The organism is Pontibacter flavimaris (genome assembly GCF_001907195.1).
GTDB classification, from domain to species: Bacteria; Bacteroidota; Bacteroidia; order Cytophagales; family Hymenobacteraceae; genus Pontibacter; species Pontibacter flavimaris.
Map to the genome: position 1 here is coordinate 345,412 of NZ_LVWA01000005.1, position 461,373 is coordinate 806,784.

Consider the following 461,373-nt stretch of genomic DNA (forward strand, 5'->3'; position numbering starts at 1 on the left):
GGGTACAAGTAACTGCGTCTTGACAACGGCTAAACTTTTTAACTCCCAAGCGCTTTAAACCTAAACTCCTAAATTTTTTATACCTCATGTTTCGTTTTTTACTTACCATCACCCTTTTTTGCACCACGCTTCTCACGCAAGCCCAAACTACCGACGTTCCGGTATTCATCTCCGGCCAAGAAGGGCATAAATCCTACCGAATTCCGGCTATTATCGACCTGCCCAACGGCGACATACTGGCCTTTGCGGAGGGCAGGGTGCATGGCGCCGCCGATTTTGGCGATGTGAACATCGTGATGAAGCGCAGCCCGGACAAGGGCAAAACCTGGTCGGCGCTGCAGACCGTGGTGGATTATGACACGCTGCAGGCCGGTAACCTGGCCCCGGTGGTGGACCTGACAGACCCGGTCTATCCGAAAGGCAGAATCTTCCTGTTCTACAACACGGGCAACGCGCACGAGTATGACGTACGAAGCGCCAAAGGCTACCGCGAAGTATGGTACATCACCTCCACTGACAACGGGCAGACCTGGTCGGAGCCGGTAAACATCACCACGCAGGTGCACCGCCCCAACATGCCTTCTGCCAACGCAGCCTATACTTTCCGGGAGGACTGGCGGTCCTATGCCAACACGCCCGGCCATGCCATTCAGTTCGCCAACGGCAAGTATAAAGGCCGCCTCTATGTAGCCGCCAACCACTCCGAGGGCAATCCGAAAAACACGGCCGAGGATTACTTTGCCCATGGCTTTTACACCGACGACCACGGCAAGACATTTAAGATAAGCGAGACGGTGCCAGAGCCGGGCAGCAACGAGGCAATGGCCGTGGAGCTGACAAACGACAAGCTGATGATGAACATTCGCAACCAGCAGGGCGATGTGCGCGCCCGCATCATCAGCATCAGCAGCGACGGCGGCGCCACCTGGGATACCACCTACTTCGACCAGCAACTGCCGGACCCGGTAAACCAGGGAAGCATACTTCGGATCGGCAAAAAGAAAGGGAAAGCCATACTTGCCTTCTGCAATGCCGCCGACACGAAGCGTCGTGATAACCTGACCCTGCGCATCAGCTACGACGAGGGCAAGACCTGGCCTGAGCAGCATGTGATCGCCAAGAGCCCGGACAATGAAAAAGACCACGCGGCCTACTCTGACCTGGTGAATATCGGGAAGAAGGAGATCGGCGTGCTGTACGAGAAAAACGGCTACCAGCAGATCGTGTTCACGGTGGTGAAGTGGAAGAAGTAGCAGCAGCATACCCATAGATAAAAGTATAAAGCCACCACGCCTCCCGATAGTTTCAGCAAAGGGAGGCGAGGTGGCTTCTTTAGTGCCCGATTACATCTGCATGATTTGCGTTTACGAAAACATTGCGTAATTTTCTACTTCGTAAGCCAATGTGCTGCCGCCGGTCCACGTCCTCGTTAGGAAGACCAGCGGCACGATGCCGGGTTTCGCCGGCAAGGAAGAGGAAAGTATAAATTCCCTGTCCGCACCAAAACCCATACTTTCACGAAGTATGAGCAGGCCCTTTTAGGGGAGCCAGAATCAAAACGCAACACGATCCTATTTACTTATATCATGAATAAACTCTTACCGCTTATCTGCTTCCTGGCAGTAGGCTTTTTCCCGGCGCTTGCCCAGAAACCTTACCTCGACCCTGTATTTGAGAATCCTGCGATACAGGAAGAAAACCGCCTGCCGATGCGGGCCTCTTACTTTCCGTTTGAGGATGCAGCCAAAGCCGCTGCCGGCGACAAGGCCAAGTCCTCCCGCTTTATGTCCCTAAACGGCATGTGGAAATTCCACTGGGTGGAGAATTACAAGCAGCTGCCGCAGGATTTCTATGCCACCAACTTCAGTGATAAAAGCTGGAAAGAGTTTCCGGTGCCGGCCAACTGGGAGTTTAATGGCTATGGCGTGCCGATTTATGTGAACCCGTTCTACGAGTTCAATATGACCAACCCGCGGCCGCCGGACATTCCGGATAACATCGACCAGCCAGCCGGTGCTTACCGCCGGACGATCACCCTGCCTGCCAACTGGGAAGACCAGCGCGTGTTCATCCACCTGGGCGCTGTGAAATCAGCCTTCAAGCTTTATGTGAATGGCAAGTATGTGGGCCTGGGCAAGGATAGCAAGTTGGAGTCGGAGTTCGACATTACGCCGTACGTGCAGCCGGGCCAGAACCTGATTGCCCTGGAGGTGCGCCGCTGGAACGACGGCAGCTACCTGGAGGCGCAGGACATGTGGCGCGTGTCGGGCATCAGCAGAGACACTTACCTTTATGCCCGCCCGAAGGTGCATTTCTACGACTACGTAACCAATGTGTCTCTGGCCAACGGCTACCGCGACGGCGTGATGAACCTGCACGTAACGGCCTGGAACAACACCGACGAGAACCAGGAGAAGTATAAAGTGAACGCCGCCCTGTACGATGCCGACGGCAGAAAAGTATGGAGCGCCCAGCAAAACACCTGGGGCCTGAAAATGAAGCAGGGTAAAACCGAGCTTCGCTTTAACGCCAATGTTGCTAACGCCAAGGCCTGGAGCGCCGAAACGCCGAATCTTTATCGCCTGGAAATCGCCCTCTACGACGGTGACGGCAAGGTGCAGGAGGTGATCAGCCGCAAAATGGGCTTCCGAACGGTAGAGATCAAGAACACGCAGATACTGGTAAACGGCAAGCCGGTGATGTTTAAGGGTGTGAACCGCCACGAGACGCACCCGGAAACGGGGCAGGTAGTGAGCCGCGAGGCCATGCTGGAGGAAGTGAAGCTGATGAAGCAGCTGAACGTGAACGCCGTGCGCACCAGCCACTATCCGAACGACTCCTACTTCTATGAGCTTTGCGATATATACGGCCTCTATGTGATGGACGAGGCCAATGTGGAGTCGCATGGCATGCACTACGATCTGGGCCGCACACTGGCCAACGCGCCGGAGTGGGAGCTGGCGCACCTGACGCGCATCGGCCGCATGATCCGCCGCGACCGCAATCACCCGAGTATTTTCTCCTGGAGCCTGGGCAACGAAGCGGGCAATGGCTGGAACTTCTACCGTGGCTACGAACTGGCCAAGAGCCTGGACCCGTCGCTGCCGGTGCACTACGAGCTGGCCTCCGGCGACTGGAACACCGACATCTACTCTAAAATGTACCGCACGCCGGAGGAGGTAGTAGCGTACGCCCAAAGCAACCCGACCCAGCCATACTTGCTTTGCGAGTACGCGCACGCCATGGGCAATAGCATCGGCAACTTTAAGGAGTATTGGGATATTTTCGAAACGTACCCTGTGCTGCAGGGCGGCTTTATCTGGGACTGGGTAGACCAGGGCGTGTACCGCATGAAGGACGGCAAGAAGATCCTGGGCTACGGCGGCGACTGGGGCGATAAAGATACGCCAAGTGATAATAACTTCCTGATTAACGGCGTGATCGGCGCGGATCGTACCTTCCACCCGCACTCTTACGAGGTACGCAAAGTATACCAGGAGATCGCTTTCACGCTGAACAGAAACCAGCTGGGCGTGCGCAGCAAGTACTTCTTCCGCACCCTGGATAACTTTAAACTGAACTGGACGCTGCTGCGCGATGGCAAAGAAGTGAAATCCGGTACAATTGATGAGCTCACCGTGCAGCCGGGGCAATCCGTTAGACTTACCCTGCCGGACGAGGCCATCAAAGCCGATACGGCCAATGAATATTACCTACAGGTTAAGGCTGTGCTTAAAAACGATGAGGGCGTGCTGAAGGCAGGTACTGAGTTGGCCTTTGAGGAATTCGCCCTGAGCAAGCCTGTGTCGCCAGCCTATGCTGCGAGCAGCGACAAGATAAACGTAACAGACGGAGCCTCGGCCATTGAACTCGCGAACAAGCGCTTCAGCCTGACGGTGGATAAGAAAACCGGAAACATCACTTCCTACAAAGCCAATGGGAAGACGATTTTGGAGAGTGGCCCGCGCATCAACTTCTGGCGCCCCGGCACCGACAACGATTTCGGAGCCAACCTGCAGAAGCGCCTGCGCGCGCTGAAGGACGCCGACGACAAGGCCGTGGTGAAAAAGGTGAACGTAGAAACGCTGGCCGACGGGCAGGTACAGGTAAACATTGAGAAGGAACTGCTGGACGGCGGCTTGAAGTATGAGCAAACCATCATCGCCGACGGCAATGGTGTCCTGACGGTGAAAAACAACGTGCAGCCGCTGAAGGAGCTGAAGATGATGACCTTTAAAGTAGGCAACCACATGACGCTGCCGACTGACTTTAAAAACATAGAATGGTACGGCCGCGGTCCGTGGGAGAGCTACTGGGACAGAAAGACCGCTGCTTTAGTTGGTCAGTACAAAGGCAGTATTGCCGAGCAGTATCACCCGTACGTGCGTCCGCAGGAGAGCGGAAACAAGAGTGATGTGCGTTGGGCCAAGATCAGCCGTAAAGACGGCTCGGGCATCATCATCCAGCACATCGATACGCTGCTGAACGTAAGCGCCCTGCCCTACAGCCCGGACCAGCTGTTCCCTGGCTTCGACAAGCACCAGACGCACTCGGGTTCGCTGGAGCCGGATAAAAACATCCACCTGCACGTGGACCTGCAGCAGCTTGGCGTGGGAGGCAACAACAGCTGGGGCCTGCTTCCGCTGGACAAGTATAAACTGTTCCTCAACAGGCCATACTACTACGAATACCGCATCGTGCCGGTGAAAAAGTAGTTTTGATTGATTTTTAGCGAAGCGGCACATAGGGATACCTGTGGCCGCTTCGTTTGTGCTTAAGTACCTGGATCAAAGTATAAAAAGTATAAACCAGGGCGTTTCGGCAGTGGGAGAGGAGTATACTTTTAGGAAGACACACGCTATGTTCAAAAAACTCATCCCTTGCCTTTTGTTTCTTGCGCTGCTCTCCTGCCGAAGCCAGCCGAACAGCACTGTTACCAGCTCTGCACCAGCGGCTGGCAAAACTGATACGGTAGCAGAGCGCCCCAAAACGCCCATCATGGGTTGGTCGAGCTGGAATAACTTCCGGGCCAACATCAGCGAAGACATCATCAGGGCGCAGGCCGATTTCATGGTCTCGTCGGGGATGCAGGAGGCGGGTTATACTTACGTCAACATCGATGACGGCTTCTTTGGCGGACGCGACGAAACTGGAACGATCGTGGCCCATCCGGAACGGTTCCCAAGCGGCATGCGCGCCCTGAGCGACTACATCCACTCCAAAGGATTGAAAGCGGGAATCTACTCGGATGCCGGCATCAACACCTGCGCCTCCTACTGGGACAAAGACACGGTGGGCGTGGGCATGGGGCTGTACGGGCACGACGCGCAAGATTTACAGTTGATGCTGCAGGAGTGGAACTACGACTTTATTAAAGTGGACTGGTGCGGCGGCGATTGGCTGGGGCTGGACGAGCAGACCCGCTATACGCAGATCGGAAACCTAATCCGCCAGATTCGGCCGGATGTGGTGTATAATGTCTGCCGCTGGAAGTTTCCGGGCGAGTGGGTGGTGCCGCTGGCAGACTCCTGGCGTATTTCCGGAGACATTGACAATACATTTGCTTCGGTGATGCACATCGTGGACCTGAATGCGGAGTTATGGAGGCATGCCTCCCCCGGCCATGTAAACGACATGGACATGCTGCAGGTAGGGCGGGGCATGAGCTACGAAGAAGACAAAACGCACTTTTCGATGTGGTGCATGATGAGCTCCCCGCTGCTGGCCGGCAACGACCTGCGCCAGATGAGCCCGGAGACGATCAGCATCCTGACGAATAAAGAACTGATCGCCATCAACCAGGACAAGTTGGTGTACCAGGCCCGCCGGCTGGTGGACAAAGGCGACCTGGAAGTATGGGCCAAGCCCCTGCAGACCACCATGAGCGGGCAGGTAGCCGTGGCGCTGCTCAACCGATCGGATAAAACGGCATCTATTACCTTCCACCCGGATGCTGTGGGTCTGGACGCCGCCAAAGGCTATACGATGCGCGACCTGTGGGCGGAAAAAGATTTTGCAGTTTCTACAGCGAAAGAAGTTAATTTTAACGTTCCGGCGCACGGGGTGGTGGTGCTGAGGCTACAGGGCGTTTCCCGGCCTTACAATGTTTTTCAGTATAAGTAAAGCGTTACGAGCTGGCGTGCAGGGAAGAGGGGATTTTGAGACAAAGGACATAAGACCTCAGACAGAGGAGGCTTTGCAGTGCCGAATCTAACCATCCCTGGTCCCTCTGCTTCACCCCACCCCACCCCTCCCCTAAAAACAGGGGAGGGAGTTCGGTTTAAGTTGCATAGCAGTGGCTATCGAATTGATACCCAGCCTTTGGGTTGAGCGCCTTGTGAGATCCGGTGCCACGATAGTGGCAGCGCCCTGGCGCAGGAGGGAACACAGCGCGATGCCCGAAGGCGAGCCCTCTCGGGCTTGAGAGAGCCAAAGTCAGAAATGAAACGAGCAGGTTGTAAAACCGTGGATGAACGGGGGCTAGAAAGTATAGCTTGTGTCAAATTGCAGGAAGCGGCGGCTATGGGAAGTATAGCCAAAGTATAAAGTATGGCCTACGCGGATTAGGAAATCCGCAGCAGCTTTGGTTCCGGACAAGGATGTTTGGAACAGCAAGTATAAAAGGCACAAGCGGACGCCCCGAAATGCTCCGGGACTTTCAGCTTGCGCCAGCAGCAGCTATGAAAGTATGAACTGAAGTATAAAAAGCCACAAGCGGACGCCCCGAAATGCTCCGGGACTTTCAGCTTGCGCCAGCAGCAGCTATGGAAGTATAAAAAGTATAAACTGAAGTATAAAAGTATAGGCGAAGTATAAAGTATGACTTTTCAAGTCAGATAAGCACAGACTCTATATCATACTTAAAAGCAAGTATGCGCCAGTAAAATCAACTAACAACAAAAGCAAAATATAAACACCCTGAAAATGAAGTATAAACTTACCCGCAACGTATGGCGCTACACCCTGGCGGCCATCCTCTCCCTCGTCGCCTTACAAACCCACGCCTCCGATACCCTGAACGTGGTGACGCACAACCGCTTGACGGTAGTAACTGACCCTAGCCAGGGCAATAATTACTACAAGGCCTGGGGCGTGTTCCCATCCAAAGTCGAGGATATCCGAAGTATAAAGCTGAAGCTGCGCCTTGGCTGTCCTGATGGTATGCGCTGCGCAGATTGGGACTACAAAGACCACATCACCATCCGCCGCACAGGTGGCGTGAAAGGCGAGTCGCAGGACATCGAGATTGGCCGCATGCTGACGCCTTATGGCGGGGCTTTTGGCAAAGAATGGACTTTCGACTGGGAAGTGGACATTACCGACTTCAGCCTGCTGCTGCGCGATAGCGTGGAGATAGAGTATAACCACACCGGCTGGGAACCGAATGAGGACCGCGGCTGGACCGTGACAATGGACTTCGAGGTCGTGAAGGGCAAACCGGCCTGGGAGCCTATCTCGATACAGAAAATCTACGACGGCGCCTACCGCTACGGCGACCCGGCCAACCCGATCGAGAACGCACTGAAGCCGACCACGTTTACGGCGGATAAAAATGCCGCTTTCGCCCGCCTGCGCGTGGTGCAGACCGGTCACGGCATGGACAAGCCCGACAACTGCGCAGAGTTCTGCAGTAAGTTCCGGGAAGTATACTTCGACGAGAAACTCATCGACAGAAGAGACATCTGGAAAAAGTGCGGCGAGAATCCGCTTTACCCACAGGCCGGCACCTGGGTGTTCGACCGTGCTGACTGGTGCCCCGGCGATCTGATGCAACCCGACCTGTTCGACCTGCCCGTGAAGCCCGGAACGCAGCATGCCGTGGACATCAACATGGAGGCTTATACTTCCTCGGATCCGAGCGCTGACGAATACATCACGGCCTACCTCATCCAGTATAAAAAGCCTGCCGCCAAAAACGACGTGGCCATCACCGACATCATCCGCCCATCCCTGAAGGACGCGCACCGTCGCCAGAACCCGGCCAACGTGCAGCCGCAAATCGTGGTGCGTAACATGGGCGCAGCGCCGCTTACAAGTATGCAAATCAGTTACGGCACCAAGGGCTTCTCTAAAAAGAAGTATAACTGGACCGGCAACCTGCAGCCGTCAGGCTATACGATTATCGCCCTGCCCGGCGAGATCGAGAGCAACCCAGGGCAGAACACCTTTGAGGTGGAGCTGCAGCGGCCAAACGGTAAAAAGGACAAATATGCGGCCGACAATAAAATGAATAGCACTTTTGAGGCGGTGCCACGGCATGGGGGCACGGTGATCGTGTACCTGATGACGAACAACCAGCCGGAGCAGAACAGCTATGTGCTGCAGGACAGCAAAGGTAAAGTGCTGAGCGAACGAGCCGCCGGGTCCCTGAAGGCAAATACCCTGTACCGCGACACAGTGCAATTGACTATTGGCAAGTATGAGTTTATACTTCAGGATAGCGGCGGAAACGGGCTGGAGTTCTGGGCCAACCCGCGCGGCGGCAGGGGCAAGGTACGCCTGCTGAACCAGGATGGCGCCATGCTGCAGGATTTCGAGTCTGACTTCGGCTCTTCGGTGCGCTATGCCTTTGAGGTGGGCACGCCGGTGGCTCCTGTTACGGACCAAACCTCTTTCGGCCTCTACCCAACCCGCACAAACGACTCCACCACCTTCGATTATTACGCCAACCTGCCGCACGACGTGGTCGTGCAGATCGTGACGGACCCGGGCGACGAGGTAGTGCTAGAGAAAAAGTATGAGCAGCTAAAGGAGGGCGTGTTTTCCTACGACCTGAGCCAGCACCCGAAGGGCCGCTTTTACCTGAAAGTATATGTGGACGGGGAGGAGAAATTTAAAAAGCGCATCCGTCTCAAAGAGTAATTCCCGACAAACCACACATCAAACACCGCCGCCTGCAAGCACCCCGTCTTGCAGGCGGTTTTTTTTTTCAGGCCTTCCCACCACATCATGGCCACCTCCTTCCTCAAAATATTTTTTTTGCCTAATTGTCAGATTTCCTCTCTGTGTTTTCTCTTGTTTTAGCGGTTGCGTGTGCGTGTACACCAGACGTTAGGCTTATTTAAGTACAAATTTTCCTGATAAACTACAAGGGTGATTAATTACTCAAAGTAGGCAGTACTTCTTAAAATTTTCTCTAAAGTATTTTTATATTAAATAAAGTCAACCTACTTTGGTAACAATTTCGTAAAGAAGGTCCCAAATTCACCATATTCCATCTGATGTTTGGCAAACAGGTTGCTTATAAAAGGAACATCGCAAAGCATTTATACTTTGCCGGTGACCTGTCGTGTGCTGACCTCAGCACCCTCACAGGTAAGAGTGTCCCTCTTACTGCCCGCTTGCTGGGCGAGCTGGTTAACGAGGGAACGGTGGTCGAGACAGGCTATGCCCTCTCCACCGGTGGCAGGCGACCGCAGATGTACTCGCTGAGGCCGGATTTAATGTATGTGGTGTCTGTTGCGATGGATCAGCTCATTACCCGCATCGCCCTGCTGGACATGCACAATAACTACATTGGAGAGGTACATAAGGTGGAATTGCCATTGGCAGATAATCCCGATGCCCTGCAGCAACTGGCCCGTCATCTCACACAATTTATAGCGCAGACAGGCGTTCCTGCTGACAAGATTATTGGCGTTGGTATCGGTATGCCGGGATTTGTGGATGTTATAAAAGGAGTCAATCACTCATTTCTGAATAACGGGCAGTTCAGCCTGGTCACGTACCTGGAGTCTGAAATCAAGCTTCCGGTTGTGATTGACAACGACTCTAGTCTGGTGGCCCTGGCTGAGCATAAATTAGGCACTGCCAAAGACAGGCAGAACGTCATGGTGCTGAGCATCGGCTGGGGCATTGGACTGGGGATGGTGCTGAACGGGGCCCTGTTTAGGGGGCACAACGGGTTTGCAGGCGAGTTCAGCCATATCCCCATCTTTATGAACGACAAGATGTGCAGCTGCGGCAAGAGCGGCTGCCTCGAGACCGAGACCTCCCTGGTGGTGGTAGCGGAGCGGGCGGTTGAGGGGCTTAAGTCGGGCCGGGCCTCGATGCTGCAGGGGCTTACGCTGGTTGATATGGAAGCAACCTCTAACGCTATTATGGAGGCAGCGCTGAAAGGAGACCGCTTCGCCATCGAGCTATTCTCAGATACGGCTTATAACATAGGCAGGGGCGTGGCCACGCTGATACATCTCCTTAACCCGGAGCTGATCGTGCTCAGTGGCAGGGGATCTGTGGCCGGTAAGCTCTGGATGGCCCCACTCCAACAGGCGATCAACGAGCACTGTATTCCTAAAATCGCCGAAGACATGGAAATCAAAGTATCAACATTTGGGTACGAGGCAGAGATCATTGGCGCGGCGGCGCTGGTGATGGAACACTACGACACCTTAAGCCTGGGGAAAAGCAAAACGGTAGGCCAGCATCAGGGAGTTTAGCCCGGTACTGACCTTGAATTACATGCAATGGGTATAAAATTTTCACAATCAAAACTGTTTTCTATGAGGAATTTGATTACTAAGCAGTTCGTGCTTTGTTTGCTCCTGTGCTTGGTTACAGGATTGGCGTTTGCGCAGCAGAAACGAACCATCACTGGCACAGTGAAAGATGACAAGGGAACCCCCTTGCCTTACGCGTCGGTACAGGTAAAGGGAACTACGACCGGAACAACCACCGGTGACGACGGCACATTCAGCCTATCTGTGGATGAAGGGGCTGTTCTGGTGGTAAACTCGCTGGGTTTTGACTCCAAGGAAGTAAGTGTTGGTACCAGCAACACGATTGAAGTAACCTTGGGCAGCAGCAGCAGCCAGCTAAGCGAGGTAGTAGTAACAGCACTGGGCATCGAGCGGGAAAAGAAATCGTTGGGCTACGCCATGCAGGAAGTGGGAGGCGAAAGCCTGGTAGAGGCCCGCGAGGCCAACGTTACCAATGCGCTCTCCGGTAAGGTTGCCGGCCTGCAGATTACGCGCTCCAGCAACGGACCCGCAGGCTCTTCCAAGATCATACTTCGCGGAAACAACTCTCTGGTAGGCGATAACCAGCCGCTGATCGTGGTGGACGGAGTGCCCATCGACAACACTGCCGGAAGAACGAACAACGACTTCTGGAACCCGGGTCTGGATATGGGCAACGGCCTGTCTGATATCAACGCAGAGGATATTGCCAGTATCTCCGTACTGAAGGGCCCTGCTGCCGCAGCGCTGTATGGCTCAAGAGCAGGTAACGGCGTTATCCTGATCACGACCAAAACCGGCAAGGCACAGGAAGGGCTGGGCATCACTATTTCTTCCACTATCGGCTACGACGAGCCCTTTACCCATCCGGAGATACAGGACGCGTTTGGCCAAGGCACGGAAGGCAGCTACAGTGAGCAGTCAGGGCTTAGCTGGGGCCCTAGAGCCGAAGGACAGACAGTAGTGGACTGGAAAGGGGAGAGCGTGCCCCTGCGCACCTACGACAACATCGGAAACTTTGCTAGTAGGGGCTTGCACTCCAGCCAGAACGTATCGTTCCAGCAGCAGTTTAAATCTACCTCTGTCTATACTTCCTTCAATCGCTTCGACAACGAGGGCGTGGTGCCCGGGGTAAAACTGACCCGCAACAGTTTAACGGCGAGGGCTGTAAGTAATTTCGGAGAAGGTGAAAAGTGGACAACGGATACCAAGATTCAATATATCGAATCTAACGCAGAGAACAGGCCGGTTGGCGGCACCAATGCCAACAACTCCTTTGCTACCCTGTACATGCTGCCCCGCTCACTTGATATCCGCGAGTTTAACCCGTCGGTGAACGAACAGGGAAATATGATCTGGTACGGAGGAGGAAACCAGATGAACCCCTACTGGAACAGCAAGTATAACCTGAACCAGGATATACGCGACCGGTTCCTCATGAACGGCTCTGTGAAGTATGCCTTCACTGACTGGCTGAGTGCCGAGATCAGGGGTGGCGCTGATATGTACTTCACCAACACAGAGAGCAAGTTATACGGCGGCAGCCCCCAGGCAGCAGGCGGCAGATACAGCCTGGGCAAGCAGAACTTTACTGAAACTAACTACAGCACCCTGCTCACCGCCCAGAAAGACAACGTGATCGGCAAACTGGGAGGTGCCCTTACCCTGGGCGGTAACCTGATGTCGCAGAAGTTCAGCTCTATTAACAGCAGCTCCGGCGAGCTGGTAGTGCCTAACCTGTTCTCTCTGAACAACGGCGTATCCAACCCTAGCGTTGGGCAGTCCTTACGGGAGAAAAGGATCAATTCTGTGTACGGTTCGGTAGGGTTTAACTGGGATGGCTACCTGTTCCTCGACGCTACTTTCCGGAACGACTGGTCTTCTACTCTGAGCAAGGCCAATCGCTCCTACTTCTATCCTTCTGTGAGCGCATCCTATGTGTTCACAGATATGCTGGAAACTACTGGTGCCACGCTTCCGTCTTGGCTGAGCTACGGTAAATTGAGAGCTTCTTATGCGGAGGTAGGTAACAGCCTGGAGGCCTACGAGCTGTACAATACCTACTGGATCGGGAAAGATCCTAACGGAAATACTACTGCCGGCCGCAACCCCGTGCTCTATAACCCCGACCTGAAGAGTGAACTGGTGAAGGGGTATGAGGCTGGTCTGGAAATGCGCTTCTTCGATGGCCGTATCGGTTTCGACCTGGCCTGGTACAAGTCTAACGCTACCAACCAGCTGATTAACCTGCCAATGGACCCGCTGAGTGGGTATAACAGTAGAAAGATCAACGCAGGCGACATTCAAAACAAGGGCGTGGAGCTGATGGTGGATGCAGACGTGATCCGCAACCCGAACGGCTTTAACTGGAACATCTACGGCAACTTCTCCAGAAACCGAAACACCATTGAAGACCTGTACCAGGATATAGAACTATATCAGCTGGGTGGCTTCGACAATGTGCAGGTGTATGCAGAAGTGGGCGGCAACTACGGTGAAATCTATGGCAGCACCTTTAAGCGGGTAGAGGATTCTGAGAGCCCTTACAACGGACAGCTCTTACTCAACGAAGCGGGCCTGCCGCAGGTAGGCGAGCAAAGCGTGAAACTGGGCGATCAGCAGGCCGATGCGCTTCTGGGCATAGGCAACACGTTCAGCTACAAAGGCCTTTCGTTTTCCTTCCTGGTAGATGGCCGCTTTGGCGGTGAGATCTTCTCGGCTACCTTGGCGGCTATGCAGGAGACCGGCACAGCTGCCAACACGGTAAGAAACGGAGGCAGAGAGAGCTTTGTGGTGGAAGGCGTGGTGGAGGATCCCGCAACAGGGCAGTTTGCCGTGAACACGACAGAAGTTACGCCGCAACTCTACTGGAACGCTGTGGCAGGCGTGGGTAACCTCGGTATCACAGAGGCTAACCTGTACGATGCCACCAACGTTCGCCTGCGCAACGTGCAGCTGAGCTACGCGCTACCAGGCAGCCTACTGTCTAAAACGCCGCTGCAGAGAGCCAGAATCGGAGTAACGGCTACCAACGTGTGGCTGATCTCCAGCCACATGAAAGGCCTGGACCCTGAATCTGTTTTTGCGACAGGCTCTAACGCCACTGGATTTGAGAACGCCAGTATCCCTACTACGCGCTCTATCCTCTTTAACTTAACGCTGGGCTTCTAAATTTTAACTGCATTACTGAAATGAAGAATATACTGAAGAAATCATGTGTGCTGATGGCAACAGGCCTGTTGCTGACCTCATGTGAGAAGTTCGAAGAGATCAACGTGGACCCGGTGGCGGCAAACGAGGATCAGGTGCAGACAGAGTACTTTATCAACAACTCCATTGTCAGCGCCCAAATGAATCCGGACGTAGCCGAGCGCTCGTTTGTGCTATACTGGAAAACCGCGGCCCACTACCAGGAAGATGAAGGCTTCTCCGCAGGCTACCACGACGACGGCTGGACAACAGCCTACTACAACCAGGTGGCAAGCTGGCTGAACGCAGCCAACACGGCCATCGAGATAGCCAACCTACAATTGGAGAAAGGCACCGCAAAGGCTTATACAGGTAACCTGCTGCAGGTAGCTCGCATCTGGAGAGCTTACCTGATGAGCGAGATGTCTGACAACTTCGGCCCTATTCCTGTCAACGCGTTCCAGGGAGAAAACCCGGAGTTCTCGGATGTGAAAACGGTGTACTACTTTGCGCTGGATGAACTGAAGGACGCGCAGGCAAAACTGGACCTGACGGTGGAGAACCCCCAGAGCCTGGATAAGCAGGATCCGGCATACGGCTACGACTACCTGAAGTGGAAAAAGTATGCCAACTCCCTGCGCTTGCGCCTGGCCATGCGCCTGTCGGAGGTAGATCCCTCCAAGGCGCAGGCCGAGTTTGAGGATGCCGCCAAAGGTGAGCTGATCATGGCACTGGACGAGACCTTTAAGGTAAAGGAAAAACCGGGCTGGGACGCCCTGTCCGGCGTGATGAGCCGTGAGTGGAACCCGCAGTTTCTGTCGGAAACCCTGTTTAACACCTACTTTAACCTGGGCGGCATCGAAACGGAGAGCCAACTGCCGGCATCATACCATGAATTTGTGAAGCCCGCCAACTGGATGGGACAGAAGTTTGAGGACCACTTCGCTACTAAAACCAACAACCCTTCCGCAGGCTACTGGTTCAATGGATTGCCTAACGCCATAGACCCCCGTGCCTATGAGGCTTTTGCGCTTCCCGGCGATTTTTCTAACCCTGATTTCAGCTTTTACCCGTCCTGGACAACCAGCGCCAGAACTACTAAGCGTAACCTGGTTGATGCCGCTGGCAACGTTGTAAAAGAAATAGACGCAGCCTATACCTGGAACCCAGGCATTAACGGCGAGTGGGGAGCGAAAGGAGCTAAAAACAAGGTGTCCTACTACTTCTCCGGCACAGTGCCGCGCATGTCGCAGGAGTTTAGAGGCAGCCAGAGCGAGCGTGTATTCTTTGCCCCCTGGGAGACCTACTTCCTGTTGGCCGAAGGTGCACTGCGTGGCTGGAGCTCCCCAATGGGTGCCCAGGAAGCCTACGAAGCAGGCATCATCCGCAGTTTTGAGTACTGGAACGTACCTATGGAAGATTACCTGAGCTCGGAGGAGTATAACAGAAACGGTACTTCCGTAAGCTGGGGCCACACCGCAGAGCCGCCCGCCACTTACACGATGGAGTATGAGAACGGCTACACCGGCCAGAACGGCGCGGCTACCATAAAGTACCCTGATAACGGGTTGTACAAGGATGGGGCGGTGAAGAATGACCTCCTGACAAAGATCATCACGCAGAAGTATATCGCGCAGTTCCCGTGGTTGCCGCTGGAGGCCTGGAGCGACCACAGGAGGCTGGGCCTGCCGTTCTTTGAGAACCCCGCCGTGGAGAACCCGATTCCGGATCTGCCGGCGCTTACCTCTTCTAACTACATGGATAGCAGAGTGGAGTTCTTCCCGCAGCGACTCAAGTACCCGTCTAGTCTGCAGAATGCCAACCCAGCTGGCTATCAGCAGGCGGTTGGGTTCCTAGATGGGCCGGATGCGGTGTCAACGCCGCTGTGGTGGGCACAGAAACAATAGTAACCTGTTAGCTAGAATACCGTCTGGCGTAGGTGATACCAGTACTGTCTTGGACGGTCCCTGTTAGTAAAAAAGTTAATCTTCTTTATTGTAGTATTTTACAAGGGAAGATTAACTTTTTTTATTAGCTTTACTTTATGTAGGACAAGAAACAAAAATTGGTAATTTTATGGGCTACCCTAGTTGCCATATATCATACCTTTTAAAGAGTAGAGGAACTACAAGTTGTCATTTTCGGGGGCAAGCATAACAGGGGATATACCTTCTTATTTTTTTGCGTGAACGACCACATTTCGAGTCATTAAATATTGCTTGTGTTAAATAATTGTTATATGTTTAATAGCTTTTTAAGCCAAAGGAAAACAAAGAAATACATGTGTAAACGCGTGTACGAACTTGCTTTGATTTGCTTAAAACCTGATCAGCAGGAAAAATAACCTCTATAACATTAAGCTACTGCACGCTAGCCACATCGCCGACGCCACTATTCTATACTACACGACACAGTCAGAGAAACTATCAAACACAACAACCTAATAAATCCAACTAAAAATGATAGTGCGTATATGAAAAATTCTACTAAATTATCGGCTCTACTGCTGTTGGCTGCCTCTTTAGGCGGGCCGGTTGGCAGTCAGGCGCTGGCTAATTCCAGGATCAGTCCTGAGCAATTAGTCAGGCAAAACGAGGGGGTGGCCGCTAACGCTATCCGGCAGGCAAGTGCCGTGCAGGGCAAGGTAACTTCTGATAATGGAGAAGCCCTTCCTGGCGTAACGGTTGTATTAAAAGGAACTTCAACAGGTACTACAACAGGTGCCGATGGATCTTTCAGCCTGAATGTGCCGAATGGCACAGGCACGTTGGTGTTCTCCTACATCGGTTACCTGGCACAGGAAGTTGCCGTTGACGGAAAGTCTACCATCAGCGTCACGCTTCGCGAGGATGCAAAAGCACTCGATGAAATCGTGGTAGTGGGCTACGGTGAGCAGAAGAAAGCCAACCTGACCGGCTCAGTATCTACAGTAAGCTCCGAAGTGTTGGAGTCGCGCCCGGTGCAGAACGTCGGGCAGGCACTGCAGGGTATTATACCCGGCCTGAACCTGCAAACAACAGGGCTAGGCGGGGAACTGAATCAGTCGCTTAATTTCAATATCCGCGGTACAGGTACAATCGGTACTACCTCCTCAGCCCCACTGGTGCTCATCGATGGGATGGAAGGCGACCTGAACGCCATTAACCCGCAGGACATTGAGTCGGTAACGGTGCTGAAGGACGCTGCGGCCTCCTCTATCTATGGTTCCCGCGCTCCTTTCGGTGTAATCTTGGTAACTACCAAAGCAGGTAAGGCCGGTAAGACACGTGTGGGGTATAGCAATAACTTCCGTATCTCCGAGCCAATGGGTTTACCACAGATGATGGACTCCCATACGTTCGCCATGTACTTTAACGAGGCAGCGGCCAATGGCGGTGAAACTCCAATATTTTCACAGGATGTTCTGGATCGAATCCAGCAGTACCAGCGCGGGGAGATTAGCTATGGAGCCATACCTGATGCAAGTGGAAACAGGTACCAGTATTATACTGGGTCTCATGCCAATACAGACTGGTTCAAGGAGCATTATAAAAGCTCGTCATTTTCGCAGGAGCACAATGTTAATTTAAATGGCGGTACAGAAAACACCCAATTTTATGTGTCGGGTGGCTATCTGGACCAGGGTGGATTAACCCGCCATGCAGGGGATGCGTTTAAGCGTTATTCTTTCACCGGTAAGATCAATACTACGATCAGCCCATTGGCCAAGTTCAATTATACGGCCAGGTACATACGCGAAGATTTTACCAAAGCTACCCACCAATCAGACCTCTTCTATCATAACGTTGCCCGTCGCTGGCCTACCTTGCCTGTTACAGATCCGAACGGATATTGGTCTGAACAAGGTGAAATTGCGCAGCTAAGAGAAGGTGGACGTGTTATCAATCAGAAAGACTGGTTGTATCAGCAGGCGCAGGTTACGCTCACACCGGCCAAGGGTTGGAACATCATCGCCAACGGTAACTACCGTACCCAGCATCAAAGTAATCATACCGACGTGTTACCAGCCTATGCTTATGATGTAGCAGGCGAGGCATACACGGTGCCGGTAGGGTGGAATTCTGCAGGCTACAGCTCTGTTTACGAGTACGCACTGAAAGAGAACTACTTCAGTTCCAATATCTACTCTGATTATGAGTTCAGCCTCAATAACAGCCATAACTTCAAGGTAATGGCAGGCTTCAACTCGGAGTATACGAAGTACCGCAATGTGGGTGCCTCAGCAAGCGGCTTGATCAATCCCTCTATACCCACACTTACCACAGCCACGGACAATAGAAAGGCTGAAAACGGAATGTATGAAGACTGGACTACAGCAGGTTTCTTTGGGCGTCTGAACTACAACTTCAAGGAGCGTTACCTGTTGGAGTTTAATGGCCGCTACGATGGTAGCTCACGCTTTATCAGGGAGAAACGCTGGAATTTCTTCCCTTCAGTTTCGGCAGGTTGGAACGTGGCGCAGGAAGATTTCTGGGCCTTTGAAGATGTGATCCAATTATTCAAAGTCAGAGGCTCCTATGGAGAGCTTGGAAATCAACAAACCAATAACTGGTATCCATTTTTCCTGGACCAGCCACTTGGCTTTGGTAATAGCGGCTGGTTAATAAATGGCCAGAGACCAAACACAGCTAGTGCACCAGGCCTGGTGAGTACCTCCTTAACCTGGGAGAGGGTTTCCAGCTGGAACGCAGGTTTTGACCTGGCAATGTTAAACAACCGCCTGAGCCTGAACTTCGATTACTTCCAACGCAAAACCTTTGATATGGTCGGCCCGGCACCGCAACTCCCTGCTATACTTGGTACGGCTGTTCCACAAGTAAACAATACCGATATGGAGTCCAGAGGCTTTGAGATCGAGGCAAGCTGGCAGGATAATATCGGTGAGTTTAACTACGGCGTGCGTGCGGTGTTGGCAGACGACCAGCAGCGTATTACCAAGTACCCTAATATCACAGGAGATATTAATGATTGGTATGCTGGCGAAGAAATGGGAAATATCTGGGGATATACAACCGTAGGAATCGCCAAGACACAAGCAGAGATGGATGCCCACCTTGAGAAAGTGAACCAGAATACGATTGGCAGCAATTGGGGTGCAGGCGATATCATGTACGCTGATTTGAACGGGGATGGTGAAATCAACATGGGTGCCGAGCTTCTGGATGACAAAGGTGACTTGAGCATTATCGGCAACAGAACACCGCGTTTCCGGTACAGCCTGGATCTGACCGGCGACTGGAAGGGCTTCGATTTCAGGGTCTTTCTACAGGGAGTTGGCAAAAGAGACTATATGCCCAACGGCCCATACTTCTGGGGCGTGAATGGCGGCATGTGGCAGTCGGCTGGTTTTGTAGAGCATGTGGACTTCTTTCGTGATGAGACCTCGCCCATGGTACAGGCCGGTTTGGCCGGCGTGAACCTGGACTCTTACTTCCCGGCGCCAGACTTCAAAAATGGTTGGAAGAACCAGTATTCCCAGACGCGCTATCTGCAAAATGGTGCCTACATGCGTCTGAAGAACGTGCAGATCGGTTACTCGCTTCCTGCAGGTTTAACCTCTAAAGTGGGTGTGTCTCGTGCCAGAATCTATGTATCGGGCGAGAACCTACTTACTTTCTCTGATATGATTGACATCTTCGATCCAGAGTCTGTTGGCCTCAACGGGTGGAATGATGGTAAGACGTATCCGTTCGCCAGGGTGTTCTCTTTTGGCCTCAACCTTAACTTCTAATTACCCAACGCAATGAATAGATCGATTAGCAATAAATTATATGCAGTGCTGCTGTTTCTCGGCTTTGTTGGGATAACCGGCTGCAACGATTACCTGGACAGGGAGCCCCTGGCTAAGATAACCCCGGAAAAGTATCTATGGAGTGAGGCAGACCTTGCGACTTACACCATTGCCCGGTACAACTTCCCGACACATGGCGGCTGGGGGGCTGGTATATTTGGCAACGATACCCACACTGATAACCAGGCAAGTAGTAGCTCTGCTACCCGCTGGACACCTGGGGAGTGGCGCGTGCCGCAGGATGGAGGTAGCTGGAACTTCAGCAACATTCGACACTTAAACTACTACCTCCAGACAGTAGTTCCGCGCTGGAAAGCAGGTACACTAACGGGCAGCACAAATAATATTACACACTATGTGGGAGAAGGGTATTTTCTGCGTGCCTTCGAGTACTTTAATAAAGTACAGGCATTTGGAGACTTTCCTATCCTGAAGAATACGCTGCCGGATGAAATGGACCCACTGACATTGGCCTCCAAGCGCAGACCGCGTAACGAGGTGGCGCGCTTCATCATCGCTGATCTGGACTCAGCTATCCAACTGCTGAGCACATCGCCTCCGGGAGGTAAGAACCGGATCTCCCAGCACGCCGCGCAACTGTTTAAATCTCGCGTTGCTCTGCACGAGGCTACCTGGCTGATGTACCACCGTGGAACCGCCCAAGTACCGGGTGGTCCAGGCTGGCCAGGCCAGGGGAAGGTGGAGAACTTCAACATTAACATTGATGAGGAGATCGACTACTTCCTGACGGAGGCGATGGAGGCTGCGTCTGCGGTGGCAGATGTGGTGCCTTTGGTAGATAATACAAAAGACAATGGCTACGACTCTTCCACCAACCCATACTTCAGGATGTTTTCGGACTATGACCTGAGCAAGTACTCTGAAGTGTTGTTATGGCGCGAGTATGACTTTACATTAGGTATTAATCATAATGTAAACCACTACATAAACCGCAATGGTGCGAACACAGGTTTTACGAGAGGCTTTGTGGATAACTTCCTGATGAGCAACGGACTGCCTATTTATGCGCCAGGCTCCGGCTATCAGGGCGACGACTACATCTCGGATGTTAAAGAGGATCGCGACAACAGATTGCAGTTGTTTATGAAGGCACCAGGAGAACTGATGTATAAGGATGCTAAAAACGATGACGGTTCTCCTGTCCTGATTGGTAAGCCCGATATCATCGGGCCTGCCGAAACACGGGATGTAACTGGCTATTCTGTGAAGAAAGGCATGGCTTACAGCTTTGCTGAGTCGGAGGGCAGCCGCGGTTCTACCGGCAGCATCGTGTTCCGTGCTGTGGAGGCTTACCTGAACTACATCGAGGCTTCTTACCTGAAGGAGGGAAGCATCAACGGCAAGGCCGAGCAGTACTGGAGCGCCATACGTGAGAGAGCCGGCGTTAACCCGGACTTCAACGTGACAATCGCTGCCACAGACATGAACCAGGAAGCGAAAAATGACTTTGCGGCCTACTCTGCCGGCCAGCTTCTTTCGGATGCGACCTTGTACAACATCCGTCGTGAGCGCCGTACCGAGTTGATGGCCGAAGGCATGCGCTACACAGACCTGAAACGCTGGAGAGCCCTGGACCAACTGAAGCAAAACCCATACATTGTGGAAGGCTTCAAAGTATGGGGGCCTATGAAGGAGTGGTATGTGAAAGATGGCGAAAGCCTGCTGATCGAGGCAGAAACTCCTGGCAAAACAGCTAACGTTTCCAAGCGGTCAGAGAGCCCGTACCTGCGTCCGTACCGCGTAAACCTTTCCGGATCTAACCTGGTGAAAGACGGATACAGATGGGCCACAGCTCACTACCTGGAGCCGATAGCCATACAGCACTTCCTGATCACTTCGCAGGGTGGGGCAGACGGCTCTATAATTTACCAGAACCCGGGCTGGCCGCTGCAGGCAAACGCCGGCGCAACGGAATAGTAAGTATAACCGCCACAGTTCGTCCTTAAAGTATACCTTAAGCTCAGGCTGTGGCGGTAAAAAGTATAGGTTGATTGCAATTAGATTAGAGAGAGTAGTAGTTTTAGTTTAGTAAGGTGAAAAGGGACTGCCGAACCTCCGGGTTTGTGCAGCCCCTTTAGCCTTTTTATAATGTTCGGCAAAAATGATACAGAGGCTCTGGTTTTTACTGCTTATACTTTGCGCTGCCTGCACCTCCATGCCGCAGAAAGCAACCACTTCTGACTGGGTCCTGACCTGGGAGGATGATTTTACAACGGATGGCACCCCAGATCCCGCCAAATGGAGTTTCTCCGGCAGACGTTCCCCTGACTGGGCCTGCTACTGCGCCGACAATCCGGCCACCACTTTTGTAAAGGATGGCCAGTTATACTTGCGCGGCATCCGGAACGAAGACCCGGCGGACACGGCCAAGTACCAGACTGCCTGTATTCAAACCAAAGACAAGTTTGCCTTTAAGTATGGCAAGGTAGAAGTAAGAGCCAAGCTCTCGAAAGGAAAAGGCTCCTGGCCTGCCATCTGGCTGATGCCGCAGGAGGCAAAGTATGGCGGCTGGCCGAACAGTGGGGAGATCGACATCATGGAGCACCTCAACTACGACTCCATCGTGTACCAGACCCTGCACAGCCACTACATCGACAACCTACAACAGAAAGCAAACCCCGTAAACTTCGCCACAGCTCCTTTTAAGGAGGGCGAGTTCAACACCTATGTCCTGGAATGGTACCCCGACCGGCTCGACTTCTTCATCAACGGCCAGAAAACATTCTCATACCCTAAAATAGAAAACGCCGACTCCTCACAGTGGCCTTTCGACGAGGAGTTTTACATCATCCTGGACCAGGCGCTCGGCGGCAGCTGGGTAGGAAGTATAAAAGACGAAGACCTGCCCGTGCAGATGGTGGTGGATTGGGTGCGGGTCTACCAGACCAATGATCAAAAACAGGCTAAACTATAAAGTAGCATGCAAAGCAGACAAAGTATGAGCATACGATTCCTTCTGTTGCTGGCTATACTTAGCATGGCACCGTTTGCTCATGCCCAGCAGAAACCGAACGTGGTGCTGATCTATGTCGATGACCTGGGCTATGGCGATCTGGGCAGCTATGGTGCTACCAAAATCTCTACCCCAAACATAGATAAACTGGCCGAGCAAGGTATCCGCTTTACCCGTGGCTATGCTACCTCCGCCACCTGCACCCCCTCGCGCTATGCGCTAATGACAGGCGAGTATCCCTGGCGGAAACAAGGAACAGGCGTATTGCCCGGAGATGCCGCGTTGGTGGTTTCTACCGATAAACTAACCTTGCCAGGCGTGTTCAAAAAAGCTGGCTATGCAACCGGCATCGTAGGCAAATGGCACCTGGGTTTAGGGGAGGCAGTAGAGAAAAACTGGAACGAGGAGATCAAGCCCGGTCCCAATCAAGTAGGCTTCGATTACTCTTTCATCTTCCCGGCTACGGCCGATAGGGTACCGACTGTTTTTATGGAGAACGGTAGGGTAGTAGGGCTTGACCCGGCTGATCCAATACAGGTAAACTACCGCGAGAAAATAGGCCAGGAACCAACAGGCCGGGAAAATCCGGAGTTGCTCAAAATGAAGGCTTCGCCCAACCACGGGCACGACAATACCATCATCAACGGCATTGGCCGCATCGGCTACATGAGCGGCGGCACCAAAGCCCGCTGGACCGACGAAGAAGTGCCGCTTACCTTCCTGCAGAAAGCAAAAGACTTTATCGTGGAGCATAAGAAGCAGCCGTTCTTCCTTTTTTACTCCCTCACCGAGCCGCACGTGCCGCGTATGCCTTCCACTTATTTTAAGGGCAAGAGCGAGTTGGGCTACCGCGGGGACGCGATCTTACAAATGGATTGGGCCGTGGGCGAGATCCTAAAAGAACTGGAACTGCAAGGGCTGGCAAAAAACACGCTTATTATTTTTACCAGTGATAATGGCCCGGTGCTCGACGATGGCTACGAGGATGAGGCGGTAACGAAACGGAACGGGCACATGCCGGCAGGGCCCTTGCGCGGCGGCAAGTATAGCGCCTTTGAGGCCGGTACCCGCGTTCCCTGGATCGTGCGCTGGCCAGGAAAAATTAAACCAGCCGTATCGGAGGCTATGGTGTCCCAGGTGGATTTGCTCGCCTCTTTTGCCAGTCTGCTGCGTCAGCCCTTGGCCGTTGCCGATGCTCCCGACAGCCAGGATATGTTGAAAGCGCTGACCGGAAAGTCAAAACAGGGCCGGCACGCTTTGGTGCAGCATGCGGGCACGCTGGCCATTGTAAAAGACAACTGGAAGTATATCGAACCAAGCCAGGGGAGAGCTTATAGCCCGCTGACGGATATAGAATTGGGAAATGCGCCGGAGCCACAGCTCTACAACCTGAGCGAAGATATCGGGGAAAAACGCAACCTGGCAGCACAACACCCGGAGAAGGTGAAGGAACTAGCGCAGCTCTTGCAGGAAATCAAAGAAAAAGGAAATAGCAGGTAACAAAGTATAATTTTCGTTTATGTTGAAACACTTACTCTTACTCCTAGTGGTTTTTGTGGGAAGCTTTGCGGCTTTAGCACAGCAGCCAGGCAAACGGCCCAACATCGTCATCATCGTGTCCGATGACCACGCGTTTCAGGCCATCAGCGCCTACGGCGGTGACCTGATGCAGACGCCCAACATCGACCGCATTGCCAAAGAAGGCGCTACCTTCAACAAAGCCTATGTCACCAACTCGATCTGCGGGCCAAGCCGCGCCGTTATACTTACCGGCAAGTATAGCCACAAGAACGGCTTCAAGGACAATGAAAATTCAAGCTTCGACGGCAGCCAGAACACCTTCATAAAAGAACTGGGCAAAGGCGGCTACCAGACGGCCTGGGTAGGCAAGTGGCACCTGGAGACCGAGCCGCAGGGCTTTGATTACTATAAGATACTCCCGGGTCAGGGGCATTATTTTAATCCCGACTTCATCAACATGGATGGTAGCCGTGAGCGCATCGAAGGCTATGTGTCTTCTGTAACGGAGGACGTGGCCGAAGACTGGCTCGACGGCCGTGACAAGAGCAAGCCTTTTGCCCTCGTGATCGGCCACAAAAACACGCACCGTACCTGGATGCCTGACCTGGAGGATATGGGCATGTTCGACAGTAAAACCTTCCCGCTGCCAGCCAACTTCTACGACAACTACACCAACCGCGAGGCGGCTACCGTGCAGGACATGACCATCGACAAGACCATGATCATGGGCTACGACCTGAAGATGTTCCCCGACTACGACAACATCAAGGACGGCAACATCACCCGCATGAACGAGGAGCAAAAGGCTAAATTCAAGGCCTACTATAAGCCGATCTACGATGACCTGGTGGCCCGCAACCTGACCGGCAAGGAACTGGTGGAGTGGAAATACCAGCGCTACATGCGCGACTACCTGGCCACCGCTGCCTCCATGGACCGCAGCATTGGCCGCACGCTCGATTACCTCGATAAAAATGGCCTGACTGATAATACCATCGTGATCTACATGTCAGACCAGGGTTTTTACATGGGCGAGCATGGCTGGTTCGACAAGCGCTTTATGTATGAGGAATCCTTCCGCACACCGATGGTGATGCGTTACCCGGGCGTGGTAAAGCCGGGCACCCAGTCAGAGCACTTTGTGATGAACCTGGATATTGCGCCGACTATGCTGGATGCTGCCGGCGTGGCCATCCCGAAAGACATGCAGGGTGAGTCGTTCCTGCCGCTACTGACCAGTAAGAAAGCCAAAGGCCGCGACGCGATGTACTACCACTACTATGAAAACGGCGAGCACTCCGTTTCGCCGCACTTTGGCATCAAGACCGGTCGCTACAAACTCATCCGCTTCTACAAAAGAGTAGAGGGCTGGGAGCTGTACGACCTGCAGAAAGACCCGCAGGAGATGAACAATCTCTACGGCAAGAAAGGCTACGAAAAGATCACCGCCAAACTCAAAAAGCAGCTCAACGGCCTGCTCGACAAGTATGAGGACGACGGAGCCAAGGCCTTGCTGGCCAAAGAGGGCGGGAATCGTTAAGAGAAATCATCGTTAGGATTTTTCCTTACACACATCTATTGTTAGCTCTAACAGAAAACTGTCCCCTTGAGGGGACTACAGGGGTGTAAAGCCAATTGCGAAAGCTATCCGCAAAGGATTAACACCCCTCTAACTCCCCTCAAGGGGAGAATCCAAACTTCACTATTACCTGCTCAGAAGCGCCCGAATAGTGAGTAAATTTTAGAATCTAAATGACTCTCTTTTAATGAGACTTATAGAATAGCAGGCACAATCAAAAAATAAAGTATAATCTCTCCTGACTTAGAAGAGTCAGGAGAGACCAATAACAACAAAGTAAATACACTATAATGCTCACCCTTATTCAACGCAGCTTGGCTGCCATTCTACTTCTTATTTCCTTTGCCGCAACGGCGCAGCAAATTGTGCCGCAGCCGCAGCAGGCAACTATCAGCCAGCAGCGTTTCACACCGGCTCATTCCTATAAGATAAGCGGCCTTAAAAAGGACCCTACAACCTTAGAACTGCTTAGCACCATTGTGCCAGTTGCGGAAAAAGGGAAAAGCCTACCATTAAAAGTAAAGAAGCTCAAGAAAGGAGAGCCCCAACTACAGCGCTCTGGCGCCTATAAACTGGTTGTAACGCCAGAAGGTATCAGTATAGAAGCCAATGACGATCGCGCGGCTTTCTACGCCGTGCAGACGCTGTCGCAGTTGGTGCAAAAAGAGCCAAACGGAAGTATAACTTTGCCGGAGGCTTCGATTACTGACTATCCGGATGTGGCGCACCGCGGCACGGTGGAAGGCTTTTATGGCGAACCCTGGAGCCACCAGGACCGCCTGGAGCAACTACGTTTTTACGGTAAACTCAAACTAAACACCTACATCTACGGCCCGAAGGACGATCCCTACCATTCCTCTCCGAACTGGCGCAAGCCATACCCCGCGCAGGAAGAGCAGCAGCTAAAAGAGGTGGTGCAGGAAGCAAAACGCAACAAGGTGGACTTTGTGTGGGCCATCCACCCGGGCAAAGACATTCAGTGGAACCAGGCCGACAGCGCCGCCATCATCACGAAGTTTAACCAGATGTATGACCTGGGCGTGCGCGCATTTGCCGTTTTCTTCGATGATATCTCCGGCGCCGGAACCGATGCCAAGATGCAGGCGAACATGCTCAATTTCATCCAGCGCCAGTTCATCAACCAGAAAAAAGACGTGGCCCCGCTGATCATGTGCCCTACCGAGTACAATAAGGGCTGGGCGAATAAAGAGCCGGGCACCTACCTCGATATCCTGGGCGAGGAGCTCGACCCGGCCATCCACGTGATGTGGACGGGCAACACGGTGGTGCATGACATCACCAAAGAAGGGCTGGAGTGGGTGAACAAACGCATTCAGCGCCCGGCCTATGTGTGGTGGAATTTCCCGGTGAGCGACTACGTGCGCAACCACTTGTTGATGGGCCCTTCGTACGGCATCGACACCGAGGCGGTGCACGATATGTCGGGCTTCGTGTCGAACCCGATGGATAAGGCTGAGGCCTCGAAGGTGGCGATCTTTGGCGTGGCGTTGTATAGCTGGAACATGAAAACCTACGATCCGCAGCAGGCCTGGGAGGCAGCCAATAAGTACGTGATGCCCGAGGCACCGGAGGCCTTCCGCACCTTCAACGCCCACAACAGCGACCCCGGCCCCAACGGCCACCGCTACCGCCGCGACGAATCCGTGGAGATCAAACCTTATATCGAAACTTTCCTGGAAACCTATAAAAACGGGTTGCACCCATTTACGGCAGAAGTGAACAGGATCAAGCAGGAGTTTGCAAGTATAGCCAAGGCCCCTGCCGAGATCCGAAGCAAGAGCCAGAACAAACGCCTGGTGGAGCAGCTGGAGCCCTGGCTGCTACAGTTCGAACTGCTGGGCAAAGCGGGTACCCATACGGTTGAGATGGTAGACAACCGCATGAACCTGAATCCTGCCGCTGCCTGGGCAAACTACCTGCGTGTAGAGGCTGTGCTCGATAGTATGGCGACGGTGGATGCGACGCTGAACCAGAACCCCTACCAGCCGGGCGTGAAGACTGGCTCGCTCGTACTCATGCCTTTTGTAGAGGAGATTTTCAAAATAACCGGTAACCACTTTTTGGGCGGAGAGGAAAGTATAGCAAGCACAAACTCCGACGCTCCGGCAAGCTACAGCCAATCGCAAAGGCTGGCCAGCCAACCGCTGCTCTACAACAACAAGGGCATTGCCTACTCGCCCATGCTGGAGGTGGCCTACCTGGATGGCGGCGAGTACATCGGCTTTAAACCTTCGGACGCATTGCAGGCCAAAGCTTTATACTTTAACCTGAGCAACAACAACCTGCTGAACTGGGGTGTTTTCGAAACCTCCAAAGACGGCAAAGTATGGACGAAAGCAGAGGTCACCGCCGAAAGCGGCAAGGGAAGTATAAACCTGGCCGACCAAAGTATAAAGTATGTGCGCTTCCGCAACACCTCCGACAAACGCCAGAACTTTTACCTGAAGGAGTTCCGCCTGGAAGTGAAGCCGGCCGCCGGCGCAAACCAGGCTGTTTTTGCACACGACAAAAGTATAAACACCTACCAAACGCTCACCAGCCAGCAACCAGTGACGGTAACGCTGCCACAGGAACTGAAGGGTGCAGGCCTTGTCATACTTTTGAAAAACGACGGAGCCAAGTACACCATCACCGCACCCGGCAGAAACGGAAAGCAGCAAACGATCTATAGCGGCAACGCCAGCTACATCCGGCTGGATGGCAGCAAACTGAAAAACGTTTCGAAACTGACGTTCTCGACCAACGACGGACAGGAAGTGCGGATCTATGAACTGGTAAAAGAGCAGCCAGCCAGTTAAAGAACAGACTCATGCCGAAACCATACTTTGAAACTAAACCAATAGCACAGTAAGCAGTCCATACTTCTAGATAAACTCTCACTTATGAAGAAACTACTTTACCTTATCCTCCTGGTTTGCATCGCCGCCTTTGAAGCCGGCGCGCAGGAACTGAACATCATCCCGAGGCCAAACAAAATTGAGCTGGCAAAAGGGCAGTTTGCGCTTGGCGCTGCCAAAGGCATCCACTATACTTCCGGAGCGGAGAAAGAGGCCGCTAACCTGGAAAAGGCGCTGCAGGAGAAGTATAACCTGTCGCTTCAAACCAATGCCGGCAAGGGAAAGAAGAACACCATTAGCCTGGAACTGGATAAGAAGCTGTCCAAAGACCTGGGCAAGGAAGGGTATAGACTGACCGCAACGCCAACGCAGGTGACCATCAAGGCGGCCACGGAAGCGGGTATCCACTACGGAGTGCAGAGTTTGCTGCAGGCCATTTATACTTCTGAAGGCAAATTTATGCCGGCAGTTACTATAGAAGATAAGCCGCGTTTTGAGTGGCGTGCTTTTATGCTCGACGAGGCCCGTCACTTTAAAGGCAAGGAAGAGGTAAAGCTACTTTTGGACGAGATGGCCCGCCTGAAGATGAACACCTTCCACTGGCACTTGGTGGACGACCAGGGCTGGCGCATTGAGATCAAAAAGTATCCGAAACTGACGGAGGTTGGATCTAAAAGGAAGAGCACGGCCATAGGGGAGAAGAAGTGGAACAGCAACAAGCAATCCGGGGAGCCGCATAGCGGGTTTTATACCCAGGAAGAGATCAAAGAAATCGTAGCCTATGCCGCTGAGCGCCACATTAATGTAGTGCCGGAGATTGAAATGCCGGGCCACGCCAGCGCAGCCATTGCCGCTTACCCCTGGTTGGGCACAGACAACCAGAATATCGAGGTGCCGGTAAAGTTCGGCCGCTTCTACGACATCTACGACGTGACCAGCCCCCGCGTGCAGGAATTCCTACAAGACGTGCTGCAGGAGGTGTTTGCGCTGTTCCCATCCAAGGTAATCCATATAGGTGGGGATGAAGTAGGTTACGAGGCCTGGGAGAAATCAGAGAAGGTGAATGCCTATATGAAAGAGCATGGCATTAAGACTTATGCTGATTTGCAGGTGCATTTCACCAACAACATCTCGAAGTATATTGAGCAGAACGGCCGCCGCATGATGGGCTGGAACGAGATCATGGGCATCAACATCCACCACGACTTTGAGGAGAAAAAAGCAGACGCCAACGCCGAGACCGAGCTGGCCAAAAACGTGGTGGTGCATTTCTGGAAAGGCGATGTGGAGCTCATCACGCAGGCCGCTTCCAAGGGTTACCAGCTGGTGAACTCGCTCCATTCCATGACTTACCTGGACTATAACTACAGTTCTATCCCGCTGCAGAAAGCCTACAGCTTCGATCCGGTTCCGCAGGAGTTGGCCAAAGAATACCACCAGAACATCATCGGCACCGGTTCCCAGATGTGGAGCGAGTGGATCCCGACCCGTGGCGAAATGCACTACCAGGTGTTCCCGCGCCTGGCCGCCTATGCCGAGGTAGGCTGGACGCAGCCACAGAACAAAAACTACGAGCAGTTCCGTCAGGCCCTGTTGCCGCTCCTGAAAGTATGGGAAGCCCGGGGCATTCACTTCGCACCGCTTTCAGACGCGGAAGAACAGAAGAAGAACCAGTAATTTTTTGACAAAGGACAAAAGACAGCGGACTCCTGAAGTATGGCACTATACTTTGCAGCCATACTTCTAATGCAGATTTTTAGCTGACGGTGACTAAGTGTCCGGATAGAATCAACCAAACCTATTTTGTCATCCTGAAAGGATCCTGGTGACGAACTTTACAGCGGGATGAGAAGCGCTGCAGACGCTTGCTGCCAAGGCCTTTCAGGATGACAACATTTATACTTCAGCCTAAACTTGATTAGGTACTTACACGACATGAAAAACAGGCTAGCCCTACTGATTTTATACTTGCTCTTCGGGTTTATACTTCCGGTGCAGGCGCAGCAGCGGCCTAACATTGTGGTGTTTTTGGTCGATGACATGGGCTGGATGGACACCTCCGTGCCTTTTGCCGACAAAGTATACCCGCTGAATAAGCGCTATCATACGCCTAACATGGAACGCCTGGCTCGGGAAGGGATAAAGTTTACGGACGCCTACGCCACGCCGGTCTGCACCCCTTCGCGGGTAAGTATGATGACGGGGATGAACGCGGCCCACCACGGCGTGACCAACTGGACCATGCCCTTTAAAGATCGTAATTCCGATACACCGGATGAGCAGCTGGACGTTGCCCCCTGGAACAGGAACGGGTTGAGTCCGGTAGCGGGCGTACCACATACAGTACATGCCACGCCACTGCCGCAGCTGCTCAACGAGGCGGGTTACATGACCATCCATGTTGGAAAAGGACACTGGGCTACACCGGGCACGCCGGGCGCCAATCCCTACAACCTGGGCTTTGTGGTGAACGTGGCCGGGCATGTGGCGGGGCGGCCGCTCAGCTACATGGGCGAGCAGAACTATGGCAATATCCAGGGCAAACCCTACGACATCCACGCCGTGCCGGATATGGCCGAGTACTTCGGTTCGGATACGTACCTGACAGAGGCTATCACGCGGGAAGCCCTGAAGACCCTGGAGGCACCGATCCGCAACCAGCAGCCCTTCTTCCTGCACCTGGCGCACTTTGCCCTGCACGATCCTTACGACCCGGACAAGCGCTATTTGCAGAAATACCTAGATGCCGGCCTGAGCCAAACCGATGCCATCTATGCCAGTATGGTGGAGGGCATGGACAAAAGCCTGGGCGACATCATGGAATATCTGGAGAAAAAGGGCGTAGCCGATAATACCATACTTCTCTTTATGAGCGACAACGGCGGCCTGAGCCTGGCCTATGCCGGGCGGGGAGAAGCCCACACCCAGAACCTGCCGCTCAGAGCCGGCAAGGGATCCGTGTACGAAGGCGGCATCCGCGTGCCGATGCTGGTGAAATGGCCGGGTGTGGTGAAGCCTGCCTCGGTTAATCCTACGCCTGTCATCATCGAGGATTTCTTCCCGACCATCCTGGAAATGGCGCAGATTGGGAAGTATAACGTGGTGCAAAAAGTAGACGGTAGGAGTTTTATACCTTTACTGAAATCACCCCATAAAAAGCCAGCAGACCGCGCCTTGATCTGGCACACACCAAACAAATGGACGCAGGAGGACGGACCCGGCATTAACTACAAAAGCGCCATCCGCGAAGGCGACTGGAAGTTGATCTACCACCAGCGCGACGGCAAACTAGAGCTCTATAACCTGAAAACAGACTTAGGAGAGACAACCGATCTGGCCGCCAAACACCCCAAGCGCGTGAAGGCACTGGCTACCAAATTAGGCCAGCAACTGCGGGCGTGGGAGGCACCCATGCCCAGCTTCAAGAGCACAGGCAAACCGGTGCCGATGCCGGATGAAGTGCTGCCAAGTATAAAATGACCCAGCTAATACAAAAGAGGAATCCTGCTACACACAAAAGACAACGATCCCTTAAGACAGCCACCATTAAACAGCTATTTAGAATTAACATGAAGTACCTTTTTACCCTTTTATGCTGCGTAATGCTGAGCTTTACCGCTTTGGCGCAGCGTGACACCATTGCCGTGAACAAGGATTGGACCTTTGCGCCAGATAAGAAAGTGGAAGGCATGAGCGGCAAGTGGTTCGAGAAAGCGTTGCCCGGCGCCCGAACCGTGCAGATCCCCCATACCTGGAATGTGGAGAAAGAGAACGACCGCCACTACGGCTGGGGCTGGTATCAGAAAAAAGTAAACATCCCGGCTAACTGGAAAAACAAGAACGTGGTGCTGCAGTTTGGCGCCATCAACCATACTTCCTACATCTATGTAAACGGTCAGAAAGTGGCCGAGAACATTGGCGACGGCTTTAACAAGTTCTATGTAAACCTGAACGGCAAAGTGAACTATGGCCAGGAAAACACCATCACGGTGGCCGTGAACAACGCTTATAGCGGCAATAAGGTGCCTTTCGGAAGTTCCTTCGACTGGCCGAACGATGGCGGCATCATCCGTCCGGTAGCCCTGATTGTGTCGGGTAAGCCGGCTGCCAGCTACCTGCATGCCGAGCCGAAGCTGAATGTGGCCACGAATGCAGGCGACCTGAAAGTGAAAGTTGGTTTTGCCGAGACTCCTGCGCGTAACATCCGCCTGGCCGTCACCATTACCGAAGAAAACCAGCCTACCAAAAAAGTGGTGCTGAAGCAAACCGCCAAGCCTACCTTCCAGAACGGCGAAGCCATCCTGACCTACAGCCTGCCAAAGGTGAACCCATGGCATTTTGACTTCCCGAACCTGTACCGCATTGACGTAACCGTGCTCGATGGCCGGAAAGCTGTGGACAAGATCAGCGCCGACATCGGTTTCCGTGAAATAAAGTTTGAGAAAGGAAAAACCTACCTGAACGGCGAGCGTGTGAAACTGATGGGCGTGGAGTGGACGGCCGGCTCTCACCCGGACTATGGCCTGGCTGAGCCGGAGTCGGAGATCATCCGCCACGGCAAACTGATGAAGGACGTGAACGCTATCTTCAGCCGCCAGCACTTCCAGCAGAGCGATACCTTCTATGATTTCTGCAACCGCAACGGTATTATCCTGCAGGAGGAAGTGCCGCTTTGGGGACCGGAAACGCCCGCCAACGACACCATCCGTACCATCGCCCACGCGCAATTGGAGCGCATGATCCGCAATCACTACAACCATCCTTCCATTTTTGCCTGGGGTGTGGGCAACGAGCTCAACGGCCGTGAGGCGAACACCAAGAAGATGATCGAAGGCCTGATTGCCAAAGCCCGCGAACTGGACCCTTCCCGTATGGTGGCTTATGTGAGCAATACCATCAAAGACGGTTTCAGCAACGATCCGAAGTTTGTGCCGGACGCCGGCAGCCTGGGCGATTACATCATGATGAACGAGTATGGCGGCAGCTGGTGGCCGATTCCGGTAGGCACCATTCACCATTACCTGGACAGCGTGCACATGTCGTATCCCGACAAGCCGCTGTTCATCTCCGAATTCGGTTTGGTGGAGCCTAACTTCCGTGGAGGCGACCAGCGCCGCATCGAGGATCTGATTTACCACATGGCCGTGTACGAGAGCAAGCCTTACGTGGAAGGAGCCATTTACTTCGACCTGACCGATTACCGCACGCACTACCCGGGCACCTTCGAGAACAACAAATTCAGACGCCGGGTGCACGGCATCTACGACATGTATGGCAAGCCGAAGCCTTCTATGAAAGTGCTGCGCGAAATGTCTTCTCCGATAGAGGTGCAGCAGTTGCAAGGGAAGCCAAACGGAAAGGCAAGTGTGCTGATTTTCGGAAGTATCGGTCTGCCGCAACACACCGTGAAGGGCTACAAACTATACCTGTCCGACAAGCCTGAGAACTACGCTTCCGGCAAAGCTTACGAGCTGCCGGAAATCAAGCCTGGTCAGCAGATCAGCTTTGAGATTGACGACGAGTTCAAGGGCCAGGGCATCATTACCATCGTGCGCCCGACCGGCTATGTAGTGAGCCAGAAATCGTTTTATATGGATGGCGCTGAACTGCAGCCAAAAGATTACTAAGACTGGGAATTATACTTCCTGCTAAAAAGCATGCGGCAGGTGCGGGCTTAACCTATACTTGCTGCATGCCTTTTATACTTTTTTAAGCCTGTTAGGGCAGCCTATTAATTACCTCAGAAGCACAAGGAAACGACCTATACCATGAAGAATCTGACCAGAAGCATCCTCTTTTCGCTCCTAGCCTTACCGGTGGCAGGGATTGCCCAGGAGGCCAGCGAAAAAGCCAATTACTTTATCATCCAGCCCGGCGACACGGAGGCTGAGATTATCCGAAAAGCGGCCAATGTCGTGCCAACACCCCGCCAGTTGCGCTGGCAGCAACTGGAGCTGACCGCCTTCTTCCATGTGGGCGTCAATACGTTTACCAACCGCGAGTGGGGCACCGGCAAAGAGGATCCGAAGATCTTTGATCCTTCACAGTTAGACGCCCGCCAGTGGGTGCGTGTGGCCAAAGAGGCTGGCATCAAGCAGGTGATCCTGACGGCCAAGCACCACGATGGCTTCTGCCTCTGGCCAACGGCTACCACGGAGCACTCGGTCAAGAACAGCCCCTGGAAAAACGGACAAGGCGATCTGATGAAAGACGTGGCGGAGGCCTGTAAAGAGTATGGCATTGGCTTTGGCGTTTACCTTTCGCCCTGGGATATGAACTCGCCGGTATATGGTACCGACGCCTATAATGACCTGTTTGTGGAGCAACTGACGGAGCTTCTGACCAACTACGGACAGATAGACGAGGTATGGTTTGACGGGGCCAACGGCGAAGGACCGAACGGCAAGAAACAGGTATACGATTTTGATCGCTGGTACCAGCACATCCGCAAGCTGCAACCTACGGCTACCATTGCCATCATGGGGCCGGACGTGCGCTGGGTGGGTACGGAAACCGGTTACGGCCGCGTGACCGAGTGGAGTGTCGTGCCGGCCGATAACCTGGACCAGAACGCTACAGCAGCCAACTCGCAGCAGGCCGTTGCCTTTAAGCCGACCGGCGATATGCGCGGAGAGGTGCTGGGCGGACGCGAGCAAATCCGCAACGCCAAAGGACTGGTGTGGTATCCGGCCGAAACAGACGTATCTATCCGACCGGGCTGGTTCTACCACCCTGCCGAGGACGATAAGGTGAAATCACCGGAGAAGCTGCTGGATATTTACTACAGCTCCGTAGGCCGCAACGGCGTGCTGCTGCTTAACATTCCGCCTGATACGAGAGGACTTATACATGAGAGCGATGTGAAAGCGTTACAAGGATGGAAGAAGCTTGTTGACGACACCTTTACCCGGAACCTGGCCGATGGCGCCAAAGTGAAAGTATCGGGCAAGAACAAAAAAGCCATGCTCGATGGCAAGTATGAGACGCACTTCACCACCAAATCCGAAAAAGATACGACGGCCGTGGTGGAGCTGAAACTGAAAGGCGAGCAGACCTTTGACGTGCTGATGCTGCAGGAAAATATCAGTGTAGGGCAGCGCGTTGAGAAGTTTGTGTTTGAGTACTGGAAAGACGGCCAGTGGCAGAAAGCTACCGAAGGCACGACCATCGGCTACAAGCGCCTGCTGCGTTTTGAGCCGGTAACGGCCAGCAAGGTACGGCTGCGCATCGAGTCGTCGAGGCTGAACCCGACTATCTCGGAAATCGGGCTGTACAAGAATGCGCTGGAAGGCGCGGCCTTTTCATCAAATGAGCATTAGTAAAGTATAAAGTATAAAAGTATAGAAACTACTGGCGCAGGTCTTCGGACTTTAAAAAGTTCTCTGGCTTATAGCGTTAAGATCCATGCCGCAAGTTTAGCGACAGCGTAACTTGTGGTTGTACATGAGGCCAGTTTGTAACTGGCGCAAGTATAGCTTATTGTTCACGCCAGTTACAAACTGGCTGCCATGGCATACCACCAGTTACCGCTGCGCTCAAACTGGCGGTATGGGTGGAGTGAAATCTCCGACTTCACTGAGGCCAGCGGCATCAGGTAAATGGTACGGAAGGCAAAGGTATCTATCGGTTCTATACTTGTTTTTTTTATCTATCAATACACAAACCCAAAGCCCTCACAAGGCAAAAGACTACTATTATGACTAAGAAGATCACCCTTCTTTTAACCCTTTTCTTTCCTTTTCTGGTGCTGGCCCAGCAGCCGGTTAGCATTATTCCGCAGCCGGTAAGCTTGCAGCGCAACGAAGGCCACTTTGTCATCGACGGCCATACGTCCATCCACCTGGGAAACGGGAAAAAAGAGCTCAAGCCTGCCGCTGAGTTTCTGGCGGCGCGGATTAAGGAAATCTCCGGTTACGACCTGCCGGTCAAAAACCGGAAAGGCAAAGCCATCAAGCTCTCTCTGGAAAGTATAAACAGCCTTGGCGCGGAAGGATACCAGCTGCAGGTAACGCCTTCCGAGATAAGTATAAAAGCCAACTCCAAGGCCGGTATCGTGTACGGTATCCAGTCAGTGCTGCAAACACTGCCGGCCGTGCGCACCAACGCGGCGCTGCAGGTGCCGGCCATGACCATCACCGACTACCCGCGCTTTACCTGGCGCGGTATGCACCTGGATGTGAGCCGTCATTTCTTCTCGCCGGATGCCGTGAAGCAGTACATCGACCTGATGGCCACTTACAAGCTCAACAGGTTCCACTGGCATTTGATAGATGATCCGGGCTGGCGCATTGAGATTAAGAAGTATCCGAAGCTGACGGATGTGGCCGCCTGGCGCGTGGACCATACCGATAAGCCCTGGGATGCCAGGCCGCAGGCCAAACCGGGCGAGGAACCCACCTATGGCGGTTATTATACCCAGGAGCAGATCAAAGACATCGTAGCCTATGCTGCCCAGCGTAACGTGACGATCGTGCCGGAAATCGAAATGCCGGGGCATGTGGCTTCGGCCATCGCCGCTTACCCGCACCTGAGCTGCAGCGGTAAAGCCCAGTTGCCACTTACGGGTGGCGACTATACCAATATGTCATCCAACTACTGCCCTGGTAACGAGGAGGTATTCACCTTTCTGGAGGATGTGCTCGATGAGGTGGTGGCGCTGTTTCCAGGGCAGTACGTGCACATTGGCGGCGATGAAGTAGATAAATCAGGCTGGGAAAAGTGCCCCAAGTGCCAGAAACGCATGGCCGATGAAGGGCTGAAAAACGTGGAGGAACTGCAGAGCTATTTCATCAAGCGCATAGAGAATTACCTGCAAACCAAGAACCGCCGCATCATAGGCTGGGACGAGATCCTGGAAGGCGGACTGGCTCCACAGGCAACGGTAATGAGCTGGCGCGGCGAGAGTGGCGGCATCGAGGCAGCTAAAATGGGCCACGATGTGATCATGACGCCCGGCTCCCCGGTATACTTCGACCATTACCAGGCAGGTCCGGAAGGAGAGCCATTGGCCATTGGTGGCTTTAACACGCTCAAGAAAGTATACGACTACGAGCCCATCCCGAAAGAACTGACAGCCGAAGAAGCAAAGCACGTGCTGGGCGCCCAGGCCAACGTTTGGGCCGAGTATATCACCACTGCCTCGCAGGTGGAATACATGGTGCTGCCCCGCATGCTGGCGCTGGCCGAGGTGGTGTGGTCGCCGAAAGAAAGCCGCGACTGGGCAAGCTTTAACCAGCGCCTGCAGCCCCAGTTCAAGGCTTTCGATCAGAAAGCGTTGAACTACTCCAAAGGCAACTTTACTGTGGACATCAAACCCAGCTCAGAAGGAGGCAAGCTGCTGGTGACGCTCTTTACCGAGGCGATGAACGGGGAAGTATACTATACCCTGGATGGCTCGGAACCTACGGCGCAAAGTATAAAGTATGAGCAGCCCATCCGGATCGACTCCTCTGTGGTGCTGAAAGCGGTAACGGTGGTGAACGGCAAGGTGATGGGCCTGAAGCCGGCGGAGCAATCGTTTAGCATGCACCAGGCCGTGGGCCGTGAGGTGAAGTATGATAACCCGGTGAGCAAGCACTACATGGCCGACGGCCCCAACTCGCTGACCGACGGCGTGCGCGGACGGCACGCTGTGGGCAAATACTGGCACGGCTTCAGCGGCAGGGATATGATAGCCACCATTGATTTAGGCGAGGCGAAGTCGATCTCCAACATTACCCTGGGCTGCCTGCAGCACTACCGCGACTGGATCATGATGCCGACGGCTGTGAAGTTCGAGGTATCCACTGATGGCAAGAATTTTAAGGAGGTAAAAACGGTGAAGAACCCGATTTCACTCAACGCACAGGAGGCCACTATGCATGATTTCAAGGCTGCGTTTCCGGAGCAAAAGGCAAAGTACGTGCGCGTTACTGCCTACCATCTGACCTCGCTGCCGGAAGGCCACAACGGCGTCGGAAAACCCGCTTGGTTATTTGCAGATGAGATTGTGGTAAGGTAGTTAAGTAGCTGCCGCGAGCTTTCAGCTCGTGGCTTTGCATAAGGCCAGCTTTCAGCTGGCGTAAGTATAAGTATAAGTATAAGTATAAGTATGGCTCAGGCAGGCTGGAAACCTGCCTGAAAGGTAACGATTAGCTGAAAGCACATGGCAGAAACGAAGATCAAGATGGCTGGTGTTTCCCCGGATATGTCATACTTATCGTGACGCTGGGCTATACTTTTCGTCCTTATTGCCTATATTTAAGAGCAGAAAATTTACAGATCATACCCTGATCCAAAGAAGATACAAACACACATGCCTACAAGAAGAGATTTTGTTAAAACCGGTGCCCTCGCGACAGCCGGTATCGCCGCCACAGGCTTTTCGTTTATGTCGTTTGCACAGAAGGATAAATTTACGAGTCAGCGTCCTGAAGCGTCCAAACGCCACTTCACCAGCAAAGCGGTAGAAAAAACCATCAAGGATGTAAAAAAGAGCATTGCCGACAAAGAGTTGGCCTGGATGTTCGAAAACTGCCTCCCGAGCACCCTTGACACCACCGTGACCTACCAGGAGAAAAACGGCCGCCCGGATACCTACGTGATTACCGGCGATATTGACGCCATGTGGCTGCGCGACAGCTCGGCGCAAGTATGGCCCTACCTGGCCCTGATGGACAAGGACAAGCCGCTGCAAAAACTCATTGCCGGCGTGATTAACCGCCAGACCAGCTACATCATCACCGACCCCTACGCCAACGCCTTTTACGACGACCCGACCAAAGTAGGAGAGTGGGCCAAAGACCTGACCAAGATGCAGCCCGGCATCCACGAGCGCAAGTGGGAAATCGACTCGCTGTGCTACCCCATCCGCTTGGGTTACCACTACTGGAAAGCCTCCGGCGATACGAACCCGTTTGATGCGGAGTGGGAAAAGGCTATGCGCCTGGTGGTGAAAACCTTTAAAGAGCAGCAGCGCAAAGAGGACAAAGGTCCTTACAAATTCCAGCGCGTAACGGGTTGGCAAACCGACACGGTGGCAGGTTCCGGCTACGGTAACCCGATCAAACCGGTAGGGCTGATCTGCTCTACTTTCCGCCCATCCGACGACGCCACGATTTACCTGTTCCTGGTGCCGTCGAACTTCTTTGCCGTTACCTCGCTGCGCCAACTGGCCGAGATGAGCGAGAAGATCAAGAAAGACAAAACCTTTGCTGCCGAGTGCACCGCTCTGGCCGATGAGGTGGAGAAAGCGCTAAAGGAATACGCGGTGGCCGAGCACCTAAACTACGGCAAAGTGCACCCGTTTGAGGTAGACGGCTTCGGCAACAAACTGTTTATGGACGATGCCAACGTGCCAAGCCTGCTGGCCCTGCCCTACCTGGGCTGCTGCCCTGTGGATGACCCGATCTACCAGAACACCCGCAAGTTTATACTTGGTCAGGACAACCCCTGGTACTTCAAAGGCAAAGCCGGGCACGGCATCGGCGGGCCGCACACCGGAGTGGATATGATCTGGCCAATGAGCATCATCATGCGGGCCCTGACAAGTAAATCGGATGACGAGATAAAAGAATGCCTGCACCAGCTCAAGAACACACACGGCGGCACCGGCTTCATGCACGAGTCTTTCCACAAGGACGATCCGACGAACTTCACCAGAAAGTGGTTTGCCTGGGTAAACACGCTGTTCGGAGAACTAATCCTGAAAGTACACGCCGAGCGTCCGCACCTGTTAAAAGCGCAAGTATAAAGTATAAACTGTCGGCTCCGGAAGTATAATCCTATGAGGATGATGGGGAAATAAGTTGAACATCCATTGTCATTCTGGAAGAAACTTGGTGGAAGGGAGATTAGACCTTCGCTATCTGCCACCAAGTTTCTTCCAGAATGACAAAGAGGGTAAAACTCAACTTCTCTTAGAGGGATAGTTACAACTGGTATTGAACTGCAGCCTTAACCTACATCAACAACCTATAACATGAGCACCAGACGTAAATTCATAAAATTATCTGCCCTCGGCGCGACGATGTTGGGCGGCGGGTTTCAGTACGCCAGCGCCTTTGCCGGCTCGCTGGGAGCGGCAAAAAGGAACAGGCCTGTCGTGATTTCTACCTGGAACCACGGCATACCGGCCAACGCGGCGGCCTGGGAAATCCTGAATAAAAAAGGCACGGCGCTGGATGCTGTGGAGGCGGGCGTACGCGTACCCGAAGCCGATCCGGAAGTACGCACCGTAGGCTACGGCGGCTACCCCGACCGGGAGGGCCATGTTACCTTGGATGCCTGCATCATGGATAAAGACAGCAACTGCGGCGCAGTGGCGTTTCTGGAGCACATCAAGCACCCGATTTCGGTGGCCCGCAAGGTGATGGAAGACACGCCGCACGTAATGCTGGTAGGAGAGGGAGCCCTGCAGTTTGCCCTGGAGAAAGGCTTTAAGAAGGAAAATCTCCTGACGCCGCAATCTGAAAAAGACTGGAAGAACTGGCTGAAAGAATCCAAGTATAAGCCGGTGATCAACATCGAAAACCACGACACCATCGGCTTGCTGGCCCTGGACGCCAACGGTGACCTGGCCGGGGCCTGTACCACGAGCGGCGCTGCCTATAAAATGCACGGCCGCGTGGGCGACTCCCCCATCATCGGGGCTGGCTTATTTGTGGATAACGAAGTGGGAGCTGCTACGGCTACTGGCCTGGGCGAGGCTGTGATCCGCATGGTAGGCAGCCACCTGGTAGTGGAGCTCATGCGCCAGGGCAACTCGCCGGAGGAGGCCTGTCGCCTGGCTGTGGAGCGCATCATTGCCAAGCACAAAGACGTGAAAGACCTGCAGGTAGGCTTTATTGCGCTCAACAAGAACGGCGAGTATGGTGGGTACTGCATCCAAAAAGGCTTTAACTACGCCGTGCAGGATAAATCTGGAGTGAAGCTGATCGATGGAAAGAGCAAGTTCTAAACCGCTGCTGGAGATCTGCATCGAGTCGGTGGCTTCGGCCATCGCCGCTGAGCAGGGAGGGGCGCAGCGCGTGGAGCTGTGCGACTACCTGACCGGTGGCGGCACCACGCCCAGCGCGGGGATGATCGAGGTGGTGCGCCAAAGTATAAGCATCGGCCTGCACGTGCTCATCCGCCCGCGCCGTGGCGACTTTTTGTACTCCCCAGCCGAGTTTGAGGTGATGAAACGCGATATCCAGCTCTGCCGCCAGTTAGGGGTAGACGGCGTGGTGATTGGGGCTTTGACGAAAGACGGAAATATAGATGTGGCGGGCACGCAAGCTTTGATTGAAGCAGCGGGAAGTATGAGCATCACGTTCCACCGTGCCTTCGACCGGGCAGCCGATCCTTACAAGGCGCTGGATGATTTGCTGCAACTGAACGTACACCGCCTGCTTACTTCCGGCCAGCAGGAAACTGCGCTGCAAGGCGCCGACCTGATCCGGGAGCTGCGCAAGCGCTCTGAAGGCAAGCTCATCATCCTGCCGGGCGGCGGCGTAACACCAGCCAACGTGCAGGAACTGGTCTCCAAAACTGGTGTGCATGAAGTGCATGCCTCCGTGCGGAAATCAGTGGAAAGCGACATGGTATACCGCAAAGACCAACCAGCTATGTCCAGCAACCGGGTACTCTCTGAGTTTGAGCAACTGGTGGCCGATGTGGAGCAGGTGAGGGCATTAGGTGCTGGTTGGTAGTTAGTAGTTGTCCGGTGCGGCCGCTGTCAGAACTGTCATCACGGCAAGAGGAGAGGGAGCTTTGCAGTTCCGGGTCCAACCACCTCTGCCCCTCCTTAGCCAAGGAGGGGAGCCTGTGATTACTTAGGCTGAAGTATAAACTCCATAGCTGCTGTTCGCTCGTGGACAAGTATAAATCTGCTGACGATTACACCCCTGTGGTCCCCTCAAGGGGACAGTTTATACTTGTTGCATAGTAAGAGCAGCAGCTATTGAAATGATATCCAGTTTTTCTGGGAGGCGCCGGGGCTAGGGGCCCTCTTATGCGAGTTTTTCCGGTGCCCGGAGGGCATTGCGACGTCAGGAGCAAAGGAAAAGCTCCCAGCGACGAGCGGGAAAACGAGGCCTCCCGGCCTTGAGGGAGCCAAAGTTTACTATGGAACTTTAGGTATGTAAGTCTACAGGATCAGCAGCAGCTAGCAAGGATAGCTTGGTTCAAGTGGAAGGAAGCAGGGGCTAAAGTATAAAGGCACAAGCGGACGCGCCAGCAAATAAAGTATAGTCAAAGTATAAAGTATGGCTTTTGCGGACAAGGAAGTCCGCAGCAGCATTAGTTCCGGACAAGGATGTCCGGAACAGCGGAATAGTCGAAGAAAAAAGTATAGCCAAAGTATAAAGCATGGCTTTTCAAGCCAGTCGAGTTGCAAACTCGACGCCATAACAGGACACAAGTCTGAAGACTTGCGCCAGAATGGTGTCTTTAGCTCAAGTAAATACCAAAGTATAATGATAAACAAGTACAAACTCTTACTCCTCTGTTTCCTGCTCCTAAGCGGCAACTTAGCCTCGGCACAGGCCAGAAAAGCTGCCCCGCAGGACAACACTAAAATGCAGTGGTTCGGCGATGCCAAACTCGGTATCTTCATCCACTGGGGGATTTACGGCGTGAACGGCATCCCGGAATCGTGGTCTTTTTTTAACAACTACATCAGCCACGAAGACTATATGAAGCAGCTTGACGGCTTCACGGCAGACAAGTATAAACCGGAGGAATGGGCCAAACTTATTAAGGAGTCCGGGGCGCGCTATTCGGTTATTACCACCAAGCACCACGACGGCGTGGCGCTGTGGGACAGCAAAATGGGTGGCATCAACACCAAAAAGCATACGCCGGCCAAGCGAGATGTGCTCACGCCTTTTGTAGACGCGCTGCGCAAAGAAAACCTGAAGGTAGGTTTTTACTACTCGCTGCCTGACTGGAGCTATGCCGACTATGATGTGTTCACGCGTGCCAAAAAACGCTACTCGATAACCGAGGAGCCACGCCGCTGGAAGAAGTTTCTGGGCTTCTATCAGGGGCAACTTCGTGAGCTTTCCAAAAACTATAACCCTGACCTTTACTGGTTCGACGGTGACTGGGAACACAGCGCTGAGGAGTGGGAGTCGGAGAAAGTGCGCCAGATGCTGGTAGGCCACAATAAAAATGTGATTATCAACTCACGCCTGAACCATTACGGCGATTACGCCACACCGGAGCAAGGCGTGCCAGTGGTAAAGCCACAGGCCCCCTATTGGGAACTCTGCCTGACCATGAACGACTCCTGGGGCTACTCGCCGCACGACCATCATTACAAGAGCCCGAACCAGGTCATCCGTACCTTCGCCGACTGCATCAGCAACGGCGGCAACTTGCTGCTCGACATCGGACCAAAGCCGGACGGCACCATTCCTCAGGAGCAGGTGGCCATACTGAAAGAACTGGGCCGCTGGACGAACAAGCACGAGGAAGCCATCTTTGGAACAGTGGCCGGCATACCGCAGGCACACTTCCACGGGTACTCGACACTGGCCAAAGACGGCAAAACATTATACTTGTTTGTGGAGAACCAGGGAGCTGAGTCGGTGCGCGTGCAGGGGCTGGCTACGCCTGTTAAAAGTATAAAAGTGGTAGGTAGCAACACTGCAGCCAAGTATGAAAAGCAGGGGAACACCACCTTCATCAAGGTGCCTGCTAACGCCTACGATGAGCAACTGACCGTGCTGGCTTTGTCGTTTGACGAGCCGCTGAAACTGGCTTCTCCGGCACCAGCCAAAATAGAATTGGCACAGCTGCAGAAGACTGGCAAACTGGACGCGACGCAGCGCAACCGCACCATCCGCCAAATGGCTGATAACCTGCAGGCCGGAAACAACCCGTTCCAGAACACCGCCCTGCAGCCTGACGGCACAGATGTGAAGCAACTGAAGCTGGCTGACCCGGGCGTAGAGCGCTGGGTGAAAAAGCATGCCGAGACCATGTGTAAAGCCAATCCGGGTCTTCTGGAGGGGCATTACGAAGGAAACACGTCGCTTTCAGAAGACAAGCAAACGCTGTACTTGTTCGTAGAAGGCAAGCCTACCGGACCTATCGCCATCAAGGGGCTCAAGAACAAGCTGCACCGCATTCGTGTGGTCGGCAACGGCACTTTACTGGGACACGAGATATTCAACAAGCAGTACTGGAGCGAAATCCCCGGTATCGCCTATATCGACGTGCCTCACGACCTGCTGGACGAGGATCTGACCGTCATCGCTATTTTGCTCGATGGGCCGGTGTCGTTGTACCGTGAGGAAATCAAGCCGATCGAGAGTAATTAGCAACCCCTTTAGGTTACATGCTTCAAGTCTCTGACTTGGAGCTTTGTTTAGCGCCAGTTTGTAACTGGCACTAAACAAAAGATGCCAATCTGCCAGTTGCAAACTGGCCTCATTTGTACTCCAAGTTGAAAACTTGAAGTATGAGAGTTTGAGAAGTCGATTAGCTATTATGTTGGGATATGAACTATGCCGGCAGACTTTATTTTTTATACATACAAATTATGTTCAAACACTACCTTTACGCCCTACTTTCCACAGTTTTATTACTTGGGATACAGACGTTGTCGATGGGACAAACCCTCGACCCGAAGTACCCCCTGATTCCCTACCCGAGCTCGCTGACGCCGCAGGAGGGAAGCTTTACCATCACCTCCAAAACCAAGCTGGTGCTGCCCAAGGAAAGCATCTTTAAGAACGAAGCGGAGCAGCTGCAGTACCTGCTTTCCGGCAGCCTGGGCAAAGAGCTAAAAAAGAGGAAGAAAGCAGCCGATAATTCCATTGTTTTCCAATACGACCAAAGTATAAATGCCCCGGAAGGCTATCGCCTGAGCATCACGCCGAAGCAGGTGGTGCTTTCGGCAAAGGAGCCGGCCGGTATGTTCCGCGCGGTGCAGACACTGCGGCAGCTGCTGCCTGCAAGTATAGAGCAGCAGGCAACGCAGGCGCAGCTTATACTTCCGGCCCTGCAGATTCAGGATGAGCCGGCTTATGGCTGGCGCGGTATGCACCTGGACGTGAGCCGCCACTTCTTCACCACCGATTACCTCAGGAAGTTCATCGACCTGATGGCGCTCTACAAGTTCAACAAGCTGCACCTGCACCTGACCGACGACCAGGGCTGGCGCATCGAGATCAAAAAATACCCGAAACTGACCGAGGAAGGCGCCTGGCGTACCTTCAACAACCACGACCGCGATGTGATCGCCCGCTCTGAAGAGAACCCGGACTTCGCGCTGGACGAGCGCCACATCGTGCAGAAAAACGGCCAGACGATGTATGGCGGCTTCTATACGCAGGAGGAGATGAAGGACATCATCGCTTACGCTGCTGCCCGCCACATCGAGATCATCCCGGAAATCGACATGCCCGGCCACATGAAGGCCGCCATCGACGCTTACCCGTTCCTGACCTGCGGCGAAGCAGGCTGGGGCGAGACCTTCTCCGTGCCCATTTGCCCGTGCAAAGAAAGCACCTATGAGTTTGCCGAAAACGTGTTCAACGAGATCATCGAACTGTTCCCGAGCCAGTACATTCACCTGGGGGCCGACGAAGTGGAGAAAACCACCTGGGCTAACTCTGCCGGTTGCCAGGAACTGATGAAGCGCGAGGGCCTGAAAAATGTGGAGGAGTTGCAAAGCTACTTCATCCAACGCATGCAAAAGTACTTCCACTCCAAAGGCAAGACGTTGATTGGCTGGGATGAAATGCTGGAAGGTGGCATTAACTCAGACGCAGTGGTGATGTTCTGGCGCACCTGGGCCCCTGATGCCCCGCTGCACGCTGCCCGAAACGGCAACAAGGTGATCATGACGCCGAACAGCCCGCTATACTTTGACGCGCTGCCGGATAAGAAATCGGTCTACAACGTGTACCATTTCAACGTGGTGCCGAAGGGGCTGAACGCCGAAGAGGCCAAGGCTATACTTGGGGCGCAGGCCAACATCTGGACCGAGTATATTCCTTCCGAAAACCGGGCCGAATACATGTACATGCCGCGCATGACGGCGCTGGCCGAAGTGGTATGGTCTGACAAGCGCGATTACGACTCCTACCTGAAACGCCTGCAAGCGCACTACAAACGCCTCGACGCGCTGGACGTAAATTACCGCCTGCCCGACCTGGAAGGCTTTATGGACGTGAACGTGTTCACCGACAAGGCCACGCTGGACATTCCAAAACCACTCGACAACCTGATCATCCGCTACACCACCGACGGCAGCCAGCCCACTACCTCCTCCAAGGTATTGGACAAGCCGCTTACTATCACTGAAACCACCACCTTCAAGATAGCTGCCTTTACGCCAGAGGGCTTAAAAGGCGATACCTACACCACCACGTATGAGAAGCAGGCGCATGCCAAGGCAATAGCAGCTAAAAGTACAAAGCCAGGCCTTCAGGCGACCTACTACAAGGCGTCCTTCAAAAACACAGGGGGGATGGCCAAGGCCACGCCAACAGGTGTGGCAGAGGTAGCGCAGCTGCAGGTTCCACGTGAGGCACAGGCGCCAAGCTTTGGCGTGCAGTTCAGGAGCTACCTGGAGGTGCCGGAAACAGGTATCTATACTTTCTTCTTCACCTGCGACGACGGCGGCGTGCTGCGCATTGCCGACCGCCTGGTAGTAGACAACGACGGCCTGCACCCGCCGCAGGAGAAAATCGGTCAGGTAGCTTTGGAGAAAGGCCTGCAGCCATTTGCGCTGGACTTTATTGAAGGGGGCGGCGGCTATACGTTGAAGCTCCTCTACAGCAAAGACGGAGGAGAGCCGCAGCCAATTCCGGCCAGCTGGTTTAAGTATACGCCGGCTGTGCAGTAGTTTAAAAGCGCCTGCTATCGCCCTTCTGCTCTTTCGGATTTGCAATCCGAAAGTATAATAGCTGCGGATTTGTAATCCGCAAGAGCAAAGGCTATAGCTACTGGCTGGCAGGCGGATTGCAAATCCGCAGTTAGTAGGGTTCCGGATTACAAATCCGGAACAGCAAACTACAAAGTATAAATTCTGCTTTAGCGTCTCTCCTCGGCTTTTTATAGTCAGGGGAGACGCTTTTATACCTTACATATGATTAAGCATTACCTCACCCTGTGCCTGGTACTTTTTGCCCTACTGGCCGCACAGGCAGAAGATAACCCTACCACTAAAGCGAAGCGAAAGGCTAAAACGGCCTCTCCGTTTGCTGGGCTGGAGCACCTGTTCACAGAACCTAAGCATTACGTTACCCACTTCACACAGCAAGCCCCAAGTATAGATGGGCACCTCAATGACGAGGTATGGCAGCAGGCCACCTGGACGGACCTGTTCACCGATATTGAGGGCGACTTAAAGCCGGCGCCAACCTACCCGACGCGCGTGAAAATGGCTTGGGACAACGATCATCTATACATTGCCGCCGAGATGAAAGAGCCGCACGTGTGGGCCAACCTGACAAAGCACGACGAGGTGGTGTTTTATGACAATGACTTTGAAGTCTTTATCGACCCGGACAACGATACGCACCAGTATTTTGAGGTGGAGGTAAACGCGCTGAACACAATTTTCGACCTGTTCCTCTCCAAGCCTTACCGCAACAACAACGGCGCCCTTATCGGCTGGGATTTGCATGGGCTGAAGTCGGCGGTGCAGGTGCAGGGTACCCTCAATGACCCGACCGATACCGACGAGGGCTGGACGGTGGAAATGGCGATTCCTTTCCGTTCCGTAACGGTGGGGAATATTACCCGTGTTCCGACCGATGGCTCGCTGTGGCGCATCAACTTCTCTCGGGTACAGTGGGATGTGGACGTGGTAGACGGCCAATATGTAAAGCGCAAAGGCGACGATGGCAAGCCACTGCCGGAGTATAACTGGGTATGGTCGCCGCAAGGAGTGATTAACATGCACCTGCCGGAGCGGTGGGGCTATCTATACTTCAGCCAGCAGCCTGCGGGTGAGCAAAGTATAAATTTTGCCATGCCGTACGCCGAGATGCAAAAACAGTACCTGTGGCTGGTGTATTACCGCCAAAAGGAGTATTTTGGAAAGCACGGACGCTACAGTAAATCCTTAAAAGAGCTGGGCCTGAAAAACGGCAAGGTGGAAGTGGAGGGGAAAGCAAACCAGCTGAAACTGGAGGCGGGCACGCTGCAGTTCATGGCCGCCATACAGGGGCCTGATGGCAAGGTATGGAGCATCAACGAAAACGGATTGGTACACACGATAAAAGGCTTACAATGAAAACAAGAAGATCCTTCTTAAAAGCGGGGGCGCTGGCCGGTCTGGCGGCAAGTATACCCGCGCCCGCTCTTGCTGAACTTGCCGCAGCGCCAGCAGCTAAAAGCAAACAGCTCAGGCACTGGGTATGGGTGAGGCCCAACAAAGCCGATAAAGAGGCTGATTTGCAGCGCCAGTATAAGCGCTTCTACCAGGCGGGTATCCGGGGGATCTTCTTTGAGGCGGACAGCGAAAAGCATTTCCGCGCAGCCAAAGCCAACAAGTTGGAGGCCCACCGCTGGATGTGGACCATGAACCGGGGCGAGAAGGAGTTGCTGCAGAAGCACCCGGAGTGGTATGCCCAAAACCGCAAGGGCGAGTCGTGCGCCGACAAGCCGCCGTACGTGGGATACTACCGCTGGCTGTGCCCTTCGCGCGAGGAGGTGAAACAATACCTGGCCGAGGACGTGCGCAACATCCTCAGCAAAGACTACGTTGACGGCATCCACCTCGACTACGTGCGCTTCTGCGACGTGATCCTGCCGGTAAACCTGTGGGAGAACTACAACATAGAGCAGACCAAAGAGCTGCCGGAGTATGATTACTGCTACTGTGAGGTGTGCCGCAGCAAGTTCAAAGCCTGGCGCGGCAAGGCTATTGAGGAACTGGAGTACCCGGAAGCCAGCCTGTCGTGGCGCCTCTACCGTTACAACGCCGTCAATACCATCGTCAACCACCTGGCCGAAGTGGCTAAGGAGAAGAAGAAGCCTATCACGGCTGCCGTATTCCCGACCCCGGAAGTGGCACGCCGTATCGTGCGCCAGGACTGGACCAACTGGAACCTGAACGCGGTGTACCCGATGATCTATCACGGCTTTTATAAAGAGGATATTCGCTGGATCGGTGATGCTGTGACGGAAGGCGTGCACTTTTTGAACGGGAAATTCCCGCTCTACGCCGGCTTATACTTGCCGGACTTTAAAAGCAACGAAGAGCTGCAGCAAGGTATCGAAATTGCGCTGGCCAATGGCGCCAAAGGTGTTTCTATCTTCGGCGATGTAAACGAGCAGGTGTTGCAGGCACTCGAACGCGCTTCAGCTTCTGTGAAGTTATAGGAAAGTATAACAGCGAGCTGCAGTACCGGGTCCAACCACCCCTAGCCCCTCCTTGTCCAAGGAGGGGAACTTTGTTATTGCTCCTGCTAAAGTATAAGTTTCGTAGCAAAAGCTGTAGGCGATTACATCCCCAACCCCCTTCAAAGGGGGACTTGGTTCACGTGGCATAGCGGTGGCTATCGAACTTGTACCCAGTTTTTCTGGGAGGCGCCTATGCGAGTTTTTCTGGTGCCGAACGTGAGTGAGGCATTGCGACGTAGGAGCAAAGGAAAAGCTCCCAGCGCCGAGCAGAAAAACGAGCCCTCTCGGGCTTGAGAGCACCAAAGTATGATGTGAAACTATAGGTTTGTAAGTCTGGAGGATCAGCAGTAGCTAGCAAGTTTAGCTTAGATCAAGTTGCGGGAAGCAGCGGCTCCGGAAGTATAAGTCAGCAAGTATAAGTATGGCTTTCCAAGCCAGTCGGGTTACAAACCCAACACCATCGTAGGCACGAGTTGCAAACTCGCGCCAGCTGGAGGTAGCTAATTAAGGCACAAGCGGACGCTTGCGCCAGAAGAGCAACTACTAACCCAACCTAAACTTCCCCAACACCTGTACCTTCTCCGCCCGCTGGTACCAGTCATTATACACCAGCTCCAGCTCCTCCACCTCAAAAGTCCCGAAATCATACTTTCTATACTTATCCAGTAACCTTAAAAGCTTCTCCGGCTGCTGAACCGGTGCCCTGAAACGAAGTACTGTGGCGTGGGCGGTTTTCAACGTATAGCGCTTGTCCAAAGACTGAAGCAGCGAGGTGGCGCTAAAAGCCGATCGTATACTTTCCCGAAGCTTCTGCAGGCTGTTGTCCAGTGGAAAGCCCTGTACCATGACAGCTTCCGGAGAGGCGGTAATGGCGGTGAAATCAACTTTAAAGCGTTTGGCATGGCGGGTTATACTTTCCAGCAGCTGTACGTAATCCGCTGCATTTATCGAACTTAACGTAAAACCGGACGTGCAGGAAATAATGGACAGCACGGTGATGTGCAGGTCTGTGTCAGGATAGAAATACTGCTCCGGCGCCACCTGTTGCAGCTCGCCTAAAAAGGTACGTATACGTTCTCTCACCTCGCTAGAAGGACGTGTCAGCAGTGTTAAACCAAGTCTATCGTCAGTAGGGGCATCAATCCTGGGGTCAAGGTCAAAAATACCGGCCTCAAAGCCTGCCCGTGATTTCTCCCAAAGCTTGTTATAGTGCGTCTGCAGGTCCATTTTATACTTTAAAGGATGGCTATCGTCTTACCCAAAGTATAAAGCTAAAAAATAAAGCCCTCTGTAGCATCTACAGAGGGCTTTATACTTATTGGGTGGGTTTATACTTTACTCAGCAGGCACTGATCTTGGCCGGTCGGCTTTGGCTACGCCCCAGGTAGGGCTTGGCGTGCTGCCCATCTCAAACACCAGTTTACCGCCTTTCATCAGGTCCCTGTGCAGGATGTAGGACTTGGTGTAGGGTTTGCCGTCCAGCTTAACACTCTGGATGTACTTGTTCGCCTTGCTGTTGTTGTTGGCTACAACTTCCAACTTATTGCCGTTTGGCAGGGAAAGCATGGCCTGATGCACAGCCGGACTGCCGAACACATACGCGCCATTGGACGGGTTCTGCGGATAGAAGCCCAGGGTAGAGAAAATATACCAGGCCGACATCTGGCCCACGTCCTCGTTGCCGATCAACCCGTCCGGCTTGTCGGTGTACATGTTGTCTACAATGAAACGTACCTTTTCGGCCGTTTTCCAGGGCTGGCCCACGTAAGCGTACATGTAGGTAATGTGGTGGCTTGGCTCGTTGCCGTGCGCATACTGGCCGATCAGGCCGGTGATGTCGTTGGAGGCTTCTTCGCCCATGTGGCCTTCCACTACAAACAGCGAGTCCAGTTTCTGAGCAAAGGCTTCCTCGCCGCCCATCAGGCTGATCAAACCTTCCACGTCCTGCGGCACGAGCCAGGTATACTGCCAGGAGTTGCCCTCGGAGTAATCATCCTTGCGGTGTGCAGATTTAAACGGATCGAACGGCGTACGCCACTCATCCTGGGACACTCTGCCGCGCATGAAGCGGGTCTGCTTGTCGAAGTAGTTCTCGTAGTAGCGGCCGCGCTTGCTGAAGTACTCGTAATCAGCCTGCTTACCCAGCTTTTTGGCTACCTGGGCAATGCTCCAGTCAGCAATGGCGTATTCCAGGCCTTTGGCCACGCTTTCCACTTCCTCGTCGGCAGGTATAAAGCCCATCTCTTTTACATAGTTAACGCCAAACTCATTGCCCATGGCCGTGGCTTTCATGGCCTCAAAGGCTAGTTCATGGTCAAAGCCGTCAAAGCCTTTCAGGACCGCGTCGGCCACCACCGTTACGCCGCTGTAACCCGGCATGGTGTTCGTCTCGTTGCCCATCAGGTGCCACACCGGCAATTTGCCCTGCTGCTGGTAAATGGCCAGCATGGAGTTGACCATGTCGTTCACGCGGTCGGCCTGCATAATGGTGAAGAGGGGGTGCGCTGCGCGGTAAGTATCCCAAAGGGAGAAGGTGGTCAGGTTGGTGAAATTGGCCTTCTCGTATACTTTCTTGTCCGTGCCGCGGTAGTCGCCGTTGTGGTCGTTGAAGATGGAGGGGGCGATCAGCGTGTGGTAGAGGGCGGTATAGAAGGTGCGCATCTGCACTGAGTCCAGCGCCTCGATGCGTACTTTCTGCAGCTCGCGGTTCCAGGCAGCATCGGCGTCGGCCACCACTTTCTCAAAGTCCCAGTGCGGTACTTCGGCGTGAATGTTGGCAAACGCATTCTCCGCGCTCACCGGCGAGATACCCACTTTCAGCTTAATCTTTTCGCCTTCCTGCGTTTTGAAGTGCGCCACGCCTTTAATCATCCGTCCTTTGGAGGCGGGAACCGGCGAGGAGGCAGCTGTATCCACTACCTGGAAGCTCTCAAATTGCTCGATCGGCTTGGAGAACACGGCCGTAAAGTATACGCGCTGGTCGTTGGCCCAACCTTTGGAGAAGCGGTAGCCGGCCAGGGTGCTGTCGTTAAGCTGCTCGATAAAGGTCTCGGTAGGAGAGTCCCAGCCGATGCCTTCCTTCAGGTCGATGATAATGCTGGCCTCTTCCGACTTCGGGAAAGTATACTGGTGGAAGCCTACACGCTCGGTAGCGGTCAGCTCGGCGCCGATGTTGTAGCGCTTCAGTTTTACCGAATAGTAGCCCGGTTTTACCGTTTCGTCGTCGTGCGAGAAGAGGGAATAGTAGCCGCTGTTGGGGTCTTTTATACTTCCCTTCACCAGTTGCACCTTGCCCGTAACAGGCATCACCGAAATGTCGCCCAGGTCGCCGATGCCGGTGCCGCTCAGGTGCGTGTGGGCAAAGCCGACGATGGTGGAGTCAGAGTAGTGGTAGCCGGAGCACCAGTCCCACCCTTGGGTGATGTTGGTTGGCCCCAGTTGCACCGCCCCGAAGGGTACGTTAGCGCCCACAAATACGTGTCCGTGAAAGCTGGAACCGATGTACGGGTCTACATACTGGGTGAGGGAGGCGGAGGAGGCAGGCTTGTCATCCGGTTGGTTGGAGGTGGTGCAGGATGCAGCGATGCACGCCAGCGCCACAAGCGGAGCCTTGAACCTGCGTAAAGCGTTCAGGTACATTGTTTTAAGGTATAGTTTTGAAGAAGATTGCTGCGGCCGCAAAGTATACTTGCCAGACCGGCAGCCTAAAATAAGTATAAATCCGGAAGAGCGGAGCGTATAGAGCAAAAAAAGGCAGGCCTCACTATCATCAATGAGGCCTGCACTGGTCTTAACCTTAATTCTGTTTACTCTACTACAATCTCATCGGTGAAGATCCAGGCCTTTCCTCTGTCCTGCTCGGTGCCCGGACGCGGGTTTTTGGCCGTTACCTTGATGTAGCGCGCCTTGGTGCCCGGAAGCTCTGCCGTCAGCACTTCTTTGAACACGCCCGGTTTGTCGCTAAGCTCAGTGATCACCTTCACTGTTTTATACTTCTTACCATTCTTGGATACAGCGAACTCTACCTGGGCCGGCAGCTGAATGCCGTCGTTCTTGGTCTGCAGGTAAGAGCTAATGATGCGGTTCACCGGCTTTTTCTCTTTCAGGTCGATCACAGCCTCGAAATCGTCACCCAGGAAGCCCAGCCACTGGCCGTTGGTGAAGCTGTTCGTGGCCAGTTGTCCGTCTACCAGCGTCAGGCCGCCGGCGGCCGTATAGTTGCGGTGTGGCGCGTTCTTTAGCTCCACGGTGTGGGCAAAGGCCTGGTGCTGGTTCACATCGCGGCTGCTTACTTTGCCCAGTTGCTTGCCTTTCTCATCAAAAGAAGCCGCCTTGATGGTAGCGGTGTTGGTGAGCTGGAAAGGCGCAGTGTAGGCCTGCGAAGCAGTAGTCGGCTCAGAGCCATCTAGTGTATAATAGATCTGCGGGCCTTTGGCGTCGGTGGCCAGTGCAACGGTGGCTACGCTCTGTGTCGGGTCCACGGTGATGTTTTGCTTCACGTTGAAGGTGCTGCGCGCGTAGTTTACGCCCAGGTGGTCGAAGCGCTTGTACTGCTGCTGCATGCGTGTTTGGAAGTCGTTCCAGTCTTTCTTGGCAGCCGGTGTCCAAAGCACTTCCGAAAGGGCAGAGATGCGCGGAAACACCATGTACTCCACATGATCAGTACTTGGGATATACTCGGTCCAGACGTTGGCCTGCGCGCCCAGGATATACTTTTTCTCTTCTGCGGATAGTTCGGCTGGCGTAGGCTCAAAGGCGTATACTTTCTCCAGCGTTGTCAGGCCGCCAATGGCCGTTGGCTCCAGGCTAGGTTCGCCCTGGTAATGGTCGAAGTATACGTGCGAGCCCGGTGTCATCACCACGTAATGGTGCTGTTTGGCGGCGGCAATACCCCCCTCGGTACCTCTCCAACTCATCACATACGCATTAGGAGCCAGTCCGCCTTCCAGGATTTCATCCCAGCCAATAATGGTGCGGCCTTTGCTGTTCAGGAACTTCTCCATGCGCTGGATAAAGTAGCTCTGCAGTTCGTGCTCGTCTTTCAGGCCTTCGTCAGCGATACGCTTCTGGCACTTGGGGCACTCTTTCCAGCGGGTTTTCGGGGCCTCGTCGCCACCGATGTGCACGATCTTGCTTGGGAACAGGGCCAGCACCTCGGTCATCACGTCTTCCAGGAAAGTGAAGGTCTCTTCGTTGCCGGCGCAGAAGATATCATCGAACACACCCCATTTCTGCTCTACCTCAAACGGGCCGCCGGTACAGGAAAGGTGCGGATAAGTGGTAAGCGCGGCCAGGGCGTGGCCCGGCATCTCGATTTCCGGCACTACGGTGATGTAGCGCTCCTGCGCATACTTCACCACGTCCTTGATCTGCTCCTGGGTATAGAAACCTCCGTAGCGCTCATTAGTAAACTTGTGTGGCTGGTCGCTGTAATGCCCGATCAGGGTACCGTCGCGGAAGGCGCCTACTTTGGTCAGTTCCGGGTATTTTTTGATCTCGATGCGCCAGCCCTGGTCCTCGGTCAGGTGCCAGTGGAAGGTGTTCATCTTGTGCATGGCCAGGTAATCGATGTACTCCTTCACGAACTCCACCGGGAAGAAGTGACGGGCCACGTCCAGGTGCATGCCGCGCCACTGGTAACGCGGCTTGTCCACCACCTCCAGGGCCGGAATGCTAACCGGGGACTTGGTTGGCTGGGCCGGTAAAAGCTGGCGAACTGTCTGCGTGCCCAGGAAAATCCCGTGTGGTTCCTTGGCGGCAAGTATAATGTTGTCTGATGTAACATTTAAAGTATAGCCCTCGCTGCCCAACGTATCAACAGGAGTGCTGAGCGTGAGGTGCAGGTAGTTGCTGCTGTTTTTGGCAGGAGCTTTCTGCTCTACTTTGGGCTGCACGCCGGTCATCTCTTTGATGTTTTTGGCCAGGTACTCGCCTATCTTGCGAAGTTCCTCATTTTTCGGGTCCACAAAGATCCTGGTGTCCTTGTTAAGGGCGAAGCTGCCGCTCTGCTGGGTCAGCTTAACAGGCTGCGGAATAATGGAAACAGTTTGCTGTTGCGTGGTGGTGGCCTGAGCAAAGGCAGGCGCCGGGCTGAAAAGTAGCCCCGACAGCACGCAGGCAGACGTGGCAATGGCTGCAATCGTACGCTTAAAATGCATATGGTAAAGAGTTATCAGATGGATGTTTTCTTGTGGGATATTATATATTGTCTTCTGCTGTTATAAAAGTGTGTTATCGAACACAAATTATCTGGAGCAGCATAAATTTAGCATATTTTTTCAAAAATATTCCGTTTTTATTGGGTTGGCATTATGTAATACTTAAATTAAAGAATTAATCTTCTAAAATACTAAAGAAGATGTTAAAACAATGACCAGGTGAAGCGCAGCAGGACGAGGGAAGGGGAAGTATAGCGCACCACAGGCAGGAATTATGAAGACGGGTTTCGATTTCTACATATAAAACAGTTTATGCAAGCACCTAAAAAGAACAGGTATTACCTGCCTTTTATTCTTATTACATCGCTGTTCTTTCTGTGGGGCTTCGCCCACAACCTGAACCCGATTCTTATCCCGCACCTGAAAAAGGCCTGCCAGCTAAGTGATGTGCAGTCGGCTTTCATCGATTCGGCCTTTTTTATCGCTTATTTCGTGATGGCGCTACCTGCCGGATACTTTATGAAGCGCTTCGGGTATAAAAGCGGGATTATACTTGGGTTGGTGCTTTTCGCGATCGGGGCCTTCCTGTTTTACCCGGCTGCTGAACTCCGGATGTTCGGCTTCTTTTTAGGGGCGCTCTTTGTTATTGCCAGCGGGCTTACGTTTCTGGAAACGGCGGCCAACCCCTATGTAACCGTGCTTGGCGATCCGGACACTGCCACACAGCGCCTTAACTTCTCCCAATCGTTTAACGGGCTTGCGGCTACGATCGCTCCTTTGCTGGGCGGTATCTTTATACTTTCCGGCACCTCTTATACCGAAGCAGAACTGGCTGCCATGCCAGCCGCCGAAGCAACGGCTTACCTGGACATGGAGGCCTCCAGCGTGCAGGTGCCTTATCTTCTTATCGGACTGGTCGTGCTGGTGGTGGCGCTGCTGCTTTGGCGCGTGCCGCTTCCGGAAATTGCCGAGGAAGAAGGAGTGGCGGCAAGTGCGGATGATGGTGAAAGTATAATCAAGCGGCGCAACCTGATGCTGGGTGTGGTGGCGCAGTTCTTCTATGTGGGGGCGCAGGTGTGCATTGCCAGCTTCTTCATCCGCTTCTCGGGCAGTGCCGCCGGGGTAGATGAGAAGACCGCCGCTATGCTGCTGGCTGTGGCCCTGTTTGGCTTCATGATCGGCCGCTTCGTGGGTACTTTCCTGATGCGGTTTATCCCTCCGGCCAGGCTGTTGGCGATTTACGCTGTGTTGTGCTTCTTGCTCACCGTGGCAGCCGTGGCGGCCAGTGGTTACGTGTCGATCTATGCCCTGATTGGGGTAGAGTTCTTCATGTCGATCATGTTCCCGACTATTTTCTCGCTGAGCATACAGGGGCTGGGTGCCAAAACCAAGCAAGGTTCTTCTCTGCTGATCATGTCGATTGTGGGAGGCGCGGTTCTGCCGGTGGTGATGGGCGGCGTGTCGGATAGCTATAATATTCGGGTGGCCTATCTGGTGCCGGCGGCGTGTTTCCTGGTGGTTTTATACTTTGCCTACCGGAATATAACTGTAAAGCAGAGAGAAGTAGTTTTAGCGCATTAACATGAAAAGATACGGATTAACACTCGATTTAAAAGACGATCCAACGCTCATCGCTGAATATGAGGCGTATCATAGGCATGTATGGCCCGAGATACAGGCAAGTATAAAAGAATCCGGCATCCGCCATATGGAGATTTATAGATGGAGTAACCGCCTGTTCATGCTCATGGAGACGGAGGATGATTTCAGCTTCGAGAAGAAAGCCGCCCTGGACGCCGCCAACGCGAAGGTGCAGGAGTGGGAAGAGCTGATGTGGCAATACCAGCAGGCCCTGCCCGGCGTGGCAGCAGGAGAGAAGTGGCAGCTGATGGAGCGGATTTTTGCGTTGTAGAGTTACCCCTCCCCAACCCTCCCCTAAGAACAGGGGAGGGAGCTATACTTACTACTTTCCCTGTCATCTCGAGTGGAACAAGAGATCTATCTGGAATTCTATAGAGACTCTCCCAAAGGTCGAGGTGACAAATAGCAGCAGCTATCGAACATGTACCCAGTTTTTCTGTGAAGCGCCGGGGGTAGGGGCCCTCTTATGCGAGTTTTTCCGGTGACGAGCGACAGCGAGGCAGCCCGAGGTACGAGGGCAGGAAAAGCTCCCAGCGCCGAGCAGGAAAACGAGCCCTCTCGGGCTTGAGAGCACCAAAGTATGATGTGAAACAATAGGTTTGTAAAGCCAGAGGGAAGAACGGAAGCTAATAAGTATAACTTGTGTCAAGTAGAAGGAAGCGGTGGCTATGAAAGTATAGCTTGATTCCAGTTGTGGAAGGCTGTAGCTAATAGAGGCACAAGCGGACGCTTGCGTCAGATAAGTATAAACCGACAAGTATAAAGTATAGCTCATGTGTAGCGTATGGCTTTTCAAGCCAGTTGGGTTGCAAAACCAACATCATAGTTAGGCACGAGTTGCAAACTCGCGCCAGCGATTGGGGATGGAATAAAGTATAGCTCAAGTATAAAGTATAACAGAAGTATAAGCATGGCTTTTTAAGCCAGCCAAGTCACAGACCCGACATCATTATAGGACACAAGTCTGAAGACTTGCGCCATTAGAAAGTATAACCGAGTACCCCATGATAGCAGAAACCAAACAAACATACCTCCAGATCCACCCCAAAGACAACGTGCTGGTGGCCCTGCAGGACCAGAAAGCCGGCAGCCTGATCTACTTTAACGGGCAGGAATTTGCCCTGAAGGACGCGGTGGCGGCCAAGCATAAGTTCACCATCACAGACATGACCGCTGGTACCGAAGTATACATGTATGGTGTACTGGTGGGCAAAACCACACGCGATCTGCCTGCCGGAAGCCTGCTGACGACCGAAAACCTGAAGCACGCGGCCGAGAGCTTTTCAAAGAAAACAGAAGAGTACGTGTGGCAGGCACCGGACGTGAGCAAGTGGCAGAACCGCACCTTCCAGGGCTACCACCGCGCCGATGGACAGGTGGGCACGCGCAATTACTGGCTGGTGCTGCCGCTGGTGTTCTGCGAAAACCGCAACATCGAAACGCTTAAAAATGCCTTCCTCAAAGAGTTGGGCTATACTTCCACCGACAAGTATGAAGTGCAGGTGCGGGAGCTGGCAGAACTGTACAGGCAGGGCAAAGACCTGCGGGAGTATACCTTTGACGCAGCTCCGGTTTATACTTCCAAGCAGCGCCTCTTCCCGAACGTGGATGGCGTGAAGTTTATCGTGCACGATGGTGGCTGCGGCGGTACCCGCGAGGATTCAGATAACCTGTGCGCCATACTGGCGGGCTACTGTGTGAATCCCAACGTGGCCGGTATTACGGTGCTGAGCCTGGGTTGCCAGCATGCGCAGGTAAGCATATTGCAGGAAAAACTCAAAGAACGCGATCCAAGCTTCTCCAAACCGCTGCTGATTTTTGAACAGCAGAAAGCCGCTTCAGAATCAGCGATGCTTTCGGATGCAATTCTGCAGACGTTTAGAGGTATAGCGGAGGCCAATAAGTTAGAACGCCAGCCTGCTCCATTGGACAAATTGGTAGTGGGCGTGGAGTGCGGCGGTTCAGACGGTTTTTCAGGCATCTCAGCCAATCCGGCGGTGGGCTATGCGGCTGATTTAATTGCTGCTTTAGGTGGAAAAGTGGTGCTGAGCGAGTTTCCGGAGCTATGCGGGGTGGAGCAGGAATTGATCAATCGCTGCGTGGATGAGGAAACAGTCAATCGCTTCGTAACGCTTATGCGCGATTATGCTGCCCGTGCCGAGGCCGTGGGCTCAGGCTTTGACATGAACCCTTCGCCCGGTAACATCCGCGATGGCCTGATTACGGACGCCATCAAATCAGCGGGGGCAGCTAAAAAGGGCGGCACCTCGCCGGTAACCGATGTGCTGGGCTACGGACAGTACATCCGTCGCAGCGGCCTTACCTTGCTCTGCACCCCCGGTAACGATGTGGAGAGTACTACCGCTATGGCCGGTTCAGGCTGTACGATTCAGTTATTCACGACTGGCCTGGGCACCCCGACCGGCAATCCGATTTCTCCGGTCGTGAAGGTATCCAGCAACACCAGCCTCGCTACCCGCCTGCCCGACATCATCGACCTGGACGCAGGTCCGGTTATCAGTGGGGAGAAAACGATTGAGCAGCTGGGCGAGGAGATGCTGGAGTACATCATCGGCCTGGCCGGCGGCGAGTTCGACACTAAGGCCATGGAGCTGGGCCAGGACGACTTCATCTTCTGGAAGCGCGGCGTGTCGCTTTAATGGCGGATTGTTCTCTTTTCCTAAAGCAGGCAGGGGAGTATAGTTCTTTTAAATTATTCGTCATTCTGTAAAGAAACCTGGTAGAAGGGAGTTTAAGCTTATGCTACTTGCCACCAAGATCCTTTCAGGATGACAAAAAAATAGAACGAAACTGTTACCTACCCAAAGCAGGGGAAAGCGCGAGAAAAAGTATAAGACATCAACCCAATACCTAAGAACGAACAACTACTAACTAACAACAAATAACCATGTTTGAGTTAACCGGAAAGAAGGCCGTAGTGACGGGTGGCGGAAGCGGCATCGGCAAGGCTATTTCCATTGTTTTTGCCCGGCAGGGCGCCGAGGTGCATGTCATTGAGCTGAGCCACGAAGCGGCAGCACAGACACTCTCAGAGATAGAAGCTAACGGCGGCAAAGCCTACAGCCATACGTGCGATGTGAGCAAACAGAGCCAGGTACGGGAGGTTTTTAAAAGTATAGCCCAGGTGGATATCCTGGTGAACAACGCCGGCATCGCGCATGTGGGTAACCTGGAGAATACCTCGGAAGAAGACCTGGATCGTATTTACCAGGTGAACGTGAAGGGCGCTTACAACTGCCTGCAGGCAGCCGTGGCAAGTATGAAACAGCACAGTGGCGGGGCTATCCTCAACCTGGCGTCCATCGCCTCGCACGTGGGCATACCCGACCGCTTTGCCTACACCATGAGCAAGGGCGCCATCCACGCCATGACCATGTCGGTAGCCAAGGATTACCTGGGCGCTCACATCCGCTGCAACAGCATCTCGCCGGCACGCGTGCACACGCCTTTCGTGGATGGCTTTATCGCAAAGAACTACCCGGGCCAGGAAGAGGAGATGTTCGAAAAGCTCTCCAAAACGCAACCCATCGGGCGCATGGCCAAGCCGGAAGAAGTAGCCGCACTGGCCCTGTACCTGTGCTCAGACGAGGCCAGTTTCATCACCGGCTGTGACTATCCGATTGATGGTGGCTTTATCACACTGAATAATTAGTTCTTTCCATGCTTCAAGTCTGTGACTTGGAGTTAGCTTGGGGCCAGTTTTTAACTGGCTTGCAGCTAATTTGCTGGTGCGGGTTTGTAACCCGTGCCTTACTATAGTGTCGGATTTGTAATCCGACTGGGCCGGAGGCCCATGCTATAGCCGGTCACGAGCGTGGACGCTCGCGGCATAGCAACTGAAGCCTCTTAGGTAGGGGCAAGTTTACATTTTCACATTCTAAATCAAACCGCTCCAGCGCAAGCTGAGAGCCAAAGTATACTTACAAAAATTGCCATGAAATTAATCCGATTTGGTGAGCCGGGCCAGGAGAAAGCCGGCGTGATCCTGAACAATATAAAGTATGATGTGTCCGCCTTTGGCGAGGACTACAACGAGCAATTCTTCCAGCGCAACGGGCTGGAGCGCCTGAAAGCCTTTGTGCAGCAGCATGAAGGCAAGCTGCCGCAAGTAGCGGATGATGTTCGCTTGGGATCGCCGATTGCCCGTCCGTCCAAGATTGTTTGCATTGGCTTGAACTACGCCGACCATGCCAAAGAAACAGGTGCCGCCATTCCGCAGGAGCCCATTGTGTTCTTTAAAGCCACTTCCGCGCTTTGCGGTCCGAATGATGATGTGATCATCCCCAGAAATTCCGAGAAGCTGGACTGGGAAGTGGAGCTGGCCGTAGTGATTGGCAAGAAGGCGACCTATGTGTCGGAAGAGGAGGCGCTGGAGTATGTGGCCGGTTACGCCCTGCACAACGACTACAGCGAGCGCGCCTTCCAGTTGGAGCGCGGCGGGCAGTGGGTAAAAGGAAAAAGCAACGACACCTTCGCGCCGGTAGGTCCGTTCCTGGCCACGCCGGATGAGCTGAAGGATGTAGATAACCTGCGCCTGTGGCTGACCGTGAACGGCAAGACCATGCAGGACGGCACTACCGCTAACCTTATCTTCAAGATCCCTTTCCTGATTTCTTACCTGAGCCAGTTCATGACCCTGTTGCCAGGCGACATGATCACCACAGGTACGCCAGCCGGAGTAGGCCTGGGCATGCACCCGCAAGTATACCTGAAGGAGGGCGACGTGGTGGAACTGGGCATCGACGGGCTGGGCTCCTCGAAGCAAACCGTAAGCGCCTATGCTTAAAATAGACGCCCACCAGCATTTCTGGAAGTATAACCCCTGGCGCGAGAGCTGGATAACTGACGAGATGGCGGTGATTCAGCGCGATTTCCTGCCCGGGGACCTGCAGCCCCTGCTGCACCAGCACGGCTTCGATGGCTGTGTGCTGGTGCAGTCGGCGCAGCCGGAGGAGGAGAACGATTTTCTGCTGGAGCAGGCTGCCAAGTATGATTTTGTGAAAGGCGTAGTCGGTTGGGTAGATCTTCTAGCCGAAGACGTGGAGGAGAAGCTGGCCTATTACAAGCAGTTCGAGAAGCTAAAAGGGTTCCGCTACATTCTGCAGGGCAACCCGGACCCGGCCATCATGCTGCGGCCCGAGTTCAGGCGCGGGGTGGGCAAGTTGGGCAAGTATGGCTATACCTACGATGTGCTCATCTACCCCAACCAGCTCGATTTTTCCAGAGAGTTCGTGGCGGCTTTCCCCGATCAGCCTTTCGTGATTGACCACCTGGCCAAGCCTGACATCAAGAACCAAAGTATAGATGCGTGGCGGCAAAGTATAAAGGCTTTTGGCAAGTATGAAAACGTGTGCTGTAAAGTATCGGGCATGGTAACAGAGGCCGACTGGCAGCACTGGAAAAAAGAAGACTTCCGCCCCTACCTGGATAGCATTGTGGAAACCTTCGGCACGAGCCGCCTACTATTCGGCTCTGATTGGCCGGTGTGCCTGGTAGCGGCCAGTTATGGCGAGATGCTGGGCATTGTGGAGGAGTACTTTTCCGCTTTCTCTAAAGAAGAACAGGCGGCCGTTTTCGGTGGCAACGCCGCTACGTTTTATAACCTGACATAAGTATGGATTTAGAACTCAAAGATAAAGTCATCATCGTGACCGGCGGAGCCAAAGGCATCGGCGAAGGCATTGTGCAGGTGCTGGCCAGCGAAGGCGCTATACCTGTTATCATCGGCCGGAACAAGGATGACAACCAGAAAACGGTAGCTGAGGTAGAGGCTGCCGGCGGGCAGGCTTTTGAGGTGGTCGCTGAATTGACAGAACCCGCCGCCTGTGAGCAGGCCGTGCAGGCCGTGCTGCAAAAGTATGGCCGCATCGACGGACTGGTGAACAATGCTGGCGTGAACGATGGGGTAGGGCTGGAAAAAGGCAGCTACGACGCCTTTATGGCTTCGCTCCACAAGAACGTGGTGCATTATTACCTGATGGCGCACTATGCCTTGCCAGCGCTCAAAGAATCAAAAGGCGCGATTGTGAACATTGGCTCCAAAACGGCCGAGACAGGCCAGGGAGGCACTTCAGCTTATGCCGCTTCTAACGGCGCCCGCAACGCCCTCACCCGCGAGTGGGCCGTGGAACTGTTGCCCTATAGTATCAGAGTTAACGCCGTGATCGTGGCCGAAGCCTGGACGCCGCTCTACGAATCCTGGATCAGCACGTTCGATAATCCGGAGGAAAAAATGAAATCCATTACACAGAAAATTCCGCTGGAGCAGCGCATGACCACCACCACCGAGATTGCCAATACGGTCGCATTCCTGCTCTCGCCCAAATCCAGCCACACCACCGGCCAGCTCATTCATGTGGATGGCGGCTATGTGCACCTGGACCGGGCTTTGTAGCCGGAAAGTATAAATCGGCGCGGCACTTTATTCAGAATGTTGTATACTTGAAGGATAGATAAAAGCTTAACCTTTAAAAGTATAAACATACCCCGCTTACTTTACATGTCATGAAAAAATTGCTCCTGTTTCTTTTCACCCTTGCCACATTTACCGCTTCTGCCCAAACCGTTTTGGTTGATAAAGTAACCGATCCGGTGGAGTGGGTAAGTCCGCTAGTGGGAACCGACTCCAAGCACAGCCTCTCCAACGGCAACACCTATCCGGCCATTGCCCTGCCCTGGGGCATGAACTTCTGGATGCCGCAAACGGGCAAGATGGGCGACGGTTGGGGCTACATGTACAGCGCCGACAAGATTCGGGGATTTAAACAGACGCACCAGCCCTCGCCGTGGATGAACGACTACGGGCAATTTGCCATCATGCCGGTAACCGGCAAGCTGCGTTTCGACCAGGACAGCCGCGCCAGCTGGTTCTCGCATAAGGCCGAGGTGGCCAAGCCCTACTACTACAGCGTATACCTGGCCGACCACGACGTGACCACCGAGATCACGCCGACCGAGCGCGCCGCCAGCTTCCGCTTCACCTTCCCTCAAACCGACAGTGCCTTTGTGGTGGTGGATGCTTTTGACCAGGGCTCTTATGTGAAGGTGATTCCGGGCGAGAACAAGATCGTGGGCTACACGACTAAAAACAGCGGGGGCGTGCCGGAGAATTTCAAGAACTACTTTGTGATCGTGTTTGACAAGCCTTTTGCCTACACCCATACCTGGCAGGACAACGCGCTGAGCAACAACCTGGAGCTGCAGGCCAACCACGTCGGCGCCGTTATCGGCTTCAAGACGAAGAAAGGGGAGCAGGTAAATGCGCGCGTGGCCTCTTCGTTCATCAGCCCGGAGCAGGCTGAGCTTAACCTGAAGGAGATTGGCAACGACGACTTTGAAACGGTGAAGACAAAGGGCAAGAAGGCCTGGAACGAGCAGTTGAGCCGCGTAGCTGTGGAGGGCGGCACGCCCGAGCAGATCAGCACCTTCTACTCTAACCTGTACCGCACGCTGCTTTTCCCGCGCAAGTTCTACGAGATCGATGCCAATGGAAAAACAGTGCACTACAGCCCGTACAACGGCAAAGTGCTGCCTGGCTTCATGTATACTGATACCGGTTTCTGGGACACCTTCCGTGCGCTGTTCCCTTTCCTGAACCTGATGTACCCGTCGGTGAACGCGGAGATTCAGGAGGGCCTGGCCAATACTTACAAGGAAGGCGGCTGGCTGCCGGAGTGGGCGAGCCCGGGTTACCGCAACGTGATGGTGGGCAACAACTCTGCCTCGGTGGTGGCAGATGCTTACCTGAAAGGCATCCGCGGCCAAGATATCAAGGCGCTTTACGAAGGCATGCTGAAGGGAGCTAACAACGAGGGGCCGCTGACGGCGGTAGGTCGTGCCGGTGCCGCCTACTACAACAAACTGGGCTATGTGCCTTACGATGTGAAGATCAACGAGAACGCTGCCCGCACGCTGGAGTATGCCTACGATGACTTTGCCATTTACCAGCTGGCCAAAGCGCTCAAAAGGCCTAAAAAGGAAATCAAGCTCTACGCCAAGCGTGCCCAGAACTACCGCAACCTCTACGACCCGTCTACGGGCCTGATGCGCGGCAAGAACCAGGACGGCACGTTTCAGTCGCCGTTTAACCCCTTTAAGTGGGGCGATGCCTTTACGGAGGGCAACAGCTGGCACTACAGTTGGTCGGTGTTCCACGATGTGCAGGGCCTGATCGATTTAATGGGTGGCAAGGCTAACTTTACCGCCAAGCTCGACTCGGTATTCACGCTGCCGCCCGTGTACGACGAGAGTTATTACGGCCAGGTGATCCACGAGATCCGGGAAATGCAGATTGCCAACATGGGCCAGTATGCTCACGGCAACCAGCCCATCCAGCACATGATCTACCTCTACAACTATGCCGGCGAGCCCTGGAAGGCGCAGTACTGGGTGCGCGAAACAATGAACCGCATGTATACTTCGGCCCCGGACGGCTACTGCGGCGACGAAGACAATGGTCAGACCTCGGCCTGGTACGTGTTCTCGGCCCTGGGTTTCTACCCGGTAACGCCCGCCACCGACCAGTATGTGCTGGGTGCGCCGCTGTTTAAAAAGGCTACCCTAAAGCTGGAGAACGGAGAAGAGATCGTGATCAACGCACCACAGAACAGCAATGAGAACCGCTATATCCAAAGTATGCGCCTCAATGGCAAAGCCTACGACAAAAACTGGCTAAGCTATAAGGAGCTGATGAAAGGAGCAAGTATGGATTTCGAGATGACCGGTTCGCCTAACAAGCAGCGCGGCACGAAAGAAGATGCTTTTCCTTATTCTATGTCGCGGGAGAAATAGGATATAGAAAGAGAAGATAGTTTATACTTCCAACTGGGTACTGGCATCCCTCTCCTATACTTTTAGGAGAGGGATGTTTTTTTAGCGCAGGGCTCAATTTCACCCCACCCCTACCCCTCCTTGTCCAAGGAGGGGAGCTCTGTAAATGCTATAACCAAAGTATAAGTTTTATAGTTGCTGCCGGTATTGTTCGGACAGGTCGCGACCATGTACGAACAGGTGAAATCCTTTCTTTGTCATCTCGAGCAGCGCGAGAGATCTATCTGGAATTCTATAGGGATCTCTCCCTGAGGTCGAGATGACAGCAAGGCAGCGGCTATCGAATCTGATCCCAGCCTTTGGGTTGAGCGCCTATGCGAGTTTTTCCGGTGCCGAACGAGAGTGAGGCAGCCCGAGGCACGAGGGCAGGAAAAGCTCCCAGCGCGATGCCCTTATCGAGGGCCCCTACCCCCAAGGCGCGGCCTCCCGGCCTTGAGGGAGCCAAAGTATAAAATAAAAACAATAGGCAAGTAAGACTGAGGATCAGCGGCAGCTAGCAAGTATAGCCTGTGTCAAGTGGAAGGAAGCAGCGGCTAGGAAAGTATAAATCAAGTATGAGCAAGTATAGCCAAAGTATTAAGTATAATCCAAGTATAAAAAGGCACAAGCGGACGCTTGCGCCAGGGAAAGTATAAAGTATAGCAGCAAGTATAAACTGGAAAGTATAGCCTAAGTACAAGCGGCACGAGCTACAAGCGCCAGCAACGAGAGACAAGTATACAAGTATAGCCAAAGTATAAAATCCACGCAGCGGGCGATGCTACATTATCGAGTTCACTGGGCCGCCTCAATATAATAGTGCAGGTTCTCTTTTGTGATGATATCCAGTGGCAGGTACTTGATCGGGTTGTTCTTTTTCTTGAAGATCAGGTGGTCGGCCAGGCCCTGAATACCCCAATATCCCTGGCCCCTGGGGTTCTGGTTGATCAGGAAATTGATGTGGTTGGTGTTCAGGTGGGCCAGGTTCTCCTCGATCAGGTCGTAGCCTACCAGGTGCACGTGCTGCAGCTTCTTCTGCGCCAGGTAATCTGCCATAATGTGGGCCTTGGAGTTGGTCACAAACACGCCCCTGATGTCTGGTGTGTCTTTCAGAACCTTGTCGAGCTGCTGGATTATACTTTGCTTGCCACCGCCTTGCACGTCTACCTGCACTACATTATACTTGCCCTCCAGTTCCTGCGTCACGAAGTAATCCACGAAGCCCTGCTCCTTGCTGATCAGGTGGGAGGAGTTCGCGACATCCTCCTCAATATGCGCCACCAGAAAAGAGCCTTTCTCCTGGTTACCATAATGCAGTAACTTGGCAGCCAGAAAACCACTCTGGTAAGAGTCCTGGCCGATGTACATGAGCGGTTCGTAATTAGGGATCTGCGTATTGAAGAGCACAAAGGGGATTCCCTGGCGCCTCCATTTACTGAAGTATGCCAGCGACTGCCGGTAAAACACAGGAGCCACCAATATGCCATCAAATGACCGGGAGGCTACCTTATCGGCCTCCTTCACAAAAGACTCAGCGTTGAAAGGGTCGAAACAGAATTGTGTCACCCGCATGCCGTACTGCTGGAGTTCCTCCTCGGCCTTTTCAATGCCCTCCTGCGGGGCCTTCCAGTAGCGGTCGTAGGCAGGGTCGGGTATGAGGGCGGCTATCTGGTAGATTTTGTTGTTAACCAGGGCGCGGGCCAGGATGTTGGGCTTGTAGTTGAGCTCCTCGGCAATTTTAAGCACCCGCTGGCGCACGTCATCGGCCACCCTGCCGCGGTTATGAAGCACACGGTCCACGGTTCCTGTTGATACATTCGCCTTCTCAGCAATATCCTTTATCCTTACCACCTTGTTCAAGTTCTGCGTCTCTTTTGTGAGTTTATACTTTGCTCCGCCGCTCACGCGTGCAGAGGATTTATACTTTGCTTTGAGGTGTTCCCGCGAAAACGACCTGCTTTGGCAGCTTTTTCAACGCCGGTCTCAGGTGTTCCTGCCATTATCTCCCGACAATATATAAAATTAAAGGAATATTCTTCTTAAGCGAAACCCAAATCAGCAAAAGTATAGCCTTGCCTTGCCGGAAGCATAAAAAAAGCCCCGGCTTTAGTGGCCGGGGCTATGGCTAAAGTATAAAACGGCGTGCAGTCTGGCAGCGCGTTATACGTTGGTTAGCTTAGGATTTAACGATCACGTTAGTAGTGCCGCCGCCTGCCAGCGACAGGTTTACCGGCGCGTTCTTCTGCCAGGCACCACCCGTAAAGTCAGGCACGTCGATGGAGTTGGAGCGGTTGGCTACCGACCACTCGCTCAGCAGACCCACAGCCGTCCAGGAGGCGGCGTCGTATACATCCTGGTCCAGTGGCAGGCCGTTGCGCAGGCAGTCGATCAGGCGCCAGTCCATCATGAAGTCCATGCCGCCGTGGCCGCCGATCTTCTTGGCCATCTCGCCGATCTTTTTCACGATCTCCGGGGTGTACTGCTCTTCCAGGGCCTTCACCTCCTCTGGCTTGAGCCAGCCGTGGCCTTTGGAGATCTTTGCCTCCGGCCACTTACGCGCCATGCCCTTGGTGCCGCTCACCAGGTGGATGCGGGAGTAAGGGCGCGGCGTGGTTACGTCGTGCTGGATCATGATGGTGCGGCCTTTCTTGGTGCGGATGGTGGTGGTGTTCATGTTGCCACGATAGGTATCCTGCACGAATTCCTTGTAGAACGCATCGCCCTCGGCACGCTTCTGCGCCTCCTCATACATCTGGAAATCGTCCGTCGATACCGAAGTGAGGTAGTCCATTACGTCGCCGCGGTTCACGTTCATCACCTGGCAGATAGGGCCAAGGCCGTGGGTAGGGTAGAGGCTGCCGTTGCGGGTCATGTTCTCGCGCAGGCGCCACATGTTCTGGTAGCCGTCCTTGTCGAAGTTCAGGTCCAGTAGTTGGTGGATGTAGGCACCCTCGCCGTGCACGATCTCGCCAAAGTAGCCCTGGCGGGCCATGTTCAGCGTCAGGATCTCGAAGAAGTCGTAGCAGCAGTTCTCCAGCATCATGCAGTGCTTCTTGGTGCGCTCCGATGTCTCTACCAGTTGCCAGCACTCTTCTATACTTGTGGCGGCCGGCACCTCCACGGCAGCGTGCTTGCCGTGCTCCATGGCATAAATGGCCTGTGGGGCGTGCAGGTGCCAGGGCGTGGTGATATAGATCAGGTCCAGGTCGTCCCGGTTAAACATTTCCTTCCAGGATTCTTCCTTACCGGAGTAGAGGGTGGGGTTGTGGGCAGAGCCTGTTCTTTCCTGCAGCTCCTTTTTTACTTTCTCGGCCCGCTCCGGGAGCAGGTCGCAGAGCGCCTTTATCTCTACGCCTTCAATGTTGCTCATGCGGTACACGGCGCCGGGGCCGCGCATGCCCAGGCCCACAAATCCGATGCGCACCTTGTTTAGCTTGGGGGCACTGTAGCCACTCATGTTAAACTGCTGCGTGTGCTTGCGTTGGGCCTGTTGTGCTATCTGGGCCAGGTTGGACTTCGATTGCTCTTCTGCGGCGCCTGTGGCACAGCCTGCGAGCAAGCCTGTGCCGGCGATGCTTATCCCAGCCAGACCGGAAAGTTTCAAGAATTCTCTGCGGTTACTACTCATGGTTTTATAGGTTAGAAGTTAAGCTGATGTTTCGGTTATGTTATGTTGAAATGATCCGGTCAAGTATAAATCCTGCCTGATGCTCCTCCGTCTGAGGTCTCTGCTCGCGGGTATCATCCTTCACTGAAAGAGATGGCGCCAAAATCCTTGGGGCAGTGAAAATTTGGCACGGGAGCCGTTACCGGGTTCCAGACCAGGAAGTGGGGCTCCGGCAGATCATCCCCGCATTTATAAAAGTTGCCCCGGGCCTGCAGCCCGGCAAAGTGCTCCAGCCGGTGTTCGGTAAACACTGCGGCAGGTATCCGGAGGGTCAGCTCCCAGGCCCGCTCCTTTTGGCCGTGGTTGGCTACCTTAAGGTTGGCCAGGTGCTCTATTTGTGAGATAGCCTCTACAGCGAGTGGCTTTCTATCCTGCTTCCCCGGGCCATAGGCTACCAGGCAGGTACCCAGGCAGTTGGCCTCTATGTTATAGTAAGCGGGCTCCTCCCCAAAAGAGATAAAGAACTCCACGCAAGTGTCCTTGTAAACAGGATCGTTGATGTTTCTGTAACGCGCCAGCACCGCCTGCTCCCGTACTTTATACTTGAGCAGCAGGTGGCTGCCGCTGTGGGCAAGCGTGAAGCCCGCTTCTACCTTTGCCCCGCCAGAGGGCCAGGGCGCCACGTCGATGCGTTGCGCGGGGAGCAGGTCAAGCACCTCCGACACGTCGGAAAGCGGGCTAGTGGGCTGCAGGGCAGGTAGTGCAGGGACGAGCAGTTGTTTCATGTTCTTTACTTCTGTTGCTCGGCTTCGGTGGTTTTGCACAGGGTGGCGGTTTCCTGCACGGTGTTGCGCAGCAGGTCCATGTTCGCTTCCAGCACCTCCACCAGCCTGAACTGGGCACGTGCCCGCTGCAGGTTGTGCTCCGGAAAATGGATCTTGTAATAATGGTCGCCGTCGATATAATCGGTCAGGAAACGCAGGCCCATGATGTAGGGCAACAGCGTTGCGCCGAGCGGCAGCGAGACGATTTCTTCCTGGGTAAGAAAAGAGCAGGTCTCCTGCAGAAAGCCCTCGGTAAAAGCCTTGAACAGGTGGAAGTCAACGTTGATCTTGCTCAGGTCCTTTTCATCCTCTGCGGCCTTGTTCACGGTCGTGCGGATGGCGTCGCCAAAGTCGTAGGCCACGTAGCCCGGCATCACTGTGTCCAGGTCTATCACACAGAGTGCCTTGTCATACTTGTCGAGCAGTACATTGTTAAACTTGGTATCATTGTGTGTGGTGCGGAGGGGCAGTCTGCCCTCGCGTCCCAGCCTGCAGATCGTGCTCATCTGTTCGGCCCGCTGCTGCACAAAGGCAATCTCCTGAGGTACCTGTCGTGCCCTGTCTTTGGGGTTGCGTTGTAGCGCTGCCTCAAAAAGGCGGAGGCGGCTCTCTACGTTATGGAAATCCGGGATGGAGTCGTGCAGTTGGTTTGTGTCCAGGTCTGCCAGCAGGGCCAGGAACTTGCCGAAGGCTTTGCCACCTTCGTGGGCCTGCTGCGGGGTTTCCACAATGTCATAGCTGCGCGTGCCATCCAGCAGCAGGTACACCCTCCAGAAATTTCCTTCCGCGTCTTGGTAAAAGCTTTGCTGCGCATGTGTCGGCACCAGGGTAAGCACTTCCTCGTCGGGCCTCGCGCCGGGCAGATTCTCCAGTTTCTGGCGCAGGTGGCGCGTCACCAGTTCGATGTTCTCCATCAGCAGGGGCACATTCTTAAACACGTTGTGGTTAATGCGCTGCAACAGGTAATCAGGACTGTCGGGTGTGCCGTTGGTTACCGCGTAGGTGTCGTGGATGTGGCCCGAGCCGTAGAGGCGTACGCTGCTTATACTTCCTTCGATTATAAAGTGGGAGAGTACCTCCCGCAGGTTTGCCTCAGCGTTGGTGTTTTCATTCATGGTATGTCGGGTAGCAGTTTCCCATAGGTTTGCAGGGTAAATATTGGCGTCTATCAGGTCTTTTATTTGCCGGATGGTGCCCGCCTTGTCTTCGGGATAGGTCACGCCGAACCACTTCTCCGGCGTAGGAATCACCTTTACGCGGGCGGCTCCCGTTGCCAGCATGGCATTGACCACAGAGGGCAGGTAGAACTCTGTCTTCTGTTCGTGGCCCTTTTCCTGCAGAAATGCTTTCAGGTACTTGTTAAAGTATGGCAGCACCGAGGGTTTGAAAGCCATCAGGTTCATCGACACAATTTCCTCACCGGTGAGCTGCCACTGCTGCGCCCCCTCATCCTCTACCGCGATGGCACCGCTTGCCGTGCGCCCGATCTTGGTCAGTTCCGTGAGTGATGTCAGGGAGTGGTCGGGGCCAAAGGCGCAGATGCCGCGCGATACGTTGCCGTGCTCGGAGAGGGTGTTGGAGAGCCTGTAGCCAATCAGGCCATACTCGCGTTCGTCGGTGCTGCTTGTCAGGAAGTCAGCTGCCAGTTTGAAGGACTCATAGCCGTAAAAGTCGTCGGCATTGATCACCGCAAAGGGCTCCTGCAGCGCGGGGCTGGCTACCCATACGGCATGAGCCGTTCCCCAGGGCTTGGTGCGTCCCTCGGGCACGCTGAATCCGTCCGGCAACATGTCGAGCTCCTGCGTGACATACGTTACGGCAAGGTCCTTCGGCAGCCTTTCCTGCATGGCTGTTTTAAACGCTTCTTCAATAGATTTGCGGATCACGAACACCACCTTGCCGAACCCTGCTCTCACGGCATCGTGGATAGAGTACTCTATGATGGTTTCTCCGTTGGGGCCAAAAGCGTCTAACTGCTTCAGGCTGCCGTACCGTGTTGCCATACCTGCCGCCAGTATGAGTAAAGTAGGGCTTTTATGCATGTAATGAGGTTTTTTCTTCTAGGTTGATTAGGATATTCCCTGTCTGAACCACAAGTATAAAGCTACCCGAGGAGGGTACTTTTGCACTGGGTTTCAGCTGATTTCCTCTATAATTAGCGTATATAACCTCTCCAAACTCACTTCTAAGGATAAGAGGCAAGGGCCGTGGGCTTAGCGTGCGTGATGGAGGAAAGTTTTTAAAAGTAAACAGGTATTTTCTACGAAACAAGAAAAAAAGTACATAATGTTTACGAACACGCACCTACTGGGCCCAATAGACTCTTAAATTGGTAGCCGCACAGCGCATCGGGTATGGCATGTGCTGGGTCTGCGAGGTTTTTTAAGGGACAGCCAGGAAACTCAGGAGTTGGCAGCGGTTAAGAGAAAGAAAAGTGGGCAGCCGGAGCGGTACTACAGCTTCCGGCTGCTTTCCACGAGCTGCGACTCCACAATGACTTTATAGTACGCTTGCTGCCGCAGGTGCTGCTCCTCGCCGGAAGCGAGCAGGTCCAGCAGGATCTCGGTCGCTTTCTGCCCCTGCTGGTGCGGGAACTGCTCCACAGAGGCAAGCGGCGCATAGTCCATGTACTCCATCATAGGCAGGTTGGCGTAGCTTACAAACTCCAGGTCCTTGTTGATGCTTATTCCCAGCCTGCGGGCGTGTTTCTGGGCGTAGAGCCATACATAATCGTTGAAGGTAACGATTGCCGTGGCTTTGCGCTTATTTGCCAGCAGCTCCTCCAGGGCCTTGATAGTCCCTTCCTCCGTCAGGTCGCAGCCTACGACCAGCGAGGGGTCGAACTTGAGCCTGTTCTTCTGCATCGCCTTAATGTAGCCCTCCCGCCGCTCTGTGCTGGCGTAAAGCGTTTCCGGCCCGTTGATCATCCCGATTGCGCGGTGCCCTTTCTTCAGTAAATAAGTAACAGCCTCGATAGTGCCGGTAACCATGCTACAGGCCACAGAGTGTACACCGTTAATCGGCGGGATGCGGTCGAAGAACACGACGGGAATGTTGAACTTGCTCAGGCTGCTGAAATGCTCAAAGGTAGAGGTGGTTTTGGCTACGGACACCAGCAGGCCGTCCACCCGGTGGTTCTTCATCTTCTCCACCAGCTGCTTCTCGGTTTGGGCATCGTCATGCGATTGGGCCAGCAGCACTGTGTAGTTTCGCTTATAGGCGGTGTCTTCTATCGCGCTGATGGCCGAGGAAAAGAATGCCTCCGAGAGCTCTGGCAGGATAACGCCTATCGTGTAGGTTTTGCCCTGCTGGAAGTATACCGCCGTCTGGTTGCGCTCATAGTTCAGCTCCTTTGCCAGTTGCTTTACCCTGGCGCTGGTGGCTGTGCCAATACTGGGGTGGTCGTGCAGCGCCCTGGAAACGGTAGAAGTAGACACTTGGAGTATCTTAGCGATTTCTTTTATCGTGGTTGGTTTCCGTGGCATCTTATAAAGTATAGCGGTTGCCCAAGTTACGGTTTATGCGTTGCAAAGTAAAGTATGGCCAGGGGAGTAGGTGCTTTAGGGAGGTAATTTAAATTTTTAGAGTCAATAACTTGCGTGTTCGCGCACAAAATGTATGTTTGTTGTGTTCTGCGTTTTTATCAAGAGAATTACAGCATTATAAGTTAGTATAGGTGAATGATTGGGGGAGCCCCTGCGAAAGCGGGGGCTTTTTTGTTTGCTAATCCTTCACGCAGCGGAAGCCTACGTGCTCCAGGCTGCTGTCCTCGGTGCTCTTCATGCGGGCGGCTACCCTAAAGCCGGAGCAATAGCTGTCGTTGCAGAGAAAGGAGCCTCCCCTGATCACCCGCTTCTTAGCATGTGGCTCGTTTGGGTCGTGGCTTTCTGCCGGGCCGGCGGGGTTGCGCACCCCCGCAGAAGTATGAATCGTACGGTAGTAATCGCTGTGGTAGTAATCCGAGCACCACTCCCATACGTTGCCTGCCATGTCATACAGCCCATAGCCATTGGGGGCATACGACTTAACGGGGGCCGAATGGTAGTAGCCGTCCTGCTCCGTGTTTTTAGTCGGGAAAGTGCCGCTCCAGGTGTTGGCTTTTGGCTTGCCGGCGTTAATGCCCTCGTTTCCCCAGGGGTACATGGCGTCTTTCTTTCCACCGCGCGCGGCCCATTCCCACTCCGCCTCTGTCGGGAGCCTCTTGCCAGTCCATTTGGCATAGGCCTGCGCGTCGTACCAGGAAATGTGCACAACGGGGTGGTTCTCTTTGCCTTTGATGCTGCTGCCTGGCCCGTGCGGCTGTCGCCAGTTTGCCTCCTCTTGCCAGGTCCACCAACTGGCAAAGTCGTTCAGGTCTACCTGCCCCTTCGGAGATTGGAACACCAGCGATGCCGGTACCAGCAGGCTCTCGTCCGGCTTGGGCGTGCCCGGAGGGAGCTGTTTTTTCAGCTCTTCCCAGTCCGGCTTTTGCTCGGCCGTGGTCACGTAGCCGGTGGCTTCCACAAAGCGCGCAAACTCGGCGTTCGTTACCTCTGTGGCATCCATCCAGAAACCGTCCACGGCTACCTGGTGCCTGGGCTGTTCGTCCGGCCGCGCCTGCTTATCGTCCGCCCCCATCAAAAAGGTGTCGCCCGCTACCCACACCATACCTTCCTGCTGCTCTTTCTCCGACACCTGTTTCCATGCGCTTGTTTCCTGGGCTGATGCTGCTCCAAAGCGGGAGGGCACAGCGGCAATGCAGCAGGAGGAGAGGGAGTCATCCTGCGTGGCGGCGAGGGTTGCGGTGGCTGGCTGCTCTTTAGGCTGCTCGGTGCAGCCGGTAAGTATGGCTGCCACAACAGAGGCAGTTATGGAAAGAAGGTATTTCATGAAAGAAAGTTACGAAAGTGATTGGGGCAAAACAAACTATATGTAGACGTCCACGCAGGAATATATGCGCTCCATACTTTCCTGGCCAGCGGCTCCAAACTTCTCAGAGATAGTGTTGGCCTGTATGCTCTTCTGCATGTAAGTCCCCGCAAACGTTTGCCTATACTTAACAAACGTTTAACAAACCGGTAAGAATATAGTCATAAACCCCGCTTTTAGATATACGGGTTGTAAAGGTAGCATGTAGAAAATTGGGCAAACCTCCCTTTGGATTGACATCTTAGCTGTTCCTACGGCTTTCTACCCCGCCGCAAGCCATACTTTACCGCCTCTTATAGTTCAGAAGAAAGTCGCTGGGTATTAAAGCCCCTGGCAGGTGTTGGGAGGAGCCAGGGGTGGGGCGATGGTGTTGTGACATGTATTCTTTTCGGTTTCCGCCCAAGTATAAAACAAACGTTTGTGTGTTTTTAATGGCTTTGTTGGTTAGGTGGTTTCCGTGATCAATCCTACCTTAATGAATGCGTTCTCGAACACATATCCACATAAAGCTAAACCATAAGAAGTATGAATCAACATGACAGAGAAGGAGGAGTCGTTCTGGGCAGGAGACTTTGCTCGCTACAAAAAAGGTGTACCATGCCCATACCTGCGCTCTCTTTATTATTAAGCGCGCTGTTTTTCCTCCTCACCACCCATGCCGGCTACGGCCAGACGCAGCAGCGGGTAAGCGGTAAGGTAGTGGATGAGCAGAACCAGCCCCTTATCGGGCTTACCGTGGTGGTAAAGAACTCCACCACAGGCACCACCACCAACGTGGAGGGAGCCTTTACCATTGCCGCTGCGCCCACGGACGTACTGGTGTTCTCTTACATCGGCTACGAGACAAAGGAAGTGACTGTAGGCAACCAGGCTTCCATTAACGTGACCATGAAGCCTGATGCCAAGAGCCTGGAAGAGGTGGTGGTAGTGGGCTACGGTACCCAGAAGCGGGCAGACGTAACCGGCTCGGTGGCGACGGTAGATACCAAGCAGCTGACCGACCGGCCTGTTACCTCGGTACAGAATGCCCTGCAGGGTGTTTTGCCGGGCCTTACGGTAATCCAGCGCCCGGGCGATGTGGGCAGTGTCGGCACGATCACCGTGCGCGGACGCACCAACCTGAGCTCGCCCGGCCCGATGATCATCATTGATGGTATTCCAGCCTCAGACACAGAACTGGCGGCTCTGAACCCGAATGACATCGAGAACATGTCGGTGCTGAAAGATGCCTCTGCTGCGTCCATTTATGGCTCCAGGGCGGCGAACGGCGTGATCGTGGTAACGACCAAGACGGGAAAGAACACGGAGAAAACCACGATCGGCTTTAACGCCAGCCACGGCTGGCAGTCTGCTACGCGTTTGCCGGAGTACATGGATGCCGTGGGCTATGCCAGGTTCCACAACGAGGCGATGACAAACGCCGGCAAGGCCCCGACCTACACGGAGGAGCAGATTCAGAAGCTCGGTAATGGAAGTGACCCGGATATGTACCCGAACACAGACTGGTACGACCTGGTGCTGCGCGAGACAGCGCCGCAGAGCGACATCAACCTGAACGTGTCCTCCAGCGGCAAGAACACCAGCTATTACCTGGGCGCTTCTTATTTTAACCAGCAGTCGCTGCTACCGGGCAAAGACATGGACCGCTACAGTGTAAAGCTGAATACGGATACAGAAGTATTTGCGGACATCCTGAAAGTGGGAACCAACATCTCCTTCATCCGCCAGGACTACGACACGGAGGGAGCAGGCTTCAGCTGGACAGAACTTAACCGCTCGCTTCCGGTGACGGTGGCGCGCCACTCAGACGGAAGCTGGGGCTCGGTAAGCGGCGGATCAGCCAACGCCAACACAGCCGCCAGAAACCAGTTGCGCAAAATAGAGGAGGGCGGCAGTAGCTGGACCCGTAACAATTACCTGCAAACGGCGGCAAACGCCAGCCTGACCCCCTTGAAAGGCCTGACAGTGAACGGCCTCTTCTCTTTAAAGTACTCCAACCTGATGAACTGGTCCTTTAACAGCACAATGGACCCGATTGTGGACTTTCTGACGAAGCAGCCGATGAACGCCTCGGCGGTTACGGTTAACCAGATGCAGGAGAACTGGGGCCGCCGGCAGGAGATCCTGACGCAGGGAACAGCCAACTACGAGCGCACCTTTGGCGACCATACCGGTAAAATCATGGTGGGTGCCTCGCAGGAAAGCAACGTATACCGCACAGCGTTTATGGGCCGCAAGAACTTCCCTAACGATGAGATGTCAACGATTGGTACTGGTTCGGCAAGTCCGGAGAACATTGTGTCAGGCGCCAACAGCACCGCCGAAACGCAGTGGGCCATTCGCTCCTTCTTCGGTCGTGTAAACTATGATTTCCAGAACAAGTACCTGTTCGAAGGTACCCTGCGCACTGACTATTCCTCCCGTTTCCATCCGGACCAGCGCGAGGCGGTGTTCCCTTCCTTCTCAGCCGGCTGGAGGCTGTCGGAGGAGACATTTATTAAGAACATCAGCTGGATCGACAACCTGAAACTGCGCGGCTCCTGGGGTGCGCTGGGCAACCAGGACGTGGTACCGCCGGGCAACTACTACTCGCTGCTGAGCACAGGCTATGCCTACAACTTTGACGGAAACCCGGTGGACGGGGCCTGGCAAGGCACAGGTGCCAACACGCTGGCAACCTGGGAGAAAGTATACATGACTGACTTTGGTGTGGACTTCTCCATTTTCAGAGGCAAGCTGGATGTGGTGGCCGATTACTACATCAAAAACACGGAGGGTATCCTGATGCAGTTGCCGGTGCTTTCGACCTATGGTCTGGCAGCGCCTTTCCGGAACGCGGCCGAGACACGCAACAAGGGTATCGAGCTAAACCTGGTACACAACGGCGCCATTGGGTCTGACTTTACCTATACCATCGGTGCTAACTTCTCCAAGATCCAGAACGAGATCGTGAACCTGGGTGGCGTGGAAGAGCGCATCAGCGGCTACTGGATAGAGCGTGTGGGCGAGTCGGTAGGTGCCTTCTACGGCTACCGCGCCGAGGGACTTTTCGTGAACGAGGAGGACGTGCAGAGCCACGCCTTCCAGAGTGCAGCCACTGCGCCTGGCGACATCAAGTATGCCGACATTAACGGCGACAAGGTGATTGATGCGGCCGACCGCGTAATTCTGGGCAACGACGTGCCGTGGATGACCTATGGCCTTAACCTGGGGGCCGCCTACAAAGGCTTCGACCTGAACGTGATTACGTACGGTGTGGCCGATGTGGATACCTACCTGGAGTCTGAGGCCGCCTACCCGTTCTTCAACGGGGCCAACATCAAGCAGGCGTACGAGAACCGCTGGACAACGGAGAACCCGGATCCAAATGCACACTTCCCACGCACGCTCATCAGTGCCGATGCCTCGCATAACTACAATACTTCTTCTTTCTGGCTCTTCAGCGGCGCATACTTCCGCGTGAGGGCTATCACGCTGGGGTATAACATTCCGGAGACAGTGAGCAGCAAGCTGGGCATGCAGACACTACGCGTGTACGCTACCTCCAACAACCCATTCACCATCATGGGAGATGAGCGCCTGAACGACTACGATCCGGAGTTCGGTTCCGGCCGTGGGGGCTACCCGGGCCTGAAGACCTTCTCACTCGGTGTAAACGCCAAATTCTAACATTGATGGCTTCATCATTACCAACACAAGATATCATGAAAAGAAGTATAAAATATTTAACCTATACCGGAGCGCTTGCCGGGCTCCTGCTTACCACTGCCTGCAATGACGACTTTCTGGAGCGGCCGCCGCAGAACCAGATCTCTGATGCGACCTTCTGGAAATCCAAGGATGACCTGTCCAAGGCCTTGAATGCAGTGTACAGCCAGCTGACCAGAGAGGAAATTATTTACGACGACGGCAGCACGGACAATGCCTACGCGCAGTATCCTTGGGAAAGTGTGGCCACCGTGGTGTCGGCAGGCACGATTAATACCAACTCCAACGCGGGCTGGGGCTATACCGGCATCCGGCGCGCTAACCAGTTGCTGGAGAACGCCGATAACATTGAGATGGACGCGGAACTGCGGGAGCGCTTTAAAGCCGAGGCGAGATTCCTGCGCACCTGGTTCTACTGGGATATGGTGCTGCGGTTTGGTGATGTGCCGCTGGTTACGAGTACGCTGGGAGCCGGCGAGGAGGACGTGCCGCGCACGCCCCGCGCTGAGGTGGTGAACTTCCTGCTTACTGAACTGACCCAGATTGCCGAGACGCTGCCTGTTGCTTACGGGGGCGGGGACTCGAACGAGAGAGGCAGGGTAACCAAAGGGGCTGCCCTGGCCCTGAAGGCCCGCATCCTGCTGAACGAAGCCAGCCCTCGCTTTAACACCGGTGACGCCAACAAATGGAAAGCCGCCGCAGATGCCGCCCAGGAAGTGATGGGGCTGGGTTATACTTTGTTTAGGGTGAACGAGGAAACAGGCAAAGACCTGGAAGACGACTACGCGGCATGGGTTGATTTTGCGGATTCTGAGGATGAGAAAATCTTCCGCCTGGGCCTGCGCAGCTACGAAAAGCTTTTCCACCAGCAGTACGAGGGCAATAGTGAGGTGATCCTGGACCGCCAGTTTATCATGCAGGTGGATCCGCAGTGGAACAACACGTACCTGCCGCCAAGCATGCTGAACGGCTGGAGCTCCGTTACCCCGACCCAGAACCTGGTGAACGCTTATGGCAACTACAAAACCGGTGGTCCTGCCAACATACTTGACCCTCAGGTGCGGGCAGATCTATACTTGAGTGAGAACCCTGCCTTTGCCAATGAGTACAGAAACCGCGACCCGCGCTTCTATGCCTCCATCATGTTTAACGGCAACCCCTGGAACGCTTTGGAAGACGGCTTTAAGTTTACCTGGCAGATCGGGGGAAGCAACAACTCCCAGACAGGCTATAACTTCCGCAAGCTGGTAGATCCGCAGGCGCATCGGGAGAACATTGATAACCACGCCAACATCATTCTGCTGCGCTATGCGGAGGTGCTGTTAAGCTACGCCGAGGCCATGAACGAATACAGCGGCCCCGATGCCACCGTTTACGCCGCACTGAATGAGGTACGCGAAAGGGCTGGCATGCCTCCTGTGGATGAGGCCGTATACAACAGCAAAGAGAGCCTGCGGGAGCTGATTCGCAACGAGCGTCGCATCGAACTGGCCCTGGAGGGGCAGCGCTACATGGATATCCGTCGCTGGGAAATCGCGCCTGAGGTGATGGAGTCTATTCATGACATCCGCAACAAGCTGGTGCAGGCCAGGACCTGGTACGACAAGTTGTACCTGATGCCGGTGCCGCAGTCGCAGATCGACCTAAGTGACCAGGTACTGACACAGAATCCGGGTTACTAACGCTCCCTGAAGAGGGTTCTAGCTTATACTTGAAGCAGTGCAGCGGGTGGGTGCCGGAAACGGTACTCACCCGCTTTTTTTATATGGCTATACTTTAGTTGATCACTGGGGAGGCAGCATATCGTAGACCGTTGTTTAAACTTGTATTATTTAGAGGTGCCTTCAGCAGATGTATTTTTTCCGGGGAACTATCTGCATTATCAGAACCAGAAAATATTTAAGGCCTTACGAAAACGCCAAGTAAGGCCTTGACAAACGTTTGCACATATTATAATCTATAAAAGATTAGTGATTACCATGGTATTTTGATAAGTTAATCGATGTGTTTTCGTGCACATCTATTTCTTTCCTAAGTCAAATCCTAAATCACTAACCTTTATGAAAAGTATGAGCAAGATTTACCAAGGAGGTAGGGCGCTTCTTTTTCGGATACGCTGTCTGGAAAAGATAAACGGCCTAAAGACCATGCCAGTGCTGCCGGTGCTGCTATGTGTATTTTGTATTTTTGGCGTGTCTGCTGTTGTTAATGCCCAGGCGCAGCGGCAGGTGAGTGGAAAGGTAGTGGATGAGAAAAGCCAGCCCCTGGTTGGGGTGACGGTGGTGGTGAAGAACAGCCCCACGGGAACGGCTACGGGAGCAGATGGTGGTTTTAGCATCAGCGCTGCCCCCACAGATGTGCTCGTCTTGTCTTATATCGGCTATTTGACGCAGGAGGTACCTGTAGGCAACCAGGCTACCCTCAGCATTACCATGAAAACCGATACCAAAAACCTGGAGGAAGTAGTGGTAGTGGGCTATTCAAGCAAGTCCCAGTCGGAACTGGTAAGCTCGGTGTCGGTGGTGAGCGGACAGGAACTGCGCGACGTAACTACCAACAACACCGCCGCCATGCTGCAGGGCAAGGCCTCCGGTGTTACCGTGTCCAGTGCCAGCGGCCAGCCCGGCGAGGCGCCCAAAGTACGCATAAGGGGGACAGGCTCCATCTCGGCCAGCGCCGACCCGCTGTACGTGGTGGATGGGGTGATTGGCGGCACAGCCAACCCAACAGACATTGAAAGTATAACCGTGCTGAAGGACGCCGCCGCGACAGGCTTGTATGGCTCGAGAGCGGCCAACGGGGTGATAGTCATCACTACCAAGCGCGGCAGGGCTGGCAAAACGCGGGTATCTTACAACGGCACCACCGGTGTGAGCCAACGCACTACCGGCAACTTCGAGGTGATGGACGGCCAGCAGTTGTTTGACCATACCAGCCGCATGTACCAGAACGACTACACGGGCAAGCGCAACAACCACATCGCTACCTTAAGCAAAACAACGCCTAACCCGTCAGAGGCAGACATTAATGCCTATCTGACTTCCAAAAACTTCCCGCTTAGCTATGGAGATTTTGCCAGCGGTGTGCTGCCCACGCAGCCGGGCAATACCAACTGGCTGGACGAGGCTTTCCGCACCGGCATCACCAATAACCACCAGCTTTCGGTGTCCGGCGGATCGGAGAAAACCAGGTTCTACATCAGCGGAAACTACTTTCAGGAGGAGGGCACGGTGGTGAACACCAAGTATGAGCAGACCAACTTCCGGGCGAACATCGACCATGACATCAACGACCAGCTCACGCTCACAGCCCGGGTAAACACGCAGTTCTCCAACCGCAGTAACGACCCTTCGGGCGCCATTTACCAGTCCTTCATCAACATGCCCTGGGATAATCCTTACAACGAGGATGGCACCATCCGGTATGTGGACGCCAACACCGTAGGCTGGTATGGCCGCGATAAGAGCAATTTTCTGTACACCAGCCAGTATAACTACAACCGCAACAGGGGCCAGTCGCTGGACGGGGACCTGAAGCTGGAGTATAGAATCACGGATTGGCTCGCTTTCTCCACCACCAACCGCTACTCTGCGGACAACTCACGGGGCGAATCCAACAACGACTCGCGCACGCCTGGCGGTAAGGCAAACAATGGTTCTTTGAGCAACTCTTACGGTTATAGCAACAGCTTCCTGACCTCTAACCTCCTCACTACCAACCACCAGTTTGGGTCGCATAACCTTCGCGGCATTCTGGGTGCTGAGTACCAGAAGAACTACACCGACGGCATGAACGCGTCGGGGCAGGGGATTTTCCCGGGCCTGGAGGTGCTGGACGCCGTGGCGACGCCGGTGGACATTGGCGGGTATAAGACCGAGAGCAAGTTTATGTCCGGCTTCCTGAACGTGGACTACGACTTTGACAGCCGCTACTTTGCCACCGTTTCTTACCGGCGAGACGGTTCTTCCCGCTTTGGCCGCGACAAGCGCTTCGGTGACTTCTACTCCGTGGGCGCAGCCTGGGCCATCTCTAGTGAAGATTTCTTCCAGGGCTTGTCCTCTACGGTAAACCTGCTCAAGCTCAGAAGCAGCTACGGCACTACCGGCAACGCGAACATTGGTGATTTTGAGGCTGTGGACCTGTACCAGTTTAACGTGCAGTATGCCGACCTGCCGGGCGGCTTCCCGCGCCGCCTCGTGAACCCGGATCTGACCTGGGAGAAAGCCCATACCTTTGATGTGGGGTTGGAAATTGGCCTGTTCAATAGAATCGATCTGTCGCTGGATTTCTACAACAGAACCAACAAAGGCATTCTGCAGCAAGTGCCGCTTTCCTCGGCCACCGGTTTTTACTGGCAGACGCAGAACATCGGCTCGGTTAGAAACCGCGGTCTGGACATCGAGTTGAGCACGAAGAACTTGCAAGGTGGCCTGGCCTGGGAGACTGACTTTAATATCTCCTTTAACCGCAACGAGGTGCTGGAGCTCTACAACGGGCAACCGATTGACCAGGGCAGCCAGCGCATTGAGGAAGGCAGGCCGATTGGTTCCTGGTTTATGCAGGAGTGGAAAGGCGTGGACCCGGCTACCGGCGACCCGCTTTGGCTCCTGAAGAAGTATGATGCCGATGGCAATTTTGTGCAGGACACAGTGACCAACTCCTATAACAGTGCCACGAGGGTATACACCGGCACTACCACACCTAAGTTTGCAGGCGGTATGCGCAATACCTTTGCCTATAAGAACTTCACACTATCAGCCTTTTTGAATTTTGTGTACGGCAACAAGGTGTACAACTACAACCGCGAGCTTTTCGATGCCGACGGGGCTTATCCTACTTACAACAGCATGGTGCTGCAGGATGGCTGGAGCCGTTGGGAAAAGGAGGGCGACGTGGCCACGCATCCGAAGGCAGTGCTGAACGGCAACAGAGCTTCTAACAAAGTATCGTCCCGCTACCTGGAGGATGGCAGCTACCTGCGCCTGCGCAACGTGACGCTGTCCTACAACCTGCCGGAGGCTGTTTCCAACCGCATAAAAGCAGAGAACATCCGCCTGTTTGTAAGCGGCGACAACCTGTGGACCTGGACCGACTTCTCCGGCATGGACCCGGAAGTGGACCTGACCTCCGGCTACTCCACTACCCGCTACCCGGGCAGCAAGAAACTTATGTTCGGCGTTAACATCGACTTTTAATTCAAAATCCCTGAGCCATGAAATTTAAATTCAGAAACTATATATATCCTGCCATACTTTGTGCAGCAGTGCTGGCTGGTTGCTCCGATAACCTGGACGTACAGCCTTACGACGGCCTGACCATCGACCAGACCACGGGCACGCCCGAAGGCCTGAAGGCCGCCACCATCGGCAACTATAACTACATCAAAGACCCCTACTATACCCGTAACTTCCACATGCTGGTGGAGTACCCCAGCGACAATGTGGCGCTGAGCGGCACCACCACCGACCCGCTCTTCTACGCCTACAACTACCAGCACCTGACGGCCATGTCAATCACGGGTAACTTCTTTCGGAAGGCATACCAAGCCATCTATGGCACCAACGTGGTGATTGAGAAGCTACAGGAAGGGCAGTCGGCGGAGCTGGACCAGGTGCTGGGCGAGAACTACTTTCTGCGGGCCATGGTGCACTTTGACCTGGTAAATATCTTCGGCCGACCCTATGCGCAGGACGGAGGCGCCTCGCCGGGGGTGATGATCCGCAACAACACCGACATTAACGACCTGCCGCCGCGCAGCACCGTGAAGGAAGTATACGAGTTTGTCATCGGGGACCTGGAGAAGGCGGCCAGCCTGATGGGCAGCACGAAGAGCAGCAGCTTTGCCTCTAAAGAGGTAGCCCAGGCACTTTTGTCGAGGGTATACCTGTACATGGAGAACAACGAGAAGGCCATCGAGTATGCCGACCTGGTGATCAACTCCGGCCGCTATACCTTGCTGCCGACCGCTGATTTGCCCAACTACTTCACTTACGCCAACGAAACCAACCGCGAGACCATCTTCGCTATCAAGCACACGCTGCAGGACGACCGGACCTGGGGTTCGCTTGGGTCGTTGTACCTCAACGATGGCATGGGCTATGGCGAGATGTATGCTTCGGAGAGCTACCGCAACCTGATCGATAAGTTTGAGGAGGACAAGCGCCGTGCGTTTATCGTGCCGGTGTATGAGAAAAACGCGGATGGCTCTATTAAGAAGGGAGCAGACGGCAAGCCGGTGCTGGCAGCCCGAAACGGTTATCAGAAATACTACATCACCAAGTACTCTTACCAGGAGGGGGTAGTGACGCTGAGCTCGCCGGTGTACCTGCGCCTGGCCGAAATGTACCTGAACCGCGCCGAGGCCAACGCCAAGCTGGGTAACGACGAAGCGGCGCTGGAGGACGTGAACCTGATCCGCAGAAGGGCCGGCTTATCGGGCGAGGCGCTGTTTTCTGCCTCTAACATGATGGGTTATACTTCGGTGCTGGATGTGGTGCTGGATGAGCGCCGCCTGGAACTAGCCTGGGAGGCGCAGCGCAAGTATGATGTGTTCCGCAACAAGCGCACGATGGTGCGCAACTACCCGGGTACGCACCTGCCATCCGGATCGAACGTGCAGGAGATTCCTTACACCCACCCGCGTGTGGTATACTTCATTCCGGAGCAGGAAATCATCCTGAACCCGAAACTGGAGCAGAACCCATAGGTACCAAAGTATAAAATAAATGCTGCAGGTGGATAAGGTCTCCAAGTATAGGGGAGCTTGTCCACCTGTTTTATGTGATTCTATTTTAAACCAACAAATATAAATGTACCCTAAAACAAAGTATAAACTCGGTGTGGCGTGTATGGCCCTGTTTCTGATGGGCTGCAAGGCGAATGAAAACACCGTAGTTCATGGCCAGCAGGCAGCGGAAACAGTCGCTGCTTCTGAGCATACTGCCGTCGTGCCGCTGGCAGGAAATACCTGGAAATCGACGAAAGAAAAGGCAGGCGGAAGTATAGGCGAAGAGGGCATCACCAACTGGACTGATGAACAGGTATACTTTACCACTTACGCCCGGGTAGTAAAGCCTGGCACCATGAAAGTATGGCTGAACCTGCGGGTGTCCGAAGGAAAGACCAAACTCGAACTGGAGACGCTGGGGAAGAGCAAGACTATAACCGTACAAGGCAATACGCTGCAGGAACATTACGTAGGGGAGTGGCAGGTGGCTGATACGGGTTACGTGGCCTTCCATATTAAAGGGCTAGCTAAAAAAGGAAGCACCTTTGCAGACGTGGCAAGTATAAAACTGGCCGGGGAGGCGATTGATGCGGGCACAACCTATGTAAAGAACAACGAGGGCAACTTCTTTTACTGGGGCCGTCGCGGCCCGTCGGTGCACCTCAATTACCCGCTGCCGGAAAACACCGACGTGGAGTGGTTTTACAACGAGGTAACCGTGCCGGAGGGTAACGACGTGATCGGCTCTTACTTTATGGCAAACGGCTTTGCGGAAGGCTATTTCGGCATACAGGTGAACACTGAAACCGAGCGGCGCATTTTGTTCTCCGTCTGGAGTCCTTTTACTACGGATGATCCCAAGGAGATTCCGGATGATCAGAAGATACAGTTACTGAAGAAAGGTGACGGCGTATACACCGGCGAGTTTGGCAACGAAGGCTCGGGCGGACAGAGTTTCCTGAAGTATAACTGGAAAGCCGGCACTACCTACAAATTCCTCTTGCAGGGCAGGCCGAGTGGAAACGAACATACTACTTATACCGCCTATTTCTTTGCACCTGAGCAAAACAACTGGCAATTGATTGCCAGTTTCCGACGTCCCAAGACCAACACCTACCTCAAGCGCACGCACTCTTTCCTGGAAAATTTTATTCCGGAGTATGGCGATGTGGAGCGCAAGGTGCTCTTTTCCAACCAGTGGGCACGCGACGTAAACGGCAACTGGATTGAGCTCAGCAGAGCGCAGTTCACAGCCGATAACACCGCCCGTGTCGGCTACCGGATGGACTATGGCGGCGGGCAGTCGGGCAAGGACTTTTACCTGCGCAACTGTGGCTTCTTCAGCGACTACACGCCCATGCGCAGCTGGTACGAGCGGCCCACGACTGGCAAAGCACCGCAGATCAACCTGGAGAGTTTATAGACGGATAAGGGGAGTATAAGCTGGTGTAAAATAAACTGAAAACAGGTGCTCTTACGGAATTTATAGCGCAAGTGTCCTCGCTCGTGCTAAGTATAGCAGTGACCTCTGGCCGCTGTATGAATACCCTACAGCTGCCCATACTGCTGCTCCGGATTTGTAATCCGGAGCTTTTTAAAAGTGGATTTGTAATCCGCCTTTTTGCTGGTAGCTAAAGCCTATGCACTGCGGATTACAAATCCGCGGTTCCAATACTTTCGGATTGCAAATCCGAAAGAGCAGGTTCTGTTAAGAATCTTGGTTGAAGGGAGGTTAAGCTATTGCTACTGGCCACCAAGATCCTTTCAGGATGACAAAAACAGTATAACGACATAATCCTACTTCTGTAGCAGGGAAAGTTTAATGCTGTTGTAAAACACAAAGGCCGAAGTATAAACTATACTTCGGCCTTTGTTATACCTGCTTTCTGAGGTGTTATCTCAGCGGCTTGATCCAGTAGCTGTACTGGTGCTCCTGGTACGGGATGCGGTATTGCTCCAGAGGCTGGCTGCCCCAGCTGTCCATACCCTGCATACCGGTTTGCTGCAGGTCTACGCGCAGGTAAATGCGGTCGCGTTTCTCCAGTTCGCCGGAGTGGTACTGCTTCTTGTCCTGCTCCGGATCCAGGTCCTGCAGGGTGTAGGGCAGCGCGGCGAAGTTGAGCAGACTGTCGGCAAACTCGAAGCGCAGGCCTTTGCCTTTTTTGGTGGTCAGGTTCACCCAGCGCACATCACTCTTGTTGCCGCTTTCCTGCGGACGGGCGTACGGGAAGTACTGCTCATCCAGCTTCTGTTTGTAAAGGCCAACAAAAGAGGCGGTCTTACGATCCCAGTAGTTTTCCCACGGGCCACGGCCGTAGAACTCGATGTGCTCCAGTTGCTTGTTCAGCTGCAGATCGTTGCCCACACGCAGCAGCACTTTGTGGTCGCCTTTCAGCGGTTTAATGCTATTGTCCACTTTCACGGTACCATCGTTGTAGATAGTAAATACCTGTGAAGTAGCAGCGTCACCATTCACCAGCTCCTTCTCAAAGCTCACCTCGTAGCCATTGGCGGTCTGGTTATACTTGGCGTTGGTCAGCTTGCCGTTGTCGTAGGCCTCGCGCCACATGCGCTTGGATTTGTTGTAGCCCGCGCCGATGTCGTTGTCGGTAGGGGCGCGGTAGAAGCTTGGCTTAGGGCCTTGCTGCAGCAGCGTTTCGCCTTTCAAGGTATAGCCGCTTAGGATGCCGTTCTTCTTGTCGAAGCTCACGGTAAAGTCCTTGCCGGTCAACACTAGGTTATCACCGTTCTCGCTTGCTTTCAGCGTGCCTTTACCACCTCCGGCCACCGTGGCCGGCTGCAGGGCCGGGCTCAGGGCAAACTGCTCGTTGGCGATCTCATAGCCCTTCTCCAGGAACGGCTCGGCGTTTTTCAAAGTATAGCGCACGTTCAGGAAGTACTCTCTCCCTGCTTTCTGCTGCTTTTTAACCGGCAGACTCAAGGTTATACTTTGCTGCGGGGCTACGTTCAGGTCTTTTATACTTCCTTTCTCGATGATCTTGCCGTTTTCCAGCACTTCCCAGTTGAGTTGATAATTGGCCAGGTCGCGGAAGAAGTAGCCGTTCTTCACCTCAATATTGTTGTTGCCGTTATACTTTGTCTTGATGTGCTGGTATACTTTCTTCACCTCCACGGCCATTGGCGTCAGGCCACGGTAAGCGGTTACCACGCCTTTCACGATAAAGTTGTTGTCGCTCAGGTTCTCATCCACCGGGCCGCTGAGCGGGAAGTCGCCGCCGTAGGCCATGATGCGCTTGCCGTTCTTCACCGTGTCAATGGCCTGGTCGATCCACTCCCAGATAAAGCCGCCCTGCAGGTAGGGTTCTGTCTCGATCACATCCCAGTAGTCCTGGAAGTTGCCCAGGCTGTTGCCCATGATGTGGGCATACTCGCTCATGATCAGCGGACGGTCCGGGTTGCCCTGGGAATATTGTTTCAGCCATTTCGGGCTCGGGTACTGCGGCACGATGATGTCGGTGTTGTAATCCCAACCGGCACGCTCGTACTGCACCGGGCGGAAGTCCTGCGTTTTCATCCAGTCGTAGGCCTCGTAGAAGTTGGTGCCGTTACCGGCCTCGTTACCCAGCGACCAGGTTACCACCGAAGTATAATTCTTGCTGCGCTCGTACATGCGCGAGATGCGGTCGAAGTGCGGGTTGCGCCATACTTTGTCGTTGCCGAACGTATAAGCCAGGTCGTAGCCACGGCCATGCGATTCGATGTTGGCTTCCTCGATCACGTACAATCCATACGCATCGCAAAGCTCCAACCAGTACGGGTCGGGTGGGTAATGCGAGTGGCGCACGGCGTTTACGTTCAGCTTCTTCATCATCTCCATGTCTTTGCGCATGTCTTCCTTGCTCAAAGTATGGCCCTTGGTTGGGTTATGCTCGTGGCGGTTCACGCCTTTGAGGAACACGCGCTTGCCGTTCACCAAAAAGTTCTTGTCCTTGATCTCCACAGAGCGGAAACCCACGCGCTGCGGCACCACTTCCAGCACCTTGCCGTCTTTGTCTTTCAGGGTGATGTACAAAGTATAGAGGTAAGGTATTTCTGCAGACCAGGTTTTTACGTTCGGAACGGTCTTGTGGAATTTCACCTCCTTATTGTAGTTGCCCAGCACGCGCTGCACGTCCTGTGTCTTGTCAGTGAAAACAGTTTTGCCGGCGGCGTCTACCAGCTCGATTTCGATGGCAAACGTGTCGGGCTTGCTGTGCATGGTTTTCTGGTCCAGCTTGTAGCTGTTAATCTCAGCCGTCAGGTCAAGCACGCCGTTGGTATAGCTCTCGTCCAGTGTGGCCATCACCTTAAAGTCACGGATGTCAAGCTTCGGGGTAGAGTAAAGGTATACGTCGCGCTCAATGCCCGAAATACGCCACATATCCTGCGCCTCCAGGTAGCTGCCGGTGCTCCAGCGGTATACTTCCAGGGCCACCAGGTTTTCACCCTTTTTAACGTAAGGCGTGATGTCGAACTCGGCGGCCAGTTTGCTGTCCTCGCTGTAGCCTACTTTCTCGCCGTTCACCCAGATAAAGAACGCGGATTTAACAGCGCCTAAGTGGATGAATACCTGGCGGCCGTCCCAGCTTTCGGGCAGCGTGAATTTCTTGCGGTAGGAGCCCACCGGGTTGTTGTCCTCGGGGATGTCGTGGGGCGGGTTGAGCTTGGCGCCTTTCTTGGCGTGGCCCGCAAACTCGTACGGGTGGTTCACATAGATAGGTAGTCCGTAGCCGTTCACTTCCCAGTTGGCAGGTACCTTAAAGTTGTCCCACTGGGCATCGTTGAAGTCGGTTTTGTAGAAATCCAGGGGGCGCTGGCGCGGGTCCTGTACCCAGTTGAATTTCCAGGTGCCGTTGAGCGAGAGGAAGTACTGGGATTTTTCCTTCTGCCGTTGCTCGGCCAGTGACCGGTTTTCGAAGGCAAAAGAAGCGGCCCGCATCGGCATCCGGTTCACCTCCACGATCTGCGGCGTAAGCACCTCGGTAGGTACTTGCTGCGCCTGCAGCGGGATTACAGAGAGTAGTGCGAAAAGAATCGCATAAAGTTTACGCATGATGTAGTAGTATGAGAAAATTAAATTGGTTAAGGATGATTATACTTTGGTGACAGCCAGCTGTGGCCGTGTTGTTTTTATTGACTTTCTGAAAGTATAAAAAATAGCGCAGACAGGCGTTATCTAATGCTACGCAAGCGTTTGTGTGGTTCCGAATTTCAGTATCCATCTTTTAATAGCTATTTTCATCCCTCTTGTTGCGCTCCTGTGCCGCCTGAGATGTGATGTATCTTATACTTTTTCATACCTGATGAAAATATCCACGACCAACCTTTTTATACTGTTAGCCCTGATCGGATTCTCCTGCCGCTCTGCAGCGCCTGAAACAGAGGGCACAATAACTGCCGCCAAGCCGAACATCGTGTTTATATTGGCCGATGACCTGGGTTATGGCGATATCGGCCCCTACGGACAGACCAAAATCAAAACGCCCAACCTGGATAAAATGGCGGAGCAGGGAAGGCGGTATACCCAATTTTATGCTGGCTCCACCGTTTGCGCTCCCTCCCGTGCTGCGCTTATGACGGGGCAGCACACGGGGCACGGCTACATCCGGGGTAACGGCGAAGTGCCCATGCGCGCCACCGATATAGCGCTTCCGAAACTCCTGAAAGAGAGCGGCTACACGACCGGCATGGTGGGCAAATGGGGACTGGGGCTGGAGGGTACCACGGGCGTGCCGGAACAGCAGGGCTGGGATTTCTTCACCGGCCACCTGCACCACCTGGAGGGGCACAAGCAGCAGGCCGACTCGTTGTGGCGGCTGGCCGACGGCACAAGTACCAAGGTGCCCGTACCGCAAGGAAGTTTCGTGAACGATATTTTTACGGAGGATGCCCTGGCTTTTATCGAGGAGCAGAAGTCAAATCCCTTCTTTTTATATGTGTCTTATACTTTGCCACACGCCGAGCTGAAAGTGCAGGACAAGTATATGCAGCCCTACCTGACCGCTGACGGTGGCAGCATTTTTGCGCCGGAAGTAGCACAGAAGCCTGGCCAGTGGTATGGTCCGCAGCCCTACCCGAAGGCTGCTTACGCTGCCATGGTCACCGCAATGGATGATTATGTGGGTCAGATTATGCAAAAGCTCAAAGAGCAAGGGCTCGCGGAAAACACCCTGGTGATCTTTACCAGCGACAATGGTACCCATATTGAGGGCGGTCGAACGCTGGCAGACGCGATGGAGGCCCATAAGAGCAGCGGCCCATTGCGCGGCGTGAAGCGCGATCTTTACGAGGGCGGTATCCGGGTTCCTTTCATCGCCTACTGGGAGGGAAAAATAAAGCCTGGCACCAGCGATTACATCGGCGCTTTCTGGGATCTACTACCCACCTTTACCCAACTGGCTGGCAGCGCATCGCCTGAAAGTATAGACGGCATTTCCATCGTACCGGATTTATTAGGTAAAAAAGAGCAACCACAGCACCAGGCCTTGTACTGGGAGTTTGGCGAGGGTGGCTTCAAGCAGGCCGTGCGCCAGGGCGACTGGAAAGCCATTCGCTTTTACAAAAACGGGCAGCCCGAGCGCACCGAACTCTACAATCTGAGCACAGACATCGGAGAGCAAAATAACCTGGCCGCTGCTAACCCGGAGAAAGTGAAGGAACTGGAACAGCTGATGGAGCAAATGCGCACCCCGGCCGAAAACCCGCTTTTTCAGATTAAATAATTCTCCTGGAGGATAATATGGACAGGGCCAATAGGAAGTATAGCCAATAACTGTCATTCTGAAAGAAACTTGGTAGATATAAGAGGGCCCCTACCCCCGGAGGTTAAGCTGATGCGGCTTGCCCACAAGATCCTTTCAGGATGACAAAATAGGTTAGAGTAAATTAATCCAGGAACTACCTGTAAACGCAAATCTTAAAATCATGCCTCACCTGAAATCCTTGAAAAGAACATTTCTCCTGCTGTCATACTTTATCTTGCTGCTGCTGCCGGCCCTAGCGCAAGACAAAACACTGAAACTGTGGTACGACAAACCTGCCACCGACTGGATGCGGGAAGCCCTGCCGATTGGCAACGGCTACATGGGCGTGATGTTTTTCGGTGGCGTGGGAGAGGAGCAGCTGCAGTTTACCGAAGGCACGCTCTGGTCGGGCGGCCCACACTCGAGCCCTAAGTATAACTATGGCAACAAGCCGGAAGCCTGGAAGTACCTGCCCGAAATCAGGCAACTGATCAAGGAAGGCAAGCTCAAAGAGGCGAATCAATTGGTACAGCGGCACCTGACGGGCATAGCACCGGCCAAACTGGAGGGTAGCACTAGTTGGGGCGATTACGGGGCGCAGCAAACCATGGGCGAGCTGTACGTGAAGCCCGGTCATGGCGAGGCAGCCCCGCAAAACTACCGCCGCGAGCTGGACCTGAACACTGCCACCGGCAGCGTGAGCTACCAGATCGGCAAGACAAAGTATAAGCGCCTATACTTTGGCAACTACCCCAAGGGCGTAATGGTCTACCACTTCACCTCCAGCCGCCCCGAAAAGTATACCATCACCTACAAAACGCCGCACCCAAAGGATGAGGAGCGTTTCGAAAACGACATTTATACTTTCAGAGGGCATGTGAATGACAACAAGCAGGCGTTCGAAACAGCCTACCGTATCATCACCGACGGAAAAGTGACCTATGAAAACGGCTCCGTGCAGGTAAGCGGCGCCAAGTCGGTGCAGCTTATCCATACCGCTGCCACGGACTACAGCTGGGAGTATCCCACTTACAAAGGCACAGATTACAAAAGTATAGTGGCTAAGCGGTTAGAATCGGTGAAGAATCAACCTATAAATGCGCTGCTGAAAGAACACACCAGCGATTATACTTCCCTTTTTAACCGGGTAGCCCTCACGCTAGAAGGAAGCGAGAATATCGAGGTGCCAACCAACATCCGCCAGCAGCATTATTTTGAGGGAGCAGAGGACCGGGGAATGGAGGAGCTATACTTTCAGTACGGCCGCTACCTGATGATCTCGGCTTCGCGTCCCGGCACCATGCCGATGAACCTGCAGGGCAAGTGGAACAACAGCACCAGCCCGCCCTGGGCCGCCGATTACCATACCAATATCAACCTGCAGATGCTCTACTGGCCCGCCGAGGTAACCAACCTTGCTGAGTGCCATGTGCCCTTGCTGGATTATACCGCCGCGCTGGTGGCGCCCGGCAGGCAAAGCGCCAAAGACTTTTTCAATACGCGAGGTTGGATCGTGAATACCATGAACAACGCCTACGGCTATACCGCACCGGGCTGGGAAGTGCCTTGGGGCTTCTTTCCAGGCGGAGCAGGCTGGCTGGCGCAGCACCTGTGGGAGCACTATGAGTATACCCAGGATGCCGAATACCTGAAAAAGCAGGCTTACCCGGTGATGAAAGAAGCGGCCCTGTTCTGGATCGACTACCTTACCCCCGACAGCAGCGGCTATCTGGTTTCCTCTCCCTCTTATTCGCCGGAGCATGGCGGTATTTCGGGCGGCGCTTCCATGGACCACCAGATCGCCTGGGATGTGCTCAATAACTGTATTCAGGCAGCCAAAGTCTTAGGAACAGATGCGGAATTTGCCCAACAGGCACAGCAGGTACGGGACAAAATCCTGCCGCCGCAGATCGGAAGCTGGGGCCAGCTGCAGGAGTGGAAAGAAGACGTAGACGATCCGGAAAACAAGCACCGCCACGTATCCCACCTGTTCGCCTTGCACCCGGGCCGGCAGATCTCCCCGCTGGAAACCCCGGAGCTGGCTAAAGCCGCCCAGGTGAGCCTGGAGGCGCGTGGCGATGAGGGCACTGGTTGGTCGCTGGCCTGGAAGATAAATTTCTGGGCACGCCTGAAGGATGGCGACCGGGCGCACAAGCTTTACAAAATGGTGATTAAGCCGGCCGGAGGAAAATCAACCGGGGAGTCTTTTACCAGTGGTTCCGGTTCCTACTCCAATCTCCTGGACGCCCACCCGCCTTTCCAGTTGGACGGTAACATGGGGGCCACCGCCGGTGTGGCCGAAATGCTGCTGCAGTCGCAGGCGGGTTCCATAGAATTATTACCTGCTTTGCCCCAAGTATGGCAGGCCGGAGAGGTCAAAGGCTTGCGGGCCAGGGGCGGCTATACGTTGGATATCCAGTGGAAGGAAGGCAAGTTGCACCGGGCAAGTATAAAAGCGGATAAGGACGGCGCGTGCAGCCTGAGCTATCAGGGGAAACAGATAACCATTCCTATAGTAGCTGGAAAATCAGTGAAGATCAGTGGAAAAAATTTTCTATAGTTCGAAAGGGGAAATTCGGACAAGCTGCTGAAATGGTGTTTGTAACAGCCAGCAATCTCAGGGGAAAGTGTGGTACCCTGACAGGTGCTTTGCCCGGTATGCCCGGATCGGCTAAACTGTACGGGCTGGGCTACTTTCCGGGGACTGCCTCCAGCACCCTGGCTATACTTGTATAGCCCCGGTTCCGGGCATGCTGCAGGGCTGTCACGCCGTCTTTATCGGGTATGCTCACATCGCAGCCGGCATCCACCAGCGTCTGCACCACCTGCACGTAGGTCTTGCTGCCGTCGCCCAATACAACGGCTTCCATCAGGGCCGTCCAGCCCAGGCGGTTCACGTGGTCAACAGGGAAGCCTTTGGTGTTGGCCAGCAGCCGTACCACTTCCAGGTGTCCCCGCTCGCAGGCCGGAATCAGGGCACTGCCATTGTAGCGGTTGAACACATCAAAGCGGACGCCATTTTCCAGGAACAACTTGACCAGATCCGTATACCCTGCCGCTCCTGCGTACAGGAAGGGGCTGTCTTTCAGCATATCCTGCTGGTTTACGTCCGCCCCATGCGCTACCAGCAGCTGCGCCATTTTCAGGTCGTTGTTGTGCGTGGCTAAAAGCAGGAGGGACCTTTTCTGATGATCCGTGGCATTCACGTCGGCTCCCTCTTTCAGGGCTGCCGCCACTACATTGAGATTTCTTTTCACGACGGCATTTATAACTGCGTCCTGGGCTGCAGGCGTTTGCATGGGCGTGCCTGTGTGGCAGGAGGCAAAAAGCGTAAAAGAAAATAAAAACAGCAGGGTAAGCATATGAGAAGGGATTAATACACCATTTTTCCTTTGTGGAACAGCGATTTGACAGGTGAAATACGGGAAACGGCCTCTGCCGAGCAGCTGGCATCTACCAGCACCAGGTCGGCCGTGTCGCCAACCTGTGGCCACTGCCGGTTGCCTTGGTCGTCCAATGGCAGGATGTTGTGCGTGGCCAGTTTCAGGCAGCGGGAGAGTTCCAGTTCGGTGGAATAGCCATAAAGCTGCGCCATCAGGTTGGCTTTCTGCAAAACGCTGCCAGAACCAAACGTATTCCAGTGGTCCACGATCGAGTCGTTACCGGTACGTACGTCTACGCCATACTTGTAAAGCGTCGGGATGGGCATGATCATACTTCCGAGCGGAATGGTGGAGATGATACCGATCTGGGCATGCGCCAGCTTTTCGGCTACCTCTTCCAGCGTGGGTTTCTCAAGCTGGGCAAGTATAAAGGCATGGCTGATGAACGTTTTGCCTTTCAGAACAGGGTTTTCATTTACGCGGTCAATCAGGTAGCGAACCGTGGCCAGGCCGGGCTGACCCCCTTCATGCAGGTGTATGTCGATGCCCTTGTTAGAGTCCAGGGCCAGCTGCACCACAAAGTCCATACTTTTCTCCATGTCGCCATCGATGGCGCCGGGGTCCAGCCCGCCGATAAAGTCGATTCCCATGGTAGCCGCCTCCTGCATCAGCTGCTCCGATTTAGAGCGTAGGATGCCGTGCTGCGGAAAAGCGACCAGCTCTGCCGCAAAACTGTCTTTCTTATTCTCGAGCGCCCGCTGCAGGTTTTTCAGGGAGTCAAGTTTGGAAGTAGGCTCGATGTTGACATGGCTCCTGGCAAAGTTGCTGCCATGCGCCTGCAGAAGTTCAATGAGCTTCTCTGCCCGCTCGGTAGAGGTGTTGAGCATTTGCGGGAGCACCTGCTGCTCGTAGGCGATCATATCCTGTACCGTCCGATTCTTCTTCCGGCGCGCCTGCCAGGGGCCGCCGTAGAAAGTTTTGTCCAGGTGGATGTGCATGTCCTTAAAGGCAGGAAGCAGCAGCAAGCCTTTGGCGTCTATGGCGTTGGCCTTTGGATTGTTGGGCAGGATAGCTTTTATACTTCCTTCGCTGATCTCGAGGGTGAACAAGCCGGTTTGGGTAGCGACCACTTCTTCTTCCTCATACACAAAGCCTGTCTCCAGCCGCACGTTCTTTAACGTAAGGGAATTGCCGGATGCTGCGAACTTGCTTTTTTCGTCATGCTCCGATTGGCCGCCTGCCAGTATACTGCTACAGGACAGCATGCTGGTGCTGGCAAGCAGCAGGGAGGAGCTTTTGATAAAATCTTTGCGTGTAATGCGTTGTGATGCCATGTTCCTAAAGTTAATAGTCACAAAGTTACTCCCTTATATACTTCGGGTAGCTGCATGATTGCTGCCAAAACTTGTAAATTCTATAACAGGCCCCGGAAGGAGCGTGGAGAGGCGCCGGTCTGGCCCTTAAAGAAGTTGGAGAAATACGCCAGGTCGTTGAAGCCAAGTTCGAAGGCGATCTCTTTAACCGACATATCGGAGGCGCGCAAGAGGCGCTTGGCCTCCAGCGTAACGCGGTTGTGAATGAGGTACATGGCGGACACCTGCAAATGCTTTTTGCAAAGTATGTTCAGGTAGTTAGCCGAGATATGGAGCTTTTCAGCATAAAAAGCGACCGTTTTCTGTTCCTTAAAGTATAGATCCACCAGGCTGTGGTACTTCCATAACGCAGGCGCAGCCCGGTACACGGTCAGGATCTCATACTTGCTTTCTGCCTCGCGGCTTACCAATTGGGCGATCAGCCGGCTCCTTAAGTTGATGATGTTCCAGTCCAGGGGTTTTATACTTAGCTCGTCGCGTATGGCCCGGAATTCGTATTGCAGCTTCCGAAAGACGTCGGGGGAAAGGCTGATGACCGGGTGCTTTTGATAGAGGGCGAACGAAAGCTCCAGAGAGGAGGAGAAGGTCTCAAAAACAGGCCGGCTGATCATCAGTTGATAGGCCAGCGTGTTTTTCCCCAGGCTCCAGCGGTGTACCTGGCCTGGCAGCAAGAGGTGTAACTGGTGGCTTTTCACGGGATACTCCTCAAAGTCGATGGCGTGTGTGCCGCTTCCCTGCTCGAACAAAAGCAGCATAAAAAAATCATGCTTGTGGGGCTTCTCAATGATCCTTTCCCCCTGTATTTCCAGGTACTGCAGGCCGTAGTCCGGTTGCAGAACCGGCTGGAACTCCTCTAAGCCAAGTATAGGAAAGTGGTCTGTTGCGGGCACAATCGTAAGTTATAATAAGTATAGACTACGCTCTAAACGATACATCTAAAATTTATGCCCGAACCTACACATGGCCGCGTAAAGTAGCTGCGGTTGCCTGGCGGAGGCCGGTACGATCCCGAGGCTTCTCTTTGAGTTTATACTCTCTTTTGCAAGACTATAGCAGGGGGCGGCGCTTCTTTTTCCAGGTTCCACGCTAGCCTTATCCGCCCTGACCCGGAAGTGAAGTATAATTTGTGTACCTTGATTCAGACCAGTCATTATAGGGTCAATAGCTGTAAAATAAACTGTGGGTAGAAGTAAATTAATGCCCCTACTGGCAGCGCTGTGACTACTTCTGGTAAATGGGGCAGGGATTTTGCTGATCACGCGGCAGATGAATTCTTCCTGCAGATGTATCTAAGCTGTTGTATATATCGTTATAAAGCTATACTTTATACTTTGCTCTGGCCGCTACGTAGTGCCTTTGCCCTTGCACCGAATAACTTTATTTACGTTTTAATAGTATCGCTCAAAAGCTAAATGACCATTGCATGCTTCTAAAAAGGTTTAAGAGTAAATTCTGCCTACTGCTGCTGTGCAGCGCCCTTATGTTAAACGGTTGCTTTAAAAAGAAGACCGGTGACGAAGAAACAGAGCCAGCCGCCGCCACTACCCCGGCACCGGAAAAAAAAGCCGAAGCTCCGGCAACTACAACAGCAAGCCCCGCTGCACCCGCTAAAGTAGATGTGAACGTGTACCTGGAGATCTCCAACGGGATGAAAGGTTTTATGCCCACCGCCGCTGCCGGTAAAGAAGCCACCACGTTCCAGAATAACCTGCTAAAGCTGATTTCAGAGGTACAGGACGGGCGCTATGTGGCGGAAAAAGGCTTTTACCTGGCTAAAGAGGATGCCCGCAGCCATCCGGTGCTCGACAGCGTGTCCTACAATACGATGAAAAACTATATCGTTAGTGGTATAAAGGACGACGTGCGCGGAACGCCGCTTCCAGCCATGCTGCAGGCGATCGTGCAGAAATCCATAGATCAGGAGGCAGTCAGCATCATTATTTCCGATTTTATACATGGCCCCAGCGATCAGGGGCAGTTTATCTCGCTGGACGCCGACATCCGCAGCAGCCTGCGCGAAGCCGAGCACCAGGGGCTGGCCGTAGCTATACTTGGTAATACATCGCCTTTCTATGGCACTTATCACCCGGCTGTAAAGAAACCGGAAGTCAGAAGAACGCTGAACGGGGAAGAGATACCCTATTATATCTGGGTGATCGGGCCACAGGAGCAGGTACAGGTGGTCACCAATAAAGTGCTGCGCAACCTGCCAAAGCAACAGGCATACTTCGGCTTTGAGTATGAGGCTATACCGTATTCAGCCTTATTGAAAGAAAAGCAATTCAAACCTGAAGGCGTGGTATACTGCAGCAGCCGTAATGCCGATCCGTGCACGGGAATAAACCTGCAGCCGGAAAAGAACGAGCCGGTGGAGTTTACTATCGGACTGGACCTGAGCGGGCTGCCGCTGTCCATGCAAAGTATAGATTACCTGAAAAAGAACCTGAAAGTAAGCAGCACGGGCAGCCGGCCAAGTATCGTTTCGGTTACGGCCGCGGATGAAAGTATAAAAGCCACGCCGGGCCTGGCCAGGTATAGTCATTTTGTGCGCGTGCGCGTACCCGAGCTAACCGCGAATTCGGGTACCATATCCGTGCAGTTGCCGCAGGTAACGCCGACCTGGATCAATGCCTGGTCTACCGACAACGACAATAACCCGGCCGCGGCCCAGAAAAAGACTTACCAGTTAACCAAAATCATAGACGGCGTTCAGGCACTGTACCGCGACCAGAGCGATTTCGTATTCAAGGCAACCATACAATTTAACAAAGCAGACTAACACCCATGATACAAAGCTTTTTCTCCGGACTCTACGAAATGGTGCTGGGGCGCCCTATCCCTGCCAACTTCACCAACGACTACCGCGAAGTGGTGTTCCCCAACACCGGACTGATGCTGTTTATCATCACATTGGCCATGGTGATTGTATATTACTATGTGCTGAACCGCGTGATGAGCACCGGCCTGTATAAAACCCAGCACTGGGTGATGTTCCTGATCCTGAACGCCATCATCGCTTTCATTATCCCGATCACGCAGGTGACCGGCAACGACATCGAGACGCACTCTTATACTTATATGTTCGCTTTTGTGAACGTGGTATACAGTCTCATCCTTTTCTTCGTTTTCTCTATACTACTCAAGAGGGGCTCCGTGCAGGCATGGACAACCCCTATGAAATGGCCTAACAAAAAATAACTATGGCAAAGCTTTTTGTATTCGGAATTGGTGGCACCGGCTCCCGCGTGATCCGTTCGCTGGTCATGCTGATGGCGGCAGGTGTCAAAATTCAGAACTGTGATAAAATAGTACCGATCATCATCGATCCCGACACGCAGAACGGCGACATGAACCGTACCGTGGAATTGCTGAAAACCTACAAGCACATTCACGACGCCCTGGGCCGCCGCGACGAAGGATTCTTCCATACCGACATCAGCACCCTGTCAAGTATAGCCGGCGATGGCACTTCCAAGATCCGCGACAGTTTCGTGTATGACTTTGGGGGGATCAACAAGCCGTTCAAAGATCATGTGGGCTATAACCAGCTCGATGTGGAAAGCCAGGCGCTGATCGACCTGCTGTTTACGCCGGAGAACCTGAACAACAGCCTGGACGTGGGTTTCCGCGGCAGCCCGAACGTGGGCAGCGTGGTGCTCAACGAGATCATCGATTCGCCTGAAATGCGCTTTTTTGCTTCCAACTTCCAGGCAGGCGACCGGATCTTTTTTGTGAGCTCAATCTTTGGTGGAACAGGCGCGGCCGGCTTCCCGCTGCTGCTCAAGAATTTCAAGGATTCGCGTACCTCGCTTCCGAACGCAGCTAGTTTGAACGCTGCCCTGACTGGAGCCATGGTGGTATTGCCATACTTCTCCCTGGAGCAACCGGCCGCCGGGGTAGAAGCGGACTTCATTGACTCCAACACCTTCACCACGAAGGCAAAAGACGCGCTTTCCTACTACCAGAACCACCTGAATGGCGTGAATGCGGTCTACTACATGGGCGACACGCCGGACAAGCCGATGGAAAACAACCCGGGCCGCGCCAGCCAGAAAAACGACGCGCATTTGGTGGAGTTACTGAGTGCATTGGCGATTGTGGACTTCATGGATTATTCGGACGACGAACTTTCCGGGAATGAGACTTTCCACGAATATGGTCTGCGCGAAGACGTAAGCAATGTGCACTTCTCTCATCTGGATAGTGAAACCCGCGACCGCATTGCCAAGCAGCTGATCCGCTTCCATTACTTCGAGCGCTATTACTCTACGCACTTGCCAGGCGATTCGCAGGCGGCCTATGCCAAAGGCGTGGACCTAACGAGCGCGCTTCGCAACGAGCCGGTTTTCCGGGAACTGAACAAATTCCTGACGAACCCGGAGTTTGGGTACCAGGCCTGGCTGCGAGAGTTAAGCCGAAAAGAAAGAACGTTTGCTGCGCTGAATTTGAACGAAATGGACTTCAACCGCATGGTATCGGACAAGCAGATCGAAACAGGGTTCCTGAACAAAGGCATCCACCAGGGCTCCTTCGTAAAAGAGCTAAACCGTGCTTCCGAATCCATCTCCGACCGCGACGCTTTCAAGGCCACCATTAAGGCTTTTGAAACGGCTACAAATACGCTGGTGGAGGAGAAGCTGAAGTATAGTTAGGGACCTCTCCGGCCCTCTCCTAAAAAAGGAAGAGGAGCTTCTCTTCGCTCTTCTGGATTTGCAACCCGTGAGAGCAAAGAGAAGCTAAAGTATAACAAGTTTTTTTCTCTTTGTCATCCTGTAAGGATCTTGTGGGCAAGAAGCGAAAGCTGCAGCTATGAAAAGCCACAACTATTTCGTTTACATCATTACAAACCCAGGTAAAACAGTGCTCTATACTGGTGTAACGAACGATTTGCAGGCCAGAGTAGAACAGCACAAAGCAAACCGGGGAAAGCCGGAAACATTTGCCGGACGCTACTATTGCTTTAAGTTTCTATACTTTGAACGTTATACTTATGTACAACATGCTATAGAGCGTGAGAAAGAGATTAAGTTAATGGGTAGAGAAGATAAACTTCAACTGATAAAGAAAGAGAATCCTGCACTGATGTTTATGGATGTGTGGGAATAGTAAGGCTTACTGGTTCTTGCCCACAAGATCCTTTCAGGATGACATCAGAGTGGGCAGATTAATTTTAAAAGTGCGGCCAGAGTCCGCGAAATAGCTCACACTCGCGGGACGCGAACGAGGGTTTATAATCATACTTAAAGTAAAAGAAACAAACATGCCGAAAGTACTTCGTCTACATAAAACCGGATCTAACGTGGAAGGCTGGGCTAAAACCAGCCAGATCACGAGCACCGAGATAAAAGATATCACCGATGGCGCCGGTGGCAGAGCCCTGAAAATAAACGCTTCTATCCCGACGCCGTTTGCCCGCATGCACCTGTTCGAAACTGCTTTCGATTTTGTGAAGCGTGGCGTGGCAGGCTCCAACAACAACACCATTTATCACAGGTTCGTGACCCATTTCTGGGATCTGTGGGAGCTACTCTACAACCATCAGAGCTACGCGCAGGCTGGCAACAAGATCATCATCCGTCGCTGGAACAAGCACCAGCAGCTGGGGACCATGCAGGCGAACCCGAACACGAATCTGCTGGGCCGCACGCTGGAGTTGTTCATGAACGACAGCCGCTTCCAGGGGATCGAGGATATTTTCCTGATCTTCTTCGAGTCGACCAACAGCCGCGGCGACCGCCACATGCAGCTCATCGGCGGCACTTCACCGCTGACCTTCCTGTTTGTAGCGCCGAATGTGCAGCCGCTAAGTATAAACCGCGCGCAGAACATTGGCACCTACTTCGACCATAACTATGTGTCGCTGGAGGCCCGGGAGCCGGATTTCAGGGAGTATGTGCACAAGCTGTTTGTGTCGAACCCGGCGATGATCCAGGCTTTCCCGGCCGTATACAATGCCTTGGACGAGAACCTGCTGCGAAGTATAAACATGGCAGGTGCGGTTGGGCAGGGAGCGATTGCCTCGCAGTACCTGCAGCTGGTGGATTTCCAGCAGAACCCGGTACACGTGGGCCACATCAACTTCCTGGTGAAGAAAGACCAGACCGCCGTGACCAGCAGCGATCTGTTCATCCGCCCGACGCATACCGGCTTTGCTGGCGAAAGGCCCATTGTTTTAAAGCCTGAGCTGCGGCTGGCTCCGGATGTGAAGTATGTCAACAACCTGGCCTGGCCGGTGAATACCGTAGTGGGCTATGCGGATGAAAAGCCATTGGAGAACCGTTCGCTGCCGGGCGTGGGGTTCAACTATCCCTACTTAACGATCAACGACCTGTTGCAGGAAACGCTGGTGCAGGTACCGTACGAGGTAAACTCGGATCGTTTCTACAGCGGCACCGTGGTATACCAACCGGGCGTAACGGAGAAATCTTTTAACTACCTCTTGCCGATCACGCCTTTATACTTTGATTTCTTCTCGCCGGAGGATCTGGCCAATCACCTGACCTTCCACATCGACGTGAACCACGTGCGCGTAACCCTGCGCGTGCCAACCGAAAAAGGAAATGTGGTGTACGAGCGCAGCTATTACGACAATCCGCTCAACTCCAAAGACGCGCACGGCAACGTGATCCCCGAGAAAGGCCATATCCTCAAATCCAGGATTGGTTTGGGCGTGTTCCCGTTCTACAAGTTCACCGACGCGGTGCAGTACAACGACTTCTACAAAGTGATGCTGGTGGATGAGGACATCGATCCGCTGCTGGTGAACAAAAACCATTCGCTCAGTTTCTTTGCGGGTGGCAAGCCCCTAGAGGCAGGCGGCGGTATCATTTCTGCCACCGCGCACCGCAGAACTAAAAAGAGCAACAGCAGCGCGGGCAGCACCTATTACGAGATCCGCGGCACGCACTTCGATTTTGCGGAGTTCAGGCACGAGGGAGTGGATTTTACAGGCAAGGCGCTAATCGTACCGAAGTTCGAAGAAAAACAGCAGGGGATTCATAACTTCACTTTTGCCATCGACTTCGGTACCTCGAATACACACATTGCCTATACTTCGGGCACTAACCAGCCGCCGCGCGAGTTCTCCATCACGGCTAACGACCAGCAATTGGTGATGCTAAACAAGCCTTCGGAAGATCCCGCTTTAACGGATTACCAGCGCTTCCACAAGCGTGGTTTCGGCAGGTTGTTTGCCGTAGAGACCTTGCTCAAGCGCGAGTTTATACCTTTGATCATCGGCTCCGGAGGCTCACTGTATAACTTCCCAACCCGTACGGCAACTTGCGAGTCCATCGATTTTGAGAACCAGATCACCAACCTTTTTGGCAACATCAACATCGGTTTCTCCATCAACACGGAAGGCACGCACCAGGAACAGTACAAGCAGACCTACCACACCGACCTGAAGTGGAGCGAGACGCTGACCAATGCCGGCAAGCGCCGCATCGAAGCCTTCTTCACGGAGATCATGCTGCTGATCAAGAATAAAGTGGTGCTGAATAACGGCAACGTGGCCAGCACCAAGATCGTGTGGTTTGCGCCGCTGAGCTTTGATGAGTATTCGCGCAACATGTTCCAGAATGTGTGGGATACGGTATACAATAACGTGTTCAAGAACGGACGAAATACGGTCTGCATCACGGAGTCTGTAGCGCCATTCTACTTCCTGTCCCGAACCGGTGCCGTGGTGCCCAGCCAGGATGAGAACCTGATCAACGTGGACATTGGCGGCGGTACGACCGACGTGCTGTTGTTTACCAATCGCAAGCCTTCGCACAGCTCCTCGTTCCGCTTTGCCGGTAACGATTTGTGGGGCGATGGCTTTGCCACCGTGAAGACGAGCAAAGACAATGGCCTGTTGCAGTATGGCGTAGACCACGTGCTGCGCATTCCGCTAACGGAAGAAGGACGCGAATACCGCAAGTTCCTGGAAACGGCGCTGGATAACCCGGATTTTAATTCCGCCGACATCAGCTCGCTCTTGTTCAGCTACGACAAAGAACTGAACTACAGCTCACAGCTCCTGCAGGCGCGGCAGCTGCGGTTGATGTTTTACCTGCACTTTGGCGCGCTGATGTACCACCTGGCGCAGCTGGTGCAGCAACTGGACGTGAAAATGCCACGCTACATTTCGTTCAGCGGCCGGGGTAGTTTATACATCAAGCTGCTGAGCGCCGGCAACAACCTCTCGAATGTGGAGCGTTATGCCAAAGCGATCTTCCAGAAGGTAACAGGGCAGGAGCCGCCAGCAAACTTCAAGCTGGTGCTGGTCGATAATCCAAAGCAGGTAACGGCCAACGGCGGCGCGATGGCGCTGGAAGGAACCGACCTGAACGACCTGACCAACATCCCGATCATGAAGCCGACCGGTTCGGCCAACATCGAAGACGCTTTGACGCCGGTAACCAAAACGCAGATCACGGGCGAGTTGCGCCAGGAAGTGATGGATAACGTGATGAACTGCTTGCAACTGCTGCTGGACGATCCGGACGTGTCGCCGCTCATGCGCTCGATGGGCGTGGAGGTGGACCCGATGCGGGTACTGGAGTTTATGCGCGTGAACCTGCAGGACAGCTATACCATGATTCTGGAGGACACGGTGCGTGGCCTCACTGACCGCGAGCAGCTGCACGAGACCATGTTCTTCATGCCGCTGAAACAATCGCTATACTTGCTGTCGAAAGAACTGTATAGGCAGCAGGCGCAGGTAAGTGCTATTTCCTAAAGTATAATCCACTACCTTTAACAAGTTTTTGCATCCCGAGTGGTGGGAGAGATCTGAAGGATGGTTCAAATATAAATCCAATCAGGTTTCTCGCACATCTCGGGAGGCAGCAATAATCAACATTTATTCAAATTCAAAGTATAATTCTGGCTCATGAACACAATTGCCATCATCATAAGTATCATCGCGCTGGTAGGTGCCGGTTTTGCCTTTTTAAGGGCCGTTAGTGCCTACAACATGCTCACCAAGCGCATCAACAAGCTCAAAGACCAAAATGCTGACCTGGAGAGCCGCCTCAGAAGGCTGGAGGGAAATGCCAGCCGTGGCAACAGGCCGGCCAGCGAGCCGGGCGAAGGCGGCAGGCAGAAGAAGCAGCGACCGGAGCAACAGCGTCAGGAACAGCAGCCGGAGCAGCGCCAAAGACAAAGAGAGCGGCAGCAGCCTCAGCCCCAGCAGGAGGAGGAGGCAAACGCCAACGAACAGGCGCAACAGCCGAAGCAGAAACGCAGAAGGGATAAGCGCAGGAGAGACGAACCGACGGACAGAACCAGCGGTAGCGGCGAGGAGCTGGCAAAAGAGGAGCAAAGGCCTCGCACGAACGCTGTAAGGCTGGAGATTGCCGGCGGCGACCTTTTGGACGAACTAGAAATGGCAGCCTCTGCCACGCCGCCACCGGTTGAGCCGGAGGCCATGCCGGAGGTTGCGCCAGACACAGGCACCCGCTTTGCTATTATCCCGGAGGACGGTGTGATACGGCAGCACCAGTTGCAGCAGCACCCCGACTCCGACAGTTACATTGAAATGGACATCCCGGCCGACGGCAGCGGCACGACCCGCTACCGCTTTAACCTGTCGGGCAACCATGCCTTTGTTATTGCGCAGGGGATAGACCGGCTGGAAAACGCCTTTGACTTTGAGAAGCCGTCGAACCGCATGGTGAGCCGGGTGGTTCTGCAGGGCGACGGCATCCTTGTAAAAGTGAACAACGGCTGGAGAATCCAGGAAAAAGCACGCATCGATTTCAGATAACCCCTTAGATGGAAGGCATATTTATACTTGAGGCTGTACTTATACTCATCATACTTGGCTACCAGTTGTACGTGTACAAGGGGAACAAGCAGAAGATCAAAAGTATAGCCGGGCTCTATCCTTCCGAAGACCAGCTACACCTCAGGGAGCAGCTGCTGGAAGCTGAAAGTATAAAAAAGCCTGCCGAACCGAAAGCTGACGGGCAAGTATGGGAAGCCATACTTGCCGGCAGGCCTTTCCGGGAGTATACGCCCTCCAACCCGGTAATTAAAAAAGTGGTGTCTGCGGAAAACAGCTTGCTGCAGATAGAGGCCAAAGGAGGTCCCGTGCCCAGCTACACCATAGCCCGCGAGAAACTGGAGAAGCTATTTGCCGGCGGCAACATCCATATGGTGGAAGGCGACCCGGACGCGCTGATCACCACCGTCGCCTCGGGCGGAAGGGGAGCTGCCACCATCGACCTGATCGAGGTACAGCATCCTTCCGAAACGTTTGCGAGCATTATCAAGAGCACCAACCAGTACCTGAGGCGCAACAAAGGGGCCGCCGCGGATTTCGATATCCTGAAAGACGTGTCGGAGCGCTATGCGGAGGCCATGGACAACGAGGTGCAGTCTACCATCGCCACGCCGCTTTACATCGGCCTGCTGGGCACTTTTTCCGGGGTGATTATCGGCCTGTCGAGCCTCATTTGGTCTGGTTTGGGTGGAGAGGAGGCAGGTTCCTTCATCACGGACCAGAACATCCCCTCCTTCCTGTTTGGCGTGCTGATCGCCATGTCGGGCAGCTTTTTAGGGCTGCTGCTGACCTTGCTCGGGAACAACGCCCTGAAGAATGCGCGCAGCCTCCGTGACCGTCACAAGAACGGCTATTACACTTTCCTGCAAACCAACCTGCTGCCCAAGCTCAACTCGGATATGGCCGCCAGCCTGGGCAATCTCAAATCGGTGCTGGATTCGTTTAACAAGGATTTCCTGGACAAGGTGCTCGGCTTCCGGCCTATTGTGGACACCCTGACGGAGAACATCAGCACGCAGAAAGAATTTATTCAGAAGCTGGATGAGATCGGCTTCACGCAGATGGCCAACGCTAACCTGCAGGTGTTCGATAAGATGAAGGAGAGCGAGCAGCTGTTCAGGAACTTCATGCAGTACCAGATAGCTTTGAACGAGTCGGTGCAGAAGGGAGCGGAGCTGACGCATACCATCAGCGACGTGCTTGGCCGCCTGACCAGTCTGCAGGAGGGCTTTGACAAGGTGCCGGGGTACCTGCAGAAACACGACGAATCGATCCAGCGGCAGGTGAATTTCTTTGGGCAGCACGAGCGCGAGTTAAATGATATCGGATCGCGCATCGAACAGTATTTTGATAAGGCCGCCCTTCGGCTAACGGATCTGATGGAAGCCCGTTTGCAGCACCAGGAGCGGGACGCGCAGAACGCTTATGAAAAGTGGCAGGAGCATTTCAGAAGGCTCAACGAAGACAACGTGTACCAGCGCATTGTGGAGTACATGCGCCCTTTCGAGCGCCTGAGCCAGCAGCAGGGAAGTATGAGCAACGCGCATCAGCAACTGTCGGGGGAGATACGGCAGACGAACGAGCGCCTGCTGCAGAAGCTGGAAGCCGACACCGCCGTGCAGCAGCAACTGCTGCAGCAACTGCAAACGCTGAACATGCACATGGCCAAAAGTATGGAGCCCGGACCGCTGAAGTCTGTACTGGATAAGCTTTTCGGCGGCGGCCAGCACAGAAGGTAACCCACAAAGTATGAGCAAGGAGAACAGGGATTTTTTCTGGCCCAGCTACGTCGATTTGATGACGGTGCTCTTCCTGGTGATGCTGGTGCTCTTTGTGCTGAGCTTCAAACTGTTTCAGGACAAGGACCAGGAGAATCGGGAGAATATTGCCCGCCTGCAGGTAGAGGTGCAGGAAAAGCGCAAGCTCGATGAGATAAAAGCTGCCCTTGCCCGCCTGGATGACGACTACTTTCAGTACAACGAGAAGTATAAACGCCACGAACTGCTGGTGGATGTGCTTTTTGAGCAGAGTAGCGCCGTGATACCGCAGCGGTCAAGAGTTCCGCTCCGCAAGGCCGGCGAGAACTTGAGCCAGGTGATCAACTCCATCGAGGACAAGGATGTGAAATACCTGATCGTGATCGATGGCCGCGCCGCCAGTTTCCCCAAAGGTGACCCCCGCAATGTTTCGCAGCGGGAGTACGCCCTGCAGCTGAGCTATGAACGCGCCCTGGCCCTGCTCGATTTCTGGCAAAGCCAGGGCATCAAATTCCCCAAGGACAGGATAGAGCTGATCGCTGCCGGCAGCGGCTTCGAGGGCGCCGGCCGCAAGGGCGACATCCGCGACCGAAGGTTTGTGATCCAGATCCTCCCGAAAGTAGGGACGCTGGAAAAGGAGATGGAGTAGAATAAGGCACGGCTATACTTTCTGCCCTCACAAAGTATAATTCATACTTTGCAAGGCCTTCCTGAAGTATAAAAAAGTATAAAAAGACCAGGCCTTACGCAGGTACCTGGTCTTTTTGCTCTTCCTGGTCCTGAGTGATCTCCGGCATACTGGTTTCCACCAATCCAACCTCCGGCTGCGGGTCAAACTCGCCTTCCCAGCGGGCTACCACGGCGGTGGCCAGGCAGTTACCCGTCACGTTGATCGAGGTGCGCGCCATGTCCATCAGCTCATCAATGCCAAGTATGGCGAACACGGGCCACACCGGCAGGTTGAACGAGGCCACCGTGCCCAAAAGTATAACCAGCGAGGCACGCGGTACCCCGGCCACTCCCTTGCTTGTCAGCATCAGCGTGAATACCATCACCAGCTGCTGCTCCCAGGTCAGGTCAATACCCGCTGCCTGCGCCACAAACACCGAGGCCAGCGCCAGGTATAAGGTCGTGCCGTCCAGGTTAAAGCTGTAGCCGGTAGGCATCACAAAGGCTACGATGCGGCGCGGCACGCCCAGTTTCTCCATCTCCTCCATGGCGCGCGGCAGGGCCGCCTCCGAGCTGGTAGTGGCAAAGGCAATGGAAACCGGACCTGAGATGGCCTTCAGGAAGCGGCGGATCGGCACACGGGCGATCAGGGCCACCGGCAGCAGCACCAGCACCGCGAAGGCCAGCAGCGCCACGTACAATGTAGCCAGCAACTGGAAAAGGTTCAGCAGGATGCCAAAGCCCATGTGGCCCACCGTGTAGGCAATGGCCGCGCCCACGCCCACCGGCGCAAAGTACATGATGATGTTGGTGAACTTGAACATCGTCTCGGAGAGGCTCTCGCAGAAGTCCAGCATAGGGCGGCGCTTTTTCTCCGACACCATGGCCAGGGCAATGGCGAACAGCACACTGAACACCACGATCTGCAGCACCTGCCCCTCCGCAATGGATTTGGCGATGTTCTCCGGGAACACGTGCAGGATGATATCGGCAGTGGTTTGGGCAGGCACCGCCTGTATCTCCTCGTGGCTTTGCGCCAGCCCGGCATCAATGCCCACGCCGGCCTTGCTCAGGTTAATGGCCGCCAACCCGATGAACAGCGCCAGCGTCGTCACCACCTCAAAGTATACAATGGCTTTCCAGCCCATGCTGCCCACCTGCTTCAGGTTGGCGTGGCCGGCAATCCCCACCACCAGCGTGGCAAAGATCAGCGGGGCGATGATCGTCTTGATCAGCTTGAGGAACACCTTGCTGAGCACATTCAGGTTAACGGCGAAGGCCGGGAAGTCGTAACCAATCTCAGCGCCCACCACCATACTAATCAGGATCCAGGTGGTGAGGGAGCGTTTCTGCAGGCCGTAGCCCAGCAGCACGACGATACCGGCCCAGCGCACGGCCATCAGCGCCTCGGCGGGCAGGGAGATAAAACCATACTGCTGCAGCACGGTAAGTATAGCCGCCAGGGTAATGCAGATAAGTGTGGCCAGGGGTAAGTAGGGTATTCTCATAAGGTAGTTGGTGATGTTGCAGGAAACAGACCAAAGGGTGCCTTTTAAGGCCCGCAGGAGGAGCTCCAGCAGCTTCAGGCTAGTCTGGCAGCAGGTATCAAAATGGTGATTGAAAGAAGTATAAACAGATGCGCCCGTGCCCTGAGGCCCGGAAAGGCAAAGACACTAAGAGAGATCAGCGGGAATTGAATTAAGAACTAAGGGCCTTTGATGAGGATGGTGTGCAGGCCGCAGTCGCCTTTGGAGGCAGGGTAGGAGTGCGGCGCCTGCGTGGTGTCCCGGGTGTTTGGGTAAAAGCGCTGCAGGAAAAACTGGAGGTGCTGCGTCAGCAGCGACCTGTCGAGTTGCAGCATACCCTCGGCCTCGCCCGAGGTAATTTCACCGGCTACAAGTATAAAAGGCGCCTTGTCGGCAAAAGTTGTGCTTTCCTGTCGGGCCGCGGCGGGGCCAGCGGTGGCAGTGGCAGGCACGGCAAATGCAAGTATACCGCACAGCAGCACGGCCAGCAGCAAGGTTATACTTTTAAAGAGTGGTATGCCTACACTTTTCATCGTGGCAAATAAACGAGGCTGCGCGCACTAAAGCAATAGGGGAAGAGGCATAAATTTTAGCGGGAGGAAGCGCTTAGCGCAAAGTATAAAAGCCGCCAGGGGCCAAGCCTCCCCAACTGTCCTGAATATAGATTTTATAGTATGTATTATCTGGGAGCTGCTATCAGTTTTTGATGATGAATGGCGCTCCGGATGGTGCCTTTATCATCAGGAGGTGGTACATTTATAGATTCTGGGGCTGTAGGTGCGGGTAGCTGCTGATCAGGTGTTCCTGAGGCATAACTTTACGTTTGTTTTTCGGTTAGTTCGGGAAGCATGCGCCGTTCCGGCCCGCCTCGTTGTTTGGGACGTGGTTTTGCGCCTGCAGGATTTTTTAGGATGGCCTTGAGGGCCAGTGATTTAACCTTGAATAGATGGAGAAGCCTATAGCGCCTATCAACCTCAGCATCGATAAAAACTACGACTCTGAGTTTTGCGGAAGTATACCCTTGCACCTGATAAACCTGGTGCAGCCGCATGGTGTGCTGCTGGTGCTGGATAAGGAGGGGCTGCGCGTGCTGCAAACCAGCGCGAACACGGAGGACTTCCTTTCCGTTTCCCCGGAAGCCCTGCTGGGGCAGCCGCTGTCCGGTTTCCTGCAGCCGGGGCAGTACAGCGACGTCCTGGACAAGATCAACGCGCAGGACAGCCAGGACAAGATACCGTTTATGCTCAACTTCAGCGTGCAGGGAAAAGAGCTTGCCTTTTCTGCCCTGGTGCTGCCGCAGCAGGACTATGTGCTGATGGAGCTGGAGAAGAACGTGCCCGCCCCGGAGGAGGCCTTTGTGCGCCTCTACCAGCATATTAAGTACATCACCACGCTGATGAAGCAGGCCGGTACCTGCTCTGAAATTGCCCAGCGCGCCGCCGTAGAGCTGAAGAAGTTTTCCGGGTTCGACAAAGTGCTGGTGTACCAGTTCGACCCGCAGTGGAACGGCATCGTGATAGCGCAGGCGAAGGAAGAGGACATGGCCGATTACCTGGGGCTGCGCTTCCCGGCCTCGGATGTGCCCCGGCAGGCCCGCGAGTTATACTTTAAAACCCCCTACCGCCTCATCCCCACACGCGAATACACCCCGGTGCGGCTCACACCCATTATCAACCCGCTCACGCAGCGCTTCACCGACCTGTCGGAGAGCAACCTGCGCAGTGTGGCCAGGGTGCACCTGGAGTATATGGCTAACATGAACATCAGGGCCTCCATGTCGCTGCCCATCATCATCAATAACAAGCTTTGGGGCCTGATCTCGTGCCACCACAAAACGGACAAGCACCCGGGGTACGAGATGCGCTCTGCCATGGAGCTGCTCTCGGGTATACTTTCGGCCCAACTGGAGGCCAGGCAGCGGGAGGAGCACATGGCGCTGCGGGTGCACCTGCGCAGCATCCACGTGAAACTGGTGGAGCAGCTCTATACCACGGCGCACTTTGCGGAAGGCCTGCTGGATGGGATGTCGAGTATACAGGAGCTGCTGTCGCTTTCAGGGGCCGCGGTGGTGTACGAAGGCAACGTCTGGACGAGCGGCAGCACACCCGGCAGCCAGGAGGTGAAAGAACTGGCCTCATGGTTGCGCCGTAATAAGAGCGGCGGACTTTTCGCCACCGACAAGCTCGCGCAGGATTACCCGCACAGCAAGCCGTATGCTGAGGTGGCCAGTGGGCTTGTGTCGCTGCCGATCAACGCCGAACAGGGCGAGTTTATACTTGGTTTCAGGCCGGAGGTGATCCAAAGCGTGGCCTGGGGGGGCAACCCGGGAGATGCCATCCGGTTGGAGCCCGACGGGAAGACCTACCACCCGCGCAATTCCTTTGCCACTTACCAGGAAACAGTGAGACAAACGGCGCTCCCCTGGCAGTTGGAAGAGCTGGAAGCAGCCGAAACTCTGCGAAATGCCGTATTAGAGAAAATATTGAAGGAGCGGTACTAACTAATCCATCAAAAGTAAAGGATACAACAGCAGCTACTGCCAAGAAAGAGCGGCCCGGAACACGAATAGCATACATGACAGCACCCCTATCAGTACCCCATAAAAAAGAACGTAAAACCGCGGCCGTCGACCATTACCTGGTAGGCATCGGTGCATCTGCCGGTGGCCTGGAGGCTATCCATAAGTTGTTCGATCATTTCCCGAGCAACTCCACCTTTTCCTTTGTCATTATCCAGCACCTCTCGCCGGACCACAAAAGCCTGATGGCCGAGCTGCTGAGCAAGCACACGCAGATGCAGGTGCAGGAGGCGGAGGATAGCATGTTCACCAGGCCCAACTGCGTGTATGTACTGCCCAGCGGCAAGCAGCTTACCATAGAGCATGGCCGGCTGCGCCTCTCCGACAAGACCCGCAGCCGGGAGCCCAACTTTGCCATAGACCTTTTCTTCGAGTCGATGGCCAAGAACCGTGGCAAACACGCCATTGGCATCGTGCTTTCCGGCACCGGCACCGACGGCACCAAGGGCGCCCGCGCCATACGCAAGGCCGGGGGGATGGTGGTGGTGCAAAACCCCGAGAGCGCCAAGTTTGACGGCATGCCCCGCAGTGCGATAAATGCCGGTGCTGCCGATTATGTGCTGGACCCGGAGCACATGCCCGAGGAGATACTGGAGTATACCCGCAAGGTTCCGCTGGTGAAGGACCTGATAGAGCAGAACGAGGAAGGGCATGACGCGGAGGTGTTGCGGGAGATACTGGACCTGGTGTGTGCCCATACGCAGACCGACTTCTCCAACTATAAAGAGGCCACCCTGATGCGGCGCATCCAAAAGCGCATGGACTACCTGCGGCAGGAAAGTATGGCCTCCTACCTGACCTACCTCCACGAGAACCCAGGGGAGATCAAGAAGCTGTGCCAGGAGTTCTTCATCAACGTGACCAACTTCTTCCGCGACCCGGAGGCCTTTGAGTGCTTGGAGAAAGAGATCATCCCCAGCATTATAAAAGGAAAGACGGCAACAGAGGCCCTGAAAGTATGGGTGGCGGCCTGCAGCACCGGCGAGGAAGTATACTCACTGGCCATTCTTTTCAGGGAGGCCTTTGATAGGTTGGGCCGCGAGCCGCAGGTAAAGCTGTTCGCCACCGACATAGACCAGCAGGCCATCACGCAGGCCTCTAAAGGCAGTTACCCGCTCTCCATTACCAAGCACGTTTCGGCGGAGCGGCTGGAGCGCTTCTTCCACCTGAAAGGCAACCGCTACATTGTGCGGGAGGAGATCCGGAAACTGGTGGTCTTTGCCCAGCACGACCTCCAGAAGGACCCGCCCTATAGCCATATCGACCTGGCGACGTGCCGCAACATGCTCATCTACCTGAACCAGGACCAGCAGAACAGGGTGCTCTCGCTGTTTCCGTACGCCCTGAACCTGGGCGGCTACCTGTTCCTGGGTTCCAGTGAGCATATTGGCTCCATGAAATCCTTTTTCACGGAGGAGAACCGGAAATGGAAGATCTTCCGCAAGATAAAGGAGGGCTCAGGAACAAGGCAGAGCTACGGCCTCACCGATTACGCCAGCAACGGCAGTACCAACGGGCAGGCCGCCAAGTATAACCCTTCCTCGGAGTCGCGCTACAACGACTCGTTTATGGATGCCGTGTCGGAGGATTTTAAGGTGACGGCGCTTTACGTGGACGAGCATTACCAGCTACTGCATGGCATAGGCGACATTAACCGTTACCTGAAGTTCCCGGATAAGCGCCTGCACTTTAACCTGATCAAGATGGTGCCCGAGGAGCTGGCCATTACCCTGAGCGTGGGTATCCGGAAGGCCATGAAGCAGGACCGCAAGGTGGTGGCACGGCAGGTGTCCGTAAAACTGGGCAAAAAGGAGCAGCTGGTGCATGTGTCCATCCGCCCCATCACGCTGGATAAGGGGCAGCCCAAAGTTATACTTGTTCTGCTGCAGGAGATGGGCGAGGTAACGCCGCTGCCCAAAGTATCGGACCTGTCGTTCGTGTCGAACAATGATTATTACCAGCAGTTGACGGCTCTGGAGACGGAGCTGAAAGAGGCGCGCGAGGGCTTGCACCTGACCGTGCAGGACCTGAGCACGGCCAATGAGGAGCTGCAGAGCACCAACGAGGAGCTGATGTCGTCGAACGAGGAGCTGCAGAGCTCGAACGAGGAGATGCAGTCGCTGAACGAGGAGCTGCACACGGTAAACTCGGAGCACCAGCTAAAGATTAAGGAGCTGCAGGAGCTGAACGAGGACCTGGACAACTACATCCGGAGCTCCAACATCGGGCAGCTTTTCGTGGACCATCACCTGGTAATCCGCAAGTTCACGCCTTCCATAGAAGGGCTCATCAATATTATTGACACTGACCTGGGCCGGCCTATTCACCACCTGTCGCATAACCTGAAGTACTCCCGCCTGCTTGAGGACATCAAGGAGGTGAACAACACCTCGCTGGAGATAGAGCAGGAGGTGGAGACCGTGGATGGCAAGTACTACCTGATGCGCATTATCCCTTACCTGAAGCACGACGGCAACAAAGACGGCGTGGTGATCAGCTTTGTGGATGTGACCACCCTGAAAACCCTGAGCAACGTGGTGCAGGGCGTACTCAACAGCTCGTTTAACAGCATTATGGCCTTTAAGGCGGTGCGCGACGAGAACCAGCAGGTGACAGACTTTGCCTGGACGCTGCTGAACAGGAAAACGGAAAGTATGATCGGACACTCGCAGGCGGAGTTGCTGAACACCAGCGTGCTGTCGGTGATGCCTTTCCTGCGGAAGAGCGGCCTGTTCCGCAAGTTCGTGGAGGTGGTGGCGTCGGAGGAGGTGATGCACATAGAGCAGCAGCTGGAGCTGAACGGGAAGAAGACCTGGTTTGAGATAGCCGCCGTTAAAATGGGCGACGGCATAACCGTGACCATGGCCGACATCACCGAGAAGAAAAGCAGCGAGGACAAGGTGCTGATGGCCTACGAAGAGCTGAAGCTGGCGGAGGAGAACCTGATCAAGCTGAACAACGAGCTGGAGAAGCGGGTAGCCGAGCGCACGCAGGAGCTCTCGTCCAGCGAGGAGCGCTTCCGGATGGTATCGGTAGCGACCAACGACGTGATCTGGGACTGGGACGTGGTGAACAATGAGATCTGGTGGAGCGACAGCCAAAAGGCCATGCTAGGCTACGAGGCAAACGAGATGAGCACGGGCGTGGACAGTTGGTACCGGCTGGTGCACCCCAACGACCGGGAGGAGTTGGAGAAGGGGATCAGCAAAGCCCTTAACTCAGGCAAGGACCAGTGGTCCGGCGAGTACAGGATACGGAGAAAAGACGGCTCTTACGCCTACATTTCTAACCGCGCCCGCATCATGCACAACGAGTACCAGGTGCCGTACCGCGTGCTGGGCTCCTTCATCGACCTGTCGGACCTGAAGCGGACGCAGGAAGAGCTGCAGGCGACCAACGAGCACCTGCTGCGCGTGATCGAGGACCTGGACACGTTTGTGTACACCGCCTCCCACGACCTGAAGACGCCGATCAGCAACATAGAGGGGCTCATACTTCTGCTGGAGGATCAGGTGGCCGCCGCCGGACCTATCCCAGGAGAGCCCATACAGCCTGTTTTCAATATGATGAAGGGCGCGATCAGCCGCTTTAACAACGTGATAAAAGATTTGACCGACATTGTGAAGGTGCAGCGCGATGTGGACGGGGAGCCCGAGCAGGTGGCAGTGCAGGAGGTTTTTGAGGAGGTGCGGGCAAGCATGCTGGAGAGCATCGAGAGCGAGAACGCAGCGGTTTCCGTTGATTTTAGCGGAGCGCCGCACATCAGGTTCTCCAAGAAGAACCTGTATAGCGTGCTGCATAACCTGCTCAACAACGCCGTTAAGTATAAAGCGGAGGGCCGCAACCCGGAGGTGTCCCTTAAAACGGAGCATGTGGACGGGTACGTACTGCTAACCGTCTCGGACAACGGCCTGGGCATCAGCGAGGAGAACCTGGCGAAGCTCTTTACGCTGTTCAAGCGCTTCCATGCCCACGTGGACGGCACGGGCATGGGCCTATACATTGTAAAGCGGCTTGTAAACAATGCCAAGGGTTATATCAACGTGAGTAGCAAGGAGGGGGCAGGCACAACGTTCGAGCTATACTTCAGGGGGTAAAGCGGCCAGCCAAAGTATAAACCCAAGTATACATCCTGATGAAGTATAAAGTCACCGGAGTTTATACTTTGATTCGGGTTATACCCCCTGCCGGGAAGTATACTTTAAACCAAGTATAAACCTTGCCGAAGAAATAGACCTGAAGTATGAACAGACCGGTAAAACTGCGCAGTGTGCTGGCTGTAGCAGTAGTTATACTTGCTGTGGCAGCGCTCCATCACAATTTGGGGCTTTTTACAAGGTATAACTGTCTTACTGCCTACAGCGACAGCGCCCGCAAGCATTAACAGGTGGTGCTGCTGGGCGAGCCACTGCCGCAGGAAGCGGTACACCTGCACGTTGCAGCCAGGGCCTTTGGCTTCGACTACATCCTTTACGGGTGCGTTGTGTCCGGGCCTGCCCGGAATGGCATAAGCGGCTATAACAAGGTAATGGCCCGGGCGCTGGCAGGAATAAACGGCCCCGGCTGGGAACAGAAGCTGCTGGAGACAATCGAGCAACTGAATGAGGGAGGAGTAACCCCTGTTCTATCTACCGCACCCATACCTGCTGCAGCTCGCCTATGTTGGTAGTATAGCACGGCGATTTATACTCGCTTTTGAGCTTCCAGGAGTTGTCCGTGCCTTGTGTGGCTACCCGTACTTTGCTGCGCCCGAACCTGTCAGTAAGCCCATCTACCACCTCCATCAGCTTTGCGTGTTTCTGGCGGTCCACGGTGTCCAGCAGGGCGAGCTGCACCTGGTTCTCGGGGATGATGCCGGTGACAATAACCCCGCACTTCTTGTAGAAATAGCCGTCGCGGTAAATGGCTTTCAGGGCGATGCCGGCATAGTGGATCAACTCCATGTCGGAATTGGTGGCTACAGGCATGCACACTGTTTTGCTGTTGTAGTACTGCCGGTCGTGCTCGGAGAACGTGTTGGTGGTGACAAACACGGTAACCAACTGGGCACAACTCTTTTGCTGGCGCAGCTTGCGGGCGCAGCGGGCGGCATAGGTGGCGGTGGCCTCCTGCATCTCCCCAAGGCTGTTCACGCGTTTCCCGAAGCTCCTGGAAGTACAGATGCCTTTTTTTGGCGGCGCCACTTCCTCCAGCTCCAGGCACGGCTCCCCCCGCAGCTCCTTCAGCAGCCGTACGCCCACCACCGTCATGTGCTGCCTTACCCAACTCTCCGAGAGGTTCGTGAAATCGTGAGCCGTGAGGATGTTCCGCTTCCTGAGGAATTTGGCGTACCGCCCGCCGATGCCCCATACATCCTCTACCTTTGTAGCCTGCAGCGCTTTCAGGATATGGTGCGGGTCGGTGAGCACCAGCACGCCGTTGGCTTTCCCAGACTTCTTGGATAGCTTGTTGGCCACCTTGGCCAGCGCCTTGGTAGGTGCCACGCCTAAGCTTACGGGGATACCTGTCCAGCGCCACACGGTGCGTTTTATCTCCCTGGCGTAGGCCTGCAGGTCTATGCTGTAAAAATCGCCCAGGTCCAGGAAGCACTCATCAATAGAGTATACTTCCAGGTTGGGGGTAAACTGCGCCAGCGTCTGCATCACGCGCTCCGACATATCGCCGTAAAGGGCATAGTTGGAGGAGAAAGCATGCAACTGTCCGCTCTCCACCAGGTTCCGGATCTGGAAGAAGGGCTGGCCCATAGGTACACCCAGTTCCTTGGCCTCCGCGCTGCGTGCGATCACGCAGCCGTCGTTGTTTGAGAGCACCACCACGGGCCTGCCGTTCAGGGCGGGGTCGAATACCCGCTCGCAGCTGGCGTAGAAGTTGTTGCAGTCCACCAGGGCATAAAGGCTGGTCATAGTTTTTGGGGCTTATGCAGGACCCACACCACCACGCCCCACACGCGCATGTCCATGTCCTCGGTTACCTCTATCGGCCTGAAGTTTGGGTTGGCCGGCATCAGAAAAGCCTTCTTGTCTATCATCCGGAAGGTTTTTACGGTAAACTCACCGTCCAGGAAACACACCACCGGCAGCCCGTCGGCAGGCTGCAGCGATTTATCGATTACCAGGATGTCGCCCTCGTGTATGCTCGCGTCTACCATCGAGGAGCCCTTTACCCGCATCATATAAGTAGAGGTAGGGTTCTGCACCAGGTACCTGCCCAGGTCGATGCGGTCCTCCAGGTGGTCATCGGCGGGGGAGGGGAAGCCGGCTGCGATGTAGGTGGCGTAAAGCGGTAGTTCCAACCCATTTACAGCCTCCAGAGGAAGGGGTTCTAAAGTATAGGATCGTATCGGGATTACCTTTGCGCTGCACATATCAACCAAACATGAACTAGTAAATGCTAAATATGTTAGCAAATACGTAAACAAGAATAATAAAAGCTAAATATATTGGCTTTATTTGTTCACATCGGAGTTGGTACGGCTGCTGGTAAACGCACCTTCTGCCTCGGACCAAGGCTGGTACCAGGTTATTCTCTGTGGCCTTCGTTGGCTTACCCTTCAAAGTATGGGTACCTGGCGTAAGCATCCTTTTCCTGGCTGTCCTGTCGCGAAGGGCTTTCCTGCTCATCTCCCTATCTAGTGCTATAAGCCACAGCCATTCACAGATTAAATAGCCGGCCTTTATACTTATAAAAGCGAAACGAAAGGTGCAGGTGTGTAAAGGCACTCCCTGTTGTAGTCTCCCATACTTTTAATCTCTGCCTGATTTGCTTTATTTTAAAGTATTATGCATTGGTAATCAAGTGTCTCTATAAGAAATAAGCTAAAATATATAGAAAATTATGGGAGTTATGTTTGATTGTTATTATGTTTCGTTTATATTTATTTTCGAAAGTATAAATAACAAAGTATAATTACTTCTGAAGTGTCTGGAAACGAAAAGAAATATGAGGTGTCGCTCTTCGACCGTTCGGTGCAAAAGCATGCGCTGCAGCAGAAAGACTCGGTGTGGGATGTGATCGTGATCGGGGGTGGTGCTACAGGATTGGGAGTTGGTGTGGATGCAGCCTCCAGGGGCTATCGCACCCTGCTCCTGGAGCAGGCAGACTTTGCTAAAGGCACCTCTAGCAGGAGCACAAAATTGGTGCATGGCGGGGTGCGTTACCTGGGCCAGGGAGATATTCGGCTGGTTTATGAGGCCCTGCATGAAAGAGGTCTGTTGCTGCAAAATGCCCCCCATTTGGTGCACATGCAGCCTTTCGTGATCCCGAGTTATACCTGGTGGAGCAAGATGTTCTATGGCTTCGGCCTAAAAGTGTACGATTGGATGGCAGGCCGCTACAGGCTGCAGAAGACCACCTTGCTGGATAAGGAAACGGTAACACGCCTGCTGCCTAACGTTCGGAAAGAAGGCCTGAAGGGAGGGATAGCGTACTACGACGGACAGTTTGATGATGCAAGGCTGGCTGTGAACATGGCCCAGACGTGCATCGAGCAGGGAGGCGTGGCGCTGAACTATATGAAGGTGACAGCTCTGTTGAAGAACGGGGAAGGCAAAGTGTGCGGCGTGAAAGCCTGCGATACGGAGACAGGGCAGGAGTACGACCTGAAAGCGAGAGCGGTTATAAACGCCACGGGTGTTTTTGTGAATGATGTGTTGCAGATGGATGCCCCCGGCCAACAGCCCCTGGTGCGTCCAAGCCAGGGGGTGCACGTGGTCATCAACCGCTCGTTCCTGAGGGGGGATAACGCCTTGATGCTTCCCAAAACACCTGACGGACGCGTTTTATTTGCGGTGCCGTGGCATGGGCATGTGCTGTTGGGGACAACGGATACACCCCTGGATAATCCTAGCCTGGAGCCAACCGCCCTGGAAAGCGAAATCGACTTTATCCTGCAGACAGCCGGGCAATACCTGGAAGAAAAGCCGACAAGAAAAGACGTGCTAAGCGTCTTCGCCGGCCTCCGTCCGTTGGCCGCGCCAACCAATAAGACAGACAGCACGAAGGAAATCTCCCGGAGCCATAAACTCATCGTGGCACCATCCGGACTCATCACCATAACAGGCGGGAAATGGACCACCTACCGCAAGATGGCAGAAGACACGGTAGACAAGGCCGTGGCAGTGGCGGGCTTGCCCTTGCACCCCTGCAGCACGGCAAACCTGCCAATACATGGGGCATTAAATGAAAAAAATAATATATTAGGATCTCTTAGTATTTACGGAGCTGATGCGGAGGGGATTCGGGAGCTTGTGTCATTCAATTCTTCCTTAGGGGAGAAATTGCATCAGAACTTCCCGGATGTAAGGGCAGAGGTGGTTTGGGCGGTGCGTCATGAGATGGCCAGGACGGTGGAGGATGTGCTTGCCAGAAGGCTGCGGGTACTGTTCCTGGACGCGAAAGCGGCTATGGACATGGCCCCCCAGGTGGCTGCGCTGATGGCGGCAGAACTTGGCAGGGATGACGCGTGGCAACAGCAACAAGTTAAGGAGTTTACCGCCCTTGCCAATCATTACCTCCTGGAGCCTTACCGAGCCAAGGCTACTGCGGCAGTTAACCAGGTTTAACCATACATAGCACCTATGCAGAAATTTATACTTGCTTTTGATCAGGGTACCACCAGCTCGCGGGCTATCATCTTCAACCACAAAGGTGGGATTGTGTCGGTAGCCCAGAAGGAGTTCACACAACATTACCCCCAGCCCGGCTGGGTAGAGCACGATCCCAACGAGATCTGGTCTACGCAGGTAGGGGTAGCCGCAGAAGCCATTCTAAAGGCGGGGCTTCAGGCAAAGGACATCCAGGCCATCGGTATTACCAACCAACGCGAGACCACCGTGGTCTGGGATCGCCAAACCGGGCAGGTCGTGCATAACGCCATCGTCTGGCAGGACCGCCGCACCGCCGCCTACTGCGACGAGCTAAAAGAGCAGGGGCTGGAGCCGATGATCCGGGAAAAAACGGGGCTGGTGATAGATTCCTACTTCTCGGCGACCAAGATCAGGTGGATTCTGGACAACGTGCCCGGTGCCAGGGAGAAAGCCGAAGCCGGTAGGTTAATCTTTGGTACGATAGACACCTGGCTGATCTGGAAAATGACGGACGGCAAAGCGCATGTCACGGATGTTACCAACGCCTCCCGCTCCCTTCTTTACAACATCCATACCTTAGCCTGGGATGAGGAGCTGCTTCGCCTGTTTAATATCCCGTCCAGCATGCTTCCCGAGGTAAAAGCCTCCAGCGAAGTCATCGGACATACATCCACCACCCTTTTCGCCACGCCGATCCCCATCGCCGGCATTGCCGGAGACCAGCAGGCAGCCTTGTTCGGGCAAATGTGCACCAAGCCGGGCATGGTGAAGAATACCTATGGCACCGGGTGCTTCATGCTGATGAACATCGGAGACAAACCCATCATTTCAAAACACAGGCTCGTGACCACAGTTGCCTGGAAAATACAGGACCAGGTGCACTATGCCTTGGAAGGAAGCATTTTCGTGGCGGGGGCCGTGGTGCAGTGGCTGCGCGATGGCCTGGGGGTGATCTCATCCTCTTCGGAAGTGGAGCAGCTGGCCAAGAAAGTAGCCGGCAGTGACGGGGTATACCTCGTGCCCGCTTTCGTAGGTATGGGCGCACCGCACTGGGACCAGCACGCACGGGGCACCATGGTCGGTATGACCAGGGGAACCACTTCGGCGCATATTGCCAGGGCAGCGCTGGAGAGCATCGCCTACCAGACATACGAGGTGCTGAAAGCCATGGAGGCAGATGCCGGCATCACCATCAAAGAGCTGCGCGCCGATGGCGGCGCAACGGCAAATGACCTGCTCATGCAGTTTCAGGCAGATATTCTGGGCGCCAGGGTGGTGAAGCCGGAAGTAACAGAGGTGACTGCCATTGGGGCGGCTTACCTGGCAGGGCTTGCTACAGGCTTCTGGGGCAGCGTGGAGGAGATTCAGCAGCAGTGGAGCATTAGTAAAAGCTTTGCGCCTGATGCTAACCTGCCGGCGGAGCACCTTCTGAAAGGGTGGCACCAGGCCGTGAAGGCCGCCAAGGCGTGGGTGTAAATAAAGTATAGAACCGAAACTAGAATATAGCTTATATGTCAGCATTTACAGCCGAGTTTATCGGGACCATGCTTTTGATCTTGCTGGGCAACGGTGTCGTGGCAAATGTGGTTTTGCATGGTACCAAAGGGAGTAACGGTGGGTGGATCGTCATCACCACCGGTTGGGCGCTGTCCGTTTTTGCAGGGGTAGTTATAGCCGCGCCATACAGTGGCGCCCACCTTAACCCGGCAGTTACACTGGCCCTGGCCTTAATCGGCAAGTTCAGTTGGGGGCAGGTAGGTCCCTACATGGCGGCACAGTTGTTGGGCGCCATGATGGGGGCACTGCTGGTATGGCTGCTCTACAAGCCCCACTTCGATGCCACGGAGAACCCCGCCTCTCAGCGGGCTGTCTTCTGCACCGATCCGGCAATCCGGCATCGCTTCTCCAACACCTTTAGCGAGGCACTCGGCACTTTCGTGCTGATCTTCGTGATCTTTTACTTCACTAACCCGGAACTGGGTGAGCAGAAGACGCCTATCGGCATGGGGTCGCTGGGGGCAATTCCGGTGGCTTTCCTTGTTTGGGCGATAGGCCTGTCGCTGGGTGGTACCACAGGGTATGCGATAAACCCAGCCCGCGACCTTGGCCCCCGGATCATCCACGCGGTTATGCCCATGAAGAACAAGTGCCACAGCGACTGGAGCTATGCCTGGGTGCCGGTGGTCGGGCCTGTAGCAGGTGCGGCAGTGGCCTCGCTGCTGTACATGTTACTAAAAAGTTAAGCTTCGTCTGCTTATTAAATAGTTTCTATGCAGGTTTTTAGTTTTGTGCCTGAGATCAAATTATAAGCAGGTTTGAAACAAAGCACAACAAAGCGAAGCTGGGTTGGCGGGAATGTGTTGGAAACCCCGGCGATGGGCAAGATATAAATCAGGAAGGATTCTCTGACTTACAACTACAATACCTCTTTATGAAGCTAATTTCACCTGCCCGGCACGCTGACAGCCTACCGCTTGAGCGCATCGACCCTGAGTACAAGCGTCTGCGTTTTCAGGTTTTCTTAGGCATTTTTCTCGGCTACGCCGGTTATTATCTTGTTCGTAAGAACTTCTCGCTTGCCATGCCCGACCTGATAGCACAAGGCTACTCCAAGGCTGATTTAGGGATAGCGCTGTCAGGTGTATCCGTTGCCTATGGCCTGAGTAAGTTTCTGATGGGGAATGTCTCGGACAGAAGCAATGCCCGCGTGTTTTTGAGCGTGGGGCTCCTGCTTTCAGCGCTCACCATGTTTATGATGGGTACGGTGCCTCTTGCCACCAGTTCCATCACCATCATGTTTGTGCTCCTGTTCCTGAATGGCTGGTTCCAGGGCATGGGCTGGCCAGCTTGCGGGAGGGTAATGGTGCATTGGTTCTCCACCAAGGAGCGGGGCACGAAGATGTCGATCTGGAATATTGCGCACAATGTGGGTGGCGGGCTTGTTGGTCCGCTGGCAATTGCGGCAGTAGCAATATTCGGAACCTGGGAAAGCAAGTTATACTTCCCGGCCATCATCGCTTTACTTTCGGCCATGGTAGCTTATATGCTGGTACGCGATACGCCTCAGTCGTGCGGATTGCCCACCATAGAGGAGTATAAGAACGACTACCCCAGCAATTATACTTCCGATCACGAGAAAGAACTAACGGCCAGGGAGATCTTCTTTAAATATGTATTCACCAGCCGGGTGCTTTGGTACATCGCCTTTGCCAACGCTTTTGTATACCTGGTGCGTTACGGCATTCTGGACTGGGCCCCAACCTACCTAGAGGAAGCCAAAGGATTTTCGGTGAAGGAAACAGGCTGGGCTTACTTCGCCTACGAGTATGCCGGGATACCAGGCACCTTACTCTGTGGCTGGATCAGTGATAAGGTGTTTCGCGGCCGACGAGCCCCGGCTACCATCATTTACATGGTGCTGGTACTGGTTGCGGTGCTTGTCTACTGGAAAAACCCTGCAGGTAATATCTGGGTCGATAATGTTGCTTTGATAGCCATTGGATTCCTGATTTACGGTCCGGTGATGCTTATCGGGGTGCAAGCCCTGGACTTGGTGCCCAAAAAAGCTGCCGGAACCGCGGCCGGCCTTACGGGGCTGTTCGGGTACATGGGGGGAGCCCTGTTCGCCAACGTCGCCATGGGTTTTGTAGTGGACGGCCTTGGCTGGGATGGTGGTTTTATGGTGCTGGTAGCTGCATGCGTACTTTCTATTTTCTTCACTGCCCTTACCTGGAACAAGGAAACCAAACATTACAACCAAAATAAAGTCACCTAATAAAGCTCCTATAGAATGAGAAAACTTTTACCACTATCCCCCAGGCGCCGGCACCACATCGGCAGGGCAGCTATGCTCTCCCTGTGCCTCTGTCTGACAGGGCCCGCTCTTACAGCTGAGCTGGCCGCGGCTCCTCTGTCTGAAAAGTTAAAGCAGGATGAAAGAATCACCGTGAGCGGAACTGTTCTGGATGACACGGATGGTATTCCGCTGCCAGGCGTTTCCATAGCAGCCAACGGTACACCTGTTGGAGTAACCAACCAGGATGGTAAATTCCAGCTAAACGTAGAGAAAGGGGCTGTGCTGTCCTTCTCTTACATTGGCTACAAGGCAGGAAGTATAACAGCTAACCAGGCGGAGAGTAATCTTACTGTTAGACTGCAGACGGATAACCAACAGCTTTCTGAAGTGGTGGTAACAGCACTCGGTATTGAGCGTGAAAAGAAGGCGCTAGGTTACGCAGTGACGGAGGTAAGCGGAGAGGACATCAGTGCGGCCCGCTCGAATAACTTTGCAAGCGCCCTGTCCGGTAAGGTGGCAGGTCTTAGCCTTACGCCCACCGGCGGCGGGCCGCTGAACTCTTCCGTTATCAAGCTGCGCGGCGATAACTCATTGGACCCAACAAAAAACAAAGCGCTCATTATACTTGATGGTGTCCCGATGAACAGTGGCATGGAGAGCTCAGGCGTGGGCAATGCCTACCAAGCCGGTTCAGGTAGCGACGTGCCGATCGACTTTGGTAACGGCATTGCCGACATAAACCCGGATGACATTGAGTCGATCACGGTGCTGAAAGGTGCTGCCGCCGCCGCGCTTTATGGCTACCGTGCCGCCAATGGTGCTTTGATCATCACCACCAAATCAGGCCGCAAGCGCAAGGGGCTTGGTGTGACGGTTAACTCGAACGTCAGCTTTAATGATATCCTGAAGTGGCCGGACATGCAGTATGAGTATGGCCAGGGTAACGACGACAGGAACGCCAATGGAGAGCTGTATTACTCATACGGGGTATCCGAAGATGGTAAAAATACAGGTAGTACCAGTAGCGCCTTCGGCCCGAAGTTCGATGGGCAGTATTACTACCAGTATGACCCGACGCTGGAGGGGCAGTCAGCTGAGCGCCAGCTGTGGAGACCCTATAAAGACAACGTAAAAGGTTTCTTCCGTACCGGTCACACGGTGTCAAACAGTGTGGCTGTAGAGGGCGGCGGTGAAAATGGCTCGGCGCGTGCTTCCCTCACGCACACAAAGAACGAGTGGATCATGCCCAATACAGGGTTTGACCGCCTGAACGCCGCCCTGAGCGTCAACCAGAAGCTGACAGACAAGCTCAAGTTGAGTTCTAAGATCAACTTCTCGCACAAGCACAGTGATAACTTGCCGGCCACAGGCTATAACAACCAGTCCATTTCCTACTTTATGATCTTCCAGAACCCGAATGTGGACCTGGACTGGTATAAGCCTAGATGGGAGAAAGGTAAGGAGCAGATAGCGCAGATCCACCCGTTCAGCTCTTATATCGACAATCCTTACCTCATCGCCTATGAGATGCTCAATGGCGTGGATAGCTATAACACCACGGGTAACATCACCGCCTCTTATGAGTTATCCCCCAAGTTTGACCTGATGGTACGTGCAGCAATTGACATGACAAACGAGGAACGCACGACCCGCCGCCCCTGGGATACCAAGAACTTCAGCAAAGGGTACTACAAAGAGCAGAACATTTACGACAGAGAGACCAATACGGACTTCCTGTTGACTTACAAGGACAAGCTCTCGGGCAGCCTGGACTTCAGGGCCTCGGTAGGTGGTAATATCATGAAGAGCTATTTTAATAGAACCAATGCTTCTATAGAAGGCCTCAACGTCGCGGGAACCTACACGCTGTCGAATGGCATCAACCCGATCATGACAAGAAACTCCAGGTCCAGCAAAGAGGTTGAGAGTGTGTATGGCCTTGCTTCCTTCTCTTATCAGGATAAAGTCTTTGTGGACCTAACAGCGCGAAATGACTGGAGCTCTACCTTGCCGGTACAGAACAACTCGTTCTTTTACCCTTCCATCAGCACCAGCTTTATTTTGAGTGACATCTTTACGCTGCCTCGCCAGGTCTCTTATGCCAAGGTAAGACTCTCTGCCGCGGAGGTGGGAACGGACTCGAATCCTTACCTGACCCGTAAGTACTACTCCGCCAGCTTCTTCCCTGGCTCAGCCTCCATTCCTACTACCCGGTTTAATCCTGATTTTAAGCCCGAGCAGACGCGCAGCTACGAGGCTGGCCTGGAGTACCAGCTCTTTAATGGCCGCCTTGGTATGGACTTCGCCATCTATAAGAACATGACCGAGAACCAGATCCTGGCCATCCAACTGGACCCGACCACAGGCTACAATGACGCCATCATTAACGCAGGTAAGGTGCAGAACACAGGTCTGGAACTATCCCTGACTGGCCGCCCTATTGAAACCCAGAATTTTAAATGGAACACCACCATCACCTGGTCCAAGAACGACAACGAGATACTTGAGCTATCGGAGGGATTCCAGGAAGACGAAGAGTATATCCTGGCACAAGGTGGTAACGCCTATATCATTGCCAAAAAAGGCGGTTCTACGGGCGACATGTATGGCTATGGCTTTGTGCGCAATGAGGCCGGGGAGATCATTTACAAAAACGGCCTACCCATCCGACCAGAAGAAATCGCTTACCGCGGCAATGCCTATGCTGACTGGAGAGGCGGTTTTCTAAACGAGTTCACCTACAAAAATTTCCGCGCCAGCGTGCTGGTGGATGGTCAGTACGGTGGTATGGTATACTCCCAGTCACACCATAAAATGAGTGAACAGGGCAAGCTGGAGCACACGTTGCTCGGGCGGGAGGAAGGCTACATTATCGGTGACGGTGTGGTGGACAATGGAGACGGCACTTATTCACCCAACGCGGAAAAAGTGGACCTGCCTGCCTACTACAAAGAGTATTACCGCCGCGCCAACGTGGAGGCCAATGCATTCGATGCCTCTTACCTGAAGCTGCGCGAGGTGCGCCTGGAGTACAACCTGCCGAAGGCTATCCTGAACAGGGTGAACTTCCTGCAGGGCGCAAGTTTGGCGCTGTATGGCCGTGAACTGGCTATGATCACAAATTTCCCAATGTTCGACCCGGAGGCATCTGCCCTGAACGGAAACGTGCAGATGCCAGGCGTGGAGATGGGCCAGCTGCCAACCCCAAGAACATTTGGTGTGAATGTGAAGCTTCAGTTCTAAAATAGCGCAAACCGAAAAGTATAAAGTATAAACGCTGCCGGTAAGTACATACCTATACTTTCGGTGGCCTTTACTAAAAGAAGAACATGAGAAAATATAACCGAATACTGTTGTTGTTCCTGGGCTTGAGCTGTGCCGGTGTGGCCACCACTTCCTGCTCCGACCACCTGGAAGAGCTTAACATAGACCCAAACCGCGTTGACAAGATCAACCCTGGTACGCTGCTCAACCCCATTATCTACGAGATGAGCACCTTTGGCACCTCCCGTGCCAACGCCTATACTTTCGAGATCATGCAGGTGCGTGTGCCCTTCCCAAGTGCAGCCGGTGGCGAGCACCGCTACCTTATCACCCAGGGCGCCGGTAATTCCACGTGGAATACCTCCTACCGCTGGCTGCTCAATGTGAAGGAAATGGAGCAGGCTGCTGTGGAGGCCGAGGCACCAAATTATCAGGCGATCGCCCTGACGCTGAAAGCCTGGATCTACTCCAATCTGACGGACTCTTTCGGAGACATCCCAATGAAGGAAGCGGTAAGCTCTGAGGAAGGTATCCTGAAAGCGGCCTTTGACACGCAGGAAGAAGTATACAGAACCATTCTGGAAGACCTGGAGAAAGCCAACAGCCTGTATGACAAGACAAAGCCGATGGCCTATGGCATGGATATTCTGTATGGAAATAACATAGATAACTGGCAGCGTTTTACGAACTCGCTGCGCCTGCGCCTTTTGCTGCGCGTGTCTGAGCGCGAGGAGATGAACTCGTTTGATCGTATGGCTGCCATTCTCAATAACCCCGAGGAAAACTCGGTGTTTACCTCTAACAGTCAGTCAGCTATACTTCAGATTACAGGCGTGGATCCCAATATGTCTCCCTGGGGTCGCGCGAGCGACTTTACCCTCAACACTGTTGGCTCAGAATTCTTTATCGATAACCTGAATGCCATGGACGACCCGCGGGTGGAAAAATTTTACACACCTGCTAAGACCAGCGATGGGGCTGATATGGGGTACAAAGGAGTTCCGAGCGGCTATGACCCGGCACAGCAGTTCGATTATGTGCCTTCCGGCATGAATACAGAACTGGTAACGGCTCCGATGATTTCAGTGATCATGAGCTACGCAGAGGTGGAGTTCATTAAAGCGGAGCTAGCGCAGAAAGGCATTATCAGCGCAGATGCACAGGCACATTATGAGGCTGGTGTGAAAGCCGCCATTGAGCAGTGGGGCGCTGTAGTGCCAGCCGATTACTTTGAAAACCCTGCCGCTGCCTACGATGGCACGTTTGAGCGCATCATGCTGCAGAAGTATTTGGCCCTGGTTTTCAACGACTATCAGCAGTGGTTTGAGTACCGCCGCACCGGTTTGCCTGTGCTTCCCAAAACAGAGGCCATGGTAAACGACAAGCAGGTGCCCGTAAGATTTTTGTACCCGGAGGAGGTGAAAATCTATAACCGCGACAACTACAATGCAGCCGTCAGCCGCATGGGTGGCGACGACATTAATATTAAAGGCTGGTGGGAGCAAGAATAGTTTGAATAGTTTAAGGTGAATATTACAGGCAGCGTTGTGTTTGCTGTCCCATGTTTAAACCAGTAAGGCTGCCTTATTAGGCAGCCTTACACAACTCTTCCTATGCAGTACCTACGTTTACTCTCTTTTTATACTTTCTTATTTCTGATTTCTGCCTGCAGTAGCGCTAAAGACCACCCGGAGACCCCGCAGCCGGAGTTTCCTGCAGAAGCAAAGCCGATCACAGCTTCTTTCCCGGAGGTAATGTTCACAGACCCGGCTAAGTTATCAAGAGGCGCTTCCTCCACCGAGATCTTGGATAGGCTAATAGCACTCATCGATGCGGGTCAGAAAGGCTCCTCCATACATATTTCTATTTACCTGTTTGACTATGCCGAGCTTGTTGAGGCGCTTGACAGAGCAGACGCCCGCGGTGTAAAGCTGCACCTCATACTTGACCTGAGCAGGGAGGAGAGCCAGAAAAGCAATCCCTACACCATTAATCAACTGAAAACAAAACTTTCCGAAAACGCAGAACTTGTGATCGTGGAAAGTGATGCAGGAAGCATTGCCATCAACCACAACAAGTTTGCTCTTTTTTCTGAGGTAATAACCGAGGATGGTGAGATAGGCAACTTGGTAATGCAGACGTCCCATAACTTTATACTTTCCGGCACCCGAAAAGTGCAGGATGCCGTGTTCCTGCCCCAAAAAGGGCTGTACGAGGCTTACCTTGGCTATTGGCAGAACATGAAACAGCGGGCGCAGCGGGGGATGAAGGACTATAGCTATAGCGAGTACCACGATTCGGAGGACGGGGTTTCAGCTTACTTCCTACCCAAGCGGCGCGGTGGCACTGCCTACGGAGATGACACGATCATTGAATTTTTGGAGAAGATAACAGACCCATCCTCAGCCGTTATCCGCATCGGTATGTCTGACTGGACGAGCACCCGCATGAATATCGTGGAGAAGCTGGAGGAGCTGCTGGACCAGGAAGCCCGCATCGAGGTGATTGTGAAGAGCAGTATCAGTGAGGATATCCTGGCCGGGTTACGCGCGCTGGAAGAGAAAGGCGCTTACCTAAAAGTATATAACATGACGGAGTCCGGCCAACTGAAGGTGAACATCCACGCCAAGTTCTTGCTCATTGAAGGTGCCTGGGAGGGGGAGAGGTCTCAAATAGTGATTACGGGGTCCCATAACTTTACACAAAACGCACTTCGCAATAACAACGAAACCATTCTGCTGCTCAAGGATCACGAGCTCTATAGCACTTACACTGCATACTTCGAAAGGCTGAAACTGATCCCTGGTATCTAAATCCTTACATATTGTAATGAAAAGAAGAAAATTTCTCCATAGCGTTTTACTCCTGTCGGGAGGACTCATACTCAGTGCAGAGGCTGCTTTTGGACTCACCACGACAGTAAAAAATAAGGTAAAGGGCACTGTGAAGGCTCGTGGAAAAGGCCTTGCGAACGTTTCGGTTTCTGACGGGTATCAGGTGGTGCAAACCAATGCCAGGGGCAAGTATAAACTTCCCGTAAACAGCCAGGCAGAGTTTGTCTTTATAACCATTCCGGCAGGCTATGCTCTACCTAACGAGAACGGGATCGTGAAGCATTACCAGCGCATCTCAGAAAGCAATAACCGCTACGATTTTGAGCTGGAAGCCCTGCAGCAGGATGACACCAACCATAAGTTCATCGTATGGGCGGACCCTCAGGTAAAGAACCAGGAGGATGTTAGGCAGATGCTTACACAAGCTGTGCCCGATGTGCAGCAGCTGGTGCAGGCCTTCGGGGCGGGGGCGCTGGTGCACGGCATCACAGTAGGCGATATCGTGTGGGACGAGCATGCGCTTTTCCAAAACTATAACGAAGCAGTGGCCGGCACAAGCGTGCCGTTTTTCCAGGTGCTGGGCAACCACGACATGGACCTCAACCAGGGTGGGGACGAGGTTTCTGACAGAACCTTTAAAAAACTATATGGCCCTACCTACTATTCCTTTAACAGGGGCAAGGTGCATTATGTGGTATTAGACGATGTGCGCTACTCGGGTAAAGGCAAAACTTACGATGGCCATGTATCAAAGCAACAGCTGGACTGGCTGGAAAAAGATCTGGCGTTCGTGCCAAAGGACCATCTGGTGGTGCTCTCTGCGCATATACCGGTGCATCGCGGGGTGGAGAACAAGCAGGAGCTACTGGATGTGCTGAAAGGCTATCAGGTGCATATCATGACCGGCCACACGCACTATAACCAGAACATTGTAGCAGACGGTGTGTATGAGCACATCCATGGCACCCTCTGCGGTGCCTGGTGGACCGGGCCTGTGTGCAGCGACGGCGCACCAAGAGGCTATGGCGTGTATGAGGTGAACGGCACCGACCTTAGCTGGTATTATAAGTCTACAGGCTTGGAAAAAGAGCATCAGTTAAGCGTGCATGTAGAGGAGCAGCAAGGACAGAAAAGCATGCTTGCCAATGTCTGGAACTGGGACCCGGAGTGGAAAGTGGAGTGGTGGGCCGATGGCAGTTATATGGGGACGCTGGAAAACTCCGTCGGTTATGACCCGGTGGCCTATGCGTTATACTTTGGAAAAGGACTGCCGGATAAGCGCGGTTTTGCAGAGCCACGTGAAACAGAACACCTCTTTAAGGCTCCGCTCGTCCCAGGTATGAAAACGGTTAAAGTTGTAGCCATAGACCGTTTCGGGAACAAGTATGAGCAGTCCGCCGATGTTGAAATTTCATAAGCTTATTATTTTCCGCAAGTATACCTACATGAAAAAACTATTGAGTATTGCCTTTGCCAGCCTCGCCTTGTTGGCTAGTTGCAAGAACAGTGAGAGCCTGTCCCAGCAAAAAGCACCGTTGCCAGCCTTTGATGCAGAAGGGCACCGCGGGGCACGTGGCCTGATGCCCGAGAACAGCATCCCGGCCATGATCAAAGCCATTGACCTTGGCGTGACAACCATCGAGATGGACTGCCACATCACCCGAGACGGCAAGGTGATCGTAACGCACGACCCGCACATCAGTCATTTGTATGCACGCACGCCGGAGGGGAGCGACTTTACGAGAGAGGAAAGCCAGCAGTATAGGGTCTACCAGATGGACTATGAGCAAGTGCGCCGGTTCGACATAGGCTCCAAGCCTTTTGACCTGTTCCCAAGGCAGCAGAAAATGAAGGCGCATATCCCGCTTTTAACCGACCTTATAGACTCTGTGCAGACATACCTGAAGGCCAACAACCTGCCGCAGGTCTTCTACAACATCGAGGTAAAATCGAAAGAGGGGAAAGAGAATGAGTACCATCCCGAACCAGCCAGGTTTACGCAGTTGGTGGTAGAGGCAGTGGAGCAGAAAGGCATCACGCCCTACGTCATCATCCAGTCCTTCGATAAGCGTGCGCTGCAGGCCTTGCACCAGAATTACCCCCATATCAGAGCCTCCCTGCTGGTCAGCAACGAGGACTCGTTTGAGGAGAACATCAAGCAGCTGGGCTTTACGCCGGACATTTACAGCCCACACCAGAAACTGGTGACGGAGGAGCTGGTGAAGAAATGCCATGAGCAAAACATCAAAGTCGTGCCCTGGTCTGTGAATACTGCCGAGGGTATCGCACAACTCAAAGCCTTGGGCGTAGACGGCATTATCTCCGACTACCCGGACCTTTTTACAGAGCAGCAGCTATAGTTGCTTTTACCTCAAAAGTATAATGAGGTCTTCAGAATTAGTGAAATACAAAGTAGTTCAAGCATGAAAGCGATTACCGAAGTTATCTGGGGCGGTGTACTTGTGGTTTGCGCAGCGGTCATCCCCAAAATGGCTGTGGCCCAGGAAGTGGAAGCGGCTGCTTGGGACAGTACGTACCGCCCTGCTACCTACCAGGTGCAGGTAGAGCAGTTCCGCGCTTATCCTGACTCCCGCAAAGACATCGTTTTTTTAGGCAACAGCCTGACCGCACATCCAAACTGGAATGAACTCCTGGACCTGAAGCATGCCCGTAACAGGGGAATCTCAGGAGACATCACCTTTGGCGTGCTAGAGCGCCTGGATGAGGTAACGGGGGGGAAGCCCTCCAAGGTATTCCTGCTGATCGGCATCAATGACGTTTCCAGAAACATTCCGGACAGTGTGATTCTGGAGAACTACAAGAAGATCGTGCGCAGGATAAAATCGGAAACCCCTTCCACTAAGCTATACATCCAGACACTGCTGCCTACCAACAACAGCTTCACTAAGTTTAAGCGGCACTACAACCGCGAGGAAAACGTATCCTGGCTGAACAACGAACTCAAGAAACTGGCCGCTGAGGAAAAGATCACCCTGGTTGACCTGCACCCGGAGTTTGCCGATAGGGAGGGGCGCCTTATAGAAGCCTATACCCATGATGGGCTGCACCTGACGCATGAGGGGTATAGAAAGTGGGCTGAGGTACTAAAAGAGGGCAGGTATTTAAAATAAGAGTGCTTATACTTTGCCGCTGAGTGCATAACTGGATAAAGCGTGTTAAAAAAGGTATCGGTTTTTTCTATAACTTGGGGACTATGAGCAAAAGTTTACAACAGAAGAGTATCATTGTCCTATACCTGGCTTTGATTATACTTTCGGCCTGCGGAAACAGGGCTACGGTTAGTAAGAAGCAGGCAAAGCTTCCTGCGTTTATGAAAGTAGGACACCGTGGCGCCAGAGGGTTCATGCCAGAGAACACGATTCCCTCTATGAAGAAGGCGCTGGACATGGGAGCTAACGTTTTAGAGGTAGATGTTCAGGTCAGCAGCGATAAGCAGGTTGTCGTCGCGCACGATCTACATATCAATCAAAACTTCACCCTTTCGCCAGAGGGGGAGGAGATCTCCGAGGAGCAGGCGAAGCAGCACGTGCTTTACCAGATGCCCTATGCAGAAATCCGCAGGTTTGACGTAGGCTCCAAGTATCATACGGGGTTCCCCGAACAGAAAAAGCTACGGACCTACATGCCCCTGCTAAGCGAACTGATCGACTCAGTAGAGCAGTACACCGCAGCTAAAGGTTTGGCTCCCGTAATTTACAATATTGAGGTCAAGGCGGTCCCTGGCCAGGACGGGGTTTTCCAGCCGGAGCCAGCGGAGTATATAAAGCTTGTTCTGGATGTGGTGAAGCAAAGGGAGATAGAAGGCAGATTCTATATCCAGTCGTTTGATGTGAGGCAAATACAGCAGGTACGTCAGCAGAGCCCTGGCGTTGCCACCGCCCTGCTGACCGGCGATGGTAAGGTTTCCTTCAGTGAAAATATGGAGAAAGTAGGCTTTGCCCCTCAAATTTACAGCCCCCATTACAGCCTGGTGACGGAAGAACTGGTGAAAGCGTGCCATGCGCAAGGCATGAGACTGGTGCCCTGGACCGTAAACTCCCTGGAAGAGATGAAAAAGCTAAAAGCGATGGGGGTAGACGGAATCATCACAGATTACCCCAACCTCCTCAACCAACTGGAGCTAACCGGGCTATAATGGGGAGAAGGTAGTATAAACTCAAGTCGCGATTTAATAATGTGGTGGAGGTGTCAACCCACCCCTAACCCCTCCGAGGAGGGGAATCACCTACTCTTTTGCGAAACGCCCCTCCTCGGAGGGGCGGGGGTGGGTTAAGCGTAACTTAGGTTTTAAAGTATAAAAGATACTTTGGGGCTATCTTCAAGAATAAGGCAACTGCCAGGGTGTTAACCGCTAAACGATGGTCACTTTGGTGCCCATTGCCTCCAGGGCCTTCACTACATAATCAGGCACGCCCTTGTCCGTGATTATCTGATCGATATCCTCAAAACCGCAGATTCTGCCAAAGCCCCTTCTCCCGAACTTGGTGGAGTCGGCAAGGACGATTGTTTTCTGCGAAACCTTGATCATCTGGCGGTTTAGGTGCGCCTCCATGACATTGGTAGTCGTCAGCCCAAACTCCAGGTCAATGCCATCCACTCCTAAAAACAGCTTGCTGAAAGAGAAATCGGCTAAAATACTTTCTGCATAGGGTCCGGTTACCGACGAGGAGCTTTTCCGGAGCAAGCCACCAAGCTGGATCACTTCGATCTCAGGTCGTTGGATCAGCTCCTGGGAAACATTCAGGGCAGAGGTGATGACGGTGAGCGCCCCTTTGGGTTGTATGCTTTTGGCCAGTGCCAGTACTGTCGTGCCAGAGGCTATCAGGATGGAGTCGTTAGGCTGCAGCAGCTTGGCCGCCGCGGCGCCGATCAGCATCTTCTCCGTAGACTGAATCTTTTCCTTCTCGTTAACTGAGCGGTCAACGGTATAGGGGTTGTGCAGGGTGGCGCCGCCATGCGTCCGGAAGAGCAGCCCCTTGTCTTCCAGCAGTTTTAGGTCTTTGCGAATCGTCACGGAGGAAACATCCATATCCGCGCACAGGTCCGCCACATTTACTTTTCCCTCTTGCTGTAGCCTGTTAATAATCTGTTGATGCCTCTCCGCGATGGTGATCATAGGTTTTGCTGCAGTTAGTTAGCGTTGGTTCGCCCCATAAAACAGGAGGTAGAGGCGCTGCCAAAACAGCTACCCCTTATCTTTTCATGACGGAAAGCCACCAACGAAGATAGCAAAAACCGCGGATAATTCCAGAGCTGAAAGCCGGCGGAAAGTATAAAGCCTCAACATGACAGGGTGGTGACGCAAGGAGCCCCGGCTGTGAGATTGCAGGGGGATGCCAGCGGGGTAAATCGGAATAATGAGCGGGCTTATCTTGCTGTCCATACTTTGCGCGCAAGTATAAAGTATAGCGTTGCCAACGGGTAAAACCCTCAGCAGTAAAGTATAATGGCTTAGAGGCGTGAATCATAGTTCGCAGCTATACCTTGCCGCTCATCCTGAAAGGAACTTAAAGGCAGCAGTTGCTTGTATGGAGAAAGAACTATATTTGTACTTTTCAGATACTTTACAAAAAACAACTTCGATGATCCTGTTCGAGAACAGTATTGTAAAATTGGATTACAGCCCCGCTACTGACATCCTGGAAGTGGCATACCCTGATCTGCACGGTTACCTACTGCCCGAGATAAAGCATACCATCACCATCATGATGGATTATATAAAGAACTACGACGTGAAGAAGCTGCTGCTCGACTCCACCAGAACGCTGATTGCGGTAAGCGAGGAGGAGAGCCGCGAGGTGGCCATGACCCTGGCTGCCGGCATCATGACCACCCGCGTAGGGAAGGTGGCGCGGGTGCAGTCGCCGAGCAGCGAGGTGGAGCAGGCCGCGCAAGGCAACATCAGCCACCTGAAAGAAGCACAGCAGCTGCCCTTCGAGCTACGCAACTTTACAAGTAAGACAGAGGCCTTGGCCTGGCTGAAGGGCCGACAGGACTAGCCGTCGGCCCTTTCTTGCCAGGTCTATACTTGTGCCGTGCCTGCCCCCAAAATGCGCGGCACAGGCTCAGGTCGGTTTTATACTTTACGCGCAGTAGGATTATCTTCAGGAACAGGTTTATTGCACTTGATTACGATCCGGCCACGCACATACCTCCTGCGGCGCTGCTGCAGCAGAAGGGGGTAAGGCCGGCCAGTCCAATAGTTAATATAGGGCTGACTCTCCAAAGTATAAATTTATACTTTACCTGGTTGGCGGGCATGCCTCCAGCAGCTCTTCTACCTCCTGCATGGTGTAGCGCGGGTTGTCGTTGCCGAAGTTGGTCTGGATGTAGTTAAGCAGGTTGGTGATATGGTCAACACGCAGGTGTTCTACGCCCGGCATCTCCTTGTTGTACTCCACGCCGTTCACCACAATAGAGCCATCCATGCCGTGGCGGATGATGCAGGGGAGCTGGTCGCGTTGCGTCTGCAGGTAATCGGCCTGGGCCAGCGGCGGGATGAGGCTCTTCAGGCCGCTGCCGTCGTCCATGTGGCAGCTCTGGCAGTGGGTTTCGTAGAGGCGCTTGCCCTCGTCCTTTTTCTTGGTGAAGCACTGGGTAAGGGTGGTGAGGGCAAAAGCCCCCATAGCCACCATGACAAGTCTGTTACTTCTCATCCTTCTTCTCGTTCAGCAGCAGCGGAATGTCCCGTATCAGCCTGTCTACGTCTTCTTCCTCGGTGCCATTGTAGTGGCCACGGATGCGGCGCTGCTGGTCTATCAGGTAAAAGTCGCCCGAGTGCGAGAAGCCTCCCTCAGCGCCCTCGTCCTCCTGGGCTGCCGCCAGATACGCCTCGGCCATCGTATAGATGCTGTCCTTGTCGCCGGTGAGCAGGTGCCACTTCGCGGTTTCTACCCCCAACCTGTCGGCATAGTCTTTTAAAACAGCCACCGTGTCGTGGGCCGGGTCGATGGAGTGGGAGAGGAGCACCACGTTGGGGTTGTCCTTGTACGCCTCGTACACGCGCAGCATCTGGGTCTTCATTTTAGGGCAGATGGTGGGGCAACTGGTGAAGAAAAAATCCGTCACGTATACTTTGCCGGCTACCGTCTCCTGCGTTACGCGCTGGCTGTCCTGGTCCACAAACGCGAAGTCCGGGATCTGGTGGTAGATGGTGTCTATGACGGTCTTGCCGTCCACGGTGCGCTCCACGGGCTCGCGCTCGCCGTAAATGGGCAGGGAGTTTTGTGCCGTGCTGTTGTCGCAGCCATAAAAGGCGGTGGCGGCCAGCGCGAGGGCGGCGGCGGTTAAGCCGTTTTTCAGACTGATGCTATTTCTCTTGCTCATATGCTGTGGTGGTTTCCCGGGCAGCCGCTATGGTGCTGTCCAGAATGGTTTGTACGCGTTGTATTTTGGTCAACTCCTGCTGCAGGTATTGCATGGCCTGTTCGTGTTGCAGCGTATCAGGGGCTCTGTATTGGCGCATCCACTGCATCATGGTCTCGTCTGCCTGGTCCAGCCCGTTTATTTCTCGCTCCAGCGTAAGAATGGCGGTGCTGTCGGCTTGCCGGGCGGCCAGCGTGTCGCGGGTGCCGCGCAGGGTGCGGCGCAGCCTGATGATCTCATCCATCCGGGTCATGGCCTCGTCGTGTATGGCCAGCACCCTTGTCTCCAGCTCTTTTTTTTCCTCCTGGCCGGATGCACCGCCCTGGCAGGCTGCAAGCAAGGCGAATGGAAGCGCCAAAAGTATGATATGTTTCTTCATGATGATCTGGTAAAGTATGGAGCAGTACAACGTATACTTACAGTCTCTCCTCAGTTCTAAAATGATTTTACAGGCAAAAAGGTTTATACTTTGCCCCCGGCGCAAAAGCACCTCATCAGGCTTCGTAAAGTATAAAACAGGCTTCAGGCCTGCCGTGGCGGGTGGAAAGGGGCGGAGAGTATGGCCGTGCTGATATGGGGCGCTGGCATGGCCGGCGTCTCGGCAGCGGTGGCGGCAGGAGGGGCGGAGAGCAGCAGAAGCAGGCGGGGCACGTCCTCCACAGGCTGGTAAACGCTTGCCAGGCGCTGCAGCGCCTCTTTCTGCTGCTGGTGCCGGTTCAGCCGGGCCAGGTTCCTGCGGAGCTGGCACTTGCCCTGGCACTGCAGTTCGGGCTTGTCGCGGTTAAGGCAGCGCACCTCCGAAATATAAGTATAATCCAGCTGGTAATGCACCACCGGCGCCAGGAAGCGGAAGGTAGTCAGGAGGTAGACAACCAGAAAACCGGGGCCGATAACATAGCTGCGCCACATGGTGCAAAGGTATGGCTACCGGCCGGCAACTGCAAGTATAAAAGGAAAGGCCCGGCAGCTGCCGGGCCTGTATGGGGTGGTAAAAGTATAAAACGGCTACGCCGGCACCGTGATCTCGGAATGCAGCGCCTGGGCCACCTGGTTGTACTGGCCCTCCGAGATGTGGTCGCGCAGAAAAGCCATCACATCCTGGAAAGCGTAAAAGGCGTGGTCCAGCGTCGGGAAGTCAGCCTGGTCGGCGCCGGAGTCCTTGCTGCGGATAAACTCCAGCCACTCGTCCTCGTGGCGGATGCGCACCGGCTCACGCAGCGAGAAGCCGTCAAAGTAAATACCCTTCCAGATAATGGGCAGCTGCGCGCCCAGGTGGATGGCCTCGCCTGCCGGAATGCGGTCGCGTATGGCGTGCATCACCGCCCTGAAAATGCGCGAGGCCTTGTTCTCGTCATCAATGCCCAGGTACGTGCACAGCTTATGCAGCCAGGTTTTACCGTCCTTCAGGTAATTCTCAAAGTTCATTGCCATAGTTTGTCTTCTTTTTTAGATGGAACATACACTACTACACAACGAACGCACCGGGGCAGGGTTATCCTGCCGGGTTATAAAGTGCTAACCCTCACCACTTTTTGAAGACGAAGAAAACGGCGGCCAGAATCAGCACGAAGCCCACCAGGTAGTTCCACTTTACCTCCTCGCGCAGGTACAGCACCGAGAAGCCGATGAACACCACCAGCGTGATCACCTCCTGGATCGTCTTGAGCTGAAAGGCCGTGAACTGCCCGTACCCGATACGGTTGGCCGGCACCTGAAACAGGTACTCGAAGAACGCGATGCCCCAGCTGACCAGGATCACCTTCCAGAGGGCGGTGTCTTTAAAGCGCAGGTGCCCATACCAAGCAAAGGTCATGAAGATGTTGGAGATGAGGAGCAGCAGTACTGTTTTCATACGTATTTCTTTGCCGCAAATCTGTGGATTTTCAGGATGAGAAAGTATACCTGGGCGCAGGAAAATCTTCTGCGCGTTTTTATACTTCCACAGGCTGGATTTTGTGCGTTTCCCTGTACTGGTTTCTCCCTTTTCCCGGGCCATTTCATTGGCGCTGCACACCATCGGAGTTTTTGTGTTTTTTAGGGGGATAAACAGGCATTTGAGGCACTATTAGCACACGTAATTTGTTAAAATATAGCGACTTATACTTTGGTGACGTAGTCCCCAAGGCCGGCTGCTGCGGCAGGCCGGAAGCACTGCTCTCAAAAGTATAGTTTAAACGAAATAAAAGTGGTAATTTTACCTATTAATCTACCCTGATACACAAATGAGTGAAGTAGAAGAAAAATCATTAGCAAACGATTATTCAGCAAATAGCATTCAGGTACTGGAGGGGCTCGAAGCAGTTCGGAAGCGCCCTGCCATGTACATCGGCGACATTGGCATCAAGGGCCTGCACCACCTGGTGTGGGAGGTGGTGGATAACTCCATCGACGAAGCCCTGGCAGGCCACTGCGACGAGATCAACGTAACCATTAACCCGGATAACTCCGTCACGGTGTCGGATAACGGGCGCGGCATCCCAACCGATTTTCACCAGAAAGAAGGCCGTTCTGCCCTGGAGGTGGTCATGACGGTGCTGCACGCCGGTGGCAAGTTCGACAAGGATACCTATAAAGTATCGGGCGGTCTGCACGGCGTGGGCGTGTCCTGCGTGAACGCGCTTTCTTCCGACATGCACGTGACCGTGCACCGCAAAGGCAAGATCTCTGAGCAGCATTATAACATTGGCGTGCCGGCCTACCCGGTGCGTGAGATAGGTGATACTGATAAAACAGGTACCATCGTTACCTTCCACCCGGACGCCTCCATCTTTACCACCACCGAGTACAAGTACGATACCATTGCCAGCCGTCTGCGCGAACTTTCTTTCCTGAACAAAGGCATCCGCATTAACCTCAAGGACCTGCGCGAGGTGAACGAGCAGGGCGAGCCGCTGTCAGAGTCTTTCCTGTCGGAGGGAGGCCTGAAGGAGTTTGTGGCCTACCTGGACGAGACGCGCGAGAATTTGATTCCGGAGCCGATTCATGTGGAGAGCGAGAAAAATGGCGTGCCGGTGGAGATTGCCCTGCAGTATAACACCTCGTATACCGAGAACATCTACTCCTACGTCAACAACATCAACACCATCGAGGGTGGTACGCACGTAGCCGGTTTCCGCCGCGCCCTTACCCGTACCCTCAAGTCCTATGCTGAGAAATCCGGTATGCTGGACAAGGTGAAGATCGATATTGCCGGCGATGACTTTAGAGAAGGCCTCACAGCCGTTATCTCGGTAAAGGTGCAGGAGCCGCAGTTTGAGGGCCAGACCAAAACCAAACTGGGTAACTCAGAGGTTTCTGGCGCCGTGGACACGGCCGTTGGCGAAATGCTCACCCAGTACCTGGAGGAGAACCCTAGAGAGGCCCGCACGATAGTAAACAAGGTGATACTTGCCGCTCAGGCCCGTTTCGCTGCCCGCAAGGCCCGCGAGATGGTGCAGCGCAAGAGCGTGCTCTCCAGCACCAGCCTGCCGGGCAAACTGGCCGACTGCTCTGATAACGAGCCTGCGAACTGCGAGATCTACCTGGTGGAGGGTGACTCTGCGGGCGGGTCGGCCAAGCAGGGCCGCGACCGTAAGTTCCAGGCCATCCTGCCGCTGCGCGGTAAGATCCTGAACGTGGAGAAGGCGCAGGAGCACCGCATCTACGAGAACGAGGAGATCAAGAACATGATCACGGCGTTTGGCGTGAGCTTTGGCACACCGGAGGATGACAAGGCCCTGAACATGGAGAAGCTGCGTTACCACAAGATCATCATCATGACGGATGCCGACGTGGACGGGTCCCACATCCGCACGCTCATCCTGACCTTCTTCTTCCGTTACATGAAGGAGCTGATCGAGAAAGGGTATATCTACATTGCGCTTCCGCCGCTTTACCTGGTGAAGAAGGGTAAAGAGGAACGCTACTGCTGGAGCGAGCAGGACCGCCTGGAGGCCATTGCCGACCTGGGCAAAGGCAGGGAGGAGAGCGTGAACGTACAGCGTTACAAAGGTCTGGGCGAGATGAACCCGGAGCAGCTCTGGACCACGACCATGAACCCGGAGGTAAGAAGCCTGAAGCGAGTGACGATCGAGTCGGCTGCCGAGGCGGATCATCTGTTCTCGATGCTGATGGGCGACGAGGTAGGCCCGCGCCGCGACTTTATCGAGCGCAACTCCAAGTACGCCCGCGTAGACGTGTAAGGCTTCGGCTTTAGCGATAAAAAAGCGGCGGCTATACTTTTAAAGTATGGCCGCCGCTTTTTGTTTAGGGAAATGCTATATTGAGTAGCTGCTATGTGGGAGAATGAATCTCAGTTGCTTCGCACATAGTGCAGATAAGCGTAGGTTGTCGTTTAGACATTAGTTGGGCGCAATAGAAACAAACTTCATAGTAAAGCATGAAACAACTTATACTGCTTGCCTTTCTTCTAATCTCACACATCGCCTATTCACAAGGAGAAATTGAAAGCGTCATTGATGCTGAATATGAAGCTGGTCGTTTCAACGGTGCTCTTTTGGCAATAAAAGAAGGAAGGGTTGTTGCAAAGATAAACAGAGGAAGTGCAAATCTTCAATTTACTGTTCCCATTACAGATCAGACACGCATTCCCATTGCCTCGATGACTAAGACATTTACAGCCATACTTACGCTGCAAATGCATGAGAAGTCATTCCTTAAGCTCGAAGACAAAATCTCAAAGTATGTTTCTGACTTGCCTCCTGGTTGCCAGGATATAACAATACTTGCTTTACTCACCCACTCTTCAGGATTAAAAAATGAACCACTGCAGGCTTACACCACTCGGGCCTCTACAGAAGATTATCTGAAAAAGTATGTGACAAGGAAAGACACAGGCACAGTCTCCTCTTTCAATTACAACAATGTCGACTATATCGTTTTGTCACGTATCCTGGAGATCGTGTCTCAAAAGTCATATGCCGAACTCTTAAGGTCTAACATCCTGCAGCCATTAGGTATGGAAAATACGGGCGTAATCGTGGAATCAGAAGTTATTCCAAACCTGGCTTATGGTTACCATAACTACACGTTTGGCTCAGGCAGCAAGCAAGATACACTCTATAATGACCCGCTAGTATACCTGTCGAATTATGCTGGCGCTGGGGCCGTCTACTCCACAACCGTGGATTTGAATAAGCTCGTGCAGGCACTAAAAACCAACAAATTGCTTTCCGTTAAGTCCAAATCCTCTTTTCTGACTAAACCACAAAAAAGTAAGTTCATCGAGTATGCCAGAGGTTACCCGACTATAGGCTTCTATCTGAACGACAAAACATTTTCTAAGCCAGTTATGGAGCGTCGTGGCAGTATCAATGGATTCAACTCGCTTCTGCTAATGGACAAGGACTTCAAAAATGGAGTCATAATATTGACAAATACTGACACAGGAGATTTAGAGGAGATTGGTGACAAAGTTTATAAAGAATTAATACGCCCAACACAACCTATAGTGCATTGAAAACGCACTATAGCAAAACCGTTCTCCCCATGAAAACAGCAGTACAAATAGCCAGAGTCTTATTGGGCCTGATCTTCCTGGTGATTGGCCTGAACGGGTTTTATACTTTCATACCCGTGCCAGAGTACCACCCTTTTATGGAAATAATGGTTACGAGTGGCCTCATTCTCTTTGTAAAAGCCATTGAGGTTATGGCAGGGCTGTTGCTTTTGCTCAACAGGTTTGTGTTGGCCGCCCTGCTGCTCTTAGGGCCGGTGGTGGTGAATATCGCCCTGTTCCACCTGCTGATCGACCACCGGAACTGGCCCATTGCCATCGTTAACCTGCTGCTGTACGGCATTCTGGTCATTAACTACTGGCAGTACTTCAAAGTATTCCTCCAGCCCAAACTTAACTGATGGGTATTTTGCCATACCGGCAGCGGCATCTTGCTATTCATACTTGTCACTTCCCCGTCTCACTCAGGCGACATCAGAATTTATACTTCCGGATTAAACTTTATACTCTAAAATCAATCTAAGAGCACAGGCTGGTTTATACTTGCGGGAGGCTGGAAGAAGTATGGCTATACTTGTAAGTATGAATTTTATGGTAGCCGTTCTTGTTAAAGACGAATAAAAGCTGCTAAAAGGTCGTTTCACGCGTCTGTTTTATATTAAAATACTATTTTTGAGCCGGGGAGGATGGCTCGCTTAACGCCCCGGCATTCGTCTATACTTTACAACCTAAAACAACCTCGATTTAAACATGTCGAACTGGAAAAATCACCTGAGATTACTACTTTTCGGTGCTGCTGTGCTCTATGGCGCAGAAGCATCCGCGCAGCAGAATGCTGCCAGCAAAGCCCCCTTCATCGATAAGGCCAACATGGACCTGTCCGTAAAGCCTGGCGACGATTTTTATACTTATGCTGGCGGTGCCTGGGTAAAAAGCAACCCGGTGCCTGCCAAGGAAACCCGCTGGGGCAGCTTTAACCTGCTGCGCGAGTTCAACATCCAGGCTGTAAAAGACATTCTGGAGGAGGCAGCCGCCGACAAGAGTGCGGCAACCGGTTCTGTAAACAAGCGCGTGGGCGATTTTTACGCCTCTGCCATGGACAGCGCCGCTATCGATAAGCTGGGCTACAAGCCAATCAAGAAGGATCTGAAGAGAGCCGGCAAAGTGAAGAACGTGCAAGGCGTTTTGAATGAGGTGGCGTACCAGCGCACTTCGGGTGTGGGCTCCCCAATGTTCGGCTTCTACGTGGGCCAGGACCGCAAGGACCCGAACACCATGATCCCGCAGTTCAGCCAGGGCGGCACCACGCTGCCAGACCGCGATTACTACCTGAAGGATGACGCACGCACCCAGAAGATACAGGAGGCTTACAAAACCTACATCACCCAGCTGTTCACGCTGACCGGCACATCTGAAAAAGAAGCCAAGCAGCACGCCGAGACCATCTTTAACCTGGAGAAGAAGATGGCCGAGGCGCAGATGGCGCGCGTGGAGATGCGTGATCCCTACAAAACCTACAACAAGTTTGCCGTTGCCGACTTCAGCAAAACCACCTCTAACATAGACTGGCAGCCGCTGATGGCCAAGATGAAGGTTACCGGCGAGGACACTATCCTGGTGAACAACCCGAAATTCTTCACAGAGCTCAACGACCTGCTGGCAAGCACACCGATCAACGATTGGCAGACCTACCTGCAGTGGAACGTGCTGAAGCAGGCGGCGCCATACTTGAGCACTCCGTTTGCAGACGCTAACTTTGCGTACAACCAGGCCCTGAGCGGCCAGAAAGTACAGACGCCACGCTGGCAGCGCATGTCGCAGCTGACAGACCGCACCATCGGCGAGTTGCTGGGCCAGCTGTATGTGGAGAAGCATTTCAAGCCGGAGGCCAAAGCCAGAATGAACGAGATGATTGCCAACCTGATCAAGGCCTACGAGATCCGCATCAACAAATTGGACTGGATGAGCGCTGAGACGAAAGAGAAAGCGCTGGCCAAGCTCCACGCTTTCCGTCCGAAGGTAGGCTACCCGGATAAGTGGGAGACTTATGACGGCCTGGAGATCAAGCGTAATGCATTCTTTGCCAACGTGCGTAACTCCGGCGAGTGGGGCTACAACAAAATGGTGAGCCAGTTGGGCAAGCCGGTAGACCGCGAGCGCTGGGGCATGACGCCTCCGACCGTGAACGCCTACTACAGCCCGGTAATGAACGAGATCGTGTTCCCGGCTGGTATTCTGCAGTTCCCGTTCTTCGACCCAAGCGCGGATGACGCGGTGAATTATGGTGGTATCGGTGCCGTGATCGGCCACGAGATCTCCCACGGTTTCGACGACTCCGGCAGCCAGTACGACAAAGACGGTACGTTGCGCAACTGGTGGCAGGAAGAAGACCTGGCCAAGTTCAAAGCCAAAGCCAAATTGCTGAAAGAGCAGTATGACGGTTACACCGTGCTGGACTCCATCAACGTAAACGGCCAGCTGACGCTGGGCGAGAACATCGGTGACCTGGGTGGCCTGGCCGGCGCTTACGAGGCTTTCAAGATGACGAAACAAGGTCAGTCTGACGAGAAGATCGACGGCTTTACGCCGGATCAGCGTTTCTTCCTGTCGTGGGCACAAGTATGGAGGGGTAACATTCTGCCGGAGGCCGCTGCCCAGCAGATCGTAACCGACCCGCACTCGCCTGGGCAGTACAGAACAGTTGGCCCGCTGGTGAACATGGATGCCTGGTACGAGGCGTTCAACGTGCAGCCTGGCGACCAGCTGTACAAAGCACCGGAAGAAAGAATCAGAATCTGGTAATCCGGATCTGACGCAAGTATAACCTATGAGAAGCCGCTCCGGAAGTATAACCGGAGCGGCTTCTCTGTTTTTTGCTCTGCCGCAAGTTTAGCGAAGTGTAACTTGTGGCTTAGTATGGCAGCAGTTTTCAACTGCTTTGCTTTGAAAAAGCAAGGTTACAAAGGCTCCGGCTATACTTTATCCTCTGGCAATAGTCTGCAAAGTATAAATTTGTTAAAGTATACTTTTCTGCTGTGCAGAAAGCTGGTTGCAAATTGGCCTCATGTATAGCCACAGGTTAAGCTCCGCTAAACTTGCGGCATGAAGTGTCTCACCAAAGTATAAAGTACAGCCTCAGCCATGCCTTCTCCACCAAAACACTAGCCGCATTGGCGCTAAAGTTTTAAAAGCCGTATTTTTACAAAAAACGTAAAGATATGAGCAAGGCAAACTGGACAACAGTCAAAGAATACGAGGATATCACCTATAAGAAATCGGGAGGAGTGGCCCGTATCGCGTTTAACCGCCCGAACGTGCGCAATGCCTTCCGTCCGAAAACAGTAGGGGAGCTGTTCGAAGCTTTCCTGGATGCCCGTGAGGATACCTCTATCGGCGTAGTGCTGCTTTCTGCCGAGGGACCTTCTACCAAAGACGGGGTATACTCGTTCTGCAGCGGCGGCGACCAGAACGCGCGGGGCTTTCAGGGCTACGTGGATGAGGCTGGGATGCCGCGCCTGAACATCCTGGAAGTACAGCGCCTGATCCGCTTCATGCCGAAGGTAGTGATCGCCGTAGTGCCGGGCTGGGCTGTGGGTGGTGGCCACTCACTGCACGTTGTTTGCGACCTGACGCTGGCCAGCAAGGAGCACGCGATCTTTAAGCAAACCGATGCCGACGTAACCAGCTTCGACGGGGGTTATGGCTCAGCTTACCTGGCCAAAATGGTGGGGCAGAAGCGCGCCCGCGAAATCTTCTTCCTGGGCCGAAATTACTCCGCACAGGAGGCCTTCGATATGGGTATGGTAAACGCCGTGGTACCGCACGACGAACTGGAAGATACCGCTTACCAGTGGGCGCAGGAGATTCTTGCCAAATCGCCAACCTCTATCAAAATGCTCAAGTTTGCCTTTAACCTGACCGACGATGGTATGGTGGGACAGCAGGTGTTTGCCGGTGAGGCCACCCGTTTAGCTTACATGACGGAAGAGGCCAAAGAAGGCCGCAATGCGTTCCTGGAGAAGCGCAAGCCGGATTTCTCAGACATCAAGTGGATTCCGTAACAGGAAGTATAGAAAATATAAAACAAAGCAGGCGAGCCTTTTGGGTTCGCCTGTCTTAGTTTTCGGACATCTGTACAAGCTAAATAGTCCATTTTGTCATCCTGAAAAGATCTTTTGCCATTGTTGGTGTTTTCACCAACAATTTGTACTGCAGCAGGCTGTTTTCTTGCAGGTGATAACACCTGCAAGGGCTAGAAAAAACAGGTGAACCGAGAGGCTTGCCTGTTTTTGTTTTACGGATATCTTCACAAGTAAAGCAGTATATTTTGTCATCCTGAAAGGACCTTGTGGGCGAACTAAATATATGATGAGCATGCGCCACTACTGCTTGCTACCAAGATTCTTCCAGAATGACAAAGTAAAAAAGCGTTTCTTGGCTTTTATAGTTGGCTAAAACCCAGCCAGATCAATCTCATCTGTCGGAGTCATGGGTACGCGCTTGCCCATTTTCTTTTGGATTACCTTAAAATGATGCTCCTCGTCCGGTGCGATAAGGGAGATCGCTTCGCCGGAGGCTTCGGCACGCCCGGTGCGGCCAATGCGGTGCACGTAGTCTTTAGGCGAGCGGGGCAGCTCGTAATTGATCACGTGGGGCAAAAATTTGATGTCGATGCCGCGGGAAGCCAAGTCGGTGGCAACCAGCACACGCAGCTTACCGGCCTTGAACTGGCGCAGCGCCTCGGTTCTGGCTCCCTGGCTTTTGTCGCCGTGGAAAGCGGCGGCCTCGATGCCGTTCTTCACCAGCTTTGCCGCCACGTTGTCAGCCGTCCGGATGGAGGAGGCGAACACCAGCACCTGCTGCATATCGCCCTGCTTAATAAGGTAGCGCAGCAACGGCCCTTTGCGCTCTGCGGCCACCTGGTAAGCTACCTGCTTAATCAGCTCCGGCACCACCGCCTCTTCCTCAATTTTAATCTTGACCGGGTTGTGCAGCATATCGGCCACAATAAAGGCCACTTCCTCGTGCAGGGTGGCCGAGAACAGCGCGTTTTGGCGCCTGGACGGCAGCAGGGATAAGATCTTTTCCACCTCCTCCTTAAAGCCCAGGTTCAGCATCTTATCCGCCTCGTCCAGCACCAGCACCTCTACTTCGGATAGCTGTACCGCCTTGTGCTCTACCAGGTCCAGCAGCCGGCCGGGCGTGGCGATGAGCACATCGGTGCCATGCAGCTTCATCATCTGCGGGTTAATCGACACCCCCCCAAACACCGCCATGGACTTAACCTGACGTGGCAGCTCTTTGGCGAAGGCCCGAAGCACCTCGTTTACCTGTACCGCCAGCTCCCTTGTAGGCACCAGCACCAGCACGGGCACCGCCCTGTTCTGATTCGGCGATTTACGTTGCAGCATTTCCAGGATGGGCAGCACATAGCCGGCCGTTTTACCGGAGCCGGTCTGCGCCAGGCCAAGTATATCCTTCCCCTGCAGCATGGCAGGTATGGCTTCCTGCTGAATAGGGTATGGCTTGGTATACTGTTGCGCTTCTACAGCTTTAACCAGTGCGGCTGATAAACCGAGGGATGAAAAGGACATGCGTGTCAAGGGTTAAGGAATGATGCCTGTAAGGTGGCAAAGATACGGCTTATACCTTAGAACAACCGAAGCCTATACTTTTATACTTCGCTGATGCGAGATTTATACTTTATGACTTAGGTTGCGATATACATTGATGGGAAGATGGAAACCTATCCCTCCAGAGAGGGGAATTTCTGCAAGTGTAATATGATTCCCCTCCTGGGAGAGGTTTATCATGCCTCGGATTTTATACTTTGCTACCGTCAGCTTATACTTTAAATCTCCTTCAGCGGCTTTACGGTGAGTTCCTCCACGGGCCACTTTGCCAGCTTGGCACCCGCCTGGTAAGCGCTCTCCAGAAAGTCGAGCAGGGCCTGGCGTGGGTTGTCCAGTTGGCGCAGCTCCTCATAGTTCAGGATGGCCATGGGGCTGCCGTTGGCATCAACCCAGCTGGCCTGCCCGGGCTGTAGCGGTTCTTTGTCGAGACCTGCAGGAGAGGGGAAAGTATAGGAGTAGAAGGCAGGAAAGCGCACATCGTTATCGCCGGGCCAGAAGCCAAAGCTGATCACCTCATGCGAGTAGGCATCCTTCTCCACGATACTTGATTCCGGCTTAACGGGGATTCTCTTGCCCGAGAAGCGTGTCACGGTCAGGTCGAGGTGGTGCCAGTAGAGCTGCACCGGACAGGTTTTGCCGTAAAAACGGCCGCTAAACTCCTGCAGCACCTCGTCTATCGTAACCAGCACGCGCCAGTAACGGTGCACCTGCTCAGGGTTATAGGTGGCATGCTCATGGTCCTGGGCGAAGGGGATGGTGCTCTTGTTGTCATAGGGCTTGGCCAGAATATCCACCTGCACGCCCAGCACCTCCAGCGCCTTCATCACCTGGGCATAGAACTCGGCCACGCTCAGGCCGTCCTGCAGGGCTATACTTTCGGAGGCGCCGGTGCTTGTCAGGATAACCAGCTGATGATCAACAAAGTCAAACTCGCACTCCAGAGTATAAAATTTATAGGGCATAGGACCGGTAGCCAACCCGCGGCTGGTTACGTAAAGGGTTACGTTCCACCAGTGGTTGCGCCGGGGCATCAGCTTCAGCCTTATCTTGCCGATTACCTGCAGGTACAGGTGCAGCGTATCCTTGGTGCTTTCCCATTCTTCGAGCGGAAGAGGCGGAAACTCATCTAAAATTGGCAGGGTTGCGGTCTTATCGTTCATGGCAGGATACGTTGCTTTCCACTGTTGTACGCAGCTTTCTTACCAGCGATACAGCCGGAAACCCGGCCCCATACAATTTTTAGCCTGTATATGGAGGATAACCTATACTTTATCCTTATATTTTGGAGTTATGACTACCAGGGGCAACTGCCGCCGCAGCGCGCCCGAAAAAGAGAGAATTATGCTTATCAGTAAGGTTTCTGACCAGATAAAGAAAAGTAAATACATCAGCCGCGACCTGAGCTGGTTGCGGTTCAACTACCGGGTGCTGGACCAGGCCCGCGATGCCGGCAAGAGCGTTTTCGACAGGCTCAAGTTCATGGCCATTACCTCGTCTAACCTGGACGAGTTCTTCATGATCCGGGTGGGCAGCTTGTACAACTACCTCGACTACGGCAAGGAGCGCCTCGACTACTCCGGACTGCGCGAGCTGCCCTTCCGCAAGAAGCTGCTCGACTACGCCCACCGTTTCGTGAACGACCAGTACCTGACCTTCAATAACGAGCTCAGGCCGCTGTTCCATAAAAGCGGGTTCGACATCCTGAAGGTGAGCGAGCTGACGGAGATAGAGCAGAAAAAGGCCGACTCATACTTTAAGAACACGATCTACCCGCTGCTCACGCCCATGGTGTTCGACAACTACCATGGCTTCCCGCTGCTGATGAACCAGCTGCTGACCTTTGGCGTGGTAACCCGCACCACCGACGAGGGCAAGCCGCAGGACCGCGTCACGTTTGTGCAGATTCCGCAGAATCTGGCCCGTTTCTACGAGATCAACCGCAAGGACAGGATTGTGTTCGTGCCGATCGAGGAGATTGTGCGCTGGAAGATAAAGAAGCTGTTCCGCAACGTGGATATCGTCTCGGCCAACCTGTTCCGCATCACCCGCAATGGCGACTTTACGCTGGAGGAGTCGGATGACCTGGAGGCGGACTTCGTACAGGAGATCAAATCCAAGCTGAAGACCCGCAAGAAAGGGCGCGTGGTAAGGCTGGAGATCGAGCGCAACCCCTCGGCCTTCATGATGAAGATCCTGAAGGAGCGCTGGACGATAGACAATGCCAACGTGTTCACCATCAACAGCCTGATAGACCTGCGTGGCCTGTGGCAGATCATCAACCACCGCCAGTTCCGGGACAAGGGCTTTAAGCAGCCGGCCCCGGTAACGCCGCTGAGTCTGCCGGGCGAGGGGGTGAATATGTTTGAGTACCTGAAGGAGCACGATGTGCTGCTGCACCACCCCTATAACAGCATGGAGCCGGTGGTAAACCTGCTGGAGCGCGCCGCCGAGGACCCCTCGGTGCTGGGTATCAAGCAAACCATTTACCGCCTGGCCGACCAGAGCCGCATCACGGCGGCCCTGCTGAAGGCGGCCGAGAATGGCAAGCACGTGTCGGTGTTGTTCGAGGTGAAGGCCCGTTTTGATGAGGAGCGGAACCTGCGCGAGGGCGAGCGCCTGGAGAAAGCGGGCTGCTTTGTCATCTACGGCATCAGCAAGTATAAAACGCACACCAAAATGATGATGATCATCCGCAAGGAGGGGGAGAAGGTGACGCGCTACGTGCACATCGGCAGCGGCAACTACAACGAGCAGACGGCGCGCTTGTACTCCGACATCAGCCTGCTGACGACGAACGAGATCTACGCCCACGACGTGTCCGAGTTCTTTAACGTCATTACGGGCCACTCGCGGCCAAACGAGTACAAGTACCTGATGACCTCGCCGAAAGGGATGCGCGCGCAGCTGATGGAGCTGATCCGCCACGAGGCCCGCAACGCCAAAAGAGGGCTGAAGAGCGGTATCGTGGTGAAGATTAACTCTCTGGAAGACAAGGAGATCATAGACGAGCTGTACAAGGCCTCGAAGGCTGGGGTGCCGATCAAGCTGATCGTGCGGGGTATCTGCTGCCTGCGCCCGGGCCGCGAGGACCTGAGCGAGAACATCACCGTGAGAAGTATAGTGGGCGAGTACCTGGAGCATTCGCGTCTCTACTACTTCCACAACAACGGCGACTCGAAAGTATACAGCGGCAGCGCCGACATGATGGTGCGCAGTTTCGACCGCCGCATCGAGGCCCTCTTCCTCATCACCAACGCCGAGCTGAAGCGGGAGGCCATCAACATCCTGTACTACAACCTGCTGGACAACCAGAACTCCTACATCATGCGCGAGGACGGCACTTACGTGAAACGCCGCGCCGGCACCAACGAGGAGGTGGTAGACATCCACAAGCTCTTCTACAACAAAACCTACGCAATCGAAAACGTAGAACTGGTCTGATATATTTACCAGTGATCAGTTAACATTTATCAATTAGGCTTATCTATACTTGAACAGAAAAGTAAAACCGGCTGCAGTATACTTCATCAGAAGGGCTGCAGCCGGTTTTGCGTTACTGATAATTGTTGATTGATAACTGATAACTGACTTAGCTGATGCTGTTGATGATGAAGCGCTCCGGGTGGAAGCGCTCGTAGAGGGAATGCAGCATACCGTCTTTCAGGCCCACGGCCGGGACGATCATACTTTCCAGCTTGGCCCACTTCATGGCGGAGAGGTAAATTTCGGCGGCCGGCACAATCACATCGGCGCGGTCGGGGTTCAGGAGCAGGTCGGTTACGCGCTGCTCCATGCTCAGGCTGGCCACGTAGGCGGCAACCTCCTCTATCTGCTTCCGGAAGATGGGCTTGCCCGGCGTTTTACCGGCTATCTCGAATAACTTGTTGATGTTGCCCCCGGTGCCTATTGCCCGTGAGAGGTGATACTTCTTGGCGTTCAGCTCTGTCCACAGCCTCATGTTATTCCACAGTTCCTCGGAGTCGCGGCCCTGCATGTGCCGGATGGAGCCCTGCTCGAAAGATTGAGAGGCCACCTTTTCGCGGTTTACGTAGATGTTGAACTCCGTGCTGCCGCCGCCCACGTCGACGTGCAGGTAGTTGCGCTCATCCAGGAAGTTGTAGATGACTTTGTTGATGAGCTCGGCCTCTGTCTCGCCGTCTATCACCTGAATCTCCAGGCCCACTTCCTCGCGCACCCGCGCAATGATTTCCGGGGCGTTGTAGGCGTTGCGCATGGCGGAGGTGGCGCAGATCATGTGGTGGTTCACGTCGTGCACATCCAGCAGCAGTTCGAATGCCTTCAGCAGCTTCACAAACTTCTCGATCTTTGGGTCGCTGATGTAGCCGGAGCTGAACACGTCCTCTCCGAAGCGGATAGGGTAGCGCACATACTCCACTTTTTTAAAGAACACACTCCCATTCTGGTTCAGTACGCTGGAGATCTGGCATCTCGCCGCATTCGACCCGATATCTATGGCTGCTAACTTCAAAGGCAAAAGGTTTTGGTTCTGACTTGATGGTAAATATAAGAATTATCGGGCATTGTGAGGGCCTGGGAGGGGAGAAACAGCTTCTTAACCGCTGCTATACTTTATACTAGCTTTATACTTCCGCTGGCGCGGGCTTGCAGTCCGTGTCTTATTATTCGTTGGATTTGCAACCCGACTGGCTCGCAGAGCTATACTTTATACTTTGGCCATGCTTTATACTTCAGCTATACTTTAATTACACTTCTGCTCTTTCGGATTTGCACTCCGGAAGTATAATAGCCGCGGATTTGCAATCCGTGTGAGCCATACTCTATACTTCGTCTATACTTTCCTGGCCGCAGCTTCCCACTTTTTGACACAAGCTATACTTTGTAGCTGCCGCTGATCCTGTAGTTCCCACAAACCTACAGTTGCATTTCATACTTTGGCTCCCTCCAGCCCGGAAGGGCTCGTTTTCCCGCTCGGCGCTGGGAGCTTTTCCTGCCCTCGTGCCTCGGGCTGCCTCACTCCGTTCGGCACCGGAAAAACTCGCATAGGCGCCTCACAGAAAAACTGGGTATCATTTCAATAGCCGCTGTATTTGTCCTCTCGAACGAAGTGAGAGATCTCTTTAGAATTCCGGATAGATCTCTCATTTCATTCGAGATGACAGTAGAGTAATAGTAAGTATAATTCCCCTCCCTAGAGGGGCCAGGGGTGGGTTTATACTTTGTGCGGACAGGTCGCGACCTGTCCGCGCGAGCAGCAGCAATGCAACTTATACTTCAGCATCAGTAATCACAGGCTCCCCTCCTTGGCTAAGTCTCGGATACCGAACTTGTTTCGGGGGAGGGGTAGGGGTGGTTGGATCCGGTACTGCTGAGCTCCCTCCCCTGTTCTTAGGGGAGGGTTGGGGAGGGGTGAAATGCCCCTGACATCCTGAGCACCGCTGCCGCACACGCACCGTCAGCTGCGGGTTTATCCAGCTAATCTCCCCGGTCTCAGGCTGCAGCTAACCGTCAGCAGCAGAAGGAAAGTATAAAGAAACAGGCCGGCATACTTAGTTCGTGTTTGGGTCATAAGGGAAATGCTTCAGTGTAGGGCTAATAACCAAATAAGACAGAATTAGTGCTTTGACAGGCTTAATTTGCTGGCATTTAGGTTGTTGATGATGTGGTAGAAGCAGGAGGAAGAACACGGGAAACTAAACCGTGCGCGCCTCTTGCCGTAAAATCAAGAAGTATAAAATTATGGAGAGATGAGAAAGCCAAGATGGAGATACCTACGCCGTAAGCTGAGTCGCAGGCTGCTGCCGCTGTTTGCGCCGCTTGTACTTGCCCCCATGGCCACGCCCGCAAGCCCGGGTACCGCCATGCCAAACCCTGATGCCGCCACATTGAAACGCAAGGTGACAAATATCAAGCTGATGCGCTTTAACCAGGTGGCGTATAACCTCTACAGCAACATGGGGTTGCAGGAAACGGGACTCAGGTTCGAAGTGTTTAACAAAGCGCTTACCGGCTTCTACAACATGCGGCACAACAACGAGGTGTCGGGCAAGCCTTATATCACTATTGTGGACTTTACCAAGTCATCGAACGAGAAGCGCCTGTGGGTGGTGGATGTGGAGAAGAAGGAGCTGCTGTTTAACACTTATGTGTCGCATGGGCGTAACTCCGGCAATGAGTTCGCCACGGAGTTCTCTAACGAGAATAAGTCGTTTATGAGCAGCATCGGCTTTTACGTGACGGAGGGCACCTATACCGGCAAGCACGGCCTCTCGCTAAAGCTCAACGGGCTGGATGATGGCTTTAACACCAATGCCAAGGAGCGCTGCATCGTGATGCACGGTGCCGAGTACGCCACCGAAGCATTCATAGAGCAGGCGGGCCGCCTGGGCCGCAGCCTGGGGTGCCCGGCCATACCACTGGGAGAGCATGAGGAGATTATTGACACCGTGAAAGGCGGTACCGCCATGTACATCCACGCCGCCAACGACCAGTACACATCACATTACCTCGACCACGTAAAAGCCATGACCGAACTGGTAAGCGAGAACAAACCGGACGCGCCGGTGCCTATGCATGGCTAAGCGCGCGCCATTTTATACCGCAGCCAATGCCCGGCTGCTGCTCCCCGCGCACGGGTTGCCCTGCCAGCAACGCATCCAGCGCCTGGCTCAGGTCGTGGCCGGTAACAGGTGTATCGTTCTTTGGCCTTGAGCTATCGAACTGCCCGTGGTAAGCCAGGCGTAAGCTGCCGTTGTATACAAAGAACTCCGGCGTGCACTCGGCGTGGTAGGTGCGGGCCACCTGCTGGGTCTGGTCGTAGAGGTAGGGAAAAGGGAACCGCAGTTCCTTGGCCAAATCCTTCATTTGCTGCGGCCCGTCTTGCGGGTTACTGGCCACATCGTTGGCATTGATGGCGACAAAGCTTACGCCCATTCTTTTATACTTACCTGCTAACTGTACCAACTCTGGCAGGATGTGCTGCACATAAGGGCAATGGTTGCAGATAAACATGATGACCGTGGCTTTGGTGGAGGCCACATCCTGCAGCGTCACGATCTGATCTGAAACCGTATCAAGAAGGGCGAAGTTGTGGGCCCGGGTGCCGAGGGCCATCTGGTTGCTTTGCTGTGCCATAGTCTTTAATCGTTAGAGGATGAACCGTGGAGCCGTCTGCTACCGTGCTATGGTACTAATATAAGCCTTTGCCTGATGAATAACCAACTGTAGGTAAATAACTTATCCTGTGGGGAAGTATAACTGCGCTTGCAAAGTATAAGCTACATGCAAAAACCGTGACTGGTATTCCCACAAGGGAGCCAGCCACGGTTTTTGAGTAGGATAAAGTATAAAATCTGCTGCAGTGGCTGCTTACCGCAGCTTCTCCTTAAAGAAATCGATGGTGCGGCTCCAGGCCAGCGTTGCCGCCTCTTTGTCGTAGCGCGGGGTGGTGTCGTTGTGGAAGCCGTGATTGGTGTTAGGGTAGAGGTAAGCGGTATACTCCTTTTCATGCTCCTTCAGCGCTTTTTCATATTCCGGCCAGCCTGCGTTTACGCGCTCATCATGCTCGGCGTAGTGCAGCAGCAGCGGAGCCTGTATCTTCGGAACATCCTCGGTAGGGGCTTGTCCGCCGTAGAATGGAACCGAGGCCGCCAGGTCCGGAATGCGCACGGCCATCATGTTTGCTATCCACCCGCCGAAGCAGAAGCCTACCACGCCCACCTTGCCATTACAGCTTTTAGAGTCTTTCAGATAATCGTAGGCGGCTATAAAATCCTCCAGCATCTCGTTTCGGTCGCGCTTGCTTTGCAGTTCGCGGCCTTCATCGTCGGTGCCGGGGTAGCCGCCGAGGGGGGTAAGGGCATCCGGGGCGATAGAGACAAAGCCGGCCAGTGCGGCACGTCGGGCCACGTCCTCTATGTGCGGGTTAAGACCGCGGTTTTCGTGCACCACCACCACGCCGCCCAGCTTTTTCTTACCGCTGGCAGGCATCGAGAGCAGCGCCTTTATCTTGCCGCCACCTTTCGGCGACTGGTAATAAATGTACTCTGACTTTATGCGGGGATTACCAGCCTCAACCTGGATGGCTCCCTGGTAATCGGGCATCAGAAAGCTCATGAGCGAGGTAACCGTCAGGCCACCAACGGCATAAACGGAGAGCTTCTGCACAAAGTCGCGGCGGTTGATACGGCTGTGCGCGTAGTCGTCGTAAAGGTCAAACACTTCCTGTTTGATGTCTTCTTTTTTGATTTCGTCCATAGTGCTTGGATTAGGAGGCGTTGTTTATCTAATTTTATTTTTACGTTTCTGAAACCAAGGTCGTCCATTTTAAATTTTAACAGATAGCCTCTCCTTCGGGGATTCGCCGTTATACTTCGTTCTTCATCACACCAACCACAAAAGGATGCTGATTTACCCGTATTCAATTAGTGGAGAGTACGCGTACAGCTTCTGACTGAGAAGCAACAAAGTTGATTTGTTTGCCTTTGTTGCTTTCAAAGATGAAATCATGAACACTCTTGCTGGTATATGTAGAGAAGTCGCCCACGACGGCCAAACGAACCCGGTAATTGGAAAACTTCTGAAGTATTTCGCCTGCAATTCCGTTTTTCAGGTCAAAAAAATCAGGTGTGATGTTCTTCTCATGGATTATAATTCTGTCAAAGTCCTGATAGTAAATGTTTCCCAATAAGTCTAACCCGTCTTCAATGCCATTTATTATCGTATCTGCCGAAATCACTTCGGCAATTTTGGTGTCGGTGTCATTTATAGTATGGGTTTCTATCCTCATTTTGTCTGTTGGTTTGCAAGGGAGATTCCGTTACAATGTCCGCAAGAGTTGGGCTGAATAGCCTTTTATACTTTTTAGCGGTAGTTGGGTGCGATCTTACTCCGTCACTTTGCTCAAGCTATCTAGCTTTATATAATATTCATCCAGTAAATCATAAATGGCTTTCTGGTCTTTGCCCGATAAATTAGAATCCCAGTCTGTGTTAACTATAAAATACCTGCCCATCTTTTCGTCTTTGTGAAACCAGATCACAGAGAACATTCCCGGGTCGCCACCGGTATGCCCGAAATTCCCTGTAGAGCCAAACCCCATGGTGATTCCCATGTTATACTCGTCACTGTATTCACTGGCACTCCTGTTTATGAAGTTTTCTGCCGTAAGCTGAGGTGTAAAGTATTCTTTGTAACTCTGCTCGGAAAGCAGGGTGCCCTTTCCATAATACCCTTTCATGAGTTCCAGGATATACTTACCCATGTCCGAACTCGTGGTCAGCAGTCCTCCGTCCGGATACCCAATAAGTGAATAATAGGGATAGGGAGTTTGCTTGTCTTGATAAGTGGGGGAATAGTTTGAGAAGTCAATCGCCTCAAAACTCCAGCCCGACGAATTCATCTTCAGAGGGCTTAAAATATGCTGCGTCGTAAACGCGTCATACGTAGTGCCTACTGCTTTCTCTAAAACCAGTGCGGCAAGCGATGCCCCAACATTAGAGTACTCATAAATGCTACCTGGCTTCCTTTCCGAAAAAGCCTCCTTCGAATACCATTCTCCACCGGTACCAAGCAGGTTTTTTAAGAAACCTTCTAAAGAGGTTTTAGTTGATGGAGGATTAAACTTTGTGGGCGAAATGTCTATGCTCAGATTATGAACTAGGTTAATTGTGTCTCTCAGGACCACATTTCTGGTAAGATATGCTTCTGTGTCTACTATAGAAGACGTGTGCGTTACCAGGTGCCGGATAGTGATGGGAACCTCCGGGTACTCTGGATTGAACACGTTGAAGGGTAAATATTTATTGACTGGATCGTCTAAGTTAAGCTTGCCCAATTCCTGCGCTTTAAGCATGGCAAGACCAATGACAGTTTTAGAGACAGAGGCAATGTTCTGAACTGTGTTTTCCGTATACCTGGCGCTTGTTTTGATGTTCGAGACCCCAAATCCGTTTTGGTACAACACCTCATTGTCGTTCACTAAAGCCACCCCAAAGCCATTGAAACTTGCTGTTTTACTTATTTGGGCCAGTTTCTCTGTTAACTCTTGTTGCGTTTGCCCAAACTCCTCCGAATGCAGATTCTTCGTCGTGTTGCAGGAAATGACTGCAAAAGAGACAACTATAAGTATAAATAAATGCCTCATATTTCTAATCAATCCACATTCTCTTTTGAAGTTCCATGTTGAAGTATTGCAGCCCAACGGACTGGCTAAAGCACGCCTTGGTGTGGTTTAGGTCTTGTTGACGAAAGTAATTCTATTTCTTTTCCTAAATAAAACATACAACAAAGTAATGATTATGGATGAAGCTAGAAAGGCATAAACATGATTCATGTTGACACCTTCAACCTTCAATTCTCCTGTTTCCAAATCTACCAACCAAGTATTAGAATCCCTTGTGTTAATAATTAGCTGCTGCTTGGCTCCATTCGCGTAATGGTACCCTTTGTCTGCTAACCATAATTGGTGGGAAGAAGTCTGTTGAAGATATTGCGTGGGTATGTCAAACTTATCACCTGTTATTGCGATTGGCTTTTTTTCTCTTCTGAATACTTCCACTATGGGAGAATTAGAATAGTACCAGTAGTTAACATAGGAGAAGTACATACCATCATTCGACAGTTTTCCTTCTGGATACCCCATGGGTCTTATTAGCTGTTGCCAAAGCTCAGTACTATCTTTTTTGTAGACAATTAAAGCCCACTTCCGCTCCCAAGGTGATTTAGTGGTATCATTGTCGCCAAAACGCACCCAAGAGAAAAACTTCCCATTTTCAGATTCTACTTTAAATGGAGTCCAAGAGGGAGGAGAATCAGCATTTCCCTTAGCCACAAAGAGCAGAAGTATAAAAACAAAGGAGAATGCTTTTTTCATAAATTCTTATTACCGTCAACGGCTTGTATAAACACTGTACAAGGCCATCGGCCGTAGTATGCTGTTTATACCTTGTTAGCTGTGGTTTTTTCTTTATACTAATCCATACTTCTGGCCATATTCCTTCACGGTCTCTAAAAAATGAGGGTTCTTCTTTTCTTTCAGAATGGTTATGTATTCTGCCTTAGCTCTGTCGAATTGATTTGATTCTCCATAGACTATGAGTTTGGCCAAAGGAGCAACGATCAGTTTCTCAGATTCGAGAAAGTCCAGTAGAGCTTCTTTTGTGTTTAATTTCTTAAAGTACGGCAGGATATATTTTTCCAGATTTGTCCGCATTTCGGAAATCAGCCCACTCTCATCTGTACTAGCGTCAATGTCGTACCAAGTGTCAGTTTGGCCTCTAAGTCCTCCGATTCTTTTTCTCAGTAGGCACTCAGGTTCAGTCGGAAAAACAGGTACCTTTTTGTCTTGATTGTAGAACAATCCTTTCCAGTATTCCGGTAAAAATATCCCTGTGTTGATAGTAAAACTTATATGATCTTTAGAGTTGTAGGAGCTTTTTTGGATATTTATTATTTGTCCTAGGTTTTCCAGTTGCAAGTAGAAGTTGTTGCCTTTTTTCTTGAAACCAAGGGGTTTTAAGATTTCATGAAACCCTACCTTAACAATTTTATCAAATTTTATTTCTGTAGCTGTCTTCATTTTTCACTCGATGCTTTATTCTTAAAATCTCAGCTAACTAGCAGCTAAACGGAAGTCTATTCGGCTTATCTGCACTATGAGTGGAGTTGATCTACTGAAAACTTCTCTGTTAAATAAAGCCTCTAGAGCAAGATAGCATAATTCCAACAAACATAAAAAGTATAGCCGAAGCCTTAGCTATACTTCCTTGGTTTCCTCCTCCTCCGGTTCCTGCCAACGGCCATACCTTATGGCCATGTCTTTCAGTTCCTGTATGTGAGGTTGGGTGAACTGCTGGGGTTGCAGGCGCCACTCCCAGTTGCCGGAGCCGGTGGAGGGTTTGTTCATGATATGCTCGTAGCCCAGGCACAGCACGTCCTGCATGGGCAGCACGGCCAGTTGCGATACCGAACTATACGCCAGCCAGTTCAGGATGCTATGTACATTGCTTTGGTTCACGCGGTGAGTGCTGTAGGCGCGCAGGCGGCGTTTGTCATCCCTGGAGGCATCCTTATCGTACCAGCCGCGCACGGTGTTGTTGTCGTGGGTGCCGGTGTACACGATGCTGTTTATAGTATGGTTATGCGGGGCGTACAGGCTTTGCGGCAGGTCCTCGCCAAAGGCAAAAAGAAGCACGCGCATGCCCGGCAGCTTGAATTTCTCCATCAGGTCGCGCACCGGTTGATCAATTTCACCCAGGTCTTCGGCCACGATCGGCAGCTCCTTAAACTCCTGCTGCACTACTTTCAGAAAAGCGCCGCCGGGTGTTTTTACCCATTTCCCGTTGATGGCGGTTTCCTCGCCGGCGGGTACCTCCCAGTAGGCCGAGAAAGCCCGGAAATGGTCGAGGCGGAGCAGGCCGAAAAGCTGCAGGTTGTGCTCGATGCGGTGCAGCCACCAGTCAAAGTTCTGCTCCTTCAGTGCCTGCCAGTCGAACACTGGCGTACCCCAAAGCTGCCCGGTTTCGCTGAAATAATCCGGTGGCACGCCTGATACGGCAGTGGGATTGCCGTCGCGGTCCAGTTTAAAAATGTCGGGGTGGCTCCAGACGTCGGCGCTGTCGTGGCTCACGTAAAAAGGCATGTCGCCAAAGAAAAGTATAGCTTTGCCGAGGCAGTACTCCTTCAGCTTCTGCCACTGGCGGTAAAACAGGAACTGCAGAAACATCTCATACTCCACCTGCTCGCGCAGCTTTTCGGCCAGTTGCTCCACGGCCTGCTCGTCGCGCCACTTTATCTCCTCGGGCCACTCCGTCCAATTCTTGTTCTTGAAATGCTGCCGGAAGGACACAAAGTTTGCGTAATCCTGCAGCCACAGCTTCTGTTCTTTCTGAAAACCGGTGAAGTTTTTCCAGAGCACGTCCGGTAGTTCCTCGCTAAAGTATTGGTAAGCCTTGCGCAGCAGCTTGAGTTTATACTTTGTCACCTTCTCAAAATCCACGCGGGCATCGTCGAACTTCTCGTTGTGGTGCAGGTCTTTGGCGTGCAGCAGGCCATCGTGCACCAGTTCCTCGGGGCTGATGAGCAGCGGGTTGCCGGCAAAGGCCGAGTGGCTGCTGTAGGGCGAGTTGCCCGAGCTGATCTCGGTGGGGTTGAGCGGCAGAATCTGCCAGTACCGCTGCCCCGCCTGCTGTAGCTGGTCTGCAAACGTATAAGCCTCCGGCCCCAGGTCGCCGATGCCGAAGCGGGAGGGAAGGGAGGTGATGTGAAGCAGAATGCCTGCGCTGCGCTGAGGTACGATCATGGGAGAGTTTGGGAGTTTGGGAGTTAGAAAGTTAAAAAGTTAGAAGGTTAGAAGGTTTGGAAGTTAGAAAGTCAGGGAGCCGGTAATTAATAACCCGCCTCTAACAACTAATAACGATTAACGAACAACGAATAACTAAAAACCGGCGATTAAGAGTGCTACCGGAAATGTGTTGAGAACTTCTGCTACGGGAATAGCATTCGCTGCGTGAACGGTGCCGTTGCCCAGTGCCTGCTGCCATACTTTCGGGGCGTTGTCTGGCAAAAGTATACTTGTGTCCTGCCATACTTCCGGGCCCAGCGGCAAATCGTGGCTGTTTACTAAGCTTACCAACAGCAGCGGCACGACTACCAGCACCCACTGCCCCTGGTGGTGGCGGGCAAAAGCCAGCACATGCTCCTGCTTTGGCCCCTTCACCTGCAGCGGAATGTACGCTCCCTTTTCGAAAAGAACATGCAGCTCGCGGCGGGCGGTGAGGGCTTTGTGCAGCACGTATAACTTTACTTTGGCGTTTTCAGGATGAAGGAGCAGCTCTTCGTGCAGCTTATCTATACTTTGCTTTTCGGCCTGTTGCAGTTCCTGCAGGTAGCGGCGGCGCTGTCCGTAATCCACGGGGCGGCGGTTGTCGGGGTCTACCAGGCTCAGGTCCCATAATTCTGTGCCCTGGTACACATCCGGCACGCCGGGGCAGGTTATCTTGAGCAGCGTCTGGCCAAGCGAGTAGAGCCAGCCAAAGTGCGCCACTTTCAGGAAGAACGGCTGGAAGGAGTGCATAAAGTCCTCGTCCTGCACCAGCAGTTGCTGCACCAGGTCTTTCATGGCCTGCTCATACTGCTCGTTGGGCGCCGACCAGTCGGTTTTGTTCTTGGCCTCGCGCAGTGCTTTCTCCAGGTATTCCTGCACCCGCTCAACCAAGGTCTCATCTACCTCTCCGTTCAGCGGCATCACGCCCAGCAGCGTCTGCAGCAGAAAGTATAAATCATTCTCCACCGGCTCGGAAGTATACTTTCTGGTGATCTCCATCCACTCCTTTGCCTTCTGCTCCCATTCGTCAACCAGTTCCGTCAGCACGTTCAGGCGCAGGCGGCCGTCCTCGCCGCGCTTGGTATCGTGGGTGGCGGTGGCGTTGATGGAGTGCGGGTAGGTGCGCTGCCGGTACATCATGCGCTCATGGAAATCCTGCGGGCTCAGGTTAAAAATAGCAGGGCTATTGCCTACCTCGTTTAATGAGATCAGCCGGTTATAGTTGTAGAAAGTGGTATCCTCCACGCCCTTGGCCGCCAGCGGGCCTGTAAACTGCTGGCTGCGCATTGCAAAGTATAACTTATGGTGTTTCCGGCTTTCGGTATCCTCCGGCTCAAGTATAAATAGTGAGTGCAGGCGCTGCAGCTGTTCCTTTAGCGCAGGAGCTTGTTTGTGTGCTGCCTCAAACGCCTCTTCCACCACTTTCATCTCTTCTTTGGCGACAGGCAGATCATTGCTGTAAATGCGGTACACGGGCCAGGCGGCCAGTAGCGTTGCCAGGGCCTTTCGCCATTGCTCCTCCGGCTCCAGCGGTATCAGCTGGCGCTCCTGCAGCAGGCGCAGCAAATTCTCCAATTCCCCCTGCATGTAATTGGTCAGGATGAATAGTTTCTTGTCGAACACCAGCTGACTGTAATCGGTGGCGGCATCCGAAATGAGACGACTATAGGCCTGGGTGATCTGCTCGCGGGCGCTGGCGGAAGTATAAAGGTTGCTCACCCAGGCCAGGAAATCGTAGCCGCTGTTTCCTTGGATCGGCCAGTTCTCCGGCAGGTGCTCCTCGCCCTCCAGAATCTTCTCCACCACCACATATTGCTCCGGCCCGGCCAACTGGCGCAGGCGCTTCAGGTAAGTAGCGGGGTCGAAAAGGCCGTCGACGTGGTCCACGCGCAGGCCCTGCACCAGCTCCTGGTCGCACAACATTTTGATGAACTGGTGGTACTGCTCAAACACCTCGGGGTGCTCCATGCGCAGGCAGATCAGGTCGTTCACGGTAAAGAAGCGGCGGTAGTTGATCTGTTTCTCCGTTTCCTGCCAGTGGCAAAGTATAAAGTGCTGTTTCTGCAGCAGCTTCCGCAGTTTTTTGTCCTTGCCGTTTATACTTTGCAGCACCTGTTCCAGCGCCTGCCGCAGCGCCTCAGCCTTGTACTGCTTCCTCTTAAAGTTGCCCCAGGCGGCGGGGTTTATACTTTCCTCGGCCTCGTGCAGGGCCAGCTCCTTCAGGCTTCGCTCTGCTAGTGGCGTTACCTCCGGGTTGCCCGATACCTGCAGCGCCTCCTCTAGCAAGGGCCGATAGCTCGAAACACTGACCGGGTACACATTGTCGAAGTAATGCAGGCAGATGCCCTTCTCGCTCAGTTTCAGTTCCAGTTGGTTCTGCTCCAGCACCTTGTCCAGCGGCTCCCCCAGAAAAGGCACCATCACCTGCCCGTTAAAATCGGGGTGGTGGAAATCGATGTCGAAAAAGGTATAAAAATGCGACTGCGGCCCTTTCTCCAGCACGTCCATCAGCCACACGTTATCGGGGTGAAAGGCCATGTGGTTGGGCACGATGTCCTGCAGCCAGCCCATGTTGCGGCGCTTCAGCTCCAGGGCTCTCTCCTGCAGCTCCTTTTGCGTGCCTACTTCCGGGCTGATGTCATAGGGGGCGGTCACGTCGTAGCCGTGCTCGCTGCCGGGGCGGGCGCAGAAAAACGGGGCTGAGTAAATGGTGCTGACGCCCAGTTCGTGCAGGTAGGGGATAAGCTGCTTTATATCGCTGAGCCGGAACTTTGGCGACGTCTGGATGCGGTAAGTGGCCGAAGGGGTATAGGTCATGTTTATGCTTTCAGGTTGAGGTTTTGGTAAAGCTTCTCGAACTTCTGCGTCCAGGCGGCTGCTGCTTTGTCGCCCTGCTCGCCGCGCTGCTTCAGGTCCAGGTAGCCATCCTGCTGTATCCGGAAGGCAATGTTCTGGGCCTGCCAGTAATCGGTTTCCAGTTTGGAGCCTTTCACTTCCTTCAGCAGCTCTATCAGAAGGTCCATGGTGGCCAGCTCCTGGGGGTTGTCCTGCAGCTTTTTCATCAGCAGCTCTACGCGTTGCGCCAGGGCAAACTCCAGTTCCTCGTAGTTCAAGGTCACCTTCATGCGGTGCACCTCCTCCAGCAGGCGCTTCACCTCCTGCGGACTCGGCTCCTCCGACTCAAACTCGCGCAGCAGGTGGGTGTTTACAATGTAATCCACCGTGGTTTGCAGGGGGCGCGGCATCTGCATGCCAATGGTCTGTATGGCCGCGATGAGGGAGTAGTTATTGTCGTAGAGCTGCTGGAAGTCGTTTTCCATGTTCTCCATGGTCTGGGCCAGCACCTGGTCGAGTATCTTTTTCTGATCGTCCTTGAACAGGTGCCAGAACGAGTAGTTGTGCGACTCGAAGTGCTTGTCGAGCAGCATGATCACCTCGCTCACGTAGCCGCGGTCAAAGGCCGACCTCAGCTCCTGCAACAACCCCTCGTAGTCCTCCTTGGTCATAAACTCGCGCACCCCGCCAAACAGCTGGTGGTCGCCCAGGTGCAGCACGGCAAAGGTGACGGTGAGCTCCTCCCAGGTGATCTTGCTCTTGATGCGGGCCCGCCCAACCGCCAGCTTCTGACGCCCTGCCTGTATGTACTCGAAGGCCTCGGAGGTGGCGGAATAGCTGTAAAGCTCCATCACCTCGCCCTGCTCCCGGAACAGGGAGCCTACCGCGTAGTGGGCGCCGACGCGCAGCAGGTCTATCATGGTTGGCTTCACGGTGCGCGCGTAGGCAGCGGCTGCGTCGCCGCGCTCCTTGTAGTTGCTCTTGGCATGGCTCAGGCGCTCTGTAAACTCAGGCTCCAGGTCGCGGCTTCCCAGGTAGTGGGCCAGCTGGAGTACGCGTGCGGCGTAGAGGATGTCCTGCATGGTTTCGATGCCAGTTACCTCATCAAAGAACCAGCCGCAGCTGGTGTAGATCAACAGGGCGTGGTACTGCATCTCCATCAGCTTCAGGAAACGCACCTGCTCCTCCTGTGTCAGCTCCCGCGAAGTATGGGTGCGGATGAACTGGGCCACTTTCTCCTCTGACCGGTCCATGATCACCTCGATGTAGGCGTTGCGGGTGGCCCAGGGGTCGGCGCCCAGCTTGCTGAGCTCCTGCTCGTACAGCGGCGTAACCTCGTCGCGCAGCCAATCAAAGGCCTCGCGGATGGGCTTTCGCCACTCCTGGTTCCAGCTGGGGTGGGCGCCGGTGTTGCAGCCGCAGTTGCTTCGCCAGCGCTCCACGCCGTGGGCGCAGCTCCACGAGCTGGGCTCTATGATCTGGACCTCATACCTGGGCGGATACTTGGCCAGGAACTCGCCGTATACCGTTACCTGCGCCTGTTTTTCTTCCTGGATGTGGTGGAGGGCATAGGAAAGGGCCATCTCGCCGAAGCGGTGGTGGTGGCCGTAAGTCTCGCCGTCGGTGGCGATGTGCATGAGCTGCGGCTCCTTGCTGCCCTCCTCAAAGGTGCTGCTGAGTCGGGCGGCAAAGTCCTCGCCGCGTTCCAGCAACCCTTCAAAGGCAATGCCCTGCGACACCGGCCCATCATAGAAGAACAGCACGATCTCCTTGCCGGAGGGGAGTTTGCACAGGTAGGGCCGCCGGGGATTAATCTTGGCTCCCTCCGCGCTGGTCCATTCCTTGTCCCCCATTTTGCGGAAGGCCTTGGCCTGGTAGGGGGAGAGGATGGTGAAGCGGATGCCGTGCTCGGCCAGCACCTCCAGCGTGGGCACGTCGGCGGCAGTCTCGGCCAGCCACATGCCCTCAGGGGCGCGCCCGAAGCGTTCGGTGAAGTCGTAGATGCCCCAGATCACCTGCGTGTGCTTGTCGCGCTCGTTAGCCAGGGGCATGATGAGGTGGTTGTATACCTGCGCCAGCGCCGAACCGTGGCCGGAGAAGCGCTTCATACTTTTCTTATCGGCATCCAGTATGGCCTGGTAGGTTTCCGGGTCCTTTTTCTGCATCCACTCCAGCAGGGTAGGGCCAAAGTTAAAGCTGATGTAGCTGTAGTTGTTGATGATGTCGATGATCTTGCCCTCCCCGTTGAGGATGCGCGAGGCCGAGTTGCGGGCATAGCACTCGTCGGAGATGCGCTCGTTCCAATCGTGGTAAGGGGCCGCAGACTCCTGCAGCTCCACCTCGTTTAACCAGGGGTTCTCGCGCGGCGGCTGGTAAAAGTGGCCGTGGATGCAGATATATTTACTCATGCGCTAGTGTTGTTGCTGAAGTATGAGAAGGGATTTCGGGGACAGTCTAATCGCTGCTTTCTGTTCCAGGGGGTTTGGGAGTTCGGCGCCTGTGCCGCCCCATTCCGCTGCGGCGGAGTGAAGTATGGCTTTCCAGCTGCCGGAAATTTCCAGGGCGGGTGCCAGGTTTATACTTTGTTCCGTGTCGCTCAGGTTGAACAGGCAGTACAGGTTTGGCTCCGAAGTCTGGTGCACCAGGTGCAGCACCATGTCGTGCGCCTCCAGGCGGGCCGATACCTTGTCCTTCTCCGGTCGGGAGAGGGCGGCGGCGTTTTTGCGCAGCTGCAGGAGGCGCTTGTAGAACTCGCGCAGCTGGTTTTGCCGGGCATCGGACGTATAGCTGCGGCTGAGCTTGGAGCGGTTAAAGGTATCCTCGCTCTGCGGGTCTGGTGCCTCACCCTGCCAGGCAAAGGCCTTAAACTCCTCGCGGCGGCCTTTGCGCACGGCTTCTATCAAATCCTCATCGCCGTGGCTCACAAAGTATAAAAACGGGTTTTTCTCGCCATACTCCTCGCCCATGAACAGCATGGGCACGAAAGGCGAAAGTATGACCAGGCCGGCCACTACCTTCAGCGTTTCAAAATCCACCAGGTCGGAGAGGCGCTCGCCCAGCATGCGGTTGCCCACCTGGTCGTGGTTCTGGGAGCAGACCACGAACTGCTCGGCGCGGTTGTGCTCGGTGCTGCTGCCGAAGGTGCGGTGGCGGTGCTCGGAGTACAGTCCGTCGTAGACAAAGGCCCTTTCCATCACCTTGGCCAGCTGCTCGGGCTTGCCAAAGCCCACGTAGTAGCCTTCCTGCTCGCCGGTTACCATCGCGTGGATCACATGGTGGAAATCATCGCTCCACTGGGCATCCAAGCCGTAGCCGCCGCGCTCCACGGGGTTTATCAGGCGCACATCGTTCAGGTCGCTCTCAGCGATAAGTATAAAGTCGCGGCCCACTTGCTCTTCCAGTTCCTGCACATGTTCCTGCAACTCCTGCAGGAAATGCTTGGCGCCCATGTCGTAGATGGCATGCACGGCGTCCAGGCGCAGGGCGTCTATGTGGTAGTTGCGCAGCCACATCAGGGCGTTCTGCAAAAAGTAATTGCGCACCGCATCGGCGTGGTTGTCATCAAAGTTCAGGGCCGGGCCCCAGGGCGTTTTATACTTGCCGGTAAAGTAGGGTCCGAAGTCGTGGAGGTAGTTGCCCTCGGGCCCCAGGTGGTTGTAGACCACATCGAGCACCACGGCCAGCCCCTGTTCGTGGCAGGCATTCACGAGTTTCTTCAGCCCCTCCGGGCCTCCGTAGGATTGCTGCACGGCAAAGGGCAGCACCCCATCGTAACCCCAATTGCGGCTCCCCGGGAACTGTGCCACCGGCATCAGCTCAATAGCCGTGATGCCCAGCTCCTTCAGCTCTGGCAGGCGCTCAATGATGCTTTCAAAGGTGCCCTCAGGAGTGAAGGTACCCACGTGCAGCTCGTAGATAATGTACTGGTGCAGTGGCAGGTTCTTCCAGTTCCTGTCGGTCCAGGCGAAGGAAGTATGGTCCACCACGGCAGAGGGCCCGTGCACCCCATCGGGCTGAAAATGGGAGGCGGGGTCGGGCCGCTCGGTCTCTTCGTCAAGTATAAAAGTGTAGCGGGTGCCGGGGTTGGCAAACTCGCTCAGGGCGGTCCAGTAGCCCATGGCCTCCTGCTGCAGCGGCACCCGGATGGGCTCTGGCTTGTGCAGCAGCACATCCACCTGCCTTGCCTTGGGTGCCCATACGGTAAACACGGTTCCTTTCTTCTCAGGGGAATACTGCGCCCCTATCTCTCTAAGTATGGACATAAAAACGGGGTTTTACTCAGCCCGTATTAACTGACTTCGCAGGCTTTAGGTTGTGGGTTTTTGGGAGCGTTTTAGCACAGCCATGTTATTTTTTATTGTTTTGATTGCCTTGGCAGGACTGCAGGTGAGTTCTGCGGCGCCTTCTGTCCGGAAGAGCGAAACCTATTCACCTCAGATTAGTACGTACAACGGTTAAAGCAGAAGTATATCTTAATGGAACAGCTGGAAGGAACAAAACGGATTGTTATTGAGAATGTAAAGCCCCAGATAAACTGTGGCAGGTTTCCGGCAAAGCGTGTGGTAGGGGAGGAGATAGTGGTGACGGCCGATGTGTTTGCCGATGGCCACGACGAGGTGAAGGCAAGGGTGCTGTACCGCCACGCCCGCCGAAAGAAATGGGAAATGGTGCCGATGGAGTTTCTGGGCAACGACCGCTGGCAGGCCACGTTCACACCGGATGCCATGGGCCGCTACGAGTATACCATTGAGGGCTGGGTGGATCATTTTTATACCTGGCAGAAGGGGTTGAAGAAGAAGTTTGAGGCTAACCAGGATATTACCGTGGAGCTGCAGATCGGGGCGCAACTGATGGAGGCCGCCGCCGATAGGGCCAAGCCGGGCCAGCAGAAGCGCCTGCGCAAGTGGGCCGAGCAGCTGCGCACCAGCCACTCGCACGCCGAGGATGTGGCCTTTGCCACCGGTCCCGACGTGAGCGAACTGATGAACGCCTGCTGCGAGAAGGAGAACGTGAGCATCTACGATAGGATCCTGCAACTGGACGTGGAGCGGCAGAAAGCGCTGTTCAGTGCCTGGTATGAGTTTTTCCCGAGGTCATCGGCACAGGAAGCTGACCGCCACGGTACGTTTAAAGACTGCGCCCGCCTGCTGCCGCGCATTGCCGAGATGGGCTTCGACACCATTTACCTGCCGCCCATCCACCCCATCGGGCGCGCCTTCCGCAAGGGCAAGAACAACTCCGTCACTTCCGAGCCGGGCGAGCCAGGCTCCCCGTGGGCCATCGGTGCAGAAGAGGGCGGCCACGATGCGGTGCTGCCGGAACTGGGTACGCTCGATGACTTCCGGGAGTTTGTGCAGCAGGCGCGGGAGTACGGCCTGGAAATCGCTCTGGATTTTGCCATCCAGTGTTCCCCGGATCATCCCTACGTAAAAGAACACCCGCAATGGTTTAAGTGGCGGCCTGACGGCACCGTGCAGTACGCCGAGAATCCGCCTAAAAAATACCAGGACGTGCTGCCGGTGAACTTCGAGACGAAGGACTGGCCGAACCTGTGGCGCGAGCTGAAGCGCGTGCTGCTGCACTGGATAGAGCAGGGCGTGTTAATCTTCCGGGTAGACAATCCGCACACCAAGGCGTTCAGTTTCTGGGAGTGGGTGATTGCCGATATACACAAGCAGTACCCGCAGGTGATCTTCCTGAGCGAAGCCTTTACCCGCCCACGTGTGATGGAGCGCCTGGCCAAGATCGGTTTCACCCAGTCCTATACTTACTTTACCTGGCGCAACTCCGCTGAGGAAATACGCCAGTACATGACCGAGCTGACACAGAGTGAGTTGCGCGAGTACTTCCGCCCTAACTTCTGGCCCAACACCCCCGACATTCTGCCCCAGGCACTGCAGGAAGGCGGCGAGCCGGCCCACATTACCCGCGTGGTGATGGCCGCCACGCTATCCTCCAACTATGGCCTCTATGGGCCGGTGTATGAGTTCGGCATCAACCAGGCGGTGCCGGGCAAGGAGGAGTATTACGACTCGGAGAAGTATGAGGTGAAGCACTGGGACTGGGGCAAGCTGACCAAGATACGCGAGGTGATTACGCTCATCAACAAGATCCGCAAGGTGAACCCGGCCCTGCAGACGACCTGGAACATCCAGTTCGGCGACTGCGACAACCAGGCCATACTTGCCTACGCCAAATGGAGCAGCGACTATACGAACAAGATTCTGGTCGTGGTGAACCTGGACCCGCACCACACGCAAAGCGGCTGGGTGAAGGTGCCCCTCTGGAAGCTGAAAATGAAGGCGGACCAGCAGTACCTGGTGCACGACCTGCTTACCGAGCGCAAGTATACCTGGACGGGCGAGTATAACTTCGTGGAGCTGCGCCCGCATGAAATGCCGGTGCATGTTTTCCGTATTGAAGAAGCCAGCCCCGGCATGGGGCACGATAATTTAGACGATACCTGGCTGCCATCCGAGCACCACTCCAACGAATAAAAACCCTTGAACCACAACTATGGCTGACGAAAAATTCGAGCTTGACGACAACATCCATTGGTACAAAGACGCCATCATCTATGAGCTGCACATAAAGGCATTCAAGGACGGCAACGGCGACGGCATCGGCGATTTTAAAGGGCTGATGCAGAAGCTGGATTACCTCGAGGACTTAGGCGTAACGGCCATCTGGCTACTGCCCTTTTACCCATCGCCCCTCCGCGACGACGGCTACGACATCGCCGATTACCTGAGCATCAACCCGAGCTACGGCAACATGCAGGACTTTAAGCTGTTTGTGCGGGAGGCGCACAAGCGCGGGCTGAAAGTGATCACGGAGCTGGTTATCAACCATACTTCCGACCAGCACCCCTGGTTCCAGCGCGCGCGCCGTGCCAAGAAGGGCTCCAAGTACAGAGATTGGTATGTGTGGAGCGACGACCCGGACAAGTATAAGGATGTGCGCATCATCTTCACCGACTACGAGCCGAGCAACTGGAGCTGGGATCCCGTGGCCGGGCAGTACTACTGGCACCGCTTCTTCTCGCACCAGCCCGACCTCAACTACGACAACCCCGCCGTGCAGAAAGAGGTGTTCAAGGCGCTTGACTACTGGTTCGACCTCGGGGTGGACGGGTTCCGCCTGGATGCCGTGCCCTACCTGTTTGAGCGCGAGGGCACCAACGGCGAGAACCTGCCCGAGACGCACGACTTCCTCAAGAAGCTGCGCGCCCACGTAGACCATAAGTACACCGGCAAGCTGCTGCTAGCCGAGGCCAACATGTGGCCCGAGGACTCGGCGTCATACTTTGGCGACGGCGACGAGTGCCACATGAACTACCACTTCCCCATCATGCCGCGCCTGTTCATGTCGGTGAAGATGGAGGACCGCTACCCGATCATCGACATCTTTAACCAGACGCCGCCCATCCCGGAGAGCTGCCAGTGGGCCATGTTCCTCAGAAACCACGACGAGCTGACGCTGGAGATGGTGACCGACGAGGAGCGCGACTACATGTACAAAGTATACACCAAGGACCCGATGGCCCGCATCAACCTGGGGATACGCCACCGCCTGGCCCCGCTGCTGGGCAACGACCGCGCCAAGATTGAGCTGATGAACGTGCTGCTCTTCTCGATGCGCGGCACGCCGGTGGTATACTATGGCGACGAGATCGGCATGGGCGACAACTACTACCTGGGCGACCGCGACGGCGTGCGCACCCCCATGCAGTGGAACGATAACCGCAACGCCGGCTTCTCCGACGCCAACCCGCAGAAGTTATACCTGCCCGTCATCATCGACCCGGAGTACAAGTATGAATCGGTGAACGTGGAGACGCAAAACCACAACGCCAACTCGCTGCTCTGGTGGATGCGCCGCATCATCAACATGCGCAAGCGCTACAAGGCCTTTGGCCGCGGAAGTATAAAGTTCCTGAACCCAAGCAACTCCAAGGTGCTGGCCTTCGTGCGCGAGTACGAGGACGAAATCATACTTGTCATCGCCAACCTCTCGCGCTTCCCCGAGGCGGTGGAGCTGGATCTGCCCGAGTACAGGGGCCACGTGCCGATGGAGGTGTTCAGCAAGAACAAGTTTCCAAGTATAAAGGACGAGCCCTACCTGTTCACCATCGGTGGCCACGGCTATTACTGGATGGAGCTGCGGCCACAGGAGGTGGTGCCGGAGTCGGAGCGCGACCAGGCCAAGCCAGCCATGAAAATGGGCAGCCTCCGGCAAGGGTTAGATGCCCGCGTACTGCGCGAGCTGGAGAATCGTGTGCTGCCGAACTACATCTGGCAGCGCCGTTGGTTTGGGGGCAAGGCGCGCACCCTGCAGCGCATGCAGGTGGTGCAGAACATCCCGATGCCGATGAGCAAAGGGGGAGGGGCCTCGCTGCTATTTGTGGAGGTGAGCTACAACGAAGGGCTGCCGGAAGTATACCAACTGCCCGTAGCCTTTGCCACCGGCGAGCAGGAGCAGGAGCTGCGCGACCATAACCCGAACGCCGTCATCGCCCGGGTAAGTATAGACAGCAAGGAGGGTGTACTTTACGATGCCCTCTACAGCGACGATTTCCGGCAGATGCTGCTGCAACTGATGGTGCGGCGCAAGAAGCTTCGCCACGACGGGGCAGAGCTGGTTGGCTTCAGCCAGCGCGGGGTGGTCACGGAGCTTAAGAACATGGAGGGGCCGCTAACCTCCAAAATCCTTTCGGCGGAGCAAAGCAACACGTCCATCATTTACAACAATGCCTTTTTTATGAAGGTGTACCGCAAGCTGGACCGCACCCTGAACCCGGATGTGGAGGTGGTGCAGATGCTGACCGAGCAGGTGGGCTTCGAGCATGTGCCGCGCTTCCTGGGCTCGCTGGAGCAGCACGAGGGCAATAAGCCGCCCATGGTGCTGATGATGCTGCAGGAACTGGTGCCCAACCAGGGCGATGCCTGGAGCTACTTCGGCGACTCACTCAAACGGCTTTACGAGCGCCTGAAAACCCAGACCGAGCGTTTAAAGGTTGATGCCGTCTCCGGCTCTTTGTCGCGCCCGCTGGCCTTCTCCGAGATTCCGGAGGAGGTGCAGATGCAGATAGGCGGCGCCCACGTGGAACGCGTGGAGTTGCTGGGCCAGCGCACCGCGGAGATGCACCTGGCGCTTGGCTCCATCACCGACAGCAAGGACTTCACACCGGAGAACTTCTCGCTGCACTACCAGCGCTCGCTTTATTCCTCGCTCACCTCCCTGGTGCGCAGCAACTTCGATAGCCTGCAGAAGCACTTGCCGGGGCTGCCGGAAAACGTGCGCGGCGAGGCGGAGGAGGTGCTGCAGATGCGCGGCGAGATACTGGAGCGCCTCAAGATGATCTTCGCCCATAAGATCGACACCCAGAAGATCAGAACCCACGGCGACTACCACCTGGGGCAGGTGCTGTTCACGGGCAAGGATTTCTACATCATCGACTTTGAGGGCGAGCCGGCCCGCTCCTTCAGCGAGCGCCGCCTCAAGCGCTCCGCCCTGCGCGACGTGGCCGGCATGATCCGCTCGTTCCACTATGCCGCCTACAGCGCCCTGTTCCAGGAGGAGGGGCTGCGCCGGGAGGATGTGGATTACCTGGAGGCCTGGGCCGAGCAGTGGTACCACTACGCCAGCGGCTTCTACATGCACGCTTACCTGGAGAAAACCATGGGTACCGGTATTGTGCCCGCCAAGGAGGAGGACTTTGAGATACTCATCCGCACGTACCTGCTGGAGAAGGCCATCTATGAGCTGGGCTATGAATTGAATAACCGTCCGGATTGGGTGCTCATCCCGATCAGAGGCATCAAGTACATCATGAAAAAGTATACGAATGGCTAAGAGAAAAGAAAGCATAACCCCCGGTACCACCGATCAGAGCAAGGCGTCCGCAGCGAAGACAGGCGGACCAGGAAGAAAGAAGGAGAAGCCATTGGCGGCGGCGGAGGCAGAGGCAGCCGCCAAACCTGCCGCTAAGCGTGGCCGCAAAAAGGCAGAGGATACAGCTGCCGAAGCGGGGACCTCCACAACAGCTAAGGCCGCTACACCCGCCAAAAAGCGCGGAAGGCCTAAAAAGGGGGAGGAGGTGCCCGTCCAGGTGGCCTCTAAGGATGGTGTGCAGGAGGTGGTAAAGGCCAGGATCAACACCAGGACCAAAGCCACTGCCACCAAGGTGGTGGAGGCCGGTGATGTGATTACTCCGGCGGAGCAGCAGCCGGACCAGCCGGTGTGGTATGCCAGTCTTTTCACGGATTTCGACATCTACCTGTTTAAGGAAGGGAAGCACTTTAGCCTGTACCTGAAGCTGGGCTCGCACCCGATGGAACTGCACGGGCAGCAGGGCACCTACTTTGCCGTGTGGGCTCCGAACGCGGAGGAGGTGTCGGTGATGGGCGAGTTTAACGGCTGGAGCCGCGGAAGCCACCAGCTGCACATACGCCACGACAGATCGGGCATCTGGGAAGGGTTTATACCGGATGTGCGCACGGGCATGATGTACAAGTATCACATCAAATCCAAATATCACCTCTACCATGTGGAGAAGAGCGATCCTTTTGCCTTCTGCCGCGAGGAGCCACCGCAAACCGCCTCCATCGTGAGCGAGCTGAAGTATGCGTGGCAGGACCAGGCCTGGATCGACGAGCGCAAAAGCAAGGCAGGGCAGCCGCAGCCCTATAGTGTGTACGAACTGCACCTGGGCTCCTGGCGCCGCAAGCCCGAAGACAACAACCGCCCGCTTACTTACCGTGAACTGGCCGAGGAACTGCCTGCCTATGTGAAGGAAATGGGCTTCACGCACGTGGAGCTCATGCCCGTGATGCATCACCCGTTCAACGGGTCGTGGGGATACCAGATCACGGGATACTTCGCGGCGCACAGTTTGCTGGGCTCCCCAACCGATTTGATGCACCTGATCGATGCGCTGCACCAGCACGGCATCGGCGTGATCATGGATTGGGTGCCCTCGCACTTTCCTTCGGATGAGCACGGGCTCGCCTACTTTGATGGGACACACCTGTTCGAGCACGCCGACCCGCGCAAGGGCTTCCACCCGGACTGGAACAGCTACATCTTTAACTACGGCCGCAACGAGGTGCGCTCCTTCCTGATCAGCAACGCCCTTTTCTGGCTGGATAAGTACCATGTGGATGGCCTGCGGGTAGATGCCGTGGCTTCGATGCTATACTTGGACTACAGCCGAAAAGAGGGTGAGTGGATTCCGAACGAACACGGCGGGCGCGAAAACTTGGAGGCAATCTCCTTTCTGAAGGACTTTAACCATGCGGTGCACGACAACTTCCCGGAGGTGCTCACCATCGCCGAGGAATCGACGGCCTGGCCTGCGGTGACGGGCCCAATTGAGAATGGCGGGCTCGGCTTCAACATGAAATGGATGATGGGGTGGATGCACGACACGCTGCACTATTTCTCCACAGACCCGATCTACCGGCGCTACCACCAGGGCGAGATCACGTTCAGCATCATCTATGCCTTCTCCGAAAGGTTCATGCTGCCGCTCTCCCATGACGAGGTGGTGCACGGAAAAGGATCGTTGCTGGGCAAGATGCCCGGCGATGAGTGGCAGCGCTTTGCCAACCTGCGCGCCCTATATGCTTATATGTACGCGCACCCGGGCGGCAAGCTAATGTTTATGGGGGGCGAGATTGCCCAAGGCAGCGAGTGGAACCACGACAGCAGCCTGGACTGGCACCTGCTGCAGTATCCGCCGCACCAGGGCATACAACAGCTGCTACGCGAGCTCAATGCCATTTACAAGGCGGAGCCAGGCATGTACCGGCACAGCTTCAGCCCCGAGGGCTTCCAGTGGGTAGACCTCAACGACGCGCATAACTCGGTGATGAGCTTCCTGCGCAAGGCTGACCAACCGGAGGAGGAATTACTGGTGGTGTGCAACTTCACGCCGGCCCTGCACGAGTACTACCGCATCGGCGCACCGCACGCTGGCCAATGGGTGCAGGTCTTTAACTCCGATGACAGACGCTACGGCGGCAGTGATGTGCATAACCTGGAGCCGATACAGACTGAGCCGGAGCCATTCCACGGGCAGGCGCACTCCATGACCATCAAACTGCCGCCAATGGCCGTGGTATACTTTAAAATGGGCAACAGCGGGGAAGCAGTGTAACCGGGCGCTATTCCGCCCTGGGAAGATCCCCCGGGGTGAAGTATAAATGTAAAGCCGCCGCCAAAGTACAAACATACTTTGGCGGCGGCTTTACATTTCTTTATCGACGCGGTGAGACAGGGTTATACTTCCTGCCTCAGGATATGCTATACTTCCATTCCGCTTACTTTCCTTTATGCAGCGGGAATAGCCTGCGCAGGCTATTCTGGCGATGCTCTGTTTGGGGCACCTCCACATCGGCCACCGAGCGCACATCCTCCACCGAGTAAAAGGCCTGCGGGTTGAAGCTGCGGATAATGTCGAGTACGTGCTGCAGCTTCTTTCGCTTCACGATCATGAACAGCAGGTTCACCTTGCCCCGGGTGCCGCGCGCATCCACGCAGGTGAGGCGGTAGCCGTGCCCTGACAGGCGCTTGATGAGTTCCTCGGCAGGCTCCACGGTAATGACGCGCACTACCATCTGCCCCAGCGCCAGCTTCTGCTCCACCCGCAGCCCCAGAAAGTTGCCCATCGCAAAGCCGCCCGCCCAGGCCAGGTAAGAGGCCACGTTGTCCAGGTTCTCCATCACCTGCGTAATGGCCAGGAGCCAGATCAGCACCTCCAGGAAACCAAGTATGGGTGCCACGATTTTATCGCCCTTCGCCACAAACACGATGCGGAGGGTGCCAAGGGTAACGTCGCAGATGCGGGCGAAAAAGATAAGGGCAGGTATGATCACCCAGTCCACGATCACCGGGTCAATGCCTTCGAAGAAACTCATATGTTGTTAAACTTTTGTAATTGGTAGCTTCAAGTTACGAAGCTTCGCCAAAGGGGGCAACTTATCGGCCATATACTCACTGCGGGTCGCTGCGTGGGTCCTGCCCTTGCCAGGTTCAGGAACGGCATCTGCGTAAAATAGTTTAGCGGTTTTGCCCCTAGTGCCGGCAACGGGGTGAAGTATAAAAGGCGTACGGGCGGATATGGATCGGAAACAGCCTGATGGTCAGGTGGCTCCTGCCTGCAACCGATGCCGCTCCGACGGGCATTGTATCCTACAGCAGCCCTCCGCTCGGACATTCTGCCTTTCGCCAGGAGCAGGGGGAGGCCCTCCGCATGCCCAGGGAACTCCTGCAGCAAGTATGCCACTGGTCCGCGGTCGGTTTATTTGTTAATATATATTTACCTATATCTTAGAACGTGGCGCCCGGATTATACGTATGTGGGGTAGGCTGATATGTGTCAGCCGCTGGAGATAAACCAATACCCGGCTACAGCTGCGGCTTATTGCTGCGCCTGAACCACTTGCTGCGCTGTCTGCCGGGGAAAATACCACAGAGCATGGCAAAACTGATTATCGTTTCTAACAGGTTACCTGTAAAACTGGAAGAGAAGGACGGAGAATTTAACTATAAGACGAGCGAGGGGGGCTTGGCCACCGGCCTGGGCTCCATCTACAAGGAGGGCGACAACCTCTGGATCGGCTGGCCTGGCCAGGTGGTAACAGAAGAGGAGAAGCAGGAGAAGATTGCCGTGGACCTGAAAGGGGAGAACATGCAGCCCGTCTTCCTGACCGAATCCGAGATCAAGGAATTCTACGAAGGCTTCAGCAACGAAACGCTTTGGCCTACTTTTCACTACTTCAGCCAGTATGCCATCTACGATCAGCAACTCTGGGAGACCTATGTGGAAGTGAACCAGAAGTACTGTGAGGCGGTGGTGGCGCAGGCTGGCCCGGAGGATACCATTTGGGTGCACGATTACCAACTGCTGCTGCTGCCCAGCATGCTGCGTGAGAAACTGCCCGAGAGCACGATCGGCTTCTTCCAGCACATCCCTTTTCCGAGTTACGAGGTATTCCGGCTGCTGCCCTGGCGCAAAGAGCTGCTGGAGGGCATGCTGGGCTCCGACCTTATCGGCTTCCATACCTATGATGACATGCGCCACTTCCTGAGCTCGGTGAACCGCCTGGTGGGCTATGGCAGCATGCACGGCTGGATAAACACGCCAAACCGCTCGCTGCTCGTAGACTCCTTCCCGATGGGCATTGACTACGAGAAGTACGCCGGCACCGCTGCGCAGGAGGAGGTAAAGAAGCGGGAACGCATTTACCGGAGCAACCTCAACGCCGAGAAGATCATACTTTCCATCGACCGCCTCGACTACTCCAAGGGAATACCGCAGCGCCTGCGGGCCTTTGAGCTGTTCCTGGAGAAGTACCCTGAGTTCCATGACAGGGTAACGCTGCTGATGCTGGTGGTGCCAAGCCGGGATGCCGTGGAAAAGTATAAGGAGCTAAAAGAGGAGGTGGACGAGCTGGTGGGCCGCATCAACGGCAAGTATAGCCATATCAGCTGGAACCCGATCCAGTACTTCTACCGCTCGTACCCGCTGGAGACGCTCTCTGCCTTCTACCGCATGGCCGATGTGGCACTGGTAACCCCGATGCGCGACGGCATGAACCTGGTGTGCAAAGAGTACGTGGCCAGCAAGCTGGACGAGAAAGGCGTGCTCATACTTAGTGAGATGGCCGGGGCCTCCAAAGAGCTTTCGGATGCCCTGCTGATCAACCCGAACGACATCAACCAGATGGTGGACGCCATCTACCAGTCGCTGGTGATGCCGGAAGAGGAGCAGCAGCAGCACATGGCCAACATGCAGGAGTCGCTGAAGCGCTACAACATCCACCACTGGGTAAGCATGTTCATGGATCGCCTGTCCTATGTGAAGATCAAGCAGCTGTCGCTGGCTACCACCTACCTCGACGAGTCCACCTTCCTGGAGATGAGCAACGCCTACGAGTCATCGAGCTCGCGCCTGTTCTTCCTGGAATACGACGGCGCCCTGGTAGATTACCGCAACCGCCCGCTGATGGCCCGCCCCGACGACGACCTGATGGACCTGCTGGAGCGCCTGAGCAGCAACCCCAAGAACAGGGTCGTGGTGATGAGCAGCCGCGAGAAAGCCACCATGCAGGACTGGCTGGGCCACCTCAATATCGACATCATTGCCGAGCACGGCGTCTGGATAAAGCAGCGCGGCACCGGCTGGCAAACCATGCTCAGTTTGATGGACGACTGGAAAAAGGATATTCGCCTGATTCTGGACCTGTACGTGGACCGCACGCCGGGCTCGTTTATAGAAGAGAAGGAGTATTCGCTGGTATGGCATTACCGTCGCGTAGAAACCGGCTTGGGCGAGTTGCGTGCCCGTGAGCTGGTGAGCCATCTCAACTTTCTGGCCTCCAACAGCAACCTGCAGGTGCTCGACGGGCAGATGGCCGTGGAGGTGAAGGCGCAGGAGATCAACAAGGGCAAGGCCTCGAGCTACTGGCTCAGCAAGTTCCCGCATAAGTTCGTGATGGCCGTAGGCGATGACTGGGCAGATGAGGACATCTTTAAAGCCATGCCACGCAATGCCTATACCATTAAAGTGGGCAATGCCTCATCGGTAGCCAAGTACCACGTGGATACCTGCCAGGAAGCCCGCGAAATGCTGGACCGTCTGTTGCAGAGCAGCGCGGAGGAGCAGGCATCCGGCGCACTCATGACAGGTTGATAAAGTATAAAAGTATAAAAGCCCTACTTGCCTGACATGATGGCAAGTGGGGCTTTTGCCTTAATTGTACTTAGGCTGGTTGTGTACCTTCTGTCAGGAGGAGATTGGTTTGGACTTTATTTTGAATTAATCGAATTTTTTAGTTCGATCCTGGTATATAAGCAATGAGAGGCTAGAAATAAGCTTGGAATCCCTTTGTGAATTCACATGTACATAGTATTATGCCGATATAAACACACAAACAAAACCAACAACCTACGCTGAAATGAGAAAAATACTATGTCCTACGGACTTCTCCGGTACCTCGGATAAGGCCATGGAGTACGCAGTGCATACAGCGCAGCATGCCGGGGCACACCTGACGCTGCTGCATGTGGTGCATCTGCCAATCGTCGATACATCGGAAACAGCGCTGGTGGCAAGCGAACTGCTGGGGGAGCAGATGCGCTATGCCGCCGAGAAGCTGAAAGCGACCGTGCTGCGCCTGGAGGAAAGGTACGGGGCCAACCGTGATGGCGGCTTCACCTGCGACTACCTGCTGAAAGAGGCCCTGCTGACCGACGTGGCCGAACACCTGAGTAAGCAGGAAGGCTACAACCTGATTGTGATGGGGACCACCGGCTGCGACAGCACCATGGAAGAACTGCTGATAGGCAGCAACACCGAAGCTGTGATGGAGGAAGTGAAGTGTGCGGTGCTCTCAGTGCCGAAGCAAGCGCCAGCCCCTAAAATAGAGCATATTGTTTACGCATCAGATTACAGTAGAGAAGACATCGCCGCCATGCAGGAGGTGGTAGAAATGGGGAGCTTTTTCGGGGCTAAGATCGATGTGGTGCACATCGTGAAAGACCAGGGCAAACAGGATGCCGAGGAGGCAGCCGCCTTCCGGTTGGAGTTGCAGGCGCTTTTCCCGGACGTGCCACTTTCATTTCAGGAACTGACAAACAAGCACCGCGACGAAGGGCTCATGGAGTATTATAACCAGGTTGGGGGCGACGTGATGGCGATGGTAAGAAGAGAGAAAGGGTTTCTGAAGAGTCTGTTCACCCAAGGCCTGGCCGAGCGCATGACCTACCAGGCGAAGGTGCCGCTACTGGTGCTGCACGGCAAAAAAGAAGTATAAGCAGCGCGTATGAAGAACACGTTACACAAAAGGAGAAGTCCCCGCCACGGCAGGGACTTTTTTATTATCCTCCAATTTCTCTAACGGCATCCCTGTCAAAAATAATATCGAGCTCTTTGCTGCACTCCTGGCAGTTGTAGCGGCCATACTCCTCAATAGCGCGCGGCAGCACGAGGTTGCGGAACGAGCCTTTGCCCTTGCACTGCACCAGGATGGGGCAATCGTGCTTTACATGGAAAATGTCCGACACACCATCCTCGCAGATCCAGACGCGTTTCCGAGCCATATCCTCCGGTATCACAAAGAATTCCGGCGCCGCCCTTTTTACGGCGGTGTTGGGTGCTGCAGGCGCTGCTGTAGCCACCGCTTCTTCCTGCTTTCCGGTTTCGGTGGGTTGGCAGGCGGCAAGGGCACCTAGCGCAAGTATAAAAACGCTATAGGTAAAGGTTTTACGTAGGTTTGATTTCATCGGCTTGAGGCTTTGCAAAAACCAAAGGTATAAATTTTATGGCTAATGCCTTTGCTGAGAATCCGGAATCTAGCGCCTCATAAACCTGCTTACGTGCCGTCTTCCATTCTCATCCAGCAGCACCAGCACATAGGCTCCGCTTTGCAGGCGGCTCACATCCAACGTATGGATTGGCGTTGCCTGCTGTAGCTGCAGGTCCATCAGTCTTTGTCCCATGGCATCCACCACCAGCGCCTGCCGTAGCCGCACATCCGATTTTACCTGTAACTCTCCTGCTGTGATGGTGGGGTACACGTTAACGGCCAGCGATACTTTCCGGGTAACGGCAACTACTTTGGAGTAAGTATAACTCCCGTCCAAATCGACCTGCCTGAGCCTGTAATACGAAGCACCGGGAAGTGGTACCTGGTCCTGGAAAGTATAATTTGTGGTGAGTGCGGTGGTGCCATGGCCGGCTACCATGCCAATCCCTTCAAATGCTTTGCCATCGGCGCTGCGCTCTACCACAAAATGGCTGTTCTGGTCTTCGCTGGCGGTTTGCCACTGTAGCTCTACAATGGCACTTCGCAGACTGGCTTTAAAGTGTGCCAGCTCCACAGGCAGTGGCGCCGGCATCTCCACGGCCTGGGTATGCCAGGTTACTGTAACGTCATCTATAGCCAGGCCATGGTCAGCCTCGGTCTCATCAGCATCTTTCCAGCGCAGCATTAGGTAGTGACCGGCCGGTATCTCCAGTTGTATAATGTAGTGCAGCAAAGCCCGGTTCTCAGCAGCATTGCCGTTTATCGGTCCTCCCGATGAAAAGAACTTTGGGCCATAGAACTTGAGTTCCGGCACCTCCGTCCAGCCTTCGTTTTTACTGGGGGAGGTATTCACTGTAGCGGGGTTACTGCTGATGGCATACCAGAACGAAAGAACGTGCTGCGGAGCGGTGACGTTAGAGACACGCCATTGCTCTCCGGTATAGTTCACCTCCACCGATTTGATAGTATTGCCGGTATTGTTCTGCAGCAGCAAATTATAGGTAAACTGGCCAGCGTTTGTAGATGCAAGAGATCCCAAAGCCCTGTCTGTGGAACCATTTGGCCCATAACTGTAAAGCCCGCCAGTGTTGGCCTGGCCATTGTTTGCTGTAATAATAGTGTCGTTCTTAGAACGGTAAGCAGCCAAGCCTGGCATATACTCCTGGCCATTCTTCCATACGCCTGTGCCAGTGGCAGGCAGCTGATCGAAGTTCTGGGTATAACTATTCTGTTTCGGCCCCATCCCAATTTGGGCGTGTACAGTATCCGGAGAGGAAAAAATGGCGCAGCAAAGGGCAATTACACGCCAGGTCAGGGTAAAAGCTGTTTTCATTCGCTTGGAAAGGGTTAATGAGCTAACTGTCAGGTTATAGCATGTGCTAAATTAATATTGCCCAAACCTTGCCTGTCTTATTAAAGTTCAATGTGATTCCATATATTTTGCTGTTTGTTTTCTGTAGGATTATTCTAGGCGCCCTGTTGCCTGGGGAGGAGTAAGCAAAAGAAGGCTCCTGATACCGGAAGGAGGAACGCAGCGAGGAACTATAAGTAGGAGAAGGTTGTACTAAAATAACGTACATGAATATATGATCATGTATTTACACAGCCTAATATTACGAACATGAGTAGCTTAAAAGTTCGGGTGGACCAGAAGAAGCTGGAGCGGGCGGCCTATGTGCTGAAGTGCGTGGCGCATCCGGTACGCATCAGCATTATCGACCTATTGGAGCAGAAGGAGCGCCTGACGGTGAGCCAGCTGCAGGAAGTGCTGCAGGTGGAGCAGTCGCTGCTGTCGCACCATCTTACCAACATGCGCGACAAAGGCGTGGTGGAGACAAAACGCGAAGGCAAAAACGTATACTATTCCCTTTCCGACTCGGCCATCACCAACATCATCAGCTGCATACACGCCTGTAAAAACTTCTGAAGCAGGCTGCGGTTATACTTTCAGCATCCGGCAAAGCAAAACCAATGGACGATGCGTATATTTACTCAGTTTGTATAAAGTATAAAACCATGAGAATCCTAGCCATCAGCATACTTGCCACGCTTATGTTTGGCTGCGCCGGCATGCCCCAGCAGGGCCCTGCCCAGGTGCAGAAGTTAACGCCAACCGAGTTCAAGGAGCAGAACATGAACAGCAAAACCGTGCTGGTGGATGTGCGCACGCCGGAAGAGTATGAGAGCGGCCACCTGGATGGCGCCATGCTGTCCGATTTCAGGGGCGGGGTGTTTGCAGAGGACTTGAAGAACTGGGACAAAGACAAAGTGTACTACCTGTACTGCGCATCAGGCAACCGGAGCGGGCAGGCAGCCGAACTAATGAAACAGGCTGGCTTTCAGCACATCTACGATTTGGGCGGCTACCAGAGCCTGAAAGAAGCGGGCTTGCCAACCGAGACCGGCTTGGAAGAGCAGGAGTAAAAGTATAAAATGATACGCAAGAGGGGTAGAAATGGCTTTTGGCTGTTTCTGCCCTTTTTCTTTGCCGCCAGGTTTAAAGTGCTTCTATTGCTGCTTCTTCTCAGCTTTATACTTTCCTGAGATAATCAATAGAAATTCCTTGCTATATTCCTATATCCTGATGTAACTTGAAGCGGAATTGGAGAAGAAGAGCTATGCGCGTACTACACACCTCAGACTGGCACCTGGGCCAGCGCCTCGTTAACCTGGAGCGTACCGAAGAACACCAGCATTTTTTGGACTGGCTGCTGCATACCATTGCGCAGGAGCAGGTGGAGGTGTTGCTGATGTCCGGCGATGTGTTCGACAGCGGTGCCCCCTCCAACACAGCGCTCAAGCTATACTATACCTTCCTGACAAAAGTATGCGCTACCTGCTGCCGCTACATCATCATCACGGGCGGCAACCACGATTCTGTTTCTACCCTGAATGCACCGAAGGAACTGCTGGAATGCTTCAACATCCATGTAATTGGCGGCGCCTCGCCGGACCCGCTGGAGGAGCTGATCGAGCTGAAAAATGAGCAGGGCCAGGTGCAACTGGTGGTCTGCGCCGTGCCTTTCCTCCGCGACCGCGACGTGCGTTTGTCGGTGCCGGGCGAGCGATTCGAGGAGCGGGAGCAGCGCATCAAACAAGGCATCGCCGCGCACTACGAGGCTTTTGTGCCGCACATCCAGCAGTATAAACAGCAACGTATACCGGTGGTGGCCATGGGGCATTTGTTTGCCGCCGGCGGCTCGGCCTCCGAAAGCGAGAAGGAGATACATGTGGGCAACCTGGGCCAGATCGGGGCAGACCAGTTCCCGCTGGAGTTTGATTACGTGGCCCTGGGGCATCTGCACCGCCCGCAGCAGGTCAACAACCGCCACCACATCCGCTACTCCGGCTCGCCCATTCCGCTCAGCTTTAGCGAGGTAACCGATAAAAAGATAATTTTTATACTTGATTTTGAGGCAGGTAAGTTAGCTAATCTACGCGAAGTAGAAATACCTGTTTGCCGTAAACTGGTGCGTTTTAAAGGGCCGCTGGAGAAGGTAAAGCAACAAATAGCCGCTTTCGATAACAGCGCCTGTACGCTAACGGCCTGGGCCGAAATACAGGTAGAACTCGAGGCGCCAATCCCCGACCTGAACCAGCAACTGGAGGAAGTGCTGCACCTAAAAAAAGACGAATTGCAACTGCTCATCCACCGCCCGCCTGTTATCCAGAAAGCCGTTCAGACCCTGGAGCAACAGGTGCAGGAGGAGGCCGATCTGCATACCCTCCGCGAAAAAGACGTGTTCCTCAAGCGCTGCCAAAGTGCCTTTCCTGATTCAGACCATTCGGAGCTGGTAGCCACCTTTTCGGAGTTGCTGGAATTGATGGGGCAGGGGGAATTGGAAAGGAAAATATAAATCCACCGAGTCTTGCTGGCAATGAAGTATAGAGATCAGCATTCAGGGCTTGCAGAATTGAGAAAGAAAGTATGGGAGGCACTGTCTCTGATGAAACGAAGTATAAAGCGCCTGTTCATCCTCAAATCCTGTAAATCCTGATGCTGGCAAGTATAAAAACAGTCAATGCTGAGATAAATTAACACCCGCTTCCCATGAAAATCCTCTCCGTACGCTTCCAGAACCTGAACTCGCTGAAAGGTGAGCATGAGATCCGTTTCGACCAGAGTCCGCTGGCGGAGGCGGGGCTATTCGCTATAACAGGACCCACCGGCGCGGGCAAGACCACCATTCTGGATGCCATCACGGTTGGCTTGTACGGACTGGTGCACCGCCACAGCAACGACAAGCCCCTGGAGCTGATGACGCGCCACACGGCGGAGTGCTTTTCGGAGGTGGAGTTTGAGGCTAATGGCAAGCGCTACCGCTCCAAGTGGCACCTGCGCCGTAGCCGGGGCAAAGTGGAAGGCAACATCCAGCCGGTGCACATGGAGCTGTATGCTTTTGAGGAGGACGAACTGTTTGACCTGAAACCAAGCGAGGTGCCGGGCAAAGTAGCCGAGCTGTGCGGCCTCGACTACAGCCAGTTTCTGCGCTCAGTGATGCTCTCGCAAGGCGACTTTGCCCGCTTCTTGAAAGCCAGTCCCAATGAGCGCAGCAGCCTGCTGGAGAAGATCACCGATACCGGCATCTACTCTGAGATCTCCAAATCTGCCTATGAGAAGGCTAAGGAAGAAAAACAAAAGTATGATGGGTTAAAGCAACTGCTGAACAACACAACGCTACTGCCCGAGGAACAGCGCGAGGCCTACGCACAAAGTATAAAAGAGCTGGCCGCGGAGGAAGCCATACGTCAGGTAGAAAGTATAAAGCTACAGGAGAAAGTGCAGTGGTTGCAGCAGGTGGCGCAGCTACAAACGAAACAACAGCAACACCAGTCAGCACTGCAAGGGCAGGAGCAGAAACTGGCGCAACTGCAGCCGGATTTTGTAAAGCTGCATCAACATGAGCAGGCACACCAGTTTGTGGGTGAGTTGGCCGAAATCCGCAGTACCAACAGCAAAGTAGCCGAGGTGCAGGAGCAACTGCAGACCCTGCAAAAGCGCGTGCCGGTGCTGGAAACAGAGCTGGAAGCTGCCGGAAAAGTAGCCCAGGAAGCAACCAAAGCCCATCACCAACAGGAGGAGGAGGTGCAAAAGCTGGAGCCCCTGCTGGCACAGGTGACAAGGCTCGATCACCAGCTTCATACCATCCGCGACTCCTATAGCAAAAATAAAAACGCCTATGTCAGCTTTGAGCAGCAGTTGCAACAAGAGCAGACGCAGCTGCTGACCAAACAGCAGGAACTGGAGAAGCTGACGCAGGAAGCTGGCAGTATAAAGAATTGGCTGGAACAGAATGCCCGACTGCAGGACCTGAAAGAACACCTGCCCGAGTTCAAAGCCACCCTCCGCGACCTGCAGGAAGCAGCGCAGCGCATCAAACGGAACCAGCAGGAACAGGAGGAGCTGAGCCAGCAGCGTGAACAGGAGGCGAGGCAGCTGGCCGAACTACACGAGCGGCAGACACAGCAACAGGAGCAGCAGCAACAACTGCAGGAGCAGAAAGAGGAAAAACTATCCGCGCTGCAAGGTATACTGGCCGATAAAAGTATGGAGGAGGTGGAGCAGGCGGCGCAGTCGCAGCCGGCCCTGGTGGCCCGCTATGAGCGCCTGCAGGAACTGGCGCAGCAGCATGCGGGGCAGCAGCAGAAACTCCAACGCATTAGCGAGCAGCTCGGGCAACTGGGGCAGCAGCATAAAGAAGCAAGTATAAAACTGGAGGAGAGCCGGGCAAAGTATAAACAAGCCGTAGACCACCTGCAGGCGCTGCAAAAGGTGGTACAACTGCAGCAGCAGATACAGCAGTACGAGGAGGCGCGCCATACGCTCACGCAGGACGAACCCTGCCCCTTGTGCGGCTCCACCCAGCACCCTTTTACCGAAGGTACCTATAGGTTCGATCTGCCGGAAGAAGTGCAGAAACGCGACCAGCAGCAGGAGCTGGTAAAGGAGCTCGAGAAAAGTATAAACCAACTGCAACTGCAGTTAGGCTCGGTGGAGCAACAGCAGCAACTGGGGAGCACGGCCAGGTCAGAAGCCGAAAACGAGCTGCAACGGCTCAGCTATACTTTCGCGCAGCTGGCCGATGGTTTGCCGCAAAGTATACGCATAGCCGATCCGGAGCGGCTGGCCCACCTGCGGCAGGTGCAGCAGGAGTCGGCTACGGCGTGGCAGCAGCAACTAACTCAGGCGCGCGCCCTGAGCCGTGCGTTGGAAAGTATAAACCAGCAGCTGCAAAAACAGCGGGAAACCCAACTGCAGGCGCAGGCCATTTCTAACCAGCTGCAACAGTCTGATAAACACCTGCAGAACCAGTTGCAGAAACTGCAGGCTATACTTGCCGATGAGCAGGAGCAACTGCTGGTGCATACCCAAACCGCCGAATCCTTTGCCGCCACTTTCGGCCTCAAGTATAAATCCGACGAGCGCCATACCTTGTTGCAGACCTTGGAGCAGCAAGCGTCGGCCTATGCCCAACAGCAGCAGGCGCTGGAAAGTATGGATAAGCTTCAAACTTCTCTGTCAGAGCAGTTGAAACACCTGACGTTGAGGGTAAACGAAAAGAGCCAGGAACTGAAGGAACGCCAGGAGGCCCTAAAAGAGGAACACAACATACTGCATGAGCTTAAAACAGAGCGTCATACTTTGTTTGGCGATAAAAACACGGAACAGGAACGCACGTTAGCTAACCAAGAACTCAAAGCCCGCGCTACACAGGCCGAGGAAGCGCGCCGCCATCTTTCGCAGAAACAGCAGGAACTGCAGCAAGCCCGCGCACGACAGACGGAGTGTTTGCAACAGCAGCAGCAGAATCAATCAAAGCTAGAGCATTTACGCCAGGGGCTGCTGCATGTGCTACAGCAAAAAGGGATCGAAACCATTGAGGCCCTGAGCCAGATGCTGCTCCACCGCGACGAAGCCGACCGTTTAGCCAACCTCAAAGCCCAAACCGAAAAGCACCTGACCGAGCTGCGCAAAAGCCTGAGCGATGTGCAGCAGGAGTTAACACAGCTACAGGTAAACCAGCTAACCGACGAAAGTATAGAGAGCCTGCAGCAGCAACACCGGCAGAAGACCGGGCAGCAGCGGGAACTGATTTCGCAGCGGGCCCGCCATGAGCAGCTGCTGGAGCAGGATGCGCGGCAGCGGGAAAAGAACCAGCAGCTGGCCCAGGAACTGCAACTTCAGCAGCAGGTATACCACCGCTGGTCACAGCTGGCTGACCTGATCGGCTCGGCTGATGGCAACAAGTTCAGCCGCTTTGCTCAGGGGCTCACGCTGGCAAGGCTGGTGGAGCTGGCCAACCGCCACCTGCAAAGGCTCAACGACCGCTACCGCATCCTCAAGTCCTCCGACGAAGACCTCGAGCTGCTGATCGTGGACATGTACCAGGCAGAGGCCGTGCGCCCGATGAATACCTTGTCCGGCGGCGAGAGTTTCCTGGTAAGCCTGGCGCTGGCGCTGGGCCTCTCCGACCTGGCAGGCCGCCGCACGCAGATCAACTCCCTGTTTATTGATGAGGGCTTCGGAACACTGGATGCCGAGACGCTGGACGCTGCCATCTCCACGCTGGAGAACCTGCAGGCCAGTGGTAAGATGATCGGTATTATCTCGCACGTGGAGGCCCTGAAAGAACGTATCGGCACGCAGATTAAAGTACAGCGGCAGGCAGGAGGCGTAAGTAAGGTAGAGGTGATGGGTTTCTAAAGGAGAGGAAGGCTGTTTTTACCTCCTTAAAGACAGCAGCCAAAGCGCAACCATGGCTATACCAGCAGTTTCATATGATCTATAATAGTAATATCCTATATATTATTTATAAAAAATAGTATATTTGGAGAGGCTAATGCGCTCCCGATGAAACAAATCATACTATTAAGCCTATTGCTGGTCTTTTCCACGGTTCACGCCCACACCGACAAGATAGCTGAACTAAAGGCTAAACTGGAAGCCACCCAGGAGGAAGAAGAGCGTGTATATTTGTTGTGTGAGTTAAGTAAGCAGTACTGGAACTCTTCTTTCAGTACTGCCTTGAAGTATGGCAACAAAGCGATTGTGCTTGCCCGTGAGCTGAACAATCAGAAGGCCCTGGCCCTGGCCTATAACAACATCGGCGTGGCCTATGACATCTATGGCAACTATAGCGAGGCGAGCAGTTACTACTATAAGTCGCTGCGGATAAGGGAGTCGATCGGCGACTCTGCCGGCCTCAGCGCCAGCTACAATAACATCGCCACGGTGTTTGCCACACAAGGTAATTTTGAGAAATCCATCGAGCTTTACACCAGGTCGATGGAGATTTCCAAAGCTATCAATGATACCAAGGCGGTGGCGCTGGCGCTTAGTAACCTGGGCAGCATTTACCAGGAGAAAAAGGAATTCGATAAGGCACTTGACTACATCCTGCGCGGGCTGCAGCTCCTCAAACCTGACGATGCAGCCACGCTCGTCAGCCTGAACAACATCGGGTTTATTTATTCGAAGAAAGGAGAGTGGGGAAAAGCGCTCTCGTATCACCACAAGGCATTGAATTTCTCCCGCAGGGTTGGCAGCACCGTGGATGAGGCGTACTCGCTGAGCGGACTAGCGGAGGCCTACATGGCTGGCGATCAGCCGGAGATGGCGCTGCCATACGCCCTGCAAAACGTGGAGCTGCTGCAGAAACTCAACTCCAAGGACGAAGTGAAAAATGCCTCGGAGTTGCTGGACAAGCTTTATATTAAACTGGGAGATTACAAAAACGCCCACAAATACCTTTCCCTGCAGAACCAGTACGCGGACAGTGTGAAGGCGGCATCTGTGAAAACACAGCTGGCAGAGCTGGAGTTTAAGTATGAAAACGAGAAAGCGGCTCAGGAGAACCTGCTGCTGAAGGCACAGACCAACCTGCAGCAACAGATGATCGAGCGCCGGAACACGGCCCAGCTATTTACCGGCGCCCTGCTGCTGCTGGTAGGCGTGCTCGCGGTGGTTTTCTTTCTGGGGCGCCGCCGCATGCATCGCCTTAACGACCTGCTGATACAAAAGAACCGGGATGTGCTGGAACACAGTACCGCCCTTACCCTGCAGAAAGAGCAGCTGGCCGGCCAGGCTGCCCTGCTGCGGGAGCAGAAGGAGGAACTGGAGAAACTTAATTCAGTAAAGGACAAGCTTTTCTCCGTTATTGCCCACGACCTGAAAAGCCCGCTGACATCGCTGCAGGGGCTGCTGCAGCTGATTGCCAAAGGCGCTGTGCCACAGGACAAGCTGAAGCCGTTTATGGCCTCCCTGGAAGCCAGTCAGCAGAACTCCCTCTGGCTGCTCGATAACCTGCTGCTGTGGTCCAGGATACAGATGCGCGGCCTCACAATAAAACCTGAAGCAACCGACCTGAACGGTTTGGTGCAGCAAAACATACGATTGCTGGAGCCGCAGGCAGAGTTTAAGGAACTACAGTTCACCTGCGATATCGCCGCCTCCCACAGCCTCTTTGCCGACAGGGAGATGGTCAGTCTTATGCTACGTAATCTAATCGCCAATGCCATCAAGTTCAGCAAAAAGGGTGGTTATATCCGTGTTGCCTCCACGCTAAAAGGCAACTGCGTAACTATCGCTGTGCAGGATACCGGCATCGGAATGGCCCCTGAGAAGCTTGCCTCCTTGTTTAGCGGCAACAGTACCAGCAGCAGAGGCACCGCTGATGAGCGTGGAAGCGGGTTGGGCCTGCAGCTTTGCCAGTACTTTATTGAGCGCAATAGCGGCAGCATTTGGGCAGAGAGTGAGGTAGGCAAAGGCAGCACGTTCTACTTCAGGTTGCCGGCAGCCTCTGTTACCCAGCCAGAGGAGAATGCCCCCACGGTAGCAGCGGCTGTTGAGATGGCTTAAAAACCTCACGCTTTAAATTTGCTGCTGACTATCATCGTTATACTTTTGTACCGGCCAGTAAGATTTTGCCGTACCATAGTATAATCCCATACCACATCATGAAGAGATTCCTATACCTTTCCCTGGCGCTGCTTACCCTGTTCTCCTGCAAAAGCGACCGCAAAGACGCGCAGGAACAGTTCAGGGAGCGACAACAGGCTATTTTAGAGCGTAACGGACAGGAGGAGGAAAGCGGAATAACAGCAGCTGACACGGTTGCCGTTGTAGAGGAAACAGATAAGGAAAGATCTGAGGAAGCTCCACGCAAGCCAGCTACCACCGCCGGCGATAAAGTGGTCGGCGTAAAGGATGGCGATACCATCGTGCTGCTGCGCAACGGTGAGGAGGTGACCGTCCGTCTGTATGGCGTGGATACCCCGGAGAAGAACCAGGCCTACGGGCAGCGGGCTAAGCAGTATACTTCGGATCTGGTTTTTGGCAAAAACGTGCGCCTGCTCATCAACAACAAGGATCGCTATGGCCGCACCGTGGGCACCATTATACTTCCGGACGGCAGGAGCCTGAACGAGGAACTGATCCGAAATGGCTATGCCTGGCACTATAAAGCGTACTCTAAGGATCTGAACCTGGCGAACGCTGAAGTGGATGCGCGTCGCTTTAAGCGCGGCCTGTGGCAGGACCCGAACCCCATTGCTCCCTGGGATTTCCGGAAGAACCAGCGCACGGGCAACGCTTCCGCCAACACGGCCAATGCCCCCGTGCCTGCCGGCGCTACCAAGCGCACCGTCTACATCTGTAACAGCACCAGTTCCTCCGTGTATCATTACGATAGCACCTGCCATGTGCTAAAGCGCTGCAAAGACGAGGTGATTAAAACCACGGAGGCGGCGGCTATTCGGGAGCACGGGCGCCGCGCCGATAAAACCTGCACTCCTAAAGTATAACTCATACTTTGGGATAAGGCCAAAAGTATAAAAAAAGGCTCTGCCGCAGTGGTAGAGCCTTTTTTACAAGTATAAATTCTGTCGATGCCTACACAGAGAAGCTGTCGCCGCAGCCGCAGGTACGGGAGGCATTGGGGTTGTTGAAGTAAAAGCCTTTTCCGTTCAGGCCATCGGAGAAATCAAGCTCCGTGCCTGCCAGGTACAGAAAGCTCTTCATGTCTACCACCACCTTCACGCCTTTGTCTTCAAACTCCTGGTCCATCGGCTTCACCTCGTCGTCGAAGTCGAGGTTATAGGACAGGCCGGAGCAACCACCACCCGCAACAGAGGCACGCAAGCGGAACGAGTCGTTTAGCTGAGCATCCTGCTTCAGCTTTATAACTTTTTCTTTTGCTTTGTCTGAAACTGTGATCATAATCTTTAAATTTTAAGAGACCGGGTTCAGCACCACACTAAAAACGGTGATGGTGTTCATGTCCCGGCCAAAGTATAACTTATCCAGCGCCTCATACATGTTACGCGCCCGGAAGTAAGAAGTGTTGAGCTCCTTGTCGTCACGGGCCATCCACTGAATCGTGAACGAGCTCTCCCTGTCGCGGTAGCTCTGCACATAGGTCAACATCTTGCGCAGCGCATCCAACCGGTCGTAGCCCTCTTCGGAGTGAAAAAGAAACGACTGCTGGTGGCGCGGGTTCACCGTGACCAGGTCGAGGCGGATCTTGTTGTCGAGCTTCCGGAACTCAAAAAGCAGACTGCCCCCGCTCATACCTAAGTGGTGCTCAATCTGCTTCTGAATACGGGCACTCTCTACGTGCACATCCGTCGTTGACTCCATTGAGCCCAGGGTTTCTTAGTGGTGAGACTTAGGCATTTCCAGCTCCGGAAGGCCGTTCTTTACTCTGTAGTCGTTGATAGCCGTTTTAATGGCATCCTCGGCAAGCACAGAGCAGTGAATCTTCACCGGCGGCAGGGCCAGCTCTTCCACGATCGCCATGTTGTCGATGCTCAGGGCCTCGTCAACTGTTTTGCCTTTCAGCCACTCGGTAGCCAGGGAAGAGGAGGCAATGGCAGAACCGCAACCGAATGTCTTGAACCTGGCATCAGTGATGATTTGGTTCTCGTCCACCTCAATCTGCAGGCGCATCACGTCACCGCACTCCGGGGCACCCACAAGGCCGGTACCTACGTTCTTCTTTGCTTTATCTAGTGTACCAACGTTACGTGGGTTGGTATAATGGTCGATTACTTTATCTGAATAAGCCATAGCTTTATATAATTACTGATTGTTAATGATGAATGACTAATTATAAGGTTGAGCAATTATTCATTACTCATTATCCATTATGAATTAATTCTTAGTGTTCCGCCCACTCAATAGAGTTCAGGTCGATACCCTCCTTAAACATTTCCCACAGCGGAGAAAGTTCGCGCAGTTTGGCTACCGCCTCTTTCACGTGGCCGATGGCAAAGTCTATCTCCTCCTCTTTTGTGAAACGGCTCAGGCCGAAGCGCAGCGAAGAGTGCGCCAGGTCATCGCTCAGGCCCAGGGCCTTCAGTACGTACGATGGCTCCAGGGAAGCGGAGGTACAGGCAGATCCGGAGGAAACCGCCAGGTCTTTCACGCCCATCATCAGGCCTTCGCCCTCTACATACTTGAACGAGATGTTAGAAACGTGCGGCAGGCGGTGCTCCGTAGAACCGTTCACATAAGACTCCTCGATGGTAGTCAGTTCGCGCTCCAGCCTGTCGCGCATGGCAGCGATACGTTTGCTATCAGACTCCATGTCTTGTCTGGCAATTTCAGCAGCTTTGCCCAGGCCTACAATGCCGGGCACGTTCAGGGTACCGGAACGCATGCCGCGCTCGTGGCCGCCACCATCCATCTGGGCAGTAACCTTCACACGTGGGTTCTTACGACGCACGTACAGGGCACCTACACCCTTAGGGCCATACATTTTGTGGGCAGAGAAAGCCATCAAGTCGATGCCGTCGGCCTCTACGTCCACCGGAATTTTTCCAACTGCCTGCGTCGCGTCCGTAAAGAACAGGATGCCGCGCTTTTTGGCAATGGTAGAGATCTCGCGGATAGGCTGGATAACGCCGATCTCGTTGTTGGCATACATCACAGAGATCAGGATCGTCTTGTCGGTGATGGCTTCTTCCAGCTCCTGAAGGTTGATGAGGCCTTTCTCATCCACCTTCAGGTATGTAACCTTGCCGCCCATTTTCTCGATGTGCTTACAAGGGTCCAGCACCGCTTTGTGCTCGGTGGTAAGGGTAATGATGTGGTTGCCCTTAGAGGCGTACATTTCGAACACACCCTTCAAAGCAAGGTTGTCGGACTCTGTGGCGCCTGAGGTGAAGATGATTTCCTTAGGTGAACAGTTGATAAGCGCCGCGATCTGCTCACGGGCGTAATCAACGGCCTCTTCGGCCTGCCAGCCAAAAGCATGGTTGCGGGAAGCAGCGTTGCCGAACATATTGGTCATGTAAGGCATCATGGCCTCCAACACGCGTGGGTCTAGCGGCGTAGTGGCATTGTTATCTAAGTATATCGGAAGTGTTAGCATAGTAACGTCGGTTTCTTTGATGAATGGCTCTTTGTTATCAGGTAAACAGCCTGTTGGCTATTTTGGTTCTAATTGCTCAACAGCCGAAAGCTGAAAGAGTTTAAATGAAATATAGTAGTTTTGAATCCGCTACAAAAATAGTAAATATTCTCTACTTAGACTAATTACAAACTATAAATGAAAAACGTAGAACATATAGGGATCGCTGTCAGGAACTTCAGCGAGGCCAATGCGCTATACTTTAAACTGCTGGGCGTGGAGCCCTACAAGACAGAGTATGTGGCGTCGGAGGCGGTGAACACGTCCTTCTTCAGGGTGGGCGAGACTAAAATAGAGTTGCTGGAGGGTACTACTCCGGAAAGCGCGATCAGCAAGTTCGTGGAGAAGCGCGGCGAGGGCATCCACCACATCGCCTTTGAGGTGGAGGATATTTACAGGGAGATGGAGCGCCTCAGGCAGGAGGGCTTTATACTTCTGAGCGAACAGCCGAAGAAAGGCGCCGATAACAAGCTGGTGTGCTTCGTGCACCCGAAAAGCGCTACCGGCGTGCTGGTGGAGCTGACGCAGGAAATCAGGTAAGTCGTTATTTGTTGTTAGTTATTCGGTATTCGGACACGAATTGAATTACAGTATGTACTAACAACAAATAACCAACAACCAATAACTTAATAAAACTATGAGCCAGTTAGTGAAGGAAATACAGGCGGCAGAGGAGGAGGTGCTGCTGGGCAACATAATCCTGTACCCGACCGATACGGTGTGGGGAATTGGCTGCGATGCCGAGAATGCAGCGGCAGTCCGCAAGATATTTAAGATAAAGGAACGCGAGGAGTCGAAGGCGATGATCCTGCTGGTAGCCGACCAGGAGATGCTGCAGCGGTATGTGAAAAAACTGCCGGAGGGCTTTGAGGAACTGGTGAAGCGGCAGGAGCGGCCCACCACCTATGTGTTTTCGGAGCCGCAGAACCTGCCCACCGAAGTGCTGGCCGAGGACGGAACAGTGGCTATTCGTATGGTGCAGCAAGATGAGTTCTGCCATCGCCTCATCCGGCAGGTGGGGCGGCCTATCGTGTCTACCTCCGCCAACATCAGTGGCGAGTCCTCGCCCAAAACCTTCGCCGATGTGAGCGACGAGGTAAAGCAGCGGGTCGACTTCGTGGTCAACTGGCGGCGTGACGAGGATATGGCCTCCAGGCCGTCGCGCATTATGAAGATAGAAGCCGACGGGCGGCAGCAAATCCTCCGGGAATAGCAGGGCGGGCTATACTTTTCATACTTTATACTTGCAGGATAAAGTATGAAATACTTGCCGGAAAAGTATAAACATCTGAAAACCAAAGTATAAACTGCTTAACCTGCAGCCTTTTTCGGAAATGAGCCGGTTATGCGTATTTTTGTGCCTCAGGCTGCGCCTTTGTAGCCTGAGGTTTTTGATTTACAGACGATGGAGAAAGTACAGTTACCAGAGCACCCGATATTTAATGTAGTAGCAGAGGCCGCCGGAGAACTAAACGTAGATGCCTACGTGATCGGTGGTTTTGTGAGGGACCTGGTGCTGAAACGGACATCCAAGGACATAGACGTGGTATGCGTGGGCGACGGCATTGGGCTGGCAACGCAGGTGGCCCAGAAACTGCCGCACAGGCCCAAGGTTTCCATCTTCAAGAACTTTGGCACGGCCATGTTGCGCTCCGGGGAGTGGGAAGTGGAGTTTGTGGGCGCCCGCAAAGAGTCGTACCGCGAGCACTCGCGCAAGCCGGAGGTGGAGCAGGGAACGCTGGACGATGACCTCAAACGTCGCGACTTCACCATCAATGCCCTGGGCATCAGCCTGAACAAGACTAACTATGGCGAGCTGATCGATGCGTTTGACGGGTTGAAGGACATGCGCCGCAAGATCATCCGCACACCGCTGGAGCCGGGCATCACCTTCTCCGACGACCCGTTGCGCATGATGCGCGCTATCCGTTTTGCCTCTCAGCTAACCTTCGATATCGACCCGGATACTTTCGATGCGATTGTAGACAACAAGGAGCGCATCAAGATCGTGTCGCAGGAGCGGATTACGGACGAGCTGAACAAGATCATACTTTCGCCGGTGCCCAGCTACGGCTTTAAGCTGCTGTTTGCCTCCGGGCTGCTGCACCTCATCTTCCCGAAAATGGTGGAGCTGCAGGGCGTGGAGACCATCAACGGAAACTCCCACAAGGATAACTTTTACCATACCCTGCAGGTGCTCGATAACGTGGCGCAGGTGTCGGATGACCTGTGGCTGCGTTGGTCGGCCATCCTGCACGACATTGCCAAGCCAGACACGAAGCGCTACCACCCCAAGGCCGGCTGGACCTTCCACGGCCACGAAGACCGTGGCGCCCGTATGGTGTCCCGCCTGTTCCGCGACCTGAAACTGCCCCTGAACGAGCACATGAAATTTGTGGAGAAGCTTGTGCGCCTGCACCTTCGCCCCATCGCGTTGGTAAAGGAAACCGTCACTGACTCAGCCATCCGCAGGCTGTTGTTCGAGGCGGGGGATGATATAGACGCGCTGATGAAGCTCTGCCGCGCCGACATCACCTCAAAAAACGACACGAAGGTAAAGCGTTACCTGCAGAACTTCGACAAGGTGGAGCAGCGCCTGGTAGAAGTGGAGGAGAGCGACAAACTGCGCAACTTCCAGCCAGTGATCACCGGCGAAATCATCATGGAAACCTTCGGGCTGAAGCCGTCGAAAACGGTGGGTGAGCTAAAGGAGACCCTGACGGAGGCAATTCTGGAAGGAAAGGTAAAAAATGAATTTGACGAAGCCTATGCCTTCCTGCTGGAGAGAGGGAAGGAGCTGGGGCTTCGCCAAATACACTCATCAAACACAAACAACTAAACAAACACTTCTAATAAATAATAAAGTATAAACAGAACGGTTTTACAATTGTTTTAGTATATAGTTCAATTTTGTACTAGTGGCGGATTATTGTAGGCTGGCTGAGAAGTATAACTCAGCCAGCCTTTTATACTTTATGCCGAACCCATGCTAGCGGCGCTTCACGCTGCTGGGGCCGGAGCTGTCGATGATGGTGTCGGAGGGGTTGCCGCGGTAGACGATGTGGCTGGACCCGGAGGCGTCGGCGCGCAGGGTGTTAGTGGCGTAAACCTCGGCCACGCCGGCACCGGTCACGTCAGCGTCCACATAGCTGGCTTCCAGCCTGTCGGCATGCACGACGCAGGCACCGGTGGCGTCCAGCTCGAATCGCTCCGCCTTTCCTATGAACGTGCTGGCTGTGGCCCCGGAGGCATCCACCCGCAGGTTACGCACGTTCAGATTAGCCATCGTCTGAATGGCCCCGGTGAGGTTCATGCGCAGGCTCTCTGCCTTTATACTTCCGATATCGGCCTTTATGGCGCCGTTCAGCTCAATGGTGTTGATATCGGGCGCGGTGATCTGAACCAGCACCGGTTCGTGGTCTTTGAACATGCGGAAGAACTTCTCGTCCGTGCCAATCTCCAGCTCGTCCCCGCTCTGGTCCAGCTCGATATGCTTCAGCTCCGCTTCGCCGGCACGCACGCTCACGCTGTAGGTGTCGCCCTGGCGCAGCTGCACGTGGTATGGGCCGCTGATGGTGATGCGGTTGAAGTCGCGGAAGTTGTAGCTGCGGGAGTTGCTGCTGTACTCGCTCTCGTTCAGCAGTACGCTGCCGCTCATCCCGGCTGCGCTATTGTCGTCTAGGTTAAAGCCGTTGCCCGTGTCGCTATCCGTGCTCAGGGTATCCGTGGCGCAGGTAATGCAAGCCAACCGATCGCCGCTGACCTGCCAGGTGTTGCGGATCACTTTGTCCAGGTCGTAATTGCCCTCCAGGGCAGCGCTTGGCAGCAGGTAGTAGAAGCTACGCGTCAGGCGCAGAGGTTTGTCTTTCGGCAGTTTGAGCACCAGGCTCAGCTCCTGGTCGCGGAACACGGCGCCCGGCTTAAACTCGTAGCTGTCGTCCAAGCGCAGGGTGGAGTCGTTGAGCACGGCGCGGTAGGTAATCATGCGGGCGTTTTCCTTGGCCTCTTCCTCGGTTCTGCCCTTAGCCTCCACGCGCTGCACCAGCTCCACATCCGGGCCGTTTGCCTCCTGCACTTCCACATAAATGTTGTCGTAGTTCAGGCCGGTATCATAGGCGTCCAGCGTAAGCGTGTTGATGTTCTCTACAGGGATGGATGTGTTGGTGATCACCTCGCCGCTGCGGCGAAAGTTGCCACTGAACATGGCAATGGTGGCGATCATGGTGAACAGTGCCACCAGCCACACCCCAAACAGCGACCAGCCTACAATCGGCTTCATGAAGGTGCGCTTGATCAGCAGGCTCATGCCCAGCACCATCAGCATCAGGAGCGGAATCAACCCTACAAAGAAGCCTGCCACCAGGCCGAGCCTGGGAAAGCCCCCGAGAAACACGGAGGCCGGAAAATCACCAAGGGTTGCGAACTGCGTCTCATCAATCATACCCAGCGACACGAAAAGCGTGGAGAAGAGGGCGATGGTCAGGCCGATGGAGATGACCAGCAGCATGACACCGGCCGCCACCCGGATCAGCGTGATGAGGAAGGCAAGTATGGGGCCCAGCGCACGACCAATCCAGTTAAAGACCTGTGCCACCAGGCGGACAGGCAAAAGTATGATCTTGGCCAGCGCGCTCTCCTCGCCGTTGCTGTCGCGCATGTTCAGGTTGTCCTTCAGGGTGCGCTCAATGCCAGCCAGCGTCACGGGGTCGCCCTGCATCTGCATGCGCTCCGTAAGGGTCACGGCCTCGGGCATGGCGATCCAGAGCACGATGTAGGCAAACAAACCGAAACCGCCCAGGAAGATGGAGACCAGGAAGAGCAGCCGGATAACGGCCACATCCACCCCAAAGTACTTGGCAATGCCGCTCGACACGCCCGCCAGCTTCTTATCGTCCGGGTCGCGGAACAGCTTGCGCACCTTGGTTTCGGGCAGCAGGTTGCTCTCCGGCATGGCGATCCAAAGTATAACATAGATGATGATGCCTGTGGCAGCCGACACGCCCGCCGAAACGATGCCCAGCAGCACCAGCAGCACGAAGAACAGCCTGATCCAGAGCGGGTCTAACTTCAGGTAATTGGCAATGCCGCTGGACACACCGGCAATCACCTTGTTGTTCATGTCGCGGAACAGCTTCTTGGGGCCCGCCGCGGCGTATGCCTGAGGCTCGCCTGCATTGGTTTCCGCGCCCGCGCCAGCTGCGGCATGCCTGTAAGCTTCCTCCTCCACAGGTTCCTCCACCTCAAAGTCGGTCACGTTACCCATGCGCATGATCAGGTATTGCACATCCTCCTGGGTGATCACCTGCTTGGCTGGCGACACGCGGGCAGAGAAGATCTCGGCAACGCGGGCCTCAATGTCGGCTACAATCTCCTCGTGGCCCTCATAGTTAGAAAAGTATGTTCTGATGGAGGCAAGGTAGCGGCTAAGCTGCTCATACCCGTCTTCCTCGATCTGGAAGATGATGCCTTGCAAGTTTATACTTATATTCTTTTTCATGATTACTGGGCTTTCTTGTTTCGGATAATGAATTCTGTGGAGTCAACTAGTTCGGACCAGGTGTTCCGGAGCTGCTCCAGAAACGTTTTGCCGGTGTCGGTGAGGCGATAATACTTGCGTGGCGGGCCAGAGGTAGACTCGACCCAGTTGTATTCCAGAAGCTGCGCGTTCTTCAGGCGGGTGAGCAGGGGGTAGAGGGTGCCCTCCACAACGATCATCTTGGCCGCTGTGAGCTCTTCCAGCATATCGGACGCATAAACTTCACCACGAGAGATAATCTCCAGTATGCAGAATTCCAGAATTCCCTTCCGCATCTGCACTTGTGTGTTTTCTACTTTCATGATGATTCCGTTATAATGTTGAGGCAAAGATATGGTAAGGTACTATGTAAAGCAAGGTACTGTTTAAAATTCTTTACGCTCTTTTTTTATAATGGTTGTAAGGCTGGGGATTTGTTGTTATAAATGATTAATTTTGGATAAAATAAAACTACACCTGAGTCAACTAAAAAGGCCCGCAGGATGTTAAGGGGCACAAAAGAGGGGGAGGGAGCTGCAGGGCTGTACTTGGGTAAATACAATAAGACTTTTAGCGATTGAGATAACCTATACTATCAAGGATGAATAATTTTCTGCTTCGCTGCCTGTTTGCGGTGATGGTTTTGCTTGCCTGGTCGTCGGCTGAGGCGCAGGTAAACACACCAAAGTATAGCAACGAGTTCCTGAACCTGGGGGTGGGCGCCCGGGCGCTGGGCATGGGCAACGTGCAGTCGGCCCTGGCCACCGATGCCACCGCCGGCTACTGGAACCCCGCCGGGCTACTGCGCCTGCCGCACAAGTATAACGTGAGCCTGATGCACTCGGAGCTTTTTGCCGGCATTGCCAAGAACGACTACGCCAGCTTTGCCATGCCCCTGGACTCGAGCAGCGCCTTGGGCATCTCCCTGATCCGGGTAGGGGTGGACGACATCGCCGATACCCGCCGCCTCCAAAACGAGTATGGCTACATTCAATACGACAGCATCCGCTTCTTCTCCGTGGCCGATTACGCCATGCTGCTTTCCTATGCCCGCAAAAGCAACCTGATAGAGGGATTGCAACTAGGCGCCAGCGCCAAGATTATCTACCGCAACGTAGGCGATTTTGCCGATGCCTACGGTTTTGGCATTGATGCCGGCGCACAGCTGCAGCGTGGCACCTGGCAGTTCGGCGTCATGGCTAAGGACATCACCACCACCTTCACCGCCTGGACCCACAACGTGGAGGAGCTGGAGGAGGCCTACCTGCAAACCGGCAACGACCTGCCTGAAAACACCGCGGAGCTTACTCTGCCGCGGGTTATACTTGGCGTGGGCAAAACCTTCCGCTTTACCGATAATTTCACGGCCGCCCTGGCCACCGATATAGACTTCACCTTTGACGGCAAGCGCAACGTGCTCTTTAAATCAGATTTGATGTCGGTGGACCCGCATGTGGGGCTGGAGCTGGCTTACGCGAACTCCGTATTCGTGCGCGGCGGCCTCAACAACTACCAGGAAACGCAGAACTTTGACGGCGGCACCACCAAGCGCATTCAGCCAAACTTTGGAGTGGGCATCAAAACCGGCGGCCTCAACCTGGACCTGGCCCTTTCCCGCATCAACAACAGCGAGAGCAACGCGGTTGGCAGCCGCAACACCTCCTCGGTTATCGTTTCACTAGGATACGCATTCGACTAAAGTATAAGGTTTTAGCAAACAGCACATGTATAAGACTTTTAGCATAAAGGCATTTTTTTCGGCAGTTATACTTGCAGTGGCGGGCTTGGCGGCAGGCACAGCCCAGGCGCAGGAGGTATACGGCAATGAATGGATAGATTACTCCAAAACTTACCACAAGCTACAGGTGGTGGAGACTGGCCTGTATAAGCTGGATCACGCTTACCTGCGGCAGCTGGGCCTGGAGAACGTGAACCCGCAGCACCTGCAGCTCTTCCGTCGTGGCAAGGAGGTGGCGATTTATGTGGCCGGGGAGGCCGATGGCCGTCTAGACCCGCAGGATTACCTGGAGTTCTATGGCGAGCGCAACGACGGCGTGCTGGACCAGGAACTGTACAAGAACCCTGCCTACCAGGTGCACCAGCTCCACAGCATGTACACCGACTCCGCCGCCTATTTCCTCACCGTGAACCCGGCGGGGGGAAACAAGCGGATGCGCGAGGCGAACCCATCCCCAAACGGGCTGACGCCGGAGCCTTATCATTGGCAGAAGGCGATGTTGTTGAGTACTGGGACCTATAGTGAGGGGAGGAGTTATAAGGACAATAAGATGCCTTGGCTCGATGCGGGTGAGGGTTATTTTTCTGTACTAGATACTGCGCCAAAGAAGTTATCCTTTGAGATAACAGGAATAAGTAATGTAGAAACAACCGGCCCAGCACCTTCCCTTAATATAGCCACGTTAGGTCCGAACGAGGGCGTGCATAAATTTGATGTTAATATAATAGGGGGAAGGACGATTACATCTATTAGTTATAACTCTTATGACTTTTCAAGAACTAATCACCAAATAGATTTTACTGATATAAATTTACAGAATCAGAAGCTTTCCCTGCAATTATCTCCTATTTCCGGTAATTCAGGAAAAATTGGGTTAGCCTATGCTCAATTAACATATCCTCAGAAAAGCATTTTCATTGGAAATGCTATGTTTTTCTACACAGATTCTCTGCGTGTTTCACCACAATACTATGAATTTGCAGGAGCATCTTTAAATGTTGTAGCATATGATGTGACGGACGAGGGGGAGGTTGTTAGAATTGCAGGACACGCTAGTGGGGAGAAGCGAGGTTATGTAGTAGATCACACTGGTTCTACCAGAAAGGTTTTACTTGCTAGTTCAAGTGCCTCACTTACTCCTGTAGGTAGAACAAGAAATGTAAAATTCAGAAAAATTATACCTGCTGAACATAACTTCCTAATTGTTTCTAATAAAGCATTAATGAAGAAGGTGGGGGCCAGTAATTTACCTGCTCCATTAGAGTATGCAGCATATCGGAATTCAGCTGCAGGTGGAGGTTATGACACACTTCTCGTCTTTGTTGATGATTTAGTTAATCAATTTCATTATGGCGAATTTTCAGCAAACAGTATAAGAAGGTTCTGTTCTTATATGCTATCTACCCCAAGGGATAGGCATTTATTACTACTAGGCAAAGGAGTAGAGATTTACAGAAGCTCGGACTCTTGGTCATCAAACCTAGTTCCTACTGGCGGAGTTCCTGCTTCTGATGTATTATTCACTGCTGATTTTAGAAGGAATGAGTATGCTCCTAAAATTCCTACAGGCAGGGTATCTGCTAGGTCAGCCTTGGAGGTCATGAACTACCTAGATAAGGTTAAAACGCATGAAGCCGTGCCGGATGGCGTAGAATGGAGAAAAAATATCTTGCATTTAGGGGGAGGTAAAACGGTGAATGAAATTAACACCTTTACCTCATATATCAGGAATTATGAAGAGATCGCAGAGGGACCACTATTAGGGGCAAACGTCATAGAAAGAAGCAGAAAGAATTTAAGTGAAGTAACTGAAAGCTTGGATGTATCTAAAGAGATAAATGCAGGAGTGTCTTTGGTAACTTTCTTTGGTCACAGCTCTCCTGGTATCATTGACTTGGATATTGGTTCACCTTCAAGTGCTCTAAGCAGTTACAACAACGAAGGTAAATATCCTATTATGCTAATGAACGGGTGTAATCTAGGAAACGCTTATATTAAAAATAATGTGTCATTTGGCGAGGATTGGCTAAATACTCCTAAGAAGGGGGCCATTGCGCTTATTGCACATACTGGAACAGGGTATACCTCACAGCTTAATACCTATTCAAGAAACTTTTACTTAGTAGGTTTTAGTGAGGAGGAGTTTTATGGCAGAACGTTAGGGGAAGTGCAGAAGGAGGTTATCAGACGCGTTGTTCAAAACAGCTGGGATGATAACATGATTGCAATGGTTCTGGAATCTGCATTGCAGGGAGACCCTGCTGTAAAATTGTACAACCCAATCAAGCCGGATTATCTACTAGATGATAAAAGCTTCTCTTTAAATGGACTAGATGGAGGCATTGCAACAGCTGCAGCAGACTCAATAGTACTAAATTTTAAGGCTAAAAACCTAGGTAAAGCAATTACTGATTCAGTCTATCTCTCTATCAAACGTACTTTCCCTGATAATTCTCGCTTCCTTTATGATTCAATAAGAATTGCACCAGTTTTTCTAGAAAATCAAATAAAGGTAACCTTAGCTAATAAAGGCTTTGAAGCTCTCGGGATAAATAGTTTCGAGGTAAAAATAGATAGTCCAGAAAGTATAGATGAACTGAATGAAAAAAATAATATAGCTGTTTACCAACAGTATATTTCTGCCAGTGGTCTGTCCATTATACACCCTATTAAATACAGTATAGTTGGCGTAGGCAAAGTGTCACTTACTGTGCAGGGGCAATCAAAAAACTTGAATAAGGGTGTATACTTTGAGATTGATACAACCCATACATTCGATAGCCCCTGGACAAAAACACACTCGGTCCCAACTGCAGTGTTTGCATCATGGGACGTTGATTTGCTTAATGGCGGTTCAAATGATAGTACAGTATACTACTGGAGGGCGCGTTTTACAACCTATGAGCAAGGTGAAGACACAGTTTGGGCACAAAGCTCCTTTAGACATATACCTCAGATTCCCTCTGGTTGGTCACAAAGTCGGTATGGGCAATTTACTGAAAGCAGTTTATCAGGTATAGAAACCATAGATAAGTCTAACGGAAACTGGCGATTTAAAACTGTTCGTAAGTTTATCAATTTAAAAACTGTCGGGGGAGATATCAAATTTAGCTATCCACCTTATGGCTTTTATATTGATGGGGATCAGGTGTTAAATTGGCAGTGTGGACATCCTAATTATTATGATAGGGCACGGTTATACATGGTTGTTTTTGATAATGTTACCTTAGAGCCCCTCACAAATTTAGGCGGTACAGTTACTTGTCCTGCTTCCTCTTTTTTATTCGATACGAATGACTTAACAAAGGCAGCCAATGTGGCTAAAATCAAACGTTTCATTGATGCTGTTCCAGAAGGCTACTATGTAGCTGTGATGTCGGTTGATGAAGTTCCATTCGAGAAATTTCCTGATGAGACAAAGGCTGCTTTTAGAAGCATAGGCTCATTATTAATTGATGAGTTAAAGAACAAAGACCCATTTGTAATAGTTGGACAAAAAGGTGCAGCGCCAGGTACTGCACAGGAAAAAACTTTTTCTAAACCAGAGTCGGAGCGCGAAGAAGGTACACCAGCCTCTTCGCAAAGTATAGCTTTAAGTGTCACCCTCCAGTCCAAGCGCCAGGCGGGTACTATTACCTCTACTGCCATAGGGCCTGCCTTACGTTGGGGTTCATTGCACCACGATATTAAACCATATGCCGGCGGTGATGACAAGTATAAACTGAGCCTGATCGGTATTGATGCAGCGGGTGAGGAGACGGTGCTGGAGGAAAGTATAAGCTCCAGGGTTTTCGACATCTCACACATCGATGCGAATAAGTACCCGAGCCTGAAACTGGCTGCGTTCCTGTCGGATTCCACAGCGCGTACGGCGCCGCAGCTGAGGGAGTGGTTCGTGCTATATGACCCGGTGCCGGAAGGCGTGATCAGGCCTGACCTGGTGAAGGCGAGCAGTGAGGAACTGTCACGCCTGGCAGGGGGCGGAAGGCTAACCATACCGATGGCCTTCCAGAACGTGACTTCCACGGCATTTACAGACTCGTTGACAGTAGAGGTAGTCTTTACCGGAAGTGGTGTTTCCACTACCACCTCCACTTTTAAGATCAAGCCGGTGGGGCCAAACGAGACCGTATACTTTACCTATCCTGTTTCCACGGCTGAGCTGGATGGCGATTACAGGATAAGCATCTACGTGAACCCGCGTCTGCTGCCGGAGCAGGAGTATGCCAACAATATCTATGAAGTAGACTTCGGCGTGAAATCGAAACTTCACCCGATCATGGACGTGGCCTTTGACGGTATTTATATCCTGGACGGTGACATCGTTTCCCCGAGCCCGCTGATCAGCGTGACGGTGAAGGACGAGAACAGGCACGTGTTCCTGCAGGACCCCTCCAGGATGTCGGTGGTGCTGATTACGGATCAGAACCCAAACGGAGAGGAAATCGAGTTGCTGAATAACCCTGAGGTAACCTACACACCAGCCACCGAGGCCAACGACTTTAAGCTGGAGTATAGACCAGCTAAACTGGAGGACAATAAGTATACGCTGCAGGTTCGGGCAACAGATGCTGTGGGCAAGGAGTCCGGTGTGTCGCCTTACAGGATCGGCTTTGAGGTGGTGAGCGAGGCGAGCATCTCGAACTTCTACCCGTTCCCGAACCCGTTCTCCAGCAAGACCAATTTTATCTTCACCATTACGGGCAGCACCATTCCGGAGCACATCAAGATCCAGATCCTGACCATTACGGGCAAAGTGGTGAAGGAAATTATGAAGGAGGAACTGGGGCCGCTGCGCATCGGCAACAACAAGACGGACTATGCCTGGGACGGCACCGACATGTATGGCGACAGGCTGGCCAACGGGGTATACCTGTATCGCGTGGTGATGAGCAAGGGAGAGGAGGAGATGAAGCATCGCAACACCTTCGGAGACGGCGCTTTCAAGAACGGCTACGGCAAGCTTTACATCCTGCGCTAAACCACAACTGCAAGTATAAAAATGGAGGGGCCGCTGAATTCAGCGGCCCCTCCATTTTTATACTTTGTTACTTTCTTTCCAGCGTCAGGAAAGTATAACTATACTTGTTCTTCTCGTCCGGTTCATGAAATTGCTGCTCCACCACCTGCCATTCCTTTTGGGGCAGCTCCGGGAAGTAGGCATCGCCCTCAAACGTGTGGTGTACGCGTGTAAAGTATACTTTATCGGTTAGTGGCAGCGCCTGCTGGTATATGGTAGCCCCGCCAATAATGCTTACCTGCTCCGCATCCATTTCCCTGCCTTTGGTTAAGGCCTCTTCCAGCGAGTGGACCACGATACAACCTTCGGCCTTATAATCCTGTTGGGAGGTGATGACGATGGAGGTGCGGCCCGGCAGCGGCTTTCCGATGGCCTCGTAGGTCTTGCGGCCCATGACCATCGGGTGGCCCATGGTCAGGCGCTTAAAATGTTTCAGGTCAGCGGGCAGGTACCAGATCAGGTCGTTGTCTTTGCCGATCACGTTGTTCTCGGCGGCGGCTACTACGATGGCTATCATACTTTCTTATACGTCAAAAGTATACCCGCGCAGCAGGTCCTGCACCGGCATGCGTTTTTTCCCCTCCATCTGCAGGTCAAGTATAGACACGGCGCCGGCAGCTGTCTGAATGTGAAGGAAGGTCTTGTTGTCGGTGTGGAGCGTGCCAGGCTCCGAAGTATAACCGGCCTCCGGCAGCTCCTCCGTCTTATAGATCTTAAAGGTCTTGCCGTTAATTCTTGCCCAGGCGGCAGGGTAGGGGCTAAGGCCGCGGATGAAATTCCTGACCTGCTCTGCCGGCTGATCCCAGTTAATCTCGCAGGTGTCCTTGAAGATTTTCGGGGCATGTTTGGTTTCGGCGGAGGTTTCCTGCGGCTGCGGTACTACCTGGTCCTGCTCAATAGCCTGAACCGTACGCAGGGCCAGCTCGGCTCCCTTATACTTTAGCTTCTTATATAGCGACCCGAAGTCGTCTTCCTCCCGGATCGGCACGCGCTCCTGATAGATCAAATCACCGGTATCGATCTCGTGCTTGAGGAAAAAGGAAGTGACGCCGGTTTCCTTCTCGCCGTTGATGATGGCCCAGTTGATAGGCGCGGCCCCTCTATACTGCGGCAGCAGCGAGGCATGGATGTTGAAAGAACCCAGCTCCGGCATCGCCCACACCACCTCCGGCAGCATCCGGAAGGCCACGATGATCTGCAGGTTGGCCTGATAGCCACGCAGCTCCTCCAGGAACGCCTCTGCTTTCAGGTTAGTGGGCTGCAGCACCGGAATTCCCTGTGCCACGGCATACTCCTTCACCGGCGACTGGTTCAGCTTCTGCCCGCGCCCGGCTGGTTTGTCCGGGGCGGTGATCACGGCCACCACGTTATACTTGTGTTCCACGAGTGCCTGCAGGGTAGGCACGGCAAAATCCGGCGTTCCCATAAACACAATGCGTAAGTCTCTCATGCGCTAGTTAAAGTCTGGGTAAAGCAGGTACTGCTTGCGCTTGGTTTTATAGTTTGATAGCGCAGGCTCCCAACTGTTCCTGATCTCGGCCTCTGTCTTGCCGGCTATCACCTGCTCGCGAAGCTTTTTGGTGCCGGCCAGTTTCTCGAAGAAGTTGTTGAAGAACTTATCCTTGTTAGTGGAGTGCTGGTACATCTCCAGCAGGTAGGCCAGGTCCACTTTATCCGCCACCTTCACGTTAGTCAGGTCTTTGCCATAGCATACCACATCCTTGTGCGGCGGGTTGGTGGCACCCGGCGTGCTAACCGGCGTGAAGCTGAAATCCTTCTTCTGATAGTATGGGCTGCCGATCACCTGAAAAGGGGTAGGGGTGCCACGACCAACGCTTACGTCGGTTCCCTCAAAAAAGCAGATAGAAGGGTAGAGGGCAATGGCCTGGGCGTTTGGCAGGTTCGGCGAAGGACGCACCGGCAGCTCATAAGGCATGTTGTGGTCATAGGCTGCCATCGGGATGACGGTCAGCTTCGCTTGCACACCGCTTTTCAGCCATTTCTCCCCGTTGATCATGTTGGCCAACTCGCCCACGGTCAGGCCGTGCACAATCGGAATCGGGTGCATCCCCACAAAGGAAACCTGGTCAGGCTCCAGCACCGGGCCATCCACGAAATGCCCGTTCGGGTTTGGGCGGTCCAGGATCACTACTTCCTTTCCGTTCTCGGCGGCGGCCTCCATCACGTAGTGCATGGTGCTGATGTAAGTATAAAAACGCGTGCCCACATCCTGGATGTCGAACAGCAGCACATCCAGGTCTTTTACCTGATCCGGCAGCGGTTTCTTGTTATTCCCGTAGAGCGAGATGATCGGCAGGCCTGTCTTCGGGTCGTTGCCGTCTTTGATGTGCGCACCGGCATCGGCCTCGCCCCGGAACCCGTGCTCGGGCGCGAAGATCGTCTTGATCTGTACGCCACGGCTCAGGAGCGTGTCTACCAGGTGCGTTTGGCCAATGGTGGAGGTCTGGTTCACGATCATACCCACGCGCTTGCCCTCCAGCTGCGGCAAGTATAACTCCAGCTGCTCGGCGCCCATTTTCAGCGATTTTGCCGCTGGCAAGGCATCTGTAGTGGCGGGTTGCGCTTGCTCGGCTGCCGTGGCAGGCACCTGCTTGGCGTTGCAGCCGCCCAGTGAGAGCAGCAGCGAGGCGGATAGGTATAGGATAGGGTGTGTCATCGTTTTTGTAGGGTAGAAGTCAAAATTCATACCTATCTTTAAGGCCATTAATCTGATCTAAGGCGAGTGAATATCTCCAAGTACATATCCGATAAAATATCAGAAGTGCAGACCGGCTCTTTTACGCAGTCGGTTACAAAAATAGCAATTATTAGCATAGCTGCAGGCATTGCCATCATGATTGTGTCTTTTGCCATACTGGAGGGCTTCCGCAACGAGATTCGTGACAAGATTTTCAGCTTTGGCGCGCACCTGCAGATCAGCAAGTATGACACCAATAACTCCTACGAGGGGGCTCCCATCAGCTATAATATCGGCGTATCGGACACCATCCAGGGAATAAAAAGGATACAGGGGTTCGCCCGCAAAACGGCCATTATCAAGACAGAGGATGAGGTGCTGGGGGTGGTGGTGAAAGGCGTGGGAAAGGAGTATGATTTAAGCTCGATGCAGCATAACCTGGAAGGCGGGAAACTGATTGCCTTTAATGATACGGCCTCGTCGAAGGACGTGCTGCTGAGCCAGGCAATTGCCAGCAAGCTGCGGCTAAATGTAGGAGATGAGGCTATCTTCTACTTTATACAGAACCCGCCACGGGCCCGGAAACTGCGGGTGAGCGGCATTTACAACACGGGCCTGGAGGAATTTGACGAGGTGTTCGTGCTCGGCGACATCAAGCTGATCCGGGAGCTGAACAACTGGCCCGATACCCTGGTAGGGGGCGTGGAGGTGGTGCTGAACGACTTTGACCAGATAGACGAGGCGGCCGAGCGCGTGTTCGAAAGTATGAACTACGACCTGCAGTTGGAGAAGATAACTGACCGCCACGCCCAGCTGTTCGACTGGCTGAAGCTGCTGCAAAAGAACGTGGTGATTTTCCTGGTACTTATCATCTTCGTGGCTACGTTCAACATGGTCTCCACCGTGTTCATCATGATCATCGAGCGGATCAACATGATCGGGGTGCTGAAGGCCGTGGGCGCTACGGATGCGCAGATCAGGCAGGTGTTTTACTTCCGTGGCCTGAAACTGACGCTGAAGGGAATGCTGTGGGGTAACCTTGTCGGTATTGGATTTTGCGCCGCCCAATACTACTTCGAGCTCATCCCGCTGGACCCGGAGAACTACTACATGGACCGTGTGCCGATCAGCTGGAACTTTGGGGTAATTCTGATTCTGAACGCCCTGACGCTGGTGCTCACCATGCTGGCCATACTTATTCCTGCCGCCATGATTGCCCGCATCAAGCCAGTGAAGGCGATAAAGTTTGACTAAAGTATAAGGTCGGAATCAGGAAGTATAAATTCAGCTGCAAGGATAATCTGCATAAGTATAAAGTATAAAAAAGGGCGGGCTATACCTTGGTTGGTATAGCCCGCCCTTTTTGTAAGAAGTTTGAGCTCTATGCTCCCACAGCAGCCTGCTCTTTGCCGCTTTGCTGCGAGAGCACTTCGCGGCGGGGCACCGGCAGGGCAATATTGTTCTGCTCGAAGGCGGCCTTGGCGCGCTCGTTCATGTCCCAGAACAGGCCCCAGTAGTCTTCGCGCTTGCACCAGATGCGGGTACTGATGGTGATGGAATGCTCGGCAAAGTTTGTTACAACGATAGCGGGGGCGGGCTCCTTCATCACACGCTCATCCTGGCTAATCAGCTCCTGAATCAGTTGGCGCACCTTACCAATATCATTGTTTACCGACACGGTAAAGAGCAACTCCACCCGGCGCGTGGCTTCCACCGAGTAGTTCACCACCACGGCAGAGGCCAACGGCCCATTGGGGATGTAAATGGTTTTGTTGTCGGCGGTCTTCAGCACGGTGTTAAAGATGTTGATGATTTGCACGGTACCGCTTTGCCCCTGGGCCTCAATGAAGTCACCTACCCTAAAAGGCTTGATGGTAAGTATGAGCACCCCGCCGGCAAAGTTCGCCAGGCTGCCCTGGAGTGCCAGGCCAATGGCCAGGCCGGCAGAGCCCAGTACAGCGATAAAGGAGGTCATCTCCACGCCTATCTGCGCGATCACCAGCACGAGCAGCAGGACCCACAGCGCGATGCTGAAGATGCTTAGCAGGAAAGGCCGCAGCGACTCATCCACGCTTTTTCGGAGCATCAGGCCACTGATGAGCAGCTTCAGCCGTCTGATGATCCAGGCGCCTAGAACAAGTATAAAAATGGCTACCAACAGCTTCAGGCCATACAACACGGCGAAGTTTACAATCATTTCGCGGATCGAATCGAAATCCAACACCATTAGAAAATAAGGGTTAAGGGTTAAAAAGTAAAGAATTGATATACCGGAAGTGTCACAAAAAGCTCAGGAGATAGGCGGCAGGTGGCGGCACTGCAGGATCAGGTTAGGGTCGGGACACAGCTGCGCATACTTGGCGCGCTCGGCGGTGGTGGCCACTCCCGGAAAATCGCCATACTTATCGCCCATTTCGGCTATGATTTGGAAGTGCAGGTGCGGCGGCCAGTGGCCGTTCTCCGGGTAAGGTCCTATCTCGGCAATCTTCTCGCCTCTGGCAAAGTGCTGCCCCTGCTGCAGCCCCTGCAGGGAAGTGCGGTTCAGGTGGCCGTACAAAGTATAAAATGTCACCCCCTCCAGCTCGTGCTGCAGGATGATGGTGGGGCCGTAGTCGCCGAAGTTATCGTTATCCTGAAAGCTGTGCACGGTGGCATCCAGCGGCGTGAACACGGCTGTGCCCGCTGACAGCCACACATCCACGCCCAGGTGCAGGTTGCGGCTTTGGGCGGCCACATCAAAGTGGCGGCTGCGGCGGTAGATAAAGCGGTCCTCCAGATAGCCGCCCACGCCTGCGGTAGCCTTATGCTCCTGCAGCATCTGCTCCACAGCCTTATTGAACGAGTCGGTGTCCTGCAGGTCGGTGTTTTGCAGCAGCAGGTTCTTTTCGGAAAAATCCAGCGTGCACACGCCATCGGCGTTCAGGTCGGCGTCCAGAACAGGGGCAAAGGCATGGCGCTGCCTACGGAGCAGGGCGCTAAGGTTTTGGGTGTTGTTCATAAGCTTGCACCATGGGCGCAGTTACATTGTGCCCATGGTGCAAGTTAAGCAGAAATTAGTTTAGAGGCGCAGCTTCCTCCTCCTCCAGCACCTTGGCGAAGGTCTTCAGGCTCTTGGTCTTCCCGAAAAGCTCCTCGGATTTTTTGCTGTAGGCCAGGGCGGCCTCCTGCAGCGTCTCGAAAGTGCCCAGGTTAATGCGCTGCTTGTTATGGTGGATAATGGCGCGGTACTTTTGCGCTTCCTTGTGCACCCCGCGCACGCCCAGCTTGTTCTCGGTTTTAGTGGTGTTGCGCACAATTTTGCACAGCGGGGCCCACTCCAGGTTCTCGCGGCGGCAGTCCAGCTTGTTGCCGTTCTTAAAGTGCACGTACAGCTTCAGCTCGCTCTCAGGCTTCTCCAGCAGCTGTTCCCCAATCATCTTGTGCAGGTAAATGGTCTCGTTGCGGTACTTGCCGTTTTTAAGCGGCCAGTTTTTCTGGAAGAAGGCGTAGCCGTTGGAATGAATACGCAGGTGCTTCAGGAACTCGATCTGGTGCAGATAGGGGCTGTTCTGGATGTAATCATATGTAGTGTCGTCTATCACTACCGTTTTTTCACAGTTTTTAAGCGTTAGTTTGTACAGCATGTTGTTGTTTTCATGTTAATAAGCATAGCGTTCCATACAGAAGCAAGGGCACAGGTATAAGAACCCCTGCCGTTGCAGCGCTTTGTAAAGTTCAGCTTTTTTTTAATATATTTTACAACTAATATTCAAATTTTTTATTGTGCACCGGGGGCTGGTATCTTAAAATTTATACGTTACTTTCTCAGAACAGGAGGGATTATCGTAACTTTCGGGTTCGAATTAAGTTTTAGACCGAGACGAATCTGAGAAAAAGAATAAAACCATGAGTAGCCCTTACCTTACCCTGAAGGTCGTAGAAATTACCCGCGAAACGGCAGACGCTGCCACCATACATTTCGAGCACCCCGAAAAGCAGACGATAGACTATAAGCCCGGCCAGTTCCTCACCCTGATCCTGCCGGTTGAGGGCAAGGAGATCCGCCGCTCTTACTCCCTCAGCAGCACCCCGCACGAGGCGCCACGCCTTTCGGTAACAGTAAAGCGCGTGGAGGGCGGCCTGATGTCGAATTACCTGCTCGATCACCTGCAGGCAGGGCAGGAGGTGAAGGTGATGGCGCCGATCGGGAACTTCTGCCTCACCTGCGCTCCCACCAACCAGCGCCAGGTACTGCTGTTCGGCGCCGGCAGCGGCATCACGCCACTCATGGCCATCCTGAAGGCCGTGCTGCGCGAGGAGCCAAACAGCAAAGTAACACTGCTCTACGGCAACCGCGACGAGGAGTCGGTCATCTTCCGGGGGCAGCTGCAGCAACTGCAGGCGCAGCACCAGGGGCGCCTGCAGGTCGTGTACATTTACAGCCAGCCCCGCCAGGCCTGCGACCACCGTGGCCGCATGAACCAAAGTATGATTATTAAGATACTCGAGCGCCTGCAACTGGCCAAGGCACAGGAGGCGGTCTACTACATGTGCGGGCCGGAGGGCATGATGGAGGAGGTGCGCCATGCGCTCAGCGTGCTGCGCGTGCCGGCAGACCGCATGTTCAGGGAGAGCTTTGTGAGCAATAAACTGCTGGACAAGCAGGAGCAGGAGGCGCAGCACGGCGCGGTGATGTCCTCAGACGAGGATGGCGAGATCACCACCCAAACCGTGACCGTTATTTACGAGGGCTCAGAGTATAGCTTTGTGGTAGAGCCGGACCAGACCATACTGGAGGCGGCCCTGGAGCAGGACATCGATTTGCCCTACTCCTGCCAGGCCGGCCTGTGCACCGCCTGCCGGGGCAAGTGCCTGAGCGGCAAGGTGCACCTGGATGAGCGCGAGGGTCTTTCTGACGCAGAGATGGAGGAAGGCTACGTGCTCAACTGCGTAGGGCACCCACTCACCCCGAACGTGGTGATCGAGATCGGTTAGGCCGAAAAAACGTATAAAAGAACAGCGCCAGCGAAGTTTTCTTGCGGCGCTGTTCTTTTTTTTGTACTTTCATAAGAAACGCCTATATTGTACTTCTGAAATATACATTGCCACAATGACAATACAACAAACAACTAACTTAATAATACCGGAGCGTCTGCCCCGCACCTACCTCTCCGAGGAGTTCAGGGTAGAGCAGTGGGAAACCATCAGGCCCTATTTCGAGGAACTGAAGACCCGCCAGATCGAGAGTGTGGAGGAGTTGGAGAAGTGGATGCGGGACCGCAGCGAGCTTGAGAGCGTGCTTTCCGAGGACCTGGGCTGGCGCTACATCCGCATGACCTGCGACACCCAAAACGAGGAAACTACGAAGGCTTTCCAATACTTTATCTCTGAGATAGAACCCAACATAGCACCGCTGGACCATGAGCTGAACCTGAAGCTGATGCACTCGCCGTACGTGAACGGGCTGGATAAGGAAAAGTATAAGATCTACCTGCGCGGGGTGGAGCGCGCGTTGGAAATTTTCCGGGAAGTCAACATTCCGCTGCAAACGGAGATCAGCACCAAACAGCAGCAGTACGCCGCCATTACCGGCGCCATGACCGTGACCCTGGATGGTCAGGAAATGACCCTGCAACGCGCCGCAGACCGCCTGAAGCGGACTGACAGAGCCGTGCGCGAGGAAGCCTGGGTTGCTGTGCAGGAGCGTCGCTTTCAGGAACGCGAAAAACTGGACAGCCTGTTTGATGAGCTGCTGAAGCTGCGCCACCAGGTAGCCACTAACGCCGATTTCGAGAATTTCCGCGACTACATGTTTGCCGCCATGGGCCGCTTCGACTACACCCCGCAGGATTGCTTCGATTTCCATACTTCGATAGAGGAAACGATCGTGCCGCTGCTCACTAAGGTTGATGAGGAGCGCAAGCAATTGCTGGGGCTGGAGGAGCTGCGCCCCTGGGACCTTGATGTTGACCCATCCGGCAAAAAGCCGCTGGAGCCGTTTAAGTCCGGCGACGAGTTGCTGGAGAAGACGGTGCAGGTGTTCTATAAGCTGGATACCTACCTGGGCGATTGCCTGGCTACAATGCGGGAGATGGGCCACCTGGATCTGGAGTCGAGAAAAGGAAAGGCACCGGGAGGTTACAACTATCCTTTGGATGAGATTGGGGTACCGTTCATCTTCATGAATGCCACCTCCAGCCTGCGCGATGTCATCACGATGCTGCACGAGGGTGGCCACGCCGTGCATTCTTTCCTAACGCGCGACCTGTGGCTCAACTCCTTCAAGCATCCGCCGTCAGAGGTGGCCGAGCTGGCCTCCATGTCGATGGAACTGATCTCGATGGATTACTGGGATACCTTTTTTGAGGATGAGGACGAACTGCGCCGGGCCAAGAAAACGCACCTGGAGAGCGTGCTGGAGACCTTCCCGTGGGTAGCTACCGTGGATAAATTCCAGCACTGGGTTTACGAGCATCCGGAGCAGACGCAGGAGCAGCGCCACCAGGAGTGGCTGAGCATCTTCGGCACTTTCAATCACAAGTTAGTAAACTGGCAGGGGCTGGAGAAGTATAAACCTTACCTGTGGCAGAAGCAGCTGCACATCTACGAGGTGCCGTTCTATTATATCGAGTATGCTATGGCTCAGCTTGGGGCCATCGCCGTCTGGAAGAATTACAAGGAAAACCCTTCCGAAGGACTTGCCGCCTATAAGCGCGCCCTCAGCCTGGGCTATACCGTTTCCATTGGCGAAGTATACGAGGCGGCCGGCATCAAATTCGACTTCAGCACCGAATACATCAAGAGTCTGGTGGATTTCGTGCGCGGAGAGATGGCGCAACTGTAGTATAAAGTATGAATCCTAAAGTATAAATCTCCTGAGAGAGCCTTGCACCCAAGCAAGGCTCTTTTTGCTTCTGAACAACTGCCGGTGTTGCGGCGCGTAAATTTTGATATGAAAGGCAGGCCATCACTATTTTTAGGCATCTTACTCTTCCTGGCCGGGTGTACAACAGCCCCTGTTGCTGAAGTTGCTACCGAACCTGTGGGTGTAAGCGCAGGCAAAACCAAAGAACCAGCGTCCGTGGCAGGCACCTGGCGCGGGGTCATTCCCTGTGCCGATTGTCCGGGAATCAATTACACCCTGCGTCTGAACGAAGACAATACTTTTGAAGGAACATTGACCTATCAGGAGCGTGATGTGGAACCCTTTACCCGCACCGGCACCTGGCGTTTGCATGCGGGAAAAGTAGCATTGGAAGCCGCTGACAATGGCACTGTGCCCACTCTTTTTGAGCTAACCAAAACAGGCGAGCTGAACATGCTGGATCAAGAGGGCAAACCCATCACGACAGGCACTGCCCCGCTATATGTTCTGAGGAAGGACTCGGATTTTGCAGAGGATAATCCTATTCTTAGGGAGGAAAGGCGTGAGCGGGGGCTGGACTTTGTAGCCACCGGCAACGAACCTGGCTGGTTGCTGGAGATCGACCTGGAGAAAAGTATACGTTTCAAGACATTGCCTTCCGAAAGTATAAGTATGGAGACGCCTGTTCCGGCCGCGCTTAGGAGCGGAAACATAACCACCTATCTAGCCACCTCAGAAGCGGGAGAGCTGGAGGTCGAGATCATAGAGCAGCCGTGTGAGGATACGATGTCGGGCAAAGTGTCGCCGTATCTGGTGCGGGTAAAGGTAAACGGGATAAACTTCAGGGGCTGCGGGGAGTACCTTCAGGAGTAGCAGCTAGTTCAAAAGTATAAAACATTAGTGCTGGCTAAAGTATAGCCGCCGCTCCTGATTTATACTTTATACTTTGCTTACAGCGGCTTAAACTGCTCAAACATCTGCTTACAGTTATTGCAATAGTGCATAGAGCGGCATAATGTCGGACCGAAAGGCGTTCTCATATCGGTATTATCGCTATCGCAGTACGGGCACTTTACATGTTCCAGAATATCGAGATCAAGTATAAGATCATACTTTGGCGGTGGCGCCAGGCCAAATTCCTTCAAATGTTGACGACCTTTTTCGCTTAGTTTGTTACTGTCCCAGGGACTATCGAAGGTCATGCTAACCGTATAGTTGCTAATGCCGTGTTTCTCCAGCGTACGTTCCACATCTTTCTTCATGTAGTCCATGGCAGGGCAACCGGCAAAAGTTGGCGTCATGTTCACCGTTACGTGGTCATTATCTGAAACTTCCACACCCGTAATCACACCCAAATCCACCAGCGACAATACCGGTATTTCAGGGTCTTTTACTTCCTCCAGCAGGGCTAATATGTTTTCCTTGGTCAACATCGCTTTTCGTTATTCGTTGATCGTTGTTCGTTATTCGGGTTCACAAAAAGCGATCAACGGATAACGATTAACGAGCAACGAAACTTCTACCACTCAGCAGTTGGGTCTATCTTAAATACTTCGGCCATCTCGTCCAGTAAAGGCTGCAGGTGCTCTGTATGTTTGCCGTAGCGGCCGCCAAATTTAGGTTCTATAGTTGCCAGGTCAGGAAGTTTCAGGTCAGTTTTCTCTATCACTGTTTGAATACGCTTTAGCCACTCAGCTTTCACAGCATCTTCACCAGAATACACACCAGCATCGATCAATTCCTGCTCATACTTCGAGTTCTCAAACATCGCTAAGGCATAAGGCAATGCTTCATTCAAAGAGGACTGTAAACGAAGTATAGCTTCTTCAGTTGATGAGCCCAGGTTCTTGATCCAGGTATTGGCGTGCAGTACATGGTACTTCACTTCGCCTTTCAGTTTGGTAGCAACCTTTGCAATTGGCTCGTAGCTCGACTGTGAAAGCATCTCAAAACGAATGATCTCTGCGTTGTCGTACAAAAAGTGGCGGATCAAACTGAAGTCATATTCGCCGTTTGGCAATTCAACCAGTTGGTTGTTGTGAAACTGGTTAGCGTTACGGGTAAAAGCAACCGTATCCGGATCAGCTTCGCCAAGTTCCTGCAGCAAAGTATAAAACGCCAGACTATGGCCTATCTTATCCTGCGCCATCGACGAGAAAGCAATGTCCTCTTCCAGAATCGGGCCGAAGCCTGTCCACTCAGAGTTGCGGTGGCCAAGTATAAGCTGGTCGTCTGCCAGTTTGTATAACAGGTCTTTTATCGCTAGCTCGTTCATTATTGCGCAGTTGTAGGTTTGTTCTCTTCTTTATACTTGGTGATTTTGTCCATCACCTTATAAGCAATGGCTTCGCGGTATTTTTTCTCCGGAATAGTGGTCCACATGTCCTTATCTTCTTCCGCAGACTGCAGCACATCCTTCGATTTTACGACCCACACATTCACGATAGGACCTTTGTCACCGAAAGCTTTCTTCGCTTCAGCTAAAGCTTCCGGGTAAGATTTCGCCATCACACGACCAGCATATGTATGAGCTTTGCCACGTTTCTTTAAATGGAAAATCTCGTAAGCTTCCGGCTGTTCGCTGCGCTGGGTTGGCTCGTCAAATTGAATAGTGTCGTACACATTCTCACCATCGTTGCCATAAGGAGTCACCTGAATATTCTCGGTGCGCGCGATCCATAGGCCGGTGCAGGCGAACCGGCGGCTATACTGCTCTTTTGCAAACAGGAAAGCTACATCTTCGTTCGGTGCGTGAACCGGGCCAACATAAGTATATGCAGTACCTTCTTTCTTTTGATGGAAGGCTTCATATGTTTCAAACTGATCCAGTTCCGGTTTGGGCTCCATGGCTGGAACTTCACCTTCCGGCAAGTTCAATCTCATTACTCTCGGATCAAGGGACTTTAACATTAGTTATGAGTTAAGAGCTTCTACTAGTTAAGAGTTAAATGTTATGAGTAAGAGTTGTAGATGGGAAACCCACTTTTAACTCTTAACTCATAACTACCATTGGCTATGCCAATGGACGAACGTATTTTGCTTTCGGGTTAAGCAGGGCTCTGCGTACCCAGGCGCCGCGCTCTTCGGCAGTGCGGCGAACGGCAAGGCGCTCCGCGTTGCAAGGGCCATCACCGTTGATCACGCGCTTAAACTCATCCCAATCCGGCTCGGTGTAATCCCACTGGCCGGTTTCCATGTTCTTCTTCAGGTTCGGATCCGGAACAGTTAAGCCAAGTTCCCAGATCTTAGGCACATACATATCCAAGAACTGCTGACGGCACTCATCATTAGTTGCCATCTTCACTTTCCAGCGCATCAGTGTTTCGGTGTGTGTACTCATTTTGTCTGAAGGACCGAAGAAGGTCATGATCGGTGGCCACCAGCGGTTAAGCGCAGCCTGAATCATTTCGCGCTGCTTTGGTGAGCCTGTTGCCATATGTACTACAGCATCGTGCCCATACTTCAGGTGGAAAGCTTCTTCGGCACAGATACGCTCTAAGGCTCTTGAATATGGACCATAAGAACCTTTGGCATTTGCCAGTTGGTTCACGATAGCACCCGCATCAATCAGCCAGGAAATGATATTAGAATCAGCCCAGGTATAGGCTGGGTAGTTGAACACATTGGAGTACTTGCTCTTGCCGTTGATCAGGTCGGTCAGCATTTGCTCGCGCGACTTGCCCAGCGTTTCAGCAGCAGAGTAGAGCAGCTGTGCGTGGCCGACTTCGTCCTGCACTTTCGCCATCTGCGCCATCTTACGGCGGAAGCCTGGCGCACGTGTGATCCAGGTACCTTCCGGTAAGGCACCGATAATCTCAGAGTGCGCGTGCTGCTCGATCATACGGATCAGCTGCTTGCGGTAGAGTTCGGGCATCCAGTCCGTTGGCTCGATCTTTTCGCCGCGGGCGATGCGGGCCTCAAATTCTTCCAGTTTTGCAGGATCTTCCGTCTGCAGGTCATCGAATTTAGTAGCCTCAAAAACGTTTCCTCCTCCGTACATAGTATTTATAGTTTTAAGGTTCAGCAAAAAAGTGCCGGACTGGGTGAGCAGTCCGGCGGGTCAGCTAGTTTAGATTGTATTAAGGTGAGAGTAAGTATCTTCAAGGGCCTGTTTTTTGGTGCTCAGGCCGTTTAGTAGCATTTCCGAAAGATTCGAGGCAATCGCTGCCGGTGTCATCTTTCCCTCCGGTTTGTACCAGGTATGGATCCAGTTGAGGCCGGAAAGTATGGTCAGGACCGCAAATTTCTCGTCGGGCACCGTAAACTCACCGTTCCCGGTGCCGGTCCGGATGATGTCGCGGAAGAGGGCCTCATACTTGTCGCGCAACGAGAGGTAGGTGCCGTGCATGGGCTCGCTGAGGTGGCGCCACTCGTGCAGAAAAACCGCCGAAGCCTCTGTGTTCTTCGTCAGCACCTGCACGTGGGCGGAAATGGCGCGTCGCAGCCTGTCGGTGGCGGTGCCGCCGTCAGCCTCTGCCGCGTCTATGGCCTCAAAAAACTCGCTCGCCATCCGAAAACACACCCGCTGCAGGATCTCCTCCTTCGACTTGATGTGCGAGTAAATGCTGGCGGCCTCAATGCCTAGCGCATTGGCCAGATCGCGCATCGACGTGGCCGAATATCCCTTTGACTTAAACAGGACAGTGGCCGTACGCTCGATTTGCTCTTTTCTGCTCAATACTGCTTCCATAGTTACTCAACAAATATAGGCAACCTAACGTTCGTTAGCAAATTAATTTTATAAACGATTATACTTTTAGAAGGTTGGCAGGAGAGTTGCAGGAGCGGGAGTTGGGAGAAAGCGGGAATAATTTTATACTTGTGCCGGTCCTGGTGCGGATCGTGCCTGATTTAATGCAGCGTTGCTCCCGTACCTGCGTATATTCGAACACAAGGCTCTATTAACGGTTCCTTGTATATAAGACGACATATCATGACAGAGCTAACAAATACGGCCGAAAGGCTGACGATGGAATTTATCAACTACGAGGTGAAGGAGCGGGTGGGCTACATTACGCTGGCCCGGCCCGAGAAACGCAACGCCCTTAACTATGAGGTGGTGTCGGAACTGAAGCGCGCCTTCGCCATGGCCGAGGACGACGAGGCCTGCAAGGTGATCGTGTTGCGCGCCGAGGGCAAGGTGTTCTGCGCCGGCGCCGACCTGGAGTACATCCAGCGCCTGCAGGAGAACGACTACCACGAGAACCTGCTCGACTCCACGCACCTGATGGAGCTTTTCCGGTTGATTTATACTTTGAAGAAGGTGGTGATCGCCCAGATCCATGGCCATGCCATTGCGGGCGGCTGCGGCCTGGCTGCCATCTGCGACTTCGGTTTCACGGTGCCGGAGGCAAAGTTTGGCTACACCGAGGTGAAGATCGGCTTTATACCTGCTATTGTGAAGGTGTTCCTGCTGCGGAAGATCGGGGAGTCGAGGGCGAAGCAACTGCTGCTCACCGGCGACCTGATCGGAGCGGACGAGGCGGAGAAGTATGGCCTGGTAAACTACGTGGTGCCCGCCCAGGAGTTGGAGGAGCGCGTGTTCGCCTTTGCCCAGAAGCTCTGCGCCGAGAACTCGAAGCAAAGTATGGAGGTGACCAAGGAGATGATTGCGCGGGTGCAGGGCATGAGCCTGGAGGAGGGCCTGCAGTACGCCTCCGAAATGAACGCCGTGGCGCGCGGCAGCGAGGATTGCCAGCGCGGGATCGCCGCTTTTCTGAACAAAGAACAAATAAAGTGGTGAGCTTTTGTTTAATACTTTAAACTATTCCTTAAACTTGTTGTTCTGTGTATGCTAACAGGCTTCGGAATCATGCTTCTGACTTTTGTGGCGATGGAGGGCGTGGCGTGGCTCATGCACAAGTACGTGCTGCACGGGTTCCTTTGGGGCCTACACAGGTCGCACCACACGCACCACCAGCACGTCTTTGAGTGGAATGACCTGTTCTTTGCCTATTATGGCCTGCTGGCGATGCTGTTTTTCATCTTCGGCAGCGACCCGATAGACTACAGGTTCTGGATTGGCGCGGGCATCACCTTGTATGGGGTGGCCTACTTCCTTATCCATGATGTGTTCATCCATAGGCGGATCAAGGTGTTCGGGAAAACGTCTAGTGTTTACCTGAAGGCCTTGAACATGGCCCATAAGGTGCACCACAAAGCGCAGGGCAAGCATGGTTCGGAGTCGTTTGGGATGCTGTGGGTAGCGCCGCGGTATTTCAGGCAGGCGTATGACATTGTGAAGAAACAGGAACAGGAGAAACGTGGCTCAGTACACTATTAAAGAACTCGAACATCTTTCAGGCATCAAGGCGCACACCATTCGGATATGGGAGCAGCGCTACGGTATCCTGACCCCCAGGCGAACCGAAACAAACATCCGCTACTACGACGATGAGGACCTGAAGTCCCTGCTCAACATCTCGCTCCTCAACGAGCGCGGGTACAAGATCTCCAAGATCGCGCAGATGGAAAAGGGGGAGATACTGGAGACGGTGCGGCAGCTGTGCGACCAACCCTGCGAGTGCGCCCACCACGTCAGCGAACTGGTGACGGCCATGGTGGACATGAACGAGTATCATTTCGACCGCGTGCTTTCCAGGTCCGCCGTGCAGATGGGGTTCCAGGAAACGATGCAGGAGGTGGTGTACCCTTTCCTCAATAAGATCGGTATTCTGTGGCAGACCGGCAATATCACGCCGGCGCACGAGCATTTCGTCAGCAACCTGATCCGGCAGAAGCTGCTGGTGGCGATAGATGGCCAGACGGCGCGCTGGAAGGAGGACGACCCCGTGTACATTTTATACTTGCCGGAAGGTGAGCTGCACGAACTGGCGCTGCTGTACATGCACTACATCCTTCGGGCGCACCACCAGCGCGTGGTGTACATGGGTCAGCACCTGCCCTTTAAGGACCTGGAGCTTACCCATGAGCAGTTCAGTGCCGAGTATCTTTGCACCGTGCTCACCACCACCCCGGAGCGGGAGCAGGTGCAGGGCTACCTGGACAGGCTCTCAGCGCGGTTCCCGGACAGCACTATTTATGTGTATGGCTACCAGGTGCAGCACGATGCGCTGGCTTTCCCGGAGAATGTGCAGCGTTTAAGCTGTATGACGGAGTTAATTGCCAAGTTGAAATAAAAATTTGTACTGTTTTTTGTCCGGCTCGCCGCTTCTCCCGTTAATAAGGAGCGGCGGGCCGGATTTTTTGTGTCGTTTGCACCAGTAATGTGTACGTACACAGGTTTTTGAGGACCGTTTGTCGAAATTGTTTAAACAAACTCAAAAAAAACCTACACAAAGCTATTTTTATTAAACGGTCTGTCGTATATTTGTTTATGGTTGTACCATAAAACGTTAAACAAATGACAGCTCTGGAATTCAATACCCTCGTGCAGAATGTAGCACAGTCGCTACGGCCGGCGGCCATGAACCTAACCCGGGATTTGGACGATGCCAAAGACCTCGTGCAGGAGACCATGCTGAAGGCCCTTACAAACCGCGATAAGTTTAAGGCAGGCACTAATCTTAAGGCCTGGCTCTATACCATCATGCGCAATACCTTTATCAATAACTATAACAAGGTAACCAAGCGCAGCAGTAACATCGATAGTTCCGAATACCTGCAGTACCTCAATACCGACGAAAACTTCGTGACCCAGAACAAAGGCACGGCTACTTTCGTCATGAACGATATCAACAAGGCGATCGCTAACCTTAACGAGGAGCACCGCACCCCGTTCATGATGTACTATGTGGGCTACAAGTACCTCGAGATCGCGGAGAAACTGCAGATCCCGATTGGCACGGTGAAGAACCGCATCCACATCGCCCGAAAGGAGCTGAAGAGGGTGCTGAAAGTATATCGGCAGGAGGCATAATGAAGTAGAGGCCCTAAACTCCCTATATGGCTGTAACACGCGTGATCGTAATCGGCTCCGGCTTCTCGGGCCTCTCAGCAGCCACCAGCCTGGCCGGTAAAGGTTATGACGTGACGGTGCTGGAGAAGAACAGCACCCCCGGCGGCCGCGCCCGCAGCTTCTCAGCCAGCGGTTTCACCTTCGACATGGGGCCCAGCTGGTACTGGATGCCCGGCGTGTTCGAGGCCTACTTCAACAAATTCGGAAAGTCCACCTCCGACTACTACGACCTCCTTCGGCTAGACCCTTCCTATACGGTTGTGTTTGGGGAGAATGATTTTATGGATGTGCCGGCCCGGCTGCCGGAACTGCAGGCGCTCTTCGAAAGTATGGAGCCCGGCAGCGCCGCGCAGCTGGACTCGTTTCTGGAGCAGGCGGCCTACAAGTATGAGGTGGGTATCAACCAGCTCGTCTACAAGCCCGGCCGCTCCATGACCGAGTTCATGAGCCCGCGCCTGCTGCTCGATGTGCTGCGCATGGATGTGTTCCAGTCGTTTCACAAGCACATCCGCCGCTTCTTCCGGCACGAGAAGATCATCAAACTGATGGAGTTTCCCATCCTTTTCCTGGGCGCGCTGCCCCGCAACACCCCTGCTCTTTATAGTTTGATGAATTACGCCGACATCAGCCTGGGTACCTGGTACCCGATGGGTGGCATGTACAAGATTGTAGAGGGGATGGTGCAATTGGCGGAGGAGAAGGGCGTGCGCTTCCTGTATAACCAGAACGTGCAGCGGCTGGAGGTGCAGGATGGGACTGTAACGCATGTGCAAACGGAGACGGGCACCTTTGAGGCGGAGGTGGTGGTGGCCAGTGCCGATTACCACCACGTGGAGAAGGAGCTGCTGCCAAAGGCCAGCCAAAGCTACTCCGACAGCTACTGGGATACGCGCGTGATGGCGCCCTCCTCGCTGTTGTTTTACCTGGGCGTGAACAGGCGCCTGCAAAACCTGCGGCACCACAACCTATTCTTCGATGAGGATTTTGGGCCGCATGCACAGGAGATCTACACCCACCCGCAATGGCCTAAAAAACCGCTGTTCTACGTGTCGGCCCCGTCTGTTACAGACCCGGGCGTGGCGCCGGAGGGCTGCGAGAACCTGTTTATACTTATACCGGTGGCCCCCGGTCTGCAGGATACCGAGGAGCTGCGCGAGAAATACTTTAACCTGGTGATGGACCGCCTGGAGCGCCTGACGAAGCAGGACATCCGGAGCCATATCATCTACAAGCGCAGCTACGCGCACAAAGACTTTATACAGGACTATAATGCTTTTAAAGGCAATGCCTACGGCTTGGCCAACACGCTGCTGCAGACGGCCATTCTGAAGCCGAGCCTGAAGAGCAAGAAAGTCCGGAACCTATACTATACCGGGCAGCTTACCGTGCCCGGACCGGGCGTGCCGCCCTCACTTATATCGGGGCAGGTAGTGGCGAAGGAGATCGAGAAGGAGTTTGCACCGCCGGTGGGCGTAAACGTATAATTCATCAAAAGCAGATTGCGTATGGAGCAACTTTTTAACGAGACCTGCATGCAGTGCAGCAAAGTCATTACCCAGGCCTACAGCACCTCCTTTTCCCTGGGCATTAAGTCGCTGGACAAGAAACTGCACCTGCCCATCTACGCCATCTATGGCTTTGTGCGCTGCGCCGATGAGATTGTGGATACCTTCCACGAGCACGACAGGCGCAAGCTGCTCTCCGCCTTCAAGAAGCAGACCTACAAGGCCATCGACCAGCGGCTGAGCCTGAACCCGGTGCTGAATGCCTTCCAGTGCGTGGTGCACAAGTATGGGATCGACAAAGCGTACATAGAGGCCTTCCTGAAAAGTATGGAAATGGACCTGGACGACCAGGTGTACGACCGGGCGCTGTATCATGAGTACATCTATGGCTCGGCGGAGGTGGTGGGGCTGATGTGCCTGAAAGTGTTCTGCGAAGGAGATGAGGAGATGTTTGGGCGGCTGGAGAAGCCGGCAAGAAGCTTGGGCGCGGCCTTCCAGAAAGTGAACTTCCTGCGCGACATGAAGAGCGACTATAAAGAGCGGGGCAGGGTATACTTCCCGAAGGTGGACTACCTCAAGTTCAGCAACGCATGCAAAACCGAGATCGAGCAGGATATCCTCCAGGACTTTAACGACGCCTACGCCGGCATTATGGCCCTGCCGCGCTCGGCACGCATGGGCGTGTACCTGGCCTACGTGTACTACCGCAAGCTTTTCCGCAAGATACAGGCCCTGCCGGCCAAACACATCCTGAAGGAGCGCGTAAGAGTACCTGATAACACTAAGCTCGCTTTACTGCTTAGTTCCTACGTCAAGTACCGATTTAACGCGATTTAGATGCCTAAGATTTTACCCTTTATACTTTTACTTTTCATAGTGCAGGCAGCGCTGGCTGACAGCAGCTCGCGCTACGAAATTTCTGAGCTGAGAACCGAATACCTGGAGGCGAGCAAGGACAAGGCAGTGGCCGAGCGCTTCAACAGGAAGATGAGCAAGTATGCGGCGAAGGACCCGGTGGTGCTGGCCTACAAAGCGGCCTCGGAGGCGGTAATGGCCAAGTATGTCTGGAACCCCTACAGCAAGCTTAAGCAGATAAAAACCGCCGCCGCCATTTTTGAGGAAGCCGTGGCGCTGGACAAGGATCACCCTGAAATCCGCTTTCTCAGGTTTACCGTGGAGCATTACGTGCCCCGCTACCTCAACCTAAGTCCTAACCTGGAGAGCGACAAGCAAGTGATGATCAGCAGCCTGAAAGCCCATCCTGACTCCGGAATATCCGCAGACTTTGCCCGCACCATGCGCGATTTCCTGCTCACCAAGGACCATTGTACCGAGGCCGAGAAAAAGGAGCTGCGGCGCATCAGCATCTAACCCCCAAAGTATAAAGTATAAAGTGTGGGATGCTGCACGGTGCCTTTCCTTTAAATCAGCAGTCACATTTACCGTTGTTCCTTTATACGTTAACGCATGTACCTCTACCTGTACCTCAACATCTTCACCATCCTGTTTCCCCTTCTGCTGTCCTTCGACCGGAAGGTGGCCTTTTACAAGAACTGGGGCGCGCTATTCCCAGCCATACTGGTCAATGGGGTGCTGTTTGTCGTATGGGATGCCTTGTTTACCAGGGCCGGCGTCTGGGGGTTTAACGAGGAGTACCTGACGGGCATTTACCTGTTCGGCCTGCCGCTGGAGGAGGTGCTCTTCTTCCTGACGGTGCCTTACGCCTGCGTGTTTATTTACGACGTGCTCAACGCCTACATCACCAAGGATCTGCTGCAGCCCTACGTTAAAAGTATAGCCGTGGCCCTGATGGTGGTGCTGCCGCTGATCGCGGTCTTTAACATGGGCAAGGTTTATACTTCCATCACGTTTATGCTGCTCACGCTCCTGCACCTGGTGCATCTCAAGTACTTCGGCACGCGCTTCCTGGGCCGCTTTTACCTGGCCTACCTGGTGCACCTGGTGCCCTTCCTGCTCGTGAACGGCGTGCTCACCTACCTGCCCATCGTGTGGTACAACAACGACTATAACCTGGGGCTCCGGATCGTTTCCATCCCCGTAGAGGATACTTTGTATTCTATGTTGATGCTTTTGCTTACTATTTCTGTGTATGAGGGACTTAGGCAGCGGAAAAGCGTAAAACAATATGCCCCCGTAGCTGTATAGAACGTATGAGCACCCTGCACATAACCATCGACGATAACTCCGGCTTCTGCTTCGGAGTGGTGTATGCCATCCAGATGGCCGAGGACATTCTGGATGAGCAGGGCTATCTGTATTGTCTGGGCGATATCGTGCACAACGACGTGGAGGTAGAACGCTTGCAGCAGCGGGGCCTGCGCATCATCGACCACGAGCAGCTAGGGCAGCTGCAGCACGAGACGGTGCTTATTCGCGCCCACGGCGAGCCGCCGCAAACTTACCAGACTGCCCTGCAAAACAACCTGACCTTGATAGATGCCTCCTGCCCCGTGGTGCTGAAGTTGCAGAACCGCATCAAAACTTCCCACGACAAAAGCGATAAAATCTATATCTACGGCAAGCATGGCCACGCCGAGGTGATGGGCCTGCTGGGACAAACCGGTAACCAGGCGGTGGTGTTTGAAAGTATGGAGGAACTCCTGCAGCATGACCTTCCGACCAGAATTACCCTCTACAGCCAGACCACCAAGAGCACCGACAGCTTCTATAGTATAAAAAGCAAACTGGAAGGGCAGGGGTACGAGGTGAACGCCAACGACACGATTTGCCGTCAGGTATCCAACCGCGACAAGGAGCTGCGGAAGTTCGCCGCCAGGTATGACAAGGTGATCTTTGTATCCGGCACCAAATCGAGCAACGGCAAGGTGCTCTATCAGGTCTGCAAGGATACCAACCCGGCAACATACTTTGTCTCAAAGGTAGAGCAGCTGGAGCCAGGTTGGTTCAGCGCCGGCGAGTCGGTGGGGATCTGCGGGGCCACCTCCACGCCCATGTGGCTCATGGAGGAGGTGCGGGATGCGCTGCTGAAGTATGAACTGTAAGGGCGAATCGCGTATGCGTATCTAGTAGCACGTAGCACGACTATGAGAGTAAATTTAGGATTAGGTGCCTGAGAGGTAGCGGAAGTATAAAATCAACATATTCAAGTAAGTTTGTTGGTGAGGTCGCACGGCAAGTATAGCTTCACGAAACACGTGCCATAAAAAATCGTGCTACGTGATACGTGCTACCTGATACGTTTAATAGAATGGCGATAGCGAGAAAGAATGATTACCGGGGCGTGCTGATAGCGGCAGTTATACTTGCCAGCTGGATTGGCCTGCTGGTATACTTGCTCACGGCCTATACCGTAGACTTCGCCTCCCCGCTTACTTACCTGTTGGTCCTGCTGCAGACGCACCTCTACACTGGCTTGTTTATTACGGCCCACGATGCCATGCACGGCGTGGCGGCCCCGGGCAGGCCTAAGCTGAATAAAGCGATCGGCACGGTTACGGCTTTTATGTTTGCCTATAACTGGTACCCGCGCCTGCTGCCGCTCCACCACCAGCACCACCGCCACGTCGCCACCGAACACGACCCCGATTACCACCACGGTTCGTTCTGGCCCTGGTACCTTAGCTTTCTGAGGCAGTATATTACCTGGTGGCAGCTGCTGCTCATGGCCATCACGTTTAATGTGCTCAAGCTATACTTCCCAACGGAAAACGTGGTGCTGTTCTGGATGCTGCCGGCCATTCTGGCAACTTTTCAGCTTTTCTACTTCGGGACTTTCCAGCCGCACCGCGGAGAGCACCCGGCAGATAACCCGCACAAATCCGGCACGCAGGACAAAAACCATGTGTGGGCCTTTGCCAGTTGCTACTTCTTCGGCTACCACTACGAGCACCACGACAAGCCGTACCTGCCATGGTGGCAGCTGTATAAAACCAAAGTTAAAGTATGAAAAGTATAAACAAATAGATGCGAGATCTGCAACAGCGAGGCCGGGCCAGCCGTATGCGTAAAGGTTTGTAAACACTTATACCCTTTCGTTATACCCTTTGCCTCCCCAGCCCATGAAATTCAGCGTAGCTTCTGTAGCCCTGAGTGCCTTTGTAACCATGCTTTTGCTGAGCCAGCCGCATACAGCCTCAGCACAAACCTTTACGAACGGAGGAGCGGGGAAAGAGCGAACCAGCCTGAAAGCGGGTGTAAACTTCGTGTGGCTCTCCGAGAACGACAGCCAGGGCCTGATGTTCAGCAATAACCTCAGCCATTACCTGAGTGATCGTGTGTCACTTGGCCTCAACCTGGGCCTCCTGTCTGCCAAGCGCTACGACGACGCCAAGCAGATCTATACCATCCAGAACACGTTTTTCATGAGCTCTTTGGAGGCGGCTTTCGATGTGATGCAGGGGGAGATCGTAACGTTCCGCCTCGGGGCGGGGCCCAGCTTCCGTCATCGCGCCGAAATCAACTCCGACCCGGAGGGGCAGGGAACGGTGGACGGCTCCGTAACCCACATCAAAACCTCTGACATTGGCCTGCACGGCTTCCTGGAGAACGACTTCGGAATCCTGCGCAACGGCGTGGCCGGGGGCAGGATCTCTTATTTCCACTACAAAGAGGGCACCCCCATACTTTCGATAGGCCTGCACCTGGGCTTCAAGTTTTAGAACACCATCCAGGTACAAAGTATAAAGTATAAAGTATAAAGTATAAAGGAGCTGCAAACAACAGCTCCTTTTTTGATGAAAGTATAAGCTGCTGCAATGCCTGCCGAACCGGCGGCCCTGTTGCCTAAATCCCATGACCTCAGTGGGCTATGGAATGCTCTCTCCCGAATGGGTGAATCCGGGCCTTGAAGGAGGGGATTTGCCCCGCCACTTTGCCCCACCTTGATTAAATCCCTTCCACTTTCTCCCACTTTTGCCACTTCGCCCCACTTCAGCAGGGAATAAGTATCAAAAATTGCATATGTTTTATATCTGTGCTACAATAATCTGATAATCAGAACATTATGTTTTGTGTGTCTCGTATTTTAAACAATTTTCTGATTCGCTGCAAATTTAGTTATACCCAAAATGAGGGGCCGGTGGTGTGGATAATGTGGATAAGTGGTGTGGATTACCATAATTTATCCACAAAGTGGTAAAAAGTGGTAGATTGTGGTTGCTAAATTTTGCTGATTGGCTACATTTGTATAGTCCAAAGTCTATACGGACTAAACCACCATAAGCCTATGAACTTCCTTTCTGGCGAATATGAGTGCAAGATAGATCCGAAGGGAAGGTTGGTTTTACCTGCAAAGATAAAAGCCAACCTGCCGGAGGCGTCTGGCAATCATGTGGTGCTGATGAGGGGGTTTGAGCCTTGTCTGGTTTTGTATCCGAAGGCCGAATGGAAAGTGATCTACGACAAGGTGGCCGGCCTGAACGAGTTCAACGAGGAGTACCGCCACTTTCAGCGGAACTTCTTCCGGGGGAACACCGAGATAGAACTGGACGGCGCAGGCCGTTTTATCGTGCCCAAGACCATGTCGCGTTTTGCTGAGTTGGAGAAGGAGGCGATTGTGGTGGGGCTGGGTAACCGTGTGGAGATCTGGAATCCGGATAAGTATGAGGAGTTCCTGATTAAAGATCAGCAGAACTTCTCGCAGCTCGCCCAGAAGTTTTTGGGGGATAAACCGGCTGAAGAGCCACTTGTATAATGGAGTATCATCGCCCAGTATTACTGGAAGAGTCGGTAGCGGCGCTGGCCATCAAGCCGGACGGAATATATGTGGATGTGACGTTTGGTGGCGGAGGCCACTCAGCGCGTATTCTGAAGGAGCTTACAGCAGGCAAGCTCTATAGTTTTGACCAGGATGCCGACGCGCAGGAGCAGTCGAAGAAGCTGGAGGGGCCAAACTTTCAGTTTGTGCGCGCCAACTTCCGCGACCTGAAGAAGTACCTGCGCCTGTACGGTGTGAAGCAGGTGGACGGAATCCTGGCGGACCTGGGGGTTTCCTCGCACCAGTTTGATGTGCCGGAGCGCGGTTTCTCAACCCGCTTTGATGGCCCGCTGGACATGCGCATGGACCCGGATGCGGGCATCACGGCGCAGGAGGTGCTGGAGACTTACTCCGAGGAGCAGCTGCACCGCATGTTCGGGATATACGGAGAGGTAAAGAACGCCAAGACCCTGGCCCGCACGGTGGTGGAGAAGCGCAACCGCCAGCCCCTGGAAACGATCGCCCAGTTTAAGCAGGCCATCAGTTCCTGCACCCCGAAAGGGAAGGAGAACAAGTACCTGGCCCAGGTGTTCCAGGCGCTCCGCATCGAGGTGAACGACGAGATGAAGGCGCTGGAGGAGATGCTGGAGCAGGCAGCGGAGCTGCTCAGTCCCGGCGGAAGGCTCTCGGTGATCTCGTATCACTCGCTGGAAGACCGGATGGTGAAGAACTTTATTGCCAAAGGAAAATTCTTCGGGGAGGTGGAGAAAGACCTCTTCGGAAACGAGATAAAGCCGCTGGATGCTGTGCATCGCAAGCCGGTAACGCCGACAGAGGAGGAGTTGCTGCAGAACAGCCGATCCAGGAGTGCCAAGCTAAGGGTAGCCGAGAAGAGGGAGGAACGAGAAGGAAAGTAACACAAACTGCTAGCTAAAGAAAACAAGTATGGCTTCTAATGTACTCACAAAAAGAACAGCCGCGCCAAGGGTAAATACGGCGCGTGTGAAGCCAGAGGCAGTAGAGCCGATGAAGCCCAGGAAGAAGGGCTTCAGTCTGTTCGCGCTGCTCGATAAGTATGCCAATGTTGATGCCTTGTTTGAAGAGGGGGTGCCGCTGAAGTACATGCCGCGTATCCTGTTTCTGACGGGCATTACGCTTTTATACATCGGCAACACGCACTTCGCCGTGAAGACGATCCGGCAGATAGACAAGGTGAAGGTGGAGGTGGAGGACCTTCGCGCCGATTACTCCACCCTGAAGTCGGAGTACATGGAGGCGAGTAAGCAATCGGAGGTGGCCCGGAACGTGGCGCCACTCGGCCTGGAGGAAAGCTCCCGGCCGCCATACCAAGTTATAGTGCCTGCAGATGAGTATTAAGAAATCCATACTGATCCGGGTAAGGCTGGTATTCCTGTTGGTTTGCCTGTTTGCGTGCGCCATCGTGTACAAGGTGGTGCATATCCAGTTTCTGGACGGGGATAAGTGGAAGAGCATCTCCAAGGAGCGCCGCATCTTTTACAAGCCGGTGCACGCCACGCGGGGCAATATCCTGTCGGATAACGAGAGCATTTTGGCCACCTCGCTGCCGTTCTACCGCGTGGCCTTCGATCCGACAGTGGCGAAGCCGGAGGTGTTTAACAGTGGCATAGACTCACTGGCCATACTTTTGTCGCGCTTCTACGGCGATAAGTCCTCAGACTATTATCACCGCAAGATCAAAAACGCGCGCCACTCCGGCAGAAGGTATGTGCGCCTGAACAGCAGGCAGATCGATTACCAGGATAAGAAAGTGATGTCGCGCTGGCCGATCTTCCGGGAAGGCAAGAACAGGGGCGGGGTGCTCTTTGAGAAAGTGGAGAAACGCTTTAAGCCATTCGGTATACTAGCCGAGCGTACCATTGGCTTTATAAACGAGGATAAGAACGGGGCCGGCCTGGAGTACAGCTTCAATGCCAACCTCTCGGGTACCGACGGGGAAGCCCTTTTTGAGCGTATCGCCGGCGGCAGCAAGCCCATCCACGATGGCACAGAGGTAAACCCGCAGCACGGTTACGACATCAAGACCACGCTGGACATTAACCTGCAGGACGTGGCGGAGAGTGCGCTTTACAAGGCGCTGGAGAAAACAAACGCCGAGTATGGCACCGTGATCCTGATGGAGGTGAAGACCGGGGAGATCAAGGCCATGGCCAACCTCGGCAAGACCAAAGGCGGCTATATCGAGGATTATAACTACGCCGTGGGAAACCAGGGGCGCACCGAGCCAGGATCCACGTTTAAGCTGGCCTCCATGATGGCGCTCTTTGAGCATAACCAGGAGGTGAGCCTGACCGACACCATCGATACGGGGGACGGCCGCTACAAGATCAAGAACACGATCATGACCGATGCTAAGATCAACGGATACGGCAAGATAACGGTGCAGGAGGTGTTTGAGAAGTCATCTAACATCGGCGTGGCAAAGCTGATGGAGCAATACTTTGGCAGTGAGCAGCAGGCTTTTGTCGATTACCTGAACAAGTTCGGGCTGAACAGCACCCTGGGTTTCCAGATGGAGGGGGAGGCAAGGCCATATATGAAAGACCCGCAGGACAGGAACTGGTATGGCACCACGCTCACGTCCATGTCCATTGGCTACGAGATGAAGCTGTCGCCGCTTCAGACGCTGGCTTTTTACAATGCCGTGGCCAACAACGGGGTAAAGGTGCAACCGATCATCGTGAAGGAGATTCGCAAGGTGGATGAGGTGGTGCAGTCGTTTGAGACGCGCGTGCTCAACGAGAAGATATGCTCCGACGAGACGCTGAAGAAACTGAAGGCCATGCTGGAGGGGGTCGTGACTAACGGAACAGCCAAGAGCATCCATAGCGAGGACTATAAGATTGCGGGGAAGACGGGCACAGCGCGGAAGGTGAAGGACGGACGGTATGTGCGGGAGTACTCCACCTCCTTTGCCGGCTACTTCCCGGCCGATGACCCGAAGTATAGCTGCATCGTGATCATCGACAGTCCCAAAGGCGTGAACGTGTACGGCAGCGATGTGGCGGCGCCCGTGTTCAAAGAGCTCGCCGACAAAGCCTACGCCCTTGACCTGGCCATGCACAAACCGATGCACGCGCGCGTGGTACCGGATAAGGAGAGCCTCCCGGTGGTACAGGCAGGCAGTTTTGATGACCTGAAGCTAATCTACAACAAGCTTGGCATCAGCACACGCACCGAAACTGCGGATGAAGACTGGGTGAAGGTGGAGGCAAAACGCCGCTCGCTTGAGTTTAAGCCAAACCCGGTGTTGCAGAGCAAAGTGCCGGATGTGACCGGGATGACGCTGCGGGATGCCTTGTTTATACTTGGCAACCAGCACCTGGAGGTAAAGGTGGAGGGAATGGGCAAGCGCGTGAAGAAACAGTCGGTCGCGCCGGGCACCGACATAAATGAAGATAAAACGATAACAATTATACTTGGTTGATGCAGCTACTGCAGGACATACTACAAAACGTAAACGTGCGCAGCACCCACGGCTCTAGCGACGTGCCGGTGCAGGGCATCACTTTCGACTCGCGGCAGGTGCGGGAGGGGGTGCTGTTTGTGGCGGTGCGCGGCGTGCAGGCGGATGGCCATGCCTTTATCCCGAAAGCGGAGGAGGCCCAGGCAGCGGCCATCGTTTGCGAGGAGCTGCCGCAGGAGCTGAAGCAAAGTATAACCTACGTGCAGGTGCAGGACTCGGCGCAGGCGCTGGGGCAGATGGCCTCTGCCTTCTATGGCCATCCATCCAAAAAGCTGCAGCTGGTAGGTATAACCGGCACCAACGGCAAGACCACCTCGGTAACATTGCTGCACAAGCTGTTCCGTGAGCTGGGCTACCATGTGGGTATGATTTCCACGGTGCAGAACCAGATCGACGAGGAGGTGATCCCTTCCACGCACACCACGCCGGACGCTGTGAAGCTGAACGAGCTGCTGGCGCAGATGGTGAAGGCCGGCTGCACCCATGCGTTTATGGAAGTAAGCTCCCATGCCATGGTGCAACACAGGGTGGCAGGCATCACTTTTGCCGGTGGTGTTTTCACCAACATCACCCACGATCACCTGGATTACCACGGCACCTTCGAGGAATATATCAAGGCCAAAAAGGCTTTCTTCGATATGTTGCCGAAAAACGCCTTTGCCTTGGTGAACGCCGACGACAAGCGCGGGCCGGTAATGGTACAAAACACGAAAGCCAGCGCGCATTTCTACGCTTTACGCAAAGCGGTAGAGTTTAAAGGGCGCATTATAGATAATACTATTCAGGGATTGCACCTGGAGGTAGATGGGCGTGAGATCTGGGCCAAGCTCATCGGAACGTTCAACGCCTACAACCTGCTGGCTGCCTATGGCGTGGGGGTGCTGCTGGGCGAGGACCCGACGGAGACGCTGACCATACTCTCGAGCCTGAGCTCCGCTGCCGGACGCTTTGATTACATCGTGTCCGACTCGCAAATAACTGGTATTGTGGATTATGCCCACACACCAGATGCGCTTGAGAACGTGCTCAATACCATCCAGCAGATCCGAAACCCGAACCAGAAAGTGATTACGCTGGTGGGTTGCGGCGGAAACCGCGACGCGGCCAAGCGGCCGGTGATGGCCGATATCGCCTGCCGCCTTAGCGATAAAGTTATACTTACCTCTGATAACCCGCGCTTCGAGGAGCCGCAGGTTATATTGGAGGATATGCAGAAAGGAGTGAAGCCGCTCGATTATAAGAAAACGCTATCGGTGCTGGACCGTAAGGAGGCCATTAAAACCGCCTGCATGCTGGCCGAGCCCGGCGATATCATACTTGTAGCCGGCAAGGGGCACGAGACTTACCAGGAGATCAAGGGCGTGAAGTACGACTTTGACGACAAGCAGGTTTTAAGCGAGATGTTCCGGCAGCTCGGCAAATAAAGTATAGCCAAACAGACAATTTTTAGCCAAAGGTAACCGAATAAATGCTTTATCACCTTTTTACATACCTCGACCGTGAGTTCGACTTCGTAGGAGCTGGCGTGTTTCAGTACATCTCCTTCCGGGCAGGTATGGCCACGCTTGTGTCGTTGCTGATTGCCATGATCTTTGGTGGCAAGCTGATAAAAGTGCTGCAGCGCAAGCAGGTGGGCGAGTCTATCCGCGATCTGGGGCTGGAGGGGCAGATGGAGAAAAAGGGAACGCCAACCATGGGCGGCCTCATCATTCTGTTGGCCATCCTGGTGCCGGTGCTGCTGTTCGCCCGCCTCGACAACGTGTATGTGCAGCTGATGATCGTTTCGACCGTGTGGCTGGGCATGATCGGCTTCCTGGATGACTACATTAAGGTATTCAAGAAAAACAAGGAAGGCCTGGCCGGCCGCTTCAAGATCCTGGGCCAGATTGGCCTGGGTCTGATCGTGGGCCTGACGCTATACTTCAATGACGACGTGGTGGTGCGCCAGTACATGCTTGCCGATGGTACCACCTCTGCTGTGAACGCCTCCGGCAAGTATACGGACGTGCACAGCATGATCACCACCATTCCGTTCCGCAAGAACAACGAGCTGGACTACTGCAACCTGTTCTCGTTTGCCGGTCCGCTGTTCGCAGGATGGTCCTGCTACCTCTACATTCCATTCGTTATCCTGGTGATCACAGCCGTGTCCAATGGCGCCAACATCACCGACGGTATTGACGGCCTGGCGGCGGGAACCTCAGCCATCATCGGGCTCACGCTGGCCATCTTTGCGTGGGTGTCCGGTAACACCATTTTCGCCGATTACCTGGATATCATGTTTATTCCGAATTCCGGCGAACTGGCCATCTTCTCGCTGGCCTTTGTGGGGGCCTGCGTGGGCTTTTTGTGGTACAACACCTACCCGGCGCAGGTATTTATGGGCGACACGGGCAGTCTGGCCATTGGCGGCATCATTGCGGTGCTGGCCCTGATCGTGCGCAAGGAGCTGCTCATCCCGATACTTTGCGGCATCTTCCTGGTGGAGAACCTGTCGGTGATGCTGCAGGTGAGCTACTTTAAGTATACCAAAAAGAAGTATGGTGAGGGCCGCCGCATCTTTAAGATGTCGCCGCTGCACCATCATTACCAGAAACAGGGCTACCATGAGTCGAAGATTGTGGGGCGCTTTTGGATCGTGGGCATCATGCTCGCCATCCTGACGCTGGCAACGCTGAAGCTGAGGTAGAGTGTAGTTGTTGGTTGCTAGTTATTAGTAGTTGGTAGGAAGTATGGAAGGGTCTGAAGTAGTGAGAAGTTATACTTCTCTGGAGGTATGGGTTAAAAGCAGGGCCCTGGTAAAGCATGTTTATCTGTTGACGAAGGCTTTTCCGAAGGAAGAAATGTTTGGGCTAACGTCGCAGGTGAGAAACGCAGTAGTGTCAGTGCCTTCTAACATTGCGGAAGGCTGTGGCAGGCAATATGCCAAGGAAGCTATCAACTTCTTTCACATTGCAAGAGGCTCACTTTATGAGACGGAGACACAGCTTTATGTAGCAGCAGACTTAGCGTATATATCGCCGGAGCAGCTTAACAGTGTGTTAGGAAATATTACGGAGTGCAAAAAGCTGCTTAACGGCTTCATTAAGTATTACAGAGGGCTGTAGTTATCCCTAATAACTAACAACTAAAAACTAGCAACTAAAATGAAGATAGCGATACTAGGAGCAGGAGAAAGCGGAGTAGGGGCAGCTTTGCTGGCGAAGGCAAAGGGGCTGGAGGTATTCGTGTCTGATAAAGGTGAGATTAAAGAGCAGTATAAAGCTAAACTGGCTACGGCTGCTATTCCATTCGAAGAGGGAAATCATACTTTAGAAACCATACTCAACTCCGATGAAATCATTAAAAGTCCTGGCATTTCTGATAAAGCTGCAATTGTACAAGAAGCAACCAAGAAACAGATACCTGTAATATCTGAGATTGAGTTTGCCGGAAGGTACACCGATGCGAAGTTCATTTGCATTACGGGCACCAACGGCAAAACCACCACCACGCTGCTGACTTACCACCTGCTCAAGAACGCGGGCATTAACGTGGGGCTGGCGGGCAACATCGGGGAGAGCCTGGCGGAGAAGGTGATCGACAACAAGCACGACTATTACGTGGTGGAGCTGAGCAGCTTTCAGCTCGACAACATGTACCAGTTCAAAGCGCACATCGCGGTGCTGACCAACATCACCCCCGACCACCTGGACCGCTACGAGTACAGCATGGAGAAGTATGCCGCCTCGAAGCTGCGCGTGGCCCGGAACATGACGGGTGCCGACTTTTTCCTGTTCAATGCCGATGACAAGAACATCCGCAAGACGTTTGACTCGGCCAACTTCGGGGGGACCACCATCCCTTTCTCGTTGGATGGGGCAGCTGATGCCAAAGTATACTTCGAGGGGAAAAGTATAAAAGTAACAGCCAGGTTCTATGAGGGAACGGTGGATACGTCCCGATCGGGCCTGATCGGCAAGCACAACCAGTACAACACCATGGCCGCCGTGGCCGTGGCCAAACTGATGGGCGTGGAGGACAAGCAGATCGAGCAGGCGCTGGAGACCTTCGAGAACGCCGAGCACAGGCTGCAACTGGTGGGCATTGCCAAGGAGGTAAGCTACATCAACGACTCCAAGGCCACCAACGTGGAGGCGGTGTGGTACGCGCTGGAAGGTATAAAGCAGCCCATTATCTGGATTGCCGGCGGCGTGGACAAGGGCAATGATTACAGCACGCTGGTGGAACTTGCCCGCGAAAAGGTAAAGGTGCTGGTGTGCCTGGGCAAGGATAACGAGAAACTGAAGGAGGCATTTGGCCGTGTGGTGCCGATCATCGCCGAGACGACATCGATCGAATACGCCGTGCGCCTGAGCCGCTCGCTGGCAACGCCCGGAGATGTGGTGCTGCTGTCGCCGGCCTGTGCCAGTTTCGACCTGTTTGACAATTACGAACACCGTGGGCAGCGCTTTAAGGAGGCTGTGGAGAAGATAGTGCTGAAGAAGTAAAGTATAAAAAGTATAAGCCAAAGGTATGGTAAAGCAGTGGTTACAGACAAACCTGAAAGGAGACTCGGTGCTGTGGGGCATCGTGATCGCGTTCTCGCTGATCAGCGTGGCCGTGGTATACTCTGCCACAGGTACACTGGCTTACAAGAAAATGGAGGGTAACACCGAGTACTTTCTGTTTAAGCATACTTTCCTGATCCTGGTCGGGCTGGCCTTTATGTGGATGGCCCACAAGATCCCGTACCGCTTTTACTCCAAGCTGTCGCTGGTGGCCCTGGTCGCCTCGGCGCCCCTGCTGATCATCACCTATTTCTGGGGCTCCAACATAAACGAGGCCTCCCGCTGGATCACGATCCCGGTGATCAACCAAACGTTCCAGCCTTCGGATTTGGCCAAGCTGGCCCTGATTTCTTACCTGGCGAGCATGCTGTCCAAGAAACAGCAGTTCCTCAACGACTGGAAAGCGACACTGCTTCCGATGCTGGGATGGACAGTGTTTATCTGTGGCCTGATCGCCATGACCAACACCTCCACGGCGGTGTTGCTTTTTGCTACGTGCCTGTTGCTCATGTTCATTGGGCGCGTGCCGATAAAATACCTGGCTATTGTGGTGCTGATTGGTGTAGTGGTAGGCGGAACCGGCCTGGCATTGGGCCAGCGCATGGACACGGCCATCAGCCGGGTGGAGGACTTCATGAACCCGAACGAGGTGCCCTTCCAGCTGGAGCAATCTTACATCGCCATTGCCACGGGCGGCCTGGTGGGCAAAGGCCCGGGAAACAGCGACCAGCGCGATATCCTGCCGCACCCCTACTCGGATTTTATCTATGCCATTATCCTGGAGGAGTATGGCCTGTTTGGAGGCGTTTTTGTCTTGTTCCTATACCTGGCGCTGCTTTACCGTGGCCTGGTAACGGTTAATAAAAGCGATGGCGCGTTTGCCGGCCTGCTTTCGGCGGGACTGAGCTTCAGCCTGGTGCTACAGGGGATGGTTAACATGGCCGTGGCCGTGGGGTTGGGGCCGATCACGGGCCTGCCGCTGCCACTGCTAAGTATGGGCGGTACCTCCCTGATCTTTACCGGGATCTCCATCGGGATTATACTTAGCGTGAGCCGCCAGGATATAAACGAGGAGCGTGCCGTGGGTTCAGCAGCCGTGAAATCACCTTTAAAAGCACCTGCAAATGCCTAAGCAGGAAAGACCATATCGCGTGATCATCAGCGGCGGCGGCACCGGCGGGCATATTTACCCGGCTGTGGCCATTGCCAATAGGCTGCGCGAGGTAAACCCGGAGGCGGAGATTCTGTTTGTAGGCGCGCAGGGTCGAATGGAGATGACGCGCGTGCCGGAGGCAGGCTACAAAATCGTGGGTCTGTGGATCAGCGGTCTGCAGCGAAGACTGACGCTGGACAATCTGTCGTTCCCGCTGAAGGTATGGAAAAGTGTGCGGGCATCGCATAAAATCATAAAAGACTTTAAGCCTGATGCCGTGGTGGGTGTGGGGGGCTATGCCAGCGGCCCGCTGCTGTATGCGGCAACGGCACAAGGCATTCCGGCCCTGATCCAGGAGCAGAACTCCTACGCGGGCATCACCAACAAACTGCTGGCCAAACGGGTGCAGAAAGTATGCGTGGCTTATCCCAACATGGAGGTCTTTTTTCCGGCCGAGAAGATCGTGCTGACCGGCAACCCGGTACGCTCCGACATTATGCAACTGACCGGGAAACGCGAGGAAGCGTTGCAGCATTTCGGGCTGAGCCCGGAGAAGAAAACAATATTAGTGATTGGCGGAAGCCTGGGCGCGCGCACCATCAACCAAAGTATAGCCGCTAACCTGCGAAGTATAGCCGACGCCGGTTGCCAGTTGATCTGGCAGACCGGGAAGCCTTTTTTTCTGCAGGCGCAGGAGCTGGAGGCAAAGTATAAAACTGAGGGAATCCATGCGCTGGATTTCATCAAGCGGATGGACCTGGCGTATGCCGCCGCCGATGTGGTGATCTCGAGAGCCGGCGCGCTTTCTATCTCGGAACTTTGCTTGGCCGGAAAACCCGCGGTGCTGGTGCCGTCGCCAAACGTGGCCGAAGACCACCAGACCAAAAATGCCATGGCACTGGTGCAGCAGGACGCAGCCCTGCTGGTGCGGGATGCAGAGGCGATGGAGAAACTGGTGCCGACGGCGCTGGGACTTTTAAAAGACGAAAAGGAGCAGCAGCGTCTGCACCAAAATATACTGAAAATGGCCCGCCCGAACGCGGCGGCCGACATTGTAAACGAATTGGTAAAACTGATCAAGTGAAACTGGAGGACTACAGCTATATCTACTTCCTCGGCATTGGCGGCATCGGCATGAGCGCCATTGCCCGCTGGTTCAGGGCCAAAGGCTTTCCGGTGTGGGGCTACGATAAAACCCGCACCGCACTGACCGAGGCGCTGGAGCAGGAGGGGATAGCTGTGCACTATGAGGACGATGTGGCGCACCTGCCGCAGGAGATCCTCCAGCACAAAGACCAGACCCTGGTGGTGCTCACGCCGGCCATACCTGCCGAGCACGCCGAGTGGAATTATCTGAAAGAGCAGGGCTATACCATCAAGAAACGCTCGGAGGTGTTGGGCATCATCACGGCTTCCGCTTATACGGTGGCGGTGGCGGGTACGCACGGCAAAACCACCACCTCCAGCATCGTGGCGCACCTGCTGCACCACGCCGGAGTGGACTGCTCCGCTTTCCTGGGGGGCATTGCCACTAACCTGAACTCCAACCTGCTGATTGGCAAGGGAGCGGCCGAAAAAGAAGTGGTGGTAGTGGAGGCCGATGAGTATGATCGCTCGTTCCTGACGCTCTTTCCGGATATTGCCATCGTAACTTCCGCAGACCCAGATCATTTGGATATCTATGGTGATAACGAGGAACTGATCCGGACTTTCCAGCGGTTCATTAGCCAGGTCAAGCCGGGTGGTTTCCTGTTTCTGCACGAGGCCACCGACCCGCGCCTGACAGCGCTAGTGCAGGAGGGGGTGCAGGTGTACAAGTATAGCCTGCGCAGCGGCGATGCCCATGTGGCGCACCTGCAGGTGAACGGTCGTTGGTTTGAGTTTGATGTGGTGAGTCCATTTGGGGATATGGCAGGCGTGAGGCTGGGTGTACCCGGGTTCCACAATGCCGAGAATACCCTGGCGGCCATCCTGGCGGCACAGGTGCTGCAGGTGCCGGCTCAAAGTATAAAGGCCGGAGTTGAAGCATTTGCCGGCGTGAAGCGCCGCTTCGAGTTTGTGTATGAAGGCCACGGCAAAGTATACATCGACGATTACGCGCACCACCCGAAGGAGATTGATGCCTTTATGGGTTCATTACGAGCGCTTTATCCAAACAAGAAAATAAAAGTGATATTTCAGCCGCACCTCTTTACCCGCACCCGCGACTTTGCCGCGGAGTTTGCCCAGAGCCTGAGCAAGGCCGATGAGCTGGTGCTGCTCGACATTTACCCGGCGCGCGAGAAACCGCTTCCGGGCGTTACTTCAGGCATCCTGCTTGAGCAGGTGACGAGCCCTGTGAAGGTGCTGCTGCACAAAGAGGAAGTTGTGGAAAATTTGCTCAAAAACGGCGATTTTGACGTGCTGGCAACCGTTGGCGCCGGCGATATTGACACGCTGGTGAAGCCTATCAGAAATTTTTTAGAAAATAACGGGTATGGGCTTGAATAGTAGAATAAAATCTTTAATTTTTGCATGTTGTAGCATCCTGTCGATTGGGGCTATTGCAGGTTTTGCGTCTTCCAGACAAAATGAAAAAATCTGTAAAAAAGTGTCAATAAAAATTGATAATGAGTACAACAATTACTTTATTGGGGATAAGGAAGTTCGGGGTTTGCTAACACGAGAAGGTGAGCGAAAACTCGAAGGCCTCCCCAACCAGAACATTGACCTGAAAAACCTTGAAAAGCGCATAGAATCGCATAAATTTGTGAAGGATGCCGAGGTCTACAGAGGGTTAGATGGCAACATCCAGGTATTTGTAAAACAGAACAGGCCTATTGCTAGAATTATACGATCAGATCAGGATGTATACATCGACGCTGAGGGGAACATTCTCCCCCTCTCCGACAGGTACACGGCACGTGTAATCCCAATAACCAAGTCAGCTCTTATAAAGCCAACTGACCGAGGATTCTTCAAGGATTCCTTAGGCCACTCATACCTTTCTTTGCTCCAGTTCATCGAGAACGACGAGTTTTGGAAGGCACAGCTTGCCCAGATGCACATAGATGGCAAGGGCAAGGTGTCTTTTCTGCCGCAGGTGGGCGAACACATCATTGAGTTCGGAAAGCCCGATAAGGTGGAGGAGAAATTTAAGAAGTTAGCCATACTTTACAAGGAGGTGCTGCCAACCATGGGCTGGGAGCGCTACAAGCGGGTTAACGTGGAGTACGAAGATCAGATAATTTGCGAATAACAGACAGAGATATGCAGAACGACAAAATAGTAGTAGGCTTGGATATTGGGACAACCAAGGTTTGCGCACTTGTAGGTCGGAGAAATGAGTTTGGCAAGCTCGAGATATTGGGCATGGGCAAAGCCGTGTCGGAGGGAGTGGTGAGAGGCATTGTGAGCAATATCGATAAAACCGTCGAAGCCATCAAGAAGGCCATCCGTCAGGCCGAAGAGCAGTCAGGCATCAACATCGGCGTGGTGAACGTGGGCATTGCGGGGCAGCACATCAAGAGCCTGCAGCACAACGGAAGCATCACACGCCAGGTTTCGGATGACGAGATCACGGTGGAGGATGTCAACCGCCTCACCAACGACATGTACCGGCTCGTAACGCCTCCGGGCAGTGAGATCATCCACGTGATGCCGCAGGAGTATAAGGTGGACTATGAGGAAGGCATCGTGGACCCGGTGGGTATGTCGGGCGTGCGCCTGGAGGGCAACTTCCATATCATCACGGCCCAGTCTAACGCCATCAACAACATCAACAAGTGCGTGCTACGCGCAGGCTTGGAGGTGGACCAACTGATCCTGGAGCCGCTGGCGTCGAGCATGTCGGTCCTGAGTGATGAGGAGAAGGAGGCAGGTGTGGCACTGGTGGATATTGGCGGTGGTACAACTGACCTGGCTATATTCAAAGACAATATTATACGCCACACGGCAGTTCTTCCTTTTGGGGGCAATATCATCACCTCTGATATTAAGCAGGGATGCATGGTGATGCAAAACCAGGCGGAGCAGCTGAAGATGAAGTTCGGACGCGCCATTGCCGATGAGGCCTCTGAGAATGAGATCGTCTCTATACCTGGCCTGCGCGACCGTACGCCGAAGGAGATTTCCCTCAAGAACCTGGCCTACATCATAGAGGCCCGGATGGAGGAGATCGTGGAGCTGGTTTACGCGGAGATCGTGCGCTCGGGCTACGCCAATAGCCTGGCCGGCGGCATCGTGATTACGGGCGGAGGCGCGCAGCTTCAGAACCTGGTGCAGCTGGTCGAGTACATCACCGGCATGGATACCCGCATCGGCTATCCGAACGAGCACCTGGGCAGATCCAAGGTAGACGCCGTGAAAGGACCCATGTTCGCGACCAGCGTTGGCCTTGTGCTGGCAGGTTACCACCCACTGGACCAGCGCGTGGAGCGCCATTCCGGGGTGACGGAGCAGGTGTATAACAACACCAAAGCGGTCGAGCCAAAGAGCAGCGCAGCAAACAACAACAGTGGCGGAGGGCTGCTGCAGAAGCTCAAGGGCTTCTTATCAGACGACATAGACTAAAAAACTTATCAACCCATAATAAGCAGGAGAAATTAGTATGACATCAGCATATGCATTTGACTTGCCGGCCGGCGGCAAGTCCATCATCAAGGTGATAGGCGTCGGGGGCGGTGGTAGCAATGCCGTGAACCACATGTACAATCAGGGTATCAAAGATGTGGAGTTCATCATCTGTAACACGGATGCGCAGGCGCTGCAAAGTGCTGCTGTGCCAAATAGGCTGCAGATCGGCGAAAACCTAACCGAAGGCCTTGGAGCCGGCGCAAACCCTGAGAAAGGTAAGCAGGCGGCTTTGGAGAGCAAGGAGGAAATTCGTGAGATGCTCAGCAACGATACCAAGATGGTGTTCATCACGGCTGGTATGGGTGGAGGTACCGGAACAGGTGCTGCTCCTGTTATTGCCAGGGTTGCGAAGGAACTGGGTATCCTGACAGTGGGAATCGTGACGGCTCCGTTTGCCTTTGAGGGTAAGAAGAAAAAGATCGCCGCTGAGAACGGCGTAAAAGAGCTGAGCGACAACTGCGACACGATCCTGGTGATCCTCAATGACAAGCTGCGCGAGATGTTTGGCAACCTGACCATCCGTGAGGCTTTCGCCAAAGCTGATAACGTACTGACGACTGCCGCTAAGTCTATTGCGGAGATCATCACGGTTACGGCTGAGGTAAACGTTGACTTTGAAGACGTTAAAACTGTAATGAAAGACTCTGGTGCAGCAGTGATGGGTTCTGCGACAACAGAGGGCGAGGGCCGTGCCCTGCGTGCCGCCGAGGAGGCTCTTTCTTCTCCATTGCTGAACAACACCGATATCCACGGGGCACAGAAGATCCTGCTTTCTATCATGTCTGGTGAACAGGCCGAGCTGGAGATGGATGAACTGACGGAGATCACAGAATATATCCAGGACAAGGCTGGCCAGGAGGCTGAGGTGATCTTCGGCCATGGCATTGACTCTACGCTGGGCCAGAGCATCCGCGTTACTGTTATCGCTACTGGTTTCGCTGCCGATGCCGAGAGCATCATTGAGCCAAAGAAAACCGTATTTGACCTGAATAGCCAAAAAAAAATTGAGGTAGCTGAGCCTGCTAAGCCAGAAGTTGCGCCGGAGATCACGACGTTCGCGAAGCCTGTTGCGCCGGCTCCGGTGGCTGCTCCAAAGCCTGCCGCCCAGCAACCGAACAACTACGAAGGAACTGCGCCGCGTCGTCCGGAGCCAGTGCAGCCGCAGCAGCCACAGCGTATTGTGTTTGAGTTGGATGGCAGCTCTCAGAACGATGCTTTCCAGAACAACAACTACCGCGAGGAAGAAGCGCGTCAGGCCCGTGAGCAGCGTGAGGCGGCACAGCGCCTGGCAGAAGAGCGTGAGCTGATGCAACGCCGTGCCGAGGAGCGTCGTGAGCGCCTGCGCATGCTGAGCTCTGAGACGACGTCTGAGGCCATGAAGGAGAAGTTGGAAGTACCGGCTTACCTGCGCCGCAACGTGGCGCTTGACAGGGTAGCACACTCTTCCGAGCGTAATATCTCCCGCTTCAACCTGAACGACGATAACGAGATCCTGGGCGATAACCGTTTCCTGCACGATAACGTGGACTAGGTTTTACTCGTGTTAAAATAGAAAAAGGGGCTGCAGTTTTTACTGCAGCCCCTTTTTTTATACTTTATAATCTAAGTTGGGATGTTTGTGGAAGCTTAGGTTTCTACCTGGCCTCTTCATCTGTCTTAAGAACTTATTCTTGGGCTATACTTTTATACTTGTCTGCATCAGGTTTTACGGGATGAAGTGGCGAGCCGGGCTTTATACCTGAATTATACTTTTCCTCTCAAGTTATACTTTATACTTCCTTCCTTTTTCTGGTGCAAGTCTTCAGACTTCTACCTATCATGGCGTCGGGTTTGCAACCCGAGTAGCTTGAATAGCCAAACTTATACTTTGGCTGTGCAGCTATACTTTAATACTTAAGTTATACTTTATACTTCCCTGGCGCAAGCTGAAAGTCCCGGAGCATTTCGGGGCGTCCGCTTGTGCCTTTTATACGCCATACTTGCCAGTTTATACTTCCGCTGGCGCGGGCTTGCAGCCCGTGTCTTTTTATTCATTTGGTTTTAAACCCGACTGGCTCACAGTGTCATACTTTTATACTTCTTGTTCCAGACATCTTTGCCCCGAACCACGTCCGCTATACTTACTTGCTGCTATACTTTATACTTTCCTAGCGCAAGCGTCCGCTTGTGTCTTCCATAGCCGCCACTTCATGCAACTTGAACCAAGCTATCCTTACTAGCTGCCGCTGATCCACAGCTTTACAACCTGCTCGTTCCATTTCATACTTTGGCTCCCTCCAGGCCGGGAGGCCTCGTTTTCCCGCTCGGCGCTGGGAGCTTTTCCTTTGCTCCTGACGTCGCAATGCCCTTACGGGCACCGGAAAAACTCGCATAAGAGGGCCCCTACCCCCGGCGCCTCACAGAAAAACTGGGATCAGATTCGATAGCTGCTGCCTTTGCTGTCATTTCGAGCAAAGCGAGAAATCTCTTGTAGAATTCCAGATAGATCTCTCATTTCATTCGAGATGATAATAAAGTATAACAAGTATAACTTCCTCCCCTGTTTTGGGGGTAGGGGCCCTCGATAAAAGGGGAGGGTTGGGGTGGGGTGAAATTCTGGACAAGCCTCATTTCCCGAACTTGTCTCGGGAGAGGCGGGGGAATGCAATCTCCTGCAGAGGCAAGGACTGGTATCAGTTTCGAAAGACCCGGCTTAAGCTATGCCATAAGTATAAGTATAAGTATAAGTATAAGTATAAGTATAAGTATAAGTATAAGTATAAGGACGGGGTAATCGCAACTTAAAATTTATACTTATAAACCGTCAGAATTTCAGGAGTTGCTCTACATGCTGCTCCAACAGCTCCTGGTAAAGTTTGTTGCTGATCTGCTTGCCATCGAAGTTCTTTTCAATGTGGGCCATCTTCAGGCGCATAGCCATGACATGCATGCCCAGGTAATTGAGCACGTCTGACAGGTGACTTAGGGCCAGGCCGCTGCCCTGCATTCCGGAGGAGAGCCCGATAAGAGCGCCCTTCTTATCCTTGAACGTGTTAGGGTAGGAAAGCCCGTCGATAAAGGCCTTTAGTACCCCGGGGAAGGAGGAGTTATACTCCGGCACCACAAACACAAACTTATCCGACGCAGCGATCAGGGAGGAGAGCTTGTTGAACGCCTCGTTCTTGCCCGTGTTGTCGTAGAGGGCTGACACGGTAAAATCAGCGGGCAGGTCTGCCAGGTCCAGTATCTGGTATGCTACACCATGCTGCGCGAGTTTACCGGCGTAAAGGTCTAAAATGGCTCTGGAATAGGACAGGGGCCTGTTCGTGCCCGATATCAGTGTAATCATGGGTTGTGTTTTGTTACAACTACTGCTAAGTGGGTGGTTTTAATACGTAACCTGATTTACCGCTGTAGGTTTTGGGTGCACGTATACTTTGGGAATGTTTTAAAAGTATAACGATCCCCGGACTAATAAAAGCAAAAAGGCGAGAACAGTAGCTGCCTCGCCTTTTCTATTCTTTATCGCTTCAACTACAGGTTCTCTGAGGTAGCCTTGGCAAAGATGAACTCGCTGCGCAGCATATCGATGTTCTCCAGCGAGATGCCAACCGGGCACTCAACAGCGCAGGCGCCAGTGTTGGTGCAGGAGCCGAACCCCTCGATGTCCATTTGGGCCACCATGTTCTCCACGCGTGTCTTGCGCTCCGTTTTACCCTGCGGCAGCATCGAGAGCTGCGATACCTTCGCACTAACGAACAGTATGGCAGAGGCATTCTTACAGGCCGCTACGCAGGCGCCGCATCCGATACAGGTTGCTGCATCAAACGCCTTGTCGGCAATAGACTTCGAGATCGGAATGGTGTTAGCATCCGGCACGCCGCCTGTGTTAACGGAGACATAACCACCGGCCTGCTGGATACGGTCAAAGGCAGAACGGTCCACCACCAGATCTTTGTGCACCGGGAAGGCGGCAGCTCTCCAGGGCTCGATCGTGATCGTGTCGCCATCCTTGAAGTGGCGCATGTGCAGTTGGCAGGTGGTGGTGCCACGCTCCGGTCCGTGCGGGCGGCCGTTTATAAAGAGGCTGCACATCCCGCAAATTCCCTCACGACAGTCGTGGTCGAATGCAACCGGGTCTTCTCCCTTGAGCAGCAATTCTTCGTTAAGCACGTCCATCATCTCCAGGAAAGACATATCCGGGGAGATGCCCTTTATAGGGTAAGTCACCATTTGGCCTGGTGAATTTCTATCTTTTTGGCGCCAAACCTTTAGTGTAAGGTCCATTGGTTTAGCATTTGGATTACTTCCAGCCATTTTCTTATTAATTACGATGAATTAAGAATCACAAACTAAGAACTGTAAATCGTCTGTTTCCAGCGCCTTTACTATTCTTAATTATTAATTACGCATTACTTATAGCTGCGCTGTGTCAGCTTCACGTTCTCGAACTTGAGGTCTTCCTTGTGCAGCACCGCGTCGTTTCCAACTCCGGTAAATTCCCAGGCTGCTACATAGGCAAAGTTCTCATCGTCGCGCAGGGCCTCGTTCTCCGGTGTCTGGTGCTCCTCCCTAAAGTGGCCACCGCAGGATTCCTCTCTGTGAAGGGCGTCGTCCACCATCAGTTCACCCAGCTCCAGGAAGTCGGCCACACGGTTTGCTTTCTCCAGCGTGATGTTCAGCTCTTCGTTCACGCCCACTACTTTTACATCGCGCCAGAACTCATCGCGCAGCTTGCGGATCTCCTGCTTGGCAAATTGAAGCCCTTCGGCATTACGGGCCATACCGCAGTACTCCCACATGATATGCCCGAGTTGCTTGTGGAAATCATCCACCGTGCGCTGGCCGTTGACGGAGAGCAGTCTGTTGTTGATGTCGATTACGTTCTGCTCAGCCTCTTTGAACGCAGGATGGTCTGCCGGTACTTTATCGTAAGGCATTTTGGCCAGGTAATCACCGATGGTGTAAGGCAGTACAAAGTATCCGTCTGCCAGGCCCTGCATCAGGGCAGAAGCCCCGAGGCGGTTAGCGCCGTGGTCAGAGAAGTTGGCCTCTCCGGCGGCGTATAGTCCTGGCACGTTCGTCATCAGGTTATAATCTACCCAAAGGCCACCCATGGTATAGTGAACAGCCGGGTAAATGCGCATCGGTCTTTCGTAAGGGTTCTCGTCCGTGATCTTGGCATACATCTCGAAGAGGTTGCCATACTTGGCGGCAATGGCAGGCTGGCCCTCGCGCTTGATAGCATCGGCAAAGTCAAGGAAAACGGCAAGGCCAGAGGCGCCAACACCGCGTCCTTCGTCGCAAACCAGCTTGGCGTTGCGGGAGGCCACGTCGCGCGGCACCAGGTTACCAAAGGCAGGGTACTTGCGCTCCAGGTAGTAATCACGGTCCTGCTCGGCTATGTCTTTAACGGTGATCTCGCCTCTGCGCAGTCTTTCCGCCGTTTCCACTGTCTTCGGTACCCATACACGGCCATCGTTACGCAGCGACTCCGACATCAGCGTCAGTTTGGACTGGTACGTACCGGAAACCGGGATACAGGTAGGGTGGATCTGGGTGTAGCACGGGTTGGCGAACAAGGCACCTTTCTTGTAAGCTCTCCAGGCGGCCGTGGCGTTGGAGCCCATGGCGTTGGTAGAGAGGAAGAACACGTTGCCGTAGCCACCTGTTGCCAGTACCACGGCGTGGGCGCTGTGCGACTCGATCTTGCCGGTAATGAGGTTACGCACCACGATACCGCGTGCTTTGCCATCTACCAGCACCAGGTCCAGCATCTCGGTGCGGGGATACATTTTTACCTTGCCGTAAGCGATCTGGCGGTTCAGGGCAGAGTAGGCACCCAGCAGCAGCTGCTGTCCGGTTTGGCCGCGGGCGTAGAACGTACGCGATACCTGCGCGCCACCGAATGAGCGGTTGGCCAGCAGCCCGCCGTAGTCACGGGCAAAAGGAACACCCTGCGCCACGCACTGGTCGATGATGTTTACCGATACCTGCGCCAGGCGGAATACGTTTGCCTCACGGGCGCGGTAGTCGCCACCTTTGATGGTGTCGTAGAAAAGACGGTAGATAGAGTCGCCATCGTTCTGGTAGTTTTTGGCAGCGTTGATACCGCCCTGTGCCGCAATGGAGTGCGCGCGGCGGGGAGAGTCCTGGAAGCAGAACGCCTTTACGTTATAGCCCAGTTCTCCGAAAGAGGCAGCAGCCGAAGCACCGGCAAGGCCCGTACCCACTACAATAATATCGTATTTACGTTTGTTGGCCGGGTTAACCAGCTTCACATCGAATTTATGCTTGTCCCACTTTTCGGCTAAAGGGCCTTCCGGGATTCTAGAATCTAATATCATAGCAACTATGTATAGCTTTTAATTACACAAGGAAGAAGAAGTACAGCGGAATGACGGCGAAGCCAAGGCACACGAGGATAGAGAAGGCCACACCGAACTTCTGGATGAACGGCGTATACTTCTTGTGATCCAGGCCAAGCGACTGGAAGGCGCTCTGGAAACCGTGGATCAGGTGATACGCCAGGGCCACCATGGAGATCACGTAGATAGCCACGTACCACCAGATCTGGAAGGACTCTACCACCCTCAGGTAAAGGTTGTCATACTCCACGTCCTCGATCACGACACCGTCCAGGCCGCCAAAGCGAGCCGGCACGAAGAAGTTCCAGAGGTGGATGATCAGGAACACCAGGATGATCGTGCCCAGCAGGCCCATGTTGCGGGAGGCCCAGGAGCTGTTCTCTTCCGGGTGGTTGTTCGCGTAACTCACAGGGCGGGCCGCCTTGTTGCGGCGGGTCAGCACAAGCGCATCGTAGATGTGGAACACAAAGCCCAGCACAAGTATGATCTCCATCACGCGGATGATCGGGTTGCTCGCCATGAAGTGAGAGTACACGTTAAAAGCCTCGCCTCCATCGTTACGGAACAACTGCAGGTTGCCAATCAGGTGCACTACCAGGAAGGAGCAAAGGAACAGACCCGTGACAGCCATTATGATCTTTCGCCCGACTGTACTGGAAAACGTTTTAGTAAACCAATTCATCTGTGTTTATATAGGTTAAAGTGAAATAAGCGTAAGTTTTTACCGCTCAAAGGTACATTGGGGGCAAGTAGAAAGCAATTTTGATATCATATTTTGAATCAATCTAAATTGATATCCGTAACTCCAATAATCTACATCCTTTCCCCTTCAACTGATCTATAAAGACAACATTTTAGTATAAAGTTAGTTTAAGATTATACTATATTTACTGCCTAACGCAATTCATCTATGCTTAAACTTATACGCCTCAAGTATCTGCTGCATGGTAGTCTGTTGTGGGTGTTGATTTTGTTGCTGTTGGGTGCTTCCTCGGAGGTGCAGGCTACGCATATTAGGGCAGGGGATATTACGGCCAAGCGGGACACGACGCCGAACCCCAACCCCCGCCGCTTTTTCTTTACCATGATTATCTACACCAACCATTTCTCGCAGGCCGAGGACCCGGAGGTGACAATCTATACAGGATCTGGCAATACCACCCTTACCGTACAGCGCAAGTCTGTCACCCCCATCAACTCGGAGACCGACAGGGAGGTGTTTGAGTGGGAGTTTACCTATCCTTCGGATGGCAACTATACGACTTACTGGATCGGGGAGAACCGCGACAACAACATCCTGAACATGGCAGCGCCATCAGACCAGCGCTCGTTCTTCATTTCCACTACCATCGATATCAACGCCCTGCGTGGCTTTAACTCCACCCCGGTGCTCACCGTGGAGCCGATCGACGATGCGGCCATGTTCCGCAGGTTCGTGCACAACCCCGGTGCCTACGATGCCGACGGCGACAGCCTTGCCTTTAAGCTGATCGCGCCGCGTTACCAGCAGCCCAGCGGCGATATTGCCGTGGTGCCGGGCTACCGCCACCCCGACCAGGTGGCCAATTGCCGCACCTCGGATGATAGCGGCCCTGCCTTTTTCACGCTCGATGTGTTTACCGGCCAGCTTACCTGGGATGCGCCCTGCCTTGCCGGCAGGTATAACATCGCCTTTGTGGTGGAGGAGTGGCGGCGCGGCCCCGGAGGCGGCGCCGTGAAGATAGGCGAGGTGGTGCGCGACATGCGCATCAACGTAGAGGAGAACGAGAACCGGCCACCCGTGCTGCAGCCCAAGGATACCTGCGTGGTAGCCGGCACCACCCTGCGCGGCATCGTGCGGGCCACAGACCCTGACGGGGACCTGATTAACCTGACCGTGGCGGGTAGCGGCATTGTGCCGCCGGCCACGTTCGAGCAGAGGACCAACAACCCGGGCTCAGCCACAGGTCTGTTTATCTGGAACACCACCTGCGAGGATGTGCGCGAGGCCCCGTACCAGGTCGTTTTCCGTGCCGAGGACGTGCGGCCAAACGGCGATGAGCGTTTGGCGGACCTGCAGCCCTGGAACATCCGGGTGATCGGGCCGCCGCCGCAGAACCTCGACGCCACCAGCGCAGACCGGAACGTCACCCTGACCTGGGATTCCTACATCTGCCAGAACGCAGACAAGATTCGCATCTACCGCCGCGAGGGGCCAAGCAACTTTGTGCCGGAGGAGTGCCAGACCGGCGTGCCGGCCTCCACAGGCTACGTGCTGATAGGGGAGGTGGATGCCGGAGAGGTGACCTTCTTCGATGACGACCCGAACCTGAAAGCCGGTGTGGAGTACTGCTACATCATATACGCCACCTTCCCGGCGCAGCCGCGCGGCGAGAGCCTAGCCTCCCTGGAAGTATGCGTGGTGATCGACCAGGACATCCCCTACTTAACGAATGTAACCGTAGACGAGACAGACCAGGCCAGCGGGCAGATCACCGTGAAGTGGTCTCAGCCGATAGAGGTGGAGAAACTGACCCCGCCGCTGGAGTACAGGCTATACCGCAAGGTAGGCATGGAGGCCGGAGCTGGCTTTACCGAGGTGAAGCGCACCCGCAACATGGCCGACACCACGTTTGTGGACAAGGGGCTGAACACCGTGGAAAACGCCTACCGTTACCGCCTTGAGTTTTACCAGACACCGCGGCCGGGAGGCCAGCCAACCGTGCTTCGGGATAGCGCCGAGGCATCGAGCGTGTACCTGGAAGCAGCGCCCGCCGAAGGTGATGCGAAAGAGATTGGCCTGAACTGGACCTACGATGTGCCGTGGAAGAATGAGGTGCTGCAGCATTATATCTATCGCCGCACAGCAGACGGGCAGTTTACCTTGATAGACAGCGTGACGGCTACTACAACGGGAGGCTCTTACACGGATGCCGGTGCGTTCAACGGCGAGGAACTGGTGCGCGGGCAAGAGTACTGCTACTATGTGCAAACAGCCGGCACCTACGAGATAGAGGGGCTGCCGGAACCGCTGCTCAACAACAGCCAGCTGGTGTGCATCACGCTGCCGAAGAACATTTGTCCGCCGGAGCTAAGTATAACACAGCTCGACTGTAACCTGTTTGCCCAGAACCCGACCGAGCCGCCGTACGAGAACGTGCTGAACTGGCTGCCGGATACTTCCCCGGACTGTACCCAGGAGATTGCCTATTACACCGTATACTTTAAACCAACGTTGGATGCCGAGTATACCCGCCTCGATACCACCACCGCCACAACGTACACGCACAGCGGGCTGCAATCCTTCGCGGGTTGCTATGTGGTAACGGCCACGGATGTGACCGGTCGTGAAAGCGCGTTCAGCAACGAGGTGTGCAACGATAACTGTATCTCGCTTATACTTCCGAACATCATCACCCCGAACGGTGATAACCTGAACGACGTGTTCCGGCCTAAGGTAAAGGCCTTTATCAAGAGTATGAGCTTTAAAGTATACAACCGTTGGGGCGTGCAGGTGTACGACGGCGGAAAGGTAACCGAAGGGGAAGGCCGCTACATTAACTGGCCTGGCGTTGATAACGACGGCATTCGCCTGACCGACGGCACCTACTACTACGAGGCAGAAATTGAGTTTTATACTTTAGACCCGGCCAAGGCCCGCGCCACCTACAAAGGCTGGGTGGAGATTGTACGCTAATGAAAGAATTACCAGACCTGGAGCAGCTGCAGGGGAGGCCCGTTGTGTTTTACGACGGCACCTGCGGCTTTTGCCAGGGCAGTGTGCAGGTGGTACTGAAGTACAACAAACGCCAGGATTTATACTTTGCCGCCCTGCAGTCGGGGGTGCTGGAGGCGCTGGTGCCCGGAGCCCAACTCCCTGACCCTATGCCCGATTCCATACTTTTCTATGAGAAGGGCAAGGTCTACACCGAGTCTGAGGCGGCCCTGCGCATTGCCGGTTACCTCGACTTTCCGCTGTCCATACTTGCTGTGTTCCGCATTATTCCTGTATCTTTCCGCAATTTTGTGTACCGGCTGGTGGCCCGTAACCGCTACCGCATAGCCGGCCGCACCGAATCCTGCATGCTGCCAAGCCCCGAGCAAAGGGCCAGGTTTGTGGGAGGATTCTAATTGTTGAATGGCTACATTGTTGAATGACTACTTTAGAAAAGTATAAATCTGGTAAGTATAGATTTATACTTTGAGCATCGATCTAGTCATAGTTTAGCCATTTAGTAATCAGAGGAAGAATCGAATAACGAAAAACTAATAACGAGCAACGAATGAAAGCATACGTTTTCCCGGGACAGGGTTCTCAGTTTGTAGGGATGGGCAAAGACCTCTACGAGCAGCACGAAGAGGCAAAGCAGCTTTTCGACAAGGCAAACGAGATCCTGGGTTTCAACATCACCGAGATCATGTTCAACGGCACCGACGAGGAGCTGAAGCAAACCAAAGTGACGCAGCCGGCCATTTTCCTGCACTCGGTGGCGCAGGCGGCCGTAGCCAAGGATTTCGCTCCGGATATGGTAGCGGGCCACTCGCTGGGCGAGTTCTCGGCACTGGTGGCCAGCAAAGTGCTGAGTTTTGAGGATGGCCTTCGACTGGTGTACAAAAGAGCCATGGCCATGCAAGCGGCCTGTGAGGCGAACCCCTCCACCATGGCCGCCATACTTGGCCTGGACGATGCGAAGGTAGAGGAAGTATGCGCTTCTATTGAAGGTGAAGTGGTGGTAGCAGCCAACTATAACTGCCCCGGCCAGCTAGTGATCTCCGGCTCGAATAAAGGCATCGAAATAGCCTGCGAGAAAATGAAAGAGGCGGGTGCCAAGCGTGCGCTGCCGCTTCCGGTGGGTGGCGCGTTCCACTCGCCGCTCATGAAGCCGGCCGAGGAAGAGCTGGCCAAAGCCATCGAAGAAACCACTTTCTCACAGGGCATTTGCCCCATCTACCAGAACGTGGACGCCCAGCCGCACACGGATCCGCAGGAGATCAGGCAGAACCTGATCAAGCAGCTGACGGCGCCCGTACGCTGGACACAATCGGTGCAGCAAATGGTAGCCGATGGCGCCACCCATTTTGTGGAATGCGGTCCGGGCAAAGTACTGCAGGGCCTGGTGAAGAAAATAGAACGTACTGCCGAAGTGAGTTCTGCCGAGTAGGCATCTGGCCAAAGTATAGAAGTATAAGTATAAACGCCCTCTCTGGCCTTTGCTGGGGAGGGCGTTTATACTTTCATAAAAAGAAGTATGAATTGTTTACTATAAAGAACAAAAGCTTAAATTACCTTCCATAATTCAGGGAGAATCATGGAAAAGAAAACCCCGCTGGCAGTGTGGCTGGTTGGCTTCGTGCTGCTGAGCCTGTACGTACACCTGTTGCCCCGCCTGTTCGATGCCGGCAAAATAGCCCTGTGGTTGGGCTACTGGGCGGGCTTTTTCGTGCTGGCTTTTCTGGTCAGCAGGTACTTGCTTAAACTGCAGGGCATCGCGTCGCTGGGGCTGGAGCGGCACAGGGGCTGGCTGCAAAACCTGGGCGTCGGCTTTTTGATCGGGTTCTCTGTTTATGCCTTAAAGTACTGGAGCTTTTATAAGTTCGGCAAATTCGAGGTGGCAGGGCTACATGATCTATCCTTTATACTTCCGATGCTGGCCCAGGCGCTGCTGGCAATGTTTTTCTCCTCCATCCTGAACGATATCACGATTCGCGGCTACTGGTTTGCCTGCTTTAAGCGGCGGCAACTGCTGACCTGGTATGTGTTCACGGCCACCCTGCTTTATGCCCTGGATGATATCTGGAATGCCGGCTTCGATCCGTCCAATGTGGTTTTCTCCGCTCTACTGGGGGCATCCTTTGCCTATACTGTGCTCAAGACCGGCTCCATCTGGATGTCGCTGGGTTTGCATTGGGGTGGCAACATGATGTACAGGGTGATGTATGGCTTTGATGGGAACGGTGTCTGGCAACTGGAAAATGTGCAGGAAGGGCCGCTGTATGAGTACATCAGCTTGCTTGTAACTGCTTTGATGCTACCGGCAGTATACTTTGCGCTGAAAGCAACCCACAGACCCAGACAGCATGTGCAGGTAGAGGAGGGAAGGTTAGCCTAGGGCTATTTTTAGCTTTGGATGGGAAAGGATAATTGGTACAGCAGCAACTCTTCGTCATCGTTGGGTAAGGTGATGAGTCCTTTATACTTCAGGCCCAGCTTTTCCAGTAGTTTTTGGGAGGCAAAGTTCTCTTTCATGGTGATGGCGGCAAGCTGCCTGATTCCGAAGATGCTGCGAGCAGCTTCTTTCAGCCTGCTGGCTGCCTCAAAAGCATAGCCCTGCCCGCCGTACTCTTTCAGGAATGCAAAGCCAATGTCGATGCCCTCCAGGCCTTCCCGGTCGTAGAGGCCGCAGGAGCCGATTTTAACGCCGTCAGCTTTCCGGATAACTGTATAGTTACCGTATCCGAGGCGTTTTTGCTGAGGCAGAATCCGGGTGCTAACATACTTTTCAGCGGCTTTTACGGACCTAACGTTGCGGTCGCCGATAAACTGGAGCCACTCCGGCGTGTTGAGCAGTTCCAGTAAAAAAGGAGCGTCTTCGTAGGAAGTCGGTTTCAGGAGCAGCCGCTCTGTTTCGAAAGTCTGGAAGTTATCCAAGATTTATTTTTTTATCAGTTTATCCATTTTCTGCATCATAGCCGGCCAGGCATCCCTCTTTCTGTCAGCAAAGACCTTCCGACCGCATCCATTTCGTGCACCAGCCTGACGGAAGAGCCCCGGGAGCAACTTGTAGGATGTCCGCTCCGCCAACCACACTATCACCCATCGAAGAGGCAAATTTAGATTCGGCATCAATACACTCAGGATAAATTATCCGGGGATTTACTGCAGCCCGTTTTTATTTTAAATGCCTTCAAACGGTGGGGAGCACCAGCTCTGTGTAATGTATCCTGATACGGGCAGGAACAGCTGTTTTCAATACGAACAAAAGTATGCTTTTGTGCCTTTGTACACCGGGGAAAGGTATGTTTATTCTTTTAGAGGACATAATTAAGATTTGCGTTTACGATAACATTGCCTATTTTGCCTGATGTCTCGGCACGGAGTCCTTCTTTTACTTAGATTCAGAATGGATTAACAGGGGAGCATGAACAAGGGGAAGAGCAGGCGTAGAATCGGATCAGAACCGAGCAGTTGCCAAGGCCGACTTTCCGATAAACAGAAACAATACTTATCACACTATGATCAAAGTTTTATCCTGCTGCACGCTTCTGCTGGCACTGATAGTGAGTGCTGCCCAACCCTCTGTTGCCCAACGCCATAAGAAGGGCTGGAAATTAGTCTGGCACGATGAGTTCCGCTACAAAGGATTGCCTAACCCGAAGAAATGGAGCTACGAGACAGGCCATATCCGGAACCAGGAACAGCAGTATTACACAACTGCCCGGCAAGAAAATGCCTGGGTGCAGAATGGCGTACTGACCATCACGGGACGGAAGGAGCCCTACCCAAACGCTGCCTTTACGCCGGGATCGAACGACTGGAAACAGCAGCATGCTGAGGCGCAGTATACTTCGGCAAGTATAAACACGCTTGGCAAAGGCGAGTGGAAGTATGGCCGTGTGGAAGTGCGGGCCAAGTTGCCGCAAGGTGCTGGCATTTGGCCGGCTATCTGGATGATGGGCGTAAACCGGAGCGAGGTGGGTTGGCCATACTGCGGTGAAATCGACATCCTGGAATTTGTTGGCAACCAGCCAGACGAAATATATGGTACGGTCCACTACCCAGGCACACCGCCACAGCGCAGCACTTCCAACGGAGGCAAAATAAAAGTAAAAGATTTACACAACGCATTCCAGGTGTATGCCATGGAATGGGATGAAGAAAAGATAGATATCTACTTTAACGACCAGAAATTTCATACTTTCCAGCTGAACGAGGCGGGGGAAGAAGAAGGAAATCCATTCCGAAAGCCTTTTTACCTCCTCATTAACTTAGCCATGGGAGCCAGCTGGCCGGGCCCGATTGATGATCAGGTACTGCCACAGGAGTACGTGATCGACTATGTCCGGGTATACCAGCAGCGGAAGTAGGTGCAAATTCCTCTGGGCTTAGACTTGAAAGTACACACCCGCCTATCACTAAGAAAGTAACTCACCCCTCAAACGCCCATACTTCCAGCTCATCGGGGCACTCCTGCAGCAACTGGTTTATACTTTTGCCAAGCACCGGATGCACCAGTTCCGAAGCCAGCTCTGCCAGCGGCAATAACGTAAACCGGCGAAGGTGCAGCTGCGGGTGCGGGATGGTGAGGCGCTGGGTTTGCTGCACCAGGTTGTCGTAGAAAAGGATGTCGATGTCGATGATGCGGGCACCCCAGTGCTCGTGCCGCACCCGGCCAAGCTCCTGCTCGATCTGGTTTATGCGTTGCAGCACCTCTTCCGGCGTAAGCGCTGTTTGCACCTCCAGTACCTGGTTCAGGAAGCTGGGCTGGTCGGTTTTGCCCCAGGCGGCGGTCTCGTATACTTTGGAGCTGCGCGCCAGGGTGCCCACCTGTTGGTTTATACTTTCGCGGGCCTGTTGCAAGTATAAGGTGCGCTCGCCGAGGTTGCCGCCCAGGAGCAAGTATAGCTTAGGCATGGCGGCGGAAGAAATCTATACTTAGATCGGCGGCGGCGCGGGCGGCTTCGGGTAACTCGTCCTGCTCGTAAGGATGCTTGCCGCCAAAGGAGTGGTCGGCTTCAGGCAGCAGATGCAGCTCGGCATCGGGCTTCCAGGTTTTCAGGTCGTGGGCCATCTGGGTAGGCAGCGTTTCGTCCTGCTCGCCGTGCAGCAGAAGCAGGGGCTGTTGCAGGCGTCTTACCACCGAAGGAATGTCCAGGCGGTACTTGTTTTCGATGAAATTCTCCACGATCTGGTAGTAGAGCGGCATCTGCATGCCGGTGCGGGCGTTGGGCACATACTGCACGCCTTTTTCTTTCCACTGCTCCATCTGCAGGTCGTCCCAGCGGTTGTCGTAGCGGTTTACGCTCGCCCAGGTAGCCACGGCTTTCACGCGCGGTTCTTCGGCCGCTTTCAGAATCACAGCGCCTCCGCCACGGCTATGGCCGATCAGGTAAATGCGGCGCAGGTCCAGCTCATTTTTCTCCATAGGAGGGTTGTCGGAGTGCAGCAGTTCGATCAGCGCCTGCATGTCGTCGAGCTCCAGGCTGAAGTTGTTCTGCCCAAAGGCCTCCATGTCGTGCATGTCGGCGTGATCATCCACCGTGGTGCCGTTGTAGGCGAAGTTAAACTTGATGAACACGAACCCCTGTTTGGCAAAGTAGGTGGCCAGCAGGTTAAAATGCCCCCAGTCCTTAAAGCCCTTGAAGCCGTGGGCAAAGATCACCACAGGTTTCGGGGAACTGTCGGGCTGGTAAGTGGCGTCGGCGGTAAAGGGGCGGCCGTGGCCGGGGTATACTACAAAATCAACTTTCATCACTTGAATTGCTTAGTTACTGCTTGTTAAATTGTTGTTTAGGTGGCTGTGCTATACCCGGTTTAATCCTGCTCCAGTTGCTTCAGTCTATACAATACTTTAAGAGGCAAAGGTTACAGGCTTGCACTTTAAGAGGCAAAGGTTACAGGCTTGCTAACGTATGCGCCTGGGTTAAAGCCTACATTTTAGCCATCTAACAATTTAACCACTGAGCAATTTAACAATTAATACAATTAAATGCTGTTTTGCCAGCCCATGTTTGGAAAGCACTTGTGGAGGACGTAATATTGCGCACTTAACACATGAGCATAAGTCTAAAGGAAATACAGGCGCCCATTGCGCCCGAGATGCAGCTGTTCGAAAAGAAGTTCAGGGCTTCGATGAAGACCCGTGTACTGCTTCTGGACCGGATCATGAGCTACATCGTGAAGCGCAAGGGAAAACAAATGCGGCCTATGTTCGTGTTCTTCTCAGCCAAGCTTTTCAACGAAAACATAGCGGATACCACCTACCGCGGCGCCGCCCTGATTGAGTTGCTGCACACGGCTACGCTGGTGCACGACGATGTGGTGGACGATGCCAACTACCGCCGCGGATTTTTCTCAGTAAACGCGCTCTGGAAAAACAAGATTGCCGTGCTCGTGGGCGACTACCTGCTCTCCAAAGGCCTGCTGCTCTCGCTGCAGAACGACGATTACGAGCTGCTCAAGATCGTGTCGAACGCGGTGAAGGAGATGAGCGAAGGGGAGCTGCTGCAGATCGAGAAAGCCCGCCGCCTCGATATTACCGAGGACGTATACTTCGACATCATCCGCCAGAAAACTGCCTCTCTTATTGCCTCCTGCTGTGCCGTGGGCGCGGCCTCTGCCGGTGCCTGTAAAGAAGAAATCGAGAAAGCCCGCTTATTCGGCGAGAAAGTGGGCATCGCTTTCCAGATCAAAGACGACCTGTTTGATTACGGCACTGCCGAGATCGGCAAGCCCGTGGGCATCGACATCAAGGAAAAGAAGATGACCCTGCCGCTGATCCACGCCCTGCGCGAGGCCGACTGGCTGACCAAGCGCCGCGTGATCTACAACGTGAAAAACAACAACGGCGATAACAAGCGCGTGCAGTACGTCATTGATTTTGTGAAGCAGTCCGGCGGCATACAGTATACCATCGATGCGATGAACCAGTACCACGCCGAGGCGCTGGCCATACTTCATACTTTCCCCGACAACCCCTCCCGTCGCTCCCTGGAGCAGCTCATCGCCTATACTATAGAGCGGGAGAAATAATTTAATTGCTGATTGTTGATTGCCTTGTAGGGACAATTCGCGGGCTGACTACGCTATGGCAGCTGCCATGAAACTTATACTTCAGCCAAAGCAGTTACAGGTTCCCCTCCTTGGTTAAGTCTTGGATCCCGAACTTGTTTCGGGAGAGGGGCAGGGGTGGTTGGACAGGTACAGCAAAGTATAAATCCTGCCAATTAACCCTATCCTGAAGCTCCTGATTCAGACAAATTTTACAAACCTCGGCCGAAATTTTGTAACGGGCAGTATAGGTAGGATAGGTAGCTTGCACATGCAAAATGACCTATCAAAAATGAGCCTGAACACCAACGCCTGGAACCGCCTGCGGTATACTTTGTACCTGCCCATCTACGATTTTATAGCCGACCGTATTTTCCGGAAGTATAGACAGCGCTCCGTGCAACTGCTGGAGGCGAAACCCAACAATGCCATCCTTATACTTGGCGCGGGCACCGGCCTCGACCTGCCATACCTGCAAGGCTACACCAACCTCACCGCCATCGACATTACGCCTGGTATGGTTTCTAAACTAAAGCAGCGGGCCGATGAACTGCAGATACCAGTAAACGCGCAGGTCATGAACGGGCAGCAGCTGGCTTTCCCGAATGCCTCTTTCGATGCGGTTATACTTCACCTCATACTTGCCGTTATCCCGGACCCGGTGGCCTGCATTAAAGAAGTGGAGCGGGTGCTCAAGCCAGGCGGCACGGTGATGGTGTTCGATAAGTTTCTGGCCGATGGACAGAAGCCATCCATACTTCGCCGGTTGTTGAACCAGGTTGCCAGTACACTGTTTTCCGACATCAACCGAAGTATAGGCAATATCGTACGCCATACTTCGCTTAGTATAGAGTTGAATGAGCCGGCAGCTTTGAAAGGAACATTTCGAATTGTAAGGCTTCGAAAATAACCCCGCCCCAACCCTCCCCTAAAAACAGGGGAGGGAGCTTTCCGTTATGGGGTCCAACCACCCCTGCCCCTCCCCCGAAACAAGTTCGGGATCCAAGACTTAGCCAAGGAGGGGAGTCTGTAATTACCACTTCCAAAGTATAAGCTGCATTGCTGCTGCCTTCGCGCGGGCAGGTCGCGACCTTTCCCTACAAGTATAAACACGCACCTCTAGAGAAGGAATTATACTTGCTCCCCACCATGTCATCTCGAGCAGCGCGAGAGATCTATCTGGAATTCTAATCAGATCTCTCCCGATTGTCGAGATGACAAATAGCCGTGGCTATTGAATCTGATCCCAGTCTTTGGGTTGAGCGCCTTGTGAGATCCGGTGCCCGCTAAGGGCATGCCGAGCGAGAGCGAGGCAAGGAGGGAACACAGCGCGATGCCCAAAGACGAGCCCTCTCGGGCTAGAGAGCACCACTGCTAGAGATGCAAATGTAGGTTTGTGGGAACAATAGGGTCAGCGGAAGCTAGAAAGTATAGCTTGTGTCAAAAAGAGGGAATCAGCGGCTGAGGGAGTTTAAATCAGCAAGTATAAAAGTATGGCTTACGCGGATTAGGAAATCCGCAGCAGAATTAGTTTCGGACAAGGATGTCCGAAACAGCGAGAAGTATAAAGTATAGCTCAAGTATAAAGAGGCACAAGCGGACGCTAACGCCGGCAGCAGCTATGAAAGTATAAACTGAAGTATAAAGTATAGCCCAAGTATAAAGTATAGCTTTTCAAGCCAGTTGGGTTGCAAACCCGACGCCATGGTTGGGTATAAATCTGGGAACTTGCACCATTCATATAAAGCAGAAGGCCGCTACTTTTACAGCAACGGCCTTACAATTTTATACTTCAATTAACGAAAAACGATCAACCAACAACTAAATTACTCCGCCAGCAAGTTGTCCATTGTTTTATTAAAATCAACTACCCATTCTTCGTAGTACCTGCCGGTGCCGGGGCCTGAGAAGCCGGTATATATCTTGCGTACCTTGCCGTCGCGGCCGATGAGGATGGTGGTGGGGAAGGAGAGGACGTGGTTGAGCGCCGGAAGCAGACAAGCGGCGGCTTCTTTATCTGCGGTTCCGGCTACCAGCAAATCATATCTTACGTGCAGGCGCTCCCGCATTTTTCTTAGCCGGGCGGCAGCTTTGTCAAACTCCGTGCTACGCTCAAAGCCCAGGCCAATGATCTCCAGGCCACGGTCCTTGTTCTGGTCAAAGTAGGGCGCCAGGAAATTGGTGCTGTCCATGCAGTTGGGGCACCAGGACGCCAGCAATTGCACGATCACCACCTTGCCCTTATACTTGTCATCGGACAGTGAAACCTGCCTGCCCTCCAGGTTCGGGAGCGTGAACGACAGCGTGTCATGTCCTGGTTTCAGGAACGTGAGTGTGTCGGCGCCGGCCAGTTTGGCGTCGGGGTTGCGTTTGGCGGTCCAGCTCTCGTAGCCTTTCAGGCCGGCGTAAAAGTGGCCGGTCAGGGTGCTGTCACTGGCTGGCTTGGCCGTGAACAGGTAAGCGTGGTTCCCATCGAAAGTGGATAGCTTTAACTCGTCGCCAGCCACCTGCCCCTCCAGGAAACGGTAATCGCCTGTCTCGGTCATAAATGTGCCGGTGGCATCGTTCTCCTGTTGCGCAAACACACCTATGGCCTTGTAAGGCTTCCCATCACGGGGCGCGAACACTACATCCCATTTCCCGCCAAAATCAAAGGTGGCAGGGGCGGGTTTGGCCTCAAAGCGATGCTCTTTGCCATGCTCCGCTGTAAATGGCATAGCGTATGGCTCCGGGGTGTCGTTCTTCACAAAGTGGCCGGTCATTTTATCTCCCTTTACCTTGGCTATCAGGTCGGCATCAAAAATGTGAAGGCCGATTCTCACAGCGTCGTCCCGCTGCTCTACATCGTCTACAAGGATGCGTTCCTCGCCATTTACCAGGTAAAGCACCGAGTTGCCGTTCTTCTCCCCGGCCTCCATAATAAAGGGTATCTCTTTTCCTTCGGCATGCTGCAGGGCCACGCGCCAGCTGCCGGCCTTGATGGTGTTGTTGGTGGATGTCATAGAATTACAGGATGTTACCGGCAGTACTAAAAACAAAATAAGGCCGGTATAGGTATTACTAAAGTGATGTTTCAGGTTACGGACAAGCCCGGTAACCGGGATACAAAAGTATGGATAAGTAGGAAGAATCCGCATCCCGGGCAGCTTTGCTGCTTCATAATGTAGCAACCTATATTCGTGAAGGCTTATGTTTTTAGAGATATATAGTTTTCGTACATTTGTGGACTTCATAAAATAGATTATAAAACAATAACAATAGCAAAACTATGGCATTTGATTTAGCAATGATCAAGGCGGTATATGCCGGCATGGAAGAGCGTGTGACTGCTGCCCGCAAGAAAGTCGGCAGGCCGCTCACCCTGACAGAGAAAATCCTGTACTCACACCTTTACGAAGGGAAGGCTACAGGGGCGCACGAGCGCGGCCAGTCTTACGTGGACTTCGCGCCGGACAGGGTGGCCATGCAGGATGCCACGGCACAGATGGCCTTGCTTCAGTTCATGCAGGCGGGTAAGCCAACGGTGGCCGTGCCTTCCACCGTGCACTGCGACCACCTGATTCAGGCCCGCGTGGGTGCTGACTCTGACCTGCAGGACGCCTACACGGAGAACAAGGAAGTATACGATTTCCTGGCTTCTGTCTCTAACAAGTATGGCATCGGCTTCTGGAAGCCGGGCGCCGGTATCATCCACCAGGTAGTGCTGGAGAACTACGCCTTCCCGGGCGGTATGATGATCGGCACGGACTCCCACACGCCTAATGCAGGCGGACTGGGTATGGTGGCGATTGGTGTGGGTGGCGCGGATGCCGTGGACGTGATGGCCGGAATGCCATGGGAGCTGAAATTCCCGAAAGTGATCGGCGTGAAGCTGACCGGCAGAATGAGTGGCTGGACCTCTCCAAAAGACGTGATCCTGAAAGTGGCCGGTATCCTGACCGTGAAAGGCGGAACTGGCGCGATTGTAGAATACTTTGGCGAAGGTGCCGAGTCTATGTCCTGTACGGGTAAAGGCACTATCTGTAACATGGGTGCCGAGATCGGAGCCACCACATCGGTGTTTGGCTACGACGACAGCATGCGTGCTTACCTGAATGCAACTAACCGCGAGGAAATAGTGCAGATGGCCGACGAGGTAGCGCAGCACCTGCGTGCCGACGATGAGGTGTACGCCGATCCGGCCGCCTTCTACGACCAGCTGATCGAGATCGACCTGAACACGCTGGAGCCGCATGTAAACGGTCCGTTCACTCCGGACGCTGCCTGGCCAATCTCGCAGTTCGCCGCTGTGGTGAAAGAGCATGGCTGGCCAGCTAAACTGGAGGTGGGTTTGATCGGTTCTTGTACCAACTCTTCTTACGAAGACCTGACGCGTGCCGCCTCTATCGCAGAGCAGGCTGTTTCCAAAAACCTGGTTGCCCAGGCGGAATTTACTATCACGCCAGGTTCTGAAATGGTACGCTACACGACAGCCCGCGACGGCCTGCTGGATACATTCGCCGAAATGGGTGGCGTGGTACTGGCAAACGCCTGCGGTCCGTGCATCGGCCAATGGGCGCGTCACACCGACGACCCAACCCGAAAGAACTCCATCATCACTTCGTTTAACCGTAACTTTGCCAAGCGTAACGACGGCAACCCGAACACGCACGCGTTCGTGGCCTCACCGGAGATCGTAACCGCCTTTGCCATTGCCGGCGACCTGACCTTTAACCCGCTGACTGACACCCTGACAAACAAGGATGGCCAGCAGGTGAAACTGGATGAGCCGCGCGGCATTGAGTTGCCAACGCAAGGATTCGCTGTGGAAGACGCCGGCTACGTGGCGCCAGCCGAGGATGGCAGCACGGTAGAGGTTGTGGTAGACCCGAACTCCGACCGTCTGCAACTGCTGGAAGGCTTTAAGCCATGGGAAGGCACTGACCTGAAAGGGCTGAAGCTGCTGATCAAGGCACAAGGCAAGTGTACCACCGACCATATCTCCATGGCAGGCCCGTGGTTGAAGTACCGTGGCCACCTCGACAACATCTCTAATAACATGCTGATCGGAGCCATTAACGCATACAACGGCGAGGCGAACAGCGTATACAACGACATGACCCGCGGGTATGACACGGTGCCAGCCACAGCACGCACCTACAAGGCTGCCGGCATTGGTACGGTAGTTGTTGGTGATGAGAACTATGGCGAAGGTTCATCCCGTGAGCACGCGGCCATGGAGCCACGCTTCCTGGGTGTTCGTGCCGTTATCGTGAAGTCTTTCGCACGTATCCACGAAACCAACCTCAAGAAGCAGGGTATGTTAGGCCTGACGTTCGCCAACAAAGCGGATTATGACCTGATCGAGGAGACAGATACCATTGATATCCTGGGTCTGGAGAGCTTTGCGCCAGGTAAGCAACTGAAAGTAGTGCTGCACCACAAGGATGGCTCCCAGGACAGCTTCATGGTAAACCATACCTACAACGAAGGCCAGATCGAGTGGTTCAAAGCCGGTTCTGCCCTCAACCTGATCCGTCAGCAGCATGGGCAAAACGCTTAATTGCTGAACTGCAACTATAAACAGAAAGGCCCCGCCAGTTGGTGGGGCCTTTTTTATTTCGGTTGTGTGAGCTGGAGTTAAGTCTATACTTCTGACACAGGATACTTTCACCGAGCTTGTTCCTTTATCCCTTCAGGAACCCCTACTTCCTTACCAGCACGCGTTCCACAAACGTTTCACCCTGATAACGGATGTGCGCGATGTAGACACCGGCTCTCAGATTGCTCAGGTCGTACTGAAATGTGGTGCTGGAGACCGCCATCGGAACAGCTGCCATCGTCTTGCCTGCCATGTCCGTCAGTCTCAGTTCTGGTCTGGAGTCACGGGATTCGGTAGGCGGCCCAGTCAGGCTCAGCGTAATGTTGCCCACGGCCGGGTTGGGATAAAGGGTAGGAGCCACATCGTATACGTCCAGTACCTGCTGATAGGAGCTGCGCGTGCACTCCAGGATGTTCGTGACCGTGAGGGTAACCGTGTAACTACCCGGCTGGCTATAAATGTGCGCGGGGCTTTGCTCCGCAGATTGAGTGCCATCCCCGAAGTCCCATTGCCAGGCATGGGCATTCTCGCTCTTATCTTCGAACAACACGGCCTTGCTTACCCTGGCATATGCCGTTGAGTTCCTGAAGTCAGCCGCTGAGGCAGGCAGTACCTGTACATCCATCGGCACCAGTTTGCTCAGGTACATGGAGTCTGCGTTGGCTACGTAAATGGTATTGTTCCCGGTGGCCTCGCTGATGGTATAGTTTGCCCCGGTAGCCAGAAGCTTGGTGGCGGAAGTGTCCGAGTAAAAGTTAAAGGAGCTGCCACCATGCGGGCTTATCACCACGGCTTCGGCCAGGCAGGTTTGTATTGCCATCGGTTCAGGCGCCGGTCCCGACTTTATACTTTTATACTTTTGCTGTGCGGCACGGGCATGCTGCCGCAGGGCTTCCAGGTCATCGCCGGCCAGTACGGCAAAGGCAATGGTTTTGGTCTGGCCGGGCGCCAGGTCCAGCGCGGAGGCCCCCAGTATATGCGAGATGCTGTTGCCATACTTGCCGCCAGCCCGTTTGCGGCTTACCCCCTTAGAGATGACTTTATACTTCTCGGCGGCTGTAAACCCATCATCCACCGTAACGGTAGAGTCGTTGCTGCCAATATTGTCGATGGCGTGGTAGACCGGGCTTTTCTCCGGCGTCAATAACTTAATGCCGGCATAGGGCAAAGGTGCGTAGGCGTGGTAAGCATAGCCCAACTGCAGTTCCTCATCCCATCCAGCCTTGTTTTCGGTGTAGTTGCCAATGTCCCAGTCGGCGAAGAGACCGGCGTGCAGGGAAGGGATGGCCTCTGAGGATCTGTTGGTGAGCTGGTACTCCAGGATCACATAGTCCTGGTCGGGCTCGCCGGCCCAGGCGTAGGCCACGGTTTTCACCTCTATTTCCGGGTGCCCCTCCACCTTTGTCTCCATCAGTCCCCGCAGTTCCTGGTCTGCCAGCTTGGTGTTGAAGTATGGCCTGGTCAGCATGATCGGCTTAAAGCCACGGCTGTTTTGCCACGACCCATTATGGATGTTATCCGCCACCTTGCCACTGTCTGCAGAAAGTATAAGCCCGCCCTCAAACAGCATCGAGGCTCCGTTTTTATACTTTACACCCACGCCCTGGCTCATGTTCAGGCCGTTGTAGCCAATGTTGCCCTCGCTGTTCAGCGTCAGGTGCAGGTTGTTGGCCGTGAGGGTGGAAAAGTTCAGGTTGATGATCAGCGGGAAATGCTGGAAGTCGCTGTAAGTGCCGTCGGTATAGCCCAGGCGCAGGTAAATCTTGTGGTTAGGGGGAGTGTCTTTCGATACCTTGATCACAAAAGGTTCGCGTGTGGAGGCGCTGGCCATGGTGCCGAGGCCGCCGAGGCTGGCACTGCCCTGTGTTATACTTACGTGTGGCGAGAGGGAGGTAAGCGTTACCTGCAGCCCTTCTACCGGCGCGAGGTAATTGATAAAGCTGGCATCCAGGGTTACGGTGCTGCCGGCCACCAGGCTCTGGTTAGGCGAAGGAACGAACGACAGGCAGCGCACTGATTTCAGGTCTTCCCCCTTCAGCGCCTTCTTCAGGTTAAGGCGGCCCGTGCCCAGCATCTCGAGGTAGGCCTGGTTGCCGTCCAAGGTATAAATTTCGTCGGTGCCGGCCCGTAGGCGCTCGGCCACCTGCCTGGCGTTCAACTCCGGGAAGCGGGCCCGTACAAGGGCGGCGCCACCGGCCACCGTGGGGGAGGCAAAGGAAGTGCCCCCAACATAGCCATACTTGTCGTCGCCGGATTGCGAGGTACTGTAAATGTTATTACTGGGGGAGATCAGGTCGATGTTATAGCTGTAGGTATGGTCCTTGAACTTCACATCCTTGTTGTTGGCTCCCCCCACCGATATTACATTATCATAGGAGGCAGGGTATAAATCGAGGAAAGCGTTGGTGTTGCCGCCCGATGCCACGATCACTACGTCCTTCTCCAGCGCCGCATAATTGATCACATCCTGTTCAAACTTTGAGTAGCCCGTGCCGCCCCACGACAGGTTAATGACCTTGCAGCCCCTGTTAGCAGCATGAACGATTGCCTCATATCCTCCAAAAGGGCCGTTGGGATAAGAGGAAAAAACCTTTAGCGGCAGAAACATGGCGTTGTAGCCGGTGCCGGCCACGCCCAGGCCGTTGTTGGTAGCACCTGCCGCCACGCCGGCCACGGCCGTGCCATGGCCTTTCCAGGCGGTGTTGTCGGTAACATCGTTGTCGGCGTCGGCAAAATCCCAGCCGCGGTAATTGTCCACCAGGCCGTCGCCGTCGTTGTCAATGCCGTCAATCGGGTCGTCGTGGTTCAGTTTTACCTTGCCCTGCAGGTCCTGGTGCGTCAGCCGGAAGCCCGTGTCAAGTATACCGATCACGATGGTGGTATCTGCCTGCTCCACAGCCCAGCCGCCATAGGCCTGTATCTGCTTCAGGTAATATTGCGTTGTCTTGATAGAATCGGCGGCGGGGTCGTTGGGCTGGTGAAAAGGCTCGCGCATGTAGAGCGGCTCCACGTAGGCAACCTCTCCGGTAGCCATCAGGGCGGCCTGCACTTCCTCAAACGTATGGCCGGGCGCGTACTGCAGTTCGTATATAAGCGTTAGGTCCACGGCAGGCGCGGCTTTGCGGGCCATGGCAGCGACTGGCGGGGCTGTCACCTCCGGAAACTTGCGCGCCACCTTCCCGGCCCCGATCTGCTGCAGCACCTGACCCATACTTTTGTCTGTGGCGATGCGCAGGTGACCGGGCTGCTGTGGCTTTAGCTTGTAGACCACCCTGTTGGGGATGGTTTTGGCACCAAAGTCCAAAGCAGGGCGCTGCCCGTACAGCAAAGGTACGTATAGCACTAGGAGGAGCAAGAAAACGAGGCTGCGCTTTGGCAGCGAGATAAGGGTAAACATCTGCTCGATAAAAATCCTGTTTTATACCTGTTTCCGAATAAGAGCAAATCATGGACGGGTACCGCAAAAGTACAAAATTCCATGAGGAAAAAAACGACTTGCAGCCTTGGCTTACAAATATTTTATGTATATTTCCTTCAACTGATTTTTACAATATTTTGTTTCTATTTTCCAATTAAATATTAAAAATTAACTATGAATCTGGAATTAGCGGATAAACACCGAGAAACGCTGCAAAAAGCAGTGCAAGCCCTGCACACCCGTACGTTCTTTGCCCATTACCCCGAGAACCCATCACCGGAGGTTTATGGAGAGACAGCCGACAAAGAAGGCCGTGAGAAGTATAAATCCTTTCTGAACAATAAGTTTACCGAGCTGCTGCAAGAGGGGGAGCAGGCCTGGGTGGGGCAGGAGGAGTCGCCGTACGAGCAGCAGGAGCTGGGCGTGAAGTACCCTTTCTTTGAACCGGAGACCCTCATCAGCCGCGCCGAGGAAGCCTTTCACCAGTGGCGTAAGGTTAAACCTGTGGATCGCGCAGCCATACTTGTGGAGGCGCTGGAGCGGATAAAAACCCGCTTTTTTGACATTGCCTATGCTACCATGCACACCACCGGCCAGGCCTACCTGATGTCGTTCCAGGCCTCGGGTCCGCACGCTGCTGACCGTGCGCTGGAGGCAGTGGCCGCCGGCTACGAGGAGCAGACCCGATTTCCGGAGAGCGCCGAGTGGGAAAAGCCGATGGGCAAGTATAACCTGAAGCTGAACAAGACCTGGAAAGCCGTGCCCAAAGGTATCGCGCTGGTGATCGGCTGCTCCACCTTCCCGACCTGGAACACCGTGCCCGGCATGTTTGCCAGCCTGGTTACCGGTAACCCGGTTATCGTGAAGCCGCACCCCAAAGCCGTGCTGCCGATTGCCATTGTGGTGGCTGAGGTCCAGCGGGTGCTGCAGGAGAACGGCCTGAACCCGAACATTTGTCAATTAAGTGTGGACGCCGATGACCGCCTGATCACGAAGGAACTGGCCGAGAACCCGAAGGTGAAGCTGATTGACTATACCGGCGGAACCGAGTTCGGGAACTACGTGGAGCGCCTGCCGGGCAAAACTACCTTCACGGAGAAGACTGGTGTAAACTCCATCATACTTGACTCTGTGGAGGACCTGGACAAGGTGGTGCAGAACCTGGCCTTCTCCCTGACCTTATACTCCGGGCAGATGTGCACGGCGCCGCAGAACTTCTTCGTGCCTGAAACCGGCGTGAAAGTAGCGGGCGAGACAGTGCCCTACGAGCAGGTCGTGGAGAAGCTTGCCGGAGCCGTAACCGCCCTGGTGAATAACCCAAAAGCTGCACCGCATATCCTGGGGGCCATCCAGAACCCGGCCACGGCCGAGCGCGTGCAGGGTGCCGCCTCTGTAAAGGGGCGCCAGGTACTGAGCAGCTGCGATTTTGAAAACCCGATGTTCTCCAACGCCCGCACCTGCACGCCGGTGATCTATGAGGTGGACGCCACGGAGAAGGAAAGCTACAGTCGTGAGCTTTTCGGGCCGGTAGCCCTGATCATCAAGACAAAGAGCACGGATCAAAGTATAGAGCTGGCCAAGGAAATGGCTATGAACTACGGGGCCATCTCGTGCGGCGCCTATACCACCGACCCGCAAGTGAAAGAGAAGATCATGGATGAGATGGGGCTGGCCGGCACTCCGGTGAGCTTTAACCTGACGGGCGGCATCTATGTGAACCAGAACGCGAGCTTCTCCGACTTCCACGTGACGGGCGGTAACCCGGCCGGCAACGCTTCCTTCACCAACCCTGAGTTCGTGATCAAGCGCTTTACCTGGGTAGGTTTCCGGGAGCCGGTAATGGGCTAAAAGTATAAAACCATACTTGCAAAAATCCCCTGCAGCCGTTGCCGCAGGGGATTTTTAATTTTCTATCAGATTGTTTACTTCATCAGGCCGTCAGCATCGTTGTGGAGGTTGTTGATGTTATGGTGCAGGTCGCTCCAGTGCTGCTGTTGGTTGTTGGGGTCGCCCATCTTCTGCGCGATCAGTTCCCGCTTGCGCTCCAAACCGGCAATGTGCTCGTGGTACGTATGGTTCGAGTCGGCGGCAGTGGCGTTCGCGCGTGCTTTCAGGGTCTTTATCTTGTTCTCAAGCTCATCCAGGCTCTTCTGCACTTCGCCCTTGGTCAGGTGGTCCGGGGCGCGCATGTTCTCGGGTTTTATAGGGTAGTTATCCATAGTATTCATACTTTGTTTAAGATCTGCCCACAGGGGCACTTTCCCTATTACTCGGATTTTGCCCAAAAGGATGTGCAGGCAATGCACCTTGTCGGAAGTATGCGCTTGTACTGAGGCAGGGCGGCACGGCAAGATAGGCTGCCTGAACAGGCTGTTCCTGCCAGCCGGTGGGCTGGTGCAGGGCAGGACGCCGCCGTTGTGCAGATTTAATTTTACGGGACTAAAGTTTGATATTAGCGGCAGGAGTGCGATATTCGCGGAAACATAGACGAAGTTGGCTTCACTGAAGGCAAGGTGGGTGCGACTGGTAAACTGCGATAGGAAAAAGGCATTATGAACAACTTAATAAAGCCGTACGACCACCCTCTGGACCTGGTGTTGCTGGTAGATGACGATGAGACGACGAATTACCTGAACGAGCGTTTGCTCAAGGAAATGCAGGTGGCCAAGGAGATTCTGGCTCTAAAGAACGGAAAGGAGGCCCTGACCTACCTGACCAAGGTGGAGGAACCTAACGCAGGTGCCGAGTACAAGCGCCCCGACCTCATCTTCCTGGATATAAAAATGCCCGTGATGGATGGCTTCTCTTTTCTGGATGAGTACCATAAACTGAAGGGCGAAGAGGCAGACCCGGTGATCATCTTGATGCTCACGTCCTCAGCCAGCTTTTACGACCTGGAGAAACTTAAAACGTTCCGGAAGGTGAGAAAGCATTTCTCGAAGGCGCTCACGAAGCACGATGTGAACGAGATCATGAAGGAGTTTTTCAGGAAGAATCAATAAGAGGAGGTGCTGCAGAAATGTAGCACTTTTTTAACGTCTTAACTTTCCTGAATCAGCTCGGTCTTCGGCCAGGTAAAGGTAAAGCGGCTTCCGCGGCCCTGGGACTCTACCCATACCTTACCACCTTTTTCCTCCACAATCTTGCGCACGATGGACAAGCCAAGCCCCGAGCTGTCCGGTGTAGCGAACGACTGGCCGGTTTCGTACATGTTAAAGATCTCCTGCTGCGCTTCCGCAGCTATCCCAGGGCCATTATCCTCCACCGCGAAGTATAGCCACTCTTTCTCAGCCGTGTAAGTTACCTGCACCGTCGCCTGCTCCGGCTGGTCGTGGTACTTAATGGCATTGCTGATGAGGTTACTGAAAACCTGGTACAAGTATACTTCCTGCGTGTAGAGCACCGGCAGGTCCTCCTGCACCTCTATCCTGAATTGAGCCGGAACATTAAGCGAGGAGATGACCTGGTACAGCAACACCTGCAGGTCCAGTGCTTTTTTAGGCAGGTTGTGGTGCCCGGCCAGCGAGTAGGCAAGTATGCCCGTTATCAGGCGGTCCATTTTCTGGGTTTGCTGCCGCAGCATCGGGAACACGCGGTTGGCCTCCTCCAGCTGCCCGGCCTCCAAACAGGCCTCCAGGGCAGTGGCTATGCCATTTATGTTCTGCAGCGGCGCGCGCAGGTCATGCGATACGGTGTGGGCGAAGGAATCCAGGCTCTGGTTCACCTCCTGCAGCAACTTGTTTCTCTGCTCGCGTTCCTCCAGCAGCTGGTTTATGTCCTGGTTATACTGCTGTAGCTGAGTGTTCAGGCGTCGGATTTCCTGCAGTTGCTGCTCCGCCTCCAGGTTGCGCAGGCGCAGCTGCTCGAGCACCTCCAGCAGCTGCATGTTCTGGCTTTTTATCTCCGCGTATGGCGATATATCCGTATCCTGCTCAAATTCCTGTACCCAATTCTCCAGGGTGCCGCGACTGATGACGGGCCCTGTCTGCGGCAGCCGCTTAGAAAGCCGCACACGCGTGCCCCGCTCAAAATCACTCTCTATCTCGAACAGGTCCGTTAGCTTTTTGGAGTTGATGATGCCGGTGCCACGGACGTTGTGGCCATACTCTGAACGGGAAAGTATAAACTCCAGGTTGCCGATGCCGCGCCCCCGGTCCGTTACCAGCGCCTCCAGGTACTGGTAGCCGGCTACTTCCGTCAGGCTATACTGGATGGTGCCGTTTCCTACATACTCGATCACGTTTCGGCAGATCTCCGACACAGCCGTGGCAAACTTGGTCTGGTTGGCTTGCTGCATGCCCAGGCGCTCTGACAGTTGCATGGCGCGCTTGTAAGCCAGGACCACGTCCAGCTCGTTGTTGATGTCTATTCTGAGGATACTGCGCTGCATCTGCCTTTATTTGCTCTTAAACACTACTACCAGGGTATCATCGGTTTGGCGGCTATTGTCTTTATAGAGCAGGGCAGCCACTGTGGTTGGCAGGTGGCGGTTCAGCGGCTGGTACCTGCTCAGGTCCCACCTTGACTTGAGCCCGTCAGAGTGGAGTATCAGCATCCGGTTACGGCCCCACTCCAGCTCCTGGTTGTTGAGCGTATTGGGAATGTTGTGCCCCAGGATGCCGTTGTAGGAGATCAGGTTCTTATACGGGCTATTCCCAAAGGGGCCATCGGGGGTATACAGTTTTCCGGCAATGTTACCAATGCCGCAGTAACTTAAGCGTTGGCTGGCGGCGCTTATGTTAACCGCAAAGCCCACAGCGCCACGCGATCGCTTAATATTCTGGTGAATAAGGCGCATAGCATCGGCAGGCAGCAGGGCGGGAGAGGAGTTAAAAGTCTGCACGGCCATCTGAGCGGCCTCGTGCGCATTAGCCCCATGCCCGAGCCCGTCCAGGGCCAGCAGGTATGCTTCCGTGCCCTTAATTGTGATGGACAGCCCGTCGCCGCAGAGCGTCTCATAAGGCTTTGGCACCAGCACATACCCGATGTCATGGTTTTTCGTGGCCTGCGCCGCGGCAGCGGCCTTGCTGTTCTTGTAGATCCTGGAAAGTATGATTGTGCCCACGCCCTGCTGTGAATACAGGTCAAAGACATCGGACTGCCTTTTAATGGCACCCAGGCCCTCGCCGGCGGTCCCAAAGGTGGAGACCCCGTCTTCCTGCATCCTGCCGGGGTCCGACATGCCGGGGCCACTATCAAGGCACAGCACCTCCATGCCATCGGCAGCACCGTTGCCCAGCGTACGCACCAGCAGTTCGCCACCTTGCGGGGCGTGCTTGGCCAGGTTAGAGGCCATCTCGGAAACCACGATATTTAGCTTCCCGACTTCGCTGGGCGCCATGCCGATTCCTTCTGCTATGCGCGCAATCTCACGCTTGGCAATGCTGGCATACGACTTATCCGGTATCAGAAAACGCTGGTGTTGCCTAACGTCCATTTTTCCAGTGAATTATGGTTACCGTAGTGCCTTCGCCGGTGGCGCTCTTGATGTCGAACTCGTTGACGAGGCGCTTTGCTCCAGGCAGGCCCAGGCCCAGGCTCTTGCCCGTGGAGAAGCCGTCGCGCATGGCCTGGTGTATATCGGCTATGCCGGGTCCCTCATCCACAAAAACAAGCCTTATGCCTGCCTGTGCGTTCTTGCTGATGGTTTCCAGCACTACCTTTCCGCCGTTGGCATACTTGAGCATGTTCCGGACCAGCTCGCTTGCGGCGGTGATCAGCTTGGTCTGGTTTACCAGGCTCATTCCAATTTTAGTGCACATTTCGCGCACGCGGTTCCTGAAGGGTACTACATCCTGTTCTCGCACGATCTGCATCGTGTCTTTAGTCATCACTATCATCCGGGCCCTCCTTCTCTTGTTCAGGATCTTCGAAGATGCCTATTTTGTCCTGAAGCAGCTCCATGCCCTTCTCCACATCCAGGGCCGTATACACGCCCTGCAGGGTGAGGCCAAGCTCCACCAGCGTAATGGCTACGGCGGGCTGCATGCCCACCACCACTGTTTCAGCATCCATGATCCGCGACATTGAGGCGATGTTACCCAGAATGCGGCCCATAAAAGAATCTACTATACTTACTGCGGAAATATCGATGAGTACGCCCCTCGCCCCGGTTTTGCTCACCATGCTGATGAGGTCGTTCTCCAGGGTAAGGGCCAGCCGGTCGTACAGGTCTACCTGAATGGTGACAAGCAGGAACGGCCCCATCTTCAGAATTGGAATTCTATCCATGTTGCTTATACTATCGGCCTATGTGGAAGCCTGTGTTCTTGCTTATTTTTCTTACCTCTACGCTGCGCATGCTAAAGGCTAGCTGCAGTGCGCTGGCCAGGCTTGCTTTTGTTTTGATGTTGCTCAGGTCGATGCCCAGGTGCACGATGGTTTGGGCGATCTCGGCGCGGATGCCGCTGATGATACACTCCGCACCCATCAGGCGCGTGGCGCTCACGGTTTTGATCAGGTGCTGGGCCACCAGCGAGTCTACCGCAGGCACGCCGGAGATATCCAGAATAGCGATGCTGCTGCCTGTGTTCACAATTTCCTGTAGCAGGTTCTCCATCACGATCTGGGTGCGGGCGCTGTCCAGGGTGCCGATGATCGGCAGGGCCAGGATGCCTTCCCACACGCGGATAACCGGAGTGGAGATCTCATTGATTTCATCTGTCTGGCGCAGGATCACCTCTTCGCGCCCTTTAATGTAGGTATCGAACGTCACCATGCTCAGCATATCGAGCAGGTTGTTTACGGTAAGCAGTTCCTTGTAAAGCACCTCCGGTTGCTCGCTATACTTGTCCTGAAGCACGGTGATGATGGCCTGCTTGAGGCTAAGCACGTACATGCCGGTTTCGCGCGGGCTAAAACCCTGGCGGGCGCGGGTAATGGAAATATCGCTCAGTATCTCTACCACCGGCTCATACTCCGGCGCATAAATGTTATCCACGTTGCCCCCCGCCGTGGCGCGGGAAAGGCCGTTTATCAGCTCGTCAGACTGGCGGCGCAGCTCTTCGTTCGAGATAAGGTCATCACGCAGCGAGGTGTCTGAAAGCTGGTTCTGCATCCAGTTCTCTAATATTTTCTTCTTGTTGTTCTGTAATAACTGAGCTATTGTGTTCATATATGGGTGTTGAGATTATATGCTTTTCGTGTTGAAGATTTGTTATGCTAAAGGTACAAAATGTAAGGAGGAGTCGTGCTGAAAATATTTGGCACGTATAGCTCCGGCAATCCTTTTGATAGCCCATACATACGGGGCAAAGGCAGAAAGGTAGATGAAGTATAAAATAAGCGACATTTTTTGATGGCCGGGGAAAGGTAGGGGAAAAGGAAAAAATCCCTTCATCAAAAGTATAAGTTCATACTTTGCATGCGCACAATGCGGCTCGCGGCACTGCTTTAAATAAAAAAGGCCTTCTACTGAAAGTAGAAGGCCTGTCTTCGTCGGAGTGGCGGGATTCGAACCCACGACCTCCAGCACCCCATGCTGGCGCGATACCAGGCTACGCTACACCCCGATTCAGGATGCCAAATTAAAACGACGCCGCTACATATGCAAAGGTTTGCCTTTCTAAATGTTTATACATGCCATAAGGTGGCATCTAACCCGATGCCTTCGTTTGCCGGGTTTATACTTTGCCAGCCGAAGTCCGGTGGCTGAAAACGCTGGAGGTCAGCCGGCGTATAGTCTGTAAAGTATAAGTATAAAGTATAAAGTATAGCAGAATGCAGAAAACGATAAAACCATACTTGCTCTTAAGCATGTTGTGCCTGCTTGTGGCGGCATGTTCGCCGGTAAGGGTGCTGGATGTAGAGGCAGACCAGGGATTCCATCTCTCCAACTATAAAACCTTTGATTTTTATGAAGTAGAAAGCAGCGGGGTAGAACTGGAGCCTTACGCTTCGCAACTCGACCACGTAAAGCAGGAGATAAGCCGGCAGCTGGAGCAGCGGGGCCTGAGCCGCAGCACCGCTCAGCCAGACCTGAAGATAAACCTGGGAGTAGTGGTGGCCGAAAAAGTACAGACGCGCGAAACGAACATCCTCACCGACCCGCCTTTCTACATGGGGCAGCGCCGCTATACCTGGAAGAGCGAGGAAATAGAGGTGCGCCGCTACCAGCAAGGCACCCTGTCGCTGCACCTGGTGGATAATGCCCGCAACGAACTGGTGTGGCAGGGAGCGGCAGAAGGGGTGATCCCGGACGATAACTCGGCCAAGCTGCAAAAGCGCATCAGCGAAGGCATACAGAAACTCATCCAGGAAATCCCACAGTAAGCAGGAAGGCAGCCGCAGCTGCCTTCCGTTTTATACATTTAGAAAATTCATTTCCTCTTTTGATTCTTTTATACTTTGCTCTGGTGCATCCGGGGCTATCGTTTTGATAACGCGGGCCGGGTTCCCTACCACAATAGAGTTGTCCGGAATATCCTTTACCACAACCGAGCCCGCGCCGATTTTAACGTTATTGCCTACCCGTACCTCTCCAATGATGCAAACGTTGGAGCCGATTTCCACATTATCGCCAATGATGGGAGAGCCGGAGTAAGAGCCGTCCGCCTTGCGGATGTTACCCAGCGTGGTGCAGTGCCTGATAAAGCAGTTCTTACCGATAATGGAGCACCCATTTACCACCAGCGCCTGGCCGTGGCCTATCACCAGCCCGGGGCCCACGGTGGTCCAGTGGGGCAGTTCTATACACAAGATCCACTCGACAAAAACCTTGTAAAAAGCGAGGTAAGGGAGCCAGATGACTCGGATTAACTTGCTGATGGAGGCAGGGCGGGCAAGGCGGAAAAGCACCATCACGAGCCTGCCCTTAAGGTTGCCCTTGTTGGCGGCCCAATCCTGAAAGATATAAGACATGCTACACTAAGATTAACTGTGAGTTCAGACTTACGGGATTGCCATCGCCGGCGTTGCGCAAGTATAAGCTCAAGTATAGGCTTATGCCGGGCAACTGCTTCGGTATGCTGACCGGTAAGTATGGCATCTAGTGGATGTATCTGTCCGGTGTTTCGGCACCAGCATCTGGAGTTTAGGATTTCTTCATCTGACCCCAAATTTACGAAGCGATACATGTTTGTACTTTGCGTTTACGAAGACATTGCCTATCTTTCCCTTTATTTTAGAGAGCTCCCCTTTATACTTGCAACTCCAGATCGCGACTGGGCGGCCTGGCTAACGCTGTCTAAACAGAAGGATTTAATACCACTTACTATGGTCATTTGTAAGGAGATATGTGTTAGAGTGCATCCAGGATCATACAGTAAAAAGAACGTGTGATCTATTCAGTAACAGTAGCCAGATGCTGGAAGGAAGTATGGGATAGCTGCGTTTTATACTTGTGTTTTCGTTAATGCAATTTTTAACAGCTGCTGTTTGGGCAGTAATCTAATAGCTCATACTTTGAGCGATACTGTAGCACCGGTATTTTAAGTATAAACGCAACATAGCGAGCGTGATATTCTAAAAAGGCCTGCAATTACTGCGATACTCAAATCGTATGGGATGCAGCCTGTAACTTGTGATTCAATTCAGATGAAATTAATTTTTCTCGCATCGGCCCTGCTGAGCCTGGTGCTGACTACGCAGCCGCTCCTGGCGCAGCAACAGGAGAATGCTGCCTGGGCCAGCCTCAAAAAGCCTGTGAACGTGAGTTTTGCCGACAGCGATACCCGCTATGCCCAGGACCAGGTGCCCGAAGTGCCCCTGCAGGATAAGTGGGAAACAGTTGCCTGGAAAGGAGAGAAGATCCACACGCAACTGCTGGTGTGGGCGGGCCGGGAAGTGCCGCAACTGCGCGTAAGTTTTACTGAGCTAAAAGGCCAAAAGGGAAGCCGCATCACCGCCGACAACATCTCAGCTGGCTTTGTGCGCTATGTGATTACGGATGAGTTCGGCCAGGGCTGTGGCTACCGTAAGCCGGAGGACTTCGATTCCTCGCTGGTAGCAGACCTGATCGACACAGCCACCGTAACGGCCCTGGCAGCTAACACCGTGCAGCCCGTCTGGCTAAGCATTTCCGTGCCACGCGGCACACCCGCCGGCACGTATAAAGGTACCGTTACCCTGTATGCCGCAAAGGCTTATAAAATGCGGGTGACACTGACCGTGCAGGAACGCGAGCTGCCAGCTCCCGATCAGTGGGCCTTTGACCTGGACCTGTGGCAGCACCCGGCCGCCATTGCCCGTGTGCACGAGGTGCCGCTCTGGAGCGAGGAGCATTACGCCCACATGAGGCCCTATTATACCATGCTGGCCGCCGCCGGGCAGAAGAACATTACCGCCAGCATCATCGACGAGCCCTGGAACCACCAAACCTACGACGATTTCCCGAGCCTGATCAAATGGTCCCGCAAAAAAGACGGCACCTGGGCCTACGACTACAGCCTCTTCGACGAGTATATCTCCTTCGTGATGTCCTGCGGGATAAAGGAACGCATCAACTGCTATACCATGGTGCCCTGGAAGATGGCCTTTACCTACTTTGACGAGGGCACCGGCCAGGATTCCGTGTTTACAGGAAAGGCAGGCACTCCGGCGTACAACGCTTTCTGGGGAGCCTTCCTGCGCGATTTTGCCCGACACCTGAAGGCGAAAGGCTGGTTTTCTATTACCTCTATTGCCATGGATGAGCGGCCGCTGGCCGACATGCAGGCCGTGATCAGCCTGCTGAAAGAGACAGACCCGGAATGGAAAATAGCCCTGGCCGGTATCTACCACCCGGAGATCGAGCAGGATATCTTTGACTACAGCATTGCCTCCAAATGGAAATTCGGGGAGCAGGTGCTGCAGCGGCGCAAGGCCAATGGCATGCCCAGCACGTTTTATACCAGCTGCGAGGAGGCACATCCCAACGGCTTCACTTTCTCGCCCCCGGCAGAGCATACCTGGATAGGCTGGTATGCGGCAGCACAGGGCTTTACCGGCTACCTGCGCTGGGCCTACAACAGCTGGGTGGAAAACCCTGCCCAGGACAGCAGGTTCAGAGCCTGGCCAGCCGGCGATACTTACCAGGTATACCCGGGGCCGCGCACGTCCATCCGGTTTGAAAAACTGGTGGAGGGGATTCAGGATTTCGAGAAAATACGCCTGCTCCGGGAGGAGTTCTCGCGCACCGGAAACCAGGCCGGCTTAGAGAAACTGGACACCATATTAGCCGCCTTCGAGCTGGAGAAACTGGACAGCAACTCAGCAGCAGCGATGGTCAGCAAAGCAAAGGCATCCCTTCATCAGCTCTAAGTATAGCAAGTATAAGTATAGTATGCCGTGCGTATCAGCAGGACTTCAAGTTATAAACCAAGCATAATCTTTATTACAGTTTAACCGAGCGTTAGTACCCTTATGAGAAAATTTTTCCTACTTTTTGTTTTTAGCCTTTATGTGTGCGCTGCTTCGGGCCAGCAGCAGAAGACCTTAGCCCCCACGCCCCCAATGGGCTGGATGACCTGGAATTTCTTTGCTGATAACATCCACGAGAAGGACATCCGGGAGATGGCGGACGCGATGGTGGCCACAGGTATGGTGGAGGCCGGCTACGACTACATCTTCATCGACGATGGCTGGCAGGGTGGCCGCGACAACCGCAACAACATCATTGCCGACCCGAAGAAATTCCCCTCCGGGATTAAGGCCCTGGCCGAGTACGTGCACGGCAAAGGCATTAAACTCGGAATCTATTCTGATGCGGCGCAACTCACCTGCGCGGGCTACACGGCCAGCCTGGGCTTTGAAGAGCAGGACGCCAAGACCTTCGCCTCCTGGGACATCGACTACCTCAAGTATGACTACTGCCATGCGCCCAAGGACTCGGCCACAGCCGTGGAGCGCTACACCAAAATGAGCGAGGCCCTGCGCAAGAGCGGCCGTGATATTGTGTTCGGTATCTGTGAGTGGGGCCAGCGCGAGCCATGGCACTGGGCCGCCGAAGCCGGCGGGCACCTGTGGCGCACCACCTACGACGTGCGCGATAAGTGGAAGAACCTGAGCGATCAGGAGAACGCGGAAGGAATCATCGACATTCTGGACATTAACGCGGAACTGCATGCCTATGCCGGCCCTGGCCGTTGGAACGATGCCGACATGCTGGTGGTAGGGCTTTACGGAAAACCGGGGCCTTCCGGCGACCTGGGTGGAATTGGCATGACCGATACCGAGTACCAGAGCCAGATGAGTCTCTGGAGCATCATGGCCTCTCCGCTGATCGCCACCAACGACGTGCGTAATATGAATGAGCCCACCAAGCGCATCCTACTTAACAAAGAGGTCATCGCTGTGAACCAGGACCCTTTGGGCAAGCAGGCGGAGCGCAAGGTAAAGAACGATACCTGGAACGTGTTTGTGAAGCCGCTCGAGAACGGCGAGGTGGCCGTGGCCATCCTTAACAGGGATGGAAAGTCAAAAAACTATAGTATAAAATGGGCTGAGCTGGGCCTGGATGGAAAGTATGAGGTAAGAGACCTGTGGGAGCATAAAACCGTGGGCAAAGGCAAAAGCTGGAAGGGACGCGTACAGTCCCACGAGACAAAGCTATTCCGCCTCAAGAAGATCTAAATTAGCCACTCCTTCCGTTGCTCCGGGGCGCGTGCTGTATAGCCCTGGAGCAGCACTTTCTAAAGCATCATCCTACATTCCTGACAGTTATGCGAAAGTTCGTTTTCCTACTCCTTTTTTTGTTTCTGGGTAGCGCTTCCTGGGCGCAGGTGAAGCCGGTAAAGCTGGAGGATAATCTTTTCTCCACCTACCATCACCAGCGGGCAACGCTTTTCCGCAGCCTGCCCCACACCCCGGGGGACATCATTTTCCTGGGCAACAGCATCAGCGATGGCGGGGAGTGGAGCGAGCTTTTTGCCGACAGCAGACTGAAAAACCGGGGCATCAGCGGGGATGTTTCCGCCGGGGTGATGCATCGCCTTGATGAAGTGGCGGGCCGGAAGCCGGCCAAAGTGTTTCTCCTGATCGGGACCAACGACCTGGCGCAAGGTATAGCTCCGGACAGCCTGCTGAAGAATTTGTTTTGGATAGCGGATTACCTGCAGGAGAAAACACCAGGCACGCAGGTATACATGCAAAGCATCCTGCCGGTAAACGACCAGTTTGGGAAGTTTGGCGGCCATACCCGCAACGGAGAGGTAATCAAGCAGGTGAACGCGCAACTACAGGCCAACGCCGGCGCCCATACCTATACTTACCTCGACCTGCATACGCCCTTCTCTGATAATGCCGGGAAGCTCGATAGCAAGTATACCAACGATGGCCTGCACCTGAACGGAGACGGTTATATGTTCTGGAAGCACCTGGTTTACGACGAGGTGTTTGACCTGGAGCCGAAGCCGGCGGTACTTCCCGCGCCCCAGCAATTGGAATGGACGGAAGCCGCTTTCCCGCTGTACCGGGTCCGCAGCATTGTGGTGCAGGAGGAGGGCTTGCGCGTAGAGGCCGAGCGTCTCAAAAGTATACTTGCCGAGCGCGGGCTGGCGGTACAGATCAAGCCAAAGGCTGTTGCTGGGGAGCCGCACATCGCGCTGGCGCTTGCTAAAATCGAGGCACCGCACCAGGCAGAAGAAGCCTATGCCCTGGAGGTAACTAAGGAGAAAGTGCAGCTGCAGGCTAACACGGCACACGGCATCTTTAATGGCCTGCAGACGCTTACCCAACTGATGCGCGACGGGACTTTCATACCTGGTGGTAAGATACTGGACTGGCCGGCTTTTGGCTGGCGCGGCTACATGGTGGACGTGGGCCGGAATTTCCAGACGATGGAGATGCTCAAAGAGCAGATCGATGTGATGGCAAAGTATAAACTGAACATCTTCCACTTCCACCTGACCGAGGACATTGCCTGGCGGCTGGAGGTGCCGCGCTACCCGCAACTGACTGCCCCCGAGCACATGATGCGCAACAAAGGCGCCTACTATACGGTGGCCGAGATGCAGGAACTCATCCAGTACTGCAAGGACCGCTACATTACGCTGGTGCCCGAAATTGATATGCCGGGCCACAGTGCCGCCTTTACCCGGGCCATGGGCGTGGACATGCAGAGCGAAGAAGGGCTGGCCTACCTGAAAAACATCCTCAATGACTTTAGCGATACCTACGATGTTCCTTATGTGCACATTGGAGGCGATGAAGTGAAGATCACCAATCCGGATTTCCTGCCCCAGGTAACAGCCTGGCTGCATGAGCGGGGGAAAAAAACCATTGGATGGGATCCGGGGGGCAACCTGGACCAGGCAACTATCCGCCAGCTTTGGATGAAAGAGGGCGCCACCAACCCGGATCATACCTACATCGAATCCCGCCACCTCTACCTCAACCACATGGATCCGCTGGAAGCTGTGACGACCATTTTCAGCCGCCAGTTCGGGGATCGTGTGGAGGGCGACGGTAAGGTGCTGGGCGCTACGCTTTGTGTGTGGAATGACCGCAACGTGCTGCAGCAGGAGGATGTGCTGCGCCTGAATCCGGTTTATCCGGGCATACTGGCCTTTGCCGAGCGCAGTTGGAAAGGCGGCGGCCATCCTGGCTGGATCACCAATATCCCGGTAAGCCAGCCGACGCGCGTGCAGGAGTTCCAGGAGTTTGAGCGCAGGCTCACGGATCTTCAGGCGTCTTATTTTAAAGATATGCCTTTCCCGTACGCCGCGCAGGCGGATATCTCCTGGAAATTGTTTGGGCCCTATAAAAACAAAGGGGATTTGTCAGCCACTTTTGCCCCTGAAAAGAAGGGGTTTAAGGGCAGAAAGCCAGATGCCCAGGCGGTGGGGGGCACCGTGGTGCTGCGCCATTTCTGGGATCCGCTCGTGAGGGGCGTGCTGGAGAAACCAGCGGAAAACACCACCTGGTACGCCACCACCCGGTTCTGGAGCGAAACAGACACCACCGGGCACTTTTGGATTGGTTTCCAGGACTTGTCACGCTCCTACAACTCCGACACCCCAGCCAGTGGTACGTGGGACGACAGGGGCAGTGTCCTTTTCCTGAACGGTAAGCTTGTAACGCCGCCGATGTGGAAGCGCGCCGGGCAGAAAGGAAATGCCGAGATCCCCCTTCTCGACGAGGGGTATTCTTACCGGGAGCCTGTAGCTTTGCCGGTGAAGAAGGGCTGGAACACCGTTCTTGTAAAGCTGCCGGTGGGTAGTTTAAAGGGCAAGGACTGGCAGAACCCTGTGAAGTGGATGTTTACCTTCGTTCCTGTAGACTTTAAAGGGAGAAAGCCCATGGGTGACATCCTGTAATAAGGTGTTTGAGAAAGGCGTTTCGGCCTTTCGGGTCCGAAACAGAATTACTGTAGAATGTAGACCTCCAATGCACCTGTGTTGGAGGTCTTCTTTTTCCCACTGATTGACCCCAACCTGCACTGTGGACCAAAGGAAGAACTAAGGACCTTTTTCCTCGTTTGAGTTTATAGGTAATCAACCTAACATGTTATAACAAATTGCCAGTTGGTAAGGGCCGTAAGGCAATACAGAGAATCCGGGAGGAAATAAAGATAAGCGACTAAGGAATCCGTTTGACATAAGCAGTACCTCTTAAACCAGCAGTCTTTACGATTCCTAAGGCAGGCAGTTGAATTAACAGGAATGCAGCGCACCGTATTGACAGACGATTAAAATCTAACGCTATGAAAAAACTGGAAAACAAAGTTGCTATCATCACGGGTGGCGCAGGCAGTATTGGGCAAATCACAGCCAAGTTATTTTTAGAAGAAGGAGCCAAGGTAATGCTGGTCGACCTGAAAAAAGAAGCGCTTCAAAAGGCAGTCAAAGATCTGGGGAGCGAGCATGTTGCGTACAGTGTTGCCGACGTCTCAAAGGCGGAGGATGTGCAGCGCTATGCGGATGCCACTGTCAAGGCTTTTGGCAAGATCGATGTGTTTTTTAACAATGCGGGCATTGAAGGGGTGGTAAAACCGATTGCGGAGTATCCTGAGGAAATGTTTGACAAAGTAATCGCAGTCAATGTAAAGGGGGCTTGGCTGGGAATTAAGTATGTATTACCGCAAATGAATGATGGGGGCAGTATCATCAATACATCTTCGGTGGCTGGGATCAATGGAAGTCCTAACGTCAGTGCCTATATCACCAGTAAACATGCCGTAGTGGGGATTATGCGGGCGGCGGCTGTAGAAGCTGCGCCCCGGAAGATCCGGGTGAATTCGGTACATCCCTCCCCGGTCGACAACCGGATGATGCGCTCCCTGGAGGAGGGCTTTGCGCCTGGCCATGCCGAGGCAGCCCAGAAAGAGCTGGAGAAAACCATACCGCTGGGCAGGTACGCCACTCCCGAGGAGATCGCGCAAGCGGTTTTGTTCCTTGCCTGCGACGATAGCCGGTTCATTACCGGTACAACCATGGTGGTAGATGGTGGGCTAAGCGTTCAGTAAGGATTTAAATTGGCTTACCTCCGAAATGCAACAAGTGATAAATGAATAATTCATAAGTATCCGACCTTTTAAAAAGTAGAAATATATGGAAGGACAGCAAAAAGATGATAGGCAAGGGCAAGTGCGCTTTCTTGTTTTTTCGGCTTCCCTACGAGATAACTCGCTCAATACAAGACTGGCAAAACTAGCGGCACTTGTCATCGAGAAAAATGGCGGAACCGTCGACTTCGCAAGTATGAGTGAGTTTGACTGCCCATCCTTTAACCAGGACCTGGAAGTGGACGGCTATCATCCGGAAGGGGCGGAAGCGTTTCGAAAGAGGATTCTGGCAAACGATGCGTTCATTATTTCATCGCCGGAGTACAACGGTTCCATGCCCGGTATTATGAAAAACACGATTGACTGGGCTTCCCGCTTTCGGCCGCAGCCTTTCCATCAACACCACGCGCTGTTGTTGTCTGCTTCTCCCTCTATGGCCGGGGGGAACCGGGGGCTGTGGTCTCTGAGAATTCCACTGGAGCACCTGGGCACCAGGGTGTACCCTGATATGTTTTCCTTGGCTATGGCTCATGAGGCTTTTGACGAGCGTGGGAGCCTGAAGGATAATATATTGGCAAAAAGGTTTGAGGATAACCTGGTCGGTTTCATGAATCTGGTGGAAGCTTCCAGGCACTATCCTTGTATCAAAAAAGCCTGGGTAGAATTTCTGGGAGAAAAAACGGATAAGGAAACGGAAAGGGTGGAATATGAGGCTTGATTTTTTGATTTCCCTTACCGTTTTAGAGTCAGCTACGTTCATATAAAAAATAAATTATGAGCGTATGGCTACAATCCACCAAACCCAGGCTAGCACTGCACACTACCAGGGAACAGACAAGCTGATTTTAGGCATCGTCTTAGCCGTTGTCACCTTCTGGCTCTTCGCTCAAACCACCCTGAACATTGCGCCTGTGATGCAGGAAGATTTAGGGATTAGCCACGACCTGAACAACCTTGCCGTCAGTATTACCGCGCTGTTTTCCGGAATTTTTATAGTTGTAGCCGGTGGCCTGGCGGACCGTGTAGGCCGCGTCAAGATGACCTACATAGGCTTACTTCTCAGTGTCATAGGCTCCCTTCTCATTGTTATTTCGCCTTCGGGCACTGCTACCTTCCTGTTAGCCGGGCGCATCCTGCAAGGGCTTTCAGCTGCCTGTATCATGCCAGCGACCCTGGCCCTGATGAAAGCTTACTACGACGGTAAGGCGCGTCAGCGGGCGCTTAGCTTCTGGTCTATCGGGTCCTGGGGTGGCTCAGGCCTGTGTTCCCTGTTTGGCGGCCTGGTTGCCTCTACCATGGGGTGGCGCTGGATTTTTGTTTTGTCTATACTTGTCGCTGTCGTAAGTTATTTACTCATAAGAGGAACGCCGGAAAGCAAATCAACGGATACAGACGACAAACCCTTCGATTGGGCCGGGCTTATCGCCTTTATTGTCGCCATGCTGGCCATCAACATTGTTATTGGGCAAGGCGCCGGCCTTGGCTGGCTAAGTCCTGCGGTACTTGCAGGCATCGCCATTTTTGTAATAGCCACCCTTATCTTTCTGCGAATAGAAAAAAGGAGCGAAAATGGCTTTGTTGACCTGTCGCTTTTTAGTAACCGAACGTTTTCGGGAGCCACGCTATCCAACTTCCTGCTTAACGGGGCTGCCGGCACGTTGCTTGTGTCGCTGGCGCTCGTACAGGCAGAAGCGGGCCTGTCCTCCCTGCAATCAGGTTTAATTACGATCGGTTATTTGGTAGCCGTACTTAGCACCATTCGTGTAGGTGAAAAATTACTACAGAAGATGGGACCTAGAAAGCCGATGTTGCTTGGCTGTTTTATAACGGGGGTTGGTATATTGCTCACCAGCCTTACCTTTTTACTGGCCAGAGAATACATCATCGCTTCTTTTATCGGGTTTACGCTATTTGGTATAGGGCTCGGCTTTTATGCGACACCTTCTACGGATGCAGCGCTGAGCAATGTGCCAGGTAATAAGGCCGGGTCAGCGTCCGGCATCTATAAAATGGCCTCGTCGTTGGGGGCTGCTTTTGGCGTTGCAATATCAGCAGCTATCTTTTATGGTCTTAGCCAGAGCGAAGGTATTCCGCCAATGGCAGATCTTTTCCTGGGCAGGACTGATAATATAAATGTGCGGTTTGCGGCCGGCGTAGGACTGCTGTTTAACGTTTTTATGATCGTAGTGGCCATCGTAGCTATCCTGCTCACCATCCCGAAGAGCAGCCCTGATGCTATAGTGTCAGCCAAAGTATAAATTTTCAATTCTATAAGTATGGAAATCCCTCAAATTAAAGCGCTCAATGATAAAATGGACAGCCTGTTAGAGCAGCTGCTTCCCGAACTTGAAGCCATTTATAAAGATATCCACCAGAATCCGGAGTTATCGATGGTGGAGTTCAGGACAGCCCAGATTGCTGCGGATTATCTGGCCAGGTATCAATTTGATGTCTCTACGGGCGTCGGGGTAACTGGTGTGGTTGGCATTTTAAAGAACGGCGAAGGGCCTGTGGTGATGCTCCGGGCGGATATGGACGCGCTTCCTGTTACCGAAGATACCGGCCTGCCCTACGCCAGCACGAAGGTAGCCAGAGATGAAGAGGGGATAGAAGTAGGGGTGTCGCATGTATGCGGGCACGACCTGCACGTGGCCTGGTTGATGGGCGCGGCCAGGCTGTTTTCAGAAAACAGAGGCCTTTGGAAAGGAACGCTGATGGCTGTTTTTCAGCCTGGCGAAGAAGTTGGGCGAGGTGCCCAAAGTATGATAGACGACGGTATGATGGATCGCTTTCCAAAGCCGGACATCATCCTTGGGCAGCATGTTATGGTGGGCGAAGCAGGCACTGTAAGTTACCGCAGCGGTACCATTTTATCTGCCGGCAACAGCTTACACGTAAGACTTTTTGGCCGGGGGTCGCATGGCTCTCAGCCCCATACTTCCATTGATCCGGTGGTTATGGCAGCAGCTACCACCATGCGCCTGCAAACCATTATTTCCCGCGAGGTAGCCCCAATAGAAAATGCCGTACTGACCGTGGGAGCCTTGCAGGCAGGTACCAAGGAGAATATTATTCCGGAGGAGGCCACCCTGAAATTGAATATCCGCACTTTCAATGACAGCGTTAAAGATCACATCCTTTCAGCGGTAAGGCGGATCTGTTGTGCCGAATGTGCTGCTTCCAATGCACCAAGAGACCCTGAGTTTATTGAATTGGTCAGTTACCCCATGACTGTGAATGATGCCATCGCTACAGCGAGAGTGGCTGCAGCATTTGAAGCACAGTTCGGAAACAGGTCGTTTGAAACCAAGCCCGCTTCTGCCAGTGAGGATTTCAGTGTTTTCGGGCGGAATTGGAAAGTACCGTATGTTTTCTGGTTTGTGGGTGGAACCGATCCCCAGGTTTACCTGGAGGCTCAGAAAGCGGATAAAATTAATTCCATACCCAGTAACCATTCACCCAGGTTTGCGCCTGTAATTCACCCAACGTTAAAAACAGGCCTGCAGGCGATGATGACAGCCGCCGCAGCCTGGTTCGACTAACCTCTTATATTTTTGAATGAAAAGGCCAACCCGCGTTCGCGCTAAGCTCAGGAGCTAGCCTTTTGTGCCGTACCAGCGGTTGAAGAACACACTACCCACCCGCGCTATACCGGGTGTGGCTTCTTACGCACGTATGCCTGATTTCCTCTCCTTCACTTGCCTTCAAATGCCATTTTAGAAATCCCTGAAACCTGATCATTTGCAGCGTCTAAGAAATCTGTATATTTAATTGGGGTTTTTAAACAGCAGGTTATAGGAACCACAACAAAGTATAAGAAGGGCGAAATGAGATTATCACCGTGCCCCCTTAGAACCTATACTTAGTAGAATGGTGGCAAAGGCCTGAGAAATTCAAATCTAGAGACAGAGGGAAAGAGCATGTCAGAAACAATGAGTAAGAAAAACAGCCAGCTAAGAGTTGGGCTTTATGCTGCTGTCGTGGTTTTCCTGGCCTATACTATGATCTTCGGCTTCCGGAAGTCGTTTACGGTGGCTACGTTTGATGGGCTGGAAGTTGCCGGTTATAGTTATAAAACGCTATTGGTTATCAGCCAGGTGCTGGGGTACCTGCTGGCCAAGTTCTATGGCATCAAGTATATCTCAGAACTCAAGCGGACAGGCAGGGGGAGCGTCATTCTCCTCCTGACGGGAATCTCCTGGGTAAGCTGGTTGTTTTTTGCCCTTGTGCCCGCGCCCTATAATATCGCTTTTCTTTTCATAAACGGCTTCCCGTTAGGAATGCTCTGGGGAGTTGTTTTCTCTTACGTGGAGGGCAGGCAAAGCACCGATTTTATTGGGGCCACGCTAGCAGTGAGCTTCATCTTCGCCTCCGGTTTTGTAAAGTCAGTTGGCGCCTGGCTGATGGTGGGTTTTGGCGTATCGGAATTTTGGGTGCCGTTTTATACGGGTTTGGTTTTTGCCCTGCCACTCCTGCTCTTTGTTTATTTGATGGAAAAGATCCCGCCACCCAGCGAGGAAGACATGCTGCATAGAACGGAGCGTACTGCCATGACTGAAGAAGACCGAAGAGGCTTTGTGAAAGAGTTTTATGCCGGTATAGCTGCCTGCGTGCTGATCTATTGCTTTGCAACCATCTTCCGGGACATCCGCGATAATTTTAGCGCGGAAATGTGGAAGGAATTGGGATACTTTAATCAGCCAGCTATATTTTCAAAAACAGAAACGCCTATCACGCTGGTTATCCTGGTTTTGATAGGCAGTATGGTTCTCATAAAAAATAACTTCAGAGCGCTACAGGCGGCACATGTGTTCATCCTGTTAGGTTTTACCATTGCCGGCGTATCGACCCTGTTCTTTGCCATGAGATCACTTGAGCCGATCTGGTGGATGACGCTTGTCGGGCTTGGCCTGTACATGGTCTACATCCCTTTCAATGCCGTGTTTTTTGACCGGCTCATTTCCACCTTCAAGTATACCGGGAACGTGGGTTTCCTGATTTACTTGGCCGACTCATTTGGCTATGTGGGCAGCGTAGGGGTGTTGTTTAGCAAAGAGATTTTTAAGGTACAGCTAAACTGGGTAACCTTCTTCTCGAACAGTGTGATAGGCCTCTCGGCCATCGGTATTTTGCTTACCGCTTTTTCGATGGTATACTTTGGAAGAAAGTATAAGAACTTTAAGGCCAAAGTATTACTCGCCGCTCCGTCAGTGTAAGTATGATCTTCTAATTTTCTCTAAGTGTTCAGCCCCCATGAAAGGTTAGGGTAAATTGATTACTTGCCTTTGTCCGAAAGAGACAAGCTGCCATTAGTCCAATATTTTCGGAAAATCTAGTAGTCGAGGAAAGTAGGGTTCCAACTTATGGGCTAAACGAGGTGCTGCAAACTAATGTAATAGGCAATAAGTAGTAGATAAAAAAACTGGACAAAAAGCAAAAAAAAGCTCTTTGTCCAGTAAGGTGCTCAAAGGGTAAGAATTTCGAACCATTTCCTGAAGGATTTGAGGCTTTTGGCGCAGAAATGGGATAAAGTGGCTACTCTTTCCGGATTATTTTGGCCGCTCCCTCGCCTGTTCATGTATGTGGTCAGAACCTTCTCCTTCTTCAGAAATAAGCATCCATATTTGCAGCAAAGGTCAATGCTTGGAGGCACAGCCATAATCCCGGCCTTACGTGCCGGGGCACTTCTACTTCGAAGGGGCAGCGCATCACCAGCAAGCTGGGCAGCGGCAACGGCGCCGACACCAAGAAAAGCCAGCTGCAAAGAGGAGAACTACTTGGGCAAGCGTGACCAGGTGCAGGAGGGCATAAATGGGTTATACCATGTAGCAACGTTTAACTATTTGTTAGGAACCGAGCTATGCAGGCGAGTCGGCAGGGGCGATAAGTTGGCAGGTGGGCCCGCACTCGTAGCTCCAGCTTTCGTGATGCGCCAGATCACCCCTGTGCCTGGTATCGGCAGCGGAAAAGGACCTGCACCAGCTATATCGCCATGGATCACCCCAATATCCACCACATAAAGTGTCTGTCCATCCGGAGAGAACCGGGCTTCTACCGGGTGCCTTGGGCCAGCCGTGACAACCGCTTCCAATCCTTCAGGGCCAGGAGCGCTGTTGCTCAAAAAGGATTGAGCTTCTTTGGTTGCCGGATCGATACGAACTACGACATAGCCTGTGCCGGGGTGAGGATCGCCGGTGATGGGTGTGGCGGGGCCAAACTCTGCCAAAAACATCTGTCCCTTGTAGCCGAAGTTATCGTTGGTACTGAAATCGAACTTGGTAGAGGCCGCATTTTCAGGACGCGTGAGCCAGGGCTGTTCTACAGGTGGGTGCTCAGCCATCAGGAATTTAAGCCTAGAACCACGGTCAGACTGAAACTGCGGGTCCGTTACCGGGATTCCGCTGGAATAATCCGGGTAGCCGTACCAGCCGTCCTGGCGGATCTGGTAGATATTGTCTTTGGCATTGGCGATCGGGCGGCTGCCTCGTTCATCGTAGGCATTGTCTGTTACATATAGTTGCCCATCAGGCCCCCACATGACACCAAACGGGTTGCGCAGCCCCCACGCATATACTTCCAGTCCGGAGCCATCTGCGTTCATGCGCAGAATGGTGCCGCTGGCTTTCGTCTGCCCTTTTACCGTGCGCTTATGCTCTCCAAAAGGTTGAAAGCCACGGGTGCGTACCAGCAGCGACGTATTTTTGTTACGGTTGAAGATACTGGTAACGGCATAGGTCACATTGCTCCCGAGACTCAGCAAATTTCCCTGGCGTGCCAGCACATTATTAGGCTGTGGCGTCAGGAAGCTTTCACGGGCAATCTTCATGTCTTTGGCTGGAATATCATGTACATCCGGCCACAGCAGGAGCCAGATATACGGGTAGGCATTGTCGAGGCCTACCACGCCGGAGTTAGTGGCTACGCCCTGGCCGAAATAAATCTTGCCATCCGGCCCCACGGTCATCTGGTTATTGAAATGGTCGCCATAGCTGGGAAGCCCTGTTACCAGGTCCTCAACGGCTCCGTTTGCTCCAACGGCTGATATTTTACCCCTATGTGATACAAACAGCTTGTCCTGATGCCACAGTATATCGGTGATAGGACCTATAAACCCATTGGCATAGAGACTGAGCGAGCCTTCTGCCGAGATCCTAAAGATCCGGGCCGGTGCAAAGGGATCGCCATATACATAACCAGCTTCTGCCACATACGCGTTGCCGCTCATATCAAAGTCTATACTGGTTGGCCAGTTAAGGTCCTGCATGAATACTTCGGCCTTGTAACCTGCCGGTACCTGAGCAGCTACGGCATCAGGCATAGGAACCTTGGGCATTTCCTTTGTGAGTACATCCACCGGAACAGAGGTTTGCGGTGCAGAACAGGAAGCCAAGAGCAGGAAAGAAAATATAGTATAAGTATGCTTCATAACTCTTTTTTAATATTAACATTTAGCTGAGGACGGGTACTGTAAAGCGAGAGCGTACGGCCTATAGGCCAAGAATATCCTATATGCCTAACCACATCGAGGCCTTATGGATGCTGGGTCAGGAGGAAAGATTAAGGGGCAGTAAGGCAGTTAGGTCTGTATGTAAACCGACTGTCTTCTCTTGCAGCTTGTCGTGAATAGGAGGAAAATGGGGTACGTGCAACCGGTGCTTTCAGCAGGGAGGGGATGTGTCACCTGTTGACTGGTCATTGACCTTGGACAACTTCTGTTTGATTGGTGCTATAACTACTGCTCGCATAGGAAGGTCATCATTTATTTATGCGTTAGATGAAAAAGAGATATAGATTAGTTACACCTGGAAGAAAATATTTAATAAATCTAATTTGTCTATGATACAGCCTACGTTCAATTACATAAAATGATTTGCCTACCAAGTTTTTTAACAACCATACCTTTCATGGCCGTGGAAAAGACAGTACATGCCTGTTATATTTTATCAAAATGCAGCGCAGGGGCAGTAAATACTTTAGCCAACCGGCGAAGCCTGTGCACGAATGTAACGGCTCATCTCTTGCCCAATCCTTATCAGGGCATCCTGCTCGTCTTGCGTAAAATCGTAGGGCACTGGCTTTGCGACACCGAACACGCCATACAGGTTGCCTTCTAGCAGCATGGGAACAGCTATCGATCCCTCTACCTTTGTTTCTTTTGCCGCTGGGCGTGCCACCCCCGAATTATCAGTCTGAAGATTACACATCTCCACAGGCTGCCTGCGTTCCGCTGCAATGCCGGCCATGCCTTTTCCGATAGGAATTTCTGTCATTTTAGGCAGTAAGAATGCAGGAATGCCCTGCTGCGCCTGTAGTTTCAACAGGTTGGATTCCTTGTCATAAAAATGAAGGGTGCCGGTGGAGCAGTCAAAGGACGAAATGATGTCTTCAAGAAGCTTTTGCCAGTTAACTTCCGACGCATGGTTGCGGAGGCTTGAGAGAATGGCTGAGGTAGTGGAAAGCATAAATTTGTGGTTTTTTAGATAAAAGGTGAGAGTTGGATCAATGCCACGGGATTAACTTACCTGCGGGCTGACTTGCTGTAAATGACCCGCCTTCTGCTGCAGCCTCACATCAAGGTGGTGAAGTATGAGCTGGAATACATCCGTTGCCTGTATGCCTGCTGGGAGCGATAGTTCTTTCTTATTTGAGAGGAATACCGGCCACTCGTCCTGTGTCTCAGGAATACGCCCGTGGGAGCCTTTCACAAGCGTAGCATCAAGTGGAATGATGTCCATCAGGGTTCTGAACCCGAGCTTTTTCTTGACGAGCTTACCAGCCACCAGGGGCAGCAGGAATTTTATCTTCGGATCGGCGAATATCTCCACCGGATCATAGCCGGGCTTTTTGTGGATATCTACGGTGCGGGCAAAGTCGGGTGCCTTCCTGTCGTCGAGCCAGTAGTAGTAGGTGAACCAGGCATGCTTGCTGGCAACTACCACCAGTTCGCCGCAGCGATCGTGCCCCAGGCCATACTTATCCCGTTCATCGCCTGCCAATACTTCTTCCACCCCCGGCACCTGTGCAAGAAGCTGCTTTACTTCCTCTATGCGGTCCTTGTTTTTCACATAAACATGGGCCACCTGGTGGTCTGCCACGGCGAAAGCTTCACTGGCACCTGCATCCAACAGCTCCAGCCCCCGTTCTTCCCGCAGGGCAACCAAGCCACGCGCCCGAAATACCCGGTTCAGGTGCACGGGCTGATGCACCTCCGAAATGCCATACTCCGACAGCACGATCACATGCGCATTGCGTGCTTCGTAGAATTTAATCAGATCGGCACAAACAGCGTCTATTTCCTGCAGGTCCGTGGCTATGCGCGGGTCGCCTGGGCCCAGGCGTTGCAGGTTGTAATCGAGGTGCGGCAGGTAAATGAGCGTGAGCGTCGGGTCATACAGGTCATCTGTTATTTTAGAAGCATCTGCTATCCACCTGCTCGATTTGATAGAGGTCTTAGGTCCCCAATAATGGAACAAGGGAAAGGTCCCCAACTCTTTCTGCAAGGTATCGCGCAGACTGGCAGGGTGGGTATAGCAGTCGGGCAGCTTCCGACCGTCGGCCAGGTACTGCGGCCGTGGTGTAAGGGAGTAGTCGACGGTGGAGTACATGTTGTACCACCAGCCCATGTTGGCGCACGTAAAGGCAGAGTCTGCCGCTCTGGCGGCTTCCCATACTTTTTGGGCCTGTACCAGTTTGTTCGACTGCCGCCAGAACTTTATCTCGCACTCCTCGCGGAAGTACCAGCCATTCCCGACAATACCGTGCTCCTCCGGCAGTTTACCCGTTAAATAGGTTGCCTGCGCCGCGCAGGTAACGGCAGGCAAGACAGGATGTATAGCTGCTTGTTGCGCTGTCTTTTCTGTCCACTCCGCTAAGAAGGGAGTATGCCTACCGATTAGCGACTGCGTGAGCCCCACTACGTTGATTACTACCGTCTTTTGCATCTTGTGTTTAGTTTATGATGTTCATAACCCATTCCAGTTCGCGCCGGATGGATTGGGATAAGTCAACTTTTAACCCTTCGGGCAGCACTTCCCAGGTATAGGTCTCTACCTCCAGGTGATTGGTGATGTGCTTGTTTTTTAAGTATGCCAGTACCTGCTCCACATCGCCCTGTGTAGACTGGAGTCCGTTATAAGCATCCGTAAAGAGCGGCACATGGAAGTGGGTTCTCCACTCCTGGGCTTTTGTCTCCTGCATGGTGTCCAGGGCCAGCTGCAAGTCAGGGTAATGGGTGAGCTTACCTGCTGCATCCTGTGCCACCACCTGGTGCAGGTAAGTGGATTCTGCAAAAGGAGCAAGCTTTCCGGCCAATGTGGCCTTTCCGGCGCTATCAGCAGGCAATTTTACTTTTAAGGCAGCGCTCAGCTGTATCTTCCCTATTTTTATTCCGGCTGATGTAAGCTTTGCAAATGCTTCTTCCGGCTTTTCATAGGCAAGTGCAAAGTGGCATACATCGTAGCAGAGCTGTATGTGCGTCAGAACAGCTTCTTTTGCCTGCTGCTCAGTTAGCCCGCTGGATTGAACAAGCTTTTCCACTCCTTTCGGAAGGAGCCAATCCTGGTAATACCGGATGACCTCTTCGCTGTTTTCGAGGAGTCCGTCCGGTTCCGGCTCGATATCGAGGTGGATGGTCTTACCTGTGTTTTCTTTTATTTGACGCAGCTGCTCTACAAGTTCAACCAGGCTATCGGTCGCGCCGGAGTACACGGTATTTAACTGTTCCGCGTTATTTTCGTGCCAGGGCTTATAGGAGAGGGGCGATGTGGAAATACCGCCATCAACTCCTTCGGGCAGCAACGTTGCTAGAATATGTGCCAGGCGCAGGGTATAATCCAACCGGGCTTTGGTTGTCCAGTCAGGCCTGTGCACCTCGTCCTTCACCACCTGGTTATGAAAGCCTCCGTATGGAAAGCCGTTCATGGTGTACACATACAAGCCGTGTTCATCCAGCCACTCCCGAAAAGCAGTTAATCTTCGCTCTTCCGCCAACGCTCTACTGGCTTTATCCGAAAGGCGCAGGCCGATGCCAAACGGCTGCTTGGGCGACAGCTTCTCCTTCAGTTCCGGCAGGTATTTCTTTAAGCTGCTGAATATTTCTTCCCAGGTTTCACCGGGGTGGATGTTGGTGCAATAAGATAAATGCAGTACGTCGTTTATGAGCATTATCGGCGACTAATAGTGAAGTATAAAGTTTACGCAGTTACTGTTAGCAATCCTTTAGGCTGCCACTGCTGCAACTGGCTCACTGCTTCGGATACAAGTGCTGCATCCAGGTGATGAACTTCTACGCCAACCCCTATTTTCTCAAGCAGCATAATGGTGAGTTGCCCGCCCAGGTGTTCCCGGAACTCCTGCAGGCCCTGCCATATGAGCAGCTCTTTTGCCGGTGTCTCCAGGCCATGCGAAAGCTCGGGAATGTAGAGGGCAAAACCCAAACCGTAAAGCAGGCTCAGAATATTTTCCCACTCCGCTTCGCTCAGCATTCCCGCCAGTTTGGAATAGGTCACATCTAAGGCAATGCCAATAGCCACAGCCTCTCCGTGGCAGAGTGTATAGTTGGTGACTTGCTCCAGCTTGTGCGCGGCCCAGTGCCCAAAATCCAGCGGACGGGAAGAACCAAATTCGAAGGGATCGCCACTACCGATATGCTCCACGTGCATTTGGGCACAGCGAAAAATCAACTCCTGCATCGGCTTCATTTCGCGGGCCACCAGCGCTGCAGCGTTCTGCTTTATCTGTGTATAAAAAGCGCTGTCTTTTATGAGGGCTACCTTTATCGCTTCGGCTATTCCGCCGCGCCAGTCGCGGTCTTCTAGTGTGGGTAAAAACTTACTGTCGTTTATTACGGCAAAGGGTGGGGCAAATGTGCCCAGGAAATTCTTCTTGCCGAAAGCGTTGAAGCTGTTCTTTACGCCCACGCCAGAATCATTTTGAGAAAGTACTGTAGTGGGAATGCGTATGTGGCGAATGCCGCGATGTGCCGTTGCCGCTGCAAAACCGGCCATGTCCAGCACCGCGCCACCGCCAATGGCGATCAGGTAGGAGTGCCGGCACACACCATACTTATGGATAGCTTCCAGCACCCGGTCTAGCAGGGCGGGGTCATTCTTGGCCTCTTCGCCGCCAGGTATCAACACTGCGTCTGCCACTGCAGTCAGTGTATTGGAATGGTATGCTGTGTAGGTGGCCAGATCGGAAAGTAAGTTGGGATGTGCTTTTGCTACGCCCTCATCTACCACAAAAAGCACCTTGCGAGGCCCTGTGCCGTCGCTTTTTTGCTTCAAAATATCGGTAAGCATAGGGTTCCCCTTGCTGAAGAGACCTTCTGTAAAATAAATGCCGTAGGTAAAGGGTACCTGAAATTCCTGAATGATTGACTTCATAAGTGGAGGTTGAATGAAATACCGTGGCTATACTCTATGTTACGGCAAAATTTTTGGCGATGTAACGCGACAGGGGCAAGAGCAGGAGAACGAGAAGGCCATACTGCCAACCTGCAAAACCAGCCGCCATACTTGCGTTCATCACGATCAGGGCCAGTACGCCTGCTTTAACTGCCTTCATAATGGAAGCAGGTTCTTTTGCGGGCATGGCCTTAAAAAGCGGCGGAAAAATAAGGTAACCGAACAGGGCCAGGAAGGGCAGGCTGTAGAGCACGTTAAACTGCGGGAGCATGGCTAAGCTGATGATGGCGCCAATGACGAGGGCATAAAGTAGAACGGCTCCTCTCAGGGCCGAGCTGTTGCCACCGTGCACCTCGCCGCGGCTCACCATCGTAATAGCCGAAATGTACACAATTGGGATCAGGGCCAGATACCATAGCTGCTCCACGGCAGCCGGAATAGCGCTTATGCCCAGGAGTAAATTTCCGCCCCGGCAGGCTCCCATATTAATGGGGCCAAGCACAGGATGGTGTTTCCCTTTCCAGTCATATAGCAAAGCACAGGCTGCCGTGGCAGCGGCAATGGCAGCACTTAGTGCCGATACCTGCCAGGCAGCCAGAATGCCGCCCGCCAACAGTGCAGCGCCTAGCGCGGCAGCTCCCTGAAGAGTAGCTCTACCGCTCGGAATAGGCCTTTCCGGGCGCTCCACCCGGTCGAGTTCCGCATCGAACACATCGTTGAAAACCACGCCGCCACCGTAGAGACCGATCGTGGACAGCACCAGCCATAAAAGCGGCTGCAGCGCTGATAAAGTAAGAGAGTCGCTCTCCCGAACAGTGAGCGAGAGCAGTGCGCCGGAGGCTGCAAAACCCATTAGAATGTCGGCAATGGCAGTAACAATGTTTGCGGGGCGCATTAACCTGATATAGGCTCCTATGTTCATTAGCGAATGATGTTGTCCTCTATCTGACCTGTTGCCTTGCGTTCGCCAACAAAAGGCTCCTGCCCGCCTCGAAGTATGGAGTTATCAGAAAACTTGTCACGCTGGTCTACCTGCACGGCCTGTAGCCAATCCGACTCACTCATCTGGCCGCTCTGCCCAAAGGCATCCAACGCATTCTGATAACACACCTTGCGCACGTCTTCTGCCGAAATACCTCGATCGAGCATCAGCGAAGCGGTTTTGGGAACCGACAGCGGATCACTTACACCCCAATCAGCAGCGCTGTTCACGATAATGCGCTCCGTGCCATATTGCTTCACGATCTCAGCCATGCGCTCATTCCCCATTTTAGAGTTCGGATAGATGGTGAAGGCGGCCCAGAAGCCCCTGTCGAGCGTGTCTTTTACTGTTTCCTCGTTGTTATGGTCTACAATAACCATGTGCGGCTGCACGCCGTGCTCCATGGCCACCTCCATACTTCGGATGGTGCCTGCTTTTTTATCGCGGTGCGGGGTATGGATCTGCACCGGGAGCCCTACTTCCTTTGCCAGGTCGAGCTGCAGCCGGTAATACTTGTCCTCGGCAGTCGTCTGGTCGTCATAACCGATCTCACCAACTCCCACCACGCCTTCCTTGCACACAAATAACGGCAGAAGCTCCATGACCTGCTCGGCCAGCGCCTCGTTGTTCGCCTCTTTCGAGTTGAGCCCGATGGTGCAGTAATGTTTGATGCCGAACTGGCTGGCTCGGAAGCGCTCCCAACCCAGCAGGCTGCTGAAATAGTCTTTAAAGGAACCTGCCTCGGTACGTGGCTGCCCTAACCAGAAAGATGGTTCTATAATAGCAACGATACCCGCAGCGCTCATTCTGGCGTAATCGTCCGTGGTACGGGAGGTCATATGAATGTGCGGGTCTATGTACATCATTTTATTTGGTGTCATGGTGTGTAAGGGTTTTATTGATTGGTGGTGGATACTTTATCGCCTATGTAGTTCCAGTTCAGTTGGCCTGTTTCTATTCTGTTCTTCAGGACAGGGTGCGCCTCCAGTAGCTCTCTTGCCTGCAAGAAGCTACCCTGAGAGCAGGCCAAAGCAGCCGCCTCCTGCTGAATGGCATCAGGGTGTTCAAAAAGCTTTTTGATGTCCTGGATGAGTCCTGTGTTGAGGAAAGGTCCTATAGGCCGCCATAGCTCTGGCGTTACCGTGCGTCCTGCGGCCCAACGTTCGTGGGCGTAGTCTGACAGGATGCGGGCAAGGGTCGGGTTGCTGCGCTTTTCCAGACCATAGATTCGGTATAGCGGCTTGCCTACGAATACCGTCTTGAGCACCATCTGGTTCCAGGCGGCTTCCTCCAGGTAATCGGCAGGGTAGGGGTTATCCAGGGCAATGGCTTCGAACACCGTGCCCATGTTGGTCCTGACTCCTTCTGCCGCCCTAAGCTTAAATGCTTCAGGGTAGGGCAGGAGCGGAAGGCTGGCATACAGCGCCACCAGTTCACCCATCTCAGCGGTGCTGAACAGCTGGTCTATTTTCTTGAGATAAGCTTGCTTGTCCTGGTGCGGTGTCGTGAGCAGTAATAAGGTGCGCGCTGCCTGATCCGTAGTCCAAAATGATGGATTAAAGCCAGACCGCAATGTTTCGGCTTTAGCTATATCTGCTTCATGCAGCTGAAGCAACTGTTTGCCAGTAAAGCGCGGCGCGGCGCTAAAGGCGAGGTAAAGCTCTTTGCCAGATTCGGCGTCGGCTACTTGCTGCAGTTTTTCCCTTAACCAGCTTACAGCTTCCTGTGAAGCGTTTCCTTTAAAAATGTTGAGAATAAAGTCTCTTGATTCCAATAAATCTGCTTGATAGGTTGTCATGTGGTAACTGACTGTTCTTATGGTGCTTTCTTGATGCCTGACCAGGTGGCTAAAACCATTATTTCATTCGAATACTTTCAAAGTGTCTGAGGGGACATAGGAGTAGGGTTTATACCTGAGTATTCATACATACGCAGGCTTTAATATTGTTTACCAAACGGCCGTCATAAATTTTGGTTTAGCGTAAAGTGAATTTCCAGGGGACTTTACAAATAATGGTTCGAAAGTTCTACAACTTTATGCCGCTGAAAGTATAAAAGACTTTAATTCCCTGTATGGTCTGCTCCGCCACTGGCTGTCCCTTGCTGAGGGAAATAGCAGAAGCCTACATGGATTTAAGGCCCTGAAGCTGCAGTAATATGAACTCGGGAATTAGGGTGTGTCTGAAAAATAAGGTTTAAGACAAACTCTCATAAAGGCCAGTTGCACGAAAGCCAGATAGCTGTCAGCGAGCTTGTCAAACCGGCAGGCAAACCGCCTCATCTCCTTGAGCCTGCCAAAGAGCCTTTCGATGATATTTCTTTGGCTATACAGCTGCTTGCTCACTTTAGGCGGTCTGCCTTTCCTTCTGCGCCTGCTTCCCGCAGCCAGCCCCCTTTCCGGTATCTGGGCCTTTACTGACTGCCCCCGCAGCGCCTTGCGGATAAGCTGGCTGTCATAGCCCTTATCGGCCACCACGACTCTGGGCTTTTTCTCCTCCAGCTCCAGGAGCCGGAGAAACTGGGGCGCTTCACCGGCCTGTCCACCCGTCAGGAGCACCTGCAGCGGGAAGCCTCTGCCACAGCATAGCAGGTGCACCTTGGTGGAGAAGCCGCCCCTGGACCTGCCTAGGGCCTGGTCAGCCCCTTCTTTTTTTTAGCTCCCGCGGCAGCTTTGTGCGCCCTGTTGATGGTGGCGTCGACAAACCAGGTGTTCAGGTCCAGGTAGCCGTCCTGCTGCAGGCGTAGCCGCAGTCTGCTTAGAATCCGCTCGAACACGCCTAGCCCCTGCCATTTCCGGAACCTGTCATACACCGTCTGCCAAGGCCCGTACTTGTCGGGCAAGTCCCGCCAGGGGCTGCCTGAGCACAGGATCCAGAAAATGCCGTTGAGCAACTCCCGGTCCGAGCGGCTGGGCCTGCCCTTGCCGTCCTCCCTGCTTACTGGCTGCGGCAGCTCTTCCCCAATAAGCTCCCACTGCCGCTGACTTAGCTCATATCTGCCGTGACTCATCTGCTGTTTTCCCTCCAAATGCCATAACTCCAGCAGAGTGAACGAAATTCCTTTTTTCAGACACAGCCTAGCAGTAGGAGGTTATTTTTCTATTCTTCTACAAACAAGCAAAGAGATACTTTCTATTGGAGATTAGAGCTTTACAAATAATATTAATAAGTGTAAATAAGCTATATTTAGGGAGAGACTTGCGCAGGTAATAATGATTGACAGGATCTAGTGCGATGAGTAGAAACTGAAGGTGTATTTTCTATATCTCATACTGTATGGGGCAGGGCGTGCTGTAGGACAAGCATTGTTTTGTACAAGAACACTGGTAGAGTTATGTGACTATCTCTCTGTTGTTATAAATATTTATATATTACTATAAGTTGTAAAATATTGATGCGCTGCTACACCATAAGTATATAGGCGGTGCTGTTTATCTTTAACCTTTTTATAAATGAAAAGAAGTGAATTTTTAAAAAGCAGCCTGTTAGGTGCAGCAGCCCTTGCAAGCGGGAGCTCAGTCTTGGCCGGAAGTCCTCCTGCTGAGCAAAAGGCAGCCAAAGCCTTCAACCTGAACTATGCCCCTCACTTTGGGATGTTCAAAGAGTCGGCTGGTGACGACATAATACGCCAGCTCCGGTTCATGAAGGACCAAGGCTTCACTGCCCTGGAAGACAATGGCATGATGGGCCGTTCCGTAAGCGATCAGGAGAAAATAGGCAATGAGCTCGCCCGCCTGGGCATGACCATGGGCGTGTTTGTGGTGGATAAAGGAGGAAACTCCCAAAACACCCTGGCGGCAGGGAAGAAGGAGCACATCGATATATTCCTGAACGGGTGCAAGCGGGCTGTGGAGGTGGCCAAGCGCGTGAACGCAAAGTGGGTGACCGTGGTGCCCGGCGACTTTGAGCGAAACCTGCCTATTGGCGTGCAGACGAGTCATGTGATCGAGGCCCTGCGAAGAGGGGCGGAAATCCTGGAGCCGCACAGTATTGTGATGGTGCTCGAGCCACTCAGTGATACGCCCAATTTGTTTCTGCGTACCTCAGATCAAACCCATATGATCTGCAAGGCGGTCAACAGTCCTTCCTGTAAAATTCTGTACGATATCTACCACATGCAGAAAAACGAAGGCCACCTGATCCACAACATGAACCTGACATGGGATGAGATTGCCTATGTACAGGTAGGAGACAACCCGGGCAGAAAAGAGCCTACCACCGGAGAGATCAATTTCAAGAATGTGTTTAAGCACATCTACGAAAAAGGCTTCAAAGGCGTGGTGGGCATGGAGCACGGCAATGCAAGGAAAGGGAAGGAAGGAGAAACGGCCCTCATAAAAGGATATCGGGAGGTTGATAACTTTATGCAAGCCTAACGGGCAGCCTTCATATATAAAAGCTGCTGAAGAGCCTGAAAGCGGGCAGGATGGTTTAACCGAAACCACCCTCCCGTGTTAACTTTTCAGTGTATTCGAGGAATGTTATTGCATGAGCTTAGTAAAGCCGGTGGTAGCGGTGTCGGCCACCGAGCCGTCTGTTTTACGGTATATGAAATAAGCCTCCAGCTTTTTCTGGCGATTTACAAAATCGAAGGCATTCTTCAGGCCCATTCCCATCAGAGCATTATCATAGGCATCGGCTGTCATGGCATCACCGGCCAACACCGTAACGCTGATCAGCTCGTTGTCTAAAGGATAACCGGTTCTGGGGTCTATCAGATGGGAGATTTTTCTGGAGCCGCTTTGGTAAAACTTCCTGTAATTGCCAGAGGAGGTGATAGCCCCTTTCCCCAGTTTGATAATTTTCTGGATAGGATAAGGATCGTTAGGATTGTTAACAGCTGGCCCCTCGATTCCGATGGCCATCAGCTTTCCATCAGGTTTACGACCCTTTACCCGTATCTCGCCGCCCAGCTCTACCAGGTATTTACTGATACCCTTCTTCTCCAGGAAGTTTGCCAGCACATCTACGGTATAGCCTTGTGCAATGCCATCTACGTCTATGCGCACACAGGGTTCGGCTTTCTGTAGATGGCCTTTCCGCAAGCGTATCTTATGAGTATCAACACACTGCAGCAAAGCTTGTATAGCGGCTGAATCAGGTAGCTCAGAGGCCGGCGCTGCCCCAAAGCCCCAGGCCTGCACCAGTGGCTGCACGGTGATATCGAAAGCGCCACCTGTCTTTTTAGAGACCTGCTGTGCCTTTTGAACCACCCTTTGGAGATGCTTGTCTGCCTGCAACCCAGACGCGGAGCGGTTAAACCGGCTTATCAGGGAGTATGGCTTATATATGGAAAGCGAACTGTCGATTTGTGCTAGTATATACGTTACCTGCTCCTTTGATATGCTGCTGTCTTTGGCGTAGTAGGTTATCTGGTAGGTGGTTCCTTGGGCAAAGCCCCTGATGCGAAACGGTTTTAGCTCATCAGGTTGCTTGCTAAATGTAAGAAGTGAGGCAAACAGGCACAGCAATAGAAATCGCATAGGTTTAACGGAAGTACTGGAACACAAGCAGCAGGAAGGCTATAAATACCTGTAACACACCTCCTGCCTAGGTAAAACTGAAAGAGATTGTCCCCTCACCAGTTTTAGATGCTTGCCACGGCAGCCGTGGTTTCAGGAACAATCTCTTTATTGCTAACAAATTGGTAGTTTATCAGATCACTTTTGTTTTGCCCGGCATGGCAACGGGATAAAACCCGTTTGCATCTGGCAGCACCTTGGGCATAGCATCCCAGGCTAAGGTTTCCGGCATCAGGTCTATGTTTGAGTTCAAGGCATCCTCCCACTTTATTTCTTGCCCGGAGTAGGTCGCGTAGCGGCCCAGCAGGGAAGTCATAGTGCTGAGGGCTGAGCGCTCTGCATCCGCAAACTTATATTGGCCCGCCTCTATAGCAGCGAAAAGCTCGTCGTGCTCGGCCTGGTATGGGTTAGGGTCGTTCTTACCGGCATGGTCGTAGATCACGTTTCCCTTATAATCCCACAGTTTACCGTTGTTATTGGCGGAAAGGTATACTTTGCCCTTTGTGCCCTGGAAGCTTTCATCCACCCTGTTTTTTGTTCCTTCGTAATGGCGGCACTGGCTTTGGACCACAGTGCCATCAGCATATAGAAACTCCACCGTATGGTTGTCGAAAATCTCGCCGTATTCGTTTCCTGTTCGCTGGAAGCGGCTTCCGGTGCCCTGCGCCGAAACCGGGTAGCTGTTCTTCACCCAGTTGGCGATGTCAATGTTGTGCACGTGCTGTTCAGTGATGTGGTCTCCGCACAGCCAGTTGAAGTAGTACCAGTTGCGCATCTGGTACTCCATCTCCGTCTGGTTGGCTTCCCGGGGGCGCACCCAAACGCCGCCGCTGTTCCAGTAAACCTGTCCGGATACAATGTCGCCTATAGCGCCGTCCTCAATGCGCTTGATCGTTTCGCGGTAATTGTTCTGGTAGCGGCGCTGTAAGCCTACCACGACGTTCAGTTTCTTCTTTTTTGCTTCCTCGGCGGCGGCAAGTACTTTACGTATGCCCGGTGAGTCTGTGGCAACAGGCTTCTCCATAAACACGTGCTTTTTCTGCTTCACGGCCTCCTCGAAATGCATGGGCCTGAATCCGGGAGGGGCAGCAAGCAGCACCACATCGGCCTCGGCTATCGCCTGTTTGTATCCCTCAAACCCCACAAACTTCTTGCTCGCCGGCACATTGACCTTTGATTTTCCATACTTGCCAAACAGGCTCTTGTAGCTCTGGTCCAAACGGTCACGGAATGCGTCGGCCATGGCAACCAGTTTTATATCATACTTCGTTTCCAAAGCCTGGAAGGCTGCGCCTGTACCTCTGCCGCCACACCCGATGAGGGCAATTTTGATGGTGCCCCTGCCTGCTGCATAGGCGCCTGCCAGAGGAAGGCTGCTCAACATAGCTCCGCCAGCCAGCATAGCTGACGCCTTCAGAAACTCTCTTCGCTTATTTGAGTCGAAATCTTTCACGTTGATTCTTTATAGGGTTAAGGATGGAGAACAAAAATCAATAGTCGGGAGTGGGTTGCTGGTTATAGTAGGCATCAATCTCAGCCTGGGATGGCGGGTTCACAGGGCGCACGAGCCGGAGGCCGACGAAAGGTGCCTCAGGGAACCACCAGTTGCTCTTGGGTATCTGCGGGTCAATCCGCTTCCAGTTTGGGTCCGAACCCTCCCGGTTGGCCGAGCGCAGCGCGGCAGCCTCATCTTCAAAGGAGCCTCCTCTAATTACATGGGGGTAAAGTTTCTCGGGCTTGGCAACTGGGTTTGCGGTGGCTTTGCTTTTAAACTTCTTGTAGTAATCGGGTATATACTGGTCTATCGTCCATTCGGCTACGTTGCCGTGCATGTCATACAGGCCCCAGGCATTGGGCTTTTTGCTGCCTACCGGTTGCGTTTTCTTGTTGCTGTTGGCCTCATACCACGCGTACTCGTCAAGCTTAGATGGGTCGTCACCGAAAGAATAAGCTGTCTGGGAGCCTGCCCTGCAGGCATATTCCCATTCGGCTTCGGTAGGCAGCCGGTAGAAGACGCCGGTGCGGGCATATAGCCACTTGCAAAACTGGATGGCGTTATACTGCGTCATCCCAACGGCGGGATGATTTTCCTTTCCCATGCCAAAGGTCATGTCGAGGTATGGCTTGGTGGGACGTGCTACGGCATCCACTTCAGCGCTGACAGTGCCGTCGCTCTGGGTAAGTTCAAAATCCTTATATACGAACGGCTCAAAGATATCCCACGTCACTTCGTATTTGCCCATCCAGAAGGGGGCAATTTTTACCGGGTGCTGCGGCCCTTCGTCTGCCTCTCTTTCCTGCTCGCTGGCGGGGCTTCCCATCATGAACTCGCCTCCGGGTATGGCCACCATATCAAACTTCAGGTTCGTTCCGGTAATTTCCTGAGTATAGAGCTCCTTGCTGCTCTGTTGCGAGTGAGCAGTATGGGGGGCAAGGGTGAGGCAGGTAAGCCCGGTTAAGAGGGTATGAAAGGGCAGTTTTAAAAAATTCATTCCAGCTATTTTTGTTTCTCTTAAGTATGATAAGGACAGTGCAAAATTCAGGCACTCTCCTGTAGAATCTGGTAATATTACCTTTATGTTGATGTGGCGGCCGCGCTAGCTGCCAATTATTTTGGAGTGTTTTATGCTGTGAATTAAATACAAGCGAAGAAGCCTTTATGACCAAACATAGTAAACACAGGAATGTCAATTTTAGGATAAATGTTGAGATTAACAACAAATGGCGCTATTAATAGGAGTTACGCATAGGTTTAAGTGTACATTAGTTGCGCTTTCCGGAACAGCTTTCACTGCAGGGCGCAGACCTTCCCAATGGTTTTATCTTGGGATACCCAGGACAGGCACGTAGCACGCAGAGGATGTGGATGGCTTCCTATCCTGTTCCTTAACCCTCTTGAATATGAGGGGAAGAAGTTCATCCGCCTCTGGCACAAACCATTTTATCTCCAAAAGCCTGAAAGAAGCCAGCTGGATCCGCTACAGCAAAACCTGCGAATGCTATGTGATGTACTACCAGCCAAGCCATTGAGTTGACGCACCAGCACTTCCAGAGCCTGGCTTAGGCACAAAGTATTTCCTTGTTTTTGCCGGCACACTGCTTAAGTTAAGGAAACAGGCTTTGGCTAATGGAAGACAGTTTCTAAAATCAATGATTCCGCATCACTCCTCAGCCATTTCGGTAAGTCAGGAAGCAAACGTCAAAAAACCCGAAGTAAAGAACGATGAAAAAAAAGCCGCTCTTGATCATTAAGAACAGGTTTTGCAAAAGTATAAACAGGTGTTTGTAGCTGTAAGCTTAAATTTTCCTGAAGCGGATCTTGTTTTCACCTTCCCAGACACAAAGCGTCTTTTTATCCGGCATTTCAGCCGTTTCAATATAGCTGCCTTTTCCTACTACTATTTCAGTAGCTGCATTCAGGAATTTTAATTTCAAATCTGCACCGTCCTTCCAAGCTATTACAGGATTTGTTTTTCCGCTGATCCGGCAGTTTCGGCCTTTACCAATTTGTACTTCCTGCTGGCCAGGCCGAGCATAGAAGATGTTTCCTTCCCGCTGCCAGGTAGTGTGGAGCACATTCTTACTGTCCAGCAGAATTCCCCCACCGTCCATGGGGCAGCCTTCCAGTTTCCAGGTGCCATTTCCAAGCTTCTGTGGCTGGGAAAAATGCTGTCCGTTGTCAGAGGATCTGGTCAGGTAGAAATCCCGGGAGCCCCCCATCCAGTTTCTGAACATCAGGTTGACTTGCTTTCCGTTCACGGCTATACTCGGCTTACAGCATTCGCACACGGTGCTGTCAGGTGATTCGTACACTACTTTGTTTTCTGACCAAGCGTCTGCTTTTCCTGTAGTGGAGGCAAACACGATCTTGTTTTGCTTGTTGTTTCTCACATCCAGCCACACCGCATAAAAGGTGTCTTGCTCACCGGAGGCGATACTCATCAGGCCCTCAGGTACAACACCGGGTACATCATTTACACCAGCAGTCTTTTCCCATGTATCCGTTGTATGGTCCAGTCTGTAAGTATGAATATTGCCCTGCTTATCTATAGCGGTCACGACCGAGTAATTAGTTGAACTGGCGATCTGAGGCCCCATGGACATGCCCAGGTACAAGCCCTTGAGTTGTCCCACTAAAACAGGTTCTGCGAAGGTTTCCCCGTTATCCCTGGAGGCGGCGCAGAAGATCTTATCCTCCTGGCCATATACCACCCGGGTAATGCCTTTAGTGTCTACAGCGATTTGTGGCTGTTGGCCTGCCCCCAGCAGCGTAGCTGTAGTTCCTGTTTTTGTTTCCGTTTCTCTATTAGTGTGGCTACAGGAAACGCTCAGAGACAAAAGCAGAACAAACGACAGGAGTTGTAACGGTGCCCTCATGTTTTTACAAGTATACTATCAAAGTTTAGTGTAAGATAAGGAGTTTCCGCAAAGATTATGGTGGCAGGTAGGTAAGCAGAGCTGCCTGATGAATAGGTACAGGTAAGAAACCTTAACTGTTGGATGGGTGAAGGGGTGCGGTCGAATCGCCACGCGCTATGAGAAATAAGCCGTAAGCTTCAAAGCCATGCTAAAGCTGACCTGCATTAAATTTTACTTAAAAAATATTCACCAGACACAGCCTAGTACCGGATGAGAAGGTTCTAGAAGCTATAATGTAAGGAGGTATCCGGTTTATTCGTTCAGCTCTTTTATAGTGACTTTAAGTATTCTTCCAAATCGCTCTTTTCTGAGGTGTCAGTTTCAGTGATAGATGATTATCGTAATGGTCGATAACTTCAGCCAGCGTAGCATACCTTCCTTCGTGATAAAAGCCTCCTTTGGTTTTTGTGAATAAACCACCTAAAGGAGTAGTTCGATATTTTCCTGTTGGAGATCGCATCGCGGCAAAATCATCGATACCAATTTCTTCTGCAGTATGTAGCACGTTATCAGCTAATAAAGGAGGAGTGTGGCACGAAGCACATTTTACCTTTGTTAAAAACAGCGCTTTACCTTTTCCCGCTTTCTGATGACCAAAGCTACCCATAGGAGGCTTAGGGGCAGGTAGTGAATGCTGATAAGCACGCAGCGCAGCTAATTTGGGCGTGATCAGATCCGGACTATTCATCACATTGCATAAATGATTTTCCACAGCTATCGGGTATTTAACAGGATCATTTAAGCGAGGATCAGAAAAGTTTCCTTTGCCGTGCATTTCAAGATTAGCTACAAAAGAATTCCAATAAGTTATGTTGCCCCAACCGGTATAAGTGGTCAGGCTTATACCTTTTAGCCCAAAGGCCGCAGGAAGCAAATTGGCAGCTACCTTTCCATCCGGGCGCAGGACTTTCCCATCCACAAACAGGACAGCATCATATTTGCCAGGCCCCCACATGTTGAGTACTGTTCTAAGTGTCGCTTCGTCTACATGGAGCATGTCTGCTATTGGCTTAGCATTATCAGTAAGGAGATAATGGCACCTACATTCAGATCCCTGTTGGGCCAGCCGTCAAGCCTTTTTCCAATGCCAGGAGCAAAGGAGTTATCAACTGTTGAATGACAGGATGCACACGTAATGCCCACAGATACTATATTCCCCCCGTCATCAAGTATTCCTTGTACACCCACTACCGCATTCAGTTTGATAAGTTCAAGTGTCGTAGCCGGATCATTTAGATCTACTGCCCCAGATTTTATACCTGTAATTACTTCTGCCGGTAAGGCTTCCCCATCTACTTTTAACCCCACCGCTAATGCAGTAGCAGGACTAACACCTGGCCCGAAGCCCCCATTTTTTTCACCTGCTATGGCTTTATCAATATGCAAAAGGCCACTCCAGAACTCCTCATCTCCAAAGGTGTCATAACGGAAGATTTCTTTTCCCTGGATTACAACTCCTATCGGAACCGGACTATCTGGATCTTTAGAACATTGTACAAAGGTTATGGAAGCTGTAAATAACATGGAAGCCAAAACAAGTGGTGTCATTTTGTTTTTCATAGTAGTATTTTTTTAAGGTTGATAATCTTGTTTCGGGAAAATTCTAGCCTACCTCTCGTTTTTTCATAAACCTTCATCTTGTGTTCCGCCTAACCTTTGGGCCCCGCACTAGTTTGTAGCGGCCTGTTTCCTACCGGTGAGCTTTACACCATTTATTCCGGGTAAGATCTAGTAAAGCCGGTTTTATTAAGTGCTGCAAAATCGTTTATAGGGGATATCACTTGTCAGCTTAAAGGATAGATGATTAATGCAGGTGGGCGTTACAATATATCATTACAAATTTCTCCTTTTATGTTTCAAGAGTTTCCATAGAGCAAAGCTGCTTTATTTTATACGACACAGATAATTGCTGTTCCCAATTCCATATGCAGTAGCGCTGGGTGAGGTAAGGAAGGTCAAAGCTAGCCAGCCCCGGACATAGGTGATGAAGGGTGAGGGAGCTTTCCCTGTGGGCTGAGCTGCTTTAGGGTACGGCGGTTCCTATGCTCCGCTGTATTGACTTGCTGAATTTGGCTTTCCTGTTAGCAAAGGAACATTCATGATCGGAACAAGAGAGCCTACCACTTCTGCCTGCCGTGCTACCATACTTTACGCATACCGTAGTGCAAGGATTCCAAAGTTAAATCCATTTCATTATATCTGCCGTTAGCTAAAATTGTATGGCAGAAGTGAAGTATAACTTGAAAAATAGAATATCATGAATTACCGGAATGAGACAGCGGAGTTGGATTCGCTTTATGCTTTGGCCAGGGAAGAGCAAAAGAACAGCAGGAAAAGATTTATGGTCTGGGCAGGGGGCGATGCTCCCAATCAGCAAGACCAATTATACCAGCAGTTCAAAAAGCGCTTTCCGGGGATTGATATTGAAATCGTAGTTGATTTATCCAAATACCACGATTTAAAAATCTACCAACAACTGAACGATGGCTTTTTGGAGGCGGATGTAACGATGCTGCAAACGCTGAACGATTTTGAAAACTGGAAGCAAATGGATGTGTTGGAACCATTCAAGCCAGCAGGTCTTAAGCACATCAGGAAGAGTTATTCGGACCCGGACGGGCATTATATCGGTGCGTTTATCTTTGCCTTTTTACCGCAGTATGCCAAAGAAGGAGTTGGTTTTACGCCCAAAAACTACAGAGACTTCTTAAATCCGGTCTTCAAAGACAAGTTAGTTATGACGCCGCCTCACGATGACGATGCCGTGCTCTATGTCTTTGATCACATCATCCAGAAATACGGGATCGAATTTCTACACGAATTAAAATCACTTAATCCGGTTTTTGTACGAGGTACTGCCGCACCTGCCGCCTTGGTCGGTCAGAAAGGATTTTTGGGAAATATCGTAGGCTATCCCACTTATCCGGATCAACCTTCACAATCGTTCATCCCGGAAGATGAGTTTTTCATCACTTGGGCCCAAAGAGCCGCTATGTTTAAGCTGACACAAAACAAGGCTTGTGCCCGGTTATTTTTAGCCTACCTGGCAAGCCACGAGTTTCAATCTTCCAGGGGAACCTGGTCTACCCGCACCGATGTGACAGAACTGGGAGGCCTGCAGCCTCTTGAAACCTATAAAAACACCGATCCGCTTGATTTTATAGTATGGATGAGAGACAGAAAGCGCATCCACGAGTTGCGGTCGTTGTTCACGGATATATTCGGCGAGGTAAAAGGAGAATCACCTTTGAAGGATCCAAGTTTATTGCGAGTCTATTACAATACCCTGTAACATAGCCAAGTTGCTAACAAGAAGGAGACATGCTTTTTCACAACTTATGTTAAAGGTATAGTTAAGAAAATTTAAATATTGAGAAAACAATCAAAATAGAACTACATGAATAGTTTAGAAAATAAAGTAGCCATCATTACCGGGGCTGCCATGGGCATGGGCCGTGCAACAGCGGAATTGTTCGCAGAAGCAGGGGCAAAGGTTGTAGTGGCAGATTTCAATGCCGAAGCCGGAAATGAAGTTGTCGAAAGTATCCAAGCAAAGGGCGGTACTGCAGCATTTGTTAAAGTAGATATTTCTGATGCTACACAGGTTGAAGCTATGGTGAGGTTTGCAGTAGATACCTATGGCCGTCTTGACTGCGCTGTTAACAATGCTGCGCTAAAACCAGACAACAATTCGTTCCAGGACCTTGATGAGGAATATTGGGACAAGCTGCAAGCCGTAGACCTGAAAGGAACTGCATTGTGTATAAAATATGAACTGCGCCAATTTGTGGCACAAGGCAACGGAGGTTCAATCGTAAATATATCGTCCATCAACGCCTTCAAACCAACCACAGGTAATCCTGCATACCAGGCATTTAAACATGGTGTTGAAGGACTTACCAAAGCTGCTGCATATGAATACGGACCACAAGGCATACGAATTAATTCTGTAGCTCCGGGAGCCATTCGTACTCTTATGCTTTCAGCTGCGATGGAGGGTCTTGGTCTCACTGAAGAAGACATTATTCCAACGATGAGTCGCCTAGGCCGACTCGGAGAGCCACGTGAAGTGGCACAAGGATCCCTTTTCTTAAGTTCTGACGCTGCCAGCTATGTTCATGGCACTGTACTTCATGTAGGCGGCGGTTTTGAGTTATTATAATTTGGAACTCCTTACGGATATACATAGCGCGGAGATGGTGGAAGATAAGACAAATTAAAGCAAGGGTAAACCTGGTGAAAAGCACCGATACAGCCTCTGGCAATAGCATGTTTTACGGCATGTCTTTTTCGGGGAAACGGGACTACGGAGCAGCGGGAAAGGCTTTAAAAAATAGCGAACGCCAGCCCGCCGCATCGCCTTTTAAGCAAGCCCAGCGATGTCATCACGTTGCTGGAATGAATAGCTGTTTGATAATAGTTGCATATGAAAACAAAATGGCCTATGCTCTCCTTCAAGGATGCTCAAAAGACCTATGAAACGATACACCTGTGGACTCAGATCGTAGGGAAGATCAGACTGGTAAAAACACCGTGGATCAATCATTCCTGGCACGTCACGCTCTATGTCACTCCGAGCGGCCTCACAACCCCGCTTATGGTGGATGAGGAAAAGCATTTCCAGCTTGACTTCGATTTTATAGGCCATCAACTGCAGCTAAAGACCAGTGCTGGTGAAATGCGCAGCATTGACTTGAAAGAGCTTTCGGTAGCAGGGTGCTTTAAGCAGATTCTGGATGCCCTTCAAGGAGTAGGTATTCGGGCAGACATTTACCGTGTCCCGAATGAAGTGGAAGACCCTATCCCCTTTTACAAAGATGAAATGCATGCTACCTACAACCCGGAACATGCAGCCGCTTTGCACCAGGCCATCCTTCGGGCACACGATGTGTTTACCCGGTTCCGGGCCGGGTTCAGAGGCAAGTGCAGCCCCGTTCATTTCTTCTGGGGCAGTTTCGATCTGGCAGTGTCGCGTTTCTCTGGTCGTGATGCGCCCAGGCACCCCGGGGGCGTGCTCAACCTGCCCGATTGGGTAGTGCAGGAGGCTTATTCCAAAGAGGTTTGCAGCTGTGGCTTCTGGCCGGGAAGCGAGGCGTTTCCAGCTGCGGCGTTTTACAGTTACATTTATCCGGAACCGGAAGGATATAAGGAGGCCCGCATAAAACCTGATCAGGCCTACTATCACCCGGAACTCAGGGAGTTCATTCTACCTTACGATGCAGTGCAGACGGCTGATGATCCGGAATCAATGCTGATGGACTTCCTGCGCAGCACTTACGAAGCGGCAGCTGACCTTGCCCGGTGGGACAGAAAAGCGCTGGAACAGGCAAACTTTGGCAACTGAAGAAAGACTGATCCTAACGCTTACGAGCAGATGGATAAAGATCAATAGAAAAGCTCCCCCTGTTAAGGAGTACTCATTTACCCACGGAACACGGGATAAACCCTGCATTTGATGGAAGCTAAAAGAGCAGCTGCCGAAAGGGCAGTAAGCTACGTTACGGACGGAATGGTGGTAGGTCTTGGTACCGGTTCCACCGCAAACTGGGCGATCAGGGCATTGGGTGAGGGGGTTAAAGCAGGTCTACGAATAAAGGCTGTGGCGAGCTCTGTTGCCTCTGAACAGCTGGCATTGGAAGCAGGCATAGCAATTACTGACTTTTCAGCCTTATCCAGGATCGATGTCACCATTGACGGCGCAGATGAGGTGGATCCGGAAGCGAACCTCATAAAAGGAGGTAGTGGGGCACTGCTCAGGGAAAAGATACTCGCCTACAACAGCCGGCAGTTCATCGTTGTAGTGGATGAGGCGAAGTTGGTCGACACTTTGGGCAAGTTTCCTTTACCTGTGGAGATTGCCCCTTTCGCAGCTGCTCTAACGTTAAGGCAGTTACAGCGCCTGGGGTGCCAGGCCAGCATCCGGCATCAAGGCGGGGAGCGTTTTGTCACCGATAACGCCAACTTAGTTGCTGATTGTAGCTTTGGTATCATCGCAAGTCCGGGGAAACTCTATGAACAGCTCGCGCTTCTGCCAGGCGTGATGGAGCAGGGCCTGTTTCTGCAGCCGATGGTTAGCCGGCTAATCATTGGCTACCTGGATGGACGCGTTGAGGACAGGTGGCTACAACGATGATCCGATAATGTTGCTTTTGAGCCTCTTTTCCTGCCTCCCGTTCTATTGTGCCACATGGGCAGCGTGCGAGCAGGCCCTGGAACCCTTGCCGGCTACCCCTTTCGATAAGATATACAACAATAGCCGTATTTTGTCAATGGCACCGGCCGGGTTGGCGCTGTAAATTTGTATTGTTAACTAAAACATACGACAAGCGAGACATTGCCTGTTGAATACAACTATATTTTTTTAATATAATTCTATCCATAAACATAATCTTTAGCTATCAAAATAAATAAGTATGGCTAATGTAAGATGGGTAGTAGACCCGATGCACAGTGAAATTCAATTGTTGTGGTGAGCAACGAAATGAAACTGCATGCCGAGGTGCAGCTGGTGAAGCAGGCTTCCTACATCTGCCCGCAAATTCAATTCGATGTTCCCTCTGGCCGTATACCTTTTATCAGGTAGAAATGGATGCTAAATCAATAACATTATGGAAAACAGTATATTAGGTCTGCACCACATCACGGCAATTGCCGGCATAGCCAAGCAGAATTTAGATTTCTATACCAAGGTTTTAGGGCTGCGCCTGGTCAAGTAGACAGTAAACTTTGATGACCCGGGCACTTACCACTTCTACTTCGGCGATGAGAAAGGCAGCGCCGGTACAATACTTACCTTCTTCCCGCACGAAAGTGCCCGAAAGGGGAGTGCCGGTACGGGCATGGCCACCAACATAGCCTACTCGGTTCCTGGGGGAAGCTTCGACTTCTGGATCGACCGCTTCGAGAAGCACTACGTGATCTACAACAAGCCCTCTAATAAATTCGGGGAACAGTATCTGACCTTCCTGGACCCGGACGGGCTGAAGCTGGAACTGGTTATACCAAAGAATGCGGATAGCCGCAAAGGCTGGGAAACCGATGAAGTGAAGGCAAAAGTAGCTCTCAAAGGTTTCCATGGGGTAACGCTTACCGTGTTGCACAAAGACGAAACAGCTGCCGTGCTGACCGATGTTTTCGGTTATAAGCTTGAGGAGCAAAGCGGCAACCGCTACCGCTACATGACCGATGCGGTGGAAACAGCCAACATCATTGACCTGGTAGAGCTGCCCCACGAACCGCGGGGTTTAGGTGGTGCGGGCACCAACCACCACATCGCTTTCCGGGTGAAGAACGAAGAGGTGCTGATGCAGTTCCATGACAAGATTGCAGGCCTGGGCTACAACATCACCAACAAGAAAGACCGCAACTATTTCTATTCGCTTTACTTCCGCGAGCCCGGCGGCGTGCTGTTCGAGATTGCGACCGACAACCCTGGTTTCGGCATCGACGAGCCCTGGGATCAGTTAGGCACAAACTTGATGCTGCCGCCGCAGTATGAGTCGCGCAGAGCCGAGCTGGAAGCTGTGTTGCCTCAGCTCGATTAAGTCCGGTCTGAGATTGGAATGGGCATTTTAAGTCTATGAATAAAGCTGAGTATGGAATCATTTGCCATTACCCGCCTGTACACCGACCAGGACGGTGACAGCCGCTTTGAGGATGTCACCAGGCCCCTGGACCCGGCAGGAGAGATCGGTTTTTTGTCGAAGCCGGAAATGGCGGAAAGCATCATTTTCCGGAAGGTAGTGCCTGCTTACGATTACGACTTCCACACCGCCCCGGCCCGGCAATACATCTTTCTGCTGGATGGCGGGATTGAGATCGAGACATCACTGGGCGAGAAGCGGCGCTTCGAGCCAGGCCAGGTCCTGCTGCTGGAAGATACGACCGGCAAAGGCCATAAAACGCGCAACCTCAAGCCTGCTGTCCGCAGCTCAAGTTTTCGTGACGCTGAAGGAAAACGGCTAATGGGAATGCGCTATACTTAACATCAACCGAAAAGCGATCATGTACACACATAGTAAGAAAGTGATAACAAAAGGTAAGCTCCTTTCGGAAACCGGCAAAGCGCTGATCCTGGTGCATGGCCGGGGAGCTACAGCTCAAAGTATACTGGAGTTGGCCGATCACCTGCCGGTGCAGGATTTTACACTTTTTGCCCCGCAGGCTACGAACAACAGCTGGTACCCCTACAGTTTTATGGCTCCCGAGGAACAGAACCAGCCTGCCCTGGAGCAGCTGGACGAGCTGGTGCAAAGCATCCTGAACCAAGGCGTTAAAAGCGAGGGGCTATACCTGGCGGGCTTCTCGCAAGGGGCCTGCCTTGCATCAGAATACGCTACGCGAAATGCCCGGAAGTATGGCGGCCTGCTGCTTTTTACCGGTGGCCTGATCGGGCAGCAGCTCAATACCAGCAGGTATAAAGGCGATTTTGATGGCACTCCCGTGCTTATTACTTCCGGTGATCCGGACGCTCACAGCATCGCTTTGAAACAACTGTAGACGGGTATACTGCCTTTATAGACTATAAATTGGAGCCCGGTGTCATCACCATCATCCATACCGAAGTACCGGAAGAATTGGGCGGCCGTGGCATAGCTGCCACGATGAGCAAATATGCGCTGGAGCACATTGCTGCCAACAACCTGCAGCTAATCCCATTGTGCCCCTACATGCGCTCATACCTCAAAAAGCACCCGGAATACCAGTGCCTGGTGAAAGACAGGGAAGAGAAAAGCGTGTAATTGCAGCTAGACTTCTGATCTACTACAAGTAAAGCCATGCCGTAAGCAACATGCCACTTCGTCTAAGAATGAGCGAGCAAATGGTTTCGGTAGGAGAGGGGGCAGACGATCCTGCAGGCATCCCAGGCAGCCAGTATACTGCATTACCTTATTTGTGACGTATAACTATGGTAGCCACAGCTGACATAGTGGATGCATTGGAAATTATTGGCTGGAAGAACCAAGAAGTGCGGAGGAAGAGGACATCCGTAAGAGTTTAAATGAGTACCAGACTTCTCAAAGGAGCATAACATGAATCAAATCAAAGGTATACACCACGTTACCGCCATCACGAGTAGTGCAGAAAAGAACTATGACTTCTTTACCAATGTCCTGGGCATGCGCCTGGTCAAGAAAACAGTTAACCAGGACGACATTCAAACTTATCACTTGTTTTTTGCCGATGACATAGGGAGTGCAGGTACCGACATGACCTTCTTTGATTTTCCGGGTATTCCGAAAGGTGTTCACGGCACGAACGAGATCTCGAAAACATCGTTTCGGGTGCCAACCGATGCTGCCCTGGATTATTGGGAAAAGCGGTTTGACCGGTTGGAGGTGAAACACTCCGGGATTAAAGAACAGTTTGGTAAAAAGACACTTTCGTTCGTCGATTTTGATGACCAGCAGTACCAACTGATTTCCGATGAGACAAATAAAGGAGTGGCAGCCGGAACACCCTGGCAAAAAGGCCCTATTCCGCTGGAACATGCTATTACGGATCTAGGACCTGTGTTTGTTCGCATTGCCAACTTTGATGCTTTTAAGGAAATACTTGAAAAAGTGCTGCTATTTAAAGAGACTGCGAAGGAAGGCAATTTTCATTTATTTGAAATGGGTGAAGGAGGAAACGGGGCCTCGGTTATAGTGGAAGATAACCCTGATCTGCGGCAGGCACAACAAGGTTTTGGCACGGTACATCATGCAGCTTTTCGCGTTGCTGACCGGGCTGTGTTAGACGAATGGACAGAGCATATGAGCAACATCGGCTTACCTACATCAGGATATGTTAACCGTTACTTTTTTGAGTCCCTGTATACAAGAGTGGCACCTCAGATTTTATTTGAGCTCGCGACAGATGGTCCCGGTTTTATGGGCGATGAACCGTACGAAACACTGGGTGAGAAATTATCTTTGCCTCCCTTTTTAGAACCAAAACGTTCACAAATAGAAAAACTGGTTCGCCCTATTGACACGGTAAGAAGCACGAAAGAATTTATCAAAGAATAAAGGAGTGAAGTTAGCAGTTATCTGCGGAGAGAATCAGGGACTAGATGCGAGGCACCCTGATCAGGATTTTATCGAATTATACTTGATAAAGTCATTTCGGATTCTATTAAACCTATCGTACGGATAGCTCAATAAATTGAGACATTATGCCTCCTTAAACCAGGAACACCAAAATAAAAATATTTTTTGTTACTCTTCTGTTATTTTAAAGCTTTACAGTGTAGACTCTAGGATGGAATCATCGAACTTTATCCGCAGGGATCTAGCAGCTTTAGAATATTTCATAGACAAACTCATCTAGTATAGAATTATACATTTCACTAAAAAAAGCTGCCCGAAATACATCAGGCAGCTTTTCAACAGTTGAATAAACGGAATCTTACTTCCCGGGAATGATGTCGATGATAACCGTACGGTTATAAAAACGCTCTTCGGGGTATATGTTGTTGAATGGTGCAAGCGACTTATCTTCACCGAAGCGTTTAACTTCAAAGGTCACGTCATTTCTGCCGGCTTTAGCCAGGCTGTTTTCGATGATTCTTTTTACATCATTAGCCCGCGCCAAGGATAGGTTTCTGTTGTTGGTATCTTCTCCGATAATGTCAGTATAACCATGGATGATCACGTTGCCGCCCTTCGGTATTTTAGGAGTTACGATTTCGGTCAGGTACTTTTCATAAGTGGTTATCGCTTTAGAGTCGTTGAACTCATAGAGAACACTATAGCGCTGGCCTTCTTCGTCTTTGGCAGGCGTCCAGAGCACCATATTTACGGTTGCTTCTTTCTTCTCTATGGTGCCATCTTCTTTCGTACCCAGCATCGTTACCAGGTAAGTTCCTTTCGGTCGGGTTGCTAAAATCGATTTTCCGGGTAAGCTAACTGTTTCCTGCATATATGGTCCGTACTTCTGTACCACACCTTTATCATCTGTTAGCTCCATCGACCACGAAGTGTAGGCTTTATCAGAACCGGCTGCTGTAAACGTTACATAACTATCAAGCGGTGCTTCCTGTGTGGCTGTTATTTCTACCGGTTTCAGGGCAGCTTCCGGACCACTCTGGAACTCCATTAACAACGCAGGTGCATTACTTTCGATTGATACACGACGGTCGCCTTCACGAAGCAGTTCCAGTTCTTTGGTACCACCCGGCTGCTCTGAAGGTAACTTAGGTTTGTTACGACCTTCTATTGCAATGCGCGAAGCATTAATGCCAAAGGTATTTACCAGGTAGCTTTTCACGGCTTCAGCCATTACTTTGCCTTCCTGCGGACCATTTTCTGACGAACCGACCAGCGTTATAGTTGCGGATGGATTTTTGCCTAAGCGGTCACCTAAAATATTCAGTACGTTATAGTATACTGTCATTTCACGGTCAGAGCGGCCAGATAATGTTTTAGGTGTGAACACTTCTAACTGGTCTTCCTTGAAATCTTTTACCTGGTTTTTCTCCAGCAGTACATAACGGTTTGGTATGGCAGTAGAACCCTGGTTAAAGAATACATAGTTACGAAGCGGGAAAGTCTCTCTTACTCTGCGGTCTGTTGCAATGTTTGTAGGCGAGTTAACCGAGAACGTTACATCGTTGGCAGCTATAGTTGCGTTTGGTTTTCCGCGTCCGAATTTAAGTGCAGCACCAACTCTGAGCGTGTTTACGGTCATGGTCTCGATGCTGCGTGGCGACTGGCCAAAGTATGGCTGGTACGTTACAAACGGAGAAAGTATAACCTGTGTGCGGTTGTTCTGCGAAGCGAGCGGAATGTCGTAACCGGCACCCACCTGCATCGAAAGTAGTCTTTCTTTCACATCGCTCAGGTCGCCTTTAACTATAGGGTTCTTTTCCTGATCCGGGTAAGCCGGGTTAACGCCTTGCTCGTAGGTAAATTCTTTTTTCACATTAAAGGCCAGTCTCGGGCCACCCATCAGGTAAAAACCTGATTTTTTGAAAGGGGCAAAGCGCAGACTAGGCTCTATGGTAATGTAACTCAGTTTAGTGCTTAAGTCAGCAGGGCAGTCGCAGGCAGTGGTTTGTTGGTCAAATTCACCTCTGCGGCTGTCGTAACCCGTTTGCAGCATCAATCCCCATCTCGATTCCGGGCGACGATACTCTATAAGCGGCGCTGCGAACAGACCCACGCCATTACCTTCATGGAAGGTTACTGGTGGCGTAAGTTGTGAGTTAAGCTTGTGTATAGAACCGTTATAGAAGTTAAAGTTTGCACCGGCAGCTGCACCAAACCACCAAGATGGTTTCGTGAACGGAGCTTCCTGGGCCTGGACAGGAGCCTGTATGCCTGTAAAGATTATGGTGCTAAGAACTATAGTTTTGAGCGTAAGTTTAGAGCCAGACCACGCTGTGCGCGATCCGGTAATATTATTTTTGATTGTCATGTTCGTGTTGATTAAGGCTTCGTGATGATGTTCGTATTGGTCATTACAACCGAGCCATTTCTGGCAAGCATTCTACCTGTTGCTGTAGCACCTGAGTTCATGGTGATAGAGGTAAGAGCAAGTATATTTCCTTTAAAGGAAGTACCATCGCCTATAGTAGCTGAGCTGCCTGTCTGCCAGAAGATGTTTTTAGCCTGTGCGCCGCCAGTCAATATAATGTTACCGCCTGCGCCGCCAACTGTGGTAAAGTCTGAAGCTATCTGGAAGATCCATACTGCATTCGGGTCGCCTTGTGCATCTAGTGTTAAGTCACCAGCCTGTATTAATAATGTAGAAGTAGATTTGTAAATACCTGGTGCTAACGTTTTGCCACCCTGGTCGCCGGCTACGGTAGCTGGTGCCGGAGAAGATGCTCCTTCAGCAAAAAGATATGCTTCCAAAAGGTCCTGCTTTGCTTGTAACAACATGGCTGATGTGCCTGCCGGTGCACTATCATCTGAGGCGTAAATGGCGCCGTTCACAACTATAGCCGGAGGAAAACCGGTTACCGAAGAGCGAACACCCGGTGTTATACCTACATCAAGATTTCTGATCTCGCTGAAGCCTGCGTTGTTACTGATGCCTACACCTGCAAAGATGCCGAAGCGGCCCACAGATTTAAGATCTACACCCATTGGTGGCGTACTCGGCTGGTTATTGTCTCCTGTGGTAAACGACCACTCATAGTTGCTGGCTATAGCTACACCGTTTTTGCTTTTGGCTGCTGTCGTTATAGTTGCAGTATAAGTTGTGTTAGTAGCCAGGTTGTTGGCAGGTGTAAAAGTTGCCGTATAGTTGGTATAGTTAACGGTTCCATTTACAGTTGTTGTTCCGTTCTTTAAAGTAAATGAAGTTGCTGTAAGTGTTGCAGGATCCATTTTTTCGCTGAAACTGGCACTGATCACTTTGTTAAGAGCAACACCGGTAGCCTCGTTATCCGGGTCAGTTATAGTTACGCGGGGAAGTGATGGAGGTACTGTTGTAAAGGTCCATACATAATCTGTCTGAAGCGCATTACCTAGCACATCTTTTACAGATGTAGCAACTCTACCTGTATAAGTAGTAGCAAGTTTCAGGTTGTTTTCAGGTACGAAGGTCAGGGTGTTGGTTTCTGTATCATAGGAGATTTCGCCTGGTACTTTTTCCGGTCCTGTTAAGGTGAAGGATGTCTGGGTGATGGTCTCAGGGTTCATTTCCTCATTAAAGGTAACTGTAACATGAGAGGAGAGAGGAACCAGGGTGGCTCCGTCTTTAGGAGTGGTACTTAAAACAACGGGGCAAACTCCAAACTCTTCTACGAATGTATCTTCTTTACATCCGGTAATCACAACAACCGATGCCAGGGCAAGGAATGTCACTAGTTTTCTTAAAATCAATGTGTGTTTCTTATTTCTCCGTTACTGGCGGGTGCGTGCATCTATATAATGCACGGCAGTATTACTGATGTAATGCTATGCGTGAAATCCGATGTTTAACCGGGGTGATGATGCTATATAATAGTCTAAGGCTAAAGTTGATCAATGTATGGCAATGCCAATAGTAGATACACCTGTAGAAAGATCAAGGAAAGCGCCTACATTACTATTAAAGTGGTATTCAGTACCTATGTGAAGATCCAAGAATAAAGGGTTGCCTCTGTTGTAATAATCTTTGTCTCCTTCATAATTATTATCCCAGCTAGCGTTTACTACGGCAAAACCCAAAGAACCGGCTAGGTAGAAATCCCACTTCGAGTTTGCATTTAATACATCATCGAAGTAATAAGTGCCTTTTACACCGATCGGGATCACTGTTTCGCGGTAAATATAGTTCGTGTTGTTATTTCTATAGTCATTCGAGAAAGTGGAGAAGCTCACAAAGGGAGCAAGAGTAAAGCTTTTAGCTACATCAAATTCATAGTTAATATTAAAAACAGGTAATGAGCGGTTAGCGTATTTGTAGTAACCGCCGTAGCCGCCAATACCTACGCCTAAGTTAAGCGTGCTGCCATGTCTTTCCTGTGCAGAAGCATTAAACGGGAAAAAGCTGATGCATATGATGGTTAATGCGATTGTAAATAATCTTTTCATATAATTGATTTTAATTTCTATTAAAGGATGATTTTGAACTATGCCGTTTTAAGCAAAGCCTGTAAATGAATGGGTATGGATTTGAACTGCAGCACAAGAGTATCCGCCTTTCATATAGAAATGAGAAGCAGTATAAATTCGCTGTAAAAGTTATTGGTAGTAGTTGTGATCAGGAAGCTGATCCAGGGAACAGAAGATCTGTATTAGCGCTGCACATCTTTTGTGCAGGCAGTTGATGAAGCTTTAGATAATGCTGATAAGGGTTGATTTGGAATCAAGGAGTGATGTATTTAATATCCGTTACTGGCGGAAGCTGTGCCTAATGGAGCACACCTGTTTTTGATGTTACAAAGGTGCGGCAATTCAAACTGTCTTATGTTACACAGTAAAAATAGTATATTACATAAATCACATGTTTTCCAGGTTGGCCATGCGCTTTTGCTTTAGTTGCTTGTAAAACGAAGGGGAGAGACCGGTTACTTTCTTAAACTGATTCGATAAATGAGCAACGCTGCTATAGTGGAGCCTATGCGCGATCTCGGTCAGGTTTAGCTCTTTGTATAAAAGCAGTTCTTTTACCCGCTCAATTTTATGGAAGATAATGAATTGCTGAATGGTAATGCCCTTAACTTCAGAGAATATGTTGGCCAGGTACGTATAGTCGTGGTTTAATTTCTCGCTGATAAAGTCTGAATAATTGGCTTTCGGAAATTCATCAGAGTAATGGATCATCTCGATGATGACGTTCTTTATCTTCTCGATCAGGATACTCTTCTTATCATCCAGCAATTCCAGACCCGACATGAGCAGGTTGGTTTTAAGTTGCGTACGCTGTTCCTGTGTAATGTCTTGCAATATCTCAACGGTGCCGAGATCTACAACCACATACTGTAAGCCCAGCTTGCTCAGTTCTTCCTTTACCATTATTTTGCAACGCAGGCTCACCATGTATTTGATATACAGTATCATAGCTATTTATATGTCTATTAGTTCATGTCCTGAACTTTTGGTGAGTTTTTTATAAAGTGGATGAATTTTTTGAAACTGTGCTTACCGTAAATATACGGAGTACTTTCTCAGTATCGGACTATATTTATAATATAGATACTATTTAGGTTTTCAATCAGGAATTAATCAAAACAGGACTTTATAACTAGTCGGTAAATCATTCTTGTAAATCTGTTGGATATATATTTGACCTAACACTAAGACGGAAATAAGGGCTAGGGCGATAAATCATTAGAGTAAAAGCCATGACGCTGATTTCTGTTACTCCGAAATAAAAACCCAATTATTTATCTAAATAAGTGGGTTCTATGGGGTATTGTGTAGTCCGAAGGATCGAATTATCAAACCTTTCCCACAGGGGTTTTGATGCTTTAGAAGAGTATCTGAAGCAGGAGCGACCGACAGCCATAATCATCCTACACTGCTGAACATAACTGTTGTTATGTAGCTATCACAAAAGTTAAGATGTATAATATATCTGCAGAGTCAGAAGCAGAAACAAGACCTAAAGGTTATAAGCAACATCATTTGGAGCATGGCCAGGATGACCTTTATCTCTTCTGACCTGTCCGATTACTCAAAACTATATAACTGCCTAGAAAGGCTATTGCAACCATTAAGCAGAACTTGTTCTAGGCATCTAACTTCAATATTATTTGCATTCCGCTGGCAGCCATGGCTCTGAGTAGCATCAACGTAGTCAGCAAGAGCCTGCGCCTAAAGTGGCTGAAACTGTAACCGCCAATTAAGTGTAACTCTTATCCATAAATGTGTAACAGCCTGAGCGACTATACAGGCTAACTTTGCATTATAAAATCAAACAAACAACTAGTTATGAAGACGATAGAATTAAAGACAAATATTATGTGCGGTTCATGCATTGCTAACGTAACACCTACCTTGAATGAAGCTATCGGTGAAAGCAACTGGAAAGTAGATACGCAGAACCCCAATAAAGTGCTGTCTGTAACCACTGAAAGCCTAAGCGAAGCAGACGTTATCAGTCAAAACACTTTTGCCGATACCTTCTTCTGCTATTCATAGTCCTATCAGGCTGCAAGGGCTCGGAGGTCGAGCCACAGCAGTCACTGACCCTGGAGGAGCAGCAATTGCTACTGGGAAGCCCCAGCGGGGCCACAGCGGATGTCGGCAGTCCCGATAATTACCTGATCACGAAGCCTCAATACGCCCTCTCTTACAGCCGCGGGCGAGGGATACCCAACTGGGTGAGCTGGCATATAAGCCGGGAATGGCTCGGTACGGCCGATCGCCAGAACGACTTCCGCGCCGATCCCGCGCTACCGGAAGGCTGGTACCGCGTCTCGGCCTCCAGCTACCGCAACCAATCCCCAGGACTTCAAATTTGATCCGTGAAACTCTGAGTTCGGTTCATTGTGCCTGATGATCAAGCAACCAGGTGTTTTTATAGAACGGGTAGAAACTGAACTGAAAAAGTTAGGCTACAGCTTCGATCATGGCTTTGTAAAATACTATGACGAGCAGGTACATTATGAAAATATGAAACCGTTCCATAAACCAAAAGCTTTCGACTACCAGAAGGAGTTCAGGTTTTATGTTGACAACGAAAAGAATAAGCCTCTAAGAATCAACATCGGAAGCATGAAATCCTACTGCAAGATTTTTGATGCGAAAGATCTTATTGGTTTAAAGCTTGAGACTAAACCTAAGTATAGTTGAAGAGTGGTATCATCGGCGGGCCGTATAGATCGCAGATTGACACGAGTAGGACAAGCGGGGGTCGTGTGCTGCTCACTTAGTTACGCGAGCTAACAAGGCAAGGCTTCCCTATAGATCTCTCATGCCTTGTCTGCCTTGCTTTGCTAGTTTAATGCCATCGCTTCTTTTGTCCGAAGTATAAAGGCTTATGATGCTATTTTTGTTGATGTTACTTTATTAATTTGCAGTTCGCGAATCGCGAACTGCAAATTATAAGAGACACTATACAGTATGAAGAAGCATAACGGGATGCGTCCTCAGGATATCGTGATACCGCTGGACATCATCACCAGGGAAGAGGGGTGGACGATGAAGGACATCTCGCGCGGATTGAATATTAGCGGCTCGGAGGTTTCAGAGTCGCTCCAACGATCTTGTATGGCCGGACTGATAGATGATGCCAGGAAGAACGTGATGCGGAATGCCTTGATGGAGTTCCTGAAGTATGGGCTGCGTTACGTGTTTCCCCAGACCCTAGGGCCGTTGTGCGGGGTGTTCCGACCGCTTACAGCGCGCCACCGCTGAGTGAAATGATCATGAGCGGCGATAAGCTGGTCTGGCCTTATTCGAAAGGCGAGGTGAGAGGCCAGAGCGTGGAGCCGCTTTATCCTACTGTGGTGGAGGCAACACTGCAGAACCCAAAGCTGTATGAGATGCTCGCGTTAGTTGACGCACTGCGCGTAGGCAGGGTGAGAGAACGGGAGTTGGCAGCAGTTGAATTAGAAAGAAGAGTTTTATATGGATGGTAACCAGATTAACAGAGAAGTCATTATAAAGGTCGCTGTAGGCCTGCAGGAGCTGCGGCAGGATATGGTGTTTGTGGGAGGAGCCACCCTGAGCTTATATGCAGATGATCCGCGGCTGATGCCGTGAGTCCCACCAGTGACATTGATCTAAGCGTGTCACTTGCAGGCTATGGGGCTTGGCACAAGCTGCAAGAACGCCTTCAGGAGCTTGGGTTTTACCCAGACCCTACAAGTCCTGTGATTTGCCGCTTTACCTTTGAAGGTATCACAATAGATGTCATGCCTGACGATGCACAAATTCTTGGCTTCTCCAACCCGTGGTACAAGCCAGGGCTGGACCAGTCGAGTTTTATTGCCTTGAAACCAAACCTGAAAATTCGGATACTACCTGTGGCGTATTTCCTTGCCACCAAATTCTCTGCTTATCACAGCCGCGGCGGGGACCCTCGTACCAGCCACGACTTTGAAGATATAATCTATACAACAGACAACAGGTTGCACCTCATAGAGGATGAAAGCCTTAAAGCCAAGAAGTTAGAGATTTATAAAAGCGCTGTACTTAATGAATCTACTATCCAAGACTTTGTAGTAATCAAGGTGCAGAATAAAAGCACAGGCGAAACAAAGGAAATCTGCACAAAGGGAAACTTCCTTAGTGGTGCTATTCATCAGGAATATGATATTGACTACTCTGAAGAAGGTGAGGCAAAGGCGAATGAAATCCTGCTCAACTCGAAGAACAGAAAATTTGAACTTTCAAAGGCAGAGGCATTGGGCAACATTGGCTTTGATGACTATTCAGAGGACGAACTGAAAGCATTTGAGCGAAGAGTAGAGGCAGGTAATTTCAGTTACAGCAATGACAGAGAAATGACTATGCTCGCACACATTCTCTTTAACAAGGGAGTAAAGAGTAGCGAAAACAGTTGTTTTGGCGGTGAGCTAATATTTGTAAAAAAATAACTAAGCCTAACAAAGCACATGAGCAAAGCTGCGGCTACGCCTTGCTCACCTCATGTACGAGTACCGCTATGATGAAAGCAAGGGTTTTGCCCTAAATAATGTTCAATCTCACCTCATAGGGAGTTCCTCTCTTTATGACTGCCACGGTCTGGTGCAGGAGCTTGTTACGCATGGCATTGATGACGCTCATCTTGCTCTTCCCCAACCTTGCGCTCGAAGTAGAGCCTGAACTCAGCGTTGAAGCGGACGCTGTTCAGGGCCGCCATGTGCAGCACCTGCTTCAACTCCTTGTTGGCAAATTTCGAGACGCCCGTGCGACCCATCACGCTCGTGCCGCTGCGGTACTCGTAGGGGGCCACCCCGCAGTAGCAGGCCAGCTTGCGCCCGTCGTCCATTCTGGAGAAGCCTTGGGTGTAGACCAACAGCGAGATGGCCAGCACTTTGCCCACGCCTTTCACCGAGGTCAGCAGGTCGTATTTTCGCTTCAGCTCACCGTCCTTTGCGATGAACTCCTGCATCTTCTCCTCCACCTGCTCCATGCTTTTCTCCAGCCCCTTGATGGCTTTCCTGTTGACCTGCTCGAGTATTTTGGCAGACACAGGGTCTATAGAGAGCAGTTCCTTGATAGTGCCCTTGTTGCTTTTGAGCGCCTTGATGAGCCTGCCCCTGCTTGCCTGCTAGTCCTTTAACCGCTCCAGCGTCACGCCTGAAAGGGAGAGGCACTGTGCCTCCTGCTGGTGCAGCAGGGCATAACGGGCAATTCTTTGTGCGTCCACCTTGTCGTCCTTCCCCCTGACCATGCCGACGCTCCTTTTTATCTGCAGGGCGCTCTCCAGCCACACGTGCACCCCTCTGGCTAGCAGGTAGTGCACCAGCTGCCTTGTGTACATGCCCGTATGCTCCATGCAGCAGAGGGTGTCTGCGCCCGCCTCACAGCCGTGCTGCTTGAGCCAGGCCTTCATGCGCCGGAAGCCGGAGGGGTTGTTGTTTAACTTGTGGCAGAGTTGCCGTCCGTCGCTGACTCTGATCAGGCACACGTCCAAGCTGTCATTGGAGACATCAATGCCCAGCATGAAGGATGGGGCTTGCGGATTGATAGGCTTTTCCATATCTTTTGTTTGAGTTATGCAAGCTGCGGATCGAAACCTTTATAATGGGCCCAAGATGTCCCGAAAATCTATATGACCCCTGCCTGCGGGTTTAAAAAGAGCAGCCAGTCTGAATCGGCTGTTAGGACCATTCTCGCCTTGTTAGCGGGTAGTGCACTGGCTGCCCTGAAGGCATAAAAGCAGTACTCCTATACCTGGTAAAAGGGTGCTGGGTGTATTGGAAAAATAATATAGTGCTAATCTAAAGGTTAGCTGATATTTAAATAATGGAAAAGAACCTATGAAACAACTTTTGCTCCTCATGCTTGTCTTCTCTTACTTCTGCTGTAATGCTCAAAGCAAGAGCAATGAGAGATCAGTCCTACTTCTGAGTAAGAATGGAGCATTAAGAACTGTTGACCTTGAATTGAAGCCTAGCAAACCAATTAAAATTAAAACAACCGATGGAAAAAAGCTTACTTTGGTTGATTATTCTATACTTGGGGACTCTGTGATCGCATCTTCAATGGATACAGTCGCTTTAAAAAACATCGCATCAATAAAAGGAAAAGTGAAAGGGAACACCCTTAGAAAGGTAGGTGGTGGTTTAGTGGCTGGGACTGGGTACTACTTTGTAACGGTAGGTTATGTGGTAGGCATATTAACTTTTCACCCAATTGCTTTGGCGATAATGGTTCCTTCTGCTGGTGTTGCCTACGCAGGTCATTATTTATCAGGAGCAAGACGCTTTGACACGACCGAAAAATGGGCATTAAGCATAAATAAGGTAGAATAACAACAGCCAACACAGCACATGAGCAAAGCTGCGGCTACACCTCGCTCACCTCATGTACCAGCACGTTGGCAGGCATACAACCAAGATGAAGCTATACAAAACGGCAAGACTAATATGGACCTTCTACAGGAGCTTTGTTTTGGCTTCGGTGGTGATAACTATCTGTTGTATAAAGCTACTCTGGGACTACGACTTTATGATATTCGGTATGCTGTTTTGGTTTAAAGTAGCCAGCCTTGGCCTTATATATTACTTTATTAACAGCTATAAGCGCAAGCACTACTATTATTACCTAAACCTGGGGTTGTCCAGGACCGTGCTCTGGGCTGCTACCTTAGGTTTTGACCTTTTCTTGTTCATATTTCTCATTGTACTTGCCTACAAACTCAAATGATTCACAGACTGGAAGCCGACAGCATTCAATTGGCATTTGATGGCAGGAGGATACTCTCCGACATCTACATTAAATGCGAAACAGGGGCAATAACAGGTCTGTTGGGCAGGAACGGGCAGGGCAAATCCTGCCTGATGAAAATCATCTACGGCAGCTTAAAGTGTGAGAAGTCGGTTAGGTTTGATAACAGGATACAGTTCGAAGCATTTAAGCGACCCGACCTACTCCTTTACCTTCCCCAGTTTAACTTCATTCCCTCACATATCAGCCTGAGAAGGATATTCAGTGACTTTGAGTTAGATTATTCGTCGTTTGAGCATCGGTTTCCAGAATTCGCTACAAGGTATAAGGCATCTATAGGTAGTCTGTCAGGTGGGGAGAGAAGGTTAGTCGAAATCTACGCGGTCGTGAAATCTGCCTCGCAGTTCGCCATGCTTGATGAGCCTTTCACCCACCTGAATCCTATACAGATTGACAAGGTAAAGGACCTCCTCTTAGAAGCAAAGCAAAACAAAGGCGTGATCGTAACAGACCACATGTTCAGGCATGTTTTGGATATAAGTGGCACTTTATACCTACTGGTGAACGGTAAGACGCACCTGGTAGGTACTACCGAAGAGATAGAGGCACTTGGCTATGCAAAAGTATAACGCATGCCAACTAAGCCCAAAGCACATAAACGTGCCTTAGCCAAACCGTTGGCAAATATTTAAAATGAATGAATTTGTGGGGGGTATTTAAAATAGCTAAAGCCATAAAGAAGTATAAAATGTGCGAAATTTGTGCGGAAAGGGGCTTTTTGCCTGTGGTTTGCGTTGGTAGCCAATGGAAGATTTTTACCATTCAGTACCGAATTGCTACCGTTTTGACGTGGCTTTTATCGGTAAAAGCGGCTAAAAACTTCCATTTGTAGCTGAAAGGGGGAGTAAAACAGAAGAAACTTACCATTACTTAGCAAGTTTCTCCCCAGTCTTAAAACACCGTTCAAAAACGGTTTAAATGCCTGTTAAACTATTGCCTGTAGCTTGCCTGGTTAGGAGGCTAAAGCTTACTGCAACAGGTAATCCTCTATTACTTCGTCCCGATCAAACTGTTTGAGGAAATTGAGCAGTTCAATTAGTTTTTCATTCCCATACCCTAACATATCTTTCTCATTTTCAATGCTGTCCAGTATTTTAAAAGCTTCCTGCTTAAAGTCCTGGTAGCTGAAATCGTTGATGTTCTCTATCTGTTTTGGCAGTTGTAGCGTCATTTCTACAAAGGAGTACTGCCTGAGGTAGGTAGCGTAAAACGTGTGCAGGGCAGTCACCAAATCTCCGAAATGTAGCGCCTCCTGGCGGGTTCTGTATAGTTCCGGGTTGCTCTTCTCCAACTCAAATTTGAACTTGTCGGTGTAGTTGATGACCAAATCCATCTTCTTTTTGTAGTCGTCCACGCCTGCCTTAATTCTCCTTAGCTCTTCCTGTGTCGGAGGCGTATACCCGCCCGGCTCTTCCTCCCCCAAAGGCTCATCTTTATTTGGTGTTTTTAAATACCGATGGGGGCCCCCAAGATTTTCGACATTTTTAGACTCTTTGTCATTATTTGTAATACTACTATTTGTAAACATTTCTCCGCGTTCATTCAAAAGCCATTCTGACGACACTTGAAATAGTTCAAAAAGCCGTTTAAGCAACTTGCTTGATATACCTCTCTTTCCATTTTCAATGGCTGAAATGTAGGTTTGATTTAACGATAGCTGTTCAGCAAACTCCTTCTGGGTGAAGCCAAGAGTATCCCTAATTTCTTTAAATCTGTCGGCCTGTGTTTTTGTCATAAAATATTTATTACATGTATTACAAATTGTACTTGTTAAAAAGAACTGAAAGTAATATGTTTGCAAAAATCAATTACAAATGTGTGTGCAAAGTAATAGATAATATTTAACAAATAGTCATATGAAGCTGATAAAAGGAGTTTTATTTATGGAGTATGCTGACTTGGTGGATACCTACGGCATAGGGCGCAGCACCATTGATGCCGGTGTGAACAAGCACAGCAAAGGCATTTCTCCTTCCTGGGCTTCCATGAAAGACCCGGAGGACAAGCGCAAACGCCTTATCGTTTACAGCACCATTCCGGCCCACAGCAAAAAGCGAATGCCATCAGAGCAGGAGCTAATTCGGTTATACCATAACCAAGAGGCTGAGCGGAAAAAAATAGGACAGTTGCTTAAAAAGGGCAAGTAAGATTAGGGAGGGTTGTAGCATGAAGAAGATCATTGAGGGCAGGCTTTATTATTCCCGTACTTATCTTTTTACCAAGGTAGGACTATCGCAGAAGGCTTTGAAGCACTGGCATGAAAGAAAAACCGTGTCCTATGTGAAGGCGGAAGGCGAAACCTGGTATTGCTACGACGAAATCCCCCTGCCCAGCCGCGAGAAAATCATTGAGCGCGAAGATATAGAGTTGGTTGATTACTTAGCCTACGGCTATTACGAGGACTACGCCCGCTTCATGCCTGCCGTAGGCGATGCCGGGGTAAAGCAACCGAACAAGCGCAAGGCCAAGGCCCGCGAGTGGGCCGTGTGGGAGCGCCTGGAGCGGATCACCAGCGAGGAAAATCCGAACCGCGTGACCATCGCCCGCGCCTTCTACCTCTATAAGGAGAAGCTGCGCATGCCCAAGGGGCTGACCCACTACCACAGCTTCTACAAAAAGCTGTGCGAGTTCCGCAGAAACCCCGCCGCCGCTTTAATTGATGCCAAAACAGGCAGGAAGAGCAACCGCAGCAAGAAAACAGAGCGGCACGTGCAGATACTGGAAGCGCTCCACGCCCTGCCCAATAAGTACAAAGGCCCAACCATCAGCGAGATGGCAAACGAGCTGTTCAGGAGAGAGGGCCTGCCGGGGCTTGCCTATGAGACGATAAAGAAGATACTGGCAGACCCTGCCCTGCAAGCGCGCACCTACCTCTCGCGCCACGGGGCAAAGGCCCACTCCGACGAGCACGAAGGCTACATCCGCTTTGAGAGGCCGCAGGCTATAGGGGTACGTGCAGAAATGGACGGCGTGAAGCTGCCCTTTAAGGTATGGAACCCGGAGCGCACCAAGCTTGTGCGCCCCGTCATGTTCGCCGTCATAGACACTTACTCGGGCAAGATAACGGGCTGGGCGCTGGACTACACCGAAACCCGCTGGCTGGTGCTGCAAAGCTTTAAAAGCCAGGCGCAAAGCGGCTGGTTCCCCTCCGAGCTGTGGGCCGACAACTTCAGCGCCAAGGACACGCCGGAGTTCACCGACATCCGGGCCAAGGTGGAGGCGCGCGGCACGAAGATAAAGTACGCCAGAGTGGGCAAGGGGCAGGACAAGCCTTTTATAGAGCGTTTTTTCCGCACGCTTCAGGACAGGTTCTGCCGCGAGTACGGCGACTGGGTGGGCATGGGCGTTCGCAGCAAGAGCCGCGACGACAGGGCCAACCCCGAAGCTTACAAAGCCTACGTCAAAAAGCACGGCTACCCTACCCTGGAGCAGGTGCGCGAGCGTGTGGCCGACATGCTGGAGAAGTACCACAACACTTCCTTTAAGAACGAGCCTACGGCAAACGAGCGGTTCGCCGCCTGCCACGAGCCGCAGGTAGTGCCCGTGTCGGAGGCCGAGATTCCTTACCTGCTGTGGCACAAGGCCGAGGCTAAGGTGAACCGGGGCAAGCTCACCCTGGAGGTAAACAAGCAGCCCTACACCTTCCACATCTCGCCGGATTACAACGGGCAGACGCTGGTGCTGCGCTACGAGCCGGAAGACCTTTCGGAGGTGTATGTGTTCGCAAGCGACGAGGCCGAGACGCACCTATGTGTGCTGGCACAGAAGCTGAGCACCCGCCGCGAGAGCATACAGGAGAGCGCGAATCAGGAGGCTACGGGCCGCAAAGGCCGCAAGGCAGAGGAGGACAGGGCGCTGGCGCTGGTAGCCCCTCACATGGCCCCTAAGGAGATATTGAGCCAGGAGGAGGAAGAGATCATCGACCAGCTTCTCAACGTCTCCCACGCGCCCGCAAACAAGGCAGCCGGACGCGAGCTGACCATAGCCCAACTGGCCGAGAAGCACAGCAAGCAGCACCACGAGCCGAACCCCACGCTGCAAGTGGTGGGGCAGCTATAAAAGCAAAGCCGTTGCAGTAGGAGCTGCAACGGCTTAAAGTAAAATTAAACACTCTTTAATAAGCATTTAAAAGAACAACGCAAAGATGCAGAAAGAAAACCTAATTCAGCAAGCCCGGCAGCTAATAAACGACTTCACCGGGAAAAAGGAGCTTAGTAAAAGCAAGCTGGCCCGCAAGCTGGGCATTGCCGCCGCCGTGCTTACCCACATCGAAAACAACCCCGCCCTGGTGTCGGAGGAGATGCTGCTCACCATCATCAACGGCCTTAAGCCGGAATCCTCCTTCAACATCCTGAGCACCTCCAACTATACCACCGTTCACGCCATCTGCGAGGACGCGCGGCAGCGCCGCAAGCTGGTGGGCATCATCGGTTATCCGGGGGCGGGCAAGACCACGGCCCTGCAAAGCTATTACCGCAGCCATAAGAACATCTACTACGTGGAGTGCAAGAATTCCATGAACCGCAAGCAGTTCCTGCACGCGGTGCTCACCGAGATGGGCATCCAGTTCATGGGCACAGTCTACGATATGGTAAGGCTGATAAGCCAGGAACTCAACAGCAAGGAAAGCCCGCTGCTGATCATCGACGAGGCGGGCAAGATGTCCCCTAACCTGATTCTGGACCTGCACGACCTGCGCAATGCCACCATGCACAACGCGGGCATTGTGATGTCGGGCTGCGAGTACTTTAAGAAGAACATGGAGAAGGCCGCCGAGAAAGACAAGCAGGGCTACCCCGAGTTCTACAGCCGCGTGATGAACTGGCCTGTTCTGAACCGCCCCACCAAAGCCGAGATCGTCGCCATCAGCAAGAGCAACGGCATACAGGACGAGGAGACCATCAAGGCGCTTTGCAGGCTGCGCAACTACCGCGAGCTGGAGAACGCCATCAAAAACGAGCTGTCTGAACCTGTAATTTAACCCTGCCATGAAAATACCCTGTCTATCAATCCATTGCAAGCTGTCGGAACTGGTTCAGATCATCAAACGACAAGCTAACCCAAAATATAACCTTAGCGAAAAAGAACATGGATATTAAAAGCACTATTACCCGTCTCGAAACATTAATTGAACACTTGCAACTGTCTCAAAACAAGTTTGCTGCAAAGTTAGGTACCTCAAGTGCAATGATGTCTCAGGTATTAAAAAAGGATAAAAATGTAGGGGTGGATTTCTTTTTTAAGCTCTTAAATGCTTACCCTAATTTGTCGTCTGAGTGGCTTTTTCGTGGCATTGGATCAATGTTTTTAGATGAACAAGCCAACCCGATAATAGCACAAGTGACACAGGAGGCTGTGCAGATACCAGTCCGAATAGACTTGAAAATCAGCATTAATGGTAAGCAAGTAGCTTTATGAAAAAGCGCACCGATACCCAAAACAAGAAGCTGCACCTGCTACTGAACAAGGCGGGTTTGGCAGCGGAAAAGCCTGATTTAGTGGCGTTTTACACCAACGGGCGCACTTCCTCCAGCCGGGATATGTACTTCCACGAGGCCCAGAAACTGATTGTATATCTGGAGAGCATCACCAGCAATTCTGCATCTACCCCCACCGATAGAGCAGACACAATGCGCAAAAAGGTGATCGCTATCTGCTATGAACTGGGCTGGATAGAGCCTACCGATAGCCCCGAGGAGCGGAAGATCAACATGGCCGTGATTGACGGCTTCCTTAAAAAGCGAGGGTACATCAAAAAGCCCCTGAACGAGTTTACCGTCCGGGAGTTGCCCCGCCTGATAAGCCAGTTTGAGCAGATACTGGAACACAGCAAGCAGACAGCCGGGAGCAAGGCCGTAAATAGCCTGCTGGCCGAATTGAACATACCTGTAGAGCCGTTAAAACGAAAATAGCATGCGCGTTACATCATTACCCAAAGAGAAAAAGAAAGCCTTCGAGCTATATGCGGAAGGAAAGACCCAGAAAGAGATTGGCCAACTGTTGGGCATATCCGAGAAGTCCATCGGTGCCTGGAAAAAGCGCTACGAGTGGGATAAGAAGCTGCAAGAGGAACAAAAGTATAGCCTGAAGCCCACGTTCTTGGTGCTGACCGAAGTAGACAAAGAAGCCATACAGGGCAATCCTGAAGCCTCAAAAGCCCTGAAAGATGCCATTGCAAACATTAACTATAACCTGAAGATAGTACACCGGATTTTAACCGATAACAACCTGACTCCGAAGTCATGAGAAAGAAACCCGACAATAGCAAGCATGTAAAACTGTTTCAGGAGCTTATCGAGGTAAGCACTGAGCCTGCCCACCTCCGCAAAGTATTAACGGAGCTGTATTTTGACTACTCGCGCATGGTGATCCAGAGAGGAGTGAACGGCGGGGAGGTATACCAGGAGGCCGATGACCAACTGTACTGGCTAAGCGAACTGATAAAGATATTTGACCAGCAGACAAAGTACCCGCAGTACTCCAACGAAGGCAACGAAGCCGCCTAAGGTCGTTTACAGCCAATAACCAACAGAAGAAGCAAGTATATAGTGTTTTTGATATAAATAGTACTTATAAGAATGATTAAGATCACGCAGATTGAGAACTTGGAAGCAAAAAGCCTGTTAGAGCGGCTTCGAAGCATAGAAAGTAAGCTGGAGGAGCTGATAAGCGCTTCTAAACCGGGAGAACCCACAGAGTACTTGACCCGTCAGGAGGTGGCCGAACTGTTTAAAGTATCGCTGCCTACTGTTCACTCCTGGACTAACAAAGGGCTTATTAAATCCTACAAGATAGCCAACAAAACACGCTTTAAGCGTTCGGAAGTAGAGGCGGCAGCAGTTGAACGGTGCCCCAAATAAGATACGTGTAAAGCAGCAGAAAAGCCCCTTTGATGGGGCTTTCTTGTTTATGCGAGGTAGTTTAATTCTTAGGCTGAAAAGCTCTCATAGCCCTGCAAAATAGCCAGAGCCGCTAAACCTGACTGTCCTATCCTGAACGGATAGCAGCCATAGGTTTAACGGCTCCGTGCATGCTTCCTGTCAGCAGCTACCTGAATCGGACTTACTTAGTAGGCCCACCCAGACCACAACAGGCCGCATGACCAAATATACGAGACGTTTTATAATTTAGGTTTATATATATAGTGCAATTTAAATTAAATTATCGCCTTATATGGCTTTAGTATAAATCGGAGTGTAGTTTTGATGTTGAGGGTTCAGAAAGTTTAACATTTCTAAATACCGCAATTTGAAAGTTTAAAAAACCGTTTACAAATTCCAGACCAAGACTTACGAATTTCTTCAATTCATAAGTTAGACGCACAGGGGTAATATCTAATCAATAGAGTCAATATGAGAATAATCGGATTAGCAGCGTTGCTGCTGCTCCCGCTGGTTTCCTGCGGGAAGAAAGAGAATGAAGTGCTCAATGAACCCATCATCCATACTTTTTATAGTCACATAGACACGGTAGGCGCAAACTTAACCGTGATAGGTGAGAACTTTAGCAAACAACCCCAGCACAACGTATTAGGCTTCCAAGGGGTGGAAGTTCCTTCGCACAGGGTAAGTGGCGACACCCTTCAGGTGCACATCCCGGCAGGGGCTAAAACCGGGAAAATCAAGCTGAAAGTCTACTCCAAAGAAACATTTAGCGAGGATACGCTATTCATCGTGAACGGTAGGTTTAAGAGGGTGCAACCGATTCCCATCGGGCGGCATGATGCAATTGGTTTCAGTATCCGGGGCAAAGGCTATGTAGGCACAGGAAGTGGAACAGCCGGTTACCTAGGCGATATGTGGGAGTACGACCCGGGCAGAAACACCTGGGTAAAGATAAGTGACTTCCCGGTAGGGGCCCTACGAGAAGGTTTCGCTTTCGTGATAGGGGACAGGGCCTATATTGGCGGTGGAACAGAAATGGGGCAACTGAATTCCTCCCGCGCTATGTATGCATTTGACCCTACCCTGCGAACCTGGAACAGAGTGGCTGACTTTCCCGGGGTTGAAACCAGGAATGTTGTCGCCTTGGCAATAAACGGCAAGGGCTACATCATCACGGGGTTCTACTCTAAACAGGTGTGGGAGTACAACCCCGAGACGAACAGCTGGCTGAAGAAGCAAGACTTCCCGGGCTTGCGTCGCTCGGCAGCGTCGGGCTTCGTCATTAACAATAAAGGATACGTTGGGATAGGCAATCACGGCAGCAATCCATGGCTTCAGGACCTTTGGGAGTATGATCCCGCACAGGACACTTGGATCCGGAAAAGGAGTCTGCCAAGATACATCGGCTACAACGCTGTTGGCTTTACCATTTATGATAAAGGGTACTTCATGAACGGGAACCATAACAGCAGAGCCGTGTGGGAGTACGACCATCTTGCAGATACCTGGACGCAGAAACTCCAATATCCGGGAGAAGCAAACGGCTATGCGGTTTCCTTCGTGATTGATGGAGAAGCCTATGTGGTGGGCGGCGTCGGGCATAACAAAGCCTCTGACCAGAACTGGAAGTTTATCCCTTAGAGGACTTAAGTATAGACGCTTTCTGTTTTTGCGTGGATGACTTTTGGTTAATTAACAACAGATAGCATAATCCGCATCATTAACAGAAAAAGCTATACATGTTTTAAATCAATCATCGAAATACTATAGCTTATGCATAGGGTAGCCGAATGAGCAATGTTTTAAATGAGCGGAAATAAAGGAAGGTATAACCTTTTGTTAGAGAAACATTTTGCAACGCTTTGCTTCGCCCTCTGCACAGCAAAGCGTTAGCCATCATTTGTTATCATAGAATTTGAAAAATAAGGCCCAATCAATCCACAGGCTTTTTATCATTCTCTCAATCCATTTAATGAGGACATCCAAACTACTTCTGTATCTAATTTCATTTCTGGCTTATACCTCGGCAGTTTCTCAGAACCTGACCTTGAAAGGAGAGATAGTTGATAGATTTAAGAACAAGCCCGTGCCTTATGCCACTATAGGGATAAAGGGCAAAAGCCTGGGTACTGTTGCCGACGAGAACGGTCAGTTTAGCTTTACTATTCCCGCTACTGCTGTTTCTGATGAGGAGGCTATGATTGTCTCCTGCGTTGGCTATAAAAGTGTTGAAACTACAGCCTCAGCTTTCAAGCAAGGGCATCTGCTGATTAGCCTGCCACCCGCTCAGATAAACCTGAACGAAGTAACGATCAGGGCACGAAAGGTAAAGACGAAGACCTTCGGCAGGACAGGGAACTCCACGATGATGGTGTCCAACATGTATACAGAAAACAACCTTTTGTCTGATGAACTAGCCAAAGAGCAAGGCACCATCATAAAGCTGGATGAGGAGGTTCTGCTGAAGGATTTCAACATGCACGTTGTGTTCAACAGGTTCAAGTACGTCAGGTTCCGCTTGAATATTTACAGCATAAAAGATGGTTTGCCTGACAAGTCGTTATTGAAGGAAGATATACGGTTTGATGTCGCGGAGAAGAAAGGCTGGGTGAAGGTGGACCTGAGCAGGTACAACGTTTTTCTGGAAGGGCAGGATAAAGTGGCGGTTACCATTCAATGGCTGCAAAGTGAGGCCATAGCAGGCAACAGAAAATCTTTTGCTGTTTCTGCTGTTCCTCTTCCCTCTCATTCCATACTCTTCCGCGACAAAAGCCAGGACCGGTGGAAAGAGGTGAGCCCCGGCTACCTTAGCTTTTACCTCACGGCTGACTCCTATAAAGGGAAGCATAAAAGCTCCCTTTCGGAAACTCCCGCAACACAGGACTACGTGCTGCCCGACAGCCTGAAATACCTCAGGTATCTTGCAATGCAGACGCCTGCTAATCTGCAAAGCAACTATCGCTATGGAGACAGCCTGGAGGCAGGGAACTATGTAAACGTAAACAATGCCAACCTATACTATGAGATTTATGGCCAGGGAGAGCCACTCCTGCTGCTCCACGGCAACGGTCAATCCATTTCCGCTTTTTCACAGCAGATAGCAGCTCTGTCAAAGTACTTTAAAGTTATTGCCGTGGATACCCGCGCCCACGGAAGAAGCAGTGACAAAGGTTTAGGAGAGCTTACCTATGACCTGTTCGCCTCAGACATGAAGCAGTTGCTGGATTCACTGAGCCTGAAGCAAGTAAACGTTCTTGGGTGGAGCGATGGTGGCAACACGGCTCTGAAGATGGCTTTAAACCACCCTGAATACGTGAAGAAGATAGCCCTCATGGGAGCCAATCTTTTTCCAGATAAAACAGCCATAGAAAGCGGGCTTTTAGCGTTGTTCAACAAGCAGCAGGAGCAATTAATCGGCAGGGAGGATGCGCAATCACGAAACAGGTCAAGACTGCTGGGGCTGCTGCTAAATGAGCCGCAGATGAGCTTTAAAGATATGGGCGCTGTCCGTGCCCCAGTGCTGGTGATGGCAGGGGAGCATGATGTGATCCTGGAGTCACACACCAGGGCAATTGCTGAAAGTATCAAAGGGGCAGAATTGATTATCTTTAAAGACGCCTCCCACTATGCGCCGCAGGAGATACCGATCGAGTTTAACAAAGCTGTCTTGCAGTTTTTTGCTCCTTACGACAGCAATCTCTGAGGATAGTACAGAAATGCGTGTTGCCATATCGAAGCGCAGAATCTCACACAAAAAATCACGAGAGCACAAGGTACTTGTGCTTCATGCAATGTATGAAAAGAACCTACGGGAGTAATAATTACCTCTGAACAAACAACAAGTGTAATAAATCATTATTTTTACCTTTGTGTATAAAATAAGAGTAACTGTTACCCTTGTCATGTATGGCCCCATTTCATAGAGAAGAACCCTACAACGACTTACCCTTGCTTCCTCCGGATGCAGATCTTGAGATAAAGGAAGTTATGCGGAAGACTGTAAAGGCAAGCAGGGCTTTGGCGCAGCTGAACGGGGCTATCATCAACCTGCCTAACCCAGGCCTCTTCTTGGACACAATCCATCTGCAGGAAGCCAAGGCAAGTTCTGAAATAGAGAACATTATCACCACGAATGACGAGCTCTATAAATCAGTCGTGGCTGAAAAGAGGTATGAACCCACGGCAGCAAAAGAGGTTATAGGCTACAAGGAGGCGTTGTGGTACGGCCTGGAAAAGCTCAGAGAGCGGCCATTTATCACAACAAACCTCTGTGTGGAAATCATGCGATGTATCAAGCAGAACACATCGGGTATCAGGGCTACTCCGGGCACGACCTTATCCAATACGCAGGGCGAAGTAATCTACACGCCGCCGGCGGGGGAAACAGTAATACGCGAGAAGATGGCAAACCTGGAGCGCTTCATCAACGAGGAAAGCACGCTGGACCCGCTCATCAAAATGGCCGTCATGCACTACCAGTTCGAGGCCATACACCCGTTCATGGACGGTAACGGACGCACAGGAAGGATTTTACTTCTGCTCTATCTGAAGATGGAAAAACTGTTGGATGTGCCTGCTCTGTACTTAAGTGAGTATATCATCCACCATAAGGCGGCCTATTACCAGAAGCTAAGGGCAGTTACGGAAGCAGGAGACTGGGAGGGCTGGATCCTCTACATGCTGGACATGATTGAAAAAACAGCAACCAGCGGACTCCAAAAACTGGAGGAGATCATGGCCGTTATGGAGGCCACCTCAGAGGAAATAAAAGAGAAACTCCCAAAGGTGCACTCAAAGGAGTTGATCGAGATCTTGTTCAGGCTGCCGTATACGAAACGCCGGTTTCTGATCGACGCGAACATGGGAACGCCAAAGACTGTGGGGAATTACCTGATAGCGCTTGAGAAGGAAGGCTTCTTAAAAGCAACTAAGGTAGGAAAAGAAAAACTTTACCTGAACCAGCGCTTAATGGAAGTATTGGAGAATAAAGAATAAGCCCGAGGGCACAACACCAGCTATAGTGCATCAATGTGAAGGTGCGAAAGATGCGATACAATAAAGGATGTTGATTTAATCTTGTGCTATTACTTCTAGCAGTACCTTCCAGCCCCTGTGCTTGTTCCCAGATCTCGCCGTGGAAGGCCCTCCGCTCTAGTCTGCATTCCTGGACATCGACCGCCTACCCGCCAAACCCAGCGGAGGAGAGGGCGGCATAAGGGGAGAGGCAGCTAAAGAAGCTGGCCCTGCAGCGGCCGCAACGGCTTCATGTATCCAAGCTGCCCTCACCTTGGCTTAGCAAAGGGGGAATATAAATATTACAATATTTAGGGCGCTTTATTGTTATGGTATATGGACTGTAAAAAGGCTTAAAACAGACTGTGCATCAACAAAAAGGCGCCAGCCACTATTGAAGTAGCTGGCGCCTGAAATTGTACTTGTGCACCCGAGAGGATTCGAACCCCTAACCCTCGGAGCCGAAATCCGATATTCTATCCAGTTGAACTACGGGTGCAAATGGTTTGCAAAAATAGCAAGTATACGCACAATACGAAACATCTATGGGTAAAAATATGCTAAAATCTCTACCGTGCTCAACTTCCCAAAGACATTGCACCAATTCAGCAGTTATCCTATTATCAAAAGCAAACTTAAACAACTGATACTATGAAGAAACTGTATACGGCAGAGGTTACCGCCACCGATGGACGTCGTGGCCATGTAACATCATCAGACGGAATAATTGAAATAAAACTGGCGCTTTTGGGAGGGCAGGGGGAGCCACTAACCCGGAGCAGTTACTAGCTGGTGGTAGCTGGCAAGTGCATTTGTGCTTAGATCCTGCCTCCACTGTTTCTGCACACATGGACCTGAACCAGCGGGATGATGGTGGCTTTGCCCTCAGTGTTAAGCTAGCTGTAGATCTGAAAGGCGTTGATAAGGACAAAGCGAGGGAACTGGTTGAAGAGGCGCTCCAGATTTACCTATACTCCATCGGCACGCGAGGCAACGTGGGGGTGGAGTTGAAAGTGGTTTAAGGTAAAGTGTGGAGGAGACAAAGAGTTAAGAAAGGATATTCCATCACTCCTGAACTATCTAAGTTTCTGCAAAGTATAAAAACGAAAAGGGCTGCCATACTTGGCAGCCCTTTTCGTTTTTATACTTTGCTAGGATTAAACTCCGGCCAAAACCTGCTTTACTTTCTCAGCAGCCTCTTTCAGGGCTACGGCAGAGTATACTTTCAGGCCAGACTCATCAATGATGCGCGCGCCTTCCTCCGCGTTTGTTCCCTGCAGACGAACAATGATCGGAACGTTGATGTCGCCGATGTTCTTGTAGGCCTCCACTACACCGTTGGCAACTCTGTCGCAACGCACGATACCGCCGAAGATGTTGATCAGGATTGCCTTTACGTTCGGGTCTTTCAGGATGATGCGGAAACCGGCTTCCACCGTCTGCGCGTTTGCCCCACCCCCTACGTCGAGGAAGTTAGCGGGCTCGCCGCCAGAAAGCTTGATGATGTCCATCGTAGCCATTGCTAAACCGGCACCGTTTACCATACAGCCCACGTTACCGTCCAGCTTCACATAGTTCAGGTTATACTCGCCGGCCTCAACCTCCAACGGATCCTCCTCGGAGGTGTCGCGCAGGGCAGCCAGGTTCTTGTGGCGGAACAGGGCGTTATCGTCCAGGTCCACTTTGGCGTCTACGGCCAGTATTTTGTTATCGGATGTCTTCAGTACCGGGTTGATCTCGAACATGGAAGAGTCCGTCTCCACATAGGCCTTGTACAGGCTGGTGATGAACTTCACCATTTCCTTGAAGGCCTCGCCCTGCAGACCGAACGCGAAAGCGATCTTGCTCGCCTGGAATGGGCGCAGCCCTACAGCCGGATCTATCCACTCTTTGATAATCTTCTCAGGTGTCTTTTCAGCCACCTCCTCAATGTCCATACCGCCTTCTGTAGAGGCCATGATCACGTTCTGGCCTTTGGCGCGGTCCAGCAGGATGCTCAGGTAAAACTCTTTCGGGTCGGACTCGCCAGGATAGTATACGTCCTGTGCAACCAGCACCTTCTGTACCAGCTTGCCTTCAGGGCCCGTCTGGTGCGTTACCAGTGTCATGCCCAGGATCTGGTCAGCGATCTGCTTCACCTGCTCCAGGTTCTTGGCAAGTTTCACACCACCACCCTTACCACGGCCACCCGCATGGATCTGAGCCTTGATCACGTGCCAGCCTGTGCCGGTCTCTTCAGTCAGTTTCATGGCAGCTTTCACTGCCTGGTCTGGCGTCTCAGCCACGATACCCTCCTGGATACGTACTCCGTAGCTCTTTAAAATTTCTTTAGCCTGATATTCGTGTATGTTCATGCTTTCAGTTTTAATGGACGCACGAAAGTAAGCCTTTATCGGCTTAAATTCAAGAAAAGTATTTTTAAAATATAACTGGCCTGCCTGCCCCTCGGGCCTCTTTTGTAACGTGCATGAGGGCAAATCAGTACACAAAATATACTTAAACAGTCGCAACCACGCTGCTTAAATCAGGAGGCTTATGCTAAATGTATACTTATACGCCAAACGTGTGGCTATCGCCGCACTCGTGGTGCTGCTCATGGGGGTTGGGTTTTACCTGCTGGGGCAGCACGCATATTTCTTTATGCTGGCGTTTTCGGCCGTCCTGCTGGCAGTGCTGTTTTGCGGCATGACAGACTGGCTAACAGAGAAACTGCACCTGAAAAGGGGCCTGAGCCTGCTGGTGGCGGTGCTCTTTTTCTTTGGGGTAATTATAGCGGCCTTTTGGCTGATCGCCCCTACGGTTAGTGAGCAGGTTCAGGAGATGCGGCAAACTATACCTCAAGCCTTGACGCGCGTGCAGGACTGGCTGAACCAGTATGGCTGGGGCCAAAAGCTGGTGGAGCAGGTGCCCGACGACATGAGCAAGGCCGTGCCAAATCAGGATGCGCTCCTTTCAAAGGTGTCCGGAATTTTCTCCTCCACCCTGAGCTTCCTGGCGGATCTTCTTATCGTTATCATCACGGCGCTGTTTCTGGCCGTCAACCCCACGCTTTACACCGTTGGCCTCACAAAACTGTTTCCGGTGCGCAACCGCTCACGCGTTATGGAGGTGCTGGGCAAGTGCTATGCTACACTAAAATCCTGGCTGGTGGGGATGCTCTCGGCGATGGCCATTATTGGCGTTAGCTCCGCGATTGGCTACAGCCTGATCGGGCTTCCGCTGGCTTTTGCCCTGGCGCTGATCGCTTTTTTCCTGGCTTTTATACCGAATGTGGGCCCCTGGATCGCGGGGGTGCCGGCCGTGCTGGTTGGCTTGACTATTAGTCCGCAGATGGCGCTTTATACGGTGCTGGTGTATGGTGGCATCCAGATGGTGGAGAGTTATGCCATCACCCCGATCATCTTCCAGAAAACGGTGGCTATGCCGCCGGCGCTGCTGCTGTTCTTCCAGGTGCTGTTAGGCATTCTGCAGGGGGCGCTGGGGCTGTTGCTGGCCGCTCCTATACTTGCCGTGCTGCTGGTGGTGGTGAACGAGTTTTACGTGAAGGACGTGCTGGAGACAGATCCTGTGAATGCCGCCGATGAGCGGCTGCCGCAAAGCAGGGAGGCCACCTCGTAAGTATAAAGTATAAGACCGGCCGTTCCGGTAGCCGTGGAGGAAGGTATAATCAGGCTGCTGAAGTATAGGGTATCCATCAACGGCAAAAATTTTGTAGCTTTGGCTGATTAATAGTCGTCTTCAAGGCCAAACTCATACTTCTTTAGAACGTGCTGCAGGTAACGAATATCCATAAAAAATACGGTTCGCTGGAGGTGCTCAAGGGCATCGATTTGTCTATTGGCGCAGGGGAGGTTGTCTCGATTGTGGGAGCCTCCGGAGCCGGAAAAAGTACGCTGCTGCACATTCTGGGCACGTTGGATACGGCTGATACCGGAGAGGTGATGTTCGATGATAAGAATATCGCCCGGATGAATGCCTCAGATATGGCACGTTTCCGCAACAGGCACATAGGTTTTATCTTCCAGTTCCACAACCTGCTGCCGGAGTTCACGGCGCTTGAGAACGTTTGCCTGCCGGGCTTCCTGGCCGGCCGGCCGGAGAAGGAGGTGCGCCAGCGCGCCGAGGAACTGCTCACCATGCTCCACCTTTCCCATCGCCTCGACCACAAACCATCTGAGATGTCGGGTGGGGAGCAGCAGCGCACAGCCGTGGCCCGCGCCCTCATCAACTCGCCCAAGATCATTTTCGCAGACGAGCCCAGCGGTAACCTCGACTCCAGGAATGCCCAGGAACTGCACGACATCTTCTTCCGGTTGCGCAGCGAGTTCAACCAGACCTTCGTGATCGTGACCCACAACGAGCAACTCGCCACCATGGCCGACCGCACCCTCGTGATGAAGGACGGGCAGATAGTAGAAGAACTGAGAGTGAGGTAGGAAGTTAAAAAGTTAGAAAGTTAAAAAGGTAGGAAGTTAGAAAGTTAGGAAGTTAAAAAGTTATAAAGTTAGAGAGTTTAGGAGTTAGAGAGTTTAGGGAGGCGGGCTTTCAACTTATGTGGGCCGGTTTATACTTATACTTTCTGCGCCAGTTAACAAAGGCCTTCACGCAATGCTGCACTGGCGCTACCAGAGACACAAGCGGACACTTGCGCCATCAGCACGCTCACTTCTCAATTGTTAAACTTTCTAACCTTCTAACTTTTACCTTTCTAACTTTCTAGCTCCCAAACTTCCCACATCCCAAACGCTGAAACTTCCGTATTTATACTTCACCCTTTCCTCAACTTTTAGCTTTTCGGAGGAGCTTTAGCAGGCGCTTAAAATCTTTTTAAAATAATTTTTAACTTGCTGATTATCAGCGAGATAAAATGTATATTATTTCTGATTTTTTGCACTATTTACCCTGCTGCTCTGTTTGATATATGTAACTAACTATGAAAGCTAAATGAGTATGAATCAACCTGATAAAGAGACTAAGGTGCAGAAGAAGCCGAAGATTGAGAGCTATGATATAGCCAAGTCTGACGAGACGCTTCACCTGGCTGTTGACCTGGCGAAGTTCATAAAGGAGAACCGCCTTTACCAGAACATCCAAGGAAAAGAGTATGTGAATGTGGAGGGCTGGCAGTATGCCGGTTCGCGCTTAGGTATTTTGCCGGTGGTGGAGCATGTGGTCAACATCAGCACCGACGACGAGATAAAGTACCAGGCGAAGGTAAACCTGCTGGACATGCGCAGCCAGTTGATAGTGGGTGCCGGTTTTGCGATCTGCTCTAACCGCGAGCAGGGCAAGAAGTACTACCAGGAGTTCGCGATTGCCTCTATGGCACAGACGCGGGCCATTGGTAAGGCATACCGTAACATTCTGGCCTGGGTAATCCGTGCTGCCGGCTATGAGCCTACCCCTTCCGAGGAAATGGACTACAGCGGCAATGAGCCGGCTGCCAAGGCCAAGCCAGCGGTGCCGACCGAGAAGAAGGCCACGATGAAGTCCTCTACCGCGGAGCCTGTGGCGGAGGCCGCTGAGAAGCAGGAGGAGCAGTCTGGCAGCGTGCGCTACGCGTCGGCCAAGCAGAAGGAGGAGATCATCCGCCTGCTGAACAACCCGACCATTACGCGCCAGGAAAAGACCAAGATGCTGCTCAACATCAACCGCTTCGACGAGGAACGTGCCGCACAGGCCATCGACAAATTGAAGAAGGTGATCGAAGAGCGCGAGGACGGACAGTCAGCCGCTGCGTAATCTTATACATTCCCCATAAGTATGGCCCCATCTCTATTGAGGTGGGGCCTTTTTATTTCAGTCGGGCCATCAAAGTTGGGGAAGTATGAAACACCCTTGTGCGCAGCAGGGCCGTATAGGGTAGCACAAATTTTGAGGAGAGAGGGATGCGTCTAAAGCTACTGCTGAAATTTATACTTGTGCTGCTGCTGATCGTGTACGCAGCAAACGCTGCTTTTGCCCAGGAGCCAGCGGAGTTGGTGACAGACCGGCCGGACCAAACAGAATCTTCAGCGGTTGTGCCGAAGGGGAGTCTGCAGGTGGAGGCGGGCTATTTTCTGCAAAGAGCCAAAGAGGAAGGAGTACGTGTTACAACCCACGCCTACCCGACTGCCCTGCTCCGCGTTGGCCTATTGGATTGGCTGGAACTGCGGGTGCTCGGCGCGCTGCGCGACTCGGTGGTAGAGAATGACCCACGCCATACTTCGAGGGGGTTCTCGCCTTTGAACGTTGGCCTGAAGTTTAAGCTGTGGGAGGGGCAGGGGTGGTGGCCTGAGGCAGCCATTATTGGCAGGGCGGCGCTACCCGTCGGTTCCCGCGCCTACCGCCCTGACAACCCGGAGCCGGAGATCAGGCTGGCGCTCTCCAACGAACTCTCCGATAAAGTGGAGCTTGCCTATAACCTCACCCATAGCTGGGTGGAGGGTGATCCGCGCAAAGGCTATACACTTGCCCTTAGTGGGGATGTGGCTGAGAAACTTACGTTTTATGGCGAGGTGTTTGGCAGCAAGCAAAAAGGGGAGAAGGCGGAGCACCAGGCAGATATCGGAATCCTGTACCTGTTGCTATCCAACCTACAGCTCGATTTCTCAGCCGGAATGGGACTCAACAAAGCCGCCCCGGATTTTTTCCTGACAAGCGGTGTATCCCTGCGCTTGCCGAGGTAGATACGGGAAAGCTTGAATTTATACTTTGCTTTGATGTTAAGAGGCCCAATGGTTTACTCTCAATTAAGAAGACTAAAGGGAATTCCTATTGTACCGGGTCCAACCACCCCTAACCCCTCAGAGCTACGCTCGCTACCTTCGAACTCGCGTTCTCGGTAGTCCAAGGAGGGGAGCTCTGTTGAAGCTCCGTCAGCAGCAACTTTCGAACTAGTTCCCAGTCCTTGGGTGGAGCGCCTTGTGAGATCCGGTGCTCGTCAAGGGCAGCCGCAGCGCAGCGGAGGCAGGAGGGAACACAGCGCGATGCCCGAGAGAGTTTACCCCGAAGCATTTCGGGGAGCCCTCTCGGGCTTGAGAGCACCAAAGTATGAAGTGAAACGGTAGGTTTGTAATTCTGGAGGATGAACGGGAATTTGAAAGTATAGCTTGTATCAAGTCGCGGGAAGTTAGGACTAGGGAGGGATGGCTGAAGTATAAAAGTCACAAGCGGACGCTTGCGCCAGAGAAGGCAAGTATAAAAGTATAACCAAAGTATAAAGTATGGCTTTCCAAGCCAGTCAAGTTACAAACTTGACCACATCGTAGGATACAAGTCAAAAGACTTGCACCATGGAAAAGGTAGGCATCAAAGTATAACTTAAGTATAAAACCCTGCTCATCCCTGCATCCCGTAAATCCTGATCCAGACAAGTATAAATGTATAGCCGAAGTATAAAGTATGGCTCGCGCAGGTTTGGTGATTTGGGGTAGAGCCTCTCTTCCAGCTTCCAAAACAGCGCAGCGCAGCAATTCATACTTCCCCAAAGTATAAACATCCTCCCTACCACGGACTTCTATCCTCGAAACCTTATCTTCGCAGGACAGAAACCAGCCATACCTTGCAAGACATCCACCACATACTTAAAACCTACTGGGGCTACAATACCTTCCGGCCGTTGCAGGAGGATATTGTGCAGTCTGTGCTGGCAGGGCAGGACACGCTGGCGCTGCTGCCGACGGGAGGCGGCAAGTCTGTCTGCTTCCAGGTGCCGGCCTTGGCGCTGGAGGGGATTTGCCTGGTCATCACGCCCCTCATCGCCCTGATGAAAGACCAGGTGGAGAACCTGAAGAAACGGGGCGTTCCTGCCGTAGCGGTATACTCCGGCATGAGCCGCCGCGAGATCGACATAGCCCTGGACAACTGCGTGTACGGAGGTGTTAAGTTTTTATACTTGTCGCCGGAGCGCCTGCTCACCGACCTGTTCCAGGAACGTGTGAAGCGCATGAAAGTGAGTTTGATAGCCGTGGATGAGGCGCATTGCATCTCGCAGTGGGGCTACGATTTCAGGCCGCCCTACCTGCAGCTGGCGGAGCTGCGCGAGGCACTGCCAGGCGTGCCTGTCATCGCACTCACCGCCACGGCCACCGAACAGGTAAAGCAGGACATACAGGAAAAGCTGAAGTTCCCGAAGCCAAACGTTTTTCAGAAGAGCTTCGCCCGCGCCAACCTTTCCTACTCCTGCCTTCCCACCGAGAACAAAGCCAACCGCCTGCTGGAGATCCTGGAGCGGATGCCCGGCCAAAGTATAGTTTATGTGCGCAGCCGCCGCCAAACCGTGGAAATGGCCAAGTTCCTGCAGGCCCGCCGCATCCCCGCCGCCGCCTACCATGCCGGATTAAAGTTCCAGGAGCGGAGCGCCGTGCAGCAGCTATGGGTAGAGGATAAGGTACGCGTGATGGTGGCGACCAACGCTTTCGGGATGGGCATCGACAAGCCGGACGTGCGGCTGGTGGTGCACCTGGATTTACCCGAGAGCCTGGAGGCATACTACCAGGAGGCGGGCCGTGCCGGTCGGGATGAGAAATACGCCTACGCCACCATACTTTTGGGGCCAAACGATGTGGCGGAGCTGCAGCGGAAGGTGGAGGAAGCGCACCCGCCGGTGGATTTTATCCGCCGGGTGTACCAGTGCCTGGCCAACTACTACCAGCTGGCCGTGGGCAGCGGGCAGTTCAGCAGTTTTGATTTTGACGTGGCCGATTTTGCCAAGCAGTATAAACTCAACCCGCTGGAAACACACCACGCCATTAAGCGGCTGGAGCAGGAGGGGTACCTGCAGCTGAACGAGAGCTACTACCTGCCTTCCCGCCTGATGGTAACGCTGGAGAATACGGCGCTGTACAGCTTTCAGCTCAAGAACCCGGAGCACGATAAACTCATACAGCTTATACTTCGGATGTACGGGGGCGAGGCCTTCGTGAACTTTGTGAAGGTGCGGGAGCGGAAAATGGTCGAGCTGCTGCAGGTGCCCGAGCAGGAAGTGCGCCGCAAGCTCGAATTCCTGCACAAGCTACAGGTCATCAACTACGAACCGCAGCACGATGCGCCCCAGCTTGTCTTTACGGCCCCGCGCGAGGAGGCCGGCCGGGTTATCACAAATACCAGGAAGCTGGAAAGCCTGCGCGAGCGGGCCCTGCAAAAAGCCAGGGAAATGGGCCGTTATGTGCAGACGGAGAACCGGTGCCGCACCCAACTGCTGCTGGAGTACTTCGGCGAGATTTCTGACGCGAGCTGCCGCATCTGCGACTACTGCCTGGCCGAACGCAAAAAGCAGCGGCAGCAGGAGGACCAAACGGCGTTGCGCCACAGGTTGGTAGAACTGGTGCAGGTGCGCCCATACTTGCCCAAAGAGTTGGTGCAGCAGTTTGAGCCCAGGCACGCCGAGGCGGTGACTGAGCTGATTCGGGAGCTGGTGGATGTAGGCCGGCTGCGCTATCAGGAAAGCGGGAAGTTGGAGGTGAAGGGTTAGCTATCCTTCACCCACAACCACCATAACCTCACCAGGTGCCACTGCTCATCGGCACAATTCTACATACTTTGGTGCTGAATTTTATCTACCCAATGCAACGGTTTCACAACTGCAGGTATCTATTTATCATGGCGCATTAAAAAAATAAACTATGAGATGGATTACTAAGGGAGAGGTAAGGGGAGTTCTCTTTGCTCTAATGTTCGCTGGCGTATTAACCGCCTGCGACGATTCGAACTGCATTAAAGGAGAAGGTAATGTGGAGACACGTAGCCTAAACCTGCAGCCTTTCAGCAGGGTGGAGGCTAACGGTGATTTTAAAGTATACATTACCCAGGGCGAAACACAGCTGGTGGAGGTAAGGGGAGAGCCCAATATCCTGGACCAGTTGGAGACCAGCATCAGCAACAACGGTACTTGGGAAATTGAACATCGCGACTGCGTAAGGAAAAGCAAAACGGTGGAGGTATACATCACTATGCCGCAGGTGGAGTCGCTGTACCTGAACGGCTCCGGGCGCATTGTTAGCCAGGATGAGTTCACAGCAAACGAGTTGGCCGTAGAGGTTAACGGATCGGGTAAGATTGACTTTGACGTTACAGCCGCTAAGGTGATCGCCCGCGTAACCGGCTCAGGCGAGGTGGCACTGCATGGGGAGGCGCCTCTGTACACTGTGAACATCTCCGGCTCGGGCAAGGCCGCTGCCTTCGACCTGCAAGCCAAGAACGTAACCGTAAACCTCTCCGGGTCAGGTGTGGCGGAGGTAAACGCTTCCGAGGCACTGGCGGCAGATATTACCGGAAGCGGTATTGTGTACTACCGTGGCAACCCGGCTGTAAGCACCAATATCTCAGGCTCGGGAAAAGTGGTGAAGCGGTAGGCGCTTTCAGAACGATAAAGCGTAAGACATATCTGGAGCGATCCTGATTCACCACGATGTGGGGGCTGGAAAAAGGCCTTTTGCCACCAAGTCCTTCCTGAAATCTTTACTTGAACTTCCGGAGGGTGTACAAGTATAAATGCTCCACCTTGTCGCGGGCCCAGGGGGTGCGGCGCAGAAACGTGAGGCTGGATTTGATGCTCGGGTCGTTCTTAAAGCAGTTCAGGTTGATCTTGTGGCTCAGGTGCTCCCAGCCATACACTTCTACCAGGTGCTCCAGCATCATTTGCAGCGTGACGCCGTGGAGCGGGTTCTTTTTCTGTTCTTCTGCCATACCGCAAAAGTACGTATTTCCGCCTGAAGTATAAGATACCCCAGCGCAAGTAAGAGCGTATAAGGGATCTATGTTAGAAGAACTCATTATCCGCACCCTTGCCGACACCCTGCCAGACAAACCCTTAGATGCACTGTTTCTGTTCGGGCAGACAGCGGATAACCAGGAATCTAGCTTTGCTGTGGCCGCGCGCATGGTGCAGGAGGGGCAGGCGCAGAAAGTTCTGTTCCTGCAGACACAACCCCTGAGCGGATACCCCGGATTTGACGTGTGGCAGCAGGAACTGAAAAAGCTAGGGCTGCCTGCCGACAGGCTGGAGGGTGTTCCTGACCCGGGTACGAACTACCTGCACACGCTGATAGAGGCGGAGGCGATGGTGAAGTACGCCCGGGAAAGAGGCTACAAAAGTATAGCCGTGACCGCAGCGCCATTCCAGCAGCCGCGCGCGTTTATGGCAGCCGTTACTGCCGCACATCGCCATTACCCGCAGCTGTACTTGTACAGCCAGCCGGGCAAGCCCTTGCCGTGGTGCCGGGAGGTAACCCACTCGCAGGGGAAAGTGGAGGACACGCGCGCCGGACTGATAGGAGGGGAGATGGCGCGCATTCGCAAGTATAATGCACAAGGCGACCTGGACGCGGTGGAGCAGGTGCTGGCCTACCTCGGCCACCGCGACCGCAGGCAGTTGTAGCGAACAGCGTTACATCATACAACATAACAACTATACGTATGGCACAAGCTAAAAAACTTGAGGCATGGCAAAGTGGGCCGGTGAAAGGCGTGCCGGCACTGCTGCAGCCCGTAGCCCACGCGCTCCTGCAGGCACGGGAGGAGGTACATACCCTGATGGGCGGCTTCCCGAAGGAATTGCTGTGGGAGCGGCCCGCCGGAGTGGCCTCAGTGGGTTTTCACCTGCAGCACCTGACAGGGGTTATCGATCGGTTGTTTACCTATGCCCGCGGACAGCAACTCTCGGAGGAACAGCTAACCAAACTGCGCGCCGAGGGGAAGCCGACTGATGATAATGTATACCTTGTGCAGGACCTGGTGAGGGATTTTGACCGGCAGGTGGACCAGGCGCTGGAGCAACTGCGCGGCACGGATGAGGCCACTCTTACCGAGTTCAGGGGGGTGGGCAGGGCACAGCTGCCCTCCACAGTTCTGGGGCTCCTGTTCCACGCTGCCGAGCATACCATGCGCCACGTGGGGCAGTTGCTGGTAACATCCAGGGTGGTGCAAATGAAAGAGCAGGGGTAAAGCGATGATTCTCGCTTCTCCGTTTTTTTCAGTTCCGGTGCCCGCACCCGTATCAAGAGCCTCTGGTAAGTATAAAAAGGCAGAAGCACGTCAGCTCCAGCGAGGAAATACATAGCAGGGGCCGCAAAACAGCAAGCGTTGAGGTTGATGATGCACCAGACGCTTTTGGTTATACTTTCCCGTCATACGGAATGTCAGAGGGAGTTATATCACTAAGGATTCATTTGTACGCACCAGATCCACTCAATTCTGGTATTATACTTTGCGTGCCTTAGTTTTTGAAGCGCCATAGGAGCTGGCAAAAGAAACTCCCTGCCACTGGAAAGCGACAGGGAGCTCTGGAAAAGTATGAATGTATACTTTCAAATTAAATGTAGCCGTAGCGCTCCACCGCTTCCTTCTCCAGCCGCTCGCGGTGGTCGGGGTGGGCGATGTTGATGAGCGCCTTGGCGCGCTGGCGCAGGTTCTTGCCATACAGGTACGCCACGCCATACTCGGTTACCACGTAGTGCACGTGCGCCCGGGTCGTGGTCACGGCAGCTCCTTCATTTATCAACGCTGTGATTCTGGAGATACCTTTATTGGTTACAGAAGGCAAGGCGATAATAGGTTTACCGCCCTCCGACAGCGCCGCGCCACGGATAAAGTCCATTTGCCCGCCAATGCCTGAGAACTGGTACTTCCCGATGGTATCAGCCACCACCTGTCCCGTCAGGTCTATCTCGATGGCACTGTTGATGGCCGTCACTTTCGGGTTGGAGCGGATGATGGTCACGTCGTTCACGTAGTCGGTGCGCTGCATGAGGATAAGCGGGTTGTCATCCACGAAATCGTAGAACTTGCGGTGCCCCACTATAAAGCCGGTGGCAATGCGGCCCGGGTGCCTGTACTTGTGCTCATTGGTGATCACGCCCTTCTCCACCAGGTCCATCACGCCATTCGACATCATCTCCGTATGGATACCCAGTCCCTTATGGTTGGTCAGGCTGTTGAGCACGGCATCCGGAATAGCCCCGATGCCCATTTGCAACGTGGCGCCGTCTTCCACCATCTCGGCCACATACCTGGCAATTGCCCTTTCCCTGTCGGTAATGCGCAGGCTGTAATCCACCTCGGGCAGGGCCTCGTCTACTTCCACCAGCACATCAAACCGACTTACGTGTATCAGGCCATCTCCGTGGGTGCGCGGCATCTGCGGGTTCACCTGGGCGATTACGTGTTTGGCGTTCAGCACGGCCTCCCGGGTAATATCCACCGATACGCCCAGGGAGCAGTAGCCGTGGCGGTCTGGCGGGGATACGTGCACGATGGCCACATCCAGGGGCATCAGGCCGGAGCGGAACAAGCGTGGTATCTCGCTCAGGAAGATCGGCACATAGTCGCCGCGGCCACCGTTCACGGCATCGCGCACGTTGGCCGACACAAACAGGGAGTTGATGAAAAAGGAGTCTTTGTAGCGCTCCTCTGCCAGCGGAAACTCGCCGTACGTGGTGATCGTGACCAGCTCCACGTTGCGAAGCTCGTCGGAACGCTCGGCCAGCTTGCGCACCAGGTACTGCGGCGTGGCGGCACTGCCCTGAATAAAAACGCGGTCTCCGGATTTGATAACTGAGAGGGCTTCCTCAGCTGTCTGGTAGGTAACTTTATTATCGAACATAGTTGTAAGATATGCTGCCCCTAGGGTTAAGGGAAGGGCAGGGTGAAAGACATTAATAGTCAGTGCGCTCGAGGGCGGCTACACCTGGCAGGGTTTTGCCTTCCATGTACTCCAGCAGCGCACCGCCGCCAGTAGACACATACGAAACACGGTCAGCGTAGCCAAACTTATTCACGGCTGCGGCGGAGTCTCCGCCACCAATCAGCGAGTAGGCCCCGTTGGCGGTTGCGGCCACCACGGCATCGGCCACGGCCTCCGTGCCTACTGAGAAGTTCGACATCTCGAACACACCCATCGGGCCGTTCCAAAGTATGGTTCTGGAGTTAGCGATAACGGCGGCGTACTGCTCGCGCGCGTCCGGGCCAATGTCCAGCCCCATCCAGTTCTGCGGGATGTGGTGGCTAAGCTTCGTGTCCACGTTTGCGTCGTTACTGAAGGCGTCGGCGATCACGGAATCCACCGGGATCATGATGTTGACGCCTTTTTCTTTGGCCATTTTAATGAGACGATTGGCCAGGTCCAGCTTATCTTCTTCTACCAGTGAGGAGCCGATGTTGCCCCCATCCGCCTTCACGAAAGTATAGGCCATGCCCCCCCCGATCAGCAGGTTATCCACGCGGTCGAGCAGCTTTTCGATGATCAGGATCTTATCGGAGATCTTGGCTCCGCCCATGATGGCGGTGTAGGGGCGCTCGGCATTGTCCAGCACGCGGCGGGCGTTCTCCAGCTCGGCCTGCATCACGAAGCCCATCATCTTGTCGTTGGGGAAGTAGCGCGCAATAACGGCTGTGGAGGCGTGCTCGCGGTGCGCCGTGCCGAAGGCATCGTTCACGTACACATCACCCAGGGTAGAGAGTTCTTTGGCAAATTCCGGGTCGCCTTTTTCCTCGGCCTTGTGGAAACGCAGGTTCTCGAGCAGCAGAATTTCGCCGGGTTGCAGTTCCTGCGCCAGTTGTGCCGCCTCGGGGCCTATGCAGTCGGGGGCGAACAGCACCCTGGTCTTGAACTCCTGCTCCAGGCGGGGCACCAGGTGGCGCAGCGAGAATTTCTCCTCCGGCCCGCTTTTCGGGCGGCCCAGGTGCGACATCAGGATCACGGCTCCGCCATCGCTCAGGATCTTGTTGATGGTGGGCACGGCCGCCCGGATGCGGGTATCGTCGGTGATCCTGTGTTCGCGGTCGAGGGGCACGTTGAAGTCCACGCGCACCAGCGCCTTCTTGCCTGCAAAGTTATACTCGTCTACTGTTCTCATGGGGTATGATTTTGATTTCGTAAAAGCGTTCACTCGTTTTTCGTGTTTCGCAGAAATTTGTTGCTCTACAAATATAGCGAATTGGCCATAGAGAGGTAACGGCGAGGCGGTAAAAGAAATAGAAACCTATGTTTAGGCACTTCGCCTTTCGCTTATTTCACCCACGTTACCTTCTCCTGCAGCGGCACCTTACGCTTGCCCTGATAGGCGGCATCCTCGGCGTAGCCCAAGTATAAGATGCCCAGCACCACGTCCTGCTCGCGCAACTGCAGGTGCTTTTTCATACTTGGGTGATAGGCCATGCCCCCCGAACCCCAATAGCTCGCCATGCCCAAGGCGGATGCGCCCAGCAGCAGGTTCTGGATAGCGCAGGACGTGGCGGCAATTTCCTCCAGTTCCGGGATTTTGGGCAGCTCGCCCCGGCGCATGTAAGCTACTAAAATGTGTGATGCCTTGTCGCCCATGTGCAGCAGTTTTTCATACTTTTCGGACAGGAATTTCTCTTCGGGCGTGTTCTGCCGGTACAGGTCGGCATGGTTCTGACAAAATGTTTTTAAGGCATCATCGGCATACACTATAAACCGCCAGGGTTCGGTGTGGCCGTGGGTAGGGGCCCAGTCGGCGAGCTGCAGCAGCTGCGTAATTTGCGCATCCGGTATGCGCTGCCCGTTCATTTTGGGCGGCTTGGTGGTGCGTCGCGTTTCGATGACCTGTTTTATACTTTGGAATAGTGCGTTCATGGCGTAAGGGTTGATTTTATACTTTTGGTAGCGCTGCCGGGGCTCCGCTTCTGTTAAAGCAGTTAAAGTATGAAAATGTTATTTTGATTGGGAAAGGACTGTTGCGGAAAATTAAATAAATGCGAGCCATACTTATACTCTGGCTATACTTTCATACTTAGACTTTTCCGCTGCTCCGGACATCCTTGTCCGGAACCAAAGCTGCTGCGGATTTCCTAATCCGCATAGGCCATACTTTATACTTGCTGCTATACCTCCATAGCCACGGCTTCCTTCTACTTGAACCAAGCTATCCTTACTAGCTGCCGTTGATCCTCTAGTTCCCACAAGCCTACAGTTGCATTTCATACTTTGGTGCTCTCAAGCCCGAGAGGGCTCGCCTTCGGGCATCGCGCTGGGAGCTTTTCCTGCCCTCGTGCCTCGGGCTGCCTCACTCACGTTCGGCACCGGAAAAACTCGCATAGGCGCTCAACCCAAAGGCTGGGATCAGATTCGATAGCTTCTGCCATTGCTATAGAACAAGTATAAGTCCCCTTTGAGGTCGCGGATCCCGAACTTGTTTCGGGAGGGGCAGGGGGATGTAATCGCCTGCTGAAAATTCCCCTCCTCGGAGGGGCTAGGGGTGGGTTTATACTTGTAGGGACAGGTCGCGACCTGTCCGCGCGATACCAGCGACCATGAAGCTTATACTTTAGACACAGCCGTCACACAGGCTCCCTCCCCTGTTCTTAGGGGAGGGCTGGGGAGGGGTGAAGCAGAGGGGCAGGTATGGTTGGAACTGGTGCTACAAGAGTCTCTCTCCTTACTCTAGCGAACCTGCGTGGCGTAATCACCAGCCTCCTGATCCGGACAATAAAAAATGGCTAAACCGCCGATCCATACTTCAGCAATTTAGCCATTTAATTATGTAGCAATTAACCTTACTTCAGCTTCAGATCTTGCAGCATCTGCTCGATTTTCTGGTTCAGTTTCTGCTCCGTGGCGTGGTAGTCAGCGGCCGAGGCGAGAGGCTCATTTACGCTGATGTAGAACTTGATCTTGGGCTCGGTGCCGGACGGGCGGGCGGATATCTTGCTTCCGTCTTTGGTCAGGTACTGCAGCACGTTCGAGCTCTCCAGATCCAGCTTCTGCTCCTCGCCCGTCAGGATAAGCTTGCGCGTGCTCATCTTGTAGTCGCGCACTTCCACCACGTCGGAGCCGGCTATTTGCTTTGGCGGGTTGCTGCGCATGTCGGCCATCATCTGCTGGATCTCCTCGGCGCCGCGCATCCCCTTCTTCGTGATCGAAACCAGCTCTTCTTTGTAGAAGTTATACTTCTCGTACATGGCCAGCATCATCTCGAACAGGCTCTGGCCATTGTCTTTGGCCACGGCAGCCATCTCCGCAATCAAGGCGCAGGCCGAGATCGCGTCCTTGTCGCGCACGAAGTCGCCGATCATGTAGCCGTAGCTTTCCTCACCGCCGCCAATGTATACTTCCTGCCCTTCCTTCTCCCGGATGAGCTGCGCGATGTACTTAAAGCCGGTCAGGGTTTCGTACATGGTTACGTTGTAGCTGTCGGCAATCTCCTTGATGAGGTCGGTGGTCACGATCGTTTTCACCACGTACTCCTTGCCTGTGAGTTTGCCCGCCTTCTGCCACGCCTGCAGCAGGTAATTGATGAGCAGGGCACCGGTCTGGTTACCGTTCAATAGCACAAAGTCGCCCTCCTGGTTTTTCACTGCGATGCCCACACGGTCCGAGTCAGGGTCAGTGGCCAGCACCAGGTCAGCATCGATCTCTTTCGCCTTGTTCAGAGCCAGGGTCATTGCTTCTTTCTCCTCCGGGTTCGGGTACACCACGGTCGGGAAATCTCCGTTTGGCTCGGCCTGCTCCTCCACCACATGCACGTTGGTAAAGCCAAAGCGCTTGAGTACCTCGGGCACCAGCGTAATGCCCGTGCCATGGATGGAAGAGAACACGATCTTGAGGTCGTGCTGGCGCCTGATGGCTTCCTGCGAGACAGACAGCTTGAGCACTTCCTGCATGTAGGCTTCGTCCAACTCCTGACCAATCAGCTCGATCAGCGCCGGGTTTGGCTCAAACTTCACTTCATCAATGCTGGTGATCTTGTTCACCTCGCCGATGATGTTCTTGTCGTGCGGGGCGGTTACCTGGGCGCCGTCGTTCCAGTATACTTTGTAGCCGTTGTACTCTTTCGGGTTGTGTGATGCGGTTACGACCACGCCGCTCTGGCAACCCAGGTGGCGGATGGCAAAGGAGAGTTCGGGCGTTGGGCGCAGCGCCTCGAACAAGTATACTTTAATGCCGTTGGCGGAGAAAATTTCGGCGGCGATACGGGCAAACACGTCGGAGTTGTTGCGGCAGTCGTGGGCGATGGCCACTTTCACCTGCTCTCCCGGGAAGCTCTGCTTGAGGTAGTTGCACAGACCCTGCGTGGCCATGCCTAAAGTATAGCGGTTCATGCGGTTGCTGCCGGCGCCCATGATGCCGCGCAGCCCGCCGGTGCCGAACTCCAGGTCTTTGTAGAAAGCATCTGAAAGCGCCTCGTACTCGTTGCGCTCCAGCATGCCGCTTATCTCGCTTTTCGTGTCCTGGTCGTAGCTGCCGGACAGCCACCGGTCAATTTTCTGTTTTATAGTTGCGTCAATCATTGTCTGTAAGCTAAAGTTATCGTAGCAGTGTATCCTGTTCCTGGTTATAACGCCTGGATGGCGCCCGCGTTAAGCGAAAAAAATCACACCAGCCCTCGCCGTACCCGAAGCACAGCCCTAGAACTGGTGTGAAGTATAGTTATATCAAAATAAAGATATTTTGGCCACATTTACACGCGGCTATACTTTAAATTTCTGCTAAAGGTTGCCCCTGAGCGCCTGCTCGCGCTCGATGGCCTCGAACAGCGCTTTGAAGTTTCCTTTGCCGAAAGACTTGGCTCCTTTGCGCTGGATAATCTCATAGAACACGGTCGGGCGGTCCTCCACGGGCTTGGTGAAGATCTGCAGCAGGTAACCCTCGTCGTCGCGGTCCACCAGGATGTTGAGCTTCTTCAGGTCTTCCATGTCCTCGTCGATGTGGCCGATGCGCCCGATCAGGTCTTCATAATAGGTTTCGGGCACGCGCAGGAACTCCACGCCCCGGCGGCGCAGCTCGCTTACGGTGTGCAGGATATCGTTGGTGGCCACGGCAATGTGCTGCACGCCCGCCCCGCGGTAAAATTCCAGGTACTCGTCTATCTGCGACTTCTTTTTGCCTTCGGCCGGCTCGTTGATCGGGAACTTGATGTAGCCGTTGCCGTTGGATACCACCTTCGACATCAGGGCTGTATACTCGGTGCTGATGTCGTTGTCATCAAACGTGAGTAGCAGCCGGAAGCCCATCACATCTTCGTAAAACTTCACCCACTCGTTCATGCGGCCCAGCTCCACGTTGCCTACGCAGTGGTCCACGTACTTCAGGCCAACGGGCTCCACCATCAGCTCGGAGGTACGCTCCACGTAGCCCGGCATAAACACGCCGTTGTAGTTTTTGCGCTCCACAAAAGTATGAATCGTTTCGCCGTAGGTATGGATGGAGGCCATCTTCACTTCGCCAAACTCGTCGGTTATCGTTTTGGGCTCCATGGCCGGTTTCGCACCGCGTGCCACCGTTCCCCTGAACGATTCCTCCGCATCGTCCACCCACAGGGCCAGCACTTTCACGCCGTCGCCGTGCTGGTGCACGTGCCGGGCGATCTCCGAATCTGGGTAAATGGCGGTGGTGAGCACCAGGCGGATCTTTTCCTGCTGCACCACATAAGACGCGCGATCGCGCACACCGGTTTCAGGGCCAGCATAGGCTACGAGCTTAAAACCGAAGGCGGTCTGGTAGAAGTGCGCTGCCTGCTTGGCGTTGCCTACATAAAACTCAATGTGGTCGGTGCCGTTTAAGGGCAGGATATCTTTGGTGACTGCTTCTGAGGTTGCGGGCTGTGTATTCATAGTTTGTTTGATTAGTTTATAATGGGTTACGTAAAAATACAGCTTTTGCGCAACTATCAAAACGGTGGCAGCCTGGGGGAAATTATCAAACCTATTTCTTGCAATTGCTGAGGCATGTTTTCAACTTTGTAAAAAATAAGACGATTATGAACGCAAAAGCCCTGAACGAGTCCATCGTGGCCATCCTGGAGAAGAAGCAAGAGTTACGAGCGCTTGACTACAACGATGCGCGCTATGATGACATAGAAGAAGAGCTGCACGACCAGGAAGACGATTTTAACGAGGAATACGGTGATGAGCTGGAAGATGTGCTGGAGGATGTACATGCCAAAATAAAGTCTGACGCCGACATCCTGCTGCCAACCGCCTACCTGGCCAGCTCGCTGGATGGCAGGGAACTGGAAGAAGGCGACGAAAACGTAGGGGTGTGGGTAGAGTCTGATGCCTTTCCGGGTGTGGAGATGCGCCTGGTGCTGGTGGCCAACCCGCCACGCGTGCTGCTGGTGCTCGCAGACCAGGAGCGCGTGCTCTGGACAGCCGAATAAACCGGATTTATATTTGGGTAGCCTGCCGGGCTGCTGATTTATACTTGCCGCACTTGCCGGGCTTTAAGCTGAGGTGGGTGCGGCTTTTTTGTTGGCGAAAATACGAAGAGGGGGTAGAGGTAAGATCAACTTTATATGGAGCTCCATAGAATTATACTACTCCTCTAACATCAAAAAAGGCAGGACGGAACGCTGTTCCAACCTGCCTTGCTATTCTTTAAGCGGTTTATGCCGCATCAGCTTGCGTCTTCGCTCTTTCCTCCGGGGGTGTGTCGGTAATGTTGCCGAACTCATCCACGTAGGCGATCATGGCGTCCAGGCTTCCGCCGGAAGAGTTTTCCTGGCGCTCCTGCTTGCGCTGCATTTTTTCCTCCTTCTTTTGTTTCCGCAGTTTTTCACGCTGCTTCTTCATGAACGTATTTTGTGATCTGGCCATAGTAATTATTTTTAAGTGAGACATGCGCCCCGGCCCGTAATCAAAGTATGGCTGGCGGAGGCGGTATAAGCGGGGCAGCTGCCTGGTAAAAAAACATCGTGCTGATGCTCTAGCACCAATGCTAAGGGAGCTGCCAAAGTTGGACCCTGACAAGTTTGTCTGACGGTGCCGCGGGAGAAGTTGTACCCGTATGAACGGCTACAGGCGAAGTCAGGATGTAAATAATTTACAAAGATAGTAAAATTCCGGGAGAAACGCATGCTTTATTCCAAGTTTCCGTTCAGGGGCGGGGAAAGCATCGTCTTTAAGTGCGGGAGAGATAAAAGGTTAACGGCTGGCGTTTCCAAAAAAGCAGTATCTTTAGGCAGGGCTTCCATAGAGGGGGCCAAAATCAAAAGAACGCTTATGAAAACTACCATTGCGCTTATCGCCCATAACCAGAAGAAAACCGAGCTGCTGAACTGGGCCAAGGTACACCGCGAGGAACTTGTAAAGCACGAGCTGATCGGCACTAGCAACACCTCCAAGCTGCTGAACGACATGCTGGAGCTGGACGTGAAAGCCTTCGGACACGGCCCCAGCGGCGGCGACATACTTTTGGCGGCCAAGATGCTGCAGCACGAGGTGGATAAGGTGATCTTCTTTATCGACGCCGAAACACCGCACGGCCACGAGCACGACATCCAGACGCTGATCCGCACCGCCGTGATCAACAACGTCCCGATCGCCCTGAACCGCGCCACAGCCGACCTGGTTATCCTGGAAACGCCAAAGGAAGTATAACTTATACTTGCTTCGCCTGCCTGCACTTATGGCTGCCCCGGCAGTGGTAGGTGCTTTTTTTGTGCCTCATACTTTGCAACGTGTACTTCGGGCTGATAATGAAAGCTCCCGCCAGCTAAAGTATAAGCTGGCGGGAGTTTATAGGTTGGTGCAAGTATAATTTTATACTTTCACGTAGATGCGGTTGCGGTCCATCAGGTAGCCCATCAGCCAGAGCACCAGCATGTAGGCCAGGGCAAACATCAAAGAGGCGAACTCTCCCTCGCCCCAGCTCAGGAACCAGTTCTGGTATATCCAGCGGCTCAGGCGCGTCTCCTCATCCACCTTTATAAAGCTCAGGGTTTTGATGATCAGGATCGACATGGCGTAGATGAACAGCGGGTTCCTGCCGAATACCTCGAAGAAGTACGCCCATTTTCTAACCTTCAACACCTCAATCAGCAGCATAATGGCGGCCAGTACCAGCATCACCAAACCCACGGTATGCAAGGTATAGGAACTGGTCCAGAGGGCTTTGTTGATAGGGAAAACCAGGTCCCACAGCAGGGCCACCGCAATGACGGACGCCCCGGCTATACTTAGCTTAGATACCGTACTCAGGCTGTTGCCAAGCTTTTGGATAGCCATGCCCACCAGGTAACCCGCAATCACGTTCACGGCGGCCGGCAGCGTGCTCAGCAGGCCCTCCGGGTCAAAGGGGATGCCGTAGCCTTTGTAGAGTACCTCCGGGGAGAAGAACAGCAAATCGAACTTCAGGGCCGCGTTGCCCTCCAGCGAGTAAGGGTCCGGCTGGTCGCCGAAGAAGTATAAAACGGCCCAATACCCCAGCAGCACCACCGCGCTGAAGATGATGGCTCCCTTTACTTTAAAGTAATGCACCACCAGCGAGCCGATCAGGTAGGCGAGGGCGATGCGCTGCAGCACGCCCATGATGCGGATGCCGGACCAGTCGATCATCTCCAGGCCGCCGCCCTCGGCATGCGCCACAAACGGAAAAGCCCGCAGCCCCAGCCCGATCAGGAAGATGATGGCTGTGCGCTTAAATACTTTCGCCAGGAAAACACTGTCGGGTTGCAGCTCGAACTTGCGCATGCTGAAGCTCATGGCGTTGCCCACGGCGAACAGGAAAGCAGGGAAAACCAGGTCGGTAACGGTAAAACCGTGCCAGGGGGCGTGGCGGAGTGGCGCATAGATGGTGCTCCAACTGCCCGGAGTGTTCACGATCACCATAAGCGCCACGGTGAGACCCCGCAGCACATCCAGCGAGAGGTATCGTTCCGACTTTTTCCGGGTTAAGGGTTCTGATGCTGCGACTGCGTTTGCCATACTTTCAGGGTCAGGGTTCAGGTGAAGTATAAATTATCGCCTTAAGGTATATATATTATGCGATATGTTAAAGAGCTACAGGCAAGTATGCGTGGGAATACAAAAAAAGCGACAGCCGGTTTTACGCAGCTGCCGCTTTTTTCAAACGATTAGCATTCAACAACCCACTTCAAAGGTATTTGCCGCAAGTATGAATGGGTTACTCTATCTTCTTTGTCTTCCTGAAAGGACCTTTTGGACCAGTGGCAACAGCTTATCCATACTGCACCCAAGATGCTTTACAGAATGACAGGAGCCCTTTTACTTATTTTCTTTGGCGTTTAGCTGCCCTGGCGCGCCTAGTACCCCAGCTTCTGGCGCACGCGCTGCAGTACCGGGGTGGCAATGGCCTTGGCTTTCTCGGCGCCCTCTTTCAGCTTCTTGTCCAGCTCCGGCAGGTTGTTGATGTAGTAGTTGAACACCTCGCGCTCTTTGGCATATTTCCGGATGATGAGTTCGTAAAGGGCCTGCTTGGCGTGGCCGTAGCCGTAGCCACCGGCCAGGTAGTTCTGGCGCATCGCCTCCACTTCCTCTGGGGAGGCCAGCAGGCTATAGAGCTTAAAGGTGGTGTCCTCATCCGGGTTTTTGGGCTCCTCCAGCGCGGTGCTGTCCGTCACGATGCTCATGATCGTCTTGCGCAGCGGCTTGTCGGCCTCAAAAATATCGATGATGTTGCCGTACGACTTGCTCATCTTCTCCCCGTTAATGCCCGGCACGGTCATCACGGTGTCATCGGTCTTGGCCTCCGGCAGCACAAAGGTTTCGCCGTAGGCGTGGTTAAAGGAACTGGCAATATCGCGGGCTATCTCCAGGTGCTGTACCTGGTCCTTGCCCACCGGCACAAAGTTGGCGTCATACATTAGAATATCGGCCGCCATCAGCACCGGGTAGGTAAACAGGCCGGCGTTCACGTCGGCAAGGCCGCGGCGGGAGGACTTATCTTTAAACGAGTGGGCGTTGGCCAGCATCGGGAACGGCGTGAAGCAGCTCAGGTACCAGCTTAGCTCCGTCACCATCGGCACATCCGACTGGCGGTAGAAAATATGCTTGTCCGTGTCGAAACCAAAGGCGAGCCAGGCCGCCGCCACCGAGTAGGTGTTGTGGCGCAGGGTCTCCGCATCGCGGATGGTGGTCAGCGAGTGCAAATCGGCGATGAAGTACATGGCCTCCTGGCCGGATGTTTCGGAGAACTTGATAGCCGGAATGATAGCGCCCAGCAGGTTGCCCAGGTGCGGGCGGCCCGTGCTCTGGATGCCTGTAAGATAACGTGCCATAGGGTAGGGTCTACTTTGTTTGATGTGCAAATTACGCGAAAATGCGCAAAACTTGCCTAGCCCGCCCACTACATTTCGATCCTTGCCTTTAAAGTTTGCGGAGAGAGTAGTTCTGCGAGCCACTGATCTCCTCTTGCCGGTTATTGAGCAGCTTCACCTCCGTATCGCTCACCTGCAGGAAATACATCAGCTCCAGGTCGCCTTCCAGCGGGATGAGCTGCAGGATCACCGCGTCCGGGTTCTGCTTGTTCCCCTTGGCGATAATCCACTTGCCGCTGCCGGAAACCACACCCTTGTCGTCGGGCTTGCCCACATACATCTGCCGCATCGTGAACGAACGGTTCGCATCCTTGGGCGTGCCTGTCAGGATCAGTTCGGTGCGAACGCCTTTGCAGTCGGGGCAGGCAAGCATACCCCGGAAGGTGCCGCTTGGGGGCGCCAGGGCAGGAGCAGCGGCCTCTGTTTTGGCTTTGGCTGCCGTGGCCCTGGTTTTGCTTTTTGCCGTCGTTTTTTTGGCTGTGGCTTTCTTGCTGCCGCTGCGGCTTTCCTCCAGCCACTCCTTATAGCTTTTGCCGGACTGCGCCTGCGCCGCCTGCTGCAGCCCAAAGGTGAGCGAGAATAGGATAAAAAATGCGATGATTGTTCTCATGGTGTTGGGTGTTTGTGGTTCCGGGTGATGCTATCAGAAAACATACCAGTTCCGTATTAAGGGGCTGTTCCGGCAAGCTATTTCTGATTTAACTGCTCCGGGAGCCTGATTATTGTGCTTTAAAACCATTGTAATGCGGCAAGTGGCGGGTGCCGCCTGTGCCAGGAAGTGAGATACGCGACGCACCGCGAGGGAGTTCAGGCAGGGCAAGGCTTTAGCTAAAATTTATACTTCCGGCACGAAGATTAACCACAGTGCCCTGAAACAGGAATGGCCAGGCAACTGCACAAGGCAACACCTGACCATCCTGTCATTAACCATCAACCAAAATTTCAGGCAGTAGAGAGCTCCCGCGCCCGCTTGCGTTGCCTTGCAGAACTGATGTTGGAAAGTATAATGGCCACCAGAATCAGCGCCACGCCCAGCCATTGCACCACCCATACTTCCTCCTGCAGCACCAGGCTCGACATCAGCACAGCCACCGGCAGCTCCGCAGCGCTGAGGATGGCGCTAAGGCCAAGACCCGTTTTGGGGATGCCGTAGGCGTAGAAAAGCGGCGGAATCACCGTGCCGAACAGCGCCAGCACCAGCCCCCATTTCAGCAGGCCATTAAATAGTGCCCCGCTCACCAGGAACACCGGCGGGAACACGCTAAAAACAAGCAGGCAGGCCCCTGTAAGTATAAGCGCGCTTTTGGTGGTGGGGTGCAGTGTGTTTCCGGCTGCCCCGGTTACCATCAAAAAGAAGGTATAAAAGAGCGCGGCCAGCAAACCGTAAATAATTCCTGCTATCCCGAAGTCAGGGATGCTGCCGGAGAGTAGGCGTCCTGCCAGGGCAGTGCCCACCAATATGAGCAGCACCATACTTAGCTGAAACCGGCTGGGCAGCCTGCGTTTCTGAATGGACTCCAGCAGCAGGCTCATCCAAGTGAACTGCATCAGCAGCAGGATGGCGATGGAGGCCGGCACTTCCTGCACGCATTTGTAATAGAAGATGCTGACAAGGCCGGTGCTGGTGCCCATGGCTACCAATTTAAGCTTGTCCCGGAGCGAGGTGTTGTTGCTTTTGCCGCCCAGCAGCATACGCAACAACACGATAGTCCAAAGTATAAGCAATCCAAAGAAAACCTGCGTGCCCGTTACCTCACCCAAGGTATATCCTTCCTTGTAGGCCAGCTTCACAAACGTAGAAAGCACGCCAAAACTACATGCGCCCAAAAATACCAGGGCGACTCCTCTGAACATAATAGTCCCTCCAGTCTAAAAAACAATCAATTAAAAATAGTAAAGGCGAGGCCGACACAGCCCCAAAAGAAGATAAAGCAGCTGTTACAGGTCGTGCAACTCGTAGCCTGTGATGAAAATCTGTGTATGTGCTAAATGTGCAGGCATTCTCTATTTTGCAAGACTACAAAGGTACAGCCTCTGCAAGTATACATGCAAGCGGAAATTTGTTTAAACTTTGATGTGGTGAGCTTCAGGATGATATTTTAGGGGCTAGCGCTCGCTACTTATGGCGGCCTCCTCGATCTGCTGCGCTGCCTGCCGCTCGCCTAGATACCCGTCAATAAGGTAGTGGGCCAGGTAGAGGAGCGGGGTGAGGAGGATGGCGACGCTGAACTTGTAGAGGTAATTGATCAGGGCCACCGACAGCACCTGCTTCATGCTCCAGTTGCCGAATACAAAGAAGGCGATGAACAGCACCACCAGCGAGTCGATGATTTGGGAGACGAGGGTGGAGCCGGTGGCGCGGAGCCAGATTTTTTTACTGCCGGTAAAGCGGCGCAGCCAGTGGAACACCGTAACGTCGAGGAACTGCGAGAGCAGGAAAGCGGCTACCGAGCCAAGTATAATGCCCAGGCCCTGGCGGTAGACGCTGTTATAGGCGTAGTTAATGTCGAAAGGGTTGCCGCTGGCGTCGGTGCTGTTCACATCGAGCCAGAACTGGGCGGGTGGCAGGCCGGTTACGGCCGCTATCACCACAAAAGCATACAGGATAAGTATAACCGTCAGTATACTTACCCGCTTCACCCCGGCTTTCCCGAAATACTCGTTGATGATGTCGGTGGTAACAAACACGATGGGCCAGATGATGACGCCGGCCGTCAGGTTAAAATCCAGCCGCTCGCCGCCAATCGGGAGCTGTGCTCCCGGTAAGCCAAATAGCGCCTCTCCTGAGAATATTTTTACCCCGATCAGCTCGGCCAACAGAGCGTTGGCGATGAAGATACCGCTGAGTACCAGGAAGAGGTTGGTGCGCTTGCGCTGCTGCAGGGCTGTGGCGGTTTGCTCCATGCTAGGGTGAAGGGTTCTTGGTATGACAGGGTTATGTGGGTATAAGGCGATGCCGCCAAATAAAGTATAAATATAGCGATCTTCTGCCATACTTGCAGCGGTAACAGGGAGGGGCAGCGAAGTATAAACTATAACGCTTCCCTCTGCTAAACGCTTACTCCTGGTCTTTCACGGCGAATATACTTCCCTCCGTGGCCAGGTCGGTGGCGGGGAAAACCTCCCGGGCCTCCAGTAGCAGCGGCGTCAGGTCTTTGTAGCGCACCGAGAAGTGGCCAATGAGCAGGTGGCGTACCTGTGCGGCGGCGGCCAGCTCGGCAGCCTGCCGGGCGGTGCTGTGGAACGTGTACTCCGCGCGCTCGCGCAGGTCGTCGGCAAAGGTAGCCTCATGGTAGAGCAGGTCCACGTGGTGCAGGTAGGGCAGCAGCGAGGGCTTGTAGCGGCTGTCGGAGCAGTAGGCGTAGCTGCGGCTGCGCTTGGGCTCCAGCGTCACCTCCTCGTTCCGTACCAGCAGGTTTCCGGCCTCATCCCGGATGTCCTCGCCCCACTTGAGGCGCACCAGCTGGGGCGGCTTCAGGAAATCGGGGAGCTTCTCCTTGATGAGTGGGCGTGGCTTGGGCTTCTCCCGAAAGATAAAGCCGCAGCAGGGCACCCGGTGCTCCATTGGGATGGTATGCACCGTTATACTTTTATCCTCGAAGATCTTCTTATAGCTGGTGGTGTCGAGCTCGTGGAAAATAAGCTTGAAGTTGAGGTTGGTGCCGGAGTATTTAAACTGCAGGCTCAGGATCTCGGAGAGGCCCGGAGGACCGAAGAGGTGCAGCGGCGACTGGCGGCCCTGCAGGTGCATGGTGGAGAGGAGCCCCGGCAGCCCGAAATAGTGGTCGCCATGCAGGTGGCTGATGTAGATACTGCAGATGCGCTGGTGCTTTATCCTGTAAAGCATCAGCTGCATCTGCGTACCTTCGCCGCAATCAATCAGGTGGTGCTGATTGCCAAGGGTGAGAACCTGGGCGGTATGGTGTCTGTTTGCCGAGGGTGTGGCCGACGAACTACCCAAAATCCTGAGTTCGAAATCCACTACGGCGTATCTTCTTAGTCTTCCTTGTTGGTCAGGTCCTGCTCAATCTCGTGCAGAAAAACACGGTCGATGGCCTCTTCCACACTTGGCAGAATGTTCAGTACCGACTCCAGCTTGGAGATCGAGATCAGCTTCATCACGTGGTCCTGCAGACCTGTCAGGATCAAAAGGCCGCTGGATGAGTTGCAAAGGCGGTTAGCGATCAGGATAGAGCTAAGCCCGGAGGAGTCTGTATACTTTACCTCGTTCAGGTCCAGAATCAGGTTGTTGATCCCTTCGGCGTTCAATTTCACGAACTCAGACTTTAGGTCCGGTGCGATTGAAGTATCCAGCTTCTTCTCATCAATCGTGATAATCGTATAGTTTTCTTTCTTATCTATCGTGTACTTCATAGTCAACCAGTAAAGGATTTAAATGCGAATGTACCAAAATCTACTTTAACAAACTTAATTTTTGGTAGTAAAAATATTGTCATTAATGTGTTTCTCAATGCGATCGAGCACTGAATGGTCATCCTCTTTCAGAAATTTTCCGCCTGTGAACACCTCATATAGCTCTATATAGCGCTCTGAAATATTTGTCACGACCTCATCGGTCATTTCCGGCACGCGCTGGCCCTCTTTGCCCTGGAATCCGTTCTCGATAAGCCACTGGCGCACAAACTCTTTCGAGAGCTGGCGCTGCGGCTCGCCCTTCTGCTGGCGCTCCGTGTAGCCCTCGCTGTAGAAGTAGCGCGAAGAGTCCGGCGTGTGTATCTCGTCGATCAGGTACACCTGGCCGTCATACTTGCCAAATTCATACTTGGTGTCTACCAGGATCAGGCCGTGCTCCCTGGCCAACTCGGTTCCGCGCGCAAACAGGGTTCGGGTATAACGCTCCAGGGTCAGGTAATCTTGTTCCGACACGATGCCTTTTGCCAGAATCTCCTCCCGCGAGATGTCCTCGTCGTGGCCTTCGTCGGCCTTGGTGGTCGGGGTGATGATCGGCTCCGGCAGCTTGTCGTTTTCACGAAGGCCCTCCGGTAACTGCACACCGCACACCACGCGCCGGCCCGCTTTGTACTCGCGCCAGGCATGGCCCGCCAGGTATCCGCGTATCACCATCTCCACCTTAAAGGGCTCGCAACGGTGCCCGATGGTCACGTTGGGGTCCGGTGTGCTGAGCACCCAGTTCGGCACAACATCGGACGTGGCCTTCAGGTTTAGGCTGGCGATCTGGTTCAGCACCTGGCCTTTGTAAGGGATGGCGCGGGGCAGCACCACATCAAACGCAGAGATGCGGTCTGTGGCAACCACGGCTATCTTGTCCTCAAAATAATATACATCGCGTACTTTGCCCCTATAAAAGCCGGTTTGGCCGGCAAAGGAGAAGTTGGTTTCTTTAATGGCCTCCATTAAATCAGTGTCGTTATAGGCAAGCAAAGTTAAGTATATTTTACAGGGCAGGAAATAATTCTAAAAGATGATAAAAAACTAGGGTATTGGCTTAAAAATATAGCCTGTAAAAGATATTGAAGTATACTAAGGGAATTGCTTTTGGTTTTATACTATAGTGCCTATAGTTTGAATATTACACAGAATGTTTGGGTAGCTCCGGGTGCCGGGGTGCAGTCCCGTCCATGCCATAGCGCACGATGTTCCGCACCATCCCCCCGAAGATGATGAAGTGGAACGGCAGCACGGCGTACCAGTACAGGCGGCCCAGCAACCCATTGGGGCGGAAGGCGGCCAGCTGCTCCAGGTAATACCCGTCCTCCTCCTGACAAACCCGGAACTGCAGCCAAGCCTCGCCGGGCAGTTTCATCTCGGCGTAGAGCAGCAGGCGCCTGTTCTTTGCATCGGCCAGCAGCACACGCCAGAAATCGATCGTATCGCCGGCCTTTACCTCATCAGGACTCCGGCGGCCGCGCCTTAGACCCACGCCGCCCACCATCTTATCCAGCAGCCCGCGTATGCGCCACAGGAAGTCGGTTTTGTACCAGCCGCGCTCCCCGCCAATACTCCAGATGTTGGCCACTACTTCCTCCGGGGCACGGTCGAACTTCAGACGCTGTTTATCGGTCAGCACGCCATGCTCCGGAACCTGTATGAAATCCATGTAGTTGAGGCGCATGGTGCCGCTCACAAGGGCATCCTTCCAACTCGATACCACCGAGTTCTGCTCTATTTTAGCGTAGGCCAGGCGCACGGCGTGCTCATAGGGCAGGCAGCGGTGCGGGATCAGCTCCTGTATGCTATGGTCATGCACCACGGCATCGTTGCGCAGGCTGTCCACCAGGCTCCGGGCTAAGGCATAGTTGGTGCTTGTCACAAAGTATAACCAGTAGGAGGAGAGGCGCGGTGTAAGTATGGGCAAGGTGATGATATAGCGTTTCAGGCGGCGAACCCCGGCCAGTTTCAGGAGCATCTCTTTATAGGTGAGCACATCAGGCCCCCCGATCTCAAATCGTTTGCCGTAGCAGTCCTGGCGCCCCAGCACCGCGGTCAGGTAGAAAAGCACGTCGCGGATGGCGATGGGCTGGCATCGGGACTTCAGCCATTTCGGCGTCACCATCACCGGCAGCTTCTCCACCAGGTCGCGGATGATCTCGAAGGAGGCGCTGCCGGAGCCGATGATGATGGCCGCCCGAAGCACGGTTAAGGGAGTCGCTGCGGTAGCCAGTACCTCCTCCACGTGCCGCCGCGAGGCCAGGTGCTTGGACAATTGTTGATCATTGGAAATGCCGCTGAGGTAGATAAGTTGCCTGGCTGCAGTAGTGTTGAGATAGGAAACGAAGTTCTCCGCGGCCATACTTTCGGCAGAGGAGAAATCGCTGCCGCCGGAGCCCATGGAGTGCACCAGGTAATACGCCGCGTCTATATCCTGCGGCGATTGCGTGAGCCCCCCCGGCTGCAGCAGGTCGCCTTTTACCACCTGCACCTGCTCCTTCAACGTTTCGGGTAGATTAAAGCGGCGCGGGTCGCGCACCATGCACACCACCTCGTGCCGCTGCTCCACCAGCAAAGGCAACAGCCGCCTGCCAATATACCCGTTGGCCCCTGTCAGCAGTATTTTCATAGTTTAGAAAGTATGGTGCAAAAGTATTTATACTTTCAGAACAGGCAGGAACCCGTTTAGTTGCCGGATTTTAACGTACTACCGGATCATACTTGACAGGCTACCAGGTGCAACGCCAGCGGGCATCCCAAATTATAAACCTAAACTTTAAAGTATAAACCGAACGCTATGGATCAGTATTTACAGGCAGCTTTGGAAGAAGCAAAGAAAGGCTACGCGGAAGGCGGCATCCCGATCGGATCGGTGCTGGTGCACCAAGGCAGGATCATCGGCCGGGGGCATAACAAGCGGGTGCAGGAGGGAAGCGTGGTGCTGCACGGCGAAATGGACGCGCTCGAGAACGCCGGTCGCCAGCCCGCCGCTGTATACCGCGAATGCGTGCTCTACACCACGCTGTCGCCTTGCCCCATGTGCTCGGGCACGATTATACTTTATGGCATCCCTAGGGTGGTAATCGGCGAGAACCGCACCTTTATGGGCGAGGAAGACCTGCTGCGCGCCAGGGGAGTGGAGGTAGAGGTGGCCGATAACCCGGAATGCGTGCAGCTCATGGAGCGGTTTATCTCGGAGAAGCCGGACCTCTGGAATGAGGATATCGGGGTGTGATGCCGCAACAGGCAGGTTAACCAGCAGCTGGTATCTCTTAGGAGGGCTAAGGCGGCCTCCTGGCTATACTTTGTCCGGAGGCCGCTTCGCATTTCATGCTTAACTAGAGAGAGGCTGCATTAGTCATTGTCAGGCTGGTTGTCGAACCGCTTGGCGCGTTTTTCCCATTTTTCACGGGCCCATTTCTGCAGGTCCTCCACGGCGTCAAACTCATCGGTGATCTCCAGGCCGAGCAGCGTCTCGATGATATCCTCCATTGTGACCAGTCCCGCCGTACCCCCGTACTCGTCCACCACCAGGGCGATGTGCTCCTTCTTCTCCACCAGACGGGCAAACAGCTCCGGCACCGGCGCGCCGCCATGCACCACCTGGATCGGGCGTTTAATCTCGGCCAGCGTCAGGCCGCCGTTCCCCTCTATGATGCGCTCCAGCACCTGGTCCTTGAGCACATAGCCTGTAATGTTGTCGATGGAGTCATCGAAAATGGGAATTCTGGAAAAGCGCATGTTCACGGAGTTGTCGTAAAACTCGCGGATGTACTGCTCCTCCGGGGCCGCCTTTATCACGGTGCGCGGCGTCATGATGTGGCTGGCCTGCACCACGCTGAAGCGCAGCACGTTGTTGATCACCCGCGACTCATCCTGGCGCAGCACACCCTCCTTGGTGCCTATCTCGGCCATGGCCGTAAAGTCGGCGCGGCTGAGCACGCTCTTGCTCTTGTCCTGCTTCATTCTCCTGGTGATAAACTGGGAGAAGAGGATGATGGGGTAGAGCGGGGAGTAGATCATGATCTTGAGCGTGCGCGCAGTAAAGGGAGTAAGCTGGCGCCAGTGGTTGGCACCTAGTGTCTTGGGGATGATCTCGGTGAAGATGAGGATGATGATCGTCAGGATCACTGATACCAGGGTCAGTACTTCGTCTCCCCAGAGGATTTGCGCCTGCGCGCCCACTCCGGCCGCTCCAATGGTGTGGGCGAAGGTATTGAGGGTGAGGATGGCGGCCAGTGGCCGGTCTATGTTGTCCTTAAAGTGCTGCAGGTCCTTGCCCAGCGAAGGGTTTTCCTTGCTGATCAGATTGACGTGGGAGGGGGTGATGCTGAGCAGTGACGCCTCCAGCAGCGAGCAGAGAAAGGAAAAGATGAGGGCAATGGTAAGGTATAAAAGGAGTAAACCCATTTAGTGGTATGTGTTTGATGAATTTGGGTATAAATGTAGTGTTTTAAAACGGCACAAGAACCATGCATACACTTTGCCCCGCTTAATGCACCACCCGAAGTATAGGCTCCGGCAGTGGCACGTGCGTTTCGGGGTCGGCGGTGAAGTAGCCCACCATGCTGGGCCCGTAGCCCAGGTTCACCTCTATAAACTTATTCTGCTCCGGCAGCATCGCTATAATCTCCCCACGCAGCCTGTCGAGTTGCCGCACCAGCTCCTGCATCTGCTCCGGCGATACGTCCGGTACTTCTTTTAGGGTGGTGGCGGTGTTCTCTGCCGCCTCCTCCACGGGCCCGTGCTTCTTGGTCAGCATGTCCACCTCCGCCTGGCGGATGTCTTTCTCCAGGTTCAGGTACGCAATCACTTTCTGCTCCAGCGGCACCAGCGCGTCGTCCAGGTATTGAATCAGGTTTTCCATAGTCTTATACTTTGTAAACGTGTGTCGGCGCAAAGCATGTGCGCGCATGTTCCTGAAACGAAGTATGCAACCGCTAGGTTAAGTAGGACCGCCCGGACTCATAGCCACTTAAAGAACTTGCGCAGCATCGGCAGGCGGTTGCCGTAGGGCGGGTAGCGCAGCGGCAGGTCGAGCCAGGTGCCGCGGTGCAGCACGCTTTTCTGCTGCGAGAACAGCTCGAAGCTGCTCTGCCCGTGGTAGCTGCCCATGCCGCTCTGGCCCACGCCGCCAAAGGGCAGGTTCGGGTTGATGATGTGCGAGATGGTATCGTTGATACAGCCTCCCCCAAAGGAAGTATACTTCAGCACCTGCTCTTTCTTGCGCTCATCATTCGTGAAAAAGTATAATGCCAGGGGTTTCTCGCGTTGTTGTACCATACCGATGGCCTCGTCTAAATGCTGGAAGGACAGCACCGGCAGTATCGGCCCGAAAATCTCCTCCTGCATAATAGGGTGCTGCCACGTCACCCGGTCCAGCAGGGTGGGGGCGATGTAGCGGCTGGCGGCATCGGTTACGCCGCCGGTGCGAACCTTGCCCTCACTCATGAAACCGCTGAGGCGGTTAAAGTGCCTGTCGTTCACGATGCGGGCAAAGTCGGGGCTTTGCCTGGGGTCTTCGCCGTAGAAATCCCTGATGCACTGGCTGATGAGCTGCAGGAGCTCCTCTTTTATACTTTCCTGCGCCAGCAGGTAATCCGGGGCGATGCAGGTTTGCCCGGCGTTCAGAAATTTTCCCCAGGCAATGCGGCGTGCGGCCAGTCCCAGGTCGGCATCCTCGGCCACGATGGCGGGGCTTTTTCCGCCTAGTTCCAGTGTTACCGGTGTCAGGTGCTCGGCCGCGGCTTTCATCACGATCTTGCCCACCTGCGTGCTACCCGTAAAAAAGATATAGTCGAAGCGCTGCTGCAAAAGGTGCTGCGTCGTGGGTGCGCCTCCCTCCACGGTGGCAATGTAAGACTCGTCAAAGTGCTGCCGTATCATCCTGGCAACCACAGCAGAGGTGGTGGGCGTAAGCTCGGATGGCTTTACGATAGCGCAGTTGCCGGCGGCCATGGCCCCAATGAGCGGGTTGAGCAGCAGTTGAAACGGGTAGTTCCAGGGGCCAATGATCAGGGCGACGCCGAAGGGGTCGGAGTGGATATAGCTGCGCGACGGGAAATTGAGGAGCGACTCCTTCACCCGCTTCGGTTTGGCCCACTTCTGCAGGTTCTTCAGTACCAGCTTCAGCTCCAGTTCCACAAACCCGATCTCGGTACTGAAGGCCTCCATCTCCGGCTTGTGGAAATCGGCGTACATGGCGTCCATCAAGTCCTGCTCGTGCTCTTGTATGGTATGCTGCAGCTCGCGTAGCCGCTCTTTCCGGAAAGCCAGGTCCAGGGTATGGCCGGAAGAGAAGAACTCACGCTGTTTCTTCACAAGCGCTTGTATGCGGTGCAGGTTTGTCTCTGCAGTGGCCGGCGAGGTGCGTATGGTGTTGGTGTGAGACATAGCTTATACTTTTGAGGCAAGAGATTTATCTGGAGCAGCCCCGGCAGCCGGCCAACCTATAAACTGGTCCATGGAGGGGTATACGTTAAAACCGCAGCCAACGGGCCTGTCGAAAAGCCGGGCCGGCAAAATGCCGGAGGCACCGCCGGTTACCAGCACTATGCTTCCTCGTATGCTTGTCATGGGGGTTATAGTTGTTTTAACAATATGTTTTTATGGGATAAGATATTTCATCTTCGTCTGATATCAAAGTATGGCTTTGTACTTTTTTAGTTTATTAGATAACTGTACCTTTGGGAGAGGCGGCCATGCCATAAGTTAAAACCGAGCTGAAACGATGAAAATAATTGAGTGCCCGCGCGATGCCATGCAAGGCATCAAGGACTTCATACCTACCGAGGCGAAAGTAAAGTATATCAACCAACTGCTCAAAGTAGGCTTCGATACCATTGATTTCGGGAGTTTCGTTTCTCCGAAGGCCATTCCGCAGATGGCCGACACGGCCCAGGTGCTGGCGGGGCTGGAGCTGGACAAATCCTCATCCAAACTGCTCGCCATTATCGCCAATACGCGCGGCGCGGAGGAGGCCGCCAAGTATGCGCAGATCGATTACCTGGGCTTCCCGCTGTCGGTATCGGAGACGTTTCAGCAACGCAACACCAACAAAAGTATAGCCGAGGCCATGCAGCAGCTGGCCGAGATCCAGGACATCTGCCAGAAGCACAACAGGACGCTGGTTACCTACATTTCTATGGGCTTTGGCAACCCCTACGGCGATGCCTGGGATGTGGAGACGGTGATCGGCTTCGTGCGGGAACTGGATAAACTACAGGTAAAGATCGTGTCGCTGTCGGATACCATTGGCGTGGCTACGCCCGAGAACATCACCTACCTGTTCACGCACCTGATTCCGGCCTTTGCCCATATCGAGTTCGGGGCGCACCTGCACACCACGCCCACTGCCTGGCAGGAGAAAGTGGAGGCGGCCTACCGCGCCGGTTGCCGTCGCTTCGACGGGGCCCTGCGCGGCTACGGCGGCTGCCCGATGGCCAAGGACGAGCTGGTGGGAAACATGCCCACCGAAAATATGATCAGTTACTTCGAAAATATTGGTGTAGATTTGCAGCTCAACAAAGCTGCCCTGCAGGCCGCCATGGCCGAATCGGGGGCGGTGTTTCTATAGTATGGCAAGAAGACACATAGTTGATATATTCGTTCCGTGCTTCGTGGATCAGCTCTTTCCGGACACGGCCATGAACATGGTGAAGGTGCTGGAGAAGGTGGGCTGCGACGTGCGCTACAACCCCAACCAGACCTGCTGCGGACAACCCGCCTACAACGCCGGCTTCTTTGACGAGGCCCGTGAAGTGGCCGATAAGTTTCTGGAGGATTTCACAGGCGATACTTCCCATTACATCGTGGCGCCCTCGGCCTCCTGCGTGGGCATGGTGCGCAATGCCTACCAGGATATCTTCGTAAAATCCTCGAAGCTGGTACAGTACCGGGCTATGCAGAAAAAAGTATACGAGCTGACTGAGTTCCTGACCGACGTGCTGGGCATCACCCGCATTGAGGGCGCCTCGCTGCCCGGCCTCTATACCTACCACGACTCCTGCAGCGCTCTGCGCGAGTGTGGCATCAAGGCGGGCCCGCGTGAGCTCCTGAGCCACGTGCGGGGGCTGGAACTGGTGGAGATGGAGGATAATGAGACCTGCTGCGGCTTTGGCGGCACCTTTGCCGTGAAGTTCGAGGCGATCTCGACGGCCATGGCTGAGCAGAAGGTAGACAACGCCCTCGCCACCGGCGCTGATTACATCATCTCCACCGACAGTAGTTGCCTGATGCACCTGGAGGCCTACATCAAAAAGCAGAACAAGCCCATCAAAACCATGCACATCGCCGACGTGCTGGCCAGCGGCTGGTAAGTATAAATACCTTCTTGAAGTATAAAAAGAGCGTCCTGTGCAAGTATAGTTTGCACAGGACGCTCTTTTTATACGTGTTATACTTGGTTAGCGGCTGATGTAGTAGCCGAAGCCAAAGGAAAGGGTGCTGCCATCCAGGTTCAGGCCAAAGTTTGAAGAGGTTGACTTATAATCGTTAACGTATTCTAGCTTTGATTTTGATGTATTGCGTGTATATCCCAGGTTCCCAAAGCTAGCACTCAATCCTATTTTCTCTGTTGGGAAAAAGGTGATGCCCGGTTTTACACCAGCACTGAAACCCGTGGACTCATTATCAGATGATCCTGAACTGCCGCTAGTATTCTCTGAATAGGACTCGTATTCAGCCGAAACATAATTGACATAAGCTTGGCCAGTAAATGCAATTTTCTCTGAAATAGAGAAATACTTTTTTAAGTAAGGTCCAATAGCAAAACTGCGATTTGAGGTTTCACTTGTTGAATACAGTTGAAGACTGCCATCCGGTAGAACGGAGTGAACTTTTGTTTCATCGATGGATGAAGTATAACCTACGGACATGCCCGCTTCCAAGCCATCTCTTAGCATGTATCCTACACTGGGAGCTATCGTGAAGGATCTGTTGCCAGTCTTATGCGTGACGGCGTCGCTTTTGAAAGTATTATTCTGATAGTTTAGGGAGCCGGAGACCACGATGGTACCCTGAGACGTCTGGGCAAAAGCGGCGGAACCGATGCATGCGAGGAGAGCGGTAAGCAATAGTTTCTTCATGGTTTGTCTTCTTTGGGAATTTAGGATTTTATACTTAGTTGAAATAAAAAGGCATTTTGGAGAAAGCGTGGCAGTGTAGAGATTCCCATACTTCATCATCTGGGGAACACCGAGGAGCATTGGTGCCTGCACAGCTGCAAATGGCCTTAGTTTAGCGGTTGATATAATAGCTTAAGCTGAAATAAAGCGCATCCTCAAAACCGATTTTAAATCCGGAGTAGGTTTTTACAGGAGTATCACTTGCTTCTGTTTTCTTTAGTGTCTGCTCGTATCTTAGCCCCCCAAGCCCGGTGCTTATACCAAGTTTATCAGTGGGGAAATAGGTAATTCCCGGGGCCAGCGCTGCATTAAAAAAGATTTCTTTGGGCTGAGAATCAGTATTCGCGTCGGACTCCTTTTTGTACACTCCTAATGCAGTAGAGAACTGGCCGGTGAGGGCAAACTGCTCAGAGAGCATAAAGTACTTTTTTAAATAAGGGCTGATAGCGAAGCTGTTTGTTTTAGTCTTCGTTTCGTGTCTATCACCTTCACTGTTGAAATTTATGTTTTTAGTTGTTGAATGGGTGTAACCCAAAGCAGCACCAAGTTCAAGGTTTTCCCCAATCATATATCCTATGCCGGGGGCTATTCTGAAACCTGTTCCACGAGATTTGTGGATGATGGTACCGTTCTGAGTGGATTCCGAGGTGTTAGTGGTAAATGTAAGCTGGCCCGTTACTACAACCGTTCCCTGAGAGGTTTGTGCGTAGGCACCTGTGCCCAGTAACCCGAATAGGGCTGCTGCTAGAAGCTTCTTCATGTTTGTTTTCTTAGATGAATGATAGGTTGTTATCTGTCACAGTCTACAAGTATAGTTAATACCCTATGTTTTAACAAGCGCCTTTTAAATTTCCTGCATCCCAAGGTATACCCAAAGCAGCCTGAAACGGGATAGTGCCGTATAAGCCACAAAATTATACTTGGAAGTGGCAGACAAAGCAAAAGAACAGAAGATAACTAGCAACAGCCGGCCGCTGCGGCAGTCGCTGAAGGAGTATGCCCGCGGGATAACCGGCGGGCTGCTGTTCAGCTTTCCGCTGCTCTACACCATGGAAGTATGGTGGGCCGGCTTTATCGCCTCTCCTCTTAACCTGTTGGTTCTGGTGCTGGTAACCTACCTGCTGCTGCTGGGCTACAACCGCTATGCCGGCATGCACCCCAGCGTGTCCTGGCGCAGCGTCATGGTAGACTCCGTGGAGGAGATGGGAATCGGACTGGTGCTCTCGTTCTGCGTGCTGTTCGTGCTCAACCGCATACAGCTGCAGGACATGGCCCTGGCCGAGATCATGGGAAAGGTGATCGTGGAGGCAATGGCGGTCTCGATAGGCGTGTCCATCGGCACGGCGCAGCTGGGGGAGAGCGAGGATGAGGAGGGGGAAGACGAGCTGGAGCACGAGAAAGAACCGCTGCGCTTTGGGATGGTGGTGCTCGCCGTCTGCGGGGCGATCGTGATTGGCGGCAACGTGGCACCGACCGAGGAGGTGCTGATGCTGGCGGTGGAGGCACAGCCTTACCATGTGCTGCTGATGGCGGTGCTCTCGCTGCTGCTCAGCATGGTGGTGGTCTACTTCAGCGACTTTAGGGGCACCTCCGGACGGCGCTCGGGCAATCTCTTTTTTGACCTGACGCTAGACACCTGCCTCACCTACCTTATTGCCCTTGCCGTATCGGCGGCGGCCCTGTGGTTTTTCGGCAGGTTTAGCGGCGTGAGTTTCTGGGTGGCTTTTTCGCAGACCATAGTGTTGGGCGTGCTTTCCTCGCTGGGGGCTTCTGCCGGCAGGCTGCTGATTAAATAAGATAAAACGTACGAGATGAACAAGGAAGAAACGCAAAAGGAGCGTGAAAGCAGAGATATAAAAAACTGGCTCGAGTGGACGGTGTTTGGCCTTAGCCTTATACTTGTCCTGGCGATCTTAGGCTACCTGGGCTATAAAGTATACCATCACTCCGAAACCCCCCCGGAGATTCTTACACAAGTATGGCCTTCCCCATCAGAGCAGATGCCTAACCGTTACCAGGTAGTGGTGGAAAACAAAGGCGGCACTTCCGCAGAGGAAGTACGCGTGGCGGTGTCCATCCGCAGAGGCGACCAGGAGCTGGAGAAGGCGGAGCTGGATATAGCGTTTGTGCCCCAGGAGTCGAAACGGGAAGGATGGGTGGTGTTCGAGCATGCCCCGGCTCAGTCGGATTCCGTTGTAGCGAGGGTAGTAAGTTTTGAGAAGCCGTAACTGGCACTGCCAGCGGAGACTGAAAGTATAAAGTTTAGCAGCTAGGCGGATTATCCTACAAATTAAAACTAGCCCCCGGTCTTCGGCTCCCTGGTTTATACTTCCTTGAATATCCTCCTGAACGCAACCCGGTAGAAAGGATTTCAGGCTGATGCGGCTTCCTCCCAAGATCCTTTCAGGATGACAAAACAGTGCGTACGTATCTTTTCTATCTCATCCGTCTAGGTAACCTACTGCATGCGCGGACTGCTCCTGCAGAAAGCCTCTAAAACAGACGGGCTTCTTCCAGTCCTGAAAGAAGCCCGCCGCTTAGAAGATAAGTTATACTATGCCTCCGGCATGATGCGCACCACCAGGCCATCCAGGTCCGGGTTTACGCGGAGCTGGCAGGAGAGGCGGCTGCTTCCCGTGGCGTGGGGCAGGGTCTCGAGCATGTAGGCCTCATCGTCGTTCATCTCGGGCAAGTCGCCGTGGTTCTCGAGCACCTCCACATGGCAGGTGGCGCAGATGGCCATGCCGCCGCAAACGGCCTGTATCGGGAACTCATGCGCCTTCAGCACCTCCATCACCGAGAGGTTCATGTCCAACGGGGCCTCCAGCTCGATGCGCTCCCCGTTTGCCTGCTCTACAAAGATCGTGATTGCGTCTTTCATTGCTGCAGCTCCTGAATACCGTTAACGGTGGTATACTTTAACACAAACTTTTTATCCGGGTAGATGATGTTGTAGGCACTCTGCGCCATCAGGGCTGCCTCGTGGAAGCCGCAAAGTATGAGCTTCAGCTTGCCCGGGTATGTATTCATGTCGCCGATGGCATAAACGCCCTTGATGCTGGTGGAGTAATCCTCGGTATCCACCACAATGGCACTCTTGTCCAGCTCCAGGCCCCAGTTCTCGATCGGGCCCAGCTTAGGCACCAGCCCGAACAGCGGGATGAAGTTATCCACCTCAATGCGGTAAGGCTCGGCGTTGTCCACCATCACCGTTACGGCCTCCAGGTTGTCCTCGCCGTGCACCTCCGTCACGTTAGACTTCAGGATGAGCTTTATCTGGTCTTCTTCGGCCATGCTCAGCACCTTGGCCGCCGACTCGGGCGCGCCCCTGAACGTGGTGCCGCGGTGCACCAGCGTCAGCTCCTTGCAGAGGCCGGCCAGGTAAATGGTCCAGTCCAGGGCGGAGTCGCCGCCGCCGGCTATCACAACACGCTTGTTGTGGAACGCTTCCGGGTCGCGCACCATATACTCCACGCCCTTGCGCTCATACTTATCCAGGCTCTCGATGGCCGGCTTGCGCGGCTCAAAGGAACCGAGTCCTCCGGCAATCACCACCACCTTGCAGGCAATCTCAGTGCCATCCACCGTACGCACTATAAACGATCCGTCGTCCTGTTTCTCCAGGTCTTCCACGCGCTCGCCCAGCGTAAAGGTGGGGTGAAAGGGTGCAATCTGCTGCTCCAGGTTCTTGATAAGGTCACCGGCCAGGATCTCCGGGAAGCCGGGTATGTCGTAAATGGGTTTTTTAGGGTAAATCTCAGACAGCTGACCTCCTACGGCTGGCAGCGCGTCTACCACGTGGCAACGCATCTTGAGCAGGCCCGCCTCGAACACGGCAAACAAACCTACCGGGCCAGCGCCCACGATGCATATATCCGTTGTTATTTTGTTCATGATTTATGTTAGGTTTTCAAATATAATATAAGGTAAAGGTAGCCACCGCAAGGCAGCTAACATAGAAAATTCTATACTTTCTCGGAGGCTTTTCTGTGCCAGCCCGGTGCAAGCCTACCGCCCTTTCTGGCGCATAATTTCCTGCAGCCTGAGGGCGTTGAAGGCGGCATAGCCCAACTGGTCGTTGTCGAAGTATACATACACCTCCAGCCCCTGCCGCTGCCAGTCCTGGCATTGCTGCGCCCATCCCTGCAGCGCCTCCTCCGGGTAGGAACCTGCGTACTTGCCTCCGGGGCCGTGCAGGCGCACGTACACGAAACCGGCCGTTACGTGAAGCGGCGACTGATGGCCATCCAATTCATAAATACAAAAAGCGGCATTATGTTTTCGGAGGAGGTTCAAAACTTCATCGGTATACCAACTGGGGTGCCTGAACTCGAACGTATACTTATAATAAGGAGGTAGCAGGGCCATAAAGTCCTGGAGGCGACGGACGTTGACCTTCCAGCCTGGCGGCAATTGGAATAGCACCGGCCCCAGCTTGTGCTCCAGCGCGTTGGCCGCAGCGAAAAACCGGCTGAGGGGCTCCTGCGGCTCCAGTAGCTTTTTCATGTGGGTGAGGTAGCGGCTGGCCTTAACCGCGAAGATAAAATTATCCGGAACTGACTCGCGCCAGCGGGCAAACGTTTCGGCAGGAGGCAGTTTGTAAAAGGAATTGTTGATCTCGACGGTGCTAAAATGGCCGGTATAGTAACCCGTGAAGCCACTTGGCCGTAGCTCTTTCGGATAGAAGGTTCCCACCCAGTGCCTGTAGTGCCACCCCGACGTGCCGATGTGTAGCTGTTGCTCCATGTGCCGCTATTGTTGAGGGATTATACCTGCGGAGCAGTGCAATTGCTTAGCCAGCAAAAGCCTTAAAAGTATAACCAGTGCCTGTTTTGGCAGTTGTTCCAGCCGCCAAACGTGCGGGAAAAGTATCCTAAGGCATACGTAAAAACTAAATATAGGGAAATGTTTTAAACTATATAAAGATGGAATTATGTCTTATTAAGGGTGAACAGGCTGAATAAGGAAGTGAATCGCTGAACTACCCTTTTTGTCAAAGCGTTTAATTAAGTACAAAGTTTTATCATTAATAAACTATAAATCAGCTTACCATGAACTTTGACTATCGTAATGACCGCAGCGCTTTTGGCCAGCGCGAGGAGGGCAGCTTCGGCGAAAGCGGCTCAATGAGCGCTGCCAGTGGCAAGCCGCATTATGGGCGAGATAACGCCAGCATGCGGGGCAACGACTACTATGGCACGCAAGGCTATAACAACGACTATAGCCGTGGAAACTACAGTGCCTCCACCTACGGCAGCGTTCGTAGTGGAAAGGGTGGCTATACCGCCAGCCAGTCCGGGAGCATGGATAGAAACTACATCGAGTTTCCGGACTACAGCAACAGGCCCACGTACGGCAGTTATGCCGGCAGCCGGGCGTATACCGATTTCATAGACCACAACTATGGCTACACCAAGTCGGGGTTGGGCAGCGGCAGGTATAGCTCCAGTACCTACAGCACCCGGGATGATAAAAAGCTTCGGAGCACCTACGATCATAAGCAGGATGCCCCGGCTTCCCGTGCCCCGTTCCGGTCGTCCAACCAGTCGCGCTACAGCGAGAACGACGGCCGCCGCAGATAGCAGCAGTTCAAACGCATACATACAGGAAAGGCCCGCTGCACAAGCGGGCCTTTTGCTTTGCCGGAGAACCGTTCGGCGCTGCCCCCGTTTAGTATAGATCAGATTGATGTACAACTTAAGACACGTAAGCTATGAGAAACGACAGAGATAACAGCAGGTACTACCACACCGGCCTTTGGAGCGGCAGGGATGTGTATGACTTTGACCGCGACACCCGCGACGGCGACTTCGGGCGGGAGTACCAGGACCGCTACCGCGAAGGCAACAACCCCAGGGATTTCCGCGACCGCCGCGACTTCGACGCCAACCGCTTCCAGAACTACCGCAGCCGCGACTATGATCTGGAGGATACATACAACGAGAGCACCCGCGGACGCCGCCACGAGCTCAGCGACATTCGCCAGGGCTACGGCATCCCCAGCTTCGGCAGCTCCTCCGGGCGCCACGAGGATGTGCGCGACATGCAGCGCGAGCGCCGGGCGCAGCAGGAGCAGGGCTATGGCTCCGGCCGGATGAGCGGCTACAGCGGCTCCCGTTTTGGTGGCGCCAACTACAGCGCCCACGGCGACTTTGGCGGCTCGGACCGCTACAACGCCATGAGTGGCGGAGGCGGCAACATGGAGCGTACCGTTTCCTCGTCAGGCTACGGCGGCGGGCACAGCAACGCCTCCATGCACCCGGACAGAAGCACGCACTCTGACAGAAGTGAGCCAAACTACCTGGGAGGCAACCGCAACCCGCGGGAGCAGCGGGCGTTTGGCGGTGACAGCAACCGGGAGGAGCGCCGCCATCGCTCCGACCACCACAGCAGTGGCAGCACCGACAGGGGCGGCTACAGAAACTACGACCCGAACGACTGATTTATACTTTCAGGAATACTTATCGCGACAGCACCTGTTACACCAGCAGGTGCTGTCGCGTTTTATAAAGTATACATGGTGGGCAGGCTTCCCTCAAAACATCTGCACAGCCGCCCTGTTTTATACTTTAAGGTATAGCTTTAGAACATGAAGAACAGAACCGTAGCCCGCTTGCTTTACGCCGAGACCGTTGACATGGGCGGTTTGCCCGTGCACCAGCCTTTCCCCACCCAGCAGGTAGACCAGATAGACCCGTTTTTGCTGCTGCACCACCACATTCATGAAATGCCGGAGCACGTTCTCCCGCACAAGACGGGGGTGGGGCCGCACCCGCACCGTGGCTTCTCCCCGGTTACCTTTGTGTACCGGGGCGGGGTGCACCACCGCGACTCGCGCGGCAACGACAGCGTGGTGTATGCCGGCGGCACCCAGTGGATGAACGCCGGCAGGGGCATTGTGCATAGTGAGCGCCCTCCGAAGGATATAATGGAGCGGGGCGGGGTGCAGGAGATCATTCAGCTTTGGGTAAACACTCCCGCCGCATACAAGCTGGAGCAGCCGGAGTATTTCGCGTTGCAGGCCGAGGATACGCCAACCGTAACGGCAGCGGGCGTAAGCGTGCAGGTGGTGGCAGGTGAGCATCAGGATGTGGGCGGGCCCATCAGCACCAAATCGCCGGTGCTGGCGCTGCGCCTGGAGGTAAAGGCCGGGGCCAGCCATACTTTTCCGCTCCCAGCAGACTACAGCGCTTTTTTATACTTGCTGGATGGCGCCGTGCAGGTGGCCGGCTTTGGCTTGGTGGAGGGGCTGCACCAGGTGCTGTTTAACCAGGATGGCGAGGGCATTACCCTGACGGCCAGGGAAGACACGCGGGCGCTGCTGGTGGCCGGAAAGCCGCTGGGGGAACCGGTGGTGGCCAGCGGCCCCTTCGTGATGAACAGCCAGACGGAGATCATGCAGGCCATGCGCGATTACCAGATGGGCAAGCTGGGAATACTGATAGAAGACTGAGGTGCTTAATCCTGCATGCGGAGCCAGCCCAGGGCCGATTCCACGGTGGTGAACTGCTCCATTTGCACGTGCACGTTTAAGTTCTCCTGCGCCTTGCTCATCATGTTCTCGAAGGAAATATAGGTGAACACATCGGCCTTTACCACACGAGCCACCTTCTGAAGCTGGCTTTTGAGCAATAGGGGGATAAGCTCCTTTATGATCCACTGCTGGTCCTCGAAGGTGACGTGGGAGAGCCGCCTGGAGTCGGCCAGCCAGAGCCGGGTGCTCTGGTCCAGGATGAGCTGCTTAATAGCGTGGAGGCCTTCCCGGTACTCCTCCGTGCTTACGGGGCGCATCCAGGTGATGTGCAGCAGGTCTTCTTCTGGAACGATGCGTGAAGTGAGGTATTCCGGAAGTTCAGCAGAAGTCATAGTCTTTAAATAGTGTACAAAACTATACTATTTTTACCTGATAACATAGTGTGTGCAATGTAAGATAGCAGTTTTAGAAGGAGGGATGAAGTATAAATTTCATACTTTGCCATCCTGAATTGCCTCATTCAAAACGGCAAAGTTAACTTTAAAGTATGGCAACGAATAAGATATACATCAAGAACATGGTGTGCGACCGCTGCAAGCGCGTGGTGGCCGAGGAACTGCAGAAACTGGGCTACACCGTGCTGCAGGTAGGCCTGGGCGAGGCCGAGTTGGCCACAGATGACCCTGAGGTGAACATGGAGCAACTGCGGGAGGTGCTTGAAAGCAATGGCTTTGAGCTGCTCGACGACCGCAGGACGCAGCTGATCGAGAAAGTAAAGCTGGCCATTATAGAACTGGTACACCAGACCGGCGAGCAGGAACTGCACATCAACACCTCGGACTACATAGCCGATAAACTGGGGCTGGAGTACAACTACATCAGCTCGCTCTTCTCCTCCTTCGAGGGGATAACAATAGAGAAGTACCTCATCCTGCAGCGCATAGAGCGGGTAAAGGAGCTGCTCGTATACGATGAGCTAAGCCTGAAGGAAATTGCCTACAAACTGGGCTACAGCAGTGTGGCGCACCTCTCTAACCAGTTCAAGAAAGTAACCGGCCTCACCCCGAGCCATTTTAAACAGGTTAAAAGCGAGAAACGAAAAACGCTGGACAAGGTGCAGGATTGATCACAAATGCACGTTGCTGAAAATCTAACTCCGGATTCAGAAGAGGCGGATTTAATACAGAAACACGCACTTGCTTGCCTGGAGGAACCGGGTGGAGTTTATACTTTGAAGCATTCGTAAACTGCCGATAGAGCGCATGCAAGTATAAAAAAGAAACCGGCAGAAGTATAAAAGCTACTGCCGGTTTCCTGGTTTATACTTTTACGCAAATCATTTGAGCGTGGTGGGGCACACAAAGTTCGTGCGCGGCAGGTTTGTCTCAGCGATGGCCTTGTAGCCGCCTTGCACATCCACAATTTCCTGAAACCCCCTCGACCTAAGTATGGAGGCCGCGATCATAGAGCGGTAACCGCCGGCGCAATGAATGTAAAGCGTGCGGTCCTTCGGCAGCGCGCCCAGGTGCTCGTTCAGGTAATCCAGTGGGGCGTTGAGGGCCGTTTCCAGGTGCTCTGCCTGGTACTCGCCCGGCTTGCGGACATCCACGATGCAGATGCTGTTGTCCTGCTCAAAGCTGGCGGCCAGCTCGGTGGCAGGTACCGAAACCAGGGAATCGACCTCCTTGCCGGCGTCTGCCCAGCTCTGGAAGCCGCCTTTCAGGAAGCCAATGGCGTTGTCATATCCCACGCGTGCTAAGCGTGTCACCACCTCTTCCTCGCGGCCCTGCTCCGCCACGATCAGGATCGGCTGCTGGATGTCAGGAATAAGCGCGCCCACCCACGGGGCAAAGCCGCCGTCGATGCCGATGCTGATGGCGTTGGGGATAAAGCCCCGGGCGAAGTCGCCGGGCTTGCGGGTATCCAGCACCAGGGCTCCCGTTCCGTTGGCCGCAGCCTCAAAGGCTTCCGGTGATAGTTCCTGCAGGCCCTGTGCCATCACATCGTTAATATTGGCGTAGCCGTCCCGGTTCATCTGCACGTTCATCGGGAAGTAACCCGGCGGAGGCAGCAAACCTTCCGTCACCTCCTTCACGAACTCCTCGCGGGTCATATCGGGGCGCAGGGCGTAGTTATTTTTCTTCTGGTTGCCCAGGGTGTCGCTTGTTTCCTTGCTCATGTTCTTGCCGCACGCGGAACCGGCGCCATGGGCAGGGTATACTATCACGTTGTCGGGCAAAGTCATGATCTTGTTGCGGAGCGAATCATAGAGGTGTGCCGCCAGCTGTGCCTCCGAAAGGTCTGACTTTACAGCCAGGTCCGGGCGGCCCACGTCGCCGATGAATAGCGTGTCGCCGGAGAAGATCGCGTGCTCCCTGCCATTCTCGTCGAGCAGCAGGTACGTGGTGGACTCCATCGTGTGGCCCGGCGTGTGCAGCACCCTGATGGTAAGGTCGCCCACCTTCATTTCCTCCCCGTCCGTAGCCAAGTGTGCCGCAAACTTAGGCTGTGCGTTTGGCCCGAAGACGATGGTAGCGCCGGTAGCTCTGGCCAGGTCCACGTGGCCCGAAACGAAGTCGGCGTGGAAGTGCGTCTCCAGAACGTACTTTATGCTGGCGCCGTCTTTGGCGGCTTTTTCTAAGTATGGCTTCACCTCGCGAAGCGGGTCGATGATAGCGGCCTCGCCCTTGCTTTCGATGTAGTAAGCCCCCTGCGCCAGGCAGCCTGTATAGATCTGTTCTACTTTCATAGATCGTTACTTTCCTTAATGGTAGTACAAATATCGCTAAAATATACACGTATCACAGTGACATTTATCACCGACATGAAACACCTTGCATTTTATACTTTGCTGCAGTGTATAGAGTCCTCTCAGCCTGATGGTGAAATCTGCTGACTCACAAGTATAAAAAAAGCCTTCCTGAAGTAATCAGGAAGGCTTTTCTAATGGTTGCTATACTTTTACTGCACTGCAGACACAGCTCTGAAAGCGTTCACGCGGCCATGTCCGTAGTAGGGGTCACGGCCCGGTTTACCCAGGTCGTCGGCAGAGGCACGCAGGGCGGCTCTCACCTGAGCCGGGTCCATATCGCCGCCGTTCTTGCCTATAATAAGGGCTGCTACGCCCGTGGCATGTGGTGCGGCCATACTTGTACCTACAGACCAGTAATAGGAAGCTCTTGTCGGATCGAGGTTGCTGCCACTGCTAAACACGTAGTCAAACACATAGACATACTGCGTTACGCCTCCGATAACAGCTATTTCAGCTCCTGGATATACATAGTCACCGCCCGGGGCGGCAAAGTCTACATCCGAAGTGCCATAGTTGGAGTAAGAAGCCAGGTAGTCCAGGTTAGCGGTCAGCGGGCTTAATGCCCAGCCCTGTGGTGCCGTGGCGGAGATAGAGATCACGTTGGTGGAACCAGAAGGGATGTGGGCCAAAGACTTGTCCGCGTTACCGTTGTTGGCATCATTGCCAGCTGAGGCAATAATAGTAACGCCTTGCTGCGTAGCATAGTTGGTTACCTTGTTGATGGCATTCAGCAACTCCTGCGTCGCCTTGGTGTCGTTGATCACAAAGTCGTCGGTAGGATCATCCGGTGTGCCATTGTCGTCAAGGTACTTGCCGTTGGCCGGCAGCGCTGCGCCCAGGCTCATGTTCACCACGTCGGCGCCCTGCGCTACAGCGTGCAGGATACCCTGCATCATCCAGGAGAAAGAGCCGCTTCCGGAGTCGCGGAGTACTTTTACAAGTATAAGCTCGGCCTCCGGAGCCACACCGATGATGCCTATGCCATTATCCGCAGCGGCAATGGTACCGGCTGTGTGGGTGCCGTGGCTGCCTACTCCAGGCAGTGCGTAACCCAGCGTTTCACCCGGAACAAAGTTTCTGCTGGCGGCCATGTCGATATTAGGGGCCAGGTCAGCATGGTCGAGGTCAAAGCCACTGTCAAGCACGGCAATACGAACCCCTTTTCCACGGTAGCCGGCATTCCAGGCTTCCGGAGCATTCACGGCGTCGTGTCCCCACTGCAGGTCAAAGTAACGGTCGTTGTCGCCGCTGAACGGCGGGTTTCCGAAGGCCTCGGCGTCGAACTCCACAATCTTCTGGTCGTCCGGGTTGTACCACTGAATCTCCAGATCAGGCACTACAGTCACGCCCTTGATCTTGCCAGCCTTGGCGGCGAAGTCAGGGTCGCTGGAAGTAACGGTAATGATGCCCACTTTGTCCATCACGCCGGTTACGTTTCCTTTCATACTTCTGAGCTGCTCTTGAATGTCGGAAGGCAGGCTGTTGCCGGCGGCAACCACCATGTAGTGCCCCCGTTTGATCTTAACGCCGGTGTGAACGGCGCCTGCTGTCGCCGCATTGGTCGCATCCGCATTAAAGCCTGCCGAAGGGTTTACCTGCTCCTCTTCAGGAGAGCAGGACAACAGTAAGCCGAGCGCCACCATAGGAAATGCGGCACGCGTAGTAAGTCTTTTGATCATAATAATAATTGTTAAGGTGAGGTTTTAAAGGTTTTGATTGTTTTAGGTGTACTTAATACTTTGTTAAGATAAATACAAAAAGTGATATAACAAGCAGATAGTCTGTAAATTTTTTGAATAAAATAAGTAAGTGTTGGTATTATGGATGTAGCATCTATACTCTATAGCGTAAATAAAAGTTGCTACGGGCGGGCGATTATTAGAAAAATAAAAGAATTTACTACAGTATATTGTGCATTACCACGGCAACCTGAAGCCCAGGCTGATAAAGCCGCGCCAGTCGGAGCGGCTTTCGTGGGCTACGCCCGCTGTTATAGGGCCTGCGTGCGTGAGGTAGCCAAGCGTGGCGCTGTAGCCCAGGCGGGTGGTTTCGCCGCGCAGGGTGCGGTAGCCGTGCAGCAGGCTGGTGTTCATCAGGGTGGAGCTAAGCTGCAGGTATAGCTTCTTCCGCAACTCGGCCTGCAGCCCAAGCCCCGAATATAACAGGTTATCGGCTGAGTAGGCAAAAGGCTCCGCTGCGCGGTACTCCACCATGTTGGGCAGCACCGAAGTATAGCCTCCTATCAGGCTTTCCTCTCCAATGGGCAGGTCGTTGCTGGTATACATCACAAGGCCCTGGCGCAGGAGCAGGCTGAGGTTGCGGCGCAGCGGCACAACACCGCTCGCCCTAAGCGAGACGCGGAAGTAGGGGTCTATGTTGTTGCGGATGCTGTTCTCCAGGTTCTGCTGCCCCTGCCGGGCGCGTAAGGTAAACCGGTTGCCGAGGATATAGCTGCCCTGCACGTCAACTTTCCAGCCACGGGTGGGAAACGCAAGCCGGTCCAGCGTGTTCAGGCGGAAGAAGGTGGAAAAGGTCCAGTTGCGCACCTTCAACTGCTCCAGCGTACTGATGTCCACCGTCAGGGAGTCCAGATTGATTTGCCCCGCCACCTGCGGGTAGAAGCGCGCGAGTTTGTACTCTAGTTGCTGCCCCAGTGTCCAGGTGTTGTTGGTGGTGGTCTGCCAGCCCAGTGTGCCCAGGTTGATGTTCTGCTGCAGGATGGCCACCTTATTGCCGCTCTCGTTAAAAATGGAGATATCGTTTTTGTAGTACTGGCTACCCAGTTTGGCGGCAATGTGGTAGCGATAGCCCATGTACTTGAGGTAGTTCACATCGCTGCGGATGTTCTGGCCCAGGTCTACCTCGGCTACAAAGCGGGAGCCCTGCCAGAACAGGTTGCGGCGGGTAAAGTTAACGGTGGCGCCGGCCCGGTTCTCAGAGTCGTAATAGATGGCTGTCTTAAGGGCTCCCTCCGCCGCCTCCTCCACATTTACCTGTAGCAGGTGGCTGCTGTCGGTGGGCACCAGGGCGTAGGATACCTTGTTGAAATGGCCCGTGCCGTAGAGGACCTCGATGCGGCTTTCAATGGTGCTGATGGTGGTGGACTCGTTTTCCTGCAAGCGTAGGCGACGGCGCAGAATACGCCGTGGGGTGGCGTTCGTGCCGCTGATGAGGACCTGGCCTACCTTTACCGAGTCCTCCAGGCTGCTGCGATCTGGCTGGTGCATCGGTTCCCTGAACGAGTGCATGTACGCCGCAAGGGAGCGCAGGCTATCTTCATACTCCCGCGCCACATGCTCCCCGATTTTAATGACCTTTTCGGTATCGGCGAAGCTGCCCGTATTGTATCCCTCCAGGTAGGGGAGGATATCCACCAGAAAATCCGTTTTCTTCTTCTCGCTTTCCAGGTTAGAGGCGCTGGTAAAGAAGGTAGCCTGCACCAGCACGTCCAGCATGGATTTCAGGTTCTTCTCCGGCTCCAGTCCGCTGCCCACGTTCACGCCGATCACAAAGTCGGCCCCCATGTCGAGCACCTCCTGCACCGGGAAGTTCTGCACCAGGCCACCGTCCACCAGCACCCGGCCGTCCATCTTGCTCGGGGTGAACACGGTGGGGATGGCCATACTTGCCCGCAACGCCTCCGGCAGAAAACCCTGCTGCAGCACGACCTTCTCGCCGGTGGCCAGGTCGGTGGCCAGGCAGGCGAAAGGGATGGGCAGCTGCCCGAAGTCCCGTATGTTGTGCGCCCCACGGGTAAGGCGGATCAGCAGGTTATTCAGCGCCTGCCCTTCAATTAGCCCGCTCGGGAAGCTGATCCTGGTGCCGTTCACGGGCAATTCCAGCAGGTAGCGCCCGTAATATTCCTTCTCTTCCATGGCGATCTGGCTCAGGGGCACCTGGTTGCTCAGCAGCATCTCCCAATCCTGTCCTAAGGCTATCTCCTCTATCTCGCGGGGTGAGTAGCCCAGGGCGTAGAGGGCGCCCACCAGGCTGCCCATACTTGTGCCTGTGATGTAATCCGGGCGTATGCCGGCCTCTTCCATCACCTTCAGGAAACCGATGTGCGCCATGCCTTTCGCGCCGCCCCCGCTTAGCACCAGCCCAATCTTCGGGCGCTTGGCGGGGCGCTCGGGCCATGCCTGAGCCGCTACCTGCGCAGGAGCGAAGGTATAGAGCAGCAGCAGTACGGATAGGAGGTAACGTCTCATCAGGAAGTATCGGGTCGGGCGGGTGCCTCCCTAGTAAACTCTAAAAGTATGGGCCAAAGTATAAACACCCGGAGCGCGAAAGTTAAGCAATTCTGTACAAGCGGCTAAGGGGTGCCGCTTTTTTTAGAGGGAAGCCCATAAAAAAGCCGGCCTGTGGAGCAGGCCGGCTTTCCTAAAGTATGAATGGCACGCTAGAGCGTTTCGTCTTTGATCTTTGACCCGGCGAAGCCATAGTACATGATGTACAGGTAGCATACCAGCGGCACCAGGAACGATATCTGAAGGTTGCCGGTGATGTCGGCCACGGCGCCCTGCAGCGGCGGCACAATGGCGCCACCCACGATCGCCATCACCAGCAGCGAGGATGCCTGGCTGGTATGCACGCCCAAGCCTTTAATGGCCAGCGTGAAGATGGTAGGGAACATGATGGAGTTGAACAGGCCGATGGCGATAACCGCCCACATGGCCACGGCCCCAGAGGCAAAGCTGGTGATGAGCAGCAGCACGACCACGGTGGCAGAAAAGTAGCCCAGCGTTTTGCTCGGGATAAAGCGGCCCAGCAGCAGCACGGTAAAGTTCAGGGCGATCAGGCCAAGCACGATCAGGGCCTCGTTCAGGCCATAGGCGGTGAAGAGAAGCACAAATACCACGGATGCGATACCACCCATCACAGCATACTTACCGGTAGTGTTCTTGGAGTTAGAGAGGGCTATGGCGCCAAAGAAACGGCCCACCATGGCACCCCCCCAGTAAAAGGCAAGGAAGTGCCCGGCCTCCGCCTCCTCCAGTCCGGCGATTTCCGGCAGCCTGAAGAAGTTGATCAGCGCACTGCCAATGGCCACCTCGCCGCCCACATAGGCAAAAATACAAATAATGCCCAGCACCAGGTGGCGGTAACGCAGTGCGCCCGCGCCCGGCGTGATCTCGTCGGAACTCTGAATGCTTGGCAGTTTTGAGGCTTTGATAAGCAGTGCGATGGCCAGCAGGGCAGCAGCCAGGCCCAGGTAGGGCATCTTAACGGAGTCAGCGCCTGTGTCGGCAGCGTTTACCGCGCCGAAGATCAGGTAGCCGCCGATGATGGGGGCAATCGTGGTGCCCAGCGAGTTAAGGGCCTGCGTCATGTTCAGGCGGCTGGCAGCTCCCTCCGTCGGACCAAGTATGGCCACGTAGGGGTTCGCCGCGATCTGCAGGATGGTGATGCCGGAGGCCAGCACGAACAAGGCGCCCAGGAAGAAGCCGTAGCTCAGCGTGGAGGCCGCCGGGTAAAACAGCACGCAGCCCACCGCCGCCACAACCAGGCCGACAATGATACCATTCTTATACCCGATCTTGCGAATAGGGTCTCCCTTGGTGATGGAAAGTATAAAGTACAGGAGTGAGACGAAGAAGTACGCCCCGAAGAAGGCCGTCTGGATGAGCATGGCCTGCCACAGCTCCAGCGTGAACACCTGCTGCAGCTTAGGTATGAGAATATCGTTGAGGCAGGTGATGAATCCCCACATAAAGAAGAGCAGGGTAACCGTAACCAGAGGACCTCTGTAATTCTCGGTTACTTCCTGCGAAGCGGGTGTTTTAACATTGGTTTGCGAAGTGCCAGCCATAGTAAGTCGTAAGTTTATACTTGTTTAAGGTTTTGATAAGATCTGCGCGCTCGTTGGGTTGCAGCAATTTACATTTAAAAATCGGCTGTTGCACGTGTTTAGGACACAACAACAGCGTACGTTATCGTTTGTGCTCGCTTACAGATAGTTTATAGATGGTCGTCTCCCGGTAGGTTTCGCCGGGCCTGAGTATGGTGTCCGGGAAGTTTGGTTGGTTCGGGGAGTCCGGGAAGTGCTGCGTTTCAAGGCAGAAGGCATAGTGCCTGGTGTATGTATTGCCGTCTCTGCCCGTGAGCGAGCCATCCAGGAAATTGCCGGTGTAAAGCTGAATGCCGGGCTGGGTGGTGTATACTTCCAGCACGCGCCCCGAGGCCGGGTCGTATACTTCGGCTGCCGTGGTTATGCGTTCATTGCCTTTGTTCAGCACAAAGTTATGGTCGTACCCGCCGCCTGGCAGCTCGTGCAGGTGCTGGCCTATGGGCTGCGGCTGGCGCAGGTCCAGGGGCGTGCCCGCCACCGTTGCCAGTTCCCCGGTTGGTATAAGGGTTTCATCCACCGGCGTATACTTCTCTGCGTTGATCTGAATAAGGTGCCCGCTAATATCGTTTGCCTTGCCTGCCGAGAGGTTGAAGTAGCTGTGGTTCGTCAGGTTTACCGGCGTGGCCTTGTCCGTGGTGGCGCTGTAGTCGATTTGGAGCGCATTGTCTGCCGTTAAAGTATAAACCACTGTGGCCGTCAGGTTGCCGGGATAGCCTTCTTCGCCATCCGGGCTCATGTATGTTAGCTTCAGTGCATTTTGCTGCGGCAGCTCCTCGGCCTGCCACACGACCCGGTCAAAGCCCTGGTAGCCGCCGTGCAGGTGATGAGGCGCATCGTTTACAGGTAAAGTATAGGCCTGCCCATCCAGGGTGAATCTGCCGTAGGCAATGCGGTTGGCAAAGCGGCCCACCACGCCGCCAAAGTGCGGGTCGTTGGGGATGTAGCCGCTCAGGTCATCAAAGCCTGCTACCACATCACCCATCTCGCCATTTTTATCCGGTGTTACAAAGGAGGTCACGATGGCGCCATAGTTGGTGATCTTCACCGTGACGCCCTGCGGGTTGGTGAGGGTGTACAGGTATACTTGCTGCCCGTCCGGGGCGGTGCCAAAAGCTTCTTTCTTAATATCCATGGTCTGGTTTCGGTGGATGTAATACCTGCAACCCGTTGCTGCTGTGTTAGCCCATCCGGGCCGCAAGGGCAAAGAGAGCGTGTTAGCAAAGTATGAACGAGGGTGCCGGTGTTCGTATAATCGGGAGAAAAGATAGCGGGTTTCGCGCTAAAAGCCAACAGTAAGGCAGAGGATAGCTGTAGTTTCCGGAAAAAAGAGGAGTGGCTTTACTCAAGGTTAAGCACCAGCGCACGGCTGCCTGCCAACGAGTCCAGCTCATTGGCAGGCGCCTCTGAAGATGGGCTCAGGCTGCTTGCCAGGTTGCGCACACGTTTGCGTAAAGAAGAAGTTTCCGCCTGCTCCTTCCCATGAAAAAGACAGTGCAGCTTATCTATGGCTTTATAGGTAAGCTTGTACACCGATTTCTGGTCGATGCCCAAGATATCGGAGATCTCGTCGTAGGGCAGGCCGGTGTAATATTTCAGGAAGATTACCTCGCGCTGGCGCTCCGGCAGGTTTTTGAGCAGCAGGTGTAGCTTCTGTCTGTCACTCTCAGACGACTGCAGTTGGATGAGTTCCGCCTCATGCGAGTCCTCTGCGCCCATGATTGTGTCGTCGGGGAGGGGCTCATACTTGCTTTTGAAGGTTGCTTTTTTAACCAGTTCGCAGCGGAAAGCCTTCAGCAGGTAATTTCTCACGCTCGGTGGGGCAGATAGGTTTTGCCTGCTCTTCCATACCTGGAAGAAAACCTGCTGGATGCTGTCCTTCACCAGGTCCGGGTCTGGGGAAAGGCGCTGGCCATAGCGCAGCATAACAGGTGCATAGCGCTTGTACAAGAGGGTGAAATCAGCCTCGCTTCCTTCCCTAAACCTATTCCATATTTCCAGTTCTTCCATACGAACCGTGGTTTTTATGCAGTTCTGATGCCTGCTTGTTTCTGTAGCAGCGGTTCTTGCAGCCGCACTTCATACTTACAGCACCTGGATCCTAGCCTGCAGCGTGTCTCGGTGGAGCCTCCAGGAGTATGTTAACCCTCCTTTTCAAAACTCCGCAGGAACCAGAATCGCACAAATTTACCACTATTAACACCATAATTAAAATGATGTCGCATGGTACTATAGAGATTGTTTAAACATTGGGTGCGTACTCACCTGTTACAGTTGCCTTTAGGCGCTGGAGAAGCATCTTTTTTCTTGCAAAGAAAAATGGAGAGCTTGCGGGGCCTCTATGCTTTTGAAGTATAAGTATCCAAAAGGAGCTATTTACACCTTGTCAAACGTTTGTTCTACGCCATACTTGCCGCCGCAAGTATAACAAGTATAAAAATGGCCTTGCCCCGCTCGCCTCTAAAGCAGAACCACCGCCCCGGCAGGCCAGGGCGGTGGTTCAAAAGTATGGAATGGCAGGTTTAAGCCGCAGTCATACTTTGCGCGGTCACGTAGAAGTTCGGATCTACCTCCACCTTGGTTCTTTTTTTTACCTTCAGCTCCTGCCACTTTATGGTTGGCTCCAGCCACCGCTCCGCGCCGTTCAGGTATACTTTCACGGGCATGTTAAAGCTGTCTACTGTGTTGGCCCAGCGGTACTGCAGCTTTTTTCCGTCGAGCTTGTACTCCAGCCTTGGAATGCGCACATCGCGCAGGTACTGGTCGAAAACCGGTGTCAGGTCGCGGCCGACGTGCTGGCTGAGGTAGCCCTCGATCTGCTGCGTGGTCACGGTCTGGTGGTAGAACTCCTCGTTCAGGCCGCGCAGGATGCCGCGCCATTTTTCGTCGTTGTTCACGATCTGGCGCAGGGTGTGCAGCATGTTGGCTCCCTTTGGGTACATGTCGCCGGAGCCTTCCTTGTTGACATTATAGGTGCCTATGATCGGCTTGTCGTTCCGGATGATGTTGCGCAACCCGATCACGTACTCGTTTGCTGCCTTTGTACCATAGTGGTAGTCCAGGAAAAGCGACTCGGAGTAGTTGGTGAAGCTCTCGTGAATCCACATATCGGCCACATCCTTGTAAGTGATGTTGTTGGCAAACCACTCGTGGGCAGATTCGTGGATGATGATGAAATCGAATTTCAGGCCCCAGCCCGTGCCGCTCAGGTCGCGGCCCCGGTAGCCGTTGGTATAGCCGTTGCCATAGGTCACCGCGCTTTGGTGCTCCATGCCCAGGTAAGGCACCTCGATCAGCTTATAACCATCCTCATAAAAAGGGTAGGGGCCAAACCAGTGCTCAAAGGCCTGCAGCATCAGGTGCGCCTGGGCAAACTGCTTTTTGGCCTTGTCCAGGTTATAGCGTAGCGGGTAAAAGTTCAGGTCCAGCGGGCCTTTCTCGCCCTGGTATTTTTCGGCATAGTGAGCATAGTCGCCAATACTCAGATTCACGCCATAGTTGTTGATGGGGTTGGCCACGTACCAGCTGTAGGTCTTGCTGCCATCAGCATGCTCCTGCGTGCCTTTCAACCGGCCGTTGCTCACGTCCATCAGCCCCTTGGGAGCCCGCACGCTAATGCGCATGCTGTCGGGCTCGTCGTACATGTGGTCTTTGTTGGGCCACCAGAGACTGGCGCCGTCGCCCTGGTTGGAGTTGGCTATCCAGGGCTTGCCGTTGGCGTCGTGGGTCCAGGTAATGCCGCCGCTCCAGGGCGGGTTCTCGCTCACTTGCGGCTTGCCGCCGAAGTATACTTCGATCTCTTTTTCCTGGCCCGCTTGCTGCGGCTCCTGCAGCTGCACGAACCAGGCGTTGCCATCCTGCTGCACCGGCAGCTCCTTACCGCTCTGCGTTACCCTGTTGATGCGCATGGGCGGCTGCAAATCCACCTGCAGGCGCTGCTGCGGCTCCAGCACCTTGTAGCGAATGGTGTTGCTGCCCTGCAGGCTGCTGTCCTGCGGATTCACGCTAATGTTGAGGTGGTAAAAGGTGAGGTCCCACCAGGCGCGCTCCGGGGTGATGCTGCCGCGCAGGGTGTCCTGGCGGGTAAATTCCTGTGCCTGTGCTGCCGTGGCGCCCAGGGAGAGGATGCCGCCCAGCGCCAGGGCGCGGACTATGTGAGGGGTCTTCATACTTTCGTCGTTAGGATGATCATCAAAAAAAACATCCTGCCCAAAGTACTTCAAGCAGGATGCGATAGCTAAGATAGCTTTTTTGTCATGTATGGCAACAAGGCCGCGTCAATTTATACTTTACACCGGGTGCACGATCTCCTGATACTCCGGGTGGCGCTCAATGTAGGCTTCCACCACCGGGCAGGAGGCAATGATCTTGCAATCGTTGGTCTTGGCGAACTCCAGCCCCTCCTTCACCAGCTTGCCGGCCAGGCCCTTGCCACGCTGGCTGTCCGGTACAAAAGTATGCTCAAAATCGAGAATCCTGTCCTCGGTGTAAAAGTAGGTCAGTTCCGCGTCTTCCTCCCCCTCAAAGGGTATGTAAAAACGCAGGTCCTCCTCGTCGTGAATTATGTTCGTGCTCATGTTTCTCTTCGTTGATGTGCTATGCTTTACGGTTGCTTTTGTATCGTGTTCGGGTTATTGACGTGGTTTGGCGCGCTCGTACTGCGGCGCCCACTGGTGCTCAGCCCCCAACTCCAGCGCCGCGTGCATCGGGAAGTAGGGGTCGCGGAGTAGTTCGCGCGCCAAAAGTACCATATCAGCCTGCCCGCTGGCTACGATCTCCTCCGCCTGCCTTGCCTCCGTGATCATGCCCACGGCGGCTGTCGGTATCCCTGCCTGCTGCTTCACCTGCTCGGCATACGGCACCTGGTAGCCGGGCCCAACCGGAATGGACGCACGCGGTACGTTGCCCCCGGTGGAGCAATCGATCAGGTCTACGCCGCGGTTCTTCAGTTCTTTAGCCAGCGCCACAGAGTCCTCGCCCGTCCAGCCGCCCTCGGTCCAGTCGGTAGCCGAAATGCGCACGATCAATGGCAGTTCCCCGGGCCATACTTTACGCACCCGTTCCGTTACCTCCAGCAGCAGCCGGATGCGGTTCTCGAAGGAGCCGCCATACTTATCGGTGCGCTGGTTGCTGAGGGGAGAGTAGAATTCGTGCAGCAGGTAACCGTGCGCGGCGTGTAGTTCGATCACTTTAAAGCCCGCCTCCAGCGAGCGTCTGGCAGCGGCCTCAAAAGCATCGATCACGTTTTCAATCTCCTGCAGCGACAGCGCGTGCGGCACCGGGTTATCATCAGAAAATGGTATGGCGCTCGGAGCTACGGTCTGCCAGCCGTTTTCCTCCTTCGGAAGTATAGCCGCCCCGCCATCCCAGGGGCGGTGATGGCTGGCTTTGCGCCCGGCATGGGCCAGCTGGATGCCGGGCACGGAGCCCTGCGCGGTGATAAACTTGGTGATGCGTTTCAATCCATCGATGTGCTCCTCTTTCCAGATGCCCAGGTCGTGGGGAGAGATGCGGCCTTCCGGCACCACGGCCGTGGCCTCGGTCAGCACCAGAGCGGCTCCGCCCACGGCACGGCTCCCCAGGTGCACCAGGTGCCAATCGGTGGCAAAGCCATCCTGGCTGCTATACATGCACATGGGCGATACGGCAATACGGTTTTTAAAGGTGATGCCCCGGAGTGTGAGGGGGGAGAAAAGTATGGACATAGTATAAATCAGGTTAAGAAAGTATAAATCGTTTCTGGATAACAGCTTTCCCGGTGCAAGGTTTGGGGCTCAAAGTATCGCACAAGCATTAGGTGAGTAAAAGGGAGATTTCTATCTTTAAAGTTTCGCTCCTCAAAGTATAAGCTACGTATGAAAAAGACATTTCTGGCGGCTCTGGCCTTTCTTCCGCTTCTCGCCATGGCGCAATCTGGAAATACACTGGATCTGACAAAGTATGTCAACCCGATGATCGGTACCGCCAAAATGGGCCATACGTACCCCGGCGCCACGGTGCCTTTCGGCATGGTGCAGCTCAGCCCCGATACCGATACCATTCCCTACGCCGTGGACGGCAAGTATAACAAGGATGTCTATAAATATTGTGCGGGCTACCAGTACGACGATCCCACGATTGTCGGCTTCAGCCACACGCATTTCAGCGGCACCGGCCACTCCGACCTGGGCGATTTTCTGCTGATGCCCACCACCGGGAAGCTGCAGCTCAATCCCGGCACCGAGGACCGGCCCGAGAGCGGCTATCGCTCCGCTTTTTCTCACCAACACGAGAAAGCCGAGCCGGGTTACTATAAAGTAAAGCTCGACGACCACGACATCCTGGCTGAACTGACAGCTACCAACCGTGTGGGCCTGCACCGCTATACTTTCCCCAAGGCCGACGAGGCGCACGTGATCCTGGACCTGATGCACGGCATCTACAACTACGACGGCAAAAACGTGTGGACCTTTGTGCGTGTGGAAAACGACACGTTGGTGACCGGCTACCGGCAGACCAACGGCTGGGCCCGCACCCGCACGGTATACTTTGCCATGTCCTTCAGCAAACCGATCAAGCAGTATGGCAACCAGGATTTCTCCGAGCCGCAGGTCTACAAAGGCTTCTGGCGCAAGTTCGACCAGACGAAGAACTTTCCCGAGTTTGCCGGCACCAAGCTGCGGGCCTACTTTGATTTTGACGTGCAGGCAGGGGAGCAGCTACAGGTAAAATTCGCCCTCTCGCCGGTGAGCACCGAAGGGGCCCTGGCCAACATGCAAGCCGAAGTGCCCGGCTGGGATTTTGACGGGGTAAAGCAGCAGAGCCAGGCCCAGTGGAATCAGGAGCTGAATAAAATTCAGGTGAAGGCGCTCAAGCCCGATGACCTGGTGAACTTCTACACGGCCCTATACCATACCTTCCTGGGCCCAACGACCTACATGGATGTGGATGGCCGTTACCGCGGGCTGGATCAGAACATTCATCAGGCGGATGGTTTTACCAACTATACTACCTTCTCGCTTTGGGATACCTACCGGGCCTTGCATCCTTTCTTTAACATCGTGCAGCCCAAGCGCAACGCCGACATGGTGAAAAGTATGCTGGCGCACTACGAGCAGAGCGTGCATCAAATGCTGCCGGTGTGGTCGCACCACGCCAACGAGAACTGGTGCATGATCGGCTACCACAGCGTGCCGGTGATTGCCGATGCGGTGATCAAAGGCAATGCGGACTTTGACGTGGAGAAAGCCCTGGAAGCCTGCGTGACCACCGCCCGCACCCGCTACTACGATGGCCTGGACTACTACATGGACCTGGGCTACGTGCCGGAGGATAAGAACAGCTCCTCTGTTTCCAAAACGCTTGAATATGCCTATGACGATTGGTGCATTGCCCAGATGGCCAAAAAGCTGAACCGTCAGGATATCTACCAGGAGTTTATACAGCGGGCCCAGAACTATAAAAACGTGTACGATGCCCGCACCGGCTACATGCGTCCCAAACTGAGCGACGGCACCTGGAAACAGGAATTTGACCCGCTGGACACGCACGGACAGGGCTTTATAGAAGGCAACTCCTGGAACTACAGCCTCTACGTGCCGCATGATCCGGCCCAACTGATCAGTATGATGGGCGGCAAACAGCGCTTCGTGCAGCGCCTCGATTCGCTCTTCACCATGGAGTTGCCGGATAAATACTTTGCCAATACCGAAGACATCAGCCGCGAGGGCATCATCGGCAACTATGTGCACGGCAACGAGCCCTCGCACCACGTGGCCTACCTTTACAACTGGACCGATGCCCCTTGGAAAACACAGGAGCGGGTGCGCATGATCCTTAAAGCCATGTATAAGCCAACAGTGGACGGGCTGGGCGGCAACGATGATTGCGGGCAGATGAGCGCCTGGTATCTGTTCAGTGCCCTAGGTTTTTACCCGGTAGCGCCGGGATCGGAGCAGTACGCCATTGGCAGCCCGGCTGTGAAGGAGGCAAGTATACACCTCGAGAACGGCAAGACTTTTACCATCCGTACCAAAAATCAAAGCGATAAAAACGTGTATGTGCAGAAGATGGAGCTGAACGGCAAGCCACTCAACCGCAGCTACCTGACGCACACAGAACTGGTCAACGGCGGCGAGCTTACCTTTTACATGGGGGCCAGACCCAACAAAAAGCAGTTCAGCAGGCGCTAGCGCTCGGCTTCCACCAGAATCCGGCTCAGGTCGGTGAGAATGCTGCCTACGTCGCGCAGGGTGCGGTCGGTACCAATGCTGCGCAGTGTGTTCAGGCACAGGTTCTGCAGCTCTTTCGCTTCGGTTATACTTGCCAGCAGGGCAGGGAGGTGCTTTTCCGGCGGACCAACCATGGTATGGCTGAACAGGGTGATGCAGGCGGCCGTAGCTTCCATGGCCTTTTGCAGGGCGCGCGTGTCCTGCAGGTCTGCTTTAAAAATGCGGGCTGAGTTGAGGTCGGCGATGCCACGGCGGATGCCCCTGATCTGGGTGGTGATGTGCTCGAGGCGCTTCACCCCGATGGCCAGACGGCTCAGGCGGGTGCGTTTGCTCGTCAGGAAAGGGTTATACTTCAGGCTCTGCTCAGCCAGTTGCAGCGCTTTTATACTTTTCTCGGTAGCCGCGATCAGGTCATCCGTCTCCTGCCGCCCCACCAGCTGCCCCCGCTCTGTTTGCCGGAGCTGTGCTGCCAAAAAAGCGAGCGTCCGGGTGCCTTGGTTTCCGAGGGCAAGTATACTTTTCTCCACCTCCGGGATGGCGTTTTGCGGCACGATCAGGGCATTGATCAGCACCGCTACGGCCGATCCCATCACTGTTTCCACCACCCGCTCCACTGCATAGCCCTCTTCCTGCAGCCCGAATGCCAGCACCAGCAGCGAGCTCACCGCCACCTGCGACACTACCTGCGGGTTCATGCGCAGCGCCTGGGAAATACCCATGCCCACCAGAACGGTCAGGAAAATGGAAAGGGTGCTGGTGCCAAGCCAATGCCCGATGAGCAGGCTGACCATCACCCCGCCAATGATACCGATAATGCGCTGCGTGGCCTTGTCCACGGAATCGGCCACGGTCACCTGCACGGTCAATATGGAAGCCAGAGGGGCGAAGAAAGGATACTCGGAGCCCAGCACCGCCGTGGCTACCAGCCACGATACGGCGGCGGCCAGCGCCGTCTTCACAATCTGCAGCGAGAGCCCGATGCGGGCGAAGAAGTCTAAGGTTTTGGGCATGTTTTGCTATACCGGTGGCCGCCGCGAAGGTTATAAAGGAGCGGCTGACGGCGCTGTAAAGCTACAAAGTATAGGGGAGTTTGAAACGCAAGGATGCAAATCCCGAGGGCGTGGCCAGCAGCGAGGAAGTATGGCGGGGGGGAGCAATTAGCGGGCATCAGAAGTATAAAACGTATTTCTAAAGTATACTTCAGGCCTTGTGCAGCAGGTCTCTGATTGTCTCCTCCTCGATCGGTTTTTGCAGGAAGCCTGCCAGGAAATCATACTTCTGGGCGCGCCTCACATCATTAAAGTCCAGGGAGGAGGTGAGCATGTACAGCATGCAGGAGCATTTTATCAGCGGCGCGTGCGGGGCAAGGGTATCCAGAAACTGCCAGCCATCCACGTAAGGCATGTTCAGGTCCAGGAAAATAACGTCGGGGATGCTGCGGCGCTGGTCCTGCTGCAGGAGGGGAAGCAGGTGCTGCAGAGCATCCTGGGGGTTCAGGAAGGTGTCATACTTCCGGGCGAAGTGCTCCGCCGCAAGCATGGCCTCTGTCAGGAATGCGCTCACCTCGTCGTCATCGATAATATACACACTCTTAAACATAGGTTTGCGTTTATCCCCCACACAGCCATTTTGCCCGCCGCCCGCCTCAAAGTATAACAGGCAGCAGCGCACACAGGTATTGTAAACTTCCAATAGAAAGTATGATGCAATGGTAAACTTGATGTACGGGAAAACGCAGGTTTTGTGCCCGCTTCGCTTCAGTTTGATTTAGGGGGCGGGCAGCTTTCCGGCCATGACCGACAAAGCAGGCAGCCGCGCCGGGAAGTGCAGGCTGCCAAAGTATAAAGCGCTGTAGAAAAGACCTGGAGAACGTAAAATTACAGATGCATCGGCAGGGTGACGGTGAAGGTGGTCCCGACACCCGGGGTGCTGGCCACCTCAATGCGGCCCTGCAGGAGTCTTACCTGCTCTTTTACAAGGTATAGGCCCAGCCCTTTGCCGTCTATCTCCTGGTGGAAGCGCTTGTACATCTTAAACAGCGACGGCCCGATCTTGTCCAGATTCATACCGGTGCCGTTGTCTGTCACCGAGATCAGGGCCTCCTCGCCCAGCTGCCGGAGAGAGATCTTCACCTCCAGCGGCCGCTCGGACGATCTGTACTTGATGGCGTTGGACAAAAGGTTCTGGAGGATGCTCACCAGGAAAGCCTTTACGGTAAAAAGCTCCAGCCGCTCAGTGCCAGCCAGTGTTATCGTGGCGCCGGCGCTGCTGATCTCCTGCTGGATGTTGGCCACGCACAGCTGCACCAGCTCCTCCACATCGCACTTCTCGCGGGGCTCGTCGCCCTGGTGGTGCAGCGCCAGCATCTGGTTCAGGTCGCGCACCATGCCGTCAAGCTGCTGTGCCGACTGCAGCAGGGCCACCAGCGCGGTCTGCTGCGTTTTCTCCTGCAGGTTGTCCTTCTGCAGCAGCCTTCCCAGGCCCAGCAGCCTGGCGATGGGGCTCCGGAAGTCGTGGGCAATGATTTTACGGAACAGCTCCAGTTCCTCGTTTTGGCGCTGCAGCTCTTGCGTGGTGCGCAGCATGGCCTGCTCGCGTTCCTTCTGCACGGTGATGTCTTTGGCGATGCCGAAAATGCCCACCATCTCACTCCCCACCTTTAGCGGGAAATTCGTCACGTCCAGGAAAATGGTCTCGCCGCTGCCGTTCAGCACCACCGTCTGATAGCGCTGCGGCAGGCCCTGCGTGGCCGCTTTAAAGTAAAAAGAGGATTCCTCCCAGTGCTCCGGGTGGATGAACAGCTGGAAGCTCTGCCCGATCAGCTCCTCCTGTGTCCGCTGCAGCACCTGGCAAACAGTATGGTTCACCGTGTGGAAGGCACCATCCATGCCGATGGTGTAGATGGCATCCGGGTAGTTGTTAAACAGGAGCCGGTTCAGCCGCTCCAGGCGCATGGAGGCAAGGCCTGCGCTGCTTTGGATGGGTGGAGAGATGTTTTCCATGGGTATTAAGTTTGTAGTAGGGCGTTGTTTTCTAGATGGGTTTAGCTGCTTTTCTTCAGCTGTGTCAGGCACTCGTCTTCCAGCGGCTTCTGCAGGAAGCCGGCCACCAGGCTGTTGCTGTTGGCACGCTTGCGCTCCTGCTCATCCACGGACGAGGTAAGGATGTAAATGCGGCAGTGGCCTTTCAGCGCCTGCTCGTAAGGAGCCAGGGCGTCAATAAAGTCCCAGCCGCTCAGGAAAGGCATGTTCAGGTCCAGGAATATGACCTCAGGCAAGGCATCCGCGCTGCTGCCCCGGGCGCTCTCCAACAGGTTTTGCAAGGCCATCTTCGCATCCTGAAAGCCTTTGCACTCTGTGGCAAAACGCTCCGCCTCCAGCATCGCCTCCGTCAGGAAGATGCTTACCTCATCATCGTCTACAATGTAAACCTTGTTATACATGTTTTGCTCCTAAGTATATCGTAAATGTGGTGCCCTGGTCGGGGGCACTCTCCACTGCTATTTTGCCACTCAGCGCCTGCACCTGCGTCTTCACCATAAACAGCCCGATGCCTTTGCCGTGGGTGTTGGGGTGGAAGCGCTTGTACAGCTGAAACAGCTGGTGCTGCACCAGGTGCATGTCCATGCCCGAACCGTTGTCGCGCACCGTGAGCACATAGCCGCGGGCATCGCGGCGGGCTGCTACCGCCAGCTCCAGCTGCCGGCAGTCTGCTTTATACTTCAGGCTGTTGGAGATCAGGTTGTAGAGGATGCTGTACAGGTACGCCCGGATGGACATGAGCCGGTAGCTGGGGTCAATGTCCACCTGTACCTGTACTTTGGTTAGCTCCAGTTCATCCTTAAACTGCTCCAGCACCTGCTGGCAAACCTGCCCCAAGTACACGGGTTCCCGTGCCGATACCCGGCTGGCGTCGCGCAGGGAGAGGATCTGGTTGATATCCTTTACCACCCCGTCGAGCTGCTGGATAGAGCCCTGCAGCTTTTGCACGGCCTTGTCATAGTTGCAGGTGTCTTTCGGGAGCTTGTTTACCAGCTGGGCCAGGCCCAGTGCGTTGGCCACGGGCGCCCGCAGGTTATGCGAGATCATGTAGGTGAACTGCTGCAGGTCCAGGTTGTGCTTGTACAGGTCATCCGCCTGCTTTTCGATGAGCCGCTGCGCCTGCACCGCTTCTGTTATATCCTTGGCAATGCCCTGCGCGCCCTGCATTTCCCCCCTGAAATGCACCGGCATCATCGTGACACTGACATTTCGTTTGGCGCCTTCCTTGGTGATGATAAAAATCTCTGCGGTGCAGGCCCGCCCTTCCCATACTTTCTTCATCGATGCCGCGGCTACCTCCACCGAGTCGGGATGTAGCAGGGTAGCGTAGGGCAGGTTTAAAAGATCGGGGCCGGTATAGCCGGTGAGCTGCTCCACGTGCCCGTTCACTTTCTGGAACGTCCCGCTCAGGTCCAGGGTAAAAACGGTGTCAGGGTGCTCAAAGAACAGGGATTTGTAATAGGCCTGGTGCTGGTCGTGGTTGTAGGAGAGCTTAACGGCCTCCGTCACGTCGCGGGAGCTGGTCAGGATGCCGCGTACGTGCTCGTTGTGCAGCATGTTGCGGCCGCTGCACTCCAGCCAGCGCCATTCCCCCTGCTTATTTCTGAACCGGAAGGTGGGTATAACGGTAGGGGTGAAGGAAAGCAGTCCCTCCAGCGCCTGCTGCACGCCCGGCAGGTCATCCGGGTGCATGAAGGCCAGGGCGTTCACGCCCAGGAGCTCCTCCGGCAAATAGCCCAGCGAGGCGGTCACAGAGTCGCCCACAAAAGTATAAACGCCCTCCACATTCAGCACAGCAATCAGCTCCAGGCTGTTGCCCACGATGGCCTGGTAGAACTCACGGGAGTGATTATCCTTAACTTCTTTTAAGACAGGGGGTTGCAAGCGGATAGATTAAGGCTTTGGCTAAAAATTTCGGGGTATCGACTTTATACTTCCTTACCGCCTCCACTACGAGTGCAGACAATGCGGAAATTCGCCACAATATACACAAGATTTGTAAACTCCTATTCTTTAGTTGCACTTTCTATAAAGCGCTTATAGGGGTAGCAAGGGGCAAACCCGCCTGTGTTGCCAGACATAGCACAAGCGGCCGCTCATAGCAGTTGGTCGTATACTTTTCCGGGTGTGCTGTTATCCATATATACCCCATAGTTGCTTAACTTACCGCGCTTTGCCGACTTGCAAGCGGCCGCAAAGCGTTTTATACTTGCTTGACCATACTTACTGCGCTGCTTATGAAGTTTTTTACCCTCCCGCGTCTCCTGTTGCTCTTTATACTTCAGTTCCTGTGCTGGCAGGCGCTGGCGCAGGTTGTCACCACGGTTCCGGCCTTCCCGACGGCAGACAAGAAGGTCACCATCACCTTCGACCTGACCAAGGCCAAAGACCCGCGCGCCAAGAACCTGCTGGGCAAGACAAGCGACGTATACCTGTGGTCCGGGGCCGGGACCACTGCGAACGGAGATGCGTTTGAGTACCAGCCCGCCGGGCAGAGCACCTGGGGAGCACCGTTCGAACCCGGCAAAATGATTTCGCTGGGCAACGACAAATGGCAGATCACGCTGGTGCCGCGCGTATACTTTGGCGTGCCCGCCGGCACCCCCATCCGCAAACTGGGCCTGCTGCTGAAGAACGGCAACGGCACTGCTCAAACCGAGGACATCATCATCGCGGTGTACGAGGACGAGCTGAAGGTCTCGTTTCAACAGCCGGAGCAGGAGTTCTTTTTTGCAGCACCGAACAGTACGATGCAGGTAGAGGCCGTTGCCTCCGAGGCGGCCGAGCTGCGCCTGCTGCACGATGGGGTGGAGGTGCGGCGCGTGCTGGGCAGCGAGAAGCTGAGCCATACGATCCGCACCGGACCCGACAGAGGCCTGCGCCACCGGGTTACCATCGAAGCCATAAAAGCGGGGGAAAGTGCCTCGGACACGTTTGAGTACATGATCAAGCCGGTTGTGCCCGTGGCGGCGCTTCCTGCCGGCATGGTAGACGGCATCAACTACATCAATGAGGCCGAAGTGGTGCTGGTGCTCTACGCGCCGCACAAGGAGCATGTGTATGTAATTGGCGAATTTAACGACTGGCAGCCGACGCAGGAGCACCTGATGCGCCGCACACCCGACGGGAACCGCTACTGGCTGCGCCTGCACAGCCTGCCTATCAGGGAGGAGGTTGCTTTTCAGTACCTGGTGGATGGCGCCGTGGCGGTGGCCGATCCGTATACCGAGAAGATCCTGGACCCCTGGAACGACCAATTCCTGGGTGATGCGAACTATCCCAACCTAAAGCCCTACCCGGAGGGAGCCAGCGGCATCGTATCGGTGCTGCAGACGGAGCAGCAGGCGTATAGCTGGCATGTGGAGGATTTTGAGCGCCCCGCCACGGACCAACTCGTGATCTACGAGCTGCTGCTGCGCGATTTTGTGGCCACGCGCAACTATAAAACGCTCACCGATACCCTCAGTTATTTCAAGCGGCTGGGTATAAACGCCATTCAGCTGATGCCGGTCATGGAGTTCTCAGGCAACGAGTCGTGGGGCTACAACCCGATTTTTTACTTTACCCCGGACAAGGCCTATGGTACCGAGGAAGACCTGAAGGCTTTTATTGATGCCGCACACAAGGCAGGCATTGCCGTTATACTTGACGTGGTGCTGAACCAGGCTGACTTCGAGTTTCCGTACGTAAAGCTGTACTGGGATGAAAACAACAATAGACCGGCAGCCAACAACCCATACTTTAACCCGGTGGCCACGCATCCCTACAACGTGTTCTTCGACTTTAACCACGACAGCCCGGCCACCAAGGCCCTGGTGCAGCGCGTGACGCAGTACTGGCTGCAGGAGTATAAAGTGGATGGTTTCCGGTTCGATCTTTCCAAAGGCTTTACCCAGAAAAACTCAGGCGACGATGTGGGTGCCTGGAGCGCCTATGATGCCGACCGCGTAGCCACCTGGAAACGCATCTACGATGAGATCAGAAGTATAGACGAAACAGCTTACGTGATCCTGGAGCACTTTGCCGACAATGCCGAGGAGAAGGAGCTGGCCAACTACGGCATGCTCTTTTGGGGCAATGCCAACCACGATTTCCGCCAACTGGGCAAAGGCACCAACGCCAACCCACAATGGCTGTCTTACCAGGTGCGCGGTTGGGAGCAGCCGCACGTAATCGGGTATCTGGAGAGCCACGACGAGGAGCGTTTTATGTATGATGTGAAGCAGAATGGCAAGGCCACCAGCAGCTACAGCACCCGCAAACAGAGCACCGCCCTGAACCGCGCCAAACTGGCGGCTGCCTTTGCCCTGGCCATTCCCGGACCGAAAATGATCTGGCAGTTCGGGGAATTGGGCTACGATATCGGGATAGATGAGCATGGCCGCACCGGCAACAAGCCATTGCGCTGGACTTACCAGAACGACCCGGAGCGGGCAAAGCTGTTCCAGGTATACGCCGAGCTGATCAAGCTCAAAACATCCCAACCGGCTTTCGCTACCAAAGACTTTACCCTCGACCTGGACAACATCGTCAAGCGCATCACCTTGGATGGAGCGGATATGGACGTGTTCCTGATTGGTAACTTTGACGTGCAGCAACAGCTGCCGCAGGCCAACTTCCCCAATGCAGGCACCTGGTACGACTACTTTACCGGCGATGAACTGGTGATCACAGAGTCGAACAAGGAAATCCTGCTGGAGCCGGGCGAATTCAGGCTCTTCACCACGCAAAAGCTGGAGGGGCCGGCTACCAACCTGCTGCCCTGGTCGCGCATCATACTTGCCGCGGATGATCAGTTAGCGGCTGGCCAAAGTATAAAGGTATACCCGAACCCGGCACCGGGCACGGCTAATTTATACTTTGAGAGCGCCTACCGCGGCCCGGTGCAGCTGCAGGTGCTGGACGTAACAGGCCGCATCCTCTACCGCCATACTTTAAATAAAACGCAGGAGGTGCTGCAGGGGCAGGTGCCGCTCCAGAAGGCAGCCAACGGTCTGTACTACCTGCAGGTCACGGCCGGGAACGAACGCCATGTGCAAAAGCTGGTGAAAGTATCGGAGTAGTAATTTTTTCTGATCGGAAGGGATAAACAAGGCTGCGCGGGGCTATAGTACGCTATAGGGCCGCGCAGCTTTTTGCGTTTAAGGCCAGTGGCTTCAACCTAACCTTCTGCTATGGCATCATTAAGAAAAACCACCCCATACCTGCTTCTCCTTCTGGCGTTCCTAAGCCTGTCCCATTCCCCGCTGCAGGCGCAGGGCAAGAGCAGCATCTATGTAGATAAAGAGGGCGTGATGCGGTGGCAGAAAGACAACAAAGAGGCCAACTTCTTTGGGGTAAACTATACCGTGCCCTTTGCCTACGGCTACCGCTCCCACAAAGCCCTGAACGTAGATCTGGAGAAGGCCATCGACCAGGATGTGTATCATTTCGCCAGGATGGGGTTCGATGCTTTCCGGGTGCATGTATGGGACACGGAGATTTCCGACTCTGTTGGCAACCTGCTGGAGAACGAGCACCTGCGGCTTTTCGACTACCTGATCGCGAAGCTGAAGGAGCGGAACATCAAGATATTGATTACGCCAATCGCCTACTGGGGACCCGGTTACCCGGAGCCGGACGTGAAGACGGTCGGTTTCTCCAGCATCTATAACAAGCAGCATGCGGTAACAGAGGAGAAAGCCTTTGTGGCACAGGAAAGATACCTGCAGCAGTTCTTTCAGCACGTTAATCCTTACACCAAACTTTCTTACCAGGACGACCCGGACGTTATCGCGGCCGAGATAAACAACGAGCCAAAGCACAGTGGTCCCAAGGAAAGGGCAACGGAGTACGTGAACCGCATGGTGGCAGCCGTACGCGGAACGGGTTGGACCAAACCTATCTTCTACAACATCAGTGAGTCGCCCACCTATGCCGATGTTGTCTCGAAAGCCAACATACAGGGCGTAAGCTTCCAGTGGTATCCGACAGGGCTCGTGGCGAACCGCACCCTGAAAGGGAACTACCTTCCCCACGTAGACCAGTACCGTATTCCGTTCGATACCATTCCGGCGTATACCGGTAAGGCCAGGATGGTGTATGAGTTTGATGCTGGCGACATCCTGGGGTCCTATATGTACCCGGCCATGGCCCGCAGCTTCCGTACCGCCGGGTTCCAGTGGGCGACGCAGTTTGCGTACGATCCGCTGGCGACAGCCTACGGCAACACCGAGTACCAGACGCACTACGTGAACCTGGCCTACACCCCCGACAAGGCCATCAGCCTGATGATCGCCTCAGAGGCGTTCCATCAATTGCCACGCCTCAGGAGCTACGGCACCTACCCGGCCGACACGGCCTTTGGCGCCTTCAGGGTCAGCTACGGGCAGGACCTCAGCGAGATGAACACGCCGCAGAAATTCTACTACTCCAATTCCACCACTTCCAAACCTGCCCGCATCGCCAAACTGGAGAAAGTGGCCGGGGTCGGGAACTCCGCAGTGGTGGAGTATAGCGGCCGGGGTGCCTACTTCCTGGATAAGCTGGAAAATGGGGTGTGGCGCCTGGAGGTGATGCCGGATGCCATTCATGTGAGCGATCCCTTTGCCAAAGCCTCCCCGCAGAAGACCGCTACAAGTATACAATGGCAGGAGCACGACATGCAGATCAGGCTGCCGAACCTCGGGGATAGCTTCACGGTAGAAGGCCTGAACCAGGGAAACAGCCTTACAACCAACACCCGAAACGGAAACTTCAGGGTAAAGCCGGGCACCTACCTGCTCCGCAAGGGCGGCAAAAACGCTAAATCCGTTGATACGAAGAATCTAGGTACGATAGGGCTTAAGGAGTACGTGGCCCCGAATCCGCATACCGGGCAAGTATACCTGCGCCATACATCTTATACCGAGGTAACTGCGGGCAGGCCTTATACTTTAACTGCAGAAGTAGTGGGAGTAGACACCACCGCAACCATCAGCCTGGTGGCAAACAACCTCTCCGGCGTCTGGAAAACCGTGGAAATGCAGCAAGTGAAACCCTATACTTACCAGGCTGAAATTCCTGCCGAACTGCTGACCCCTGGTCTGTTAAAGTATAGGATCGTGGTGGAGGACCGGGAGGGAAACTACACGGTATTCCCTGGCAAGTATAAAGGCAACCCGTGGGCATGGGATTATGTGCCCCACGAAGTATGGGAAACGTATGTGGCCTCGGAGCGGGGGAACCTGGCGCTGTTCAACCCCTCCCGCGACCAGGACCTTTTCATTTACCCGAATCTATGGAGAGAAAACGAGCGCCAGTTCATCACCAGCCAGCAGCCGGGCCAGCTTATTTTACGCCTGACAAGCGAGGAGCCGCCGCAGGAGGGTGTGATGGGCATCCAACTATTCGTGCAGGACAAGCTGAAAGGGCGTGAGTCGGAGCTGGCTGGGTTCGATAAACTGGTGCTCAGGGCCCGCTCGGCTACGGGAGAGGCGGTGCAGGCTAAGATTACGTTGATAACGTCGGGTGCGGCGGCATTCTCCGCCAGTGTAAAGCTAAGCGCTACCCGGCAGGACTTCGAAATCCCCATAAACAGCCTCAAGCCAGCATCGTTTATACTTTTGCCAAGGCCTTACCCGGGCTTTCACCCCTTCTGGTTCACGCCATCCGCTGCAGCGCCCTTTAACCTGAGCGATGTGGAGAAGCTGGAGGTAACGATCTCCGGAAACGGCTCGCAGCCAGGTAAAGCCCAGCCCCTAAGCTTTGAGGTGGAAGGCGTGTGGCTTGAGAAAGCGGGGAAGGAGTAGCTCCAGGAACGCCAGCGCCAAACAAGGCAATTACTTTTTACCCGTCTATGCGCAACTATCTCAAAGTAAACATGTTATAAGTATAGTGATATAAAAGAAAATATTTTCACTAACAGGAGGGATAGTTTACAGGGTAAGGGGCTAATTACGACAGAGAGCAAGCGCTCACTTTTGAAACCGACGCTACCTACAAGTAGATACATGAACTACCAACTTGCCAGTGCTGTAGACTTTGCCGCAGATGAGTACTTTATTCAGTGGGTGAAAGCCCCTGATGCAGCTGGCGACACTTTCTGGCTGGGTTGGCTCGCACAAAACCCCTCAAAACGTGAGGAGGTGGAGCAGGCACGTAAACTGGTGGTCCTTCTTTCCGGCCATCAACCCGGCTACCAGCCTGCTGGGGTGGATGAAGTATGGCAGCGCCTGCAGCGGGCCATGCAAGAGGAGCAGGACGGGGAGCCAATGGAGGAGGTCGTTGTCCCTATCAGCTGGTGGAGCGGCAACCTGAGCCGAAGTATAGCGGCGGCAGTAGCACTGCTGCTGGTGGGGGCAGCTACGGTGTTCCTGATGAGACAGGCGCCCGTGAGTTATACTACCGGATATGGCGAAAAGCTTTCGGTGCTACTTCCCGATAGTTCCAGGGTGGTGCTGAACGGAAACTCCTCCATCACTTATTCGAATCATTGGCCTGGTTTCTCCGCCCGGAGGGTTTACCTGAGAGGAGAGGCTTTTTTCGATGTGGCGCATAAGGGCGCAGATCAGAAGTTTGTAGTACACACCGCTGATGAAGCAGCGGTGGAAGTGCTGGGCACCGAGTTTAACGTGAAGAGCCGTAACAATGGGAGTAAGGTGATGCTGGCCTCCGGGAAGGTGCAGCTTTCCTTTCAACAGAAAGGGCAGGAGCAGCTGGTGGTGATGCAGCCCGGCGAACTGGTAGAGGTTTTGAAAACGGAAGGCATGATCACGCGGGAGCGGGTGAGCCCCGAGCTTTACATTGCCTGGAAAGACGACAAAGTGATTTTTGACAACACATCCCTGCAGGAGATAGCAAACATGCTGGAGCAGGTGTATGGCTACCAGGTGGTGATTGAGGATGCTGAACTGGCCCGCCAGAAGCTGACCGCAAGCCTGAACGAACAGGGCGTGGACAAGATTCTGGCTACTGTCTCTGCCACGCTGGGCGCCAGGATCACCAAGCAGGAGGAATTGAAAACTATACTCATTTCTAATATATAATCAGTTTTATGCAAAACAAATATACCCGTAGAATTAGGGCTATTGGCCTTTCTACTGTATTATGCTGCCTCGGCTTACCCGGCACTACCCAGCATGTGTATGCTTCCGGTGATGTGCAGCTGGAGCTGGCAGCTAGTAATTGGAATAAAGAGCAGGGGTACATCAGCAAATCGCTGAAGGCTACCCTGCATGATCTGCAACGTAAGTTTGGCATTCAGTTCTCCTATAAAGCTGATGTGGCGGACAACCTCCAACTGCGGGTGCCTGCTTCCTTGGAAGGGGAGAAAGATGCTGATCTGCTGTTGGGGCGCATACTTGCGCCGGCGGGCCTAAGCTATAAAAAGGTAAATGAGGTTTACATTATCCAGAAAACTGCCGCCGCGCCGGCCCCTGTAAACAACGTAGTCAGGCAGCTTAGGAGCAGCGTCAACAGCCAAACCAATGTAACGGTATCCGGTACGGTGACCGATGAAACAGGTGTTGGGCTGCCGGGTGTAACCGTGGTGTTGCGCGGCACGACGCGAGGCACCTCCACGGATGCAAGCGGTAACTTTAAGATAGAAGTACCCCAGACAGGAGCCGTATTGGTACTCTCTTATATCGGCTATACTACGCAGGAGGTAACCGTGGGCAACCAGACCAACATTAACGTGGTGCTGGCCCAGGATACAAAAGCCTTGCAGGAGGTAGTGGTAGTTGGGTACGGTACGCAGCGTAAGAGCGATATCACCGGCTCCGTAACGGCCATCTCGGAGGAAGATTTCCAGCAGGGAAACATCACCACTCCCGAGCAACTCATTCAGGGTAAAGTGGCGGGCGTGCAGATCTCCTCTAATGGCGGTGCCCCTGGTTCCGGAAGCAGAATCCGTATCCGTGGTGGCTCATCGCTGAACGCGAGCAACGATCCGCTTATCGTGATCGACGGTGTGCCTGTTGATAACAGCAGCATTGCAGGATCGGCCAACCCGCTGTCGCTCATCAACCCGAACGACATCGAGACTTTCAACGTGCTGAAGGATGCATCCGCCACCGCCATCTACGGTTCTAGGGCCTCCAACGGTGTCATCATCATCACCACTAAAAAGGGCCGCGCCGGCGATAAACTGAAAGTAAGCCTGAGTTCCCTGGCTTCTATTTCCCAGCTACGGGACAAGGTGGACGTGCTGAGGGGCGATGAGTACCGCGCAGTGGTGAACCAATATGCAACGGATGAGAACAAAGCGCTGCTTGGCGACGCTGACACCGACTGGCAGGACCTGATCTTCCGGGATGCCGTGAGCCACGACCATAACCTGAGCGTGAGCGGATCGGTAAAGAGCATCCCGTATCGCGTTTCGGTAGGCTACCTGAATCAGGAAGGCATTCTGAAGACCTCGGAGATGAAGCGTGCCACAGGTAGCGTCAGCCTTAATCCAACATTCCTGGACGATCACCTCTCCGTGAACCTGAATGTGAAAGGCGTTAAGTCTGAGCACCAGTTCGCCAACGAAGGGGTAATCGGTTCCGCTGTCTCATTCGATCCTACGCAGTCGCCTTACGATAACAGAGAGGCGAACAGGTTTGGAGGCTATTTTGAATGGTATAAAATCGATGACAATGGAAACCCGATTGTCAATACGCTGGCTCCCCGTAACCCATTGAGCACCCTGGAGCAAACCGACGACCAGAGTGATGTAAGCAGAAGCATCGGCAACATTCAGCTGGACTATAAATTCCACTTCCTGCCGGCGCTCCGGGCAAACCTGAACCTGGGCTACGATGTGTCGAAGGGAGAAGGCTCTATTACGCTACCGACTACCTTGGCAGCTGTGTATGTGCAGGGCGGTAGCTTCAGAGAGTACTCGCAGGAAAAGACGAACAACCTGCTGGACTTTTACCTGAATTACGTGGAGGAGTATGAGAATATTCAAAGCCGTGTAGACTTTACGGCAGGTTATTCTTACCAGAAGTTCAAGAATGAGCAGCCGCCTTTTGCCACTTTCAACATTGCGGGTGATACACTGGTGCAGGCGCCAAACCCGATTGAGTCAACCAACGTGCTGCTCTCATACTTCGGTAGAATGAACTACGCTTTCAAGGATCGTTATATCCTGACGGCCACGGTGCGTCGGGATGGTTCCTCGCGCTTCAGTCCGGATAACCGATGGGGCACCTTCCCTTCGCTTGCCTTTGCCTGGAGAATTAACGAGGAGCCTTTCCTGCAGAACGTAACGGCCATTTCTGACCTGAAACTGAGAGTGGGCTATGGTATAACAGGCCAGCAGGACATTGGTGGGTTTTACCCTTACCTGGCCCGCTATAGTCCAAGTAACACAGAAGCCAGCTACCAGTTTGGCGATACGTTCTACCGTACGCTGCGTCCGCAGGGGTATGATGAGAACATTAAATGGGAAGAGACAAAGACGTATAACGCCGGCCTGGACTTTGGCTTCCTCAACAACAGGATCTCCGGTAGCCTGGATTATTACTTCAAGAAAACCGACGACCTGCTTGCCATCATTCCGGTGCCAGCGGGCTCTAACCTTACAAACAGGCTGTACACGAACGTTGGTAGCATCGAGAACCGGGGCCTGGAAGCCGTTCTGAACTTTAACGCCATCAGCACGGAGAAACTCACCTGGGATATTAGCCTGAACGGAACCTATAACGAGAACGAGATCACGAGCCTGAGCAGACTAGAGGATGAGGATGCAGTGGGCATTCCGGTTGGCGGCATCGGTGGCGGTGTGGGTAATACCATCCAGGTGCACACCGTTGGTTTCCCTACTTACTCCTACTATGTATACAAGCAAGTATATGACGTGAACGGCAGGCCGGTAGAGGGTTTGTATGCCGACCTGAACGGGGATGGATCGATCACCGACCAGGATTTGTACCGCTACAAGAACCCGGAGCCGAAAGCATTCTTTGGCTTTAGCTCACAGCTCACCTACGGCAAGTGGAACCTGGGCTTTGTACTGCGTGGCTCTGTGGGCAACTATGCCTATAACAACATCAAAGCCAACACCTTTTACAGCAACATCGACTGGGAAGGTTACCTGCTCACGATCCCCAGCTCCATTAACGAGTTCGGTTTTGTCGGCCCGGATGACCCTAACCGCCAGTACTCTGATTACTTTGTGGAGAATGCCTCTTTCCTGCGCATGGACAACCTGAACCTGGGGTACAACGTGGGCAGCATCCTCAACGACAAGGTGAACCTGCGCGTCACGGCAACGGGACAAAACCTGTTCGTGATCACAAAGTATGACGGCCTGGACCCAGAGGTAACGGGTGGTATCGACAACAACTTCTACCCAAGGCCAAGAGTTCTGTCGCTGGGAGTAAACCTTGATTTTCAATAATAGCACAAGTATAAAATGAAGACGAAATATATAGCAAGTCTGCTCCTTTCCGGCCTCATAAGCTTCTCAACTGTATCCTGTACAGATGACCTGGACCAGACGCCTCCATATGAGGTAACGTCGGCAACCGTTTACAACGACTTTAACAACTACAAGCAGGTGCTCGCCAAGGTGTATGCCGGCTATGCCCTGACAGGCCAGATTGGCCCCGCTGGCGACCCGGACATTACAGGCGGCGACGAGGGCTTCTCCTCGTACCTGCGCCAGTACTGGCAGCTGCAGGAGCTCACCACGGATGAGGCCATCATAGGCTGGGGCGACGCCGGTTTGCCAGACCTGCACGACATGGACTGGTCGCCAAACAACCAGTTCATCACGGCCATGTTTGCCCGTATTTACTACCAGATCTCGCTTTCTAACGAGTTTATCCGGGAGACGACGGATGAGAAACTAGCCGGCCGGGGTATCACCGGTGCCAACGCGGAGACCGCCAGGCTGTTCCATGCGGAGGCCCGCTTCCTGCGAGCCCTTAGCTACTATCATGCCCTGGACCTGTTCGGAAACGTTCCTTTTGTGGATGAGAACGATCAGGTAGGCGCTTTCTTCCCGGAGCAGATCTCCAGAGCGGAGCTGTTTGACTACGTAGAGGCAGAACTGCTGGCGGTGGAGAGCCTGCTGGCGGAGCCGATGCAGAACGAGTATGCCCGTGCCGACAAGGGAGCTGCCTGGACCCTGCTGGCAAAGCTATACCTGAACGCAGAAGTATACAAAGGTGAAAACCGGTATGCTGATGCCATGGCCTACGCTAAAAAAGTGGTGGATGCCGGCTACACGCTGGAAGAGGATTACGATGACCTGTTCCTGGCTGATAACCATACTGCCAATGGTATCATCTTCCCGATCGCATTCGATGGCCAGCGAACCCAGACCTTTGGTGGCACGACGTACCTGGTGCATGCGCCCATTGGCGGCTCCATGCGCCCGGTGGAGGATTTCGGCGTTGGCGGAGGATGGGCAGGACTGCGCACCACTTCTGCATTCGTAGGCTTGTTCCCGAACCCGGAAGACAGCCAGGATGACAGAGCCAACTTCTATACACTCGGGCAGACACTGGAGATTGCCGAGATTGGCCCCTTCTCTAATGGCTACGCTATCGCAAAGTATAAAAACCTGACCTCTGACGGAGAGGTAGGATCCCATGCAGGCCTGGAATTCGTTGATACCGATTTCCCGATGTTCCGTGTGGCTGATGCCTACCTGATGTATGCTGAGGCTGCGCTTCGTGCGGGCGGCGACCTGGGCCTGGCGGTTGATCTGGTAAACAGGCTGCGGGAGCGTGCCTATGACGGTGCCTCCGGCAACATCACCCAGAGCCAGCTGAACCTGCAATTTGTTCTGGACGAGCGAGGCAGGGAACTGTACTGGGAAGGCCACAGAAGAACCGACCTTATCCGCTACGGCTTGTTTACAGGAAGCGACTACCTGTGGCCTTGGAAAGGCGGTGTGGCCGAAGGACGCGCGGTTGGGGATTTCCGTGCCCTCTTCCCGATTCCTACGCCGGATTTGATCGCTAACCCGAACCTGCAGCAGAACCCAGGATATTAATCATCAATAAGCGCTTCCGGGCGGTAGCAACCATAGCCCGGAAGCGCTTCCAAAACTTATTAAACATGTCTTTATGAAAAGCTGGTTAAATAGATCATTACTATTCCTCTTCGCATCGCTCTTGTTAACAGGCTGCGAGAAGGATGAAGACAAGGCGGTTGTCCGGGAGGGGACGGCGCCGGTATTAACGGCATCAGCAACTTCTCTCTTACTTACAGAGGAAGAAGCTGCAAGTGAGGCCCTGACTCTTTCCTGGAACGATGCTGATTTCGGTTATAAGGCCGCTGCGGAGTACTGGCTGGAAATCGATACCGCCGGCGACAATTTTGTGAAGCCTTACAGTGTGTCGCTGGGAAACACCCGCGAGAAAGTATACACCGTGGAGGAGCTGAACACGCTGCTTACGAAACTGAAGTATACCCCGGAAGAGGCGCATGACGTTGCTATAAGGATCAAAGCGACGGTTTCTGATCTTATCAACCCTGTTTACTCTGGGGCAGAAACGGTGTCAGTAACCACGTATTCTACGTATGTGGAGCCTACTTTTGTGTATGTTCCGGGCGATTACCAGGGCTGGAGCCCGGAAACGGCTCCTTCGTTGATCTCGGTGGAGGACAACGGGATTTACCAGGGCATCATTAGTTTCAACAACAAGGATAACAACCTCAAGTTTAAGATCACGGCGGGAAGAAGCTGGGAAACAAACTACGGGGGCGGGTCTGCTGCCGGCACCCTTGCTGTGAACGGCCCTGATTTGTCAGTTCCAGCCAAGGACAGCTACAGAATCACAGTTGACCTGAATACCATGACCTGGACAGCAGCCAAGTACTCGTGGGGGCTGATCGGTGATGCTACTCCCGGAGGATGGGATAAGGATACCGACATGGTCTATGATAACGAGGCCGGGGTTTGGAAGCTAACTACTAACTTAACTGCAGGAAAGATCAAGTTCAGGCTCAACGATGACTGGGGCACCAACTACGGCGAGAACAATGGCGATAACGTTTTGGAGGCCGGTGGAGCTGATATTTCTGTTGCTGCGGCCGGAACCTATGAAATTGTGCTGGACCTGGAAAACGAGGACGAAACGGCAACTTATACCATCACCAAAAAATAAAGGTATGAGTTTTATAAAAAGAGCCCGGCAGCGTTGTTGCCGGGCTCTTTTTGTTTTACCACAAGTATAAAATGGGCTGGTTTTATACTTGCATACTCAGCTTGCGATTCACTGATGCAGTGAAGGTGTAAACCCACCCCCAATCCTCCGAGGAGGGGAATTTTTTCAAAAGAGTAGATATTCCCCTCCTCGGAGGGGCAGGGGTGCGTTAATCGCAACTTGAGTTTGTTTCTACTCCATGTTACCGAACCTGTTACCAAAGAAATCACCTTCGTTCCAGGTAGGTCTTTGCTCTTCCTGGGCCACCAGGTAGCCGATGAGGAAATTGAGCTGCACATACTTTCTGGCGGCATCGAAATCAAATACACCTCCCTCAAAGTTATCCTGCGGTTTGTGGTAATACTTGTCGCGCCATACTTTCACGGTCTCGTCGAGGTTGTTTTTGCCGTCTGCAGTCTTATTGCCATACTTGATGTGGAGTGCCGGCACGCCCTGCACCACAAAGCTGTACTGGTCGCTGCGCACAAAACGGTTCTGCTCCGGCTCCGGGTCTTCCTCCACATCCAGCCCCAGATACTTACTGGCCTGCTGCACCTCCTCCTGCAAGGACGAATGCGCAGCCCCCAGCGGCACCACCGACAGCAGCGGCGCGATGAGCGTCGGCATGTCCGTGTTCACGTTGGCCACCAACTGGCTGGCAGGCACGGTAGGGAATTTGGCAAAGTATGCCGAGCCGAGCAGGCCCATTTCCTCGGCCGTTACCATCACAATAAGTATGGAGCGCTTCGGCTTCTTCTTTACGTTGTGGTATACTTTGGCAATCTCCAGGAGGCTGGCCACGCCGGAGGCGTTGTCGTGGGCACCGTTGTAGATGGAGTCGCCGTCGATCGGCTTGCCTACGCCCGTATGGTCGAGGTGGGCGCTGTGCACCACGTACTCGTTCTTAAGCACGGGGTCAGAGCCCTCTATTTTCCCGATCACATTGTAGCTCTCTATGTCCTCGAATCTGTTGCTGAAGCTGCCCTTGATGCGGAAAGGAAGTATGGCTGAGGCTGGTTTCCCGCTTTTGATGGTACCCGCCACCTGCTGCAGGTCCAGTCCTGCTCCCGTTATCAGTTTCTGAAGCGTGTTGTAGTGGAGCATGCCCATCAGCTTTACGTCTTCGTGATGGCTGCGCGAGGCGGCTACCGTTCCATCTGCCCCCATCACGTTGCTCATACCCCTGGTAGAGAAATCCGGCAGGCCACCGTTTGGGTTCAGGGAGCCGAGCAATACACCCACGGCACCATTTGCAGCGGCCGTGTTCAGTATGGTTTGCATATCCATACTAAAAGATGCCACCGTGGACGGAAACGACGCAGGCGTACTGCGCAGAATAACCACCACTTTGCCCTTCGCGTCAATGGTAGCGTAATCATCGTAATTCAGGTCTGGGGCGCTTATCCCGAAGCCGGCAAAAACCAACGGGGCATCCACCGCTACCTGCTTCTCCACCGCATTCGGGAAAAGTATAAAGTCTTTGCCGTACACCAGATCTTCGGTGCCCGCGGTGTCTGCTGTAAGCTGCAGGCTAGCGCCCGGGACTGTGGTGGCCGTACGCACGCGCACCGTTTGCAGGTAGGTGCCATTCTCGCCGGCAGGTTGCACGTTCAGCTCCTTAAACCGGGCTGTCACATAGTCTACCGCCATTTGGTAGCCTGGGGTGCCCGGCTTGCGGCCCAGCAGCTTGTCATCGGCCAGGTAGGCGATGTGCGCACTGATGTCGGCAGGCTTTACTTTGTTCATTGCCTTGGCCACGGGCCTGGGCACATCAGGTGTTTGGCCGTAAGCGGATACGGAGGCCAGCGCCAGGCACAGGCCTGCCGTTATACTTTTCAATCGCATAGTTTTATTGTTGGTCATCCGGTAAAGAAAAACATTAACGGCCATTTATGCTAAAGATGCCCTGGCACAAGAGAAATTTAAAGGAAAGGCTGTAGCGCTGAAGTATAAACTGGGGACAGCGCCTGATTATACCTGATGGTTTTGAAACAGAGTGGGAGCGAGGCTGTTTATACGTGCAGGTGGTTATGTAGTGTATGCGGCAGTGTCAGGCCCATCGTTGCTGGGGATTTTAAGCTGGTTTATACTTTAGAACTCGTTCCATTAGGCCTTCCTTCGGAATGCGTTTGCTGCGCAAGGGTGTTTCGGGGTAGCAGCTGGCGCAGAAGCCGCTATACTTTGTGCGGGTCGGAAACAATAATTATTTAAGTTGATTTATTATGTTCAATAAAGGCAAAAGAGTCATTTCCTGTTGAAATTGAGGACTGCTAAAAGAAAGCTTCCAGAAAAGTATAAACCAACCGCTGCAGGACGCTTTGCAGCCAAAGCTGTTGATTCATCCGGCAACGCTTCTGCATTGGTGGGATCAGCATGAAGTATACTTATACTTTACACCGGGATCCATTTTAGGTCCAGGCGGACATCTCTTGATCCATACTTCTGCCGTGCGACACGAGCCATTTGTCGGGAAGGTATAGGTGCATCCGTAATTTGGAGGTAAATTTGAGAAACCAGTGCCCGCTACAGTATAAAAGCGGGCTAGCAAGCGCAAACAAATCCTATGAGGGACGCAGCACAGACAGGTGATTTTTGCATCCGCACGAAAGGCCGCCGCATCGTGATCATCGGCAACGGCATTTCGGGGATAACCTGCGCGCGCCACATCCGCAAACGCGACCCGGAGGCGCACATCACCATCGTCTCTGGCGAAACCGAGCATTTCTTTTCCCGCACTGCGCTCATGTACATCTACATGGGCCACATGACCTATGCGCACACCAAGCCCTACGAGGACTGGTTCTGGGAGAAAAACCGCCTGGAGCTGGTGCACGACTGGGTGACAAGTATAAACTTTGAGCAAAAAGAGCTGCAGCTGCAGCAACAGGAGCCGCTAAAGTATGATATCCTGATCCTGGCCCTTGGGTCAAAACCGAACATGTTTAACTGGCCGGGGCAAGAGCTGGAGGGGGTGCAGGGGCTATACACCTACCAGGATCTGCAAAAGATGAACGATAACACCGCCAACTGCCGGCACGCCGTGGTGGTGGGCGGCGGTTTGATTGGCGTGGAGATGGTGGAGATGCTGCTTAGCCGCAACATACCGGTGACCTTCCTGGTGCGCGAAAAGCATTTCTGGGAGCACATCCTGCCAAAAGAGGAGTCGGAACTGGTGATGCGCCACCTGCGCGAGCACCACGTAGACCTGCGGCTGCAGACAGCGCTAAAGGAGCTGCTGGACGATGGAGCAGGTAAGGTAAGCGCAGTCGTGACCGCATCCGGAGAAGAGATTCCCTGCCAGTTTGTGGGCTTGGCGGTGGGCGTGAAGCCGAATATCGAGCTGGTGCGCAACACACAACTGGAGGTGAACAAAGGTATTCTGGTCGATCAGCGCTTTGCCACCAATATCCCCAACGTGTTTGCTATCGGCGACTGTGCCGAGTACCGGGTGCCGGTGCCGCAGCGCCAACGTATAGAACAGGTGTGGTATACCGGCCGGATGCACGGCGAAACGCTGGCGCACAACCTTACCCATCCGGAGCCTGTTGCTTACACACCGGGGCCGTGGTTTAACTCCGCCAAGTTCTTCGATATCGAGTACCAGACCTACGGCATGGTTCCCAGCAGGTGGGAGGAGCCGGTAACATCATTTTACTGGGAGCATGCGGATGGCAAAATCGCTTTTCGGGCGGTGTTCAACGGCGAGACAAAAAAGCTGCACGGCGTAAACTGCCTGGGCATGCGCCTGCGGCACGATTTTTTCGACCAGGCGCTGCGGGAGAGCTGGACGGTGGAGCAGGTGCTGGTAAAACTGCACGAAGCCAACTTTGATCCGGAATTTTATGAGCGCCACCACCGTGACATCCTGCAGGCTTACAACCGGCAGTTAGGAACAGACCTGCAGCAGGAGAAGAAAGAAAAGAAAGGACTTTTGTCTTACTTATGGAGGTAGTTAAACGGCTATGAACGCGATACAAAAACTTGGCCTGGGTGTGTTCCTGCTGGCGCTGCTGCTTTTCAACGCGCTGCTCTTTATGGGGCGGTTCGAGCTGACGGTACAGGAACTGGAGCAGTCGGTGAAACAGGAGCATGTGGAGGTGCTGCGGCAGGAGCTGCAGCCGATGCTGGGTAAGACGTATACGTCCAGCTTCGGCTTTGCCACCGACTTTAACCGCTACCTCGACAACTACAACGAGGAGCAGCAGCGCAGCCAGCAATGGGACCGCGTGATTTGGGACGACTATGCCTTTGCCCTTGCAAGGGTAGCCAGCCAGGGTTTTGTGGAGAACAACAAGCTGCTGCTGCTCTTCCTGACGGTTATACTGGGGGCAGCCGGCGCCCTGGTCAACATCCTGCCAAAGTATAGGGGCGAACCAGCGGGCATCAAAAACAACGGCATCATGTTCTCCTCCAATAAAGCGCGCGGGGTGGTCGGGATAACGATTGGGGTATACTTAACGGCCATTTACGTGCTGCTGTATTGGTATCCCGAGTACCTCGTGAACTGGGCCTTGCTCGTGGATCCGCTCAGCTACGCTTTGTCGGGAGGGCCAGCCAGCCAGTGGTTTCTGTATGGCACCATTTATACCTTAGCCATTCTGGTGATGGGCGTGCGGATGTTCCGCAAGTATAAAGGCAACAACTACCAGCTGCTGCGCACGGCCTCGGTCATGTTCTTTCAGTTGAGTTTTGCTTTCCTGATTCCGGAGGTGCTGGTGCTGCTGAACCTGCCCTGGTACGACCTGAAAAACATCTGGCCGCTGGACTATGACTTCTTCTTCGAGTACAGTGTGGCCAGTATGCTGGGCAGCGGCAGCATCGGCTTGTTCTTGTTTATTTGGGGGATTCTGCTGATCATACTTGCCGTGCCGCTGTTTACCTATTTTTACGGAAAGCGCTGGTACTGCAGCTGGGTGTGCGGCTGCGGCGGCCTGGCCGAAACCGCCGGCGATCCCTACCGCCACCTTTCCGATAAATCCCTGAAAGCCTGGAAAGTGGAGCGCTGGATGGTACACGGCATTTTGGTCATCATCACCGTCATCACTTTGCTTACCATTGCCAATTTTTTCACCGAATTTGCGCTGCTGAAGCAGTCCACCGACATGCTGCACCAGTGGTACGGCTTCCTGATTGGATCGGCTTTTGCGGGGGTGATTGGCGTGGGCTTCTACCCGCTGATGGGCAACCGCGTGTGGTGCCGCTTTGGCTGCCCGCTGGCTGCCTACCTGGGCCTGGTGCAGCGCTTCAAGTCGCGGTTCCGGATCACCACGAACGGCGGCCAGTGTATCTCCTGCGGCAACTGCTCCACCTACTGCGAGATGGGCATTGACGTGCGCTGGTACGCGCAGCGGGGGCAGAACATCGTCCGGTCGTCCTGCGTGGGCTGCGGCATTTGCGCCAGCGTGTGCCCGCGTGGCGTGCTGAAGCTGGAGAACGGAACGGAGCAGGGACGCATCACCGATATTCCTTTCCTGACCGGGAACGAGTCGATCAATGTACTGAACTAATGACCTTACTGCTTATACTTTGTGCGCTGATTTATGGGATCGCCATGCTGTTTATACTTTTGTACAGTATGGCGCAGGCCCACCTGCTGTACCGTTTCCGGCTGTTCCGGAGGCTGGGCAAAAGGGCAGCTCCACCTGCCCCCGAAGTATGGCCGGCGGTAACAGTGCAACTGCCGGTGTACAACGAGAAGTATGTGGTGGAGCGCCTGATCGATTCGGTGGCAGCCCTGGATTACCCTGCTGATAAACTCGAGGTGCAGCTGCTTGACGACAGCGATGACGAGACCTCGGAGATCATCAAGATAAAAATAAAGCAGTACCCGCACCTCAACCTGCGGCACATCCGCCGGCCCGACCGCAGCGGCTTTAAGGCAGGCGCTCTGAAGTATGGACTGGCCCTGGCGCAAGGGGAGTTTATCGCCATTTTTGATGCTGACTTCACCCCGCAACCGGACTTCCTCAAACAAACGATCCCATACTTTGCCAACGCGAAACTGGGTATGGTGCAAACCCGCTGGACGCACCTGAACAAGGACTACTCCATCCTTACCCGGCTGCAGGCGCTGGCCCTGGACGCGCACTTTTTTGTGGAGCAGGTGGGCCGCAACAGCCAACATGCCTTTATCAACTTTAACGGCACCGGCGGCGTGTGGCGCAAAGCCACCATCCTGGATGCCGGCAACTGGCAGGACGATACCCTGACCGAGGACCTGGACCTGAGTTACCGCGCCCAATTAAAGGACTGGCAGTTTTTATACTTGCCTGAAGTAGAATCGCCGGCGGAGTTGCCCCCCGTGATGAGCGCCCTTAAATCGCAGCAGTTCCGCTGGACCAAGGGCGGGGCCGAGTCGGCGGTGAAGCACCTGGGCACAGTCCTTCGCTCCGGAAAGCCGCTGCGGACCAAGTACCACGCGCTGGCGCACCTGCTCAACAGCGCGGTGTTTGTGGCGTTGCTGGTGGCCTCGGTGGCCAGCATCCCGCTGCTCTGGGCGAAGGTACACAACCTGCTGCCCTCAGGTGCCTATGAGGCGGCAGCTGTAATGCTGCTTGGTTTTGTGGTGATCAGCCTGGTATACTTTCAGGCGAACTTCCTGGGCAAGAGTATGGGTATGCACCGTGTGCTGGGCTTTTTGCTGTACTACCCGCTGTTTTTGTCGGTGTCGATGGGGATGGCGCTGCACAACGCCGTAGCGGTGTGGGAGGGCTGGACCGGCCGCAAATCGCCCTTTATCCGCACACCCAAATTTAATTTGGAGGCGCGGCAGCATACCTGGCAGGAGAACTTTTACCGCAACATGCAGATGCCCTTTACTACCTACCTGGAGGGATTGCTGGGGCTGCTGTTCCTGGCCGTGGCCATTTGGAGCGTGGTGCAGCAGGAGTACGTGATGCTGATTTTCCATAGCATGCTGGCCCTTGGTTACCTGCTGGTTTTTTATCACTCCGCGCTCTCTTACCGACGAACTTGACCTATGGCTGCCAAACTGTTTTTTGTGTACAACGCCGAGTCGGGCTTTTTCAACAAGCTTACTGATTTTGCACACAAGGCCATCTCCCCAAAAACCTATTCCTGCAGCCTCTGTGCCCTTACCTACGGCCGTTTCGAGATGTTCCCGGAGTGGGCTGCATACCTGAAAACACTGCCTTGCGAGCTTAGTTTTATCTATAAAAATGAGTGGACGTTTGGTGATGTCTGCAACAAGTTTCCGGTGGTGGCGCTGCAACAGGAAGGCAAGGTAGCAGTGCTGCTGACGGCTGAAGAACTGGATAGTATGCGGTCGCTGGAGGAGCTGAAAGACAGGCTGAACGGGGCGCTGCAGCAGGTGCCTAAAGTATAGCCTGTTGCTTCCTGTTTTTGAATTTAAAGTATACATTGCAAAGCGGCTCTTTGCCCAAAGCCTTGCTATTACGACCATGAAAAAGCTCCTATACCTTACCCTGTTTATACTTCTGGCGGGCTGCAGCTCCGGCGGCTCGCGCAACATGGACTACGATGCCTTTGGCGCCTACTGGTTTCAGGGGAAAGCAGAAATCAACACCTATGCTCTGGAGCAATACCGCTATGGCGAGAAGCGAAATGGGGAGGCGGTGCTGATCTTTGTGACGGAGGATTTCTCCAGAAAGAAGCAGGTAAAGCTGGATAACCCGCAGGACAACGAGGATGATGCCCAGAAGGTGCTGAAGCTGAACCTGACGAAGAAGTTCGTGACCGGCATTTACCCTTACTCGATGATGCTGTCGGTTTTTACACCCGTGTACGATCATGTGCCGGCCGTGAAGGTGACAGCCAGCGTGCAGGAGTGGTGCGGGCACACGTTCACCCAGCTCAACAGGAAGGACGGAAAGTATAAGGCGCGGCAGTTCTCCTACTTTGAGCAGGATGGCGACAAGGAAATATCCCTCGATGCCATGCCCGAAGACAACCTCTGGACGCTGCTGCGCCTGCACCCCAACCAGGTGCCGACGGGTGAGGTGCAGCTCATCCCCGCGCTGCTGGACCAGCGGCTGACGCATGAAAAACTGGAGGCGGAGGAGGCGGAGATAAGTATAAATCCGGCCAAGAAAAGTATGGCAGGCTTCGCGGAGGCCGACCTGCAGGTGCTGGAGGTGAGGTATACGTCGTACCCGCGTACCCTGCGCGTTTTTTATACTTCCGCTTTTCCCTTCGAGATAGCCGGTTGGGAGGAGGTACGCACGCTAAGGAACGGGCAGCAGGAGGTGAGCCGCGCCACCCGCAAAGCCAAAATGGTAACCGACTACTGGACCAAAAATAAGAACGAGCACGAGCCGCTGCGGCGGGAGTTGAAGCTGAAGTAGTTGGTGAGGTTTGATACTCGGCCTTTGTTTTTTAGGCGCTGCTATACTTTATATACTTGCTGTTCCGGACGTTCTTGTCCGGAACCAAAGCCGCTGCGGATTTCCTAATCCGCGTTGCCTATACTTTCATGCTTGATCTATACTTCCTTAGCCGCCGCTTCCTTCCGCTTGATACAAGCTATACTTGCTAGCTACCGCTGATCCTGTAGTTCCCACAAACCCATAGTTGCATCTCATACTTTGGCTCCCTCAAGCCCGAGAGGGATCGCCTTCGGGCATCGCGCTGTGTTCCCTCCTGCGCCAAGGCGCTGCCCTTGACGGGCACCGGATCTCACAAGGCGCTCAACCCAAGGACTGGGATCAGTTCGATAGCTACGGCTTTGTCATCTCGACCTTTGGGAGAGATCTCTTTAGAATTCCAGATAGATCTCTCGCCCTGCTCGAGATGACAAAAAAGTATAGCAACAAGTATGGTTCCCCTCTCAGGAGAGGTAGTGGTGGGTTTAAACTTTTGCTGATAGTAACAGAAACTATGATACTTATACTTTAGCATCAGTAATGCCAGACTCCCCTCCTTAGACAAGTCTTGGATCCCGAACTTGTTTCGGGAGAGGGGTGGGGTGGTTGGATCCGGTATTGCAAGAGCTCAACCCTATTTTAGGGGGTGGTTTATACTTGAACAGAGGGGCGGTTAGCCCCAGTACTGCCAAACTCCTCTACAACTCCAGCGTGAGTTGGTACCCTTCGCGCAGGCGGTCGTGCTGGTAGGTGAGGCTGGAGACGGAGATGCCCAACAGGCGCACCGGGTAAGCGGGTAGCTGCGGCGTGCGCAACAGTTCCCGGGCAATGGTATAAATGGCATCGGCAGAGGAAAACTCACCTAAGTAAGTCTTGCTGCGGGTATTCAGTGTAAAGTCGAAGTACTTGATCTTGAGCGTAACCGTTTTGGCGCTGGCCTGCAGACGGGCCATGTCCTGGGCCACTTCTTCGGAGAGGTGCTGCAGGCGCTCCAGCAGATCATCTTCCTCGGTAAGGTCCGCATCAAAGGTGCGCTCCGAGCCGATGGATTTGCGGATACGGTGTGGTTGTACGTCACGCTCGTCCTGGGCACGGGCTACGCGGTAGTAGTAGCGGCCCACCTTACCAAAATGGCGCACCAGTTCTTCTTCCGTTCGCTCCCGCAAATCAGCCCCGGTCAAAATGCCCATGCTTTGCATTTTGGCTGCCGTTACCCTGCCAATGCCATGAAACTTCTCTATCTGCAGCCCCGCCACCAGCTGCTCCGCCTTGTCCGGTGTTATCAGCGTGAAGCCGTCGGGCTTGTTCATGTCGGAGGCGATCTTGGCCAGAAACTTATTGTACGACACGCCCGCCGAGGCGGTGAGGCCTGTCTCCTCGAAGATCCGCTGCTTGATTTCTTTGGCGATGATGCTGGCCGATGGCATGCTGATCTTGTTCTCTGTCACGTCCAGGTAGGCCTCGTCGAGCGAGAGCGGCTCCACCAGGTCAGTATAGCAATGGAAGATCTCCCGAATCTGCCGCGACACCGCCTTGTATACCTCAAACCGGCCCTTCACAAATATGAGGTGGGGGCAGCGCTGGGCCGCTATTTTAGAGGCGAGTGCAGAGTGTACGCCATACTTGCGGGCTTCGTAGCTGGCGGCGGCCACCACGCCCCGTGCTTTGGAACCGCCCACAGCCACGGGTTTTCCGCGCAGCTCGGGGTTGTCGCGCTGCTCCACGGAGGCAAAAAAGGCGTCCATGTCGATGTGGATGATCTTGCGGATGGGCTGTTCCAAAGTATGGCTTTTATACTTGCAAAGATACAAAAACCGCTGCAGGAAGTACAGCGCCTGTCGCTGCTTTGCCATATTTTCAAGGGAGTCGCCCTGCTCCGAAAACTCCTGATCGCACTCCTACGCCATCACCGCCGGCTTGATGTTCTGGTTTACCTTAAACAGGTTTTCAGGGTCATACTGATACTTGATGTGCGCCAGCCGGGCGTAGTTGTCGCGGTAGGTGGCCCGGATGCGCTCGTCTCCTTCCTCCATCATAAAATTAACATAGGCGCCGCCTGCGGAGTAAGGGTGCAGGGCATCAAAGTATGATTTTGTCCAGGTAGTGATTTTCTCCTTGTTGGCCGGATCGGGATCCACGCCGATAATGACCTGCGACCAGTTGGCGTCGCGGAAGCTCCAGGCAGTGGCGTCTTTGTCCAGCTCATGCGCCGCACCGTTGACGGGGTACAGGTGCATGGAAGACTGTGGACTCGGCAGTTTTCGGGCAAATTCCAGGTGGCGGTCGATGGCCTCATCGCTGATTTCTTTCACAAAGTCGGCGCGCCAGTACCACTGGTGGCCGGGTGGATAAAGCGGGTCGAACATACTTTGCAATGCCGGGTGCGGCAGCGGACCTACCAGGTCGATGATGGGGCGGGGGCTCATACTTCGGATAGGGCCGAAGACTTCCTCCACTTTCTCCGGAGCCCCGGTATAACACCACACCACGCCGCCCACAATCTTGTTATGGTGCTCTGCCGGAAAGGGGGCTGCAGGCGGTACCTGGATGAAAGCAAAAAAGCCGTTCAGGTCTTCGGGTGCCTCTAGTATGAAATCGCGCCACCACTGCAGCACCTCTTTCACCTGGTCCAGTTCCCAGAGCATGGGGCCGGCATAATCCATACTTACAGGGTGCAGCTTGAACAGGAAAGAAGTTACCACCCCGAAATTGCCGCCGCCCCCGCGAATAGCCCAGAATAGGTCTTCATGTGCTGTTTCGCTTGCTTTTACGAGGCTGCCGTCCGCCAGCACCACATCCGCCTCCAGCAGGTTATCAATGGTTAAGCCATACGTGCGTGTCAGGTGGCCGATGCCGCCTCCGAGGGTGAGCCCGCCTACGCCGGTGGTCGAAATAATGCCACTGGGTGTTGCCAGGCCAAAGGCATGGGTGGCGTGGTCTACCTTGCCCCAGGTGCAGCCACCCTCCACCCGCACCGTTTTCTTCTCCGGGTTCACCTGCACCCCGTTCAAATGCGACAGGTCGATAACCAGCCCGTCGTCGCAGATGCCCAGCCCGCCGCCGTTATGCCCGCCTCCCCGGATGGCCACCAGCAGGTTGTTCTCGCGGGCAAAGTTCACGGCGTAGATCACATCGGCCACATCCTCGCCCATGGCAATGAGGCGGGGGTGCTTGTCGATCATGGCATTGTATACTTTGCGGGCCACCTCATAGCCGCTCTCGCCGGGCTGAATCACAGGGCCCCGCATACTTGCCTTCAGTTGTTGAATGCTGCTTTCCTCCACCATACCGGCCTCCCTTTCTTAAAAAATGCAACCTAATGCAGCCTCGGGCCTAGGGATGGGGTACTGCCAATGCGACTGGTCAAGGTGCAATAAATCAATTGAATAACAGTAAAGTATACGAGTGTAATAAGGCCGTAGGAATTGGCTCGCCGAAAAATGCGTAAGGGTAGGCGGTACGTCCTTGAAGCCTTGCAGGGAGTGGGTAAAGCGGCGCTTGCTCTTTTACATAGTTACTCCGTTTAGGGCTAAAGTGATCTAATTTGGATCGCTCAGGCAAGCCCGCCGTAGAGGTATTGCCTCAAAAACCATACAACACAGGTAACCATGATTGTACCGCATCTATTTGCTGCCGTACCCGCCGCGTGACTTACCCGTAAAAGTATAGTCTCTGAAAGTATGATCACCCGCCTGCATGCCAACGTATAAACAGGCCTACTAACCACTAACAAGCTATGAAAGTATTATTTGTCTTAACATCCCACGCAGAACTGGGTACTACCGGCAAGAAGACCGGTTTTTGGGTAGAGGAATTCGCCGCGCCCTACTATGTGCTGGCCGATGCGGGTATAGAGGTAACGCTGGCCTCGCCGGAGGGGGGGCAGCCGCCCATTGACCCGAGCAGCGAGGCGCCCGGTGCCCAGACCGACGCCACCAAGCGCTACTACCAGGATACGGAACTGCTGCAGAAACTGCAAAACACCCGAAAGCTAAGCAGCGTGAGTGCAGATGATTTCGACGCCGTGTTTTACCCCGGTGGCCATGGCCCGCTGTGGGACCTGAGTGAAAACGAGGACTCCGTGAAGCTGATAGAGGCTTTTGCAAAACAGAAGAAGCCCGTGGCCGCAGTGTGCCATGCGCCAGCCGTTTTTGCCAGGGTAAAGAACGAGCAGGGCGAGCCGTTTGTGAAAGGCAAGCAGGTAACCGGCTTCACCAACTCCGAGGAGGAAGCGGTGAAGTTAACGGAGGTGGTGCCGTTTCTGGTAGAGGACAAACTAAAGGAACTGGGCGCTGATTACTCCAAGGTGGCTGACTGGCAGCCGCACGTGGTCCGCGACGGGTTGCTGATCACGGGCCAGAACCCGGCTTCGTCGGAGGGGGCAGCACAGGAACTGCTGGAACTGATCCAGAAATAAGGGTCAGGATCCCGCTCAGCATAAAACCGTCCGGTGTGATTTTTCATCTCCGCAGCGAAAGTATACCGCTTATTTATACTTTTTATACTTCCGGCAACTACAATAGGGACCAAACCAATTTATACTTCCGCCGCCACCACAGCGCTTTAACATGGCAACGCTTCTCGATTTTATAGGCAACACGCCACTGGTGGAGCTGACCCACCTCCACACGAAACCCGGCGTGAGGCTGTACGCCAAGCTGGAGGGCAACAACCCCGGCGGCAGCGTAAAAGACCGCGCCGCCTATAGCATGATCAAAGGCGCGCTGGACCGCGGTGAGTTAAAGCCGGGGATGAAACTGATCGAGGCCACCAGCGGGAATACCGGGATTGCGTTGGCCATGATAGCGCGTCTTTTTAGGGTGGAGATCGAGTTGGTCATGCCGGCCAGCGCCACCAAAGAACGGGTGCAGACGATGGAGGCTTTTGGAGCAAAAGTTATCCTTACGCCCGCCGAAAAATCAATGGAAGGGGCGATAGATTATGTGGCGGAGCGGATGGAGAAAGGCGGTTACCTGGTGCTGAACCAGTTTGGTAACCCCGACAATTACCTGGCACACGAGCGCACCACCGGCCCCGAGATCTGGCGCGACACCGAAGGCAGGGTCACGCATTTCGTCTCCTCGATGGGCACTACGGGCACCATCATGGGCGTGTCACGCTACCTGAAGGAGCAGAACCCGCAGGTGCAGATCATCGGTGCGCAGCCGGTGGAGGGGTCGCAGATCCCGGGCATCCGCAGGTGGCCAGCGGAGTACCTGCCTAAAATATTCGAGCCCAAACGCGTGGACCGCACCATCGACGTGAGCCAGGACGAGGCCACCGCCATGACCCGGCGGCTGGCCAGGGAAGAGGGCGTCTTTGCCGGCATGAGCAGCGGCGGCGCTGTGCATGTGGCTACTAAACTGATCGAGGAATTAAAAGAGGGCGTGGTCGTTTGTATTATCTGCGACCGCGGCGACCGCTACCTGTCCTCGGAGCTGTTTGCGGCGCGGTAAGCAAGTATGGCTGGCGGCTCCAAGGAGCTTTTTTTACCAGGATACATGTATCTCCAAAGGTGTAGATGTATACTTATAGAAGCAATCGACGAGCCCCGAAAGTATAAATCCTTAAACTTGTGTGGTTATATGGGAGTATGCATATTTGTGTACATACATTGACTTGTGAAATGAGAAAAATCAAGAAAATACATAAAGCCATCAGCGCCCCCATTGATGATCTGGTAACCTACCGGGCCTTGCCAACCAACTCGGTGGAGTACATCGACCCGTTTCTGTTCCTGAACCACCACGGGCCGCAGGTGTACAAACCGGGCAATCGTGGGTTGCCGTTCGGGCCGCACCCGCACCGGGGCTTCGAAACGCTGACCTTTATACTTGACGGTGACATCACGCACCAGGACACCGGTGGTGGAAGAGACGTGATTCAGGCGGGTGGCGTGCAGTGGATGACGGCAGGCCGCGGGTTGATCCATGCAGAGGTTTCTTCAGAGAAATTTAAACAGGAGGGAGGCCCCTTGGAGATTCTGCAACTATGGTTTAACCTGCCCGCCAAGTATAAAATGACAGCGCCGAAGTACATCGGGCTGCAGAAAGACAAGATACCGGTAGTTACCGAGGATGCCGGCAAAGTAAAAGCGCATGTAATTTCGGGCAGTTGGCGCGATACCAAAGGCCCCATCCCATCGCTGAGCGACATCCACATGGCAAGTATAACATTGCAGCAGGGCGGCCGTTTTACGGCCCAGGTGCCGGCAGCGCGCAACATCTTCTTCTATGTGGTGCGCGGCTCCGTGAAGGTAAACGGCGAGACAGCTGCGAAGCTGCACTTGGTGGAGTTTGCCAATGAGGGCGATGAAGTGCAGGTGGAAGCGCTGGAGGACAGCTACATCCTCTTCGGCCATGCCCAGCCATTCAACGAACCCGTGGTAGCGCACGGGCCGTTTGTGATGAACACGGAAGAAGAGATTCAACAGGCTTTCCAGGATTACCAGCAGGGCAAAATGGGCCGTTGGGAAAGCTGGGACTAAGGCGGTAGTTAAGAAGGGTCCCTGTCTGGATTCGCTCTTTTCAGGCTTACCTGTGCGTTTGGGCTACAACTGGCCAGGAGCTGGAAAAGCAGGCGCGGAGGCAAGTATACAAGTATAAAAAAGGGACAGCCACTGCTCTAGTGGCTGTCCCTTTTAAGTATGAGCAAGTATAAACCTACCTGGACCGGCTGGAGGAGCCTCCCTTGGAAGGGCCGCTTTTTTTCGCGCCTCCTTTAAAGCCCCCTTTGTCCGTTGCCCCCTTGGCGCCGCCTCGTGTGCCCCTGGCACCGCCCGATCCTGTCGTGGCCGGCCTGGACTTTCCGATGCGCTTGCCGGAGCCTGCATATTCTGCCGCGCCGGTTTTAACGGGTTTCTGGTAACTTCCCCGCTCAGAGGAGGCCTTGTCTTTGCCAGCCGCAGTTCTGGGCTTAAAGTCGCGGGATTCTGCTTTGGCCCTAACCGCCTTTTCCGGCTTGGCCGACGCGATCTGTTTCAGGTTCTCTATCTCCGGTGCGCTGAGGGTGCGCCAGTGGCCTTTTTGTAGTTTTGTAAGGGTGATGTTCTCTACCCGTACGCGCTGCAAAAACGTTACCTGGTAGCCCAATGCCTCGCAAATCTTCTTAATGCCATGGCTCATGCCCGCCTCCAGCACTATCCTGAACCGGGTGGTGGATTCTTTGTGTACAGCGGCTTTCTTGGGGTTGCCATCCTCGAAAGAAGCGCAGGCCTCGCTCAGCTTGGCGATAAACTCCGATGAAAATGGCTTGTTAACCGTCACGATCAGTTCCTTCTCCAGCCTGTTATCCGACTTGGCCAGTTTCCGCACCAGGTCGCTGTCGTTGCTCAGGAAAAGAACGCCCTCGTCATCACGGTCCAGCTTGCCGATGGGTTGCAGGGAAGCCGGGTGGTTGATGGCCCGCACCACGTTGTCGCGCACGCCCATATCGGCTGTGGCCGACATGCCGGATGGCTTATGCAGGACCAGGAACACGGGAGCCTCGTCCCGCACGCTCAGCAGTTGGTCATCCACCCGCACCTTGTCTTTGGGGGTTACCTTGGTGCCCGCCTCCGGCTGCTTGCCGTTTACCGTTACCCTTCCTTCTTCAATCAGCCGGTCAGCCTCGCGGCGGGAGCAGAAGCCCGAGTCGCTTATGAATTTATTTAATCGCTTTGGTTCCATGGTGTTTTTGGCCTTGTCGGGCAGGTACATGCCGTATGTGCTGCCGCTTGTTTTTACGCCGGTTTTACGTATGAGGCAAAATTACGGCAAAAGGATTGCTTTACCTATTGCTGTTAAGTCATAGGGTAGGATGAGGCCGATACGTTGAGGAAAGTATGGCAAACGCACACGCTACTTTCTGCGGCCCCCTTTGGAAGCCCCGCCTTTGCCGGCCGCGCCCCTGCCTCTGCCGCCCGCACCGGCACCTCCGCCTTTGGCTGCGCCGCGGGAGCCTTTGGCGCCTCCGGCGGTCCTGGATTTGTCGTGTTTGGCGGCGGCAGTGCTTTTACCGCTTTTAGGCCCGCTGTTTGATTTGCCCGGCTTGGCGGTAGGGGAGCCGCCACGTGGCTTCGGCTTGTTGCTTTTGGCAGGCGAAGCGGGTTCGGTGGCGTGTTTCCGGCTGGCAGAGGCCTCCTCCGTTTTAGCGGAACGCTCCACCAGGCGCATCATTTCGGCTACTTCGGCATCGGTCATGTTGCGCCACTGCCCCAGCGGAATTCGGGCGAGCGACAGGTGCATGATGCGCGTGCGCTGCAGGGTTTGTACTTCGTAGCCCAGGGCCTCGCACATGCGCCGGATCTGCCGGTTCATGCCCTGGGTAAGTATGATGCGAAACTTGTTGGGGCCCAGCTGCTCCACAAAGCACTTCCGCGTGTTCACCCCTAGTATGGAAACGCCGTTGCTCATGCGCTCCACGAAATCGGGGTTGATGGGCCTGTCCACGGTCACGATATACTCTTTCTCGTGGTTGTTGCCGGCACGCAGAATCCTGTTGACGATGTCGCCGTTGTTTGTCAGGATGATCAGGCCCTCGGAGTCCTTATCGAGGCGGCCCACCGGGAAAATGCGTTCCGGGTAGTTGGTAAAACTGATGATGTTGTCCCGTTGCGAGGTGTCGGTGGTGGTTTCGATGCCAGGGGGTTTGTTGAGGAGCAGGTACACGGGCTCCACGGCGTCTGCCTCCAGCAGGTTTCCGTCTACGCGCACCTTGTCTCTGGCCGTCACTTTGGCGCCAATCTCGGGGCGCTTGCCGTTCACGGTTACGCGGCCCTGCTCAATCATCTTGTCGGCCTCGCGGCGGGAGCAGTAGCCTGAGTCGCTTATGAATTTATTCAGTCTGATAGGTTCCATCTTGTGCCGGGGCTAGAGCAGCGGCAGAGCTTGCTGCCGTGCCCATACTTCATACTTTCAAAAGTACGGGAATGGCCGTGGTATACCTAAAGCGGTTGGCAGAATATTCCCAAACACGCCTCCTTCTAAAGAAATACAAGTATAAATCAACCGAATAAAGAGGCTCATTTATCGAGCGCGTACTGCTGCAGCCACTCCTGCGCCTTGCCCATGTCCTCAAAAACCCGCACTTCAAATGCTTTCAGGCTGCTAAAGAATTTTTCGGCCGAGGAGCCGCCAAAGGTTTCCGGGGTGGTTACCATGGCAAAGTGCTTCAACCCAGCGCGAGCCGCCCATGGCGCCCATTCCTTCACCACCCAATCCATGGAGTGGTCCCAGCTACCGATAAGCAGGCGGGTATCGTTCAGCACACAGCTGTAACCGGCATTAGCCAGGGCCTCGGTATAGGCGGCGGCACCTGTCTTAATGTTTTCCTCCGTCAAGTAGCCCATCCAGTTCACATGCACCCACCTGTTCTTGGTGTTGGTGTTGATGGTGAGGTATACTCTGCCAAAAGGGTTGCGTAGCTCTTGAATCATACTCTACTCGTAAATCACAAAGGTAGCAAAAACGCAAAAATGATCCAGCGCCTGAACGCAGGAAGCATCAGTCCTTCACCAAAAATTGTAGGACTCTTTTAGGAAAAGTAATGACTAAGTATGTACGGGCAGGCGGGGCAATCGTTCAGCCTGACACCCCTGGTCGACAGGCAGGCAGCGGGCTGAACGTAGCGCCAGGGGAGAAGGTAGGCTTAGCCCAGGTTGGTGGCTTTCTCCCCGTTGGTTATACTTTGGTTGTAGGTGAGGGTAGAGGCAGGCAGGGCCAGCAGGGGCACCTGCGGGTGCGCCGTGATCTTGCCGGTCACGCTTCGGTCCAGCAGCCTTTCCATGAAGTTGTGGCGCTGCGGAATAAGCACCAGCAGGTCGGCGTGCTGCTCTAAAATGTACTTCTGTATCCCCTCGGCTACCTCCTCCTGAATATCGAACTGGAAGTCGAGCGTTATGCCCTGCAGCTTGGCAGACAGTTGCTCCAGCGCCTCGTGCGGGTCGAACGTGGCGTATTGCAGGTTGTTTTTGTAAAGGTGCAGCACCTGCAGGCTGGCTTCAAAAGTGGCCACAAAATCGCGCAGCGGTTGCAGGTCGGCGGTGGCGGGCAATTTGCTCAGGTTGGTGGCAAACAGCACTTTCCGGAAGTACCTGAACGGCATGTTCTCCGGAACGGCTAGGATGGGCACCTTGCTTTCCTGCATCACGGAGATGGTGGTACTGCCCAACAGCGCCTGGCTGAATGGCCCGCCGCCCTGCATGCCCATCACCACCAGGTCGGCCTTATACTTCTCAATAGCCTCCAGGATCATCTCATAGGAGCCGCCCATGCGGGCCGCCGCTCGCAGCGGGATGCTTTGATAGGCCTCCAGTAGCCCGTCTGCTGCGCCAATCTCCGTCCGGGTTGCCAGGGCGAAATCCTTCAGCGACCTGGCCTTCCCTTCCTCCAGCGCAAGGATGACATCGGTTGTGTCGAGGCTGGCAGGCGGCGTCATGATCGGGTAGAAGGCGTGGAAGAGGATGATCTCCGCGCCTGTAACCCGGGCTATCTCCAGGGCATAGGTAAGGGCGTTTCGGGAGTTGTTGGAATAATCTATCGGGACTAGTATCGATTTCATGGCGCTTCTGCTTTATACTTCTGGTGTGTAGCGGTGATACACATAAGCTACATTACAAAAGTAACGCAAGGGCAGCAGGAAAAAGATGCCACCGGTCAGTGGAAAAACTGAGGTATATCAGCTTTTACAAAAAAAGGGAGGCTGCCACGGCGGCAGCCTCCCTGAAAAGCATGCATTTTATACTTTGTTCCTGTTAGTCCAGGCCACCTTTGCGGGTAGGCTCCCTCAGGGCAGGCCAGGTTCTCTGCTCGCCTGTTCTCTGGTCTACCGGCAGAACGATGCGCTCACGGTTCGACATGTTAGGGTCTTCGCTGGCCTTGTAGGCAAGTATGGCTACCAGGATGGCGTTGCTGCGCACATCATCAAATACGATCTTGTCGTAGGTGTCGCGGTTGGTGTGCCAGGTGTAGGTGCCGTAGGACCAGCTAAGCGAGCTCAGCATGAAGGCCGGGGCGCCCGCCGCCACAAAAGAGGCGTGGTCGGAGCCGCCGCCGCCCGGGAAGCCCGGGAAATGCGTCTCAATGGAGCTGGTGATCTCATTTGGGGCGGCGCTCAGCCAGCGGCCCAGGAAGTCGTAGGCGTGCAGGAAGCCCTGGCCCGAGATGTTGGCCACGCGGCCTGTTCCGTTGTCCTGGTTAAACACGGCCTGGGTGTTCTTCACAATCTGCGGATGATCGGCTACGAAGGCGCGCGAGCCGTTCAGGCCCTGCTCCTCGCTGCCCCAGTGGCCGGCAAGTATAGTGCGCTTCGGGTTCGGGTACATTTTCTTCAGGATGCGCATGGCCTCCATCATCACAATAGTGCCGGTGCCGTTGTCGGTGGCGCCGGTGCCGCCATCCCAGGAGTCGAAGTGCGCGGAAAGTATCACGTATTCCTCCGGCTTCTCGGTGCCTTTGATCTCGGCGATGGTGTTAAAGGTAGGGGCGTTCTTCAGGTTCTTTGACTCTGCCTGTATTTTGATCTGCGGCTTGCTGCCAGACTCCACCAGACGGTAAAGCATGCCATAGTCCTCGAGGGCCATGTCGATGCTCGGGATCTTGTTGGTGTAGGCGCCGAATATCTTGTTCACGCCGAATCCGCGCGACCAGTTAGAGGTAACCACGCCCGCTGCGCCTGCTTTTTCCAGTGCCGGAGGAAGTGTGCGGCTGTTGTACCCCATCGTCTTCATACGCTCAGACCACGCATCGTTCAGCGAGTCGCGGTGCTGCTTCATTTTCTCCAGGGATTCCTTCGTGGCAAACTCCTCCCAATTGTAGTCCGGTCTGCCGGTCGGCTGCATCATCGAGATCATCACGATCTTGCCTTTTGCGCTTGGCAACCACCGCTGAAACGCCACCGAGTCCTGCACTTCGGGAAGTACGATCACCTCGGCGGTTACGCCCTTGCTTTTGGTGCCGGGGCTCCAGGCCAGTTGGGTCGCCTCCAGCGACTGCACCCGCGGGTGCACCATGTCTACGTGCGTGGTGCCACGCTGCCAGCCGCGCCACTCGCCCCACTTCTCGTTGCGAGCCTCAATGCCCCAGCTTTTATACTTTGCCACCGCCCAATCGTGCGCTTTCTGCATCTCGGGGGTGCCTACCAGGCGCGGGCCGATGCCATCCAGCAGCTCATGTGCGAGCACCTCCAGCTGTGAGTTCTCGTTTGCCTCCTTCACGATGCTCTCCACCACGGGGTCCTTCACCTGTGCCTGCGCCAGGCTTCCGCTCAGGAGCATGAAAAAGGCAAAAGCGTATACTTTTCTCTTCATAAGGGTTTGGTTAATATGGAATAGGTATATAGTTTTTTTACATTAGAGGCGAAAGCGACGGGATGGTTTAATCAGCAGCAGGCTGAATCCGTAAAGTATAGCCATAAGACTTTTGCCGGCAGAGCGCCCCATTCTTTTCCAAAGCTATACTTTATCCAGGAAAACGGAAACTAAATTGCTGTTTCCGTACTTATCCAGAAAACACCCTAACAGAATCCGTATGCTGGAGCATTCCATGTTTGAGCGGCTCCCGCTGCGGAGCCAGGCCGAAACACTGGCCAAAGAGGGCACCATCCTGGCCCAACGCCAATTCAATAGCTGGACCGTTACGCTTTATACTTTGAACCACGCTTTTGTGGAAGTATGGACAGGGCGGGAGGCGCAGGTGATCAGCACCTTCAGGAAATCGGCCAACGCCCTGGCGGTACTGGAGCCGTACGTGGAGGGACTTGATGTACAAAGGATGCTGGACGACTGGTAAGAAGCTGCAGCTTTATACTTTCGGATAACGCCATCGCAGCCGTTGCCATACTTGCCAGAGCTCATAGCCTACAGGCAGTATGGTTGGCTAAAAAAGGCAGACACCCCGCCGGATGCCTGCCTTTTTTGTCGATAAAAGTATAATCTATACTTCTTCCAGCGCATACGCTTTTTGCCGGAACGAGAGGCCGTAACCCAGGAAGCCACCCAGGATGGCCGGTATGAGCCAGCCCATGCCCAGGCTGAACAGGGGCAGATGCTCCCCCAGAAAGCCAATAATGCCTGGCTCAAACCCCGCCGCCTTGATGCCGTCGAACACGCTCACGATGCCGGCAAACAAAACCGACCAGGTATACACCGCGTTCCGGTTCTTGAGCGCCGGCCCCATCAGGGTTAAAGCAATCAGCACGATAACGATCGGGTAAATCGCCACCAGCACAGGAATGGAGAAGGAAATGATCTGCGTGAGACCCACGTTCGAGATCACCGCGCTCACTATTGTCAGGATCAGTACATAATTTTTATAGGAGATGGAGGGGCGCAGCTTGTTGAAGAAACTGGCGCAGGCCACGATCAGCCCGATGCTGGTGGTGAGGCAGGCAAAGAAAATGGCAATACCCAGAATCAGGTTCCCCCACAGGCCGAAGTGCAGGTTCGATACGTTGGTGATGATGAGACCGCCGTTCTCCAAATGCCCCAGCGTTTCCACACTGGTGGCGCCCGTATACGCCAGCCCGATGTAGACCAAAGCCAGTCCGGCGGCGGCCACAAAGCCTGCCGTAGCCGTTACTTTGGCAATCTGCCGGGTGCTCTCCACGCCCTTTGCGCGAATCGTGCTGATCACGATCAGGCCGAAGACAAAGGAGCCGATGGTATCCATAGTCAGGTATCCCTCCTGAAACCCTTTAAAGAAAGGGGCGCTCTCATATAAGCCCACCGGCACCTGGGTACTGCCGAGCGGGTCAGCCACGCTTTTTGTCAGTAGCACGAAGAGAATCAGCAGCAGCACCGGCGTCAGAATCTTACCGATGCGATCCACTATCTTGCTGGGGTTTAACGAAAGCAGGTACGTTATGGCAAAGAACACAACCGAGTATAGCGCCATCCCCCAGCCAGACGTCCGCAATGCTTCGGGCAGGAAGGGCACGATACCGATTTCGTAAGATACGGTGCCGGTTCTGGGTACGGCAAACAGAGGGCCCAGCGTCAGGTAGATGACCACCGGAAACAGCAGGCCGAAGACAGGGTGCACCTTCGCCGAGATCGTCTGTACATCCTCGTTCTTGGAGACGCCCATGGCGATAACACCAAGTAGGGGAAGCCCCACACCGGTCAGCAGGAAGCCCACAATGGCAGGCACTAAGTTTTCGCCGGCGGCCTGGCCCAGCGAGAGCGGAAAAATGAGGTTGCCCGCGCCGAAGAAAATAGCGAAGAGCATCAGGCCGATAAAAAAGGTTTCTTTAAAAGAGAGGTTAGGAGTAGTACGCACGGGTAGTAGACTGAGTATGAAAAGAATAAGGAGCTTTCCTGCAACGATCTGCCGGAGCGCCCGGGGTGGTGAGCTTTCGTTTATGTTTTGTCAATATTCCGTTGGGCTGAACATGATGCCCGGGTGAATTTACTGATTATGTGTTAGATAAATAAGCATAAGGTGGATATTTTAGCGGTTTTCCCCAGAACGTTAAGGCTCCCGCCTCTGAAAGTAAAGTATAATTATACCTGTTGTTAATTAAGTACAGCAGTGCGCCGGAATAGCTATTGCCAGCTAAGGGGCAGCCTTATATCTTAATGTTCTTGAGGCAAAGGTAGTTCACTGCAGATAAGGGATATCCGTAAAAAAGCGCCCCTGCCTAAACTTGCAGAGGCGCTTTTCATACTTTAATCCACCGCTACGCACACCGCGAAACCGGGCGGTGAGGCAAGGATTTGCCAGGCTTGGCGCCTCCCGGTGCGTACGGCGCTATACTTTTATACTTCAGACGAAGCAGCGGCTGCGGGCAAGTAGCTGCGGGCAAGTGTTTAAAGCAGAAAGGGAAGGCATGTTGCCTTCCCTTTCTGTATATAAGCATTCAACATGCTCTATACTATGCCTGCTCCAGTTCCGGAGCTTTCTGCATGTAGCGCTCAAAGCTGTCGTCCATCTCCTCGAGCCAGGGGGTGTGGTGCTGCTCGGCATTGGTGCCGGTCATCACCGAGGTGTAGGTCCTGTCGCGGTAGCGGAGAATGTCTTCTTCCTTGTCATGGAGCCACTGCTTGAAAAGCACCGCCACTCTGTCCAGGTCAATCTCCGGGTAGTCGGTTTGGTTCATCAACTCCCGCACATACTCCGTCTGGAAATCGATTTCATCGTCGTGTGTGCAGTTGGATGCGGCCTTGTTGAGCCACAGGTTGATGTCCTTTTGCCTTTCTTCTTTGCCCGGTAGTTGAATCTTTCCCTGTATGACGTCGCGCGCATACCAGGCCTGCACATCAAACATATTGAAGGTATAGTACTGGTCCTGCATGCCCAGGTAAATGAGTTGGGGCAGGTCGTTGAAGAACACCCCTTTGTAGATCTTGTCCGGGTAGAGGCAGTTTTTTGTCTTCAGGCGCAGCTCGTCGGGCAGGTAGGGGAACTTGTGCTGGTAGCCGGTGCACATCACCACCGCATCATAACGCTCCCGGGTGCCGTCGCTGAAGTGAGCGATTTCTCCTTCGAAATGGGTAAGCAGGGGCACTTCCTTCATGCCTTCGGGCCAGTCCATGCCGATGGGGTTGCTGCGGTAGCTCAGGGTTACCGAGTTCGCCCCGTGCTTGTAGCTCTGCACGCCAATGTCCTCGGCCGAGTAGCTGCTGCCGATCAGCAACACGTCCTTGTCCTTGAAAATATCAGCCCCGCGGAAGTCGTGCGCGTGCATGATCAGGCCGGGAAACTCTTCAATTCCTTCAAAGTACGGCATGTTAGGGGTGGAGAAGTGGCCGGAGGCCACGATCAGGTAATCAAACTCCTCGGTATAGGTCTTGTTGTTGGCCAGGTCTTCCAGCACCACCGAGAACTGCTTCGTGTCCTCTTTGTACTCTACCCAGCGGGCGGTGGTGTTAAAGCGGATATAGTCGCGCACGTTGTCCTTTTCTACGCGGCCCTGGATGTAGTCGAACAGCACCGGGCGGGGCGGATAGGAGGAGATAGGCCTGCCAAAGTGCTCATCGAAGGTATAATCAGCAAACTCCAGGCATTCCTTGGGCCCGTTGGACCACAGGTAGCGGTACATGCTGCCGTGGATCGGCTCGCCATACTTGCCTACTCCCGTGCGCCAGGTATAGTTCCACAGGCCACCCCAGTCCGACTGCTTCTCAAAGCACACGATTTCCGGTATGTCCTCGCCTTTCATTTCTGCTGATTTAAACGCGCGTAGCTGCGCCAGGCCGCTGGGGCCGGCTCCGATGATTCCTATTCTTAACTTCATATAGACTTTAAATTGGTAATTGCAAAGCACAATAATCTGCCCAGAGATATGCCCAAAGGATCAGTGCTGCGTAATCGGAAAAATTACAATTTCGGGTTTCCGCGGGAGGTTGAATCCTGCCTGGCGGAAAACAGAAAGGGGTGCAGGAAGTATAAAAAGAGAGGCGTTGGAATTGATGCCTTACAAAAGAAGCCGGTTGGCCTGAACTATACTATCGACGCGCCCTTCTGAAATATTCATATCTATCTATGTCAGAATGACTGTTTTGCAAAGATACACAATATGAGGGAAAAATTATAATCTACCCTTTGCGTTAGCACAACCCTCTCATGGATAAAATTAAATTCGGAATATTGTAAGTATAAAATATGCAAAAAGAAGAATTACTGCTCTAAAGTACTTTTGGCAGAATCACCTGTGGTAGCATGTAGGCTCGTTGAAGGGCTGTGGTACGTTGTAACATGCTTTGTGTCATAGGTTTGAGGCGATGTGTCTCAGAGGTAAGCATGGCGGCAAGAGCTTGTGATTATACGCAGAGATACTGTTGCCAGGTCAGGCCGCCTGGCAGCAATTAAAAAAAACAGGAAAAGGCCGTAAAATATACGAACTGTGACTGCGGCAGTGGGGCGCTTTCCCGCGAACGGCCGCCATATAAGTATAAACCGCCCCTCTGAACGGAGGGCGGTTTATACTTATACTTTGGTTTTTACTCACATCCCATCACAGTTCCGCTGCCAATCGGTGAGCCCGGCGGCAAATCCAGGGCTTTACTCGGCAGCACCTCTTCCGATACCGGCCGGTTCAGGCGCTCCAGCGCGAAGGTAAGGTGGGCCTGGTAACTGTCCTTTGGGTTGAGCGTGTGCCTCCGCTCAATATAGCTTTTCAGGTCTTTAAGGGTGGCCGTGGCGATGGCCCTGGCCTGGTAAGAGGCGCTTTCGTTGTGGGCAAGCGCCAGCAGGTGCGTGAGCACGATCTGCTCGGTCTGCAGCTGCACCAGGCCTTCCATTCCTTTCTCGCGTTTCCGCTTCCAGGTGTTCTCCACCAGTTGCTCCGTCACGTCCTGCAGGCTGAGGCTGTTGCTGCGGGCACCAAGCTCCACTAGCCGCGAGGCACGCTCGGGGTGCAGTAAGAAGGATACGGAAAAATCTGCGGAGGCCTCGGCGGCGGCCAGCGGATCGAAGGTGAGGCCGGTGCGCCTGGCAAAGAGTTCCCGGTTGTTGCGCAGTCCCGGTGCGCGCGGGGGAATCAGCTTGATGATGTGCTCCGGTACGGTGAGTACTTCCGGGGAGATGGTTTTCAGCATCGCGTCCAGCGCCTTTTGCTGTTCGCCTCTGGCCAGCACGGTGGTTGTAGGCTGTCCGTCACCCCGCACGACATACGTATAGTATATGCCGCCGATCAGCTTGGCCACGGCCTCGGTCTGGTAGCGGTGGTAGTTATAGATCGGCACCAGCACATCTTCCAGCGTACTCATGGGCGCGCCGGGTTTGATATTGTTTTGAGAGAAGTTCTGCAGGGCCTTCCCGCGTATCTTGAGCACATTCAGGAGTTCATCAGTAGCGTTGGCGCCATTGTCCCACAGGTGCGCGTCCGGGTGGGTACCTCCGGGTGCGCGGGCATCCCGGTCGGAGATAAACTGCAGGCCCTGGGCTCTTCCTTTGGCCAGGATCTCGTTCAGCGCTTTCTTCTCGTCTGTTCCGGCCGGGAAGTCCTGGTAACCGTAAGCTACAGCCACTTTATCCCACGCGCCAATAGTGGTGCCGTAAGCGTTGCTCAGGTCGATGTTACCGGCGCGGTCGAGTTTGGCCTGCGGGTGCGGGTAGTCCATCACGGAGGCGTTGTTGTTGGCGGCGTAGTTGTGCATAATGCCCAATGTGTGGCCCAGTTCGTGTGCCGACAGCTGCCGGATGCGCGCCAGCGCCATCTCCATCATCGTTTTATTGACCGGTTTCCCCTCCTCGTAAGGGGCCAGCAGGCCTTCGGCTATCAAATAGTCCTGGCGCACACGCAGAGAGCCCAGCGACACATGGCCTTTGATAATCTCGCCGGTGCGCGGATCCGTGACTGAGGCGCCGTACGACCAGCCGCGCGTGCTGCGGTGCACCCACTGGATGATGTTGTAGCGCACGTCCATCGGGTCGGCACCGTCGGGCAACACCTCCACCCGGAAAGCATTTTTGTAGCCAGCAGCCTCAAAGGCCTGGTTCCACCAGCGGGCCCCGTCCAGCAGCGCCGTGCGGATGGGCTCAGGAGCACCGTTATCGACATAGTATACAATAGGCTTCACGGCTTCCGATACGTTGGCCGAAGGATCTTTCTTGTGCAGGCGGTGGCGGGCGATGAAGCGCTGCTCTATGTTCTCGTTCACCGGTGTGGCATAATCGAAGTAGGAGATGCCGAAATAGCCGGCGCGCGGGTCCGCCTCGCGTGGTGAATACTTGTTGTCGGGCAGCTGGATGAAAGAGTGGTGCTGGCGCAGCGTAAGGGCCTGCACATCGGGGGCAACCTCATACACATAGCGCCCGGCATCCTCGCCGCCGGTAAAGGTTAGGGTAGCCTCAAACTCGGTGTTCTCGGGGAAGTTTTTGGTGCGCGGCAGGTACATGGCCGAGCGGCTGGCGTCGAGCTTGTAGGTGCCCTGCTTAGTGCGTTTTATACTTCCGATCACATCATGGGCGTCGCGCAGCAGGAAATCCGTGGCATCCACCAATACGCTGTTGCCTTCCACCGCCTCTGCCTTAAAGCCCCAAAGTATGGATTTGGCAAAAGACTCGTCCACGGCGCGGGCCTCGTTTTTGTTGTCGGTGATGGCACGGTAATCCAGGTTTGGCTGCACGAGCATCACCTTAGCGCCTACTTTCTCGAAGTATACCACGCGCTGGCCACCCAGCTGGCCACGGTCCAGGCCGATGTCGTTGGAGCCCAGGCCGGAGGGCAGGGAGTTAACATACAGGAACTCCTGGTTCACTTTATCCACCTCCAGCCATACCTTGCCACTGTCCCTGTCGTAATAAAAGGTGAAGTAACCAGGGTACTTCTGCATGTCCTTGGTTTTGGAAGCGATGGTGGGCAGTGCCTGGGCCAGTGCCATACTTGCCGAAAGCAGCGGCAGCACCAGCACGAGCCAGATTGTTCTGATAAAGGGTGATGTCATGGTGTAAAGGGTTAGTTTTGCGCTTGAAGTTGTAATATACACTTTTTGTAATTTACTTTGAGCGCCGGTCTGCCCCGCCTCTGCAGAAGGATCCTGTTCAGGAAGCGGGCTGGCCGAGCGACTCCGCTGAAGGGGGACATGTAACAAAGCGCCTTTGGAGGATGTATAGATTTGCATAAACATGATTGATATGACTATGACCGTGAAGTACTTTTTTGCCGCCTTGGGTGTGGGACTCATACTTACCTCCTGCGGTACCCAGGAATCGGAATATGACCGCTACTACGAACAGGGCTACCGTGATTCTGTGGCCACTGCCCGTGCCAACGCGCCGGAGCCTGCACCTGGCACCAAAACCCCTACAGCCCCCAAAGCCGCGGCGGAGCAACCCAAGCAGCACCCGGGCGCCATGCTGATCGCGGGATCTGACTGTACGGCCTGCCACAACAACCAGCAGAAACTGGTGGGGCCCGCCTATGTGGATGTAGCCGGAAAGTATGAAGCCAACGACAAGAACAGGGAGTACCTGATCGGCAAGATTAAAGAGGGCGGCGCCGGCGTATGGGGCCAGGTGCCCATGCCGCCGCACCCCAACCTCAGCAACGATGACGCCGGTAAAATGGTGGATTACATCCTATCCCTGAAGAAATAACAGCACATCGCGCAGCCCCCTCAAACGGCTGCGCGATTTTTTTATGGATACGGGCAGCCTCATAGAAGTATAAACCTGCCAGTCGTCCGCACTTAAGAACCCTGTACTTTCTTCCGCAGCACCAGCGTCGTCATACTTCGCTCGCGCTCTACCAGCACCGTTTTCAGCGGCTCCAGCAGCTCGGCCTCTAAAGTATAGATCAGCTCGCGTAGTTGGGGCTCATCAGCCAGAAACCACACCGGCCCATGCGGCATTTTATACTTTTGCGGCGCCACCTGCTGCAGCTTTCCCTCCATCCCTATCGTTGTACTGAAACGGCAGAAGAGCATACCCTCCGGCTTTAGCACACGCCACAGTTGCTGCAGCATACGTCTGAAATGTGCTTCGCTTTGAGCAAAATGCAGCACGGCGCTGCACAGCACCACCTCAAAGGCGGCGTCCTCAAAAGGAAGATCAGTCAGGTCGGTTACCACAAAATTTTTGGGCGATAGGGTAGGGGCCAATTCCGAAGCCATGGCCCGTACGTTCGCGATGGCTTCCTCCGAAATATCGGCCCCGTATACTTTCACGCCAGCCTGCATCAGGTACTGTATGTTTCTCCCGGAGCCGCAGCCGGCGTCCAGTACGCGCATACCTTTGCGGATACGGCCCTTCAGCAATTGGTCGAACAGGTAAATGTCGATGTTGCCGAATTGGGCGGGGATGGAGGTGAGGGGCAGGTGGAACATAAGCGAAAGTATGGGATGGAGCTGTATTTTGGGGCATCTGCGTATAAATTTAGCTCCATTTTCCTGTCATTTTTGATATAAATTTCAGATTATTGAACAAACCCAATCGAATTAAAAACTATGACTACCTCAGCTGCCACAGCAACCTCACCAAGGGCCGGCCTTACTGCCGAGCAATTCATCCAGAAATACGCCAACCATCCCACTTACATCCCGCCACGCGGGCCGGAACTGCATTGCAAGAACTGGCAAACAGAGGCTGCCCTGCGCATGTTCCTCAACAACCTGACCGACGAAGTGGCCGAAGCACCAGCCGACCTGGTAGTTTACGGCGGCACCGGACAGGCGGCCCGCACGCCGGAGGATGCCCGCAAGATTATTGAGGTGCTGCTGGAACTGGAGGAGGACGAGAGTCTGCTGGTGCAGTCGGGCAAGCCGGTGGGCAAGGTGCGCACGCACGCCGAGGCGCCGCGGGTGCTGATTGCCAACTCGAACCTGGTGCCGCACTGGGCTACTTGGGAGTACTTTAACGACCTGCGCAAGCGTGGCCTGATCATGTACGGGCAGATGACGGCCGGCAGTTGGATCTACATCGGCTCGCAGGGCATATTGCAGGGCACCTACGAGACCTTTGCTGCCTGCGGCGACAAATACTTCAACAGCGATTTGCGCCACAAGCTGCTCGTGACGGGCGGTTTGGGCGGTATGGGCGGCGCGCAGCCCCTGGCGGCAACTATGGCCGGCGCTACTTTCCTGGGCGTTGACGTGGATCCGGACCGCATCCAAAAACGCCTCGATACCCGCTACATCGATAAAATGACTTTTGACTATGAGGAGGCAAAGCGTTGGGTGCTGGAGGCAAAGGAACGCGGCGAAGCTATCTCGGTTGGCCTGGTAGGCGACGTCGGCGATGTGCTGGAGCGCCTGATTCAGGATAACATCACCCCGGACATCCTTACCGACCAAACCTCAGCCCACGATCCACTCAATGGCTACGTGCCGAACGGGCTGAGCCTGCAGGAAGCGAAAGCATTGCGCGAGCAGGACCCGGCCAAGTATAAGGAACTGTCGCTGAAAAGTATGGCCCGCCACGTGGGCTTCATGCTGGAGCTGCAGCGGCGTGGCAGCAAAACCTTCGACTATGGCAATAACCTGCGTGAATTCGCGCAGCAGGGCGGCGAGGCAAACGCCTTTAACATTCCGGGATTTGTGCCGGAGTACATCCGTCCGTTGTTCTGCGAGGGCAAAGGACCCTTCCGCTGGGCGGCGCTGTCCGGCGATCCGGAGGATATCCGCGTGACCGATGAGGCGCTGAAGGAGCTGTTCCCAGAGAACACGCACATGATCAAGTGGCTGGACGAGGCGCAGGAGAAAGTAGCCTTTCAGGGCCTGCCGTGCCGCATTTGCTGGCTGGGCATGGGCGAGCGCGAGAAAGCCGGTCTGCTCTTTAACCAACTCGTGCGCGAGGGCAAGGTAAAAGCACCTATCGTGATCGGCCGCGACCACCTGGACTGCGGTTCTGTAGCCTCCCCGTACCGCGAAACCGAAGGCATGAAAGACGGCTCCGATGCCATTTCCGACTGGCCGCTGCTGAACCTGATGGCGAATACGGCGGGTGGTGCCACCTGGGTGTCGTTCCACCACGGCGGGGGCGTGGGCATTGGCTACTCGCAGCATGCGGGCATGGTGATATTGGCCGATGGCACCGACCGTGCCGAGCGCTGTCTCCGCCGCGTGCTCCACAACGACCCGGCCATGGGCATCTTCCGCCACGCCGACGCCGGCTACGAAACAGCGCAGGAGAACGCTAAGAAGTTCGGGTTGGAGCTGTAAGCCCATCCTTTTCCCTCCCCTAACAACAGGGGAGGGAGTTCTGCAGTAGCGGGTCCAACCACCCCTAACCCCTCCTTATCTAAGGCGGGGAATTATACTTACTACTTGCTCTGTCATCTCGAGCAGGGCGAGAGATCTATCAGGAATTTTGGATAGATTTCTCCCGTAGGTCGAAATAACAGCAATGCCGTAGCTATCGAATGATACCCAGTCCTTGGGTTGAGCGCCTTGTGAGATTCCGGTGCCCGTAAGGGCATTGCGACGTAGGAGTAAAGGAAGGGAACACAGCGCGATGCCAAAGGACGAGCCCTCTCGGGCTGGAGAGCACCAAAGTATGAATTGCAACAGTAGGTTTTTGTGAACTATAGGATCAGCGGCAGCTAGAAAGGATAGCTTATATGAAATAGCAGGAAGCAGCGGCTATGGAAGTATAGCTAAAGTATAAAGTATAAACCGGCAAGTATAAAAGTATAGGTATATATAACCAAAGTACATAGATGGCTCAGGTATAAGAAGACACAAGCGGACGCTTGCGCCAGAAACCATAAAGTATAGCCAAAGTATAAATCCAGCTTTTAAAGCAGAGTGCTGATTACTTTTAGCTCATAGAAGCGGTATAAAAGTATAACGCTCTACTTCATTAAACCAACTATGAAAGATAACAAAGACACATCAACCCATACGTTAATCGGCCCCTTCAGCCAAATATTAACCATGACCAACCTGCCGGAGGCGGGAGCCATACAGGACGAGCAACTGCAGGTGGTGGAACGGGCCGGGGTGCTGGTGCAGGAAGGCAAGGTGCTGAAGGTAGGCAACTATGATAAGCTGCACCGCGAGGCGCTGGAGAACAAGTATAAACTGGAACTGATAGAGGAGCCGATGGTGCTGCTGCCCGGCCTGATCGATGCCCATACCCACATCTGCTTTGCCGGAAGCCGTGCCAATGACTACGCCATGCGCGTAGCCGGGAAATCATACTTAGAGATTGCCCGCAATGGTGGCGGCATACTGGACAGTGTGCGCAAAACCCGTGAAGCAACTCTGATCGAGCTGGTTGATTTGCTGCGGAAGCGCTGCGACCGTCACCTGCACGAGGGCGTAACTACCTGCGAGGTAAAGAGCGGTTATGGCCTGACGGTGGAGGAGGAGCTGAAAATGCTGGAGGCCATCAGGCTGGTAAACAAGCACCACGCCCTTGACCTGGTGCCTACCTGCCTGGCGGCCCACATGCGTCCACCGGAGTTTACCGACTCCAAAGTATACTTGCAGCATATTTTAGATGAGTTGCTACCGCAGGTGCAGGAGCAGAGCCTGGCCAGCCGTGTGGATATCTTCGTCGAAGACACCGCGTTTACGGAAGCGGAGTCGCTGGAGTACTTGCTGGCCGCAAAGGAAATGGGGTTTGATATTACCGTGCACGCCGACCAGTTCAGCACGGATGGCAGCCGGGTGGCCGCAGAAGTAGGTGCCGTGAGCGCCGACCACCTGGAGGCCAGCGGAGACGAGGAAATTGCCTTGCTGCGCGATGCCGGTGTGGTGGCCACGGTGTTGCCTGGCGCCTCGCTGGGGCTGGGGATGCATTACGCGCCCGCCCGCAAGATGCTGGACGGCGGCCTGTGCCTGGCTATCGCCACCGACTGGAACCCCGGCTCTGCCCCCATGGGCGACTTATTGATGCAGGCGGCCATACTTGGTGCTGCCGAAAAATTAACTATCGCCGAGACCCTGGCGGCCGTAACTATTCGCGCTGCCAAAGCGCTACACCTGTCTGACCGTGGCAGTCTGGCAAAAGGAAACCTGGCTGATATGATCGCTTTCCCGACAGAAAACTACAAGGAGATTTTATACTTGCAGGGGAAACTAAAGCCCACGAAAGTATGGAAAAAGGGGAAACGAGTATAGAAACTAGGGTAAGTCGTACCGCAAGTTTAGCGACAGCGTAGCTTGTGGTTCTTTATTTTGCCAGTTTGTAACTGGCGCAAGTTGAAAACTTGCTACGAACTAACTACAAGTTACTGCTCTGCTAAAACTTGCGGTATAAAGGAACAATAACCAACAATCAGCAACCAAAATGTATAAACCCACCGCACCCGGCACCTGGAAAGGAAGAGTAGACGCACTCGACGGCGAAGAAGGCAAGCGCTGGCATCAGGGAATCAAACTGCTCAACCTCACTGAGGGTGCCGAGCCCGCCGACGCAGAACAGGCCATTGCTTTTTTAGGATTCTGTTGCGACGAAGGTGTGCGCCGTAACCAGGGCAGGGAAGGGGCTGTGGAGGGACCAGCAGCGCTGCGGCAGGCCATGGCCTCGTTTGCGTGGCACCTGGAGGATGATGTGGCGCTGTTCGATGCCGGCGACGTCTTTTGCACGAACCAAAACCTGGAAGAGGCGCAGAAGCAGCTGGGCAAAAAAGTCACAGCACTTCTATCCAATACTTACAAAACGATCATACTTGGTGGCGGCCACGAAACCGCCTACGGGCACTTTTTAGGGATAAAGCAGGCTCTCCCGGAGGGGCAGCAGCTGGGCATCATCAACTTCGACGCGCATTTCGACCTGCGGAACTATGAGAAGCAGCCCAGCTCCGGTACCCCATTCCTGCAGATTGCCGACGACCTGCGCACAGAAAATAAAGACTTTAATTACCTGTGCCTGGGCATTCAGCAGCAGGGCAATACGCAGAAGCTGTTCAACACCGCAGAAGCTCTGGGGGCCGACTTTGTGTTTGCGCCTGCCATGCAGGTCTACAACTATGAGGCGCTGCGGGAGCGGCTGCAGCAGTTTGTGGAGCTGGCCGATGTGCTGTACGTAAGTATAGACCTGGACGTGTTCGCTGCGGCCTATGCGCCGGGGGTAAGTGCCCCGGCCGCGCTCGGAGTTCATCCCGAAATCGTGCTGCTGCTGCTGCAGGAGATCATCAG

At 53.6% G+C, this 461,373-nt stretch carries 355 protein-coding genes, 2 tRNA genes and 1 pseudogene (1 of these 358 only partly in view); 206 read left to right on the forward strand and 152 right to left on the reverse strand.

The features are described from left to right. Positions 1-86 precede the first annotated feature (86 nt). The 25 genes from A3841_RS09905 (at position 87) to A3841_RS10025 (ending at position 49,675) form a co-directional block, all read left to right on the forward strand. Positions 87-1,253, forward strand: a complete 1,167-nt coding sequence (locus A3841_RS09905) for a sialidase family protein (RefSeq protein ID WP_073852163.1) — start codon at positions 87-89, stop codon at positions 1,251-1,253. Between the two features lie 333 nt (positions 1,254-1,586). Beyond that, complete coding sequence (locus tag A3841_RS09910) at positions 1,587-4,715, forward strand: glycoside hydrolase family 2 TIM barrel-domain containing protein (protein WP_073852164.1); 3,129 nt, start codon at positions 1,587-1,589, stop codon at positions 4,713-4,715. A gap of 40 nt (positions 4,716-4,755) precedes the next feature. After that, complete coding sequence (locus A3841_RS09915; protein WP_206073075.1) at positions 4,756-6,123, forward strand: glycoside hydrolase family 27 protein; 1,368 nt, start codon at positions 4,756-4,758, stop codon at positions 6,121-6,123. Positions 6,124-6,924: 801 nt separating this feature from the next. Then, the gene (locus tag A3841_RS09920; protein ID WP_073852165.1) at positions 6,925-8,862 is read left to right on the forward strand and encodes a peptide-N-glycosidase F-related protein; all 1,938 of its coding nucleotides are present in this window, start codon (positions 6,925-6,927) and stop codon (positions 8,860-8,862) included. Positions 8,863-9,221: 359 nt separating this feature from the next. Then, on the forward strand, positions 9,222-10,439 hold the full coding sequence (locus tag A3841_RS09925) for an ROK family protein (protein ID WP_073852166.1): 1,218 nt from the start codon (positions 9,222-9,224) through the stop codon (positions 10,437-10,439). Positions 10,440-10,502: 63 nt separating this feature from the next. Continuing rightward, positions 10,503-13,628, forward strand: coding sequence for a SusC/RagA family TonB-linked outer membrane protein (locus A3841_RS09930; RefSeq protein ID WP_073852167.1), 3,126 nt, complete (start codon positions 10,503-10,505; stop codon positions 13,626-13,628). 20 nt (positions 13,629-13,648) lie between these two features. Continuing rightward, the gene (locus A3841_RS09935) at positions 13,649-15,553 is read left to right on the forward strand and encodes a SusD/RagB family nutrient-binding outer membrane lipoprotein (protein ID WP_073852168.1); all 1,905 of its coding nucleotides are present in this window, start codon (positions 13,649-13,651) and stop codon (positions 15,551-15,553) included. Between the two features lie 602 nt (positions 15,554-16,155). Beyond that, positions 16,156-19,377, forward strand: coding sequence for a SusC/RagA family TonB-linked outer membrane protein (locus A3841_RS09940; protein ID WP_235861346.1), 3,222 nt, complete (start codon positions 16,156-16,158; stop codon positions 19,375-19,377). A gap of 12 nt (positions 19,378-19,389) precedes the next feature. After that, entirely contained in the window at positions 19,390-21,375 is a 1,986-nt protein-coding gene (locus A3841_RS09945; RefSeq protein ID WP_073852169.1) for a RagB/SusD family nutrient uptake outer membrane protein, read from the forward strand. 184 nt (positions 21,376-21,559) lie between these two features. Then, positions 21,560-22,372, forward strand: a complete 813-nt coding sequence (locus A3841_RS09950; protein ID WP_073852170.1) for a glycoside hydrolase family 16 protein — start codon at positions 21,560-21,562, stop codon at positions 22,370-22,372. 24 nt (positions 22,373-22,396) lie between these two features. Next, complete coding sequence (locus tag A3841_RS09955) at positions 22,397-23,911, forward strand: sulfatase family protein (RefSeq protein ID WP_073852171.1); 1,515 nt, start codon at positions 22,397-22,399, stop codon at positions 23,909-23,911. A 19-nt stretch (positions 23,912-23,930) separates the two neighbouring features. Next, positions 23,931-25,472 (forward strand): sulfatase family protein, encoded by a 1,542-nt coding sequence (locus A3841_RS09960; RefSeq protein WP_073852172.1) that lies wholly within the window; start codon positions 23,931-23,933, stop codon positions 25,470-25,472. A 329-nt stretch (positions 25,473-25,801) separates the two neighbouring features. After that, positions 25,802-28,330, forward strand: a complete 2,529-nt coding sequence (locus A3841_RS09965) for a beta-N-acetylhexosaminidase family protein (protein WP_073852173.1) — start codon at positions 25,802-25,804, stop codon at positions 28,328-28,330. 84 nt (positions 28,331-28,414) lie between these two features. Then, complete coding sequence (locus A3841_RS09970) at positions 28,415-30,046, forward strand: beta-N-acetylhexosaminidase (RefSeq protein ID WP_073852174.1); 1,632 nt, start codon at positions 28,415-28,417, stop codon at positions 30,044-30,046. A 258-nt stretch (positions 30,047-30,304) separates the two neighbouring features. Next, positions 30,305-31,849: a sulfatase gene (locus tag A3841_RS09975; protein ID WP_073852175.1), complete on the forward strand. Its 1,545-nt coding sequence runs from the start codon at positions 30,305-30,307 to the stop codon at positions 31,847-31,849. Between the two features lie 89 nt (positions 31,850-31,938). Then, complete coding sequence (locus A3841_RS09980; protein ID WP_073852176.1) at positions 31,939-33,996, forward strand: glycoside hydrolase family 2 protein; 2,058 nt, start codon at positions 31,939-31,941, stop codon at positions 33,994-33,996. 141 nt (positions 33,997-34,137) lie between these two features. Beyond that, on the forward strand, positions 34,138-35,688 hold the full coding sequence (locus tag A3841_RS09985) for an alpha-L-fucosidase (protein WP_073852177.1): 1,551 nt from the start codon (positions 34,138-34,140) through the stop codon (positions 35,686-35,688). A gap of 377 nt (positions 35,689-36,065) precedes the next feature. After that, a complete protein-coding gene (locus tag A3841_RS09990; RefSeq protein WP_073852178.1) occupies positions 36,066-38,369 on the forward strand; it encodes a glycoside hydrolase family 20 protein in 2,304 nt (767 codons plus the stop codon). A gap of 294 nt (positions 38,370-38,663) precedes the next feature. Continuing rightward, on the forward strand, positions 38,664-40,100 hold the full coding sequence (locus tag A3841_RS09995) for a glycoside hydrolase family 125 protein (RefSeq protein WP_073852179.1): 1,437 nt from the start codon (positions 38,664-38,666) through the stop codon (positions 40,098-40,100). Between the two features lie 228 nt (positions 40,101-40,328). Next, positions 40,329-41,306: an isoaspartyl peptidase/L-asparaginase family protein gene (locus A3841_RS10000; RefSeq protein ID WP_073852180.1), complete on the forward strand. Its 978-nt coding sequence runs from the start codon at positions 40,329-40,331 to the stop codon at positions 41,304-41,306. Continuing rightward, a complete protein-coding gene (locus A3841_RS10005) occupies positions 41,287-42,039 on the forward strand; it encodes a copper homeostasis protein CutC (protein WP_073852181.1) in 753 nt (250 codons plus the stop codon). The genes A3841_RS10000 and A3841_RS10005 overlap by 20 nt, the downstream gene beginning before the upstream one ends. A 765-nt stretch (positions 42,040-42,804) precedes the next feature. Next, positions 42,805-44,655, forward strand: coding sequence for an alpha-L-fucosidase (locus tag A3841_RS10010; RefSeq protein WP_073852182.1), 1,851 nt, complete (start codon positions 42,805-42,807; stop codon positions 44,653-44,655). A 221-nt stretch (positions 44,656-44,876) separates the two neighbouring features. Then, positions 44,877-47,189 (forward strand): family 20 glycosylhydrolase, encoded by a 2,313-nt coding sequence (locus A3841_RS10015; RefSeq protein WP_073852183.1) that lies wholly within the window; start codon positions 44,877-44,879, stop codon positions 47,187-47,189. A gap of 243 nt (positions 47,190-47,432) precedes the next feature. Further along, the gene (locus A3841_RS10020) at positions 47,433-48,584 is read left to right on the forward strand and encodes a carbohydrate-binding family 9-like protein (protein ID WP_073852184.1); all 1,152 of its coding nucleotides are present in this window, start codon (positions 47,433-47,435) and stop codon (positions 48,582-48,584) included. Beyond that, the gene (locus A3841_RS10025) at positions 48,581-49,675 is read left to right on the forward strand and encodes a family 10 glycosylhydrolase (protein WP_073852185.1); all 1,095 of its coding nucleotides are present in this window, start codon (positions 48,581-48,583) and stop codon (positions 49,673-49,675) included. The genes A3841_RS10020 and A3841_RS10025 overlap by 4 nt, the downstream gene beginning before the upstream one ends. Before the next feature lie 564 nt (positions 49,676-50,239). On the opposite strand, the gene A3841_RS10030 is transcribed toward A3841_RS10025, so the two are convergent. The 3 genes from A3841_RS10030 to A3841_RS10040 form a co-directional block, all read right to left on the reverse strand. Continuing rightward, on the reverse strand, positions 50,240-50,923 hold the full coding sequence (locus tag A3841_RS10030; RefSeq protein WP_073852186.1) for a 2'-5' RNA ligase family protein: 684 nt from the start codon (positions 50,921-50,923) through the stop codon (positions 50,240-50,242). 108 nt (positions 50,924-51,031) lie between these two features. Then, positions 51,032-53,335: a GH92 family glycosyl hydrolase gene (locus tag A3841_RS10035; RefSeq protein ID WP_073852187.1), complete on the reverse strand. Its 2,304-nt coding sequence runs from the start codon at positions 53,333-53,335 to the stop codon at positions 51,032-51,034. Positions 53,336-53,502: 167 nt separating this feature from the next. Beyond that, entirely contained in the window at positions 53,503-55,854 is a 2,352-nt protein-coding gene (locus A3841_RS10040; protein WP_083610293.1) for a glycoside hydrolase family 20 protein, read from the reverse strand. A 312-nt stretch (positions 55,855-56,166) separates the two neighbouring features. On the opposite strand from A3841_RS10040, the gene fucP reads away from it, so the two are divergent. The 8 genes from fucP to A3841_RS10080 all read left to right on the forward strand — a co-directional run bounded on the left by fucP (position 56,167) and on the right by A3841_RS10080 (position 66,306). Next, a complete protein-coding gene (fucP, locus tag A3841_RS10045; protein ID WP_073852188.1) occupies positions 56,167-57,435 on the forward strand; it encodes an L-fucose:H+ symporter permease in 1,269 nt (422 codons plus the stop codon). 1 nt (position 57,436) lies between these two features. Next, positions 57,437-57,766, forward strand: coding sequence for an L-rhamnose mutarotase (locus A3841_RS10050; RefSeq protein WP_073852189.1), 330 nt, complete (start codon positions 57,437-57,439; stop codon positions 57,764-57,766). A 733-nt stretch (positions 57,767-58,499) separates the two neighbouring features. After that, entirely contained in the window at positions 58,500-60,155 is a 1,656-nt protein-coding gene (locus A3841_RS10055) for a UxaA family hydrolase (protein WP_073852190.1), read from the forward strand. Positions 60,156-60,403: 248 nt separating this feature from the next. After that, a complete protein-coding gene (locus tag A3841_RS10060) occupies positions 60,404-61,168 on the forward strand; it encodes an SDR family NAD(P)-dependent oxidoreductase (protein ID WP_073852191.1) in 765 nt (254 codons plus the stop codon). A 282-nt stretch (positions 61,169-61,450) separates the two neighbouring features. Next, positions 61,451-62,302: a fumarylacetoacetate hydrolase family protein gene (locus A3841_RS10065; RefSeq protein ID WP_073852192.1), complete on the forward strand. Its 852-nt coding sequence runs from the start codon at positions 61,451-61,453 to the stop codon at positions 62,300-62,302. Continuing rightward, entirely contained in the window at positions 62,295-63,128 is an 834-nt protein-coding gene (locus A3841_RS10070) for an amidohydrolase family protein (RefSeq protein ID WP_073852193.1), read from the forward strand. The genes A3841_RS10065 and A3841_RS10070 overlap by 8 nt, the downstream gene beginning before the upstream one ends. Positions 63,129-63,130: 2 nt before the next feature. Beyond that, positions 63,131-63,910 carry an L-fucose dehydrogenase gene (locus A3841_RS10075; protein ID WP_073852194.1) on the forward strand — a complete coding sequence of 260 codons (780 nt, stop codon included), beginning with the start codon at positions 63,131-63,133 and terminating at the stop codon, positions 63,908-63,910. 110 nt (positions 63,911-64,020) lie between these two features. After that, positions 64,021-66,306, forward strand: a complete 2,286-nt coding sequence (locus A3841_RS10080; protein ID WP_073852195.1) for a GH92 family glycosyl hydrolase — start codon at positions 64,021-64,023, stop codon at positions 66,304-66,306. An 813-nt stretch (positions 66,307-67,119) separates the two neighbouring features. On the opposite strand, the gene A3841_RS10085 is transcribed toward A3841_RS10080, so the two are convergent. From A3841_RS10085 to A3841_RS10110, 6 genes are all read right to left on the reverse strand, one after another. Continuing rightward, the gene (locus A3841_RS10085) at positions 67,120-68,229 is read right to left on the reverse strand and encodes a LacI family DNA-binding transcriptional regulator (RefSeq protein WP_235861347.1); all 1,110 of its coding nucleotides are present in this window, start codon (positions 68,227-68,229) and stop codon (positions 67,120-67,122) included. A 271-nt stretch (positions 68,230-68,500) separates the two neighbouring features. Continuing rightward, positions 68,501-69,952 carry a Gfo/Idh/MocA family protein gene (locus A3841_RS10090; protein ID WP_073852196.1) on the reverse strand — a complete coding sequence of 484 codons (1,452 nt, stop codon included), beginning with the start codon at positions 69,950-69,952 and terminating at the stop codon, positions 68,501-68,503. 113 nt (positions 69,953-70,065) lie between these two features. Further along, complete coding sequence (locus A3841_RS10095; protein ID WP_073852197.1) at positions 70,066-70,716, reverse strand: carbohydrate-binding family 9-like protein; 651 nt, start codon at positions 70,714-70,716, stop codon at positions 70,066-70,068. Positions 70,717-70,721: 5 nt separating this feature from the next. Further along, on the reverse strand, positions 70,722-72,797 hold the full coding sequence (locus tag A3841_RS20505) for a phosphotransferase (protein WP_262502569.1): 2,076 nt from the start codon (positions 72,795-72,797) through the stop codon (positions 70,722-70,724). A 411-nt stretch (positions 72,798-73,208) separates the two neighbouring features. Then, positions 73,209-74,240 carry a LacI family DNA-binding transcriptional regulator gene (locus A3841_RS10105; protein ID WP_073852198.1) on the reverse strand — a complete coding sequence of 344 codons (1,032 nt, stop codon included), beginning with the start codon at positions 74,238-74,240 and terminating at the stop codon, positions 73,209-73,211. Positions 74,241-74,478: 238 nt separating this feature from the next. Further along, positions 74,479-75,624, reverse strand: coding sequence for a formylglycine-generating enzyme family protein (locus A3841_RS10110; protein WP_073852199.1), 1,146 nt, complete (start codon positions 75,622-75,624; stop codon positions 74,479-74,481). A 636-nt stretch (positions 75,625-76,260) separates the two neighbouring features. On the opposite strand from A3841_RS10110, the gene A3841_RS10115 reads away from it, so the two are divergent. From A3841_RS10115 to A3841_RS10135, 5 genes are all read left to right on the forward strand, one after another. Then, the gene (locus A3841_RS10115; RefSeq protein ID WP_170866169.1) at positions 76,261-79,332 is read left to right on the forward strand and encodes a SusC/RagA family TonB-linked outer membrane protein; all 3,072 of its coding nucleotides are present in this window, start codon (positions 76,261-76,263) and stop codon (positions 79,330-79,332) included. A gap of 35 nt (positions 79,333-79,367) precedes the next feature. Then, positions 79,368-81,053, forward strand: coding sequence for a RagB/SusD family nutrient uptake outer membrane protein (locus tag A3841_RS10120; RefSeq protein WP_073852200.1), 1,686 nt, complete (start codon positions 79,368-79,370; stop codon positions 81,051-81,053). A 387-nt stretch (positions 81,054-81,440) separates the two neighbouring features. Further along, positions 81,441-84,566: a SusC/RagA family TonB-linked outer membrane protein gene (locus A3841_RS10125; protein WP_206073078.1), complete on the forward strand. Its 3,126-nt coding sequence runs from the start codon at positions 81,441-81,443 to the stop codon at positions 84,564-84,566. A 17-nt stretch (positions 84,567-84,583) separates the two neighbouring features. Continuing rightward, complete coding sequence (locus A3841_RS10130; protein ID WP_073852201.1) at positions 84,584-86,077, forward strand: RagB/SusD family nutrient uptake outer membrane protein; 1,494 nt, start codon at positions 84,584-84,586, stop codon at positions 86,075-86,077. Positions 86,078-86,180: 103 nt separating this feature from the next. Beyond that, entirely contained in the window at positions 86,181-87,521 is a 1,341-nt protein-coding gene (locus tag A3841_RS10135) for a DUF3472 domain-containing protein (RefSeq protein WP_235861348.1), read from the forward strand. A 471-nt stretch (positions 87,522-87,992) separates the two neighbouring features. On the opposite strand, the gene A3841_RS10140 is transcribed toward A3841_RS10135, so the two are convergent. Next, a complete protein-coding gene (locus A3841_RS10140) occupies positions 87,993-91,151 on the reverse strand; it encodes a glycoside hydrolase family 2 TIM barrel-domain containing protein (protein ID WP_073852202.1) in 3,159 nt (1,052 codons plus the stop codon). A gap of 250 nt (positions 91,152-91,401) precedes the next feature. Here A3841_RS10140 and A3841_RS10145 point away from each other — a divergent pair, with 250 nt between their 5' ends. Together A3841_RS10145 and A3841_RS10150 are read left to right on the forward strand one after the other, a co-directional pair. Further along, on the forward strand, positions 91,402-92,820 hold the full coding sequence (locus A3841_RS10145) for an arylsulfatase (protein ID WP_073852203.1): 1,419 nt from the start codon (positions 91,402-91,404) through the stop codon (positions 92,818-92,820). A gap of 220 nt (positions 92,821-93,040) precedes the next feature. After that, positions 93,041-95,401, forward strand: coding sequence for a glycoside hydrolase family 95 protein (locus A3841_RS10150; RefSeq protein WP_235861350.1), 2,361 nt, complete (start codon positions 93,041-93,043; stop codon positions 95,399-95,401). A gap of 130 nt (positions 95,402-95,531) precedes the next feature. On the opposite strand, the gene A3841_RS10155 is transcribed toward A3841_RS10150, so the two are convergent. The 3 genes from A3841_RS10155 to A3841_RS10165 form a co-directional block, all read right to left on the reverse strand. Next, positions 95,532-96,203: an ankyrin repeat domain-containing protein gene (locus A3841_RS10155; protein WP_073852205.1), complete on the reverse strand. Its 672-nt coding sequence runs from the start codon at positions 96,201-96,203 to the stop codon at positions 95,532-95,534. An 11-nt stretch (positions 96,204-96,214) separates the two neighbouring features. Next, positions 96,215-97,558, reverse strand: a complete 1,344-nt coding sequence (locus tag A3841_RS10160; protein ID WP_073852206.1) for an amidohydrolase family protein — start codon at positions 97,556-97,558, stop codon at positions 96,215-96,217. Positions 97,559-97,638: 80 nt separating this feature from the next. Next, entirely contained in the window at positions 97,639-98,487 is an 849-nt protein-coding gene (locus A3841_RS10165; RefSeq protein ID WP_073852207.1) for an AraC family transcriptional regulator, read from the reverse strand. Between the two features lie 590 nt (positions 98,488-99,077). On the opposite strand from A3841_RS10165, the gene A3841_RS10175 reads away from it, so the two are divergent. From A3841_RS10175 to A3841_RS10210, 8 genes are all read left to right on the forward strand, one after another. Continuing rightward, positions 99,078-100,376 (forward strand): hypothetical protein, encoded by a 1,299-nt coding sequence (locus tag A3841_RS10175; protein WP_139307932.1) that lies wholly within the window; start codon positions 99,078-99,080, stop codon positions 100,374-100,376. 5 nt (positions 100,377-100,381) lie between these two features. Further along, a complete protein-coding gene (locus A3841_RS10180) occupies positions 100,382-100,795 on the forward strand; it encodes a hypothetical protein (RefSeq protein WP_083610297.1) in 414 nt (137 codons plus the stop codon). Between the two features lie 2 nt (positions 100,796-100,797). After that, positions 100,798-102,249: a hypothetical protein gene (locus A3841_RS10185; protein WP_073852210.1), complete on the forward strand. Its 1,452-nt coding sequence runs from the start codon at positions 100,798-100,800 to the stop codon at positions 102,247-102,249. A gap of 157 nt (positions 102,250-102,406) precedes the next feature. Beyond that, positions 102,407-102,703 carry a GIY-YIG nuclease family protein gene (locus A3841_RS10190; protein WP_073852211.1) on the forward strand — a complete coding sequence of 99 codons (297 nt, stop codon included), beginning with the start codon at positions 102,407-102,409 and terminating at the stop codon, positions 102,701-102,703. A 154-nt stretch (positions 102,704-102,857) separates the two neighbouring features. Next, entirely contained in the window at positions 102,858-106,322 is a 3,465-nt protein-coding gene (locus tag A3841_RS10195; protein ID WP_073852212.1) for an acetate and sugar kinases/Hsc70/actin family protein, read from the forward strand. A gap of 153 nt (positions 106,323-106,475) precedes the next feature. Further along, positions 106,476-107,351 carry a hypothetical protein gene (locus A3841_RS10200; protein WP_073852213.1) on the forward strand — a complete coding sequence of 292 codons (876 nt, stop codon included), beginning with the start codon at positions 106,476-106,478 and terminating at the stop codon, positions 107,349-107,351. Positions 107,352-107,359: 8 nt separating this feature from the next. Beyond that, a complete protein-coding gene (locus tag A3841_RS10205; RefSeq protein ID WP_073852214.1) occupies positions 107,360-109,108 on the forward strand; it encodes a hypothetical protein in 1,749 nt (582 codons plus the stop codon). A gap of 10 nt (positions 109,109-109,118) precedes the next feature. Next, positions 109,119-109,775 carry an OmpA family protein gene (locus tag A3841_RS10210; protein WP_073852215.1) on the forward strand — a complete coding sequence of 219 codons (657 nt, stop codon included), beginning with the start codon at positions 109,119-109,121 and terminating at the stop codon, positions 109,773-109,775. A gap of 94 nt (positions 109,776-109,869) precedes the next feature. On the opposite strand, the gene A3841_RS10215 is transcribed toward A3841_RS10210, so the two are convergent. Both A3841_RS10215 and A3841_RS10220 read right to left on the reverse strand, forming a co-directional pair. Next, positions 109,870-111,303 carry a dicarboxylate/amino acid:cation symporter gene (locus A3841_RS10215; RefSeq protein ID WP_073852216.1) on the reverse strand — a complete coding sequence of 478 codons (1,434 nt, stop codon included), beginning with the start codon at positions 111,301-111,303 and terminating at the stop codon, positions 109,870-109,872. Between the two features lie 197 nt (positions 111,304-111,500). Continuing rightward, positions 111,501-111,854 carry a hypothetical protein gene (locus A3841_RS10220; RefSeq protein ID WP_073852217.1) on the reverse strand — a complete coding sequence of 118 codons (354 nt, stop codon included), beginning with the start codon at positions 111,852-111,854 and terminating at the stop codon, positions 111,501-111,503. A 413-nt stretch (positions 111,855-112,267) separates the two neighbouring features. Here A3841_RS10220 and A3841_RS10225 point away from each other — a divergent pair, with 413 nt between their 5' ends. From A3841_RS10225 to A3841_RS20875, 3 genes are all read left to right on the forward strand, one after another. Continuing rightward, positions 112,268-113,821 carry a GAF domain-containing protein gene (locus tag A3841_RS10225; RefSeq protein WP_073852218.1) on the forward strand — a complete coding sequence of 518 codons (1,554 nt, stop codon included), beginning with the start codon at positions 112,268-112,270 and terminating at the stop codon, positions 113,819-113,821. 74 nt (positions 113,822-113,895) lie between these two features. Next, complete coding sequence (locus A3841_RS10230; protein WP_073852219.1) at positions 113,896-117,996, forward strand: chemotaxis protein CheB; 4,101 nt, start codon at positions 113,896-113,898, stop codon at positions 117,994-117,996. A gap of 386 nt (positions 117,997-118,382) precedes the next feature. Next, positions 118,383-118,568 (forward strand): hypothetical protein, encoded by a 186-nt coding sequence (locus A3841_RS20875; RefSeq protein WP_449421153.1) that lies wholly within the window; start codon positions 118,383-118,385, stop codon positions 118,566-118,568. Here the strand turns inward: A3841_RS20875 and A3841_RS10240 are convergent. Next, entirely contained in the window at positions 118,528-119,802 is a 1,275-nt protein-coding gene (locus A3841_RS10240) for a Y-family DNA polymerase (RefSeq protein ID WP_073852221.1), read from the reverse strand. The genes A3841_RS20875 and A3841_RS10240 overlap by 41 nt on opposite strands. Then, positions 119,799-120,191 carry a LexA family protein gene (locus A3841_RS10245; RefSeq protein ID WP_235861354.1) on the reverse strand — a complete coding sequence of 131 codons (393 nt, stop codon included), beginning with the start codon at positions 120,189-120,191 and terminating at the stop codon, positions 119,799-119,801. Before A3841_RS10245 ends, A3841_RS10240 begins: the two co-directional genes overlap by 4 nt. 652 nt (positions 120,192-120,843) lie before the next feature. On the opposite strand from A3841_RS10245, the gene A3841_RS10255 reads away from it, so the two are divergent. The 11 genes from A3841_RS10255 to A3841_RS10305 all read left to right on the forward strand — a co-directional run bounded on the left by A3841_RS10255 (position 120,844) and on the right by A3841_RS10305 (position 136,534). Then, a complete protein-coding gene (locus A3841_RS10255; RefSeq protein WP_073852649.1) occupies positions 120,844-122,460 on the forward strand; it encodes a glycerol-3-phosphate dehydrogenase/oxidase in 1,617 nt (538 codons plus the stop codon). 15 nt (positions 122,461-122,475) lie between these two features. Further along, entirely contained in the window at positions 122,476-123,960 is a 1,485-nt protein-coding gene (gene glpK, locus A3841_RS10260; RefSeq protein ID WP_073852224.1) for a glycerol kinase GlpK, read from the forward strand. 35 nt (positions 123,961-123,995) lie between these two features. After that, on the forward strand, positions 123,996-124,727 hold the full coding sequence (locus tag A3841_RS10265) for an MIP/aquaporin family protein (protein ID WP_073852225.1): 732 nt from the start codon (positions 123,996-123,998) through the stop codon (positions 124,725-124,727). A 188-nt stretch (positions 124,728-124,915) separates the two neighbouring features. Next, a complete protein-coding gene (gene glpT / locus A3841_RS10270) occupies positions 124,916-126,259 on the forward strand; it encodes a glycerol-3-phosphate transporter (protein ID WP_073852226.1) in 1,344 nt (447 codons plus the stop codon). A gap of 15 nt (positions 126,260-126,274) precedes the next feature. Next, a complete protein-coding gene (locus A3841_RS10275) occupies positions 126,275-129,523 on the forward strand; it encodes a SusC/RagA family TonB-linked outer membrane protein (protein ID WP_083610298.1) in 3,249 nt (1,082 codons plus the stop codon). Between the two features lie 86 nt (positions 129,524-129,609). Then, entirely contained in the window at positions 129,610-131,055 is a 1,446-nt protein-coding gene (locus A3841_RS10280) for a SusD/RagB family nutrient-binding outer membrane lipoprotein (protein WP_073852228.1), read from the forward strand. A gap of 102 nt (positions 131,056-131,157) precedes the next feature. Next, positions 131,158-132,357: a phospholipase D-like domain-containing protein gene (locus A3841_RS10285; RefSeq protein WP_073852229.1), complete on the forward strand. Its 1,200-nt coding sequence runs from the start codon at positions 131,158-131,160 to the stop codon at positions 132,355-132,357. Between the two features lie 16 nt (positions 132,358-132,373). Then, the gene (locus A3841_RS10290; RefSeq protein ID WP_073852230.1) at positions 132,374-133,795 is read left to right on the forward strand and encodes a calcineurin-like phosphoesterase C-terminal domain-containing protein; all 1,422 of its coding nucleotides are present in this window, start codon (positions 132,374-132,376) and stop codon (positions 133,793-133,795) included. A 28-nt stretch (positions 133,796-133,823) separates the two neighbouring features. Continuing rightward, on the forward strand, positions 133,824-134,738 hold the full coding sequence (locus A3841_RS10295) for a glycerophosphodiester phosphodiesterase family protein (protein WP_073852650.1): 915 nt from the start codon (positions 133,824-133,826) through the stop codon (positions 134,736-134,738). A 63-nt stretch (positions 134,739-134,801) separates the two neighbouring features. Further along, entirely contained in the window at positions 134,802-135,509 is a 708-nt protein-coding gene (locus A3841_RS10300) for a GDSL-type esterase/lipase family protein (RefSeq protein WP_073852231.1), read from the forward strand. Between the two features lie 200 nt (positions 135,510-135,709). Beyond that, positions 135,710-136,534 carry a glycerophosphodiester phosphodiesterase family protein gene (locus A3841_RS10305; RefSeq protein ID WP_235861355.1) on the forward strand — a complete coding sequence of 275 codons (825 nt, stop codon included), beginning with the start codon at positions 135,710-135,712 and terminating at the stop codon, positions 136,532-136,534. Between the two features lie 216 nt (positions 136,535-136,750). On the opposite strand, the gene agaR is transcribed toward A3841_RS10305, so the two are convergent. After that, positions 136,751-137,515: a transcriptional repressor AgaR gene (gene agaR, locus A3841_RS10310; protein WP_073852232.1), complete on the reverse strand. Its 765-nt coding sequence runs from the start codon at positions 137,513-137,515 to the stop codon at positions 136,751-136,753. Positions 137,516-137,927: 412 nt separating this feature from the next. Here agaR and A3841_RS10315 point away from each other — a divergent pair, with 412 nt between their 5' ends. Next, positions 137,928-138,398 (forward strand): hypothetical protein, encoded by a 471-nt coding sequence (locus tag A3841_RS10315; protein WP_139307934.1) that lies wholly within the window; start codon positions 137,928-137,930, stop codon positions 138,396-138,398. Between the two features lie 243 nt (positions 138,399-138,641). On the opposite strand, the gene A3841_RS10320 is transcribed toward A3841_RS10315, so the two are convergent. The 6 genes from A3841_RS10320 to A3841_RS10345 form a co-directional block, all read right to left on the reverse strand. After that, entirely contained in the window at positions 138,642-139,055 is a 414-nt protein-coding gene (locus tag A3841_RS10320) for a c-type cytochrome (protein ID WP_073852234.1), read from the reverse strand. Beyond that, the gene (locus A3841_RS10325; RefSeq protein ID WP_073852235.1) at positions 139,045-139,725 is read right to left on the reverse strand and encodes an SCO family protein; all 681 of its coding nucleotides are present in this window, start codon (positions 139,723-139,725) and stop codon (positions 139,045-139,047) included. Before A3841_RS10325 ends, A3841_RS10320 begins: the two co-directional genes overlap by 11 nt. Beyond that, a complete protein-coding gene (locus A3841_RS10330; RefSeq protein WP_073852652.1) occupies positions 139,709-140,143 on the reverse strand; it encodes a hypothetical protein in 435 nt (144 codons plus the stop codon). The genes A3841_RS10325 and A3841_RS10330 overlap by 17 nt, the downstream gene beginning before the upstream one ends. Positions 140,144-140,286: 143 nt before the next feature. Continuing rightward, positions 140,287-140,673 carry a hypothetical protein gene (locus tag A3841_RS10335; RefSeq protein ID WP_073852236.1) on the reverse strand — a complete coding sequence of 129 codons (387 nt, stop codon included), beginning with the start codon at positions 140,671-140,673 and terminating at the stop codon, positions 140,287-140,289. A gap of 96 nt (positions 140,674-140,769) precedes the next feature. Next, positions 140,770-141,195: a DUF2267 domain-containing protein gene (locus tag A3841_RS10340; protein WP_073852237.1), complete on the reverse strand. Its 426-nt coding sequence runs from the start codon at positions 141,193-141,195 to the stop codon at positions 140,770-140,772. 91 nt (positions 141,196-141,286) lie between these two features. Continuing rightward, positions 141,287-141,616, reverse strand: coding sequence for a DMT family protein (locus A3841_RS10345; RefSeq protein WP_073852653.1), 330 nt, complete (start codon positions 141,614-141,616; stop codon positions 141,287-141,289). Between the two features lie 370 nt (positions 141,617-141,986). On the opposite strand from A3841_RS10345, the gene gyrB reads away from it, so the two are divergent. The 5 genes from gyrB to A3841_RS10370 all read left to right on the forward strand — a co-directional run bounded on the left by gyrB (position 141,987) and on the right by A3841_RS10370 (position 149,280). After that, positions 141,987-143,945: a DNA topoisomerase (ATP-hydrolyzing) subunit B gene (gene gyrB / locus A3841_RS10350; RefSeq protein WP_073852238.1), complete on the forward strand. Its 1,959-nt coding sequence runs from the start codon at positions 141,987-141,989 to the stop codon at positions 143,943-143,945. A gap of 197 nt (positions 143,946-144,142) precedes the next feature. Next, the gene (locus tag A3841_RS10355) at positions 144,143-145,222 is read left to right on the forward strand and encodes a serine hydrolase domain-containing protein (RefSeq protein WP_073852239.1); all 1,080 of its coding nucleotides are present in this window, start codon (positions 144,143-144,145) and stop codon (positions 145,220-145,222) included. Between the two features lie 29 nt (positions 145,223-145,251). Continuing rightward, complete coding sequence (locus tag A3841_RS10360; RefSeq protein ID WP_073852654.1) at positions 145,252-145,620, forward strand: hypothetical protein; 369 nt, start codon at positions 145,252-145,254, stop codon at positions 145,618-145,620. 469 nt (positions 145,621-146,089) lie between these two features. Further along, on the forward strand, positions 146,090-148,021 hold the full coding sequence (locus A3841_RS10365; RefSeq protein ID WP_139307953.1) for a M13 family metallopeptidase: 1,932 nt from the start codon (positions 146,090-146,092) through the stop codon (positions 148,019-148,021). 416 nt (positions 148,022-148,437) lie between these two features. Further along, a complete protein-coding gene (locus tag A3841_RS10370) occupies positions 148,438-149,280 on the forward strand; it encodes a 1,4-dihydroxy-2-naphthoyl-CoA synthase (protein ID WP_073852240.1) in 843 nt (280 codons plus the stop codon). Between the two features lie 390 nt (positions 149,281-149,670). Here A3841_RS10370 and A3841_RS10375 read toward each other — a convergent pair whose 3' ends face one another. Next, on the reverse strand, positions 149,671-150,813 hold the full coding sequence (locus tag A3841_RS10375) for a DEAD/DEAH box helicase (protein WP_073852241.1): 1,143 nt from the start codon (positions 150,811-150,813) through the stop codon (positions 149,671-149,673). Positions 150,814-151,070: 257 nt separating this feature from the next. Further along, positions 151,071-152,012: a DUF5996 family protein gene (locus A3841_RS10380; protein ID WP_073852242.1), complete on the reverse strand. Its 942-nt coding sequence runs from the start codon at positions 152,010-152,012 to the stop codon at positions 151,071-151,073. A 181-nt stretch (positions 152,013-152,193) separates the two neighbouring features. Between A3841_RS10380 and ppk1 the strand changes: the two genes are divergently transcribed. Further along, on the forward strand, positions 152,194-154,293 hold the full coding sequence (ppk1, locus tag A3841_RS10385; protein WP_073852656.1) for a polyphosphate kinase 1: 2,100 nt from the start codon (positions 152,194-152,196) through the stop codon (positions 154,291-154,293). 148 nt (positions 154,294-154,441) lie between these two features. Here the strand turns inward: ppk1 and A3841_RS10390 are convergent, their stop codons facing one another. Then, on the reverse strand, positions 154,442-155,341 hold the full coding sequence (locus A3841_RS10390; RefSeq protein WP_073852243.1) for a Ppx/GppA phosphatase family protein: 900 nt from the start codon (positions 155,339-155,341) through the stop codon (positions 154,442-154,444). Between the two features lie 1,237 nt (positions 155,342-156,578). On the opposite strand from A3841_RS10390, the gene A3841_RS10395 reads away from it, so the two are divergent. Next, a complete protein-coding gene (locus A3841_RS10395; protein ID WP_170866171.1) occupies positions 156,579-157,412 on the forward strand; it encodes a murein L,D-transpeptidase catalytic domain family protein in 834 nt (277 codons plus the stop codon). Here A3841_RS10395 and A3841_RS10400 read toward each other — a convergent pair. From A3841_RS10400 to treZ, 10 genes are all read right to left on the reverse strand, one after another. After that, complete coding sequence (locus A3841_RS10400) at positions 157,399-157,965, reverse strand: thioredoxin family protein (RefSeq protein WP_073852244.1); 567 nt, start codon at positions 157,963-157,965, stop codon at positions 157,399-157,401. The two genes, A3841_RS10395 and A3841_RS10400, sit on opposite strands and share 14 nt — an antisense overlap. A 234-nt stretch (positions 157,966-158,199) precedes the next feature. Further along, positions 158,200-159,087 carry a dienelactone hydrolase family protein gene (locus tag A3841_RS10405; protein ID WP_073852245.1) on the reverse strand — a complete coding sequence of 296 codons (888 nt, stop codon included), beginning with the start codon at positions 159,085-159,087 and terminating at the stop codon, positions 158,200-158,202. A gap of 163 nt (positions 159,088-159,250) precedes the next feature. Then, the gene (locus A3841_RS10410; protein WP_073852246.1) at positions 159,251-159,619 is read right to left on the reverse strand and encodes a DUF4180 domain-containing protein; all 369 of its coding nucleotides are present in this window, start codon (positions 159,617-159,619) and stop codon (positions 159,251-159,253) included. A 96-nt stretch (positions 159,620-159,715) separates the two neighbouring features. Then, a complete protein-coding gene (locus A3841_RS10415; protein WP_073852247.1) occupies positions 159,716-160,975 on the reverse strand; it encodes a serine hydrolase domain-containing protein in 1,260 nt (419 codons plus the stop codon). Positions 160,976-161,062: 87 nt separating this feature from the next. After that, the gene (locus A3841_RS10420) at positions 161,063-161,704 is read right to left on the reverse strand and encodes a hypothetical protein (protein ID WP_073852248.1); all 642 of its coding nucleotides are present in this window, start codon (positions 161,702-161,704) and stop codon (positions 161,063-161,065) included. A gap of 93 nt (positions 161,705-161,797) precedes the next feature. Then, positions 161,798-162,409, reverse strand: coding sequence for a DUF4304 domain-containing protein (locus tag A3841_RS10425; RefSeq protein ID WP_073852249.1), 612 nt, complete (start codon positions 162,407-162,409; stop codon positions 161,798-161,800). 177 nt (positions 162,410-162,586) lie between these two features. Next, positions 162,587-164,131, reverse strand: coding sequence for a 4-alpha-glucanotransferase (gene malQ / locus A3841_RS10430; RefSeq protein ID WP_073852250.1), 1,545 nt, complete (start codon positions 164,129-164,131; stop codon positions 162,587-162,589). Between the two features lie 135 nt (positions 164,132-164,266). Next, the gene (gene treY / locus A3841_RS10435; RefSeq protein ID WP_073852251.1) at positions 164,267-166,972 is read right to left on the reverse strand and encodes a malto-oligosyltrehalose synthase; all 2,706 of its coding nucleotides are present in this window, start codon (positions 166,970-166,972) and stop codon (positions 164,267-164,269) included. A 2-nt stretch (positions 166,973-166,974) separates the two neighbouring features. Then, positions 166,975-169,398, reverse strand: coding sequence for a DUF3536 domain-containing protein (locus A3841_RS10440; protein ID WP_073852252.1), 2,424 nt, complete (start codon positions 169,396-169,398; stop codon positions 166,975-166,977). Positions 169,399-169,401: 3 nt separating this feature from the next. After that, a complete protein-coding gene (gene treZ, locus A3841_RS10445) occupies positions 169,402-171,252 on the reverse strand; it encodes a malto-oligosyltrehalose trehalohydrolase (protein ID WP_073852253.1) in 1,851 nt (616 codons plus the stop codon). Positions 171,253-171,465: 213 nt separating this feature from the next. On the opposite strand from treZ, the gene A3841_RS10450 reads away from it, so the two are divergent. From A3841_RS10450 to glgB, 3 genes are read left to right on the forward strand one after another with little or no spacing between them, the layout of a single operon-like run. Further along, positions 171,466-173,487: an alpha-1,4-glucan--maltose-1-phosphate maltosyltransferase gene (locus A3841_RS10450; RefSeq protein WP_073852254.1), complete on the forward strand. Its 2,022-nt coding sequence runs from the start codon at positions 171,466-171,468 to the stop codon at positions 173,485-173,487. Positions 173,488-173,506: 19 nt separating this feature from the next. Then, positions 173,507-176,845 (forward strand): maltose alpha-D-glucosyltransferase, encoded by a 3,339-nt coding sequence (treS, locus tag A3841_RS10455; protein WP_073852255.1) that lies wholly within the window; start codon positions 173,507-173,509, stop codon positions 176,843-176,845. After that, positions 176,838-179,150, forward strand: a complete 2,313-nt coding sequence (gene glgB, locus A3841_RS10460) for a 1,4-alpha-glucan branching protein GlgB (RefSeq protein ID WP_073852256.1) — start codon at positions 176,838-176,840, stop codon at positions 179,148-179,150. Before treS ends, glgB begins: the two co-directional genes overlap by 8 nt. Before the next feature lie 163 nt (positions 179,151-179,313). Here glgB and A3841_RS10465 read toward each other — a convergent pair whose 3' ends face one another. Then, positions 179,314-179,910, reverse strand: coding sequence for a DUF2179 domain-containing protein (locus A3841_RS10465; RefSeq protein WP_073852257.1), 597 nt, complete (start codon positions 179,908-179,910; stop codon positions 179,314-179,316). 560 nt (positions 179,911-180,470) lie between these two features. On the opposite strand from A3841_RS10465, the gene A3841_RS10470 reads away from it, so the two are divergent. Together A3841_RS10470 and A3841_RS10475 are read left to right on the forward strand one after the other, a co-directional pair. After that, entirely contained in the window at positions 180,471-182,687 is a 2,217-nt protein-coding gene (locus A3841_RS10470; RefSeq protein ID WP_073852658.1) for a bifunctional alpha,alpha-trehalose-phosphate synthase (UDP-forming)/trehalose-phosphatase, read from the forward strand. Positions 182,688-182,952: 265 nt separating this feature from the next. After that, entirely contained in the window at positions 182,953-183,810 is an 858-nt protein-coding gene (locus A3841_RS10475) for a universal stress protein (protein ID WP_073852258.1), read from the forward strand. Positions 183,811-183,874: 64 nt separating this feature from the next. Here A3841_RS10475 and A3841_RS10480 read toward each other — a convergent pair whose 3' ends face one another. Beyond that, complete coding sequence (locus A3841_RS10480) at positions 183,875-184,279, reverse strand: hypothetical protein (RefSeq protein WP_073852259.1); 405 nt, start codon at positions 184,277-184,279, stop codon at positions 183,875-183,877. Positions 184,280-184,348: 69 nt separating this feature from the next. Next, positions 184,349-185,635: a T9SS type A sorting domain-containing protein gene (locus A3841_RS10485; RefSeq protein ID WP_235861357.1), complete on the reverse strand. Its 1,287-nt coding sequence runs from the start codon at positions 185,633-185,635 to the stop codon at positions 184,349-184,351. Between the two features lie 288 nt (positions 185,636-185,923). Here A3841_RS10485 and A3841_RS10490 point away from each other — a divergent pair, with 288 nt between their 5' ends. The 6 genes from A3841_RS10490 to A3841_RS10515 all read left to right on the forward strand — a co-directional run bounded on the left by A3841_RS10490 (position 185,924) and on the right by A3841_RS10515 (position 195,105). Next, positions 185,924-186,229 carry an ArsR/SmtB family transcription factor gene (locus tag A3841_RS10490; protein WP_073852260.1) on the forward strand — a complete coding sequence of 102 codons (306 nt, stop codon included), beginning with the start codon at positions 185,924-185,926 and terminating at the stop codon, positions 186,227-186,229. Between the two features lie 89 nt (positions 186,230-186,318). Then, positions 186,319-186,726 carry a rhodanese-like domain-containing protein gene (locus A3841_RS10495; RefSeq protein WP_073852660.1) on the forward strand — a complete coding sequence of 136 codons (408 nt, stop codon included), beginning with the start codon at positions 186,319-186,321 and terminating at the stop codon, positions 186,724-186,726. Between the two features lie 194 nt (positions 186,727-186,920). Then, complete coding sequence (locus A3841_RS10500) at positions 186,921-188,159, forward strand: exonuclease SbcCD subunit D C-terminal domain-containing protein (protein WP_073852261.1); 1,239 nt, start codon at positions 186,921-186,923, stop codon at positions 188,157-188,159. A 194-nt stretch (positions 188,160-188,353) separates the two neighbouring features. After that, a complete protein-coding gene (locus tag A3841_RS10505; RefSeq protein WP_073852262.1) occupies positions 188,354-192,007 on the forward strand; it encodes an AAA family ATPase in 3,654 nt (1,217 codons plus the stop codon). A 147-nt stretch (positions 192,008-192,154) separates the two neighbouring features. After that, positions 192,155-194,161, forward strand: coding sequence for a tetratricopeptide repeat-containing sensor histidine kinase (locus A3841_RS10510; RefSeq protein ID WP_083610302.1), 2,007 nt, complete (start codon positions 192,155-192,157; stop codon positions 194,159-194,161). 98 nt (positions 194,162-194,259) lie between these two features. Then, positions 194,260-195,105 (forward strand): thermonuclease family protein, encoded by an 846-nt coding sequence (locus A3841_RS10515; RefSeq protein WP_139307935.1) that lies wholly within the window; start codon positions 194,260-194,262, stop codon positions 195,103-195,105. A gap of 88 nt (positions 195,106-195,193) precedes the next feature. On the opposite strand, the gene A3841_RS10520 is transcribed toward A3841_RS10515, so the two are convergent. From A3841_RS10520 to A3841_RS10535, 4 genes are all read right to left on the reverse strand, one after another. Then, entirely contained in the window at positions 195,194-195,520 is a 327-nt protein-coding gene (locus A3841_RS10520) for a HesB/IscA family protein (RefSeq protein WP_073852264.1), read from the reverse strand. Between the two features lie 12 nt (positions 195,521-195,532). After that, positions 195,533-195,940, reverse strand: coding sequence for a hypothetical protein (locus A3841_RS10525; RefSeq protein ID WP_073852265.1), 408 nt, complete (start codon positions 195,938-195,940; stop codon positions 195,533-195,535). A gap of 15 nt (positions 195,941-195,955) precedes the next feature. After that, complete coding sequence (gene iscU / locus A3841_RS10530) at positions 195,956-196,369, reverse strand: Fe-S cluster assembly scaffold IscU (protein ID WP_073852266.1); 414 nt, start codon at positions 196,367-196,369, stop codon at positions 195,956-195,958. 91 nt (positions 196,370-196,460) lie between these two features. Further along, positions 196,461-197,675, reverse strand: a complete 1,215-nt coding sequence (locus A3841_RS10535; RefSeq protein ID WP_073852267.1) for an IscS subfamily cysteine desulfurase — start codon at positions 197,673-197,675, stop codon at positions 196,461-196,463. A gap of 177 nt (positions 197,676-197,852) precedes the next feature. Here A3841_RS10535 and mce point away from each other — a divergent pair, with 177 nt between their 5' ends. The 3 genes from mce (at position 197,853) to A3841_RS10550 (ending at position 200,553) form a co-directional block, all read left to right on the forward strand. After that, on the forward strand, positions 197,853-198,254 hold the full coding sequence (mce, locus tag A3841_RS10540) for a methylmalonyl-CoA epimerase (protein ID WP_073852268.1): 402 nt from the start codon (positions 197,853-197,855) through the stop codon (positions 198,252-198,254). Positions 198,255-198,351: 97 nt separating this feature from the next. Beyond that, positions 198,352-198,927: an L-threonylcarbamoyladenylate synthase gene (locus A3841_RS10545; RefSeq protein ID WP_073852269.1), complete on the forward strand. Its 576-nt coding sequence runs from the start codon at positions 198,352-198,354 to the stop codon at positions 198,925-198,927. A 192-nt stretch (positions 198,928-199,119) separates the two neighbouring features. Next, positions 199,120-200,553, forward strand: coding sequence for a CCA tRNA nucleotidyltransferase (locus A3841_RS10550; protein WP_073852270.1), 1,434 nt, complete (start codon positions 199,120-199,122; stop codon positions 200,551-200,553). A 150-nt stretch (positions 200,554-200,703) separates the two neighbouring features. On the opposite strand, the gene A3841_RS10555 is transcribed toward A3841_RS10550, so the two are convergent. Together A3841_RS10555 and A3841_RS10560 are read right to left on the reverse strand one after the other, a co-directional pair. Next, on the reverse strand, positions 200,704-203,211 hold the full coding sequence (locus A3841_RS10555) for a PspC domain-containing protein (RefSeq protein ID WP_073852271.1): 2,508 nt from the start codon (positions 203,209-203,211) through the stop codon (positions 200,704-200,706). Between the two features lie 2 nt (positions 203,212-203,213). Continuing rightward, the gene (locus A3841_RS10560; RefSeq protein ID WP_073852272.1) at positions 203,214-203,552 is read right to left on the reverse strand and encodes a PadR family transcriptional regulator; all 339 of its coding nucleotides are present in this window, start codon (positions 203,550-203,552) and stop codon (positions 203,214-203,216) included. A 278-nt stretch (positions 203,553-203,830) separates the two neighbouring features. On the opposite strand from A3841_RS10560, the gene A3841_RS10565 reads away from it, so the two are divergent. After that, positions 203,831-204,928: a putative type IX sorting system protein PorV2 gene (locus tag A3841_RS10565; RefSeq protein WP_235861359.1), complete on the forward strand. Its 1,098-nt coding sequence runs from the start codon at positions 203,831-203,833 to the stop codon at positions 204,926-204,928. A 25-nt stretch (positions 204,929-204,953) separates the two neighbouring features. Further along, positions 204,954-209,948 carry a putative type IX secretion system sortase PorU2 gene (gene porU2, locus A3841_RS10570; protein WP_073852273.1) on the forward strand — a complete coding sequence of 1,665 codons (4,995 nt, stop codon included), beginning with the start codon at positions 204,954-204,956 and terminating at the stop codon, positions 209,946-209,948. Positions 209,949-210,015: 67 nt separating this feature from the next. On the opposite strand, the gene A3841_RS10575 is transcribed toward porU2, so the two are convergent. The 3 genes from A3841_RS10575 to A3841_RS10585 are packed head-to-tail and all read right to left on the reverse strand — an operon-like array spanning position 210,016 to position 212,664. Next, complete coding sequence (locus A3841_RS10575) at positions 210,016-210,504, reverse strand: dihydrofolate reductase (RefSeq protein ID WP_073852274.1); 489 nt, start codon at positions 210,502-210,504, stop codon at positions 210,016-210,018. Positions 210,505-210,510: 6 nt separating this feature from the next. Beyond that, a complete protein-coding gene (gene fmt / locus A3841_RS10580) occupies positions 210,511-211,437 on the reverse strand; it encodes a methionyl-tRNA formyltransferase (RefSeq protein WP_073852275.1) in 927 nt (308 codons plus the stop codon). Positions 211,438-211,440: 3 nt separating this feature from the next. Continuing rightward, positions 211,441-212,664, reverse strand: a complete 1,224-nt coding sequence (locus A3841_RS10585; protein ID WP_073852663.1) for an exo-beta-N-acetylmuramidase NamZ family protein — start codon at positions 212,662-212,664, stop codon at positions 211,441-211,443. A 66-nt stretch (positions 212,665-212,730) separates the two neighbouring features. Between A3841_RS10585 and A3841_RS10590 the strand changes: the two genes are divergently transcribed. Further along, entirely contained in the window at positions 212,731-213,939 is a 1,209-nt protein-coding gene (locus A3841_RS10590) for an ABC transporter permease (RefSeq protein ID WP_073852276.1), read from the forward strand. Between the two features lie 127 nt (positions 213,940-214,066). On the opposite strand, the gene A3841_RS10595 is transcribed toward A3841_RS10590, so the two are convergent. The 3 genes from A3841_RS10595 to A3841_RS10605 all read right to left on the reverse strand — a co-directional run bounded on the left by A3841_RS10595 (position 214,067) and on the right by A3841_RS10605 (position 216,308). After that, on the reverse strand, positions 214,067-214,912 hold the full coding sequence (locus A3841_RS10595; protein WP_073852277.1) for a mechanosensitive ion channel family protein: 846 nt from the start codon (positions 214,910-214,912) through the stop codon (positions 214,067-214,069). A 63-nt stretch (positions 214,913-214,975) separates the two neighbouring features. After that, on the reverse strand, positions 214,976-215,683 hold the full coding sequence (locus A3841_RS10600; protein ID WP_073852278.1) for a peptidoglycan DD-metalloendopeptidase family protein: 708 nt from the start codon (positions 215,681-215,683) through the stop codon (positions 214,976-214,978). A 55-nt stretch (positions 215,684-215,738) separates the two neighbouring features. Beyond that, the gene (locus A3841_RS10605; protein WP_073852279.1) at positions 215,739-216,308 is read right to left on the reverse strand and encodes an HNH endonuclease; all 570 of its coding nucleotides are present in this window, start codon (positions 216,306-216,308) and stop codon (positions 215,739-215,741) included. Between the two features lie 262 nt (positions 216,309-216,570). On the opposite strand from A3841_RS10605, the gene A3841_RS10610 reads away from it, so the two are divergent. The 3 genes from A3841_RS10610 (at position 216,571) to A3841_RS10620 (ending at position 220,402) form a co-directional block, all read left to right on the forward strand. Next, positions 216,571-217,659, forward strand: coding sequence for a ferredoxin--NADP reductase (locus tag A3841_RS10610; RefSeq protein ID WP_073852280.1), 1,089 nt, complete (start codon positions 216,571-216,573; stop codon positions 217,657-217,659). Positions 217,660-217,774: 115 nt separating this feature from the next. Beyond that, positions 217,775-219,508 (forward strand): M3 family oligoendopeptidase, encoded by a 1,734-nt coding sequence (locus A3841_RS10615; protein WP_073852281.1) that lies wholly within the window; start codon positions 217,775-217,777, stop codon positions 219,506-219,508. Between the two features lie 198 nt (positions 219,509-219,706). Next, complete coding sequence (locus tag A3841_RS10620) at positions 219,707-220,402, forward strand: copper resistance protein NlpE N-terminal domain-containing protein (protein WP_170866172.1); 696 nt, start codon at positions 219,707-219,709, stop codon at positions 220,400-220,402. 77 nt (positions 220,403-220,479) lie between these two features. On the opposite strand, the gene paaD is transcribed toward A3841_RS10620, so the two are convergent. The 6 genes from paaD to A3841_RS20285 all read right to left on the reverse strand — a co-directional run bounded on the left by paaD (position 220,480) and on the right by A3841_RS20285 (position 224,421). Beyond that, positions 220,480-220,962, reverse strand: coding sequence for a 1,2-phenylacetyl-CoA epoxidase subunit PaaD (gene paaD, locus A3841_RS10625; protein ID WP_073852283.1), 483 nt, complete (start codon positions 220,960-220,962; stop codon positions 220,480-220,482). 86 nt (positions 220,963-221,048) lie between these two features. Beyond that, positions 221,049-221,804, reverse strand: a complete 756-nt coding sequence (gene paaC / locus A3841_RS10630) for a 1,2-phenylacetyl-CoA epoxidase subunit PaaC (RefSeq protein WP_073852284.1) — start codon at positions 221,802-221,804, stop codon at positions 221,049-221,051. Beyond that, complete coding sequence (locus A3841_RS10635; protein WP_235861360.1) at positions 221,804-222,412, reverse strand: phenylacetic acid degradation b; 609 nt, start codon at positions 222,410-222,412, stop codon at positions 221,804-221,806. Before A3841_RS10635 ends, paaC begins: the two co-directional genes overlap by 1 nt. Positions 222,413-222,542: 130 nt before the next feature. Then, positions 222,543-223,529 (reverse strand): 1,2-phenylacetyl-CoA epoxidase subunit PaaA, encoded by a 987-nt coding sequence (paaA, locus tag A3841_RS10640; protein WP_073852286.1) that lies wholly within the window; start codon positions 223,527-223,529, stop codon positions 222,543-222,545. 69 nt (positions 223,530-223,598) lie between these two features. Then, the gene (locus tag A3841_RS10645; RefSeq protein ID WP_073852287.1) at positions 223,599-224,219 is read right to left on the reverse strand and encodes a TetR/AcrR family transcriptional regulator; all 621 of its coding nucleotides are present in this window, start codon (positions 224,217-224,219) and stop codon (positions 223,599-223,601) included. A gap of 58 nt (positions 224,220-224,277) precedes the next feature. Then, positions 224,278-224,421: a hypothetical protein gene (locus A3841_RS20285; RefSeq protein WP_170866173.1), complete on the reverse strand. Its 144-nt coding sequence runs from the start codon at positions 224,419-224,421 to the stop codon at positions 224,278-224,280. Positions 224,422-224,498: 77 nt separating this feature from the next. On the opposite strand from A3841_RS20285, the gene A3841_RS10650 reads away from it, so the two are divergent. The 26 genes from A3841_RS10650 to A3841_RS20705 all read left to right on the forward strand — a co-directional run bounded on the left by A3841_RS10650 (position 224,499) and on the right by A3841_RS20705 (position 251,224). Continuing rightward, a complete protein-coding gene (locus A3841_RS10650) occupies positions 224,499-225,272 on the forward strand; it encodes an enoyl-CoA hydratase/isomerase family protein (RefSeq protein WP_139307955.1) in 774 nt (257 codons plus the stop codon). 69 nt (positions 225,273-225,341) lie between these two features. Next, complete coding sequence (locus A3841_RS10655) at positions 225,342-225,812, forward strand: sterol desaturase family protein (protein WP_235861361.1); 471 nt, start codon at positions 225,342-225,344, stop codon at positions 225,810-225,812. Then, entirely contained in the window at positions 225,793-226,668 is an 876-nt protein-coding gene (locus tag A3841_RS10660; protein ID WP_073852289.1) for a MerR family transcriptional regulator, read from the forward strand. Before A3841_RS10655 ends, A3841_RS10660 begins: the two co-directional genes overlap by 20 nt. Before the next feature lie 224 nt (positions 226,669-226,892). Further along, complete coding sequence (locus A3841_RS10665; protein WP_073852290.1) at positions 226,893-227,408, forward strand: RNA polymerase sigma factor; 516 nt, start codon at positions 226,893-226,895, stop codon at positions 227,406-227,408. A 26-nt stretch (positions 227,409-227,434) separates the two neighbouring features. Beyond that, entirely contained in the window at positions 227,435-228,931 is a 1,497-nt protein-coding gene (locus tag A3841_RS10670) for a phytoene desaturase family protein (RefSeq protein WP_073852291.1), read from the forward strand. A gap of 21 nt (positions 228,932-228,952) precedes the next feature. Further along, a complete protein-coding gene (locus tag A3841_RS10675; protein WP_073852292.1) occupies positions 228,953-229,789 on the forward strand; it encodes a phytoene/squalene synthase family protein in 837 nt (278 codons plus the stop codon). Then, positions 229,790-230,323 (forward strand): hypothetical protein, encoded by a 534-nt coding sequence (locus tag A3841_RS10680; RefSeq protein ID WP_073852293.1) that lies wholly within the window; start codon positions 229,790-229,792, stop codon positions 230,321-230,323. A 96-nt stretch (positions 230,324-230,419) separates the two neighbouring features. Beyond that, the gene (locus A3841_RS10685; RefSeq protein WP_073852294.1) at positions 230,420-231,118 is read left to right on the forward strand and encodes a lycopene cyclase domain-containing protein; all 699 of its coding nucleotides are present in this window, start codon (positions 230,420-230,422) and stop codon (positions 231,116-231,118) included. Positions 231,119-231,123: 5 nt separating this feature from the next. Further along, positions 231,124-231,975: a 4-hydroxy-3-methylbut-2-enyl diphosphate reductase gene (locus A3841_RS10690; protein WP_073852295.1), complete on the forward strand. Its 852-nt coding sequence runs from the start codon at positions 231,124-231,126 to the stop codon at positions 231,973-231,975. 206 nt (positions 231,976-232,181) lie between these two features. Further along, positions 232,182-232,880, forward strand: a complete 699-nt coding sequence (locus A3841_RS10695; RefSeq protein ID WP_073852296.1) for a fatty acid desaturase — start codon at positions 232,182-232,184, stop codon at positions 232,878-232,880. Positions 232,881-232,992: 112 nt separating this feature from the next. Continuing rightward, a complete protein-coding gene (locus A3841_RS10700; protein ID WP_073852297.1) occupies positions 232,993-233,592 on the forward strand; it encodes a hypothetical protein in 600 nt (199 codons plus the stop codon). Between the two features lie 566 nt (positions 233,593-234,158). After that, on the forward strand, positions 234,159-234,626 hold the full coding sequence (mraZ, locus tag A3841_RS10705) for a division/cell wall cluster transcriptional repressor MraZ (RefSeq protein WP_073852298.1): 468 nt from the start codon (positions 234,159-234,161) through the stop codon (positions 234,624-234,626). Further along, complete coding sequence (gene rsmH, locus A3841_RS10710) at positions 234,626-235,546, forward strand: 16S rRNA (cytosine(1402)-N(4))-methyltransferase RsmH (protein ID WP_073852299.1); 921 nt, start codon at positions 234,626-234,628, stop codon at positions 235,544-235,546. The genes mraZ and rsmH overlap by 1 nt, the downstream gene beginning before the upstream one ends. Before the next feature lie 28 nt (positions 235,547-235,574). Further along, positions 235,575-236,006 (forward strand): FtsL-like putative cell division protein, encoded by a 432-nt coding sequence (locus A3841_RS10715; RefSeq protein WP_073852300.1) that lies wholly within the window; start codon positions 235,575-235,577, stop codon positions 236,004-236,006. Further along, positions 235,996-238,095: a penicillin-binding protein gene (locus A3841_RS10720; protein ID WP_073852301.1), complete on the forward strand. Its 2,100-nt coding sequence runs from the start codon at positions 235,996-235,998 to the stop codon at positions 238,093-238,095. Before A3841_RS10715 ends, A3841_RS10720 begins: the two co-directional genes overlap by 11 nt. Then, on the forward strand, positions 238,095-239,558 hold the full coding sequence (locus A3841_RS10725; protein WP_073852302.1) for a UDP-N-acetylmuramoyl-L-alanyl-D-glutamate--2,6-diaminopimelate ligase: 1,464 nt from the start codon (positions 238,095-238,097) through the stop codon (positions 239,556-239,558). Before A3841_RS10720 ends, A3841_RS10725 begins: the two co-directional genes overlap by 1 nt. A gap of 44 nt (positions 239,559-239,602) precedes the next feature. Beyond that, positions 239,603-240,823, forward strand: a complete 1,221-nt coding sequence (gene mraY / locus A3841_RS10730) for a phospho-N-acetylmuramoyl-pentapeptide-transferase (RefSeq protein ID WP_073852303.1) — start codon at positions 239,603-239,605, stop codon at positions 240,821-240,823. Between the two features lie 43 nt (positions 240,824-240,866). After that, complete coding sequence (locus A3841_RS10735; RefSeq protein WP_073852304.1) at positions 240,867-241,241, forward strand: four helix bundle protein; 375 nt, start codon at positions 240,867-240,869, stop codon at positions 241,239-241,241. A 39-nt stretch (positions 241,242-241,280) separates the two neighbouring features. Continuing rightward, positions 241,281-242,624 carry a UDP-N-acetylmuramoyl-L-alanine--D-glutamate ligase gene (gene murD, locus A3841_RS10740; RefSeq protein WP_073852305.1) on the forward strand — a complete coding sequence of 448 codons (1,344 nt, stop codon included), beginning with the start codon at positions 241,281-241,283 and terminating at the stop codon, positions 242,622-242,624. 25 nt (positions 242,625-242,649) lie between these two features. Beyond that, the gene (locus A3841_RS10745; RefSeq protein ID WP_073852306.1) at positions 242,650-243,816 is read left to right on the forward strand and encodes an FtsW/RodA/SpoVE family cell cycle protein; all 1,167 of its coding nucleotides are present in this window, start codon (positions 242,650-242,652) and stop codon (positions 243,814-243,816) included. After that, entirely contained in the window at positions 243,809-244,921 is a 1,113-nt protein-coding gene (gene murG / locus A3841_RS10750; RefSeq protein WP_073852307.1) for an undecaprenyldiphospho-muramoylpentapeptide beta-N-acetylglucosaminyltransferase, read from the forward strand. The genes A3841_RS10745 and murG overlap by 8 nt, the downstream gene beginning before the upstream one ends. After that, complete coding sequence (murC, locus tag A3841_RS10755; RefSeq protein ID WP_073852308.1) at positions 244,918-246,327, forward strand: UDP-N-acetylmuramate--L-alanine ligase; 1,410 nt, start codon at positions 244,918-244,920, stop codon at positions 246,325-246,327. The genes murG and murC overlap by 4 nt, the downstream gene beginning before the upstream one ends. Then, positions 246,314-247,075, forward strand: coding sequence for a cell division protein FtsQ/DivIB (locus A3841_RS10760; RefSeq protein WP_073852309.1), 762 nt, complete (start codon positions 246,314-246,316; stop codon positions 247,073-247,075). Before murC ends, A3841_RS10760 begins: the two co-directional genes overlap by 14 nt. A gap of 11 nt (positions 247,076-247,086) precedes the next feature. Further along, positions 247,087-248,388, forward strand: a complete 1,302-nt coding sequence (gene ftsA / locus A3841_RS10765; RefSeq protein ID WP_073852310.1) for a cell division protein FtsA — start codon at positions 247,087-247,089, stop codon at positions 248,386-248,388. A gap of 37 nt (positions 248,389-248,425) precedes the next feature. Further along, positions 248,426-249,982: a cell division protein FtsZ gene (ftsZ, locus tag A3841_RS10770; RefSeq protein ID WP_073852311.1), complete on the forward strand. Its 1,557-nt coding sequence runs from the start codon at positions 248,426-248,428 to the stop codon at positions 249,980-249,982. A gap of 1,110 nt (positions 249,983-251,092) precedes the next feature. Then, a complete protein-coding gene (locus A3841_RS20705; protein WP_262502572.1) occupies positions 251,093-251,224 on the forward strand; it encodes a hypothetical protein in 132 nt (43 codons plus the stop codon). A gap of 30 nt (positions 251,225-251,254) precedes the next feature. On the opposite strand, the gene A3841_RS10780 is transcribed toward A3841_RS20705, so the two are convergent. The 4 genes from A3841_RS10780 to A3841_RS10795 all read right to left on the reverse strand — a co-directional run bounded on the left by A3841_RS10780 (position 251,255) and on the right by A3841_RS10795 (position 255,480). Further along, on the reverse strand, positions 251,255-251,779 hold the full coding sequence (locus A3841_RS10780) for an NADPH-dependent FMN reductase (RefSeq protein ID WP_073852313.1): 525 nt from the start codon (positions 251,777-251,779) through the stop codon (positions 251,255-251,257). A gap of 185 nt (positions 251,780-251,964) precedes the next feature. Next, entirely contained in the window at positions 251,965-252,717 is a 753-nt protein-coding gene (locus A3841_RS10785; protein WP_073852314.1) for a succinate dehydrogenase/fumarate reductase iron-sulfur subunit, read from the reverse strand. Positions 252,718-252,842: 125 nt separating this feature from the next. After that, complete coding sequence (locus A3841_RS10790; RefSeq protein ID WP_073852315.1) at positions 252,843-254,777, reverse strand: fumarate reductase/succinate dehydrogenase flavoprotein subunit; 1,935 nt, start codon at positions 254,775-254,777, stop codon at positions 252,843-252,845. Between the two features lie 22 nt (positions 254,778-254,799). Beyond that, a complete protein-coding gene (locus A3841_RS10795) occupies positions 254,800-255,480 on the reverse strand; it encodes a succinate dehydrogenase cytochrome b subunit (RefSeq protein WP_073852316.1) in 681 nt (226 codons plus the stop codon). 228 nt (positions 255,481-255,708) lie between these two features. Between A3841_RS10795 and A3841_RS10800 the strand changes: the two genes are divergently transcribed. From A3841_RS10800 to A3841_RS10815, 4 genes are all read left to right on the forward strand, one after another. Next, on the forward strand, positions 255,709-258,474 hold the full coding sequence (locus A3841_RS10800; RefSeq protein WP_235861362.1) for a T9SS type B sorting domain-containing protein: 2,766 nt from the start codon (positions 255,709-255,711) through the stop codon (positions 258,472-258,474). After that, positions 258,474-258,908 carry a thiol-disulfide oxidoreductase DCC family protein gene (locus tag A3841_RS10805; RefSeq protein WP_073852317.1) on the forward strand — a complete coding sequence of 145 codons (435 nt, stop codon included), beginning with the start codon at positions 258,474-258,476 and terminating at the stop codon, positions 258,906-258,908. Before A3841_RS10800 ends, A3841_RS10805 begins: the two co-directional genes overlap by 1 nt. Positions 258,909-259,060: 152 nt before the next feature. After that, positions 259,061-259,939, forward strand: a complete 879-nt coding sequence (fabD, locus tag A3841_RS10810; RefSeq protein WP_073852318.1) for an ACP S-malonyltransferase — start codon at positions 259,061-259,063, stop codon at positions 259,937-259,939. A gap of 147 nt (positions 259,940-260,086) precedes the next feature. Then, positions 260,087-260,887: a CPBP family intramembrane glutamic endopeptidase gene (locus A3841_RS10815; RefSeq protein ID WP_073852319.1), complete on the forward strand. Its 801-nt coding sequence runs from the start codon at positions 260,087-260,089 to the stop codon at positions 260,885-260,887. A gap of 8 nt (positions 260,888-260,895) precedes the next feature. On the opposite strand, the gene A3841_RS10820 is transcribed toward A3841_RS10815, so the two are convergent. Beyond that, a complete protein-coding gene (locus A3841_RS10820) occupies positions 260,896-261,426 on the reverse strand; it encodes a GNAT family N-acetyltransferase (protein WP_073852320.1) in 531 nt (176 codons plus the stop codon). Positions 261,427-262,010: 584 nt separating this feature from the next. Here A3841_RS10820 and A3841_RS10830 point away from each other — a divergent pair. After that, a complete protein-coding gene (locus A3841_RS10830; RefSeq protein ID WP_083610303.1) occupies positions 262,011-262,862 on the forward strand; it encodes a glycoside hydrolase family 16 protein in 852 nt (283 codons plus the stop codon). A gap of 61 nt (positions 262,863-262,923) precedes the next feature. Here the strand turns inward: A3841_RS10830 and folK are convergent, their stop codons facing one another. Both folK and A3841_RS10840 read right to left on the reverse strand, forming a co-directional pair. Further along, positions 262,924-263,409 (reverse strand): 2-amino-4-hydroxy-6-hydroxymethyldihydropteridine diphosphokinase, encoded by a 486-nt coding sequence (folK, locus tag A3841_RS10835; protein ID WP_073852322.1) that lies wholly within the window; start codon positions 263,407-263,409, stop codon positions 262,924-262,926. Continuing rightward, positions 263,402-264,247, reverse strand: a complete 846-nt coding sequence (locus tag A3841_RS10840) for an alpha/beta hydrolase family protein (RefSeq protein WP_073852323.1) — start codon at positions 264,245-264,247, stop codon at positions 263,402-263,404. Before A3841_RS10840 ends, folK begins: the two co-directional genes overlap by 8 nt. A 302-nt stretch (positions 264,248-264,549) precedes the next feature. On the opposite strand from A3841_RS10840, the gene A3841_RS10845 reads away from it, so the two are divergent. After that, positions 264,550-265,527 carry a polyprenyl synthetase family protein gene (locus A3841_RS10845; RefSeq protein ID WP_073852324.1) on the forward strand — a complete coding sequence of 326 codons (978 nt, stop codon included), beginning with the start codon at positions 264,550-264,552 and terminating at the stop codon, positions 265,525-265,527. 289 nt (positions 265,528-265,816) lie between these two features. Next, positions 265,817-266,455: a class I SAM-dependent methyltransferase gene (locus tag A3841_RS10855; protein WP_235861363.1), complete on the forward strand. Its 639-nt coding sequence runs from the start codon at positions 265,817-265,819 to the stop codon at positions 266,453-266,455. Positions 266,456-267,371: 916 nt separating this feature from the next. Here the strand turns inward: A3841_RS10855 and A3841_RS10860 are convergent. Continuing rightward, on the reverse strand, positions 267,372-268,547 hold the full coding sequence (locus tag A3841_RS10860; protein ID WP_073852326.1) for a peroxiredoxin family protein: 1,176 nt from the start codon (positions 268,545-268,547) through the stop codon (positions 267,372-267,374). 266 nt (positions 268,548-268,813) lie between these two features. Between A3841_RS10860 and A3841_RS10865 the strand changes: the two genes are divergently transcribed. Continuing rightward, the gene (locus A3841_RS10865; protein WP_073852327.1) at positions 268,814-271,087 is read left to right on the forward strand and encodes an aconitate hydratase; all 2,274 of its coding nucleotides are present in this window, start codon (positions 268,814-268,816) and stop codon (positions 271,085-271,087) included. A gap of 142 nt (positions 271,088-271,229) precedes the next feature. Here A3841_RS10865 and A3841_RS10870 read toward each other — a convergent pair whose 3' ends face one another. Next, positions 271,230-274,454 carry a S8 family serine peptidase gene (locus A3841_RS10870; protein WP_170866174.1) on the reverse strand — a complete coding sequence of 1,075 codons (3,225 nt, stop codon included), beginning with the start codon at positions 274,452-274,454 and terminating at the stop codon, positions 271,230-271,232. Positions 274,455-274,718: 264 nt separating this feature from the next. On the opposite strand from A3841_RS10870, the gene paaN reads away from it, so the two are divergent. Continuing rightward, positions 274,719-276,392 carry a phenylacetic acid degradation protein PaaN gene (gene paaN / locus A3841_RS10875; protein WP_073852328.1) on the forward strand — a complete coding sequence of 558 codons (1,674 nt, stop codon included), beginning with the start codon at positions 274,719-274,721 and terminating at the stop codon, positions 276,390-276,392. A gap of 74 nt (positions 276,393-276,466) precedes the next feature. Here the strand turns inward: paaN and A3841_RS10880 are convergent, their stop codons facing one another. Next, a complete protein-coding gene (locus tag A3841_RS10880; protein ID WP_073852329.1) occupies positions 276,467-276,763 on the reverse strand; it encodes a sll1863 family stress response protein in 297 nt (98 codons plus the stop codon). A 333-nt stretch (positions 276,764-277,096) separates the two neighbouring features. On the opposite strand from A3841_RS10880, the gene A3841_RS10885 reads away from it, so the two are divergent. Beyond that, a complete protein-coding gene (locus A3841_RS10885; RefSeq protein ID WP_073852330.1) occupies positions 277,097-277,546 on the forward strand; it encodes a response regulator in 450 nt (149 codons plus the stop codon). Between the two features lie 38 nt (positions 277,547-277,584). Here A3841_RS10885 and A3841_RS10890 read toward each other — a convergent pair whose 3' ends face one another. The 7 genes from A3841_RS10890 to A3841_RS20710 form a co-directional block, all read right to left on the reverse strand. Next, entirely contained in the window at positions 277,585-278,934 is a 1,350-nt protein-coding gene (locus A3841_RS10890) for a sensor histidine kinase (RefSeq protein WP_073852331.1), read from the reverse strand. Positions 278,935-278,940: 6 nt separating this feature from the next. After that, positions 278,941-279,981, reverse strand: a complete 1,041-nt coding sequence (locus A3841_RS10895) for an ATP-binding protein (protein ID WP_073852332.1) — start codon at positions 279,979-279,981, stop codon at positions 278,941-278,943. Next, entirely contained in the window at positions 279,971-280,375 is a 405-nt protein-coding gene (locus A3841_RS10900; RefSeq protein ID WP_073852333.1) for an anti-sigma regulatory factor, read from the reverse strand. Before A3841_RS10900 ends, A3841_RS10895 begins: the two co-directional genes overlap by 11 nt. Beyond that, positions 280,368-280,775, reverse strand: a complete 408-nt coding sequence (locus A3841_RS10905) for an STAS domain-containing protein (RefSeq protein ID WP_073852334.1) — start codon at positions 280,773-280,775, stop codon at positions 280,368-280,370. The genes A3841_RS10900 and A3841_RS10905 overlap by 8 nt, the downstream gene beginning before the upstream one ends. A gap of 10 nt (positions 280,776-280,785) precedes the next feature. Then, positions 280,786-281,658 (reverse strand): STAS domain-containing protein, encoded by an 873-nt coding sequence (locus A3841_RS10910; RefSeq protein ID WP_073852335.1) that lies wholly within the window; start codon positions 281,656-281,658, stop codon positions 280,786-280,788. Positions 281,659-281,981: 323 nt separating this feature from the next. Beyond that, positions 281,982-282,055: transfer RNA gene (locus tag A3841_RS10920), tRNA-Pro, on the reverse strand. 111 nt (positions 282,056-282,166) lie between these two features. Next, the gene (locus tag A3841_RS20710; protein WP_262502576.1) at positions 282,167-282,301 is read right to left on the reverse strand and encodes a hypothetical protein; all 135 of its coding nucleotides are present in this window, start codon (positions 282,299-282,301) and stop codon (positions 282,167-282,169) included. Here A3841_RS20710 and A3841_RS10925 point away from each other — a divergent pair. Beyond that, the gene (locus A3841_RS10925; RefSeq protein WP_083610338.1) at positions 282,300-282,815 is read left to right on the forward strand and encodes a DUF4136 domain-containing protein; all 516 of its coding nucleotides are present in this window, start codon (positions 282,300-282,302) and stop codon (positions 282,813-282,815) included. The two genes, A3841_RS20710 and A3841_RS10925, sit on opposite strands and share 2 nt — an antisense overlap. Before the next feature lie 30 nt (positions 282,816-282,845). Here the strand turns inward: A3841_RS10925 and A3841_RS10930 are convergent, their stop codons facing one another. Further along, positions 282,846-283,403 (reverse strand): serine acetyltransferase, encoded by a 558-nt coding sequence (locus tag A3841_RS10930; RefSeq protein ID WP_073852338.1) that lies wholly within the window; start codon positions 283,401-283,403, stop codon positions 282,846-282,848. Positions 283,404-284,078: 675 nt separating this feature from the next. Between A3841_RS10930 and A3841_RS10935 the strand changes: the two genes are divergently transcribed. From A3841_RS10935 to A3841_RS10970, 8 genes are all read left to right on the forward strand, one after another. Then, positions 284,079-285,782, forward strand: coding sequence for a DUF4091 domain-containing protein (locus tag A3841_RS10935; RefSeq protein ID WP_073852339.1), 1,704 nt, complete (start codon positions 284,079-284,081; stop codon positions 285,780-285,782). 102 nt (positions 285,783-285,884) lie between these two features. Beyond that, positions 285,885-287,093 (forward strand): glycoside hydrolase family 27 protein, encoded by a 1,209-nt coding sequence (locus tag A3841_RS10940; RefSeq protein ID WP_073852340.1) that lies wholly within the window; start codon positions 285,885-285,887, stop codon positions 287,091-287,093. Between the two features lie 89 nt (positions 287,094-287,182). Further along, positions 287,183-289,777, forward strand: a complete 2,595-nt coding sequence (locus A3841_RS10945) for a family 20 glycosylhydrolase (protein WP_083610305.1) — start codon at positions 287,183-287,185, stop codon at positions 289,775-289,777. Positions 289,778-290,163: 386 nt separating this feature from the next. Then, a complete protein-coding gene (locus A3841_RS10950) occupies positions 290,164-290,925 on the forward strand; it encodes an SDR family NAD(P)-dependent oxidoreductase (RefSeq protein WP_073852341.1) in 762 nt (253 codons plus the stop codon). Between the two features lie 85 nt (positions 290,926-291,010). After that, complete coding sequence (locus A3841_RS10955; RefSeq protein WP_073852342.1) at positions 291,011-291,682, forward strand: NADPH-dependent FMN reductase; 672 nt, start codon at positions 291,011-291,013, stop codon at positions 291,680-291,682. Positions 291,683-291,746: 64 nt separating this feature from the next. Further along, positions 291,747-293,222: an MFS transporter gene (locus A3841_RS10960; protein WP_073852343.1), complete on the forward strand. Its 1,476-nt coding sequence runs from the start codon at positions 291,747-291,749 to the stop codon at positions 293,220-293,222. Positions 293,223-293,240: 18 nt separating this feature from the next. Next, positions 293,241-294,506, forward strand: a complete 1,266-nt coding sequence (locus tag A3841_RS10965; protein WP_139307937.1) for an amidohydrolase — start codon at positions 293,241-293,243, stop codon at positions 294,504-294,506. Between the two features lie 390 nt (positions 294,507-294,896). Beyond that, positions 294,897-296,180: a DUF5690 family protein gene (locus A3841_RS10970; RefSeq protein ID WP_235861364.1), complete on the forward strand. Its 1,284-nt coding sequence runs from the start codon at positions 294,897-294,899 to the stop codon at positions 296,178-296,180. 623 nt (positions 296,181-296,803) lie between these two features. Here A3841_RS10970 and A3841_RS10980 read toward each other — a convergent pair. The 9 genes and pseudogenes from A3841_RS10980 to A3841_RS19880 form a co-directional block, all read right to left on the reverse strand. After that, complete coding sequence (locus tag A3841_RS10980) at positions 296,804-298,318, reverse strand: PQQ-dependent sugar dehydrogenase (protein WP_206073079.1); 1,515 nt, start codon at positions 298,316-298,318, stop codon at positions 296,804-296,806. A 619-nt stretch (positions 298,319-298,937) separates the two neighbouring features. Continuing rightward, the gene (locus A3841_RS10985; RefSeq protein ID WP_073852347.1) at positions 298,938-299,426 is read right to left on the reverse strand and encodes a GAF domain-containing protein; all 489 of its coding nucleotides are present in this window, start codon (positions 299,424-299,426) and stop codon (positions 298,938-298,940) included. 51 nt (positions 299,427-299,477) lie between these two features. Then, entirely contained in the window at positions 299,478-300,905 is a 1,428-nt protein-coding gene (locus tag A3841_RS10990) for an alkaline phosphatase family protein (protein WP_073852348.1), read from the reverse strand. A gap of 7 nt (positions 300,906-300,912) precedes the next feature. Next, positions 300,913-302,127, reverse strand: coding sequence for a metabolite traffic protein EboE (gene eboE, locus A3841_RS10995; protein ID WP_073852349.1), 1,215 nt, complete (start codon positions 302,125-302,127; stop codon positions 300,913-300,915). 29 nt (positions 302,128-302,156) lie between these two features. Next, a complete protein-coding gene (locus tag A3841_RS11000) occupies positions 302,157-303,347 on the reverse strand; it encodes a 3-dehydroquinate synthase (protein WP_073852350.1) in 1,191 nt (396 codons plus the stop codon). Positions 303,348-303,381: 34 nt separating this feature from the next. Beyond that, entirely contained in the window at positions 303,382-304,290 is a 909-nt protein-coding gene (gene eboC, locus A3841_RS11005) for a UbiA-like protein EboC (protein WP_073852351.1), read from the reverse strand. After that, positions 304,290-305,231, reverse strand: coding sequence for a TatD family hydrolase (locus tag A3841_RS11010; protein WP_235861365.1), 942 nt, complete (start codon positions 305,229-305,231; stop codon positions 304,290-304,292). Before A3841_RS11010 ends, eboC begins: the two co-directional genes overlap by 1 nt. A 14-nt stretch (positions 305,232-305,245) precedes the next feature. Further along, positions 305,246-306,124, reverse strand: a complete 879-nt coding sequence (locus A3841_RS11015) for an EboA domain-containing protein (protein WP_083610341.1) — start codon at positions 306,122-306,124, stop codon at positions 305,246-305,248. A gap of 396 nt (positions 306,125-306,520) precedes the next feature. Beyond that, a pseudogene (locus A3841_RS19880) lies at positions 306,521-307,359 on the reverse strand (IS5 family transposase). Positions 307,360-307,801: 442 nt separating this feature from the next. Between A3841_RS19880 and A3841_RS11030 the strand changes: the two are divergent. Continuing rightward, positions 307,802-308,725: a hydroxypyruvate isomerase family protein gene (locus tag A3841_RS11030; RefSeq protein ID WP_073852354.1), complete on the forward strand. Its 924-nt coding sequence runs from the start codon at positions 307,802-307,804 to the stop codon at positions 308,723-308,725. A 105-nt stretch (positions 308,726-308,830) separates the two neighbouring features. Here the strand turns inward: A3841_RS11030 and A3841_RS11035 are convergent, their stop codons facing one another. The 6 genes from A3841_RS11035 to A3841_RS20515 all read right to left on the reverse strand — a co-directional run bounded on the left by A3841_RS11035 (position 308,831) and on the right by A3841_RS20515 (position 315,850). After that, the gene (locus A3841_RS11035; RefSeq protein WP_073852355.1) at positions 308,831-309,832 is read right to left on the reverse strand and encodes an FAD:protein FMN transferase; all 1,002 of its coding nucleotides are present in this window, start codon (positions 309,830-309,832) and stop codon (positions 308,831-308,833) included. A gap of 172 nt (positions 309,833-310,004) precedes the next feature. Further along, positions 310,005-311,273 (reverse strand): Gfo/Idh/MocA family protein, encoded by a 1,269-nt coding sequence (locus tag A3841_RS11040; protein WP_170866191.1) that lies wholly within the window; start codon positions 311,271-311,273, stop codon positions 310,005-310,007. Between the two features lie 88 nt (positions 311,274-311,361). Next, positions 311,362-312,363 (reverse strand): formylglycine-generating enzyme family protein, encoded by a 1,002-nt coding sequence (locus A3841_RS11045; RefSeq protein WP_073852357.1) that lies wholly within the window; start codon positions 312,361-312,363, stop codon positions 311,362-311,364. 805 nt (positions 312,364-313,168) lie between these two features. Then, a complete protein-coding gene (locus A3841_RS11050; RefSeq protein ID WP_235861366.1) occupies positions 313,169-314,248 on the reverse strand; it encodes a hypothetical protein in 1,080 nt (359 codons plus the stop codon). Between the two features lie 322 nt (positions 314,249-314,570). After that, positions 314,571-315,287, reverse strand: coding sequence for a hypothetical protein (locus A3841_RS20510; protein WP_206073080.1), 717 nt, complete (start codon positions 315,285-315,287; stop codon positions 314,571-314,573). Positions 315,288-315,292: 5 nt separating this feature from the next. Beyond that, complete coding sequence (locus A3841_RS20515) at positions 315,293-315,850, reverse strand: hypothetical protein (protein WP_206073081.1); 558 nt, start codon at positions 315,848-315,850, stop codon at positions 315,293-315,295. A gap of 697 nt (positions 315,851-316,547) precedes the next feature. Between A3841_RS20515 and A3841_RS11060 the strand changes: the two genes are divergently transcribed. The 10 genes from A3841_RS11060 (at position 316,548) to A3841_RS11100 (ending at position 324,300) form a co-directional block, all read left to right on the forward strand. Further along, the gene (locus A3841_RS11060) at positions 316,548-317,582 is read left to right on the forward strand and encodes an ABC transporter substrate-binding protein (protein WP_073852358.1); all 1,035 of its coding nucleotides are present in this window, start codon (positions 316,548-316,550) and stop codon (positions 317,580-317,582) included. 105 nt (positions 317,583-317,687) lie between these two features. Then, complete coding sequence (locus A3841_RS11065; RefSeq protein WP_073852359.1) at positions 317,688-318,452, forward strand: SDR family NAD(P)-dependent oxidoreductase; 765 nt, start codon at positions 317,688-317,690, stop codon at positions 318,450-318,452. Between the two features lie 264 nt (positions 318,453-318,716). Continuing rightward, positions 318,717-319,634 carry a DUF5996 family protein gene (locus A3841_RS11070; RefSeq protein WP_073852360.1) on the forward strand — a complete coding sequence of 306 codons (918 nt, stop codon included), beginning with the start codon at positions 318,717-318,719 and terminating at the stop codon, positions 319,632-319,634. Between the two features lie 111 nt (positions 319,635-319,745). Further along, positions 319,746-320,423: a ribose-5-phosphate isomerase RpiA gene (gene rpiA, locus A3841_RS11075; protein ID WP_073852361.1), complete on the forward strand. Its 678-nt coding sequence runs from the start codon at positions 319,746-319,748 to the stop codon at positions 320,421-320,423. Between the two features lie 475 nt (positions 320,424-320,898). Then, positions 320,899-321,006 carry a VOC family protein gene (locus tag A3841_RS20785; protein ID WP_317042481.1) on the forward strand — a complete coding sequence of 36 codons (108 nt, stop codon included), beginning with the start codon at positions 320,899-320,901 and terminating at the stop codon, positions 321,004-321,006. 123 nt (positions 321,007-321,129) lie between these two features. Continuing rightward, complete coding sequence (locus A3841_RS11080; RefSeq protein ID WP_317042482.1) at positions 321,130-321,834, forward strand: ring-cleaving dioxygenase; 705 nt, start codon at positions 321,130-321,132, stop codon at positions 321,832-321,834. 51 nt (positions 321,835-321,885) lie between these two features. Continuing rightward, entirely contained in the window at positions 321,886-322,275 is a 390-nt protein-coding gene (locus tag A3841_RS11085) for a cupin domain-containing protein (protein WP_073852362.1), read from the forward strand. Between the two features lie 19 nt (positions 322,276-322,294). Next, a complete protein-coding gene (locus tag A3841_RS11090; protein ID WP_083610306.1) occupies positions 322,295-322,789 on the forward strand; it encodes an alpha/beta hydrolase in 495 nt (164 codons plus the stop codon). Positions 322,790-322,818: 29 nt separating this feature from the next. Next, a complete protein-coding gene (locus A3841_RS11095; protein WP_235861367.1) occupies positions 322,819-323,031 on the forward strand; it encodes a GNAT family N-acetyltransferase in 213 nt (70 codons plus the stop codon). 291 nt (positions 323,032-323,322) lie between these two features. Next, entirely contained in the window at positions 323,323-324,300 is a 978-nt protein-coding gene (locus A3841_RS11100; RefSeq protein WP_073852363.1) for a ring-cleaving dioxygenase, read from the forward strand. 379 nt (positions 324,301-324,679) lie between these two features. On the opposite strand, the gene A3841_RS11105 is transcribed toward A3841_RS11100, so the two are convergent. The 4 genes from A3841_RS11105 to A3841_RS11120 all read right to left on the reverse strand — a co-directional run bounded on the left by A3841_RS11105 (position 324,680) and on the right by A3841_RS11120 (position 329,766). Then, a complete protein-coding gene (locus tag A3841_RS11105) occupies positions 324,680-326,689 on the reverse strand; it encodes an outer membrane beta-barrel protein (protein WP_073852364.1) in 2,010 nt (669 codons plus the stop codon). Between the two features lie 11 nt (positions 326,690-326,700). After that, a complete protein-coding gene (locus A3841_RS11110; RefSeq protein WP_170866175.1) occupies positions 326,701-328,086 on the reverse strand; it encodes an ice-binding family protein in 1,386 nt (461 codons plus the stop codon). 159 nt (positions 328,087-328,245) lie between these two features. Beyond that, positions 328,246-328,797, reverse strand: a complete 552-nt coding sequence (locus A3841_RS11115) for a hypothetical protein (RefSeq protein WP_073852365.1) — start codon at positions 328,795-328,797, stop codon at positions 328,246-328,248. Between the two features lie 408 nt (positions 328,798-329,205). Beyond that, positions 329,206-329,766: a helix-turn-helix domain-containing protein gene (locus A3841_RS11120; protein ID WP_073852366.1), complete on the reverse strand. Its 561-nt coding sequence runs from the start codon at positions 329,764-329,766 to the stop codon at positions 329,206-329,208. 873 nt (positions 329,767-330,639) lie between these two features. On the opposite strand from A3841_RS11120, the gene A3841_RS11125 reads away from it, so the two are divergent. From A3841_RS11125 to A3841_RS11145, 5 genes are all read left to right on the forward strand, one after another. Further along, positions 330,640-330,849: a heavy-metal-associated domain-containing protein gene (locus tag A3841_RS11125; protein WP_073852367.1), complete on the forward strand. Its 210-nt coding sequence runs from the start codon at positions 330,640-330,642 to the stop codon at positions 330,847-330,849. A 65-nt stretch (positions 330,850-330,914) separates the two neighbouring features. Then, positions 330,915-331,172, forward strand: coding sequence for a DNA/RNA non-specific endonuclease (locus A3841_RS11130; protein WP_073852368.1), 258 nt, complete (start codon positions 330,915-330,917; stop codon positions 331,170-331,172). 34 nt (positions 331,173-331,206) lie between these two features. Beyond that, positions 331,207-331,503 (forward strand): hypothetical protein, encoded by a 297-nt coding sequence (locus A3841_RS20520; RefSeq protein WP_073852369.1) that lies wholly within the window; start codon positions 331,207-331,209, stop codon positions 331,501-331,503. A 270-nt stretch (positions 331,504-331,773) separates the two neighbouring features. Further along, complete coding sequence (locus A3841_RS20600) at positions 331,774-332,067, forward strand: hypothetical protein (RefSeq protein ID WP_235861368.1); 294 nt, start codon at positions 331,774-331,776, stop codon at positions 332,065-332,067. Between the two features lie 374 nt (positions 332,068-332,441). After that, a complete protein-coding gene (locus A3841_RS11145; RefSeq protein WP_139307938.1) occupies positions 332,442-333,251 on the forward strand; it encodes a hypothetical protein in 810 nt (269 codons plus the stop codon). Positions 333,252-333,415: 164 nt separating this feature from the next. On the opposite strand, the gene A3841_RS19885 is transcribed toward A3841_RS11145, so the two are convergent. Then, a complete protein-coding gene (locus A3841_RS19885) occupies positions 333,416-333,850 on the reverse strand; it encodes a transposase (protein ID WP_083610310.1) in 435 nt (144 codons plus the stop codon). Positions 333,851-333,928: 78 nt separating this feature from the next. Further along, positions 333,929-334,360 carry an IS110 family transposase gene (locus A3841_RS19890; RefSeq protein WP_083610311.1) on the reverse strand — a complete coding sequence of 144 codons (432 nt, stop codon included), beginning with the start codon at positions 334,358-334,360 and terminating at the stop codon, positions 333,929-333,931. A 280-nt stretch (positions 334,361-334,640) separates the two neighbouring features. Between A3841_RS19890 and A3841_RS11155 the strand changes: the two genes are divergently transcribed. Continuing rightward, positions 334,641-335,135, forward strand: a complete 495-nt coding sequence (locus A3841_RS11155; protein ID WP_073852371.1) for a hypothetical protein — start codon at positions 334,641-334,643, stop codon at positions 335,133-335,135. A gap of 390 nt (positions 335,136-335,525) precedes the next feature. Beyond that, entirely contained in the window at positions 335,526-336,179 is a 654-nt protein-coding gene (locus tag A3841_RS11165; protein WP_073852373.1) for an ATP-binding cassette domain-containing protein, read from the forward strand. Between the two features lie 398 nt (positions 336,180-336,577). Here A3841_RS11165 and A3841_RS11175 read toward each other — a convergent pair whose 3' ends face one another. Continuing rightward, positions 336,578-337,345, reverse strand: coding sequence for a helix-turn-helix domain-containing protein (locus A3841_RS11175; protein ID WP_073852375.1), 768 nt, complete (start codon positions 337,343-337,345; stop codon positions 336,578-336,580). A gap of 121 nt (positions 337,346-337,466) precedes the next feature. Between A3841_RS11175 and A3841_RS11180 the strand changes: the two genes are divergently transcribed. From A3841_RS11180 to A3841_RS11230, 11 genes are all read left to right on the forward strand, one after another. After that, positions 337,467-337,757, forward strand: a complete 291-nt coding sequence (locus A3841_RS11180) for a hypothetical protein (RefSeq protein WP_073852376.1) — start codon at positions 337,467-337,469, stop codon at positions 337,755-337,757. 19 nt (positions 337,758-337,776) lie between these two features. Further along, positions 337,777-339,669 carry a Mu transposase C-terminal domain-containing protein gene (locus A3841_RS11185; protein WP_073852377.1) on the forward strand — a complete coding sequence of 631 codons (1,893 nt, stop codon included), beginning with the start codon at positions 337,777-337,779 and terminating at the stop codon, positions 339,667-339,669. An 85-nt stretch (positions 339,670-339,754) separates the two neighbouring features. Further along, the gene (locus tag A3841_RS11190) at positions 339,755-340,591 is read left to right on the forward strand and encodes an AAA family ATPase (RefSeq protein ID WP_073852378.1); all 837 of its coding nucleotides are present in this window, start codon (positions 339,755-339,757) and stop codon (positions 340,589-340,591) included. Positions 340,592-340,698: 107 nt separating this feature from the next. Beyond that, positions 340,699-341,028: a helix-turn-helix domain-containing protein gene (locus A3841_RS11195; RefSeq protein WP_073852379.1), complete on the forward strand. Its 330-nt coding sequence runs from the start codon at positions 340,699-340,701 to the stop codon at positions 341,026-341,028. Then, positions 341,025-341,522, forward strand: a complete 498-nt coding sequence (locus A3841_RS11200) for a hypothetical protein (protein ID WP_073852380.1) — start codon at positions 341,025-341,027, stop codon at positions 341,520-341,522. Before A3841_RS11195 ends, A3841_RS11200 begins: the two co-directional genes overlap by 4 nt. A gap of 1 nt (position 341,523) precedes the next feature. Continuing rightward, positions 341,524-341,856, forward strand: a complete 333-nt coding sequence (locus A3841_RS11205) for a terminase gpP N-terminus-related DNA-binding protein (protein ID WP_073852381.1) — start codon at positions 341,524-341,526, stop codon at positions 341,854-341,856. Further along, on the forward strand, positions 341,853-342,116 hold the full coding sequence (locus A3841_RS11210) for a hypothetical protein (protein ID WP_073852382.1): 264 nt from the start codon (positions 341,853-341,855) through the stop codon (positions 342,114-342,116). The genes A3841_RS11205 and A3841_RS11210 overlap by 4 nt, the downstream gene beginning before the upstream one ends. Positions 342,117-342,188: 72 nt before the next feature. Further along, positions 342,189-342,470 (forward strand): helix-turn-helix domain-containing protein, encoded by a 282-nt coding sequence (locus A3841_RS11215; protein ID WP_073852383.1) that lies wholly within the window; start codon positions 342,189-342,191, stop codon positions 342,468-342,470. A 492-nt stretch (positions 342,471-342,962) separates the two neighbouring features. Continuing rightward, on the forward strand, positions 342,963-344,135 hold the full coding sequence (locus A3841_RS11220; RefSeq protein WP_073852384.1) for an IPT/TIG domain-containing protein: 1,173 nt from the start codon (positions 342,963-342,965) through the stop codon (positions 344,133-344,135). Positions 344,136-344,409: 274 nt separating this feature from the next. Next, on the forward strand, positions 344,410-346,197 hold the full coding sequence (locus A3841_RS11225) for an alpha/beta fold hydrolase (RefSeq protein WP_170866176.1): 1,788 nt from the start codon (positions 344,410-344,412) through the stop codon (positions 346,195-346,197). Between the two features lie 203 nt (positions 346,198-346,400). Further along, positions 346,401-347,489 carry a Fic family protein gene (locus A3841_RS11230; protein WP_073852386.1) on the forward strand — a complete coding sequence of 363 codons (1,089 nt, stop codon included), beginning with the start codon at positions 346,401-346,403 and terminating at the stop codon, positions 347,487-347,489. 443 nt (positions 347,490-347,932) lie between these two features. On the opposite strand, the gene A3841_RS11235 is transcribed toward A3841_RS11230, so the two are convergent. Continuing rightward, a tRNA-Arg gene (locus A3841_RS11235) sits at positions 347,933-348,006 on the reverse strand. Positions 348,007-348,158: 152 nt separating this feature from the next. Here A3841_RS11235 and A3841_RS20605 point away from each other — a divergent pair. Next, the gene (locus A3841_RS20605; RefSeq protein WP_235861369.1) at positions 348,159-348,296 is read left to right on the forward strand and encodes a hypothetical protein; all 138 of its coding nucleotides are present in this window, start codon (positions 348,159-348,161) and stop codon (positions 348,294-348,296) included. Between the two features lie 59 nt (positions 348,297-348,355). Next, positions 348,356-348,529 carry an OsmC family protein gene (locus A3841_RS20610; protein WP_235861370.1) on the forward strand — a complete coding sequence of 58 codons (174 nt, stop codon included), beginning with the start codon at positions 348,356-348,358 and terminating at the stop codon, positions 348,527-348,529. 135 nt (positions 348,530-348,664) lie between these two features. On the opposite strand, the gene sucC is transcribed toward A3841_RS20610, so the two are convergent. Further along, positions 348,665-349,861 (reverse strand): ADP-forming succinate--CoA ligase subunit beta, encoded by a 1,197-nt coding sequence (gene sucC, locus A3841_RS11245; protein WP_073852387.1) that lies wholly within the window; start codon positions 349,859-349,861, stop codon positions 348,665-348,667. Positions 349,862-350,042: 181 nt separating this feature from the next. Here sucC and A3841_RS11250 point away from each other — a divergent pair, with 181 nt between their 5' ends. The 6 genes from A3841_RS11250 to A3841_RS11280 all read left to right on the forward strand — a co-directional run bounded on the left by A3841_RS11250 (position 350,043) and on the right by A3841_RS11280 (position 357,841). Beyond that, complete coding sequence (locus tag A3841_RS11250; protein WP_073852388.1) at positions 350,043-351,125, forward strand: AI-2E family transporter; 1,083 nt, start codon at positions 350,043-350,045, stop codon at positions 351,123-351,125. A 149-nt stretch (positions 351,126-351,274) separates the two neighbouring features. Continuing rightward, positions 351,275-351,943 carry an ABC transporter ATP-binding protein gene (locus tag A3841_RS11255; RefSeq protein ID WP_073852389.1) on the forward strand — a complete coding sequence of 223 codons (669 nt, stop codon included), beginning with the start codon at positions 351,275-351,277 and terminating at the stop codon, positions 351,941-351,943. Between the two features lie 514 nt (positions 351,944-352,457). Then, positions 352,458-353,249 (forward strand): hypothetical protein, encoded by a 792-nt coding sequence (locus A3841_RS11260; protein WP_073852390.1) that lies wholly within the window; start codon positions 352,458-352,460, stop codon positions 353,247-353,249. A gap of 146 nt (positions 353,250-353,395) precedes the next feature. Continuing rightward, the gene (locus tag A3841_RS11265) at positions 353,396-354,175 is read left to right on the forward strand and encodes a transporter (RefSeq protein WP_083610313.1); all 780 of its coding nucleotides are present in this window, start codon (positions 353,396-353,398) and stop codon (positions 354,173-354,175) included. Positions 354,176-355,050: 875 nt separating this feature from the next. After that, the gene (locus A3841_RS11275) at positions 355,051-356,961 is read left to right on the forward strand and encodes a RecQ family ATP-dependent DNA helicase (protein ID WP_073852392.1); all 1,911 of its coding nucleotides are present in this window, start codon (positions 355,051-355,053) and stop codon (positions 356,959-356,961) included. Between the two features lie 151 nt (positions 356,962-357,112). Further along, complete coding sequence (locus tag A3841_RS11280) at positions 357,113-357,841, forward strand: head GIN domain-containing protein (RefSeq protein ID WP_073852393.1); 729 nt, start codon at positions 357,113-357,115, stop codon at positions 357,839-357,841. A gap of 106 nt (positions 357,842-357,947) precedes the next feature. Here A3841_RS11280 and A3841_RS11285 read toward each other — a convergent pair whose 3' ends face one another. After that, positions 357,948-358,175, reverse strand: coding sequence for a VF530 family protein (locus A3841_RS11285; RefSeq protein ID WP_073852394.1), 228 nt, complete (start codon positions 358,173-358,175; stop codon positions 357,948-357,950). 70 nt (positions 358,176-358,245) lie between these two features. Here A3841_RS11285 and A3841_RS11290 point away from each other — a divergent pair, with 70 nt between their 5' ends. Together A3841_RS11290 and A3841_RS11295 are read left to right on the forward strand one after the other, a co-directional pair. Next, entirely contained in the window at positions 358,246-358,866 is a 621-nt protein-coding gene (locus A3841_RS11290; protein ID WP_073852395.1) for a hypothetical protein, read from the forward strand. 38 nt (positions 358,867-358,904) lie between these two features. After that, positions 358,905-359,432: a DinB family protein gene (locus A3841_RS11295; RefSeq protein ID WP_073852396.1), complete on the forward strand. Its 528-nt coding sequence runs from the start codon at positions 358,905-358,907 to the stop codon at positions 359,430-359,432. Between the two features lie 367 nt (positions 359,433-359,799). On the opposite strand, the gene A3841_RS11300 is transcribed toward A3841_RS11295, so the two are convergent. The 5 genes from A3841_RS11300 to hppD form a co-directional block, all read right to left on the reverse strand. Further along, positions 359,800-361,089 carry an acetyl-CoA hydrolase/transferase family protein gene (locus A3841_RS11300; protein ID WP_073852397.1) on the reverse strand — a complete coding sequence of 430 codons (1,290 nt, stop codon included), beginning with the start codon at positions 361,087-361,089 and terminating at the stop codon, positions 359,800-359,802. Positions 361,090-361,141: 52 nt separating this feature from the next. Next, positions 361,142-362,341 (reverse strand): phosphoglycerate kinase, encoded by a 1,200-nt coding sequence (locus A3841_RS11305; protein WP_073852398.1) that lies wholly within the window; start codon positions 362,339-362,341, stop codon positions 361,142-361,144. Positions 362,342-362,493: 152 nt separating this feature from the next. Then, the gene (locus A3841_RS11310) at positions 362,494-363,081 is read right to left on the reverse strand and encodes a nitroreductase family protein (RefSeq protein ID WP_073852399.1); all 588 of its coding nucleotides are present in this window, start codon (positions 363,079-363,081) and stop codon (positions 362,494-362,496) included. A gap of 920 nt (positions 363,082-364,001) precedes the next feature. Beyond that, positions 364,002-365,735, reverse strand: a complete 1,734-nt coding sequence (locus A3841_RS11315) for a phospho-sugar mutase (protein WP_073852400.1) — start codon at positions 365,733-365,735, stop codon at positions 364,002-364,004. A gap of 198 nt (positions 365,736-365,933) precedes the next feature. Next, complete coding sequence (gene hppD / locus A3841_RS11320) at positions 365,934-367,058, reverse strand: 4-hydroxyphenylpyruvate dioxygenase (protein ID WP_073852401.1); 1,125 nt, start codon at positions 367,056-367,058, stop codon at positions 365,934-365,936. A gap of 146 nt (positions 367,059-367,204) precedes the next feature. On the opposite strand from hppD, the gene A3841_RS11325 reads away from it, so the two are divergent. Then, on the forward strand, positions 367,205-367,603 hold the full coding sequence (locus A3841_RS11325; RefSeq protein ID WP_073852402.1) for a hypothetical protein: 399 nt from the start codon (positions 367,205-367,207) through the stop codon (positions 367,601-367,603). Positions 367,604-367,829: 226 nt separating this feature from the next. Here the strand turns inward: A3841_RS11325 and A3841_RS11330 are convergent, their stop codons facing one another. Further along, positions 367,830-368,039, reverse strand: coding sequence for a hypothetical protein (locus A3841_RS11330; protein WP_073852403.1), 210 nt, complete (start codon positions 368,037-368,039; stop codon positions 367,830-367,832). 405 nt (positions 368,040-368,444) lie between these two features. Here A3841_RS11330 and A3841_RS11335 point away from each other — a divergent pair, with 405 nt between their 5' ends. Then, the gene (locus A3841_RS11335) at positions 368,445-368,822 is read left to right on the forward strand and encodes a methylglyoxal synthase (RefSeq protein WP_073852675.1); all 378 of its coding nucleotides are present in this window, start codon (positions 368,445-368,447) and stop codon (positions 368,820-368,822) included. Positions 368,823-368,984: 162 nt separating this feature from the next. On the opposite strand, the gene A3841_RS11340 is transcribed toward A3841_RS11335, so the two are convergent. The 9 genes from A3841_RS11340 to A3841_RS11380 all read right to left on the reverse strand — a co-directional run bounded on the left by A3841_RS11340 (position 368,985) and on the right by A3841_RS11380 (position 378,539). Beyond that, entirely contained in the window at positions 368,985-370,148 is a 1,164-nt protein-coding gene (locus A3841_RS11340) for an acyltransferase family protein (RefSeq protein WP_073852404.1), read from the reverse strand. A gap of 338 nt (positions 370,149-370,486) precedes the next feature. Further along, positions 370,487-371,461 carry a tryptophan--tRNA ligase gene (trpS, locus tag A3841_RS11345; protein ID WP_073852405.1) on the reverse strand — a complete coding sequence of 325 codons (975 nt, stop codon included), beginning with the start codon at positions 371,459-371,461 and terminating at the stop codon, positions 370,487-370,489. Positions 371,462-371,549: 88 nt separating this feature from the next. Next, on the reverse strand, positions 371,550-372,110 hold the full coding sequence (locus A3841_RS11350) for a copper resistance protein NlpE N-terminal domain-containing protein (RefSeq protein ID WP_073852406.1): 561 nt from the start codon (positions 372,108-372,110) through the stop codon (positions 371,550-371,552). A gap of 332 nt (positions 372,111-372,442) precedes the next feature. Then, positions 372,443-373,354 carry an EamA family transporter gene (locus A3841_RS11355; protein WP_073852407.1) on the reverse strand — a complete coding sequence of 304 codons (912 nt, stop codon included), beginning with the start codon at positions 373,352-373,354 and terminating at the stop codon, positions 372,443-372,445. A gap of 252 nt (positions 373,355-373,606) precedes the next feature. Beyond that, positions 373,607-374,404 (reverse strand): queuosine precursor transporter, encoded by a 798-nt coding sequence (locus A3841_RS11360; protein ID WP_073852408.1) that lies wholly within the window; start codon positions 374,402-374,404, stop codon positions 373,607-373,609. Between the two features lie 154 nt (positions 374,405-374,558). After that, positions 374,559-375,482, reverse strand: a complete 924-nt coding sequence (locus A3841_RS11365) for a ribonuclease Z (protein ID WP_073852409.1) — start codon at positions 375,480-375,482, stop codon at positions 374,559-374,561. A gap of 14 nt (positions 375,483-375,496) precedes the next feature. Continuing rightward, the gene (locus A3841_RS11370; RefSeq protein ID WP_073852410.1) at positions 375,497-375,874 is read right to left on the reverse strand and encodes an STAS domain-containing protein; all 378 of its coding nucleotides are present in this window, start codon (positions 375,872-375,874) and stop codon (positions 375,497-375,499) included. Positions 375,875-375,928: 54 nt separating this feature from the next. After that, positions 375,929-376,876 (reverse strand): phosphoribosylaminoimidazolesuccinocarboxamide synthase, encoded by a 948-nt coding sequence (locus A3841_RS11375; RefSeq protein ID WP_073852411.1) that lies wholly within the window; start codon positions 376,874-376,876, stop codon positions 375,929-375,931. Between the two features lie 175 nt (positions 376,877-377,051). Beyond that, entirely contained in the window at positions 377,052-378,539 is a 1,488-nt protein-coding gene (locus A3841_RS11380) for an SDR family oxidoreductase (RefSeq protein ID WP_073852412.1), read from the reverse strand. 168 nt (positions 378,540-378,707) lie between these two features. Between A3841_RS11380 and A3841_RS11385 the strand changes: the two genes are divergently transcribed. Then, positions 378,708-379,145 carry a nucleoside deaminase gene (locus A3841_RS11385; protein WP_073852413.1) on the forward strand — a complete coding sequence of 146 codons (438 nt, stop codon included), beginning with the start codon at positions 378,708-378,710 and terminating at the stop codon, positions 379,143-379,145. Positions 379,146-379,264: 119 nt separating this feature from the next. Here the strand turns inward: A3841_RS11385 and A3841_RS11390 are convergent, their stop codons facing one another. The 4 genes from A3841_RS11390 to A3841_RS11405 form a co-directional block, all read right to left on the reverse strand. Then, on the reverse strand, positions 379,265-380,320 hold the full coding sequence (locus A3841_RS11390; RefSeq protein ID WP_073852414.1) for a CNNM domain-containing protein: 1,056 nt from the start codon (positions 380,318-380,320) through the stop codon (positions 379,265-379,267). Positions 380,321-380,402: 82 nt separating this feature from the next. Next, entirely contained in the window at positions 380,403-380,777 is a 375-nt protein-coding gene (locus tag A3841_RS11395) for a hypothetical protein (RefSeq protein ID WP_073852415.1), read from the reverse strand. 98 nt (positions 380,778-380,875) lie between these two features. After that, the gene (locus A3841_RS11400; RefSeq protein WP_073852416.1) at positions 380,876-382,303 is read right to left on the reverse strand and encodes an aldehyde dehydrogenase; all 1,428 of its coding nucleotides are present in this window, start codon (positions 382,301-382,303) and stop codon (positions 380,876-380,878) included. Between the two features lie 3 nt (positions 382,304-382,306). After that, positions 382,307-382,486, reverse strand: a complete 180-nt coding sequence (locus tag A3841_RS11405) for a hypothetical protein (RefSeq protein WP_073852417.1) — start codon at positions 382,484-382,486, stop codon at positions 382,307-382,309. Positions 382,487-382,640: 154 nt separating this feature from the next. Between A3841_RS11405 and A3841_RS11410 the strand changes: the two genes are divergently transcribed. Beyond that, complete coding sequence (locus A3841_RS11410; protein ID WP_073852418.1) at positions 382,641-383,486, forward strand: hydroxymethylglutaryl-CoA lyase; 846 nt, start codon at positions 382,641-382,643, stop codon at positions 383,484-383,486. Position 383,487: 1 nt separating this feature from the next. Continuing rightward, complete coding sequence (locus tag A3841_RS11415) at positions 383,488-384,228, forward strand: (Fe-S)-binding protein (protein WP_073852419.1); 741 nt, start codon at positions 383,488-383,490, stop codon at positions 384,226-384,228. An 87-nt stretch (positions 384,229-384,315) separates the two neighbouring features. On the opposite strand, the gene A3841_RS11420 is transcribed toward A3841_RS11415, so the two are convergent. Beyond that, positions 384,316-384,996 (reverse strand): outer membrane beta-barrel protein, encoded by a 681-nt coding sequence (locus tag A3841_RS11420; protein WP_170866177.1) that lies wholly within the window; start codon positions 384,994-384,996, stop codon positions 384,316-384,318. Positions 384,997-385,147: 151 nt separating this feature from the next. Then, complete coding sequence (locus A3841_RS11425; protein ID WP_073852421.1) at positions 385,148-385,795, reverse strand: outer membrane beta-barrel protein; 648 nt, start codon at positions 385,793-385,795, stop codon at positions 385,148-385,150. A gap of 166 nt (positions 385,796-385,961) precedes the next feature. Here A3841_RS11425 and A3841_RS11430 point away from each other — a divergent pair, with 166 nt between their 5' ends. After that, positions 385,962-386,831 carry a TIGR02587 family membrane protein gene (locus tag A3841_RS11430; protein ID WP_235861372.1) on the forward strand — a complete coding sequence of 290 codons (870 nt, stop codon included), beginning with the start codon at positions 385,962-385,964 and terminating at the stop codon, positions 386,829-386,831. A gap of 15 nt (positions 386,832-386,846) precedes the next feature. Next, positions 386,847-387,263 carry a hypothetical protein gene (locus A3841_RS11435; RefSeq protein ID WP_073852422.1) on the forward strand — a complete coding sequence of 139 codons (417 nt, stop codon included), beginning with the start codon at positions 386,847-386,849 and terminating at the stop codon, positions 387,261-387,263. A gap of 326 nt (positions 387,264-387,589) precedes the next feature. Here the strand turns inward: A3841_RS11435 and A3841_RS11440 are convergent, their stop codons facing one another. From A3841_RS11440 to A3841_RS11450, 3 genes are all read right to left on the reverse strand, one after another. Continuing rightward, positions 387,590-387,916, reverse strand: a complete 327-nt coding sequence (locus A3841_RS11440; protein WP_073852423.1) for a 2Fe-2S iron-sulfur cluster-binding protein — start codon at positions 387,914-387,916, stop codon at positions 387,590-387,592. Beyond that, positions 387,913-388,929: an NAD(P)/FAD-dependent oxidoreductase gene (locus A3841_RS11445; RefSeq protein WP_073852424.1), complete on the reverse strand. Its 1,017-nt coding sequence runs from the start codon at positions 388,927-388,929 to the stop codon at positions 387,913-387,915. The genes A3841_RS11440 and A3841_RS11445 overlap by 4 nt, the downstream gene beginning before the upstream one ends. 114 nt (positions 388,930-389,043) lie before the next feature. After that, positions 389,044-389,781, reverse strand: coding sequence for a DUF72 domain-containing protein (locus tag A3841_RS11450; protein ID WP_073852425.1), 738 nt, complete (start codon positions 389,779-389,781; stop codon positions 389,044-389,046). A gap of 305 nt (positions 389,782-390,086) precedes the next feature. Here A3841_RS11450 and A3841_RS11455 point away from each other — a divergent pair, with 305 nt between their 5' ends. From A3841_RS11455 to A3841_RS11465, 3 genes are all read left to right on the forward strand, one after another. Then, positions 390,087-390,617 (forward strand): hypothetical protein, encoded by a 531-nt coding sequence (locus A3841_RS11455; protein WP_073852426.1) that lies wholly within the window; start codon positions 390,087-390,089, stop codon positions 390,615-390,617. 131 nt (positions 390,618-390,748) lie between these two features. Continuing rightward, positions 390,749-391,477, forward strand: coding sequence for a hypothetical protein (locus A3841_RS11460; RefSeq protein WP_073852427.1), 729 nt, complete (start codon positions 390,749-390,751; stop codon positions 391,475-391,477). A 147-nt stretch (positions 391,478-391,624) separates the two neighbouring features. Then, positions 391,625-392,488, forward strand: a complete 864-nt coding sequence (locus tag A3841_RS11465; RefSeq protein WP_073852428.1) for a pirin family protein — start codon at positions 391,625-391,627, stop codon at positions 392,486-392,488. Positions 392,489-392,493: 5 nt separating this feature from the next. Here the strand turns inward: A3841_RS11465 and A3841_RS11470 are convergent, their stop codons facing one another. After that, on the reverse strand, positions 392,494-392,901 hold the full coding sequence (locus A3841_RS11470; RefSeq protein ID WP_073852429.1) for a hypothetical protein: 408 nt from the start codon (positions 392,899-392,901) through the stop codon (positions 392,494-392,496). Positions 392,902-393,056: 155 nt separating this feature from the next. Here A3841_RS11470 and A3841_RS11475 point away from each other — a divergent pair, with 155 nt between their 5' ends. After that, complete coding sequence (locus tag A3841_RS11475; RefSeq protein WP_073852430.1) at positions 393,057-393,635, forward strand: AraC family transcriptional regulator; 579 nt, start codon at positions 393,057-393,059, stop codon at positions 393,633-393,635. 210 nt (positions 393,636-393,845) lie between these two features. Here A3841_RS11475 and A3841_RS11480 read toward each other — a convergent pair whose 3' ends face one another. From A3841_RS11480 to namA, 9 genes are all read right to left on the reverse strand, one after another. Further along, the gene (locus A3841_RS11480; protein WP_073852431.1) at positions 393,846-395,258 is read right to left on the reverse strand and encodes an MBL fold metallo-hydrolase; all 1,413 of its coding nucleotides are present in this window, start codon (positions 395,256-395,258) and stop codon (positions 393,846-393,848) included. A 212-nt stretch (positions 395,259-395,470) separates the two neighbouring features. Beyond that, positions 395,471-397,000 (reverse strand): S8 family peptidase, encoded by a 1,530-nt coding sequence (locus A3841_RS11485; protein WP_073852432.1) that lies wholly within the window; start codon positions 396,998-397,000, stop codon positions 395,471-395,473. A gap of 237 nt (positions 397,001-397,237) precedes the next feature. After that, a complete protein-coding gene (locus A3841_RS11490; RefSeq protein ID WP_073852433.1) occupies positions 397,238-399,529 on the reverse strand; it encodes a patatin-like phospholipase family protein in 2,292 nt (763 codons plus the stop codon). A gap of 191 nt (positions 399,530-399,720) precedes the next feature. Beyond that, on the reverse strand, positions 399,721-401,130 hold the full coding sequence (locus A3841_RS11495) for a sugar MFS transporter (protein ID WP_073852434.1): 1,410 nt from the start codon (positions 401,128-401,130) through the stop codon (positions 399,721-399,723). A gap of 121 nt (positions 401,131-401,251) precedes the next feature. Then, positions 401,252-402,301: an aldose epimerase family protein gene (locus A3841_RS11500; RefSeq protein WP_083610314.1), complete on the reverse strand. Its 1,050-nt coding sequence runs from the start codon at positions 402,299-402,301 to the stop codon at positions 401,252-401,254. A gap of 206 nt (positions 402,302-402,507) precedes the next feature. Further along, complete coding sequence (locus tag A3841_RS11505; protein ID WP_073852436.1) at positions 402,508-403,176, reverse strand: RNA polymerase sigma factor; 669 nt, start codon at positions 403,174-403,176, stop codon at positions 402,508-402,510. A 512-nt stretch (positions 403,177-403,688) separates the two neighbouring features. After that, a complete protein-coding gene (locus tag A3841_RS11510) occupies positions 403,689-405,335 on the reverse strand; it encodes a M1 family metallopeptidase (protein WP_073852677.1) in 1,647 nt (548 codons plus the stop codon). 120 nt (positions 405,336-405,455) lie between these two features. Next, complete coding sequence (locus tag A3841_RS11515) at positions 405,456-405,743, reverse strand: GNAT family N-acetyltransferase (protein ID WP_073852437.1); 288 nt, start codon at positions 405,741-405,743, stop codon at positions 405,456-405,458. A 54-nt stretch (positions 405,744-405,797) separates the two neighbouring features. After that, a complete protein-coding gene (gene namA, locus A3841_RS11520; RefSeq protein ID WP_073852438.1) occupies positions 405,798-406,871 on the reverse strand; it encodes an NADPH dehydrogenase NamA in 1,074 nt (357 codons plus the stop codon). Between the two features lie 150 nt (positions 406,872-407,021). On the opposite strand from namA, the gene A3841_RS11525 reads away from it, so the two are divergent. Further along, positions 407,022-409,337 carry a GH92 family glycosyl hydrolase gene (locus A3841_RS11525; RefSeq protein WP_073852439.1) on the forward strand — a complete coding sequence of 772 codons (2,316 nt, stop codon included), beginning with the start codon at positions 407,022-407,024 and terminating at the stop codon, positions 409,335-409,337. On the opposite strand, the gene A3841_RS11530 is transcribed toward A3841_RS11525, so the two are convergent. The 5 genes from A3841_RS11530 to A3841_RS11550 form a co-directional block, all read right to left on the reverse strand. Beyond that, on the reverse strand, positions 409,334-410,386 hold the full coding sequence (locus tag A3841_RS11530; protein WP_073852440.1) for an FUSC family protein: 1,053 nt from the start codon (positions 410,384-410,386) through the stop codon (positions 409,334-409,336). The genes A3841_RS11525 and A3841_RS11530 overlap by 4 nt on opposite strands. Before the next feature lie 190 nt (positions 410,387-410,576). Further along, positions 410,577-410,975 carry a response regulator gene (locus A3841_RS11535; protein ID WP_073852678.1) on the reverse strand — a complete coding sequence of 133 codons (399 nt, stop codon included), beginning with the start codon at positions 410,973-410,975 and terminating at the stop codon, positions 410,577-410,579. Between the two features lie 278 nt (positions 410,976-411,253). Continuing rightward, a complete protein-coding gene (locus tag A3841_RS11540) occupies positions 411,254-412,378 on the reverse strand; it encodes a PAS domain-containing sensor histidine kinase (RefSeq protein ID WP_073852441.1) in 1,125 nt (374 codons plus the stop codon). Positions 412,379-412,419: 41 nt separating this feature from the next. Next, positions 412,420-412,818 carry a response regulator gene (locus A3841_RS11545; protein WP_073852442.1) on the reverse strand — a complete coding sequence of 133 codons (399 nt, stop codon included), beginning with the start codon at positions 412,816-412,818 and terminating at the stop codon, positions 412,420-412,422. Then, positions 412,811-414,301, reverse strand: a complete 1,491-nt coding sequence (locus A3841_RS11550) for a PAS domain-containing sensor histidine kinase (RefSeq protein ID WP_073852443.1) — start codon at positions 414,299-414,301, stop codon at positions 412,811-412,813. Before A3841_RS11550 ends, A3841_RS11545 begins: the two co-directional genes overlap by 8 nt. Before the next feature lie 353 nt (positions 414,302-414,654). On the opposite strand from A3841_RS11550, the gene A3841_RS11555 reads away from it, so the two are divergent. From A3841_RS11555 to A3841_RS11580, 6 genes are all read left to right on the forward strand, one after another. Continuing rightward, the gene (locus A3841_RS11555; RefSeq protein ID WP_073852444.1) at positions 414,655-417,480 is read left to right on the forward strand and encodes a DUF4961 domain-containing protein; all 2,826 of its coding nucleotides are present in this window, start codon (positions 414,655-414,657) and stop codon (positions 417,478-417,480) included. Positions 417,481-417,591: 111 nt separating this feature from the next. Further along, complete coding sequence (locus A3841_RS11560; RefSeq protein WP_073852445.1) at positions 417,592-420,186, forward strand: cellulase family glycosylhydrolase; 2,595 nt, start codon at positions 417,592-417,594, stop codon at positions 420,184-420,186. 201 nt (positions 420,187-420,387) lie between these two features. Further along, positions 420,388-421,422, forward strand: coding sequence for a FecR family protein (locus tag A3841_RS11565; protein WP_073852446.1), 1,035 nt, complete (start codon positions 420,388-420,390; stop codon positions 421,420-421,422). An 8-nt stretch (positions 421,423-421,430) separates the two neighbouring features. Beyond that, positions 421,431-424,766 carry a SusC/RagA family TonB-linked outer membrane protein gene (locus tag A3841_RS11570; RefSeq protein WP_083610316.1) on the forward strand — a complete coding sequence of 1,112 codons (3,336 nt, stop codon included), beginning with the start codon at positions 421,431-421,433 and terminating at the stop codon, positions 424,764-424,766. A gap of 15 nt (positions 424,767-424,781) precedes the next feature. Next, positions 424,782-426,371 carry a RagB/SusD family nutrient uptake outer membrane protein gene (locus A3841_RS11575; protein WP_073852447.1) on the forward strand — a complete coding sequence of 530 codons (1,590 nt, stop codon included), beginning with the start codon at positions 424,782-424,784 and terminating at the stop codon, positions 426,369-426,371. A 73-nt stretch (positions 426,372-426,444) separates the two neighbouring features. Then, the gene (locus tag A3841_RS11580; protein WP_073852448.1) at positions 426,445-427,488 is read left to right on the forward strand and encodes a SusE domain-containing protein; all 1,044 of its coding nucleotides are present in this window, start codon (positions 426,445-426,447) and stop codon (positions 427,486-427,488) included. A 231-nt stretch (positions 427,489-427,719) separates the two neighbouring features. Here the strand turns inward: A3841_RS11580 and A3841_RS11585 are convergent, their stop codons facing one another. Then, positions 427,720-429,372 (reverse strand): M28 family peptidase, encoded by a 1,653-nt coding sequence (locus A3841_RS11585; RefSeq protein WP_073852680.1) that lies wholly within the window; start codon positions 429,370-429,372, stop codon positions 427,720-427,722. A 718-nt stretch (positions 429,373-430,090) separates the two neighbouring features. On the opposite strand from A3841_RS11585, the gene A3841_RS11590 reads away from it, so the two are divergent. The 5 genes from A3841_RS11590 (at position 430,091) to A3841_RS11610 (ending at position 435,851) form a co-directional block, all read left to right on the forward strand. After that, positions 430,091-431,479: an NAD(P)/FAD-dependent oxidoreductase gene (locus A3841_RS11590; RefSeq protein ID WP_073852449.1), complete on the forward strand. Its 1,389-nt coding sequence runs from the start codon at positions 430,091-430,093 to the stop codon at positions 431,477-431,479. Between the two features lie 10 nt (positions 431,480-431,489). After that, positions 431,490-433,034 carry a 4Fe-4S binding protein gene (locus A3841_RS11595; RefSeq protein WP_073852450.1) on the forward strand — a complete coding sequence of 515 codons (1,545 nt, stop codon included), beginning with the start codon at positions 431,490-431,492 and terminating at the stop codon, positions 433,032-433,034. Next, positions 433,034-434,503 carry a cellulose synthase family protein gene (locus tag A3841_RS11600; protein WP_073852451.1) on the forward strand — a complete coding sequence of 490 codons (1,470 nt, stop codon included), beginning with the start codon at positions 433,034-433,036 and terminating at the stop codon, positions 434,501-434,503. Before A3841_RS11595 ends, A3841_RS11600 begins: the two co-directional genes overlap by 1 nt. 3 nt (positions 434,504-434,506) lie before the next feature. Beyond that, entirely contained in the window at positions 434,507-434,872 is a 366-nt protein-coding gene (locus tag A3841_RS11605) for a hypothetical protein (RefSeq protein WP_073852452.1), read from the forward strand. Between the two features lie 76 nt (positions 434,873-434,948). Then, positions 434,949-435,851: a hypothetical protein gene (locus A3841_RS11610; protein WP_073852681.1), complete on the forward strand. Its 903-nt coding sequence runs from the start codon at positions 434,949-434,951 to the stop codon at positions 435,849-435,851. Between the two features lie 716 nt (positions 435,852-436,567). Here A3841_RS11610 and dinB read toward each other — a convergent pair. After that, entirely contained in the window at positions 436,568-437,722 is a 1,155-nt protein-coding gene (gene dinB, locus A3841_RS11620; protein ID WP_083610317.1) for a DNA polymerase IV, read from the reverse strand. 45 nt (positions 437,723-437,767) lie between these two features. Beyond that, positions 437,768-439,156 (reverse strand): FAD-binding oxidoreductase, encoded by a 1,389-nt coding sequence (locus A3841_RS11625; RefSeq protein WP_073852454.1) that lies wholly within the window; start codon positions 439,154-439,156, stop codon positions 437,768-437,770. A gap of 449 nt (positions 439,157-439,605) precedes the next feature. Between A3841_RS11625 and A3841_RS11630 the strand changes: the two genes are divergently transcribed. From A3841_RS11630 to A3841_RS11640, 4 genes are all read left to right on the forward strand, one after another. Then, the gene (locus A3841_RS11630; RefSeq protein ID WP_073852455.1) at positions 439,606-440,286 is read left to right on the forward strand and encodes a type 1 glutamine amidotransferase domain-containing protein; all 681 of its coding nucleotides are present in this window, start codon (positions 439,606-439,608) and stop codon (positions 440,284-440,286) included. Between the two features lie 35 nt (positions 440,287-440,321). Then, entirely contained in the window at positions 440,322-440,462 is a 141-nt protein-coding gene (locus A3841_RS20290) for a hypothetical protein (protein WP_170866178.1), read from the forward strand. Further along, a complete protein-coding gene (gene cysM, locus A3841_RS11635) occupies positions 440,438-441,325 on the forward strand; it encodes a cysteine synthase CysM (protein WP_073852456.1) in 888 nt (295 codons plus the stop codon). The genes A3841_RS20290 and cysM overlap by 25 nt, the downstream gene beginning before the upstream one ends. Before the next feature lie 170 nt (positions 441,326-441,495). Next, entirely contained in the window at positions 441,496-442,356 is an 861-nt protein-coding gene (locus A3841_RS11640) for a pirin family protein (RefSeq protein WP_073852457.1), read from the forward strand. Positions 442,357-442,531: 175 nt separating this feature from the next. On the opposite strand, the gene A3841_RS11645 is transcribed toward A3841_RS11640, so the two are convergent. The 5 genes from A3841_RS11645 to A3841_RS11665 form a co-directional block, all read right to left on the reverse strand. Then, positions 442,532-443,536: a S4 domain-containing protein gene (locus A3841_RS11645; RefSeq protein WP_170866179.1), complete on the reverse strand. Its 1,005-nt coding sequence runs from the start codon at positions 443,534-443,536 to the stop codon at positions 442,532-442,534. 171 nt (positions 443,537-443,707) lie between these two features. Next, entirely contained in the window at positions 443,708-444,706 is a 999-nt protein-coding gene (rluF, locus tag A3841_RS11650) for a 23S rRNA pseudouridine(2604) synthase RluF (RefSeq protein ID WP_073852459.1), read from the reverse strand. A gap of 164 nt (positions 444,707-444,870) precedes the next feature. Further along, positions 444,871-445,284: an STAS/SEC14 domain-containing protein gene (locus A3841_RS11655; protein WP_073852460.1), complete on the reverse strand. Its 414-nt coding sequence runs from the start codon at positions 445,282-445,284 to the stop codon at positions 444,871-444,873. 212 nt (positions 445,285-445,496) lie between these two features. After that, entirely contained in the window at positions 445,497-446,408 is a 912-nt protein-coding gene (locus A3841_RS11660) for a universal stress protein (protein ID WP_073852461.1), read from the reverse strand. A 193-nt stretch (positions 446,409-446,601) separates the two neighbouring features. Then, a complete protein-coding gene (locus A3841_RS11665) occupies positions 446,602-448,155 on the reverse strand; it encodes a M20/M25/M40 family metallo-hydrolase (protein ID WP_073852462.1) in 1,554 nt (517 codons plus the stop codon). Positions 448,156-448,375: 220 nt separating this feature from the next. Here A3841_RS11665 and A3841_RS11670 point away from each other — a divergent pair, with 220 nt between their 5' ends. Further along, the gene (locus tag A3841_RS11670; RefSeq protein ID WP_073852683.1) at positions 448,376-448,636 is read left to right on the forward strand and encodes a hypothetical protein; all 261 of its coding nucleotides are present in this window, start codon (positions 448,376-448,378) and stop codon (positions 448,634-448,636) included. Positions 448,637-448,780: 144 nt separating this feature from the next. Here A3841_RS11670 and brnQ read toward each other — a convergent pair whose 3' ends face one another. The 3 genes from brnQ to A3841_RS11690 form a co-directional block, all read right to left on the reverse strand. After that, positions 448,781-450,124 (reverse strand): branched-chain amino acid transport system II carrier protein, encoded by a 1,344-nt coding sequence (gene brnQ / locus A3841_RS11675; RefSeq protein ID WP_073852463.1) that lies wholly within the window; start codon positions 450,122-450,124, stop codon positions 448,781-448,783. Positions 450,125-450,719: 595 nt separating this feature from the next. After that, on the reverse strand, positions 450,720-452,081 hold the full coding sequence (locus A3841_RS11680) for an NAD(P)-binding domain-containing protein (RefSeq protein WP_073852464.1): 1,362 nt from the start codon (positions 452,079-452,081) through the stop codon (positions 450,720-450,722). 706 nt (positions 452,082-452,787) lie between these two features. After that, entirely contained in the window at positions 452,788-455,235 is a 2,448-nt protein-coding gene (locus A3841_RS11690; protein WP_073852466.1) for a zinc-dependent metalloprotease, read from the reverse strand. Positions 455,236-455,416: 181 nt separating this feature from the next. On the opposite strand from A3841_RS11690, the gene A3841_RS11695 reads away from it, so the two are divergent. Then, the gene (locus A3841_RS11695) at positions 455,417-455,887 is read left to right on the forward strand and encodes a c-type cytochrome (protein WP_235861374.1); all 471 of its coding nucleotides are present in this window, start codon (positions 455,417-455,419) and stop codon (positions 455,885-455,887) included. 92 nt (positions 455,888-455,979) lie between these two features. Here A3841_RS11695 and A3841_RS11700 read toward each other — a convergent pair whose 3' ends face one another. Next, on the reverse strand, positions 455,980-456,615 hold the full coding sequence (locus tag A3841_RS11700; RefSeq protein ID WP_073852468.1) for a class I SAM-dependent methyltransferase: 636 nt from the start codon (positions 456,613-456,615) through the stop codon (positions 455,980-455,982). 120 nt (positions 456,616-456,735) lie between these two features. Between A3841_RS11700 and hutU the strand changes: the two genes are divergently transcribed. The 3 genes from hutU to hutG form a co-directional block, all read left to right on the forward strand. Further along, on the forward strand, positions 456,736-458,448 hold the full coding sequence (hutU, locus tag A3841_RS11705; RefSeq protein ID WP_073852469.1) for a urocanate hydratase: 1,713 nt from the start codon (positions 456,736-456,738) through the stop codon (positions 458,446-458,448). 651 nt (positions 458,449-459,099) lie between these two features. Continuing rightward, positions 459,100-460,353 carry an imidazolonepropionase gene (hutI, locus tag A3841_RS11710; RefSeq protein ID WP_073852470.1) on the forward strand — a complete coding sequence of 418 codons (1,254 nt, stop codon included), beginning with the start codon at positions 459,100-459,102 and terminating at the stop codon, positions 460,351-460,353. 169 nt (positions 460,354-460,522) lie between these two features. Further along, positions 460,523-461,373, forward strand: the 5' portion of a protein-coding gene (gene hutG, locus A3841_RS11715; RefSeq protein WP_073852471.1) for a formimidoylglutamase. The gene runs 124 nt beyond the window's last position; 851 of the gene's 975 nt are visible here — the first part of the coding sequence; its start codon is at positions 460,523-460,525; its stop codon lies beyond the right edge, outside the window.

What these genes read in the sequence shown, in the direction of transcription:
- A3841_RS10305 (WP_235861355.1), top strand. Translation starts at nt 135,710, where the DNA reads ATGAAAGTAGGACACCGTGGCGCCAGAGGGTTCATGCCAGAGAACACG.
- A3841_RS10050 (WP_073852189.1), top strand. Translation starts at nt 57,437, where the DNA reads ATGAAAAGATACGGATTAACACTCGATTTAAAAGACGATCCAACGCTC.
- A3841_RS10355 (WP_073852239.1), top strand. Translation starts at nt 144,143, where the DNA reads ATGAAACAACTTATACTGCTTGCCTTTCTTCTAATCTCACACATCGCC.
- A3841_RS10475 (WP_073852258.1), top strand. Translation starts at nt 182,953, where the DNA reads ATGAGAAAAATACTATGTCCTACGGACTTCTCCGGTACCTCGGATAAG.
- A3841_RS10440 (WP_073852252.1), bottom strand. Translation starts at nt 169,398, where the DNA reads ATGAGTAAATATATCTGCATCCACGGCCACTTTTACCAGCCGCCGCGC.
- A3841_RS10565 (WP_235861359.1), top strand. Translation starts at nt 203,831, where the DNA reads ATGAATAATTTTCTGCTTCGCTGCCTGTTTGCGGTGATGGTTTTGCTT.
- A3841_RS11395 (WP_073852415.1), bottom strand. Translation starts at nt 380,777, where the DNA reads ATGGAAAACCTGATTCAATACCTGGACGACGCGCTGGTGCCGCTGGAG.
- A3841_RS10145 (WP_073852203.1), top strand. Translation starts at nt 91,402, where the DNA reads ATGAAAATATCCACGACCAACCTTTTTATACTGTTAGCCCTGATCGGA.
- A3841_RS11155 (WP_073852371.1), top strand. Translation starts at nt 334,641, where the DNA reads ATGAAACAACTTTTGCTCCTCATGCTTGTCTTCTCTTACTTCTGCTGT.
- A3841_RS11085 (WP_073852362.1), top strand. Translation starts at nt 321,886, where the DNA reads ATGGAATCATTTGCCATTACCCGCCTGTACACCGACCAGGACGGTGAC.
- A3841_RS10370 (WP_073852240.1), top strand. Translation starts at nt 148,438, where the DNA reads ATGAGCAAGGCAAACTGGACAACAGTCAAAGAATACGAGGATATCACC.
- A3841_RS10905 (WP_073852334.1), bottom strand. Translation starts at nt 280,775, where the DNA reads ATGGATAGAATTCCAATTCTGAAGATGGGGCCGTTCCTGCTTGTCACC.
- A3841_RS11660 (WP_073852461.1), bottom strand. Translation starts at nt 446,408, where the DNA reads ATGAAATCGATACTAGTCCCGATAGATTATTCCAACAACTCCCGAAAC.
- A3841_RS09935 (WP_073852168.1), top strand. Translation starts at nt 13,649, where the DNA reads ATGAAGAATATACTGAAGAAATCATGTGTGCTGATGGCAACAGGCCTG.
- A3841_RS11510 (WP_073852677.1), bottom strand. Translation starts at nt 405,335, where the DNA reads ATGAAGACCCCTCACATAGTCCGCGCCCTGGCGCTGGGCGGCATCCTC.
- A3841_RS10195 (WP_073852212.1), top strand. Translation starts at nt 102,858, where the DNA reads ATGCCGAAAGTACTTCGTCTACATAAAACCGGATCTAACGTGGAAGGC.
- A3841_RS10465 (WP_073852257.1), bottom strand. Translation starts at nt 179,910, where the DNA reads ATGAGTTTCTTCGAAGGCATTGACCCGGTGATCGTGGACTGGGTGATC.
- A3841_RS10205 (WP_073852214.1), top strand. Translation starts at nt 107,360, where the DNA reads ATGGAAGGCATATTTATACTTGAGGCTGTACTTATACTCATCATACTT.
- A3841_RS10790 (WP_073852315.1), bottom strand. Translation starts at nt 254,777, where the DNA reads ATGATATTAGATTCTAGAATCCCGGAAGGCCCTTTAGCCGAAAAGTGG.
- ftsA (WP_073852310.1), top strand. Translation starts at nt 247,087, where the DNA reads ATGCAGAACGACAAAATAGTAGTAGGCTTGGATATTGGGACAACCAAG.
- paaD (WP_073852283.1), bottom strand. Translation starts at nt 220,962, where the DNA reads ATGTTGACCAAGGAAAACATATTAGCCCTGCTGGAGGAAGTAAAAGAC.
- A3841_RS10115 (WP_170866169.1), top strand. Translation starts at nt 76,261, where the DNA reads ATGCCCATACCTGCGCTCTCTTTATTATTAAGCGCGCTGTTTTTCCTC.
- A3841_RS10470 (WP_073852658.1), top strand. Translation starts at nt 180,471, where the DNA reads ATGGCAAAACTGATTATCGTTTCTAACAGGTTACCTGTAAAACTGGAA.
- A3841_RS20710 (WP_262502576.1), bottom strand. Translation starts at nt 282,301, where the DNA reads ATGCTTAAGAGCAAGTATGGTTTTATCGTTTTCTGCATTCTGCTATAC.
- A3841_RS11420 (WP_170866177.1), bottom strand. Translation starts at nt 384,996, where the DNA reads ATGAAGAAACTATTGCTTACCGCTCTCCTCGCATGCATCGGTTCCGCC.
- A3841_RS10715 (WP_073852300.1), top strand. Translation starts at nt 235,575, where the DNA reads ATGGCTTCTAATGTACTCACAAAAAGAACAGCCGCGCCAAGGGTAAAT.
- A3841_RS09970 (WP_073852174.1), top strand. Translation starts at nt 28,415, where the DNA reads ATGAAGAAACTACTTTACCTTATCCTCCTGGTTTGCATCGCCGCCTTT.
- A3841_RS10645 (WP_073852287.1), bottom strand. Translation starts at nt 224,219, where the DNA reads ATGGAAGCAGTATTGAGCAGAAAAGAGCAAATCGAGCGTACGGCCACT.
- A3841_RS20510 (WP_206073080.1), bottom strand. Translation starts at nt 315,287, where the DNA reads ATGCTCCATGTAGACGAAGCGACACTTAGAACAGTACTCAACATGTGG.
- A3841_RS11185 (WP_073852377.1), top strand. Translation starts at nt 337,777, where the DNA reads ATGAAGAAGATCATTGAGGGCAGGCTTTATTATTCCCGTACTTATCTT.
- A3841_RS10285 (WP_073852229.1), top strand. Translation starts at nt 131,158, where the DNA reads ATGCAGTACCTACGTTTACTCTCTTTTTATACTTTCTTATTTCTGATT.
- A3841_RS09950 (WP_073852170.1), top strand. Translation starts at nt 21,560, where the DNA reads ATGATACAGAGGCTCTGGTTTTTACTGCTTATACTTTGCGCTGCCTGC.
- A3841_RS11545 (WP_073852442.1), bottom strand. Translation starts at nt 412,818, where the DNA reads ATGTATAACAAGGTTTACATTGTAGACGATGATGAGGTAAGCATCTTC.
- A3841_RS11535 (WP_073852678.1), bottom strand. Translation starts at nt 410,975, where the DNA reads ATGTTTAAGAGTGTGTATATTATCGATGACGACGAGGTGAGCGCATTC.
- A3841_RS11670 (WP_073852683.1), top strand. Translation starts at nt 448,376, where the DNA reads ATGCTGGAGCATTCCATGTTTGAGCGGCTCCCGCTGCGGAGCCAGGCC.
- A3841_RS10410 (WP_073852246.1), bottom strand. Translation starts at nt 159,619, where the DNA reads ATGAGGATAGAAACCCATACTATAAATGACACCGACACCAAAATTGCC.
- mraY (WP_073852303.1), top strand. Translation starts at nt 239,603, where the DNA reads ATGCTTTATCACCTTTTTACATACCTCGACCGTGAGTTCGACTTCGTA.
- A3841_RS11460 (WP_073852427.1), top strand. Translation starts at nt 390,749, where the DNA reads ATGAGAAACGACAGAGATAACAGCAGGTACTACCACACCGGCCTTTGG.
- rpiA (WP_073852361.1), top strand. Translation starts at nt 319,746, where the DNA reads ATGGAAGCTAAAAGAGCAGCTGCCGAAAGGGCAGTAAGCTACGTTACG.
- A3841_RS11030 (WP_073852354.1), top strand. Translation starts at nt 307,802, where the DNA reads ATGAAAAGAAGTGAATTTTTAAAAAGCAGCCTGTTAGGTGCAGCAGCC.
- A3841_RS11250 (WP_073852388.1), top strand. Translation starts at nt 350,043, where the DNA reads ATGCTAAATGTATACTTATACGCCAAACGTGTGGCTATCGCCGCACTC.
- A3841_RS10395 (WP_170866171.1), top strand. Translation starts at nt 156,579, where the DNA reads ATGAGAAAGCCAAGATGGAGATACCTACGCCGTAAGCTGAGTCGCAGG.
- A3841_RS11315 (WP_073852400.1), bottom strand. Translation starts at nt 365,735, where the DNA reads ATGATTGACGCAACTATAAAACAGAAAATTGACCGGTGGCTGTCCGGC.
- A3841_RS11625 (WP_073852454.1), bottom strand. Translation starts at nt 439,156, where the DNA reads ATGGTGGAGGAAAGCAGCATTCAACAACTGAAGGCAAGTATGCGGGGC.
- A3841_RS10210 (WP_073852215.1), top strand. Translation starts at nt 109,119, where the DNA reads ATGAGCAAGGAGAACAGGGATTTTTTCTGGCCCAGCTACGTCGATTTG.
- A3841_RS10600 (WP_073852278.1), bottom strand. Translation starts at nt 215,683, where the DNA reads ATGAACAACACCCAAAACCTTAGCGCCCTGCTCCGTAGGCAGCGCCAT.
- A3841_RS10230 (WP_073852219.1), top strand. Translation starts at nt 113,896, where the DNA reads ATGACAGCACCCCTATCAGTACCCCATAAAAAAGAACGTAAAACCGCG.
- hppD (WP_073852401.1), bottom strand. Translation starts at nt 367,058, where the DNA reads ATGAATACACAGCCCGCAACCTCAGAAGCAGTCACCAAAGATATCCTG.
- malQ (WP_073852250.1), bottom strand. Translation starts at nt 164,131, where the DNA reads ATGATCGTACCTCAGCGCAGCGCAGGCATTCTGCTTCACATCACCTCC.
- A3841_RS11465 (WP_073852428.1), top strand. Translation starts at nt 391,625, where the DNA reads ATGAAGAACAGAACCGTAGCCCGCTTGCTTTACGCCGAGACCGTTGAC.
- A3841_RS10560 (WP_073852272.1), bottom strand. Translation starts at nt 203,552, where the DNA reads ATGAAAGTAGAAAACACACAAGTGCAGATGCGGAAGGGAATTCTGGAA.
- A3841_RS10545 (WP_073852269.1), top strand. Translation starts at nt 198,352, where the DNA reads ATGAGCCAGTTAGTGAAGGAAATACAGGCGGCAGAGGAGGAGGTGCTG.
- A3841_RS10015 (WP_073852183.1), top strand. Translation starts at nt 44,877, where the DNA reads ATGTTCAAACACTACCTTTACGCCCTACTTTCCACAGTTTTATTACTT.
- A3841_RS11580 (WP_073852448.1), top strand. Translation starts at nt 426,445, where the DNA reads ATGAAAAGCTGGTTAAATAGATCATTACTATTCCTCTTCGCATCGCTC.
- gyrB (WP_073852238.1), top strand. Translation starts at nt 141,987, where the DNA reads ATGAGTGAAGTAGAAGAAAAATCATTAGCAAACGATTATTCAGCAAAT.
- A3841_RS11045 (WP_073852357.1), bottom strand. Translation starts at nt 312,363, where the DNA reads ATGAATTTTTTAAAACTGCCCTTTCATACCCTCTTAACCGGGCTTACC.
- A3841_RS10280 (WP_073852228.1), top strand. Translation starts at nt 129,610, where the DNA reads ATGAGAAAATATAACCGAATACTGTTGTTGTTCCTGGGCTTGAGCTGT.
- A3841_RS10515 (WP_139307935.1), top strand. Translation starts at nt 194,260, where the DNA reads ATGAAGAGATTCCTATACCTTTCCCTGGCGCTGCTTACCCTGTTCTCC.
- ftsZ (WP_073852311.1), top strand. Translation starts at nt 248,426, where the DNA reads ATGACATCAGCATATGCATTTGACTTGCCGGCCGGCGGCAAGTCCATC.
- eboC (WP_073852351.1), bottom strand. Translation starts at nt 304,290, where the DNA reads ATGAACATAGGAGCCTATATCAGGTTAATGCGCCCCGCAAACATTGTT.
- A3841_RS11600 (WP_073852451.1), top strand. Translation starts at nt 433,034, where the DNA reads ATGACCTTACTGCTTATACTTTGTGCGCTGATTTATGGGATCGCCATG.
- A3841_RS10330 (WP_073852652.1), bottom strand. Translation starts at nt 140,143, where the DNA reads ATGAAGAAACATATCATACTTTTGGCGCTTCCATTCGCCTTGCTTGCA.
- A3841_RS10095 (WP_073852197.1), bottom strand. Translation starts at nt 70,716, where the DNA reads ATGAAACAACTGCTCGTCCCTGCACTACCTGCCCTGCAGCCCACTAGC.
- A3841_RS10745 (WP_073852306.1), top strand. Translation starts at nt 242,650, where the DNA reads ATGGTAAAGCAGTGGTTACAGACAAACCTGAAAGGAGACTCGGTGCTG.
- A3841_RS11700 (WP_073852468.1), bottom strand. Translation starts at nt 456,615, where the DNA reads ATGTTCCACCTGCCCCTCACCTCCATCCCCGCCCAATTCGGCAACATC.
- A3841_RS10275 (WP_083610298.1), top strand. Translation starts at nt 126,275, where the DNA reads ATGAGAAAACTTTTACCACTATCCCCCAGGCGCCGGCACCACATCGGC.
- A3841_RS10525 (WP_073852265.1), bottom strand. Translation starts at nt 195,940, where the DNA reads ATGGAGTCAACGACGGATGTGCACGTAGAGAGTGCCCGTATTCAGAAG.
- A3841_RS10675 (WP_073852292.1), top strand. Translation starts at nt 228,953, where the DNA reads ATGGAGCAACTTTTTAACGAGACCTGCATGCAGTGCAGCAAAGTCATT.
- glgB (WP_073852256.1), top strand. Translation starts at nt 176,838, where the DNA reads ATGGCTAAGAGAAAAGAAAGCATAACCCCCGGTACCACCGATCAGAGC.
- A3841_RS10420 (WP_073852248.1), bottom strand. Translation starts at nt 161,704, where the DNA reads ATGAAAAAAGCATTCTCCTTTGTTTTTATACTTCTGCTCTTTGTGGCT.
- A3841_RS11585 (WP_073852680.1), bottom strand. Translation starts at nt 429,372, where the DNA reads ATGCGATTGAAAAGTATAACGGCAGGCCTGTGCCTGGCGCTGGCCTCC.
- A3841_RS11495 (WP_073852434.1), bottom strand. Translation starts at nt 401,130, where the DNA reads ATGGCTGGCACTTCGCAAACCAATGTTAAAACACCCGCTTCGCAGGAA.
- A3841_RS09980 (WP_073852176.1), top strand. Translation starts at nt 31,939, where the DNA reads ATGAAGTACCTTTTTACCCTTTTATGCTGCGTAATGCTGAGCTTTACC.
- A3841_RS10070 (WP_073852193.1), top strand. Translation starts at nt 62,295, where the DNA reads ATGCTTAAAATAGACGCCCACCAGCATTTCTGGAAGTATAACCCCTGG.
- A3841_RS11065 (WP_073852359.1), top strand. Translation starts at nt 317,688, where the DNA reads ATGAATAGTTTAGAAAATAAAGTAGCCATCATTACCGGGGCTGCCATG.
- A3841_RS10900 (WP_073852333.1), bottom strand. Translation starts at nt 280,375, where the DNA reads ATGACTAAAGACACGATGCAGATCGTGCGAGAACAGGATGTAGTACCC.
- A3841_RS09960 (WP_073852172.1), top strand. Translation starts at nt 23,931, where the DNA reads ATGTTGAAACACTTACTCTTACTCCTAGTGGTTTTTGTGGGAAGCTTT.
- A3841_RS10615 (WP_073852281.1), top strand. Translation starts at nt 217,775, where the DNA reads ATGACAATACAACAAACAACTAACTTAATAATACCGGAGCGTCTGCCC.
- A3841_RS11425 (WP_073852421.1), bottom strand. Translation starts at nt 385,795, where the DNA reads ATGAAGAAGCTTCTAGCAGCAGCCCTATTCGGGTTACTGGGCACAGGT.
- A3841_RS20600 (WP_235861368.1), top strand. Translation starts at nt 331,774, where the DNA reads ATGAAGAAGCATAACGGGATGCGTCCTCAGGATATCGTGATACCGCTG.
- A3841_RS11565 (WP_073852446.1), top strand. Translation starts at nt 420,388, where the DNA reads ATGAACTACCAACTTGCCAGTGCTGTAGACTTTGCCGCAGATGAGTAC.
- A3841_RS20605 (WP_235861369.1), top strand. Translation starts at nt 348,159, where the DNA reads ATGAAGAAACTGTATACGGCAGAGGTTACCGCCACCGATGGACGTCGT.
- A3841_RS10105 (WP_073852198.1), bottom strand. Translation starts at nt 74,240, where the DNA reads ATGCCACGGAAACCAACCACGATAAAAGAAATCGCTAAGATACTCCAA.
- A3841_RS10725 (WP_073852302.1), top strand. Translation starts at nt 238,095, where the DNA reads ATGCAGCTACTGCAGGACATACTACAAAACGTAAACGTGCGCAGCACC.
- A3841_RS11405 (WP_073852417.1), bottom strand. Translation starts at nt 382,486, where the DNA reads ATGACAAGCATACGAGGAAGCATAGTGCTGGTAACCGGCGGTGCCTCC.
- A3841_RS10495 (WP_073852660.1), top strand. Translation starts at nt 186,319, where the DNA reads ATGAGAATCCTAGCCATCAGCATACTTGCCACGCTTATGTTTGGCTGC.
- A3841_RS10785 (WP_073852314.1), bottom strand. Translation starts at nt 252,717, where the DNA reads ATGGACCTTACACTAAAGGTTTGGCGCCAAAAAGATAGAAATTCACCA.
- A3841_RS11530 (WP_073852440.1), bottom strand. Translation starts at nt 410,386, where the DNA reads ATGCCCAAAACCTTAGACTTCTTCGCCCGCATCGGGCTCTCGCTGCAG.
- A3841_RS11475 (WP_073852430.1), top strand. Translation starts at nt 393,057, where the DNA reads ATGGCAACGAATAAGATATACATCAAGAACATGGTGTGCGACCGCTGC.
- A3841_RS11205 (WP_073852381.1), top strand. Translation starts at nt 341,524, where the DNA reads ATGCGCGTTACATCATTACCCAAAGAGAAAAAGAAAGCCTTCGAGCTA.
- A3841_RS10065 (WP_073852192.1), top strand. Translation starts at nt 61,451, where the DNA reads ATGAAATTAATCCGATTTGGTGAGCCGGGCCAGGAGAAAGCCGGCGTG.
- A3841_RS10945 (WP_083610305.1), top strand. Translation starts at nt 287,183, where the DNA reads ATGCGAAAGTTCGTTTTCCTACTCCTTTTTTTGTTTCTGGGTAGCGCT.
- A3841_RS11120 (WP_073852366.1), bottom strand. Translation starts at nt 329,766, where the DNA reads ATGATACTGTATATCAAATACATGGTGAGCCTGCGTTGCAAAATAATG.
- treY (WP_073852251.1), bottom strand. Translation starts at nt 166,972, where the DNA reads ATGACCTATACCCCTTCGGCCACTTACCGCATCCAGACGTCGCCAAAG.
- A3841_RS10595 (WP_073852277.1), bottom strand. Translation starts at nt 214,912, where the DNA reads ATGGTGTTGGATTTCGATTCGATCCGCGAAATGATTGTAAACTTCGCC.
- A3841_RS11590 (WP_073852449.1), top strand. Translation starts at nt 430,091, where the DNA reads ATGAGGGACGCAGCACAGACAGGTGATTTTTGCATCCGCACGAAAGGC.
- A3841_RS11485 (WP_073852432.1), bottom strand. Translation starts at nt 397,000, where the DNA reads ATGATCAAAAGACTTACTACGCGTGCCGCATTTCCTATGGTGGCGCTC.
- A3841_RS20705 (WP_262502572.1), top strand. Translation starts at nt 251,093, where the DNA reads ATGCAATCTCCTGCAGAGGCAAGGACTGGTATCAGTTTCGAAAGACCC.
- A3841_RS11410 (WP_073852418.1), top strand. Translation starts at nt 382,641, where the DNA reads ATGAAAATAATTGAGTGCCCGCGCGATGCCATGCAAGGCATCAAGGAC.
- A3841_RS10960 (WP_073852343.1), top strand. Translation starts at nt 291,747, where the DNA reads ATGGCTACAATCCACCAAACCCAGGCTAGCACTGCACACTACCAGGGA.
- A3841_RS11040 (WP_170866191.1), bottom strand. Translation starts at nt 311,273, where the DNA reads ATGCTGGCTGGCGGAGCTATGTTGAGCAGCCTTCCTCTGGCAGGCGCC.
- A3841_RS10415 (WP_073852247.1), bottom strand. Translation starts at nt 160,975, where the DNA reads ATGAGGCATTTATTTATACTTATAGTTGTCTCTTTTGCAGTCATTTCC.
- eboE (WP_073852349.1), bottom strand. Translation starts at nt 302,127, where the DNA reads ATGCTCATAAACGACGTACTGCATTTATCTTATTGCACCAACATCCAC.
- A3841_RS10910 (WP_073852335.1), bottom strand. Translation starts at nt 281,658, where the DNA reads ATGAACACAATAGCTCAGTTATTACAGAACAACAAGAAGAAAATATTA.
- A3841_RS11000 (WP_073852350.1), bottom strand. Translation starts at nt 303,347, where the DNA reads ATGAAGTCAATCATTCAGGAATTTCAGGTACCCTTTACCTACGGCATT.
- paaA (WP_073852286.1), bottom strand. Translation starts at nt 223,529, where the DNA reads ATGTACGGAGGAGGAAACGTTTTTGAGGCTACTAAATTCGATGACCTG.
- A3841_RS10220 (WP_073852217.1), bottom strand. Translation starts at nt 111,854, where the DNA reads ATGAAAAGTGTAGGCATACCACTCTTTAAAAGTATAACCTTGCTGCTG.
- murD (WP_073852305.1), top strand. Translation starts at nt 241,281, where the DNA reads ATGAAGATAGCGATACTAGGAGCAGGAGAAAGCGGAGTAGGGGCAGCT.
- A3841_RS10125 (WP_206073078.1), top strand. Translation starts at nt 81,441, where the DNA reads ATGAGCAAGATTTACCAAGGAGGTAGGGCGCTTCTTTTTCGGATACGC.
- A3841_RS11060 (WP_073852358.1), top strand. Translation starts at nt 316,548, where the DNA reads ATGAATTACCGGAATGAGACAGCGGAGTTGGATTCGCTTTATGCTTTG.
- A3841_RS10840 (WP_073852323.1), bottom strand. Translation starts at nt 264,247, where the DNA reads ATGAAAGTTGATTTTGTAGTATACCCCGGCCACGGCCGCCCCTTTACC.
- A3841_RS10135 (WP_235861348.1), top strand. Translation starts at nt 86,181, where the DNA reads ATGTACCCTAAAACAAAGTATAAACTCGGTGTGGCGTGTATGGCCCTG.
- A3841_RS11190 (WP_073852378.1), top strand. Translation starts at nt 339,755, where the DNA reads ATGCAGAAAGAAAACCTAATTCAGCAAGCCCGGCAGCTAATAAACGAC.
- A3841_RS10585 (WP_073852663.1), bottom strand. Translation starts at nt 212,664, where the DNA reads ATGACACACCCTATCCTATACCTATCCGCCTCGCTGCTGCTCTCACTG.
- fmt (WP_073852275.1), bottom strand. Translation starts at nt 211,437, where the DNA reads ATGAGAGACTTACGCATTGTGTTTATGGGAACGCCGGATTTTGCCGTG.
- A3841_RS10180 (WP_083610297.1), top strand. Translation starts at nt 100,382, where the DNA reads ATGATACAAAGCTTTTTCTCCGGACTCTACGAAATGGTGCTGGGGCGC.
- A3841_RS11215 (WP_073852383.1), top strand. Translation starts at nt 342,189, where the DNA reads ATGATTAAGATCACGCAGATTGAGAACTTGGAAGCAAAAAGCCTGTTA.
- A3841_RS11105 (WP_073852364.1), bottom strand. Translation starts at nt 326,689, where the DNA reads ATGACAATCAAAAATAATATTACCGGATCGCGCACAGCGTGGTCTGGC.
- A3841_RS11290 (WP_073852395.1), top strand. Translation starts at nt 358,246, where the DNA reads ATGTTAGAAGAACTCATTATCCGCACCCTTGCCGACACCCTGCCAGAC.
- A3841_RS10940 (WP_073852340.1), top strand. Translation starts at nt 285,885, where the DNA reads ATGAGAAAATTTTTCCTACTTTTTGTTTTTAGCCTTTATGTGTGCGCT.
- A3841_RS11450 (WP_073852425.1), bottom strand. Translation starts at nt 389,781, where the DNA reads ATGGAGCAACAGCTACACATCGGCACGTCGGGGTGGCACTACAGGCAC.
- dinB (WP_083610317.1), bottom strand. Translation starts at nt 437,722, where the DNA reads ATGGCAAAGCAGCGACAGGCGCTGTACTTCCTGCAGCGGTTTTTGTAT.
- A3841_RS20520 (WP_073852369.1), top strand. Translation starts at nt 331,207, where the DNA reads ATGATCAAGCAACCAGGTGTTTTTATAGAACGGGTAGAAACTGAACTG.
- A3841_RS10800 (WP_235861362.1), top strand. Translation starts at nt 255,709, where the DNA reads ATGCTTAAACTTATACGCCTCAAGTATCTGCTGCATGGTAGTCTGTTG.
- A3841_RS11335 (WP_073852675.1), top strand. Translation starts at nt 368,445, where the DNA reads ATGAAAACTACCATTGCGCTTATCGCCCATAACCAGAAGAAAACCGAG.
- A3841_RS10655 (WP_235861361.1), top strand. Translation starts at nt 225,342, where the DNA reads ATGCTTCTGACTTTTGTGGCGATGGAGGGCGTGGCGTGGCTCATGCAC.
- A3841_RS10340 (WP_073852237.1), bottom strand. Translation starts at nt 141,195, where the DNA reads ATGGCAATGAACTTTGAGAATTACCTGAAGGACGGTAAAACCTGGCTG.
- A3841_RS10685 (WP_073852294.1), top strand. Translation starts at nt 230,420, where the DNA reads ATGTACCTCTACCTGTACCTCAACATCTTCACCATCCTGTTTCCCCTT.
- A3841_RS11505 (WP_073852436.1), bottom strand. Translation starts at nt 403,176, where the DNA reads ATGGAAGAACTGGAAATATGGAATAGGTTTAGGGAAGGAAGCGAGGCT.
- A3841_RS10555 (WP_073852271.1), bottom strand. Translation starts at nt 203,211, where the DNA reads ATGAAAAAGAATATAAGTATAAACTTGCAAGGCATCATCTTCCAGATC.
- A3841_RS10025 (WP_073852185.1), top strand. Translation starts at nt 48,581, where the DNA reads ATGAAAACAAGAAGATCCTTCTTAAAAGCGGGGGCGCTGGCCGGTCTG.
- A3841_RS11210 (WP_073852382.1), top strand. Translation starts at nt 341,853, where the DNA reads ATGAGAAAGAAACCCGACAATAGCAAGCATGTAAAACTGTTTCAGGAG.
- A3841_RS20785 (WP_317042481.1), top strand. Translation starts at nt 320,899, where the DNA reads ATGGAAAACAGTATATTAGGTCTGCACCACATCACGGCAATTGCCGGC.
- A3841_RS20505 (WP_262502569.1), bottom strand. Translation starts at nt 72,797, where the DNA reads ATGCATAAAAGCCCTACTTTACTCATACTGGCGGCAGGTATGGCAACA.
- A3841_RS10010 (WP_073852182.1), top strand. Translation starts at nt 42,805, where the DNA reads ATGATAAACAAGTACAAACTCTTACTCCTCTGTTTCCTGCTCCTAAGC.
- folK (WP_073852322.1), bottom strand. Translation starts at nt 263,409, where the DNA reads ATGCCTAAGCTATACTTGCTCCTGGGCGGCAACCTCGGCGAGCGCACC.
- A3841_RS10325 (WP_073852235.1), bottom strand. Translation starts at nt 139,725, where the DNA reads ATGAGCAAGAGAAATAGCATCAGTCTGAAAAACGGCTTAACCGCCGCC.
- A3841_RS10225 (WP_073852218.1), top strand. Translation starts at nt 112,268, where the DNA reads ATGGAGAAGCCTATAGCGCCTATCAACCTCAGCATCGATAAAAACTAC.
- A3841_RS10375 (WP_073852241.1), bottom strand. Translation starts at nt 150,813, where the DNA reads ATGTCCTTTTCATCCCTCGGTTTATCAGCCGCACTGGTTAAAGCTGTA.
- A3841_RS11400 (WP_073852416.1), bottom strand. Translation starts at nt 382,303, where the DNA reads ATGTCTCACACCAACACCATACGCACCTCGCCGGCCACTGCAGAGACA.
- A3841_RS10380 (WP_073852242.1), bottom strand. Translation starts at nt 152,012, where the DNA reads ATGAACGATAAGACCGCAACCCTGCCAATTTTAGATGAGTTTCCGCCT.
- A3841_RS11630 (WP_073852455.1), top strand. Translation starts at nt 439,606, where the DNA reads ATGAAAGTATTATTTGTCTTAACATCCCACGCAGAACTGGGTACTACC.
- A3841_RS10855 (WP_235861363.1), top strand. Translation starts at nt 265,817, where the DNA reads ATGCAAAATGACCTATCAAAAATGAGCCTGAACACCAACGCCTGGAAC.
- A3841_RS11480 (WP_073852431.1), bottom strand. Translation starts at nt 395,258, where the DNA reads ATGAAAGTAGAACAGATCTATACAGGCTGCCTGGCGCAGGGGGCTTAC.
- A3841_RS11455 (WP_073852426.1), top strand. Translation starts at nt 390,087, where the DNA reads ATGAACTTTGACTATCGTAATGACCGCAGCGCTTTTGGCCAGCGCGAG.
- A3841_RS11295 (WP_073852396.1), top strand. Translation starts at nt 358,905, where the DNA reads ATGGCACAAGCTAAAAAACTTGAGGCATGGCAAAGTGGGCCGGTGAAA.
- treZ (WP_073852253.1), bottom strand. Translation starts at nt 171,252, where the DNA reads ATGTCCATACTTAGAGAGATAGGGGCGCAGTATTCCCCTGAGAAGAAA.
- ppk1 (WP_073852656.1), top strand. Translation starts at nt 152,194, where the DNA reads ATGCTTATCAGTAAGGTTTCTGACCAGATAAAGAAAAGTAAATACATC.
- A3841_RS11080 (WP_317042482.1), top strand. Translation starts at nt 321,130, where the DNA reads ATGGCCACCAACATAGCCTACTCGGTTCCTGGGGGAAGCTTCGACTTC.
- A3841_RS11220 (WP_073852384.1), top strand. Translation starts at nt 342,963, where the DNA reads ATGAGAATAATCGGATTAGCAGCGTTGCTGCTGCTCCCGCTGGTTTCC.
- A3841_RS11690 (WP_073852466.1), bottom strand. Translation starts at nt 455,235, where the DNA reads ATGACATCACCCTTTATCAGAACAATCTGGCTCGTGCTGGTGCTGCCG.
- A3841_RS10200 (WP_073852213.1), top strand. Translation starts at nt 106,476, where the DNA reads ATGAACACAATTGCCATCATCATAAGTATCATCGCGCTGGTAGGTGCC.
- A3841_RS11515 (WP_073852437.1), bottom strand. Translation starts at nt 405,743, where the DNA reads ATGAGCACGAACATAATTCACGACGAGGAGGACCTGCGTTTTTACATA.
- A3841_RS10930 (WP_073852338.1), bottom strand. Translation starts at nt 283,403, where the DNA reads ATGTCTTATATCTTTCAGGATTGGGCCGCCAACAAGGGCAACCTTAAG.
- A3841_RS10780 (WP_073852313.1), bottom strand. Translation starts at nt 251,779, where the DNA reads ATGATTACACTGATATCGGGCACGAACAGGCCCCTGTCCTATTCCAGA.
- A3841_RS10160 (WP_073852206.1), bottom strand. Translation starts at nt 97,558, where the DNA reads ATGGCATCACAACGCATTACACGCAAAGATTTTATCAAAAGCTCCTCC.
- A3841_RS10265 (WP_073852225.1), top strand. Translation starts at nt 123,996, where the DNA reads ATGTCAGCATTTACAGCCGAGTTTATCGGGACCATGCTTTTGATCTTG.
- A3841_RS10480 (WP_073852259.1), bottom strand. Translation starts at nt 184,279, where the DNA reads ATGAAATCAAACCTACGTAAAACCTTTACCTATAGCGTTTTTATACTT.
- A3841_RS10860 (WP_073852326.1), bottom strand. Translation starts at nt 268,547, where the DNA reads ATGACATCCACCAACAACACCATCAAGGCCGGCAGCTGGCGCGTGGCC.
- treS (WP_073852255.1), top strand. Translation starts at nt 173,507, where the DNA reads ATGGCTGACGAAAAATTCGAGCTTGACGACAACATCCATTGGTACAAA.
- fabD (WP_073852318.1), top strand. Translation starts at nt 259,061, where the DNA reads ATGAAAGCATACGTTTTCCCGGGACAGGGTTCTCAGTTTGTAGGGATG.
- A3841_RS11540 (WP_073852441.1), bottom strand. Translation starts at nt 412,378, where the DNA reads ATGGAAAACATCTCTCCACCCATCCAAAGCAGCGCAGGCCTTGCCTCC.
- cysM (WP_073852456.1), top strand. Translation starts at nt 440,438, where the DNA reads ATGGCAACGCTTCTCGATTTTATAGGCAACACGCCACTGGTGGAGCTG.
- A3841_RS11195 (WP_073852379.1), top strand. Translation starts at nt 340,699, where the DNA reads ATGGATATTAAAAGCACTATTACCCGTCTCGAAACATTAATTGAACAC.
- A3841_RS11440 (WP_073852423.1), bottom strand. Translation starts at nt 387,916, where the DNA reads ATGAAAGACGCAATCACGATCTTTGTAGAGCAGGCAAACGGGGAGCGC.
- A3841_RS10950 (WP_073852341.1), top strand. Translation starts at nt 290,164, where the DNA reads ATGAAAAAACTGGAAAACAAAGTTGCTATCATCACGGGTGGCGCAGGC.
- A3841_RS11555 (WP_073852444.1), top strand. Translation starts at nt 414,655, where the DNA reads ATGAAGTTTTTTACCCTCCCGCGTCTCCTGTTGCTCTTTATACTTCAG.
- hutI (WP_073852470.1), top strand. Translation starts at nt 459,100, where the DNA reads ATGAAAGATAACAAAGACACATCAACCCATACGTTAATCGGCCCCTTC.
- A3841_RS10005 (WP_073852181.1), top strand. Translation starts at nt 41,287, where the DNA reads ATGGAAAGAGCAAGTTCTAAACCGCTGCTGGAGATCTGCATCGAGTCG.
- A3841_RS10120 (WP_073852200.1), top strand. Translation starts at nt 79,368, where the DNA reads ATGAAAAGAAGTATAAAATATTTAACCTATACCGGAGCGCTTGCCGGG.
- A3841_RS09905 (WP_073852163.1), top strand. Translation starts at nt 87, where the DNA reads ATGTTTCGTTTTTTACTTACCATCACCCTTTTTTGCACCACGCTTCTC.
- A3841_RS10360 (WP_073852654.1), top strand. Translation starts at nt 145,252, where the DNA reads ATGAAAACAGCAGTACAAATAGCCAGAGTCTTATTGGGCCTGATCTTC.
- A3841_RS11035 (WP_073852355.1), bottom strand. Translation starts at nt 309,832, where the DNA reads ATGCGATTTCTATTGCTGTGCCTGTTTGCCTCACTTCTTACATTTAGC.
- A3841_RS10550 (WP_073852270.1), top strand. Translation starts at nt 199,120, where the DNA reads ATGGAGAAAGTACAGTTACCAGAGCACCCGATATTTAATGTAGTAGCA.
- A3841_RS10400 (WP_073852244.1), bottom strand. Translation starts at nt 157,965, where the DNA reads ATGGCACAGCAAAGCAACCAGATGGCCCTCGGCACCCGGGCCCACAAC.
- A3841_RS11100 (WP_073852363.1), top strand. Translation starts at nt 323,323, where the DNA reads ATGAATCAAATCAAAGGTATACACCACGTTACCGCCATCACGAGTAGT.
- A3841_RS11265 (WP_083610313.1), top strand. Translation starts at nt 353,396, where the DNA reads ATGCGTCTAAAGCTACTGCTGAAATTTATACTTGTGCTGCTGCTGATC.
- A3841_RS09995 (WP_073852179.1), top strand. Translation starts at nt 38,664, where the DNA reads ATGCCTACAAGAAGAGATTTTGTTAAAACCGGTGCCCTCGCGACAGCC.
- A3841_RS11595 (WP_073852450.1), top strand. Translation starts at nt 431,490, where the DNA reads ATGAACGCGATACAAAAACTTGGCCTGGGTGTGTTCCTGCTGGCGCTG.
- A3841_RS10700 (WP_073852297.1), top strand. Translation starts at nt 232,993, where the DNA reads ATGAAATTCAGCGTAGCTTCTGTAGCCCTGAGTGCCTTTGTAACCATG.
- A3841_RS10190 (WP_073852211.1), top strand. Translation starts at nt 102,407, where the DNA reads ATGAAAAGCCACAACTATTTCGTTTACATCATTACAAACCCAGGTAAA.
- A3841_RS10505 (WP_073852262.1), top strand. Translation starts at nt 188,354, where the DNA reads ATGAAAATCCTCTCCGTACGCTTCCAGAACCTGAACTCGCTGAAAGGT.
- A3841_RS11285 (WP_073852394.1), bottom strand. Translation starts at nt 358,175, where the DNA reads ATGGCAGAAGAACAGAAAAAGAACCCGCTCCACGGCGTCACGCTGCAA.
- A3841_RS10680 (WP_073852293.1), top strand. Translation starts at nt 229,790, where the DNA reads ATGCCTAAGATTTTACCCTTTATACTTTTACTTTTCATAGTGCAGGCA.
- A3841_RS11560 (WP_073852445.1), top strand. Translation starts at nt 417,592, where the DNA reads ATGGCATCATTAAGAAAAACCACCCCATACCTGCTTCTCCTTCTGGCG.
- A3841_RS09955 (WP_073852171.1), top strand. Translation starts at nt 22,397, where the DNA reads ATGAGCATACGATTCCTTCTGTTGCTGGCTATACTTAGCATGGCACCG.
- A3841_RS11115 (WP_073852365.1), bottom strand. Translation starts at nt 328,797, where the DNA reads ATGAAAAGATTATTTACAATCGCATTAACCATCATATGCATCAGCTTT.
- A3841_RS10735 (WP_073852304.1), top strand. Translation starts at nt 240,867, where the DNA reads ATGGAAGGGTCTGAAGTAGTGAGAAGTTATACTTCTCTGGAGGTATGG.
- A3841_RS10935 (WP_073852339.1), top strand. Translation starts at nt 284,079, where the DNA reads ATGAAATTAATTTTTCTCGCATCGGCCCTGCTGAGCCTGGTGCTGACT.
- iscU (WP_073852266.1), bottom strand. Translation starts at nt 196,369, where the DNA reads ATGGCTTATTCAGATAAAGTAATCGACCATTATACCAACCCACGTAAC.
- A3841_RS10405 (WP_073852245.1), bottom strand. Translation starts at nt 159,087, where the DNA reads ATGGACGAAATCAAAAAAGAAGACATCAAACAGGAAGTGTTTGACCTT.
- A3841_RS10490 (WP_073852260.1), top strand. Translation starts at nt 185,924, where the DNA reads ATGAGTAGCTTAAAAGTTCGGGTGGACCAGAAGAAGCTGGAGCGGGCG.
- rsmH (WP_073852299.1), top strand. Translation starts at nt 234,626, where the DNA reads ATGGAGTATCATCGCCCAGTATTACTGGAAGAGTCGGTAGCGGCGCTG.
- A3841_RS11380 (WP_073852412.1), bottom strand. Translation starts at nt 378,539, where the DNA reads ATGAAAATACTGCTGACAGGGGCCAACGGGTATATTGGCAGGCGGCTG.
- A3841_RS10805 (WP_073852317.1), top strand. Translation starts at nt 258,474, where the DNA reads ATGAAAGAATTACCAGACCTGGAGCAGCTGCAGGGGAGGCCCGTTGTG.
- A3841_RS11610 (WP_073852681.1), top strand. Translation starts at nt 434,949, where the DNA reads ATGAAAAAGCTCCTATACCTTACCCTGTTTATACTTCTGGCGGGCTGC.
- A3841_RS11570 (WP_083610316.1), top strand. Translation starts at nt 421,431, where the DNA reads ATGCAAAACAAATATACCCGTAGAATTAGGGCTATTGGCCTTTCTACT.
- A3841_RS20515 (WP_206073081.1), bottom strand. Translation starts at nt 315,850, where the DNA reads ATGAAAAACAAAATGACACCACTTGTTTTGGCTTCCATGTTATTTACA.
- mraZ (WP_073852298.1), top strand. Translation starts at nt 234,159, where the DNA reads ATGAACTTCCTTTCTGGCGAATATGAGTGCAAGATAGATCCGAAGGGA.
- A3841_RS10610 (WP_073852280.1), top strand. Translation starts at nt 216,571, where the DNA reads ATGAGTAGCCCTTACCTTACCCTGAAGGTCGTAGAAATTACCCGCGAA.
- A3841_RS11655 (WP_073852460.1), bottom strand. Translation starts at nt 445,284, where the DNA reads ATGATTCAAGAGCTACGCAACCCTTTTGGCAGAGTATACCTCACCATC.
- A3841_RS11200 (WP_073852380.1), top strand. Translation starts at nt 341,025, where the DNA reads ATGAAAAAGCGCACCGATACCCAAAACAAGAAGCTGCACCTGCTACTG.
- A3841_RS10535 (WP_073852267.1), bottom strand. Translation starts at nt 197,675, where the DNA reads ATGCTAACACTTCCGATATACTTAGATAACAATGCCACTACGCCGCTA.
- A3841_RS11175 (WP_073852375.1), bottom strand. Translation starts at nt 337,345, where the DNA reads ATGACAAAAACACAGGCCGACAGATTTAAAGAAATTAGGGATACTCTT.
- A3841_RS10215 (WP_073852216.1), bottom strand. Translation starts at nt 111,303, where the DNA reads ATGAGAATACCCTACTTACCCCTGGCCACACTTATCTGCATTACCCTG.
- A3841_RS11350 (WP_073852406.1), bottom strand. Translation starts at nt 372,110, where the DNA reads ATGAGAACAATCATCGCATTTTTTATCCTATTCTCGCTCACCTTTGGG.
- A3841_RS09965 (WP_073852173.1), top strand. Translation starts at nt 25,802, where the DNA reads ATGCTCACCCTTATTCAACGCAGCTTGGCTGCCATTCTACTTCTTATT.
- A3841_RS11330 (WP_073852403.1), bottom strand. Translation starts at nt 368,039, where the DNA reads ATGGCCAGATCACAAAATACGTTCATGAAGAAGCAGCGTGAAAAACTG.
- A3841_RS11165 (WP_073852373.1), top strand. Translation starts at nt 335,526, where the DNA reads ATGATTCACAGACTGGAAGCCGACAGCATTCAATTGGCATTTGATGGC.
- A3841_RS11260 (WP_073852390.1), top strand. Translation starts at nt 352,458, where the DNA reads ATGAATCAACCTGATAAAGAGACTAAGGTGCAGAAGAAGCCGAAGATT.
- A3841_RS10795 (WP_073852316.1), bottom strand. Translation starts at nt 255,480, where the DNA reads ATGAATTGGTTTACTAAAACGTTTTCCAGTACAGTCGGGCGAAAGATC.
- A3841_RS10575 (WP_073852274.1), bottom strand. Translation starts at nt 210,504, where the DNA reads ATGATAGCCATCGTAGTAGCCGCCGCCGAGAACAACGTGATCGGCAAA.
- glpT (WP_073852226.1), top strand. Translation starts at nt 124,916, where the DNA reads ATGAAGCTAATTTCACCTGCCCGGCACGCTGACAGCCTACCGCTTGAG.
- A3841_RS10605 (WP_073852279.1), bottom strand. Translation starts at nt 216,308, where the DNA reads ATGCTGTACAAACTAACGCTTAAAAACTGTGAAAAAACGGTAGTGATA.
- A3841_RS10895 (WP_073852332.1), bottom strand. Translation starts at nt 279,981, where the DNA reads ATGGACGTTAGGCAACACCAGCGTTTTCTGATACCGGATAAGTCGTAT.
- A3841_RS10635 (WP_235861360.1), bottom strand. Translation starts at nt 222,412, where the DNA reads ATGAGATTGAACTTGCCGGAAGGTGAAGTTCCAGCCATGGAGCCCAAA.
- A3841_RS11370 (WP_073852410.1), bottom strand. Translation starts at nt 375,874, where the DNA reads ATGAAGTACACGATAGATAAGAAAGAAAACTATACGATTATCACGATT.
- A3841_RS10020 (WP_073852184.1), top strand. Translation starts at nt 47,433, where the DNA reads ATGATTAAGCATTACCTCACCCTGTGCCTGGTACTTTTTGCCCTACTG.
- A3841_RS11090 (WP_083610306.1), top strand. Translation starts at nt 322,295, where the DNA reads ATGTACACACATAGTAAGAAAGTGATAACAAAAGGTAAGCTCCTTTCG.
- A3841_RS10240 (WP_073852221.1), bottom strand. Translation starts at nt 119,802, where the DNA reads ATGACCAGCCTTTATGCCCTGGTGGACTGCAACAACTTCTACGCCAGC.
- A3841_RS11665 (WP_073852462.1), bottom strand. Translation starts at nt 448,155, where the DNA reads ATGAAGAGAAAAGTATACGCTTTTGCCTTTTTCATGCTCCTGAGCGGA.
- A3841_RS10885 (WP_073852330.1), top strand. Translation starts at nt 277,097, where the DNA reads ATGAACAACTTAATAAAGCCGTACGACCACCCTCTGGACCTGGTGTTG.
- A3841_RS10450 (WP_073852254.1), top strand. Translation starts at nt 171,466, where the DNA reads ATGGAACAGCTGGAAGGAACAAAACGGATTGTTATTGAGAATGTAAAG.
- A3841_RS11125 (WP_073852367.1), top strand. Translation starts at nt 330,640, where the DNA reads ATGAAGACGATAGAATTAAAGACAAATATTATGTGCGGTTCATGCATT.
- A3841_RS10970 (WP_235861364.1), top strand. Translation starts at nt 294,897, where the DNA reads ATGAGTAAGAAAAACAGCCAGCTAAGAGTTGGGCTTTATGCTGCTGTC.
- A3841_RS11435 (WP_073852422.1), top strand. Translation starts at nt 386,847, where the DNA reads ATGAACAAGGAAGAAACGCAAAAGGAGCGTGAAAGCAGAGATATAAAA.
- A3841_RS11310 (WP_073852399.1), bottom strand. Translation starts at nt 363,081, where the DNA reads ATGAACGCACTATTCCAAAGTATAAAACAGGTCATCGAAACGCGACGC.
- A3841_RS11325 (WP_073852402.1), top strand. Translation starts at nt 367,205, where the DNA reads ATGAACGCAAAAGCCCTGAACGAGTCCATCGTGGCCATCCTGGAGAAG.
- A3841_RS11500 (WP_083610314.1), bottom strand. Translation starts at nt 402,301, where the DNA reads ATGGATATTAAGAAAGAAGCTTTTGGCACCGCCCCGGACGGGCAGCAA.
- A3841_RS10650 (WP_139307955.1), top strand. Translation starts at nt 224,499, where the DNA reads ATGGAATTTATCAACTACGAGGTGAAGGAGCGGGTGGGCTACATTACG.
- A3841_RS09920 (WP_073852165.1), top strand. Translation starts at nt 6,925, where the DNA reads ATGAAGTATAAACTTACCCGCAACGTATGGCGCTACACCCTGGCGGCC.
- agaR (WP_073852232.1), bottom strand. Translation starts at nt 137,515, where the DNA reads ATGATCACCATCGCGGAGAGGCATCAACAGATTATTAACAGGCTACAG.
- A3841_RS10965 (WP_139307937.1), top strand. Translation starts at nt 293,241, where the DNA reads ATGGAAATCCCTCAAATTAAAGCGCTCAATGATAAAATGGACAGCCTG.
- A3841_RS11605 (WP_073852452.1), top strand. Translation starts at nt 434,507, where the DNA reads ATGGCTGCCAAACTGTTTTTTGTGTACAACGCCGAGTCGGGCTTTTTC.
- A3841_RS10520 (WP_073852264.1), bottom strand. Translation starts at nt 195,520, where the DNA reads ATGATCACAGTTTCAGACAAAGCAAAAGAAAAAGTTATAAAGCTGAAG.
- A3841_RS11070 (WP_073852360.1), top strand. Translation starts at nt 318,717, where the DNA reads ATGAAAACAAAATGGCCTATGCTCTCCTTCAAGGATGCTCAAAAGACC.
- A3841_RS11050 (WP_235861366.1), bottom strand. Translation starts at nt 314,248, where the DNA reads ATGAGGGCACCGTTACAACTCCTGTCGTTTGTTCTGCTTTTGTCTCTG.
- A3841_RS11180 (WP_073852376.1), top strand. Translation starts at nt 337,467, where the DNA reads ATGAAGCTGATAAAAGGAGTTTTATTTATGGAGTATGCTGACTTGGTG.
- A3841_RS10345 (WP_073852653.1), bottom strand. Translation starts at nt 141,616, where the DNA reads ATGAAAACAGTACTGCTGCTCCTCATCTCCAACATCTTCATGACCTTT.
- A3841_RS11280 (WP_073852393.1), top strand. Translation starts at nt 357,113, where the DNA reads ATGAGATGGATTACTAAGGGAGAGGTAAGGGGAGTTCTCTTTGCTCTA.
- A3841_RS09985 (WP_073852177.1), top strand. Translation starts at nt 34,138, where the DNA reads ATGAAGAATCTGACCAGAAGCATCCTCTTTTCGCTCCTAGCCTTACCG.
- A3841_RS10090 (WP_073852196.1), bottom strand. Translation starts at nt 69,952, where the DNA reads ATGAGTAGTAACCGCAGAGAATTCTTGAAACTTTCCGGTCTGGCTGGG.
- A3841_RS10140 (WP_073852202.1), bottom strand. Translation starts at nt 91,151, where the DNA reads ATGCGTAAACTTTATGCGATTCTTTTCGCACTACTCTCTGTAATCCCG.
- A3841_RS10060 (WP_073852191.1), top strand. Translation starts at nt 60,404, where the DNA reads ATGTTTGAGTTAACCGGAAAGAAGGCCGTAGTGACGGGTGGCGGAAGC.
- A3841_RS10035 (WP_073852187.1), bottom strand. Translation starts at nt 53,335, where the DNA reads ATGTACCTGAACGCTTTACGCAGGTTCAAGGCTCCGCTTGTGGCGCTG.
- A3841_RS10955 (WP_073852342.1), top strand. Translation starts at nt 291,011, where the DNA reads ATGGAAGGACAGCAAAAAGATGATAGGCAAGGGCAAGTGCGCTTTCTT.
- A3841_RS10300 (WP_073852231.1), top strand. Translation starts at nt 134,802, where the DNA reads ATGAAAGCGATTACCGAAGTTATCTGGGGCGGTGTACTTGTGGTTTGC.
- A3841_RS10335 (WP_073852236.1), bottom strand. Translation starts at nt 140,673, where the DNA reads ATGTGGCGCAGCTATGTTATCGGCCCCGGTTTTCTGGTTGTCTACCTC.
- A3841_RS11680 (WP_073852464.1), bottom strand. Translation starts at nt 452,081, where the DNA reads ATGAAGTTAAGAATAGGAATCATCGGAGCCGGCCCCAGCGGCCTGGCG.
- A3841_RS10845 (WP_073852324.1), top strand. Translation starts at nt 264,550, where the DNA reads ATGAGCATAAGTCTAAAGGAAATACAGGCGCCCATTGCGCCCGAGATG.
- murG (WP_073852307.1), top strand. Translation starts at nt 243,809, where the DNA reads ATGCCTAAGCAGGAAAGACCATATCGCGTGATCATCAGCGGCGGCGGC.
- A3841_RS11340 (WP_073852404.1), bottom strand. Translation starts at nt 370,148, where the DNA reads ATGGCAAACGCAGTCGCAGCATCAGAACCCTTAACCCGGAAAAAGTCG.
- A3841_RS11300 (WP_073852397.1), bottom strand. Translation starts at nt 361,089, where the DNA reads ATGTTCGATAATAAAGTTACCTACCAGACAGCTGAGGAAGCCCTCTCA.
- A3841_RS19890 (WP_083610311.1), bottom strand. Translation starts at nt 334,360, where the DNA reads ATGGAAAAGCCTATCAATCCGCAAGCCCCATCCTTCATGCTGGGCATT.
- porU2 (WP_073852273.1), top strand. Translation starts at nt 204,954, where the DNA reads ATGTATAAGACTTTTAGCATAAAGGCATTTTTTTCGGCAGTTATACTT.
- A3841_RS10040 (WP_083610293.1), bottom strand. Translation starts at nt 55,854, where the DNA reads ATGCATTTTAAGCGTACGATTGCAGCCATTGCCACGTCTGCCTGCGTG.
- A3841_RS10110 (WP_073852199.1), bottom strand. Translation starts at nt 75,624, where the DNA reads ATGAAATACCTTCTTTCCATAACTGCCTCTGTTGTGGCAGCCATACTT.
- A3841_RS09975 (WP_073852175.1), top strand. Translation starts at nt 30,305, where the DNA reads ATGAAAAACAGGCTAGCCCTACTGATTTTATACTTGCTCTTCGGGTTT.
- A3841_RS11640 (WP_073852457.1), top strand. Translation starts at nt 441,496, where the DNA reads ATGAGAAAAATCAAGAAAATACATAAAGCCATCAGCGCCCCCATTGAT.
- A3841_RS10080 (WP_073852195.1), top strand. Translation starts at nt 64,021, where the DNA reads ATGAAAAAATTGCTCCTGTTTCTTTTCACCCTTGCCACATTTACCGCT.
- A3841_RS11470 (WP_073852429.1), bottom strand. Translation starts at nt 392,901, where the DNA reads ATGACTTCTGCTGAACTTCCGGAATACCTCACTTCACGCATCGTTCCA.
- A3841_RS11355 (WP_073852407.1), bottom strand. Translation starts at nt 373,354, where the DNA reads ATGTTCAGAGGAGTCGCCCTGGTATTTTTGGGCGCATGTAGTTTTGGC.
- A3841_RS10030 (WP_073852186.1), bottom strand. Translation starts at nt 50,923, where the DNA reads ATGGACCTGCAGACGCACTATAACAAGCTTTGGGAGAAATCACGGGCA.
- A3841_RS11230 (WP_073852386.1), top strand. Translation starts at nt 346,401, where the DNA reads ATGGCCCCATTTCATAGAGAAGAACCCTACAACGACTTACCCTTGCTT.
- A3841_RS10185 (WP_073852210.1), top strand. Translation starts at nt 100,798, where the DNA reads ATGGCAAAGCTTTTTGTATTCGGAATTGGTGGCACCGGCTCCCGCGTG.
- A3841_RS10720 (WP_073852301.1), top strand. Translation starts at nt 235,996, where the DNA reads ATGAGTATTAAGAAATCCATACTGATCCGGGTAAGGCTGGTATTCCTG.
- fucP (WP_073852188.1), top strand. Translation starts at nt 56,167, where the DNA reads ATGCAAGCACCTAAAAAGAACAGGTATTACCTGCCTTTTATTCTTATT.
- A3841_RS10175 (WP_139307932.1), top strand. Translation starts at nt 99,078, where the DNA reads ATGTTAAACGGTTGCTTTAAAAAGAAGACCGGTGACGAAGAAACAGAG.
- A3841_RS10425 (WP_073852249.1), bottom strand. Translation starts at nt 162,409, where the DNA reads ATGAAGACAGCTACAGAAATAAAATTTGATAAAATTGTTAAGGTAGGG.
- sucC (WP_073852387.1), bottom strand. Translation starts at nt 349,861, where the DNA reads ATGAACATACACGAATATCAGGCTAAAGAAATTTTAAAGAGCTACGGA.
- A3841_RS11415 (WP_073852419.1), top strand. Translation starts at nt 383,488, where the DNA reads ATGGCAAGAAGACACATAGTTGATATATTCGTTCCGTGCTTCGTGGAT.
- A3841_RS11360 (WP_073852408.1), bottom strand. Translation starts at nt 374,404, where the DNA reads ATGGAGCAAACCGCCACAGCCCTGCAGCAGCGCAAGCGCACCAACCTC.
- A3841_RS10880 (WP_073852329.1), bottom strand. Translation starts at nt 276,763, where the DNA reads ATGGATAACTACCCTATAAAACCCGAGAACATGCGCGCCCCGGACCAC.
- A3841_RS10695 (WP_073852296.1), top strand. Translation starts at nt 232,182, where the DNA reads ATGGCGATAGCGAGAAAGAATGATTACCGGGGCGTGCTGATAGCGGCA.
- A3841_RS10830 (WP_083610303.1), top strand. Translation starts at nt 262,011, where the DNA reads ATGATCAAAGTTTTATCCTGCTGCACGCTTCTGCTGGCACTGATAGTG.
- A3841_RS10510 (WP_083610302.1), top strand. Translation starts at nt 192,155, where the DNA reads ATGAAACAAATCATACTATTAAGCCTATTGCTGGTCTTTTCCACGGTT.
- A3841_RS10000 (WP_073852180.1), top strand. Translation starts at nt 40,329, where the DNA reads ATGAGCACCAGACGTAAATTCATAAAATTATCTGCCCTCGGCGCGACG.
- A3841_RS11445 (WP_073852424.1), bottom strand. Translation starts at nt 388,929, where the DNA reads ATGAACAAAATAACAACGGATATATGCATCGTGGGCGCTGGCCCGGTA.
- rluF (WP_073852459.1), bottom strand. Translation starts at nt 444,706, where the DNA reads ATGGAACCTATCAGACTGAATAAATTCATAAGCGACTCAGGCTACTGC.
- A3841_RS09945 (WP_073852169.1), top strand. Translation starts at nt 19,390, where the DNA reads ATGAATAGATCGATTAGCAATAAATTATATGCAGTGCTGCTGTTTCTC.
- A3841_RS10055 (WP_073852190.1), top strand. Translation starts at nt 58,500, where the DNA reads ATGATAGCAGAAACCAAACAAACATACCTCCAGATCCACCCCAAAGAC.
- paaN (WP_073852328.1), top strand. Translation starts at nt 274,719, where the DNA reads ATGAATCTGGAATTAGCGGATAAACACCGAGAAACGCTGCAAAAAGCA.
- A3841_RS10320 (WP_073852234.1), bottom strand. Translation starts at nt 139,055, where the DNA reads ATGAGAAGTAACAGACTTGTCATGGTGGCTATGGGGGCTTTTGCCCTC.
- A3841_RS10890 (WP_073852331.1), bottom strand. Translation starts at nt 278,934, where the DNA reads ATGCAGCGCAGTATCCTCAGAATAGACATCAACAACGAGCTGGACGTG.
- A3841_RS11645 (WP_170866179.1), bottom strand. Translation starts at nt 443,536, where the DNA reads ATGGAACCAAAGCGATTAAATAAATTCATAAGCGACTCGGGCTTCTGC.
- A3841_RS20610 (WP_235861370.1), top strand. Translation starts at nt 348,356, where the DNA reads ATGGACCTGAACCAGCGGGATGATGGTGGCTTTGCCCTCAGTGTTAAG.
- A3841_RS09990 (WP_073852178.1), top strand. Translation starts at nt 36,066, where the DNA reads ATGACTAAGAAGATCACCCTTCTTTTAACCCTTTTCTTTCCTTTTCTG.
- A3841_RS10295 (WP_073852650.1), top strand. Translation starts at nt 133,824, where the DNA reads ATGAAAAAACTATTGAGTATTGCCTTTGCCAGCCTCGCCTTGTTGGCT.
- paaC (WP_073852284.1), bottom strand. Translation starts at nt 221,804, where the DNA reads ATGAACGAGCTAGCGATAAAAGACCTGTTATACAAACTGGCAGACGAC.
- A3841_RS10815 (WP_073852319.1), top strand. Translation starts at nt 260,087, where the DNA reads ATGGAAAAGAAAACCCCGCTGGCAGTGTGGCTGGTTGGCTTCGTGCTG.
- glpK (WP_073852224.1), top strand. Translation starts at nt 122,476, where the DNA reads ATGCAGAAATTTATACTTGCTTTTGATCAGGGTACCACCAGCTCGCGG.
- A3841_RS10130 (WP_073852201.1), top strand. Translation starts at nt 84,584, where the DNA reads ATGAAATTTAAATTCAGAAACTATATATATCCTGCCATACTTTGTGCA.
- A3841_RS10075 (WP_073852194.1), top strand. Translation starts at nt 63,131, where the DNA reads ATGGATTTAGAACTCAAAGATAAAGTCATCATCGTGACCGGCGGAGCC.
- A3841_RS10670 (WP_073852291.1), top strand. Translation starts at nt 227,435, where the DNA reads ATGGCTGTAACACGCGTGATCGTAATCGGCTCCGGCTTCTCGGGCCTC.
- A3841_RS11385 (WP_073852413.1), top strand. Translation starts at nt 378,708, where the DNA reads ATGGATCAGTATTTACAGGCAGCTTTGGAAGAAGCAAAGAAAGGCTAC.
- A3841_RS10155 (WP_073852205.1), bottom strand. Translation starts at nt 96,203, where the DNA reads ATGCTTACCCTGCTGTTTTTATTTTCTTTTACGCTTTTTGCCTCCTGC.
- A3841_RS10500 (WP_073852261.1), top strand. Translation starts at nt 186,921, where the DNA reads ATGCGCGTACTACACACCTCAGACTGGCACCTGGGCCAGCGCCTCGTT.
- A3841_RS10365 (WP_139307953.1), top strand. Translation starts at nt 146,090, where the DNA reads ATGGACCTGTCCGTAAAGCCTGGCGACGATTTTTATACTTATGCTGGC.
- A3841_RS10485 (WP_235861357.1), bottom strand. Translation starts at nt 185,635, where the DNA reads ATGAAAACAGCTTTTACCCTGACCTGGCGTGTAATTGCCCTTTGCTGC.
- A3841_RS11575 (WP_073852447.1), top strand. Translation starts at nt 424,782, where the DNA reads ATGAAGACGAAATATATAGCAAGTCTGCTCCTTTCCGGCCTCATAAGC.
- A3841_RS11305 (WP_073852398.1), bottom strand. Translation starts at nt 362,341, where the DNA reads ATGAGAACAGTAGACGAGTATAACTTTGCAGGCAAGAAGGCGCTGGTG.
- A3841_RS10865 (WP_073852327.1), top strand. Translation starts at nt 268,814, where the DNA reads ATGGCATTTGATTTAGCAATGATCAAGGCGGTATATGCCGGCATGGAA.
- A3841_RS10690 (WP_073852295.1), top strand. Translation starts at nt 231,124, where the DNA reads ATGAGCACCCTGCACATAACCATCGACGATAACTCCGGCTTCTGCTTC.
- A3841_RS11525 (WP_073852439.1), top strand. Translation starts at nt 407,022, where the DNA reads ATGAAAAAGACATTTCTGGCGGCTCTGGCCTTTCTTCCGCTTCTCGCC.
- A3841_RS11375 (WP_073852411.1), bottom strand. Translation starts at nt 376,876, where the DNA reads ATGGAGGCCATTAAAGAAACCAACTTCTCCTTTGCCGGCCAAACCGGC.
- hutU (WP_073852469.1), top strand. Translation starts at nt 456,736, where the DNA reads ATGACTACCTCAGCTGCCACAGCAACCTCACCAAGGGCCGGCCTTACT.
- mce (WP_073852268.1), top strand. Translation starts at nt 197,853, where the DNA reads ATGAAAAACGTAGAACATATAGGGATCGCTGTCAGGAACTTCAGCGAG.
- A3841_RS09925 (WP_073852166.1), top strand. Translation starts at nt 9,222, where the DNA reads ATGTTTGGCAAACAGGTTGCTTATAAAAGGAACATCGCAAAGCATTTA.
- A3841_RS11490 (WP_073852433.1), bottom strand. Translation starts at nt 399,529, where the DNA reads ATGAGACGTTACCTCCTATCCGTACTGCTGCTGCTCTATACCTTCGCT.
- A3841_RS10665 (WP_073852290.1), top strand. Translation starts at nt 226,893, where the DNA reads ATGACAGCTCTGGAATTCAATACCCTCGTGCAGAATGTAGCACAGTCG.
- A3841_RS11390 (WP_073852414.1), bottom strand. Translation starts at nt 380,320, where the DNA reads ATGGGTTTACTCCTTTTATACCTTACCATTGCCCTCATCTTTTCCTTT.
- A3841_RS10290 (WP_073852230.1), top strand. Translation starts at nt 132,374, where the DNA reads ATGAAAAGAAGAAAATTTCTCCATAGCGTTTTACTCCTGTCGGGAGGA.
- A3841_RS10315 (WP_139307934.1), top strand. Translation starts at nt 137,928, where the DNA reads ATGGAGAAAGAACTATATTTGTACTTTTCAGATACTTTACAAAAAACA.
- A3841_RS10985 (WP_073852347.1), bottom strand. Translation starts at nt 299,426, where the DNA reads ATGCTTTCCACTACCTCAGCCATTCTCTCAAGCCTCCGCAACCATGCG.
- A3841_RS09910 (WP_073852164.1), top strand. Translation starts at nt 1,587, where the DNA reads ATGAATAAACTCTTACCGCTTATCTGCTTCCTGGCAGTAGGCTTTTTC.
- A3841_RS10760 (WP_073852309.1), top strand. Translation starts at nt 246,314, where the DNA reads ATGGGCTTGAATAGTAGAATAAAATCTTTAATTTTTGCATGTTGTAGC.
- A3841_RS10990 (WP_073852348.1), bottom strand. Translation starts at nt 300,905, where the DNA reads ATGCAAAAGACGGTAGTAATCAACGTAGTGGGGCTCACGCAGTCGCTA.
- A3841_RS10925 (WP_083610338.1), top strand. Translation starts at nt 282,300, where the DNA reads ATGTTGTGCCTGCTTGTGGCGGCATGTTCGCCGGTAAGGGTGCTGGAT.
- A3841_RS11695 (WP_235861374.1), top strand. Translation starts at nt 455,417, where the DNA reads ATGATTGATATGACTATGACCGTGAAGTACTTTTTTGCCGCCTTGGGT.
- A3841_RS09930 (WP_073852167.1), top strand. Translation starts at nt 10,503, where the DNA reads ATGAGGAATTTGATTACTAAGCAGTTCGTGCTTTGTTTGCTCCTGTGC.
- namA (WP_073852438.1), bottom strand. Translation starts at nt 406,871, where the DNA reads ATGTCCATACTTTTCTCCCCCCTCACACTCCGGGGCATCACCTTTAAA.
- A3841_RS11010 (WP_235861365.1), bottom strand. Translation starts at nt 305,231, where the DNA reads ATGACACCAAATAAAATGATGTACATAGACCCGCACATTCATATGACC.
- trpS (WP_073852405.1), bottom strand. Translation starts at nt 371,461, where the DNA reads ATGGCACGTTATCTTACAGGCATCCAGAGCACGGGCCGCCCGCACCTG.